We start from the raw sequence: 461373 nt of genomic DNA, 5'->3' as shown, positions 1-461373 counted from the left end.
CCGATTTCCCTGACTATCTGCCATTGACACAATCTCTGGTTGGTAGCCCTTCAAAAAGAAGGTCACCATTTGGGACTCAGGAAAAGCTCGCCCCATCGCATCAGCATCAACAATTGGCAGACCCATCTTAGCTGCACAGGCAATTGGCAGTAACGAGTTTCCTCCTCCAATTTCAATGGGCATAATCGCTTGCGTTCTTTCCGGAAAAAATTCTTTTAACGCTTCGGCAGGCGCATATATTTCTTCTTCTGAAGCTATTTTTTCATTCGAAACAGACGGTGCTCCGATAGAGCCGACAGGCATAACTAACTCCTCATCATCTAACTCGTCCAGCTGCAATACTTTCACTGGACCATATTTTTGAATTGCTTGCATCGCCATTAACTTACCAACAAAAGGATCGCCACCTCCGCCAGTTCCTAATAAAGTTGCTCCAACTGAAATATTCTCTAAATCCTTTTCCGTGATCCATTCCATAAGTTATTTCCGTCCTTTAGTTAATTTCGTTAAAACAAAATAGCAGATCCCTGCTACAATAATTCCGTCCAAAGCAGAAATATTGGTTAAGGTGAATAGTCCAAAACCTGCAGGCGGTTGACTTGTCATAAAGGCAACCGTACTTCCAATCACCCAAGAAATAATAGATACCGGATAATAATCCTGTAATTTCTCCTCGAAGGAAAACTCATACTTTTCTTTATAAAGAAAATAATCAATCATATAGATTCCAGCAATTGGAGAAACTAAAACTGTAACAATCGATAAGAAGTTTTCAAACATTCCGTAAATACCAAACATGGCCATCAAAATCCCTAAAGATCCGCAAATAATTGTAATCACTTTAGGATTCACGCGTTTGAATACGATTGAAAAATCTAAAGAAGCCGAATAAAGATTGTTCGTATTCGTCGTCCACTGCGCCAGCGTCAAAACTAAAATAGAGGGAATCCCCAAACCTAAAGCAAAGAATACCGCCGTAAGATCAGCCGTCTTCATAACCTTTACCAGAATCAATGAAATAATGATCATAAAGCTATTCCCGATCGTAAACCCGACAAACCCTGCAATCATCGCTTGTTTAGGATTTTGCGCCCATCGAGCAACATCTGGAGCCATTACTACCCCTACCATATACACGCCGATTACAAGAGAAACCGCCAAACCAAAAGAAATCGTTGAAGCTTGAGGCGGGATAGCTAATCCCGATGCGCCATTTTTATTGATTGACATAATTGTTGCCACGATAATCAATGCCGCCAATAGTGGAACCGAATAAGTACACAGCTTTTCAATCGCTTGATAGCCCCAAAACGCGGAAAGCATCATTAAACCGCCGCCAATTAAAGATAGCAACCATGATGGAACAGTCGTACTTGTTAATTGACTAATCGCTGATCCGATATTCTCTGCAAAAAAACCAATTTGAACGCCAAACCAGCCTAAAGAAGAAATCCCCATAATGGCCCCCATCAGCGAAGCGCCCTTCTTGCCAAAAGAAATTCTGGATATCATTCCTGTTGACAAACCTGCTTTGGCCCCAATATAGGTTGTACCAATCGCCAGTAGACCTAAAATAATTGATCCTATTATTACTGCTGCGATAGCTGTCCAAAAGGCCATGCCTTGAGACAACGCGACCCCCATAAACATTCCTGACAAGTCGATACCAATTGCAATCCAAACCATACTAATTGATAACCAACGTTTTCGATCTTTTTCAGGGACTCGTTCTCTCTCATAATTTCCCGAATTCGTTTCTACCACTTCTTCCATAATTTCCCCTCATTTCTGAATATTCTGATAAATAAATATTTTATCATTATAGCTAAATGAGAAAATAATGGCTATGTTATTAAGACAAAAGAAAGGAAGTCGTTTTGTCCAATTAGACAAAACCAGCTTCCTTTCAATGTTTTATTTATATTTTCGATAATAAATCAAGTTTTTTATCAATAAGTAGCGTGATGCTGTATGAGAAAAAGATAAGCCTAATCGTTCTTGTGCTCGTTTCAAGCGATATTTAATCGTATTATTATGCAAAAAAAGTAAATGAGCCGTATCGTTTATGTTTTCGTTACAATCTAAAAAGAATGCTGCTAAAGTATCGATCAACTCCTCCTCTAAATAACGATCTAAAAAAATAGAGGCAGTTTCTTGTGTTACATCTTGCAGCAAGTAAAGATCTTCAGGATAAAAATAGTGCTTTCGCGGAAAGACCCGCTTACTATCCTCTATTTGAGTTTCTATATAGTTCATTTGAGACGAAACAGAACTCAAACCCATGAATTCTCCACTAATAAATACATACTCTGAAGGCAAATCATTTAAAGAGAACGCAGCATACGGTACTTCTTCTGAAACATTGCCAATCACCCATTCCAGATTTCGCTCTTTATAATAGATTCCCTTCAGCTGAATATTGCGTTCATTTCTCTTCGCTGTTTGTCTCTCGAAACAATACAATCTTAAGGGCCTGCTTCCATCCACGCCTTCTTTTTGAGCCAATAAATCAGCGGTATGATAATCTCCTGTCTGACAAGCCGAAAAGAATTGCTGTCCCGTATTTAACAACTGTTCTTCTCCAAAATACTTAATTGTCTTTTCGATAATTGTTTTTATTCCCTCCAGCTGTTTTTCTGCCAAAGGCTCCTTTTTAAAAATCGTTAAATAATACTGATTTTCAACAGCCGTTAGGTTCAAATGAACATCCGTTTGGAAATAATAAATCTGATTAAACTCTATCGGAGAATTTTTCACTCCCATAGCTGTATTTTTTTCTGCAATGATTTCTCTCAAGCTTTGATCCAGACTTCGCGGCCATGTCTTTGAAAGTAAAACCTCCTCTTCACGGCTCTTAATGAATAGGCTGCATTTGAATTTGTCGGATAAAATACTCAGTGCGGTCTCAATTTGATTGGGCGGTGGCAAATGACGGATGGTCTCTATCAAAATGTCCAGATGCGGTTCTAATTCGTTTTCCTCTTCATTAATGTATGATAATGCTTCGGATATAACTTCACTGTACCGTAGGTCAATCCGATTTACGGGCATTAAAATTAAGACCATGTTCAGTTCATTCATTTTTTCAATCAATTTCTCCGAAACATCCGGCATGATCAGTCCAACATAATAGAGGACAATTCCCAGCTGATTGTGTTGATGTAAAATGGAAACTATCTCAAGCTGTTTCTCTATATTTTTCGCAATTTGAGCAAATGATGTAAGAACCAGTTCGTTTCCTGAATACTCTCCCTTAATAGGCATCTGACTATATAAACTTGGTTCCGAAACCTCTAAAACAGTGATTGTAGTAACCAAACATTGGCTTTGAGACTCACCAGCAATTATTTTAGCCTCTTTCATTGAAGGCAGTCTCAATATATCTTGAACATTCATTTATCCTCCTCCAATCCTGAAAACGTTTGGCTTATTCTATCAAAAAATAAATATAATTTCATTGTTTTTCAGTATTTTTCGAGCCACCATTCTTTGAACAGAAAAAGAACCCTGCTTGAAGCTCTTTTGGCTTCAGACAAGGTTCAACATAGTGATTATTTTTCAGCAACCGTTTAAAATAAGACGGAAGCTTTTACTTTTTATTACGCTGCAGTTGCTGGCTTACGACTCTTTAAGATATAGGTAATACCCGTATATACAATTACACAGATAATGATCCAAGTTAAAATATCTAGATTCAAGCCAGTGACAAATTTCGCTGCAATAATTACACCGATAATTCCACCAATAGTAATGGCTAAACTAACTTTACGAGCATAATCTCCCTCTTTAACAAAGTTAATACTTGCAACTGGCATTAAACCTGCACAAGATCCCATCATTACAGGGAAAGCTACTAACGGACTTAATCCCAACATATACACCATAGCCATACATGGCGCATATAGACCAACACCAATTGTCATCAACGCACCTAAAATAAAGTTAATGACAATACCAATTACTAATTTGATTCCTGTCAATGCAGTTGCAGTATTTCCTTCCCCTAACATATTCAACATGCCGGTTTGACGTAACGCCATAAGAACTGCAGTAACAATCAATGCCCAGCCCATCCAAAATTGAACTTTCTTTTCTGGCAATTTCGTTACAAATTTAGAACCGATAAATGAACCGATCGTCGCTGAAATAATCAAAGAAAATAGCGTCATAGGTGCAACATCAACAACTGTTGTAAAGATGAACGCTTCAACCAATACCGGAATGGCATGGGCAACGTTTAATGTACCTGGAAGTAGACGGTCAGCACCTAATTGTTTAGTAAAATCTAACAGCATTGCTGTTGGTGCAAAACTTCCGATCCCTAAAGTATCTAAAAAGTCAGTAACGAAACCAATAACTCCTGATACAGCCCAATTCCCATGACCTAAATCGCTTTTATGTTTGACTAAATCCCTTCCCATTACGAATGAATGCATTAAAATCAAACCAACATAAATCGCTAATAATAGTGTTACCATATTACCCCTCCTTCATTTCTATCCTAAAAGGAATCCATCCTTCAAGGAATCTTTCGGATCAACTAAGAATGAGTTGTATCCAGTGACATACGCGGAACCCGTTACACGAGGAATAATTGCTTTGTATCCTCCGACTTCTGCTTCTTCAACAATTTCACCTTTAAACTTCGTGCACAAAATACTTTCATACACAAATGTGTCGCCAACTTTCATTTCGCCCTTGCCATATAATGTCGCAAGTTTTGCACTTGTACCCGTTCCACAAGGAGAACGGTCCACTTGTCCGTCACCAAATACAACAACATTTTGATAGGTCGCATCTGGGCTTGTTGCTGGACCATAAAATTCCACAAGGTCAACCGTCTTGATGTGATCCAGTGTTGGGTGTTGAATCTCGATTTGCTCATTCACTGCATCACGAATAATCATGCCGAGTTCATTAAATTTCGACGCGTTTTCTGGTTTGATTTCTAGACCGATGGATGAAGCTGGCAAGATAGCAAAGAAGCTTCCACCGAAGGAAATATCCATGGTCAATTCACCGATTTCAGGAACATTGACGGTTACATTTTCTTTATAAAGGAATGATTCCACATTCTCGAATGATACTGACTCTGCTGAGTAGTCTTCATCTAAATGCACCGTTCCGTGAACGATTCCCGCTGGTGTATCCTGAACAACTTTTACTTCACGGTCGCCTTCTTTTACATCGATCCAGCCTTGTTCAACCGCTGAGGTCATTGCTGCAATCGTATTATGACCACACATATTCAAATAGCCGCCTGAATCCATGAAAATAATGCCATAGTCAGCTTCTTTGTGAACAGGCTCTGTAATAAAGGCACCAAACATATCACGGTGTCCACGTGGTTCCAGCATCAACATTCTACGCAAGTCATCTGCTTCGTTTTCTAAATACGCTCTCTTTTCAGCCATTGTTTCTCCAGGGAATTTTGGTATTCCACCGATGATTAGACGAGCAGCTTCACCTGCTGTATGTGTGTCGATTGCTGAAATCATTTTTGATACTTTCATGATTGCCCTCCTTGTTCGTATTAATGAATGATTTTTCCTCTTGAAAAAATCGTTTGATTCTCATGCTGTATAGCCTCTTAAGGCTTTTATATTACTAGTGCTTATCTTTGTGAAATGCAGATCGGATAATTAACGTATCTGTTGATTGTCCTTACGCATTTTTAATTTAATTGACGCAAGCGCTTTAACTGCATCTCGTTGATTGATCGTATTTTCACCAACTACTTCTGTTTCGATACCAGCTTCTGATTTATTAAAGTCTAAAACATGCTTCGTAAAGTCATTTTCTACAACAAATTTTGCTTGTGTACCAATGAACTTAAGTCCAATCACACTGATATCTCTCCGTCCGATTTCTTCTAAGGTGTTCGCAAAATCTACATCCGAATTTCCCCAGCCATCCGTTGTAGCGATTACACCATTCGTGCGCATTCCTTCTAACCAGGCAGCGGTTCGCTGTCCGACTAAATACTTCATGGCATTACTTTGGGGTGTCCCTACTACAACGACTCCTTGAAAATCAATGTCAGGATCTTTTCCTAGAAGATCGACGAGCGGATCTTGAAAGTGATGCAGTGATGTTTCCTTCGTTGATGGGCCTATTCCCATAACGCCACCACCTATCCGTTATTCAGTTAAACCATGGAACGAATCGCTCCATCGCGATACTCATTTGCTGTTAGGAAGACGGGCATATTGTTCATATCAATGATAGAACAGCCACCCTTAAAACCACTTGGTTCATTTGGATAAAGCAGCATATCATACATCGCCCCTTGACCAGCCACTTGTTTGACCAAAGCAACTTTAGGTTTTCCAGGATTGATATTCTCTTCATACACATGTGACTCGCAAGCATCTTTGCCTTCTAACATCTTCATTCTTTCACGAATTTCTTGGATAAAATCATCCACAATCGCAAACATTTTGAGACAGAGCTCACGATTAAAAGGAGTCCCCTTTTTCGCTAACAGATCTACTAAAATGATGTAGTCGTCAGCGTTAGGCGTCCCTGCTCGATTCAATACTAAATGATCACGCAAAACACCTTCAGACGAGCCAAATTCATGCATTTGTTCTCCATCCTCGATCGCTCCTGTCATAACGACAGAAACACCGGTAAGTGTATGCGTGATCCCTGAACCCAACACACCCAACACCTTCGTGGAAATCGGAATGATATCCATGATGGTGTTGGTTTCAACATCATGTTGGTGTGGTGGGAGTAATCGAATCGTCAGCTTCTGAATAGCGGCGTCCTTACAGTCAAAGTCTTGATCAATTTGTAACTGATTGGGTTTGACACGAAAGCCGTCTCCAACGGAAACTTCTTCCATGTGAAACACTTTGATCTTTAAAGTTTCGCCTCGCATCATTCACACCTACTTTCAACGTAAGCGGCGATTAATAAGTAGCGTCTTCAGAAATAAGTCGAAAATTCACAAAAATTTGAAAAGCAATTTCAGGAATTTTTGCCTTATTTCTCGACGCAGAGCACTTATTAAATCAGCCTCTTGATTTAGACGTGGGCAATGTATTCATAAGGTAATGGAACAATTTTCCCTGGCGTTTCGATTGATACTAATGCTTCTAGAGTATCCTTCATGATACCTGTCTGCATTTCAATGTTATGTGGTTCACCTGCATTGGCACCCATTGGTACGCGTGGTGCAACGGCACGTGGAGTACCATTTTGACGTACAACTGGTGGTAATGCGGCGATTAAAATAGTAGGAATTCCCGCTTCCTCAATAGCTCTCTGCACGATCACGGCAGTTCTATGACAGGTTCCTCAGCCAGCGGTTAAAATAACTGCATCGACTTCTTCTTCTACTAATTTTTGAGCGATAGCTGGTCCAGTCACATCGTGGAATGCGTCTTGGTCTCCACCACCACCCATAAATGCGTAGTGTACAGGGGCAGATTCTTTAATGAATCCTTCCGCTGCTAATTCGTGTAGACGGTCTAATGGGAACATTGCGTTAATGTCGCGGTTTGCATCGGCATTATCGTATCCACCATGAGAAACCATCAATTCATCTGTTGATGCTGTATCTGGTACTTCACGGAAAGAAGTATCTCCCGCTAAGTTAAACCGTTTATCTGTTTTTAAGTGTACGCCGGCTGCTGTTGCTAATGCCACACGCATTTCTTTAAGCTCTTTTTTCACAGGGGTAAAGACAGATTTTGGCGTAATCGGCACAAAAATTTCTGACTGTAACCCTTCAAAGACTGTTAAGCCCATGTGTTAATTCTCCTCTCCTGCTTCTTCACGTTTTCTTCTGGCTTCGGCCCGACGACGTTCATGCTCATAAATAGCAGTTTTGTAATGCTCGTCCGGCTCTTCCGCCAAAACTTCTGGATAGGTCATTAAAAACCCAACTTCTTGACCGATTTCTAAATCATATTCAGAAATGATCATTCGACGGGGTATTTTAAGCTGGCCTAATCGACCCTTTAAGTCGATCGTAACGCTGGCATCGTAAAGTTCAACGATAATCCCTTCAAACATTTGTTCCGTCGAAATATATTTGAGTTTGTTCATTCCATCCATTACTTCACCTTATTCTACTTCGTAAATTTCTTGGCGTTTTTTACTCTTAGGCAAGACTTGTTCATTATCTACTAGGTCGATCTTCTTACCAGTAGTCTTTTCAATGATTTCAATGTTGTTTGCTTTCACATTTGGGTTCCATTTACGTTCAGCGGCTTTGATTGTTCCGCCACCCATTAATGTTTTCAACATTGCTAAATCACGAATTGCGTCTTCTTTACAAAGTGTGTTGTTTGAAAGGATTTCATTTTCAATCCCTTGCATAGATTTGTTGTTATCTACCATTGCAATCATTTCTGGGTTCCCAACAACTAGCGCACCTTGTACAGCCGAATAAGAGTCTCCGACAACTTTAATGCCGCGTTTACCGATTTCTTCGATATGAGAAGCAAAGTCGATATGGTTGTTACCAAATCCTTCAGTAGTAACAATCGCGCCGTCAACATCCATTGCTTCGATTGTCATACCTAAACGTTTAGAAACATAGTATTTTTCAGTATTTGCTTGCGGAGAACCAACAAACATAACACCGACTAAATCGATTTCTTCGTCTTCCATCGCTTCACGTACTAATGGTTCTCTCCAATAGTGACGAGAAGTTTCTTTTGATGCTGGTCCAATACATGTTAACGCGTGGATACCACCATCTAATACTTCTGTTGGCGCTAAAATAATTGGCAGATTTCCTAAGTCAACGTTAGGTTTTGCTCCCAATGTTCCAACTGGTTCGATTGGCATAATCAAGTTATCGTGCATCGCACCTTGACCCATGATTTCTTTGACAATGATCACGCGTTTGTTACCAATACGACGTTTTTGTACGATTTCATCTTGCGCTACTACTAGAGATTCGTCTGCTTTTTTAACAGCTTCGCGAATTTCTTGTGTAATGTAGTCAGATGCTTTATGAGCGGCTAATGGTCCAGGACGTTCCATATTCGCGCCTTCTTTGATTGTTACTTGTGTTTTGATGAAGATTTCGCCTTTATCTGGTGCACCAGGACGTCCCCACATGATGTTACGGTCTAATTCACCTTCAGATGAACCGAATTCTCCGATTTGTACACCATTTGCATCTGTTCCTGTAAGAACCATAACAACGCCATCTAACACACGAGTAACGCCATGGCCGATATCCGCACCATCAACTTTGGCAGCGATTGGTTGTACGTCCATGATCGTTTCACTATATTCGTTGTATTTATCTGGTGTAATAATTTCAAAAGTAACACTTTCAACTAGTTCTTCTAGTTCTGCTGCTTCCGCACACATATCTTCCATTTTACGTAAAACTAAAGTTGTGCCTTCAATTTTCGTTTCCTCACCAAAGATCACTTTTTCAATCTTCATGTGGTCACGACGAACTGAACGAACGACTTTTTCTTCTACTTTCGCTTCTGGAGCTGGTGCCTCAGCCAGTGGTGCTGGTGCTGCTTCACTTGGAACTGGAGCAGCTGGTGCTGCTGGAGCAACGCCCATTTGACCTGCAATAGCCATTGGCACTTCTAAATCAATGCCGCGTCCTTCAGCAATATGGATCTTGATCGTTTGTCCGCCAACTGGCGCAACTGGTGCTACCGGAGCAATAGGAGCAACTGGTGCTAGAGCAGCTTCTTCAGCAGGAGCTTCCTCTTCCGTTGCTTCTTCAGTGTCTTCAGAAACACCATCTAATAATTCTCTTGTTAATGGAACCAACGCATCCGTTGTTTCTTTCAATGTGGTACCAAGTACCTGTTCGATTGTTAGAGTCGCTTCAGGCAATTCTAATAAACCTGAATCCTCTAAATCTGGGAAGATCGCTGGATCTTCTAAATCATCTGGAGCAATTACTTTGCCTGCTTCTGCACGGCAACATAATACTGCAGGGTCTTTGGCATGTTCTTGAGCAGTTTCTGCTGTAATAGACATTCGTTAAATCCTCCTAAAATTTTGTTTAGTTTGTAGGTAATTTACGATATAGTCTGTGACCATCTGCCCGCAGTACATGATCTGTATGATGATAAACCGGAACTCCTAACCTAGGAGCTACACCCATGACGGTGTTCGTTCAATCGGAACAGGATCCAGTCATCACTACTTCTGCTCCTTGTTTCTTCAAGGACATTACAGTAGCAGCTTGACCTGGACAAATACCTGGCAAGGCACATCTATATCTTCCATTTACTTCTACCATTCGCTTGCATCTTTCAGCAGCGACAACTTCTGCGCCCATGTTATTCGCGATTTCAGTCATTCGTTCCGCTGACCCGCCACATTCGCAGATCAAAAGACCAACCTTACGACTTTCTTGAGGGAACGGCATTGCGACTAATACGCCACCACTTGTTTTAGTGATGGGTGTCATCTCATCACCGCTTCTTCCAGTCATTGGTCCGCCGATAACGATCTCGCCATGTGGTTCAACGTAACCACCGACATTATTGATCAATGTTTTGACCGGTGTTCCGATTGGCACGTCAACAAAGACAGTTTCCTTTTGTTTTACACGACCAGAAACAGTCACGTCTTTGTCAATGAACGGTTTGCGATCTTCAATTGCTTCTGCGATTCGTTTGATCGTTTCCACATTGTCGATCACTGCACCAACTTCAGTTGGAAGCTGGCCTGGTTCTAAAACAATGTCCATTACTTCACGAACGATCATACGCTCATCCCCTGCTGGATAAATATCCGGCAATTGGTAAACGTCAAGCGTTGGTTCGTTGTCCACTGCTTTCAATAAACGCGTTACTAACACACGGTGTTTGCCTTTTACCGCAATCACCCCTTTAGGCGCGTTCGTCATTTCCATACAATACTTCATCCCGCGAATCAATTGATCGATATGTTCGCTCATTTGCTTCACATTATGAGCCAGCAACGCTTCACATTCTGCCCCGTTTGCGATAAATGTTCCTTCTGGAATATCACAAGCTAGCTTTAAGAATGTTGGGAAACCTGCTCCCCCAGCACCGACAATCCCTGCAGCTTCGACTGCCTTTGCATACGAATCTGTTTCTGGAATAGGCAGATAGTTAGAAAAATCTTGTTCCTCATCAATCGTTAGAACAATATTGTCTCCATCTACATCTACTACTTTTCCAGAAAAACTTGCATGGATGTTTGCACCTAAACCATTCGGCTCAGCAATCAGTTGTCCACGTTGAACTTGATCACCAGCCTTCACGATTCCTTTACAAGGAGCGCCGACATGTTGTTTTAATGGTATAAGAATTTGTGTCAAATTATTTCACCTCCCTGCTTTTTTGTTTGTTCGAACTTGAGCAAATCAGCCACCCGTAGTTCAAGTAAATGATAGCACAATCACCGAACTAGTAAAAGGTCGTTTCCTCAATATTTTGATATTTTCTGACAAACTACTTTTCAAATTGCCTATTTTTTCGAATTCTCTAATTGAATTTTCATCAAACTTTTCAAATAAGCAAAAAACGTTTACAAATACTAATTTTACACTATTCATGAAGATTGTATATTGTCGACAATCCCTACAAAGCCTTAGTATGCCCTTTATTTGCACGCGTTATTTCACAAATTTATTCAGTAATAATTACCGTTATTTAACTGCCTGATTTACTCTCATTATCGGCATGCTCTATAAATTATTTTTATCAATAATCACGCTTTTTTAACTTTGGTTTATATGTATAATCAATCACATAAGAAAGTGATTTTTGCTTTTTTCTATTAATCTATTAAAAAGAAGGCTTTACAAAAAAAGCTCTTGCCTTTACAAGGCAAGAGCATTTTTAACTTTGGTTTGTTGTGAAGAATCAATCACATCAAGAAAGTGATTTTTGCTTTTTCAAAGCCTAATTAATCTATTAAAAAAAGACTCTGACGAAAGCGAAAGCCTATAAAATGAATTACGAGATTGAAACTCTTGCCTTTACAAGGCAAGAGCTTAAAAAAATGATTCAAAAATTATTCGGCTGTTTCTAGTTTGTCTAATGATTTACTTCCAAACCAAAGGATTAATCCTAGTACAATAACGACTGCTGCTAGAACCCCATATCCCATTTGGAAATCTCCAGGTACATCTGTTTCTAACAGAGCATAAATCACTGGATAAATCATTTGTGAGAAGAATACAGCGATTGTCCAGAAACCTAACAATAAACCCATTAGTTTTGCTGGTGCTAATTTAGAGATAAATGAGTTTCCTAAAGGCGAGAAGATCATTTCTCCTACTGACATTAAGATACTAACCATCACTAACCAGATAATTGATGCGTTTCCTTTTCCAACGATATCACCAAATACCATCACTACATAAGAAACCCCAACTAAGATCATCCCTAATGCTGTTTTCTTAAACATACTCATATCACCTTTAGGACGAGCAGCCAGTTTCGTCCATAAACGACCCAAGACAGGTCCTAAGATGATACATGTTAATGCATTCATTGAATCAAAATAGGCAGTAGGAACATGGAAGTTTCCAATCACCCAGTTCGCGCGATTCAAGAATCCTGCACCATCACCCCAACCAAAGTAGAAGTAAGCTGGCATATAAGCTAAATACCAAACAGTCCAAAAAACAACAGAGAACATAGTAACAAGGAAAATAGCTACAAGACGCTTTTTATCACCAGAAGTAAGCTTGGTGTCAGCACCCTCTTCTTTTTTACCTGCTGATTCGTATTGACGTTGGTCAACTTTAAATGGCTTTTTACCCGCTTCACCTAACGAACGGCTATTAAAGATAAACCAAGCTGCATCAATAAGTAATAATACACCACAAATCATGAACACAAAATTAAAACCGAAGCCTGGAATCAATAGGGTTAAGAACGTTGTTCCCATAAATGAACCAATATTTACAAATGAGTACTGAATAGAGAATGCTTCGTTCAATTCTTTTTCATCGCTGAACAGCAAGGCGTTTACACCAGACAGATTTCCTTTAAACAAACCTGTACCGAGCGCAACTAGGATAATCATCAGCCACACCATGCCCATTGAACTCGCTTGCCAAGCTAACATGTAGCCAATACCCATCATAATCATTCCGGCAGCCACACAAAGTCTTGGACTTACCCAGTAATCGGCGATAAGTCCACCAATCGTTGGTGTAATATATGTTGCAGCAACAAACCAAGCTGAAATTTGTACACCTTGTGCACTAGTCATTCCTAAACCACCAGATGCAGCAGTAGTTGCGATCCAAATCGCCAACATATATTTCGCTGTGTAAAAGGCCATACGTTCAAATGTAAATCCTAACGCACAGACATAAAACCCAAAAGGTTTTTTTGATTTTACTGGAGTTGTTTCCACTATCATTCCTTCTCTCTTTTAAAAATTATTCGTTTGCTGCTAACCATTCCGCTAACAGTTTCATGTATTTCTCACGTTCTTCAACAAAAGGCATATGTCTGCTGTAAGCAAACAGCTCCCATTTTGCTCCTGGAATCGCGTCATACATCGTTTTCGCTACTAAAGGTGTACACAAATCGTTTGTGCCGCTAGTAACAAGTGTCGGGATAGTGACATCACGTAATTTTTCTGTGTAATCATATCCCTGCAATGTTCCTTCCGGCGAGTATTCGTTTGGACCCCAAGCCGTAACATAGCTTTCTGTACCTGCGACTTTTTCGCGCCACAATGGTTCTGGATCCTCTTTGGTGAATACTGGCGCCGCGTGGCGTACCATGAAACGGTCATTGGCAGCTAGATAAGCAGGATCATCGTATACGCCAGTTTCTTCGGCTTTTGCGATTGCTGCTTGATCTTCTTCCGACATGAATTTGATCATTCGATGTTGTTCTTGCGCCCACAGCTTTGCAGAAGGTAACGTACTAGAAAGGACCATACTCTTAATCCCCTTCGGTGCGTAATCGCAAACATAAATGATTTCCAACATTCCGCCCCAAGATTGTCCCAATAAATGAACTTCATCAAGACCCAAGTGTTCCCGTAAAGCAATCAGCTCATTGACCCATGTTTCAGCCGTCCAAAGCTCTGGCTGTGAAGGAACCGCAGATTTTCCGCAACCTAATTGATCATACATGATGATCTGGCGGCCATCGACCGCCATTTCATCAAGGACTTCAAAATAGTTATGGGTTGATCCGGGTCCGCCGTGCATGACAATCAATGGTTTCTTATTGCCTGATTGTTCACCAACAATTCGGTAATAAGTTTTATGCCCTAGATATGGCATATAGCCTTCTTCGATTTTCATACGTTGCGCGGCCTCCTAACCGATTACTTCTAAGTCTTTAGGATAATGATTCAAGTTTTCACAGCCGTCTTCTGTAACGATGACTAAATCTTCGATACGTACGCCCACTTCGCCTGGAATATAGATTCCTGGTTCAATCGAGAAGACATTGCCGACTTCAGCGACGTTATCGTTTGCTCCTGAAACATCGCCCGCTTCATGGCAATCGATTCCGATGAAATGACCTAGACGATGTGTGAAGTATTCGCCATAGCCTTTTTCAGTGATATAGTCACGGGCAGCTGCATCAATATCAGACAATTTCACGCCTGGTTTTACTAAATCAATGGCACGTTGTGCAGCTTCTTTTACGATTTCATAGACCTCACGACCTTTATCAGAGACTTCTTTGTAGAAGAACGTCCGAGTCATGTCAGAGGCATAAGAATTCTTGATTCCCCCGATATCTAGAATGACAGAATCACCAGGTTTCACTTTTGAATCATCTGTTTCATGATGAGGATCAGCCGCATTTGCCCCATACCCTACGATTGGGTCAAATGAGAAGCCTGTATTGCCTAATTCTTTGTAGATTTCGCCTAATTTGTCAGCCATTTCAGCTTCAGTCAATTCTTCCGGCAATAGCTTTTTCAAACGATCAATCGCGATCTCGTTATCTGCTTGCGCATCACGCATCAATTGTTTTTCTTCTTCGTCTTTAACAGCACGAACTGCGTCAGTTACTTCTGATCCGTTACCTAATTTGGCATCTGGAACAAGTTCTAACAAACGTAATAAGAAATGGGCAGGCCAATTCTTATCTACACCAATTTTTTGGTCAGTATCAACATACTCAAGCACTTTCTTCACAGCGTCGTCGGTATCATCAATAAATACTTTTTCCACGCCCAAGTCTTCTTCGATTGGGAATAATTTGTTAACGATCAATGTGTTCTTGTTCTCTGGAGTAATCACTAATACTAACAACCGTTCACCAGGATGAATCCAGCGACCAGTTAGATAGAAAATAGTTGTTGGATCTGAAACTAACAGTTGGCCATAACCTTGTTCTTTCATTTTTTCAATTACTCTTTCAACGCGACGTTCTTTCAAAATGTTTCACTCCTTTTATTGATATTGTTTGCCTGCTGGCATTATTAAAAACAGCTCTGTTTTCACGTAGCTGTTAATAATCATCTTTTCGCGGAATCGAACTGCTATGCAACAGCCTGGAATTAGCAATAAAAAATTGTTCAACTATTCACCTATCACTAGTTTTAAAATAACCATAAAATCATTGGGATTTCAAGTATTTCTGAGAAAAAATTTAAACTTAAATATTCGTATCCGCTTCCACTAGTTTACTATATCTTTTCGCTTATTTAAACGATTCTTAAAACTTTTTTTCAAAATCAGCGCTTATTTAGAATATTTAGAAAAATAAATGAGCCTAGTTGTATTATTTCTCGAGTAATTTTGCGCCTTATCTCTTTCTCATGATTTTGTTTTTTTATTAAAAAAATGGGCAGAACAATAACATCTTAAAAGCAAATCATTGTATTTTTAATATTTAAATACAAATAAAAAAACAGTTCTGTTATACAACAAAACTGTCTATAAGAACTGTTTCTATCATTTATTCACGACAATGAATTTTTATTCTTTTGCATTTTGTGATATGAGTAGAAAAATTTGGGCGATAATTCATATCCCGCTGTAATACCTACAGCGATTGCGATCGCAATTTTTAAAACTTGGACACCAATTTGAGCCGCTTTGATGGAATCACCAATAAAAAAATTATAAGTAAAATTATAGATACCCATCCCAGGGACGAGACAGAAAATTCCGCAAATCAAGAAAATCGTGACTGGAGCTTTTAATGCAAATGACGCTTCTCTTGAAAGATAGATCAATACTAACGAAGCAATGAACGTCGCCGCTACTGGCGCTACAAAAAAATGCATGATAAACAAATAAATGAACCAGCCGCAAGCACCGATAACACCGCAATGAACGTAGTAACAACGTGGAACCTCAAATAAGATCGCAAAAGAAATCGTTCCTAAAAAACCTGCTAAGATTTGAAACAAGCCATTTATCATTGGCTGCACTCCTTCCCATCACTATGGTAAAATGACGAATTCAATTTTTATTGGATGATCATTTCTTTTTTTTCCCATCATAGAAAACTAAAAACACGTAAGACCAGTCCAACACCTACAGAGACACAAAGAGCTGTAATTAAAGCATAAATCATTTGCCCCCAGCCCGAGCTATAATCCCCATCAAACAAGTACCGAATACCATTCACCACAGCAACTCCTGGCAAAAGAGAAATAATTCCGCCGGTAATAAGACTCGTCAGCTGCAGCACAGGTATAAAATGAACGAATAAACAAGCCAAAATACTAACGAACGCACTGCTCGTGATAGTAGAAATAATATCTGACATATTAAACTTCGGTAATAAATACATTGAAAAACAAGCCAATAATACACCTAAAAAGAGCGCGCCGATTGTATCCCATAGACTTCCGCCAAAAATAAAACAAAAGCTGGCACTGCCAAATGCATAAGCAAAAATTTTTAAAGGATTCGAAGCAAAGGATTCATGCTTGATTTCCTGCAACCATTCATTGGCATCTTCTGGACTTAAACGCTTTTCGGTCAATCTTCGTGACAAGGTATTAATCTGTTCGATTCGCCCTAAATTGATCGGTGAAATTGGGATATCCCGAACACGGGCTTGAACAGTCGCATCTTTTAACCGCGCCGTCATAAAAATACCATTGATCAATACAAAGCTATCAAACTCTTTCAACTCTAAAGCCTCTGCAATATGACGAATGGTCGTCTCGATCCGTTTAATTTCCGCACCATTTTTCAATAATGTTTCGCCAATATCATAGACGAAATCAAACGCTTCCCGTTCATTCATCGGGCTTCCCTCCTTTTCAAACGAAAAAATCCGTAAATTTATACAGCCTCTAACGGTCATTTTTTAATAATTAAGTGTGAAAAAACGACGACAGCTCCTGCCGTCGTCGTCTTAGTATAGCTTATCCCACGCTTATAATTCAATCAAATCATGAGAAATACTAATCATATTTTCATAGCCGTCATCCGTAATTAAAACTTGGTCCTCAATCCGTACACCGCCCCAATCTGGAATATAGATTCCCGGTTCGATCGTCATCACCATACCTGTTTCTAAAACATCATCATATTGTTCATCAATGTATGGTAGTTCATGTACGAACAGACCAATACTGTGTCCGATGTTTCGATAAGTATATTGCGGATATTCGGTTCTTTCCAGCGGTTTCAATGAGGCTTGATAAATATCTTTTACTGCTGCTCCGTTCTTCATTACCGCTTCCGCTGCTTCCAAGCTTTGTTTTTCTAATTCATACACTTCCCGTTGCTTATCCGTAGCTTTTCCGACAACAACGGTGCGTGTCATATCAGACATATAGCCTTCATATTGACAGCCAAAATCCATTAAGACAAAATCGCCATATTCAATTGATTTTTTTGATGGGATCCCATGTAATAACGACGTATTCGCTCCAGAAATCAAAATATTTCCATAAGGCTGAGTGTCCGCGCCTTCTTGTACCATGTACATCGATAGTCTAGCTGCTAAATCTTTTTCAGTGACCCCAACTCGGATGTCATCCAAAATTCGATTAAAAGCCCGACAAGAAATTTCACAAGCGTTGCGCATATATTGAATCTCTTGCGGAGACTTAATTGCACGCATACGATCAATCACACCGCCAGCTTGTACGAACTCAGCTGTTGTTTTCGATGTAAAATCAGAATACATATCATAGGTTAGATAATCCGCTTCGAAAGCGATCGTTTTTAAGTTTTTCTCACTAGCCAAACGGGCCACAGTGTCTCCGACAGTCCGTCCCGGCAAGCGCCAGTTGATGATTTCATACTCTGGTACTTCAATGTCCGCTTGTTCAGTATAGCGCGGATCTGTCAAAAAGTATTGTCCCTCTTGTGTGAGCAAAATAAATGAATCGTCTCCTGTCCAGCCGCTAGTGAAACGAACATTTACTCTTTTGGCAATAAAAAAAGCATCCAGTTTCTCTTTTTCCAAATACGCACGAATCTTTGCTTCGTTTAACATTGTCACACGTTCCTTTCTGTTTTGAAGTTCTAGCCTTCTAATGAATAGAGTAGCAGTCAGCAGAAGTTTGGTCAACGCTTTCAAAAATAAGTTTTGCAAACATCTAGGATTCAGCAGGAATTTGACACACTTTTGAGAAAACGCTTACTATATTATTGGATGCTGCTGTTTATTACTACCGAGGAGGAAAAAATTATGGAAAAAGCAAGTCGCTGTACTTGTCAAAAGAACCAACAGATGATGGATACGTTACCTTTTGATAGCAATTCTGAATTGGCATTAGCCCAACAAAATTGTGTTGCCGCTTTTGATAAGCTTGAAATTAAACAAGACGACAAAATTATTTGGAGCCAAAAAGCATATGACTTTTTAGAAAAAGATTGTCCAGATTCAGCAAATCCAAGCTTATGGGAAAACGCCCGCTGCAATCACCAGACAGGCTTATTTCAAGTAACCGACAAAATTTTTCAACTTCGCGGATTCGATATGGCTAATTTAACACTGGTACTATCTCCCAAGAATACTTGGTTGGTTTTGGATACCTTGATGAGCATTGAATGTTCTAGAGCAGCGATTGAATTTGCCAATCATTGGTTCGAAAACAATCATTATCCAACAGTGGATGACCATATTGCCTGTATTATCATCAGCCATTCACATGTCGATCATTTTGGTGGCATCCGCGGGTTGTTTCCTGATTTTAAATTAGATCCAACGATCCCAATTTTGGCACCAGCAGGATTTACTGAGGCGGCCATCTCGGAGAATCTGATGGTTGGTAAAGCAATGGGCAGAAGAGCTGGCTATCAATATGGAACCTTTCTTGAGAGGAACGCTACAGGGGCACTATCCATCGGAATTGGACAAGGACAATCATTAGGGACCGTCAGCTTTGAACTGCCGACAAAAGAAATTACTAAAAATGAAACCCTCACGATAGATGCGTTAGAATTAGTCTTTCAATTAACTCCTGGTACAGAAGCCCCAGCAGAAATGAATACATTTCTTCCCCAGTATGAAGCACTTTGGATGGCAGAAAATTGTACCTGTACCATGCATAATTTATATACTCTAAGAGGAGCACAAGTTCGTGATGCAAACGCTTGGTCAAAATATCTATTAGAGGCCAATCATCTATTCGGTGACCGTGCGAAGGTATTATTCCACGCCCATACTTGGCCACGATATGCCTATGAAGACTCCAATACCATTAGTGATTATCTCATTTCACAAGCACGACTATACAAAGGAATCCATGATCAGACCTTATGCGCTATCAATAAAGGCTATACAATCAATGAAGTTGAACAGCAGATTCACTTACCAAAATCCTTAACGGAAAAATGGTATTTACGTCCTTATTATGGAACGCTGAGTCACAATAGCAAAGCTGTCTATCAAAAATACATGGGCTGGTATGATTCTAATCCCGTCAATCTCGATCCATTGCCACCTATTGAGGAGGCACAAAATTTCGTTCGCTATATGGGTGGCGCTGCGAATATTTTAGAGAATGCAGCCATCGATTATCAAAATGGAAAGTATCGTTGGGTAGCGAAGGTTACTAATCTCATCGTGTTTTCCGATCCAAGTAACCAAGAAGCACGCCTTTTATGTAAAAAAGCACTTACTCAGCTAGGGTATCAGGCAGAATCCGGAACTTGGCGTAATGAATATTTATCTGGTGCCCTTGAGCTAGCTAATGGTGCGTCAAAAGATCCCGATTCCTATGCAAATAGTTCACAAGATATCATTAGTCATCTTACAGGTGAAATGCTGCTGAATTACCTTAGTTTATTGACTATCTCTACAGAGAAACAGCTATCCGGAGTCGTTCTTTTTGAAGATGATTGGACATTTGAAGAAGGCATGTATCAACAATACACTTCTTGCTATCATCTGGATTATTGGCAAGGAATTTTAACCTATTATCCAGTTCACTCAAGCCATTGGAAGAATGACACGCCTCTTTTCCACGGGAAAAGAATGGCATTTATGGATCAACTGCTGAATAAACCGATAAAAGAGCTGGAAGAATGGCATTCAGTGTTTGAAATCAACACCGTCGATAGCTATTTCAATCTCATTGAGCCTTAAAAACTTTCCGTAAAAAATACAAAAAATCAGCAACAATTGATCCACGGATCAATTGTTGCTGATTTTACTTACGACGATGACGACTCATTCGAGTCATTGGTGTATCAGAAGTCGTTTTGTCTGTTTTAACGGGTGTTTCCTTTTTCGGCTCACGCGGTCTTTTGGCTTCTTTCCGTGCTAAAATCTCTCGTTTTGGCTCCGTCACACGCGGCTGCAGATCTGCTTTTTCAGCTTTTTTACGATCTGCTGCTTTTCTTAGTTCCGAAACATCCCGCGTCTTTTCCTCATTTTTTACCGATGGTTTTTTCGTCCGTTTCGGTAGTTCAGGAAGTTTGAAGGCTTTGATGGTCTGTTCCTCGTGGAAAAAAGGAACCCGCTGTAAAAATAGATTGCCTAAATATCCGGCCAACCAAATCCATAAGAACAGCTCCACTGGGAACAACAGTAAAAATAGACACGCGGTTGCTAGAGGCTGCTTCAAAATCACCGCACAGGCACTCGCTGTAAAAACAGCCACCAATAATCCAGGTGAGTATGGAAGCAGATTCGCAAACGCTAATCCTGTCGCGATACTAGCAAAAATCATTGGAAAAATGGTCCCGCCGCGCCAGTTACAAGCCAAACAAATCATTGTGATGGCCACTTTACCGAAGCCAATCAATAGTAAAAGGAAAAAGTTCATTGTCTCTGCTTGACGAGTAAAAGACAATAAATTATGCTCACCAGAAAATAGAAAATACGGAGAAATCGTCCCCAACAAACCTAAGAGAATGCCGGCAAAAATAGCTAAAGGTAGAGGATTTCGAATTCGTTGATTCAATTTCTCCCCTCGTTCCCGCAAAACTAAGAAAAATTTTCCAAACAAAGCGCCTAAGAGAATCATTGGGATAACCAGTAATAAGCCTTGCCAAGTAAAACTACTCTCCATTCGTCGAATCGCAAAAACCTGCTCTTGATTAGGAAAAATACTATACGTTAAAAGATATCCAATAAAACCAGTAAAGGTAGTAAAAATATACAAAACGTATTTCTGTAGTTTACTTTCCGTAACAACTTGCCAATCGTCCCGTTCCACTGAACGCCCGACACCAAACAGCGGGGTCATAAAGATAACACCCAGCGAAGTTCCGACACCAAACTCAATCAGATCAGATCGCTGATCTTCAGCAATTTTTCTTCGATCAGCAACGTAGGTAATTAAGCCGCCAAGTAACGCGACTAGTGCAGCCTCTGGTCCTAAGCTTGCACCAAAGAATAAGACAATCAAGGAACCTAAAAGATTCCTTATCAGCTTTCCATCGTGATAATCTATTCGCTTCGTCTCCTGAAATTCTTCAAAAGATTCTTCCAGCGTCCGAGGGTAACGGCCGAAATGTTTAACAAAAAAACCGATTGCAACGCCCCCGATAGTACAGACAATCAAGGGATAAAATCGCGGATCGCCAATCGCTTTAGGCAAGATCTGCCATATCATTTGATTTCCCAGCTCCGTCAGCCCCATAAATAAAGCCACAATGACTCCAACAGCAATCCCTAAAAATCCGCTGTAGCCAAAAAATGCTAGTTTAAACTTATTCATAAAAAATTTAACCTTTCTCTAGATAGACTCCGCTACATTATAACAAAGGTTTGGGTTCTTAGGAGACTTTTTTAGCGACTTTTTGTGATTTTACAGGCTTTTGTCGCGTATTTTTTTGCTGAATCGTCAATTGCACAAATGAAAGCGTTTGTTGCAGTTCTGGTGTTAATTGATAATGATCGACTAAGTATTGGCGTGTCTTTTCCGTAAAGAAGCCCTTCATGAATGCAAAGAAGAAGCCTTCAGGATTTTTCACTGTCTTAAAGCGATACATTTGCTCTAATGCTTTCGCAATCGCGTCACTGATATCTGATTTAAAATACTCATTGTGTTCAAAGGTTAGCACTTCTGCTTCAGCAGGGAGTCCAGCGTTGATATATTGCTGCGTACTTGCATATTTCGCCTTAAAAATCGTGTCAACAAACCAACGTGCCTTTTGATAATTGCCTTTGCAAAACGGCAAGAATCGATTAAACGCCTGTTGCGGCAATAAATGTGCATAGCGCGCACTTAGCCCTTCTATGAGGCTATCCTCTTGAGAAGTTTGGGTATTTTTTGTCGCGTTGCGTGTTACTTTTGTTGCACTTGTGGTTTGTTTTGCTAAATGTTTTTGTGTACTTGTAAGCAAATTTTGCGTGTTCGAGGACGCAGATTCTGCTTCTCTATCCACAGTGGATAATTCCTCTTTAATTCCTCCTTCTTTGTTTTCCACAGGAGCCAAGGATTTAGTACTTGTATAATTTTTGAAGGACAACTGTACAACAACATTTTTATCTGGTGCTTTAGGATTTGCGACATAGATACGATAATTTTTAAGTCCATGTCGAAGAACCTGGATTAAACCAGCGTCAATTAGGCTATTCTTCAAATTTGTGACTTTCCGTTCAGAAACGCGTAATAATGTTGCAGCTTCTTCATTGGAAAAATAAATGTATGGATGCCCGGCTTCATCAAGCCAGCTACCATCTTTTTCTGCATGATAAATACTACATGTCATACGCATGGTGTACAAAGCATGAAGCATCATGGCTTCAATGGAAAGAGTTTTATATTGTGGATTGTTGATTAAGTTTAAATCAATTGGAATATAATTGCCGTTGGGTAAGTTTGCGGCGGTCATGATGTTATCTAAATTTGTGGACATGACAAAAAAACCTCCTTAGTTCACTCTCAAAGTTGTTACGAAAGTTTTAAAGGAATGCTTACTGTCACAAGATATCTGATTGAGAAAGTAACCAAAATATGGTATACTTAATAAAGGTTAGGCAAACACCAATTTTTCTAACCCTTATAAGTTTATCTAAATGTGACAGGCTAATTCGCCAAAATTAGCTCAAACCTTTGAGTTTAAAGATCGCCAAATCTTTAAACTCTTTTTTTCGTTTTTTTCTACATGTATAGAATAATTGATTGAAAGCCTGTTGTAAAGCGATTCCCAACCATCTTTTTTTAGAGTAAACTTTTATTATGTTTATAAAAGCATTTGAGGTTTACTATAATATCGAGATAAAAACAATTTGGGTTTACTTTATTAAATGATATAAAAGTATTTTTGGTAAACTTCAATTAAAGTAATCGTTCTCTTGTTCTCAAGTAAGAATGTGGATAAAAAGTAATGTGGATAAGGGCTTCTTTAGTTATCCACAACTTATAAATTGTGGAAGGAAAGTTTTTAAAAGTAAACTTTTAAAATGTACAAACAATAATAAGGGTAAACTTAAATAATAGATAACTTTAAAAAAAGTAAACCATAATGCAGAATAAAACATGCATTGCGGTTTACTTTTTTTACGGCTATTTCTCATCGTTTTCTAATTCTTTGAATAACTTCTGGTATTTCGGCTTCTCTTTATACTCCTCCATAGAGGCTTCTTCGAGCTGATTTAAGAAGTTTCGGTCATCTCTTGATAGTCCCTTTTCAAGATAATAGTCATATAAGAAGTCAATCATTTTATCAGGTGTATAGCCATCAAACTTGGCGTTGATCAAATTCTGCATACGAATCTTTGTACGGGCTGAGATTTTCTGCATTTCTAAGGCTTTTAAGCGCGGATCATAGTATTGACGCTTACGTCCTCTCTTCCCGACCTCTGTTTCATGCTGCTGAGGGGCCGGTTCATGAGTAATCGTTCTTTCATTTAAATGTCGAGATTCTTCACGAAAAGAAGTGCGACGAAAATCAGTTTCAGGACTTAAGGTTCTATTTGCTAAGAGGTCTTGAGAGCTGGGTTTCTTTTCCTCTTTATCTTGATTGGAATACTCAGACATTTTTTCAATGCCTTTATTCTTTTTATTCGCCGTTAAAAGCGAATCGAGCTTCATTTTTTTCGCCATTTAACGTCTCCCCTACTCTTCACCGCTTAATATGAGGCGATGTTCATCAATTTCGTCCAAAATATTAACGAAAACTTCGTGTGCGCGCTTGTCCCATTGCTCAACTTTGCCGTTTTTGTTGATTTCATAGGTAATTCCGGACCCATCGTAGCGTTTCAAACGGCTCTGATTTAAAACAACAGTGTCTAAAAGATGGGCACCGTAGATTTCCCTTGCTGCGGTATAGATCTCTTGGTCAACAGAATCCCGTTTTTGCATCATAAATGGAACGATGCCTACAACTTCTAAGTCTGTATCGTATTGTTCAATGAAGAAATTCATATAATCGATGTAGTTTTGTGCCCCTTTTAAGGATTTTACCTGAGTTTGCAAAATAACGATAACATACTCTGCTACATACATAGCGGCATTCGAATAGGTACTGATAGTTGGCGGGACATCGATATAGATCACATCATAGATATTCTTAAGTGGTTCAATCAAGTCTTCCATATATTTAAATTGAGACAATTTGTCACCAGGATACTTCTCGATCATATAATCTGGAAAATCAGAAAAGGAAATGTTTGCTGGGATTAAATCTAAATTTGGCATAATTTGATAAATAGAAGATTTTATATCTCCAGTTCGAACAGCCTCCCAGATGGTTGCATCGAATTCATCAGGTAATGTATCATTTCCGAAATTTTCTGCAGTTAGAGATAATACATCACTTGTATTCCCTTGAGGGTCTAAGTCGATAACTAATGTTTTTCGATCCTTACGAAAGGCACTCTCGAATGAGAGCATCTGAACAGTCGTTGATTTACCGACGCCCCCTTTAAAATTTCCTACTACATAGGTTTCAGCTTTTTTTGGCATAAAAAGTCTCCAATCATAATTTCTCTATTAAAGTTTACTATAAAGACTTCCAAATATCAATAAGGTTTACTACAATTGTTCTAAATAAGGTAAACTATAAAAATTAAATAAATTAAAGTAAACTGTTTTTTCTCTAAATAAAGTATACTTTAAATTTCCTTATAAAGTATACTTGAAATAATAAATTAGAGTTTACTTAAATATAGATAAAGTTTACTCTATAATAAAATTGAGTTTACCCATATTTTATTTATAGTAAACTGTATTAATTAAAAAGTCTACTTTATTGTACGTATAATACTGTTAAATAGGCATTTATAGTAGTAAAAGGTAAACTTAAATAATTAAATAGTATACCTTATAAGAAAACAAGGTATACTTTAAATTGAGTAATTATTAAAAAAGTAAACCTCAAACTTTAAAGGTTTACTGCAAAATATGAATAAAAGGTAAACCATATATAAATAGGTTTACCTTAAAAAAATCTATCTGATTAAGGTAAACTTATATTATTGGCTCTTCTAAGAGTAAACCTTTATTAGACTAAAAAGTAAACTTAAATTAAAATCAATAAGGTAAACCTTGAATAAAGAGTAAACTTTAAATTTATATAAAAGGTTTACCTTATAAAAAACGAATTTAAGTATACTTTTAATTATTTAAAGTATACTTAAATGTGTCTAATAAAAGTATACTTCTATAACTTTAAATACAGTAAACTTTTATCTATTCTTTCAAATAAATGTAGTAAACCTTAAAATAAATACTGAAAATAAAAGAGATACAGCGAAATGAAATACAGTAAACGTTAAATTGTAGTAAATGTAGTAAACTTTAATTGATATGATTTTTGCCAACTATTAAGGTGTACTTTAATTATTAAAAGTATACTTTATATAAAGCGAATGTAGTAAACCTTATATTTACTAGTTCATGTATCTTTATAAAGTAAACTACAAATAAAGTATTGATTTAAAAGGCTTATATACGGTTAACTTCGTTTATATGATAGATTTTTATTAAGGTAAACATTAATTGTTTAAATTAAGGTAGACCACAAAAAAACCAATGAGGTAAACCTCATTGGTTAAAAAGTAAACTTTATAAGGATTCAACGATTTGAATCGCTTCGTAGATCTGATCGGCTGTGATTTTAGGGTCAACCATATTAAATGTTTCATTAGTGGAGGCGGCGTGATTAATGACAGGTTCCAATGCTTCTTTAGAAGTGTTCAGGACGTTTAACTCTTTTAATTTCAGAGGAAGTCCTGTTTCTTGATAAAAAGCCTTCAACTTTTGGATCTCGTCTAAATTGTTCGTATGAGCCAATTGAACAAGGATACCATAAGCAACCTTCATCCCATGAAGCTGTTCATGAGTGCTTTCAAGATAGGACAGGCCATCATGGATAGCATGAGCGCCAGCTGAACGTCCGAATGAGGCAGCAAACCCTCCCGTTTCTCCAGCTAACCCAATGATAGTGTCTGTCACACGGCTGAAAGCAGGCGTTGCTTTCCGATGCTCAAGGTCATTAATCGCTGGGACAGCATCTGCTAGTAGAAGCTCCTGAATCGCTTTAGCACTGGCGATTCCTAAGCGAACGTAAGCAGACTTTTTATCCTCTTCCAGATTTCGAGTGATTCCTTCAATTTCATACCATTTAGCTAACGTATCGCCAATACCAGCAACAAAATAGTCCTTGGGTGTTGCCAAAAGAAATTTTGAATCCACCAAAGTTAGAAATGGTGCGCGCTTCATGAAGCCCATTGCCTTAAAGGTACGATTTGGGTGATAAACCGCGACAATGGGTGTAAAAGGGGCACAATTTGAGATTAAAGTGGGAATGACCATCAGCTCCGCGTTTAGTTCTTCTGCGGTCATCTTTGCTGTGTCAATCACACGGCCGGCACCAATAGCTAAAATCAGTTCTGCTTGTCCAATTTTATTCGCTAGTTCAACAGCATTTTCGTGGCTTGAGCTGCCGTCGTAGCGATAAGTAGGGTAGTGGAGCTCTTTGCGATAGTATTTCTTGAATGCGTTAGAGGATTTTTCCCCTGTAATAACGGAAATTTTCTTAAATCCAGCTAAATAGCTGGGTAAATCCTGCAAAAGGCCTTCTCCGCAGGCGTAGCGATTAGCGCCTGGTCGTACTTCAGTAGTGATGTCCATTGAATTCAACTCCTTATATGTTATCAGAATCCGCTTTTTCCATAAAGCATGTCTGAATTTCACTGATATAAAATAAAAAACGGTGAGATTTCAACTAGTTTATTCCTTGTTAAAATTAAAGTCAACTGTGTTTTTGATGATAAAAAGTATTGACAACGGTTATGGGAACGTGTAAGATACGATTTAACAATTTGCTAAATGAAGAAACGTGATGAAGAGAAAAGTATAAATCACAAAACATCAAAGAGAGTCCGAGTAGGTGGGAGCGGATATGTGGAAGGATTTAGAAAATGGTCTCTGAATGGCATTGTCGATAAGTAGGCAATGACGGGGCAGCGCTCGTTAACAACGCTCAAGTATGGTTGTACTTGTTGAGGCAATAGTTGTGAGGCTGTTGCAAATGAAGGTGGTATCGCGAGTTAGCTCGTCCTTTTCCAGCACATAGTGTGTGGAAGCGGACGGGCTTTTTTCTTTGCTCATTAGCTTATTGAATGAAAAACAGGACATCAAAGTAGGAGGAAAATGAAGATGAAAAAATTAGGTAGAGGGATTTTATTAGGAATAGCAGCATTGGCAGTGAGTGGTGTGTTGGCTGGCTGCGGGGCGAAAGGGGAAGCACAGCCGTTAGATGAAAAGAAGGTAACGATCGGCGTGACTTCGGGACCACACCAGGAAATTTTGGAAGAGGTTGCGAAACAAGCGAAAAAGGACGGCATCGAGATCAAAGTTAAGAGCTTCGATGATTACAATACGCCGAATACAGCACTAAATGACGGCGATTTGGATGGTAACAGCTATCAAACACTGTCCTTCTTGGAGCAGCAGGTGAAGGACAAGGATTATAAAATTGAAACAGCCTTTAAAACAGTGGCTTTCCCATTAGGGGTTTACTCTAAAAAACTTTCTAATTTAAGTAAACTTCAAAAAGGAGATAAAGTGGGTGTACCTAATGACCCAACCAATGAATACCGTGCATTGAAGCTTTTAGAAGAAGCAGGGGTCTTGAAGCTGAAGGACGGCGTTGAAGTAAAGGCGACAAAGAATGATATCGCAGAAAATCCGAAAGATATCGAAATCGTTGAGCTGGAGGCTTCTCAAATTCCTTCACAGTTAAATGAGTTGGCCGCTGCAGCAATCAATACAAACTTCGCCTTTGGTGCTGGGCTGACCATCAATGAGGATGCGATCTATCATGAACCATTAGAGGACAATCCGAATTACAATGTGTTTGCCGTGCGGACAGAAAACAAAGACGACAAAATCGTAAAAGAAATCAAAAAGTATTATCAATCGGATGAAACAAAGAAATTCATCGAAGAAAAATTCAAAGGTTCTGTTGTTCCAGCGTTTTAATTATAGGGAGGATTCATATGATCGAGCTTAAGCAGGTATCAAAGGTTTATCAGCAAAAAAAGCGCCGCATCGAAGCGGTGAAGGACGTTGATCTAACCATTGAAAAAGGGGAAATCTTTGGAGTAGTCGGGTATTCAGGTGCCGGAAAATCTACTCTAATCCGCATGATCAACTTTTTAGAACCGCCTACGACAGGGGATATTCTGATTAATGGGCAGAATTTACGAGAACTAAACAAAAAAGAATTATTGTTAACTAGACGGAAGATCGGCATGATTTTTCAGGGGTATAACTTACTGTCTACGGCAACGGTTTATGAGAATATCGCGAAACCCTTAAAGCTGGAGGGGGTCCCCAAAGAGGTTATCACGGAACGGGTAGCAAAATACTTGGACTTGGTTGGGTTGACAGATCGTAAGGATAATTATCCTGCACAGTTGTCAGGCGGGCAGCGGCAACGGGTGGCGATTGCTCGAGCGTTGGCTCATGAACCGGAGATTTTACTATCAGATGAGGCGACGAGCGCCCTAGATCCAGAAACAACGGAATCCATCTTGGCTTTGCTGACGAAGATCAATCAGGAGCTGGGGATCACGATATTTCTAATTACCCATGAAATTGATGTGGTTCAACGAATCTGTGATCGTGTGGCGGTAATGGAGGATGGCAGGATCGTCGAAGCAGGTCCTGTGATCGATCTATTCACCCGTCCGAAAGAGGAAACGACAAAACGGTTTATCGGTGCCAATGAGGGCTACAACGTCCCAGAAGAGGTTTTAGCCAGCTATAAGGGGAGTGGACGACTTGTCCAGCTGCAATTTATCGGAGAAGAAGCCACAGAGCCAGTTTTAGCACGGGTCGCGAAGGATTTTCAGTTGAGTCCCAATATTCTAAGCGGCAATATCGGCTATTTGAAGGAAAAGCGTCATGGTCAACTCTTGGTTCAATTTGACGGTGGAACAGAGACAGACTTTCATCTGGCGAAGGAGTATATCAGAAGCCAAGGTGTCTTGATTGAGGAGGTTGTTTAATGAGTGAGTTTTGGAGCCAATGGGGAAATGTGGTCGTTGAAGGATTAGGACAAACGCTTGTAATGGTCTGTGTAGCCCTTGCACTTTCAATTATTATTGGAATCCCATTAGGTGTACTGTTAGTAATTGCTCGACCAGGAGGACTGAACAGCAATCTTCCTTTGTATTCGATTTTGAATAGTGTGATCAATGTTTTGCGTTCTTTGCCCTTTATTATTCTTTTATTTTTGATTTTACCATTAACCAAGCTGATTATGGGGACAACGATCGGAGTTCAAGGCGTGCTGTTGCCGTTGATTATCTATACAGCACCGTATTTGGCCCGATTGGTTGAGACCTCCTTGCTGGAGGTGGACAGCGGGGTGATCGAAGCCTATCAGGCGATGGGGATTAGCCATTTCCATATTATTCGCAGTGTGCTGCTGAGAGAAGCACGAGGCGGGATTATCCGCGGCTTAACGATTGCGATGATTGGTTTGATTGGCGCGACGGCGATGGCCGGCTTAGTCGGTGCAGGAGGGCTAGGCAGTATCGCTTACCAATACGGCTTTTTACGAAATGAGCCGGGGGTGATGTACACGACTATTATTTTATTGATTGTCTTGGTGCAAATCGTTCAATCCTTGGGAAATACGATAGCAAAGAGCTTGGATCGAAGTTAAAATCTAGCGGTGAATGGGGAAGCTTTTCAACCCGATTCACCGTTTTCTTTTTGCTATAATAAAGGAGAATGTAAAGATGCGAGGTGAACATGTTGAAGGCCAAGGATTTATTAACGGCGATTCAAGTCGATGCGGCAGGGGAAATGAAAAAATTGTCTTCCTATAGATACGTATTTGTGAATGATGGAGAAAAACAGACCAATCATTTAACTGTGGAGGTAGAGAATGATGCCATCATTTTGAGCAAACAAGCGGATCAATTATTGACCTTGAGTCACTTGATCACCATTTTGAATGAGGAAAAAGAGGCGGAAATTTTCGTTGGAGACGAGCTAGTGTTCGGCTACAAGCTTGTTAAGCAAGGAATTCTACTAGGATAATCCATCATCTAGTTTTAAAAACTAGTTTGAATTATTTCGTTAACTATGATATAGTGTCTTTAATAAATCATTCGAGGTGACAATGAAATGGATACACAATTTAGCAGGAAATATCTAATCACAAATGAAGTGTTAAATGCAGTTACGCATGGGATTGGCGTGGTGTTGAGTATTGTTGGGTTTGTTTTTTTGCTGAAGAAGGCCGATAGCGGGTTGCATTATGTATCATTTATTGTTTATGGCGTTTCGCTGTTGATGCTATTCTTAGCATCGACCCTGTATCACAGCTTGATCTTTACTAAAGCAAAGAAAGTCTTTCAGGTATTTGATCATTGTTCGATCTACCTGTTGATCGCGGGGACATACACGCCTTATTGTTTGTTGTATATTAAAGGAGCGATCGGGATCGCACTGTTGAGTGTAATTTGGTTAGCGGCGATTGTTGGGATTGTCTATAAGAGCATGACATTAAGCAAAGTGAAGTCCGTATCGAAGCTTTCTACGATCATCTACAATGTGATGGGGTGGGCAGTCGTCATTGCTTTGCCAAGTCTGTACCAAAGCGTCGGTCTGAAGGGGCTGCTATTGTTGGTCGGTGGCGGAGTTGCTTATACCGTTGGTTCTGTCTTTTACAGTATGAAGAATCGTCGGTACATGCATGTGGTTTGGCATCTATTCGTGATGCTGGGCGCGATGCTGATGTTTTTCTCGATTTACTTATAAAAATTATAGTCAAAAGGAGCTGTATCCAGGCGGATACAGCTCCTTTTTTTATAGATAATCATCTTCTGAAAAGCCGGTATTGCGATAAGCGCCTTCGTCAGAAAAATACTTGTTGTAGCGTTGCTTGAATTTTCGGAAGATGAAAACAACCAATAATTTGATCATAGAATAGATCGGAATTCCGAAGATTACACCGACTAGCCCTAAGAGATCTCCCATCACCAATAAGACCACTAAGATCGTAATGGGATGAATCTTTAATTTGTCTCCCATCACTCGAGGAACAACCAGGTCTCCATGGAGAAGCTGGACAACAAACCAGGCGATGACGAATTTGACCACCATGAAAGTTGAATCCTGAAAAGCGATGAACAACCCGGGTAAGAAAGCCAAAAACGATCCGATATACGGAATGATGCTTAAGATTCCTGCGGCAAGGGCGATAACTGTGGCATACTGCAACCCCAGCAATAAGAAGACCACCCAATAAATTAAGCCTAAGAGCAATGAAGCGATGACTTGACCTTTCAAAAAGGCGCCTAATTGTTGATTCGCGATCTTGATTAGGGACTGGCTGTCTTTTCTAAAGCGAGGCGGAATCATATCAATGACCGCACGATAGAGCTTGTGGGGACTTTGAATAAGAAAGAACGCAATGATCGGCCCGGTAAATAAGGTGATAGCGGTACTAGAGACCGCTGAGAAAATTGTTCCTAAGCCTTTCGCTCCGTCTTGCCAATTACTGCCTAAATAATTTAATGCTTCCTTCGCTAGCTTATCAATGGAATCCAGAGCTTCACCTGAGGATGCCGCAAAGGGTGTCGTATCCAAAATATTCTTAATCCCGTTTTGAAAATCATCGACATATTTAGGAAATTGTTTTATTAAGTCCTGTGCCTGATCTTGGATGACAGGTACGAGTCTCGCACCTCCAAAGAAAAGCAAACCAAAAATCACCACATACGTAAGCACAATGCTGAGGGTACGGGAAAGCCCCTTTTTACTCAAGAAGTTGACCACGGGATTCAGTAAATAATAAAGCAATAATGCGAAGACCATCGGCGGCAGAACTGTCGTAATGATGACCACGATCGGTCTAAAAATAAAGGAAACAGTATTCAATAAATAGATGGCTAGAGAACTTAAAATAACCAGCCCGATAAGGTAATACGATGTTTTACCGCCAAAAAATTGGATAATCTTCGAGGGTTTTTCTTTTTCCATAAAATGGACCTCCTCCTTTAACTTCCAGTATACCGAATGTCTGTAAAACTGTATACTTTCAGAATTTTTGAAAAAAAAGTAAGAAGGTGGGATAATTTACAGGAATTGAAGAAAAATAATGCAAAGAAAGAGTGAATTTTTTGACTGAAGCAAAAACCTGTCGGGAATCTCGTGTGATTCAGACCCACCGAATTTTCCCTTTTGATTTGAATCCTTTTGGCTATTTATTTGGGGGAAAGTTAATGACGTTGATCGATGATGCCGCGTCTATTTCCATTTCTCGCCATTGTCGCAGAGGGGCAGTAACAGCATCCCTAGACAATCTGAATTTTCTAAAACCTCTTCATGCCAATCATTCCGTTTGTGTGAAGTGCTATGTGTCCGGAACACACAATAAGTCGATGGAGGTCTTTGTGAAGGTCATCGGCGAAGATCTCGCGACTGGCGACCGCTATTTAGCAGCTACTTGCTTCACCACCTTTGTCGCAGTGCCTTCTCACATGAATGAAGAGACGGAATTTACAGTTCCAAAGGTCCTCCCAGAAACAGAGGAGGAAAAAATGGTGTGTGGAGGCTATGAAAAACGTCGAAACCATCGATTGAAGGAACGAGATGATTATAAAAACTTCGCGGCGCTGCTATCGACGGACTTGCCTTGGTCAGATGAGGGAACTGGGGATTAAAGTATAACTGCGTGTCAAAGAGTAGGAAGAATTGAGTTTTCTTAACTAATAAATTCAATCATACACTTTATAATAACAGAATAATCGTAAAGGAACCTTCTGAGTGAGCGACTCGGAAGGTTCTTTCTTTTAACTATTCACTTGGTTCCACATGGACATCCGTCTCGAAAACCTGAAATTTATCCCGCAGTAGATTTTCGATCTGATCAGCTACATCATGGCTTTCTTTGACGGTTAGCTCTGGTCGCATAGTCACGGTGACATCAAGATAAATGTTGGAGCCATAGCTTCGTCCTTTGATGTTTTTGACTGATTGGACTTGTTGGATGTGGCGGATGGCCTCATTGAATTGATCTAATTCCTCTTGATCGAAGCCGTCAGATAAGGTAAAGACGCTTTCTTTAAAAATATCGATCGCCGTTTTTAAAATCAGCAGCGCGACAACAATGGCCGCGACGCTATCGAGCCATCCTAGATTAAAGGACGCGGCAAAAACAGCGATAGCAGTACCGATACTTGTCCAGGCATCGCTGCGATTGTCCTTTGCGGCAGCCAGCAGACCAGGACTTTTAACTTCCTCCGACAACCGTTTATTGAAGAAATAGACACCATACATAATAACAGCAGAAACGAGTCCAACAATGGCTGCAGTGATATCGGGGGATTCCATCTTCTTGTTGATTACAGAAAGGATGGAGCTGTAGAGAACCTGCAGACCGACTAGCAGCATAATAAAAGAAGTCACTAAACTTGCGACATTCTCTGCCTTCCAATGTCCATAGCGATGCTCCGCGTCCGCAGGCTTCTGTGAGATACGAAGGCCGATTAAAACTGCGACGGAAGCGAGTATGTCTGTAAAGTTATTCAGCCCATCTGCACGCAGGGCTTCTGAGTTCGCCATATTGCCAACGATCAGCTTCATTGCAGAAACGAGGATGTAGGCAGCGATACTAATGATTGCACCAAGTTCTGCTTTTTTTAATTGTTCATAACGGTTATTTACCATAGTTTTTTACACCCCAAAAATTAAAATGTTTTATCACTATACACGTTATTTGATAGAGAAAACAAGGGTTTTTGCAAACTGTAATTATTTTGGGGCAACTAAAAACACAACCCGATTTCACCTGATAAAACCTGTTAGGGAAGCTAATTTTATTCCTAAGGATTCCTATGTAACAATTTTTCTGGGTCAATTGTTGATGGGAACTTTATAGATTTAAATAGCCGATTTCTTTCATAATAAACAGCTTACTTACAACTCGATAACTAGACCATTCCTTACTGCATTTAAAATATCTTCAATAAACTGGTTAACCTCCTATAAACAATAGATTTGAGCAAATAGTCGGTTTAATAATTGAAAATTTATTTCCGTGATCTTCATTACGCTCTTTTTAAGTAATTGCTTCGATTTTTACCCAATTGAATTAACAAATATGGATTACCACAGCATTCAAGGAATTTTAGTAGAAAACAAGTATTATTTGAAGCTAGATTTATATCTCAGTCCTTTTTCCTTAAGATTTGAATTTCAATTTTTTATTCAACTAAATAATTTTGATTGAATAAATTTCTCCATCAATTCCCACGCTTTTTTTGATTGTTCCCCATGAAATTCCTCAAACCATTTATGTGTGAACCCGTGCATTGTATCCTTAAACTCTTTATATTCTACTTCGACACCATTTTTAAGTAATTTTTTTGCAAATGCTACTTCTTCCTGTTTCAAGGAATCATATTCAGCTGAAATAATAAGGGTAGCAGGAAATATATTACCATCCGCATTAATTGGTGAGGCTAACGGATTTGCTGTATCATCATTCTTATTGAAATACCAATTAAAATACTCCTCCATTCTAGAAACAGGAATTGATTTATCTTTGTCAGTGGTTTTTCTATTTGAAGGTGGGGCATCCTGTCTTAAAACAGCGTAGTCTGCAATTAGTCCTTTGATAGTAAGTTTTTTTCTAGTGTCATTTAATACGCACAGTGCTGTTGAAATATACCCTCCTGCGCTATGGCCCATTAATAGGACATTATTTTTTTGAAGATTGTATCGTTTGCTATTCTCAATAACTTGGTCAATAAAATCATAAGCGGAAAGGATTGGTAGTGGGAACTTGTACTCAGGAGCGACTGCATAATCAACATTAATAACTGCTACGCCAACCTTATTTGCGATCTCTTGACAATAAATACCATCCTGTTCACAATAACTTAGTACCATCCCGCCGCCATGGAAGTTAAAGACAACAGGCAAATTGGCTTGATAATCGTATCCTTCAGGTCTGTAGATATACCCATCTATGTATCCACAGTGTTTAGAAAAATAAGAAATCTTCTCAATATTGTCTTTTAATCTTTCTTGTTTTATCATGTCACAATACTTTTTTTCTTTTTTCAATCTATAATCAAAAATTGTTTTATCTTCTTCCAACATTCGTTATATTTCTCCCATCCAATTAAAAACTAAAGGTAACCACATACTAATAGATCTATTTATATCATCAGGCTTATTGGCATAGTGCTTATTACCACATGCCAATCCATGTCGCCCCTGCCTGAAAAGATGATATTCACAGGGGCGTCCAATATCTTGAATTTTTTTTACTAAAGAAGTGGTATACTTCGCATTCGTTACAGTATCTTCCGTAGTATGCCAGATAAATAGCTCCGGAATTTCTGATTGAAGGTAGTTTTCAACCTCTAATTCTTTGCATTGTTCAAAAGTTGGACTTATACTTTTATGCAGACATTTATTCATCATATCCTTTTGAAATTTGGATAATTCACTATTAGTGAAATGATCCATTCTAGCATTCAGCATGGGATAGCATAAAATACTTCCTCTAGGTTTTAATTCTTTTGATTTTGGCACAAATTCTAATTTGCTTATTAATTCATCCTCATTCCATCTAAAGGCCTCCATAGCAACGATATGTGCTCCTGCTGAGAAGCCCATTGTAAAAACATGATCGTTGTCTATAAACCACTCTTCAGAATTTTCTTTGATAAGAAACAGGGTTTCCATAAGCTCGAGTATTTGCGATGGATAATACCCATTGGCATTTATTTCAGCTAACTCGTTGGAATAAGCTTCTCGACTTTTAACAAATGTGGAGTATCTTAAAACAAAACAAGCATAGCCTTGGGACAAAAATTGCATTGCCACGGCTTCCCCTTCTTTTATCGCAGAGATCATATAACCTCCTCCAGGGCAAATAACTACTGCTGGCCATTTTCTATTAACTTTGTATGAAATGCTGGGGTCTGGGATGTACGCCTCAACAAATGCAGTATCATTTAATTCTATTTTTTTATGAAACATATTTACCTCTCTAATCCAGGTTCGTCTTTTTCAAAACCAAAAAGATACGTACAGACAGCAGCCACAACAAGTGCAATCAACGAAGCGATGATGCCGTTATACAGATTACTTGCAGATTTCCCTACGAAAGCGAGTGTTGCCGTCACACTAGATGAGGGTACGAGCGTTGCAGAGATTACTCTAGTGAGCCCACCATACAAACCACCTGCAAAGCCTCCAGCTATCAATCCTATAAATGGTTTTTTATAGCGAGTGCATATTCCATAGATTACAGGTTCAGAAGTTCCAGCAACTATAGCAGTGATTGCATAGCTAGCTGCTAAAGATTTTTGTGACTTGTCTTTTAATCTGAAGAAAGCACCTAGCGCGACTCCCATGACAGAAAAACTAGCATAGCAAAGAGCTGGCCCTGCAAAGCCATCCCATCCCTGAGTAGCAAAGATTTGGAAAAGAGCTGTAATGAGGACCATGTGCATACCAGTCATTACAAGAATTGGATACAAAGCAGAGATAATCGCTACACCTAAAAATCCAATATAATTTTGTAACCCTAAAAGACCGTTGACAACATAGTTTCCTAAAAATGCGCCTGCCGGTCCAATGAAACACAAAGCTAGTGGTAGCATAACAAGTATGGTAAATGCAGGTGCAAAAACACTTCTTATCGAACTATGAATATACTTATTAAAGAAGTTCTCTACATAACTCATTACCCATACAGAAAGGATGGTTGGAATGATTGTTCCACTATAATCAACCATGTAAACAGGTAATCCAAAAACGGTAAATTTTGCGCCCTCTGTAACCATTTGAATAAGAGTTGGGTGGATTAAAATTGCTCCTAATAGGATTCCTAAAACAGGTGTAACACTAAATTTTTTAGCTGCAGAATAACCTACAATTACTGGAAAAAAGTAAAAACCTGCGTCTCCGACAAAGGTCAGTAGAGTAAAAATATCGCTTTCCACTGGAAGTAAATTTAATAAATCTGGTCCTAAAATAGCAGCAAACATTTTGAAAAGGGCACAAGCAACGATTGCGGGAATAACAGGCCCCATCGTTCCAGAAAGACCATCGAGAATTCCTAAAACTACGGATTTAAAAATATTTTTTTTACTTTTATCGGACAAAGCTTCAGGTTCATTCTCCTCTGTTCCTTCATTTAAAAGAAGAGCTACCTCATCAAAAACAGCATTGACATCGGCACCAATAATTATCTGCAGCTGATCTCCTACCTTCATAACACCTAGGACTCTAGGCACCTCTTTTAACCCATCAATATTCACGAACTCAAAATTCTTTATATTAAAACGGACTCTAGTTGCGCAGTGTAGTGCATTGGAAATATTCGTTTTTCCACCAGAAAGTTCGATAATACTTTTAGCTGTTTCTTTAAAATTTTCTGACATGATTTTCCTCCAAATTCTTAAGCATGGCCTGTGCTTACTAATGTTAACGTTTACACCACTAATAGTAAACTTGTTGACTATTTAAGTCAACAAGTTTACTTAAAATAATAAAATAAAAACAGTATCCTTAAAAAGAATACTGTCTTTAGTCTAGTTCATTTGTTTTATGTCGTTTGTTTTTCAATCAAGGCAACAGGTATAATAATTTGTTTGTTGCGTATATCAGAAGTTTCATCACTATCTTTTTCAATGACATCAATCAAAGACGATACTGCTTCATAGGCTATTTGATTTGTATTTTCAGAGATCATTGTTATCTCTGGGAAGCTATAGGAGCTTAACATCTGATTTCCATAGGTAACAATTTTTAGATCTTCGGGAACAACAATCCCCAAGGATTTACAGACTTTTAAACACTGAATAGCCAGAGTATAGGATTCAACAAAAAGGCCATCTGCCTCAGGATTCTCAATAAACATTTGAGTGATTACACTGGGGACATCTTTATTTCTTTCATTAATTCCAGTAAAGTAAGACCGGAGTTTCTTACCGTGTTTTTCTAATTCTTCAGCAAAACCTTTGTATCGATCGTCATTATATTCTCCTACCTGATAGGCGGATATATATAATAAATTTTTGCAGTTCTTCATCATTAAATGTTTAGCTGCTATTACTCCTGCCAAAATATTATCTGACTTAATTGTTGGTATGTTTTCGGAAAGCTGATGTCCAATAGTCACAATTGGAAGATTTTCATCTATAGGCAAATTGGCATCATTTGTAAAGCTCCCATAAATGATTCCGCTAATTCTTTTTTCTCTTAACTCTTCAAAAAAAAGTTCTTCTTTTTCTTTGTCATATAAAGAACTACAAATCATCAAACTGTAACCAAAACTATAGGCTGCTTGTTCTAATAATGAGACTAGAACACTGTAATAAGCAATATGTCCTGTGGGAAACACCGCTCCTATTGTTTTAAAAAACTTTTCATCTAAAATTTGATTTTCTCCAGGTATTGAGTATCCCCATTCTTTTGCAACCCGGAATACTTTTTCCTTTGTACTATCATTAAATTTACCTTTTCTATTAAGGATTCTAGAAACGGCTGCTTTAGAAATACCAACTTCATCAGCTATATCTTGTATTGTTGCCATAATTTCACCTTCTTTAGTAAACTTTGTTTACTTCTTAAGAGTTAGTATATCATATCTCTTATAAAAATTAGCAGAACAATTTTTCATGATAGACTGATAAATCCACCTTAAAAAAGGAAGGTTAAGAACCTCTATAGCAGTAGCGTTCGCTAAATTTGGTCATTCTGGGTATTACCAATAGATAGTAAACAAATAAAAAATACAAGGGAGAAGTCCTTTTTCCATTTAATTCGTCAAATAAATGTAAATTTTTTTGATTTAATCCATTGACAATGATTAGGTACCGAAGTATACTGGGTTCAAGTTAAAAGGTTAGGTACCTAAAATATAGGTACCGAATCAAAAGGAGGAAGACTAGCGATGAGTGAGTATACAAAAGAATTATTAAAACGATTATCCTATGTAGGAAGCGCCAGTCGTCGTTTAATGGATGTTGGTAATTGTCAGAAGAGCGCGCCAACGCAGCAACTGGTTTTAGATATTTTAGCAGAAGAAGATGGGGTAACATCTGGTGTTCTAGCGGAAATTTTGGATATGCGACCAAGCTCTGTTACAGAGATTTTAAATAAGCTGGAAAGTCGCGGCGAAATCGAGCGTCGAGAAGATGAACAGGATAAGCGCATCAAACGAATCTATATCACCGAAATCGGTCGTGAAAAAGCCAATGTGAATAAGCCGCAGGAACGGTCAGAAGAATTTTTTGCAGGCTTAACCGACGACGAATTGCAAACCTTAGATCAATTGTTGAATAAGGTGATTGATGGGTGGAGTGAAGATTTCGGCGGTCGTCCGGAGTTTCCAAATGACCCATTTGAAGCGATCGAAGCCTTAAAAGCGATGCGCATGCAGTTTGATCCTCATATGAAGGAATTTGGTCGGATGTCGCCAGCTGATCGTCGCAAGTTAAAACGAGCATGGAAGGAACAAATGCGAAATCAATTTGGCAGAGGCGGTTTTGGTCCTGGTCCTTTTGGTCCCGGAGCTGTTGATCCACACGAAGGCCCTCAGAAAAAGGGGCCCCATGATCAGCCCGATACTAGCGATTGGGAGAATTGGTAAAGAACGACAGAAATAAGAAGGAGGTCGTTGACAATGAGAATTGAAATGGCTGAATTATTTAGCAAAGAACATACCAGCGCAGTGAAATTGCGGAAACAGGTATTAGGCGGAAAGATCGATTGGGACAAAGAAAAGAAGCTGCATGTCTTTGTCGCAATTGAAAATGAGGAAGTGGTGGGCACCGCAGCGATCCAGTTGTATCCTTTCGGTATCGCTCGTGTACGCCAAGTAGCGGTTTCACCAGCGTTTCAAGGACAACATATTGGGGACCGATTAATGACACGTGTAGAAGAATTTGCCCAAGAGCAAGGACACTTCAGAATCGTTTTAACCGGTCGTAAAACAGCCCAATTGTTTTACCTGAAGCGTGATTATCACCGAGTATTGTTCTCTTTTACAAAGCATGAGATTGAATTTTTGTGGATGACGAAAGTATTGCCAGCAGTGGAAGCCCCAGTTTTTTCAGAGAATTGACGTAGTATTTGTCCGCCTCCCTGAAAAGAGAGGCTAAAGGAGGAATCCATGATGAAGGAGTTATTTGATCCAAAAAGAAAAGAAAACGAACCAAAAAAACATACTGGCAAGGAATTTGAAAAATTGCGCATTGAACTTGAAGCAAAGTCGCGATTATTTACTACCTCGCTAGGAATGATCAATTATCAAAAATACCATGATCTGTATGATTTTGGGTAAGAGAAACAGGAGAGAAGTTTTGAGGACATCACGAGATATCTTCAAAACTTTTTTATTTATCAGCAAAACAAAAAGGAATTTCCTCGCTAAAACAGCCTCATTCCGCGTATTTTAGCAGAGAAGAACTTTGATAGCATGCTATAATGAAGGCAAGAAATGTCTTTCGGCTCGGAATAGCGAGCTATTTGAAAGGCAGGAAAATCATGCAGAAATATTTTACCCACCAATGACCTATTGTTCAAAAAGATGCTGACATCCGAAGATTCCTCGCATATTCTAAAAGCTTTTGTCAAAGATTTGTTAGGTATAGAATTCAAGACCCTGAAGCCAAAAGAAACGTACCATATAAACAGCTATAAGAAATCCTACGAAGAAACCGATATCTTTCGGACCGAGGTAGATATTTTTGATGATGGCAGTCATACGACGATCGAATGTCAGATTCAGTCGCACGCGTTTTTCCATGAGCGCTCTGTTTTCTATTTGTCAGAAGCGTTTCGTTCTCCTTTTGGCAACCAAGAAGCTACAGAAGTAGAGAAGAAAAATAATTTTTCAAGCCTGCGGCCAGCTTATGGTATCAATATCATAGATTTTCATCTATTTGATATACAGGAACAAGCTTTGCAATTGTTTCGATTGTTGAACGAAGAAACCTACCGATCATTCTTGAATAAAGACAACAAGGAGCTGCTGATGCTGTGCTTTTTAAGCTTGAAAAATCCGCATATCGATAAACAAAGTGCGGGATATCATTGGCAATATTTCTTAAAAACTGGCGAAACAAAAAACGATGCCCCCGATTATATCCAAGAAGCCAAAAGAAAAACCGATTTCTTAACATTGGAAAGCGAGTAAAAAGAGATGATCATGAAAATCAATAAGTCTAAAGCTATCCATGATGCAGTATTCGCAACGGCGATTGAAGAAGCAAAGGAGCAAGGTGCAAGGGCGTGAAGAAGAACGTCGAATCCTTGCAGTTAAATTGTTGAAAACAGGACTAAGTATAGAGCAAGTTTCTGAGGTTACGGGACTGAACATTGACTTACTTAAAAAATTAAAAAGTGAATAAAGGTAATAGAACAGCGGGCCATCTAAGCAATAAAATGGTCCGCTGTTTTATTACTACCGCGCATGCAGCCACCTATGTAAAAACTGAGAAATAAGGATAATGACGACTATTCCGATGATCGCGGACAATAATGAGTGCTGTCCGAATAACAGCCAAAGGACAATCGCGATGATTTCCAGACCAAAGATTAAGTAGTTCATAATATAGCTCCTTTTTCTGAGCAGAGGGACATCACATGTGAGCATCGTTTTTCTTTTTTTCAGCCTTCAGATCATCGTAAATGAAAATATTTTTGATAATCCGAAGAATCGGTCGAATCGTTAGAAAGATCGAGCCCGCTAAATAGAAGTACATGCCGATTCGATCAGGAATGGATGTCAATGCGGCCACGCTGCCGATAATGTAAAAGAACCCCGTCAGCAAATCAACTGTCAGCGAAAGAATCGTGTATCTATTTTGAAAATAAAGCCGAAATCGCTTCCCCTGAATCTCAATATCTTCTTCAAGAGCCGCCTCGACTTCATGGGCTTTTCGTTCTATTTTTGGCATGTCAGTTATCAAACCCTTCAAGATTTTTTAGTAATTGATCATTGTACTATCAATTCAGTGAAAGAGTAACTATTCTGCCTATTAAAACAGAAGGTACGTAAAAGAATCCTGAAGCAACCTTGAAACTTACATGCGTTGCTAAACTTTAGTGACACATAGATGAAAACAACCTCAACAAATGTGGGTCTTTAAGAAGCTGTCTTTTCCCAAGCGTATTTTATTATTCATGGAAAACGAGAGAGTAAATGAAGAGGCGTCGAGACATAAAGGCAAATTTTTCCTATTTCGTATTACTTATTTGTTTTGTCTCGCAAAATAACATAAGATTGTCACAATAGTGTTTCTTTTGAATACTATATCTGTTATTTTGAATGTAGGGAAATTCGTTTTCTTCGTTTATAGAAGCACTTTGCGAGTAAAAAATAGAATAAAATTCAATCAGCTGCTAGGAAAAAGGTGAGATTCCTTTACAGTCCCTTTCTACTGTGATGCATAAAGCAAAGTCAGACACTACTGTTGATTGATAAAAACAAGCAATATCAGGGTCGTTTGTTTCAACAGTAGTTTTAGGACGCCCGATAAAATTGGGTGTCTTTTTTTTTAGAATTTAAGGGGGATTGACGCATGAAAAGAAGAAATTTGGTTTTTGCATTATTATTGAGCTTGCTGTTATTTAGCGGATGCGATTCAAAACAAGCGGGGTCAACGGATACGTCTCAATCAACAGAAAAGGTCGCAGCCAGCAGCGAGGAATCAGCGGCAAAGACGAGCATTACCTTGCTGGACGGGGAAAAAGAACTGTCGAAAAAAGACCTGTCATTTAAGGATGGCGATTCCTTGTTTGACGTGCTAAAGGAAAATTATTCGATTGAAGATGATGAAGGGATGATCACCGCGATTGATGGACACGCGCAGGATGCCAAAAACAATAAATACTGGGTATTCACGATCAATGATGAACAGGTAAATGTAGGAGCAAAAGACGCGAAGTTGAAGAATGGCGATCGTGTGGTGTTCAAGCTTGAACAATTCTAGTCGAAGCATCTATTCCACCTTTTCATTAGGTGTGAAGGAATTAAGTCTGCTGTCTATGATGGTTGCCTTGTGTGTGGTTAGCCGGACTTTTTTTCAGTTTATCGTGAATGTGCAGCCGGTTACCGCGATCCTATTGATCATCACTATTTACTGGGGATCCTATCAAGGCTTGATCGTCAGCATTCTATCTATTCTTATTACCAATTTTTACATGGGGATGGGCGTTTGGACGATCGCTCAGGTCGCTACGTACTTCTTGCTTATTTTGCTAACGAGTTTGCTAAAAAGAGTTCCTAAGTTTAAGGCGAGTATCCTTTTACAAGCTATTTATGCTGGAATCACTGGGTTGCTTTTTGGGTTCTTTATTTCACTAATTCAAGCCCCGTTTCTTGGAATATCGGCTTTTCTACCTTATTATTTAGCAGGCATTCCGGTGGATTTGATGCACGCTGTTGGGAATATCGTCTTCTATCTACTGCTAACCCCTGTTATGAAGCGCTTGTTGGTCCAAACCATTCAGAGGTGGCGGAGGGAAAGTAAACATCATGGATAAACGCATTGAGTCTTTTTAAGGCTCAATGCGTTTTCTTTTTGATGAACAAATCTTGAGAAAGGAAATTTTCATTTTTTGTCGAAGGCTCCTTCAATGTTCAAAAAAGAGTTCAAAAAATTGATCAAATGACCTACGCTTAATTTATTTGAGAAGGGCAGAATTTAGTTTTGGGAATGGTTCTGTGATTGGGGTGGTCCTTCTTTGTTTCGATGCTTCTTTCCACGAAGCCAAGACAGTAGACGCTGGCGTGTCCTTGTGTTTTCGGCAGAAAGCAGCGGCGGCTGAAGATACTCTGGAGGGAACGCAGGCTCGGCACAGGCAGTATTGTCTTTAAATGATGTGTGTTCATGTTTTAGTATTGTTGGTTCTATTAATGAATGTTGGCGAATTAGCTTGTCTGCGGGTGCTTTTGCTGTCTCCACAACGGTATTTTGTACGTGTTCAGCTGGTGTTCGCTGAGCTGTGTTCGTGCCTCTGCACAGGGACTCGGAGTCGTCTGTAATTTTATAGGCTTCATTGGTAGTATCAAAAATCTCAGTTTCTTTGGTAGTAATGATCTTGGCTGTCACCACGGAATCAAATAGTTTTACGCCATTTTCTTCAAAAATATCCAACGTCGTTAAGAGTTCGCAAGCTTCTTTGATCACTGGCATTGGCAGATCATTCTTTAGATTGTTATATTTCCAGTCATGTGTTGCGCCCAGACCGTTGGTAAAGGTCGCCACTAAATCCTGTCTCATAGCCTTAGTTTCCTTTCTCAAATTTTTTTTGCGTAGGTGATCTTCTATCAAGGTTCATTTGTTTCATCGGGACGGACTTTTGAGATTAAGGAACGGACAAGAGACACGGCTTTTTCACCAAAGTTACGGACTAAGAAGGTTCTCATTTTTAATGCTTGCCACTCAGGTGCCATGAAGTAATCTTGAAAGTAGTAGAAGAAGCGCTTCATGGTACGAGTAGCTTTCGTATTCATAAAAATCTCACGGACAAGATCTTTTAGAATGAAGGCAAACTCTTCCGCACCCAGCTGGTGCCGTATTTTCAAAGTGAGAATGTATTTAATCGTTAGGCTGCTGTTTTGTGTACTGTAGTAATACTCTTTGATACGTTTTTCTAGGGTTGTTGATTTCAAATGGAACAACTGGCGGTACGAAAGGGTTTGTTCATTCATGGGATATTGTCCTCCTTTTTCTTTAGTAGAGGGTGGCGGCTAAGCCGCGCCTCCTCAAGTTAATCAATTAAAAAATAATTGTTTCGACAGTTTCGACGTACTTGGCGCTAACGACTTCGTTATACAACTTTTCGCCGTCCTTATTGAACAAATGTAGCAACGTCATTTTTTCTAAGATACTACGAACATCCTCTGGCGCTTTGCCATCTCCTGGATTTGGGTAGCTCCAGGTTTGCGAACGTCCGCTACTGGTTTTAAAGATCGATACAAGTTTTTTCATCTAGTTTCCTCCTAATTTTTGGTCACGCGAGATTGGCTGGTGATGATCACGCCATCTAACAAGGTGCCGTCTTGGTCTAATTCCGTCATGATTTACCCTAGTTTGATGATTTCTGCTTCTTCAGGGTTTTCCACAACGTTTGAAAAAGTGACTTTCTTTAATTTTTCCACTCCTGGGATAGACAAGTGGACTTGTAGTTTGGTGCTTAGTTTTTGGATCATGTTCATTCCTCCATGTTTTGATTTTTGTTCCGGCCGGTGACTTAACGATAAGGCACAAAACAAAACTAGGTCAAAACCGCGAAAATTACATTTAGGGGTCAATTTTGCAGGGGCAGCGACTAATTTTTTTTGAAGAATCCTGATTTCATCGTCTTTTGAAAAGCAGAAGCGCCAAATACCCTGCAAAATTCAGGGCCAAATGCAGAATTCGGCACTTTGACAACGAAGAGGGGTGTATGCTTAGTCGGTGGATGTTAATTTAGCAATGTTTTTCGTGTGAAAGGACCTGGGAAAATTTTTGAAGATCAAGAAAATAGGGAGTTGCTTTCCATTCAGCTTAATATTTTCTTAATAGTTAATGAACCACAAAAAATCGCTGAACTACAAAAGTTCAGCGATTTCTTCATCAATGATTAAGTCGGTAATAAAATTCATTTTCAGTAAGGTATGAACACTTTCAGCCTTTTCTTTTCCAGTTGCAACGATCGCGACACGAGGAATCTTTTGAATATCCTTCAGCTCAATGCCTAGGAGACGTTGAGAGAAGCCTTTTTTTAACGGAGTGCCGTCCGCAGTAAAAATCGTACTGCCAATATCTCCGATCGCGTGCTCTCTTTTTAGAAGCTCGGCCTCTTCCTCTGAAATATATTTCAATTTTTTATAGGTAGAGGAGCGGATCGGGTCACTGACACCAAGGATGGCGAGATCTACTTTCTTTCCTTCTTCGATCACGTCCTTGATTAGCTCTGTGTGAAGCAACGTTTTCTTCATTTCTAAGGTATCCGCAATTGCAGGTGCGTAAAAATAAGAAACATCGCACTTGTATTTTTCAGATAGGATAAAGGCTAAATGATTCGAATGGAACCGCACTTCTGAGAGTCCGATCCCTCCGATTAATGGGGTAATTTTTAAATGGGCCAGATTTAGCAGATTGGCCTGTTCGACATATTCATAAAGAGTGGAGCCCCAGCCGATTCCTAACTTATCGATGGATTCCAGCATCGGTTCGATCAGATCGACACAGAGCTTTCCGGCTGCGGCCTTCATATTTTTCTGTGATTTTGCGGCGATCTTAATGTTCTTCAGTCCGTACTTTTCCAGCAGTCGTTCCTGCAGCTTCAGTAGATGCAGTTCACTGTGTTGGATCGTTATTTTCACGACGCCTTTTTCTTTGGCTTCATGCAGCAAAGAAGCGACGGTGGGGCGTGAAATACTCAATTTTTTTGCGATGTCACTTTGTGTGGCTTCCTCTTCGTAATACATCACAACAGCCTTTAACATTAAATCCTCTCTATCTAGCATTTCCGTAAACCTCCTCGTCCATCACGTAACATATGTTCCGATACGAAATTTTTTATATCAAATGATATCTCTAAATGTCATTGACTTTTCTACTTAATGATACTACACTTTTTACAAAAGTAAATACTGATTTACAAATGTAAAAAAGGAGAGGGTTCTTTTGTTAGTAAACTCGAAAGAAATGCTGCTACAGGCAAGTAAAGAAGGCTATGCAGTACCTGCAACAAACTTTATCGACCTGGATTCTGCTCGGACGTTTGTCACTGTGGCGGAAAAATTAAATAAACCATTGATGCTGCCATTCGCACAAGCCCACAAAGAGTTAATCTCGTTGGAGGAGGCTGCGCTAATCGGCAAGTATCTGGCTGAAAAGGTTTCTGTCCCAGTAGTTTTACACTTAGATCATGGCGAAGATTTTGATTTCATTAAACGCGCGATTGACTTGGGCTTTACTTCTGTCATGATCGACGCTTCGAAGGAAAGCTTAGAGGACAATATCAAGATCACTAAAAAAGTCGTGGAATACGCCCATCAAAAGAATGTGACAGTGGAAGCGGAATTAGGCCATGTAGGTGCTGGCACGAATTATGAAAACCACGAAACCACCGATTCGATCTATACAGAGGTCAAAGATGTGCAACGCTTTATCAAAGAGACGGACGTCGATTCCTTAGCCATCTCAATTGGAACCGCTCACGGCGCGTACAAGGGGACTCCCGTCTTGAACTTCGATCGCTTAGCGGAGATTAAAGAAATAACGGATGTACCATTGGTGCTGCACGGCGGCTCTTCATCCGGCAATACGAATTTGAATCGTTGCGCCTTAAACGGTATTGCGAAGATCAATATTTTTACCGATTTCCTTAACGCGGCCTATAAAAAGAACATGGATAGTAAGCCAAAAGATTATTTAGAAATGAAACGGCTTTCGAACGAAGCGATGGCGGAGACGTTAGCGTCCTGCTATAAAGTTTTTGCGACAAAGAGTGTAAATTAAAAAAAGAGGTGAAAAGAAATGACCCACAAAATTAAATCCCCATTTTTCGTCTTCAATCCAAAATCCTATCTCTATGGGGAGGAATTAGTAGCATTAGCCAAACGCGCCGATGAGCTAGCGGTGAAGCATCCCGAATGCTCCATTCTGGTAACGGTTCCTTTCGCAGATATCGCTGCGGTGAAGAACGCCACCGAAAATATCATCGTTACGGCGCAGCATATGGACGGGATTTATCCTGGGCGAGGCATCGGGCATGTCCTGCCTGAGTCCATCTATCATGCAGGAGCACGGGCGGTCTTCTTAAATCATGCCGAACGTCCGATGACCGTTGCTGCATTAGCGCAATCAATCAAACGAGCAAAAGAGCTAGGCATTCAAACCATCGTCTGCGCAGATTCAATCTCCGAGGCAAAAGCTGTAGCTGTTATGGGGGCAGAGGTCATTTTATGCGAACCAACAGAGCTGATTGGTACAGGAAAAACCAGCGACAGCAGCTATATTGAACAAACAAATCAAGCGATTAAAGAAATCGATGACACGATTTTAGTGATGCAGGCAGCAGGAATCAGTAAAGCGGAGGATGTCTATCGCACGATTGAATTAGGCGCCGATGGAACAGGCTGTACCAGTGGAATTACCAATGCCGATTCCCCAGCAGAGATGCTGACGGATATGGTGGAAGCCTTAGTAAAAGCCTATAAAGAAAGAGGTTAAAAAAATGACAGTAAAACATGAACAACTATCCCTTGACACTCAAGCAGGGAAAGTCACGTATTTAGATATCACGCTGCAGCTAAGAAAAGCCATCAAACAATCAGGAATCAAAGATGGTTTTTGTGCGATTACCACTCCGCATACGACCTGTTCAGTGATTTTCGAAGAATATGTACACGATAAAGACTGGAAAGGCGACGAATTCCTGCAAGTCGATCAGAATCGAATCTTAGATAAGTTAGTCCCAAGACAATACACAGAATCGGACTACTTATATCCCGGACCAGCCCACGTGGAATTCTTAAAGGACTTGGCCGCAAAAGACCCAAATTACTTGCCAGACCCAGTCTCTATTTTAAACGCCGATGCCCACATCAAAGGATCTCTATTTGGCGCCAGCGAAACAGTGATCATCAAAGATGGTGAACCATTAATCGGTTCGGTCGGCTATATGTATTTTGTTGATTGGGATCAAAATCGCGAACGGACACGGACCTGTAATTTAATGATTATGGGGGAATAAGTCTTATTGAGGAGCACTGATGGTAAATTGCTGTCAGTGTTTTTTTTGCGTACTCGTTATTAGGTGATTGTTCAAGCAACATTGTAGACCGCCACGAATACACGTATACTAATGGGTAAAAGAAAAGTGTCGGTAACAAAGGAGCCACGAAAAGAAGTGGGGAGAATGAAAAGCAATGTTGGAGGAAAAAATTTTTATTGAGGTCAATGGGACTCAACAGGGAATGTTCTCACAAAGTAAACAGACAGAAAATCCGGTCTTACTATTCTTGCACGGAGGTCCCGGTTCACCTGAGATTGCCTTTACTCAGGATTATCCGACAGGGTTAGAAGAAATATTTACCGTTTGCTGGTGGGAGCAACGAGGCAGCGGGATATCTTATCAAAAAGATACCACAAAAGAAAAAATGACAATCGAGCAAATGATTGCCGATACACTTGTGGTAACAGACTATTTAAGAGAGCGCTTTTCTAGGGAGAAAATCTATTTAATAGGGCATTCCTGGGGAACCCTGCTTGGCATGTTGACTGCTCAAAGAAGACCAGAATTATTTCAAGCCTACATTGGGATCGGCCAAATGAGTCATCAGCTAGAATCAGAACGGCTAGCGTATTCATACATGCTGGATGAATATCGGAAGAATAAGCATCAAAAAATGATCAAAAAGCTCGAAAAATTTTCCATCGATCAGGGTGGAGAAGTGTCTACTGCGTACATTTCTGCAAGGAGCGCAGGGATGATGAAGCTGGGAGTTGGTTTCATGCGCAATTGCCGATCAAGTATGAAAATTGGCAGCATGCTAATGCGGTTCAAAGGGTACACATTGAGGGAAAAGGTTCAATTTATGCGGGGCAACTCCTTTGCGTTAAACTGTTTATGGGATGAGATCATGACTATTGATCTAGCCAAAGAGGTACCTGAATTAGCGATTCCAGTCTATATTCTTCATGGCCGTTTTGATTACCAAGTCTCCTACGCCCTTGCCCAAAAATACGCTCAGAAGCTTAAAGCGCCAATGGTTGGTTTCTATACCTTTAATCATTCCGCTCACAGTCCTTGTTTTGAAGAAGCAGAGAAAATGTGCAAAATTTTGCGGGAAGACGTTTTACAAAATCGGATCACGTTAGCGGATCCTCTTTAGCGTGCCATTGAGCTGATAGCAGAGATTGAAGATTTATCAAGCAAAAGGAGAGCCCGGGTATGTCTAAAGTAAAAACAGCAGGACAGAAACGATTGACAATACATAGATGACTGTCTATATTATAAACATAGATGATCATCTATGTAAGGAGGAACACGAATGAACTATGATGAAATGTCTAAAACGCTAAAGGCACTTGCTGATCCGAAACGTCTTAAAATCGTTGATCTTTTGTCTTGTGGTAGTTTATGCGCTTGCGATATCTTGGATCATTTTGATTTTACTCAACCAACCCTATCACATCATATGAAGGTGTTGGAAAAAGCTGGTGTTGTCCTCGTGACTAAAGAGGGAACGTGGCACCATTATCAATTGACGGATCGTTTTGTTGATCAATTTATGGGTTCAATGATGCAATTATTTTCAGCAAAAGAGGATTGCATTTGTAAAAAAATAAACTGTGATTGTAAAGGAGAGAAAAATGATGAAAAAATTGGAACTATTTGAACCAGCAATGTGCTGTTCAACAGGGATTTGCGGTCCCTCTGTGGATGAGGAGTTGTTGATGGTCACTTCAGTGTTTGAAACATTTGAAGGGTTGGATTCAATCGACGTGTCACGTCATAATTTAACCAGTGATCCGGATGCGTTTGTGAACAATCCTACAATATTGAAATTACTTCAAGAAAAAGGGAATGATATTTTACCTGTAACCCTGCTAGATGGAAAAATTGTCAAAGAAGGCTCATATCCTAGCTTAGAAGAATTTGGAAAATACGGAGATGTGCATTTTGTGACTCAACCAGCAAACAATACAGGCGGGTGCTGTGGTGGAAACAGCGGAAATGAAGGCTGTTGCTAATGGCCTTCTCCAAAACAAACGAAGGAGGAGATGGCATGCGCCAATACATTCCCCAAAAATTGGGATTAACTAAATATCTGTTTTACACTGGAAAAGGCGGTGTCGGAAAAACAACGACGGCCTGTGCCACAGCGACTTCATTGGCGCAAGAAGGCAATCAGGTCATGTTGGTTAGTACCGATCCGGCTTCAAACCTGCAGGATGTCTTTCAAACCACTTTAACCAATAAACCGACAGCGATTGAAGGAATAGATCATTTGAAGGTAGCGAACTTTGATCCAATAACTGCTGCTGAAGAGTATAAGGAAAGTGTTATTGGTCCCTATCGTGGGCTTCTTCCTGATAGCGCTTTACTAAATATGGAAGAACAGCTTTCAGGCTCTTGTACCGTGGAGATTGCGGCGTTTAACGAATTTGCTAACTTTTTGACTGATGGAGAAGTTGCAGATCAGTTCGATTATGTCATTTTTGATACGGCACCGACTGGCCATACATTAAGAATGCTCCAATTGCCTTCTGCTTGGAATAATTTTCTTGATGAAAACACGACAGGCGTTTCCTGCTTAGGTCAGTTATCCGGGTTAGGTGATAAAAAGGACATGTATGAAAAAGCTGTCGAAACCTTGAGCGATGCTGCCCAAACGACCTTGATCTTAGTTGCTCGTCCGCAATCTGCTCCTTTGATTGAAGCAGAGCGTGCATCAGAAGAATTGTTGAAATTAGGCATTAAAAATCAAAAGTTAGTTATCAATGGCTTATTAGAATCTCATGATGACGCTATTTCCCAAGAGATTTATAGAGAGCAGCAGAATGATTTGAGTACTATGCCAGACGCGTTAACTAAATTCGAAACCTACTACATCCCCCTTAGACCATATAATGTCACAGGGATAGAGAAGCTCCAATTGCTATTAAAGGATCAGCAGCCTGCTATTGTGGAAGAAGAGCAAGAACATGCTGAATTCCGTAATTTGGATGCAATTGTCGACGCGTTTATTCATACAAATAAAAAAATCATTTTTACCATGGGGAAAGGCGGAGTAGGCAAGACCACGATCGCCATCAAAATTGCTGAGAAGTTCGCACAATCAGGCAAGAATGTTCATTTGGCTACGACGGATCCAGCCGATCATCTGAATCTATTTTTATCAAAGGATTTACCTATTTCAATTAGTCACATTGATGAAGAAAAGGAACTAGCAGCCTATAAAGAGGAAGTGCTTACCAAAGCTCGTGAGACAATGAAAGCAGATGATGTTGCCTACGTTGAAGAAGATCTACGCTCGCCTTGTACACAGGAAATTGCAGTATTCCGAGCATTTGCGGAAATTGTAGACAAAGCGGAAAATGAAGTGGTTGTAATTGACACAGCGCCAACAGGACATACCTTACTTTTACTAGACTCTACTCAAAGCTATGCAAAGGAAGTTGAAAGAAGCTCTGGAGAAGTTCCCATCGCCATTCAAAAATTATTACCGCGACTTCAGAACAAAGAAGAAACGGAAGTATTGATGGTCACCTTACCAGAAACAACGCCTGTCTATGAATCAATGAGGTTGGATGAAGATTTGGAGCGTGCCAAAATTGCCCATACCTGGTGGCTAGTGAACCAAAGCATGCTGGCAACGAATACGCAAAATGCTATTTTGAAAGCCCGTTCCTTCAATGAATTGGAATGGATCGAAAAAGTTTCAGATCTTTCAAAAGGAAAATTCGCTGTTGAAGAATGGCAACCAAACTTTAGCCCATTAAGGGTATAATTTTTAGCCTATACATAGACGTTTGTCTATATATAGGTTTCTTGATGACGAGTAATTAAATGGAGGAAAGCAGTAATGAAAAAAATTTATTTCTTGTGTACGGGTAATTCTTGCCGCAGTCAGATAGCGGAAGGGTACGCGCGCAAACTTTTGCCGAAATCAGATTTTGAGATCAGAAGTGCAGGGATTGAAACCCATGGCTTAAACCCTAGAGCCGTAAAGGTAATGGCTGAAGATGGAATTGATATTTCTAATCAGACATCTGATTTGATAGATATGGATTATTTTGCAAAGGCAGACTTGATCATCACCCTTTGTGGAGATGCAAAGGATAAATGCCCGACCATACCTAAGGATGCTGCCCATGAGCACTGGGACTTGAAAGACCCAGCGCAAGCCACTGGTTCTGAAGAAGAAATTCTATCTGAATTTAGGAGAACGAGGGATCTAATTAGAGGAAAGATTATTAGTATGGGTTAAACTAAGTGACGCCATACGCTCGTTTTCAATAGAGGCTTGTCTGAGGAATAAAAAGTTAAGATAGTGAATTCTTAATCGGCTACATCTATTTTGTCGATTAGGATCAAAATCGCGAACGGACAGGAACCTGAAATTTTTAATGATTATGGGCGAATAAGCTTGGTTGTGGAGCACTGATGGTTTTTTACCGTCAGTGTTTTTTGTTTGAAATCCACCTGCTTTGTGAGTAGTTCAAAAGAATTTTTAGCCTTGTAAAAAGACCTCTCAAAAGGGAAGAATAGCGATTGGATTATCGGATTTTGAATTTTTATTGTTAAAGGATAAAGAAAGTTTCGTAGATAAAAAAACTTTTAATACGTGTGAAAAAAGAAGCCTAAAAAGAACAATGGAGACGAAGCAATAAAATCAAATGCCTGCGATGAAAATAGTTCGGGTTAATTGTTGCTAGCATAGCTATTAAAGGAAAGCAGAAGGAACAGTTAATTTTTAAAAGAAAAATTAACTTTATGGATGTATTAATTATCTGTAACTGGATAGTTTTGTGGGAATTTAATCTTTGAAGATTACAAATAAATCCTTGAACTATAAAAATAATATATATATAATCAAAATAGTTTAATGAAATAAGGGGCAAAGAAAGCCTAATGGTAATAAGTCAAGATAGAAATTTAAAAAAATGAGTTAGATTTTCAAAGATTAGACCGCACTGAACTAGACCCGACGAAAATTCAAATTTTTTCGGGCTGATTACGAGGTTTTGTGCAAATAACTTTGCGTTATTTTTCTATCACCACCTTCGTTGGCTGATAGAGTTGACCGTTGCGTAGTAGCACATCGATCAAGCGCACAAATTTTCTTCCGGTTAAGACGAGCGCTCGCTTATGTTTGTGTTTAGGTACTTCATTTTTCTTTTTTTGGTAGTACTCTTTAAATTCTGGAAGCGTGATTCTTACTCGATTGGTGGCTTCAATTAAGTAGTAACGAAAATAGCGATTTCCAGAACGATTTAGTGGTGTGTTTTCAGATTGAGAGTTTCCCGATTGATTCTTAGTCCAAGTTAGACCCGCATACTTTGCTAATTTAGATTGATCGTCAAATCGTTCGATTTGACCAATCTCAGCGATTAAGCCTGCGGTATAAACAGGCCCTAAACCTGGGACGCTTAACAAGCATTGGGCCTCTGGAATTGTTTCAAGTAAGGCAGTAATGGCTTTTTCGATTTCTTTAATCTGTTTTTTTAGAAATTTGATTTCATTGGCTATTATTCCTAACACAAGATCAATAGAGTTCTTGGTTACTTTACCTAAACGATAAGAACTACGAACAGCTTTTTTAATACTTTTGACAAGTTGCTCTGGATTTTTGAATCGACCTTTTCCTAGCTTTTGAAGTAATTCGGCTGCTTCTTCCAAAGGCATTTCTGAAAATTCGTCTAAGGTAATGTCCTCTGTTAGGAGGTTCATAATCGTAGTTCCGAATACGGAAGTTTTATTGTCTTCATTCGCAAGTTCTTTTGATAAGGTGTTACATTTATACGTTAGATTTTCTAAAAAATGTTGTTTGGCTTCTACCATTTGAGTTACTAATTGATAACGAGATCTTGTCAATCGTTGAAGACCAACATAGATTTCTTCTTTAATAGGAGATAGTGTATGAAGATCTACTCGCAGATAATCGGCTATGATCCGTGCATCAATTTTATCTGTTTTATCCTGATCAAACATTCTTGAATACTGTTTGATTCTATAAGGATTTTCTACAGTAACTTCGACAGGTAACTGCTTTAAATCTTCATCTAAGTAGAAAAACATTGATGGATGAAAACTGTAGACAGAGGTTGATTCCATGCCTATGACAATTCGACTGAAATCGCAGGTTTCTTGGTAATTCAGAATTTTTTGTTTGATTTCACTAGCTCCGATCAAATCGTTGCTAAGTGAATCTTCAAATAGAATTTCTTTTGAATCTGTTAAAAAACAAGTATCTAATTTTTGAGAGCTAACATCTAAACCGATAAATAATTTCATGGAAGGGCCTCCTTTCGTAAATTATTTGGAAATACTTAGCTATTGAAGTTTATCCCTGAACCTTACTGGATAACCGCAGTCTCGCTTAATAGTACTCAATTGTTTACTTTCTAAAAGCCACTCTATTTCCTACTAGAAATAGTATAAAAAGTAAACGGTACAGCTAATGGGTTTGAGGCATGATAACCAATAAGTCGGGATGCAGGCTTTCTGCTGTAGTCATAGCTACAAAGGAAAATAGCAGTGTTTCGATAGACCATTTCCACAAGTCTATTATTCAGGAACAAAAGTCAATAGCCAAGGTTTTAAAGTTATTTAATAAGGAATAACCCGAAAGGGTGACTGGAACGATGAAAATCGTTTCAAAATATATATTACGAGAGGGAATAAAAAATGAAAAAAAGGGTATCTTTATATTTGAGTCTCGTCATCATGATCAGTTCATTTTTGACAGTCTCGTTCATTGCGTTGGCAGAAACAACTGACTCAAGCCAAAGCACACAGCAAACGCTCCACAATGACTCTGAATCAGTAGTCAACAAGATTAATGAGGATGCTTTATCGGTCTCAACTCAAAAGGAGAAGGAAGTTGTTTCTTCAAACTCTCAAGAACAAGCTACTTCAACAAGCGAGAAAATAGATCGAAGACAGCAATCCAATTCAACTACTAATCAACCACGAGGCCCCTCATCTCGGAAGGCAGTTGCTAATATCGTGGATAGTATTTCTTTAACCGATTCGGCAGGCAATCCTCTGACTGAAGTCACTCAATATACGGAGATTCGGGTGAACATTGCTTTTTCATTGCCGAATAATGAAGTGAGTAACGGTGACACAAGTACAATCACATTGCCATCAGAATTCATGTTAGAAAGCAATATCACATTCAATGTGACTAATGACTCTGGAGATATAATAGCTGTTGCAAACACAAATGCTAGCAATAATACAGTTACATTGACCTATACGTCTTTTGTCGAAGAACACTCCAATATTTCTGGAAAATTGTATTTTATTAGTAAAATTGATACCAGCACAGTAGAGAATAAAACGGATGTTCCTATATATATTGATGTTGAGGGTGAACAGATATTTGCCGGGGACATTCATTTTGAGAATCAAGGAGATGATGAAAATGAAAAATTTTCGAAGTTTTCTTGGTTTACAAATGCTGAAGGCACAGAAATATACAATGAATTACGAGTAAATCCATCTGGAAATACTTACTCGGATGTAACGATAGAGGATATTTTAAAAACCGATGGATTGTCTTATATGAAAGACACATTTTCCATTAAAGTAGGCAATTGGGAATTAAATAGTAATCATATTTGGATTTTTGAAGAAGAAGAAAATGTTACGGACCAATACACTATTGAGTTTAGTGAGAAGGGATTTTCGATTCATTTAGGAGATATAGGAAATAAAGAGTACCAAATATCTTATAAAACAAAATCGGACCACGAACCTATTGAGGGTGAAAAATTTACAAACTATGCTCGTATGACTGATAATCAAGTCGTTATAAACGATGTCGAGGTAACTCGAACTTATCAATCAGGTAGTGGTGAAGCAGATGGGTACAACTACACAATTGAGATCCATAAAACAAATGAAACAAATGAACGATTAGCAGGAGCGGTATTTGAGATTACTCGAGATAGAACAGGAGTAGTTGTGGGAACTATTGAGACAGATGAGAACGGTCACGGACTCATCCATCAGTTATTGAAGGATAGTTATACCCTGAAAGAAACCAAAGCTCCTCCTGGATATGTTTTATCAAGTGATGAAATTAAGATTTCTCCTGATGATTTTGGAAGTGATCGATCCGTTTTAAAAACAATCATAAATAAAAAAGAAACGCCTACGATAAACGTTTCTGGAGTAAAAAAATGGGAAGACAACAATAATCAAGCGGGAAAAAGACCAGAAACGATAACAGTAAATCTATTGGCAGACGGCCTACAAGTTGATTCAAAGAAAGTAAGTGAAGCCGACAATTGGTGTTATGAGTTTAAAGAGTTACCAAAATTTAACAAGGATCGTGAAATTATTTATACAGTAACAGAGGATAGTGTGGCACACTATACAACCCAAATAAAAGGTTTCGATATTACGAATACGTATCAAGACGGAAAAACAAGTCGCACGGTTACGAAACATTGGGAAGATAATAACGATCAAACCCATCTTCGCCCAGAGAATATCATGATTCAGTTATACGCGAATGGTCAGAAGCAAGGGGAACCAGTGCAATTGAGCGAAAAAATGAATTGGACGTTTACTTGGGATAATCTCGACTTGAATGATCCGTTTGGAAACCCAATTCAATATACGATTAAAGAGGTAGCTATTCCGGCTGGCTATACAGCATCAATAGCTGGAGAAAAGACTGGGAACCTGTTGATTACGAATACACTTAAAAAGAAAGCCGAAAAAAATAACTCGGAAAAAACGCAGGACACAACAACTTCTTTTACTAGTTATGGGTTACCAAGAACCGGTGAAGAAAAAGGTTGGTGGCTCACCATAGTGGGTGGACTTTTAGTAGCGAGCATAGGCGGAGGACTATATTTGAGAAAGAAAGCAAAGGAATAATTTAGCTAAAATGAAGAAGCATCCCTTCCTTATTTCGTTCATCGATGTTTAAGTCTGTGTAAAAGCTTATCAGTAGAATAAAAAAAGCGTTCCTATTATGAAGGATTCCCTATAAAGTAGAAAAGGAAAAAAATTCCAAAACTACTTTATAGGGATTTTTGTGTCAAGAATTTTTGAGGAAGAAGGATTCGGCCATCCCTTTTGTTATGTAACCTACGAGTTATGATAAAAGGGAAAAAGGTGAAAAAACTACGCTTGTTTCCCTAACTCTTTATCTACGAAGCATAAAGAATTCTCTTGCAGCCAAAGCATGAATTCTATCTGAATGGATGATTTTTCTAAAAAGATCTTCGGGGTCAACATTGAACACATTCATTGGGGGAGCATCGACTGTCCCTCAATGAGAAAATCTTAGCGTGTCATCAGAATCAGGCATCCTTGTCATTTTTGGTTTTCAAATTTTAAGCAATTGTTTACAATTGTTCTTTAGTGCTGAACAAGCATTACCGATAAAAATATTATCATATCGAAAATGTAATGTAGCATAAATGAAATCCATAAATTTCTTGTTCGAATATAGACGCCAGTCATAAACAATCTTTCGACGCCAATGATAGTTGCAGCAGATAGAGTGATTCGCATAGTCATGAAAAAAATCAACATTTGAAATACTTTTTTTCAAAAGAGAGATTCTTTTTATGATAGTTAAGAAGCACCTTTTGTGAAGGAAATCTAAACTATTTCCGCTGGATTTATTAATTAGTAAAGGGGATAGCAAAGAAGATCTTTCAAAAAAATCGACACTGTTTATAAGAAAAACAAGAACAGACTGGGAAGAAGAATCAACGAGGATGGAACAAAAGTTGCTTTCTCGTCAAACTATTTTGTGTACCCAATAATTCTACAATTTACTAATGAAGCCATTAAGAGTCACCCATGCGGTGAAGTAATTTCTGTCTTCACTCGTTTACGACTGAAGAGGCCGTGAATAAATGAGGTAGTTTTCCAAGTAAGATTCCTATAAAATAAATGGTAGCTAAATAAATTTTAATGGTGGAGGAGATAAAATGGCTAGTGCAGAATGGTATCAAAAAAGAGACGGGCAAGCAGAGCACTTGGTTTATCTGGATAATGAAGGAAAAGAACTAGAAAAACTGATAAATGGGACAAAATCAATGATTATCCGCGGCGCTGCAGGAAAGAAAAGCCCGCTTGGTGGTCGAGCAAAAGAGGGGGACATTCTCTATTTTGTTGAAAAAGGTGGAAATTTAGAAGTAAATTATCGCGGTGTTTTAACCAAGGTAGTAGAAAAATATAAAATGACCCCTGAAGAATCTACAGCGTTCATCAAAGGTTTTGGAGAAGCACTTAATTTATCCGAAAAGCAAAAGACGAGATGGTACGGGAAAAAGTGTATAGGACTCTATGAGGTCGACCATTTAGAGCAGATCGAGCCCTTTTATTACAATAGAGAAAAGAATATGGATGATTGGGTTATTACCGATGATATCAATGATATTAAAAAATAAGTATGATTTTGTTCCTTACTAGTTTTGTGGCTTTGTTCGTCCAACTGCATTAATAATTCATCGAATCGAACACCTAGCAGCCCAATTCATTTTAATCAAAGCAAGAGATTCTCGATCTCACTAGAGAATAATTTTTACTATTCAATGTTGACATTTAGGAGCAACTAACCTATTATTGTGTTTAAATTAAAATATAATTAAGCAACGATAAGAAGAGTAGCAATGTAAGATTTCCAGAGAGTCTCTGTTTGGTGAAAAGAGATAGTCAAGCCTTGTGAAAATGGTCTTTGAGCGTTAGCTATCGAGGGAGCAATCTTTAGATACTACGGGTTCACCCGTTACAGTGATAGGTTATCGAATATTTTTCTGTAACCGAAAAGCGACTTGCTGTAAAGGCAAGTAATGAAGGTGGTACCGCGATAAGGTATGTTTATCGTCCTTGATTTGTATTTTGAATACAAATCAAGGACGATTTTTTTGGGCTCTTCGTCAATGAGTGTTGGTGAAGAAATTCAATAGAATAATCAAGTCATTCACACGGCTAGGCAGCTCTTTTGTCTAGCCGTGTTGTCGTTCTGGTCTTGTTCATTTGGGTGGTTTTCTTGAAATACTTTCCGCGATACAAAAAGATTCGTTCTCGGTAGTTTTGGAAGTTTCTAAAGCCATAGGCCATTCGTTTTAGTACTTTGATATGGTTGTTCAAACATTCCAGTGGCCCGTTGGAATAGGGAACCCGCAACGCGCGTTTGATTTCTGTTTGGTACTTTTTGAAGGTCGTAATCACTGGTTGGTAGTGTTCTGGTAACTCTTTGTAATTTTCCTTTAAAAGCTTCGTGAAATCAGGAACATCTCGTCTTCTGATAGCGGACAGAAAGTGCTGATAGACTTCGTAGCCTTGCTTTAAGGAGTCATCGTAAGACAACAGGCGATCGACGATTTCTGCTTCCGTTAGATGTGCCCGAAAAGAAGGTCGCCAGTAGCGGTGTCTCCCCTTCAATTCCCACGCATTCTTCTGAAGCAGTTTCCAGTATTTCTTTAAATGTTTTGATCGACTGTCGCCTTTTCTAAAGGACTTCATTATCTGAATTCGGTGATTGGTAAATGCTCGGCCAATGTGTTGACTGATATGAAAGCGATCGGCGACGATTCGGGCATTCGGAAAACAATCTTTCACCAATGTACGATAGGGTGTATAGAAATCTGAAACCACTAGACGTACTTGTTCCCGTACCTTTCTGGGATAACGCAAGAAATAGTCGCGTAAAGGATCGAGTTGACGATTTTCCACAATGTCGATCAGTTGATGGGTTTTGCCATCCATCATGACAAAGCTCATAGCACCCGAGACATTTTTCACTGATTTGAATTCATCAAAACACAACACTTCTGGCAGTGGCTGGTTCAAAGAAATGGTTTTAGGCCGAAGGCTGCGAAGGATCCGAATAACCGTTGTTGGAGAAACGTGTTTCATGCGTGCGATCAAGGACATAGAAAGAGGCTCACTTAATAGTTCGAGAACGGCTTGTTTGACTCTGCGGGCAATGGAGCAGTGACGATCACTAACCGAATCTTCGGCTAAAAAAGTTTTCCCACAGTGTTTACACTTAAAGCGTTGCTTGTTTATCCGCAGAATCGTCTTGTAGTTACTGACGTCATTTAATAAGATAGAGACTTTCTTCCAGCCCCATTTAATGATCGTTTGATCATTTTCATAGCGGCAATGAAAGCATTCTTCTGGTCGATAGGTTAATGTGCCATCAAAAACAAAACAGGTCTCGTCCTTGATTCGCTCTTTGCGAAAGGCATTCTCATGAAAGGTAAGATTTAGGTCTAGAATATCTAGTAACTCTTTGGTAAACTCTGAATAGGACATCTTGAAACACTCCTTTGAATGGTTTTCGTCGACTTTATTCTAAAGGATTTCAAGGTGTCTGTTTGCGTTTATTAGAAAAAAAGAAAAAGTGTTGGCAACAGAAGGTGTCACCAACACTAGATATTATAGAGCCTTTTTTTGTTTTAAATACAAAGGAGGAAAAGAAATGAGTAATGAGAAAAGAAATAATGCTACGCCAATTGCTGTGTTGGGAGGCGGAGCGGCCGCAAAGGCAATTGCTGCGGATTGTGTGTTAAGTGGGAACCAAGTCAATATTTGTGATTTACCAAATTTTGCTGAAACAACGTTAGAAAATATCGAACGTACGGGGATCCTGCTTACAGGAAAGCAAAATAATAAATATGGATTCAAGCGTTCCGGCCAAGCCGATTTGAATAAAATCACCACGAATGTAAAAGATTGTGTTGCCGGCTGCAAGCTGATTATTGTTGCGGTGCCATCGATTGCTCACGATGCCTTTTTCGAAGAATTGGTCCCTGCTTTAGAAGACAATATGATTGTTCACATTATTCCAGATAATTTTGGCTCGTTAAAGTTGCGAAAGAAAATGCGTGAAAGTAATTGCGACAAATCTGTCGTCGTTGGCGGCTGGTCCAGTGCTCCTTATGGTGCGAGGGTCGTTAAGGAAGGGGGCGTATTAACCCCGGAAGTCAGCTTGATGTATCGGGCAATTACCCTGCGGGGGGCTGCTTTGCCCATAACAGACCAAGAGCTTTTTTTACAAAGTACACAGGCGTTAGGCTGCTTTGACACCATCACAAACGGAGACGGGCCAATCGGGGGAAAGACAGTATTAGATATCGGGTTTAGTAATGTGAATCCCGTTCTGCATTGTCCAGGAACAATCTTAGGCGTCGGTGTCATGGAGAATTGGGGAAGAGTTTTTGGAGGGAATGATAAAAGCACCTACTCAATTTATTCCCATGCCTATTGCGAATCGATTTCGGAAGTACAATATGCCTTTTATTTAGAAGAAGTGGCTTTAGCTGAAGCAATCGGAGTGGATCTTCAGCGTTTCCCAAAGAAAAATTTCCTTTCGAGAACGAGTATTTTGGGACCTGAATATATGGGAGAGGAGTGTATCGTTCCCTTTGATGAACAATTTGAGATGGCTATTGGAACAGGTCCCTTCAGTATCCATGATCGTTATATTACAGAAGACATACCTGTCGGCTGCCATATCTATCATGAATTAGGGAAAAAATACAATGTTGAGACGAAAGTGATCGATAGTATGATTACGTTGGCCTCGGTGATGACTGGACGAGATTTCTTAAAAGAAGGCTTAACCTTAGAAGATTTAGGTATTGGGCATTTGGATCAAAAGGCGCTATTAAATTATTTGAATCGAGGAGTGATAGAGTGATGAGAAGGAGCAATCTTCAAACAGAAGCAGAGTTGTCCTCCACGGTTCAATCTGCACCCACTCCATTTTCCGGCTATGCGATCGGGATTATTGCGGTCAATTTAATTTATCCTAAACTACCGGGCAATGTAGCTAATGCGACGACCTTTGACTTTCCAGTTCTATATGAGGTGGTTGATTTTGAAATTGAACAATTGTTTGAGGGAAGCGAACATATCAAGGATCAAATTATCAATGCTGCTAAAAGGCTTGAAAAACAAGGAGTACGAGCAATTGTTGGTGCCTGCGGCTACTTTGGTCATTTTCAAGAGACAGTAGCAGAAGCGGTAGCCATCCCTGTATTTTTGTCCAGTATCAGTCAGGTTCCGCTTATAAAAATAGGACTCAAAAAAAAGCAGAAAATCTTAACCTTGGTAGCTAGCGGGAAAGATATTGACGACGCCTTTTTTAGTTCAGCCGGTGCAGACTTATCGGATTGTGTTATTTGCGAGATTGGTGCGCTAGAAAGCTTTTCTGCGATTCGTTGGGGAAGAACCGTATTGGATAATCAGAAGCTTGAAGCAGACTTGGTTGAGACGGTGAAGAAAGAACTGAGTAAATCTTCTGAAATCGGAGCGGTTTTGCTGGAATGCAGTGACCTGCCACCATATTCTTATGCCATTCAACAGGCATCCGGACTGCCAGTGTTTGATTTTATCAGCTTAATAAAATGGGTATATTCGGCGGTAGTCCAAACCAGATACTACGGTCATTTTTAAGGAAATGCTACAAACGTGGTTAATAAAAAGTAAAAGGGGAAGAAATGTATGAAGAGAAAGGCAATTTATTTGGCAAGCTTATTGACAGTCATTCTAATACTGACTGGCTGTTCTAAGGCCTCAACAAGCGAAAAAAAAGAAGATACGCTGGTGATTGGCACCTTGACCACACCTCATGGAGAAATACTGGAGCATGTGAAACCCTTATTGGAAAAGGAAGGCGTCACATTGGAGATTAAAAACTTCGACGATTATATCCTCCCCAATAAGGCGTTAGCGGATGAAGATATTGACGTGAACTATTTCCAGCATGTTCCTTTCTTTGAACAAGCAATCAAGGAAAATGAGTATAAATTTGCGAATGCTGGAGCCGTTCATGTCGAACCAATGGGCTTGTATTCAAAAAAGATCAATTCATTGGATGAGTTGAAAAATGGCGCGACGATCATCACCTCGAATTCGGTCTCGGATTGGGGAAGAATCATTACGATTCTTCAAAAGGCTGGCCTAGTCAAGGTGAAGGAAGGGATAAACTTAGAGACTGCCAGTTTTGATGATATTGCAGAAAACCCGAAAAATTTGAAATTTGAGCATTCTATTGACCCCTCTCTTTTAACTAGTGCCTACACGAATGAAGAAGGCGATCTGGTTGCCATTAATGCCAATTTTGCCTATCAAGCTAAATTGAATCCAGTAAAGGATGCGATTCTGTTAGAGGAAGATAATTCGCCTTATGGGAACATTATTGCTGTGCGGGAAGAAGACAAAAACGATCCGCGAATTAAGAAATTGACAAAGATTTTGCATAACAAAGAGGTACAAAATTGGATATTAAAAAAATGGGACGGTTCTGTCAAGCCGGTTTCTCTTGAGAAACAAGCCGGTGAATAATTTTCAATACAGTGTGGGTGTGGAAAGAAGGCGGAGTTTCTAATCAATAGAAGCTTCGTCTGTTTAGATTATATATCTTGTTGCGCTAGTGATTTTATAAGTTTTCTCATCTGTGTTTTGGACCTTGTACAAAAAAACTAAACGAACAGTCACTAAAAGAGTTACACTTATGATAATAGCAAGTAAAAACGTAGAGGGAAGAAAGGAGTATAAAACATGGAAGAACTCTATAAAAATGCTCACCGATTTTGTACAGGGAACAGAGAATTATTAAAAAAATCTGGACTCTGTGGCTGCTTTTATTGCGGGCTGCTCTTTGATTATGAAAGGATTGAGTCATGGATTCAGGATGCTTCAGGTGATACGGCAGAGTGCCCTAACTGCGGCATTGATTCTGTTTTACCTAAAAGTGATCACTACACTTTATCAGAAGAATTTTTAGAAAAAATGAGAGAAGTCTGGTTTTGACCTAGGAGTTAGAACTGGCGATTACGAATGTTTGAAAATGACACCTGCGACAACCAACATTGCCGCAGGTGTATTTGTCTCTAGTCGTCATGGATCACGCCCGCTCAGCCAGTGGTTGACCAGGGCGATGATCAGCCCCACAAAGAGCGGAGCGAGGACATATCGAATCAGCTCGCTCAAGGTGCATCACCTCCTCTCTGATGTGGAGGCTGACAACTCAAGCAAGAGACCTACGCGTAATTTATTTGAGAAGGGCAGAATTTAGCTGCTGGGATCACCGTTTCGAGAACGGATATCTGGATCGTCCTTGTTTCGATTGATTTTTTGACGAATCCAAGCGAGAAGCCCTTTTTGTGGAGACTCTTGTTCTTCAATACCTGACTGTTCAGTTAAAGTTTTTCCAGCAGAAGGTAATTCTAATGATGTAATCGTCTTTTCTCCGATTTGTGGTGCAGGTATTATTAATGAAAGGGAGTCGTTTCTCGTTTCTGCTGGTTCTTCCAAAATTTTAGCAATCGCAGTTCTCGATGTATTAAACAAATAGTCGTAGCTGTTTCCTGTTTTAACAGCGGGCATTTCCGGTTCTTTCTCTATTTTTGGAGAAGGAACCGTTTTTTCTTTTTCACAAGGGCGGTCTTCTTTAGGTTCCTTTTCTTTATCAAAAATCTCGGTTTCTTTAGTAGTAATGATCTTCGCCGTCACCACGGAATCAAATAGTTTTACGCCATTTTCTTCAAAAATATCCAACGTCGTTAAGAGTTCGCAAGCTTCTTTGATTACTGGTATTGGCAGATCATTCTTTAGATTGTTATATTTCCAGTCATGTGTTTTTCCCAGACCGTTGGTAAAGGTCGCCACTAAATCCTGTCGCATAGCTGTATTTTCCTTTCTCAAATTTTTCTTTACGTAGGTCATCTTCTATCAAGGTTCATTCGTTTCATCGGGACGGACTTTGGCAATCAAGGAACGGACAAGGGACACGGCTTTTTCACCGAAGTTTCGGACAGGGAAGGTTCTCATTTTCAACGTTTGCCATTCAGGCGCCATGAAGTAATCTTGAAAGTAGTAGAAGAAGCGCTTCATGGTGCGAGTAGCCTTGGTGTTCATAAAAATCTCACGGACAAGATCCTTCAAAATGAAAGCAAACTCTTCCGCACCTAGCTGGTGCCGTATTTTCAAAGTGAGAATGTATTTAATCGTTAAGCTGCTGTTTTGTGTACTGTAGTAATACTCTTTGATACGTTTTTCCAAGGTGGTTGATTTCAAATTGAATAATTGGCGGTACGAAAGGGTTTGTTCATTCATGGGATGGTGTCCTCCTTTTTTTTAGTAGAGGAAGGCGGCTAAGCCGCGCCTCCTCAAGTGTATTCATTAAAAAATAATTGTCTCGACCGTTTCTACATATTTGGCGCTGACGACTTCGTTATACAACTTTTCGCCATCTCTATTGAACAAATGTAGCAACGTCATTTTTTCTAAGATACTGCGGATATCCTCTGGCGCTTTACCTTCTCCTGGGTTTGGATAGCTCCACGTTTGTGAGCGACCGCCGCTGGTTTTAAAGATCGATACAAGTTTTTTCATCTAGTTTCCTCCTAATTTTTTGTCACACGAGATTGGCTGGTGATGATCACGCCATCTAACAAGGTGTCGTCTTGGTCTAGCTCTGTCATGATTTCCCCTAGTTTGATGATTTCTGCTTCCTCAGGGTTGTCCACAACGTTTGAAAAAGTGATTTTCTTTAGTTTTTCCACTCCAGGGACAGACAATTGGACTTGCAATTTGGTGCTTAGTTTTTGGATCATGTTTATTCCTCCATGTGTTTTTTGTTCCGGCCGGTGACTTAACGATAAGGCACAAAACAAAACTAGGTCAAAACCGCGAAAATTACATTTAGGGGTCAATTTTGCAGGGTTAGCGACCAAATTTTTTTGAAGAATCCCGATTTCATAGGCTTTTGAAAAAAAGAAGCACCCAATCCCCTGCAAAATTCAGGGCCAAATGCAGAATTCGGCACTTTGACAACGAAGAGGGGTGTATGCTTAGTTGATAAAAATTGATATATCAATGTTTTTAGTGAGGAATTCTGTTGAACTTTTCTTAAAAAATACTTGAGACAAACTGATTATTTTTATTGTACTTAATGTTTTCTTAATATTTAGCTTTCATGAAAAGAGGAGGAATTCAATTTTTATCTCTCACGAAATATAGTAAAATAGAGTCTCAAGATAAAATGGATGCGCTGCCAAAAGCCTAGTTATAGTTGATCGAATTTCCTTGGAAACAAGATAAACCCTACTACCTAAAAAGATAGCTGTCTCAGAAAAAATTCATACGTTCACAGGTGGTTGTAAGCTTTCGCAACTCGCTGCATACGCAATTGAAGAAACGTATACGGATCTAGCCATTGAGGATAAGGTGTGGGTTGGTGGCTAATTATTTCAACGATAACTTAGTAAAAAAACAAAGCCAAAGGAGCGATAAAGCATGGTGACACCGTACATTCTATTTAACAAACAATGCGAAGAGGCGATGCGGTATTATGAAGAAGTCTTTTCCGGAGAAAAACTAACAATCCAAAGGTACCAAGACTACATCCCAGAAGGCGTGGAGGAAGACGTGAGTAACTATGTTCTTCATGGAGAAATGGAGTTGTTTGGTTCGCCGTTTACCTTTGCGGACGAATTTTCAATTCCGTTTCAAGTGGGGAATAACGTTCACTTGACGGTAAATCCAAGCGATGTTGAAGAGGCGGCAGCGATGTTTGATGCGCTGAAAGAAGCGGGTGAGGTCTATCTTCCACCGACCAAGACCTTTTACAGCCCCTTCCATGGATCAGTTAAAGACAAATACGGCATTGTATGGAACATGATTGTCGTTTGATAGAGCCAGCAAAACAAGGAGACAAACGATGGATAAAAAAACGGAACCTTCAAAACAAAAGGTAGTCTACATTTTGCCTTCGACAGTAGTGAGCAGTGCGGGCAGCCGAATGTTTGTGTTCTCACAGTATCGTGAACCGATTGCGAAGATGCAGGTACACTTTGGCGAGAATTATCAAGTGACATCCGCCTTCATCGACAAGATAAAGGTCTTTGAGGAAGATACGATCTATTTAATCCCTGAACAGCTGCGTCATGTGGTGAACAGTCAGAAGATTCCAAAGAAGCTCATGGTGCCTTCGAATATTTTCGCTGAAAAAGTGTTGGAGGACATCCGCCGAGAAGTTTTGGTTCTGCAGCTGCGTAGGCCAATTTGAAGTTATATGAATTAAATCAATGAAAAACATGTATGAACCGCTTTTCACTTTTTAAAATGTGGCATTTACTTAATAAAAAAATAGAGGCAGATCTTTTTTATAAGGATTGTAGTTGCCAAGTAGTTTAGTTGTACTATAATGATGATTAAAAGCGTGTAGATACTCGATGACACGAATTGTTTATGGCTGAAGTGAGAAATTGAGTTTTCACTGTTTTCATGATAAAATGTATTTGCGAAACGAAATTAAATCTTTCAGCACCACTAAAAAAAGCCGTCCCCTGACTGCGACGAAAGGGAACGGCTATTTTTTCGTTCGCTGCGAGTACGAACGATCAGGCTAGAATAGCAACCTGCTTTTAGTTATCGTCTTTGTCCTTCTTATCTAGCCATGAAGAAAATAGTTTACTAACTATACCTACGAAAATAGGTGCGACAACCAACGAAATTAAATCTTTCAACAACCTCACCACCCAACGTGGCAAGTTGCCTGTGTTAGTATATCATACGAGGAAGATTAGAGAGCAATAATCCTAAAATTCCTAGTATCATCGAATATTTTCGCTGAAAAAGTGTTGGAGGACATCCGCCGAGAAGTTTTGGTTCTGCAGCTGCGTAGGCCAATTTAAGGTGAAAGACCGATATTTTTTGGTGTGAATCGCTCTTTTAATTATAAAGGTAACGCGAACAATATGTATTCCTTTGGATGAAATCAGGAGGTTTAGTGTGGGGAGATACAGGAACAAACTTTTAGGGTTATTATTTCTATTGCTCTTGATTTTACTATTGCTTGTGGTACCAAGAAAGAATTCGCCTAATAAGACGACACAAAAAATATCAACTGTTCATTCCTCCTCGGTTATGCAACCTATTAACACAGCTGAATTTTTGGAGAGTTTTTCCGGAAAGTGGGAATCAGAGGAGCTATCTCAGGTAATTGAGTTCAAAAAAATAGACAATGATTTTATTCTTGAGATAAAAAATGCGAAGAATCCTAACGAGGATGAAAGGGTTGAGTTTGAAGTTGTAGAACATTTAACTTCAGACAATCGGTGGATGCTAAAACCACTAAAAAGAACAGATTCTAGGTTTATTCTCAAACAGTTGTCCCAGAATGAGATAGTTTTCTTTTCAACAACAACTAGAGAGAAAACAGAAGGGGTCTCAAAACCAATAAGTTATTTCAGAGTGGAGTAATACGATTTGGTGAATATTTTCAGACGGTTTTATTGACTACTTGATTCAAATAGTAAAAAAAGATAGTAAAACATCCCTAGTAAAATCAAAATCTTCATTCGATTTTGGTTTACTAGGGATGTTTGATTTTTGGTAATGAAGAGTTTAAGAAGCGGCTTCTAACTCACCTCGATGATTTCTTCTGTTTCTTTATCGAAGAAATGGCTCTTGTTCAAGTTAAAGGCCAAATCGATTTTTTTTCCAGGTTGGTGGAAATCACGAGCATCTACCCGCGAGATAAATTCGGTTTCGCCAACACGAGAATAGAGCATAGTTTCAGCACCTAATAACTCGGAAACGACGATTTCCGCTTTTACGGTGGCTTCTGGGGCAGTATCGATCGCGATTTGTTCAGTATGGATGTCTTCTGGGCGGATACCGAAAATCAATTCTTTGCCTTCGTAGCCCTTTTCAACCAAGAGGTTATTTTTTCCTTCAGGAATGGTTAGACGCAATCCTTGGTGGTCAGTGATGACTCCTCGCGATAAGGTGACATTGAAGAAGTTCATTGCAGGAGAACCAATAAAGCCTGCCACGAAGACATTTTTTGGAGAATTATAGACCTCGATCGGCGAACCAATCTGCTGAATAAAGCCATCTTTCATGATCACGATTCGATCTGCCATGGTCATTGCCTCGGTCTGATCATGGGTCACGTAGATCGTCGTTGTTTTTAAACGGCGATGCAATTTCGCAATTTCCGCTCGCATCGCTACCCGCAGTTTGGCATCCAAGTTGGACAAAGGCTCATCCATCAAGAAAATCTGAGCATCTCTGACAATAGCTCGGCCTAGAGCGACCCGTTGACGCTGTCCGCCAGATAGAGCTGCAGGTTTTCTGTCTAGATAGTCCGTCAAGCCTAAAATCTCCGCCGCATTATCAACGCGTTTTTTAATTTCCTGCTTGTTGATTTTCCGTAATTTTAGACCAAAGGCCATATTGTCAAAGACCGTCATATGAGGATATAGGGCATAGTTTTGAAAAACCATGGCAATGTCGCGGTCTTTCGGCGCCACCTCATTCATGATTTTTCCACCAATCGAAAATTCGCCTTCTGAAATATCCTCCAATCCGGCAATCATGCGTAAAGTGGTTGATTTTCCACAGCCGGAAGGACCGACAAAGACGATGAATTCCTGATCCTTTACATCCAAATTAAAGTCTGTTACTGAGTATTTGGGATTGTTGTCATATTGTTTATAGACATTTTTTAAAGCCATTTCAACCATTCGTGGTTCCTCCAATTCGTTCATCCTTCAATTATTCTTTCCCACTTTCTTCAAAAAAACAAATTAATAGTAGGTATCGCTTTCATTTACTTTAATAGAAAAAATGGAAAAAGAAGCTATCTACGTTTTATCACAATTACTTTCGATCAAAAATGACTTTCTCTACTTTCCTTTAATTTGTTGCAACATACCTTAAATTTGTTCATTACTTCTACCGATAGAAAGCGATATCATTACTTTCGAAAGGAGTTGAAGGGATGCAGAAAAAAAAGAAAGTCGGTTTTTGGCAGAATGTCTGGCGTTATAAAGCGTTGATCTTAATGGCGTTGCCGGGGTTCCTCTGGTTCATATTATTCTTTTATATTCCAGTGTTCGCCAATGTCGTAGCCTTTAAGAATTTTCACATTTCACCAAACGGCTTTATTGATAGTTTGATGACGAGTGAATGGGTCGGCTTTGATAACTTCAAATTTTTATTCGCTTCACAGGATGCCTGGTTGATTACTCGCAACACACTTTTATACAACATAGTATTCTTGGCATTTAATTTGTTCTTCGCGATTTCATTTGCGATTATCATGAGCGAGTTGCGAAATAAAAGATTAGTGAAGGTTTACCATACGATGTCATTGCTGCCATATTTCTTGTCGTGGGTAGTCATCGGGTATTTCGTTTATGCCTTCTTGAGCCCTGATAAAGGGATCATCAATCATTGGTTGACCAATGGCGGGAAAAATCCAATCAATTGGTACAATGATCCGACTTGGTGGCCGTTGATTTTCGTCATCATGAATGTTTGGAAGAGTCTCGGCTACAATAGTATCATTTACTATGCTTCTGTCATGGGAATCGACCCGACGTATTATGAAGCGGCGATGGTAGATGGCGCCAGCAAGTGGCAACAGATCAAAAATGTTACCATTCCTCAAATCGTTCCAATGATGCTTGTTTTGTTAATCATGAACATCGGGGGGATTTTTCGTGCGGATTTCGGAATGTTCTACAATGTTCCGCGAAATTCCGGCGCGCTGTATCAAGTGACATCGGTCTTAGATACGTACATTTACAACGGCTTAACGTCGACGGGTGATCTGGGAATGTCTTCGGCGGCCAGCCTGTATCAATCGGTTGTGGGTGCGATACTGCTGCTGATGGCGAACTTTGTCGTTAGAAAAGTTGAACCAGATTCAGCACTATTTTAGGAGGCACTCAATGAAGAAGAAAAAAATCAATAAAGTTGAAATTCGCTCTTTTAATCCGACAGTCAATTTGATCTTTAATATTGTGATGGCGTTGTTTGCGATTTCTTGTGTTTTGCCGTTTTTCTTTGTCATCATGATTTCACTGACGCAGGAAGCCTCATTAGCGGAGATGGGCTATCGTTTCTGGCCAAAAGAATTTTCGATGGCAGCCTATAGTTATATTTTTGCGGGGGAAATGAGCAAGAAAATTTTTCAGGCATTTGGCATCACCGTTTTTGTAACAGTATTGGGAACAGTGGTGAACGCCTCGATGACGTCGCTATATGCGTATGTCATTTCTCGCTCTAACTTTCCCTTCAGGCGTTTTTTCACGATTTTTGCTTTAATCACGATGCTGTTCACGCCAGGGATGGTGGCCACTTACTTAGTGGTTAAAAATCTGTTGAACTTGAACGACACGATTTGGGCATTGATCATGCCCCTCGCATTAGGGCCATTCAATATCTTAGTGATGCGTTCGTTCTTTAAAAAGACGGTTCCCGATAGTATTATTGAGTCTGCGCGAATCGATGGGGCTAGTGAGATGCGGATTTTTACTAAGATCGTCTTGCCGCTAGCGGTTCCTGGAATTGCGACCATTAGTCTTTTTGCAGCTTTAGGCTATTGGAATGACTGGTTAAATGCGTTGCTGTATATCCAAAAAGATAGTCTTGTTCCATTACAATATTTGTTGATGAAGATCCAAAATGATTTGGATTTCTTGGCGCGAAACGCTGGTCTCGGTGCTCAGATTCAAGGAGGACTAGCGGCGTTACCGAGCGAGTCGGCTCGGATGGCAATCGTTGTGGTTTCAACCCTGCCGATTGCGTTAACCTATCCATTCTTCCAACGGTATTTTGTTGGAGGCTTGACAATTGGCGGAGTCAAAGAATAAACAATACAGAAAGAAGTGGAAAAATGAAAGCGTGGAAAAAAGTACTAGGGATAGCGACCATCGCACTTGCGACCGTTGGCTTGACGGCCTGCAGCTCGGCAAATTCAAAGGAAGCCAGCGGCGGAGATTCAAAAACATTGTTGATGTATCAGGTAGGAGATAAACCAGATAACTATGATGAATTGATGAAGATCGCCAACAAGCAGATCAAAGATAAGATCGGCGTAACGATTGACTTACAGTACATTAGTTGGGGTGATTGGGAAAAGAAAATGCCGACGATCATTAACTCGGGAGAGAGCTATGACCTCGCGTTTGCTTACCAATACGTTGCGAATGCACAAAAAGGTGCCTTTGCAGATCTGACGGAGCTTTCGAAGACCCATGCCAAAGAATACATGGATCAATTGCCAGAGACCTACAAAAAAGGCAATGAAGTTGATGGAAAATTGTACGCGATTCCAGTATACGGAAATACGTGGGCGCAACAAGTATTGACCTTTAATGACCAGTTCGTGAAGAAATACAATCTGGATATCAGCAAAGTTGACGGGTCTTACGAATCAGCAACCAACGTCTTAAGACAGTTCCACGAAAAAGAACCAAATATCGCGGCGTTTGCGATTGGTCAAAACTTTAAAGCATCTGGCAACTTCGACTATCCATTAGGAAAGGATTATCCGTTTGCTGTCAAGGTGGATGCGGAGGGGTCACCGAAGATCATCAATCAATACGAAGATCCTCAATTCCAGAAGAATTTAGAAGTGTTGCATCAATGGTATCAAGAAGGGCTGATTCCTTCAGATGCGGCAACAGATACAAAAGCTTACCCATTAGAAGGAAACACGTGGTTCATGCGTGAAGAAACACAAGGACCGTTGGATTATGGGGATACGATTATTTCTCAAGCAGCTAGTCAACCACTTACTTCTCGTCCGATCACGAACCAATTGAAAACAACGGCTCAAGCCCAAATGGCGAACTTCGTCGTATCGAATACTTCGAAAAATAAAGAAAAAGCAGTAGAATTTTTAAACCTGTTGAATACCGATCCTAAATTGTTAAATGGCTTAGTTTGGGGAATTGAAGGCGAAGCGTGGGAAAAAGTCGGCGATAAGAAGATCAAGTTGTTGGACGGCTACAAACCAAAGGCCCACATGGATGCATGGAATACTGGGAACAATATGCTTCTATATACTTCTGAAACAGTGACGGATGAAATGATCCAAAAACGTGATCAAAGTATTGAAGAAGCCGCAACGTCTCCAATTTTAGGCTTCAACGCTAAAACAGACGGGTTCAAAACAGAGCTATCTAACGTGATGAATGTCATGAACCGTTACGCAGCGAACTTGAATACTGGTTCGATTGATCCAAAAGAAAATCTGCCAAAATTGATCAAAGAATTAAAAGCGGCAGGCTGGGAAAAAGCCCAAAAAGAAATGCAAACTCAATTGGATCAATACATGAAAGACAATCAATAAACGTTATTCAAACATGAAACGCATCCTGTTGAACTGAATTCTGTAGATTTGCTTTCAAGGTCAAAACGATCTTGGAAGCAAATTCTTCGGTTCTCTAAGAAAAGGCTTTTATTTCTTCTTTATTATGAGATTCATGTTATTATATGACAAATGTCTAGATCTTAGTTCACACTCCTGTTGTGGATTAAGATTTGAACATTTTTCAGAAATGATGAGGTGAAAGACATGGCCAGTACAGGCATTCAACGGCTATTTTATGTAATCTGGACGATTATTAAATTGAATCTATATTTTCTTTTGTTTTCTTTAATGGGAGGCGTAGTTTTTGGCATCGGACCAGCCTTTCAAACGATGAACGACCTCCTGACAGAGCAAGGGATCAACTATCAAGAAATCACCTTCAAACGTTTTTTGAGCAGTTGGAAAAAGAATTTTAAACGGGGGAATCTGCATTTTAGTTTATTTGCAGCCTTGACCTTCGTGTTGGCCTACAACCTCTATTTAGCGGCACAGATCCAAGGATTGTTATGGATGATCATTACGTTTTTATTGTTCTTTGTGCTGTTGCTAGTCGGAGTGCTGTTTCTTTATACAACTCAGTATGAGACCAGCTATGATATTTCTACCGGGAATTTATTGAAATTAGCCTTTATTAGTGTCTTTTTAAATTTTGGTGTTTTTTTAAAAGTCTTGTTTGGCGTGGCCAGCATCTTTGTGCTGACTTGGTACTTCAAGAGTTTGATGCTATTTGCAACTTGTTCACTGCTAGTAATTTGGAGTGGGTATGCTACGAAGGACAATCGTCAGCTGGTGGATAAGAAGTTGAATTCCTATGGGTAAGGGCAGATTTCGATTGACGAAGAAAACACACTTAATGAATCGTTTGATGCAAGTATACAGCCTTCTGCTAATGGGAATCATCCTGCTGGTAGTGGCTGCTTTGTGCGTTTTTACTGCAGATTCGAATTACAAGAAATTGATGAACGATATGTACATTTTAGAAAACCGGATTCACAGCTATGCGACAGATAAGGAAAAATACCATGAGCTACCTTTACATGGAATTAGCCAGCTCCAATGCGGCGGTGGATAATGTTCGGAAATACTTAAATTTGTCTCCATCAGAATATTTTGAGTTTACCCAAAAATACTGGGACGATTATCAAAAGGATACGCGGGTTTCTTCCACGATCAGCGGATTTTTTACTGCCTTTCCTGATTTGGAGGAACTATTCGTCACCTTGGATGGCTCAAACAATTATTTGAAAGCGGATCAAAGGAATCATAACGGGCAAAAGCTACAAGGCAAGCTGCCGAAAAAGACGAGCTTTTTGATCAATCGTCCAATCGTGGATCAATATAGTTTTCAGACGATCGGCCAAATTTACGGTGTTTTTTCAGAGTCCGCTGTATTAGGCGATTTGGCTCAATCTTTAGTCGATGAAGGGATTGACGCATTTATCGTGGATAGTGCCGATCAAGTCAAATTCTCTACCCATCATCAAGTAACCGACAAGGAATATCAAGCATTGGTAAAAGGCATTGAAGGTCGTGGGGCTGTTCCGCAAGCGATTCGTAAGAATTACTATGTGATCGATCGGCAAACAAGCAAGACCTATTCGTATGTTTTAGTCGCGAACAAACAGGTTCTTTGGTGGAAAAATGTAAAGACCTTTAGCCTGATTATCCTATTAGGCGGTTTGCTGGCGAGCCTTCTTTTGCTAATCCTGCATCGCACCTTTAAACGCTATTTTCAGCAGGTGGAGACGATCGTGGGCATTACCCATAGTGTTGCGGAGGGGCGTCTGCAAGAACGAATCGATCTTGGGTTAGTCCAAGATGAGTTGCTTGATCTTTCGCAAGCGATCAATTACATGATTGACAGCTTGGATCAATACATCAAGGAAAACTATGAATTGGAGATTAAGCAGCGGGATGCTCACATGCGGGCGCTCCAATCCCAGATTAATCCGCATTTTCTGTACAATACCTTGGAGTATATTCGTATGTACGCGTTAAGTAAGCAACAAAAGGAATTAGCGGATGTGGTCTATGCCTTTTCAGCGTTGCTGCGGAACAATACGACTCAAGAAAAGACGACAAGCCTGAAAAAGGAACTATCCTTTTGCGAGAAATATGTCTACTTGTATCAAATGCGTTATCCGGATCGGGTTGCGTATCGTTTCACCATTGAGCCGGAATTGGAGCAACTGGTGATTCCGAAATTTAGTTTGCAGCCATTGATTGAAAATTATTTTGTTCATGGGATCGACTATACCCGCAATGACAATGCCATCAGTGTCAAAGCCTTTTTTGAAGGGGAAGATATCGTGATTCAGGTGATTGATAACGGAAAAGGAATGGAGTCAACATCCTTACAGCAATTACAAGCAAATCTAAGGATGCCTGAGGATCAGCAAACGTCGTCAATTGGGATGCGAAATGTCTATGAACGGTTGAAAAACTGTTTTGATGGTACATTCTCAATGTCTATCGAATCCCAGATAGATCGAGGGACGACGATTACGATTCGCGTGGAAGGGGGAAAAGCACATGTTGTATAAAGTTCTACTAGTCGATGATGAATATATGATTTTAGAGGGATTGAAGCAGATCATTCCTTGGGAGGAACTAGGCTTTGAAATTGTCGCCACCGCTCGAACCGGTACCGAAGCTTTGACATACTTGAGGGCTCATTCGGTTGACCTTGTCGTAAGCGACATCACGATGCCAGAAATGAACGGCATCCAAATGGTCGGGGCGGCGTATGAACGAGGAGATGAATTTGCCGCCATTTTTTTGTCAGGCTATCAAGAGTTTGAGTATGTAAAGGAAGGGATCCGACTAGGAGTGAAGGATTATTTAGTTAAACCCGTCGATCAAGAAGAACTCATGGAAGTTGTGACGAAGATAGAACAAGAGTTGACCGAACGCCAGCATCGCAAGGAACAGGAGCAGTTGTATAGTGAAAGCAGTATCGGTCGTTGGCTGAATGATGAGCTGAATGAGCAGGAGTTTCTTGAACTGATGGCGGACTTGGAGCTGCCCATACAGGGTCCCTTCACAGCAATCAAATTACTGAGTGATGCTCCACAGCTACAGGCAATCACACAACAGCTAAAAGAGAACCACCAGCGTTTGATCATCGCTGGAAGTTCTCAGCAAAATCAACAGATCACTTTGATTTTCCAAGGGGATGCAGAACAATTAAAACGTTTTTTGGCTGAGATAAAACGGCAATACCGGGACATCGTCATCTATACGGGAGAAACGATCCCCGATTGGGAAAACGTCTATGAAAGCTATGAAAAAGTCCGACAAATCGAAGCGTTAAAAGATTTTTATCCTGATTTACTGCCTAGTCATAAGCAGGATTTGGTAGAGAACTTGAATGAACAGGAATTTTCATTTTTAGGGTTTAATAAATCTTTGATGATCGGCGATGCGAAAACAATTCAACAAGAGATGGATACTATTTTTGAAGAAGCTCATCGGCAGCACCTTCAACCGGAAAATGCGCGGTATATTGCCTTTTTATTGTTCACTGACATTTCGCGTCAGTACCCGACGGCGACCAAAGTCATCTATGAAGAAACGATTCAGCAGATTCGCCAAAGCGAAACCGTCTATCGCTTGAAGCAAGTTTTGGAGAATGTCCTGCAAGCGGTAAGTGAACAACCGCTAGAAAAACAGATTTCAGAAGTTACCCAAGAGGTCATCGAAATGGTTTGTAAGGACTATACCAAGGACATTACATTAAAAATGGTCGCTGACACCCTGCATTTGAATGCGGTCTATCTGGGACAGCTGTTCAAAAAAGAAATGAACAACAGCTTTTCACAATATTTAAACCAGATCCGCATTAAAAAGGCGCAACAATTGCTGCTCTACAGCAATCAAAATATCAATGAGATCGCCGATGAGATTGGCTATAACAATACCAACTATTTTTCAAAAATGTTCAAAAAACTCAACGGCATCACCCCAAAAGAATTTCGTGAGCAGTATTTGAAGGAATATTCAAATGTTATTAGCGAAGACACGGAACAGGAGGGATAACTGGAATTCAAACCCAAAACAGACCGGAAAATCTTGTAAGATTTTCCGGTCTGTTTTTAGTTGCTTAACGAAAAGGGCTGCTCATTTTTTTGATAGTCTCTCGGATTTGGAACGATCCCTAGTTGGTAATCGATTGTTCCGCCGGTCATCAGGTCTTCGTGGGTGAAGAAGAGGGGCTGATGAGGCATGCCGTTGCGAGTGGTTTGATGGATAAATTGTTGCTGCGGCTGGTTGGGTTCTGCCGTAATCGTTAGCGTTTGCCCATTAGAGAGGGCCAGTACGGCACGTTTGACTAGTGGCATACCGATAACATATTCCCCGCTTCCAGGTGTCACTGGATAAAAGCCCAACGAGTTGAATAAATACCAGCCGGCCATGCTACCATTGTCCTCATCCCCCGGATAGCCATCGCTTTCGGAGCTAAAGCATTCGGTCAGTAGATTCTTGATGAGTGGCTGAGCCATTTCAGGTTTGCCGACATAACTGAATAAATAAGGATAGTGAAAACTTGGTTGATTGGAAAGGGCCAATTGTCCAAATTCAATCGCGGCCATTTCGCTCATTTCATGAATTTCAAACCCATAACCGGTCACATCAAATCTCGGGGGTTGGTTGCAGAGTTCAATCAATTTTTCTGTAAACGCGGCTTTTCCACCCATTTGCTGAATCAACCCTTGGAAATCCTGATAAACCGCAAAGCTGCTTTGCCACGCACTGCCTTCTGCGTAATCTTTCCCCCAACGAATCGGTGAAAAGTCTTTCCGAAACTGGCCTTCGGAGTCCTTTGCCCGCATGAAGCCGACAGTAGGATCAAAAATGTTTCGATAATTCAAGGATTGTTCCGCGTAAGCCGTGGCAGTTACAGTTTCTCCAAGTGTGTTGGCCACTTGACTGATACAAAAATCACTGTAGGCATAATCCAGTGTATGATTGACGGATTCATGATAATTGCTAGGAACATAACCATACCTCAGATAATCTAAGGTTCCTTGTCGCCCATAATTGTTTCTTTCGCTTTGGACTGTCGCGCCTTTTTTCATGGCGGCTAAAAAGCGGGGCATCAAATCAGGACGAATCTTTTTCATGGCAGCATCTGCAATCACGGCATCAATCAATGTTCCCGGCATCAAGCCCCGTTCATCAGGCGACAACCATTTTGGCAGAAAGCCTGTCTCTTCATAGCTATTCAAGAAGCCTTCCAGCATTTCACCGTATTTTTCCTCAGCAATCAACGAAAACAACGGGTAAACCGTTTTGTAGGTATCCCAAAAGCCATTGTTAGTGTATAAAACCCCCGGCTTGATTTCCCGATTGAAGGTATCGTAGTGAATTTTTTCGCTCTCTTCGTTTATTTCATAAAAGGTTTGAGGGAACAAGAAGACTCGGTACAAATTGTGATAAAAGGTTTTTGTTTGTTTCGGATCTGTGTGTTCCACTTGAATACGATCAAAATAGCTCGTCCATGCTTGTCTGCTGCTGCTTAAAAAGTCCTGCAAGTCGTGGGCTCTTTCACGTTCTAGGTTCAGAGAAGCCTGTGCTTGGCTGATAAACGATGTCCCGAAACGGACGACTTGCTGCTTCACGGACCCAAAAGTTAATTGGATAAAGGTGTTTTCCTCTTTCGTCGCTTCAGTGAAAGATAAAACAGGCTCAGCAAATTGGAAAGTCAGGTAAAAAGTGAAATCTGGGTCTTCACAGCCGCTGTAATTCACGAGACTGATCTGAAGTTCATGGGCATTTACCTGTCGGACAGCTTTAAGCCCCGGTAGTGTTAACAGTAGGCCATTTTCCTCTTGACTAAAGTCTAACGCCAACAATCCGCCGTACATGCTGGGAACCAAAGTCGAATGGAGACTATAGCGTAATTGATGGATCTTCAATTGATAAGGAGAGAAGACTGCCTCTTCAGGTCGGTAAGAGCTTTGGGCGTGGAACAGAGAAAGCTCCGGCAACGCGCCACTGAAAGGGGTCATCACCATGTGGCTGAAATCCCCCATCCAAGGACTAGGTTGATGGGTCAAACGATAGCCTTGAAAGCCCCGATCTTCAGGATGGAAAAACCAACTGCCTTTTTGGTCGGTGGTTTGTGGAACAAAATAGTTCATGCCAAAGGGAACACCAGTATAGGGTAGGCAATTGCCATTTGAAAAGCTATGTTGATTAGCAGTTCCGTGACGAGTGTCAATCGTATCAATCATTTGTCAAAAGCTCCTTTGTTGAGTGTCGTGTAATCAAAGTGACGGCGACTTTTTGGCTTTCCGGCTGTTGTCCAGTGCGGATCCAATCCATCAAGGCCTCGCCAGCCAATGCCCCAATCTGCTTGAAATTTTGAGAAACGGTCGTCAAAGCCGGATCAACCAGTGAAGCTGCCTGAATATCATCAAATCCGACAACGGACAGCTGTTGTGGAAGCTCAAAGCCGCCTTGTTTTAGGACGTGCATCGATTCAATCGCGACTAGATCATTCTCGCAAACCAAAGCGGTAATCTCGTTTACCGTGATATATTCCAGTAAGTGATCGGGATTTGCCTGTTGATCTTCTAACGTCGTATGAAAGGGGAGGTGTTGCTCTTTTAGGCTGTGAATGTAACCTAAGTAACGTTGGCGCGTCGATTGCGGCGGATGGCTATTCCCAAAAATATAAGCAATCCGTCGATGGCCGCTCTCAATTAGGTGATCACAAGCAACTTTTCCACCAGCAAAGTTGTCTGACAGGATCGTTGGCAATGACAAGTCGTGGAGCTGCTTATCTAAGGCAACAATCGGAAATTGCTGGAAAGAAAGATCATACAACAGGTCTAAATACTGACTCTCGTCATCTGCATAATAGATCATTCCATCAAATTCCTGTACGATATCATTCGCCTGATGACTGGTCAGATAATCAAAATTTGTCATCATCACTTCAAATCCTTCCTGTTGAAGCACAGGGAACAGGCCAGCAGAAAAGTTTCCTAGGGACAGATCATTGGAGAAGGGCAACAGAAATAAAATTCTTTTGGTCGTCGTTTTTTGCGGTGTCTGCTCTTTGACAAAACTCCCTTTTCCCCGTGTCCGCTCGATCAGCCCCATTTTTTCTAGTTCGGTTAATGCGCGTTTAGAGGTGATGCGGCTGACTTCATAAGTGTCAGACAGTTCCTTTTCCGTGGGAAGTTGACTGCCGGGCGGGAAGCTGCCGTTGGTAATCTGATTTTTAAGATCATTTAGGATTGTTTGATATAAAGGTTCCATGGTTCCCTCCTATTTGATATATCATATTAATATCTTACCATACTTATTATTTCTGTAAAGAGGCATTTTTTTGAATGGAAGCGTAGACAACGGATAAGCATTAAGCTATAATCATTTCTGTAAATGATATATCAAATTTGGAGGAATGATGATTTATGACTTATAAAAGTATACCAAAGTCGGTTGTTCGGTTTATGGAACAAATTACTGAAAAATGTGGCAATGATCATGCTGATTGGGCAGAGAATTTTAACGCGGCCTTTGCCAATACCTTATTGACCACCGTGAAGCGCCAAGAAGATGGGACAACGTTTCTATTGACTGGCGATATTCCAGCGATGTGGCTAAGAGATTCGACCGCTCAAGTGCGCCCGTATTTAGTCATTGCGAAAGAAGATCAAGAGTTAGCCGCGATGATTTCTGGTTTGGTCAAGAAACAATTCTTCTATATTAATATTGACCCGTATGCCAATGCTTTTAACGAAACGGCGAACAAGGCCGGTCATCAAACAGACCACACACAGATGAATGACTGGATCTGGGAACGTAAATATGAGATTGATTCCCTGTGTTATCCTGTTCAGTTAGCGTACTTACTGTATAAAAATACTGGAAAACAAGATCAGTTCAATGAAGACTTTGTAAACGGCGTGACCAAAATTTTAAGCGTTTTCGAGACAGAGCAGGACCATCAACATTCAATGTATACTTTCGAGCGTGACACGACCCGTCAAGAAGACACGCTGATCAATCAAGGTCGGGGAGCAGAGGTGGTACCGACTGGGATGACATGGTCAGGTTTTAGACCAAGTGATGATGCGTGTAAATACGGCTATTTGGTTCCATCGAATATGTTTGCCGTTGTCATTTTAGGCTATTTGGAAGAACTTTTTAGCGAAGTGTTGAAAGACGAAGAGATCGTAGCTAGAGCTCGCAAATTAAAGGAGGAGATTCAGCAGGGGATCGAAAAGCATGGACGAACGGTCAATCAAGCAGGCGAAACGATTTACGCCTATGAAGTAGATGGCAAGGGCAATGGAACCATCATGGATGACAGCAATGTGCCGAATTTGATCTCAGCGCCTTATCTTGGTTACGGAAAACTGGACGAGCCGACCTATCTTGCGACTCGAAAAACCTTGCTAAGTTCCGAAAATCCCTATTTTTATGAAGGAAAATTTGCCAAGGGGATTGGTTCTTCCCATACACCAGGAAATTATGTTTGGCCGATCGCTTTGGCGATGGAAGGGATGACCACTGCGGATAAACAAGAAAAAGCTCGGATTTTGGATCAGCTGGTGGCGACAGACGGTGGAACGCATCTGATGCACGAAGGGTTTGATGTCAATGACCCCAATCAATACACGCGAGAATGGTTCTCGTGGGCAAACATGATGTTTTGTGAACTAGTAATGGATTATTTCGATATTCGAGTAGAGAAGTAGTAGAGGAGATTCGTTGATGAAGAAAAAAGTATATATCATTTCTCACAGCCACTGGGACCGCGAATGGTACATGGCTTATGAACAGCATCATATGCGTTTGGTCCAGCTCATGGATGACTTGTTAGAGCTCTTCGAGAAGGATCCGGCGTTCCACAGCTTTCACTTAGACGGTCAAACGATTATTTTAGATGACTATTTACAGGTTCGACCAGAAAAAAGAGCCTTGGTCCAGCAGGCGATCACAGAAGGAAAACTACAAATTGGTCCCTTCTATATTTTGCAGGATGATTTCTTGATTAGCTCGGAATCCAATGTACGAAATATGTTGATTGGGATGGAAGAAAGCCAGAAATGGGGCACGCCCGTGATGCTGGGGTATTTTCCAGATACCTTTGGAAATATGGGACAAACTCCGCAAATGATGAAGCAAGCAAATTTAAACGCGGCAGCATTTGGTCGCGGGGTCAAACCAATCGGTTTTGATAATGAGGTATTAGAGGATCAATACACTTCGCAATATTCAGAAATGAACTGGCAAGGTCCCGATGGAACGGAAATTTTTGGCTTATTGTTTGCCAACTGGTACAGCAACGGCAACGAAATTCCGGCGGAAGAAACAGCAGCAAAAGCCTTTTGGGATCAAAAATTGGCAGATGTCGAAAAGTATGCGTCGACTCAACATTTACTGATGATGAATGGGGTCGATCATCAGCCGGTTCAAAAGGATCTCTCGCAGGCGATTGCCTTGGCCAATCGGTTGTATCCAGAGTATGAGTTCATCCACGCGAGCTTCCCAGAGTATCTGGCAGCAGTTCAAAAGGAGCTGCCAGAAGACATCGGACAGGTAACAGGAGAGCTGACGAGTCAGGAGACCGACGGCTGGTTCACCTTAGCCAATACGGCTTCTGCTCGAGTGTATCTAAAACAATGGAATACGAAAGTCAGCCGGCAATTAGAAAACATTACGGAACCTTTAGCCTCAATGGCTTATGAAGTAACTGGCGAGTACCCTCATGACCAGTTGGATTACGCATGGAAGACCTTGATGCAAAACCATCCTCACGATAGTATTTGCGGCTGCTCGGTAGATGAAGTTCATCGGGAAATGCTGCCTCGCTTTGAAAAAGCCAATGAAGTGGGAAAATACCTGGCTGAAGAAGCCGTGGCACAATTGGTTGCGACAATCGATACGAGCGGATTTCCAGAAGGCAGCCGTCCCTTTGTGGTGTTCAATACAGCGGGCACGGTTAAAAGCGGCACTGCTCAGGTCGATGTTGAAGTGAAACGAATTCCTTTCCACCAGCAATACCCTTCAGATGGTTATGAAACATTGGCCCAAGAAGCTAAACAACTGTATCACGTGGTCAACCATCAGGGGCAGAGCGTTCCCGCAGTTCTTTCTGAAGAACAGATTCGTTTTGATTATGATCTGCCAAAGGATCGTTTTCGGATTCCCTATATGAAGAAATACGTGACCCTTTCCGTTGAAGTCAAAGATTTAGCTGCTTTTTCATGGGAAAGCTTCGCCTTAGTTGAAGGTGCTGCCCCCGTTTCGGAAGCAACCTTGATTAAAGAAGACGGTCGTGTTTTAGAAAACGAGTGGGTCAAATTAACGGTCGCTTCTGACGGCTCTCTCCGGTTGACGGACAAAGAATTAGGGAAGACCTTGGAAGATTTGTTAGTGTTTGAAGACGTTGGTGATATTGCCAATGAGTACATTTTCAAACAACCAAAAAACGATCACGCGATCCTATCCACGGCCTTTGCACATCACGTTGAAATCGTCGAAGATACACCGCTACGTGCGACGATTCGCGTGATCCACGAAATGGAGATACCTAAATCAGCAGAAGAACGATTGACGCTAGAACAACAAATGGTGGTGGATTTTAGAGAAAGAAAGGCGCAGCGCTCCAATGAGACAATCTCCTTTACAATCAGAACGGATATCACTATGGACGCCTATAACCGCCGAGTAGCCTTTGAAACGACTGTCAATAATCAAGCACAGGATCATCGCTTACGAGTGCTGTTTCCAACAACGATTCAGACAGCTACCCATGAAGCAGACAGCATTTATGAAACGGTGGTTCGTCCGAATACAGTCGCCAAACATTGGGAAAACCCAACCAATCCACAACACCAACACGCTTTTGTTAATTTACACGATCAAGAATTTGGAGTCACTCTGTCTAATTTTGGCTTAAATGAGTACGAGGTCGTAGGAGATACTTTGGCATTGACGCTGCTGCGCTGTGTCGGTGAATTAGGCGATTGGGGTTATTTCCCAACACCTGAAGCACAGTGTATCGGAAACCACACCTTCAACTTCGGGATCGAACTCCACGGTGCGCCAGCAACTCGTTATCAGACTTACAAGCAAGCCCATGGCGCACAAGTGCCTTTTGTGACACAACAAACGTCTATTCACGAAGGCCGCTTGAATTCAGCTCAAAACTACTTGACAGTAAGCGGCGAGTGTTTTGAAGTCACCGCATTAAAACGGCGAAAAGCCGATGAGGCACTGATTCTGCGTGGGTACAATCTAAGCGATCAGCCAACAGATATCACGATTGAAAAAGCCGGAGAATCGCCCGTTCATTTGTTGAATCTTTTAGAAGAACGCTGCGGCGCATACGAAGCCAAACTGCAGCCATATGAAATTATAACCCTAGAGATGAAGGAGTAGCAGAATGTATTTTGGTGGTATAGAAGCAGGCGGGACAAAGTTTGTATGCGCCGTCAGCGATCAGCAACAAAACTTAGTAAAGAAAATCAGTATCCCAACGACGACTCCAGAAGCGACCTTTGCGGAAGTTTTTGAGTTCTTTGATCAATATGAGCTATCCGCTTTGGGAATTGGTTCCTTTGGTCCGATCGGGATCGATCCCAGCAAAGACAACTACGGCTACATCTTGGCAACGCCGAAACCAGGCTGGTCAGAAGTAGATTTTCTAGGCAAAATCAAGGAACGGTATGCCATTCCAGTCGCTTGGACAACCGATGTGAATGCGGCAGCTTATGGCGAATTGAAAAAAGGAGCGGCTCAGGGCAAGAAAAGTTGTATCTACTTAACTGTCGGTACAGGCATTGGTGGCGGAGTCGTTATTAATGAGAACATTTTTTCAGGAATCGGTCATCCAGAAATGGGTCATATGCACATAAAACGTCACCCGGATGACGATTATGATGGCACCTGTCCGTATCACAAAGACTGCTTGGAGGGCCTAGCAGCCGGCCCCTCATTGGAAGCTCGTACAGGGATCAAAGGTCAAGACCTGGCAGAGGATCACCCTATCTGGGATCTTCAAGCCTATTACATTGGGCAAGCATTGATGAGCTATAGCTTAATTTTAGCGCCTGAAAAAATCGTCTTAGGCGGTGGAGTGATGAATCAAAATCAGATGCTGATGAAAATACGTCAATCGTTTGTCGACCAAATGTCCGGCTATCTGGAAACTCCGCCAGCCAGCGAGTATGTCGTTCGCTGGGGATTGCCAAATGAGAGCGGCATTATCGGCTGCCTTTTACTAGCAGAAGAAGCACTAAACTAAAAAACAAAGAAGCTGAACTAGGAATGAATCGTTCAGCTTCTTTTGATTGAGGGAAGATACTGATGAAAACGATCGACCGTTGCTTGATTGCGGAAAACAGCGACACACAAATAGTCCGTCAAAATATCATACAGCTATTTACTGAACTAGGCTATCAATTTAGAAGCCGACCGGAGACGAGCCTGATTTTAGCGATTGAGCCAACGCTAGAGACAAAGACCAGCCTAACATCAAATCGTCTTTCAGGGAAAACCCCCAGCAGCTTATTTCGGGGGGCCGTTCGCCTGATTCTCCAGCAGTTAATGGGGAAAAGCCAGCCTCAAACAGCTCAACCTGCATTAGAAGAACAGATCCTGATGCTGGATATTGGCAGAAAATACTATTCATTAGCCAAGCTCAAACGTTTGATTCGCAGCCTGGCACTTTTTCAATTTACCCATCTTCAATTACACTTTTCGGAAAATGAAGGCTTTGGCATCGAGTCACTCCGTCATCCAGAAATATGCAGCCCCAACCATTTAAGTCAAGAGGAGATTCGTGAATTAATCGCATATGCAGAGAAGTTTTATCTAGAGATCATTCCAGACATAGACACACCCGGACATGTACGCCAGCTTTTAACGCATCATCCTGAATGGTGTTTACTGAAGGCTGATGGTAGCCGTGAAACCAGCGCGCTGGATATCTTAAACCCCGAGGCGGTCGATTTTATCAAGGAAATCTATCAAGAGTTTGCGGAATTATTTCAAGAAAGCCGGTACTTTCATATTGGCGCCGATGAATTTGTCGACTTTGATCAACTCGACCAGTATCCAAGTCTAACTTCGACAGCTTTGAAGCTTGGCAGCACCGCCAGCGGCATCAACCCCTTCATCCAGTACGTCAACGATCTGATTCATTATCTAAATGGATTTGGATTCACCGTTAGAGTGTGGAACGACGGCTTCTATCGAAACGATGACCAAGAACACATTCATTTAACGAACCAATGCGAGGTTTCCTATTGGACACGCTGGAATCCACACATGGCTGCACTCGAAACATATTTAACTCGCGGATACACCATGATAAATCACAATGACAATTTTCTTTATTACGTGCTCGGCGAAGCAGCCGGCTACCAGTATCCCACATATGAAAAAATCAACGAGCACTTTCAATTAACGACCTTTGCGAGTGATCAAAAAATGAAGAAACAAAATCAGACCAAAGGAGTCGCTCTTTCCGTTTGGGCTGATATTCCTGAAGCCAAATCCTCCCACGAAGTCCTTGCTGATATTTTTTGGCTGCAAGCCGCACTGAGCGAAAAGGTGTATGGCGATAAAAATAAGAAAGACGATTATCAAGAAGTGTTTGAACAGTGGATGAGATGAGAAGGGAAGAATATTTTTGCTTTAGCATAAGGATGCACACGCTATAAGCTTTGTTGCTGGGAAATTATCGCATCCATATTACACTTACAAATCAGCAAAAAAGAGACAACCCATTATTGCTTGTCTCCGTCCTTTGAATCTGGAACATGGCTATCTGTTGGCACATCAATTTTAATTTTTAAAGATTGGTCCAACAATGGTGTTATTTGCAAAAAATCAAAAGCAAGATAGATTCTGTCTAGGAATTTGGTACTATCGCTAACATAGGTGCCGAATTCTTGTATATAAAACACAATTTCAGATAAATCTCGTTCTACTTGGAGATAGATGTCGTTTGTATTTTTTTCAATCGTCCGAGCCTTTATTTCATCTATAGAAAGAAGGCCTTCATCTATTCAGATAGAAAATGAAAACTTCTCATTTTCTATCTGATTCTTTTAGGATTATTTCTTTGTGATATCTACAATGGTTCTACCAAGATGTTTTCCTTCTTTTAACAAGTGAATAGTATTAGGAAGTTCATCTAATGAAATAGCCGTAAATAGTGTAGTATCAGTTATTTTCCATTCTTGAGCTAATTTAGACCAAATCATTTGTCTGTATTCTTGAGAAATGTTCACTGAATCAATACCAATAAGATTAATCCCACGTAAGATGAAGGGGAGAACAGTTGTAGTTAACTTAATCCCGCCAGCATTCCCACATAAGGAAACACTTCCTTGATAATAAACATAAGGCAGTAAACTTGATACCAAATCTCCACCCACAGTATCCAAAATGTAATGAAAGGTTTGTTTAGCCAGTGGCTTTTTAGTGAATTCAAAGTCACTTAAAAGAATCACCGTATGTGCACCTAATTGTTTTGCGACGTTGATCTGATTTTCTTTTCTAACCAGTGCAGTGATATTTTTGTATCCAGCTTTAGATAAAATTTGTAGTGCAATACTACCCACACCGCCTGTGGCTCCAGTTACTAAAATGGCTTGATCAAGAGAAGGTGTCATACCATTTTTTTCTAACTCATAGACAGAAAGAGCAGCGGTTAGGCCAGCAGTCCCAAAGATCATTGCTTCTTTCATCGATAAATCTTCGGGTAATCGTACAACCCAAGAAGAAGGAACTCTCGCATATTCAGCGAACCCGCCAGTATGTGTCATTCCCATATCATATCCAGTGACTAAAACTTGCTGTCCTATAGAATAATTCGGGTCCGTGGACGCTTCAATTGTTCCGCTTAAATCAATACCGGGAATCATAGGATAGTTGCGGATGACGCCTCCATTTTTTTGTACGGCTAACATGTCTTTGTAATTGACGGAAGAATAGGCAACTTTTATCAGAACTTCCCCAGCGTCCAACATATCCTCTTTTGTTTGATCTTCTACTTGATAACTGATTTCTTCCTCGTTCTCCCTTACTACCAATGCTTTAAATGTATCCATGTTTAAATTCCTTTCTTCAACAAAATAGTTTTGTAACAAAAATATTTCCAAGGAGAACTTATCATGATATTATGGTTCTGTCAACGATTGATGGAGGGATTTAAGATGGTAGAAAATTGTATGAACTTTTTATTGAGTGTCTCTCAACATAAAGTTTTCAAATATTATAGTAAATTGTTAGAAGAACAAGGGATTACCTCTGCGCAGGCAGGGATTTTAACCTGCATTTGGTCCGCTCCTAACGGTAAAATGACACCTAAAGAAATAGGAAAAAAACTTTATCGAGAAGCCCCCACAATATCCGGTCTTCTCGATAAAATGCAGAAATTAGAACTTATCAATAGGGACGTTGATCCTGACAATAGACGAGTTATATTTGTAAGTACTACGAAAAAAGCCGATGACCTGAGAGAGGTGATTGAAGGGGCAACCGAGAAAATGAATCAACAGGTCCTCAAAGGTTTTTCTCCAGAAGACGCAGAGTTATTGAAGCAACTATTGACTAAGCTCATTCATTCTGAGATTAAGTAAGTTCATACGTCGCACCTCAGATTAGAATGATCCAGTGATAAGAGAATAGGTCTCTAATTAACGAATTACTAAAACTAGCCTTAACAGACTAAATTGATGATCATGATACTTTCTTCAAGAGAACTAATGCTAGTACTATGAAGGATATGTTGAGTTTAGAGCAGTAAACAAAGGCTAATCAAAGCGGAAGTAGAAACCACTATTATAAGTTGCATTTTAAGCATTATAATAGTGGTTTTTATTGTTCATAAGGTTACGATTCATAGAGTTGAGGGAACACCACACCATGAATAACGATCGTTTTCGGTAGAATTCAATTTCACCTTACCAGACTAGCGTAACTTTATCCCGTTCTGGTAAAAAATAAAGGGTCTAGAATTTCTAATATATTCCCTTCCTCCAGTTTATAGTTGTACCGTATATTTGTCTTTTGTTCGCTCGAATCAGGGATTAGCAATTCATTTTTTGACTCATTTTTTTCAAAAGCTTCTTTGTCTTTATAGAAAAAAAATCTGTCTTCCTTATCGCTTTTCGATTCTATATTGTAATACCCTGCCGATATCGTCTTTCCCACTCGAACGATTCCAGATAATTCAACCGTTTCACCTCTTTTAATTTCCCTAAGATCTGAAAGTTCTTTCTTTAATGAACTATTTTGGCTTTGCAACGAAGAAATGGTTTCGGATTGTTCAGTAATTTTTTCCTTATCCGCTGTACAACTTGCTAAGGCAAATACAGAAAGAATTAATGACAGCACTATTATAGATTTTTTACACATATCGACCACCCCGATTTGTTTTATAAGACTATTTTATCAAAAATCTAGGGTTTATTCGTTTTTACAAAGGGTTTCTCACTAAAAGAAATTTTGCACATATTTTGAATGCTTGCTTATAGAAGATAAGTGAATATTAGAAAACCAAAGGGAATGCGACAGCGAATGATAGATCGTTGTGGTCAAGAAAGCCCAATAATAAATGTTCGAATGATGACGATTGCTGCTTCAATCATGGAAGAGATACTTTTTCGGGAAGCTATTATAGATGATTGGATAAAAGATTTTCCTATAATTGGTGTAATAGTGAGTTTCATAATTTTGCATCTTTGCTCTCAACAGCGAATATAACCATCTATTCTATATTTAAAAGATATACTCGATTATTTGATCAATTTTTGCCATATCTTGTATCGGTAAGTTTTCAATTTTTTTCAGTTTTCTCACTTTGAAGTCTAATGATTTCAATTGAGAGATTATTACTTGTCCTTTTGTATCTAATTCCTCAGGCAAAGAATATCGTGTGGGTATATTTTTTACAGTAGAAGTGATTGGGCAAATGACTGCAAACAGTGTTCAACGATTAAAGTCATATCTAGATACAACTAATCCAGGCTGTCTTTTTTGACTTTCTTTTCCTGCTGAAGGATCGAAATCGATCCAAACAATATCACCTTTTTAGTGATACAATTTATTTTTTTCAGCCATTACAAGAGTTCTCTCCCTTCAGGAGATAAATCCTTCCATTCATCTTTTTCATAATACTCTGCATTTATGTTCGCTTTATACCTGTAGTTAAATTTTTGTCAAAAAAAGTGCTGCTATTCCATATTATTTGAGATTCTTGTTTATGAAAGCTGATTTTCCAAATTAAGCTTGACTATATTTTGTTATCTGTGCAACTCAAAAGTAGGTCCAATGGTGTTCGATCAGTTAATGACTTTTTCGAACTAGGAAACAATCATTTGATCAACCGAAACAGGCTTTTGAATAAAAGTAAAGAAAAATACTTTGAAATTGTAGAAACTAATATTGCTGATTACTTACATGCATCAAATTACGCTCTCAATCAGCAAAAAAAGAGACAACCAATTATTGATTATCTCCTTCCTTTAACCCTAAAACACGAATATAGTCTTTTTTCTCAGAGATTACTCTGGTGACCTCAATCACATCATCAACAATGTCATAAAATAGAATATGATGTTCTACAATGTAAAAACCGATATCCGTTGGCACATCAATTTTCGTTTTTAAAGATTGGCTCAACAAGGGTGTTGTTTGCAAAGAATCAATAGCAAGATAGATCCTATCTAGGAATTTGCTTATATTGGAAGCGTAGGTGCTGAGTTCTTGCATATAGAACACAATTTCAGATAAATCTCGTTCTACTTGAGGAGATAGATGTAGTTTATAATTTTTCATTCATCCGAGCCTTTAATTGATCTATAGAAATAGGGCCTTCATCCTTCAGAGCTTGTTTTCCTTTGTGCAACTCTTCAAATAAGGTAAGTGTGGCTTTCATTTTTTGATATTCCTCGAAATCGCTAACTACGTATTTGGCATGTCCATTTTTTGTTAAAATAACTTCATGACCGGCCTCGACATTAGCTAAAGTTTGATTATACGATCGCATATCTGAAACTGGGACAATCGTTTCCATAAGAATCATCTCCTTGTAACCTATTCTATAATATTTTACTTAAAATTTTAAGTAAAGTATTGGGATGATTTTATCCTCCTTATTATCAATTATTAGAACAGAACTGTAACTATTAGATCCAAAAAAGATTCGTAACTAAGTGGATAGTCCTATCATAAGTTATAATGCTTACCGACTAAAATCGTTTCTTCTATTCATGTATCCAGACCAACGGACCACGTTCGTTGGTCTTTATTTCGTCGTATACGCAACTTTTTTCCGTATACGACGAACTTTGATCCACTCCTCCAAATCTGGTGTAAGCTTGAATCAACCTATTGAGCACGAGCTTGTTAAATAGGAAAAATAAACCCCATATAGGAGGACACACATTATGTCAGGAGCAATTACAGTCACACCCGAACAGCTGAAATCACAGGCGAAGGTTTACCAACAAGCCTCAGCACAAATCGAGGACGCGATCCGCAAGGTCAACTCCATGAACCAAACGATTTCCCAACAATGGCAAGGGGAAGCCTTCCGAGCGTACTTGGAACAGTACAACCAATTAGAAGGCAACGTGAAACAAATGGAAGAGCTGTTGGAAAGTATCCACGGACAATTGAACAAATACGCGGACACTGTGGCAGAACGCGACCGTCAAGATGCTGGGTCATTCGGCTTGAATTAAGAGAATACAGAGCCCCAGCATCTTGAGCCGACTTCAAAAAAGTTATTAGATGAAAATCTAAATTTTTTTTGAGGGTTACTGCATAGTATCTGCTCATGAATTTTTAAACTTATGGGCAAAAACCGTGCAATCAGCATACAAAGGTAAAGAACTAGATGATGCAAGGGTACACCAGCTCCGTATGTATATTGACCGAAACAATATCAATTATATTCGAGCTACTTATGGTAACGGTATTTCTGATGAGGAAGCGCTTAAATTATATGCAAAGGCAGAACTTAAAGGTAAGAAGATGATTGCAGAAAAAGGGCGACTTCACAATAAATATTTAAAAGCCGAAGGGTATACTTCAGGAAACGAAAACCGCAAGCGTACTTCCCCAGATTTTCATTCAGAATTTATTTTAGACAGCAATGGTAAATTTGTAAGTCAGTGGAATGTTTTAGAGACAGACAAAAATGGAAATGTAATTACAGATTGGGAATATTACAAGAAAAAATACCCAACAGCAGAAGCACGAAAGAATTTTGAAAGTCAAATTATGAATGGCGAATCTTATAATTATGGGAACAAAAACGATAAAGAACATAATAGATTAGATGTTAAGCCAACTAAGCTTGACTATCCATTGAGAAAAGAGATCAAAGAAAGTTGGGGTGATCCTGAAGATGGTACAGAATATAAATGGAATGAAGTTGACAACAAAAAGGATGGGTACGCAGAAAAAAAATAAACAATTATTGCTGCGTATTATTAATTTTTTTGTACCATTGTTTTTTCTATTTATTCTTAGTAGCTGTTCGATACAGAATACTAAAGATGTTCTCGTAGAAAATGATTTTCGTAATGTTCGTGCTGGTATGACAGAAAAAGAAATACAAAAAAGGTTCGGTGAACCCAATCATGTAATAAAAAATAAAAAAGAAATAGAAAAATTAAGAGATTCTGATTTGGAAGCATCTGACCGCTGGGCAGAGGAAGATCCAGAAATATATATCAAGTTCTATGGTAGTGAAAAAAAGTAGATGAGTACTACAAACTTAGAAAAGAAAATGGTTACACAGCATGTTTTGAGTATGACTACAAATATGATGATAAAAGTTCTGAAATTGAGAAGTGGCATATTTATTTTTATAAGGATGAAGTAGTGTGGATGTCATTCCCATAGGATGAAATATGGGTTCATCCCTTGGGCTGGTAATACTTTTTGACTAAAACTAAGTTGTAGTGGAATCCTCGTGTTATTGACCTTAGTATCCTTGACAAAAAACTCCTCGGATAAGAATCTTCTACGGCAGAAGTTTACTAGGAACAATTAATTCACCTTTCCAAAGCTATCGTATCTGAGAACCAATGTCTCAAAGTGAGGCCGATTGACAAATGCCGCTTTACAAATTTCTACGATGAAGGAAACTTGAATTTAACTAAGTATACAGAAATGTACGAGTTTAATGAACTGAGTGTGACAATATTTGAAACGGGCAGTGATGGAACGAAGCAGATTCAGAAAAGAGAGGGCTAAATTTTGAAAGATAGACGTTTCCGAACAACCGTCTTGTTTTTGCTGGGTCTATTACTGATTTTAGTACTAACAATTCTGTTTTTTTCTTCTCAAGGAAATGAAAATAAGAACATTCATACTGATCTTGAAAATATAGAATACGGAGAAGTATATACATTTCCTGTTGGGGATGATTCACCAGCTTATATAAAATTTCTGGATGAAACGCATTATGTTGCTATCCCTAATAGGAAAAAACCTGAAGATTGCTTTGCTGATGGAGAAGCTTACAATTTAAGTTTTGTTCAAGGCGAGTATAAGGAAGAGGATGGAAAGTTTATTTTAGGGATACAAATTGAAAGAATAGCATTGTTCTTTAATGACGACATTGAACTTAAGAATCGTGAGTACGATGAAAAGTATGTCTCGGAGAAACCTGGGGAGATGTCATTCGAAAAAGGGAAAATTGTTAAAAAGGATAAATTCTGGATATATGACAGGGAAATTAATAATACTCCTGTAGCTTCAAGACTAAAGAAATCTCAAAAAAGTATCCCAAACTCAACTGATGAATTTCTTAGCGGGTATAAAAAGGCTGAGAGGAAATGAGTCAGAATCACTGAATGAAGTGCCGTTTTATTTTCCCGACCCACATGCTCCTTGGCAAAGAGGCCCCCACGTACGCCAGGAAATTCGCTACCTCGCGAGAGGAGTGAGTGGAGCACCAAAAGAAATGCAGTTACGTCGGTGGCAATTAATTGATGAGAAGGAAAAACAAGCAGAGACTAAAGTGGACTATCTTCAAATTTTCGAATTCAACCGCGATGATCATCGAGGAACGATCACGATTATTCATCGATAAGAAGGTCTTCTTAATGAAGAAAAATAAACCACAAAAAGCAAATATAGTTGGTTAGGATCATAATTACGAAAGTACACGCACCTGCAACTTGATGATCATGGTTGAATAAAAAAAGAAGTACATGCTGAGTAATTACTCAAAAGTGTACTTCTCTTTTTGTAATTATTAGGAGAAAAAGCGACGAATTTCCATCTCCGCCGATTCGAGAGAATCAGAGGCGTGAATGATATTCTCACTGGCATTTAACGCAAAATCACCTCGGATTGTGCCCGGAGAAGCCTCCAAAGCATTCGTTGTCCCAATCATTTTTCTAACAATTTGAATGACATTTTCTTGTTCAAGAATCATGACAATTACTGGACCGGAAGTCATGTACTCAAGAATCTCGTTAAAGAATGGCTTATCCTTTAGGTGCGCATAGTGTGCCTTGACCAGTGATTCCTCTAATGTTTGTTGAAACATCTCTTTTATTATCAAGCCACGTTCTTCGAATCGTTGAATCACTTTTCCTACAAGCTTTCTCTTAACGCCATCTGGTTTAATGATTACTACTGTTTGCTCCAAAATTTCACCTCTTTGTGGTTAGAACTTTATGCAAAAAGCCTGGACGTTTAATCAGGCTTTTTGTAACGTTCATTATAATTGATGTTGAAGTTGTTTCAGTGTTTCCCATTTCCAATTTTCAACTTCTGGAATATCAGTTCCCTCTGAACGAATAAAGTCATGATGGAATTGAAGAGTTTTCTCCATTTTAACGCAGAATTCTTTTGCTTCTAAACCGTAAACAGCATTGGCAGCATCTTGTGCTAAATGGAATCGATCCATTTCACTAAAGACGCGCATGTCAAATGGCGTTGTGATATCACCGTTTTCACGGTACCCATGAATATAAACATTATGGTTATGGCGATCGAAGAAGATATCACGAATCATTCCTTCGTACCCATGGAACGCAAAAATGATTGGCTTATCAGTAGTGAAGATTGCATCGAATTTTTCATCAGATAATCCTCTAGGGTCGACATCTGGATGACGAAGTTTCAAAATATCAACAACATTGACAAAGCGAATCTTCAATTCTGAGAATTCTTTATTCAGTATGGATACAGCCGCTAATGCTTCTAGATTTGGCTCAGTACCAGCAGCTACAATTACTATATCTGGGTCCTCTCCATTGTCTGTACTTGCCCAATCAATGATTTTTAATCCTTCTTCAACAAGTTCCTCTGCTTCAGTGGCGGAATAAAATTGTGGGCGAGGATGCTTACTTGAAACGATTAGATTGATCACTTGCTCGTCTTGCATGGCTTTATCCATGACTGCCATCAAACTATTGGCATCTGCTGGTAAATACTCACGGATGAATTCTGGCTTTTTCTCAGCTAAGTGTGTCAAAATACCAGGGTCTTGGTGTGTGTAGCCGTTATGATCCTGCTGGAAAACAGTCGAAGTGGCAATGACATTTAATGCAGGATATTTTTTGCGCCATGAATGAGCGCTTGCTTTTCGCATCCATTTGAAATGTTGCGTTAACATCGAATCTACAACACGAAGGAAGGATTCATAGCTGGCAAAAAATCCATGACGGCCGGTCAGAACGTACCCCTCTAAGAAACCTTCCGCTTGATGCTCAGATAGTTGTCCATCAATCACGCGTCCAACAGAGGACTGCCATTCGTCTGTTGCATCCTTAGGTTCTAACCACTGACGATCGGTCACTTCAAACACCTTGTTTAAGCGATTTGATTTTGTTTCGTCTGGACCAAAAATACGGAAATTTGTCGGATTTTCAGTGATTATGTCACGAGCTTGTTGCCCGAATACGATCATATCTTGAGCCATTACAGAACCTGGCGTCGAAGTATCAATCGCGTGTTGTTTCCAATCAGGCATCTTTATTGGTTTCGGATTAATACCGCCATTTGTAATCGGGTTTTTTGCCATCCGTTTGTCTCCTTTTGGAGAAGTTGCTCTTAGTTCTTCAATGATTTTTCCGTTTTCATCGAATAGCTCTTCTGGACGATAGGATTTCAACCAGTTAACTAATTTGTCGATATGCTTCATGTGTTCAGAATCAACTGGGATTGGTACTTGATGAGCGCGGAAGGTACCAGCAATTTGTTCACCATCCCAAGTTTCGGGACCTGTCCATCCTTTTGGTGTTCGGAATAAAATTACTGGCCAAGCAGGCATAGACGCATCTTCCGCATTTCTTTTTCGTGCTTCTGCCTGAATAGCTTTGATATCTTCGATGACGGCATCTAATGTTTTTGCCATCATTACGTGAACTTCCTGTGGATTTGTTCCCTCAACAAAATATGGATTCCAGCCTAATCCTTCAAAATAGTTGGCCAGATCCTCGTTACTTTTACGAGAAAGAATGGTTGGATTAGATATTTTTCCGCCATTTAGATAGACAATCGGTAGCACAGCACCATCATTAACGGGATTGATAAACACATTCGAAAACCAGCCTCCCGCTAAAGGTCCCGTTTCCGCTTCGCCATCTCCAACAACAGTTGCAGCAATAACATCAGGATTATCTAAAATAGCACCTGTAGCATGTGATAGGGCATAACCTAGTTCGCCACCTTCATGAATAGAACCGGGTGTTTCTGGGGCCGCATGAGAGGCGATCCCCCCTGGAAAAGAAAACATTTTGCATAATTGCTTCAAGCCATTTTCATCTTCAGTGATTTCAGGGTAAATTTCGGTATAACTTCCATCAAGATAGGAGTTGGCTACCATAACTTGTCCGCCGTGGCCTGGCCCTTCAATATAGAACATGTTTAGATCGTATTTGTTAATTGTACGGTTTAAATGAGCATATAAAAAATTTTGACCAGAGATGGTTCCCCAATGGCCAATTGGATGAGTTTTTACGTCTTCTTTTTGAATAGGGCGACGTAACAATGGATTGTCCTTTAGATACATTTGGGCCACTGAAATATAATTTGCAGCGCGCCACCAGGCATCCACTTTTTCCAAATACTCTTTTGAATCAAAATCAGTTGTCATTGTAAAACTCCTTTGTAGTAAAATTTACTTTTATAGTTCTAGTACAATATACCTTTAACTTGTGAATTTGTAAACTATAAAACGATATTTCCTAAAATTTTTTTTCGGTATTCAAAGAAATCTAAAGATCAATAAAATGATTTTCTGAATGGGAGAGGATTTCTTAAATCATAGATATAGTATAGCTTTCGGGAAAATAACGTATAAAAACGTATTTGCTGCCCCCTGTGCTTTTTAATAAAATGCTTTATCGATTTATAGATAACGGTATGTTTTTTCTCTTTATTGCCTATAGTGGAGGATCAGCGATTTTTTTTAGAATGAATAAGTGTTAAAGTTAGAATTTAAATAGTTGTATAATCAATTTGTTGAATGCTCAGTTAATCACAATTTTGTTGACTGGATTTAAATTTTATGGAATAATACGAAACTATATTGATGCTACGGCTAAGAAAAGTAATTCAAAAAAAGAAATTATTTTTTTTAGCAGTATTTGTGATTTTTTTTACCATTTATAAAAAGAGAGGATGATCAAGTGATGAAAGAAAGAAAACTACAACTCCCGTTCTATTGTGTAAATTCTCAAGTACTTTGGAAGGACGAAGAAGCGGTCAAAAATGCTATTTTGGTAGATAAAAAGGTTTCACAATTGGGAATGGATGCAATATTTACGGTATGCAGCGACGATGTACAAAAAGTGAAACAAGTGATTCATCGAGTTAGAATTGCTATTGATTTCTCGGATGTTAAACCTGATAATTTAAAAATGTTAAGAGAAGAAGGTGCAGAGATTATTATTTTTGATGATCTTGAAACGATCTTTAATATAAAAAATATTTTGGAGATCGTTAAGGAGCTTAAGTATTCAGTATTGGTTCGAACTGAGAAACCTTTTGAAATTCCGGAAAACGTATTGAAGGATATTGATATAATCAAATGGAATTTTAGTGAAGAGTTATCTGGTTCGACACCTAATGCTCATTTGAGTCTTGAAGAAAAACGATTTTTAGATAATTTCAAGCAAGCGAATCCCCACATAGCAATTATTTATGGTGCAATGAAGAATATTTCTAGTAATTTAGTTTTGAATTCTTTATTATCAGGTTTGGATGGATTTGGAGAAATGAACGGTTATAGAACAACCACTGAGAAAAGAGCTGATATGCTGAGTGCAATGAACGATTATAAGAACGTGTTAGAATTCATCAAATAATTACTAAATTTAAAATACTTTAAAAGGCTACGAGAAAGTTTTCTAATTTTCGTAGTCTTTTTTATTGTTGAATTTTTCTTTTTTGCTTCGGAACAATTGGTAATGAGTCTAACAATTGTTATTTAATTTTTTTTGAATACACAAAAAATAGTTGTTGTAACATATGTTCTAAATGCAAGCATATGCCAAGGAATAAAATAAATGTTGAAAGTAAGCGTTGACAACCACTTTTTTGATGCTATACTAGGTTGTGTTAAACATATGCCAACTATATTGGCAAATGACAAAAATGATGGAGGTTACAAAATGACGTTATATGGTAAGTTGTTAGAGAGAGAAAAAAATGGTGCTCCAATCAAAGTTGGAGTAATTGGTGCAGGTCAAATGGGATTTGGAATGATTTCTCAAATTTCGACAATTCCAGGAATGATCGTTGCAGGAATCAGTGATATCAATTTGGACGCTGCTAATCGTGCAGCAGATGCATACAATGCAAGTGCTGATAAGAAAGTGGATATTTTGATTAGTCAAAACTTCAAGGATATTATTCATTCTGATAAAGTTGAAATTATTGTTGATGCTACTGGTGTTCCTGAAGCTGGCGCACAAATCTCACTAGAATCATTGATGGCTAAAAAACACTTAGTTTTACTAAATGTTGAAATCGACATCACCATTGGACCACTTATGAAAAAAATGTATGATGCGACAGACTTGATTTATACAGGTTCAGATGGAGACGAACCTGCTGCAACAATGCAAATGTATGAATTTGCTAAAAGCATGGGAATGGAAGTATTAGTTGCCGGAAAAGGGAAAAACAACAAATTAATGGTTCATGCAAACCCTGATTCAGCTGCTGAAAAAGCGAAAGCGCAAGTAATGAGTCCTAAAATCCTTGCTTCATTCCAAGACGGCACAAAGACAATGGGAGAAATGAACTTATTGTCAAACGCTATGGGATTTGTTCCAGACGTTGTTGGAATGCATGGTATTTCAGCAGATTTAGATGGAACAGTTAAAAACTTGGATTTAAAAGAAAATGGCGGAATTTTGAACAAGTTTGGTGTTGTGGAATACGTTGATGGCATTGCACCAGGAATCTTCTGTATTGTTAAAGGGCAAAATGAAGGCGTCGCTCATGAAATGAACTATTTGATGAAGAAAGGTGATCGTGATCACCATATCTTATATCGTCCATTCCACTTATGCTCATTAGAAACACCTATTACCATTGCTCGTGCAGTTTTAGAACAAGACACTGCAATTGTTCCAATGGGTGCACCTGTTTCTGAAACAGTATGTGTTGCCAAGAAAGATATCAAAGCCGGTGAGAAAATTGACGGTATTGGCGGATTCTGTGTGCGTGGGGTCTTAGAAACACATGAAGATATGAAGAGCAACGCCAATATTCCAATTGGACTAATTGCTGGAGCTGTCGCTAAGAAAGATATCAAAGATGGTGCATTCTTGACTATGGATGATGTTGAGTTAGATGAATCAACGACTGTTTACAAATTACGTAAACTGCAAGATGAGACATTCGCTTAAAGATTCGAGGCTCAATTTGGCAACAGATAGAGTAGTCACTCTATCTGTGCCTGTCTATCTATAAAGAAATGAGGGTAATTGTGTGCAGATCCTATTGGTTATTCTTTTCATATTGATGATAACTCAAAGCTTTACTAGCATTATTCAGGTGAAGTATTATCAGAAGTTTATTGCTAGCATAACTAATAAGTACAAAGAGAATTCTTCCTATGAATTTTATACGGATGTCTCAAAGGGAAAGCTGTTGAAAACAATTGTTGCGGTAGTTGTTGATTCAAACGGGAAAATTATTAGTTGTCATGTATGCAGAGGGTTCACAGTTTTTGCTCGATTTAAGGAAGATATAAATTACCGAGATGTCTTATTAGAAGAGTTTTATCTTAGAAAAGATAAAAAAGATCGTTTATCTCAAGTGGAGGATACTCTTGCTAAAGTTTATTCCAGAAAGTTGGAAACGGTTACTGTTAATCAATAATTAGGAGGAATATTAATGAAGTATATTGAATGGTTTGGTAAAAATTTTATTGGCCTGTTTGAAGCTGGTGGAGAACAGTTTATGGGGTTCATGACAGGGATTGTTCCGTTGCTTATCGTACTATTGACGTTTACTTATTCAGTCATTGCATTCATTGGTCAGGATCGTGTTGACCGCGCAATCCGCTATTGTTCAAAATATATGATTCTTCGATACTCTATCATGCCGATCTTATCTGTAATGATGCTGACAAATCCGATGGCTTATACGTTTGGAAAATTTGTTAATGAAGAAGAAAAACCCGCATTTTATGATTCCGTTGTTTCTTTTTTACATCCAGTAACAGGATTATTTCCGTATGCAAATGCAGGAGAGCTATTTGTTTATTTAGGTATTGCTAACGGAGTGATGAAAGCAGGCTATAGTCAATCAAGTTTAGCCGTTCGCTATTTTTTGGTAGGGGTAGTAGTGATTCTATTTAGAGGAATTGTGACTGAACGGCTAACGAAATTTTTGATTGCTAAAGAGGCAAAACGTGTGAATGTTTAATAACGAAGTGGGAACTCTAAATAGGAGGTAAACAAATGTATAAATCAGTTTTTGTAGCACCAGGAAATAACGGTTGGGGTGTTGGTTTTACACTGACTCCGTCAGATAAAAAGAATAAAGTTGTTTCAGTAACAGGCGGTGGAATTCATCCAGTGGCTCAGAGAATTGCTGATCTTACCGGAGCGGAGGCATGGGATGGATTTAAAAATCAAGTACCAGAGGATGAAATGCTTTGTGCGGTCATTGATTGCGGAGGAACTGCAAGAATTGGTGTCTATCCGATGAAGCGAATTCCAACTGTAGATATTTTGCCATCATCTCCATCTGGTCCTTTAGCTAAACACATTACAGAAGACATTTTCGTCTCTGGTGTAAAGCCTGAAAGTATTCAACTTTCTGACGAACAGCACGCTCCAAAAGCAGCTGCTGATTCGGTAATTGTAGCTGAAGAAAATAGCACACAGCAAGAAGAAAAATTTGAAGAGAAGTATGCCAAAGCTAAGGAAGAACATGCCAAGGAAAATGCTAAAAAAGATGGGTTTTTAGTACGTTTTTCCCGAGGTATTGGTGGCGTCATGGGTGTGTTTTATCAATCAGGTCGTGACGCGGTAGATATGTTACTGAAAAATATCATTCCATTTATGGCATTTATCAGTATGATGATCGGAATTATCAACTATACAGGAATTGGTGATTTGATTGCTAAAGTGTTATCACCTCTAGCAGGTTCACTACCTGGTATGATAGTATTAGCCTTGATATGTAGTATTCCAATTTTGTCTCCAATTTTAGGACCGGGGGCAGTAATTTCTCAAGTAATCGGGGTATTGATTGGTACTCAAATCGCGAATGGTTCGATTCCTGTTCAATATGCGTTACCGGCTTTATTTGCAATAAATGCGCATGTTGGTTGTGACTTTATTCCAGTAGGACTGTCACTAGGAGAAGCAAAACCCGAAACTGTTCAAGTTGGTGTCCCAGCTATTTTATATAGCAGAATGCTGACAGGGTTTACTGCAGTTATTCTGGCTTACTTTGCAAGCTTTGGTATGTATTAATAGATAAAAATTGGAGGTATCTGAAATGGTAAAAACAAAAATTATTGAAGTGGGTTCAATGGTCCCAGCTTTTGAAGAAGAACGATTAATTATTCTTTTTGGACCTAAAGCGACACCTGAATTAAGGGATATCTCTGTGATCCATGAGGTCGAGGAGCAACCTGAGAATTCAATTAAAGTCGGAGGGAAATTGAAAGTCGGAGATAAAGTGTATACTATAGAAGAAGTTGGATCTCAGGCGAATCCGAATTTTGATGAATTGGGTCATGTTTCGATTTATTTCCGCAATGAAGTTGGGGAAATCTTGCCTGGAGCGATTATTGTTAGTCCGGGAGAATTTCCAACAATTGAAGTTGGGGATGAAATAGAGTTTATTTAACGGAAAACCTCCCTTCATTTAAAAGGGAGGTTTTTTAAACAGGAGGTTATAGTATGGATATTCTGGCTGATCGTGACTTGGTTAGAGTGGCAACGATGTATTACAAAGAAGATATGAAGCAATCTGATATCGCTAAACAATTAGGGATATCTAGGCAATTAGTTTCAAAATACTTAGTTGATGCTAGAAGCAAAGGGATTGTTGACATCAACATTAACAGCTCTAGTGCCTATTCAGTTCAGTTGGAACTAAAATTACAGAAAGCCTTTGGGCTCAAACGAGTGGCTGTATTGGATACTAGCTATTTAGAGAAACAAGAAATTGAGAAATTGATTGTTCAAACAGCAATAGCTGCGTTTCGAAAAGATATTGCTAAAGCTAGGAGAATCGGCGTTTCTTGGGGGAGAGTTTTACGAAGACTTGTTGATGAATATCCTTATGTTAACCAACCTGAATCAACGATCATTCCTCTTATAGGTGGGATGGGTTCTGATAAAGTGGAGGTACACTCAAATCAGATTGCACATGATTTATCTAGAAAAATGCGAGCAAAATGTAAGTATTTGTATGTACCTGCTTTAGTGGATAGTAAAGACATAAAGAAAAATTTAGTTGAAAATGCGACTGTCAAAGATGTACTTGAAGATGGAAAAAAAGTTGATTTCGCGTTAGTAGGTATTGCGTCGCCATTTTCGAAAAGCAATACGATGACTGAAATAGGATATATTAATAAAAAAGATATCGATGATCTAGCAAATGCTCATGTAATTGGTGATGTCAATTCTCGTTTTTTTGATATTGAGGGAAATGAAGTAAGTTGTCGAATCAATGAGAATGTAATTGGCATCAATTTGCATGATATTCGGAAAATAGAAAAAGTTTGTGCCATTTGTTTTGAAGATGAGAAAAGGGATGTTTTATACACGGCCATCAATTCAAAAATAATCAACTGTATTACGCTTACTGATGGGTTAGCCGAGTACTTATTGGCTCGAAAAGATGAGGCTGTTGTATTTGAGAATTAGTCTAGAAACCTAGAGCCTTTTTAGCGCGAGTAGGAGGGAAGTAAATGAGCCTATCTGATGATAAAAGGCTATTGGTAGAAATAGCTTCATTGTATTATGAACAAAGTAAAACCCAAGAGGAAATTGCCCAAAAGATGAACATTAGCAGATCCTTAGTTTCAAAGTTTTTGGCAAAGGCTAGGAATGAAGGGATCATTGAATTTACTATAAATGATAAGTATGCTGGCCCTTACAGAGAGCTAGAAGAACAAATAAAAGGGAAATATGGGTTAGAGGAAGTAGTTTGTACGGAATCGACAGATCCGAATTTTCAAATAAAAGTTTTGGGAATTGCTGCGGCGAAATATTTATCAAGAATTTTAAAACCAACGGATGTAGTTGCGGTCTCTTCTGGAACGACTGTTCATGAGGCAGCAGAGAATTTTTCTAAGCAACATCAATTACCCAATGTGAAGTTTGTTCCATTAGTGGGCGGTTTGGGGATGGAGCATATCACGATTCAATCAAATCGGGTCTGTGAACTCCTCGCCTATAACTCAGGAGGTCGCTCAGTTGAGCTACATGCCCCCATTACATTAGACGATAAAGAAGCAAAAAAAATATTAATGAAACAATCATTTATTAAGAAAGTATTGAACGAAGCGGAGGGTGCAGATGTCGCTCTTGTGGGAATAGGCGGTACACCAATATTTTCAACATTAACCAATGCTTATTTATCCGAACAAATTGATAAAGATCCGGAATATTCACAAGCAAAAATTGCAGGAGATATTTGTTACAATTTTATTGATCACTCTGGAAATGTTGCAAAGTGTGCTTGGAATGATCGGGTAGTATCAATTGATTTAAGTAAGCTAAAACAGATCCCCTGCCGCATTGGCGTATCGGGTGGCAACGCGAAAATAAGTGGTATAAAAGCAGTTCTAGCAGGACAGTTAATCAATATATTGATTACCGATGAAAAAACTGGAAGAGAATTAGCAAGAGCTTAGCACGTAGTACTTTTTTATTTGGAGTATAAGCAAAAGTACTTATAAGGTAGTATCGTTAAGGTATTCTGGTTAGATTTATCATCTATTACAAACATATGTTATTACTAGGAAGTCCAATCATCTTTATCGATGATTGGGCTATTTTTGTATCCACAAGGAGGCTCAACTAATGTTCGCTATACAAGAAAATCGCTACATCACAAGGGAATGAACAAGTACCAAAAGAAATACAGTTAACGTTGTTGACAATTGATGGATGAGAAAGCAAGCAGAGATTCACTTGGGTTATCGACAGATAGTTGATTCAAATCGAGACGATCAATGAGGAACGATTATGATTATTTATCGATAAGATAATTTTCATCAAAAGCAAGGTGTTTTTTAGTCTGAACAGACGTACTAACTATTTATGACATACTGAGCGGCTTCGTAAATAATGATATTTCCGATTAAAATCAATTTCATCTATCCAAATATCCAGACCAACGGACCTCATTCGTTGGTCTCTATTCGTCGTATACGCAACTTTTTTCCGTATACGACGAACTTTGATCCACGTCTCCAAATCTGGTGTAAGCTTGATTCAACCTATTGAGCACGTGCTTGCTAAATAGGAAAAAATAAAAACAAATTAGGAGGACACACATTATGTCAGGAGCAATTACAGTCACACCCGAACAGCTGAAATCACAGGCGAAGGTTTACCAACAAGCCTCATCGCAAATCGAGGATGCAATCCGCAAGGTCAATTCTATGAATCAAACGATTTCCCAACAATGGCAAGGGGAAGCTTTCCGAGCGTACTTGGAACAGTACAACCAATTAGAAGGCAACGTGAAACAAATGGAAGAGCTGTTGGAAAGTATCCACGGACAATTGAACAAATACGCGGACACTGTTGCAGAACGCGACCGTCAAGATGCAGGTTCATTTGGCTTGAACTAAGAGAATAAAGAGCCCAGCATCTTGAACCGACTTCAAAAAAGTTAGTTTTTCGTCTAACTTTTTTGAGGTTATTACATAATATCTGCTGGTGCTTTTTCAAAAGGAGAGAGTTATATGAGTGATGCCGCAAAGGAAGCGCGAATCAGACAGGCGGAAGCGAATGAACGAGCCGCGCTACAGCATCAAAAAAAATTAAATGAAGTCAACGCGAATAAGAAGATTCTTGATGAGAAAATCGAACGATTAGAAAAAGCGAAGGGAGAGCTGACCTCGGCTGTTTCTTCCCTGACAAGCTTCAGCTCGAGTGTGACCTCTGAGTTGAAATCAATTGACTCTGGTTCTTTTCAAGGCACACGACGAGACAAATACGATTCAAAAGTTGGCGATGTGGCGAAGAAGCTGACGGAACTTGCAGACAAGCATCAAGAGAACCAAGACACCATTGACAAGAAACTAACCGAGCTGAAAGAGAATTCCCAACGGTTAGGGATGTCGATCGGGTCTTTGAGTTCAAATATTGCGAATCTAACAGCTGAAGCCCACCGATTAAGAGCACAGTAATAGGAGGAAGAGGATGGCAAAAGCAGGAGTTGGTGTAAAGGGTGGTTGGTCCGGGGATGTTTCCAAAGCGGGGAGTTCTGCTGGAAATATCGGAAAAGTAGCTTCGGTCTCTTTTGGACAGACAAACTTATCACCATTTACCCAATTTACAGAAATGATCTCAGAGATTAATAGCTCACTCGCTAGTTATAAAGGCATGGCTGAACAAGATGTAACCAAAATGATCAAGGCTGGAGAGAACAAAGCGAAAGATGATAAGGCTGGGGCATCCAGTATGAAAATTGTTGGGAAGTGATAAATGATGAATCAGCGAAGAGAATTATGGCAACAGGTTTGTACCGAAGAACAGCTGGGAATGACGAATCTTGAGGAATTGCAAAATATCGGGCTATTTTTAGGCGGACAGCCTGTCTTATTTCGAAAAATAAATCTGGCGTTCTTTCAAGAAGAAACAGACTTTGAGTATAAGCCGACCATCGGCGCATGTCTTCACGTACATTTTGATTACGAGAAGCAGCAGGTCATGATCCAGCGCAACCCAGTGGAGATGAACCTGAGGTTCGATCAATACTTAACGTATATGGGGTTGATCGATGCCGTGTTTAGTGAGATTTACCCTACCGGTAGTGTGATCGAGTTGGAGGAAGAATTGCTTTCGGATGAGCTGAAGCAGATGTTTAGCAACAGTGATTTAGGGCTTTCGGTAATGATTCATGGGCGAAGACTGCCATTTGAAGATTCGACAGCTTGTATTGACTATGTCGCCTCTCTATGGCCGTTTGGTATTATGCCAGAAACGGAGCCAATCTATGTAACGAATCTGATGATCAAGCGAGTGATTTCATCAGGATTAACGAATGAGTATGAAGAACAATTTGCTTTTGAAGTACTAAGAAAACAATGGATCGAGGCAGGCAACCGATCCTATTTGTATAAGGTGAGGGGATCAAATGAAAATAGTGATGTCTGAGGTAACAGCAGCCAAAACAAGTATTGAGTCTTCTAAGACAAAGCTTCAAAGTCAAATCAATAGTGCCAAAAGCTCATGGAAAGGTGTCGTGAGTAGTGATGGCTTATCCGGTTTTGTCAAATTAGCAATTGATGCAGAGATCAATAATTATCAAATGCCGCTGTTAACGAACTATTATGATGCCATGCATCAACTATCCACAGAGTTTACAAAAGCAATCAGCGATTTCAAGTCAACGGTGAAAGAGACAAGCGGTTCTGCTATTATTGATACAGACGCATTAACAACAGCAGAAAGTAAATTTTCGGATCAATTAACGAAATTTACTGAAATCGAAGCAAAGTTCAAAACCGTTTATAGTTCGATTAGTGATCTAGTGTCCGTCAGTGAAGTGTCTGGTTCAGGCTTTACCGAAGAGATGGAGAAAACGAAGAAGGTTTTAACCAATACGAAAACATGGATGGCGACATTCAATGGAAAGAAATCCAGTAAAGCCATCAGCAGTATTCTCTCGCAACAAAAGGCACAGATAAGAAGTCTCAAAGGTGTCGAAGGGTTAAGTTATACCGACCCGAAATCATTGGAGATCTACCAGAACAAAGCCTTCAAGAATAAGGTGAGTAAGCAGCATAAAGCCGTTAAGGAGTTTGAGAAGAAGAAATTAGAAGCAGAAAGAGCAGAACTATTACGGAAACATCCGGCAATTTTAGCGATTCATGGGCAAATAGACAAAGAATACAATGCCAAAATTGCGAGAGAAATCAATGATAAAAACTATAAGAAAACAAAGCCGAAAAAAGAACAGATGGTTCTTGTTAAAGAGACGGATAGTTTAGAGGAAGTATTTAGAAAATACATTTACTTTTCGGAACAGGGAATCCATCCTCATACTGGAAAGAAAATCAGTCAGAAAGAAGCAGGGAAGTTTACTTATGCTGCATGGTTCGGAACCGCAACCGAGGTAGGTGGTACAGTAAGTGGGGCTCATTATGGTCAGAAAGCGGCTAAGTATCATTCTAATTCGGCTAAGAAAGCTAGTGGAGCTAATGTACCCAAAGACTATTCTCAAACTAGAGAATATTGGAAAAAAGATGTTGATTTTAAAGGTACCAAGGTTTATCAAAGAGATGGTATAATTGATATTAATAAAATAGACATTAAAGGACGCTCAAACCTACAAAGAATGGAACAAGGTTTGGCACCTTTAGGACCAGATGGAAACCCAGTGAATTTGCATCACATGACTCAACGAGATATAAGTTCTATTGCTGAGGTAGAGCAATCTTTCCATCAAACTAATTCTAAAACAATTCATATTAATCCTAACTCAGTTCCGTCTGGAATAGACAGAAAGTCTTTCAATAAATGGCGTTCGGATTATTGGAAAAATAGAGCAAAAGACTTTAAATAAAGGAGATATTACAATGAGTGCAGAGTATAATAAAGCAAAAGAACTAATTGAAGAGAATCAAGATTTAGTAGACGATTTTGGAGGAGCTTCGGATGATATTATAAAAAAAGCTCAAATGATTCTTGATTTACAATTCCCCAGAGATTATAAACTTTTCTTATCTTGTTTTGGTGCTCTAACTTTTGGTTCTATTGAAATCTATGGTGTTTTTAGAGAGGATTTTGAAAATTCGGGTGTTCCAGATACTGTTTGGTCTACGTTAAATGAACGGAAATTAGTAAATATGCCAAAATATTTAGTTATTTTGTATAATACTGGAATGGGAGAAATGTATTGTTTAAACTACAAGGATTTGAATGAGAACAATGAACCTAAAGTAACATCATACTTCCCAGGTTTTTCTGAAGACGCACAAAAAAATGAAGTTTTATACAATAACTTTGGAGAATTTCTTTTAGATATGGTGAATGAAGAAATTAATTAAAAACAAAAAAGGCATTTTACTATCTGATTGGCGTCGGATAGTAAAGCCTTGATAGTAAGAACGAATTCATTAAACAAGTACCAAAAGGTTTCAGTAAGAATTGCTACAGATTTTTAGAAGCGGTTCAACAAAAAATTTAAGGCCAATTACTCAAAGAGGTAATCGGTCTTTTTCATCGTATACGCAACTTTTTCCCGTATACGACGAACTTTGATCTAATTCTCCAAATTTGGTGTAAGCTTGAAAAAACTACAAGTAATGATAAAAACTATAAGAAAACAAAGCCGAAAGAAGAACAGATGGTTCTTGTTAAAGAGACGGATAGTTTAGAGGAAGTATTTAGAAAATACATTTACTTTTCGAAACAGGGGATCCATCCTCATACTGGAAAGAAAATCAGTCAAAAAGAAGCAGCGAAGTTTACTTATGCTGCATGGTTCGGAACCGCAACCGAGGTAGGCGGTACAGTAAGCGGGGCTCATTATGGTCAGAAAGGGGCGAAGTATAAATCTAATTCGGCTAAAAAATATAATGGTGTTAAAAGCGATTTTGGGGCTGAAACCCCAGTTTCTGGAAAAGAATGGAATAATCATTTTAAAGATAAATATGGTGCTGGAAAAGTTCAGTGGAAACCAACGTCATTTGATGACATAGTAGCAAATCCAGAGCGATTGTATGGAAGTACAAAAAATGAAATCAAATCAATTTTAGGTCCTGAATGGACTGAGGGAGTATATGGACGGAATGGTTCAGGTTGGAAGTTTACTCATCCAAATGGTAGTGTTTTTTATCATGGTGGAGGAGGTATCCATAAAGGATCATATTATGGATTTTCGACTGGAAAAACAAAAAAAGTAAAAGTATATAAGGTTGAAGACGGATATATTCCAACTCCTGATGATGGAGGAACAGCAATACAAATTGACTAAATTGGATGAGAGGTAAGAATAATATGATAAGAGTTGGAGAATCATTTGACTTGTTTCTAGAAACGCTAAAGCATTCTAATTCGGAAGTTTTAAATCTATCAGATGAATTGATTGAATATTATCTGCTAGAAGAATTTGCTATAGAAGCCCCTGCATATTTAAGTGAATTTACGTTAAATAGACTATTAAATGAAGGTATTATAGATGCCAATATTTTAGAAAAAGGAAAGACTTTACAAAAAATGTATCTTTCAATGGATCAAATGAAAAATTGGGATGCTTCTTCTATAAAAGAAAGTTCAGAGTGGGGAGAAATAATTACTCTTTCAACAAAGATTTTTGAGCTAGTTCGTCAAAAATGGACGGAAGAGGAGATAAAATATTTAAAAACATTATAGAAAGGTACTTTACCATTTGATTGCTGTCAGTTAGTAAAGTCTTAACTAGTAAGAAACAACCTCACCAACCAAGTTGCTAATAACAACAAAAAGTTAGCTGTATTTATTATACAAAAATTCAAAGGACTTTTTTTGAAGTGTCTGAAAACTCAAAAAAGATGAGATATGCTCTGGTAAAAACGAATGGAACAACCACGAAGGTATGAATTGAGTGATGAACAGTGGGGACAGAATAGTTGGTTATTTCTAAAATATCGAACTGGGAGTCCTTCTAAATTAGATAATCGCCTCACATTCAATGCATTCTTTGGATCGCTTGTAGTGATGCAGCTTGGCGTGATTTACCAAAAGAACGATATGGCTCTTGGAAAGACACCCCCTTTGAAGGAATAAATACGTACTCGACGATTGGTCTTTCAGAATATAGTATTGATCTGGTGGTAGAAGACAAGGAGTTAAGAGTAGAATTTATTGGATCTTGTGAATCAGAATATAAAGAGTATGCAAATATACTAAGCAGTTGTGCCTTCAATATTATAAACACTCAGTTTTCTTGTAGTCATGGAATGGTCTACTCTGATGTAGCTAGTGAGTATTATAAAGAAACCACAATGAAACACATATTGTTTACTGATCCCTTTTTATGGGAGAATATTGAAACCTTGGACTATGTAACTTGGTTAATGATGGTACCTATCTCAAATGAAGAATTTGAATTTTTAAAAGTGAATGGATCAGAAGAATTGGAAAATCTGTTTGAAAAGATTAATATAAATCTCTTCGATTTGAATAGAAAATCTGTAGTATAGTCGTATTACCTTACCATATTTTAGAAGTGGTTCTACAAAAAATCTAAAATCAATTACTCATGGAAGGATTTCACATCTAGGTTTAAAGGGAGAGCAAGCTATGCATAATTCAATTTTTAATGCTTCTTTTGAGGAATCAAAAAATATAGTGTCCAAAGATATTCTCACACGTGACGGAGCGGGAATGGGAGATTCATCTTCTATGAGATTGAGAGATCGTATAATTCTATTTTTACTATTTATATTCTTCTTTGGCATTTTGTTTTATATGATTGGTGTCGAAATGCCTATTTCTATGGGAAAGTCAAAACCTGAGGATATATTCTTGATTTCTTATGAATCAGCACAACTTATCGCGAAAATTGGATCTATTCTGAAGCCTTTTGTTCTTTTCTCATTGGTCTTCTTTTTATTATCTTTAACAATTAATCTCGCCCCAAAAAAGAATTATGCACATCAATTATTCGTGGGTTCTCTTATTTTAGTAGGGATGACTTTGTGTCTTTTCAGTTCAACTTCTTCTTTAATTTTGGGCTTAACGATTGATGGTGTCGGGTGGGTTGGACTTGTGTTTCAGATAATCCTTTGTGCAATATGGATCACTTATCTAGTTTATGATCGAAGATGCTTTTTCCTTAAACAACTAAGAGGAGAGCAAATTGAGTCGAAGAATTGGAGCAAATCAATAAGCAAGTTCTTTAAAAAATATAGTGGTGTTTTCGTGCTGTTCATTATTCTAAATAGATGGTTTTTTCATTTAGGAGAAGGCGAAATTGGTAACCCTTCACTTTTAGGACTTCTGTACGGATGGGCGTTCTTGTTAGTAGTTGGTTTCCTTTCTTTTGTGTTTAATTTGATTTCCCCACAATTTTTAAGCAACTTTTATTTTATAAAGTATGGAGAACAATACAAAGAATATTTCGAAATAACTGACGAACAATGGTACGGAAAGAGAAAAGCAAAGAGATTAGAAAAAAGAAGAAAGAAGGAAAATCAAAATGACAAATAAATGATTGCCTCTAAGGAGTATTGTATCTTCTGTATTCGGGTAAAAAGGCGGAGTGACTATGAAACATATCGTATTTATTGGACAAAAAAGGAATAAATTTATTTGTTACGATAAAAAAGAAGATAAAATATTATTGTCAAATAAAGAGGAGAAAAAGACAAATCAAAGTCTGGTAGTTTTTTTCATACTAGTAACGGTTCCTCTACTAAAGATATTTTCTCCGATATATATGATGCAAAGTAATATCTACATGGATATCGCTTTGTATTGCATTGGAACGATTCTTATAAAATCATTTGTGGTTTATTATGTCCATGTTTCTAAAAAGAAAATATCTTATACTGAGAATTTTATCTTCTCTAATAGCGAGTTAACTCAAATTGCAATTACAGAGTTAGATAATTGTAAAAAAGACATAAAGATAAAAACTATCTTTGTTTGTACTGCTTTAATAGCGTCATTTCTATTTTTTAAAACATCTATGCTCGTTTTTTTATTGGCCAGTTTAGGCTGTAATTTTTGTGTTTTTATCCTTTTTACGGAGAAGACGCGAGAGCGAATAAGAATTCTAAAAAAATTAAATTGGAGGCGTTACAATATTCAGTGTTGAGAACTCTTGAGTAAGAAGCAAAGTCAATTTGCTGAAAAGTAAACATAAAAAATATATTGATACTAAAATCGTTATTTAATAAAAAACAGCTCTGGAATCAACATTTTCTAGGGCTGTCTTTGTGATAGTAGATTAATATAGTTATAATCATTTAATGAAAGCCGATCAAATCAATGATTTATTTTTCGAAAAATTGTGTAGTGTTAGTTATTTTTATTTACAGGAAAATTCTTTTATTTAGAGGGATTATTTGTTAGTCCTGAATGAACTAAGCCCAAAGATATAAAATAAAAAGGCATAACACTTGTAAGTGGTTATGCAGCTTTAGGATTTATCGCCAAAAGAGTACTCTGAAATAATAAAATGATTGGAAGAATACAATATATGAATAAACAAAAAGGTATTTTTAATGCTACCTTTCAAGAATCCAGTAATTTAGTTACAAAAAAAAGTGTAGCACTTACAGAAGAAAAGAACGGTTTAAAAACTATGAAGTTCTCTAATAAAATAATTGGTTCTTTTTTAGGATTAACTTTTTTTTCTGTTTGGTCATACGTTATGGGAATTGGAATGGCTGAAGGAATGTTAAATGCGAACGCCAAAGATATTCATATTATTTCAGTAGAGGGAGCTCATGTCATTGGGTTAGTTGGAACATTGCTTAAACCGTTAACTATTTCATTGATTTCATTCTGGATTTTAGCGATTGTAATAAATCTTTTCCCGAAAAAGGATTACAGTATACATTATGCTTGGGGAACTATCTTTCTCATAGCAATGATGTTCCTTTTTTCGACTACCCTTTTTTCTCTCACCGTTGGCTTTACAGTGGATGGACTTGGTTGGTTAGGTCTAATTTTACTGAGTATTTTTGGTATTCTTTTGATAATCAAGACAGTAAGAAATTGCAGGGCTAATGTATTGACTATTTTATTCCAACAAAAGAATAGTCTTAATAATAAAATGAATAAATTAATAAACATATATATATGCGCATGTTTCATAATACTATTAATGAATCGTTTTTCTTTTCGCTTAGGTTTTGTGTCAGAAAACAGCACACTGATAAGTTTATTTTACGGGTGTGCAATTCTAATATTCTGGGGTTTGGTCACACTTTGCATATACATCATGTTTCCAAGAATAATAGGATCTGTTTATCTTATTAAGTACTCTGAACAATACAAAGAATATTTCGAAATAACCAACGAACAATGGTACGGAAAGAGAAAAGCAAAGAGATTAGAAAAAAGAAGAAAAAAGGAAAATCAGAATGACAAATAAATGATTGCCTCTGGGCAGTATTGTATATTTACAAGAAGGAACAACTAAGCTGATGGTTGTTGGCAGAGGTCCAATTTTCCAATCAGATGGAAAGGATGCTTATACTGATTATGTAGGTGTTGTGTATCTGGAAGGAATCAATCCCGAAGACGCCATTTTTTTCAATCATGAAGATGTAGATAAGGTTGTTTTTGAAGGATTCAAAGATGAAGAGGAAGAGCGATTTATAGAAGTCTATTCAGAATGGGAATCAGGACTTACAATTGAAAAACAGAAAGCCGAATAATCTATTAGTGGAAAAATAGTTTAGTCTTTGATGTTACCCAATCACCAACTGTTCAACAAATGGTGATTGGGATTTTTTATAAATAGAAGCAAACTGCGTTTATTTATATTCTTTCTTAGCGAAAGACACAGATTAACGGCCTCAAAGGGGTCGCAGAGCTAAGTTACACCGATTATAAAGTAAATAGTAAAAAATTAAAGAAATACGGTTTGGAGAAAGGGGATCAATACTATTTAGATAGTAACCACAATGATCACCTTGAGGTCTTTAATAAACGCAATGAAGCAGTGGATGTATTAAATTTAGATGGTACTCATAATGAGGATAATTGGCTTAAAAAAAAAGCCAAGGGGAGAAAGTTGAAATAATGAATGAAGAAAATATTGATTTTTTATGTAAATTCTATAAAGACGTAAATAAGAAGAACGGAAATGCTGTGGATGAAACTGCATTTATGAATGAAGATGGGATAGATTACTCTTTCGAGGAAGATGTTATTGATGAACTTAAAGAAGAATTGGAGTCATTCAATAATATAGTGTCCAAAATGAAAGAAATAGACTTATCAAAGAGAATAGAGGAATTAAGATATTCTCGTGACTTCATAATGTGTACTAATCGCTTGTATAAAGTATTAGGAGAAGATTAAGTGTAACTTTTAGTGATTTTCAAAAATTTGATGTTGTAATGACTAGAAGTTTTCCTGATGGTCCAAAGGATGACTCAGAATTAATCTAGTACGTAACCTAAGTCAAACAAAATCCATTTTTCATGGAAATATAAATCTTATTAATGATGTTTATTCCAATTAGAGAGGTGATGATTGATTTTTCTTAAAAATCTTTATTGTGGTAACAATATTTAAAACCACGAGCATATAGATAGAAATTCTAAGAATCTTCGGCTGCGCTTAAATCAAAAATTTTCCCTGAACCAATCGCAAGAGATTTAATATTTATCCAATCAGAAAATCTCCCAGTTGAAGAAATCTTGTCTGGCAGCTCTTTAGCCATAAGCAAGGATGTCTCATTTTAGTCCTTTACGAAAATTAAAGTTAATGATGAGGTCCTTGGGAGTCGTGATTACTCGTGGCTCCTTTTTTCTTGTAAAAAATACGTAAAAGTCTGGTGTTCATCAACTTCGACAAAATAAAAGCGACAAAAATTGAAGAACAATAATTAAACTTTTAAATCACTAACTATATATTCACAACTAATTGTAGTTTTGTGTTAAAATAAATAGAGGTATTTCCCAATTTTTCAAACGATTAAATATATAGTACGGAAATCATCTAGTTAGAAGAAAGAGGGGTGCTTATGACTAACAGAAGTAATCTCAATCACTCAGAACAAATTAATAGGCTTTTAGATACAGTAAAAGAAATGAACCCTGAAGCCTTGAAAGATGTACAAGAATTTTTAGAACAACTTACGCTGGGCGATCGATTAAGTCGCTATATTGATTTTGATGAGCTTCCTGCTGAAGATACTGACGAATTTACCTTTTTGAAATTAGTTGCTGATTCAAAGGGAATCATTGTCAAAAAAAGATTGGACAAAGTCGGGCTTTCACATTATAAATCAAAACAATTTCTATCGAAGTATGGATTTCAATCTATGTATGGTGGAAGTTTATATATTTCACCCAAAAATAGTTTAGATGGAGTCTACATTTTTCAACAACAATATTCAAAAGCCGTAATTTCACACGAAACTGCTTTATATTTCCATGATTTAACAGATGTCATTCCTAAAACTACAATCATGAGTTTACCGAAGACCTACAACCTTAACCAATTATTTGTGTGGGATGGAGAAAGCCCTCATCTGACTGTATCAAAGGCACCAAGTACTTTTCATAACAAAGTTAGAGTAATCGTCCATTACTCAGGAAACGATTCGATTGATATAGTAAGAAATAATGAGATAAAGTCTTCCGAAATAGAAACTTTTGAGACTACTTTTGGAAATCAAGTAAGAGTTACCACTCCTGAACGAACAATCGCTGACATTCTAAAAACTTCTTCGTACACTGAAGCTGAGGTTATGTTTGATGCTGTAAAAAGGTATATGAATAATCCCCAAAGTAAGGAACTTAGACTGCGCCGCATAGCTGATGAGCAAGGTGTAAAAAAAAGATTAGACGAATGTTTAACTCTTTTGAGATCTCGAGGTGAAATAAAATGAATTCGGATCGACTAAGAGACTTAATTAAAGCTAAAAAAGGTAGTATAGCCAGTGCAGAGGAATTACGGATTCGCTACGCTACTGAGCGCTTTTTGTTAAGAGTACAAGCCAGTCCATACAAAGATAAATTGATTCTAAAAGGTGGATTCCTACTTGGAACAATTTATAAAATCGAAATAGAACGACCAAAGATTTGGATGCACTTGTAAAGGACATCGCTGCGGATAGAGAATCTGTAAAATCAATGTTGGAAGAAATAATATCTATAGATCTAAACGATGACGTTTCATTCGAACTTGGGAACTTTAGCGATTCACAACATGAAAGAAAGTATACTGGATTTCGAGCAAAGTTAACTATGCAGCACCGTAATAGTACAGCAAAAATCGCTTTTGATTTGGATTTAAGTGTAGGGGACGTCGTTACGCCGGAACCTAAATTAGTTACCTTCAATTTGACCTTCAAAGAACAAAAAGGAGAGAATGAGCGAATCACTATGTATTCTTATCCTATTGAAACTGTGTTAGCTGAGAAAGTCGAAACAATCCTTTCACTCGGGATTCAAAACACGCGTATGAAAGATTTTTATGATATTCACTTACTTCTTAACGATCCCAACAAACCTTCATTAGAAAATCTGTATGAAGCATTCAAAAAAACCTGGATTTTCCGACATGACCAAATTGAAGATGCAGATTTCAAGGATTGGTTATACTTGGTAAATGAACTTAAGGACAATCAGAATTTCGAAAAAGGTCTGTGGCAAAACTATATTACTAATAGAGAATATGCTCAATCACTTTCTTGGGGCGAAATAATAGATGAACTCATTGAGTATATAATTGCCTTACAAAAATATAGAAACGAAACAAAAGAATAGTGCAAAGGTAACGTGCTGTGGCTTAATTCGCGCCAACAAATAAGTCTAAAATTCCACTGATCCAAAATTGCTTTATTTAAAATGAGGGAGGATTAGAATTAAAACACGAAGCTTAATTCGGTACTCGAAACTTTGGAATACATGGAGCAATTGGCTATCTAACACCACAACAGGCAGAAGATCTAGCTCGGCAGCACGCGCAATAACTACGCAAAATTTTTGAACGAAACCACGAGAATCTCTTTTCGTGGTTTCTGAGAATGGTCAAACGGTTTTGGTTTGACGATTGTCTGAAATCATGAAACAACTCGAGAGTGGATTGGTTTCAAAAAAAACTCTCAATAAATGAGTCCACTTTATTGACACAGATCCAGGATCTATAGTATAGCTTTTCTTCTAGGAGATGGTCTTAGAACTCTCTTAGAATAAAAAACAGTTGAAGGGTCTGGGACATAAATCCTAAGCTCAACTAAAAACAGGGATCAAAATCGCTTTTTCGATTTTGATCCCTGTTTTTTTATAACTTGATTTCCCCGTATTGCTCTCATGTTGCCTATTAAGCATCATTTTCTTCATATTGACTGCCATTAAGGCGATCCCTACTTCATTTTTTACTTTGTCTTTCCCTCGAACGGAAAAGCGTGTCCATTTCAAACAAGCCTTCAGATGACCAAAAGTTGATTCCACGTCAATCTTACGCTGGGCATAGTTTGCACTGGTTTCTGGTGCTGAAAGCAAGTCTCGTTGTTGCGCTTTGAAATATTCTAATGACGGATTGACTTTGATTTTTCTTCGATAGCCGCCTGGTGTGAATGCCTCTGGTAGTTTCTTCTGATTAGCATCCTTTGTTTCGGCCACATATTCTTTGAACTCTCGTTCAAATCCGTAGTCGTCTGTTTCTGTACGATAAGTGTTGAAGTTGAAGCGAACGCCTTTAGGATCGACGTAGTAATCATCCGTTTCAAAATAGTCCCAGTTCATGACTTTCTTTTCGTCGGTTTGCCATTTCTTACTCTGTTCCTTGATCATCGTGCTATAAGGAATCAACGGTGTCTGTTGAGGAAGCTCATCCTCAAAGAAGCGATAATTACTTTCTGAGCCATAGCCTGCATCCGCTACAATGTAAGGGGGTAAAGGGAGAAATTGCGCCTGCAACGTTTCTAAAAAGGGTTGAAGGGTTCGAGTATCTGTAGGGTTCGCAAAAAGATCATACCCTAATACATATCGGTTGTTCGTAGCGATTTGAAGGTTATAGCCAGCTTTCAATTGCCCATTACGCATGTGATCCTCTTTCATTCGCATGAATGTCGCATCTGTATCTGTCTTGGAATAGCTTTTGCGATCACCTAGAATACGATACTGGTGCTCATATTTTTGAACACGCTCTTGATGGGAGCGGAAATGTTTGAGCTGAACCTTTGGCAGTTTGCGTTTGGAGCGAAGCTGCTTACGAACAGAACCGATAGGTTCTTGTTCAATTGCTTCGTCGTATTGTTCGACTGTTTCAGTCAAACGAGTAGTGAGCGCATGAATTTCCTCTTTTGATAATTCACCATCAGATTCCCGTTCAAGTGTTGGGATGATCTCCTGTTCGACGAGCGTTTGATAAGCTTCTAAGGATTTTTTTTCTAAATTCTTGTGGTTTTTCTCTATGGCAGTTTTCCAAACAAAGGTGTATTTATTGGCCGCAGCTTCAATTTTTGTGCCATCAATAAAAATAGCTTCTTCGGTTATTTGATTCGTTTCTACCAAGTGCGAACGCAGTTGGACAAAACAAGTCTGAATCAGAGGCAACACCCGAGAATCGACTCTGAACCGATTGATTGTGCGGTAACTAGGTTCGTGCCCTTGCGCGAGCCACATCATTCGAATACTATCTTTCATCAACCCTTCAATCTTACGTCCAGAGGTGATTGATTGCGCGTAAGCGCATAGAAGCAACTTCAACATCATGCGCGGGTGAAAAGAGCTCGCCCCGCGATCATGTTTGAAAGCCTCAAATTCTGAATCCGGGATGCTCTCAATAAAAGAATCGATGAGTCTAGCAATATCATTTTCCGGAATGACAAGTTTAAAATCTAGCGGTAAAACGACCTGATTTGTGTTATAATTTTTAAACATAAGAGAACCCTCCAGACTTTTTGTTTCGACGCTTTAAGTTTATCAGAGAGTTCTCTTTATTTGTAGGGAAAATAAATAGGCATCAGAGAAAATCGATGATTTTCTCTGATGCCTATTTTTATGGAGCTGGATTTATGTCCCAGCCCCTTCTTCGGCATATCAGAGATATTCAGCTTTATTACTACGAAAGTTGATTTACTTGTTAATCCATTTGAATATTTTGGATGTTAATAAGAAGTTTCGGAATTCTTGGAATTGTTTAGAAATCATGTAGAATCAAAAGTAGAAAGGGAGTGGTTGATATAGCAGTAATCAGAAGAGAAAAACCAGTTATTTTGATGGGGCAATCAGCAGTAACTTTTCTGAAAAGTAAGAGAGAGAACGAAAACAGAATACGAAATCTTTTAAAGAGATAACAAGAAGGCTTTTCTTTACTCTGAAAATATCCATGGAGAAGCCATGATCTCATAGTACATCAACCTACCAATACAACCATCTAAGAACGTCTCTTCAAAAATATTTCCTCCTACAGAAAAAAAGAAATACAGTGACAAAAAGCAAGAACCATCAACAAACCAGCAACATCCTCAAAAACGGTCTGAGCATATATGCACGGTGTTTCACCTGCTTCATACTATACTGTCTTTAATAAATAAGAACGTATAGAAACAATTCGGATTTTTTTTAAGCGGTAAGAATAAATGATAAAGGGGACTACGCATATGCTAGTGACAACGACAGAAACCTTTCCAGGTCAAAACTATGAAATTATCGGTGAGGTGTTAGGACTAACGACACAATCCAAAAACGTGTTTAAAAATATTGGCGCAAGCCTGAAAAATGTCGTCGGTGGGGAGATTAAGGCTTATACGGAGATGCTGGAGGAAGCGCGGGAGTTTGCGATCAAACGCCTCATAGAGAACGCGGAGCAATTAGGCGCGGATGCTATAGTGATGATGCGCTTCGACTCAGGTTCGATTGGGACAGATATGCAGACTGTCGCTGCTTACGGCACAGCTGTGAGATATGTCTAAGGGGGAAGAAAATATGGAGACGATGGATAGTCAAAAAAGAGCAAATCTGGCGATTGGTCTCACGATCCTTGTCGCACTCGTGTTTCTTTCGCCGATAATCAAGCTGATCCAACCAGTTGGTTTTTTGTTTAACATGGTGTTTGCCGGACTCGTCGGCTTTGTCTTTTTCAAGGAACAGTTCCTGCAGCAGTTCAAGCATTTTAAATTCAAAGTCTTATTGTATGGTGTTCCGTTGACGATGGTGACGGGGATCGTATTTGGACTTATCTTTCACGCCATCGCAGGAAAACCAACCACGAACACGATAGATTCGACTCTTTCTATGATGATGCTCTTTACCCAAGTGCCCTTCATGCTGATGGGGGAAGAACTACTTTCTACGAATTTGCTGATCGCGTTAGAAAACAAAGGACTGTCCTTTAAGGTCGCGTCTGTTATCGTATCTATCCTGTTTGCTTTTTGGCATACTACGGCGTATGGTTTCCATCCGCTTCAATTATTATTGACCTTGATGCCGATTCGCCTAGTTCTTAACTTCGTATGGAAGCGATCAAATTCTGTCTGGGTTTCTTGGATATGCCACTATCTATTTGATCTACTGAGCATGATTCCTGTAGCCTTGAAATAGAAAAAAATCGATTCTACTACTATTTAGAGCTCTGTCATCCCTGCGATGATGGGGTATTTTATTTGAAAAAAGACTACTCTCCACTGAATGAAGAGTAGTGTGAATGCTCGTTAATGATACTTTAGAAAGGTATCATTTATTTTAGAAGCCTTTATTTAATGGCAAGGCTATACTCTTTATGCTGTAGGACTTCACTAAGATACCTCTGTTGGAACACCCCGCGTTTCGTTGTCCACCCTTGCAACAACGGACGCTTCCGCAAAGTGTTTAGAAATGGTGTATTGGGTAGAGACAAATAGTCCAATGGCACGCCATCGTATTTCAAGGTTCTACAGCTTTATCGGGAGCTAAGTATTCAGGAAAAGTGACGTGGCATTGGACAACACGCCTTAGGAGGGAGAGAATGAACGTTTATTTATGGGGATTGTTGCGGTGATCATCAGCATCTTTTATCTAGGCGGGTTCATTTTTTTCTTCCCATCTGATAAGAAATTGGTAGAAGCTCAGGAAAGAAGTAAAGAAGCCTTAATTGTTGATGTGATGTTAGGAATTTTGTTTATGGCCTGTCTTGTGTTAGCCATTTACACCTATACGCTTATTAATCAGCAGTTCATACAGTACAACAGATAATGAACAGTCCAAGTCTGCACTTGGACTGTTTCAAAGGAGAGGATTAAGTGAATGAAACCTATTTTGATTTTGACCAAGAATTTAGTCATTGAGCAACCCCTGCAGCAGCAACTTCAACACCTGAACTACGAAGTCTTTTGTTCTGTGGACTTGTTGGAATGTTTAAAGTCCAGTGTCTATCAGGCAGAAGCCAAGCAGGAAGCCTTGAAGGGCTACCTGTTGAATTATCAGGCAGTCATCTTGAGTGAGACACTGGCGGATTCTGAAATTCGTGAGCTGTTGCCGATCTTAAAGTCGGACAAACGGGCATTGTTGCGAAAATCTGGCAATAAGCCCTCCGCAAGTGAAGAGGAGCATCTAAAGAAATTGGGTGTGGTGGATTGGTTGTCTGGCAATCAGTCGATTGATCTCTTACGCGAGCAGCTGTCAGAGAAGCTGGCACCGTATCAAAAGGATGAAACGAACATCGTATTTCTCTATAAGAACGAGCAAGCCATGCCAAGCGGCAACCTTCTGCAATTGAAAAAGAGCCTGACTAAGCGAGAACAGACCATGCTGGATTGTCTGATTCGCTCAAAAGGCGGCGTGGTCTCACGAGAAGAATTATGTGCACGTCTCTGGAACGAGGCACCGAATAATTCGCATCTTTCGCAGACCTCTGTCTTGATAAAGCGGATCAAGATGAAGCTGCAGATCGCAGGATTCGACCCAGAGATGCTGCAGACAATTTGGGGGAGCGGCTACATGTTGACACAAGGGGTCTTTGACAAGGATTACTTAGTCAAGGCTTAGCACAAGGGGGAGCTATTAACATAGGATAGGTTTTATTGGTCATCGGTTCATAGATACACAAAAAAATATAATTTTATGCGAGATAGCTGATAGATATTGGCGTCTCTTTTTTTGTTTAGAAGAGCTTTTTTTAGAATAGTAAAAATTTTGATAAAGAAAGAAGTCATTCCTCTAGATGTTTGTAATTAATTACATGTTTAAGATTAATACAGATAAAAATTTCAAAATCTATTGACAACCAATCTGGAAACCGCTATCATGAAAATGTAATATATTTCATATGTTTTGAATATTAAGTAATAAGTTTCTAAAATGACGAAAGGAGTTTACATATGAGTAAAGTGTTTTTCGATGAAAAAGGGTTTATGTCGGCGGCTTAGGTTCGGTAAAAGGTATACGAAAACAAGTAAATGCACTTATTTTTCAACTAATTGAATGATAAATATGGAAAGGATAATGAACAATGAAATATGAAGAATTGGCACGTACGATCGTGCAAAATGTTGGGGGAAAAGAGAACGTTATTGACCTGAGTCATTGTATGACTCGCCTTCGATTCAAATTAAAGGATGAAGGGAAAGCGAATACGGATATCTTAAAACGTACTGATGGAGTAGTATCTGTGGTTCAAAGCGGTGGACAATATCAAGTGGTTATTGGCAATTCTGTTGGCGATGTTTATAACGATATCAACACCATTTTTACTATTAATGAAGAAAAAAGTGCCGACGATACAAAAAAAGAAAACAAGAACGCCTCGATTTTCGACCGTTTCATTGATCTAGTTTCAGGCGTGTTTACACCAACCTTAGGTATTTTAGCTGCAACTGGGATGATCAAGGGATTAAGTACGGTATTTGTAGCGACTGGGTTATTAACCATGACTTCTGCAACCTATCAGATTCTAACGGTTATCGGAGATTGTTTCTTTTATTTTTTCCCAGTGTTCTTAGGCTATACAGCGGCACAAAAATTTAAGGGAAATGTTCTTATTGGTATGGCGATTGGGACATCAATGGTTTATCCGACACTCGCTGGAATCATGGCGGAAAAACCACTTTATACTTTATTTTCTGGAACAATAATTGAATCGCCTGTTCATTTGACCTTCTTAGGTATACCAGTCATCTTGATGAGCTATGCGTCAAGTGTTATTCCGATTATTATCGCTACTTGGATTGCTGCTAAAGTGGAAGGTAGACTGAAAAAAATGGTCCCTGATGTTGTGAAATCCTTCTTCGTACCTGCTGGAACACTGTTGATCGTCATTCCATTAACTTTCATCATTATTGGACCGATCGCAACATGGGCTTCACAGCTCTTTGGCGCAGGAACACAAGCTTTGTATAACCTGAGCCCAGTCGTTACTTCTGCTGTATTAGCAGGTGTGATGCAGATTTGTACGATCTTTGGAATCCATTGGGGGATCGTTCCGATCACGTTGAATAATTTGGCGGTACTCGGCTATGATATGACGATTCCAGCGACGACCATCGGGATATTTGGTCAGGTTGGAGCAGTTTTGGCAGTTATGTTGAAAACGAAGGATAAGAAATTGAAGGCGCTGACCTACCCAGCGTTTATCTCTGGGATTTTTGGAGTTACAGAGCCAGCGATTTATGGAATTAATTTACCTAGAAGAAGACCATTTATTCTAGGATGTGTTAGTGCTGTTGTCGGCGGATTGATTGTTGGTTTGATGGGGACAAAAGGCTATGCGCTGATCGCAGGAATCTTCTTGCTGCCAAGTGTCATCGGGCCAAATGGAATCGATCAAGGATTTTATGGATTAGTGATTGGAATTATCGTCACTCTTGTTCTATCTTTTGGTCTTGTCTATTTCTTCTGGAAAGAGGATGAAGAAGTTGCTTAACCGATAGGAACAAATTGTATTCGAAATTGAGGAGAATGATTATGACTACATTTAAAGAGAATTTTATGTGGGGAGGCTCTGTCTCAAGTATGCAGACTGAAGGTGCTTGGGATGAGGATGGAAAAGGTCTCACTGTATACGATACAAAAAAGAAACGAACGTATGCAAAAACGTCATCTGATTGGGAAAACGGCATAGACTTTTATCATCACTATAAAGAAGACATCGCACTATTTGCTGAAATGGGTTTCAATTCGTATCGCTTTTCAATAAGCTGGGCGCGTATTTTACCTGATGGTGAAGGAAAGGTAAATCAAGCAGGCTTGGACTTCTATGAGCGTGTGATCGATGAATTGCTCGCTCATCAGATTGAACCGATCGTTTGTTTGTATCATTTTGACCTGCCAGATGCGTTGGCTGAAAAATATGGGGGCTGGCAATCGAGAAAAGTTTTAGAAGCTTATCAGGAATATGCGGAAGTCGTTATCAAACATTTTGGTAAAAAAGTGAATTACTATATCCCCATCAATGAGCAAAATGTCGCCTATACATTGACGAGCGATCTATTACCAGCGGGTATTGACCCTAAAGAATTGGCGAAGTATGAAGCACAGGCGCAGCATCATTCATTCTTAGCCTCAGCATCAGTGAAGCACTTAGTCAAAGCGTTTGCCCCCCACGCAAAGGTAGGGGGGATGGTCGCCTTCTCTCCATTCTATCCAGAAACCTGTAATCCTGATGCGATCTTGAGTGCACAAATTGCAAATCGTAGAATGACCTATCAATCAACGGATGTTTTTGTTTATGGGGAATACCCGCAAGATTTGCTTCATGATTGGGAGAAAAATGGGATTATGCCAGAAATCACTGCTGGTGATAAACAGTATCTAAAAGAAGGAGTGGTAGACTTTTTACCATTTAGCTATTATCAAAGCGCAATGGCTAAAACAGGTGCAGATATTACCGTTAATTCTTTTTTAGATTCTTTTCTAGATGGCACACAACCGAAAAATGAGTTTTTGGGTGTGAGTGAATGGGGTTGGATCATTGATCCAAAGGGATTACGATTAGCGGCAAAGGAACTGTATGATCGTTACAAAATGCCCGTATTTACAGTGGAGTGTGGGATTGGAGTCAAAGAAAGCTTGAATGACGATCTGACTGTTGCAGATGATTATCGAATTGATTATTTGCGGGATCATGTTGAACAGCTGAAATTGGCAGTCGCGGAGGACGGCGTTGATTTGATGGGCTTTCTTACCTGGGGACCGATCGATATCCTCAGCTCACAAGGAGAAATGAAGAAACGCTATGGCTTTATTTATGTAAATCGCGATGAAACAGATCTAATGGACTTAAAGCGATACAAAAAGAAAAGCTTCAATTGGTTTAAGCAAGTAATTGAGAGTAATGGGGAAACACTGTAGCTGTGAAAGGAGAAACGAATGAATCTAGCCAAAAAAATTGTTATTGGTCTATTATCCATAGGGATACTGTCCGGTTGTTCGTCTAGTGGAGAAAGTACGGGTTCTACTGAGGTACCATCAACAGAGAGGGAAGAAGTCACGGTTTATTTCACCCGACACGGAAAAACAATGTTGAATACAACTGGAAGATCACAAGGGTGGAGTGACTCGCCATTAACACCAGCAGGCATTGAAGTGGCGGAGGATGTTGGCAAAGGGATTGGGGATACTATTAAGTTCGACAAAGTATATAGCAGCGACAGCGGACGTGCTATTGAAACAGCCGAAATTATTATGGATAATGCAGGGCAAAAAGAAAAGGTTCTCAAGGACAAACGTCTACGTGAGTTCAACTTCGGTACCTTTGAAGCCACGTCAGGTGCAGAATCGGTAAAAGCGATTGCCGAGAGAAAGAATCTTTCTGCAGATGAATATACAAAAAAAGCAGCGAATGAAGGTGGCGGCTATACAGGGTTCATTAAAGAACTCTCAGATGATCTAGCGGAGATCGACAAAGAAAATGTTCAAGAAGATAGTAACTGGCCGGCTGAAGATTATGAAACAGTTGCGAAGCGTTCTACTGAAGCATTGAAGGAGATCGTAAACAAAGCAAGTGAAAATGGCGATGAATCAATTTTAATTGTTTCTCACGGAATGACTTTAGCGACACTGCTAAATGAACTAGATGCGAGTGTCTCTAGTAAAATTCCAATGTCTGGGTTAGAAAATGCAAGTATTTCAAAAGCTATCTATCATGACGGAAAATGGAAAGTAGAATCAGTCAATGATATGAGTTATGCAGAAAAAGGGGCGAAGAATTAGCAGCTATTCAAGTAAACGAATAAGAAAAATTGTTTAAAAGAATTCGTTGGATTTTCTTCAATAAAGACCGTAAAAAACAAATTCGCGTTTTTTACGGTCTTTTCTAATCCATCATTTGTTCTCGTTGGTCGCTTACCCAATTATAATAGTAAGAGATGATTTCAGAAAATAGAAATAGCTCAAAGCGAACATCTAATTGTCTCAAAGAACCGTCATCTCTTAAGTAAGTTGAAGCGGCTGGTAAAACAAAGGTTTTCGTTGCTTGATCAGCAATTTCAGCGTCTTTATTCATTGTGATTAGGATAGTTTTTGCTCCCGCCGAATTTGCGGCTTCTATTAACTCACTGTAGAGAGCCATGCCTGTTACAGAGTAAATGATGTAGACCCAATCTTTTTTTATCGTTTGACTCAAATAATGCATCTGTGTCTCTGTAGTGATCGCTTCATAGAAAACGCCTTGAGAGTATAATGAATAAACGAGTTGTTGTGCGGCCAAACCAGTATTATCAAAGCCCACACATTTTACATCCTGTGAATCCATCATCCACTCGACGACCTCAATAAGGTCCTTCTCCATGTTTTCTTTTTTTAATTTGGCAAAGGAGCGTTCATAGGTACCAATAATTTCTTGAAATAAAGAATGTTTAACAGGCGTTTCTTCCTGCTTTTTCTCTGTTACAAATGCATCCAAGGCTAACTTAAATTCAGGATATCCGCTATAACCGATTTTTTTGATTGCTCGTAAAACTGTTGGTGAACTAACATCAAAGCGATTCGCCATATCGTGAATAGAGAGTCCGACAAATTTTGGCGGGTCCGCCATGATATTTTCAAAAATCTTTTTATCTGTTTTTGACATCTTAGTATAGTGAATCGTGATTGCTTCTTCAATGTTTTGCATTGATTGTACCGCCTTTCTTCGTCTTCCTAAAACTATCGTAACAATAAAAGTAACAAATTTCAAACTGAATATAGATGTAGAAACATGTTTCAACCCGACTTGACAGAAACAATAGAAAACGTATTGCTAAGAAAAACAATCCATCATTATAATTTTAAATAAAAAGGAATTGAGAACTATGTTAAAAATGAATCCATTAGTTACTGACAATGCGGTTTTTCAAGCAGAAAAGAATCATATTGTTGGTGGCAGAACATTACCAAATCAGACAATCAAGCTAATTGCAGACACCTTGATTTTGGAAGGACGGAGCGATCACAAAGGTGAGTTTTCATTTATTTTACCTCCGCAAGATTATGGAACCTCTATGAGGATACGAATTATTGCAGAAGAAGAATCAAAAGAATTTTCAGTGCAATATGGGGATGTATTTCTCTTCGCCGGGCAATCAAATATGCAATATACAATGGCAGAGGAAAAGCATTTTTTAGAAGAGCGCTCAAGTATCAGTGATGAAAAAATCTTTTTTCACGTAGTAGATACGCCTGAGTATGAGCTCAAAATAGAAGAAGAAGCACATGGCAACTGGCAAAAACTGACTTCTGACAATTTGGGTGAGCTATCAGCGATCGCTTATTACTCAATGAAAGAGCATAAGAAGAATCATCCCGATCGAATTATTGGAATCGTTGTTTGCAGTAAAGGGGGGACGAGTGCTAGTTGTTGGATCAGCGAAGAAGATCTGACGGAGGAAGCAGTGCTGAATGAAGAGATCATGAGTCCTTTTTCTAAAGCAATAGAGGGTCGAAATAAAAAAAGCTTTGACGAGGAATTCAAGGAATATATTCAATCCTATCAACAGTATTCGGAAAAAAGAGCTATGTGGATAAGAGAGCATCCTGAGTTGACCTTAGGAGAAATTAAACAACAGATCGGTCATTCTCCTTGGCCACCACCAGCAAATCCCTATCTCTTCAATCGGCCTGGAGGGTTATATCAAACAATGTTTAAACGAATTGCGCCCTTCAGCTTTTCAGCAGTCATCTGGTATCAGGGAGAAGAGGACACCGCTAAAGGACATCTTTATTCCGTCCTGCTTAATCGATTGATTCATCGCTGGCGCAAGGATTTAATGGAACAAGTTCCCTTCTATATCATCCAGCTTCCTTTGTGTCAGGATAAACCTCAGCATGATTGGGCGACTGTGAGACGGGCCCAAGCGCAAGCGATTCAAGATTTGGACAATCTCTTTTTAATCACAGGACTTGATTGTGGTGAAGTAGATGATATTCATCCTAAAGAAAAAGCTCTTTTGGGACAAAGAGTGGGTGAGATAGTAGACAAGGTATATTATCCTAGCGCGCCTGTCGCAAAAATTGCTGATTGGTGTGAAGCGGGACTCAGTATTGAGGTAGAATACGCCAATTCACTCGAATTGCAGGATCATCAAATTTTCGAACTTGATACATCCATTAAAAAACTAACTTTGGAGAAAAACAAAATTTTCATTGAAACAACCTCAAGCAGTCATAAAATTTCTTATGCTTGGGAGAATGCACCCGATGTAGTTCTTTTTAATGAAGTAGGTTATCCCGTCGCTCCATTTCGTTTTGAAAGACCATAAGCGGAAATTCTCTAAGAAAAAGCGGTTAAAAGAAATGGACAGAAGCTTACCTTAGGGTATGGATTTTTTGCTGAAAATTGAAGAGAAAAAAATCCTAGGAAACCATTCATTGATCATGACATATGGGGAAGTCAAAAATTTATAATCTTGTATGAGACAGTCGGTAACAATCGGCGTCTCATTTTTTTTACCCGTTCCCAATAGTATGAATAGCACGCTCGTTTTTCTGAAGAAGGTCAGATTAATAAATAATTATAAATTAAACCATCATTATTTTGGTATATCCATCGGATATGCCTTTTTTATTTGTCGAAAATAAAGTTTTATCTATATACATCTACGATTATTTTGTAAACCAACGATAAGTTTTCACACGGTATATTACTAGACATACATAGCGTTAGTAAGAATAAACGGACCAATGAATACATAAAAAATATCCCCTCAAATATGAGGAGATACTTTTTAAGCTGAAACTTACCTAAGTAATAATTATAATGAAAAATTTCTTAGTATTGTTAAAACCAAGTGAAAAAGTTAAGTTTAAAAAACGAAAATCAGATTATTTTTAACTGTCGACGTAATTATAAGTTAATTAAAGTCACATTTCAATGTTTTTTTGGCGAAAAGTTATTAAAGTTCATTTTTTGCTAAATAAAAAGTATCGGTATATACAATGAACAATTAAAAAACGGAGAAAAGACCCTATATATAGAGCGTCAATTTCGCCGTCAAAGAAAAGGGGAAATCGTATGCGCAGAGGAGAGAATATCTATCGAAGAAAGGATGGCCGTTGGGAAGGTCGGTATCGAAAAGGTCGTAAGGCTAACGGACAAGTAAAGTATGGCTATGTGTATGGTCGATCATTGCAAGAAGTACGTATGAAGCTCTATCCATTGAAGGTTCGCTATCAAAGCATTCAAAATACACAGGGAGAGCTATGTATCCCACTGCAGGAGTGGGGGAATCAATGGCTGCTGCAAATACAATCCAGCGTCAAGCCTGCTACATTTGCCAATTACCAATACAAATTAACGAAGTATGTCTTTCCCTTTTTGGGAAGTCAGCAGCTAAATGAATTAACCTCAAAGGATGGTCAAGAAATGGTCCAGCAGTGGAGCCGTCGGGGGTTGAAGGTCTCTACGATGAAAGTGATCCTACAAATAGTGAGTCAATGCTTGAACCGAGCAACAAAAATGATGTATTTGAAGGAAAATCCATTTTCTTCTATTCAATTGCCAAAGGAGAAGAAAAGAAAAATTCCAGCATTGTCAAAAAAAGAGCAGCAGCGGTTGGAAAAATCCGCTCTAAAGGAAGGTGGAGTACGAGGGCTGCCAACGTACTTAGCATTATACACAGGCTTAAGAATCGGGGAAATCGCCGCTTTACGCTGGTCGGATATTGATTTTGAGCGAAATGTGATTCAAGTGAGCCACACTTATCAAAGGCTCGCGTTATCAGTCGGGAAACGAAAAACACAACTACTCTATGACACGGCTAAGACAGAGGCGGCTGTTCGGATCATTCCTTTTGGGTCAAAGCTAAGGAAGCTGTTGCTTCAACAAAAAAGAAATACGAAGAGTCGGTATGTTTTTTCCCATAAGAATCATCCTATCGAACCGCGTTTGCTAACGTATCACTTTCATCGGTTGCGTGAACAAGCAGGGATCAAGGGCATTCACTTTCATCAATTGCGCCACACCTTCGCGACACGTTGCTTGGAAGCACAAAGCGATATCTTATCTGTGAGTGCGATGTTGGGGCATACTTCTACACGGTTGACGCTAGATACGTATGCGGATTCCATGATTGAGCAGCGAGTCCAAGTGGTCTATCAAATGGAGAAACTCTTACATTAGTTTGTTAACCAATAACAAAAAAATTTTAAAAAAGGCAATATTCGGGCAGAACTTTTTTTTAAATTCGTGAAAGCGCTTACTTGTTTATTGTTGAAATGCGAGCGATTCTTTTTATAGTAGATAGAGCTATCGATCATTCGATGGAGGGTTATCGCGGTCTCATTTACCGTCAACTTCCGTCAGGCATCTCCTCTAATGTGTTTATCTATCAGTGTTTTTGACTTCTACCTTGGTTTTAACAAAACCAAGTGAAAAGTAAACGAATGGAGATAGCGTATCAGTATCACGGATCTATTTTAACAGAAAGTCATCTATTTGCTAAAACAGAAACTTTTCTTTCTGTTTAGAATAAAAAAAGGAGTGTTTTTTAATGAAAGATTTGAAAGGAAAATTAGTCGTTAGTTTAGCTAGCCTATCCGTTCTGGGTTTGGCATTTGCTGGGAGCATAGGAGGATTTGCGGATACGTTGGACACACCTGTACGAGTTCAATTTGAGGCAGAGGGGCTTATTCCTAACCCCAACCCAGATCCGGATGAATTACAATTGCGCTTTGTTCCAAACCTTGTCGATTTTGGTAATACACATACTGCTGGAAATGCACTGACACAATCAATCGGCACAAGCGGAAAGTATGTTGCGTTATATGATGGAAGAGATACTGCTCTTACAAATAATGAGTGGACATTATCTGCCAGTGCTTCTAACTTAACCAACCCAGTCGCTCCTGCACAAGTGATCAACTCAGGGAAGATCAAAGTTGCAGTAGGAAGTATGAAAGATTGGGGTGCGCCTAGTGCTCCTACTTCTGCGAATACTACAACCAATGCCGCAAATATTACTGTAGGCAGTGGCATCACAGCAGGTGTTGCGGAGTTAGCCTTGGATGGAACGACTACTGAGTTAGCGAAGACGGACTCAAGTATTAGTGATCATGGTTATGCGTTGCCAATCGATTCAATGACATTAGAATTGGCTGCCGGCGATTCAAATACTGCGTTTGCCGGACAATCATTCCAAGGAAATATCACTTGGGCGTTAACTGATTCATTCTAATTACTTTACTGAGTGAAAGAGAAGAGGATTGTTCTCTTCTCTTTCTTTTATTTAAGGAGAACCACTAAATGAAAAAAAAGCTTCTCATAAAAGATCTTTTATTTCTAGTTAAAAAGAGTTTTTGTTGTTTATTGATAGTTTCCAGTTGTTTTCTATTCAGCACTGTGAGTTTAGCAGAAGAAGCGGGGAGCTCGGGGGAAAAGGCAACACAACCTGAAAATGATGTAGGCTTTGCGGTAGAGCCTGTACAAACTGCTACACAAATCGATTCTCAAAAGGGCTTTTATTTTATTAAGGTTGAACCGAATCAGCCGCAAGAACTATCGATAAAAATCAGGAGTACAAACGTCGCGCCAGCAACTGTCAGTATCTATGTAAAAAATGCGTATACCAATCAAAACGGTTCAATTGATTACGATAGTGATGACTATGAAAGAGATGCCACTTTGACAGATTCTGTCGAAGAATTAACATCCGTTTCCGAGAAAAAGGTAACCGTCAAAAATTACGAAGAGAAAATTGTAACAATTAGCGTTAATCCTCCCCATGAAAAATTTTCAGGGGTTAAAGGGGGAACGATTTGCATCATGAAAGCTGATTCGTCAGAAGAAAAAGAAGGACTGAGTTCTACGTTTGGATATCGTATCGGATTACTGCTTACGGAAGACTCAGAAGTTTATGACGATGGCTCTTCCTTGAACCTCTTAAAAGTCCGTTCCACAGTGCATCAGGGGAAGCGGGTGATCCAAGCTCGAATGCAAAATCCTGAACCAAAAGTATTGAAAGATTTAATGATTGAGACCAAATTATACAAAAAGGGCAGCCGTGAGGTAATTAAGAAGAGAACAGCCAATAATATGCGAATGGCACCAAATTCTCAATTTGATTTTTCAACGAATTGGGGGATTGATCCGATCAAAAGCGGCACATATACTCTCCAAGTGCGTGCACAGTCAGGGACAAATACATGGGAATGGAAAAAAGACTTTACTATTGGAGAAAAGCAAGCGAAAAAGATCAACGAGGAAGCGAGCTTTACGATTACCTTCCCGGAATGGGTACCGCTTGTCACTATTTTGATAGGAGTGGTTAGCATTATCTTGATAGGTTGCCTTTATGTGCGGAGTAAAAAATGGAATGTACCTTAAAAAATCTCAAAAAGAAGGTGAAGAGATGAAAAAAAAGAGAATGGCAATTTCTTTCTTCATTGGGATAATAATTAGCCTCGTTCTTTTTATAGACCCTATAAAGTCTTGTGCCACTAGTACAACGATGACAATCACTTTTTCTAGTCAAGAAAGAGAGAGAGAGGGTGAGTCAACGACTGATCTACCATTGATTAAACATACAAGAGAAAAAAAGAGAGATGAATCTTTTTTAGCCTATTCAGGTCAGCGAAGATTGCCCACCACTGGGGAAGAATATAATAGTGTTCTGTCTTGTCTAGGATGGACAACATTCCTATTTACTTTGCTCTTTTTCTTCATTGGCAATTATGAACGAAGAAGGAGGGATGGATGTGAATAAAAAATGGGTTTCATTTTTTATGTTCGTAGGCTTTTTATCTAGTACGGTGATTCATCCGGCGATTAGTATAGCCGTTTCACAGGGGACACAGAACTCCCAGAGTCAAACAGAAGCCTCTACTAATACGCTGACGACTATGTCTAGTGATGTGCTGGGAGCGCCAAACGAAACAGCAGATTCTGAGGAAGAACCAATTGTCGAAGCGCAGGAGCAAGAGATTTATGCAGAGAAAAACTATGATGAGCGGGATTTATCAAAAAAAGATGAAGAAAATGGTTCACAACCGTTTGTCCAAGCAGAAATAGATCAGAAAGGGCTAAGTGGAGAAATTCAACGAAGCTCTGAATCCTCCGATGAGTCAACAACAATCCTAGAAAAAGTAGCTTTGCAGACCAAAACGAAAGATACTGGTTGGCAAGAAGTAACGGTATTCAAAGAGAGTACGGACCATATACTGAACGAGTCTAATTTTATCTTTGAACTTAAAGATATTTTAGAAGAACAGGATTACCGATTGATTGTAGATTATGAGATAGAGGTACCCAACGAAGAACAATCTGTAGTAAGAACTATTCATAAAGGGCACATTCTTTTTAAAACAGATATAACGGAAGCTTCTGAAAAAAACACAGAAATCTATGAAGAGAAGCTGCAAACACAATCGACAGCTCAAAATGAGCACCCGACTCGAACACAAGGAGAAATAACTCCAAGAGCAGTAGCTGATGTTGTATATAATGGTTCGGCAGGTACAGGCGGCAAGATAAGTACTTATGTAAAAATACATGGTATAAAAGCCAAAGAAGCATCTATTGAACTCAAGTATCAATTGTACTCCAGTCCAGCATATACACGCTATGCTGTTTGGAGTACAGATCCAAATCGTATCATCAAGCTTTGTGCCAATGTATCTAGTGCTTCACAATTGTCAAAAGCATTGTGGACAGAATTGAAGGCAGACGGCACTAATGTAGTTGTACCGTTTAATAAGAGTTGGGATGATGGTTCTGTTACATTTGGGTCGGGGAAAATGACAAATCTTAAACCAAAAACAACGTATTATGTTTGGCTTTTTTCAGTTCCATCCAGTGAGATAAACATCGGATGGTATCATCCACAAGGAACGTCTACTATTCTGGAAAAATACATCAGGACACCGTATGTTTTCACTACGGATTCTGCAGCGGCGTTATCTATCGCTGCTCCGACTTTTACACAAGCAAGTGCGACGCACAACACGATTCCAATGGTTGGAAAGAACTACACTGGAGATATTTTCCAAACGAGTGGACAAGGGAAAGTGCAGGTAACTTCAAACGATGGAACAACCGTTCAAGATAAGGTGACAAACTTAGGTCATACAATTTCTCAAGGGGGAACCTACAACAGTGCTACTGTGTCGGGATTAACTGCAGGAACACGATATAAGGGAAGAACGGCGATAAAAGACTATGAAGGAACATGGCGTTATTCTCCATGGAGCGGGTATTTTTACACTGCTAATACAGTGAATCAACCTGCAGCTCCAACGCTGAATACACCAAGTGCAGCAAATAACGCAACAGCACAAGTGAGTGCTACCTATAATGTTGGAGATGTGGCAGCACATCCTACATCGACGGATATTCAGATCAGTACTAATAACTCGACTTGGACAACAATTACAGCGGATACAACCCCAGCAATTACGAACAGAGTTTTTAATACTAGTAGCAAAAGTGTAAGTTTTACCCTGTCAAAGCTCAATGCTAGAACAAAGTATTATGTGCGCTATCGTGTTCGAAATGCCAGTAATGTGTGGTCAGGCTATTCAACTGCTCGGGAATTTACCACGGGAGCAATGACATTATCTATTGGAACCCCGACATTCACGCAGACAACAGCCACCCATAATGCCATTTATATGACGGGAACGACCTATACGGGAGATATTTTCCAAACGAGTGGGCAAGGAAAAGTGCAAGTAACTTCTGATGATGGAGCGACGGTTCAGGATAAGGTGACGAATTTAACGCACACTGTTTCTCGAGGAGGAACCTATCACAATGTAACAGTACCTAACTTAGTTGCTGGAACAAGGTATAAAGGTAGAGTTGCCATCAAGGATTATGGCGGAACGTGGAGATATTCAGCATGGAGTGCGTATTTTTATACCGCAAATACAGTCAATCAGCCCGCAGTTCCAACCCTGAATACGCCAACGGCTGCGAACAATGCAACAGCTCAAGTGAGCGCTACTTATAATGTAGGGAACGTAGCTGCTCATCCAACATCAACGGATATTCAGATCAGTACCAACAATTCGACTTGGACAACAATTACAGCGGATACCACGCCAGCAATTACAAACAGAGTCTTTGATACTGTAAATAAAAGTGTGAGCTTCACCCTATCAAAGCTCAACTCTAAAACGAAGTATTATGTGCGCTATCGTGTGCGAAATGCCAGTAATGTGTGGTCAGGTTATTCAACTTCTCGTGAGTTTACGACAAAAGGGGTCCCGTTAACTTATATATCTAATCCGACCTTTAGCTATACGACTTCAGCAAAAAAAATGATTTTGAATGAAGGAAGCTATAATGGTGATATATATGGTGGAGCAACTAATGGGCAGCAAGGAATGCATGTGAAAAACGATGCTGGTGCATGGGTTAGCGTACGCGGAGGTAGTGTGCATCATGAAATACCGTACGGCAGTGGGAAATATGCTGCTGGTGGCTATACATTACCCGATGAATTGATGCCAGGAACTCAGTATCGTTCCCACATATTTATTCGTGATACTGATAATGTGTGGCAAGAATCTTGGCGCTTGAACAATAATACCTATTCCTACTTTTATACAAAAAATGAAGTGGATGGTGTTACCAATGTCACCTATACACCGGCACAAACAGCATCAAGTGCCAGCGCATCAATGGTCGGAGTCTATAAAGTATCCGACTACTCGCAAGGGCAAGCGCACCCGAAAGAATCGGGGGTTACTGATGGTTATGATGGTCAAAAAGGTGTAGATATTCGTATACGTTCTTCCCAAGATACTAATTACACGTCTTGGAAAAGTGTAAAAGCAATAGGAACAGTTGGCTCGCCCATTACTGTTACTTCGCTGACTATTAATTCGACAAGTAAACGGGTTGAATTCACACTCGGACATATGGAAGCAAATACTACGTATGAAGTACAGTATCGTGTGAAAAATGATAGCAATCAATGGTCTGAGTATTCTAGTGTTGTATCCATTCGAACATACGGGATCGCTCTACAAATCTCACCACCTGTTTTCGATCAAGCGACTGCCACAGCCACAAGTATTCAATTGAAGCAAGGGACTTACAGTGGAGATATTTCACAAACATCAAATGATGGGGTCATTTTTACTGAATCCTATAATAACGGAACCAATGACAAAGACTGGACCGCACGGGTGAATAATCTACAACACACCACCACAACAAACGGAACGTACGCTGCCACGATGGTGAACGGCTTGACTCCTGGAACTCGTTACAGAGGGTGGGTGCAACTCAAAAACTTCGAAGGGACTGTTGTTGGACCGATAGGGCAACCAACAGGTGCCGCAAACGAATATTTTTACACGAAAAATACTGTCTCCAGTTTAAGTACGCCTACATTAAATACACCTGTGGCGGAAAATGGGGCGACCGCTGAATTTTCAGTGGATTATCAAGCCGCGGGCGATCATCCAGATCAACCTGCAGCCCATCCAAGTAAGGTAAAGGTGTATTTAAGCACCAATGGTGTTGATTTTTCTGAAATCAGCACTCAGTCGAGTTCTCCATCAATCGATATGTATGATTTTGATACAACGAATAAAAAAGCAACTGTGAAAATCAAGAACTTGATCGCCGGACAATCGTATCATGTGAAGTGCAGTGTTGTTAATCAGGGAGGCGAGTCTGAACAAACCCCTACACGAGCATTTACTACCAATCAACGACAGGCGGGTTTTTATATTTCAGAAACACCGACCTTTAACTTCGGTGTTCAATCGGTCAGTTCAAACGTGATAGCCACGGGATTGTCAACTGCTCAAGGAACCGCTGATTTTGGAATAAAGATGGAAAATGTAGGAATAAATTCCAACTGGTCTTTTGCGGCTCGCGTCGCTTCATTACAAACACAGGATGGGAGTAATCAAGAACTAACAGGCGCACAGCTTTCCTTCGAGAAACAGTTGCAGCACACAACAGATGGTATGAATTGGCAGCCGATAACTCAAGATTTTGAAGGATTGTCTGAACCAACGGCGAGCCTCCCTGCCAATGATACGACGACTCAATTATGGAAGTCGACGAGTATTGCTGCAGGGCAAGGGAAATTTAGAACAACGATTGGCTTTGAGTCTGTCAAGCTGTCTATTCCGGGAAACGTGGCTCAAAAAGGCGCGTTTTACGAAGGGAAGATAGAATGGTTAATGGTAAATGAACCTTAGTAGTTATTCTCTATTTCCCACAAGGAGTATTTTTTCTTTTTATAAATTAGGAATGGTGAGAGTGTTTTTCTCACCATTCCTGAAAGGATGACAAGATTGGGACGCTATAGTTGGATGATCATTTTAACAATAATAGGCATGATCAGCTTAATTGTTTTTTTCTATTTCATATTCAGAGATATGAAACAAATACAGGCACGGAAACGCTCTAAAATGTACTATCTTTTAGATTTGTCATTACTGATAGTTGTTGTTGTATGTGTAGTTTTAGCTGTTTACTTATTTTTTGATATACAAAATCAAATTCGAATACTAGAGGAGATTCTGTGAGGTGATAAAAAATTCGAATACTATTATTGACTCATAATATTTTAAATGAACAATCCATACAACAAAATCTACAGAAGTTTAATTACGAAGTATTTGTCTCAAAAACAATGTTTGACATGCTTTTGCACGAAGAAGATCCATGGAACATTTCTTTTTACCAACTGATTATCCTTAGTGAATCCTTATCGAATAAAGAATTAGAAGTGATCGTCCCGAAATTAAAGGAACGACGCGCTGTAATTTTTCGGAAATACGTATGTGAGCCCTTGAATAAAGAAAAAGATGCGGAAAAAGCATTGGAAATCGATCGCTGGATATCACGAGAGATTGGAATAGATACTTTAAGGGAATTGATCAGTGAGTGCACGGTTATGAGTACTGCTGAACCTAGTGACTATCTATCTAAAGAAACGTTTGAAGGGCTCATCATGGATTTCACTAAGAATCAAAAAAAATACTTTTTAACATTGTATGAAGCAGATTCTTCTCTCGTCTCACGAAAAGAGCTTTGTCAGTCTATCTGGGGCGTCGAATCTACACGATCCAATTTGGCGCAGCTTTCTGTTTTAACGAAAGCTCTACGCCAGAAACTCATGAATAAAGGCTTTCCATCAGATACTATTGAGACAGTCTGGGGAAAAGGCTATCATTTGAACAAGAAGTTTTATCACATGTATCCTAAGTCTCAGCAGTCATGACCATCAGGCAGTGTCTTCTGGATAGAAATAGTGATGAGTCATATGAAAAAAGAAGAACCCTCGATAATCATTTTTTTGATTTTCGAGGGTTCTTTTACGTTTACCTGCCAGTCTGCTTATCACTTGAGAGGATTTGAAGGCTCGCTTTTTCGTTGTGAGGAAAATGATGTGTAATCGGCGAGACTAATGAAAGAAAAACGTTTATGAAGCTTATGTTGAGGGAAAATCTCATCTATCAATAAAGGGTAGTTCCTTTTTGATAATAAATATTAGAAAATTTGATTTCTATTTATTTGCATGTATATACCTATTATGAAGTATTTAAAATCCATTATTTTAAAGAGATAATCAAATTATTGGGTTTTAAAACATTGTTGTTTTAATGCCAATGATAAAAGAAAATATTTTAGTGAGTGAATTGTTTGTTATAATTGATTTGAGTAGGTTATTACGAAAGGAGGTCACAAAATATGAGGGTGCAAAACAAATTAAAGGTGATAGGAGTTGCTGCGACGGTCATGCTTTCTGCTGGGAGTCTTTTTTCAACTGCCATAGGTTTAGCAGAGACTGAGACGGTTCCTGTGGAGTCAAGTGAGTCATTTCAAAAAATAGCTTCGAAAGAACCGGTGACAAGTTTTAGTCAGGAAGTAGTATCAGAGAGTTTCACTTCCCAATCTAGCGATAGAATGGATACGGAGGAGTCCAATACAGTAGAAACTGAAGAATCAGAAACGACTGTCGCAGAACAAAGGGAGGTGTCGGAAGAACAACCAGAAATAGAAAGTAAAAGTCCAAAATTTATCCAAACAAGAGATTTTCTAGTAGATGGAGAATCTAGTGGAATTACCTATCAAGGGAATACTTTGGAACTGAGTGGGACAAATGCACTATACACCGTCAGGATGAATAACTCTGGACAAACGACTACCACCGATCGGATCGAAGTCACAGGAACCAACGTCACGGTGAAGCTAAATGGCGTGAAAATTAAGTCATCTAGTAACGCCCCCTTCTTAATTAATCCCGGCGCTTCCGCGACTGTCGACTTGATTGGTGAGAACGAATTGATTAGTGCGAGTGACTACGCGGGGCTGCAGAACAACAATACTTCGGAAAATTCGCTGGTGATTACAAGTGATTCTGGCAGTTATGATGGATATGCTGGGAAGTTAACCGCGAGATGTGACGGGATGCTTGGAGCAGGTATAGGCGGCGGCGATGGTGGAAGCGGTAAAGTAATTATAAATGGCGGTCATGTAACCGCAACCGGTGGAGATTTTGGGGCGGGGATAGGCGGCGGATCTGGTGGAAGAGGTGAAGTAACCATAAATGGCGGTCATGTAACCGCAACTGGAGGAGATTCTGGAGCAGGTATAGGCGGCGGATCTAGTGGAAGTGGCGAAATAACCATAAGTGGCGGGACAGTTCAATCAACTGGGGGGAATTATAGTTCAGATATCGGCAGCGGGTTCGGTGCCACTGGCGGCTCGGTCACCATCAACGGCGGCAGTATCAAGACGTCCAATAACGCGGTTACTGATTTCAGTAACCCACCGAAAAATACTGATGGTGAAGAAGTGGCTTGCTACAAGTTTAAGAATCCAGTCTCCTTTGACCCGCAGCCTACGCTGAAAGTGGACGGGATTGATTTTAATATTGGTGGCAAACACGAGCCTACAGATGATCAGTACTATCTCTATCTAACCAAGGAAGACCACACCCTTTCGATGCAAAGCGACCAGCAAACCAAAACATGGGACATCGAATGGGATGTCGGCACACAGACCTTTACAGAAAGAACGTACGGCGATTTTCTTATAGACAACTCAACGAGTGTTACTTATGAAAGTAATGTACTGAAGCTAGGCGGCGATGGTCAAATTTACACCGTCAGTATGAAAATCCCCGAAAGTAAAACCACTTCTGACCGGATCGAAGTCACAGGAACCAACGTCACGGTGAAGCTAAACGGCGTGAAAATTAGGTCATCCAGTAACGCCGCCCCCTTCTTAATTAATCCCGGCGCTTCCGCGACTGTCGACTTGATTGGTGAGAACGAATTGACTAGTATGCATAACTACGCGGGGCTGCAAAACAACAATACTTCGGAAAATTCGCTGGTGATTACAAGTGATTCTGGCAGTTATGATGGGTATGCTGGGAAGTTAACCGCGCGATGTAACGGGATGTTTGGAGCAGGTATAGGCGGCGGAGCTGGTGGAAGCGGCGAAGTAACCATAAATGGAGGTCATGTAACAGCAACAGGTGGAACTGGTGGAGCGGGCATAGGCGGCGGCGATGGTGGAAACGGTGAAGTAACCATAAGTGGCGGCTATGTAACCGCAATCGGTGAATATAGGGGAGCGGGCATAGGCGGCAATGGTGGAAGCGGTAAAGTAACCATAAGCGGAGGTACAGTTCAATCAACTGGGAATTCTAGTTCAGATATCGGCAGCGGGTACGGTGTCTCTGGCGGCTCGGTCACCATCAACGGCGGCAGTGTTAAGGCGACCAAAAACAATATCAATCCTGCACCGACAGATGGCAGCGGTCCTGTTCACCCCTATAAAGCTGATGGCACGAACTATCAATCGAATCAGACGGTTACCGCTATGAATAAAGACTTTAATGTCAGCGGCAAACACGATGGAGATGAGTCCTTCTACCTCTACCTGCCAGAAAACAAACACGTGGTGAAGGTCGGAGAGAAAGAATCCTATATTGAGTGGAAAACCGATCAGTTTCTTGCAGCATCGACCTATACCTTAACCATACCTCAGACAGTCGAACTAGAGGCTAGTGATAAAACAGCGTCAGTTGAACTGAAAAATGACTTTTATCAAGTGCCAGGGTACACCCGTCAAGTCACAGCGAAGCTTAAAGTAGGTTCCTTAGATAATGAGAAGTATTTGACATTAACGGATACCACGGATGCAAGCAAGAGTATTCGTACCAAAGTCGCATGGAATGAGTTGAGGATGGAAGCAGGTTCAGAAAAGAATGAAAATCAAATTACCTTCGCTGCCCCGATTTCGTCTATTGATGGAGAGCCGATTCGTGCAGGTAATTACCGCGGCATCTTGACCTTTGAAGCAGGCTTTAGCAATTAAGGAGGACGATCATATATGACAAAGAAAAAAATCGGACAACTTGCTGGCGTACTCTTTCTAATTGTTGCGGGCATTTTCATTGGGATGAATTGGCAAAACTGGTTCGGTGAGCCCTTAGAGGCACAGCTGACAGACGTCGAATCAGCAGAAGATTGGACAGGCGAACGGAAGGCGGCACAAAAACCTTCTCCTACCATCGACATTCCTGGCTATGAAAAGCTTCAGCTGAAAGCAGATAGCTTGGAGCAAACCGTCAACTTCCACAATCCGGAGAACAATACCTGCTATTTCAAGATTTCTGTGTGGCAAGACCCCGAGACGAAATTATGGGAATCCAAACTATTAGCGCCTGGCAAAGCCATTTACGAGCTTACATTAGATAAAACAATAGCTGCGGGAAGCTATGAAGAGGCGATGGTCAAGTACGAGTGTTTTAGTTTAGAAAATCATGAGCCCCTCAACGGCTCTGAAATAAAAGTAACCCTAGAAGTATTTTAAAAAAGGAGTGAACGAAGAATGAAAAAAATAATTGGAGCAACACTGTTAGCGATCATCGCCGTTGGATTTGGTGCGACAGTTCAGGCAGAAGATGCGACCGTAACCTATGACGTAGCAAGCACCTATTCCTTATCTATCCCAGCAAAAACCTTAACAGATACTGATAGAGAATGGGTGATCGGGACGAGTAAACATGATATCGCCCCAGGAAAAAAGCTGGATATCGGCTTATCATTGACAAATACAGCAATGGACGATGAAGGTAAAGTGACACTGAGTCAAGATTCAGGTACCAATAAATTAACCACAAAAATGACGATTAACGGAAGCACAATTCTCAAAGGAAGTTCAATACTTCAGGTAGCTGGCACATCGGATAGTGGTAAGGAAGAAAAGATCAGCTTCGAACAGCTTGCAGGAAACAAACAGGCGGGAACCTACAAGGCACAACTCAACTTTACAGCAGAGATCAAGTAGGAGGGAATCTAATGAAAAAGCGAAGAATAGCACTGTTACTTAGCAGCTTGGCCCTATTTCCGATCGTTGCTTTAGCAGAAGAGCAAAGCACGGAACTAACCGTGGAGATCCCTTCGGAGTATACCTTGACGATTCCGGCGACAACCAAAAATATCCAATACAAGCAAGAAGTGACGGAGCTGGGCACATTGAAGGTTCAGGGGAATCTAGCTGCTGGTCAAAAAGTAAAGGTCACCGCTGCTAAGACACTATTGACATACAAGTCACAGGTCATTCCCTTTTCACTTAAGAATGGTGAGAATGCTGAATGGACACAGGATACATGGACAGATGCAGAGGCGAATAGCGGCAAAGAAATCCCCTTAAAGGTCAACATCACTTCAGAAGACTGGGCAAAAGCCAAAGCGGGAAAATATCAAGGAAAAATCATCTTTACCAGCTCATTTGAGTAAACGAGGAGGGAATACGATGAAGAAAATATTGCAGGCTCTGTCATTGTTCCTGCTGTGTCTGATGGTCCCTACCTCGTTCTCGCCAAGGGTCTATGGGCAGGATCAGTCCGTGGATCTGACGCTTACCATTCCGGCAGAAGCAGCACCAGAGCTGGAAAAGCTGGTGAAAGAGGAGAAGGAAAAGCTGCGTGACAAAGAGACTTATACCGAGGCGAGCTGGGAGGCCTACCAAAAAGCGCTGCAGAAGGCCGAAGAAGTTCTGACAAACACCCCTCACGACGAGGAAAAAGTCACTGCGGCCTTGATTGATCTGAAAAAGGCCATACAAGGCTTGACTCCGCGCAAAAAAACGAGTGGGATGGTTCCTGTGAATGCAACCAAACCTAAGGCAAATGCTCAAACAACCACCAGCAAGTATCCAGCCACCGGCATGGCGGTCGATCTGGGGCTGGCGAGTCTTGGGGTGCTCCTTGTTGGCACAACGAGTATCTTATGGCTGAGCAGCCGTAGAAAGGCAAAGGATTTGGAATGAAACATGGTTTACTCACATAGAATTCTAAACACACAATCTATCCTAAGAGATAAAAAAATCTTTTTAGGATAGATTTTTTTGCTGGTGAGAACAGAAATGATTTTTCCTATGATAAGAGCAATAGGAGGTCCGTAGTCAAACACCAGCCATATCAGGCTATTTCCTGTAGTACAAAGATTTTTCTTGGATCATCTATCAATTTTTATTCCATTGGAGGGTGAAAAAATGAAGAAGTCTGTCACACAAGGAAATGATTTGCTATTAGGACATGGGTGACAGAAAAGAGCAGTGAAAAAGAGACTGCCAATGAATTTCTTAGCTTCCATGAGACCAATAAAAAAAAGATAGATGGAAAAACCGCCATGCCCGTCAACAGCAGCCCATTGAAAGTACCGGCAAAATAAAAGCCCCATAGGACAAAATAACTGATCAGCGCAATCAAGGCACAGCTATCTAAGACGAGATTTTTCCGTGGGGGACACCGATTCACTATGACAAATAAGGAGATCATCAGCCCAAAGCGGCCAATGTTCTCAAGCAGGTTCCAGAGCCAGCATTTGGCTTCATTGCTATCCAGTACATTTGATGGAGGAGGAGATAATAGAGAGAGTAAATTAGGAGCCATGACCAAACAAACAGCGAATATTCCAAGCAAAGAGAAGCCAAAACGGTAATTTTTCATCGGATTCCTTTCAGATGTTGTTATGACGTGTTTTCAGTATAAAAGTAACCGCGAGAAAATTCAATTTCAATCAGAGATGCATAAGGGGATCAATCTTTCACGGCCTAGGCTATACTGTACTAAGTAGAAAAAAAGGAAAAATCCAATATGCTTTGAAACAATCGTCTGTTTGCGGCGTAGTCTCATTTTTTAAGTATGTTAAAGTAAAAAACGGCTGGGGGAATAATGATGGAAAAACTATCTGACGCATTACTGATCATTGATTTACAAAAGGGTGTTTGCTTTGACCAGGTGAAGATCGATCACTTTGAAGAAATCATTGCGCTAGTGAATCAACGCATCCAGCTTTATCGAGGACAAAACAAACCGATCCTCTTTATTCAACACTGTGATGAAGAGCTAGTTCCACATTCAGAGGCATGGGCGATCGTAGATGAACTGGATGCGGAGGAAGAGGATACCTATATTCAAAAGACACATGCTAACTCGTTTTATCACACTAAACTGCAGGAGGTATTACAAAAACGGCATATTGGCAGTCTAGAAATCTGTGGTGCTCAAACCCAGTATTGCGTAGATACCACGATAAAATTCGCCCATGGCTTAGGCTACCAGTTAACCATGCTGAAAAACGCTTCGACGACCTATGACAATGAGTTCCTTTCTGCTTCAGATACCATTTCTTTTTACGAAAATATTTGGGAAAATCGTTTCTTACAGCTCATCAAATAAAGACGAATGCCTAACTCTTCATTTTAAATGAAAACAATAGAAAAGCAGCAAAGCTAGTGGTTGTTTCGTATTGTGCAGAGGGGGGGAACGATTCTTACTACGAAATTTTTCACATAGGAAGTAATGTGATACAGTGTATATACACGGATATACATTGTAGGAGAGGAGCGCTAAAAAGATGAAAATCCAAGAGAGAAAAATTAGAAGAGTAGGAAATTCCATGGTTGTAACACTATCTAAAGAGTTTTTAGAGAGTATCAACGTTTCTGAGTCTGACATTGTTTACATTGATGAGGAAAAACTAAAAGAAGCTTTTACGAAGAAAGAGGAAAAATCTGCGGATCAATTACAATTAGAAATGATGATCGCAAAATCTTTCCAAAAACATAATGAACTCTATAAGGAACTGGTAGATAAATAATGTTTCACTATCTGACTGCCAGTGAAGTTTCAATAATAAACACCTTTCAAATTACGCAATATTCCCCACAAGAACAATTAGGAGTAAGGGACTTCAATGCTCTTGAAAGGACTGTGAATCAACCTAAGCAGGAAGTGTTTAGCAAAGAATTATACCCAACAATCGCTGAAAAAGCGGCTATTTTAATGATCAATCTAGTAAAGAAGCATCCGTTTCACAATGCCAATAAACGAACAGCGCTAATGGTTGTCGATATTTTTCTCCAAAAGAACAATGTTGAGCTGCAATTGGGTATCAAAGACGGGGTAGAGCTACTTGTTTCTATCGCTACTTTTGAGAAGGATGATTTTGAACAATTGAAAATGCATGTTGCTTCGGAAATAGAGAAGAATATAAAACATTGAGTTTAGCTACATCAAAGAGTACACAAAGAAAATTTTTCATAGTCACCTATCGGGTGGCTATTTTCATTTTTGATTTCCCTAATCTTAAATTAGAACCGCTGAAAGAGAATTATTCTAAGGCAAAAAATGCTATTATGGGAAAGAGAGAATGGTATGCTAACCATTAAACAGGTTTATAAGGAGTTGCTTATCGATGAAAGAGAAAAAAGAGGAACAAGCATTGGTTTTCTTGCCGTTAGCGGCCAATGGCAAACCGCAGCATCATGGATCGGAAAAGATCGGCTGCCCCTTTTGCGATTATGCAGAAGAAGAGAACATCCTGAAAAGGGAAAAGGAAATGCTATGGATTCTCAATAAATATCAGACCTTACAGGACACGTTCCAAACCATTATAATCGAGAGCAACGATCATAATAAGGACATCTCGACCTATACAAAGGAACAAAATCGAGAATTATTTGCTTTCGCCTTCGACTGCTGGACAAAAACGAAGAACGATCCGCAATTCGAATCCGTGCTCTTTTATAAAAATCATGGACCTCTATCTGGCGGCAGCTTGAAGCATCCCCATATGCAAATCGTCGGATTAAAGGAGATGGATGGTGAGAAAAATATTCATTCTGGGAACTTTACAGGAATCTCTGTTCTCTCAGACAAGAATATCGAGATTAATTTTTCCACCATGCCGGTGATGGGCTTTTTAGAGATCAATATCCTAGTGGATGCTGAAGCTCCTGAAGCCATTATTCAATTAGCTGATTTCATTCAAAAAACAGTTGATTACATATTGAACACCTATCATCATGGACGCTGTGATAGCTACAATCTTTTTCTGTTTGAAAAGAACGGTAAATACATCGTCAAGATAACCCCTCGTTTTATCGTCTCACCATACTTTGTCGGCTATCGCTTGGCACAGAATTTCTCGGAGGAGCATCTGCTCGCTTTGGGGGAAGAGTTTAGGGAGAGTATAGCGAGATAGATACAGAAAAGATGACAGATGAAAAACAGTCAAGCAACGGTATTGATACCGTTACTTGACTGTTTTTTAGTAGCTCGCTTTTATTGTTCTTCTTCCACTAGCTTCGTCTTGTTGTTCTCCATTACTTTGAAAAACGGATAGTAGATAACAACACTTATAAGGATCAATACGAAGCAAAAGACGATATTACGCCAGTCCATACTTGAAAGATACGCTTGTGCGAAAAAGGGCGTGAAGGATGGATCAACGATGAATCCCACACTAATCAGACCGACACTCTGCGCAAAATACGTCAATAATAATGAAATTATCGGCGTAATTAAAAATGGAATTGCCAAAATTGGATTGAAGACAATCGGAAGCCCAAAAATAACGGGTTCATTGATCGAACAGATCCCCGGAATAAGGGAAAGTTTTCCAATTGTTCGATATTCTGAAACCTTGCTTCGTATCATTAAAAGCACTAGACCAAGGGTTCCACCAGCGCCTCCTAAAACAGAGATACGGAACATTTGCAGATTCATCAGGTGAGTCATTGTTTCTCCATTCGCCATCTGTTCGGCATTCAAACCTGTTTGCGCCATTCCTAAAGTAAAGACAATTGGAAAAATAATAGACGAGCCATTGATGCCGAATAACCATAGAATGTTTCCCAAAGTGACGATCAATAAGAACCCACCAAGACTCCCAGCGATATTTGTAGCGGGAGTCAAAATCTGCATCACTGTTTCTGGAAAAATCTTTTTGGTTGTTAGTAAAAAGATCAGATTGATGCCGTAAAAAAGAATGATGTTTGTCAACAGTGGAACCAGTGTATTGATGAAAGTGGCTACCATAGGTGGAACGGTATCTGGCAATTTTAGCTTGATATTTCTCACTTCAAACACTCGGTTCACTTCAACGACTAATAGACCGATTAGGATGGCTACGAAAAGACCGTTTGTTCCCAAATAATTTAAGTTTATTGTTCCTTCCATTACGGGTGTGCAGACCATTAGGAAAATGACAGATGCGACCATGCCATTCATGGATGGATTGATTTTGTATTCACTAGCAAGAGAAAAAGCAATACCGAAGACACTGATCAGTCCGATAATTCCCATGGTCAAGTTGTATGGAGCAGTGATCAAATCATAATTAGCGACTGCAAAATCCTTCCATCCAGCCATAAATTTCATAAAGAAATTGGCTGTTTCTGGATTGTAGCGATCAATGTTAATCGGTGGATTGGCGAAAATTAGAAAAAAAGAGCCAATTACGATGAAGGGCAGTCCAAACATCATCCCACTAGAAATGGCTTTGAGGTGTCGCTGATTTCCAATTTTTGCTGCTACTGGACTTAGTAGGTCATTAAGTTTCATGATGAACGTAGAGTTTTCCATACTTGTGTCCTCCTATACCTGCCAAGGATTAAAGTCAAACGTGCTTGGTACGACATGATTCGGGTCATATTTTTTTATGATTTCTTCATATTGTTCTTTGTAGTCATTCTCTACTTTTGCTTGAGGAATAACTTTACTTGCTTCATGTAAAAAGTGTTCGGAGCCACGTCCCATCTCTTGCCCACGTGTCGTGTGTTTATCAAGGGCAATATCTGGAATTTCAGGGACATATCCCATAGCGAAGCTTTTAATAACAATATTTTTTAGAAGATCTGAGGAACGATCCTTTTCTGAGCCGCATAAATAGCGGATGGCATGGAAGAAAAACATCGCACGGTCTGATTCATTGTATTGGAATTCCTGACGCATCAGATTCAAGTTGTTGATCATCAGTGCCGCCATAGGATTTCCCATACCGATGTCCTCCACACTGATTGCTAATAAGCGTCTCCATAGTTTTTCTTCAAATTGTGGTGAGGTAATATACATCTCGTAGGCAAATTCGCAGGCATCCTTTTCTTTTCCTCGACGAATAGATTTTTGTAATGCGGAGATTACTTCATCGCCGCGTAAGCCGTTTCGGGTAGTCATCTTTGCCCAAGGATCTTGAATAAATTTTTTTTCTGTCATGCTATAATACTCCTAACGAAAGAATTTGAGGTGGACCTAATGGATACAGAAACGCTAATCGATAAATATCAGTTGAATGATTCGGAAGCTGCGGTTTTACGATTTATGGATAAAAATCGTGATTCCCTAAAAAGCCTAGGCATTCGAGAGGTAGCGAAGGCGTCTTATGTTTCAACGGCTACCATCATCAATATGGCGAAAAAAATCGGCTATTCCGGTTATAGTGAGCTGGTCTTTGCCTATGCAAACAAGCAGTCAACAACTAGCTCTCCCAAGAAATTTTCAAACGAAGAACGAGATGAATTTATTCGTCTATTGTCTAAATACCGTGATAAGCGACTCATGATCTTGGGCTCCGGTTTTTCGCAAAATATCGCGAACCATTTCTCTGAGAAGCTAAATCTTTACGGCTTTCGCGCGACAGCTAATAGTCATTTAGAATTTCTTCGAGAACGAGTTGAAAAGGATGTATTGATTATCATCATTTCTAATTCAGGCGATACTTTTCGTTTGGCCGAACTTGCGAAAATGGCAAAGGATCATCAGATTGATCTCATTGCTTTCGTTGGAGAGAAGCAGTCCCGTATTGGGCAGCTAGCAACACTGACCATCAGCACAGGCACCTATGCGCCGCAAGTATTGTCGGAATACCAGCCAAATCTTTTCTTTGGAACCACGTTGAATCAATTCGAGATATTATTAAGCGAAGCGTTAAGGTCTATCTTTGATTAGAAGAACGATGTGGCCACTGTTTCTTCATTTCCTAGTATAAATAGTGCAAGAGGAAATGTAAGTGTTTCCTAAAGGTTATGAACATGTTTAGAAAATTCAAAACCTGTTTACTGTTTTTTATAGATAGGACCTACTATATATAAAATCAATAGGATAGAAGGACTGGACAATTTTTTGTAAATGAATAGGAGAGGAAAAAGGCTGTTAAGATAGTAAGAATAGTGTAATCGTGGTTTTACACCATGAGGGGAAGTAAACGCAGTCAGTGATAGAGATTCGATAAGATAATCAAAATAAAAAACTCCATTATAAGGACTAATTACCAATACATGATTTAGTCAAAATGTAACAATTGAATACATTTTTTAAAGACACAGTCCTGTTAACCATGTTTCGGTCATAGGGCTGTGTCTTTTTCTGCATGTAGCAAAAGAAGGTTGCTACTAGCTATGATTTTAACTGATTCCTTAGCTCTGGTAGAGTCCAATAAAAGAGCAAGAGATTGATTTTGAGTGATTTCAGTTAGTGAACATAAATAAAAAAGGGCTGCCAGCCGCCGAAGCGACTGGCATAATGAAAAAGTTTTAGGTTGAGTACACTATAGCGAGCTTAGCTTAATTGAAACTTAAACAGAAATAACTACTTGAGGAAAAAATTAATTTTGACGGATTTTGTTTAGCTATATAGGTGCGCATGCTAGATTTAAAATTTTAAAATACTGTCTATAGAACTTTAGTCACAACTTAACCTAGAAAAGAGGGCTATTATGAACCATCAAGAGGAATGGGAAATTCTCACAGGTCAAGAACAAAATGAGCTTTGGAAAATCGTCGACCAGCGATTCTCCTTTGAACCAGATTATTCTGCAGAAGATTCTCGCTATACCTTGAAGGAGCCTTACGATCTCTACAGTTGTAAGGGCGTAGTTGCGATAGCTAATTCTGATCCTAAATGGCGAGAAACGATCCAAGATATTTTTTGTACCTGCTTAAAAGACCAAGAATATATGTATGTTTTGGATTGGCAACATACTTGTTACAAGTATTATCCGCAGGTAAAGACGCGGAAAGAGAAGCCAACATTTATTTCGGATGAAAACTATTACGATGGTGGATACTACGCGTATTTTCCAGAGTTCTATCCTGACGGGGATTATTATTTGTTCTTTTCCAAAGATTTCTCTTGGGGATATTTGACAGATCCATGGCGACAACAAATTTTTGTCTATGGCGAACAATTAAGAAGAGAAATTCGGAAGAAAGCCCATTACTTGGGGTTTTCATTGATTGATTCTAGGGAAGAGAAAAGCAGGTAAATCAATAAATTGTTTCCTCGCGAAAGAAACAATGTTCCATTCGATGCAATCATCGCATCTTAAGAAAGTTGAAGTCTTTCTTGAGATGTTTTTTTATGATGCGAATTCAAAAGTAAATACTCTATTATTGTATATATTTACAAAAAGTATTTACAATAATATATACAAAATGGAGGTGAACATTGTGGGAGAAAAGAGCTATAAAATCAGAAGATCAGGTAATAGTGATGTGACCACAATTCCAGCCGAGGTGAAAGAGCGTCTAGGTGTTGAAACTGGTGGCGCAATCAGCTATATCTTTTTAGAAGATGGGACAGTGAAGATCGTAAAGGCAGAAGAGAAGGTTGATATTGATTCGATCGTGGATGCTGTGATGGATCAATATGAAGATGCGATTAAGGATTTAATTGAGCTATGAATTATTTAACGGTACGAGATATTGTTAAAATCAATGCAAAATTAATTACAAAGACATCAAAAGGAGAAATGATTGGTGTCAGAGATGTAGTCGCGCTGGAGAGGACTGTGGAGCAACCGAAGCAGATTGTTTTTGGTGAGGAGCTTTACCCAAGCATTTATGACAAGGCTGCTATCTTGTCGATCAATCTTGCGAAAAGACATCCTTTTCAAAACGCGAATAAACGAACCGCACTTGTAGTGATGATGACATTTTTCATGATGAATGGGTACAAAACGACTTTTAGCAGGGAAGAGACTGTATCACTGCTTCTTACGATTACGACGAGTTCTGTCGAGTTTGATCAATTAAAAGCAAACGTTGCTGGCTATCTAAAGGATTCTGGGAAAGTTATAAAACAATCAAGTGTTACACCAGCCTCATAAACTAGTTAAACAGCTTATGAGGCTGTTTTTGATATAGAGGCAGTGGTATTAGTTATAGTCCGCATTTTGTTTATTTGTATAGGAGGTTTACATTTTATGTGTAATCTATTACTATATAAGTATATACAAATTTCAGGAGGCCTGTGAATATGCCTAAGTATAAAGAGATTGCCATTGCTCTAAAGAAAAAAATCGTGGAAGGCGAGTTTAAAGAAGGCGAGCTGCTGCCAGATCAAGAAACGCTAGCGAAGATGTATCAAACCAGTCGGGTAACTGTTCGAAAAGCGATCCAGCTGCTGATCGATGAAGGGTTGCTGTATACGAGACGAGGATCAGGGACCTATGTCCGAACGAATATCAAACAGAACAATAAAGATGTTACTCAAATTAATAGCGTGTTTGGGACTTCTCTTCAGGAGGGTGAAGAGGTCACAAGTAAAATTATTCGTTTCGAAGTGCGCTTTCCCACAGCCTATGAATCAGAATCCTTGAAAATAAAGCATACAGATCCTGTCTATGATATTAAACGTGTCAGATATGTAAAGGATGAAGCGAAGAGTATCGAGACTTCTGTCATGCCTTTGAAGTATGTAAGAGACTTGGATGAAGAAATTTTAATGGGCTCTATCTATAATTATATTAGAGATGAATTGGGCTTTGTTATTAGCGCGGCGCAGCGTGTGATCATTGCTTCGAAGGCGAATGAACTAGACAGTGCAGAGTTCAATATCGAAGTAGGAGAACCAATACTTGAAACGAATCAGGTCGTGTTTTTTGATGACGGAACGCCCTTTGATTTATCTAAGACACGATACCCCTATACATCAGGGAAAATAGTCGCGGATATAAACTAAGAATCCAGAGGAATGTACTTATGTATTAGGTACATTCTTTTTTATTTTTAAAAATTAGTATACACAAATTTAAATAAGTGTTTACAAAAACGTTTACAGGTGGTATTATTCAGATAAAGTTAGCGCGTAGCTTTAAATAAATTTGGAGGGAAACGAATGAATGAGGATAAAAAGCAAAAAAGAGAAGCTTTGATGGGGAAATTTGTTTTGACAGCGCAGAAAATTGGAGACCAAGTTTATTTGAGAACTTTACGCGATTCCTTTGCTACGATCATGCCATTATTCATTTTGGCCGGGATTGCCATTTTAATTAATTCTGTTGTGTTGGACCCGACTGGTTGGTTCAAAGGCTTGATCAATGCAGATACGATGGCGACAGCGCAAAATTGGGGAAACATCGTTACGAATGCTACATTGAATATTACAGGGATCATCTTGGTGATCGCGATCGGCTATTTCTTAGCGAAAAATCGAGACTACGAGAATCCAATCGGTGTCATTATCGCGGTTGTTCCAGCATTTTTGACATTACTGCCAATCATGATCGAGACTACGCCGATAGATTCCGAGACCGCTGTGAAGATTAATGGCGTCATTAGTTACGGTAATATTGGCTCAAAGGGTGTCTTTGCCGCCATCATCACTGGATTATTAGCAACGGAACTGTATATTCGCCTGACGCAATCGAAAAAATTAAAAATCAATTTAGGGGACAATGTTCCACCAGCAGTCGGAAAATCATTTAATACGATGATTCCATTGATCATTGTTGTGTCACTTTTTGCCTTTGCTTCGTTTTTGATTCAGTTGACCGGTAATGATTTTATGTCAATCATTGAACGATTTATTCAAGAACCATTGCGTGGTGTAGGGACCTCTTTATTTGGTTACTTGTTCCTAGTTTGTCTTGGAAACCTGCTGTTTTCTTTTGGTATCCATCAATCGGTGGTTACAGGACCGATTCTAGATCCATTGCTGATGGTGAATATGAATGAAAATATGGACGCGGCAGCTGCGGGACAACACGCGCCACACATTATCAATTCAGCCTTTCACCAAGTTTATGGCGCTTTAATGGGCGGGACCGGTTCAACGATTGCCCTGGTAATAGCGATCCTACTATTTAGCCGGTATCGAGCATACAAGGATTTGTCGAAATTAGCTTTAGGGCCCAATCTTTTCAATATCAATGAACCTGTGATCTTTGGGTTGCCGATCGTGTTTAACTTACCGATGATCATTCCCTTTGTTTTATCACCCATTGTTGGAACCGTTATCGGATATCTGGCGACTGCTGCCGGATTGGTCAATCCGTGTGTGGTCACGATACCGTGGACGACGCCACCATTTATCAGCGGCTTTTTAGCAACAGCCGGGGATTGGCGGGCGATTCTTGTTCAAGCAGTCATCATCGTGGCCTTGATCTTCTTCTATTTGCCTTTCCTGAAGATCAGTGAACGAGTGGCTCGTGCAAGCGCGGAGACTTCAGCTTCCTAGGTTCTTTAATAAGAAAAGAAACCGAGGAGAACAGAGAGAATGATTCAAGATGGGAATGAGAGAATGGTAGAAAAGAAATTTTACTGGGGCGACTCTTCATCAAGTATGCAGACAGAAGGTGCTTGGAATGAAAGGGGAAAAGGGCCCTCAGTGTATGATATACGCGAGGCGGGTGAGCAGACATCCGACTGGAAGCACGGGATTGATCGGTATCATCGCTACGAAGAGGACCTTGATTTAATGAAGGAAATGGGAATGAACTTCTATCGTTTCCAAACCTCTTGGTCACGGATCAATCCGATGGGAGACGGGACCTTCAATGAGGAAGGATTATTGTTTTATGATCGATACATCGACGCGATGTTGGCACGGGGGATCGAACCAATGCTGTGCTTATACCACTTCGACATGCCGCTGCACTTAGCGCAGAACTATGAAGGCTTCATGAGTAAACATGTCGTAGAGGCGTTTGTTGAATATGGGAAAAAAGTGATAGATCGATATAAAGACAAAGTGAAGTATTGGGTCACCTTTAATGAACAAAACTTATACGCCACTCCGTTAGCACTATTGTATGGAGGTACTTTAACTACAGAAGATACCGCCGAAAATATTCATCAAATTGCTCATAATGTGATGGTCGCTCATGCTAGGCTTGCAAATTACATCCATGAGACGACAGATGGTGAAATCGGAGGAATGTTAGCCTATTCGAATATCTATCCAGCGACCAATGATCCCAAAGATATTCTAGTCGCAAGGGAATGGGACGAGTTTATCAATCAAAATCTATTAGACGCTTTTTGTGGACGTGGCTATTCTAGACAGGTAAGGACTTTCGAGAAGCAACGAATGAACCTAGAAATCTCAGAAGAAGAACTCGCAGAAATAGAAAAAGTCACTAGCGATTACTTAGCCTTCAGTTACTATTGCACAGGATCGATCAGTCATAAAAACATCCCGTCAGATGCAGCACCCAATTATTATTTATCATTTGGAGAAGTTGAAAACCCATTTGTTTCAAATAATGAGTGGCAGCTGAGCATTGATCCTCTTGGATTTAGAGACATCATAAATAGGATGTACCAAAAATACCATGTACCGATTTTTCCAGTCGAAAATGGTATAGGGACGAAGGAAGAATGGGATGGCAGAACTCAAATTCAGGATGACTATCGAATTTACTACCATGAGACCCACATCCAAGCGATGAAGGATGCGATGGCTATCGATGGCTGTGAAGTGTTAGGCTATCTCGGGTGGGGATTAATTGACTTGCCAAGCTCTAAAGGCGATATGGAAAAACGATACGGCATGGTCTATGTAAACCGAGGCAACCATGATTTACGCGATATGAGACGTGTCCCTAAAAAAAGCTTCTATTGGTTCAAGGGATTTTTGGAAAAGGAACAGGAAGCGATTGGTCAGAGAAAAATGTAATTGTTGATCGACCTAGCTATTTCATAGAAAATGGCAGCTGATTTGACGAAAAAAATCAGAATGTTCGTAAGCAAACAAAATTGGCGAGTATTGCCTACTAATATTACTTAGAAAGGAATGGAGCACACAAGCTGCTGATTGTTCTGACTAAAGTTCAATCGTCTTAACGGATGATTGGGCTTTTTTGTTGTATAGGAGTTCTTTACCAGAAAATTTGAAAGGTAAAAAAGCTCTTTGCATACAAGAAACACTACCGCTTAGGGTTTTTTTATAACCGTTTAAGATATTTTGGAATCGTTTTTTAATAATAAATTCTATTTTGTTTCTAAATATGATATTTTTATATTGGTTAATAATAATTATTGTAATTTTTTTTGTTTTTAACAATGCTGTACAAAATAAACTGTTTTTGAAAAATGATGCCGACAATTTCGTTTCTGAAGAAGTGATCACACAAGAAGGCAAGACAGTCGTGCAAAAATATGAGTATGACAGCCTTGGTCAAGTAACTCAGATGACCGTTTGTGATAAGAATAAGAAAAAGGAACTGGCAAGCTATGCCTATTCCTATGATTTAGCCGGGAATAAATTAACCAGTACAGAAACGATTAACGGAAAAGAACAGACCACCGGCTTCACCTATGATGATAACAATCGTCTGTTAAGTATGAAAAATGACGATCAAACCATTAAGTACGAATACGATAAGAACGGCAATCGAGTGAAGCAAAGTGGAACCGATGAAGTGCTGGATTATATCTATGACACAGGAAATCGCCTGCTTGCAGTAAAAGACAATAAGGGCTTACTAATGGCAGCCCTCTATGACGGCGATGACAATCGCGTATTTACCGCCAGTCGAACAGAAGATACGACCGCGTACCAACTCTTTAAACGTCAAGAGAAAAAAGGCAAAGGAGCTTCTAAATCTACTTCGACGACTAGAAGCGGTCAAGATAGTCGGAAATCACCAAAAACTAGTCCAAATGGAGAGGAAAACTCCCTTTTCTGGTATGGTTTTACTGAAAATGTGATTCAAGGGCTATCAAGTCTGCCAGAAACCGTCGGAAATCTGTGGATGAACGTTTTCGATACTGTTTCACGTGCTTATCACCAGAAGATCGCGAAAGACCGCGCGAACGAAGAAGGGATCGTCGTGAATCCACCAAGCCTAGGCAATCGACCAGGTGAAGGGGAAGTAACCTATTCTTCTGAAGTGAACGAAGTCTTGATCCCCTACACGACGCGAGAAGATACGTATAACTACTATGAAGTACGAAACTACGTCAATGACGTCAATCAGGAAAATACGCAAGTCCTTCAAACTTATGATGACGAAATGAAGTCTCGAGAAACTTACACGTACGGAAACGAACGACTCAGCTACACGAACGAGAAAACAAAAGACGAGTACCAATACCTGACCGATGCACGAGGCAGCGTGACAGGGATGATGAAAGACGGCGAACTCGACAGCTCAAATAGCTATTCAGTCTTTGGAACACCAGAAGAAGTGGACGAAACAGGCAATCCATTCGGATATACAGGTGAAGCCCAAGACGTCACAGGGTATAATTATCTAAGAGCACGCTACTACGATAGTCAAAGCGGCACCTTCCTAACTCAAGACAGCTATGAGGGTGAAGAAGACAATCCGTTGAGTCAAAATGGGTATACCTATGTGGAGAATAACCCGATCAATTATTCCGATCCGACAGGGCATAAGAAGAGTATGTTCTCAGGAGCAATAAACGCTATGAAAAAAGTAGCGAATAGTTTCAAACAAGTTGCTAATAGTATCTATAACGGTGCTAGAATAGCTGCGAGCACTAGTATTTATAACGGTGCTAGAATAGCTGCTAACACTATATATAATGTTAGACAAGCTACCAGTTCAATTTATAATGGTGCTAAAATAGTTGCGAATACTATGTCTAAGGTCACCCAAACTGCAAATTCAATTTATAAGGGGGCTTCGATTGCTGGTGCTTCTGCGATTGCAAGGCAAATGGCTGTTCAAACAGCATTTGTTGGTATTGCTTATAAAAAAGCGACTGGAAATAAAGGATCAAAAAAGATCAAAGAAGCGGAAAATCTGGTGAAGAATTGGAATAAGGCCATGAAGGAAACATTGGCAAAATTCTGTACAACTGCACCAAAAGCCAAGAAAAATAAATCGGTTAGGGAACAACAAGAAGAGAACCTAAAGAAAGCTTTTGGGGAGCCAAAAAATGGAAAATATTATGTTCCGTCTGTGACCGGCTCAGGGCAAGGGCGATGGCTTAGCATTGAAGATGCATATAGAATGGTAGAAAATGGAAGAAAAACGAATTGGACGGGGGTTGGTGTAAGCGTTACTGTACTAGCAGTATTATTGTTTGGTCCAGGAGCTTTGGCTTCAATGGAAATAGGAACAGGTGGTACTGTAATTATAGGCTCCGGAGGTACAGCAACAGTTGTACAAGGATTGACAGAAAAAGAAATAATCACGAGTTTAGTAGCAAGTGGTGCGATTAGTACAGGTATTGCAAAAGCTCTCATGTCTTTGAGTGGAAACTCGAGTGATGAATACAAAACACCGAAAAAGATAAACGGAAAACCAAAGAACAACATTCCTGATAGATTCAGAGGGGAACGGCCAAAGAAGGGAGAATCAGGAAAACAAGCAGCAAAACGAATTTTACAAGAACGGGGAGAGTATGATCCTAAAGATACTGGTCCTGGAAGTGATTTCAATAAGTTGAAGAAATATTTTGATACTCATTTTTAAAAATTAGAAATAAAAAGGGAGGGATTAATTTCACATGAATATTTCCTTGTTAGAGTATTATGAAGAAATAGATCACGGGAATTTTGAAACGGAGAAATATAATCTTATAGGGGTATATTTGACAGAAAGAGAAGCTAAAGAGGCCAAGGAACAAATAATTAAAGAGAAGCGAATCAATGAGGAATTTCTTTTTGTGAGTACCACACGAATAGGCAAGATTCAATGGGAAGGAGGCTTTGTGAGTGTCTAAACCCAGGATTATTTTTGCATTATACCACATATATGATCGAACTTTTGATAATGTTGATTGGCGAGAATTCAAAAGGATAGGTATATTTAGTACAAAAAAGCAGTGTGAAGATGTAATTGAAACAATGAAAGATTCTGTTGGTTTTAGAGATTATCCAGTAACCTGTTTTAAAATATTTGAATATGAGGTGGGCAAAACTTATTGGAGAGATGAATTTTAATTTTCGGAAATTAAGATGCTAAAATTGAAATTCAAAGAGATTTTCTAATATTAGTTTATTGATAGTTCAGAGTTTAATCTTGGTATCAGAGATTGAACTCTGAAGTTTATATGTAGTAATTCCAATAAGAAATACAAGCAGCAAAACGAGTTCTTCAAGAATGAGTAATATAAAACTCTAAAGATATTGGTTCTGGAAGTGATTTCAATAAGTTGAAGGAGTATTTTGATACTCATTTTGAATGATTTATTAATATAAGGATTAGCTTGTAAATAAAAAATCAAAGTTAAAATTGAATAAAAATTTACTTAAGTGGAAGGTATGACAGATAGAAACACCGATAATCGCTGGTTTCAAATTACGCCCAAAAACTAAGTTCAATCCTCACCAGAAGGTAATGCAAGGAACTGTTGTTGTTAGACCTGGGAGCAAAGAACTAAAAGGAGTTTCAGGTCACCCTCATTAGAAATTCAACAAAAAGAAGTCCTGAAAAAATAAGGTATAAATTAAGGAGCAAAATAATGGAAGAATTAACAGGATATAATTTGCCAGATGGTGATTACTGGGTAAAAAAATACAACAGGATGAGAATGGAATCCTGATAGTATTAGAGAGCAAACAGTTTTTGGTGACAATTCTTTTTGGAGGTTTTGTTTACGCCTTGTTATGTTCAGATGAATCTGGACTTCAAAAAAGAAATCATCAATGGCTCGATAAATTTGCAGGAGTTAGTTTGATAGATGTGGCGTTTTTCAAACTATCAAATTCAGAGTTTATTGACTTCATTAAAAATCAAACTTTTGGTTTTTATGAGGATTTCGACTTCAAGCACTTTGTAGCATGGACTGAAGACGATTCTGTTGAGGTAATTGCTCATTATGAATCAGAAATAGAAATTCAGGAAAAGAAATTGAAATAGATGTTTTTCCAAGTTGTGCAACAAAGTTTGTTTATGCTAAAAGTCAAACTACCGAATAGAAGTTGATTCATTATAAAATTTCTTCTGATGGAAGTTTAGAAAGGGCCATCAATCAATGAGTATAGAAAGGAACCTATAATGAAGATGGGCAACGAATCAGAGATTAACATTCAGGATGGGAAGATCCCTGAATTAGAAAAAATGGATTTTTCATCAAGCAGTTTTGATAATGAGCTTTATAAATTATTTTTCGATTCAACAGATTATCATGAATTAGTGGTTGAAGCGACAAGGCTTAAAAAAGTTGCTGTATTAGATGTATTTAATGAAACTATGCAGATAGGAGACTCGAGACTTAGTCTATTGTCAAATGAATACTTCAGACTAAGTCAAGAAAATAAGTATTTATCTTTTTTTGAGAGAGTATTTGAAATAAATGATAACGAAGCTTATATAGATTTGGGAGGTGAAGATGACAAGAGTAAGATAACTAAAATAATGGATAGACAATGCGAGAGATTAGATAAGATAGATAGACTAATTTATGTGAATCAAATCGATGTCTTAAATAATGGTGATAATTATATATATAAGATTGGAAATATAAATCTTTTAAAACTATTTATCAAAGGTTTTCTTCGAGAAAAAATATGGAACAGTTTATACTTTAACTCACATCCTATGATTTTACTCTCCAATTATGACCTGAGCCTCCCAATCATTATTGATAACAATAAAGATAAACAGCTTTATGAAAAAATTGCAAATGAGAACAATCTATTTTTTAGATAATTTAGGGGTTTCAATTTTAAATGTTAGGGAAATAGCTTTCAGTATACGTATACAGAAAGCGACAACGATTAAAGGAATTGAAGTTGTTTCTGCGCTATACAAAGAAAGTCGAAGAGAAATCAGTCTCTTCGACTTTTGGGCTTAGAGCATGAGAAGAATTTTTTCTAAAAATTATGGTCTGGTGTGCAGAAGATAGTCAATAAGTATATTGTAAAATCGGTTGTAAAATATACGAATAAGAAAAAACTGGATTGTTAATAAGGTTAATAGCGCGTTTAACACGGTATCTCGAGTTGCGGGCAATTTATGGAGCGGAGCTAAAAAATTTGTAAATAATGTTTATAGTAGTGCTAAAAATTTCTTTTCTGGCGAAAGCAACGGACGATCAACCTATGGTCCTCCATATTATGGAAGTGGAGCAAACATGATTGCTATAGGGGCACCGAATAGCTACAGCAATATGACTCATGCTCAATATATGCCTTAGGAAAGGGGATTTTAATTTTATGAGAATTAGTTGTTTTGAAGAAGGAACTATCTTGGATGAAATTGAGATAGATTTCTATGTTCCAATGAGTTTAGAATTTCCAATAAACGATAGTAGGAAAGAAGAATTATTCTACTTTAGATTTATCAATAGAAAATCATCATTTATAGAAATAAAGGTAAATTCTAAAACCAAGAAAATTATCGGTGTTACTGTTATTTCAATAAGGATAGAGTTATAACTAAAGAAGCTAACTTTGACATACTTAGAGGGAAGGCCAGTATATATTTTAAACTTAATGAAGAAAAGTTATCTACAGTTATAAAGATGTCAAAGCATTTGTCATTATTAATAAACGGAGATAATAAAATTATAGGATTGAAGTTTTCTGGTTTTTCAAAGGAAGAATGGTTAGAATTAAATGATAATATCAAGAATTCCATAAACACTCATTTGTCTATTGATAAAAAGAAATAGAGGCAAATATTATGAATAAAGGAGAAGTTTGTAAAGAAATTTCAAAAATTAATAACTATTTAGAAAAATGTCTGTGGATGGATTTTGAGTTTGCGCTGATGAATTATAACAATATTGTTGCTGCGGGAAGAATAGATACTTCTCTCAATGATTTTGCTATAAATATCGATTTTGGCAGGCCATTTTATATATCTACCTTGTTATCATGGCAGTTAGATGATTCAAAACCCTTCATAGAACTTGTTACTGGTGATGAGAAGTGGACTATTATTGACAAATATCAGGTAGAACGGGGAAACTATATTTTTAAAATCAATGCAGAAGGTTTTGAGACCGCACCAATATTGATTGCAAGTCAAAGCATAAAATGTGAAATAGTGAACAAGTATCCATTTGAATAGAAATTACCTGAGAGTAAGACAGGAAACTATTATAAATCGAGCCAATTTCATAATTGTTAGCCCTTGCTATATCAATGGTTGGTCCTGTGCCAATAAAATCAGGCATTAGAATGGAAAGGAATTCTAATATGGAAAACTGGAAGGATACGTTCATTAATCAAGTTCCAAAAGATATTTACACAGTCGAAATAAGCAGTGGTGAGCAAGACGGTTTAAATATTTTGTTAAATGGAGAAAAAAATGGACACATAGTTAAGATCGATTTTGGAGCATTATCATCTTACAGAGTTATTGATGAGGGATTTCTGTTATGGGGAAATCTTGTTATCCCAGAAGAAATTGTAAAGAAATACAAAAAGGAGAATTATCCCAGTACAATATATGAAATTGAGAATGGGAGTTACTCAAAATTCATTAACGACATCAGTAATGGTTTGTTTGATATCTATGAGATGAAACAATATAACATCATTACTTTAAATTATGTGATTGAAATAGCGAGCAGATTTGATCCAGACATCCATGTTTTGAAATAAAAAAGTATTAAAAGGAGTTAAAAATTTGAATAAGAATAAAATCATTTCCATCGGTTTCGTTTCACTTGCCGCACTTTTGGGCGTATCACTGACCTTTTTTGGAAATTCTATATTTGTCATTGGAATTTTCAGTTTAGTGCTGTATGTCTATCACTCTTTTTTAATCGCTCCAAAAAATAGAAAATTTATGAATATAAAACAGGCCCTCCAACACTCGGATATTTCGAATGAAGAGCTGTCTGAGATGACAACTATTGATCCTGAAAAAATCAATTCATTACGGGTAAACAATGAATTTAGTGAGCAGGAGATTGAAAGTTTAGCTGTGGCGTTAGAGGTGAAAGAAGATAGATCTGCGCAAAGGAATGGCAAAAGGGCCCTTATGATCGTGGTTGTTATAATCGCGATAGTTTGTCTTGTTTACTTTCTATTTGGCGATAATACTCCCTGAAATAATTTTTTGATTTAAATAGAGAAGCAAATCAGAGTTTGGTTTCAAGATAAGAAATTGAACTCTGATTCTTTATATAAGCAGCTCTACTAATTGCAAGCGATGATGATTTTTATTGAGTACTTTTTTTCTGATTAGGTTGAAGAGAATGAAAATTCCTGGGAGGTTTATGAATGAAGAAATCCGTATTCCTTTTATTAGTGTTGTTTGCTACTTTAAGTGGCTGTTCAGCGAAGGAGGAATCCCCTCCATCAATAATCACTCATGTCGATCAAAGCAACAGTTACATTTAGTATTAACGACGACAGACTATATATTGACATGACCAAAGAGCCTGATCAAACTTCCGTCGTCAAAACATCAAAGGAGTTAATATAGTGATAAAGATTAAAAAGCGTGCAAGTTGTGTAAGTTTTTCGACAGCGATTAAGGATTTTTTTGTTGGTTATTTTGATTTTAAATGTCGAACAACGCGGGCGGGATATTGGTGGGTTATGGTGGGGTATCTTATTTTATCCCTGTTATTCATTCCTGTTGGTGTGTATCAATTCGTGAGTATGATCGATATGATCCTTCGAAACGTAGATGAGGAGCAAGTTATTCTATATGTTACGAACAATATAATGACGATGATGCTTGTTGCACTAGTAATTTACTTCCTAGTCTTTTTTGTCCCGAGTTTGGCGTTGCTCACAAGACGCTGTCGGGATGTTGGATTAAAGGGTCGAGGCTTTTTCATATTATGGATCGTTTCATTAGTATCAGGTTTATTGGCTGCGATGGATTTTCTTCTTAATATAGCTCTTGTTTATTTTTCTTATCGATCTGGAGCGGATATTATTTTTGTCTATCTAAATTACGCGATCGGGCTATTCTTTTTTATTTTAACGTTGCTCCCTACGGATGCATTAACTGTTAATAGCAATCATTCGATCGTGAGATTTTTCTTTAGACCAAAGCATGCGCATGAGAAAGATCAATCGTTTTCTAACTAAAGGTTTCTTTTTTTTAATGAATTTAGTGCTAGAATTGAGCCAGAGGCTTTTATATTGGGGGAATTATAATGAAAATAAATAGCTTTCTCGCCTTTGGACTCTGTTCAGTGTTTTTATTGTCCGGTTGTAGCTCAACGGCGGATAAGGATAAGAGCGCTTCGGAAAGTTCTGTTGAAATCAAGGTAACGGCGACATCCGATAGCACGTCTTCTACTTCAAAAACGCGAGCTGCTCGCTCTTCTGAGACAGAAGAGGTGCAAAGTACTGAACAAACGAATCCTGTTAACAATAAAAGAGTTCAATTGAGCGATGCGCAAAAAAATCAAATCAATCAGGCTTTTCTTGAATGGGCAGGACAACGTGCAGCGATAGGAAATATGGCGGTGAGTGATTGGTTCTTTGATCACGGGGCAGCTGGACACGGTGACTGGTATGCGAATACCCCTGATGGGCAGGTTCAAGTTCAAAACAATAATATGCCTGGACAAAGCGCTTTTCCTATCCATGCGATTGGAGGCTGCATTTTTTACACGGCAAAGGATGGCGGCGTCGGCAAGCAAGAATTATTTGCGGATTCTTTCGCGGTGAACTACTCTGTAAAAATGGATTTCACTCTTCCCGTCAGCAAGTATTTATTGGGGGATAACGGTGTAGTCTATGAATTGAAGACAGGTAATGGCACACCAGTAAGTACGAATACAGGCTTTGGCGAGTATGACGATGACGGAAGGCAAGGAACGTATACGCCAGATGTAGATTTTCAAATCTCAGAAGATCATGCGGCACAAGAAAAGCTGCAGGAGTTGCTTCGAATTAATTGATTGAAGTCGAAGCTTCTTTGGAAGAGCTACCTGTTGTAATGGATAGGTAAAAAGCGAAACGATCAGCTAGATGATTAAAAAAGGTTGTTCATTTTGGGTGACGATTGCCCAATAGAGCAATCTTTTTTTGTTTTTAGAAAACGTTTTTAAAAACTTGTTGACTTTTTGTTTGAGAGAATCTAAAATGAGGTTCATAGATATAACGTCATATAACGTTATATGAAAAAGGAGGAATTTTGGTGGACGTAAAAAAAGTTGTAAATGAGATCATCGAGAAGAATGGGGGAGAATTATCGGGTATTTATTTCGTAGCTTGTGGTGGTTCGCTGGTTGATATGTATGTTGCGGACTATTTCATGAAATCTGAAGCTTCGAAGGCAGTTACAGGTCTTTATACTGCAAATGAGTTTGTACAAGTTGTGCCTAAGCGATTAGATGAAAAATCTGTCGTAATTCTTTGCTCACATGGTGGAAACACAGGAGAAACGGTAAAAGCAGGAGAGGTTGCACAAAAAAGAGGAGCACACACGATTGGTCTCACGCATAATAAGAAGGCGGAGCTATTGAAGGTTTCTGATTACAGCTTCCTATATGAATGGGGCGGTGATGCACAGGTTCAAAACAATCCGATGGCGATTATCTTGGATTTGACAGTCTCATTGCTTCATGGGACTGAGGGCTATGAGGCGTTTGAAAAATTTCGTGAAGGAATGACGATCATTGATACGGTAGTGGATAATGCGAAGCAACAGGTTCAGGATCGGGTGAAGGTTTTTGCGGATAAGTACCAAGAAGAAAAAATGTATTACATTTTAGGCAGCGGACCTAGCTATGGCCATGCCTATGGTTTTTCGATTTGTTCATTGATGGAGATGCAGTGGCTGGATTCGACCTCGGTCCATTCGGGAGAATTTTTCCATGGTCCGTTTGAAGTAACTGACAAGGATACAATGTTCATTTTATTAATGAGCCAAGGACGTACGCGTGTGCTAGATGAGCGAGCAAAAGTTTTTCTAGATAAATATGCGGAAAAAGTTGAAATTGTTGATGCAAAAGAATTAGGATTAGATTTAATCCCAGATGAAGTTTCCGAGTTCTTCAATCCAATTCTGTTTTACAGCGTATTGTCAGAATATCGTTCTGCATTGGCTGATAATCGGAATCACGATTTAGATGTTCGACGTTATATGGGAAAAGTTGATTACTAGGAGGAAGCAGCATGAATGTTTTAGGTTTAGGAGATAATGTTGTTGATAAATATGTAAACCTTAAAATCATGTATCCTGGTGGAAATGCGTTGAATTTTGCTGTCTTTGCCAAAAAGCTTGGCCAAGACAGCAGCTTCATGGGTGTTTTCGGATCGGATGCAGAAGGAAAGCACGTATTATCTGCGATTGAAGATTTAGGTATCGAACATAGTCACTCCCGCTTTGAGTCAGGTGAAAATGGCTGTGCCCGTGTAGAGATAAAAGAGGGCGATCGAATATTTTTAGGGAGTAATGAAGGCGGTGTCACGCGTGAATATCCAATCCAGCTGACACAAGCGGATCGTAGTTATTTAGAGCAGTTTGCCTTGATTCACATGGGGTTATATAGTCATGTCAATCATTTATTGGAAGAATTAATCGATCTACCAGGGAAAGTCTCCTATGATTTCTCGGATGATTTTTCTGAGGAGGAGATCCTGCGAGCGATTGATAAAGTGAATTTTGGGTTCTTTTCAGTGAGTCATTTGTCAGAAGATGAGACGAAGGCCTTCTTGAAAAAATATTTTTCTCCTAGCAATGAGGTATTGATCGCCACTAGAGGAGACAAAGCAGCCATTGGCTATGATGGTCAGCATTATTATGAGGTGACTCCTGTTTTGAAAGAGCCGGTAGATACGATGGCAGCTGGGGATTCCTTCCTAACGGCCTTCCAGATCCATTACTTAAGCGGTGAGGATATTGCTTCTGCGATGAAAAAGGGTAATGAATTTGCGGGAGAATCTTGCATGGTGGAAGGCTCTTTCGGCTATGGTGTTTCTTACGAGTAGCTTGTTTTATCAAAGGGCATTTGATACTCTAACAAAAGAGAGATAATCCAAAGAAGTGAGGATCAATGTATGTTAGATGCAGAAGCACAGGTGCCTTTATATAAGCAATTAGAGGAAATCATAAAAAATAAAATAAGTAGCGGAGAGTACAAGGAAAATGAGAAAATTCCGCCAGAGCCGGAATTGACAGAAGTCTATTCTGTCAGCAGGATCACTGTTCGCAAGGCCATTCAAGAACTGGTGAAAGAGGGCTATTTGATCAAAAAGCAGGGAAAGGGAACCTTTGTCAATCAACACAAGGTCTTCCGAAAAATCGAATATGTAATTGGCTTCAGTGAAAGCTGCCGCGCGAATGGATTCACCCCGAGCAATCAGCTCTTAGAACGAAAGATTATTCCCGCGACTGCCGAACTGGCTAAGAAACTCCAGATCAATGTTGGTGATGACGTCATCTATACAAAACGGAAGCGTATGGCTGATGGCACGCCCATCCTATTGGAGAATAATTACTTTGATAAGCAGCGTTTTGAGTCATTGTTGACAGCTGATTTGACAGGATCACTGTATCAGTTATTGGCTGAAGAGGATATTTTGGCGATCAATCCGGGTGAAACGATCCTTGAGCTGGCAATCGCAGATGATCAATTAGCTAAGGTTATGGAGGTAGGGATTGGTACGCCCTTCTTTTATGTGAACACGTTGATCAATGACCAAAATCATCAGCCTATCCATGTTGGCCATCAGTATTATTTAGGCGAAGTGTATAAATTCAGCTTGTAGGCTCTCCGTAATTAGGAGTGAAAAAATTGCGTAAAATTCTCCGTTCCAACGCCATTTTCGATGGTGAAAATCCTCCTTTTAAAGGCTATGTTGCTTTTAAGGGTGAGACGATTGAAGAAGTACAGAGCGGCTGGGATTATCAGCATCTAGTAGATGGAGAGACTACCGTTCTAAAGTATGATAATTCTTTTGTGCTGCCGGGCTTGCACGATAACCATGTGTTTTTTAGTGGATATTTAAGTATGCATGCAGGAGTAAATTTAGAAAAGACAAGCTCTGAAAATGAAGCACTGCAGATGCTTCAAAATGAGCTTGATAAAAAACAAGGACAGCCTGCTTATGCCTATGGCTGGACACCGCAGGATTGGGGAACACTGCCAAGTCAAGAAACATTGGATCGTCTGAACTATGCAGGACCGATAACTGCTATCGCGAAGGATCGGTCCTATTGCTGGATGAATCAGAAGGCGAAAGATCGTTACGGCTTTCAAGAGACTGAAACGAGTGCGGAAAGTCGTTTCCGCTTAATCAAAGAAATGTTGGCGAATCAGGCGTTGATCCAAGCAGTGTACCGTGAATTCGAAGAGCTGCTGCTTTCGAGAGGAGTCGTCTCAATCAAGGAAATCGTCTTTGATACTGCTGATTTTTTAAATAACATAAGTTATAGAAAGCTGATGACGACCTTCTACCTTCAATCAGTGGAAGAGCCGATCTCGACCGCTTTAGTTCAAAGCTATCAAACCGAGCATTTTCCAGAGAAGGTTCGCTTTGGAGGAGTCAAGATGATGGTGGATGGTGTCGTCGCAGATGAAACAGGGGACATCACTGGGTCCTATGCCTCGGGGAAGAAGGGCCCAACAATTGATTATCCAGCATTAGCAAATGAAGTAAAAAAATGGAATGAACGATCAGTTCCTTGTTGTTTGACCACAGAAGGGGATCGCGCAGGAGTCGAAGCCGCGAAAATACTTAACCAATTTGGGAAGCGCTTACCGAAAGGCGTGTATAACTCAATCAGTGATTTAGAGATGATCACAGCAGATATGACTAAAGAAATGTCTGAAGGAAACATCGCTGCGGAAATCTATCCTCAAATTTTAGGATTGAACCCTTCTTATCAGGAGGCTTATATGCCAGAGGTTCTTCTTGGTGAGGACGAAGCTTTTTTCAATTATCGGCTTTTGCATGAGGCGGACATTCTACTGACTAGCGGAACAGATTTGCCGTTATTCATTACGAATCTGCCAGAATCCATTCTTCGCGCCTGCTTCCGTCGTTTTCCAACAGGAGCTGAAACGTGGAAAAAGGAAAATGGCGTGTCAGCGCTAGAAATATTAAAAAGCTTTACGAAAAATGGGTTTGTAGCAAACGGTCTATTAGACTATGGTGTTCTGCAAGCAGGGAAATCGGCCACATTTGCTATTTTTGACCAAGACCTTACGACTGAGGATTTTAATGAGGTTGCGGCAGCCGAAACAATCATGACCTGCATTGATGGTGAGATTGTGTATAAAAAAGACTAATTTGTGGCATAACGTTATGATACGATATAAGGAGTGCGGAAGAAATGGAATTAAAAAGAAAAAAGTTTGTATTTCCCCATAGCTATACATTGATATTTCTCTTAATTATTATTGCAGCGTTACTTACGTGGTTTATTCCAAGCGGGCAATTTAAGACAGTTGTTGAAACGATTAATGGGATGGAAAAAACAACGGTCGTACCCGGTACGTATCATCAGATTGATAAAGCGGGTTACGGACAAGGGATTAGCGCTGTGTTAGAAGCCCCTGCAGCGGGAGTAATCAATGCGGTTGAAGTTGTTGCGTTTGTTTTAATTGTAGGTGGCGCTTTTGGAATCATTTTAAAAACGGGTGCCGTAGACCGTGGATTATTTACATTGGCACAATCTTTATGAGATAAAGGAATTTTAGTTATCCCTTTATCTATGATCCTCTTTAGCTTAGGAGGATCGACCTTTGGGATGAGTGAAGAGGTTATTCCGCTATTTGCGGTCTTCGTTTCCCTGATGTTTTCTTTAGGCTTTGACTCAATGACGGCAATTCTTATTCTATTTTTAGGAACGCAGGCGGGGTACATTGGATCGACGATAAATCCATTCAACGTACTGATTGCTCAAGGAGTAGCCGATGTACACGGGAATCCTCTTTTGGTCTATCGAGTAGTCTGCTGGGCGGTAATCACACTTATTTCTATCCTATTTACCATGCATTATGCGAAAAAAGTCAAGGCCAATCCAGAATCCTCTATTGTTTATAAAAATGACCAAAAGGTTAAGCACAAGTTTCAAAATTTTGAAGTGGACAAACCATTTAGTACGAGTGATAAATGGATCATTGGCGGCTTCATTATTGGGTTGATGATCATGATTTGGGGCATCATCGCGCAAGGCTGGTATATGGTTGAAATCTCAGCATTGTTTGTAGGAATGGGTCTTTATGCCGGGCTTGTCGCTAGGTTTAATCAGAAAGAGATCGCCGAGGCATTTGTCGAAGGCTGTGCGGATTTTGCTTATGCGGCAGTAATTATTGGTTTGGCTCGAGGTGTGCTAGTCATTTTGGAGAACGGAATGATTATTGATACGATTTTGAATTGTTTGGCGAATCTTTTAGGCGGACTGCCGAAATTTATGTTCTCAGCGATTTTATTGATTGCGCAAGTCATCGTTACGTTCTTTGTTCCATCCTCCTCGGGAGCCGCAGCGTTGACGATGCCGGTTATGGCACCGCTAGCAGATTTGGTTCATATTAATCGTGATGTCGTAGTTTTGAGTAATCAATTTGGCAACGGGCTGATGAATTTGATTTCACCGACTGGCGGAGTGTTGCTGGCAGGTTTAGCCATAGCGGAGATCAATTTCTCTAAATGGTTGAAGGTTGGGTCCAAAATATTTGTCATCCTCTTAATTGTTTCTGCTGTCTTGCTTTATATCGCGACGTTGTTGTAAAGAAAAGAGCCAATCATGTGTTGAAGATTCATCACATGATTGGCTCTTTTGCTACGCTGCTTTTTTCTTTTCATGAATTCGATAGCTGAAATAAATCCCGATTTGACCGATCACGATAAATAGACTCAGTGCGGCGTAGTCTAAAAAGATCTTTGAATTGTCTAAGCTGATCAAATTTCTAAACCCATTGACACTATAAGTCATGGGAATGAATCGATGGATCGTACGGAAAATGGGTGAAGATAAGAGAATAGGGTAGCTACCTCCAGATGAGGAGGTCTGCATCATAGTCAATAGCAAGACGATAAAGCTTCCAACCCCTGGAACCAGCTTGTTAAAGGCAACGATAATGCTGTAAAATGCTGCCGCGACGACGATCGAAAATAGTGCGAAGTCCAAAGGTTTTGTGATCGAGATGTGAATGAACAGCGCATTGATCAGTAGCAAAAAGATCAACTGCAGCAGAGCGATCACCATTGGGTATAGAAACTGTTCTCGCCAGTAAATGCGATATTTTTCCTTTTTCTTCGTCAATGCTCTCATAATGAACTGGTTCGTAAAAATCCCGCCGACAAATAGGGTCAAAGAGAAGATATAGGGTGCCATCCCTTCACCATTGTTTTTCACTGGATGAATGTCTTTATGTTCTAAATGAATGATACTGGCTATATTCGTCGGAACTTGCTTCGCGTTTAGCTGGCTGATCATTTGGGAGGAAAGGCCTGCATTGACTTTGGAAACAAATTGCTCAGTTGTTGTCACGATTAATTTGGCGGCAGAGTAGTTTAGTCCCTCCGATGTAGTCAAGGTCATCGTCGGCTGCTGTTGAGTGACCGGAAAGGCAGTTAGTTTATTTGTAAAGCCCTCATCAAAAGTGATGATCGCATACACGTTTCCTTTGTCTAGATCTTTTTTCGCTTTACTAGCATTTTCTTCCTTATAATCAAACAGCTTGCTCTCGACCAGCTTGTTGTATATCGGATTGTCATTTTCCTTTACCAAGGCAACAGGAAGCTGATCGACTTTTCCATAGGGGTCCATTAGAGCACCTAAAAATAAACCGGAATAAAGGATCGGAATAAGGGTCAAAAAGAAAACTACTGCATAAATCAAAAATTTCTTTTTACGTTTCATAATAATCGCCTCTTGTATCATTGAATTTCTTATTAAGATAAATCTATAGATTAAATTTATCTGTAGATATAATATATCTGTAGATTTATTTTGTCAACAGTTTGGAATGCAATCTTTTGGATGTTGAAGCATTAAAAAAATCACTCCTACTAAAAAAGAGTGATTCACGACTTAATATAAGAATTTTACGAACTTTTTATTGGAAGAAACATCTCAGTAAGATATTCCTGTTCTGGCTGGTCTTCGCCATTTAAGTAATGATAATAAATTCCACCACAGGCTTCATAGCCATGTTCAGGAATCCACTTCATGAGTGCTTCCAGAGTAGGGTCCTGCTCTTCATAAGGTCCGCGATCAATTGTCAATGCTACCTTGCGAATTGGCAGTGTCACGGATTGAACAGCGTTACTTGGTTCAAGCGGTCGTGGCGTCACAAAGCCAATCTCTACAGCTAAATTTTCTAGATCCATGTTATGAAAGCAGACGATCGGCCCACTGCTAGGCCAAGCCTCATTTTCCTCGATGTGTTGAAGAATTGTACGGATCGCTTCCCCCATAAAATCGGCGTATTCCTCGAAAAAGTTGATGGTTCGTCGAATAGTCAGCATGTGCTGCTCTGGTAGTTGCTTAATCATAATCTCTGCAATTCTTGCCATAAGTTTTCCTCATTTCAGTTAGTTTTAATAAGAAAAGCATAGCAAAGAATGCGAGCGTTCACTTGTTCCACAATGCTCAATTAGGATACTATTTTTTTCGGTACAAATAACTAAAGCGCTTCAGTATTCCAAAATAATGATTTCCCATTAAGTTAATCCCAAGGGCCCCTGCGTCCATGAAGAAGAGAGTGAGAGCACGACAGATTTTTTTGTCAGAACTCACTGTATTAAATATCTTCCAGTTCTTTTTGGAGTGGTTGCATAAAGAGGGGGTGCTCCATTCTGACAGATTTAGATGTATTTACAGTGTTTGTCTACTATTATTCTCCTAGGCTGATAGTATTCTGAACGAGACTTTCCTACAAGAATTTTTTTCACAAAAACAACATTTTTTGATGCGGCATTTTTAAGCGTATTTGGTAGAATCAAACGAAAGAAAAAAACTTGATTAGGAATTGACAAGGCTCAAGGCGTTGATAGTATTTTGGTGTAGTAAGGGCTGCACCATTGTCGATTTCCTATTCATAGAGAAGTAGATTTGTTTGGAGGAATACGTGTGATTGATTTGCATTGTCATATTCTCCCTGGTGTTGATGATGGCCCTCAGTCGTTGGAGGAAAGTCTAGCCATGGCCCATGAAGCTATACGACAGGGGATTACACATATATTATGTACCCCGCATCACAATAATGGCCGATACAAAAATCCCGCCCCTACAGTGATATCAGCCGTTCAAAAGCTGCAGCAGGAACTGGATCAGCGAAACCTAAAGCTGACTCTTTTTGAAGGGCAGGAGGTACGACTAACGGGGGACTTATTAGAAGAGATTCATCATGGAAATATTTTATTTACGGATTTGACGAATCACTATTTGTTGATTGAATTTCCTACAATAGAGGTTCCCGCCTACGCAGAAAAATTATTTCTTCGGCTGATTGAACAGGGACATATTCCTGTGATTGTTCATCCAGAGAGAAATGTGGTTTTTGCAAAGGAGCCGAATCGTTTGATTCCCTACTTAGAGATGGGGGCTTTGACACAGGTGACGGCTCCCAGTATTATCGGTTTTTTTGGTAAAAAGATTCAACGGACGGCGAAGCTGATGCTGGAAAATCGACTTGTGTATATGCTTGCCTCAGATGCGCATAGTGTCCACCAGCGTGGTTTTTATTTGAAAGAAGCGTATCAAGAGATCGAAGAATGTTTTGGGACAGGCTATCTGGAGGAGATGCAGCAAATGACAAAGGATTTATTAAATGGGGATCCAGTGCGGCGACCCGTTTTTCAAGAAGTGAAAAAAAGCTGGTTTTTCCATTAAGTTCATTGGCTTGAGTGAGAAAACATCTCTGCACTTTCTTTTCAAAAAGCTGCAGAGATGTTTCTAACAAATGTTAATAGGTTGATTTTGGATTGTTTGCTGGTACATGGTTCAGTGAAGGAAGAGTCGGTTGCTGGTTTTTTCTGGCATAAATGTCTCGCAGCTTGATTTCCAACGTATGAAAATCAAGTTTGGATGGTTCTCTTGGAATGACGATATTAGGCAATAGTGGACGTTCCGGCAGAAATGTTTTTCTAGTAGAAAGGATCAAATCCAAAGAACTCGTTTCACACAGGCTATCATGATGGGTATAGATTTCTAGTTTAAATCGCCCTCGGAATTCGTTCTCGATCATTTTAATCAATTGGTATTCTTCGAGATTTGATAAATCAGAGACTAAAAAAACTTGTAAGGGTTCTTCTACCTTTTGGAGTGGTGTGACAGTTTCAATCAACAATGGATAAATAGACAAAAGATAATTTCTTTCTCTGAAAAGATTAAAATTCGTTTTGTTGTACAGTAATTGTATGAAATCTTTGACTAAACTTTTCAGATGAAAAGATATGTATTCGCTTGATTGCCAATAAGAATCTTCAGATTTAGTATTTGGCTGTTTTTCATTGTAGAATAATTGGCAGTATAGGTGTGCACTATAGAGACTTTTATCAACAATGATCAGGTCATCTTTTGAGAGAAACAGGTTCTGTTCCTCAAACCATAGCTGTTTAAACATTTCCACCGACTGAAAGAGCTGGGTCTTTTTTTCGTGATGAAAGGCAATAAAATTCTTTCGGATGTATGTGTCGTTAAAGACTTCATCCATAGTAAAAACATATAAAAAGAGAAACCCAATTTCTTCACGATCATAAAAATCCTTGGGTGAAACCTCTCTCATTTCATAAAAAAAATGATCGAACAATTCATTGTTTTCGATATTTTCCCACAGCTCCTTCGATAGACGAAGGTGCTTTTTTTGTTTCGTCCGTTCAATGCTTACCGCAATCATACAGAAAAGATTCTTGTAATCAAAATCTGATAAACATAGATGGAAGAAGGTGACAAGTCGTTCCATCAGTTTTTCTGTCACCATTTTTGTCGTACTTCCGTATAACCATTTTCCCCGTGTATAAGAATTTTGCAGCAACACAAAACTCAATCGACGAATTTGAATTTCATCACCAATCAATTCTAGGGATCTCCGTTCGATAGAAATACCAATGGGTAGCAAATTCTTTCTGAATTTATTGATCATGCGCCATAAGGAAGATTCGCTTACGTAGTACTTATGAGAAAACTGTATGATCGAAGGAATTTTTGAGAAAAATATTTTCGTTAATAACTGATAATTGATTGTTTCCTCAATGATACGAAAGACCAGATCTTCTAAAACCGGTTCAAAATCATAGTACAAAAAATATCCTTTCTTACTATGGCTCTTCAGTACAACTTCTTTGTTTGAAGAGAATGTATCAATATCTTCTTCAATAAACGTTAAATATTTTGTGATTGTTCGTTGATTGATCTCTAACTGTGAGGTCAGCTCATCAATCGACACCCACGTTTTCTTTTCTTTCAACAAATAGATGATTTTTATTTTTGTCACCGTTTCTTTGTCAAAAAGATCAGCGATTTGATTAATTAGAAACATCTTTTATTTTTACTCCTTCCAACATACCCACAATTAATTTTCTTAAGAAGGGGATAAGTAATCAAATGATAATGAATATAAATTCGAATAAACGATTAAAAAATATCAAAATTATAATATGTTTATTTTTTGATTGATATTTATCTATTTTATACTTTGAGACCCCTTTTAATCAGTCAAAAATAGGTAATTTATTAACAAAAAAAGATGTTTGCTTATTTATTAATTGAATTAACATTAATTGTGTTTCGTTTAACGAAAAAAACGATTTTATTAATACCCAGACAGAGGAGGAATATATTGGTTGACCGGATTAAAATCCATATTTTTTTAATAATGATCATCATCTTTCCTTTAATAGATATTTTTAACGGCGTTTTTATCTCGTATGGACACAATATCCCGCTAGGAACAGCCTATCGAGTTCTTTTTATTGCATATATTCTCTATGGCGCTTTGTCAAAAGGGGTGAAGCGAACAGGCGACTATCTATTACTACTGATTTCCCTTTTCTTGCTGATCCTTCTTTGTATTGTTCAAACGGTGTATTTCAAAACGGGTCTTTCGCTGCTTATTAAAGAATTGTCCTATGTCATTCGATTCTCATTATGTTTGCTAATTCCGTTTTTTGCGAATCAATACATTGATTATTTGTCTATTAGAAAACTATCGAAGGTAACAGTTTTTTTAGATTTATTTTTGATTGGAGGATTAATTATTCCTTACTTTCTTGGGCTAGGAAACAGCACTTATGACGATACGGCTGGCTTTAAGGGGTTCTATTTCGCGACAAATGACATTGCCTTTGCGTTTTTGATCTTGCTCTTCTTTGTTGGATGGTTTCTCATCCATCATGAAAAATGCTTGATTCCAGCCGGAATATTATTGGCTTTGTATTTCTTGAACATGTATTGCCTGCTGATCTTAGGAACAAAATCGGGTCTGTTGACAGGTGTCCTTTATACCTTCTATTTGATTTTTTATTTTCTTTCTCGTTATCGGAGCCGTTCCTTATTTGCTCAGTTTTTTGTTTTTGAATTTCTGTTATTGGGGCTTTTTCTTCTTTTAATGAAGGGAAAAGAATTTTTATTGACCGCTTTATCGGGTGTGATCGCACGATTCGCTTACTTTCGCACACTTTATCAGGATGATTGGCCGAGGCTGCTGCTTAGTTCCAGAAATGTGTATCTGAAGGATGCGATGGATAACTTCTTACAGGCACCGAAAAATCAGTACCTCTTTTTGTTCGGAGCCGGGTTCGAGAATCGCTGGGATTGGTATGGAAGAAAGGGTGGTCTGATAGAAATGGACTTCTTCGATATGTTTTTCTCTTATGGAATTATTGGAACGTTCCTTCTGATCGCTGTGGTGGGCTATTTCTTGAGACTGGCTGTGTATCACGGTGCCGATAATTTCTGTGTATTCTTATTAATTTTTACAATCATTTACAGTTTCTTGGTGGGACATGTATTTTTCTCCGCACTATCGGCAACGGTATTCGGTTTTATGTGCATGCTGATCCAAGTGATAAAAAAGGAGCAGGGATGGCAAAGATAATCATGATAGGTCCGGAAAGTACCGGCAAAGGTGGAATTTCTACAGTAATCCGAAATTTCCGTCAGTATTTTCCTACGGATCATAACTGGCAACTTCAATACGTATTTTCATGGAATGAAAAACACAAGCTTCGATACGCGTTGCGATCCTTTCAACAATTACTCATTGCCGCTCATACACAAAAGCTAGCGATCGTTCATTTTCATGTTTCTCAGGACGCGAGTTTCTATCGCAAAGCACTGCTGCTGAGGGCAGTGAAAAAGGAGACTAAAACGATTTTTCATATGCACGCGCCTAATTTTGATCAATTTTACGAAAAAGCCTCTACAAAACAAAAGAACTATATCCGCAGGGTGCTAGACAAAGTGGATATCATTGTCGCTTTGGGAGAGGAATGGGCGAATTATTATCGCACACTAACGACAACAACAGTGATCGTGATAAATAATGCGGTTTTCGTACCAGAAAAGAGCAGCTATCACCCGCAATCAATGAATATTCTAACCTTCGGACGTGTATGCGAAAGAAAAGGCAGTCACGACATTATTACGCTCGCTAAGCGAATACAAGAGCAATTACCTAAGGTTCGTTTCCATCTATACGGAGACAGTGATCAAACGACTCCAGCAATTCTTCGGCGATTAGAAGAATCGGGCTGTACGAATGTAGAAATCCATGGCTGGACTAGTGATCAACAGGAGCTTTTAAAGGATTGCGGTCTACATCTCCTTCCTTCGTACCATGAAGGAATTCCGATGGCAGTCTTAGAAACAATGGCCGCTGGAATCCCCAACCTGGCAACGGATGTTGGGGGGATCAGTCAGGTAATCACGGATAGAGAGAATGGCTTTCTGGTAGTGCCAGGAGCTATTGATGAAATGGAGGAGCGACTGCTTTCTTTTTTCTCAGACGACAAGCTACGTAAAGAGCTGTCGGAACAGGCGAAACAAAAAATCGAGGCGCAGTTTTCGCTGGATGCGTATATTGCGAATTGGGAGAGTCTTTACGACTCATTATCTCGTGGATGAAAGGAGTACGTCATGTATTCATTTAAGGACTTTCTTTACTTTCTTTGGTTGCGTAAGAAGGCGCTTATCGTACTGACCGTACTTTTTGCTGTACTGGGAAGTGTGGGATTTTACATGAAAGGCTTTAAATACAGCACACAGGTATCCTTTCTGCTGCCTGCAACAGAGCAACGCGAGGCAGAGTCGCTGGCGAATAACGACCAGCAAGAGATAGAAAACAAAGCGGTGGCAAGCAATATCAAGTTAGTGGAGACCTACAAGGAAATGATCAAAAGCGATGCTGTGATAGAAGCGCTGCAAAAGGAGTTGCCGCAGTTAAGTAGAGAGACTATTAGTCAGTCCTTGACGGTGACCAACAGCATCAATTCACAAATATTCAAAGTCAGTGTGACCGCTGATCAACCAGAAAAAAGCAAAGAACTTGCGATTCGCTTGAGTGAAAAGTATCCAGAGATCGTTGAACAGAGTCAGCTGCCGCGGAATGTCTTTCTGTTGTCTGCGCAGTCTTTTGAAACAATGCGGTCTCCTCGTTTGACGAAGGTATTTGCGGGAATTTTTTTGATCAGTTTGATGCTGAGTACCTCAAGTAGTTTTATTTATTACTATCTGAAGGCAAGAGCAATCATTCAAACGCCGGAGCTCGTTCCCTCGTTGATGGATACGGAAATTATCGGTGTGGTTGATTTTTATGAATGCTAGCAATGTTAGAAAAAAGTTGAAGGTGAGTGGCCGGAGTGAAAGCAATCCTAGTTAGTTTCATTGATAGTTCGAATATCGGGGATCGATTGATCGCTGAAACGCTGTCAGACCAACTGTTAACAGATGTTGAAACAAAAAAATACAGCTACAAATTGATCGAAGAATCACAGATTAAACGAAACAACCAATTGATTCGACGATCAAAAATTCATGACTACTATTACAAATATTTTCGCCAGTTGCCGTTTGTTAGGGATCTTGTCAGTAAAGGGAAATGGCTGCGTTCGAGAAAGAGAATGTACGAGCCAGCCAACATTCGAGCATTTGAGGCGGCTTTAGAGGAAACGGATCTGCTGATAATTGGCGGTGGAAATGCGATTTTCGATTTATCACCTGCGACGCTGTCCGCACAACGTTTTGATCAGGTAGTGACTCTTGCGAACAAGCACCACACAAAGATATTCGTCAGTTCAATCGGAATTGGTCCCTTTTGTACAGAAAAACAGCAACAAGCGGCGATCGCTACCTTAAAAAAATGCGATGCTGTGACCTTTCGTGATCAGCGTTCCTACGCTTATTTGCAAAATGCTCAGCATTCTGCTGCCTATGCCTCTGTGGATCCTGTCTTTCTTTTGCCGGAAAAGCAATCCTTTGAGGCGCTAAAGGCACAAAGGGCGACTCGCCAACAAATTGGAATTTGTGTAATTGATTACCGTATTACTGGCTGTCCGCAAAAAGAATACCTGCAGTATCTAGAGGAAATGAGCCATCTTATTCGCGAGTTGGTTTCTTCGAAAAGAGAGATCGTTCTCTTTTCTTCAGAGATTCAGGATTACGAAACGGTCGAAAGTGTGTATTCCGAGTTTCGAGAGTGTCCCCAAGTACAGCTGATCGTTACCACAGATAAAGAAGAGTTATTAGAGCTGTATCAAGTATTAAGTCTGATCATCGGTACCAGGATGCATTCCATGATTGTAGCTGTTTCTCAATTTCTTCCAATTATCGGCTTGTCTTGGCAGCAAAAGGTAGTCGAGATGTTCAAAAATCTTGAGATGGAAGAAGATGTACTACCGATTGAGGAGCTACCGAAAAAGCGAGTACTTCTTTTGGAAAAGGTAAATGAAAAGCTTGTTGAGAATCATGAAGCCTCCCAGCAGATGAAGCGGGCAAAGGAGAAGATGCGGCAAGCCTTTGCAATCAATCATGAGCTAATGGACGACTTTCGGCAGGGATTGGTCGAATGAGGAATCAATATAAGAAATTGTTCAACGATTCGTTGATTTTTGCGATTGGCAGCTTCGGCAGCAAGCTGATTACGTTTTTCCTTGTCGGCTTTTATACCTACTATTTGACTAAAAGTGAGTACGGTACAGCAGATTTGCTGCTGAATACCATCAATTTGGCTCTTCCGATTGTTAGTCTCAGTGTTTCCGAAGGGGTGCTGCGCTTTGTGCTGGATAGTAAGAGCCAACAGGAAAAGCTGGATTGGCTGCGAACCGCCTTGGGCACCAATGTGATGGGACTCGGAGGTCTAGCTTTGCTGTTGGGCGGTCTGCGTTTGTTTGGGCTGCGGGTAGATCTCTCCTCAGGTGTGGGGCTGCTTAGCTTTTGTCTCTTAACGATTCAATCCTTCCAGTTGATTCTGATGCAGTATATCAAGGCAATCGGGAAACTGAAGACCTACGCGGCCAACGGTATTTTGCTGTCACTATTCACCTTGCTGTTTAACCTCTTGCTGTTTCGTCGGATGGAAAACATGATCGTGGCTTATTTCTTGTCATTGGTTGTAGCCAATTTGTTCTCGCTCGTTTTTTTAGCTGTCAATATTTCCTGGCGAGCATTGCTTACACGAAGAAAAACAGTAAATTCTGAGCAGCGGAAACAGTTGATCGCCTACAGTTTGCCGTTGATTCCGAATTCCGCGATGTGGTGGATTCTTACCACATCTAGCCGCTTCATTATGACCTTTTTTCTTGGTGTGGCAAGTAACGGGATGTATGCGGCGGCTAGTAAGATTCCGAACCTATTGTCCGTTATCGGAACGATCTTTTTACAGGCGTGGCAGCTGTCGGCGGTTGAACAGTATCACAAAAAAGAGGCGGCGGCCTTTTATCAAAAGGTGTTTAACCATTACAGCACGCTGCTGCTGCTGTTCTCCGGATTGATCCTGCTGTTTTTAGATCCGCTAGCATCGGTGTTGCTATCAAAAGAGTTTTACTTTGCCAAGTCCTATATTCCCTTGTTACTGGTAAGTAATTTCTTTTCCTGTATTTCTGGTTTCTTCGGGACGACCTATATCGTTGTGAAGAAAACAAGAGGAATACTGACTACTTCCTTGTTAGGTGCAGCAGTCAATGTTTTAGCAAGCTTGCTACTGATTCCGTTGATAGGGATTAATGGTGCTTCACTTGCATCGGGCGGTGGTTTCTTCCTGATTTTCTATTTACGAAAACGGCAAACTGATCGCTTCATGAAGCAGCGACTATCCACAAAAGCAATGTGGCTGCAAGTTGCTTTATTGATCGGACAGATTGTTCTCAACCAATCAGGCGTACTTTCTGGCGGAGGGTTGTTTTTCATCCAAGGTTTGTTATTGGTTCTCATTATTTTTATTGATTTGTTCCATGGAGGGATAAGCAAGAAAGGGGTGCATAAATGAATAAAGTAGAGCTATTTGATCTGATGATAGATGATGGCAGCTTGGAGGAAACAGTGACTGAAATCATTCAACGAATCCAGCGAAATGAAGTCATTGAACATGTCGGCGTCAACTCGAATAAAGTCGTCCTCAGCCATCGAAATACCGAGATAAAAAAGATTATTCAACAGGCGGACATGGTGAGCGCGGATGGCTATTCGGTGGTACGCGCCTGCCGCTGGATCAAAAAGAAAAAGATTGATCGGGTGACCGGGATTGATACCATGATGGCACTTCTGGAGCAGGCAGAGAAAAAAGGAATGACGGTGTACTTTTTAGGAACCAAAGAAGCTATTTTGAATAGACTGCTAGAGGTGTTAAGGGAGCAGTATCCGAATTTGAAGATTGCGGGCGCTCATCACGGCTATTTTAAAGATGAGGAGGAGGTCGTAAGAAAGATTGCCGTCTGTCAGCCGCAGATGCTGTTTATCGGCATGACCTCACCTTATAAGGAAGAATTTGTCAATAAGTATAAAACTGAGCTGAATGCCAACCTAATCATGGGTGTGGGAGGGAGCTTCGATGTTTTAGCAGGAGCCATTTCTCGAGCACCTGTCTGGATGCAGAAAAATGGTTTGGAATGGCTACACCGCTTCATGAAGGAGCCGCGACGGCTCTATAAACGCTACATCTTTGAAAATCTTTATTTTATTTATTTAATGATGCAGGAGAAGGTCAAATGAGGAAACCACGGATCTTGCTGCTAACCTATGGGGCTTTGCCTGTTCCGGCTGTGAAAGGCGGCGCGATCGAAACGCTGCTGGATTCTTTAATAGAAGAAAATGAAACCCATCAACAGCTGGAACTACGAATCGTGTCTCGAGCAGACCCGGCAATTTCAGCCTTCAACCAAACCCATACACAGACTCAAATTATACCTGTGGATATCAGAGAACGTCCCGTATGGTGGTTCATCCAGAAATGCTGGAATAAAGGACAGTCACTTCTGACGGGAAAACGGAAAAACTTGATTCCTTATCCTGAACTAATAAGAAAAACGAAGGAGTATTTACAGGAGGCAGAGGTTGATGGGGTGCTGGATCTGAATTGTCCAGAACGTATTCCGTTGCTGCGTTCCTTTTATTCAGGGAAATTAGGCACGTATTTGCATAATGACTATTTGAATCCTGAGACAAAGGACGGAAAAGAGATTTTGCAGGAGCTGGATGGTGTGTTCTCTGTCTGTGATTTTCTGAATCAACAGGCTCAAAAGATAGATTTTCCTAAGGAGCGTTCGGCTTTTTATCGGGTAAACAACGGTATTCAGCTAGAGGATTTTCAGCCAGTATTACAGGCTGAAAGACAAGAGGCACGTGCGCAGCTTCGTCTGGAGGATTCAGATTGCATCATTGTTTTTTCGGGTCGCATTACCGAAACAAAAGGGGTGCATCTGCTTCTAGAAGCCCTAAGCAGACTCGACGATATCTCGCATGTAAAGGTCTTGGTGCTAGGAGGAACCACCTATAGCTCTACTAAGAAAGATGCCTATTTCAATAAGGTTCTGGCGCAAGCTGAGAAGCTGCCGATTGAGGTACGCTTCACCGGATATATTAATAAAAAAGAGATCCCGTTTTACTTGAGGGCGGCGGATATCTGTGCAGTGCCCTCTATCTTCCATGAAACCTGCTGCCTTTCTGCAGTTGAAGCACAGGCGATGGGGATACCCGTGATTGCAACAAAAATCGGCGGGATTCCAGAATATATCAGTGAAAAAGGAGCAGTATTGATTCCCTATGATCAAGAGTATGTTCAGCAATTTGCGCAAGGCCTAAAGCAATTGATTAAAAACGAAGCATTACGTCGTCAAATGAGTGAAGCGGCCATAAGTGGACGAGAGCGGCATTCCCAGCAGCGTTTTTACGAAGAGTTTGTTTCAAGTATCAGACAGTTCATTGGCCAAAATGGCATGAAAGAAGGAGAGCACGAATGAAAATATTAATCTTAACCAAAAATTTGTTGGCGGAATCAGGATTCCAGAGCAAGCTGCAGCAGTTGAATAATGAAGTCTTCTGCAGTGCTTGTCTGTTAGAGGATTGCTACTCGATGGATCAGGAAAAGCGACTGCTGTTCTCGTGCTTTGATGCGGTCATTTTGAGTGAAACGATCGCTTATCAGGAGATCGTGGCGTTGATGCCGAAGCTTCGTGGCTGTGTTTCTGCGATTGTCAGGAAATACGAGAGTGATTTTACGAAAAGCTATGAAGAGGATCAGACAGATTCGGCCATTGATCAATGGATCAGAGGGAATGCTTCACTAGAAGAAATTCGTGAGATGTGCCAGACCATCAACCACCAAGATCCAACGAAGTTTAAGGATACTTCTTTTAGCAAAGAAAGGGAACGTACACAAAAAAAGAAATACCATCTTTATCATTTTGGGCTGTCTAAACGAGAGAATCTGCTGATGACCTGTCTATATGATTACAGTGGAAAGTACCTTTCACGCCAAGAGCTGTGCGAAAAAATTTGGGAGGACGAGGGAGCCACTAATTCAAGAATGTCCGCCTTATCCGCCTGTGTGCGAAATATCAAATCAAAGGTAGTCAAAAGCGGTGTCGAGTGTGACCCGATCAATACTTCCTGGGGCAAAGGGTATCAAATTTCAGATGAATTTTATCAAATGCTTGTCACAGAGGTTGACTAACCCAAACCGCGGAAAATTCAAAAAAGAAACAAAAAAAGAAAGGTAATTCCACAATAAAGTCATTTTTCCGAAAATAGACTGTGTTTTTTGATGATAAAAAATCAAAAAAGCGACAATTAATTGACGGTTGGATGATTCGCTTCTGTTCTACTATTAAATAGTTAGCTGTAATTATTCTAAAGAAGAATATTTTTGCAGGAAAGAAAAATACATCGGAATTGATGCCGATCCTTTGGAAGTGAAAAGATGAATAATATTTATGAAAATAATTCTTCGATTGAAGAATTCGTGTTATCTAATCAAGACGATTTCGGTACTTCTGACTTTTTTGGCAGGAGAACAAAAAGGGTCATCGATATTTTTGTAAGTATTGTGGGTTTAGCGATCCTTTTGATACCACTAGCCTTTACGGCACTGTTGATTAAGCTGGAAGATCCTAAAGGTCCGATCTTTTTTACCCAAACACGGGTCGGATTGAACGGCAAGCCATTTGTTATCTATAAATTTCGAACGATGTATGTCGGTGCCGAGAAGCAGCTTGCTGATTTAATGGCGAAAAATGAGATTGAAGGACCAATGTTCAAAATGAAGCGTGATCCGAGAATCACTCGAGTGGGTGGCTTTTTGCGAAAGTTCAGTATCGATGAATTTCCTCAGCTAGTAAATGTATTAAAAGGAGAAATGTCGATCGTAGGACCTCGACCAGCTCTGCCTCGAGAGGTGGAGCAATACTCCGCTTACCATTGTTTACGTTTGCGAGTAAAGCCTGGTTGTACAGGGCTTTGGCAGGTCAGTGGTCGTAATAAGCTTCATTTTGAAGAAATGATTCAGTTGGATCTGCGCTATTTAAATAGAGGAAGCTTCCTTTTAGATGTTCAAATCATGCTTAAAACCTTACTGGTAATCGTTACTCACTACGGTGCTTATTAAACCAGTACATAAACTATTGGAGGCAACTGACCATTATGGATGAAAAATTCAATTTTTCCTTTTTGTTTCGAACCATTAAGGAAAAATTACCTATCATTATCTTTTGTAGTATCGGCGGGTTGTTGATTGGCGGGTATATTTCCTTTTTCTGGATTACTCCTCAATACAGCTCCCAGACCCAGATGATTGCTACGACCAAGTCGACAGAAGAAAACTTGTCCAACGAGATTACCGCTAACCTGCAGTTAGTGAAGACCTATAAGGAATTAGTGTTGAGCGATCTTGTGTTAGGGCGAGTACAGGAAAAGCTGAAGAGTGAAGAGAATCAAAGCCTCTCCGTTAGCGATCTGCGAGAGGCCATCACCTTAGAGCAGCAGCAAGACTCGCTTTTTTTTTCCATTCGAGCCGTGAGTGATCGGCCAAGATTGGCGGCTTATATAGCGAACACAACTTCACAGGTGTTTCAGGAGGCTTTGGCAGAAAGTCAGATCCCTGGTGAAATCTCGATTACCTCAGGTGCGACCGCCAGCAGAAACCCAATCTCTCCTAATCATAAATTGAACCTGATGCTGAGCTTCTTTGTCGGCGGTTTGGCAGGCTTTCTCTTTATTCTGCTGCGGGCGAGCTTTGATCAGACGATTAAATCAGAGCAGGCGATTTACGAGATTTTTGGCACCAATACTTTAGGGATCATTCCCCATACCACCAATGTGGACATGAAGATGTCTGCGAAAGACAAGGATCTTCTGAAAAAGAATTTGTCAGAGGATTCTCTTAGTGTGTCGAGAAGACAAAGAAAACGAGTCTAAAGTTTAGGAGCGGGCGTATTCATGAAAGTAAGAGAAACACGGTTAATTTCGATTGAAAATAGATTTTCACCAATCACCGAGCAATACCGAAATGTACGAACCAGTATTCAATTTGCCGCCTCTGCAGGCGACCCCTTAAAGCTGCTTTTAGTGACCTCCACGGAGCAGGAAGAAGGAAAAACCACCTTAGCCGCCAATCTAGCTGTTGTGATGTCAGAGACCAACAAGAAGATTTTATTGATTGATGGCGATTTGCGGAGAGCTACTGCCGGGAAATATTTTAATATGCGTTCTAGCCAAGCCGTGGGTTTGAGCACCTTGTTAAACAACGGAAGAAGTTCATTGAACGAAGCGATTCAACGGACCCAGGTGAAAAATTTAGATTTTCTGCCTGCAGGGCCGATTCCGCCAAACCCATCTGAGCTGCTGAACTCCCTTCGATTGAATGAGCTTTTTAGCGAGTTAGAGGATCAGTACGATGCCATTATTGTGGATTCACCACCGTTATTGGTAGTGACGGACGCGCAGATTTTTTCCTCTAAGGTCGATGGGGTGATCTTAGTTGTTCGGGAGAATCGTACGAAACGAAACAATTTGATAAAGTGTAAAACCTTACTCGAACGATCAAAGGCACATCTGATTGGTGTTGTTTATAACGGGGCCAAATCCATGGGGGCTGGAAACTATAAATACTATAAGTATTAGAGGGGGTGATGGATGAATAGGCGGCGTTTCAACGAAGATCAGGAGAAAAGAAAGGGGAAAAAATAGTGAAGAAAAAGAAATTAATAACCATTGGGGCAAGCAGTTTAATGTTACTGAATACAGGCTTAATGCCTGTCGTGTCCTTAGCTGAAGAAAAGACAGCAGACACAGAAGAGGTAGCACCAGAACAAGCAGATAAGCTGACAACAGACAGCTTACCTGAAGCAGCTCCAGAGCTAACTCAGGAGCCAGTCCAAGAAACACCAGAAGCAACAACGTCTTCTGCGACAACAGAAGAATCTGAAGCAACGACAGAGGAATCAACTACTGACAATGAACAAAAAGCAGATTCTGGCAGCCTTATCCAACCGATGGATATTGGATTAATCGCATGGGGAAAGATTGGCCTAAAAACTTCTACAAACAAAGAACTAGTGATCAATAACCAAAAAACAGAAGGAATTTTGACGGTTGATTTGAACATTACTCAACTTGCAAATCTGGGAATCGCGGACAAAACCTTCTATCAAATCAAATTACCAAACGAATTCAAACCATTATTAGAAGATCCGCGCTTTATTAATTATTTATCAGGTGAAATGAAGGCCTACAATCTGGGTATTCCGATCAAATCCTATACCTACAAATCAACAGATATCAAGGTAGACCCAGAAAGCTGCTCATTGATTATTCAAAATCCTAAAGTTACGACAATTGTTGGGCTTTTACCACATGTATTTTGTTCGGTAAATATTGACCTTGGTGGTTTTGTGACGGATACAGAAATTCGTGTACCAAACTCGTTAGACGGAAAATATCATTTCGATACTGCGTTGACGCAAGACACCAACATCATTGACTGGACTGTCGGTGGCGGAAAAGAATCTAGCGGCTACTTGGAATACAGACAGCTTGACCCAGCTTATGGAACAGAAAAACCTGTTTTAACAGCTGAAAACCGCAAAATTATTTTAGGTGATGACTTTTCTGGCTCATTTGCCATGAAGGGTGTATCAGCGATCGACAAAGAAGACGGTGATATTACTAAAAATGTCGTGATTACTGACAATCAAGTAAGAAGTAATGTACCAGGTGTTTACCCTGTGACCTATAAAATTACAGACAGTCATGGATTGACAGCTACAAAAACAATTGAAGTTACCGTTGGTGAAAATTCACTACCCGTTATCAACGCTGAAAACAAAGTCATCGAAAAAGGCGAACCATTTAATCCATTAGAAGGCGTTACCGCTCACGATGAAGAAGACGGCGACTTGACTTCAAAAATCATTATTAAATCAAATACCGTCAATACAAATGTTGTGGGCAAATACTTTATCACGTATTCAGTAGAAGATAGCCACAAAGGGGTTGCGACAAAAGACATTGAAGTAGAAGTAAAAGCTAGCGTACACGGAATCACACCGAGCGACTACACTGTCGGAGAAGGTATGATTACTGGTACGTATGAAGGAAATGTTTCTTACCTTGAATTCTATGTAGACGATCACTTGGTTTCAAGCGGCGGTACATTAAAAGATGGCAAGTTCACGTATGAAGTAAGCAACGGCTTGATCAAGAAAAATTCGAAGGTCGTTCTCGTTGCTTATGACAAGGACAAAAAGAAATTAGATGAAAAAACAGTCAAAGTATTGTCTAATTACAGCGGAACAATTTCAGCATACGATTATACGATCGGCGATGAATACATCCGTGGAACGTATACTGGCGATGTGAAGAAAGCCAAAGTTATCGTAAACGGAAAAGTTCTGTCATTAGGTGGCACTTTCAAAGATGGTGAGTTCAGTTACTGGGTTGGCAAAAACGCAATTAAAGCGGGCGACAGCGTATTGATCAACGGCTATGACGTTGATAGCGATGTGTTAAGTCAAAACAACAAAGTGACGATCCTTGCTGCACCAGAAGCAAAAGGAACCATCACACCAAGCAAATTCACTGTCGGCGCGGTTGAAATTACCGGTACTTACACAGGCGACGTGAAGAAAGCGAAATTGTATGTCAATGACAAATTGATCTCACAAGGCGGAACATTCAAGAATGGTACCTTCACTTACTACGTGGGTCAAAATGTTATTTCAAAAAGCTCAAATGTTCGTTTAGTTGCTTTTTCTGCTGAGGATAAGGAATTAGACAGCAAAGTCGTACAAGTAGAGTCTACTACTTCAGGCACTCTTTTAGCTGATGCTTATACAGTTGGTGATGAACACATCACTGGTACGTATAGTGGTGATGTGAAGAAAGCGAAAGTCATCGTGAACGGAACGGTGTTGTCTCTAGGCGGTACCTTCAGTAACGGACGCTTCACTTACTGGGTTGGCAAAAACGCCATCAAAGCAGGCGACAGCGTGTTTATCAATGGTTACGATCAAAACAATGTCGTATTGACGCAAAACAATCGTGTGACTGTGAATCAAGCAGCTGCACAAAAGGGCACGATCACACCAAACACCTATACGGTTGGAAATGGTGAAATTACCGGAACTTACACAGGCGATGTGAAGAAAGCGCGTCTATCAGTAAACGGCAATGTCATTTCTTGGGGCGGCACCTTTAAAAATGGTACCTTCACTTATTATGTCGGCAGCAGCATTAAAGAAGGCGATGTTGTTACATTAAATGCTTATGGAGAAAATGATGTCCTGTTACAAGAAAACGTGAAGGTTTCCTTCACTAGCTCCTCTTACACAGGCAGCATCTCACCAAATGCTTACACAGTTGGCGCAGTTGAAATCACTGGGATTTATGTCGGCGATGTGAAGCAAGCACGTCTTTATGTAAATGGCGGATTGGTATCCATTGGCGGAACCTTCAAAAATGGTAGCTTCAGCTATTATGTCGGCAATGCGATCAAAAAGGGCGACAGTGTTTACTTGGTTGCTTATGATCCAGATGGCAAGGAATTAGATAGAAAAACAGTTCAAGTGAACTAGCGAACGGAGATTTTGGATGAAAAAATTATTATTAAGTATTGTTGCGGTTTGTTTTCTCTTAACGGGATGCGAATCTGCGAATAATAAGCAAGTAGATAACAGCGGAGAAAGCACTGCTCCAGTTGCTAAAGTAGCAGTAAAAGATGGATTGAACGAACCTTTCACAGCGGATGGGATTGAAATGAAAATTACTGACGTGACCAGCAGTGAGTCTGTGGACCAAGCCAAAAAGCCGAAGCAGCTGATCACCTTTACGGTAGAGTACAAAAATATTGGTACCGACGATAAAGGTATGGGAGCGATCGATTTTCGACTGGTGACCGATAAAAAGGATAAAGCCTACAGCGTCACTGAGGAAATGGAGGCATTTGGCGGTGTCTTGAAGCCAGATGAAACCGCTAAGGGCAAGTTGTATTATCTGATCGGGCAAGGAGAAAAGGCGAAGCAGCTACAATATGCTCCAGCAGGTAAAGCCCTTAAAACATGGAATCTAAAATAATTGATTTTTTCATTGTCCGATATTTCGCAAAGAGCAATGGATCTTTTATTGATTAGATCCTTAATCCGCTAAGTTTTGTATGAAAGTGAAGGATCTTGAAGGAGGAACGCTTCTCCTTCAAGATTCTTTGTTATAGCAGAAGAATACGCATAAAAAGGAGATACATATGCCGATGAAAGTATTGTCAATTTTTGGCACCAGACCAGAGGCGATCAAGATGGCCCCCGTAGTGAAGACACTGGAAAAGGACCCGCGCTTTCAATCAAAAGTAGTCGTTACAGGTCAGCACCGCGATATGCTAGATCAAGTATTGGATTTTTTTCAGATCACACCGGACGCAGATCTGAATATTATGAAGGAAAAGCAAAGCTTAAGTGAGATAACGACACAGATCATTGAACAGCTTTCGCCGATACTGACAGCGGAAGCACCAGATATTGTTCTCGTTCATGGCGATACGACCACGACCTTTGCGGCGGCATTGTCCGCTTACTACCAGCAGATACCTATCGGCCATGTAGAGGCGGGCTTGCGTACTTGGGATAAGTATTCCCCTTTTCCAGAAGAAATGAATCGCCAATTGGTTGATACTTTATCGGATCTTTGCTTTGCTCCGACCAAGGAAAGTTCTGAAAATCTACAGAAGGAAAATCATCCGCAGGAGCAGATTTTTGTTACAGGAAATACTGCGATCGATGCGATGAAGTATACGCTGAAGGAAGACTATTCCCACCCCGCTTTGACAGCTCCTGATAAAACTCGATTGTTAGTAACGATGCACCGTCGAGAGAATATCGGAGCGCCGATGACGAGTGTTTTTCAAGCCTTGGCACAGCTGGCGAAGGAAAAAGAAGAGCTAGAGATCATTTTCCCAATGCATAAAAATCCTGTGGTTCGTCAATTAGCCGAAAAAGAGCTAGGGACACTAACGAACATTCAGCTGATCGAACCGTTGAACCTATTTGATTTTCATAATTTCGCTCAGCGCTGTGATCTGATTCTGACCGATTCTGGTGGCGTGCAGGAAGAGGCGCCGTCCCTTGGCATTCCTGTGTTGGTCCTGCGTGAAACGACGGAGCGACCAGAAGGAATAAAAGCAGGGACCTTAAAGCTCGTGGGCACAGATCGAGAAACGGTCTATCAGGAAACCCTGAAGCTGCTCGAAGACAAGCAAGCTTATCAAAAAATGGCTCAGGCAGTGAATCCTTACGGTGACGGCCAGGCCAGCGAACGAATCGCTGACATCCTGGCGCAGAACTTATAGGACGATCAAGTAATGGAGGAAGCAAATGGGGAAAAAGAAAAAGCGCAATACTCAGCAGCGTAAGCAGAAGCTGAAGAAAATCCTGATTACGTTAGTGAGTATCCTGCTCTTCCTAGTCCTGCTGCTGACGGCTGTCGGCGCAAAGATTCTGTATGATGTGAAAGAAACCACCGATGAAGCCTATAAAGCCGTAGCGAGAACACTGGCTTTAGATCCGGTTGATTTGAAGAAGCAGGAGCCCTTTAGCGTATTGCTCTTAGGGGTCGATACAGGCTCTTTGGGCCGAACAGAGCAGGGACGTTCAGATACGATCATGGTAGCGACAGTCAATCCGGCTACTAAGAAAACCGTTCTAGTCAGCATTCCACGAGATACCTATGGCGAGATTGTCGGACATGATACGATGGATAAAATCAATCATGCGTATGCCTTTGGCGGGACAGCCATGACAATCGCCACCATCGAAAAATTAATGGCTATTCCCATCGATTATTATGTGACGATCAATATGAAGGGCATCGAATCGCTGGTGGATGCTGTGGGAGAAATCGAGGTCTCTAATCCCTTCGCCTTTACCTATGAGGAAACCGAATTTCCAAAAGGACCACAGTTTTTAGATGGTAGCAAGGCATTAAAGTATTCCCGTATGCGCTACGATGATCCGGAAGGGGATTACGGACGGCAGGCCAGACAACGGCAGGTGATCACAGGAATCATGAAGCAGGCAGTCAGTATCAAGGGACTAAGCAGCTATCAGGAAATTCTAGCCAGCCTAGACAGCAATATCCAAACAGACCTCTCCTTCAAAAATCTAGAGCTGCTGGCAAGAAACTATCGTGGTGCCTTCCGCACGATTCAATCTGAACAAGCAAAGGGAGAAGGCTTCATGCAGGACGGTGTATCCTATCAACGAATTTCACCTGATGAATTAGCCAGAGTTCAGGGACTTTTGAAGGAGCAGTTGAAGAAATAAGTTTTAGTTAAAAGAAGCTGCAAAAAGGCAGAGACCGATTCGTTCAGTCTCTGCCTTTTTTACAGCTTCAATCGCTTAAATGGCCGTGGAGTTACTCGTTATATCTTCAGACTTAGGTAATAGTTCATCCGGAAGGTCATCTAGCAGATCTTCGACATTTGGAATCGTGAAGTTCTCTGGCTTTTCTTCACTCCATGTTTTCCCGCCGTCAGTGGAGTAGAGGGTCTTCCCGTCTTCTGATTGTTTAGTGATGAGGGATTTCACCTTGTCTTCAAAGCCTTCAGGTGCTTCCTCGGACCAGGTCTTTCCACCATCTGTGGAATACTGGATTTTCCCATCATTAACCTTCATTGAAACACCCCCTTCGACCGGAACGGTAATGCCTTTATCAAGCCAATCCTCAATTTCTTCTAATGGATCGGACCAAGTCTTCCCTCCATCTTCAGAATACTTCCATTGATTGCTGTTCGGATCAAACGTTGAGACATTTTTCTCATCCTCACTTTTCCAAGTCAATTTGCCATCCTTATCGATTTCCACGCCTGCTGGTTTTTCTTCTGTCCAGGTCTTTCCGCCATCAGAGGAGAAGGTCCATTTATTGTCTTTGCGCTTCATGATCGTCCCATTGATGGAATTGTCACTAAATGGAAAGTTGACGATGTCTTCAGTTGAGGAGCGGCTGATGCTTTTTGACCTAGAATTTTTGTAGCGCAAACGTCCGTCTTCATCTTCGTAGAGACCTTCTGGCGGAGTGGTAGACCATGACACGCCTTCATCGGAAGAGAATTCCCATTTGCCATTGTTCCGACGAATTTTCACATCATCCAGTTTTGTTTTTTGTTTTCTCTTGTTTGTGAAGGAAACGTCCGTTTGGTTATAGGCGGTTGCCTCAGCAACGGCTTTCCCAATGTTGTAGGACACAAGTGAAAGACCAATTACAATAGTAAGACCGAATACTCTGACCGTAAAAGGCAGGTTTCTTAAAATAGCAGACCAGGAGGCCGGTTGCTTCGGATGATCGTTCATTGACTTCTTGTTATTCATAATATCTACCTCATTTCATTTTTCTGAGTTTAGTGTAGGGGATGAAGCTATAATGAAGCTGTAATCGCAAGAGAAAAATTATTTTTTATTAGGTAAGATTTTTTTGATGAGGGGAAGTTTTATTTTTTACTAAAAAAACAATCGTTACAGGTGTTATTTTTAGTATTCAAGCTTCATTAGAGCTTCATCTTATATAATGAGGGAGACGCTGAGTGGTAAGGAGGACAGTAAATGAGGGTTTTACTTGTAGAAGATGAGTCGATGCTTGCAGAAGCGACGGCACAAATTTTAAGAAAACAAGGCTACTTAGTTGATCTAGCCGATGACGGAGAGTATGGGGGCGATTGCTTACGCTCAGGGGTGTATGATCTAGCGATTCTTGACATTATGCTTCCGAAAAAGGATGGATTGACAATGTTAAAAGAAGCAAGAGAGGCGGGCATTGATATTCCCATACTCATGCTGACTGCAAAGGGCGAGCTGGAGGATCGTGTTGATGGTTTGAATAGTGGAGCGGATGACTATTTGTGCAAGCCGTTTCAGTATCAGGAATTGATCGCAAGACTAAAAGCCTTAGGACGAAGAAATGGAGAATTCAAGATCGATGGAATTCTCACTTTTGGTGATTTTGAACTAAATCCCTATAATTTGAGTTTGAAAACGCACACCGAAACGCTTCGCTTAACGAAAAAGGAAGCAAATATTTTAGAAATTTTAGTGACCAATTATCCGAGATTGTTTTCAAAAGATCAGATCATCGAGAAGGTGTGGGGCTATGATTCAGAGGCTGAGTACAATCATGTGGAAATGCATGTCTCTCTTTTAAGGAAGAAATTAAGACAGGTTAACAGTAGGACACAGATCAAGGTGGTACGGAATCTAGGCTATTGCCTAGAATTTTCAAATGGTGACATCAATGATTAATCAATTTAAGAAACGTCTGATTCTGATGACGACAGGATTTGTGGCGATCATTTTGATCGCAGCCTTCACAACAATTTTTATCACGACCTACTTGAAGCAGCAGTCCGATAATCTGGATAAATTGAATCAGGCGGAGCAGCTGCGAATCACCGGCGGCAAAGTGACCTTTGATGAGAAACCTGCCGACACCATGGAGATAAATCGGATTGTCACTGGTGCAGGGGTTTATTTCAACATGCTGGTGGATGAAAACGGCAAGCCGATCATGATTGATTCTGCCTTAGAGCTGTCAAAAAAACAGTATAAAAAAGCAGCTAAATACGCATGGAAGAATCAAGAAGGCGGTACTCTAAAAATGAATGGTCGAGAATGGCAATACATGGTTGCACCGGCTATCGCAGATTTTGACTATGAGGACGAGGACAAGAATATCAGCCAAAATGATGCGACCTACCTGATGCGTTTTTTAGATATAACAGACTCGAAAAAAAGCTTGGCTTCTCTTTCAATGACCTTAGTGGTTGTTGGAGTGGGCTTACTGCTCTTCTTTTTCCTGATCATCATTTATTTCACGAATCGTGCCATTGCTCCGATGGAGGAAGCTTGGCGAAAGCAAAAACAGTTTATCGCAGATGCCTCCCATGAATTGAAGACGCCGTTAAGCATTATTTCTACCAATGTTGGTGTTCTATATTCTAGTCAGGAAGACACGATACAGGAACAATTAAACTGGCTGGACAATATTTCGCGGGGAACAGAGCGGATGAATGGACTAGTGAACAAAATGCTGACGATCGCGAAAACGGACAATCTTTTTGAGCAAATGACCTTCACGAAATTTTCTATTGACGAGCTGTTAAAGGATACATTATCGAATTACGAGACGATCTTTGCGGCGAAATCAATTACGGTCAATCAAAAGCTGACCAAAGTAGTCGTAAAATCCGATGCAGCTCTGCTACAGCAGCTTTTCGATATTTTCATCGAGAATGCTGGGAAATACACCGATGAAAAGGGAACCTTTGATGTATTGATGGAATCAAAAGCGAAGGAAATCAAAATAACCTTTACTAATACTGGGGCTGGGATCACTGAGGAGGATCTTCCCAAGCTTTTTGATCGCTTTTATCGGACCAACGAGGTTCGTCAAAAGCACACAGGTAGCTATGGGTTAGGCCTTTCTATTGCGCGAAGTATCGTAGAGCAATTAGATGGTTCGATCAAGGTGGAGAGTACCCTAAATGAGACAACGAAGTTCACTCTTCGACTTCCCCTTAAAAAGGAAGGACACAACGGCAGCAGAAAAATTGGGTAAGGAGATACTGTTGGTATTGTCAGGATACGTGCGTATGCTATAGTCATTAAAACAGTCAATGAACAGGATGCTGAGGGTAACTGGATGATGGAAAATTGAGAGGAGACGCTATTGGAGAGGAATCGATTAAAAAAAATGTGGCAGCTTTACGGGAGTGAGAAGCGGTTTAACTATACTAAAATCCAAGATAGGCTAGGCGACAAGTATACGAGTGTAAAGTTTAAAAACAATGAGCAGATCGTCATACGTGGTGAATTTCCAGAATATATCTATTTTATTCGTAGTGGCGTAGCCGTCGGGATAAGAGAATATGAAGACGGCAGCGAGTATGACTATTTCCAACTTGATGAAACGAATGGCAGCATCGGGCTTCTGGAAACGTTAGCTCAGAAAGAGGAGATCATCGCGACGGTTACTTGTGCCGCTGATGTTGACGCGGTACGTGTTCCATCTGCGACAGTCTATCAATGGATCATGCAGGACTTAGATTTATTAAGGCTAAGCGCAAATCTTTTAGCAGAGGATTTGTATCATCGCTCAGGAAATGATGGTCTTTTTTATCAGCTTGAAGGCGTGGACCGACTCCGCTATTTTCTCGTTGAGTACTATGACAAGCAGGCGGGTACTACGACTGATTTCATTGAGGTGAAGGAAAACCGAGAAAAGATTGGGAATAAGCTGGGTATGAGTGTTCGAACCGTCGGGCGCTCCTTAAAGAAGCTGCGAGACAATCAAGAAATCAGCAGCAGAAACCGTAAACTTTATATCGGGCCGAATGAACGGCAAAGATTGCAAAAGCATTTGATCCATATTTGAAAATGGGGTATTTCCGCCACGAAAGGACATGTGACCTTTCGTGGTATTTTCATTTTGACTATACTAAGAAAAAAAGGAAGGAAGCCCTTACAGAGACGGCTTGTTTTCTAAAAAAGGAAAGTAGGAGAAGAAATGAAACGAGGTTTAAGATATGACTTTGGGCTGCAGGCATTGATGCTGATTCCTGTAGGTGTTTCATTGAATGTTGTAGGTTATCAACTGTGTACGATATTAAAGCTTCCAGTCTTTATTGATCAAATTGGTACATATTTGGTAGCAATGGTCGCTGGTCCGTGGGTTGGGTTGATGACAGGGTTTTTAGGAAATGTAGTAAACGGCATGCTGAATCCAGTTGCGATTCCTTATGGTCTAGTTTCTATGAGTATTGGCCTTTTTGCCGGCTTTTTCTCACGCTTTAAATTTTTTAATCATCTAATCGGGATAATCGTGGCTTGCGGAGTATTAACTATCGTTTCTGCTGGGACAGCAGCAGTCGTGACTGTATTTATGTTTGGCGGGATTACAGGAGCAGGGACAGACTTGGTGACCGCGGCCTTTCTAGCGGCTGGCCGTCAGCTATGGGACTCCGTTTTTTCAACAAATATGATTACTGGTACGATCAATACGATCTTGAATTTTGCGATCAGCTTTTTAGTGGTCAAACGTATTCCTCCACGCTTTTTAATTAAACTGAATTATGGCGCACCTTACATTAGCAAGGAGGTCCTGAAGCATGGCTAAATCGATCGATCAATGGTACCCATCAACAAAATTAATGATTGTTCTGACTGTAATCATCATCAGTATGTTTTCGACAGCTAATGTGGTGCAGTATGTATTGTTTGGACTTTCTCTCTTATTGAGCCTCTGTTCGGGGAATATAGGCCGATTTTTAGCTACCTTTTTTAAATCTATTTTTATCATTGTGTTGTTTATTTTTCTAGTTCAGGTATTTATCGTGCAAAACGAGGACAGTCAATCGATCTGGTGGTTTATCGGCTATTCTCAAATCGGGTTGGCCACAAGCATTGGCTTATCCTCACGAATTGTAGCGATCAGCTCCATTATTATCTGGTTCTTTCAGGTCACTAGTGTGAAGGATATCGTTTCAGCGTTAGAAAAAGCTAGGATTCCAAAGAAGGTAACCTTTGTTATTTCTGCGACGATTCAATTGGTTCCTCAAATGAGCAAGCTTTCGCGCACGATCTCAGACGCGCAGCGGGCACGAGGGATAGAGACAGAAGGCTCTGTTCTTGTTCGTATGAAGGCGTTTATCCCTATGATGGGACCATTAGTGTTGACCTCCATCCAGCAAACAGATGAACGCGTATTGACCTTGGAGGCACGTGGATTTTCTGCGCCAATCCGGAAGACGGCTTATTACTCAGTTAAAAAAACCGCAGTGGATTATATTGTCGTGATCCTTTGTCTATCAGGATTAATCGCATATTTTGTAGGAGGGCCATTATGAGCATAATTGAACTTGAAAATGTTACGTATCGATACCCATTAGATGCTGAGGCGACGATCAAAAATATTGACCTATCCATTGAGGAAGGGAAAGTTTATGGATTGATCGGCAGCAATCAATCAGGGAAGACCACACTGTGTAATATCATGCGAGGCTTCATTCCTGCGATGTTTTTAGGAGAGCTGAAGGGCACAGTTACTTATAAGGGCAAATCTATTCAAGAATACAATATCGGTGCACTGGCTGCTGAGATCGGCTATTCTTCACAAAATCCGTTCACTCAAATCTCTGGGGTAAAGGATACAGTGGAGGAAGAGCTGGCCTACGGGATGGAAAATATTGGTCTATCCGTAGAAGTCATGGGCAAAAAGGTACAGGAATTATTAGCACTCTTCAAGCTAGAGGAGTTAAAAGAAAAGAACCCATTCGAGCTTTCCGGCGGACAAAAACAACGTGTCGCCTTGGCCTCGATTGTTGCGTTAGATCCGGATGTAATTCTTCTTGATGAGCCGACTTCACAGCTAGACCCACAAAGTACGGAAGAAGTTTTTGAAATTATCGCCAAACTAAAAAAACAAGGAAAGACGATCGTCGTGATTGAACATAAGGTGGATCTATTAGCCGAGTATTGTGATGAAATTATTCTATTAGAAGAAGGACAAGTCATAAAGCATGGGACCGCCCACCAGGTTTTAAGCGATCCTGACATTTTAATACACGGTGGTTCCTTGCCGCAGGTAGCGCTGTTCTATTTAAAGCAGCTAAAGCAAACAGATGCTGTACCAATTACGATGGCTGAAGCAATCAGTAAACTAAAAGGAGGCGCCGTATCATGAATGTCTTAACCTTAGAAAATGTCAGCTTTACCTATCCCAATGGCTTTGAGGCAGTCCAGAACGTCTCGGCGGACTTTCAATTAGGAGAATCTGTGGCAATCATAGGACAAAATGGTGCTGGCAAAACAACGACGGTCAAATTAATGAACGGTCTATTGCGACCAACTAAAGGACGAGTCTTAATTGATGAAAAAGACACACACACACATACCACCGCTCAAATGGCAAAGCACGTCGGCTATGTTTTTCAAAATCCAGACGATCAAATTTTTCAAGAGAGCATTGAAAAGGAAATCGCCTTCGGTCCGAAAAAGCAAAAACTATCTACCTCTATTGTTAAAGAGCGGGTGGAGGAAGCAGCCGAGTTATGCGGCTTAACAGAAGTCCTGAAGGAACATCCCTATAATTTACCTTATTCAAAGAGAAAATTTATCACCATTGCCGCGGTTATGGCGATGGACCCTAAGGTTGTGATACTGGATGAACCAACGGCTGGTCAAGACCGCGAATCGACAGAATTGTTAGGTCAACTAATTAAGGAATTAACGGCCAAGAATAAAACCGTTATTACCATCACACATGATATGGAGTTTGTAATTAAGGAATTTCAACGTGTGCTGGTTTTTGCCCAGAAGCAATTACAAAAAGAAGGAACACCGAGAGAAATTTTTTGGGATGAAAAAATCCTAAGGGTCAGTGCCTTAAAGCAGCCATATATTTGTCAATTAGCGAAAGCGTTGGGCTTTGAAGGCATCATGACGATGGATGAACTAGGAAAGAAGGTTACCGCATGAAAAATCTTCTGATTGACTGCGATCCAGGTCATGACGATGCGCTGGCGCTCATTGCCGCTCTAGCGAATCCAGAGCATTTTACTGTGTTGGGAATCACTACGATCGGCGGCAATCAAACACTGAAGAAAGTCACAGATAACGCGAAAAATGTTTTAAGCTTTTTAAATGTTGAGGTTCCTTTGGCATCAGGACAAGCAGGTCCTTTAGTTAAGGCACTCCAGACTGCGCCTGAAGCTCACGGGGCTTCTGGAATGGATGGGCCCTATTTTGATGGTGCGGATTACCCGATCTGTTCAACCAATGGTGTTCAGTTTTTAGCAGAGACGATTCTAAAAAACAATGAACCTGTTACATTGGTTGCCCTAGGTCCCTTGACCAATATCGCCTTGCTCATCAAAAATTACCCCGAGGTCCTTCCTCTGGTTGAAGAAATATCTTTGATGGGGGGCGGGCTTCATCACGGCAATCAAACACCGCTAGCCGAATTTAATATTTACGTTGATCCAGATGCCGCGGAGATTGTTTTTCAAAGCGGTATCCCAATTATCATGTCTGGTTTAGACGTGACAGAAAAAGCTGAGATCACTGTTGCTGAGATTGAACAGCTTAAGAATAAAGGAAAAGTCAGTCACTTAGCGTATGAGCTGTTGTCCTTTTATAACAAGTCGGGTCGTCAATTCGGTTTTATAGACTCTCCGATTCATGATCTATGCGCGATAGTCTATCTATTAAAACCAGAGATCTTCGAAGGAAGCTTCGCAGATATTCATGTCATTACAGATGAGTCTTACGCGCGAGGATTGACCTATGGTGATTTTCGAAGAATTGCTTCAACTGATAAGAACACATTCGTTTTAAAAGAAGTACATCGTGAAAAATTTGTTGAGGTATTGAAGAACGCTTTAGCATGGTTTGATAGCCAAGGGCAATAAACCAAGTTTTAATGTAAATTTGAAGACAGATCCCCCTGCACTCGCCAATTATGGTGGGTGTTTTTTTCTCCATGAAGGAAATTCCTCCTTTCAGAAACACTCAAAACAATGCAGTTCGATTTCCATTTGTTAAGGGCAATCGAGGCTCAAAATTCAAGGTTCAGTATAGGTTGGAGGGCTATAGTAATAGCAGTATCGAACGAAAAAAGGAGCCATAAAATGAACGAAATAGTTTTAAAAACAAATAAGCTTGTTAAAGAGTATTCAGACCGCAGGGCGGTAAATAACCTGTCAATGACATTGAACAGGGGAGAAATCTATGGTTTCATCGGGCAGAACGGCGCGGGGAAAACGACCTTATTGCGACTGGTCACCGCATTAATCCAGCCTACGAGCGGAAGCATCGAACTTTTTGGCAGCAGTGAAAAAAATGAGTTGATTTCAGCCCGCAAACGAATCGGTTCTATGATCGAGACACCCGCCTTTTTTCCGAAGCTGACGGCTCGAGAAAACCTCGAGTATTACCGTATTCAACGAGGGAGTTCTGAAGAACAGGAAATTGGGCAGGTATTGGAGCAGGTGAATCTAAGCGACACTGGCGACAAACCGTTTCATCAGTTTTCTCTTGGGATGAAGCAGCGGCTTGGGTTGGCTCTAGCGATCATGGGTGAGCCGGAGCTGCTGATTTTGGATGAACCCATTAATGGCTTAGATCCAACTGGTATGATCGAATTCCGTGACATTATTCATGGATTAAATCAGGAACACGGCATTACGATTTTGCTCTCAAGTCACATCCTTTCTGAGCTGACACAGGTCGCGACTCACTATGGTGTGATTCACCATGGACAACTTTTAAAAGAGTTTACCTCAAAAAAACTAGAAAAAAATACGCAAGGACACCTCTCCATGAGGGTAGATAATGCTGATAAATCAAGGATTATCCTTCAATCAATGATCAAAAAAGATAGATTTGAAGTTTACCCTAAAAATGAAATTCGATTGTTTGACTACATGAACGACTTGCCGGCAGTCCTAGAACAGTTGAGTAAGAATGGGATAAAAATCTATTCTACTAATGAAGTAAAAATCAACTTGGAGGATTATTTCATCCAAATTATCGAAGGGAGAGATTAAAGAGATGGATATGAAAAATATAATCCGAGCGGATGTATACCGATTGAAACGGGGCTCGGCGGTTCGCAATGTACTACTGGCGGGCATGACGATTATTCTTATTACCGGAATGAATATGCTGAATTCTGGCAGCGGCTTTGGCGGTGTTGGTGTTCAATCTACAGCGAGTGCAGCCAGATCATTCCCTGCAAACGGCGGTGCCTTTGTTCAACAGATGCGTGACGATGGTCTATTCCCGTTCTTCATCTTAACCTTCGCGGTAGCGATTTTAGGTGCGGATTATTCAGCCGGCACGATTCGAAACAGCTTGTCTTATTTTGTTGATCGGAAGCAGGTATACCTTGCAAAATGCATCACAGGAGTTCTCTGCTGTTTTACCTACACAGTCTGCTGCTTATTTGTTAGTGCGGTCGCAGGGATCATTCTATTTGGCTTTGGCGGTTTTACTTTTGGTCTATTACTAAGAATGATGATTCAAATAGTTTTGTCTGTCCCCCTTTATATTGGGATGATCGCCATTGGATACGTTCTCTTGGTTTTCTCCAAAAAAACGAGTATTACTATAGCTGCTTATCTAATTGGCTTGATCGTCTTTCCATCCGTCACTTATCAACTCTATCAGCTGTTTCCAAAATCTGAATGGTTGAAGCTATGTGACCCGCTGTCAGCTTTTTCGATGCTGTCGAGATATTGGGAGTTTCCCGCAGTAGATGTGGGACTGGTGCTGCTATTCTGGCTCGTCTTAGATGTGCTCATTTTGTTCCTTGGGATGCGGATGTACGCACACTCAGATGTAGCATAGCCTGAAGGAAATCCCATTTACTGTTTGGTTTTAAGGCAGTGGATGTTTCATATAGAAAATGAGTTAGTATAAAATTTTGTGTTAAGAGGCCGAGTGAAGGAGGGATATCTATTCTTCATTCGGTTTTTTAACGTCTATTTTTTGAAAAATCAAGCTTCAGTTTGCATACTGGATTTAGGCTTAGTAAGCCTACTTGAAAGGTGGATGTATACATGTCAAAAATAAAAAAATCATTGCTTCTGTTTATTATTCTCTGTTTTGCATTAAGCAGCATTTTCTACTACTTAATTATCGCAAAGAACATGCTTGATGTAAGTACACTTCTCATGTGGTGTCCCGGTGTTGCGGCAATCATCGTGAAGATGGTTTATCATCGAGGAGAAAATATATTGATGATCAGAAAAGTCAAAGTAAAGTATATACTTTATGTGATCTTATTGCCGCTAATATACTGGGGGATATCTTACTCAATTTATGTACTGATTTATGGCAAATCCGTACTCGGTGAGAATATGTTGCTAAGGCTTCTGAAGGAGCCGCAACTGCTTATTGTCTTGCTTCTGACCTATTTGTTTACAGGATTGGGTGAAGAAATCGGGTGGAGAGGGTATCTGATGCCTAAGATGGATGAGCTTTTCGGATTTAGAAAAGGAACGGCGATTTGTGGGATTATCTGGTTCCTTTGGCATCTTCCAGTCTTTTTAGCTGGCTACGTGTCAACAATTCCTCTATGGTATCAGCTGCCAACCTTATTTATCCTGATCATCGCTTTAGCGTATCCAATGGCAGATGTGACGTTACGCTCAAGAAGTATCTGGCCAGCCGCAGTGTTGCACGGGACACACAATATGGTGTCGCAATTACTGCTGGATCAATCCATCGGTGGAGATATGCGGCCATTTCTTGTTGGGGAAACGGGGATAATATCCGTGGCGGTACTAGCCGTTGTCGCATGGATAATCTCCAAAAACTATTTAAAAATAGAAGGACTCGCCCCGCAAAAGAATTAGCCGCTATTTTTGAATATCAAGATCCTTATAAATGGTGAGGTTGTGACAGAAGTGATCAGCTTATTTCCGAAGAAGTTGCTTCTGGTACACCTCCAGCCTCTCATTTTGAGGACACAAGCAAAAATCAGTAGCCCAGTTCAACTCTGCTATAATAAATGTGAAGCAGTAACTTAAGAGAAGGAAAAGGCTATGACTCATTCTAAGCAGATATATCTCCGATTAATAAACAAAACCGAAGATTACATCGAGGGTCATCTCAAGGAAACGATTACGTTAAGTGATCTGGCGAAAAACGCTCATTTGTCCGACTTTCATTTTCATCGAATCTTTAAACAGTATTCCTCTGAGACCGTCAATGAATTCGTTACGAGGTTCAAGCTAGAGCGTGCCGCGATTTTTTTGCGGGTCAATCCGAAGCTGTCGATAACGACGATTGCGATGGAATATGGCTACACAGATTCCAGTTCCTTTAGCCGCTCGTTTAAAAGACAATTTGGCGTCAGTCCGCGGGACTATCGAAAACAGCAAGAATTGCCAAGAAATCCTGATTGGTTCATGGAATAATCAATCATGTAAAAGAAAAAAACAAGGAGGAGATTCCATGATTGAACCAATTGCTATTACTACAGAGGAACTAGTGAATCAAAGAATCATCTATATTCGCTTTCGAGGCAGCTATGGAGAATTCAGAAAACAAAGCAGGAAGCTGTTCAAGGAGCTGTTCGACTTCGCCACCGAGAATAATTTGATCGTTCAAGATGAGACCAAGGTGTTAACGATGTACGATGACAATCCCTTTATTACGCAGGAGAAAAAACTGCGCACAAGTCCCGCGATGCCGTTCCATTTGAACTATATGTAACGGAACCACCGAAGAATATGAAGGACACCAGTTTGACGGATATTTATATCCCGATTGTTTAGAATTTGATAGGAAGAGGCAGCCTATGGTCTTTGGATCATGGGTTGTTTTGTTTGGTAGAATTATAGAGGAAAATCGAGACGAAATTCAAATTTTTGTAGCAGAAGATTTATCGTTGGGATATATATAAACTGATATCAATACTACTAGTACTTAATGAATGTTATGGCAGCAAATAGGCCAGTCAAATGTTAGCAGAACTGTTAAAAAAAATATATTAGCACACGTACAAAGAAGGGGCATTCGAGAAGAATGTGCCTTTTTTTGCATGTCGATCATCAGAATGCCATTCTTTTATTTCTAAGTCATTTTGATTTCAACATATGGAAAGATGGGAAGTTTTGGAAATAAACAGATTTTTACATACTGTTTTTTTATTCTATCTTTAGTGCAGAATAAACGTTAACAAGGATGAGATTTTTAATTCTTTCACACCTGTCTGTTTATTATTTGTAAGACATTGAAACAAAAGATGAATTCAATAAATATTGAATAGAGAAAGCGCTGACAGTATATTTTGTTTAGGAGCTGAGGAAAATGATTGATAGTCAAGATTTAGAAATTCTTCATGAGATTGCTTTTAGAAATCAAAGGGATACCGCCGAATTGGAAAGCAAATTTTTACTAACACGAAGACAGATTACGTATTCGATCAAAAAAATCAACGATTTGCTTTCTGATAGTGAAGAGTTGATTAAAGTCAGTGGCAACGAGCTGAGGATTAACGGTCAGGCCGAAAAACATCTGCAAAATTATTTGCTAAAAATGGAATTTTTTTCGGATGTTTATCACTCAAAAGAAAATCGTCGGTTGATGATTCTCTTAACCTTATCTTGTTCATTGGAATATCTTTCGATCGATCATTTGATTCTAATGTTGGATAGCAGTCGGTCTACAGTTGTTGGTGATTTAAAGGAGGTGAAACAGCAGCTTCGAAGGAATGATATTAATGTCGAATACACTCGAGTTAGAGGGTATTATTTATCCGGTGATGAGGCAAATATTCGCTACATGGTAATGAAAACAATAATTACCTTTTTGCATCAGGATAATGGGGAGCTTTTTTTGGAAAGCTATTTGAAAAAGCAGTTTAGCATTGATTACTCAAAATTTGAAAGTAAGATTTTAGCTGCAAGTAAGCAACATCAAATTTCTTTTTTTGAGAATAAATTTAAGGAGTTTACGTATTGTTTTATTTTATTAATCCAACGTTTCAAACAAAAAGGCTTCCAAAGAATAAATAGTGATTTCATTGATAAGCAGTCAAATGAATATCAGTTTAGTCTGGATATCTGCGAATATTTTGACATTGAACGAATAGAAAATATCTATTATATCGCTGCATGGATTTTAGGATTATCCACTGGAAATATCCATAGTGCTACTTCTGACCGTTCAATGATCAAGAAGATTGTTCAGCGATTGATTGCACGTTTTGAGAGTCTATCTGGTATTAGATTTTTGGACAGGGAAGCGGTAACTCGCAGATTGTATGAACATTTTAGACCAACCTACTATCGATTATTTTATCATTTACCAATTATTAATCCATTGACACCAAAAATAAAAAAAGAATATTCAGAAACCTATGCTCTCGTGAATGAGGCAATTAGGCCGCTCCAGCCATTGTTTAAGCGAGACCTACCTGCAGATGAAATTGCATTTTTGACGGTTCATTTTGCTGCTGCTGCATTTGAGGAACAAGAGGAACAAGTGAAGAGAAATCGTGGGTTAATTTTATGTCCTAATGGAATTGGCACTTCGATCATTTTGCAAAAAGAGCTTGAATCGCTCTTTCCGAGTATCGAATTCTTTGTTCAAGATTACCATAAAGAACTACAAACAGATCATTTTGATATTGTTTTTACCACAACGATTACCCCAAATATCTTAAGTATTAATATTCCCTTTATTGTGGTGAATCCGATCATGACTGCAAAGGAAAAGTTTGAGCTGATTGGGCGTGTGTACGGATTATTGAACGATGAATCATTACTAGATCCTATGCTAGCAGATGCTCTAAAGGTTGTTAAAAAATACGTTACTAGTGAGCAATATGAAAAAATTGAAAATGAGTTGTTGATTCTGGCAGATACCAATCATTCTAAAATTGTTATTGAAGAAGGAGGTGAATATCCGTTGTTAAGTGAAATTACGAATAAGAACTTGGTGAAATTGCAAGTCGAAGCTGCCGATTGGGAAGAGGCTATTCGTAACTCTACAGATGTTTTAGTCAGTACGGGAGTTGCAGAACCTAGCTATATAGATGGAATGATTCAAACCACGAAAGAAACAGGACCGTATATCGTCATTACGAAACATGTTGCACTGCCTCACGCTCGTCCTGAATCTGGAGCAAAAAAAATCGGTATAAGCATTGCAACGTTAAAGACACCAGTCGTTTTCGGTAACAAAGAGAATGATCCCGTAAAATACATTTTTGGGTTAAGTGCATTGGATAATCAAACTCATTTGACTGCTATGTCTGAATTGGCCGAATTATTGGATCAAAAAGCTTTTTATCAAATATTGGATAATGCCGAAAAACCAGAGGAAGTTATTGATTTCATCACAAACTTTGAGAAAGAGAGGATGCAAAAATGATTAAGAAAGCACTTATTGCCTGCCGAACAGGAATGGGGTCCAGTATGATGTTGAAAATCAAAGTGGATCAAGTCGTGCGAGCACACCAGTTTCCGTTGGAGGTCCAACATAGCACATTGGATGATGTAAAAAGTTTTAAGGGAGATCTGTTGATTACAATGGCAGATGTTGCGGATGAGCTGAAAGGTCAGGTGCCTTATATCATTGGGATAAATAATCTGATGGATAAAAAAGAGATTGAAACAAAATTACAGGCTTTTTTTGACAGTCAAAATCAATAAAAAGGAGGAAAAATAATGGGAATCTTAAAGGTAGTGGTGTTTGATTTACTATCTTCAGCACCTATTTTAGTTGGTATTATTGCCTTAACAGGGCTGCTGCTGCAAAAACAGCCAGCAGATAAAGTGATTTCAGGGACCTTAAAAACGATTGTTGGCTTCTTAGTTTTTGGAGTTGGGTCGGCAGCGGCTGTCACTTCTTTAGATAGTTTTCAGGCACTATTTGCAGAAGGATTCGGCTTAAAAGGTGTTTTACCATTAGCCGAAGCGGTAACAGCGCTGGCGCAGGACAAATTCGGTACGACTGTCTCGCTGGTTATGCTGATCGGATTTTTGTGTAATTTGCTGGTAGCGAAATTTACACCGTTAAAATATATCTTCTTAACAGGACAGCACAATCTATATTTGGCAGCGTTACTAACCATCATGTTCAAGTCTTTAGGAATGAACAATTCGCTGACGATCGGTTTTGGAGGAATTATTTTAGGTATCTGTGCCGGGTTGTTTCCTGCAATCGCTCAGCCGTACATGCGAAAAGTTACAGGTGATGACGAGCTGGCAATGGGGCATTATGTAACAGTCGGTTATGCGATTTCAGGTTGGATTGGCTCGAAAGTCGGTAAACCGGAGGATAGCACGGAGAATCTGAAATTACCGGGCTGGTTAACCATGTTTAAGGATTATGTCGTAGGGGTTTCCATCACGATGATCATCTTCTTTTATATCGCAGCGATAGCAGCTGGAAAAGGAGCCGTTGAAGAGTTATCTGGCGGGGTGAATTGGTTAGTTTATCCATTGTTTCAAGGCTTAGGCTTTTCAGCAGCTCTTTATGTAATCATAACCGGAGTACGACTGTTTCTGGGAGAGATTGTCAGCGCGTTTGTTGGAATTTCAGAAAAGCTTATTCCTAACGCAAGGCCAGCTTTAGATTGTCCGGTAGTCTTTCCATTTGCTCCAACTGCGACTGTCATTGGTTTTCTGGCAGCTTATGCAGGTGGGCTAGTTACCATGATCATTATGGGACTGATTGGAACAATTGTGATTATCCCGGTAGCAGTACCTTACTTTTTCATTGGTGCAACCGCTGGTGTATTCGGAAATGCCACTGGCGGCTGGAAAGGCTGCGTGGTTGGTTCCTTTGTGGTGGGTATCTTGATTGCTGTTGGCCCAGCATTAATCTACCCAATTATGGAAAATATCGGCTTAACTGGTACATCGTTCCCAGAAACAGACTTTAATATTGTAGGGCTACTCATTTATTATATCGGACAATTATTACAAAGTATATTTTAAATAAAGAATTTGTTGGAGGAATTACTAATGAATACTATTGATAAAAAAACAATCGCGACAATACGGAACTTGACGGTAGATAGTGTCGAAAATGCAAAACATGGTCATATGGGAGCCCCCTTAGGAGCGGCGCCGATGGGCTACGAGTTGTTCCGCTATCATTTAAAGCACAACCCTAATAATCCTCATTGGTTCAATAGAGATCGCTTTGTATTGACTTCTGGTCACGGCTCGATGCTGCTCTATTCATTACTTCATTTATCTGGTTATGAATTATCAATAGAAGATATCAAACAATTTCGTAAATTAAACAGTAAAACGCCAGGGCATCCCGAAGTATTTCATACACCAGGCGTAGAAGCGACTACAGGACCATTAGGGCAAGGTTTTTCCATGACAGTCGGACTGGCGATTGCCGAAGCCCATTTGCGTGAGCGGTTTAATCGAGAGCAATATCAGCTGATTGATCATTTCACTTATACGATTTGTGGTGATGGCGATTTAGAGGAAGGTGTGGCGTTAGAATCTGCTGCGATCGCTGGGAAATTGGGTCTAGGCAAGCTGATTGTTCTTTATGATTCAAATGACATTACTTCAGATGGACCGTTAAGCTGTTCTTCTCATGAAGACATCCATCAAAAATTTGCAGCAATGAATTGGCAGACCCTGTTAGTAAGGGATGGAAATAACACCGATGAAGTTGCTGAAGCAATTAAACAAGCGCAAGTAGAAACAGGTAAACCAACTTTAATTGAAGTGAAGAATATCATCGGATTCGGCTCTAGTTTACAGGGGACAGAGAAAATTCATAGTAATCCAGTGGGAGCGGAAGAAGCGAAGAAAATTAAGGCAGCGATTGGTTGGGAGTACGATGAATTTTTTATTCCGGAAGAGGTAAAAGAAAACTTTGATCAGATTATCACTGAAGGTGAGAAGCAAGAACGAGCATGGAACCAAAGCTTTGACGACTATAAAAAGGCGTATCCAGCAGAAGCAGCTGAATTGATAAAAATGATTGAAGGAAAAACGGAGCTTCGTTCAGAAACATTGCAATTTTTTACTGAAGAAAAGATGGCGACACGTACAGCCAGCGGAAAAATGTTGAATCGTATTTATCAGGATTTGCCGTATTTTGTAGGAGGCTCTGCGGACTTAGCGTCTTCAAACAAAACAACTATCGAAGGTCGGCCGTTTATGGATGAAGTGAACCATGAAGGACCAAACATTCACTTTGGCGTTCGAGAATTTGCGATGGCGTCAATATCTAACGGTATCACTTTGCACGGAGGATTGCGAGGCTATTGTGGAACATTCCTAGTCTTCTCAGATTACATGCGTTCAGCCATTCGTCACTCCGCCTTAATGGGCGTACCGGTGACTTATATCATGACACACGACAGTCTGCAAGTTGGACAGGATGGGCCGACACATCAGCCAGTAGAACACCTTGCATCACTAAGAGCTATGCCAAATCTAGTCGTATATCGTCCGGCAGAAGCGAATGAAACAATCGTTGCTTGGAAGTTAGCTGTGGAATCCAAAAACAGACCATTTCTTATTGCTCTAGGTCGTCACGATGTTCCAGCCATTGCTGATGTGAAGATCGAAGGAGCTGAAAGAGGCGGGTATATCCTTTCAAAAGATTCGGATACCGCGGATATTATCCTGATCGCGACTGGTTCTGAAGTAGAAATGGCTTTGAAGGCAAAAGAACAATTGAATCAGTATACGGTCAACGTTGTTTCTCTTCCTAGCTGGGAATTGTTCGATGCTCAAAGTCAAGAATATAAAGACTCCGTCTTGCCGCCATCAATCGACAATAAGTTGTCCATCGAATTAGGATCTACCTTAGGCTGGTCAAAATATGTAGGGGCTAAAGGAAAATCAATTGGGATCGAACAATTCGGTAAATCGGGTCCTGCTAATGAGTTATTGGCAGAGTATGATTTTACGGTAGAGCGAATTGTCGAAGAAGCGTTGAAATTAATGGAGCAAAATAAATAGGCTAACAATAACCCGTGTAACTATCATGCATTGATAGTTGCACGGGTTTTCTTTTTCATTGCTCACGGTTTGACTAGTTTGCTACCTAATTATTGGATGGATTTTTGATTTTTAAAGAATTTGTAGGAAGTAAATATATTTATGGAAATGGTTAATACTAGTGAATATCGATGAATTTACTCTACAGGACTCGGTTAAAACAGGTGATTTCTTTTGCAAGCAAGACACATATGATATAGTAAGCCTGTAATTTCGTATCAGGATCTCAGTTCTACTTCCATCTTTAGCGGGATTAGTAGAATGACATACGTGGAGAGAATCAGACTCATTTTTCCAGTTTTTGAAAAATGATTACCATAGTACGAACTAGGAGTGGAACTATGCAAACCTTAAAAGAACGGATCATCGCTAAAAGTAAGCAGCTAGGAATAGATAAAATTGGTTTTACAACCGCCGAGCCCTTCGATTATTTGGAGGATTCATTGATTGAGCAACGCTCGCTGGGGCATACTTCTGGTTTTGAACATCAAAATATTAAAGAACGGCTGTATCCAGAAGAAACCTTTGAAGACCCCAAAAGTATCATCGCGATAGCTCTGGCCTATCCAACCAAAATCCACGAAAAAGTTCCCCGTGATGAAAAACGTGGGCAATTTGCGCGAGCTTCGTGGGGAACGGATTATCACTTTATTTTAGAAGAACGACTGAAGAAGCTGATCGACTTTATCAAAGAACAGGCTGAAACGGAACAGGTTCAAGCAGAGTGGCGCTTTGCTCCGCAGGTCGACACAGGTGAGCTGGTGGATGTCGCAGTCGCACAACGAGCAGGTCTGGGGTTTATCGGTCGCAACGGTCTGCTGATCACTGAAGAATATGGTTCCTTCGTGTACCTTGGCGAAATCATCACCAATATCCAGTTCGAGCCAGACCAGCCAGTGCCTAACGGCTGCGGCGATTGCACACGTTGTATTACCGGTTGTCCAACCGGTGCCTTATTAGGAGACGGTCGGATGAATGCGAAAAAATGTCTCTCTTATCAAACACAAACCAAAGGCATGATGCCAGAACAATATAGAAAGAAAATGCGCAACGTCATTTACGGCTGTGATATTTGTCAGCTCGTCTGTCCATACAACCGTGGTAAAGATTTTCACTTTCACGAAGAGATGGAACCAAAAATCGATGAAGTCCATCCAAAACTAGCACCGCTGCTATCCATCTCAAATCGCGAGTTCAAGGAACAATTCGGACACTTAGCAGGCTCTTGGCGCGGGAAGAAGCCGCTGCAGCGGAATGCACTGATCGCCTTAGCCAATCTCGGTGGGAAAGAAGCACTCCCAGAAATTCGCGCCTGTCTACAGGATCAGCGTCCAGTCATTCGCGGTACCGCTGTCTGGGCACTAGGCCAGCTGACTAAAAAAGTGCCTGATGAAACAATTAGTCTATTGCAGGAATTAAAAGAAACCGAGACTGTCTCAGAAGTCTTGATTGAGATAGCCAATGTTTTGGAAAGGCTTAGTTGAGGATAATGAGATCGAACACGAATCGAAGTGTTCGGTCTTTTTGTTTTGAATTTTTTTATAAAAGAAGTCATTTTATTTAAAAATCCCTCGCAATTGGGGTTTTTATTTCCTGAAATCAGCTAGTCCGCATCGATTGCCTCATTGTATAATAATGGCGGGAAAAAATTGTTGGTGTTGAGGAGGATGAAAAGGTGAGAGTAGAGTATCAAAAAACAAAATTATCTTACGGTGGCTATCGACCAGGGTGTGTGATCTGGATCACGCTATTGAACGGACAAAAGGCAGAGAAGTTCAATCTATTGGACCGAGATGGAAACGTTTTATATAGAGTTGAACAAAAAAATGATGGAGATGGAGTGATCGATAATAAGATTACTTATGAATCACTAACGGAAGAACAAAAAGAAGAAATTCAACGAATCCTTGAAAAAAATGAACCCCACTATAGTTGGGATGAAGAAGAAATAGAGGAGGCATTGAGCTATTTTGGCTATGAAGTTGCGCGCCTAGATGATTTAGTGAGGTATGCGCGAAAGAGTAATAAGCTTGTGGTTGATTACGACATTTACTCAAGCTATGAAGAAGACGAAGAAGGAAATGAAATAGATGATCTGTCTGCTATAGATTATTATGAAGTTGGCTCGATTTCGAGAGAGGAGATCGAAAATAATTTAGTTCAAAAACTTCTGGAACACAAGGAATGGGATACGATCGAAATGAAGATCATCGAGAATGGGCAGATGGATAGTTATTTGCTGGAATTTGAAGAACGCGGTGATTGAGAAAAGAAAAAATCTTCTATTGAATGGTCTTTTGATGTGATATGCGCCCCCAATATAAGCCACTGAAATATATGGTGGCTTATATTGGGGGTTTTTTGTATGGACAGAAGAATAACGCCCGAAGAACGAGTGGCTTTTGTACAAAAAAGAAAAACCCTAATAGGGCTTTTCATTCATAGAAACTGTAGTATAAGGACCGTTGTTTCCAGGCGGAGTAAAAGCAAGGACCATTTGTCCGCTGTTGTTCATATAAGCATAAATTTTCGTATCATTACCATTGAAAGGAGTAAAAAACTCAAGACTTGGTTTGCTGCTATCAGCCAATGAAAGCTTTAACTCAGTCGCTACTTTGACATCCTTCACAATGCCACTTTCGTTTACCTGAATAGTCGTTGTGGGGATGGTGATCGGGGTAAATGAAGCTGCCACACTCATATGAGCATCTGGTGCATAATTCCCCTTAGGACTGTAGGACATAGTCATATTTTCTCGATTCGGGTAAGTCGTTACTGCGAAACCGTAAAGATCATTTTCACCTGTGAAAACTGATCCTTTTGGAAATGTAACGGCGTAGGATTCGGATTCTTCAGAGCTAGACGTCGATACAGAAGTGGGATCACTCATTGTAGAACGATTTTCTGTTGAAGAACTTTCTGCCATTGATGAGGAAGTATTCACAACTCTTATGGAGTTACTTGGACCATCATTTGAAGATGAGCTCGAATTCATTATCTTAGTAGCTTCGATGTAAGAGATTAAGCCGATAATGATAACAACTAGGATAATAATTAATTTGGTAAGAGTGGATGTCTTCTTGGGTAAGTTATCTTGATTTTTGTTCATTAGGTGCGCTCCTGTGATTTTGTGAACTTTATTATAACGGATGATTATTGAAAAAGAAGGGGAAAATGGTGAAAGATTTGTGGGAAGATGGCACGAAGAATGAGTTTATTGAAACTAAGTTAATAGGCAATAAACAATCCTTTTTAGTTGAATACTATCTAGGAGAGATTCGTGGATATTAACGTGATTTATGTGATCATTTAGGTTCTAATATCGACCGTTCAGGAATTAACAACCTATTTATAATTAGAAATGTTATTATTAAAAGTGTTTGTAATTAAGGGGGTTAATATATGATAGGCCTGAAAATTTGCGATTGGTTGGAAGAACAATCTTATTGGGAACAATGTATCGGGGATGCGATTCTCAAAGGTAAATCTCTAAGTAGTGAAGAACTGGATGAAATTTATCAATTGTTAAAAAAAGAATTCAATTTAACTGATCAAAATTTACATAAAAGTGCCTTTAGTTTTTTGGGTTTTACCAATCATGTAGAAGATAAAAATCAAGCTAAATTAAAAAAGGTTTCTAGTGTAAGAGGAGTGAATGCTTTAAGTTCAAATGAAACACTAGAAATTGGAAATCAGCTAACGTTAATTTATGGAGAAAACGGGAGTGGAAAGTCAGGCTACACTCGTTTATTTAATAATGCGTTCATTTCAAGAGGTGATAAAAATATTTTACCCAATATTTTTGTTCCAAACAATTCTGAAGTTGGTGCAACTTTTAGTTTTGAGAACGAAGAAGGCCTCGTTACAGATTTCTTTTATCCAATCGATTCAAGTCACAATCATTTCAAAAAGGTTTCTGTTTTCGACACAGTTAGTGCAATGACTGACTTGACGAATGAAACAGAACTATCATTTGCTCCTATAGAGTTTAATTTTTTCGATAAGTACGTAAACTATTTTTCTGAGATTAATGATCGTTTAAAGACAGAAATAAATAAAAAAGATCTGGAAAACGTGTTTGTTGAATATTTTGATAGAGATACGGAAATTAAGAAAATTGTCGAAAAACTAGATTGCCTAACGGATATTAAGCAACTGCGAGAAGTAGCGATAATAACACAAGATGACGAAGAAAAGTTTAAGGAAAAGAAACAACGGAATGTTTTTCTTTTAGGCTTAAATATAAAAGAAAAAATGGCAGAATGCTCGAGGTATGAAGAGAATCTTACTCTTGTAAAAGAAAAGGTTGAAGCACTTAATAGTAAATTTTCTAATTCCAGAATTGAGAAAACGAAAGAATTGATTACAACTAGAAATAACTTGAAGGTTTTATCTGCTGAAGAAGGAATAGAAACTCTCAATGGAGAGACTATCTACAATTTAGGAAGTACTGAATGGAAAGAATTTATTCTTTCTGCTAAGAAATATTATGATTCTATTACTGAAGATATCGATCATTGTATTTTTTGTGGGCAGGATATTAGGAATATTGAAGTTATTGATAAATATTGGAAGTATTTGAAAAGTAAGGCTGAACAAGAACTAAGAAAAGCAGAACTCGATATTAAAAAAGTAGCTCAAGATTTTGCAAAACAAAAGTTTCAATTATTAGTACAAGAATCTAAATTTGATGATTGGTTGAAGAAAAGTGTGCCCGATTTACGTAAGGCATTGATGGATGCTGAAATAGAATTTGAAAAACTTAATACTTCTCTGATTGATAATTTATCATCTCTTGACTGGAAATTACCAGTAGAAGAATACAGGGTTGAAACTGGTGGTTTCGATGAGGCATTTGAGGCACTAAAGAAAGATAAAGAAGCTTTAAATTCCGAAAAAGTAGATAAAGAATTGAGTGAAATCAAGAATTACTTAGATTGGTATCATGATAAATTACAGCTTGAAAAGCTTTTACCTAGAATCGAAGCCTATTTGAAAGATTTAAAGTGGGTACAAACAGCTAAATCGATAAATATGTCTACTGGAAGAATAACCAATTTCCAAAGCAGATTGTTTAAACATTTTGTAACCAACGAGTATATAGAAAGATTTAATGAAGAATGCGAAAAATTAAACGCTAACTTTTCCGCCACGATTAAACAAAGAGGTAGAAAAGGAACCACACTAAAAAAATTAACCGTTAAAGGGAAAACACCAGTTGACATTCTAAGTGAAGGCGAACAAAGATCTATTTCTTTAGCAAATTTTCTCGCTGAAACAGGTCTGAACGATGACAATATGTGTATTATATTGGATGATCCAGTGTGTTCACTGGATTATAAAAGACGAGAGGTCATTGCTAAGCGACTTGTAGAAGAGGCTAAGAAGAAACAAGTAGTTATTCTTACCCATGACATTACTTTTTTATTACTCGTTCAAGACCTTTGTCAAACGCAAGAAATAGACTGTTGTGCTACGACAATTAGGAAGATTCAACAAAGTTCTGGGGTTCTTCAAAATTCACTTCCGTGGCTTAGTATGTCTGTAAATAAAAGATTAGGTAGTTTACAAAATAAATTACAAAATATTGAAAAACTGCATAAAAGTATTACACCATTAAATACTGCTCCGATAGAAGAATACGAAAGAGCAGTCAAGCTTTGGTGTGAAGAGTTAAGAGAAACATGGGAACGGACTGTAGAGGAGATTCTTTTCAATAATTCTGTTCAAAGATATAGCCCAGCAATCCAAACACAACGATTAAAGAAGGCGCCTTTTACAACAGCGCTGTATGAAGAATTAGAAGCAGGTATGGCTAGTTGTTCAAACTGGGTCCATGATAGAGCAGGTGGTTTAGGAGAAGGAATTCCTGAACCTGAGGAATTAAAATCGTATTTAGCGAATTGTAGAGATTTTGTGAAGAATAATAAGGCGAAGTAGTTCATATACGCCAATTGTATAAAATTAAAGTTGATAAAGTCTGTTTGCATCTATAAAAAATTATGGAGGGTGTATATGTTTCATAATTCGACTAAAACTTTTAGAAATACTTATTTCTTATCATCTTTTTTACCTGCCTATGTTTTCCTCTTATTAATACTATTTTTTCAACATTATGAAGTTACTAAAAGCATTTTACCTCTTGATTATGGACTAAGCAGTATGAAGATAATTGCTCTGTTGACATTCATAATGATGATTATATCAATTATTTGTTTGTGCATAGTCAATAAGATATTGAAAGGAGTAGTAAAAGGTTCAAAAAGCAGGACACAAAGATCTGCCTACATTACAAGAAATTATAATTTAGGAATGCGTGAATTCTTGTTGAGTGTTTTAGTTCCTGTAATGACAACAATATCAATAGAGGAACGGCCAATAACAGGATTTAGCTCAATGATTTTTTTACAATTTTTGATTTATCTCTTCTATTCGAATTCTAGCGAATATTTTCCTAATTTAAGTCTCCAGTTAATAAAGTATTCTGTTATAAATGGAAGAGACAATAAAGAAGACAGGGATATTTATCTTTTTGTTCAATCAAATCAAGTATCAGAAATAATAAATGGAAATGCAGATTTTGTTTATTTTGGAAAATTAAATATGAATAGTGAAATTGGAATAATTATTGAAGGAGAAAAGAATGGAAATTGACATTTCAGGGGTTTATTTGGTTGAGTATACAGACCTTGACAAGATAAAGATAAAAAAATTATACATAGAAAATGAGGAATTAAGAAAATTCTCAAAAAGAATTGTAATGCCTAGTCAAAAAAGATTACCGTACTTTGATGAAATAAGAGATAGTATTTTTTCCACATATCCAAGATTTAAGGTAGAAGAGTTAGACTCTGCTAACTATTTATTTTTTTTGAGTAAATTCTACGATCTTATTGAAGATTCTAATGATAAAGATTCATGGCTAAACTCATTAGATGAATTATTCGAAAAAAAAAATGTTTTTAAACCTAATGCGATTATCTATAAACTGACGGAAATCGATGAAGATACAAGGAATGAATGTATTTACATCAGCTCATTCAAAAAAAGAATGTTGATGGAAGATAAGACAATATTATTTGGAAAAAGAAGAAAAAAAGATAAAGACCTTGGTGTTAGTGAAATTGGCATTCTAGATAGAAGAAATATTTTTCTATTACCTGAAGAAGGGTTCGTATGTAGTATAGAAAAAAACGAGAAAGGTACTGGATTAAAAGTATATAATGCTATTGAACTAGATAAATTATTTAAAATTGATGCACTGATAGATGATTATGCAGAAAAGAAAATCAGAAGGTTTATTAGTAATGAAGAGAATCGTAAATTTAAGTTAACTAAAGAGAAGGCTGATGTTTATTTCAAAGATAAATCTGGTAATGACAGGGTAAACGAGGTAATTGAAAAGGTCAAATCAAGCAAAAATATTAACCTGAAAAAGACTTATGCAACTTTTTCAGGAAGATCTACTAAGACAATTCAAAAAATTAGCTTAGAGAGATTAAATGGAGTTATTCAAGAATTGAATTTGTATGCAAAAAATCCTCAAAAGGAACACTATTTCACTATTGATGAGATACCCAGAATTGATACAAAAGAGAAACAAATTTATGTGGATGAAAAATCCATTAAGATTTTTGCAGCTATGTTGAATAATGAAATTATTCAAAAATTATTGGATGGAACTATCGAGATTCCTTACTATCAAGATTATTAAGATCCTAAATTATTGAGATTATAGAATTAAGATAAGGCGGTGCAAAATTAAAAAAATAGATTTAGAGATATATACAAAGTTTAAGTTTTTTGCATATAATTTTTTATTGGAGATTTATCACAAAAAAGATTGATGAAGTTATGTAGTAAAATTCCGACTAAAAAAGTTGTAGTCTATCATAACATTTGTAAGGAGATATTAAATACTTCCAATATGTAGACTATTTCAAAACAAATAAATTGATTGTTACCCTAAATGAGGAGATGGAAGTTCAAGGTCACTATGCAGATGTCTATTTATCACCAGTATAGTCTTCTTATTATAATGCTACTATTCTATTTTAATGAAAGTTCCGTTGCTATCATTATTTCTCATTATAAAAATAAAATTTACTCATATGTAAATGATTCAAAACACCCTTGTATAAGCGAATCAGAAAACGATAAACAGTGGATAGAAGGTTTATAAAAAGGAAATTGTATGACTCAGAATCTTTCTATAGAAAATTTGTTCTTATCATTTGACGATTATTGTAATGATTTGAAATAAGGTATTTATTATGATGGAGGAATAGATTAATCATTTTTAGAAAAGAGGGAATTATGTTGGTAGGGGAAATATTTATTTTGATTGGTTTGATGATGATTCTAATGGTAATTCTAATTTTACTAGTAAAAGTAAAAATTAGTAGTCCGAAGGTTAATAAGTGGTTTTTGTTGTGCATTTTATCAATTCAAGGAATACTGTTTCTTGTATGGCGCATTTTTGAGACGGAACGAAATATCTATTATTTTCTATTTACCCAAACAGCATTAGCGATTTTTTATGTAATAGTGGATAAGGCGTTGAAATTAGAAGATAAGTTTATCGCAACGAAAGAGGATAATTCGAAACCTAATCTAAAAGCGACTGTCAAAACATTTTTTGGCGTTATCATTGTTTCTTTCCGGTGGATTGAAGTGATCATCGCTTTTATTTTCCCATTGGGAATATATGAACGTATAATCAATATAAAGGGATTTACAGAACTAACTGATGCGCTTGAAATGGTTATCATTATTTTTTTATTCTTTCCTATCATTTTTGATACATTTTCCTTTAGCATGAATATAAAGAAGAAATTTGTCTATCTGCTTTTTAGCTTTATTATATTTGTTGGTTTAATGAGTAGCAAGTGGTGGACAGGGATTAGTTTGCTATCAACAATTATCGGAATGGCCTTGAGTGAAGATTTTTTTAAAAAAAACACGACTCTTTTTCTAAAGGATAAGTTTGATGATTCATTTTTTAAAATCGCGATTCCTTGCACCACGTTAATTATTTATGTTTGCCTAATAGTGGTCCAAGATATTTTACCAAAAGAAATTGTAATTGGTTTAGTAAATCGTATCAGTCGGTCTGAAGTAGACCCGAAGTCTTTTGGCGGAAAAGTTGCTATTTGTTTGCTATTAGGATTTTTAGAAATCGCATTGTTCAGTATAATATGGCTGTTTATACGAAAAACTATCAAACGAAGCAAGGTAATTAATGAGTACTTCAAAAAGCAATTTTTCAATACAGAAGCGATGATTGGAGAGGCGATTAGAAAAAAAGCTGTTAGAAAAACTGAGTAAAGGAATTACAGGATAATTTATAATTGCTATTGCTAATGAAACATAATTCAGTGATTTAGCTATTTAGCTATTTGCTATCTTGAAATCGAAGATAACAAGTAGTTTTTTTGTTTATATTTTTCTCTTTATCTATTGATATGTTGAAGATATTTGATTTTTAATGAAGAACATTCTACATGATAAATAGATCATATAGAAAATAGCAAAAACGTATGCTTTTCAGTTATAATTGAAACTGTTGAAGCTTACGCTGTAACACAACGCAAGTGGAACAACAATAGGATGATTTGATAGTTTTATAGAAGATGCTCAAAAAAGCGGAAGGAAGTAGTGAAGTGGCAGAAGCAAAATTTGAAGCAGCCCTGATTAGTAAGCTGGAAGCTGAAGGGTGGAGTTATCGTAAAGATTTCTCGAATGTGAGTATTAAAAAGCTTGAGGAACATTGGCGAGATATCTTAAACGAAACAAATGCTCATAAACTAAATGGAACACCTTTATCGGACATTGAATTTGGGTTAATTCTTCAAGCCCTGCAACGTATTCAAACTCCTTATGATGCTCAACTTTTATTAGTAGGCGCTGGGGGAATAGGTTCTATCCCAATTACTCGTGATGATGGTTCAAGTTTGGAAGTCGAGATTTTTTATGAAGATGATGTTGCGGGAGGACGTTCTCGTTATGAAGTTGTAAGTCAGATATCATTTACGGATTTACCAAAAGGTTTGACGACTAAACGAATCATTGATATTGCCTTACTTATTAATGGGCTTCCAGTAGCTCATATTGAGGAGAAAGACGAACATTTACAAAATCAATGGAATGCATTCGAGCAGCTTAAAGGATATCATGGCGATGGGCTCTACAAAGGTCTGTTTTCCTTTGTACAGGTGCAGTTTATTTTGAGTCAACACTCTGCACATTATTTTGCTCGCCCAAATGCATTCGAACACTATAATCAAACTTATGTATTCGGATGGCGTGATGAAAACAATAAAGACATTACAGATGCTTTTGAATTTGCGCACCAAGTGATGGGGATTCCTGCTTTGCATCGGTTGATAACGGTGAATATGATACCTGATGCTTCGAATGATAATTTAATGGTAATGCGTAGTTATCAAATTCAAGCTACAAGAGAAATCTTGCAGCGAATGAAAGATATGGAAGCCAATGATCTTATTGAAAAAGAGGGCGGCTATATTTGGCATACAACTGGTTCTGGTAAGACGGTGACTTCTTTTAAAGTTGCTCAATTGTTAGCGTCAGCTCCTCGAATTCGGAATGTACTTTTTATTGTGGACCGTGTCGATTTGATTGACCAAACATTGGAAAACTTTAAGGATTTTGCTTATATACATTTTAAAAAACGTATTAAGAAAGTGAATGGACATGAATTAAAGCGAGAACTGAAGCGTAAGGGTGCTTCACAAATTCTATTAATTTCTGTTCAAGGACTAACAAAAGCAGTAAAAAGAGGTCTGGAAAATGATGATTGGAATGTCATTATCATGGATGAAGCCCATCGTAGTGCCAGCGGTGAATCAGTCGGTTTGATAAAGAGAGCTTTCAAAAAGACAACATGGTTTGGTTTTACCGGAACACCAAATTTTTATAGTGATGAAATCAATGATGTTAAAACAACGCGAGATATTTCCACTCATGATATTTTCGGAAAAAGACTGCATACCTATACTATCAAGGATGCGATTGGTGACGGTAACGTACTTGGATTCGATGTCACTTACTTCAAACCTCATTGGGTGGTAGAACATCCTCAAAATGACTTTTCTGAACATGACTATGAAAAGGAAGTTTATCAAAGTGATGTTTATCGTCAACAAGTAGTCCAAGATATTTTGGATAATTGGAAAAAAACTTCTGGTGGGGCATTAATAGCTGGTAGACGTGAAGAAAATGCTTTTCAAGCAATGCTTGCTGTCTCTGGTAAGCAGGCAGTTGCGCATTACTATAATATTTTCAAAGAAAAGGCCCCACATTTAAATGTTGCCATGACCTTTTCTCGGGATGAATCGAATGAACGTGGTACCAAGGAACTAAACGAGATACTTAAAAAAGCTATTCTAGATTATACACAGAAATTCAATGTGCCAAGCATTTTGAATGCAAAAGATCCGGCACGCGCTTATATGATTGATATCACTAAGCGGTTAGCTCGTAAAAAACCTTACAATCAAGGTAAAGAAGAAGATCGACTGGATTTAGTGATCGTTTCGGATCAACTATTGACGGGCTTTGATTCTAAATATGTCAATATGATCTACATGGATAAGATGCTTAAAGAAGGTATGTTAATTCAAGCGATGTCTCGGACTAATAGAACATATAACCTTAATAGTAAACCGCATGGGAAAGTGCGTTTTTATCGTCAAGGAGACGAAATGAAAGAGTACGTTGAAAATGCACTGCGCATTTATACAAGAGGTGGAAATGATACTCTTCAAGAAGCAGAAGACGAGTCGGAAGATGAACGTATCAAGGAATTAAAAGATGACAATATCTTAGCAAAACCACAAAGCGATCAAATAAAAGAGCTGGAAGAAGCTGTTTCTAAACTAAAAGAACTCGCAGGAGAAGACTTTAGTCAAATTCCACTTGGCCAGAAGGCTCTAAAAGAATTTGTACATCTTGCTTTACCTACACAGAATAAGATTCAACGTTTGGTGCAACAAGGTTACGAATTAGGGAGTGAGATTGACGAGTTAGACGAGAAAAATGAACCTACAGGCAAAAAAGTTCGTCTAGATATTTCAAGCATAGAAGAATTTGGTGCTTTGCAAGCTCGATTAAACGATGCTAGAGAGAAAATACCTGAAGATGAACGCCCTGATCTTACAGAAATTAAGATAGGTATTAAGTTTTATGATCATCAAATTATAGATTATGACATGTTAGTGGAACTCTTGAATACATTCATGGATGACAAAAATGAAACAAATAAAGTGGCTATTGAGAAACATATCACGCCAATGGATGAGGAAAGTCGCCAAGAAATCAATGCGATTGTCGTTGATATTGAAGCTGGTGAGATAACCGAGCACTTTACAACCGAGTCATTACAGAATACTCGTAAAAAATATCGTACAGAATACCGTGAGTTAAAAATTCGACGTTGGGCTGCGGATCAACATGTTAATGGAAATAGAATAGTAGAGGCTTTTGATTTATTTTTACCAGGACACACACTCATTGATAATCCACAACTCTCGGAAATCGTACATGCGATTGAGGATGAAGAAAACATTGGTTTCTTTGGTGCATCAGAGTTTGAAGAAGCGTTGATGGAGTTTTTCAACTCACTATAGAAAATTTCAAAAATAATAGGAAGTAGGACAGAAGTAAATGGCACTATCAAGTGAACAAAAAAATAAAATGTGGGCGATGCTCAATCAAACTCGAGGACAGATTGGACTAACAGCCTACAAAGATTATATATTTGGGATTCTGTTTTATAAATATTTATCAGAGAAAGCAACCCATTGGCTAGAAAGTGTGTTACGCGGTGAAACGTGGACAAGTGTTTATACCCAAGACTCTGCAAAAGCTTTAGAATATATGAAAAAGAACCTGGGTTACGCGATTCAACCAAATGATTTTTTTGCCAATTGGAAACAAGCAATTGATACAGACCGTTTTAATATTGGTATGATGACTGATGCATTTGGTCATTTTAACCAACAAATTGCTTTTGAAGCACGTGGTGATTTTGAAGGGATTTTTGATGGAATGCGTTTTGATAGCGCTGATCTGGGAGCAACTGCTCAATCTCGTGCGAGCGTAATGATTTCAATGATTGATTTATTATCTTCTCCAGAATTTGATTTATCTGGTGATGAAGATACTGTCTCAGATATTTATGAATATTTAGTTCGCCAATTTGCGACAGTTTTGGCCTCAGATATGGGACAATACTACACGCCAAAAGAAATCTCTAACGTGATGGCTCGAATTTTAACTTTTGGAAGAGAGGATGAAGAAAGTTTCCATATTTATGATCCGACGGTTGGTTCGGGATCCCTATTACTTACTACGGCAAGTTATATGAAGAATTCTAAAAAACGTGGGATGATAAAATATTATGGGCAAGAAAAAGATGCCACTCCTTATCGTTTATCAAGAATGAACTTGATGATGCATGGAGTAGAGTTTAACGATATTAATGTTAATCATGCCGACACACTCGAAAGCGACTGGCCTGATGGTGTTGTAGATGGAAAAGATTCTCCTCGGATGTTCGATGCTGTAATGGCAAATCCACCATATTCAGCTCATTGGAGTAACAAAGAACGTGAAGATGATCAACGCTGGCGCGAGTATGGGGTAGCACCTAAAACAAAAGCGGACTATGCTTTCTTGCTGCATTGTCTGTATCACTTAAAAGATAATGGACGTATGGCAATTATTTTACCTCATGGTGTATTGTTTCGAGGAGCAGCAGAAGGTCGAATTCGTAAAGCACTAATTGACAAACATCAAATTGAAACTATTATTGGATTTCCTGATAAATTATTCTTAAACACTTCCATTCCAGTGTGTGTATTAATTCTAAGAAAAAACCGCGTTGAGTCGGATATATTGTTTATTGATGCAAGTAAGGACTTTGAAAAAGTGAAAAAACAAAATCACTTACGCCCTGAAGATGTTGAGAAAATTGTTGAAACAGTAGTTAGCCGCAAGGAAATAGAGAAGTATTCTCACATTGCAACATTGGATGAGATTAAAGAGAACGAGTACAACCTAAACATTCCTCGTTATGTTGATACGTTTGAGGAAGCCGAGCCAATAGATATTATTGAAGTTAGCAATGAGATACAGAAATTGAACGCTGAAATCCAACAAACAGAAGCTGATTTTCTAGCTATGTTGGATGAACTCGCTGTTACTCCTGAAACTAAGGATATAATTGAAGCAACAAAAGGGGTGTTTAAGCATGACTAAGAACGCTCCAGAATTGCGATTTAAAGGGTTTACTGACGATTGGGAACTGCGTAAGTTGGGAGAAGTGTCTGATATAATTGCCGGAGGAGATATTGATAGTTCGATACTAAAAGAAACGGGGGCATTTCCGGTTATTGCAAATGCAATAACTGACGACGGAATCGTTGGCTACTATGACTCTAAATTTAGAGTCATAGCCCCTGCCGTTACAGTTGTTGGACGAGGCGTTGGCGTTGGACGAGCGCAAGTCAGATATAAGAGTTTTACACCAGTTATACGTCTATTGTCAGTTAAAGCAAAAAAGCATGATGCAAAATTTCTAGAATCAATAATTAATGAGTACAAGATTATAATGGAATCAACAGGTGTACCACAGCTAACTGTCCCTCAGTTAAAACAATATAGGCTATATCTAACTTCTTTAGCGGAAGAAACTCAAATTGGTAACTTCTTTACATGTTTTGACAACATTCTCGCCCTTCATCAGCGTAAACTTGACTTATTAAAACGGTTAAAACAGGCGTATTTGCAGAAGATGTTCCCTAGGAACGGGGAGAAAGTGCCTGAGGTTCGGTTTGCGGATTTTGACGAGAAATGGGAACAGCGTAATCTAGGTGAGATAGCAGATAGGTACGATAACTTGCGAGTACCGATAACAGCATCTGAACGAGTTTCTGGAGAGACCCCTTATTATGGTGCAAATGGGATTCAGGATTATGTTGAAGGTTATACACATAATGGAGAGTTCATTTTAATTGCAGAAGATGGAGCAAACGATTTGAAAAACTACCCAGTTAATTTTGTTAATGGTAAAATTTGGGTCAACAACCATGCTCATGTGCTGCAATCTAAAGTAGATGAAGCTGATAATAAATTTTTGGTGAATGCTATAAATAATATTAACATTGAACCATTTTTGGTTGGTGGAGGTCGTGCAAAACTCAATGCTAATGTCATGATGAAGTTGGAGGTTATTATTCCTTCAAAAATAGAACAGCAAAAAATTGGCATATTCTTTAAACAGATCGACAACACGATCACCCTTCATCAAGAAAAAATAAATGCTTTAAAATCAATAAAAAAGACTTTCCTAAATAAAATGATCATATAACTGTATTCCCAGAAGACATATTATCTTCTGGGATTTTTCCTTATACTAAAGCACTCAAATGTCGAATAATTTTATCGTTGTCTTGATTTTCTAGTTCTTGAATAATATGCAAATATGTTTCCTGAGTGGTTGTCATGCTTGAATGCCCCAATCTTCTAGCAACACTAGCGATAGAAACACCTGCAAAAAGCAACAAAGATGCGTGAGTATGACGTAACCCATGTATAGTAATGGTCGGAACACTTGCTTTCTTACACAACGCTTCAAGTCTTTTATTGATTGTTGAATTGAACACTCGGCCATTCACAAATATCAAACTATCTTCATTCATGTTTTTTGTTAATTGGGAGAATTGCATACTAATCTGCCAATCAATTTGAATTTTTCTTTTTGAGGATTCATTTTTTGTAGGTTGAATTTCACCATTTGATTTTTTGTAATTCCACGTTTTAGTTACTGTTAGACTCTGGTTGAAATAATCAAAATCTTTTGGAGTTAAGGCAAGAGCCTCTGAAAAACGTAGTCCAGTTTTTGCGATAAGCAGAATAAACCAATCCCAGTTAATTTCTTTATCTAATTCCAATTGCTTAAGTAAAGATTGTAACTCAAATTGATTCAAAAACTTTGGCTTCTTTTTGCAAGGCTCTTTACCTTTAATAATAATTTTCCGAGTAGGATTTTTCTCAATTAAACCTTCATCAACTGCGTCCAAAATAGCCCCTTTTATTTGATGATGAAAATCCATAGTTGTCTGCTTTTCATGGGTAATAGCATATTCATTCAAAAGTCTTTGATAATTTCTACGATCCAAATCAGATAATCGTAGATTAGGTGCCAATTCCATAATCCTCTGATGTGTTACGTAATACTTGTCCAATGTAATCTCTCGAATCGCTCCAACTTTATAAAGTTCCAACCACTCTTCAAAATATTGGTGAAACAGTACATCCTTTTTCTTTTTTGACATATAAAATACCTCCTAAAATAGTTACTCAGATTTCATAATAACTATTTTTAGGAGGTAATACTTTTTATATGAACATTTTTTTTAGGAAAGCAGATTTTAAAATATTAAGTTGAGTAATTAGATTCTGTTGAATATCGACAATGTTGTCGAATTGTTTGAAGAAGAATCCAATTTGTTTTTGTTCCTCTAATTCTGGATAAAGCAAATTCACTTGTTTTAAATCAGAATTATGAAGATGAACAACAGATTTACCTTGAGCCCTCTTAGTCATTTCTTTCTGTTGTGTCCCATTAGAAATAGTCAGCGCTAAAAACACTGAATCAATAAACTTTTTGGGTCTGATAATATTTAAATCTCCACCAATGATAATGCCAGGCTTACCAATAACAGATGCCCTAGATATATCTTTTGATGTTTCACCTGATGCGGGAACAATAACTTCATTTCCCTTACTAATTACGGAGTTATCTTTTTCAATAGCAAAAGAATCAACATTATTGATTATTGTTTGGTACTTGGTATAAAGCCTTCCGTATAATATAATTGGATTCCCAATTTCGGTTAAATCATTTTTTGTATAGCCATTCCCCTTCGAAAAGTCCGCTAACCCTGCTAATTTTCGCTGTTCCCATTTCTCGTCAAAATCCGCAAATCGTATTTCAGGTACTTTCTCCCCATTCTTAGGAAACATTTTCTGTAAATAAGCCTGTTTCAGCTGATTTAATAAGTCAAGTTTACGCTGATGAAGGTCGATGGTGTTGTCGAGCTGTTTGAAGAAGGTACCGATCTTTTGTTGCTCATGTTCTGTAGGAAGATTAATATCAATATTTAGAAGTTCTCTATTGCGAATATGGACTTGCGTTGAGCCATTTTTTTCTGCTGAGATGATCTTTCTATACTTATCGCTATTGGAGAATGAGATAAGAAAATCCTCATCCATACCTTCAAACAACTCCAATTTATACACACCTTGCGGCATCAAAAATTGTTCGTCAACTCCTTCAATACGAACGATTCTCCCCATATTTGGAGCCGATGGAACTAAGTCTCTTAAAGAAGTTACGAGATTGTTTGTGTGAACATGACTAGTTATATTCTTTTCAAAGAAGTCTTTACTAATGAATTTACTGCCAGATAAATCTGCAATCCCAGTCGCATTAACAGCTCCCTTTGGAACCGTACGAATTCCATCTTCGAGATAGTCTGTTGGTTTGATAGATGCACCACCAGACAATTTCTCAATAACACCAGATAACTTACGCTGTTCCCAATCGTAAAGAGAGCTGATGGATTAAAAAAAAGTTTTGTAAAAGATCAGTTGAGTACATTTCTACCACCCTCCTTGACATTCCCCAAAGAACCCGTATCATAGCTTATGAAAGTTTGCCGGGGGGACGGGGAGAGAGCTTGCTGAGAATAAAGAAGATTTTTAACAACAATGTTGTCTTGGTGATCGATACGAAGGGTCTGGAGCGGATTTTGATTGGCAGGGGAATTGCCTTTCGGAAACGGGTTGGCGAGACGGTTGAGAAGGATAAGATCGAGAAGACGTTCGTGGTGGATTCGCCGAATGTGGCGGATCGGTTTGTACAATTGATCGAGGAAGTGCCGATCAATCGGCTGGAGATGGTGACGGTGATCATCAAGGGTGCGGAAGCGGAGCTGGAGCGGACCTTTGATGGGAATACCTATATTGGCTTAGCGGACCACATTAATTATGCGGTGAATCGGTTTAGAAAGGGTGAAACGATTCAGAATGCGTTGTTATTGGAGATCAAGAAGTTTTATCCGAAGGAATTTGCGGCGGGAATGAAGGCGCTGGAGCAGATCAGCTATTATGAGGGGATCGAGCTGAATGAAGATGAGGCGGGCTTTATTGCCTTACACTTTATTAATGGCGGCTTGAACAATGATACGGCTCAGACGTTATTGACGACAGAGATGCTGCAGAAGGTGGTCTTGATCGTGGAGGATTGTCTGGGGATCGAGCTGGATACGGAATCGCTGAATTATGTTCGTTTCGTTACCCACTTGAAATTCTTTATTCAACGTGTCATAATTAACGAACCGAGGCAGGAGTCGGTGCCGGAGATGTTTGAGCAGGTCGTTCAATTTTATCCGAAGGCGACGGAGAGTGTCGGGATCATCAAGCATTATCTACAGGACAAGCTGGCTTGTCGAATCTATCCGGAGGAGGAGATGTACTTGATTCTCCATGTCCAACGGTTAATTAAATAAACGGGATTGTAACTGATTATGCAGGCAACACCCAAGCAAGGGATGAAGAGTCTCTTGTTTGAGTGTTGCCTTTTTTATATGCCAAAAAAGGGGGAAGCAACATGGATAAGTATCAAGCTTTGGTGTCATTTATTTTGGAAAAGGTTGGAGGAAAGGAGAATGTGCTGAGCGTCACGCACTGTATGACGCGGCTGCGTTTTACCTTGAAGGATGATTCGCTGGTGCAGAAAGAGGAAGTCGTGAAGTCACCAGACGTCATGAGTGCGCAGTTTGCCAGCGGACGGTTTCAAGTGGTGGTCGGGACAAATGTAGCGGATATTTTTCAAGTGGTTCAGGAGCAATTGAATGGGAAAACTGTCGAGGCAGCGGAAGAGAAAAAAGGCTTGGTCAGCACGTTGGTAGATACCATTACCAAGGTGATTACACCAGTCTTAGGAATATTAACGGCTTCTGGTTTGCTGCAAGGGATCTTGGCGTTATTGACGGCGACAAATGTATTATCGGTCAATGATGGCGCGTACATCATTTTGCACGCGATGGGACAAGCAGTCTTTTACTTTTTACCGGTGACATTAGGTTATACGAGTGCGAAGGCCTTTAAGATGAATCCTTTTGTTGGGATGATGCTAGGAGCGACGTTGCTGATTCCAGAGTTGATGACGGGATTGACCAGCGGCGATGCCTTGTACACCTTGTTTAAGGGGACATTGTTCCAAACACCGGTGTTCAATACCTTCTTTGGGATTCCGATTCTTTTTCCGTCGACAGGCTATCAGTACACCGTGATTCCGATCATATTTATTGTGTATGTTGGGTCGAAGGTGGAAAAATGGTTGAAAAAGGTCGTGCCGGCAGTGATTGCCCATAATGTGAATTCATTCTTGACGATCTTGATCACGGTTCCTTTAGCGATTTTAGTGGTTGGTCCAGTCACGAATGTTCTTAGCTCGCTGATCAGTGCAGGCGTGTCAGGGCTGTATGGTATTTCTCCTGTAGTGACCTCGTTAGTTGTCGCGTTGCTGTATCAGCCGTTGGTTATCTTTGGCTTGCATTGGCCGATTTCTGCGATCGGGATCACGAATTTGGCGCAATCAGGTGTGGACTATATTTTCCCAATGTCCTTTACTGCCAACTTTGCGCAAACAGCGGTTGTTTTGGCTGTCTTTTTACGGACGCGTTCGAAGGATCAAAAGGCCTTGGCGATTCCAGCGATGGTATCAGGCTTGTTCTGTATCATCGAACCGGCGATCTATGGGTTTAGCTTGCCAGTGAAAAAACGCTTTGCTTATTCTATGATTGGCGGTGCAGTTGGTTCATTGATCTTGGCGCTGACTTCTACAAAAATGTATGCGATGTCCTTTGGTATTCTAGGATTTGCGGCCTTTATCAATCCAAAGAGAGGCAGTATGAATGGCGTGATTCTTGCGGTCATCGCTTCCGTCGCTACAGCTGCGGTGGCTTTTGTCCTTACGTATATGACGTTTAAAAAGGAAGAAGATGTGGTTGATCCAGAGGAAAAAAGCTTAGTGAAAGCTGAAGTATTGGTCTCACCTTTAGAAGGAGAAATCAAACCCATCGAAAGTGCGGCTGATCCAAGCTTCGCCTCAAAAGCGTTAGGTAATGGCTTCGTGATCATTCCTGAAAAAGGAGACGTTGTTTCTCCAATATCAGGCACTGTCGAAACGGTTTTTCCAAGCGGGCATGCGATTGGACTCGTTAGTGATAGTGGGATCGAAGTGTTGATCCATATCGGGATCGATACCGTTGAGCTAGAAGGCAATGGCTTTAAACCCTTAGTGGAAAAAGGTCAATCAGTGGCGCAAGGTGAGAAAATCTTAGAGATCGATTTGGAAAAAATTACAGAAGCCGGCTATTCTGTCGAGTCCTTTGTGACGGTCACAAATTCTGATCAATTTCTCGATATTCTTAGTCAGCAGGAGGGTCATGTCAAAATCAAGGACAAAGTAATGACCGTTATTCCTTTTAATAATCAAGCAGAAACAATCAATTTAGCGGAGGTAAATTAAGTGAGAGAAAAGATTTGGGGCGTACTAGCTGGCGGAGCATTAGGCGACGCGATGGGGATGCCGACAGAATGCTGGTCACAGGAAAAAATCCGCCAGAATTTTCCCGATGGAGTGACCGAATTAATCGCTTCGAATGAAAATGATGTCTTTGGCCGGAAATTAGTGGCGGGAGCGATTACGGATGATACGTTAAATGTGCTGATGATCCTGTCCATGATCAAAAAAAATCAAGGACAGATTCGGGTGGAGGACTATATCACAGAGCTGCGAGAGTGGAACGACAACTCGCCAGTTTCCGCATTTGTATCAGGACCTTCCACCTTGAAGGCATTGGATAAAATCGCTCAAGGAGTACCGATCGAAGAGACAGGCGTCACCGGAACAACCAATGGGGCATCGATGAAAATCGCGCCGATCGGATTGATCAGCGATTACCGTGATTTAGCTACGCTGGTGAAAAATGTCGCGGAAATCTGCCTGCCGACACATAATACGAAAATCGCGATTGCAGGAGCCAGCGCTGTAGCAGCAGCTATCAGCTATACCGTTCGAGGCGGGCAATCCATTGAAGGAATCTGGTCAATCGCCTTTGATGCGATCAATGCAGCCAAAGAGTACGGTCACGATTTTCCAGCGGCTTCCTTAACTTTCCGTATGAATCAAGCACGAAAGATCCTCCGGCAGGAAGCGGACGAGCAGCTTATTTTGCAACGATTGTACGAAGAGATCGGCACAGGGATGGAAACCATCGAAACAATCCCCAGTGCCTTTGTGATCGTTGAATTAGCCGAAGGCGATCCATTGAAGGCCGCGCAATTAAGCGCATCTTTGGGATGGGATACCGATACGATCGGCGCTATCAGTGCGGCGATCTGTGGCGGAATGAATCCAGAGCTGCCGAAGGAAATGATCCGTCAGATTGGAGCAGTCAATCAGTTGGACTTTGAACAGTTGACGGATGATGTGGCGGGATTTGTGAAGTAAGATAAATGTTGTTTGAGAATAAACAGCGATCGATTCTTTAAGAGAGTTGATCGTTGTTTTTTATTTTGTATGCATATTCTCTTGAAACTTCTGTTTGCAAAAATACAAGGCTATATACATGAGAATAGCGATCAGCATCTAATATTCTAAAAATAGTCGAAGCCCTAAATATAAAGGAAACAAGAAGAAATGATTTATTAGAAAAAGAAACGATTATCTCCTGCAATTAAAGCAGTTATGTGGTTTTTGTTTTAATAGACTATCTTCTAAAAATCACCAAAAAGTCATTTTCTTGTATGTTTTGCAATATTGAAGATATAAATACATAAAAAAGTCATTATTTAATTGAAAACACTTTCAATAATAAATAATCCATGTTTTAATAATAATGATAATTATTATTTTGTAGGAGGGTGAACATGGAGAAGAAGCGTTTTAAGATGTATAAGAAGAAAAAAACGTGGGTTGTAGCGCCGATCGTCTTCTTAGGATTGTTGGGTGCTTCGGCATTTGCGACGGATGAGCAGGTTGTCTATGCAGATGAGGTTGGGAAGGGACAGGTGGTTCAGGTTGTCGAGTCGGAGCCTGCAGCGGTGAAGGAAGCTGCTCCAATAACCGAGAATCAAACGAATGATGCGCAAGGAGAAGTTGCGGAAACACCACCGACAACTGAAACAAGCGAATCAACAGAACCGACGGAGCCAAATAAGCCTGCTGAAACGGAAGGCACAGGTGAAACGACTGAGCCAGAGGTTCCGAAAGAGGATCAAGAAGAGATAACGGATACACAGCCGAAGGATCAAGAGGAAACGACGGATTCTACGGAGATCGACGAAGGAAAAACAGAGGACACTGAGGCTTCTGATTCTACAGAAGTGATTGAAACGCCAACAGTGGATACTAGCAGTAAAGAAGAGGTGGTCAAGGATGAACCTGCAAGTAATAAGGCTGAAGCTGCGACCACAACAACACAGCCAAAAGTAGCTGCGGCAGCACCAAAAGCAGCGGCTGCTGCTGCGCCGAAAGCGGCGACCAAGGCTGCTCCAGCGCAAACGATCGCGATTTATCGTGTGTATAATCCGAACTCTGGTGAGCATTTGCATACGATGAATGTCCATGAGAAGAATTATTTAGTGAAGCTGGGCTGGCGCTATGAAGGAATCAGTATGCGAGTGCCATTGACAGGACGCCAGCTGTTTAGAATTTATAACCCAAATTCTGGCGAACATTTCTTTACCCTGGATGCCAAAGAGCGAGACCATTTGAAACGTGTTGGCTGGCGTTATGAGGGGATTGCTTGGCACACGCCTTGGGCTGGAATGCCGATGTATCGGGTATTTAATCCGAATTCAAGAGGTGCGGGTTCTCACCATTATACGATGCTGCTGAGCGAACGGAACCACCTATTGAAGCTGGGTTGGCGCAATGAAGGGATTTCTTGGTACACCTTAGGCGGCGCGCAGCCAATCGCTCCGGTTGAACGGACATTGAATGTGCCATATGTGAGTCAATATGTGCCTGTATTTAGTCCGTGGGGCTGTGCAGGGGCTTCCATGACGATGCTGCTGAGATACAAAGGGAAAACGGTCGATCTGAAATATGTTCAGGACAATTTGCCAATGTATCCGAATGATAAAGGCGGTCAAAAGGGGAATGTATACACTGGCGCCGGCTTTGGCTGGGTAATCACCCCAGATTCCTTAGCGAATTATGCCAAAAAATGGTACAAGAATGTCTCAAACATCAGCAATGTCAGCACCCAAAATATCGTAGATCGCATCATCAATGGCAATCCGGTGCTGTACTATGGCTATTCTTCGTATCAAGCGAATACGATCCGCAATCACTGCAAGGTCATCGCAGGCTATAAGGACAATAAATTCTTGGTCTACGATCCGTTGTACTATAGCGCAAATGCGAAGGCTGGATCAGGCGGTCCCAATAAAACCTATGATCGCGGCGCGATGGCATGGGTATCAATTACCGACTTTGCCAAGGAATGGGACGGCCGAGCGATTGGTGTTAGCTAAGATCAGGGGCTATGTGCTTCTTGATTGCTGAAACTGATGGAAAGAAGGATCGAAACTTAGGAGGTTAGACAGTTTAGGCTGTTTGATCTCTTTTTGATGGTTTCAGCGTTTTTTTTAAAGAGAATATTCTTAATAAAAGGGCGGATTATACTTTTCAATGTAAAGAGGCCCAATTTGATCGTGAGTTATTGAGTGAATCTGATTCAAAAAATATGAAAATCATTGTTGACAGCGCTTTTTTAATTTGCTATATTGAGCGTGTAAACAAATAGGGTGTAACTATTAAATTAGGCACGACCTGGGAAAACACTTTCCTTAGGTCGTTTTTTGTTGTTTTAAATATTATAATCAATTGGATTTAAAGTGTTTTTATAGAGGAGCGGTGCAATAATGAAGGTTGTTAAAAAGATCAATCATAATGTAGTACTAATTGATGATGAGGGAGTAGAAAAAATTGCAATGGGTAAAGGAATTGGATTCTCCGCTATCGTTAATCAAACTTTTGATCCAGCTCTTGCAGATAAATTTTTTACTTTAGATTCCAAAGAAAAAACAAAAATGTTTAGTGAGATGGCTGCAAAAATACCAATAGAGTTCATAGAATTTTCAGAAGAAATCATTCAGTTCATTTCAAAGAGAATCGCTTCACCATTAGACTCCAATATTTATATCGCGTTGACGGATCACATTTATTTTGCGATCCAGCGACAAAAGGAAGATAGTCAGGTAACGGCCATTATGCTGCCGGAAATGAAGCTGCTGTATCCGGATGAGTATGAAACAGCCAATGAAGTCGTTGCTTTGATCAATCACCGTTATGATACAGAGCTGGGAGCGAATGAAGTTGGCTTCATCACAATGCATATCATCAATGCGGAGCTGGGAGAGCGGAACAGTTTGAACAGTTTAAAAATTTTAGAGATGACCAAGACGATTTTAGAAGCTCTAGAAAATACCCTTGGCTATCAGTTTGATAAAGATTCATTGACTTATCACCGGATGATGATTCACATCAAATTTTTAGTGAAGCGTTTGATTTATCAGGAAGAATCTCCAACTGAAAACATTGGCTTTTTTACAAGTAACTTTAAAGAAAGCAAGCCTTATCAAACGGCGTTGACGATCAAAAATATGATCGAAAAGAAATTTCACTTAGACGTTCAGGAGAACGAAGTTATTTATCTGGCGATTCACTTGGCAAGAATTCAATAAGTAGGGCGTAACTATTAGGTAGGCGCAACCTTTTGACACACAGAAGAAAAATCTGTGCTCATTGGGTTGCGCCTATTTTTAATATAAAAAAGAAAGGAAGGAAAGAATGGGAAAAGTAATCTTCAATTCAGACGATTTCGGCTATAGTTACGGAGTGAACTACGGTATCGTGGATGCCTATCAACGAGGGATATTGACATCAACCACTTTAATGGCGAATATGCCGGGATTTGAACATGCAGTAAAACTAAAAAAAGAGCTACCAAATTTAGGCGTAGGGGTCCATTTGACCCTGACCTGCGGAAAGCCTCTTTTGAAAAATGTGGACAGTTTGATGGATGTGGACAGATTTAAGCACTTATCATATTATAAACAACCTTTTGAAGTGGATGGGGATCAGCTCTATCAGGAATGGAACACGCAAATTCAAAAAGTTTATCGAGCCGGAATTATTCCGACGCACCTAGATAGTCATCACCATACGCATACTTTCGGAATGAATCAGGAAGTCGTTATTGCACTGGCAAAAAAATATGATTTGCCAGTTCGCGGAAATTTTGAGAGGAAGGAAGAAGTTCGACATACGGATTACTTTGAACCTTATTTCGATGATGTTGGAGAAACGAATGTAGAAAAACGACAAATTGATTGTTCCATTGATGAGTATCTAGATCGTTTGATATCCGTTTTAAGAGAAGAGAGAACGATCGAGATTATGTGCCACACGGCTTATCTTGATCAAGATTTGCTGAATGGATCGAGTTTTGTCTATCCGAGAATCAATCAAGTGGAATTTTTGATTCATTCAGATTTTGCACAGCAGGTTAAAAGGGATAGTTTGATTGAGTTAGCAACATATAAAGATATATAGTCTAAGGAGGAGTAAAAATGTCAACTTTTAAAGCAAATATACAAAAATTGGGTAGAGCGATGCTGCTACCGGTAGCTGCAATGCCATTGGCCGGATTGATCATGCGTCTCTCAGCAGATGACATGTTGAATATTCCAGTGATTGGAGCAGCTGGAAATGCTGTGTTTGGAAATTTGGATATTCTGTTTGCAATAGGGGTAACGATCGGTTTTGCGAAAACGAAAGATAAAGGCATCCCAGCACTTACTGGGTTCTTAGCGATTGCTACGTTGAAAAAAGGTTTGGAGATCATGAATCCAGCTGTCAATATGGGGATATTCGGCGGGATTATTTCTGGTTTGATCGCAGCTTGGACATATAACCGCTTCAAAGAGCAAAAACTGCCGATGGTGTTCTCATATTTTGCCGGTGAGAAATTTCCATTGACGATGGTGATGATTTTACAAACCATCACTTCGGTCGTTTTTGGTATTCTATGGCCTTTTGCTCAAGCTGGAATTGATAGTTTTGCTAGATTATTAGTGAACATGGGTGCCTTAGGGGTTGGTATTTTTATGTTCTTAAATCGTTTATTGATTCCATTTGGTCTTCACCATGTACTGAATACGTATGTTTATTACGACCTAGGAAGTTATACTGCACCGAATGGAGAAGTATTCCGGGGGGAGATGACTCGTTTCATTAATGGCGATCCGCAAGCAGGGCTATTCTTGTCAGGTTTCTTCGTAGTTATGATGTTTGGTGTACCAGCAATCTGTTTAGCAATCTATCGTGCAGCGTTCAAAGAAAACAAGGATATGGTCAAAGGGATTATGGGAAGCGGAGCAGCTACATCCTTCATCTCAAACATTACAGAACCAGTGGAATTCAGCTTTATGTTCCTTTCTCCAATGTTGTATGTAGTACACGCGGTTTTTGCTGGCTTAGCAGGAATTGTTTGCTATCTGCTAAATATTCGGATTGGTTTCACTTTTGGTGCTTGTATTGTTGATTACTTAATCAATTTTCGAATAGCTACTAATGCCATCTTAATTATTCCAATCGGGATTGTTTTCTTTGCACTGTACTATTTTACTTTCTACTATCTGATCAAGAAGCGCAATATCCAAACTTTGGGAAGAGAAGTAGCAACGGAATATGGAACAGAAGCATTAGAAGATGAAAAAGAATTAGGTTTGGCAAGTAAAAATTATGAGTACATGGCAAAAAAAATGCTGCAGGCTTTTGGTGGATCAGAGAACATCTCTGATGCCTTCAGTTGTAATACTCGTTTAAGAGTTGAAGTTGAAAATCCAGCGATTGTCGACGAACAGCGGATCAAACAACTAGGCGTCAGCGGTGTGATCAAGCCAACAGAAAAAAATTACCAAGTCATTATTGGATTGGAAGTAACTTATGTAATGGCAGAATTTAATAAATTATTAGAGCAATAGGAAGGATGTAAATCATGACAAACAAACAAATCATTACAATTGCCGGTGGAGGCAGTACGTATACACCAGGAATTATTCAAGCGGTTCTGAACAATGCGGATCGTTTGCCACTTTCAGAAATTCGCTTGTACGATATTGATGCTGAAAGAAATGCTGATATGTATTTGATTATTCAGTATATGTTAAAAAAAGAAGGGTTTAAGGATGTTGTCATTTCTTCAACAGAAGATCCGGAAACGGCCTTTACAGGGTGCGATTTTATCTTCTCACAAATTCGTGTGGGCGGAATGAAGATGCGTGAAAAGGACGAAAAAATTCCTTTAAGTCATGGATTAGTTGGTCAAGAAACCTGTGGATTGGGTGGCTTTGCCTATGGAATGCGATCAATGAGCGGACTGTTGGAAATTGTGGGCTACGTCCAACAGTATGCACCTGATGCATGGATTTTAAATTATACAAATCCAGAATCAATTGTTTCTGAAGCTGTTCGCAGACAGTATCCAAAAGCGAAAATGATTAATGCTTGTGATATGACGATTTCAATTGAAGAAACGATTGCAGTTAATTATGGTTATGATCGAAAAAAATGGATTCCGACTTATTATGGGTTGAATCATTTTGGCTGGTACACTTCAATCTATGATAAAGAATTGAAAAAAGATGTTATGCCAGAGATTATTGGAAAACTGACTACTCAGGAAATGCAGGTTGCTGATTTTAATGCAGGAGATAAGACTTGGCAGGAAGCCTTTAGTATGATGTCCGTGATCACAAAGAACTTCCCACAAAATATTCCAAATAACTATTTAGAGTATTACTTGTATCCAGATATGGTTGTTGAACATTCAGATAGAAACTATACTCGCGCCAATATGGTGATGGAAGGCAGAGAAAAAAACACCAAAGAAATGGCTGATAAAATTCGAGGGGGAGTGACGGAAGACGTACTGAACTTTAACTTTGGTGAACATGGACAATACATTGTTGATATGGCGACATCCTTGTTGAATGATGAACGTCGGCGCTTTATGCTAATCGTTCCTAATCAGGGTGCTATCCCTAACTTACGATCAGACGCTGTAGTAGAAGTACCAGCCTACGTTGGAGCAACAGGTGTTGAACCGATATCTTTGAGAGAACCGATCTGTGATTTCCATAAAGGATTGATGGAGGCGCAAGTGGCGGCGGAAAAATTATTAGTGGATGCTTACTTTGAAGGGTCTTATCAAAAAGCATTGCAGGCTTTCACATTAAATCAAACAGTTCCGAATGCTCGAGTAGCTAAAAAAGTATTAGATGAAATGATCGAGGCCAATAAAGAGTTCTGGCCGGAATTAGTCTAGAGGTGATGAGAAAATGCTCTTTTTTAAAACAAAAAAAGTTTTGAAATCTGTTGCAAACGGTCACGTTCTTCCTTTAGAGGCAGTAAAAGATGAGGTTTTCTCCATGAAGTTGATGGGCGAGGGGTATGCAATAAGTCACCATGATGGTAAGGTCTATGCGCCAATTGAGGGAATTGTTGAGAGCATTTTCCCAACACTACATGCAATAACAATTAAAAGTAAAACTGGAGAGAAATTACTGATCCATATGGGATTGGATACTGTGGAATTAAAAGGAGAACCTTTTTCAATCAAAGTAACAGAAGGGCAGAACGTAAAAACAGGAACATTACTCGCCTTTATGGACTTACGGCAATTAGAGAATGCTCAAAAGGACAACACTATCGTCGTGGTTTTCCCAGAAAGAAACAAGGGTGAGTTGATGAAGGAAAATCAAGCAGTTACATTGCAAGACGAACTATTCAAATTTTAGATCAGGAAGGGACTGGGTAGATGCCCAGTCTTTTCTTAAGTGATTATTTTAGCTTTTAGGAGAAATCAATGATTATTTTATATCTATTACCCGCATTAGGATGGGGTTTTATGCCGATCATCGCAAAAATGACAAATGCTAAACCTATCAATCAGCTTTTAGGAACAACGACAGTGGCCCTCTTAATTGGAACGCTTTTCACTTTCATCGTTCAGCCGTCTTATAATAGTGGAAGGCTTCTGGCAGCTGTTTTTTCTGGGTGTTTTTGGTCGATTGGACAATATTTGCAATTCTATTCATTTCAATTATTACCAGTATCTGAGGCCATGCCGATTTCCAATGGGACTCAATTAATCGGAGCTACCTTTATTGCGGCTTTATTTTTTGGTGAGTGGTCAAATATGAAAATGGCAAGCGTAGGAACAGGAGGGATTCTATTAATTATTGTCGGAATTATTCTCACTTCCTATTTAGAAAAAAAAAATGACACAACGTTGTTAAAACCAACTAAAAGCAAAGCGATTACTTGTTTGTTACTGTCTTCGTTAGCTTTAACAGTTTATGTGACTTTGCCACAAGCGTTTCAAACCAGTGGAGCAGAGGTTCTATTTCCACAAGCAATCGGAATGTGGTTCTTATCGATAGTGTTATCTTTTGGTAAACGTGACGAGATAAGCTGGAGACAGGTGAGAAAGAACTTTGGGACAGGAATAGCTTGGAGTATTGCAAATATTAGTCTATTTCTTGCTATACCGATCATCGGTGTCGCTAAAAGTTTTACCTTTTCCCAGTTAGCAGTATTAATCTCAATTTATGCGGGATTAGTTCTTTTGAAGGTTAAAAAAACAAAAATAGAATTGCGAATGATCAGTTTAGGCGCGGCGCTTATTACAATAGGGATATTGTTGATTGGTTCAATCAAATAAAGAAAAGTCTAGTCATCATTCGGTGATTGGACTTTTTTAATGTAAATAATTAATAGAAAAGTGAGAAATAGCCTGGTTACTAGTCAATTTTTAAAATGGTCGGCTAAATATCTAAGTATATTAGGAAAAATCTCTTCATACATATCAATGAAATAACTTCAAAACATGTTTTTCACCTAGCAGAGAATGATTTTTAAATTGATGACATAACAATTTTGTTTTAGTTACTCATTATTAGAAAATTTATCAGGATATAAAAATATACAATTGGCAGAATGCGTACTTTTTCGATGTTCTCCTTGCTTAGAATAGTCAATCATTTCTTGGTAATTTTGAACGGATTCAATCACACAACTATTTTAAAAGTGACTGGCAATTTGGTGATTATAACATTTATTTGAGAATGATATTTTTTATATTGGTGTGCTTCGTAAGGAAGGGAAAAAATGCATAACCAACTGATTAGTTTTGATCAGGTAAGGATAACAAGAATATGATAGTATTTAATGGCTTAAGTTGTCATGAGCTTATCTATATCATTAGTAGAACGTAAATGGAATAGTAATTTGTTTAAAAAAAATAGACAGAAAGGTTGTAAAACAGGGGATTTCACCTGTTTTTTTTATGGAGAAATAAATTGAAGGAATTATGAGAGCTCATGTTGCACAAAGCATGCATATTATTGGATAACAAAGTTTATGGATTTGGAAGCGTTTTTAAAGTATTTTGAGAGTGTAAGGGTGATGAATATGAACTTAGAAGATAGGAATAACCAAATATTAATGGAACTAATAAATAACCCCCAAATTACTAGTAAAGTTTTATATGAAAGGTTCAGTCTATCAAGAAGTCAATTGAATTACGCTTTGAAAAAAATTAACGACTTTTTAGAGGATGGAAAACTGCCGAAAATTAAAAGGACAAAAAAAGGGCATTTTTTAGTTCCTAAAGTAGTAATTTCTGCACTTGGAGGTGGGAAGGAAAAAGAACATGAAAAAATAGAGCACTATATATTTTCTGGACAAGAAAGAATCTGGGTAATTGAATTATTGATTTTAGCTAAAGATGAATATCTATCTTTGGATCATTTCATCTTGGAATTAGGGGTTAGCAGAAATACAATTTTACGGGATTTAAAAAGAATTGGAAAAGACGTTGGGAAGTATGACTTGAAACTAAACTACACGCGACAGAAAGGCTATCATTTTCAAGGAGATGAATGGAATAAACGAGAGTTGTTATCTGCGACCCTGATGAATTTGGCAGAGATTCACGATGGAATCAATTGTATCATCCAATTTTCAAAAATTGATACAGATCAGGTTGAAGTTTTCAAGAAACGTATCGGTTTAGTAGAAGAAAAATTGAATATCCAATTTACTGATGATCGCTTAAAGGTTTTGCCTCTATTAGTCATTCTAATTATCCGACGAGCGAAAAGAGGGAAACAAATATCCTACAATTTCAAAATCAATGATTTTGAACTTGCTGACACGAAAGAGTTCTTAGCAGCAGAGCATATTATCTGGGATGTCGATAATATAAGTAGAAATGAACGAGTGTACCTGACTCTTTTGCTTCTAACAACGAATTTATCTCAAGCGAATATTCTTTCAGTTAGAGAAATGGATAAGTTAAAAGAAGCTCTATTTGAAGTGTTAAACAATTTTGAGAAAATATCGGGTCTCAGTGTTGAACGGAAGGAAAGGTTGTTAGAGCGGCTATTGATTCATATGAGACCCGCATATTATCGCATTAAGTATCATCTAAACTTACAAACAAGATTTTATCAAGAGAATAAGGATTCCGATTTGTTTTCATTGTTTTACTTAGTGAAAGAATCTAGTGAACCACTGGAAAATTTTTTTGGAGAAGCGATACCAGATCCCGAATTGTTCCTGATTTCTTTATTCATAGGCAGTCATATTGTCGAAAGTACAGATATCATTCGGGATGAAAATAGAAAAAAAGCAATCATCGTTTGTCCTAACGGTATCTCAATTTCTTTACTGCTAAAGAATACGTTGCAAAATTTATTACCAGAAATTGATTTTGTCGAGTTGATTTCTGAAAGAAAATTCTATCGAAATGATTACGATGTTGACTACATTTTTTCAGCGGTTCCTCTGGAAACAGAGAAGCCTGTTTTTGTAGTAAATAATTTCTTGACTGATCAGGAAAAGAGGCAGCTTAGAGAACGTGTATTACGCTCCGTATCACTATCACAAAACACAGTCATAAATCCAGAAAAAATCATGTCATTGATAAAGAAATATGCGGTGATTTCAGATGAGGAGAACTTATATCATGAACTATTAACGTTGTTTACCCCAAAAGATTTCGAGATGGTAGAGAAGAGACGGATTCATTTAATCGACACATTGAAAATAGATACGATTCAACTATTTGATGATGAAATAGAGTGGTTGGAACTTCTCGATAAGTTGGCTTACCCATTAGAAAAACGAAATGTTATCAGTAACAATTTTGTGAACGTTCTAAAACAAGAAATGCCTATATTACCTCAATATACAGTTTTACGGAACACTATCGGTCTACCCCATACAATGTGTGAAGCAGGGGCGTTAGGCGTCGGACTAAGTATGGGGATCGTAAAAAAAGGAATCCTCACAGAAAACGGATCAAAAGTACACACCGTTGTTTTATTAGTCTCTAATGATAAAGACAAACATGTTGATTTAATCTTTGAATTGATGAATTTAGCAGGTTCAGAACAACTGAAAGAAATTGAAAAGGCAACATCTATCAATGAAGTACTCACTCTATTAGTAGATTTTAGTGATGAATATTGGAGGAACTAAGAGATGGAAAAAAATGACAAACTAAGTTTTTATGTGAAATCCCCTTTGATTTTTGTTCAAGAAACTTTTTCAAGTCCTATCGAAATTTTTGAACAGGTTTATGAACAAGCGTTAGAACTAGGATGGGTTAGAAGTGATTTTCTCGAACGAATAAAACAACGAGAAGAGATATTTCCGACGGGTATTCAATTGGAGAAATATGGTGCAGCTATTCCACATACGGATGCTGAATGTATTTTTACGGAATTTGTGGCAGTGATTACTAATAAAAAACCTGTTCAATTTAATAGCATGGAGGACAGAAACCAAAAAGTAACTACCGATATTGTTTTCATTTTAGGGTTAAATCAACCTCATGCACAGTTAGAAATGCTGCAATCATTAATGGAATTACTGCAAAATGACAATATCTTAGAGGAAGTTTTAGCAGCAAAGGATTCAGAACAATTAATTTATGCAATTAAAAAAATTGAAAAATAAAAGGAGACGATTCGTATGAGAAAAATTAAAGTATTAGTAGCTTGTGGAGCAGGGATCGCCACATCAACAGTGGTTATGAGAAGGATTGAAGATTTATTAAAGGACAATCACATTAATGCGGATGTTCAACAAATTAAAATTGCCGAAGCAGTATCTAAACAAGAAGGTGCCGATATGCTTATTTCAACAACAATTTTACCCACCCAATACAAAATTCCGGCAATTACCGCATTGGGATATATCAGTGGAATAGGTGCCGACAAACTAGATGAAAAAATTCTTGAATTAGCAAGATCCGTTGACGAATAAAGATAGTTAAAAAATAGTGGCCGCTATTTAAAAATAAATATACAAGGAGGATTTATTTGAATGAAAGCGATTAACGATGTTGTACAGTATATCCTGAACCTAGGACCTACTGTCATGCTCCCGATTATGATTCTAATCATAGCACTTATTTTTAGAGTTCCATTTGGGAAAGCATTGCGATCAGGATTAACAATTGGAATTGGATTTGTAGGTATTAATTTGGTTATTGGTCTGCTATCAGATAATTTGGGACCAGCTGCTCAGGCTATGGTTGAACGCTTTGGGTTTCATTTGACAGTGATTGATACCGGATGGCCATCAGCAGCATCTGCTGCATGGGCTTCGCCGGTATCAGCCGTTTTAATTCCGATTTGTTTGATTGTAAACGTTATCTTGCTGCTCCTAAAAGTTACAGAAACTTTAGATATCGATTTATGGAACTATTGGCATTTTATCGCTGCGGGAGCAACGGGGTATATTGTGACCAATGGCAACTGGTGGTTTGCTATTTTATGTGCCGTATTATATGAGATTGCTTGCCTGATTATTGCTGACAAAACGGCTCCTTTAGTAGCGAAATTTTATGGACTGGAAGGGGTAAGTCTCCCCACGGGATCAACAGCAGCTTTTGGTTTAGTGGGTATTCCAATTGGCATTGCTATAAGCAAAATCCCTGGTCTAAATAAGCTGCACGCTGACCCAGAATCGATTCAGAAAAGATTTGGTATTTTTGGCGAACCAATGATGATGGGAATTATTATTGGGGCAGCCATTGCTGCACTAGGTGGTTATGATATTGGAGGTATCTTAAAAATGGGTATCAACATGGGTGCGGTCATGTTCTTGATGCCTCGGATGGTAAAAATTTTGATGGAAGGTCTAATCCCGATTTCAGAATCGGTCAGAGATTTTTTACAAGAACGTTATGGTGAAAGAGAAATTTATTTGGGTTTGGACGCTGCGGTTACTACGGGACATCCAGCCAACTTAGCGACAGGATTGCTTTTAGTTCCAATAACTTTATTTATCGCTGTTATACTGCCTGGGAATAAGGTGTTACCTTTCGGTGACTTAGCAACGATCCCATTTTATGTTTCTCTAATTGTTGCACATAGGAAAGGAAATATTATTCAATCGGTATTGACAGGAACGGTTGTAATAGCATTGGCTTTATACATGGCGACTAACTTTGCCCCTGTTCATACGGAAATGATGCGAGGCGTGTATGAGTTTCCTAAAGGAGCAACGCAAGTATCAACGCTGGATATGGGCGGGAACTTCTTAAACTGGGTAATTCTGAAATTTTCTCAATTGATTTCTGGAATCCTTTAATTTTTGATAGTCATTACTGAGTTAAGGGACTTTAAAAAAGGGTCCCTTGATTTATTTGAAAGGGAGGAGCTTTGGTATGAAAGCCGCATTGTTAAAAGGGTTGAATCAATTTGAAATAGAAGTGATCGAAAAACCTATTCCTAAAGAACATGAGGTACTAGTAAAAGTTAAAGCAGCAGGAATTTGTGGATCTGATATTCATAAAATGCAAAATGAATGGAAATATAAAATGCCTATGGTTATGGGGCATGAATTTTCTGGAGTCGTTGAATCAATAGGAAGTAATGTAAAAAGAACCTTGATTGGCGACCGAGTGGTTGTAGCGCCTCTAATTCCCTGTCATGAATGTGTCTACTGTGAATCGGGAAAATATCAGTTGTGTGAAGACTACACAATGATAGGCTCTCACCGATATGGCGGCTTTGAAGAATATGTGACTGTTCCAGAAGAAAATGTGATTAATATAGGGAAAAGCATTTCCTTTGAAGAAGCTGCAATGATTGAACCATTAGCGGTAGCAGCTCATGGTGTCATGGGGTTAGATCCTAAAATTGGAGATACGGTAGCAGTATTTGGACTAGGAACTATTGGAATATTAACGGTTCAGTGGTTGCGGCTAACGGGCGTGAAAAAGATTATTGGGATAGATATCGATTCAAACAAGATAAGCGAGGCGAAAAAGTATGGTGTGACGGATACGATAAACTCTTTAGAAGAATCATTAGAGAAAAGGATATTTGAGTTAACGGACAACCTCGGTGTCGATATCGCTATCGAGTGTGCTGGCTCCAAAATCACCGAGGAGCAATGCCTGCTAATCACAAAAAAGGGTGGCAAAATAGGCTATCAAGGAATCGCTTATTCGGATGTTTTATTGCGCCAACGGGCCTTCGAAAATATTTTTAGAAGAGAGTACACAATAAATGGTTTTTGGAATTCCTATTCAGCTCCTTTTCCAGGAAAAGAATGGATACATTCTGCTAAATTTATTGAACAGGGGAAAATAAACTTAAGAGATTTGATTTCTCACCGCTATCATTTGGGGGAGATTCAAAAGGCATTTAATCTAACAGTGAATCGTGAAGACTCTTATAACAAAGTAATGATTTTCCCGGAAGAGAGAAAAGAGGAAAAGAAATGATGAAGGGTGTTTCCAAACAAGCTCCCGGCTATGACCAAATGGAGTTTATTGACTTAGCAGTACCTGAAGCAACAGAGGATAAGGTATTGATTAAAGTAGCCTACACGGGTATCTGTGGGTCAGACATTCATACCTTTAAAGGCGAATATAAGAATCCCACCACGCCTGTCGTACTGGGACATGAATTTTCTGGTCAAGTGGTTGAAGTAGGAGAAAAGGTAACTAAGATCAAAGTAGGCGATCGCGTGACTAGTGAGACGACCTTTTATGTCTGCGGGAAATGCGACTACTGTAAGGAAAAGCAATACAACTTATGTCCGCATCGTAAAGGAATTGGCACGCAGCAAAATGGCTCTATGGCCATTTATGTATTGGCACGTGAGGAAAGTATTCATTTATTGCCGGATCATTTGAGTTATGAAGGTGCGGCGATGAGTGAACCACTGGCCTGCTGTGTACATGCGATGTATCAAAAGAGTCATTTAGAACTGAAAGATACGATCATTATTATGGGACCTGGTCCTATTGGCTTGTTCTTGTTACAGATTGCCAAAGAAATTGGGGCATTCGTTATTATGACGGGTATCACAAAAGACGCGCACCGTTTAGAATTAGCGAAAAAGCTTGGGGCGGATGTCATCGTGGATACGATGAAGGAAGATCTGGCTAAGATCGTTAATGAAGTGACGGATGGCTATGGAGTGGATAAGGTTTATGACGCCTCTGGCGCAGTGCCTGCGGTGAATGCGAGTCTGCCATTGATCCGCAAACAAGGGCAATTCATTCAAGTCGGACTATTCGCGAACAAAATGGTGGATCTGGATACGGAATCCATTATCCAACGGGAGATTGAATACATCGGTAGCCGTTCGCAAAACCCATATGATTGGCCAATCGCGATTCATCTATTGGCGAAGGGCGCGATTAATATCGAAGAGATGATCACGAAAAAATATCCCCTGACAGATTGGCGTGAAGCCTTTGATAAAGTGATGGAGGGCAACGAGATCAAAGTGATGATCGAATCAAATCCAGGAGAATTCACAGACTAACGGAAAAATAAGTAAGGAGGAAAGACATGGAAAGCTGGCTAGGTTTAGAGGATAAGATAATTATTGTAACTGGCGGTTCTGCAGGAATCGGAAGCAGTATTGTGAAACATTTGCTAAAAAACAAGGCACTAGTGGTTAATTTCGATTTAAAGGATACAGATCATCATTTAAAACAAAAGAATTATTGTTTTTATAAAGTTGATGTATCGAAAAAAGATGAAGTAGATCACCAAGTAACACATGTCTTTCAGAAGTTTGGTCGTATTGATGGTCTGGTTAACAATGCAGGAATCGCGTTACCGGGCATGTTGGTCAATCCTGATAAAACTGGAAATTATGAATTGACCGAGGAATTATTTGATCGGACGGTCGCGGTGAATCAAAAAAGTGTATTTCTGATGAGTCAAGCAGTAGCTCGTAAGATGGTCACGCAACATTCCGGAGTGATTATAAACATGTCCACTGAAAGTGCACTAGAAGGATCCATCGGACAAGGGTTTTATGTCGGCACAAAGGGCGCTATTAACAGCATGACTTGTACGTGGGCCAAGGAATTAGGTAAATATGATATCAGAGTATTAGGTGTAGCACCAGGAATTATGGAAGAGACTGATCTGCGTTCTGAAAGGTATGAAGAAACCTTAGCCTATATTCGAGGAATATCGGTGAAAGAATTGAGAGAAGGCTATGTAAAGGCTTCTAGCATTCCACTTGGTAGAGCAGGAAGGTTAACGGAGGTTGCAGAAGTAGTTGCATTTTATCTATCAGAACATGCCAGTTATTTAAGCGGTATTATCACAAATATCGCTGGGGGGAAATCTAAAGGATAAGGTGGATAAAAATGGAGTATATGTTGGATACCATTTGCTTAGATAATATTAAAAAATATATGGATATAATACCGGTTCAAGGAATCACGTCTACGCCCAGTATCATCAAACGAGAGGGAAAAATCGATTTCTTTCCCCATATGAGAAGTACACTTGAACTAATTGGAGACGATCGTACCTTGCACATGCAAGTAGTTGCAAAAGAACTTGAAGGGATGATAGATGATGCAAGAAGGATTTGGGACCAAATAGGAGAAGAGATTTTTGTAAAAATTCCCGCATCAAAAGCTGGACTAAACGCTCTAAGTATTTTGAAAAAAGAAAATCCTAATTGTAGAATTACAACGTCAGCTGTTTATACAAAACTACAGGCTTTTCTAGCATTAGAATCAGGCGCAAATTATGTTGCTATCTACACGAATCGCTCTGTGAATATTGGAATTAATCCGTTTGACATTATCCGCTCAGCCAAGGAGTATGTAAATAGAAACGCATTGAATGGTAAGATCATGGCTTCTAGCATTAAGAATGCAATGCAAATAACAGAAGCAATTGATTCTGGTGCGGATGCAGTAACTTTTTCCCCCGATATAATCGAGGCGTTCTTTGATTTAGCTGCTACTAAACAGGCAATTGATCATTTCACAAGTGATTGGGAAAGTCTGTATCAAACGAAAAATATCTAGATAGATACTATAAAGCTCTTTCATTCTAAAGATGAAGGAGCTTTTAACGTTCATTACTTTGTAAGAAATGAAATTTTTTGACTAAATTAGATGTATAGATAAATATGATACTCGAATTACTAGTTATTTTCATACAATCATTTAAGTTATGCTGTCGTAAAGTGTTTTTCCTATACATTGAACACTACTATTTACGAATAGTGGAGAAAAAGTTTTCTAATTGCAAATAATGACTACATGATAAAAAATTTATTATGGTTTAGAAACCAGTATAAAAATTGATTTTAAGGATTTAGAGATAGCATAAGATAAGTGAGAATGTATAATACAATTATAAATGAAGTAAAGTATCGGACAATCTCTAGAATCATAAAAAAGCCACCCGTTTTCACAGGTGGATGGGTTATTCTGCTATTTCGTATTTGAATACGCCGTTGTTTTCGTAGTTTTCTAATTTCACATCGGATAGGCGACGTTCAAAGAAGGTACATTTATTGCCGTTTTCATCATATTTGTCAGGCAAGACAAGGGTTGGCTCGCTGTCTGGCACTGGCTGCGATAATTGTTCTTTTAAGGCATCGATATGGCGATCATATACATGAGCGTCGTCGATACACCAGTGCATCGTGCCAAGTTCGAAGCCTAGTTGATCCGCGATCAGGCGATGCAACACAGCGTATTGATAGGTATTGAAAGGTTGACCTAATGCCATGTCGGCTGAACGTTGTTTCACGTGCAGATCAAGGACACCGTTATTGACCTTCCAGTTCGTTGCCCATACACAAGGCTCTAGAGTCATGTCGTCTAGATCATCTACATCCCACAGGCTAGTCATGATGCGACGAGAGCCGGGATTGTTTTCCAACTGATGTAGCACATATTCCACTTGATTGAGCTTTTCTTCATGATCGGGCAGCTTACGGCATTTTTTCGCTAATTGGAAGCCGTATGCCTTACCAATGGTGTTGTTTTCGTCAGCCCATTCGTTCCAGACTTTACATTTATGCTCCTGAAGCCAAGTGACGTCGTTGGATAATTCTTGCCAGATCCATTCCAATTCGACTAATGGCGTCTTTTGGAAGACACGTTTTGATTTCAAGATAGGAATCCCATCGGCTGGGGTGATCTTGAAGTTGACCCCTTGAATGAAACGAGTAGGCGCGGGGCTGCCGTCCGCGTATTTTGCGCGAACCAAGGCAGGATCTTGATCCGTGCCGTTTTCAATAATATCCATGACGATGTCGCGATAAATTTTGTCGAAGCCAGTATATTCAGTCACAAGAATTCTCCTCTATTTGCTTTTTTCTGAGTTTAACACATTTGGAGGAAATATTGGATTAAAAATTCTTTAGAGGAATCATCAAGGGTATAAATTAGTATTTTGAGAACCTGAAAAATAATACTTCAAGCATACTTAGTCATGGCTAAGTTAGTTATGACTATGTAAACGATCGAATAAGACAAATTTAGGAGGTTGCTAATACAGACAGGTTTTCTGCTCAATCAAGTGTGATACAATAATTGACAAGTGTTACAAAACTGAAGGAGCGGGTGGAAAATGGAAAAGAAGCTATTTTTCTTTGATATCGATGGGACATTGACGGATCGAAGGACGGGACAGGTGGTTCCTAGTGCGAAGCGGGCATTGGAGTTACTGGAGGAAAACGGTCATTTTGTCTCGATCGCGACTGGGCGTGCCCATTATAAGTGTCGGAATTTATTGACGGAGCTTGGGTTGGAAAATATGGTGTGTTCCGGCGGTATGGGTGTCGTTATTAATAATAAATTGGTGAAAAATACGCCATTGGATAAAGAGGAAGCGTTGGCGGTGATCCGCCAAGCCGAGGAAAAAGGCATCGGTGCCCTTGTTGCGATAGATGATTCGGAGAAGGTCTATGCGAAGAACGATTTATTTAGAGAACAGGTAGGGCCGAGACAGGAGCCGACGGAGTATTTCATTGACCCGGCATTTAACGTGGAGGAAGTGGATATTTTCAAGTTCTATTTGGCATTGCCGAAGGAGCAGGATCATTTGATTCCTGAACCGAAGAATTTTGCCAAGCTGCGCTTTGTTCCAGAGTATACGATGTGCCAACATGACAACAAGAAACAGGGCATCCTTGATGTGCTGGATTACTTTGATCGGCCGCAAGAAGATGTCGTTGTGTTTGGCGATGATGTGAATGATTTGGTGATGTTCGATAAAAGCTGGACCAGTATCGCGATGGGAAATGCGGTAGATGAGCTGAAGGAACGGGCTGACTATGTCACGGATCGCAATGTGGATGACGGAATTTATAACGCCTGTCGGAAGTTCGGCTGGATTTGATTTATTTTGAAATAATCACTCAAGAGAAAAGAGGAAAGCGGGATGAAAAGCGGAGAGTTCTACCAGAAAATTGAAGAACGGTTTATTCAATGGGGGCAGGTGCAGGACGATGTTCACGTTGCCTATGTAGCGGGTTCCCGGGCAAGAAAAGATCATGGTGCAGATGAGTATTCTGATCTGGATATCCAAATGTACGTGGATGATCCGACTCAGTTTTTTAGTATTTATGAAAGGGATCTCTCAAAATCAGTAGTTCATGTGTTGAACAGCGTAGTGATAGAGATGTGTGTGATTTTTTAAAAATCTACCTCTAATTGTATCGAATAATAAGGTTTGGTATCATAATTTTGAATGATTAAAATTTCAAACATCTGTTGACAACGTTTTCCTAATCAGCTATTCTTAAAGTGAAATTTAAATAAAAATGGATTGTTACTCTTTGAGGCATTACCATTCTCTTTAAAAAAGGAGGGTGTAGTGCGCGCTCAAAGAGTTTTTTTTATTGGAAAGGCGGAGAAGTTAGTGAAGATTATTAAGAAGATTAATAATAATGTCGCGGAAGCTGTTGATGGAAATGGAAACCATTTAATTGCTTTTGGTAAAGGAATAGGATTTCCTAAAACGCCTTATGAATTGACGGATTTGAATGAGATTACGATGACTTTTTACAAATTAAGTGAGTATTTCGAAGGATTACTAAAGGAGATTCCTGAGGAAATTTTGAATTTAAGTGCAGAGATCGTCAGTATGGCACAGGAGGAATTAAATGGACAACTGAATCCTACGTTGGTTTTTAGTTTGGCAGACCATATTCAATTTTCGATCCAGCGTTTAACAACATACAAAAATGTTCGAATGACCTACTCTTATGAAATCGCCCAGATGTATCCAAAGGAAAGCTTGTTAGCTGAGAAGGCCATCAAAATGATTCAAAATCAAACCCATATAGTTTTGCCAAAGGGAGAGCTTACTAGTATAACGATGCACTTTGTTAATAGTCAATCAGAATACAAAATTTCGCAAGAAGAAGTGCTGATTGAAGAAATTATCCAACAGACGACGAACTTAATTGAGCAGGATCTGCACATTATAATCGATCGTAATGAATTTAATTACAATCGCTTTTGCATGCACATGTTTTATTACCTGAAGCGGATGCGTAGCGGTGAAGAGTTGATTGGTCCGGGTATGGAGATGCTGGATTCTATCAAGAAACAACATCAGGAAATCTATCAGTTGGCACAAAAAGTCGGAGCACTAATCGCACAAGTTTATGGCATTGAATCAAATGAAGATGAGTTGGTTTACTTAATGATTCATATGAATCGTTTGTATGAAAAAAATGTGAGGAGCAAAAAAAATGACTGAATTTAATCAATTAGCGCAAGCCATTTTAGAAACTATTGGTGGCAAAGAAAATATTTCAAACATGACCCATTGTATGACGAGATTGCGTTTTAACTTAAAAGATCAAAGCAAGGTACAAGAAGAGAAATTGAAGGCTACCACTGGTGTTTTGGGGGTCGTTCAATCTGGCGGACAATATCAAATTATTATTGGTCAAACAGTTAATAGAGTCTACAATGTGTTGTTAGACATGACTGGCAGGACACAGGAGCAAGAAACGTCAGACACTACTGAAGTGATGAAGGAACCATTTACTTTAAAAGGTTTAGGCAATAAAATTTTAGACTATCTGGCAGGGAGTTTAACCCCCTTGATCCCGGTATTGATAGCGGCTTCAATGTTCAAAATGGTCATGGCGGTATTCGGACCTTCTATGCTTAACTGGATTTACGAAGGAAGTTCGTTGGCGACGTTGTTGACATTTGTTGGGGATGCTGGTTTCTATTTCTTCCCGGTTTTCTTAGGATATACGGCTGGTAAAAAATTTGGTGTTACCCCGGTTTTAGGAATGTTTTTAGGAGGGGTTCTGCTCCATCCAACGTTTACTCAGATATCGGCAGATGGCATACCCTTCGATGTTTTTGGTATTCCAGTTGCTACGCAGAACTACGCCAGTACGGTGATTCCGATGATTCTTTCGATTTGGATCATGTCCTATGTAGAAAAATTCTTTAAAAAAGTTATTCCTTCTACCTTGGGAACAATTTTTACTCCAACATTGACAATGGTGGTTATGCTGCCAATCACATTAGTTGTGTTAGGGCCTGCTGGATTTGTAATTGGTGAGTATATTAGTAAGTTTTTACTGTCGTTGGATTCTATCGCAGGATTTTTAGCGGTAGCAGTGATAGCTGCTTTATGGCAGTTCTTAGTGATGACGGGTATGCATTTATTGATGATTTCTACAATGATCACCCTTTTCGCACAAAATGGACAGGATTCATTAGTTACACCGGCCGCGATTGTTTCTAGTATGTGTGTTGCAGGAATATGCTTGGGGTCATTTCTGCGGTTACGCAATAAAAATGAAAAAGCACTAGCATTTAGCTTCCTAGCAGCTTGCCTAGTTGGTGGTGTTACTGAGCCGGGTGTTTATGGTTTGGCGGTTCGGTACAGAAAACCGTTTATCGGTTTAATGGCAGGTGGACTAGCAGGAGGATTGTATGCAGGTTTGACAGGAGTCACCGCCTATACGCTGATCCCTGTAGCGAACTTTGCCTGCTTAATTTCTTTTGTGGGCGGAACTACTGGAAATATGATTAATGGATTTATTGCTTGTGGTATTGGATTTGTTGTTTCTGCAGCAGTGACTTATGTTTTAGGTATTGAAGGGGAGGCTAAAAAGAATGATGAATCACTTGAAGAAAGTATTGCTTAGAGCTGATGATCTTGGCTATTCAGAAGCGGTTAATTACGGAATTGAAAAATCCGTAAAAGATGGCTTGATTCAGAGCGTTGGTGTAATGATGAATATGCCAGCTACGGTTCACGGAGTAGCACTATTAAAAAATGAAGCAATCGCTTTTAGTCAGCACACGAATATCTGTGTTGGCAAACCTTTAATCGACCCTAAAAAAATACCTTCTCTCGTAGATAAAGAGGGAATTTTCAAATCTTCCAAAACCTATCGCGAAACCGCTGAGGATTTCGTTGTTTTTGAGGAAGTCATGTTGGAGATTACTGCGCAATATCAACGCTTTTTGGAGTTATTTGGTAGAAAACCAGATTATTTTGAAGGGCATGCAGTGACAAGTGCAAATTATTTCAAGGCAATGGAAAAATTTGCGGCCGATCAAGGATTAAAATATTCTGGATTGCCACGGGGACAAGAGCCAAATTCCTTGACCAAGGATGCGTTTATTGAGGTTAATGGTACGAAGGTATATCTTTTAATGGAGGCAATGCAACCTGATTATGATCCTTATAAGACCTTTGAAAAGTTGCTTTCAAATCTTCACGACGATGGAGTAGATATGATGGTTTTCCATCCAGGTTATTTAGATGATTACATTTTAAAAAATTCCTCATTACTGATTCCACGTACCGCTGAAGTAGCGTTTCTTACAGATTCTACAATCAAAAATAGACTGGATGAATTGGGGATTGAACAGATTAATTATAAGGAAGTGTAACGATGTTCTTTAAAAAAAAGAAAATAATGAGGGCTTTTGTCACTGGAACATCTATCCCCTTGTCTGACGTACATGATGAGGTCTTTTCAACTGGGGTGATGGGAGAAGGAATGGCAATAGAACCTAAGGATGAGTTGATCGTTTCACCAATCGATGGGAGAATTGAAGCGGCGAATCCAAAAATGCAGCATGCGGTCGGACTAAAAATGCAAGATGGGATCGAAGTTCTGTTGCATGTCGGATTAGATACGGTAAATCTAAAAAATGAAGGCTTCAAATTATTGGTCTCGGAAGGTCAAAAGGTACAAGCAGGTGATCCACTCTTACATTTTGATCGAACGGTCATTTCAAAAGCCGGTTTGGCAGATGTCGTTATGCTAATCGTGACAAATCCTCAAAAGTATCAATTTATTTTCCATACAGGTGCTGAAGTAACTAGTGGGGAAGAAATCGGTACATGGCATTGATAAGAATAGTCAGAAAAGAACCTGTGATATCGGATATGCTACTCTGAACTAGGATAAAGAAATACTTTGCCTTATGAACCGACCTTCAAAAGTGAGATTAAAAATGAAGGTCGGTATTTTTATGGCTAAATATAGTTTTTCATTTAAAATGAAAGTGGTTTTAGCATACTCTTAGCTGACAAAGGTGTGATCTGTAAAAGAAAATTTTATTTAGACCCATTCAGGGATATATCTAATTGTGAAATCCATTCTTACTGTATTTCGTAAAGAGGGAATGCCTTGGCAATCATGGAAGGCTTTGAAGAAGTAATCGGGATCACGGATGAATGCCCGTTTTGCTTGGATATAGTTTGAACTTTTATTTCTAAAATAAAAGTTTCATGAGTTGTTATAGTTGATAGAAACGCTAAAACTGAACCTACAAATATCATTAGAATCTGTCCAAAATGAATTTTTTTAGGTCAGAGGAAACTTCTAATTTAGTTTATTTGTTTTAGTCCTTCTACGACTCTTTATTGAAAGCGCTTATCGAACTGTGTACAATATCACTAATAAAGGAGGTTGGGAGTCATGGGGAGAAAGGACAGGGTTTTTGCTTTTCTATGTGAGCAAACAGAACTATTCATTTCTGGAAGTGGGACATCTAAAATAGATGCTACCAGTATTTCAGAAGAAATCGGAATCGCACGTTACAATGTTAGTCGTGATTTGAATCGTTTAGTGGAAGAAGAACAAGTGATTAAATTAGCCGGTCGTCCAGTTTGTTTTCTTGGAAAACATCTGATTGAGAAAGAAATTGGCAGAGAGATCGAGTCTGAGAAGCCGCTAACTGTTCAGGAATTGGAGGAACTTTTGTCTGTCAAAGATAATAAATATCCTAGTGATTATCCGTTTACTGAATTGATCGGCTATGATGGTTCTTTGGAAAATGCGGTGAGACAGGCGAAAGCCGCGTTACTCTATCCGCCGTTTGGGCTGCATTCTTTATTGACGGGTCCGTCTGGTTCAGGGAAGACAACGTTTGCTCGATTTATGTACCAATATGCCAAGCATGCAGGAAAATTGAAAGAAGATTCTTCTTATGTAGTTTTCAATTGCGCCGATTATTCGAACAACCAGCATTTATTATTAGATCATCTTTTCGGTCATGTAAAACACGCGTTCACAGGAGCGGAGACAGATAAGGATGGATTGATCGCTTCAGCCAATGAGGGGATTCTATTTTTGGATGAAATTCATCGCTTGCCTCCAGAAGGACAAGAAATGTTATTTTCGATCATGGATCGGGGGGAGTATTATCGTTTAGGCGAATCCTCAAATCCTAGAAAAGTTCGGGTGCTGATTATAGGTGCAACAACAGAGGAAATCGAGGGCAATATTTTATCGACTTTTTTACGGCGTATTCCGTTGAAAATTTTTATGCCTAGTGTGAAGGAGCGTGGTTTGGCAGAAAAAATAAAATTGATCTATTTCTGTTTTAAACAAGAAGCAAAAAAAATCGAACGGAAGCTGCAGGTCAATGAGGATGTGATCCGTTTCTTTTTACAGTATGATCCTGTGGGCAATATTGGACAGCTGAAAAATGATATTCAGCTGCTATGTGCCAACGCTTTAGTGGACAGTATTTCTAGTCATTCAGAAATTATTCAAGTAAAGCTTTCGCATCTGTCAACGTACTTGATCGATCAGTTTTATTATGCTCATTCTTCAGAGGTTACTAACGAGATGCGTGAAAAATTAAAGCTGTTGCAGATTGATGAGTTTGTTTTTACTCCGGAAGAAGAGAAAGACTTGGACCCCTTTCTTTTAGTGGATGAAGAGGAAAGTGTTTCCCATGATGTTTTGGAAACCTACCATAAGTACATAGAAGGCAAAGGCTCCCTTTCACCATTGAAATCAATTATTCATGGCAAAGCGCAACAGCTGGCGGAAAAGCAAGGCAATCAACAACAGGCCATCTTTAAAATCGTCTCCCGAAAAAACTATGAGGTCACTGTAAACATACTGAAAAAAATCGCGCATACCCAACATTATCATCTAGCTGATAGCAATATTAAGAGCTTAGCTTTACACTTGGATACCTTGATAGAAAAAATCACAGAAGGATACTCCTTCCGCGACAATTCCTTTTTGACCCATAAAAAACCTAACGAAATGGCGTTAGAAAAAGAGCTCGAAGTTGCTGAACAAATCTGTCGTGAGATTTCCGATCAGCTCGAAGTACAGCTGCCAGAGAGTGAAAAATATTTTATCTCGCTTTATTTAAAAGCGATGAATGAAAAATATACAGAGAAAAAAATTGGTGTCCTGATCTTGATGCATGGAACTAGCGCTGCGACAGATCTCGCACAGACTGCCAATCAACTGTTAAATGTGGAGCACGCAGTTGGCTTGAATATGCCGTTGTCACAATCAGTTGGCGATACATTAGAAAAAGCAACCGCGATCGTACAAAAAATCGATCAAGGAAAGGGTGTGGTGATCCTTAGTGACATGGGTTCGTTGAATATGTTCGGCGACATTATTACAAAGAAGACAGGCATCCCGACTCAAACGATCAAAATGGTGACGACGCCAATGGTGATCGAAGCAACGAGAAAATCATTGCTGCCAAAAATGACTATCACAGAGCTGTCAGAAGATATAGTTGAGCAAAGTGCGTATATAGGAAATAGTGTTGAGGATTTTCAAACGAAAGCTTTGCAGGATAGTATCACTCCCTTCAATGATGATCGTAGAAGCAAGATCATCTGCATTTTAGAAGAAAGCTTGATTTTTCTTGATGGGGCGACTATTTACGATTTGCTGGAAATCGAGGCGAAAAAAATTTCGGATACTTATCAGATGGAGCACTTCGAAGATTTTTGGATCAAATTTCTTTTCCATACCAGCAATATGATCGAACGAGCGATTCGTAAAGAGCAATTTTTACGAGAAGATACCGAAATGATTATCCAAAATAATCAAGACCTGTATCATTATTTGAAAAAGCTATTGATTCCTCTAGAAAATCGTTACGCGATCGTGATTGAAGACAGCGAGATCAGCTATCTGATGGAATTGATCGAAGTGAATGCCAACTTGGTATACTAGTCAGCACACTTGAAGAGAAAGAGCAGCACACTAATTTTTATTGAACAGCACACTAAAAAAATAAATTGTTCACTTGAAAGCATCAACTTCGTTTTTCCTTTAAAACGTTGATTTGATGCTTTCTTTTTATTTGTTCATAAAGATGGCATGCTTATTGCTTTATAAAAAGTGAGGAGGTGAAAGAATGATCGGTGTATTAATACTAACCCATGGAGAACTAGCAGCTGGTTATCTTTCGGCATTGAAATTAATAACTGGGGAAGCGGAAAATATTGATACGTTAGGTTTGTATCATGAAACAAGTATTGAAAACTACAAAGAAGAAGTTGCCGCTAAAATGCTGAAAATGGATCAAGGCGAAGGCGTGATCGTTTTTTGCGATATCTTTGGAGCGAGCCCCTACAATGTGACCGCTCAGAATTATCAACGATTAAAAGACAAGGTAAATTATCGCTCAATTACCGGTGTAAATCTGCCGATGGTGATCGAAGCGGTATGCAGCAGAGAAACAATGGAATTAAATGAATTAGCAAAATATATTCAAACAGTCGGAAAAGAGGGTATTAAGGAACTTTTTGAAAACTATGGGAAGGAAGAATAAAAATGAGCGAGATCGTATTAACCAGAATCGATGACCGTCTGATTCACGGACAAGTAATGACAGCCTGGGTAAAGAAAACACGAGCGAACCAGATTTTAATTATTGATGATGAAGTCGCAAAAGATGATTTTATGAGTGAGATTTTAAAAATGTCGGCACCAGCAGGAATTGATATCGTAGTAAAAGGCTTAGAAGATGCTGTAACTTTTCTAAATGAGCAAGAAACAGAAAACAAACGGTTGATTATTTTAGTAAAAGCACCGATCACTATCGACGTGATAGTGGAAAAAGGAATTGTGATTGATAAGTTGGTTGTTGGCGGGATGGGGGCTAAAGCGAACCGCCGAGTTTTGTATAAGAATATTTCTGCTTCTGATGAGGAACGGGCAACCTTCAAGAAATTGATTGATCGTGGCATTCCCGTTGTGATCCACATTATTCCCGATCAAAAGGAAATAGATCTTTCCAAATATCTATAAAAGGATTTATTCAATAAAAAAGGAGGAAGAAAAATGCTTTTATCCGCAATATTAGTTGCAATTATTTCAACGATTTGTAATTGGTGGCCGAGCCACTTGGTTACTAGATCATGGCTATATCCGATTTGGTCAGGTTTTCTAGTGGCCTTAGCGATGGGCGAACCCATGGTAGGGATGCAAGCGGCAGCATATATCAACTTGGCTTATCTTGGTTGGATCACCGCAGGGGGAACAATGCCGGGAAACTTGCCAGTCGCAGCAGTATTCGGTACAGCGATGACGATTTTATCAGGGGCAGATCCAAGTTTGGCGGTAACTTTTGCCGTACCTTTCAGCTTGTTTGGAATTTTGACCTTCCAATTAACGATGTCCATCAATGCTCTGTGGGTCCATCGGGCAGAAAAATTCCTGGACAATGGAAATATCCGAGCAATGCGTATGATGAACTATGTTCCATCAGGGATCTTAAATTTCCTTGTTACAGGGGTTCCGGCTTTTATCTTAGTTTATTTTGGTGCTGAACCGATGAAGAACTTATTGAATATGATTCCAGACTCTTTTGTTAACGCGATGCAAGTGGTCGGGGCAATCATGCCTGCATTAGGGATCGCGATGTTGATCAGCTTCATGGGGAATAAAAAAATCATGCCCTTCTTCTTCTTTGGCTTCATTTTGGCTGTCTATTTGAAATTGGATGTCATGGCTGTTACAGCAGTAGCCGCAATCATGGGCTTTGTATTCTATAGTACTGGATTTCTTGATATGAAACCTGCTGGAAAGGAGCAATCATAAATGGAAGCAAAATTAACGAGAAAAGAACTTTTAAAAAATTGGGCTCTGACTTATTCAAGTGAGACCGCATATAACTATGAACGTTTACAAGCCTTAGGGCAAGCCAATGCAATGGTTCCCGTCATTCGGAAACTCTACCCTGAAGACAAAGAACGTCAAGTACAAGAATTGAAGAAGTATTTTGTGTTTTATAATACCGAACCCTCCTTCATTGGAACGATGATCCCTGGAGTAGCAGCGGCCATGGAGGAACAGCGTGCCAATGGTGCTGAAGATATCACAGATGAGACCATTAATTCTTTGCGAACAGGTTTGATGGGGCCAATCGCAGGTATTGGGGATACCGTCAGTCAAGGAATTGTCTATCCAATCTTAGCTGGTATCGCCTGTTCGTTAGCGATCGATGGCAGTTATGTCGGACCGATCTTTTTTGAAATTGCTTATAAGATTTGTTTGATCGGGTTTGGCTGGAATATGTACCGCTTAGGCTATCAAAAAGGAAAGTCCTTTATTTTAACGATGCTGCGAGAAGGAACCATCGCGCGTTTAACAGAAATCTTCAGCATGGTTGGGTTGATGGTTGTTGGGTGTATGACCGCTTCACGAGTAAATATTGAGATTCCAATGATTTTGAATATTAAGGGCGTCAAGCTAGGCATTCAGGAGCAGGTCATTGATGCGTTGATGCCGGGATTGGTTCCCTTAGCGATCACGATGCTGGTTTATTGGTTAGTACGTAAAAAAGTAAATATCAATTTAATCATTCTGATTATCTTTGTTTTAGGAATTTCATTGTCTTATCTTGGCGTTTTAGGAATTCCGAAATAAGTGGGAGGAAATAGTACATGAAGGCAGTCGATTTAAAAGCAATCAATCAATTGGAATTAGTGGAAAAGGAAAAACCTGTCCCAAAAAAAGGGGAGGTATTGATTCATGTCATGGCCTGCGGTATCTGTGGATCGGATATTCCACGGGTTTACGTTACGGGTTCCTATCATTTTCCGACTGTATTGGGTCATGAATTCTCTGGAGAAATCGTAGAAGTCGCTGATGATGTCAGTTCAGAATATTTAGGAAAGAAAGCCGCCGTTTTTCCGCTTTTACCTTGTAATGAGTGTGAATATTGTCAATCGGGATACTACGCACAATGTAAAAATTACAATTATTTTGGTTCAAGAACAGATGGCGGGTTTGAGGAATACTTAGCCGTTCCATTATTCAATCTCGTTCTTTTAGAAGATCAAGTGAGCTATGAAGAAGGGGCGATGGTTGAACCAGCTACCGTAGCCCAACATGTCATCAATAAGGCTGAATTAAGTGTTGGCGATAATGTCGTCATTTATGGTGCGGGACCGATTGGTGTCATGGTAGCACAATGGGCTCAAATCAATGGCGCTGGAAAAGTCTTACTGATTGATATTGATCCGACGAAAGTCGCTTTCGCACGAGAATTAGGTTTTGAGTATGTATGCAATAGTCAGGAAAAAGAGGCTGAATCATTCATTTTAGAAACCTTAGATGGAAAATTAGCGGATGTGGCGATCGAAGCTACCGGTTCTAGCGCGGCTTTTGATCAATGTGCCCAATCCATTCGTACCTTTGGCAGAGTGGTCTTATTGGGAAATCCTCATTCGGATATGGTTCTTAAGCAGAAAACGTATGACCAATTTATGCGGAAAGAAGGCACGATCGTCGGTATGTTCAACAGTGTTTACGAACATTTTCCCAAAAATGAATGGCAGGTGACTGCGCAAGCAATCGCAAATAAGCAGTTAAATTTAAAACCGCTGGTCACCCATAAAGTTTTAATTGAAGACTTGATTGAGGCGTTCGATATGATTCATGAGAAAAAAGAATTCTACAATAAGGTGTTGATGGTCAATGAAAAATTATTATGAGAATAGTCAAGCAGTAATGGAGGAATTGGAACATTTATTGGAGAAAGTTTCCAGTGAAGAGATTGATCACTATATAACGGCTTTGTTAGAAGCCCGTGAAGTTTTCTTTATCGGTGTGGGGAGAGTACGTTTGTCATTAGAGGCGGCGGTTAAACGATTGACGCATTTGGGGATCAGCTGTCATATGGTGGGCGATCTGAATGAACCGCCGATCACTAAGGAGGACCTTTTAGTTGTGGGCAGTGGTTCTGGGGAATCAGTGATTCCTCTGGAGATCGCCAAAAAAGCAAAATCCTATGGCGCGAAAGTGGTTCATTTGACCTCAAATCCCGATAGTTCGATTGCCAGATTGGCCGACCATATTGTCAAATTTGATAGCCCTTCTAAAAGCAATCAAACCTTCACCTCGATCCAACCTATGACAACAGTGTTTGAACAAGGACTGCTTATTTTTCATGATGTTTTAGCTTTACGGTTAATGAATGAAAAACATCTTACAATGGATGATCTGAAGAGTCGTCACGCGAATTTAGAATAGCTGTCAGGCTTAATTTTCATCGTTAGATTAATCTAAAAGGAGTCTAAAAAATGGACAATGAAAAGAAAGTGGCTTTTATCACTGGGGCGGCTGGTGGTCTTGGCACAGCAGTTGTCGAAAAGTTACTAGACAAAAATTTCATCGTTTTGGTCAATGACAACAATCAAGAGAATGTACAAAGGTTATTGGATAAATTCAATGGAGATGACATACAGGCATTCTGCTTTGATGCGACAGATGAAACTGCTTGGGAAGAGGCCGCTAAGGAAATCAAGGAGCAATTCGATAAAGTGGATGTGCTGTTCAATAATGCTGGAATCTTCAAGATCGAAACGATCGAAGAAACAAGTGTGGAACTTTGGAAGAAAACGATGGATGTGAATGCGTTAAGTATTTTCTTAGGAATAAAAACGATGTCGCCATTACTGAGAGAAGGCAGCAGTATTATTAACACCAGTTCGATCGCGTCATTTTTAGGGTCAAAAAACCGCATTGCTTACGCAGCGTCAAAAGGTGCTGTTTCTGCTTTGACTAAAGCCACAGCTATCGAGTTCGCGCCTCGAGGTATTCGAGCGAATTCTGTTCATCCTGCTTATATTAAAACTCAGATGGCTGAACATGCGGCGGAGGCTACTGAACGGACGATGGAAGAAATGGGGAGCCGAATTCCTTTATATCAGCGGATCAGTACCGCGGATGAAGTAGCCGATGTTGTTGTTTTTTTGGCATCAGATGCGTCACGCTTTATGACAGGTTCTGAAGTAGTCGTCGATGGTGGACAATCAGTAAATTAAAAGGAAAGAGGAGCAAAAAATGGTAAAAATCTCTCCGTCGCTGATGTGTATGGATATCAGTAAATTTGAAGAACAAATCAATTGTTTAAACCAGCAGGTTGATTACTATCATATCGATATTATGGATGGTCATTACGTCAACAACATGACTTTGTCTCCGTGGTTCATTGAACAGCTTAAGGATCATACAACGGTCCCTTTAGATGCTCACCTGATGGTAACAAATCCAATTAATTATGTTGATCAGCTACTTGCTTTAGGGGTAGAAGTTATCAGTATTCACGCTGAACATTTGAACGGTCATGCCTTCCGACTAAGTGAAAAAATCAACCAGCACAAAAAGAAAATGGGTGTCGTTTTAAATCCAGAAACACCGTTAAATCTGATTACGGACTATCTCCATTTGGTCGATATTGTGACAGTGATGACAGTAGATCCCGGATTTGCCGGTCAGACATTTATTTCCGAGAGTTTAGACAAGGTACGAAAACTAAAAGCATACCGTGAAGAACAGAACTTGAAGTTTGAAATTCAGATCGATGGGTCATGTAATGAAAAGACATATTGTAAGATGATTGAAGTTGGAGCGGATATTCTGATCGTAGGTTCAAGTGGTTTATTCAATTTAGATGTTTCGATTGAAAAGGCGGTTGAAATAATGCAGAAACAGCTTTCTGATGCGATTTAAATATGGCTCGTTATAAAGGGAAAGCCCGATGTTTAGTTACTTCCAACTAAACATCGGGCTTTCGCGTTCAATTAATCAAAATACCAGTAAAACTTATTGGTTGCTCCTAGTAAGTTTCAATTGTTTTAGGATATTTATTTTACTTCATCGGCAGCTTAATCTGGAACACAACGCCTCTTGGCTCCCAATCTCTCACCGTCAGCTTGCCTTTGTGCTGGCTGATGATCTGCTTGGCGATAGCGAGGCCGAGGCCATAGCCGCCGGTTTCTTTGGAACGGGAGCGGTCTTCGCGATAGAAGCGTTCGAAGATGTGCTTCTTGTCTTCGTCACTGATGGAAGGGCCGTTGTTTTTGACTTCGATTAGCCAGTTGTCGCCGGAAACTTCCGATTGTAGGACAATTTTTTCTTTGGTATCGGTGTATTTCAAGGCGTTGTCCAGCAGGATCACCAGCACTTGATGGATACGTTTCTCATCGATCCTCATTGGCTGATCTGCGAAATTTTCCAAGATGAACTGTTTTTCGTTCATTTCCGCGATTTCCTGGAAGGGCTGGGCTAACTGCTGAATGAAGGCTTTTGGTTCGATGGCTTCTTTTTGTAAAAGCAGCTCATTGGAGTCGCTGCGGGCTAAGGTCAATAGGTCTTCAGTCAAGCCCTTCATTCGTCGGGTCTCATTCAGGGCTTGGGCAATCGGTTCGGATTCTTCCAAAATCGTATGATCCGGTTTAGTGAACAATTGCTGCAGACTATTTTGGATAATCGCCAGCGGAGTCCGTAATTCATGGGAGGCATTTTCGACAAATTCCTGCTGCTTGCGCCAAGAGTTCATGATTGGCTGCATATTCATTTTTGAAATGTAAAAGCTTAAGCCGATGGAAAGCAGCCAGAAAACGATCATACACAGAATAAGCGTTGTCTCGAAGGTTTTCATGGAATCGGCGATCTGATTGGTGTTGGCTAAAAATTGGATATAGGCGACACCGTCTGCTTCTTTCTCTTTATCTGCCGCAATCGTGTAGGAATGAAAGGCCAGCGTCTGGTCTGAATCAGAGGTGTTTTCTAACTTCAGCGACTGAATCGTGTCCAAGTTCTCCTTGTCTAAGGTCAGGTATTCTAGTTCAGTGAAGCGCCCCCCCAGAACATCCTTGTTCAAAATTTCCCCGTGCTCTGACCATAAAATAATCTGAGTATTGAAACGGTTGTTGCCGCCAGGGCCCTTATCCATCTTTTGCTCGTCAGGCATTTGAGCGAGGAAGGGGTTGTCCTGCTGGTAACGATTGATCTCCATTTCGATCAGATGATCATTTTTCGCCATTTGTTCTAATGAAAGGTCTGTTTGGCGATAGGCGGAGCTTTGGAGCAGCTGCAGGGTGATGAAGCCCAACAGCAGGAAGATTCCCGCAAAGGAACCGGTATTGATCAGGAAAAATTTTAAGCGTTGTTTTCGTGTTATTTCCGTGTTCATGGCATCAATCCTTTTGCAAAATGTAGCCGACATTTCGCAGTGTCTTGAAGTACTGATCGACACCTGCCGGCTTGAGATGTTTTCGTAAATGGCTCATGTAAACTTCTACGACTGTGATGGTCGTATCTGAATCGAAGCCCCAGATCCGATCGAAGATTTGCTCCTTGGTCAGGATCACGCCTTTATTTTGGATGAAGTAGACCAGCAGATCAAATTCCTTTCCTTGGATCGGCAGGATTTCTTCCTCTACCGCGACTTCTTTTGTCGCGAGGTTGCAGGTAATATTTTTATACATCACCTGATTTTCGGCAAACAGTCCCAACGAGCGCTTTAGTAAGGCTTTGACACGCATGATCAGCTCTTCGCGGTAAAAGGGTTTGGTTAAATAATCGTCCGCGCCTTTTTGAAAACCGGTCACCTTGTCTTCCAGACTATCCTTGGCTGTTAAAATCAATACGGGTGTCTGGATATTTTTCTCCCGCAATTCTGCTAAGACCTCGTAGCCGTTCTTCCCCGGCAACATCAAATCCAGCAAAATCAGATCATACACGCCGCTTTCTGCTTCGAACAGCCCTTCCTCGCCATCATACACTTGAGTAATTTCTCCTAAGTCTGACAAGATTTCTTTGCTGTTATCCGAAAGTGTCGCTTCATCTTCTACTATTAATAGGTTTATCATATTTATTCCCCTTATCTTTATTCCTCCTTTAGTTTACCACGCTTTCCTAAATCAACCTTAAAACTTTTTATCTCCCGCTTAAGCTTCGGTTAAGCCAGCTTGACTATTCTACAGGCAGACAAATGAAGGAGGAACCATTATGAACTATATCAAACGGGCGATCCAAAGCCTTTGGGCGAAGAAAGGGCGCAGCATTTTAATGATCGCTGTCTTTTCAGCCATATTAATCTTTGTGCTGGCGGGGTTAACGATCCGCAGTGGCGCAGACTTAGCAACCACAAACGCGAAAAAAAGTGTCGGAGCGACGGTCACCTTATCGACGAATCGGGAGGCGATGTTTAAAAATGCCGAATCAGATTCTGATGGGGAAAACAGCCGACCAGATCCCGGAAGCTTCGAACAGACGCCGGTCAATCTGAGCGACGCGGAAAAAATCGCGAAATTAGCCAATGTCAAATCGTATTCCTTTGAGGCAAGTACCTCCGCGGATAAAAGTACTGGTATCACACCGATATCTAGTGACAGCGACAGTGACGAGGAATCTTCTGATGAGCAGGCAGCCGGCTTCGGTGGACAGGGTGCACCTGGCGGGATGAGCCAAGGGGATTTTCAAATCAAAGGCGTTTCAGAAAGCAGCTCTTATAGTGAATTCTCAGCGGGAACAGCTAGCCTCGTAAAAGGGGAAGCCATCACGGCAGAGGATGAAGGAACCAACAATGTTTTGATCGAACAAAGTCTAGCAGAGGCCAATGATTTGAGTGTTGGTGATAAATTCAAGATCAAAGACAGCGACGACAAGGATGTCGAAATGACGGTCAAAGGAATCTACAAAACTAGCAGCTCTGGCGACAGTATGGGAGCACGCTTCAACTTTATGAACCCATCAAACACGATCTTTTCTTCTTATACCATGGTGAGCACCTTGACTGGTTCAGATGGAAAGACCATCGACTCAGCGGTTTACAACTTGGATGATCCAAAGGAAATGGACAGCTTCGTGAAGAAAGCCAACAAGCTGATCGACACGGATACCTTCAGCCTAGAGACCAATGACCAAATGTATCAGCAAATGCTGCAGCCATTGAACAACGTTTCAAGCTTTGCCAAAAACATCGTGATCCTAGTAGCTGTAGCCGGCGTGATCATCCTGACTCTGATCATTATGCTTTCGATTCGGGAACGAAAATATGAAATCGGCGTCCTACTCTCATTAGGCGAATCACGGATCAAGGTCATTTCACAATTTTTCGTTGAAATTTTTGTCTGCATGATCTTTGCCTTAGGAATCGCGGCAGCCAGCGGGAACGTCGTTGGTAACGCCGTAGGAAACCAGCTGCTAAGCCAGCAGACCACCTCTCAAAAGACGGATAGTCAGGCAGATGCCGTAGATAATGGCGGCCCTGGACAAGGTCAAATGCCAGGAGGAGGTAATGGCGGCCCTCGTGGCGGCGGTCAAATGGGCAGCAATCCATTCACTCAAACAGAGGAAATCCAAGACCTGAACATTTCTGTCCAACCGATGGAAATTCTAAGTCTGGCAGGGATTGGCTTAGGCATCAGTTTATTTTCAATTGTCCTATCATCCGCAGGCATTCTGCGGTTGAACCCGAAAAAGATTTTGATTTCGTAAGCGAATAGAAGAAGGAGGAAGTATTTATGACACTATCAACAAAGGATTTAGGCTACTGGTATGAAAATAGCGGTCCATTATTCGAAAACGTGAATTTGACATTTGAAAAGGGCAAGATGTACGCGATTTTAGGCACTAGCGGGTCAGGGAAGACGACGTTTCTATCCCTGATCGCGGGCTTAGATACACCGAAAAGTGGAGAAATTCTATATGAAGACACTTCGTTGAAAAAAATCGGTTTGCGAGAATATCGTCGCAAGGACGTCTCCATCGTCTTTCAAGCCTACAACCTGCTGCCGTATTTATCGGCTGTGGACAATGTGGTGACAGCGATGGAGATCGCCCAAAGCCAGCAGGCAGACAAAAAGGCCTATGCGCTGGCGAATCTAGAAAAAGTCGGCATCACCAGAGAATTAGCGGAGAAAAAGGTGACTCTGCTATCTGGTGGGCAGCAGCAGCGGGTCGCAATCACACGGGCTCTGTGCTGTGAGCATGATTTGATCGTCGCGGATGAACCGACCGGAAATTTAGATGAAGTAACTTCAGGTGAGATTGTCAATCTGTTTCAGGAAATCGCTCATGAGCAGAAAAAATGTATTGTTTTAGTTACCCATGAACAGGAAGTGGCAAAGGCCTGCGACGTAGTCTATGAGCTGAAAAATCAAGAGTTTAGTCAGGTTTCTTAGGAAGGAGGAAGCGCGTGAAGGGATATTTAAAAAGAACGACATTTTTCATTGGATTATTGGTTTGTCTAGCAGGCTGTAGTGTAAGCGGCACGGTATCCAATGAGACGGAGCCGGAAGAACTATCGGTCACATTGAATGAAGACTGGCAGGAGGATCAAAGCGAAAAAGAAAAGGAATATCAAGAACTGCTGAAAAGCGGCGATTACAATGAGGACAATATCTATGTCAAGGTCGATCCTTACGATGCCAGCCCACTGTCGGCATTGCTGCTTTTCCAGACAGAAGAAGCAATAAAGGTAGAAATTTCAGTGGCTGGCAAGGACGATGAGAGCACCATCAAAAACAGTTTTGATGATTATACGACAGATCACAGTATTCCCGTTTTAGGCTTATACGCCGACAAGGAAAATGAAGTAACCGTGAAGCTGACGAATGAAGCAGGCACCAGCGTGGAGAAAAAGCTAACGATAAAAACAGGAGCGTTAGCGAAATCCATCGCTGATATCGAGGTCAACGAAGCCGATACAGAAAAAATGGCGCTAGGAGACAGTGAACTGACCTTTGTCGTTCCAAGCACGAAGCGCGCCTATGCCTTTGATGCAAATGGCGATGTTCGCTGGTATTCCACCCGCTACAACAGCCATATTTTTAAAGAATTAGCCAATGGAAATCTGCTGTATCTCACAAAAGAAGCCAATGACGCCGATACCTATAATGTGTTGCTAGAGACGGACTACTTAGGAAAAATCTACAACCGTTACGATTTTTCCAGCTCTAGCGCCTCCAACGATACCGGTGAAAGCAAAGGTGAAATGACTGTGATTCATCATGACGGCATCGAGCTGCCAAGCGGCAATTTGCTACTGACGGTTAATGACGGCAGTAATTACATTGAAGACACGATGATCGAATTAAATCGTGAAACAGGGGAGATCGAGAAAACGATTGATTTAAAGGATCTATTACCAGAATCTTTTTACGAAGAATATGATTCAACCAGTCGTGAGGACGGCAAGATCGATTGGTTCCACCAAAATTCGGTGGACTACGATGAGGCGGACAACAGCATTATTATTTCGGGGAGGCATCAAGATACGATTATGAAAATTGATTATGCCACTAACGAGATCAAATGGATCATGGGCGACAGCAGCGGCTGGCCCGAAAGCTATCAGAAGTATTTTCTAGATGGTGATGTTAAAGCCAGCGGCGGACAACACGCCGCGATCGTCCTGCCGGATCAAGATGACAACGCTGAGACCACCGATATCCTGTATTACGACAACAATATTTCCGTTACCCGCGGCGATGAAGCCGACTCCGAGAAATACTCAGAGGCTCGGCAAGTTCGGATCAATGAAGAAGATAGGACGATCGAAGAAGTATGGACCTTCGGCGAAGACCTAGGGGAAGCCTACTTCACCAAAATTATCGGAAGCGCCCGCTATCTGGCAGATAACGGCAACCGCTTAGTCAACTTTGGCTATCGTGAAGAGGGCAAGACCAGCTCGATCATGGAGGTCACTGAAGACGGTGAGACCGTGCTGGATGTTGATTTAACAGATTTCCCAGCCAGTGCCTGGGCTTATCGCGCAGAGCGATTGTCACTGTATAATGACAATTGGACGTATCAGTTGGGGTAGAGACAAAAGGAAAAGCTGCGGAGATTCTCCGCAGCTTTTTTGATGGCTTAAATCATTATAACTTACAAGTAAAGTAATTCAAATATCATTAGATTCCATTTTCAATATTTTGGTAAATACATCTATATAGTCTTTTTTATTGTTTGATCGTGAAAGTAATTCAATCAAGTTTGCAGTGTCATTTTCAGTTGACTCAAAAGCAGAAAAAAATTCAATAAAACTAACATCTAATCCATCAAGTAACTTAACTAATGTTTCAATAGAGATATTTCTTCCTTTAGTTTCAAGTGTTCCAATTAATACAACGCTTACTCCTGATATTTCAGACAACTTTTCTTGAGTCAATTTTTTTATTTTACGTAACTCTTTAATTCTTTTACCAATTTTTGCTGCATTTAATTCTTCCATACTCCACCAGTTTCATCTGTTTCTTTTAATTTTATAGTAATTAAATTACTACTAGTATTAACTATAGTGTTGATTTTATATTTTAAAACAACACTATGTATTGACTTAGAGTTTTGAATTGGTATACTATAGATATATTAAGAATAGATTTAGAAGGAAGTGAGATTTATGAGCCAACACACAATCAACTATAAAACGTTGAAGCATCTTTCATATATTCGTTTTGGTCATAAAATTGGTCGAGGATGGTATGCAATTCTAATTACTGCTGAAAAAGAATTGGCTGATCTAGGGTATTCGATTAGAAATGTGAGGCGAGAGGATGGCACACTAATAATTTCTATTGAAGGAAAATCAGAGGATGTGTCATCTGAAGTTCAACAAATTTTATACAAAGCTGAGCTTGCAAGTGAAATGACTTGTGAATGGTGTGGAAATTATTCAGTATCACAGACTGTTATAGATAATGAGACCTATACAATTTGTGAGGAATGCCAAGAAAATTGTGAAAGTTTAGCTGGAGTAGAAAAAAGAATTCTGCTACAAAAAATTCGTGAATTAGAACAGATGAATTATCTTATGAGAAATGAAGTAATTGCTCAAAAAGCCAAATCAGAACATTATAAAATGGGGCTTGAACAATATAGAATGCGTGCAAAAAAACTATCTGATCAATTAGGCCAAACAAGAGGTAAACCATCCGTGTATAGAATTGACACCGAGCAATGACAGACCAAGGATTCAAATTCAAGTATTCCTTTGGGTCATTGAATAGATAGTACTAACAGGAGTTTCAAGGAGGAAATTATGGAAAAAAGAACGATTGTTAAAAAAAGAAGAAATCAAGAGAAAAAACGTCATTTTAAGAAAAAAGTGACGGCCAGGTTACTTATCAGCTCAGTAGTTTTGGGTGGGATTTTATTAACTGGGGTACAAAGTATTCAAGCATCTGAAGCAGACGGAAAATGGGAAGCGCGTTCTGTTGAACAAATCAAAAAGGATGTAGAAGGTAAAAGTGAATACACGATTGTTTGGGGAGATACTTTAAGTGGTATATCACTAGCGACGAACATTACTATGGATAAGTTAGCATCATTAAACGGCATAGGCGATTATAACCTAATATTTGCTGGAAATAAACTTCTTTTTGAAGGAAATGTTGTCACTGTGCAAGATAAGAATGGTGTCGTAACAGATCAACAAAGAGTTACTGAAGCGGATAAAGTAGTTCCTAATCAGCCGATTGGTGAATCTGTTGGGCAGGCTGTGCAGCCTTCTTCTGAATCGAACTCACAAAGTCAATCAAATAGTCAGCCTACTGGATCTACCACTACTTCTTCGAGCGAAGTAGCAAACCAAAATGAAGGAAAAGTAGATCCTGGAAATTCATCTGGGGGGACAAATAATAATGAAGAGTCTACGAAACCTGCGCCTGTTCCTACACCAACCCCAACTCCCGATCCAGATCCAACACCTACGCCAGAGCCACAAGTACAGTATACCGTATGGTATTATGTGTCCGAAGGTGATGATCCGTCTGTAAATATTGAAAAAGGGAGCCGCTTGTTTTCGACTGAGGCTGAAGCAACAAGTTTCATTGAAGGTTACGCAGATAATCTCCTAATGCAAGGTATTACTGGAAGCTACGGAGTAATGTCGTGGGAATAGAAACTAATAAAAGTGAAAATAGTTTCGTTTAATCAAAAAAGATGACTTTGGATTTCTGACCGTGAAATTTAAAGTCATCTTTTTTGGACTATGACACACTTTTAATGACTATCAGGTGCATTACCGGAAGGAATGAACTCTATTGAGGATAATATATGAGCGTGAATTTAGACTGAAAATTTCTCAGGATATCTTTGTGAAGAATGAATCTATTCTGAGGATTTCTGAGCGGACATCCAAGAATTTCTCAAAACCTTTATGTTAAAGGAATTGAAAACAATAAATGTGTTGTCACTGTTCTTATGTGTGGAATGAAATTTATGCACCAAAGGATTTCATCAGAGCAAATCTTCTTATATTAAAGGAAAGACTATTGAAGAAATAGTAAAAGAAAGATTGTTAAATCGAGAATTTGAACAGAGATAAATCGATGTTGTTTGGGTAACAAATATTACTTACATTTCTTGTAGTGATGGTTGTCTCTGTTGTCTACTTATATTGATTTAGCAACACGCATTCCACCATTTTATATGGCGGATTCACGTATAAAAAAGAAATTGTCGTTCATCCGTTATAAATCTATAAATGTGAATTGCCTATGGTAATTCACTCTGGTAGAGGTGGCCAATATCGAGCCCTTATCTATCAAGAGCTATTGACCGAGTATCACATCACACATTCCAATGAATCAACCTGGCCTACTGTTGACAATGCAATAATCGAATCATTTCATCTTTATGAGTGATACATTTTAATAATAATATATCATTAATAAGGTGGTGGAATAACGGGAAGAGTGTACACTAAAACGAAGTTCTGTTAGATAACTTAATCTAACAGAACTTCGTTTTATCATTGTAGAGCCGACATAAAATGTGGAAAAGGAATATAAAATCACAATTTTCAGAATTTGTACCCCTTAAAAAAGAAGACGGACTTTACTTTATAAGAAAGTGAAGGCAGTTTCGATTCTCATTTTTTGTTTTTAGAGTTGCCATTTTATTTCATTAATAGAGCAATTCAATTTTCTTCTCTGCTAGAAAGTCTTTCCATTCTGAGGAAGCTTTCTGATCTGTGATAATATAATCAATTGAGTCAAAATCAGATATCAAATAAACAGTTCTAAAATCAAATTTCGTATTATCTGCCAGTAAGAAATTTTTCTCAGAGGAATAAAAAATATTCTCTCGAATTTTAGCTTCTTGTTCGTTTGTGTCGGTTGGACCTGCGGGTATAGAAAGACCTGAACAGCTAACAAAAGCTTTATTGATTACATATTTTTTTATAGACTCATTAGTTATATTGCCAACCAATGAATTTGACTTGCCGCGCAGAGTACCACCAAGGATGATCAAGTTTACATTTTTTGAATTCATAAGAATAGATCCGTTGGTAATGGAATTAGTGATGACTGTTACTGATAATTCAGCTTCTTTAATCATTTTTGCTAAACAATTTGCTGTTGTAGATGAATCGATTGCTATCGTATCCCCAGGATTAATGTAGTCTAGACATATGTTGGCAATACTTTTTTTTTCATCTTGAAGCATTTCATTCCTAATTGTAATGGGAACTTCATTATCTACAGGTTCAATTAAAAAAGCCCCTCCACGAACTCTTTTAATTTTATTCGCATTTTGTAATTCAACCAAATCATTTCTAACTGTTTCTTCTGTGACATCAAACATTTTACTCAATTCGGAAGTGGAGACGCTTCCGTTTTCATATAACAGATTTTCAATAATACGCAAACGCTCAAATTTCAACATTTCACAGTCCTCATTTCACTAGATTTCTTCTTTATGATAACAAGCTTGAATTTGAAAATCAATACTATAACTTTTGTGTTATTTTGTATATTTTTGGAAAGTTTGGTTTTAATTCAAAAAAACATTGACTTATTTTTGGTTTCTTTGTATATTGTGAATAAGGAAAGCGCTTAACCAAAAAAGAAACCAAAAAAAGGAGAATTTTGATGGAAAAAGGTAATTTTAAAGGAATGTTACCCTTGCTTATTTTTTTAGTTCTTTACATGTTTACTGGTTTATCGACAGGAAGTTTTGAGAATATGCCGTTAATGGTAGGAATTACTCTGGCTTGTGCAGTAGCTCTGATGATGAACAAGAAAGAAGAAAAAATTAGTTTTGACGAAAAAGTTACTATTTTTTGTAAAGGTGCTGGCGATCATACACTAATACTAATGGTCATTATCTTTATGCTTGCCGGAGCTTTCTATGGTGTCGCTAAGGCAATGCATGCCGTTGACTCTGTTTCAAATCTTGGGTTGAGTATTTTACCATCTAATATGATTCTTCCTGGAATTTTTCTTATTGCTTGTTTATTGAGTTTTGCAATGGGAACTTCAATGGGAACTGTGGCAGCGTTAGCACCAATTGCAATTGACGTTGCAACTAAAACTGATTCAAATGTAGCTTTACTTTGTGGGATTGTTGTGGGAGGAGCGATGTTTGGGGATAACCTTTCATTCATTTCTGATACGACTATTGCAGCTACTAGAACACAGGAAGTTACAATGAAGTCAAAATTTAAGGCAAATATCCTAATTGTTTTGCCTGCAGTTTTAATCAATTGTATAATTCTTGCTCTTCAGCCAATCGATACAAGTGGTATTTCAGGAGGTACGTACAATTATAATCTGGTCAATATTCTTCCATATGTTTTAGTAATTATTCTCTCACTGGTAGGCATGAATGTAATCAATGTAATGACTTTGGGCGTTCTATCTGGACTAGTTATCGGCTTGATACACGGGGATTTTGGTTTAACTGGATTTATGAAAACGATTCATGAAGGCATGATGGGAATGCAGGATATGGCTATTATTGCGGTACTAGTTGGCGGATTAGTTGCTGTAATGAAACATCTTGGGGGGATTGACTGGCTTCTCCATAATTTGACAAAAAATGTAAAATCGCGTAGAGGAGCAGAGTTTTCAATCGCTGCATTAGTGAGTTTGATCGATATCGCTACGACCAATAATACGATTTCTATTATTGCTGCTGGACCTCTAGCAAGGGATATCGCTGATCGTTTTGATATTTCGCGCTCAAGAACTGCTAGCATTTTAGATTTATTTTCATCCGCTTTTAATGGATTACTACCGTATGCAGGTCAATTGTTGGTTGTTGGTGGACTAGCAGGTGTGTCACCTGTGAGTATCATGCCCTATAATTGGTATTCAATGTTAATGATAGCTGCTGGGAGCCTTTCAATTATTTTGCAAATTCCAAAAGTCAAAGATACATTGGATGTTAAAAAGACTAATCTCCCAGATATAGAAATTGAGGAGTCAAAAGAAATCGATACTATTTAGCTTTCCAGTTGGTAACATTTTTTAGGGGGATAGATAATGAAAAAATTATTAGTGCGTGCGCCAATCAATGATGAAAATTTGTCAAAGCTTCAAACAATATTTGAAGTAGTCGTGTATCTGCCATGGACAGATACAGGTGAACGGTATTATGAACAAGAAATGATTGATTGTCTTTTAAGAGAACGTCCAGACGCATTAATTACAGAACTAGATGTAATTAATGAAACCGTTTTAAAGGGGTACTCTGATTTGAAATTCATTGGGGATTGTCGAGCATCTCCAGAAAATATTGATGTATCAGCTTGTAAAAATTATGGTATTCCAGTTTTATGCACACCTGCTAGAAATGCTAATGCCGTAGCAGAAATGTGGGTTAGCACGGTAATTGCTTTTGAACGAAACTTAGTTGAATCAGTAATTTGGACAAAAGACAAGCAATGGAAAGTCGGGACGACCCCTTATCATTTATGGATGGGTAATGAAATATATAAATCAAAAATTGGCTTTGTTGGTTTTGGAGCAGTCGCAAGAAATATTGCGGAACTTCTTCGCGGATTCAATGTTGATATTGCTTTTTATGATCCTTTTGTCGATGATCTAGACGACTATAAAAAGGTTGAATTGGAGGAAATTTTTTCGGAGTCAGATTATATCACGATCCATTTACCAGTTAATGACACGACGACTCGAATGGTCAATCGAGACCTGCTATCACTGATCAAAGAAGACAGTGTTTTCATCAATTCTTCACGCAGTGCGGTTGTAGATAACGAAGCCTTATATGAACTTATAGAAAAGAAAAAAATTCGAGGAGCTATTCTTGACGTTCTAGATACCGAGCCTCCTTCTGAGAAGGATATGAACGTGGCTGATATTCCGAATATTCTACTGACACCACACATATACGGAGCTTCAAATCAAGTGGTGGATCATCAATCTGAGATTATTACCAGTAAGATTTTTGAACTTTTGAAAAAGGAGAGTTTCGCAGATCAGACAGTAGGTGACTTGGTTTGATACAAGATGTAGCATTAATTATTGATATTGGTACAGGCAGTACCAGAGTGGCAGCAGTTTCGTGTAGAGGGGCTATTCTGAATATAAAAAGCTTTAAAAATTCTTTCTATGTAGATGATGAATACAATGATGCCAAGTATTTTATTCCGAATGAACTAAAACAAAATATTTTTTTGGGAGTTAAGGAATTATCTTCAGATTTAAAGAACTGTAAGATACGCTATATAAGCTCATCTTCAGCAAGAGAATCGTTTGTCCTCCTTGATGCTAATGGTAATGATTTTTATGGATTACCAAATGTTGATAACCGAGGAAAAGATTGGCTAAGTAGTATTCCCGACAAAGACTATATTGAAAAAGTAACGGGGCGACCTTTGACTGAAGATTTTGGTGCAATGAAATTGTATGGATTTAAGCAAAAGAGAGAAAATTATTATCATTCAATTGATAATATAATTAGTTTGAGTGATTGGATTGGGTATATTCTCACTGGAAAAGTTGAAATTGAATTGTCACAGGCTTGCGAAACACAATTATTTAATATTTATTCGAAGAAATGGGATACCCGTGTTTGCGAAGATTTTGGACTTGATGAATCTATTCTTCCATCAATCGTTACAACAGGAACGATCCATGAGATTTTACCGGAAATGAAGTCTATTTTCAATTTAGATTCTGAATGTAGTTATGTTGTTGGAGGAGCAGATACGCAATTAGCTGCACGAGGAATGAATCTAAGTTCATCCGATATAGGCCTAATTTCCGGAACCACTTCGCCGGTAGTAAAGTACAAAACGAGTATTCCCAATTATGAAAAAAATAGAGAATTCAATTTCTGGTGTAGTTGTAATTTAGGCGGTAAGGGTTATCAAATTGAAACCAATCCTGGTGTCACAGGCCTGAATTTACAACTTGCTAAAGAAAAATTACTGCCAGATGCAACCTATGAATCGATCAATCAATATGTTATGGACAATTATGAAGATTTGAAATGTGTAGCGAGTTTTACTAGTCAATCGCCATACAAAAATATTTCATTTCCTAATGGTGGATTTCTAATGACAGTTCCTTTTCATCAAGAAATTGGAAATGAAGATTTGATCCATGCGATGGTAGCAGATATCGCTTTTTCTATTGCATTCAAAATTCGTCAAAATGAAGTATTAAGTCAAACAAACTCTCCCTACATTGTTGGTGCCGGTGGTGGTTTGAGAATGGATTGCCTCTGTCAAATGGTTGCTGATTTGACAGATAAAAAACTGATACTGAAAGAAAATTATGATGAGGCATCAATTATAGGCGCAGCAATGACATGTTTTGCGCTAGAAGATTCTGCGCAAAAGCTTTCCGTTGTAAAAGAATATTACCCAAACGAAAATAAATACTTACGAGAAAAATTGGAAACATGGTTGTTATACCGTGAAAAAATGAATAGTAAAAAAGAGATTGGAGCATTTTAGAGATGAAGTATATGGAGCAAAGACAACAGATTGTAGACTTTGGAAAAAAATTAATCACCGAAAAATTGACAACAGGAACCGGCGGAAATATCTCGATCTTTATTCGAGAAGACAACGTGATGTTAATCAGTCCAAGTGGGATTCCTTATAACGAAACAACACCTGAAGATATTGTTATTTTGGATTTAGATGGCAATGTAGTAGAAGGCACTCGTAAACCTTCCAGCGAGTATCACATGCATTGCATTTTCTATAAGAAGACAGATCATGTAAACTCTGTCGTTCATACTCATTCTGACTATGCAACAGCGGTAGCGTGCTTATTGCAAGACATCGAACCGCTCCATTACATTATCGGATCTGTAGGAGATAGGGTTCGTTGCTGTGACTACAAAACGTTTGGAACACAAGAATTAGCTGATGAAGCGTATCGTGTAATGGGAAATAATAATGGAATCCTGCTCGGAAACCATGGTGTCTTGGCTGTTGGACCAAGTTGCGCAGAGGCATTCTCTGTAGCAAAAGATATTGAGTTCTTAGCGAAACTAAAAATAAGAGCAGAAGCGATTGGTAAACCAGTATTACTAAATAAAGAACAAATGGAAATAGTTGTCGAGAAGTTTGGAACTTATGGGCAAATTTTTGAAAAAGTCTAAACGAATCAATAATAAAAATGATATCAGTTAAGAACATACAGAACCGATCAGTGATATTGTAGTTAATCGGTTTTGTATGATTCGATTTTTAGGAGGAGAATACATGCTGAATTTCAACTATTATAATCCGGCAAATATTTATTTTGGTAGAAATGAAGAGCAACGCATTGGTGAACTTATCAATAAATGGAGTGAAGCTAAAAAAGTTTTGATCCTTTATAGTGGGGATTATTTCGAAAAACTAGGGATTGCGAAAACGATCCATGAAGAATTATCGAAATATGAAATTCAATACTTTGAAAACGGGCAAGTTGTCCCAAATCCTGCACTCTCACTAATTAATGAGCTAAGTGAATTTGTTAAAGAAAAAGGAATCGATTTCATTCTGGCAGTCGGTGGTGGTAGCGTTATCGATACTGCAAAGGCTACAGCACTCGGAAGTATGTATGAGGGGAACACCTGGGATTTTTTTACCGGTGACAAGGAAGTTACTGAAGCGTTACCGATTGGAGCTATTTCAACAGTGGCATCGTCTGGCTCTGAAATGTCACCAGCAACGATCATATCGAATGCCGAGCATAAGTTGGGTGTCGAAAGTGAAATTATTATTCCGAAATTTTCAATTGTGAATCCAGAATTTACAATCAAGTTGCCCAAGTATTATACAGGGGTTGGAACAGCGGATATCCTATCACATCTATTGGAACGCTATTTTAGCGAAGTGGATCATACGGACATTACTGATTATCTCTTAGAAGGGGCGATTCGCGCAACACTTGTTAATGGTGTGAAACTGATGGGGGATTTAGAAAACTATGATTTACGGGCAGAAATGTCATTAACTGCTATTATTGCTCACAATAATAGTTTGGAGCTTGGTCGGGAACCTGATTGGGGATCTCACCGGATCGAACATGAATTAAGTGGACAATACGGTGTTGTTCATGGGGAAGGTATGGTAGTTGTGACTCTGGCATGGATGAAGTATGTTAGCCGCTTCTCTCCAAAACAGTTTGTGAAATATGGGATTCGTGTTTTTGAAATTGATCCTGTTATCTATACTGAAGAAGAAATCATTGATTTAGCAATCGAAAAAACTAAAGAATTCTTCGTTAAGCTAGGAATGAAAACTACGTTGACTGAGTTGGAAATCGATGATACTCATTTTGAGACGATGGCTGATCGAGCAACGAAAGGTGACATGCAAACCGTGGGGCATTTGAAATCGCTCAATAGTTCAGACATTGTTGAAATCTTAAAGTTAGCAATTTAAATAAATGGACGAGGTATAGAAAGATGATGGAAAATAAAATTTGTTACGACGAGCATTTCTTGATGAATGAAGAGGACATCAAAGATTATGTGGTCGCTCGATTAGGTTTGTTTGATGATAAGGACCATTTAGTTGTTTCAGAGATTGGCGACGGTAACATTAACTATGTTCACCAAGTAACCGAAACTTCAACTGGGAAGACTGTTGTAGTAAAACAAGCCGATAAATATTTGCGATCTTCTGGCAGATTATTAGACCTGTCACGTAATCGAATTGAAGCGGAAATTTTAAAAATTCAAAATGAATTAGCACCAGAATTCATCCCAGAAGTCTTCGATTATGATGAAAACATGTCAGCACTGACAATGGAAAATATTTCAGAATATAGAAATATGCGATATGAGTTGATTGACAAAAAAATTTTCCCGAATTTTAGTCAAGAAATCACAAATTTTCTCGCTAAGGTTCTGCTTCCTACAACGGATTTAGTTTTAGACAGTGCTACAAAGAAAACACGTGTGAAGTCTTTTACGAATATTGATATGTGTGACATTAGTGAAAATCTTGTGCTAACTGAACCATATGATGATTATCGAAATCAAAATATCATCACCTCTGGCAATGAAAAATTTGTTGAATCGACTTTATATGAAGATGAGGAACTACATGCAGAAATTGCTTGGTTACGAAACAATTTTATGAATAATGATCAGGCTTTGATTCATGGTGACTTGCATACAGGATCGATTTTTATCAATCAATTAGGGGTAAAAATCATTGATCCAGAGTTTGCTTGTTATGGCCCGATGGGATATGACATTGGAAATGTATTAGCTCATCTTTATTTTCCACTAGTACTTAGTTTGACAGATGAAAATACTGATACTAGCTTTAATGATTGGATTTTGATAAGTAGTAAAGAAATTTATAATCTAGTCTTAGAAAAAATGAATATTTTATATGATGAAATTGTAACCAATAAATTGTACAAAAACGAGTCGTTTAAGAAGAGTTACCTTGCCAATATTATGAATGATACTCTAGGATACGCTGGAACCGAAATAATTCGGCGAGTGGTAGGGGATTCAAAAGTAAAAGAGTTATCTTTGATCCCAGAGGAGAAGAAAGTACAGGCTGAGAGAGTATTGATCAATTTTGGAGTTCAATTGATTAAAGAACGAAAAACGATTACAACAGGGCAAGATTTGGTCGATGCTTTTATCAAATGCAAAGAAGGGATTTAGATGGAACGACAAGATTATTTAATGCCGACACTTTTGCAATATGAAAATGTTGCTTGGTACGAAGATGGAAAAGTACGGATACTAGATCGAAGGGTTTATCCTAGAGAAATCAGTTTTGTAAATTGTCAGACATACCAAGAGGTGGCGCAAGCAATTACTGATATGGTGACGCAAAGTGCAGGCCCATATACGGCGGCTGGGATGGGAATGGCTTTAGCTTGTTATCAAAGTAAAGGATTATCAATCGAAGAAAGAGAGAATTATTTATTTGAAGCAAGCGAAAAAATTGCGAATGCGCGCCCTACAACGGCTAATCGAATGCGCTTAATCACCGAAAAATGTGTTATGGTGGGAAAAGAAGCGTTAGCTAAAGGGAGTGATCCAGCCGAGGCGATCAAACAAAACACTCTCGATTCATTAAATAACCGGTATTTTACAATGAATAAAGTGGCGAAATTTCTAATTGATAGAATTCCTAATAACGGGGCGGTACTGACGCAGTGTTTTGGTGAAACTATCATTGGGATGCTTTTGAGAGAAGCGATTGAACAGAAAAAAACGATCAGATTTTACTGTTCAGAAACACGACCTTATTTGCAAGGAGCTCGATTGACGGCTAGTTGTTGTGCTGAGAAGGGGTTTGATACGACGGTAGTCACAGATAATATGATTGCTTATTTAATGAGTTCTCAGAAAATTGACTTATTTACTTCTGCAGCAGACTCAATTGCTCGAGATGGTCACATTGCTAATAAAGTAGGAACTTACCAAATTGCTTTGTTAGCTCAGCACTTTAGTGTTCCATATTTTGTAACAGGTATTCCAGATGCAGATAAAAAAGATAAAAATGCGATAAAAATTGAAATGCGCGATCCAGTTCAAGTGATGGAGCTAAATGGAATAAAACACACTTTAAAAGGTGTAAGAGCACTTTACCCCTCGTTTGATGTAACACCGCCAGAGTTGATCAGCGGAATTGTAACTGATCAAGGCTTTTATTCACCTTATGATTTGGATAGTTATTTTAAAAATCACTCTGGAAATAACTTTTATTAAAAAAGATTATTATGAACAAGAAAAAAGGAAATCTTCATAATTTATAACGAGCGGGAAATAACTCTCTATTTCAAAAGATTGATATAGCTATAAGTTCCTCTAAAAATTAACTATAGAGTTTCTAAAGTGGAAGAATTCCCACTTCTGTGTTTAACCACTGGTTACATCGATAAAGAAGATGGAATTTGTTATTCAGTATAACACCGTGAGTTCAATGAATAACAAAAATTAAGAGAGGCTGTGACATAAGTCATAGTCTTTAATAGGAAAAAATTGGCTTCCATAAATCATTTACTGATTTATGGAAGCCAATTTCTATGTACTCAAGGTGCCAAGCCGTTTCATTGCCGCTAACTTTCTCATATTCAATGCCATGATAAGGATGCCCGTTTCCTTTTTCACCTTTTCCATGCCTCGAACATGGTACCGAGTGAAATGCAAACAAGCCTTCATCCATCCAAAAACAGGTTCTACGTCAATTTTTCTTTGTGCGTAGATTTTTCCATTTTCAGGTTCTGAAAGCAAGGTGCGTTGTTTGGCTTTAAAATATTCTAACGAAGGATTGACCTTAATGATGCGTGTATTTCCCCCTTGGGTCAACGCTTCTTGAATCACTTCTTTGTTTTCTGTGTATTTCTCTGCTTTGTATTCTTTAAAATCTCGGACAAACCCATCGACTTTATCCGTCTCTGTTCTGTACGCATTGAAATTAAAACGAACACCTTTTGGATCAAGATAATAATCCTCTTGTTCGTTGTACGTCCAATTCATCACTTTTCGTTCGTCCGATTGCCACTTCTTACTCTGTTCTTTCAACATCGTTGAGTAAGGGATCAATGCAGTGTGGTTCGGTAGTTCATCTTCAAGGTACCGATAATTTTGTTCTGAACCATACCCTGCATCCGCGACAATATGCATTGGGAGGCGATTCGCCACGTTCAATTTTTTTATAAACGTGGGAAAGGTTTTGGTATCCGTTGGATTTTGATAGACATCATAACCCAAAATGAACTGATTACTGGTGGCTATTTGAAGATTGAACGCAGGTTTTAATTGCCCATTGCGCATAGGATCTTCTTTGACACGCATAAATGTGGCATCGTTATCTGTTTTTGAATAGCTATTGCGGGCACCACAAATAACTAAGCGCTGTTGATGATCGACCATTTTTTCACGCCGTTCATTTAGTTTTCGTGTTTGTGCTTTTAATAAACGGCGCTGCTGTTTGGCTGGATTTGGTGAAACCTTTCTGGTTTCAAGTACTTCTTGTTCCAATTCTTCTAGCCGTATTTCCAACCTCGTCAGTACTTCATCTATCATATCTAATGTGAGTGAGGTTCCTTCAGGAACGTGACTCGCTAAATGTGCCTCTTTCAGTTCAGACATCAAAGAGACGATCTGCTCACGATTCATTTTGTCATAGTTGAGCGTGGTCTTTTTCCAAACAAAACTGTATTTATTGGCATCTGCGAGGAGCTTCGTTCCATCGATAAAAATCGAATCATTAATCAATTGTCGCTCTCTTAAATAATGGACCAACGAATCAAACCCTTTTTCGATCAATGTTTCTAACTCATTGGAAACACGAAAGCGGGCACTGGTTCGATAGGTAGGCATCTGTTCTTGGGTCAACCAACGAGCTGGTAGGCTTTCTTCTGCCAACTGTTCAATTTTCCGACTGCTAAACACACTGCGGGTATAGGCAAAAAGAACCAGTTTTAACATCGCACTCAAATCATAGTTCCGGGGACGAACAAAAAGATAGGAATCCGTGATTTCAAGAGATTCAACGAGTTCATTAATAAACCAAGCAGTGCTGTCTTTTTTTTGAATATAAGAAGTTGTGATATCTAAAGTGAGTTGATTCATGTTATAATTTGTATGCATGATTTTGATCCTTTCGGGGATTGAATGATTTAGAGTACGGGTGCTACCGTACTCTTTTATTTTACCCAAAAAGCACTAGAAAAGGACGTTTTCACGTCGTTTCTAGTGCTTTTTTTTTAGACTTATGTCACAGCCTCTCTTAATCATTAAGAAAAAGCTTTATATGAATATCAGATATAACTATGTTCTTTCCTAATCTTTTTTCAATAAATTAGGGTCTTTTTTTGCAATATAACTTTCTAATGTCATACGATCAACTAAAGCAGTGGTTATTCCGTCACGAGAGACTAGGAACCCGGCTGCATAACTAGCAATTTGAATAGCCTTTTCTAAAGAGTAATCTCTTAAAAGATATGCGGATAAGGCACTGATAAAAGCGTCACTTGCTCCAGTGCTGTCAATGACAGAAAAATCAGCTGCATGGAAAAATTTTTCTTGCATGGAATTTTTTAAGAAACATCCTCGATTGCCTAAGGTAACTATCACATTCTTGACACCTTTAGAAAGCAGATATTCTGCTTTTTCATTCATCGTCTCAAAAGAAGGACACATAGTAGATAACTCATCTTCATTCGGAATCAAATAATCTATTTTTTTCAAAATAGAATTAGAAATGCTTTTTGACGCGGAAGGCTTTAAAATAAGTTCAATATTTTTTTCTTTTGCTAACAAACAAGCTTTTTCTACTGCATCTATTGGAATTTCAGTTTGAACAAGACAGTATTTGACATTAGAAAATAGATCAATATTTTTTTCGAGTATTGAAGGAGATAATTCAGCGTTAGCTCCTGGTAAAATAGAAATCATTGAATCACCAGTAGATTCCACAAAAATATATGCTTGACCTGTTTCGGCATCATTTGAACGAGATAAACCTTTCGTGTTCACGTTGTTTTTTCTAAGTTCCTGGAACATAGTATTCGAGTCACTATCAGATCCGACACATCCTATTAATCGAATTTGATGACCGAGCTTCGCAGTTCCAATGGCTTGATTAAGTCCCTTTCCTCCCGGCCGTTTGCTCAGATTAGATAAGAAATTTGTTGAACCATTATGAGGGAGTTTTGAAGAATAAAGATACGTATCCATATTTAGACTTCCTACTACAAGAATCTTTGGCCGTTCACTTTCAGCAGGAAGCCCTAATGATTCTGTATTACTTAATACCAATTCTTCCTGATAAGGATTCGATTCGGAGGCTTTATTAATTAAGTCCATAAGAGCTTGACAGGCATGCTCGCCAAAACGTTTATTACTGAAGGTAATGGTGGAGAGCTTATTTTGAAAATTTTTAAATTCCAATTCTGTATCATTACGAATAGAAAGTAATGAGAAATCTTTTGGTGTGCTTAACCCACTTTGAATAGCTAGGTTATATAATTCAATGGATTTATAAAAATCAGCAGAAACGAAACCAGATAGTTGCTTTTCAATAATAAAATCATTGATTGTATTATCCAAGGATTCAATAAGCAATGAATCGTGAAATTTTAGATTGTGCTCAAAAAGAGCCTGTTTATAACCGGTGATAAAAGCTTCTTTATTTATACTATCTCCTGTTATACAGGCGATTTTTTTATGCCTTTTTTCAATTAGTTGCTTTGTTAGAGAATAACCAGCTTTTGCATATGGAAGAGAAAAGCTATTGATTCCTTTCAAATGGCCAACCAATACAAGTGGGATACCAGAAGTATCTATATGAGTTTGATTTTTTAAACTATCTTCATCTATTGGTTCCCAAATGATTCCATCCACTTGTTTTGTACATAAAGCTGTAATATTTTTAAGCTCCTGTTCGTGATTTTCCAGACTACTGAAAATAATGGGGCTGTATCCTTTTTGCTGCGCGTATTCAATCATCCCATTTAATGATTGATCGACAGTTCTATCAGAACGAAGCAATATACCAATAGAACCTGTACTTGTAGCATTATTAATGGCAGATGAATAGGGAGTGTAGTTATACTCATGGACTATTTTTAATACTCTTTCGCGAGTTTCATTGCTAATACTGGCATCTTTCTTATTCACGATTTTAGACACTGTTGAAACGGAAACACCTGCTAATTTTGCGATATCTCTAATATTCATAAGCTTCTCCTTTGAAATCGACTTCTCTTTTCCCATCATACTCAACTAGTTCAAAAAGGGTCAAGAGTGTTTAGTCAAAAATATGAACTATTTTTTGATAAATGGAAAAAACATATTGACAAATTTAATTTCGGATGATAACTTCTATTCAAGGAAAACGTTTTCCGAAAATGTTTTCTTTGATTGATTTTATCACATATTAAAGAGGGAAACGATCATGAATAAATCTTTTCAAACATTTCTTCAAAAACAGTTTTCAACAAAGGCACTTGTGCTGATACCAATTGCTGTGGGAATCAATTTAATTGGAGGAACATTGTGCTCTACTTTAAAACTACCCCTTTTTTTAGACATGATCGGAACGGTATTAGTAGCTTGCCTGTCAGGGCCGTGGGTAGCAGCTCTTTGCGGGCTAATCACAAATTTATTTTTAGCAATTGTGACTAATCCAGTATTTTTTCCTTATGCATTGGTTAGTATTTTATGCGGATTAGTTACAGGTTATTTAGTGAAGGCTGGTTTTTTTAAAAATATTCTCGGGGCAATTTTTACTTGGTTAGCTTGTACTTTGACAAATTCGTTTGCTTCATCACTAATAACTATCTTCGTATATGGTGGAGCAACAGGAATTAATACTAGCTCCATTGCGACGGCAGCTTTAATTGCAACAACTAAAAAGCTTGTCCTTTCTGTTTTTTCAACTTCACTGATAGAAAACCTTATTGATAAAGGAATCGTTTTTTTTATTGTTTATTGGTTAGTAAAGAAAATACCTAAAAGATTTTCGAGCCAATATGCTCCATTAGATCATGCTTCGTTAATAAATGAAAAGGCGAAGAAATGAGGGGGAAGAATCAGTGAATACTAAAAATAAAATATATAGGAATGCACGTGATTTAAATCCAATAACTAAACTTTTACTTGTACTGAGCTTTGGGGTTGGTTGTATGATCTATCCTTTCCCATATTTAGGCTACATACTTTTATTGATAATTTTAGGACTTGCTTATTTTATGGGCCTTGGAAAAAAAGTGATACTTTTAATTTTAGGCTTTGGTGTTCCTGTGACGCTCATGCTCTTATTTATCCAAGGTTTATATAGTCCGAAAAATATAACAATGATCGCTGATTTGGGTTTTGCTCAAGTTGGTTTAGAAGGCACTCTTTATGCCTTAAAAGTATCATCCACATTGTTAGTTTTTCTAACTACATTTTATCTTTTTATGCAGACAACTAAGAATTCTGAAACGGTTGCCGCTCTCACTCAGTCAGGACTTAATATGAAGATAGGTTATCTGATTTTAGCTAGTCTAAATGTTGTCCCTCAAATGCAAAGAAAAGTAAAAAATATCCAAGAAGCTCAGGAGTCTAGAGGAGTTGAGGTGACAGGTAATTTTTTGCAAAGAACGAAAGCGTTTTTACCATTAATTGGTCCGGTTGTCCTTTCATCATTGACAGATGCTCAAGAAAGAGGAATGACTTTAGAGACAAGAGGATTCAGCATTAAGGGAATCAAGCCTACAAGCTTTGTTGAAGTAAATCATCGTAAAATCGATACCATTTTAAAAGGGCTCGCTGGAGTATTTTTATTATTTACCATTTTTATTCGTTTTTGCAGATAAGGAGGAAAACAAATGAATACAATAATTGAAGTAACTGATTTTTCTTATCGCTATAACGAAGCTCATGAAGCGGCACTCAAAAAAATCAACTTCAACGTTCAACAAGGAGATTTTATTGCAGTCATTGGTGGAAATGGTGCAGGAAAGTCAACTTTATGCAATGCCTTAGCAGGTTTAATTCCTAACTATTTTGTAGGTTATTATGAAGGAACGATTGAGATTAAAGGTAAAAGTACATCAGAAGTTGGGGTTGGAGAATTATCTCAAACAGTAGGGTTAGTTTTCCAAAATCCGTTTAATCAGTTATCGTACACTGCTGATACGGTTATAGAGGAACTAGCCTTTGGATTAGGGAATAGGGGGCTGCCAAAAGAAGAGATGCTGAAAAAAATTAATAAGGTAGCCGAAGTCGTTCAAATTACTGATTTGTTAGACAGAAATCCTTTGGAACTTTCAGGCGGACAAGTTCAAAGAGTTGCCTTAGCTGCTGCAATTATCTTAGAACCAGAAATTTTACTTCTTGATGAATGTACTACTCAGTTAGACCCTGTTGGTAGTCAGCAAATAATGAAAACGGTTAATGAACTTAATCAAAAAGGAATGACAATCATAATGGTAGATCACGATATGGAAAAAGTTGCTGAACTAGCTAACAAAGTTATCGTTCTATACGAGGGTAGAATTGCTTTATGGGATACCCCCGAAAATGTATTTACTACACCCAATTTAGTTGATTATAAAGTATCCGCACCAGACTATTATGAAATAACTAAAGAGTACAGTCCTGATTCAGCAATTTTAACCGAAAAGACAGCGGCTAGAATGTTACAGGAGGTTTTAAAGAATGAGGATCGAAGTTAAAGAACTATACCATGAGTACCCTTCTGGAGAAGTTGCATTAAATGGAATCAACACTGTTTTTGAAGGAACAGAACCAGTAGCGATCATAGGTCAGAACGGCGCTGGAAAAACTACGTTTGTCAAACACTTAAATGGTTTGCTCCGACCAACCGCTGGAGAAGTATTGATCGATGGTGAGACTATTACGAATCATACAACAGCTTTCTGGTCTAGGAAAATTGGCTATGTTTTTCAAAATCCAAATAGTCAACTTTTTTTGGAAAGTGTAAAAAAAGAGTTTGAATTTGGTGCAAAACAGCAAGGAGTATCAAAAAGAGAAATTGAAGAACGGCTAAAAAAAATAGCTGATTTAGTTGGTTTAACGGATAAATTATCTGTTCATCCATTTGACCTAAATGATACGGAGAAAAAATTTTGTACAATTGGCTCGATTTTGATGATGAATCCAAAAATTCTTATTTTAGATGAACCAACTTGTGGACAAGATCTAGAAGGAAATCAGCGTTTAACAAAGATTATTCAGGTGTTGAGGGAGAACAATCAATTATGTATAACGATTACTCATGATATGAAGTTTGTTGTAAGCAACTTTGATCAAATAATTGTGATGGCAAAAGGACAGATATTGAGGAAAGCGAATAAGACAGCAATTTTCTCAAGTCCTGATATTCTACAAGCAAGTCATGTGAGTCCACCACCAATCACACGGATAGGTGAGACTTTAGAGCTAAAAAAGCCTGTCTTCAATAAGACGGACTTCATTCAATGTTTTGAGGAAAAAAGACAGCAATTATAGTTAAATAGGTGAAATCACCTTTTATATAATATCAAGAAAGTGGGGATAAAGAATGGATACAACAAATGAGAGAGAAAAAATAGTTGGTGTTCCAATACCAGAAGAAGGGAGTAAGGAATTTGAAAAGATGAATCGTATGGCTAAGAAAGCTATACCTTTGATTCTGCTAATATTTACTTTTGGTATTCTTGAGCAACAAGCCTTTGGAATGATTTTCGTTAATATTGGCCAACAGTTAGGTGCGACCAATTTAGCGCCACTTATTACGTCAATACCTGGAATTATTTTGGGAATTGTGTGTGTTGTTTATGGAGCTCTTGGTGATTTTGTATCATTGAAAAAAATGACACTCTTAGGAGTAATCATTTTTGTCTTAGGATCTATTATCGGATTTGGGTTTGGTCCGAGTAGTATTTGGGCGGTAGTAATCGCGCGTGTTTTACAGTCAGCTGGAGGGCAAGTAGCGGGTTCTGTCTTTTTAGTTTTGGTTTCTAAATACATCGCTAAAGAGAATCGTGTTATTTACTACGGAATTTTTGTAGCAGTATTTCGTTTCTCCGCTGCTTTAGGAGTTGTGGCAGCTGGGTATATTACAAAAATAGACTGGCGTTGGTTGTTTGCTGTTCCAATTTTATCTGTTCTATTCATTCCATCATTGGCTAAAAACTTACCAGATGAACATGCAGAAGGTGCAAATATCGATTGGATTGGATTTGCGTTAATCGGTGCATTTGCAGGAGCAATGACTATGTTCTTCACAGACATGAATGCATTTTGGGCAATTTCATCAGTTGTAACACTAGTATTGTTTTTCGTCTACATTAATAAAGCGAAAAATCCGTTTATTACACCAGAGTTTTTAAAAAATCCTGCACTAATTGCTACTATGTCAGTTATCTTTATTGGCTATTTCTTTAGTTATACTTTGAATGCGGGCGTAAATGCGATAGGGTTGAATGTTTTTGGCATTGATTCTGCAGAAGTTTCGTTACTTTTAGTAGGTTCTATTTTATTAGCTGCTGTTTTAGGGTTTGTTTGTGGGCCTGTCGTTAAGAAAATTGGACGTTCAGCAGCAATCATAATGGCTTTATCTTTTATGGGCTTGGGATTACTGGCAATTGCATTTGCAATTCCACATGGTAAAGTTTGGGCATTAGCGTTTGCTCCATGTATCTACTATTTTGGAACGTCATTTTTCTATTCACCAATCGTAGACACAGCTACATTGACGGTTGCTCCTGAAGAGTCTGGCCGTGTATTAGGTGTAAATGATTTGGTTCAGGCTATTACTGGTTCTGTAGGAGTGGCTGTATTTGGTGGGATGATGTCTTCAGGGGTTATGTCAAGCAGTAGTATAGTTGGTTCTGCTGAAGGCGCTGCTTCGACTTATGCGAATGTCTTCCTTATCGGTGGTGTTATTGTATTAATAGCTTTAGTAATATTTGTAGTTACGAAAAAAATGATTTACACACACGGTCAAAAGATCGAACAAAGTAAATAAGTTATATTGGGGGATTTATAATGGTAAAGAAGGTAATTTTAGATTGTGATCCAGGACACGACGATGCCTTGGCTCTGTTGATGGCTATTGCTTCAAAGAATATTGATTTATTAGCAGTAACGACATCTGCAGGTAATCAGCTTCCGGAAAAAACTTACTTAAATGCAAAGAGACTATTAACACTGGCGAAGTGTGATGATATTCCTGTGGCAAAAGGCGCTAATAAACCATTACGCAGGGAATTGATTATTGCAGACGATGTACACGGGGCGTCAGGGATAGATGGAGCAGAATTACCAGAGTCCACTATACAAGATTTGGATATTTCGGCAAATGATTTAATCGCAAAAATTTTAAGAGAATCTGAAGAAAAAATCACATTAATTGCAACAGGGCCATTAACTAATATTGCGATTTTCTTGTTATCACATCCTGAATTAAAAGAAAAAATCGAACTAATCTCCTTTATGGGAGGGGCATGTTTTGGTGGAAATATGACTCCTCATGCAGAGTTCAATATCTATGTTGATCCTGAGGCGGCCGATATCGTTGTTAAATCGGGCGTTCCAGTTGCAATGTTCGGTTTAGATGTAACCTTAAAAGCACAATTGTTTGAAGAAGATATAAAAGAAATTCGAGCTATTGGAAATCAAGTAGCCACTACTATGGCTGACCTGTTAGACTTTTTCAATCTAACAACTACACGTCCATTTTGGGCGGATGAAAACCACGTGGAAGGAATACACATGCATGATCCTTGTGCTGTCGCTTATGTCATCGACCCTGAAATGTTCACAGTATATCCAATGAATGTTCAAGTAGAAACTAGTGACACGTTATCATTAGGAAGTACTGTCGTTGACTATGATGATGTTTATAAAAAAGAAAAGAATGTTCATGTTGCATTTGATCTTGATTTAGATAGATTTAGAAAACTGACGATGGATACGATCGATTATTTTTCGTAAGGTTATTTAAGAACAATTACAACGTAAGTGAAGTCAAATGGAGAGAAGTGCAGAGATGAATAAGATTACAGTAGTAGGAAGTATCAATTTGGATACTACGATTCGAACAGAACAATTTCCAAAGCCAGGGGAAACAATCCATTCAAAAGAAGTATTTACTAACGGTGGAGGAAAAGGAGCGAACCAAGCAATTGCGGCAGCTAGAACTGGTGCAGAAGTGAATTTTATTGGTGCAGTTGGTAACGATGATGGAGGCAAAGCTCTTGTTGATCTTTTGGAACAAGATAAGATTAATACTTCAGGCATTGATCGTTTGGAAAGTGTCAGAACGGGTAGTGCTTATGTAACTGTTGATGATAACGGTGAAAACAGCATTGTAATATATGGAGGGGCTAATCAAAATATTACGAATGAGCATGTATTGGCTAATCGTGAATTGATTTCTACAAGTGATTATGTGATTGCCCAACTAGAAACCAATATTTCTAGTATTGAAAAAAGTTTTGAAGTCGCACGAGATTCATCCGTATTCACAATTCTTAATCCGGCACCTGCTCCAGAGTATCTGCCAGAAAAAATTATCCGAAATACGGATATCTTAATACCGAATGAAATTGAATTAGAAACTATTTGTAGTAAAAAGGTTACGACTAAAGAAGATTTAGTCAATACTGCCTCAGAAATTCATGATTTAGGCGTGAAAGTACTTATTGTTACGTTAGGCAGTAAAGGAGCTTTCTATTCCATTTCAGAGGGAAAACATGGCTTTGTTTCTGCTTTTAAAGTGAAAGCAGTGGATACTACAGCCGCAGGTGATACATTTATTGGTGCGTTAGCTTCAAAACTATCCCGTGACTTAAGCAATATTGAAGAAGCTATAAAATACGGTAGTAAAGCCGCTTCATTAACTGTTCAACGGTATGGCGCCCAACCATCTATCCCTTATCAAAATGAATTTTCTATGTAAAAAAGGAAGTAAATACAATTTGGCTCTTTGTCAAACAGGTTAAGACAAGTAGTGCAATACTATGATAATGGTGTAGCACTACTTTTTTTCCCTGAAACTTTACTAGTCTTATCGAAGAGAGTAAAGGTAACAATTTTTCCCCAAATGTATAAATAGGAAAACGAAAATTCTTCTTTTTTTAAGCAACGCTTGAAGCAGTATTGATTATTTTATCGTATTCACCTATCGACTTGTCTGTCACTTGTAAAGTAAAAGACTAAATTTCTGGCAATTCTATATTTAATTTCTTTGCGATATTTTCGATTCGACGTCTGGTTTTCTCAGATAAATAATCACGATTAACTACTTTGTAATACGTACGATGAGTTTGTGCGATTGATTTTATCGCTTCGCTAAGAGTCATATCAGCATACTTTCCTCGTTTAGCACGAATTAATAGCAATCGTTCAATTTGCTTATCAGTAAGTTTACATCCGCCACGAGGATGCTCTTTTTTGACTGTAAAAATAATTTTGTTTTCGCTGTTAGGTTGAGGCTGTTTTCTTTTCAAATGATCAATCTCTTCTTGTAAAGCCTTTATTTGACTTTCTAGTTTCTTGTTATCGGATATTAATGAATTTTGTTTATCCAAAAAATTATCGTAATAGTCTAAGTACATACTATTCAGGTCAAAAATAATGAGAGGTAATAGACCATTTGCTCTTGAAATCTGACATTGAATGTGAAGGAGGCTATTGAAATAGAGGTCAATTTCTTCGGAATACTCTGACGAATTTATCGGTTTCTTAAGGGGCTTCATCTTATCAATCTCTGAAAGCAAGGAATCAATTTGAGTAGGATACGAATGAGGAACTAGTGTTTTAATCACGTCGTTTAAAGTAGCTTCAATTGCTGATAGCTGTTTATATTTTTCTTTATATGCTTTTTTGTAATACTTTGTTTTCTTCTCAGTGCCATCCTTTTTTAATCCAGGATAATGTGTAACAGATTCTAAAGTAACCGATTGTTTTTGAAGAGTCAAAATGAGTGAATTCAATTTCTTAAGTTGGTTTGGGTTGATGGTCATAGTTTGTTCCTCCCTAATAGTCTATGATATATTATTATATTAATGTATCATAAATTACTCGATAAAAAAATCATGATTGTAAATTAAAACGAAGTTCCGTAAATTTGAGTCATTTAACAGAACTTCGTTTAATTATTATTGAGCTGACATAAAGAGTAGAAAAGGAATATAAATTCACGATTTTTGGAAGTGGTATTTCTTAAAGAGCAAAGAAATTTTAATTAATAGGATGGAGACACTATCCAATTAGTAAGTTTTTTAAAGGATAGTTTGTTGCGTAAACATTTTTACATTTACTATTTTTCACTTGTGAGAAAAAAGTTGACTTCCTCAAGTGTTGGGATTGAAGTTTGTCCACCAATCTTCGTGACTGACAACGCAGAGGCGGCAGAAGCAATGGCAATCGTTTTTTCAAGTGAATATTTATGGTTAATACAGTAGACAAAAGCCCCATGGAAAATATCACCTGCACCAGTAGTATCAATTGGTGTAACGTTAAAAGCAGGAAAATGTCGAATAATTTCTTTATCCTGCCAAAGACAACCTTGATCACCGATGGTAACTACTATTTTATTGCTATTTAGTACATGCAACTGGTTAAAAACTTCTTTTAACTGTTCGTTTTGATCCAATCTAATTTTTATTCCAGTAGCTTGGTATGCGAAGTCTTCAGAGCAAACTAAGAAATCAACTGCGTGGATTAATGTTGTTAACTCTGGCTTATAAGTTCCGGCATCCATGATCGAGACAGCAGTTGGATATTTATTCATAGCGACTAATGACGCGTTTAGTTCATGACCGTCTATAAGTAATGTAGTAGGACTTGATTTTGGCCAAGTAATTGGAAAAACGTGCTCCATCATTGGGGCATTGATAATTGTTCGATGTCCATTTTGTTTATTCACAATGATACTGCTGATGCTTGTTGCCTGATTTTTATCAAAGTAAATCAAAGACGTGTCGACGTTTCCAGTTCTTAATGTTCGAACAATCTCTTGACCGAATAAATCATTACCGACACGAGCGATCAAGGATGTGTCGACTCCCCACGATCCACATAAATAGGCAGCGTTCGCAGCAGGTGCACCCATACATTCATGTCGATCAGAAATCCTATATTTTTGATTCTCTTTCAAGGGTTCATTTATTGGAAAAGTCAAATCATAAACAGCCTGCCCAATACATAAAATACTCATATTACTCCTTTCTTAAAATAAAACTATAGGCCAATATATTCAATAATGGTACGGGTAATAACTAATAATGGAATACGTGAATAGACAACTTGTTCGCTGGCTTCCATGATCTTCTCAGAGTGCCCAATCAGAGTAATATCTGAATATTCTTCAAGATTTGTTGGTGTTTTGCAGCAAATTGTAATGACTTTCGCCTTACAATCATGTGCGGCTCTCACTGTCAAAGCCAATTCGGGGATGCTGTTTCTAAGAGAAAGGACAATCAAAGCATCCTTTGATGTGATAATCCGATGAAATTTTTTCATCCACATAACGTCTTTAACGATGATTGCATTGTAGCCTAATAATTGTAAGTACATTTGTAATTCATCGGCGATTAAAGCCGTAAAGCCACGAGCACAAATGAAGATCCGATCGGCATTTTTTAGGTACTCAATCGTCTGATAGATATCTGTTGAACTGATGGAGTTGATTGTCTCGGTACATTCTCGATAGGATTTCGCTAGAATATTATTGACGACATAAGGTGCATTAGCCGATTCTGCCGACTCTTTTTGCTGTGAAATTTTATAGCGTAGTTCATTGATCCCCGAAAAACCGCATTTCTGAATGGTTCTTGAAATTGTGGCGGAAGAGGTAAAAGTCTTCTCCGCCATTTTAGTGATAGATAGTTCTGGAATGAGCTGTTCGTTTCGATTCAAGAAATCAATCACTTTCTTTTCTGATTCTGACAAACTCTGATAGACATCTTTCTTTATATCAATGATCATTGATCTTCCCCCTAACTCATTTTCTCATAGTTTATCATGAATGGATTTTCAAGTTTTCCGGAAATTGTCAAAAAACTGTAAGGGTTTTCCTTTTTGACGTATAGCTTTTCCAAATCTGCCATTATATGATAAAGGCGAATCAAACGTACGTATATTCTAACATTTTTATATTTGCAGAAGATATAAGAAGATGGCCATCTTTTTGTTAGAGATTCAGATAACGCTTAGGAGGAGTTTTTGATGTACGTTACTTTAAAAGAGGTTTTGAAAGATGCGAATCAGTTGGACATGGCGATCGGAGCCTTTAATACGCATAATTTAGAAATGTTGCCCGCGATCATCAAAGCAGCAGGGAAACAAAAAACTCCCGTGATTATTCAAACCAGTTGCGGGACAGCAAATTATGTCGGTCACCGGAATTTGGTAGCGGTATGTAAATCGATGGCGGAAGAATATGGAGTAGAGGTTGCGCTCCATTTGGATCATGCTAAAGATTTTGACGAAATTCGAAAAGCAATTCGAGCGGGGTACAGCTCAGTTATGTTTGACGGATCCTCATTGCCACTTAAGGAAAATATCTTAGGAACCAAACAAGTTGTCAATTTCGCAAAAGAATATGGAGTCAGTGTAGAGGCGGAATTAGGAACGGTCGGAGGTACGGAAGATGGACTAGTGGTCAGCCAGGATGACGTTTTCTATACAGACCCGAAAGATGCAGCTGCATTTGTTGCTGAAACGGGTATTGATGCTTTAGCAGTAGCAATCGGAACAAATCATGGACAATATATGTCTAAGACAGATATCAGTTTTGAGCAGCTGGAAAAAATCAGAAAGGCAGTTACTATTCCACTAGTTATCCATGGCGGAACTGGTGTAAAGGATGATGATGTGAAAAAAGTCATCGCTTTAGGAATTCGTAAATTCAATGTCGGAACAGAATTATTAGTTGGATGGAACCGAAAATCTAAAGAATGCTACGAGTCTCATAGAGAAAATGTTTCAAATCGGGATAACGTTGTTCCTTGTCTAGAAACAATCGAAGAGATCGTGGCGCGAAAAATCAACTTATTCAAAAATATCAGTGAGTGAGAGTGAGAAACATGAAAGCAGGATATTATGTAGGCGACTACACATATGAAGTGCGAGAGATACCAGAAAAATTGCCGGAAAAAGATGAAGTAAAGATCCGCGTCGCCTGGTGTGGCTTATGCGGCACAGATGTCCATAAATTTCAAGGAAAGAACGGGGCAAGTGTGGTCGTTCCCCCTATTATTTTAGGACACGAATGTTCAGGAATAGTCGTTGCGGTTGGACCTGAGTGTAAGTATTTTAAACCTGGAGATCGCGTCGCCTGCGATCCCAGCTATGGCTGTGGGAAATGTAAATGGTGCCAGCAAGGCTTTCCGAATTTTTGTCTGGAACGTCACGGGGTGGCAAAAGGGTTCTCTGAATATGTTTATCCACCTGAACAAAATGTTTATCCAATTGCCGATACTCTTGATTTAGAAACTGCAGCATTTACTGAACCTTTGTCTTGTGTGATCCATGGCTTAGATTTGATTCAGATGGAAAGCGGAAAAATAGTCGCTATGTATGGTATGGGGGCAATTGGATCCCTGATGCTGCAATTAATTAAATACAGCGGTGCCGCTGAAATAATTGTTATTGAACGAGAGGCAGAGAAACGAGAGCTGGCTCTGAAATTAGGAGCATCTGTTGCGGTAACTGATCAAGAAATCGAAATATTGTCAAAGGAAAAAAATATCGATTATGTCGTTGAATGTATTGGATTGAAGCAAACGATGGAGCAAGCAATCAGAATTGCAGGGAAAAACGGCAAGGTCTTACTGTTTGGATTAGGGGATCCAGAAGAGCCGATTTCTTTTAATCAATTTGAAGCTTATACCAAGGAATTAAGTATTTATACATCCTATTTAAATCCTCATACATCTGAAAGAGCCGTTAGACTATTGGAAAACGGACGACTTGATACGAAGAGCATTATCAGCGCTGAATTAAGTTTGGAAGAGATCGGTGACGAACTAAGTGCGTTGAATTATTCACGAAAAGGAAAAGTGATGGTTTATCTAAGCAAAGAACATTAGGGAGGTAATAAAATGATAATATCAGCAATTTTGGTTGCAATTTTAGCAACGATGGGTCAGTGGTGGTTTTTTGGACCTGTAACTAAATGTCTCGTTTACCCATTGACCACTGGGACATTAGTCGGTGTGTTCATGGGTGATCCGATGCTGGGGATGATGGCAGGAGCCAATATTCAGTTAATTTATTTGGGCTATATTTCTGCCGGAGGAACGATGCCTAGCAACACAATTGTCGCTGGGGTGTTCGGAACTGCGATGACCATTCTATCTGGTGCCGATCCAAAAATGGCGGTAACATTTGCCATTCCATTCAGTATGTTAGGTCTCCTACTAAATCAAGTATATATGACCGTCAATGCGGCTTGGATCCATCAGGCAGATAAATTACTTGAGAAAGGCAACATTCGCGGGGTTCGTTTAATGAACTTCGTCCCATCTGCATGTATGGCATTCATCTTATATGGTATTCCAGCATTTTTACTTGTTTATTTTGGAAGCGGATGGGCTCAGCAATTGATTGACTTGGTACCGAAGCATGTAATCAGTGCCTTGGAAGTTGTTGGCGGAATTATGCCGGCATTAGGGATCGCAATGCTGTTGAACTATTTGGGTAAGAAAAATTTGATTCCATGGTTTTTCGCAGGATTCTTTCTAACTGTTTATTCTGGTCTTGGAATGACAGCAATATCGATTTTTTCAGCAATTATTGCACTTGTAATGTATTTAAATAGCAATCGAGGGGAAGAAAAAGTCGAGAAGAAAAAAGTGAAGCGTCTTTCAGTGAATAAAAAGGTTGATGCTGTCGAAGTAACTAAAGTAGATGACCGCGGTAACGCACCAGCGGTAGTTCCAGAATATACAAAGAAGCTTTCTAAGAGTACATTAGTTAAGACCTGGCTGTGGACGACGAGTACTGAAGCCTGTTACAACTATGAGCGGTTGCAGGCGTTAGGTGCAGCGAATCTAATGATTACTCCAATTCGCGAATTGTATGATACGAACGAAAAACAGGTTGAGGAACTAAAAAAGTACATGGTCTTTTATAATTCAGAAGTATTCACCATTGGACCGATCATCAATGGGATCGCTTGCTCGATGGAAGAAGCTCGTGCAAATGGGGAAGATATCGAAGCAAAAGATATTAATGCTGTACGTACGGGTTTGATGGGGCCTGTGGCCGGGATTGGTGATACGGTCATGCAGGGGATTTTGTTCCCAATTCTTTTTGGAATTGGTTGTTCACTCGCATTAGAAGGAAGCTACTTAGGACCAATATTATCATTCGTGGTATTTGAGACACTAATTTTTGGTTGCGGTTACTTTATGTTTATGACAGGATATAAGCAAGGGAAAACGTCTCTGTTAAAGATTTTGAAGAACGGAACAATCGATAAAATTATTAACGCATTCAGTATCGTCGGATTGATGGTCGTAGGTGCAATGGCGGCTAGTCGTGTAACTGTTAATACACCGTTAGCTGTTAAAATCGGACAAGGATCGACAAAGCTTCAGGAAGTCCTCGATTCACTTGCCCCAGGTCTGATTCCATTAGGCTTAACATTACTAGTTTGGTGGATGTTGAGGAAAAAAATCAATACGCTTTACATCATTATTGCAATTTTTGTTGTTGGAATCTTAGCCTATTACTTAGGTATTTTAGGGTATGCAGGGTAAAAAATGAGGTGAGTAAATGATTCATGTGGTCGTTATAAGTCACGGTGATTTTTGTGAAGGGTTATTAAGCAGTTTAAAAATGATTGCAGGGGATACTTTTGGGGTCAAAGCTGTACCTTTAGTCCCTGGTGAGTCTCCAGAAAGCTACCGCGAGAAATTAGCAAATGTATTATCAAGTTATGCAAATGAGGACAGCGAGTTTATCATCCTTTCAGATATCGGGGGAGGAACCCCTTTTCAAAGCGCTGCCTATCTGTCAAAAGAGTTCAAGATCGGTTTAGTATCAGGTATGAATATGCCGATGCTTCTGACACTGGCACTCGGAAGGACTGAAGAGGACAAGCTGGATTCATTAATAGAAAGAGCAACATCGAAAGACTGTATAGGTATACAAAGCAAGATATTTGGCAGAGGGGAGCGGAAACAGCGTGCAAAACTTAGTATTAACAAGAATTGATGATCGCTTGATTCACGGACAAGTCATGACCGCTTGGATCAAAAATAAAGGAGCAAATCAGGTAGTGATTGTTGATGACGGCACAGCCAATGATGAATACATGATCGAAGTACTGGAAATGGCGATACCAGAAGAAATCGCGATAGGAATATTCACCAAAGAAGAAGGGGTTCAATTTTTCAGTCAAGGTTTGGATGAACCAACAATTCTATTAGTAAAGGGACCAGATGTCCTTAACTATTTAGTTGATCACGGTATTCAAATTGAGGAGGTTGATGTTGGCGGAATGGGCACACGACCTGATCGCAATGTCTTGTATAAGAATATTTCAACGAGTCATGATGAAAATCAACAATTTAAAGCGCTACTTGATAAAAATGTGAACGTATTCATACAAGTGATGCCCCAGGATAAACCGGTTGGTGTAGACAAATATCTGAAATAGGAGACAAAAATGGAAAGAATGGATGGAAAAGTCATCGTTATTACAGGCGGTAGCAGCGGGATGGGTGCCGCAATGGCCAAAGATTTTGTCACACGAGGAGCGAAAGTCGCGATCTTTGATTTGAATGATGAGAAGGGACAAAACTTGATTGCGGAGACAGGAGAAGCGGCCGCTTATTACAAAGTCGATGTTACCTCAAAAGCCGAAATCGAAAAAGGGCTGACAGCTGTTGAGGAAAAGTTTGGTCCGTTGACTACGCTGATAAATTCGGCAGGTGTTTCAAAAATGGTTCCATTTCTTGAAAGTAGTGAAGCGTTATGGGACTTGACCATGAACGTCAATCTGAAAGCGACTTTTTTATGCTGCCAAGTTGCTATTGAACGGATGCTGGAGCATGGAGGCGGAGAAATTCTCAACATGTCCTCTTTATCTGGGAAGAAGGCAAGTTCATGGCAAACGGTTTATTGTGCTAGTAAATTTGGTGTACAAGGATTGACACAATCAATCGCCAAAGAGTTTGCGGATCAACACATTCGGGTCAATTCAATTTGTCCAGGAATCGTATATACCGAGATGTGGGAGAAATTGAAGTATGATTACGCGAGAAAGCGAAAAATAGATCCCGAAGGAGTCATGGACTATTTTAAAGGAAATATCCCGATGCATCGATTGGTTGATATGCAAGATGTGATAAATGCGGCGGTATTCTTATTAACAGAAAAATCCAGCTATCTAACAGGCCAATCGATTAATCTTGTTGGCGGAGAATGGATGGACTAAAAGAGTGGGAGGATGTTGTGGAATGACTTCGTTGGATTTTAGCGGCAGAGAACAGCTGTATTATCAGTTGTATGACCGTTTGTTCCAGAAAATTATCAATGGCACTTATACGATCGGAGAGTGTATTCCTTCTGAGAGTGAATTGATGAAGACATATCAAGTGAGTCGAGCGACTGCTAGGCGATCTATGGAGATGCTCGCCAATGATGGTTTCGTGAAAAAGCAGCGGGGACTTGGAACAGTTGTCATTTCTACACATCCAAAACATTCACCTCAACGAGTGACAAAATATTCAAGGAAGAAAAGACTAGAAGATGTAATAGCAAAGAAAAAAGTAATCGAATTCGGTGTGATCCAAGCACCAGAGGAAGTTGCTGAAGCATTGAATTTAGAACCGGAAACTGAGGTGATTTGTTTAAATCGTGTGCGTTATGGTGATACAGATCCTTACTATTTGGAAATCAATTATTTTGAAAAAGATTACGTTCCAGAAATGTTGAATCGTAATTTTTCTGAGGAGTCCTTACGTGTTTTTCTTGATAAAACCTATAATATCCAGTGGTCGTATGCTAGTCAGCAAATTTACTCAACTACCGCTGTAAGCACTATCTCTGATCTTTTGAAGGTCGAGGAAGGAACCCCGTTACTCCATATCAAAAGAATTTCTTATGATGTCAAGGACAATCCGCGAGAATATGTAGATAGTTATTATTTAGCTGATAAGTATTTTTTGGAAATAGAGTTAACAATATAAAGGAATGAATTGACTTGAAAAAAACCTTGATTTTATTAGCAGGGTATCCTGGAACAGGAAAATCGTATTTAGCCCATTTGATTTTAGAAAAATTTCCAAGCATTCAATTTCTTTCACCAGATGAAATAAAGGAAAAGAATTGGGATCTATTTGGCTTCAACAATTTAAGTGAAAAAGAAATGCTGATTCAAAAAAGCTGGAATGAGTACTATCAACAAATGGAAACATCATTTCGTAAAGGAGTTAGCTTGATATCTGATTATCCCTTTAGTGAAAAACAAAAAGGACATCTGCAGCAATTGACAAAACAACATGGTTTTCAAGTAATAACGATACGTTTGACGGCTGATTTGAATGTTCTTTATGAACGTCAAAAAAAGCGGGATTTAGATCACGCGAGACACTTAGGGCATATTTTGTTGTGCTATCATAAAGAAGCAACAAATGTGAATCATGAAGAGGCTGACAATTTAGTTGATTATGAAGAGTTCATCAAACGTTGTACAATACGAGGCTATGATGAATTTTCATTGGGAAATTTGATTGAAATAGATGTCACTGATTTTTCACTAGTAAACTATGATAGATTACTAGAAAAAATTGAACATCTACTCACTGATTGATCTGAGTAAAGGAAAACAGTAGTTAATAAAGTGGATCCTGTAAATAATACACGAGAAAAAGGTGTATGAGTTTGCAAGATCCATTTTATGTTTACTCTTAAGCGGATGCATAATGGACTTAGTATAACAATTAGAGGGAGTAGAATGTAAGAAAATCGTAGTTGACTAATTAGTCTGTTTACATTCAATTTATATGCTAAGTACTTTTTCTGGTTAAATTATCAAATTCTGTGAGCATCCTATAATACGTTGTAACATAATAAGCAAACTAAGGAACAGATATCATCTGAAAAAATATATTTAAATAAAATGATATTTAGATTAGAATGAAAAGTATAAATCGATTACTTCTAAGTTTTTTAATTGTTATCAAACGAAAAAGTCGGCTAATTACTGAATTGGGAGGGTAGGCATATGAATGTAGATAAGAATGGGCAAGTTGATTTCTTTTCTGAGATTTCTGAGTACCAGATCACTGCACGTGAATTTTTTAGTGCTACTCTTTTGGAATATTTAGAAAAGAATTTTGGTTGGGATCGCGTACTAATTTCTTATTTTGATACAGAAGGGAATTTTCTTTCCTGGACTGATTGGACAGGGCAGTTAGTGAATTATAAAAATCATCCTTACCGAAATTTTGTTGAGGTCGATGAGATTAGGCAACAGGTTTTTCGAGAGGCCTTGAACGATCACCTTACGTATTTCAATGTGATTCCTAGGTTATACAAATCTACAGAAGTTCTTGGAAAAGAAGAATATGATTCCTCATCCTATGTCCGGTTCATTGAAAAGAACTTTCGTCAGCATTACAGTGTGACGATGGCTTTTGGGATTAACGCCTATATTCAAGTAGTCTTTTTTAAAGATTTACAACTGGGAGATTTTACTGAAAAAGAGCTTGAAGATTTGAAGGAGATTTACGTTTATCTTGCCAATTCATACAAAAATTTCAAAAAATATGAGCAATCAAAAATCATTCAAAAAATCCAGAATGAAATCATTCTATCAGGAGAAAAGGCTTATTTAATCACAGATGATTTTACCCATGTGATGAATCATAGCCAAGCAGCGATTGATTGCTTAAGCGACATTTTAGGCCCTTCGGTAGCAGAACAAATCAGTAGTACGGAGCCTTGCAGCTGGCTGCCTTTTCTGTTGGGAGATGAAAATCAAACCTGCTCAAAGGCGGTTCGTACTAGGATTGTTCAAAATTATGTTTTTAAAATTTATACTTACGATCAGACCTACTCAAATGGGATTATTGATCGTTATCATTGGATAACTATTTCAAAAAAGGATCAGGAGAAAAGTTCTAAAAGTTTGGAGAACACGCTACCGTTAACAAATACAGAATTTAAAGTTGCTGAATTATTATATAGGGGGTTTACTTATAAGGACATTGCTGAAAAAATGGTCATTAGCTACCATACGGTAAAGAAGCATGTTCAAAATATATATAGTAAGTGTAAAGTAAATAGCAGGTATGAGCTTTCTCAACTGTTCGATAATAAAAAATAAAGAGTTTTGCACAATAATTAATCGAAGCCTAGGCGTATGTCGCAGGCTTCTTTTTTTGTTTATAAGTGAACATGCATACATAGTTATCCTCCATATAGGGAACATTCCCTATATGGAAATACTACTAATACCTAATTATTTTCCCATTTTTAGTTTGTTAAACTTTGAACATAAAAACGTTTTCTGTTTTAGCGAAGGAGATAATTTAATTGTCAAATCAAGGAATCATCTTTAATATTCAACGTTTTACACTTCACGATGGTCCGGGTTTAAGGACAGAACTTTTTTTAAAAGGTTGTCCTATGAGATGTGATTGGTGTGGAAATCCAGAAAGCTGGTCTACCCAAATTGAGCTTGGTGTTTATAAAAAGAAATGCATTTCAAAGAAAAAATGCGGGCTTTGCCTGTTCTCTGATTCAAATGAGGATGCCCTAACTTTTTATCGAGGGAAATTAGCAGCGATTGATTCAAAGAAATGCTCTGATTGTTCGGCATACGCATCGGCTTGTCCAGCAGATGCGATCAAACAGTGGGGCGAGGCAATGACTGTTGAATCGTGTATGGAGATTATTCGAAAAGACAAAGAATATTACGAGCAATCTGGCGGAGGTGTCACCGTTTCAGGAGGAGAAGCACTACTTCAGAGTGATTTTGTTGCTGAGCTGTTTGCTGAATGTAAAAAAGAAGGGATTCAAACCTGCTTTGAAACAACTTTTTATTCAAATTGGCAAAAGGTAGAAATCTTGCTGCCTTATACAGATATTTGGATCTCAGATATTAAGCACATGGATTCGAAGATTCACCGAAAACGTACGGGAGTAGGGAATGAAGTCATACTAAAAAACTTGAAAAAGATGTCAGAACTTGATCGGGAATTGATACTGAGAATTCCTGTGATCCCAGATTTTAATGACGATATGAAAAATATTGAGGCTACGGCCGATTTTATTTTAAATGATTTGAATGGTCAGATACGGACACTTCAATTGTTGAGTTTTATGCGATTAGGAGTTGAAAAGTATGAAGCACTAGGTATTCCATATGCGATGGAGGGGGTAAAGGTTCATCGAAAATCTTTTCAAAAACAAGTAGAAAAGATTGCTGACTACATGAATTCGCGAGGGATTCATTGCCTCGTAGGAACCAAGGAAAAACAATAATTTTTATTTTAAATTAAGGAGGATTTTAAATGAGTAACACACACACAACAGCAAGAGGAATGGAGCCTTTCGACAAAATGTACAGTTTGGGCTATCAAGTAAATCATGAAGATTGGTCGCCATTTCCGCGAGTAAACCATTTGAGACAAACTTTTTTAGACCGGCCTTATGATGTAGATGTTGAAAGACTACGTTTGGTAACAGAAGCTTATCAAACGCATGAAACGTGCTCACGTAAATTAAAATGCGCGTATGCTTTTGAAAATATTTTATTGAACACTAGCTTGTATATCTATGAGGAAGATCTGATTGTGGGAGAAATCGCTGCTCCTGCGAAAGCTTCACCGATTTACCCTGAGTTTTCCGTCAACTGGATTATTGATGAAATCTTGCATTCACCTTTTGAAGATCGGCCAAATGATCAATTTTACATTAGAAATGAAGAAGAAAGACAAGAAATATTAGAGCTTTGTGCATGGTGGAAAGGCCAGACCATCGATGACATGGTGAATGCAAGACTTGACGAAGATCAAACAAAAGGATCAGAAGTTGGTGAAAGAATCTTCCAAACCAATCTTTATCATTATGCTGGAGCAGGCCACCTAGCGATTGATTATGCCAAATTGATGCGCGTAGGTTATGTAGGATTGATTGACGAAGCAAAGGAACGATTAGAAAAGCTTAGTAAACGTGATCCAGAATATGCAGACAAACGCGACTTCTATGAAGCCATGATTATTATGCATGAAGCCGCAAGAACTTATATAAAACGATATGCAGAATTAGCTGAAACGATGGCTGGGACAGAACAGGATGCGAACCGTAAAAAGGAACTGGAAGAGATGGCAACGAACTGCTATCAAATTGCCTTAGGAGCACCGAAAACGTTCTGGCAAGCACTGCAACTATTTAATATTGCCACAACCTTGATCCAAATTGAAAGCAACGGTCATTCGATTTCGTATGGTCGCATGGATCAATGGCTGTATCCATACTACGAAGCGGATATGAAGAATGGCAGAATCACCAAAGAGTTTGTATTGGAGCTTCTTGAAGTTGAGTATGTGAAGATGAATAACCCGACAAAATTAAAAGACAAAGGCAGTATGGCTTTGCGAAATGGTCGCGGATTTGGTGGAGAAAGCTTAACAATCGGTGGTGTAGATCGAGAGGGAAATGATGCCACGAATGATTTGACGATGTTGATGCTGGAAGGCTCTGCTCACACTCGAATGATGAATCCATGGGTCTGTGTACGCATGCATGAAAACACTCCTTATGAGTTAAGAGTAAAAACGACAGAGTGTATCCGTGCAGGATATGGACATCCGAAGCTTTTCAATGACGCACCAACGATTAAGGGAATGATGCGCAAGGGAATGACTCTTGAAGAAGCAAGAGATTACTGTGTTGTCGGCTGTGTTGAAATTAGTTTGCCAGGAAAAGAGTATGGTTGGCATGATGCTGCGTATGTCAATACACCGAAGATGATGGAAATGGTTGTAAATGGTGGTCGTAGTCTGAATACTGGCAACCAGCTCGGTCCAGATACTGGCAGCTTGGATACTTATCAAAGTTTTGATGAAGTATTGGCAAGTGTTGACGAGCAATTTGAATATTGGACCGATCAAATGTGTAGCAGTCTAAATGTGATTGACACGATTCACCGTGAACTAAAACCATTACCTTATGTATCTGCATTCTTTGAAGACTGTTTAGAATCTGGAAAAGATTTAACTGAAGGTGGTGCCAAATACAATGGGACAGGACCTCAAGCTAGCGGAATGGCAACTTGTGCAGATTCATTATCCTCAATTAAGCAATTGGTATTTGAAGAAAAACGCTGTACTGGCGCAGAATTACTGCAAGCAGTAAAAGACAATTGGAAGGGCCATGATGTTCTTTATTCATTGGTCAATAGCACCAAAGTCCATCACTATGGGAACGATGATGACTATGCAGATGATTTATTCAAATTCATGTTCGAATGCTATTGCAAGCATGTAGCAGGAAGAAAAAATGTTCGCGGTGGTGAATTTAGTCCAGGGGTGTATTCGGTGAATGCGAATGTCGCAATGGGGATGAACACGAATGCTTCTGTAGATGGACGCAAGAAGGGCGAGGCAATTTCAGATAATATGGGTCCAGTGCATACAGATGCTGGCTCCCATGATGTGAGCGGTCCGACAGCACTTGTAAACTCATTGGCCAAAGTTGATCACAGCTTAGCGACAAACGGGACATTAATGAACTTGCGATTCCCACAAGAAGCAGTCGCTGGAATCGAAGGGCGTGATAATTTAATCAGCTTTATCGACGCCTACATGGCGAAAAATCCGATGCACGTTCAGTTTAATATCATGAGTTCAGAAACCATGCGTGCTGCCCAGAAAAATCCAGAGAATTACAAGGATATGCTTGTTCGTGTGGCGGGATACAGCGCGTACTTTGTAGAACTTGGGAAACCCTTGCAAAAGGATTTGATTCAGCGTACCGAATTGAGCTTCTAAAAAAGAGAATGGGTGGAGAAGATGACATTTGAATTTAACTTTGTCCTTGTGGCATTGATGCAAGTAATTGGTTTTTTCGTACAGGGGTGTACGGGTTTTGGATGTACGGTCATTGCGGCGGCAGTGACAAATGGTTTGTTGGGAACGGAAGCGGGAGTGCCTTATGGTACTCTCATCACCCTTCCTTTCTTATATTATTTGGGGATCAAAGCTTTTAAGGAAGTCTCGTGGAAGGATCTAGCAAAAATCATCGGCTTGTGTATCCCTGGAATTTTGGTTGGTAATTACCTGTTCTATGCGATCAGCCCCAATATTGCAAAAATCTGTATTGGTGCGATGGTCACATTGATCGCATTAATGAATATATACAAAAATATTATCAAGCCTAAGCTTTCCGGTAAGAAGGAAGCGGAAGAGGAAATTGATACGACTGGAAAGAAAATTTTTCGTTATGGGTGTTTAATTTTAGGAGGAATCGTTCACGGAGCGTTTAATATCGGTGGACCCTTAATCACGGTTTATACAATAGAAGCCGTTCAAGAAAAAGAGAAATTCAGAAATACGATGAACATGGTATGGGTGATTTTAAATACTTGGAACGCTTTTTCACAGTATAGAAGCGGAGCCTTTACCCCTTATATGTTGAGTGCACTACTCGTAGGATTGCCTATGGCTGCTATCGGATTCTTCTTAGGGATGGGCTTCTTAAAAAAAATCAATCGCGAACAATTTCTACGAATCGTCTACGTTGTATTACTATTCGTGGGCGGCAATATGTTAATAACAAGCGTGTTATCAGTTATTTAGAAAATGGAGGAACTAATTAATGAAAGATTTTACGTTTAAAGTACCGCAGAGTATCGAGTTTGGTTTGGGAAGCCTGAAAAAGCTTCCAGCTATATTGAAAGAGAATCAATCCAATCACGTCTTTTTGATTTCAGATCGCGCTCTAGAAGGACTTGGAGTAGTTAAGAAAATTCAAGAGATCATTGAAGCCGGAGGCATTAAATGTACAACGTATCTTGGTACGATTCCCAATCCAACGGTGGATGTAGTCAATGAGTCTGCAGCTCTTTACAAAGAATGCGGGGCAACTAGTATTGTTGCACTCGGGGGTGGAAGCTCGATGGACGTTGCTAAAACTACGGGTGTCTTAGCCAAATATGGTGGAAAGATCACGGATTATGAGGGACTTCATAAAGTTCCGGGACCTGTTGTGCCAATTATTGCAATTCCAACAACTGCTGGTTCCGGCAGTGAAGCAACAGCTTCAGCGGTGATTACAGATGAAGCAAGAAATTATAAAATGTCTGTTATCAGCTATGAAATGCTGCCAAAATATGCGCTTTTAGACCCGGAATTGATCATGACGGCACCTGCATCCATTGCCGCAGCCTGTGGAGTTGATGCGTTGATTCATGCAATGGAAGCTTATGTATCTAGAAACGCATCACCATTTACGGATGCGATGGCAGAAAAGGCTATGAAATTGATCGGAGGAAATCTACGTCAGTTTGTTGCAAACAGACAAGACGAAGAAGCCGCATGTGCGATGATGGCAGGTTCTACTTTTGCCGGCATGGCCTTTGCGTGGGCGAAGCTAGGAAATGTTCACGCCATGAGTCATCCCCTGAGTGCCTATTTCCATATTGCCCATGGTGTAGCGAATGCTATTCTTCTCCCTACTATTGTGGAATTTAACGCGCTGGCGGATCGTGGTCGCTATGAAACGATTTATAATTTTATTCGTGAAAAGAAAGAACCTGCGAATGACTTTACCCCTCAAATGCTAATTGATGAGATCAAAAAACTAAATAATGATTTAGGCATCCCGAGTTGCCTATCTGAAATGGGCGTTACTGAGGATAAAATTCCTGAAATGGCGGAAGATGCAATGAAGAGTCCTAATGTAGCGGTCAATCCTCGTTTGACGACGATCAAAGATATTATTGATTTGTATCATAAGGCTCTATAAAAGATCAAGATACTATTAACTGTAGAAGGAAAAAGGGTATGGGAACTAATATAAACAAAAAAAGCGTATTTAGTTGGTTTATCTGTATGTTATTTCCAGTGATTATAGCATTTCTTCCAACTTCAGCTGAATTCACAGGAAGTTTGAAACTGTTTTTAGTTTTGACTATTTTTGTCATCTTGATTATCGCTCTAGAGCTATTGCCGAGATTGGTTTCAGCGATTTTATTACCTTCACTTTATATGATTACTGGGTTGGTTCCTGCTGAAATAGCATTTTCCTCTTGGACAAGTACCACTGTTTGGATGGTGCTGGGTGGGCTGATTTTTAGTAATGTTTTGGATGAAACAGGGTTGCTGAAACGAATTGCCTACTATGTCATAAGAAAGTGCGGGGGAACTTATGCTGGTGCGGTATTTGGCTGTTTCTTTATTGGGATTATCTTAAACTTGATTACATTCTGCAACGGTTGGCTAGTAGCCAGCGCTCTTGTGTATGGGGTGTGTAAGGCAATGGATATGAAGCCATCAAAGGAAGCATCGCTGCTTTGCTTTGCCGGGACGATCGGCGCGACAGGCTGCACAGTTTGCTTGTATTATCCAGGGTATTTCTCCATGTTAGAAACTGCGATACGAGAAGTGATTCCGGATTATCGCATGGCGATGTTTACATCGTTCCAATACAACGGATTCTTTATTCTTTGGTGCATCGTGTGTATCTTAATTTTGATGAAGGTATACAATACCAAAAATTTACCGATTAATGTCAGTAAAAAGCTTTTTGATGAAAAGTACGAGCAACTTGGAAAAATGAGCAACAGAGAGAGAAAAGCTGTCGCGATGGTGATTCTTCTATTGGTTTATCTATTTCTCTCAATGTTTCTTGACCTGCCGGCTGCGTATGGATTTATGGCGATTCCCTTTTTGATGTATTTGCCAATTATAGGAATTGGGAAGGAAGAGACATTGGGGAAACTTAATTTTTCCATGGTTTTCTTTGTATCGACCTGCTTAGGAATAGGTATTGTGGGTGCGAATGTTGGTTTTGGTGATTACTTAACAGGAATCGCAGTACCAATGCTTTCCGGGAAAAGTAATTTAGTGGTCTGCATGTCGTTTCTGTTGATTGGTATGATCGCTAATTTCTTTATGACTCCTTATGCAATGCTAGGTGGATTGGCGCTTCCATTTGTACAGATTGCAGCCACACTTGGAATAAATCCAATTGCTGCATGTATGTGTTTACTTTATGCGTGCGAGCTGTTGTTTATGCCCTATGAGTCAGCAGGAAATCTTATCATGTATGGCTACGGGATGATGCCGATGAAAGATTTTATCAAGCAAATGACCCTGAAGGCAGGAGTTATGCTCGCCGGATTTGTATTAGTAATGTATCCGTTATGGAATGTATTCGGATTGATTTAAAATGACTCTGAAAGGAACGCTTTCTTATGCTAAAGTCTTTGGAACAAAGTCATCGAGGCTCAAACACAAAAAGCTTGATCAAAACATTAGCTATACTTTCATCATTTTTTTGTATATATCGCTGTAATGTACGCGCCAGAAAATAAAAAAATGGGTCACGCAGGGGCCATCGTCAGCGGCAATATGATGGGGACAGTGAAATCAAAAGTAAAAGCGCTAGAAGCAGCAAGAGTGACTGCTTGTCCGACCGTAGGGAAAATAGTAGAGTTTATAGAAAAAACAAAATCTCAAACAAATGGAAGACTGCAGTCATTAGAGCCTAAAGCAGATGACTCCGTCTTAAAGAGTTAAATTATCTAACTAAAAAGGTTGACCAAAAAATATTTAGTGATGTTTGATAGTTCTTGAATGTCAATTTTAGAAACACTGATCCCAAGATTTACGATTTGAAGCAAGTTTCTGATAGTAAGAAAACAGATATATCATTGAAGATACATTAAATTCCAAATGCTAAAATAAAGTATAACACTCAGCAATTAAGCTGGGTGTTTTGTTATAATAAGAGCACCAGATTGCCATATAATGATATATGCATAGACAGAAGCTACGCATAAGAAAGGACGTTTGCTAAATGAAAATATTTATTACTGTTTTGGTCTTTCCACTTGTTTTTCTGTTTATCATTCTTGGAGTAAAGTTCCAGCGTGGGAAATGGCTAAGATTACTTTCAGGAAATGCATTTGGCGATTTACCGAAAGAAAAAGCAATTTCAGTAGGAAGAAAAACTAGTCGTTTAATGTATTTCGCAGCCGTATTTTGTTTGTTTCTTTGTTGGTGGATTAATTTTAGTGAAAGCCAATTATTGTTTTGGTTTGGAATCGGGGTTGCTCTTCTTGTTAGCGGATTTACTTTGTTAAAGTCTTTAAAGGAATGGGTTCGGACAGGATACTGAACGGATACTATTTTTTTTTATACTAAGTTGATATAAGTGAAGATTATTTCAATGAAGCTGCGGAGATTCTCCGCAGCTTTTTTGGTAGTTAATTGATAATAAACTTTTTCCGATAGGTGGAGGGGGAAATGTCGAGCTTAGAATGGAAAAACTTCGAAAAATACGAAGAGGATGAAAAGCCGGTTTCATAGGCGATCTCCGTAATCGTCAAGGAGCTTTTTCGCAGCAGGGAGCAGGCTTTTTGCAGCTTCAAATCCTGGATGTATTCACTTGGACCAATGCCTTTGTAAGTTTGAAAAAGCTTGTAGAGATAGGTCCGATCGATGCTGTTGGCTTCTGAGATTTGGTTCACACTGAGATTTTCTGACATATTATCATCGATATAATTCAGGATGTTTTTAAAGAGCTGCTCACTTTGCGAATAATCTTGTGTTTTTAAGTTCATTCGGTCGATGGTATCGAATAGAATGAAGGAAGAGGCCAACGTGCGAAAATGATTTTCCTGTTTAAAGGCCTCATAAATATCTTGAAATAAGACGTCGATGCGATGATCGAAGGAATGGCTGATGACGCAATGATTCTTAGCTAAATTTAGTTTAGAAAAGCATTGGTCTACTCGTTTTCCCGAAAAGCCTACCCAGCGATAGTGCCAAGGGTTCTCACGATTTGGATAATAAACATTTTTACAATTTGAAGGAATGACAAAAAAATCTCCCGCAGTGATTTTTCTCTCCGGAAAAAAGGGTGTTGAAAAAAATCCTTCTCCTTCGACACAATAATGGATCACCCAGTAATTGATCGGAGCATACTCCGTAGGCTTGGTTGAGCGACATTTCTCATAGCCGACTTCACAAATATGGAACTCCGAACTTACATGATTGTTGTTAATTAAGATACTGATGTCGCTAGGTAATGAGCTGTACATGTGCAGGCTCCTTTTCCGAATGGTTTAAACAGGCAACATAATGACAAGTTTTTGGAAACATTTCTTATTTTTTATATCATGAAAGCGCTATAAAATCAATGTGTAAATAAATATTGAAAGGATGTTTGAGATGGAAAACTCTAATTCAAGACAGCGCTTGGGGTCGGTCGCATTAATGTTGATGACCTTTTCGGCAGTTTTTGCTTTTCCCAGCATTGTCAACAATAGTATCCAAATTGGTCTAGCAACGATTCCGGGCTATTTATTCGGTACTATCTTTTACTTTTTGCCATTTATCTTGATGATCGCGGAATTCGCTTCTGCCAATTCAGGGAAGGAATCAGGAGTCCACAGCTGGCTGCAGTCGGTATTAGGAGATAAATGGGCATTCTTAGGCGCTTGGTCTTATTTTTTCGTGAATCTATTTTTCTTCTGCTCTTTGTTACCGAATACGTTGATTTACGGCTCGTATGCTTTTGTTGGAAGAAATGTATTTCAAGGCAGGAAGAGTACGGTGATTATTGCAATTATTTCAATCTTGCTATTTTGGCTGATGACATGGGTCTGTATTAAAGGTGTTTCATGGATTTCCAAAGTAACTAGCTTTGCTGGCAGTGCGCGGCTATTTATGGGTGTAGCTTTTGTTGTCCTGGCTTTTGTGGTTGTGTTTGGTTTTGGGAAAGAACCCGCCCAGGACTTTACGATGCAGTCAATCACACCAAGCTTTAACTGGACCTTCTTCATGACGATGGCTTGGATTTTACAGGCGGTCGGTGGTGGTGAAAGTATCGGTGTTTATATCAAGGATGTAAAGGGTGGAAATAGTACCTTTGTCCGTACGATGATCGGCGCAACGATTATTGTTGGCATCATGTATGTACTAGGCGCGGTCGCTGTTGGTTTTGTCGTACCATCAGAGGTGTTAAAGGGAAATTTCTCAAACGGGATCTTTGACATCTTTAAAATCTTAGGGGCTCATTTTCATATTCCTAGCGGTGTGATGGTGCGGCTCGTCGGCTTAATTCTGTTTATCGGAAGTCTTGGTTCTTTAGCGTTATGGACAGCGGCGCCTGTTAAGGTCTTTTTCTCAGAAATTCCTGAGGGCGTATTTGGCAAATGGTTGGTGAAAACGAATGAGGAAGGAAATCCGACAAATGCCCTGATCGTACAAGGAGTGATTGTGACGATGCTGCTGATCGTTCCGGCATTGGGAATCGGAAACATGGACAGCTTCCTTTCAACATTGATCAATATGACAGCGTCTACCTCCTTGCTTCCGGTACTATTTCTATTAATCGCTTATATCGGGTTGCGTTTGAAAAAGGATGCGATGCCTCGCAGCTTCCGCTTCGGCAGCCGTTCATTCGGAATTTTCGCAGGAATTTTCCTGTTGTTGATTTTTATCTTCGTATTCTTTATGTCAACGGTTCCTGATCCGCAGCTGATTATGGCCGAACTAAATGGTACGTTGCCGGCGGGTGAGGCGAGTCCGATCGGTATGCTGATTTACAATATCGTTGGGCTGGTAATATTTATGGGCTTTGCTTGGATCTGCTGGAATCGTTATGAGAAAAAGGAAAAATTACTGAATAACAACGAGACAAATGTAGAGGTGACAGGGAAATGAAAATTTGGGAAAACTATCAATTAGATCAGATCAATCGTTTAGAACCGCGTGCGCATTTTTTAACGTTTCCAACAAAAGAGAAGGCGTTGTTGAATGAAAATAAATACACACATGCATTTAAAAATTTGAATGGTGCATGGAAATTTTTGCTGGTAGATGCGCCGGAATATAGTCCAAGCAAGTTTTATGAGCCGGATTTTGATACGAACGAGATGGCAGATATCAAAGTCCCCGGCAATTGGCAGGTGCAAGGCTATGGAAAGATGCATTATTCCGATTTGTGGTACAACTTTCCAATCAATCCACCTTATGTTCCAACTGAAAACCCAACAGGAATCTATAAGCGACAATTTGTGATTGATGAAAGCTTTAGAGAAAAGAAAATCATTCTTCGTTTTTGTGGTGCTGATTCAGCATTTCACGTTTGGGTTAACGGGAATGAAGTGGGTTACAGCAAGGGTGCTAGAAATGAAGCGGAATTTGATATTACCGAGTTTGTTCAAGAGGATGCCATAAATGATCTAACCGTGAGAGTGTATCAATGGTCGGATGGTACGTATTTAGAAGATCAGGATATGTGGTGGCTTAGTGGAATATTTAGAGATGTGGAATTGCTTGGCGTTCCTTATTCCGGTATCAACGATATCAAGGTTGTCGCTGATTTGGATGGGGACTATAAAAACGGTTTGTTGAAACTGTCGGTCAAATTTCGTGAAGAACAAGGGCAACGCCTCGAGGTCGAGTTGATGGCTCCTACTGGTGAAAAAGTCTTCACTCAATCTGTGGAAGGCGACTTCCTTCAAGCGGAAATTCCTAATGCCGCACATTGGACGGCGGAAACACCAGAATTGTATCAACTGCTGATTTCCGTTTATGAAGACGACAAGCTCATTGAAGTTATACCGCAAAAGGTTGGTTTCAGAAATATTCGGCTGGCGGGAGAAGTATTCTTAGTCAATGGTGTGGCGATCAAATTCAAAGGAGTCAATCGCCATGATTATCATCCTAGAAATGGTCGTGTCGTATCAAAAGAGGAAATTGAACAGGATATTATTTTGATGAAGCAGTTCAATATCAATGCGATTCGAACGAGCCATTATCCGGCTTCTTATTATTTGTACGATCTATGTGACGAATACGGGATGTATGTTATTGATGAAACAGATCTGGAATGCCACGGTTTCGAATTAACAGGAAAATACGATTGGATCAGCAACGATCCGAAATGGGAAATGGCTTATGTTTCCAGAATGGTGAGAATGATCGAACGAGACAAAAACCATCCGTCTATCATTCTTTGGTCGTTAGGAAATGAGTCTGCTTTTGGTCATAATTTTATCAAAATGACTGAGGTCGTAAAAGAAATGGACCCGACTCGCTTAGTTCACTACGAAGGGGATTTTGAGGTAGAAGCGGCAGATATTTACTCAACGATGTACACCTGGCTAGAGCATCCAACAAAGAAACCACTGATGCAAACAATTATCGAAGAATCGAAAAAGCCGCATATTTTATGTGAATATTGTCATGCCATGGGAAATGGTCCAGGTAACTTAAAGGACTATCAAGATCTTTTCTATGAACATGATAAATTGCAGGGTGGATTTATTTGGGAATGGTTTGACCACGGGATTGAATCCTATACTGATGATGGGGAAAAATACTATCGCTATGGTGGTGATTTTGGTGATGATCCATCGAATAAGGATTTTTGCATCGATGGAATGTTAATGCCGGATCGAACCCCTTCTCCAAGTCTGTACGAATACAAAAAAGTTATTGAACCAGTCCAAACTACAGCGATCAATTTGAGCAAAGGGGAAATTGAACTATTAAACCGTTTCGATTTCCAGAATCTGCAGATTTTTGATTTGTATTATTCGATTTTCGAAGATGAAACGCTAATCGAAGATGGCACGATCTCCTTGCCATCGATTCCAGCGCGGGAGAAATTAACACTCACGCTTCCTTATCAATTTGATTTTGCACCGAAAACAGGAGCACGATATTTCTTGAATGTCTCTTACCAATTACGAGCAACGACAGCCTACGCAGTGAGAGGATATGAACTAGCTTCTGCGAATTTTGAACTTCCCATTCACACTGCAGGCATAGGAATTGTACCAAGAGGAAAATTGAGTATAAATGAAACAGAAACGCTGCTGCGTGTAGAAGGGGAAAACTTTATAGTAACCTTTGATACAGTTCGGGGAACGCTTCAAAAATTAGTAAAAGACGGTCAATCGATCATTGAGCGAGGACCGAAATTCACGATGTGGCGGGCACCAATTAGTAATGATATGGAAATTATCGATGAAATGAAGAAGAAGCATTTTCTTCATTTAGAGCATGAAATCGTGAATTCTTTTGAGTGGGAAGAAATCGATCAAGCGGTGCAAGTCCGTGTGAAGACGATCAATTCAACTACAAACAGCGCGTGGCATTACAAGTGTGTCTACACCTATACGATTTATGGTAGCGGAGACATTCTCTTTGACCTGAAAGGAACACCAAGTGGAAAAATCGATACCGCGCCAAACATGCTTCCGAGATTAGGGATAACTATGCACGTGAACAAGGACCTGGATCAAGTGAAATACTTAGGACGCGGACCAAGAGAGAATTATGTGGATTCAAAAGAGGCAGGCTATCTTGGTGTTTACACCTCAACCGTCGAAAAAATGTTTACGAACTATGTAGTTCCTCAAGCCAATGGAAATAGAATGGATACAAGCTGGGTAGCTCTTACAGATGATCGCGGACAAGGCCTTTTCGCGGAAGCAACCACTGGATTCAACTTCAGTACTTCCTATTACGAGGAATCGGATCTGGATCATGCCAAGCATACGTGTGAGTTAGAAGAGCGAGATTACATCGTCATGAATATCGACTATAAGCAAAACGCGTTAGGCAGCTATTCCTGCGGTCAATGGCAGTTAGAGAAGTATCGAACAACCTTTGAAGCCTTCGATCTGTCTTTCCGACTCACTGGATTCAATGCAAAAGAAGCAGATGCCGTATCGCTGTCGCATGAGGTAATTAAGTTTCAGTAATGAATAGCAATACTCCTTTCCCTTCAGTTATGACTAAGTGTTATTACTGAAGGGGAAGGAGTTTTTCTTATTCTCTGTACATCCATGGGACTATTTTTGGATTTAAATGGCATCAAAATCTATTGCAAAAAAACATTTTTTTCAGCAAACGAACAGCTTCTAATGAATAGATTTCTAGGTCAAAACACTTGGCTTATAGTTTCTTTTTTTATATAATTCCCATATAGAAACTATATTCAAGGAGGACTTATAATTGACTCAGTTAGAGAATGTATTAAAAAATTTACAATGTGAATTGGTGGCAGAAAGAGCAAGGATTAATCCTCAAACGATTAGTTGGCTTCAATACGATATTTTAAATATTCTAAATTCAGAGTCCGAGCTGCTTCCATCCAAAATTAGTATTTTACTTGGAATAAATCGTACAAAGCTGTCAAAGGCATTAAAGGAATTAAAAAGAATGAACTATATTAAACAGAAGCCAAGTGAGAAAGATGGTAGGGAATTACTAACTTCTCTAACAAAAGACGGCCGTCATTTGTTAGCTCAAATTGACAATGGGCACACCCATCTTTTACAGGTTGCAAATTCAGTTTTTGAAGCGGAGGAAAAAGAGCAGTTCAAGTATCTGGCAGAAAAGTATCTGAATGCCCTTAAGCTAGAGAGGTTGGAATATCATGAATGAGTATATTTCAATAGAAGGAGCCAAAACAAACAATTTAAAAAATGTTTCTCTTAAATTTCCTAAATATCAAATAAGTGTTGTCACTGGTGTTTCTGGATCGGGTAAGTCTTCATTAGTATTTGATACTTTAGCTGCTGAATCTCAACGATTATTAAATGAAACCTACTCCAGCTATATTCAACAGTTGCTTCCACATTATACTCAACCCATCGTCGATAAAATAGAAAATTTGCCAGTCTCTATTGTGATTAGTCAAAAGAAAATAGGAGGGAACGCTCGCTCGACAGTAGGTACTGTGACAGATATTTATTCTAGCTTGAGGCTCCTATTTTCAAGAATCGCGACCCCTTTCATTGGCTACTCTATGACATATTCGTTTAATAATACTCAAGGAATGTGTGAGATGTGTAAGGGATTAGGTGAAACGAAGCAGATTGATCTATCTAAATTGATTGATTTTGATAAATCTTTAAATGATGGAGCGATTGATTTCCCTACCTTTCAGCCCGGCGGTTGGCGTCTGACTAGATATACAGAATCTGGTAATTTCGATAATGATAAAAAAATTAAGGAATATAATGAAAGAGAATTGGATCTTTTACTAAATGATCTCGGAAGTTCCCCGATTCATCCATCTGCAAAATGGCCAAAGACTGCTAATTATGTTGGAATTATTCCAAGAATTACAAAAAACTTCATTGAAAAAGAAAACGATAAATATACTGAACGGTTAAACCGGATTTTAAAAGTGAAAGAATGCCCTAGCTGTCGAGGAACTAGAGTAAATAAACGAGTTCGCTCTGCAAAAATTAATGATAAATCTATAGCAGATTGTGTAACCATGCCTATTTCTGAGTTAGTAACATTCATCAAAGAAATCAAATCTCCTACCGTTCAGATAATTTTAGAGGATCTAATTAAAAAATTGAAGAGCTTGGAAGATGTTGGGTTAGACTATTTATTTCTTAATCGTCCAACGACAACCCTTTCAGGAGGAGAATCTCAAAGAATAAAAATGACCAAACACCTGAACAGCGCTCTTAGTGATGTTCTATATATTTTTGATGAACCAAGTATTGGACTTCATCCAGAAGATATTCAAGGAATATCAAAAATAATAAAGGGGTTAAAAGACAAGGGAAATACGGTAGTGCTGGTCGATCATGATCCAGATATTATCGAAATTGCGGACCATATTATCGAAATTGGTCCAGGTGCTGGTGAGAAAGGCGGACATATTACCTTTGAAGGCACGTATGAAGAACTGTTGAGGTCAAATACAGTGACCGAGAAAGTGTTATCTACTAATCTAACGATTAATCCAGAAAGAAAGAAATTTTCTTCTCAGTATACCTTAGAGAAGGTCAGCTTACACAATGTTACAAGAGCTTCGATAAAGATACCCAAGCAGTCCTTAACAATTGTAACAGGAGTAGCCGGTTCGGGTAAGAGCACCCTCATTCGCTACCTTTTTAAAAGTAAATATCCAGAAGCAAATATATTAGACCAGAGTCAGATAATTGGCAGCATTCGTTCAAATGCCCTTACGTATTTAAATGTATTCGATAAGATTCGAAGCATATTCGCTCATCATTCAGGTAAAAGCGCATCGCTTTTCAGCTACAATGGTCAAGGAGCTTGTCCCATCTGCAAAGGGAAAGGATACATTAAACTAGACTTGGCTTATATGGGGAATGTTGAGCAGGTTTGTGAAGCATGTCATGGGAAAAGATATAACGCTGAGGCCCTTTCTGTTTTATGGCAGAGCTTAAATATTTATGACCTCTTGCAATTGCCAGTTAATAAAGCGATAGATTTGTTTGAAGATGACGCACTAACAAGAGTTATGCAGGCTCTCATTGACGTCAATTTAGGATATATAAAGCTAGGTCAGTCTTTGGATACGTATTCCGGTGGAGAACGTCAACGGTTAAAGATAGCTAAGATAATTTACCAAGAGGCATCTGATTTATTAATTTTAGATGAACCATCAACAGGGCTGCATGAAAGCGATATTGATAAATTGCTTCTTTTATTCCATAAGCTTTTGGAAAAAAATAAAACATTAATTGTTTTAGAGCACAATCTCAAAATTATAAGTAATGCCCAATGGATTATCGATATGGGACCAGGCGGAGGTAATCTAGGAGGAAAGGTATTATTTGAAGGGTACCCAGTTGATTTATTAAAAATGAAAGACTCCTACACGGCAAAGCATTTGCGAAAGTATATAAATGATAAAAAATAGAACAATACGTATTACTTGCTGATATTTTCTAGTATAGGATATTAAAAGAAAGTGTACAGAAATGGGGGTCATTCTGTTACTTTCTTTTGACTTGTCCTTTTCCATATGAAATAATAAACATATGAACAACGCATCATGTGTTTGAAGGAGGTTAAAAAATGATCATCAACTATTTAACGTTGCTAGGGGCGGCACTGTTTTATTTGATTTATTTGGTAAAAGGGTGGCTCTTGCGAAAACAGGGAATCACCGTGAACCTATTAGGGGATAAACGTCGTACTCGCGAAAAGTATTTTGAAATCGTTTTACGGGCTCTGACTGGGTTCGGAGGGGCTATTCAATTTGTGGCACCGTTTTTGTTCGAAAGGAATTCGACTAGCTGGAGGTATCTAGGTGTGTTCCTGATTTACTTAGGAGTTCTGCTGTTTTTAATTGCTGTAAAAGCGATGGGGTTGAATTGGCGGGCAGGGTTCAATGAGGAACAGAAGACCAATCTAGTTACAACTGGGATTTATCAGTTTAGTCGCAATCCGGCCTTTGTCGCCTTTGATTTGCTGTATATCGGATTTGCTTTTGTCTTTCCAAATTTTTTGATGATTCTGACCGCTTTAATTGCAGTTATATTATTTGATTTACAAATCCGCGGAGAAGAAAAGTTTTTACTGAAAACATTTGGCGAGCGATTCCGTCAATATCAGACAAAGGTGAGAAGGTATTTTTGATCAGCCAGCAGCAGTCTAATACGTCAAGAGCTCGCGGGAAACACTACCATTGAGTATATTATGTGCCTTTCTCACACCTACACGCTAAAATAATACTAAGAGAAAACGCGTGGAGGAAAATTATGGGAAAACAAGAATATACAGTTGATGAGTTTCGCGAAAAAATCCTTTTCGATATTGAGATTGAAACAAGTGATTCGGTGATTTTAATGTGTGCAATATTGATCGCTTCAATCGGACTAAACATGAATTCGCTTCCAGTGATTTTTGGTGCGATGTTGATTTCTCCACTCATGTCTCCTTTGTTAGGTGTAGGCTATGGTCTGTCTGTCTTTGATTTTGCGGTTGTTAAAAAAGCTGCGAAATTATTGCTATTAGAGGTCGTGGTCAGTTTGGCTGTGGCTACGATTTATTTTTCGCTTTCGCCGATTACTTATGCCAGCAGTGAGATCATTGCACGGACGTCTCCGACAATATGGGACGTCATCATTGCCTTTGCTGGAGGGCTTGCAGGAATTATTGGTGCTAGAAAAAAGGGGAGTAATAATATTGTACCGGGAGTTGCGATTGCTACAGCGTTAATGCCGCCTGCTTGTACCGTCGGCTACTCCATCGCTACAAAAAATCTCACTTACTTTATGGGCGCGTCTTACTTGTTTATTATCAATTGCGCGTTCATCGTCATCGCGACTTTTCTCGGTATACGTTTCATGCGCTTTCCAGTAGTGGCTCGTTTGACCAATAAGGATGCACGTAAGATGAATGGTTACCTAATTTTGATTTCTCTCCTGATTGTGATTCCAAGTATCTTTTCCGCGTCAACATTGGTACGAGAAAGTATTCGCAAATCAGCGATCAACCAGCTTGTAAATGAGAAGTTTTCGGAGTATGTCATCTTAAATCAAACCTATGATAAGGAAAAACGAAAACTTATTTTGACTGTTTCCGGGGAAAGACTGCCTCGATCCAGTATTCAAGCACTACAAAAGGAATTACCAGATTATGGTTTGGACAATGTTACTCTGGAGGTCGATCAAGTTCCCAATCTTTCCGAGCTTGATGGCAATCAGATGTCAAAATACTTGGATCAATATTTTAAAAATCGTATCGAACAGGAAACAGATAAGAATGTAGAGTCAAAAAAAGAACAGGGGACTACGGACAGTCAAGGCTGGGAATGATCCATACTAAGTAATCGAAACTTCTCAATTTTGAGAAGTTTTTTCTTTTTATGACTTTGCTCTAATAAACACGCTACTTGTCATTTTAACAGTCGTATCATTTTTCATTCTGTCTTTTTTTCGCTATTCTTAATCAGTATGAATGTTTTGAGAGAGGATGAGAAATGTGGAATTTATTGGTGTGTTATGTCTGATTTTGATCAGTACAACGATTGCCAGCCATTTTTCACGTCGGTTTGGTATTCCTGCAGTGATTGGGCAATTACTTGTCGGAATTCTATTGGGAAATGCAGGATTAAAGGTCGTTCATCCAGATATTTTGGTCGAGGATTTTTCTGAGATCGGCGTGATTTTATTGATGTTTTTAGCAGGGATCGAAAGTGACCTTTCGCTGCTGCGAAAATATTTCCGACCAGGGATGTATGTGGCTGTGTTGGGGATTTTGTTCCCGGTAGTTTTAGGAACTGTCGGAGGAAATATTTTTCATATCGCTATGAACCAGTCTTTTTTCCTTGGATTAATCTTAGCGGCAACGTCTGTCAGTATTTCCGTAGAGGTACTGAAGGAGCTGAATGTGATTAACACGAAGGAAGGATCAACGATTCTCGGCGCTTCCGTCGTTGATGATATTTTAGTCGTTTTGATCGTCAGCTTGAGTATGTCCTTCTTAGGAGCAAAGGGTGGAAATGACGGTCCGTTGGGAATTATGTTGATTGAGCAGGTGCTGTTTTTTGTAGCGATCTTTTTCTTGATTCGTTGGGGGGCACCGTATCTAATGCGGTTAAGTAAGAAATTGCTGGCGGAATCGTCAGTGATTATTGTTTCGTTGATTCTATGCTTAAGCATGTCCTACTTGGCGGATTTCATTGGCTTAAGTTCCGTCATCGGCGCCTTCTTTACAGGTGTGGCGATCGGTCAGACCAAGGTTTGGAAAGAGGTTCAATACAACGTCGAAGCGATTGGTTATGCGGTATTTATTCCTGTGTTCTTTGTTAGTATTGGTCTAGAAATCTCCTTCAACGGGATCGGAAATCAATTACTGCTGATCGTGACAATCACTGTTTTAGCGATCCTTTCAAAATTATTCGGCGGCTTCATCGGCGGCAAGCTCGCAGGATTTAGTAATCACAGCAGTTTGATGGTAGGCTCGGGGATGATTTCACGAGGCGAGATGGCTCTGATTATTGTCCAATTAGGCTTTCAGGCACAATTAGTGACCAAAGAGTATTATTCGGCCTTTATCTTGGTGATCCTGTTTACGACGCTGTCATCACCGTTCTTATTAAAGTATTTTACGAGAAAAATTTATGCGTAAATACACATGAATTTCATATAGTTTTATAGACGTGCTGGTGTCGCTTCTTGACTTCGGCACGTCTTTTTATGAAGCAGGATGATTGTATTTCAGGGATCATGATTTCCCACAAGGTACCGTGATTTCTTAGAAGCCCATTTCCTTTCTGTTTTTAGAAGCGATAGAATCATGCTAATATTAGCTTAGAGAAGAAATTTAGAAGAAGGTGGAACATTGCTTTTTAAACAAATGCGCTATTTCGTTTCAGTGGTAGAGAACAACAGCTTCACGGAAGCTGCTGAGCAGGAATTTGTGTCTCAATCCGCAATTTCTCAGCAAATTCAAACATTGGAGAAAGAGCTTGGGGTAGATTTACTCCTCCGTCAGCACAGAAAATTTAGTTTGACACCGGCAGGAGATTATTTTTATCGAGAAAGCAGACAGATCCTGCAGCAAGTGGAACGAATAACTAGAGAAACGAAGAGAATGGGAAATGACGAAGAAAAAAATTTGAAGATTGGGTATTTACAGCTTTATGGTGGACAAATACTCTATCAAGCAATCACAAAGTTCTCGGAGCTGTATCCGGAAGTATCAATTGATTTAATCAATGGAACCCATGAAGAGTTATATCAAGAGCTGCTTCAGCATACCGTAAATTTGGTGTTGAGTGACCAAAGACGCGCATTTTCAACAGATTATGTAAATTATGAGTTGATACAATCGGAAACGTTCATAGAAATTTCTCTAAGAAATCCTTTAAGTAAGAACGAAGCATTAGACGTAGGAAAACTATCAAATACACCTTGTATCTTAATAACCTCAAAGGATCAAAGTGAGCACGAAGAGGCCTTTTATGCTGACACCCTAGGTTTCGCGGGAACCTTTATTCATGCGGATAATTTGGAAGAGGCTCGTTTAATGGTAGCTGGTAATCGAGGGTTTCTTCCAGTGGAGAGCGTGGGTATTTTACCTAATCCAGTTCCAACGACTAAACGTATTCCAGCGAAAAGAGAGGGATCCGCGATCAAGAGAAAATACTGTGCTTTCTGGAAAAAGACAGAAACAAATGATTATATTGAGGAATTTGCTAAACGATTAAAAGAATTGATCCAAATAAATCAAAGTCAGAATCTTTCGTGAGAAAGGTTCTTTTTTTGGATAAGTTTCACTTATTCATAGGATTAGAAAGAAGAATTGTTTCCTTTGTGGAAAGAAGTAGAATGAAAAAGTAAGGAGGAGATCTAATGAATCTAACTGAACAAGCAAAGGTATATCATGAGAAAATGTTTCCTGGATATGTATCAGATTTTTTATTAACTGATCCAGAATTTATCGAACGATTTGACAATTTTGCTTTTGATGAAGTCGTAAAAGAAGATGACTTAGCCGAAACTACTCGTTTTATAGCAATTTTGGCAAGTCTTATTGGCTGCCAAGGAGTAGAAGAATTTGAGGCAATGATTCCAGCTGCGATAAATTTTGGTGTAACATCAATTGAGATTAAAGAAATTATTTATCAGGCGGTAGCTTATTTAGGGATCGGGCGAGTCTTTCCTTTCCTTAAAGCGGCGAATCGAACATTTGAGAAGAATTCAATTTCTCTACCATTAAAAGGGCAGGCCACAAATACAGTGAGCGAGCGGCTCATAGCTGGAGAACAAACACAACTTGCTATTTTTGGTGAGGAAATGCGTGGATTCGCTGAAAAAGGGCCTAATGAAATTCGGCATATCAATAAATGGTTAGTTGCCAATTGTTTTGGAGATTACTATACACGATCAGGGCTGGACCTTCAGCAGCGAGAAATGATTACCTTTTGTTTTTTAGCAGCACAAGGCGGTTGTGAACCACAACTAATCTATCATACGATCGCAAATCATCGAATAGGAAATGATCGACAGTTTTTAATCAATCTCTTATCTACATTAATTCCATATATCGGCTATCCCAGAGTACTAAATGGCTTACAATGTGTGGATCAAGCGCTGGATAAGAAATAGGAGGAAGATTTTTAATGAATAAAAAAGTTTGGCTTATCACAGGTGTTAGCAGCGGATTTGGTTACGAGTTAACAAAACAATTACTAGAAAAAGGAGAAATTGTTGTTGGTACGGTTAGAAATGACAAAAATGTTCAAACCTTTATGAAGCAGTATCCCAATACTTTTTTTAGACAGTTTCTTGATGTGACCGATGTTTCAGCAGTTGAAGAGGTAGTAAAAAAAATCGATGAGAAATTAGGAAGAATCGATGTAGTCATTAGTAACGCTGGTTATGGTTTATTTGGTGCAGCAGAGGAGTTGACAAACTCGGAGATTGATCAGATTATTGCGACCAATTTAACCGGTTCAATACAATTGATTCGTTCAGTATTACCAATTATGCGCCGTCAAAAATATGGACGGATCATTCAAGTTTCAAGCTATGGGGGCCAGGTCGCCTTTGCTGGAAATTCAATGTATCATGCGACGAAGTGGGGAATCGAAGGGTTTGTCGAATCGGTCGCTCAAGAGGTCGCTCCTTTTAATATTGGAATGACGATCATCGAACCAGGAGGAGCACGTACGCAATTTCGCTATGGTAGTGCACGGGTTGCTAATCTGATGGCAGAATACAATGGCAATCCCGCTCATACATTTTTGAATATGCTTAATCCAGAAAACGGTTTGGCAGCAGGAGATCCAGTTAAAATGGCCGCAAGAATTATCGAAAGCGTCAGTGTAGAACCAGCTCCACTACGTCTAGTTTTAGGATCACAGGCGTTAGAAGATACTATTCAAGTATTGGAGACGAGAATCAATAATTTTCAAGCTCAAAAAGAAATCGCAGCATCAACAGATGTTTCTGAGTAACAGTGAGTGACTTTCGCCAGTCTTCATTAATGAACAAATGTGAAGCAACATGAAGAATGAATTGTCTGAATATCCATAATTCGATAGAAAAAATAAAAGGAAGTGTTTTAGATGAAAGCAGCCGTATTTTTAGAACCAGGAAAGATGAGCATTACGGAGGTCAAAAAGCCGGAATTAGAACAAGCTGATGATGCGATTATCCGCGTCCTTCGTGCTAGTGTCTGCGGTTCTGATTTGTGGTGGTATCGTGGTATTTCCACGAAAGAGAACGGGTCTTTAACTGGTCATGAAGCGATTGGAATCGTTGAAGAAGTTGGCGAAGGGGTCACAGAAGTTCAAAAAGGAGATTTTGTCATTGTTCCCTTTACTCATGGCTGTGGATATTGTCAGGCATGTTTGGCTGGCTTTGATGGGGATTGTCTAAATAATTCATCTGGTGCTAGTAGCTATCAAGCAGAGTATTTACGTTATCATGGTGCGAATTGGGGGTTAATAAAAATTCCAGGTAAGCCAGAGGATTATTCGGAAGACATGCTGAACTCTTTTGTTGCTTTAGCGGATGTTATGGCAACAGGATATCATGCTGCGATAAGTGCAGAAGTTAAGGCAGGGGATACGGTTGTAGTGATTGGCGATGGTGCTGTAGGGCTTTGTGGTGTTATTTCTGCAAGATTATTGGGAGCTAAAAGAATTATCGCTATGAGTCGTCATGCTGAGAGACAAGTGCTTGCTTTAGCATTTGGGGCAACGGATATTATTGCTGAACGTGGTGATGAGGCGCTTAAGAAAATCAGAGCATTGGCGGGTGCAGGTGCAGATGTGGTTTTAGAATGTGTAGGCACTCAGCAGGCCATTGATACGGCAGTAAAGGCTGCTAGGCCTGGAGCGGTGGTCGGTCGTGTAGGGGTTCCACATATTGATGAACTCGATACGAACCCGCTATTTTGGAGAAACATTGGGTTAAGAGGAGGCATTGCACCAGTCACAACTTATGACAAAAAGGTGCTGCTGCAGGCAGTTCTCGATGGAGAAATCCAACCAGGCAAAGTCTTTACAAGACAATTCAAATTAGCAGAAGTACAACAGGCCTATGAAATGATGGATCGTAGAGAAGCGATTAAGTCATTATTGATCTTAAGCGATGCATAAAACAGTTGCTTTTGAGAGACTGAAGCTGGATTAAAGGAGTTTTCGGTAAGAGGGGGGATGACATGAAAGTACTTATTCTAGGAGCAACAGGAAACATAGGAAGGGCGGTCCGACAAGTTTTGTTAGCTGAGACAAAGTATAAGTTGACATTGTTTTCACGACACTCAACCAATTTGCAAATACGTTCAGTCAGAGAAAAAGCAGTGAACGGGGATGTTTTTCCTTAGAGACGTTAAAACCAGTAATTACTGGCCAAGAAGTTGTTTTTGCGGCTTTAAGCGGGGACTTAGTTGGAATGGCAAGAACGATCGTTCAAGCGATGGATAAGACGTCCGTTTCACGCTTGATTTTTATCACCTCTATGGGAATTTATAATGAAATTCCGGCCTCAGTGGGTCAGGAAGGAAATTTAAAGAATAACCCTATATTGCAAAAATATCGTGATGCTGATGATATCATTGAAGACTCTGATTTAGCTTACACCCTCATTCGACCAGGCTGGTTTGACAATGGGTCATTAGAGTACAAAGTGACATACAAGGACGAACCTTTTGGCGGACATAATATAGCCATCGCAAGCATAGCCGATCTAGTAAAAAGATTAATCGAAAATGAAGAGGTGGGTATCAGAGACAGTTTGGGTATTCATCGATCAGAATAAAAGAGAAAACTAGGATGTTACCGAAAAGCTCGGTTCATCCTAGTTTTTGTTAGGAGATAATGGCGGCTTAAATACTGGTCGATTGGCAAGGTTTTCTACGATCGTTTATTCCTTGATATCCGTTTGATGGGAGATTCGTGTTTCCTCGAGGTTCATAGAGTTTTGAACTTTGAAGTTATAATTTTTCAGATAGTTTTTCGAGAAGACACCTGCGTATAGACTATTTAACAAGAATAAAATCGATTCTTCAGTAGAGAAGTTACTGATTTTTTTATAGAGTCGTTCTCTGGAGGAAATAGTCAATACTGTATCAATCTCTCGCATTATGTAGCCGCCACCTTCACTGGTCAGACCGATAAGATGAACTCCTTGCTGCTTCATTTGAGGAATAAACTTCATTGGCTCCCTCGCCACATCATTTCCTGAATAGGAGATAATGATTGCTGTATCTGCTTTGGTTAATCCACTGGCGGTCAATCCGATCTCACCGCTTTGAATGACCTCTACCGACTTTCCGATGGCCGCCATTTTCCGTCGAAAGAGCTCTCCTAATAAGTTGTTTGGACTCACACCAAGAAGGACGATTCGCCTAGCGGTAGAAAGCATATCGATGGCGTTTTTAAGACAATCGAAATCCATTTTATCTGCAGTATCTTGAATGCTTTCCATTTGGATCGTGGCAATATTAGAAATGATTTCTTGGTACGAATCTCGATTAGAAAAGGGGATATTGGGATCGATCTGGGAGTAATGGGTCTGTTCATAGTGAATCTCTTCAATCAAATGATTCAAAAAATCTTTCCAGCCGCTAAAGCCGAGGGATTTTCCGAATCGTACTAGAGCGGATTTGGATGAAAACGTTTTTTCGGCAAGCTGATTGATTGAATATTTATGAATATCCAGCTTATGCTCCAGGATGAATTCCGCAATGGAGCGTTTGGTTTGATTCTGATTTACCGTGTATTCTTCGATTCGCTGCAGTAATCTCATTTTCATCGGTCCTTTCCTCGTTCAATTAATTTTAAACGTGAATCTAGAAAAGCTCAACCAAAGAAGGAAAAGTTTCGGTTAGTTTCGCCAAATTGAGTAATTTGAAATAAAAAGTGAAACTACGAGCCAAAGTTCTCCACAAACATTGAAAGCGGATGCATCCGGCTATATAGTGAAACCATCAAAGCGCGCGGAGAAATTGAAGGGAGACAAACAAATGAGTAAAAACTATTCAGATCTCGCCCAAAGCATTATCAAGCTTGTGGGAGGAAAAGAAAATATTCGAAACTTGATTCATTGTCAAACACGATTAAGATTTGATTTAACCGATGAGTCCAAAGTAAAAGTACAAGAACTGCAAAAGTTAGCCGGTGTTGCTGGTGTAATAAATAGCGGTGGCCAATTCCAGGTTGTGATTGGCACCCATGTTTCAGAAGTTTATGAGGAAGTTGCTTCTCTGCTTGGTGATGTGGAGGAGATGGCAGGAAAGGACGTCGGTAAAAAGAAAAACTTTTTATCTTTAGCGATCGAGTTCATTTCCACTTCGTTTAGTCCAATTATCCCGGCGATGAGTGGTGCTGGGATGATCAAAGCCCTCTTAGCATTACTAGTTTTGTTCAATTTAGTATCAAATGAAAGTCAAACCTATTACATTATCAATTTTATGGCCGACGCTGTTTTCTATTTCCTGCCATTTTTCTTAGCTAACACGGCTGCACGTAAATTGAAATGTAACCCATACTTGGCAATGGCTTTAGCAGGAGTGTTGCTTCATCCGAACTTTGCTGCTTTAATCACGGCGGGTGAGCCAGTTAATTTGTTTTCGATGCCTGTTCGACTCGTAGGGTACGGAGCCAGCGTTATTCCAATCCTGTTGATTGTTATTTGCCAATCCTTTATTGAAAAGTTTTTTAACAAGATCATTCCAAATGCAGTGAAGATTGTGTTTGTACCGATGTTGACCATTTTGATTACTGGAGTCATTGCGTTAGTCGCTGTTGGTCCTTTGGGCTCTTATGTAGGGGAATTCATCGCGGCTGGATTTAACGCGATCCGTGCTGCAGCACCTTGGGCACCAGCTGTTATAGTAGGAACACTATTGCCAATCATGGTCATGTTCGGTATTCATACCAGCATCGGACCATTGGATGTTTTACAGCTGACTTCCGTTGGGTATGCCAACATCTTCGGACCAGGTGCAATGGTATCTAACATCGCTACAGGCGTTGCAGCGTTAGTAGCCAGCACGCGCACCAAAGATCAAAAAGAAAAACAAGTAGCAACCTCTGGCGGAATCACCGCCTTGATGGGGATCACAGAACCAGCTCTGTATGGGGTGGCCTTGCCGAAGAAATATCCGTTGATAGCAACGATGATCGGTGGAGGTGTCGGCGGTCTATATGCGGGTCTTAGTGGGGCCTCTCGATTTGCGACAGGTTCTTCAGGCCTACCAGCCATTCCACTTTACATTGGAGAAAATATTTCAAACGTTGTCAATATTCTGATCGCTATTGCAATCACAATGATTACGACAGCAGTCGCTACTTATTTATTGAGCATTCGCTTTGAAAAGGACACGTCAAATGAAACAACATCTGAATCTGTCATCGCCGTGGATTCGATTGCAATCAACAGCCCGATTATTGGAGAAATGCTTGATTTATCTGAAGTTAAGGATGAAGCCTTTTCTAAAGGAATGTTAGGAAAGGGAGTCGCATTTGAACCAAGTGAAGGAAAAGTCGTTGCCCCTTTTAATGGGACAGTCGCTACTTTGTTCCCAACGAAGCATGCAATTGGTTTGGTTTGTGAAAACGGTGTGGAATTATTGATTCATATTGGGCTGAATACAGTTGATTTGAATGGAAAATATTTTGAAGCTCATGTTCGTCAAGGGGATAAAGTGATCCAAGGACAAACACTGATTACCTTTGATTTAGAAAAATTAAGAGCTGAAGGTTATGTCACTCAGATTCCAGTTGTCGTGACGAATACAGCCAATTTTAAAGAAGTGAGTCATGATGCTTATGGAACAAAAAACAGCGAAAATACGATGCTGACAATTCAAGTTTAGATTAGGAGAGGGAAGAGATGACATTACCAGATAATTTTTTATGGGGCGGCGCAACAGCCGCTAACCAAGTTGAGGGCGGCGTACTTGAAGGCGGTCGAGGGTTAGCGAACATTGATCTGATGCCTTGCGGACCTGATCGTAAGAAGGTTGCAGCGGGTACGATGAAAATGCTGGAGTGGGACGACCATCACTATTACCCCGCGAAGGAAGCCATTGATATGTACCATCGCTACATGGAAGACATAAAGCTATTCGCTGAGATGGGATTCAAGGTCTATCGAATGTCCTTATCTTGGTCGCGAATTTTTCCAAATGGCGATGATGCAGAACCCAATGAGGAAGGGCTCGCTTTTTATGAGGAGATCTTTGAGGAGCTTCATCGAAATGGAATCGAGCCTTTAGTAACGATCGCTCATTTCGATGTTCCTTTGAATTTGATCAACAACTATGGCTCATGGAGAAGCCGCAAAATGATCGATTTGTACGTTCGCTATGCGCAAACGGTGTTTACTCGCTTTAAAGGTCTAGTGAAATACTGGCTCACCATCAATGAAATCAATATTTTGCTTCATCAACCATTCGTTGGTGGAGGAATTGTTTTCGAAGAAGAAGAAAATCAAGAAGAGATCAAATACCAGGCGGCGCACCACCAATTAGTTGCCAGCGCCATTGCGACAAAGATCGCCCATGAAATTGACCCTGAAAATAAAGTCGGCTGTATGCTTGCGGGGGGAAATAACTATCCCTATACTTGTCGACCAGAGGATTATCAAGAAGCGATTCAGCGCGACCGTGAAGGCTATTTCTTCCTGGATGTCCAAGCGAGAGGGAAGTACCCTAGTTACGCATTGAAAAAATTTGAACGTGAGCAGTTGACTATTGTGATTGAACCTGAGGATGTTGACGCTTTAGCCTCAGCACCGGTGGATTTTGTTTCATTTTCATATTACTCTTCACGAACGGTCAGTGCCCACCCTGAGGACTATGAACATACTACAGGAAATATTTTTGGAACCATTAAAAATCCACATTTACCTTCAACAGACTGGGGCTGGCAAATCGATCCTTTAGGGTTGAGAAACTCACTGAATCAGTTGTACGATCGTTATCAAAAGCCACTATTTATTGTTGAGAACGGCTTAGGTGCCATAGATATTCCAGACGAAGCCGGGTTTATTGACGATGAGTACCGAATTGATTATATTCGTCAGCATATCCAAGCTTTCAAGGATGCTGTGGCAATTGACGGGATTGAGTTACTTGGTTATACGACGTGGGGCTGCATTGATTTGATTGCCGCAAGTACAGGACAAATGAGTAAACGCTATGGGTTTGTTCATGTTGATCGCGACGATGAAGGACGGGGGACATTGAAACGCTCTAAGAAAAAATCGTTTTACTGGTACAAACAAGTGATCGATTCTAATGGTGAGGATTTATCAAGTGAGAATCTTTTGGTTCCAGTCAAGGAAGCCAGTCAATTGTAGAAACTGCGGCTACGATCAATGGTTGTTCCGACAATAGCAGATGCTCAATAAGTCTATGCTCTCAAGGCATGGCGGCATTTAAATTAGGTATTAGACGAATATCATTATGAGTTGTACGATGACTGTGTTGATCGTACAACTCATTTTAGTTATAAGGAGGGACGCGGTTGTTTTATGGAACGAGCTTAGGCTCCTATTATCAATCAGCGAGAACAGTTCATTGTTGGATTGAATCGTTTATCAAAGGCATGAATCCTTCTCGAACAAACGCTTGTGATTGGAAGGTGTTACATGTATCGAATAACTAAAGTGGCATTGCTATCTGTTTCATTATTAGTTGTTTCTGCCGGAGCGATTGCTGGGAATATTCCCGCCATTGGCTTGGCATATCCTCAGATCAATAAAACACTTATTGAACTATTAACTACCTTACCATCGCTCTTCATTATTTTAACGGTTTTAATCAGCCCCAAAATAGCCAAAAAGATTGGATATAAGAAAACGGTTCAATTAGGCATTGTATTTGTGTTGATTGCAGGAATGCTTCCGGTAGTTACGACGTCTTTTGTTCTATTATTCATGAGTCGAGTGCTCTTCGGGGTGGGCGTTGGATTGTTTAATCCGCTGCTTTATTCATTTGCAGCAGCGATGTATCGAGGAAAAGAATTAGCCTCAGTTATTGGTCTGCAGAGTGCCTTTGAAGGGATTGGCGGAATGCTAGTTACTTTTCTTGTGGGACAATTACTACTGGTAAATTGGCGGATTTCTTTCACGGCCTATTTAATCGCGTGTCCGATTTTATTTTTCTTTTCTTTCCTTGTGCCAGAGGCGAGCATTGCACAAGCTTCTTCCAAATCAAGAACAGCGGCTGGAAGAATTCCGCTCCGATTCGCTGGGTATTTGTTGCTGCTGCTGATCACGGTAACCATTTATATGTCCGTTACCGTAAAAGTCACGGCGTTATTGATGGAAAAAGGGATTGGTCAAGCGACTGCCGGCAGTAATTTACTTGCTTTAGTCGGATTGGGTGCGATGCTTGCTGGAATGTTTTTTGGCAGGATATTTTTGCTCTTTAAAGAAAAAACCATACAAGCAGCACTTTTCGTTTTAGCTTTTGCGATGTTCCTTTTAGCCTTTTCCCAAACGATCTGGCTAGCGGCAATCTCGGCAGTCTTGTGCGGCTTCGGCTTTCGGACCTTCATTCCGTATTTATTGAATGAAGTCAATCAACAATCAGAGGATTCAGAGAGGAACACGTCTCTATTACTGATTGTGTTCAATTTAGGCGCGGCTTTTGCGCCAATCTCAATTGCCTTTTTCCAAAAGATATGTCCTTTTTTACATGGTGCCGGATTGTTTATTGGCGAAGGAGTGCTGCTGCTTATACTTGTGATACTGATGGGATTTAATCAAAAACACAAGCAGGCAGAATAACAACGTTTAACAACGTTTCAATCAAAAGAGGAGGAAAACAAATGGCTAGACCCTATATTATTTGTCACATGCTTACCTCAATCAATGGAAAAATCAGCGGACCTTACATGCGTTCAAATTACACAGAAATAGGAAGTAACGCCTATGAAAGGACGAACGATCAGTATCATAGCCAAGCTTGGTTATGCGGCAGAGTGACGATGGAAGAAAACTTCACCCACTATCAAGAGCCTGTTTTAGACGAGCATGCGCCAGTGTATCCTCGTGAAGATTATGTAGCTGTTTCAGATGCGGAGATGTATATTGTTTCAGCGGATCCTTCTGGAAAAGTTGGCTGGCAGACGAACACAGTCAACTATGCTGAAAGGACAGCGGCCCATGTTATTGAGGTATTAACGGAGAAGGTGAGCGATGCCTATCTTGCCTTTCTGAGAAAACGAAAGATTTCCTACATTTTTGCTGGCGAGAAACAAATCAATTGTACACTCGCTTCAGAAAAACTAGCTGAGCTGTTCGATATCAAAACGTTGATGGTTTCTGGTGGCGGTGTGATCAATTGGGCTTTTTTAAAGGAACAAATCGTTGATGAAGTAAGTATCGTGGTAGCCCCTGTCACAGATGGCCTGCCAACCACCAACACAATTTTTGAAAACAAGAGTATGGCTGATCCGTCCTCAATGATAGGCTTCAATTTGAAGAAAGTTGAGATCATTGAAAAGGACACCTTATGGTTACGATACAAACCAATCAATCAAGAGGAAGCTACTACTTGACTTAAAGCTTACTTTAAAGAGTATGCTTGAAAGAAGCTAGAGTGTAAGTTTTTTAAACATCGAAAGGAGAACAAAACAATGATTTTACAAGAGAGCTATCCATTAAATAATGGGGTAAAAATCCCTAAGGTCGGTTTTGGGACATGGATGATCGAAGATAACGCAGCTGTTCAAGCAGTTAAGGATGCCTTAATGATTGGCTATCGCCACATTGATACTGCGCAGGCTTATGAAAATGAACGTGGAGTAGGAGAAGCCATTCGTACTTCTGGTATCGAACGATCAGAAATTTTCCTGACTAGCAAAGTCGCCGCTGAACATAAAACGTATGAATCAGCTTCAAAATCTATTGACGAATCCTTGGAAAAACTAGGGTTGGATACGATTGATTTGATGATTATTCATGCACCGCAGCCATGGGCTGAGTTCAGAGAAGCGAATTATGACGAGGGGAACGTTGAAGCCTGGCGTGCGCTAGAGGATGCCTACAAGACAGGCAAGGTTCGAGCAATCGGATTATCGAATTTCAATCAGCATGATGTTGAAAATATTTTGCAGCATGCAACTATCAAACCCGCAGTAAATCAAGTTTTGGCGCACATTTCCAATACGCCCTTTGAATTGATCGATTATTGTAAAGAAAAGGATATCTTAATTGAGGCATACTCTCCAGTCGGACATGGGGAACTATTGAAAAATCCAGAGCTGAAGGAAATGGCGGAAAAATATCAGGTGAGTGTACCCCAGCTTGCGATTCGCTATTGCTTAGATTTAGGCTTGCTGCCATTGCCAAAATCAGCAAATAAGGCTCATATACAAAGTAATGGCGAGGTAGACTTTGAATTGTCTAAAGAAGATATGGATCGCTTAAAAGCCATTCAACCGATTAAAAATTATGGAGAATCCAGTGATTTTCCAGTCTACAATAAAAAATAGAACGACTCCTAAGCAATTAAACGTCCTAAAACCAACGATAATCTTTTGGTTTTAGGACGTTTCTTTTGTTAGCAGGTCATAGAGGACTTGCGCGTTGTTTTGTGTCTCATTTTTTGCACCATAAACTAGCGTGATGGTTTCGTGGTCTTTCAACACTTGCTCTAATTTCTCAAATGCCTCTCTTTGTGAACCAGTTTGTAGTTCTTCTTGATATCTGACCGAAAATTCAGCGTATTTATCCGCCTCATGATTAAACCATTTCCGCAGTTCTGGACTCGGTGCGATTTCCTTTAACCACAAATCAATTTTTTCCGTTTCTTTTGATTTTCCTCGCGGCCACAAGCGATCTACCAATATGCGATAACCATCAGAGGAACTTGCTGGGAGATAAGCTCGTTTTATTTTCAGCATTTATTACACTTCCTTTGTTCTTAGTTTAGCAGGATAGGAAAGAAAGTAATAGGAAAGGGACTTTCAAGTGATGACAAGCTGCTAAATTCTTCGTTCTAAATAGAAAAAATCTGCTAAAATAAACGACAAAAGGACAGCATACTTTGTATAAATAGAAGAGGAGATTCTCATGGTTGCATTCGCATTATTATTTCGAAGCTTGTGGCATATTTTAAAAATTTTATTTCGGCAGGAGGAGCAAAAGGCCGTCATGCTGGCGGTGCTATTTATCCTGACGATTGGAACCATTTTCTATCATAATGTGGAAGGGATGACGTATCTGGATGCATTATACTTTTCGGTTATGACATTGGCTACTGTTGGGTACGGGGATTTATCTCCCCAAACAGCTTTGGGGAAAGTTTTTACGATTATTTATGTTTTAATCGGGGTGGGAATCATTACAGCCGTGATCGCAAATTTCAATCGTGCATTAGGCGAGTATCACAAAAGAAAGCAACACAAGGAAACGGAGCAAAAAAAAGGAATTGACTAAAAAAATTTGAAGCTGGAAAAAGTTATATAATAATCTTTTTCCGCTTCTTTTTATTCGGAAATTTACAATCTTTGAGGGGTGGAAATTCTTGGCATTTCCTTTTTTTATCAGTGTTATTTGAAAAATTATTTATTACCTCCTGTTTGTGATCTCCATCAGCTTTTTTTGGGTTATGTCGATTGCTATTTCCTTTATTTTTATAAAAAAATGGGTGCGCATGAGCGGATTTTTCAGGCAAAATAGGAGACAATAATACGTGAATAAAGGAGCAGGTAAAAATGGAAATGAAACCACTTACACAACGGCAGCTGCTAACAATGAAAAGAGCCAGCATTGAAGCGAAAGTAAAGAAATTTTGGGAAGCGACAAAAAATGTTGATCTGGTAACAGAATATATCGTTGCACTCATTGTGAGAAATGCGTTAGTTGTAAGCGATTTCTCTTTGCCTTGTCCAGAAGTGGTCCAAGAGCTGCTTTTTCACACAGACCCAAGTGATGTTTTGAGAAAGTTCTGCCCTTTCTTGCAGGATTATGTTGAGGAAGCGGAATGGGAAAAGGTCATTTTTCGCCTGTTTAACAGTAAGAAGAAGTATTTCAAAGAAACCAAAACGTTGCGCCTTTATGAAAGCTATCTGAAAAATAAAGGGACTGCCGTCCTTGATGAGCACTACGAGAGCTACATTATGGTGGCTAATTTTGAAGACGCCAATGGGAAAAAACATACGTGGCGACTAAGAGATGTAGACGGTCGCAATACGCTCGCAGAAAATCAGCGCATCTTAAGAATCATGACAACGCTAACCATTTTTCAAAAGGACGGGGTATGTCGCTTTGCGAAATTCTTAGACTGTGAATGTACAGGTACGACGGTTATTTACTCTTCACGAGCAGCGAAGAAGAAATCACAGGAGGCGTCTGTCCAAAACAAGGAAATGAATACAGCAAAAAGCCAGTCAGAATCGACAGTAGCTAGTGATTTCTTTGGCGAGGTAAACTTAGATTCAATGACAAAAGGTGAACTGATTGTATTGATTAAAGGAATCTTTAAAGAAGTAGAAGCTGCAGTGCAGGAGGAGCAGTCAGAAGTATTTGATGGAGAGATGTCATCTGATAAATTGATGCCTCAAAAGTCGAAATCAGACACTAAGAATACACCAGATTCTACAGATAGTAAGAGCAGAACTCAGTTAACGATGACGATAGCACCCGAGGAAAAATTGAGGCCACCGTTGGCATCGGTTGGTGCTGTCAGTGATAGCAAGGAAACAAAAACAAGTCAGACTCAAAAGCCTGAAACGAAACCGCCGATAAAAATACCGAAGAAAACGCATAATATTATGAAGAACTTCAATTTAAGCAAAAAGAAGCATTGATCCTTAAGTGCGCTCAATAATTGTCGAGATTTATTTGTTGTTGAAACGACTGATTTTATCAATGGTTATTCGTTAGTGGAAAAATGATATTAGACAAAAGAGGGCTTTGGAGCGTTTTATATCCTGAGGCCTATTTTGTCATCTTTTTCTTTCAAATTTGATCTAAATGGAGGAGCTGAAGAGATGCTCCCTCAGGAAATGATTTAGGATACAGCGGCATAACTGTCTGGGAACAAGATCGACAGAACGGGTTATACTTTTGCTGCTTGGAATACACAAGCAAATGTGAAGGAGCGAGCTACAGGAATGAATAGGCATTGACCAATGCCTAAAAAAGAAAAAAATATTTTTCCAGAAAGAGTGAAGATTTGCAAAGAAATCTCTAAAGCATATTTATAGTGGGACTCATAATAGTAGAGTTACTTCAATTGTAAAATAGTGGAGGTTGCCAAGATAATTCTGAGCAACCTTCATTTTTTTAATGATTTTTGTGTTTCAATACCTATCCATGTGATAAAAAGTAACGTGAAATGTCTCTTTTTTAGAAAAAATTTTAAATCATGTCAGAAAATATAACATATGCTATTGAAAAGTATGCTGCAATTCATTATGATAGTAAAAAAATATCCAGAATGATTTGCCTGCCGGGGTGAATGGTTCATATGGAGAATGCTTAGCACTGGTAGGCCTCTGAGTGCGAGAGGTCTACCAGTTTTTTTAAATTCAGAAGGGAATGACGAGTATGAAAATGATTCGCGCGGTAGTACGACCGGAAAAGGTAAACGAGGTAATGAATGAGTTGGCTGAAAACGGCTTTGTTTCGGCCACCAGATACAGTGTGTTGGGGCGAGGGAAGCAGCGGGGGTTGAAATTAGGAGATGTTTATTATGATGAGATTCCCAAGGAGACCATCGTTTTAGTCGTGGAAGACACGGATGGTGAAAAGGTCATCAATTGTATTCAAAAGATCTGTCGTTCAGGCTCTGAAGGATCGTTTGGTGACGGGAAAATTTTTGTTCTTCCAGTAGAAAAGGCTGTGACCGTCAGCAGCGGTGAAGAAAAATTATAAGGAGATGAAGCCATGAAATTAGTAACAGCGATCATACGCGATACGAAATATTATGAAACAAAAGCCGCTTTATTGAATGAAAATTTTTTCTCCCTTAATACCTACCGAGTGTTGGGACGTGGTCGCGAGCAGCAGCAATATGATGTTCAAAATACTGATGTTAGAAAATCTGTCAAAGAGTATCCGTTTGTCAGCAAGCGAATCATTGAAATCTATCTAGAGGAAAAGGATGTGGAACGTCTAATCCAGATTCTCTTAAAGGTTAACCAGACCGGCAACAAGGGCGATGGAAAAATTTTCGTGACACCTTTGGAAGAGGCAATTCGCATTCGAACAAAGGAAACGGGCATTGACGCCTTAGCGTAAAAAAGAAGGAGTGGAGACTATATGAAGAAAGTGATGAGTGTTTTAACGGCGATGTATTTACTGTTGCTGCTGTTGAGTGGATGCGGTGGAAAAGATAGTGGACCAGCTGAAAATTCTAGTGAGAAGTCCTCTGATCAAGCGATCAAAATCGGCGTCAGTGCGTTTCCGGGATGGTATACCTGGTACGCCGTTCAAGGGTTTGGCGCATTCGAGAAAAATGATGTAGACGTGGAGCTAGTTTGGTTTAATACGTACAGTGATTCGCTGCAGGCCTTCAACAGCGGACAGATTGATGCGGTATGTGCAGCATTAAGTGATACAATCTCGCCAGCCATTAACGGCGTTGATTTCAAGGTAGTACTAATCAATGACAATTCGGCGGGAGCAGATGGAATCGTGGCGCAATCGTCGATCAAGTCGTTAAAGGAGTTAAAAGGAAAAACAGTTGCGACAGAGGTTGGAACGATCGAGCATTTCTTTTTATTAAATGCTTTAGAGGCAGCTGGCTTATCTGAAAAAGACATTCAATTAACGAATATGACAGTCGAAAATGCTGGTCCAGCGGTTATTTCTGGGCAGGTAGATGCCGCCAGCTTGTGGGAACCGTCGTTAAGCTACGCAGCTTCTGAAGGTGATACAAATTTACTCTTTGATTCCTCGGAAATTCCTGGTTTAATTCCTGATACATTAATGGTTAGTGGAAAGGTCTTGAAAAATCGTTCTGCTGAGGTACAAAAAATCGTTAAAGCTTATTTTGATGGGATGCAGGTCTATGCGGAAAAACCAGATGAAGCGTTAGGGTATATGGCTAAGCAGGCAGATATTAGTACTGAGGAAATGAAAACAGCGATGGCAGGAGCACGTTTATTCTCAATTGCGGACAACCATGCGGCCTTTCATGAACAGGCGGAGGACTATTCTTATCTACCGTATACAGCTAAAGAAACCGCGAAATTTCTTTTGGATCAAAAGATGGTTTCAGAGGAGCTCAAAGATCCAGAAAGCATTTTTGATTCCAGTTATATTGACAAGCTGTATGAGGATGCAGTGGATATGAAGGTTCCAGACACGCAGGTAGAGTAACCCTATTGGAATTCGCGGGAGGCGATTTGATGGAAATAAGAGCAGTATCGAAAACAGGCACGAAGATTAGGCTGCGAAAAATGATTTCGAAAACAAAATACAGCATGATCGCAGCTGGAGCCTTCATTTTAGTTTTAGTCTTATGGCAGCTGTTGAGCACTAGTGGGATGGTCAGTCAGATTTTCTTGCCGGCGCCGACTGCAGTTGTCGAAGCGTTTGTAAAGAGTCTGATGGATGGATCGTTGGCAACTGATACATGGATTAGTTTTTCTCGTATTATGAAGGGCTTCTTATTAGCGATTGTCATTGGTGTGCCGTTAGGCGTTTTAGTAGGTTCCTTTTCGAAAATCGAAGCGTTTGTTCTGCCGCTAACAGAATTTTTTAGGTATTTACCGGTCCCAGCCTTTGTTCCATTAATTATGGTCTGGGTAGGTATTGGTGAAAATGCCAAAGTGGCAGTCATTCTTCTTGGGATTCTTTTTCAATTGATTCCGATGGTGGCGGACAACGTAAAAAGTGTTCCTTCCAATTTGATCAATGCCGCCTACACGCTGGGAGGCAAATCCAGCACAGTGATTTTTAAAGTCATCATTCCAGCGATGCTGCCGAAGTTGATGGAAAGCTTGCGGATGATAATGGGCTGGGCCTGGACATATTTAGTAGTGGCAGAATTAGTGGCTGCCAACTCTGGCTTAGGTTATAACATCTTGAAGGCACAGCGCTTTTTGGATACCTCTTCTATATTTATGGGGATATTGGTGATTGGTCTTTTAGGGTTGATCACGGATCGTCTGTTTGGCTTGCTGAACAAGGTGTTGTTTCGTTGGGTAGAAGAATAGGGGGGATGAAAATGGCAGTGATAACAGGAGAGCTTGGGTTGGAGGCAAAGGTCGCCAGCAGTAAAATTTCCTTTGAACAGGTGAACAAAATCTACACCTCAAAGAAAAATAAAGTAATGGCATTGCGGGACATTAACTTGGAGATTTTAGACAATGAATTTCTCTGTGTTGTAGGGCCTTCTGGCTGCGGCAAGTCGACATTGTTGAGGATTCTCGGCGGGTTAGAGGATATCACTTCAGGCAGTATCGTACTGAATGATCAAGAGCTGGTAGGTCCGGGAGCAGATCGAGGCATGGTCTTTCAAGGCTATTCATTATTTCCTTGGCTGACAGTAGAGGAAAATATCGCTTTTGGTTTGAAAATCAGTAAAAAGCCGAAAGCGCAAATTCAATCAATTGTGGATCGTTATATTGAGGTAATTGGTTTGGAAAAATTCCGAAACAGTTTGCCTAAGGAGCTTTCTGGCGGGATGAAGCAGCGAGTGGCTATTGCTCGGGCATTGGCGAATAGTCCGGAAATATTACTGATGGATGAACCCTTTGGTGCGTTAGATCCGGAAACGAAGAGCAACATGCAGCTGCTGATGCGGGAAATCTGGGAAGTGGAGCGTCCGACCATTTTATTCATCACTCATGACATTGAAGAGGCCGCCTTTTTAGGGCAGCGTGTCGTGATCATGAGTGCAGGTCCTGGAGAAATCAAACAATCGGTGCCCATCTATCTGCCATATAAAAGGAAGTTAACGTTGAAGGATGAGCCGACGTTTATAGAAACGAAGAAAAAAATCGATCAGATCATTCATACGTAGATACTTGTGAGTAGGAGGAAAACAAATGGAATTTACGCCAATAGTAAGCGATAAAAAGTCAGAAAATTCAGATTATAACAAGGAGATATTAGCCGGAGACGGCTGGATGAAGACCATTCATAAGGGCGATACACTACGAATCGTTGATCAAGCAGGGAATCAGGCGGCCGACACCTTATTTTTTCTAAAAAATGATCCGGCCGATCACTACAGTGCTTGTCTGACGATTCAGGAGCAAAAAAGTTTGTATCTAACAACGGGAACCGTATTAATGAGTGAGGCTGGGCAGGAGATGCTTAAGATAACTGCTGATACTTGTGGTCAGCATGACACTATTGGCGGTGCTTGCTCCTGTCAGAGCAATACCGTCCGCTACCAACGAGAAAAAGTCTCGATGCACGCTTGTCGCGATACCTTCATGCTGCAAATGAGTCAGTTTTTCGACCAGTATCGGTTTTCGAAAAGAGATCTAGCTCCGAACATCAATTTTTTTATGAATGTCCCGGTTAATCCAGAAGGTGAGCTAGATTTTAAGGATGGCGTTTCAGGGCCTGGATATTATGTGGAGTTGGAGGCGTTAGCTGATGTGATCGTATTGATCAGTAATTGCCCACAATTGAACAATCCCTGTAACGATTACAATCCGACCCCTATTGAAGTGCTGATTTGGAAAGGAGCAGACGCATGAAATTAGTCTATACAAAACGTTTATTGCCGGGAGAAAAGTGGTCTGAGTATTTAAGCGCGAATAAACTTATACGTTTGATAGCCAAAGCAGAGGATTGCAATGTAGTGATGAGTGCTTATCACGCAGAGCATCCCGAAGAAAAATACAATATGCCGGACTCTTTAAAAGCACAGCATACCTTCTTTTTAACCCAAGGGAATTTATTGATGAGTGATAATGGGAAGATGCTGTTGAGTATGGTGCATGATACATATGGCTGGCACGACACCGTGTGCGGGCATACTCTTTTGCGAAAAATCAACGATCAATATGGCCCTTCTGATTATCAAACAGAGCGAAATCAGCGTCACCGAGGCAGCTATGAGAATTTTTCGATTGAGCTTTTTCGACGCGGTTTGGATAAGCGAGATTTATCTTCGGTGGTCAACCTTTTCTCTAAAGTCACAGCGTCAAAGGGTGGAGAGCTGAGTTATCAACCAGAAAATACCTTCAATAAGGAAGTCGTTTTACGGACTGATGCGCCGGTTTTATTGATCTTATCTAATACGCCGCATCCTCTGAACCCAGCAAGAGAGTATCCAAAAGGAGAAATACAGCTAGAGTTTTATGAAGGAAAGCCGGCTGATTTACTCGATTCAGTTGTGACGAGCTGCGAGGAAAATACACGAGCGTTTGAAAACAATTTGGCAGAAAATCAACTAAAAGGGTGATGGGATGTTTAAAAAAGTATTGATTGCTAATCGTGGAACGATTGCTGTTCGCATTCTTCGAACATTAAAGAAAATGGGCATTACTTCAGTGGTTGTTTATGCTGAAGCAGATGAAAAGAGCCGACATGTCGAGCTGGCAGATGAAAGTTATCTACTGCAAGGAGAAACGGTCGATGAGACTTATTTAAATCAGGAACAATTATTAGCGATTGCGAAAAAAAGCGGGGCACAGGCTGTGATTCCCGGCTATGGTTTTCTTAGTGAAAATGCCGATTTTGTTGAAGCCTGTGCTAATAATGGTTTGATATTTATCGGTCCAGAGGTTCAGCATATAAGAGAGTTCGGCATGAAGCATCTGGCACGAGAATACGCGAACAAAGTGGGGATTCCCATGATTAATGGAACGGAATTGCTGAGTAAAAAGTATCAAGTAAAAAAAGAAGCAGAAAGAATCGGCTATCCTATCATGCTGAAAAGCACGGCTGGCGGAGGCGGAATTGGGATGAAGATCTGCCGCAATGAAGCGGAGATGCTGTCTTCCTTTGATTCAGTGGTGAATCAGGCGGAGGCGAATTTTGGTAATGGCGGAGTGTTTTTAGAAAAATATATTGAAAATGCTCGGCATATTGAGGTTCAGATTTTTGGGAATAAGGCGGGAGAGCTGATAATCATCGGTGAGCGGGACTGTTCATTGCAGCGTCGAAATCAAAAGGTGATCGAGGAATGTCCGGCCTTTGGTCTTACAGACGCTGTTCGTTCGGCGCTGCATCAAGCAGCAGAAACACTAGGAAAGTCTGTCGGCTATCGCAGTGTTGGAACGGTCGAGTTTCTCTATGATGTATCTACTGAAACGTTTTATTTCTTGGAGGTCAATACTCGTCTGCAAGTAGAACACGGGATTACCGAAGAAGTTTTTGGCATTGATTTAGTCGAATGGATGATTCTGGAAGCGGGTGGCGAGTGTCCTGATTTGGAGAAAAGAGTGTTGGTTCCACAAGGAGTCAGCTTCGAAGCACGGATTTACGCTGAGGATTTTTATCACGATTTTCGTCCCAGTGTTGGTCACATTGATGCTGTCGAATGGGGCGAGCATGCCCGAATTGAGACTTTCATTTCAGATCATTTAGAGATTAGTCCGTTTTATGATCCAATGCTGGCAAAGGTTATTACGAAAGGGAAGACGCGGCAAGCTGCTTTGGAGCGGTTGATTTCAAGCTTGAAGGAAACGCAAATTCAAGGCATTGAGACGAATCTTTTCTTCCTGCAGGAAGTATTGCAGAAACCACAGATAACCGCTGGCACAGTGACAACCAAAACGCTGGAGCAGCTGTCAATTGAAATTCCAGCGTTGGAAGTACTTGATGGTGGATTGAATAGTACACTACAGGATTATCCCGGGCGAGTCGGCTATTGGGGTGTTGGGGTACCGCCTTCTGGTTCGATGGATGCTTTATCTGGCCGAATTGCTAATAAAATCTTGAATAATTCGGAAGAGGCGCCGGTCATCGAGTTGACCCTTTCAGGCGGGAAGTGGTTATTTCGCGGCGAAATGGAATTTGCATTGGCTGGCGCCCATCTGACACCAACACTGGATGGTCAGCCAGTTCCTATGTATCAGGTGGTCACAGCAAAAGCTGGACAAGTCTTGAGTTTCGGCGAGTCGAAGACGGGTATGCGCTGCTATTTAGCGGTAAAAAACGGGTTCATTACCGCAAAAGTACTGGGAAGTGCTTCGTGCTTCACGTTGGGAAATTTTGGCGGGAAAAATGGTCGTTCGCTGCAGACTGGAGATGTATTGCATCCGTTATCTGTTGCAACCAGCAAAACGCCGCTAGTAAAAGAGCCTTTTGAGCTAACGAAAGAAGAGCAAGTCTGGCAGATTCATGTTACACCAGGCCCCCACTGCACGTCTGAGTTTCTTGCACCTGAGTTTTTACAGGAATTTTGCGAGGCTGAATGGGAGGTCCACTTCAACAGCTCACGTACGGGTGTCCGCTTGATTGGCCCTGCCCCGAAATGGACACGAGAGGATGGCGGAGAGGCAGGCTTGCATCCTTCGAATATTCATGATAACGCCTATGCGATTGGTACCATTGATTTCACTGGCGATATGCCAATTATTTTAGGGCCAGACGGTCCAAGCTTAGGCGGTTTTGTCTGTCCGGCGACAGTTATTTCCAGTGATTTATGGAAAATCGGTCAGTTAAAACCGGGGGATACGCTGCAATTTTGTTTGGTCGATATTGAGACGGCTAATTGCTTAAATAAGGAGCAAGAAGAGCTGATACTGCGTCCTTTAAGTGCCGCAACGCTCCAGACGCTTTACCGCAATAAAAAAACGAATCAAACGGCGATACTGGCCAAGCAGCCAGAGTATCCAATTTTTTATCAAGGAAAAAATACGGCGGGAATTGATTTGACCATCCGCTTATCTGGGGATCGGTATTTACTGCTGGAGTACGGTGAAATGGCTTTGGATTTTATTTTAAGAGTGCGCATTCACGCGTTGTATCGTCAGTTGAAGGAAAGTGCCTTGCCGATTGTTAACCTGACACCAGGGATTCGAAGCTTGCAAATTCAAGTTGATACGCAAAAACTTGAGTTGAAGACAGCGTTAGCGGAAATCATCAGGCTGGATGAGGAATTGGCGAATCTGGAAAATGCGGTCTTTCCTTCTCGAATTGTCAAGCTGCCGTTATCTTGGGAGGATCCTCAGGCAGTTAAAGCGATGGAACGTTATCAGGACAATGTTCGTAGCGATGCTCCGTGGTGCCCTGATAATATTGAGTTCATCCGCAGAATCAATGGGTTAAAAAGCCGGGCTGCTGTTCAGGAAACAATCCTGTCGGCTAAGTATATGGTATTAGGCTTGGGGGATGTTTATCTAGGTGCGCCAGTCGCTGTGCCAATCAATCCGATGCATCGCCTAGTGACCACGAAGTACAATCCCGCAAGAACGTGGACCCCTGAGAACGCTGTAGGAATTGGCGGAGCCTATCTGTGCGTCTATGGAATGGAGGGTCCCGGGGGCTATCAGCTGTTTGGTCGAACGATCCAAATGTGGAACCTGCAAAAGGAGACGCACTACTTTTCAAAAGAAAAGCCGTGGCTACTAGACTATTTTGATCAACTGCAGTTTTTCCTCGTCTCTCCTGAAGAGTTGCTGCAATACCGTAAAGATTTTCTCAATGGAAACTATGAGCTTGATATCGAGGAAACGGAATTTTCGATCAAAGAATACCAAGCGCAGCTAGCGGAGCACCGTTCAGAAATTACTCAGGTTAAAGAGCGGCAGCAAGCGGCCTTCGAAGCTGAAAGAGAGTCTTGGCGGGAAAAAGGCTTGGCTGAGTATACTCCGGAAACAGGGGATCAAGAGCCGGCAGTTGAAGCGGCGGTCCCTGAAAACAATGAAGTATTGAAATGCGCGATTCCCGGCAGTGTTTGGAAAATTTTGGTCGACAAAGGCGATTTCGTCAGAAGCGGCGAACCGATGATCGTAACAGAAAGTATGAAAACAGAGATTGCTTATCATGCTCCTTGTGACGGAAAAATATCTGAAATTTTAATTAAGCAAGGAGATATTTTACGCTCGGGAGAATCACTGGCGTACATTGAGGGGGTCTGAAGAATGCTGAAACAAACGATTCGTCAGCTGCAAAATTGCTATCAAGAGAAAAACATCACGGTAGAGGAAGTTGTCGATCAAGTACTCGCCTCAGCGAAGAAGCACGTACACTATAATTGCTGGATTTATCTACTGGAAAAAAAGGAGATCATGGCCTATGTAGATAAGCTTCCGTCTCCGGATTTTGAAGAAAAGCCATTGTGGGGTATTCCATTTGCGATTAAGGACAATATTGATTTGGCTCATGTACCGACGACTGCTGCCTGCCCGGAGTTTTCCTATCTACCTGAAAAATCAGCCAAGGTAGTGGCGCAGCTGATTCATGCAGGGGCGATTCCTATCGGAAAGACCAATATGGATCAATTCGCTACCGGTTTGGTGGGAACACGTTCTCCCTATGGTGCAACGAAAAATGCTCTTGATCCAGAGCTGATCAGCGGAGGCTCGAGTTCTGGTTCAGCGGTTGCGGTGGCGTTAGGGCAGGTATGTTTTGCGCTGGGAACAGATACTGCCGGTTCAGGAAGAGTCCCAGCGGCATTGAACAATATTATTGGCTATAAAGCCGCACCGGGATGCTACTCGACAGAAGGGGTGGTGCCGGCCTGCGAATCTCTTGATTGTGTTTCAATTTTTGCTCGCGGGATGGAGGATATTTGCCTGATTGATCAACAGTTAAACGCTAGAGCGACAGTAACATCTAATCAAAACCCGCAGCCTGAAACGCTTCTGTTGCCTGATGAAGTAGAATTCTTCGGTCCGTATGCTGCAATGTATGAAGCTGCTTGGCAAAAGACCGTAAAGTATTTCAGAGAATCAGCGCACGTCGAGACGATAGAAATGGCTCAGCTTCAGCAGGTGGCGCGTTCTCTTTATGAAGGGCCTTTTGTAGTTGAACGAGATGTCGCGATTGGCGAATTTGCGGATTTGCATAGTGATTCGATTGTGGCGCCATTAGCAACGATACTAAAGCAGGCAAGACAGGCGGATTATTCAGCAAAAGCACTTTTTGAAGCCCAGCATGTATGCAAACGAGTTGAACGCTCTCTAAAAAATAAACTAACGAACAGCCTGCTGGTATTGCCGACCTGCACCGGTACTTGGCGAATCGACCAAGTTCTCGCTGATCCTCTCTTTACCAATAGTCAGATGGGACTTTACACAAATCATTGCAATTTATTAGGATTGAGTGCTGTGGCGGTTCCTGCGCCAGTGGCTAGTGAAATGCCCTTTGGAATCACGCTATTTTCAATTCCAGAAGATGAACCTCTGCTGAGAAGTTTTGCGTCAGAGCTTGATTCAACCGAGGCGAGGACGGAGCTTGTAGTATGCGGTCTTCACATGAGAGGGTTTCCTCTTGAAAAGGAAATGCGTGCCCATGGAGCAGAGTTCGCCTATGAAACTAAGACTTCTTCTGATTATCTTTTATATGAGCTGCACACAGAACCCCGCAAGCCAGGCTTGTTTCGCAGTAATGAGTGTGGTCAACCGATCGACGTAGAGGTCTGGCGCATCCCTGATAAAAAGCTTAGTCAGTTTATTCAAACGATTCCTTACCCTTTAGCCATCGGAAAAGTAGTGCTGGAAAATGGCGTAGAAAAACTAGGGTTTGTCTGCCAAAAGTATTCCGCAGAAAAAAAGAAGAACATTACACATTACGGTTCATGGAGAAATTATCAAAAAGAACTTCAGGCCTGATTATAAAAGTAAGAAAACAATAGTTAAGGACTAGCGAATTCAGGTTAGTCCTTTTCTTTCTGCTAGGACGAAGCAAAATCAACGGACTTCCGATGAAAGTACGATATACTTTAAAAAATTTGCATAAATAAATGAATGACAATAATAATTGTAGAGATTTTAGGAGGGATCGTATGACGATATTGGTTGTAGGTGGCGCAGGATATATTGGTTCCAATGCTGTGGATGCATTGATTGCTCAAGGCTATGAGACTGTTGTAGTAGATAACTTGGTGACAGGATTTAGAGAAGCAGTGCATAAGGAGGCGCGCTTTTATAAAGGGGATATTCGGGATAAATCTTTCCTATGCTCTGTTTTTCAAAAGGAGGACATCGAAGCGGTCATGCATTTTGCCGCTTTATCACTAGGCAGAGAATCAATGGAGCAGCCGTTGGATTATTTTAGTAACAACGTAGGTGGAACTCAAGTGTTATTAGAGGTGATGGAAGAATTTTCAGTCAAAAATATCGTCTTTTCCTCCTCTGCAACTGTCTATGGGAATACGGAAAAGGTCCCGGTAAAGGAAACGAGCGCCTTAGCACCAATCAATCCTTATGGAGAAACCAAACGGATGATGGAAACGATGATGGACTGGCAAAGCAAGGCGAAGGGGTTGAGATTTATCGCCTTGCGCTATTTTAACGTTGCTGGAGCGAAAAAGAATGGGACTCTTGGAGAAGTTCGGCAGCGCCTTATTCCAATGATTTTGCAAAAGGCGTTGAAGGATGAGGCCATGCTGCTTTTCGGTGATGACTACGACACACCTGATGGGACGTGTATTAGAGATTTCATCCATGTTTTAGATTTGGTTGAGGCCCATATTTTGGCATTGAACTATTTGACTAACGGCGGGGAAAGCCAGATTCTTAATGTGGGCTCCGGCAAGGGCTGCTCTAATTTAGAGGTGGTTCAGGCGGCTAGAAAAGTTACGAAAAAACCGATCCCTATCAAAGTGAAGCCCCGTGTGAAAGGTGATTCGGCGATTTTAGTTGCATCTAACGACAAGATCGAGAGGCTTTTAAATTGGCATCCTGCTCAAAGCGAGATTGAAGAGATTCTTACCGATGCTTGGCGTTTCCAAGAGCGATATCCCTTTGGTTATCGAAATGATCGGTAATTTTTTTTGAGAGTCATTAATAAAAGCTCCGCATATATATGAATACTAAGATAGAAGCGTTGAAATTTGAACGCTTTCTTTTTTTGTCCTGAGTGACCTGCTAAAAAAAATCAAAATAGTTCCTCATTATTTATTTTTTTCGCAGCCAAACATAAAAAAATCAACAAAAAATCGGTCAAGAAGTTTTCTATACTCGTCTATGTAGAAAAGAGGTGATAAGCAATGACAAATTTCTCTATGAACACAGGAGACACGGCATTCATGATTCTGTGTACTGCGATGGTCTGCTTGATGACACCGGGCTTGGCCTTTTTTTATGGCGGCCTTGCACGAAAAAATAATATTTTAACGATCATGGCGCAATCCTTTTTATCTGTCGGAATCACTACGATCATGTGGGTGTTCGGCGGCTTCGGGCTTGCGTTTGGGCGTGACATTGGAGGCATTATTGGTAATCCGGCAGATTTCTTTTTAATGAGACATGTGACAAGTATGCCGGATCTGTTCCATGGCGCAACGATTCCGTTTTTGATGTTCTTTTTGTATCAATTGATGTTTATCGTGATCACCGTTCCTTTGATGACTGGCGCGTTTGCCGGCAGATTGAATCTAAAGGGGTACGTGTTGCTTGTGGTCTTTTGGAATCTATTGGTGTACTTTCCGGTCTGTCATTGGATCTGGGGCGGCGGCTTCTTACAGCAGATGGGCTTTAGAGATTTTGCCGGTGGCGCGGTTATTCATACGACAGCTGGTTTTGGGTCATTGGCTTGTATTTTGGTTTTAGGTCAACGAAGGATTTCGCTCGATGAGCGGCAGAAGCACAGTAATCTGATGGCGGCAGCGATTGGTACAGGCCTGCTTTGGTTCGGCTGGTTCGGCTTTAATTCTGGTGGTGCGCTGCGAGCAGATGTTCAAGCGGTCAATGCCTTTGGTTCGACCTTTATGGCGTTGGCTTTTGCGATGATTACTTGGTTGATTATGGCGAAAATTAAGGGACACGGCTTTGATTTCGTGGATGTACTAACAGGCTCGGTGGCGGGCTTAGCGACAATTACACCTTGTGCCGGTTATGTAGAGCCGAAAAGTGCTCTCTTAATTGGTATTATCGCCGGGATCGTTTGCCATGAGGCGGTGGACTATCGCAAGAAAAAGCAATGGGATGATGCGTTAGATGTTTGGGGCGTCCACGGAATGGGCGGCTTTACAGGCACGATTCTTATTGCCATCTTTGCTGCAAACAGCCATTTATTGTCAGATGGCAGCAGCTGGTTCTTGTTAGGGGTTCAGGTGGCTGGTGTAGTGAATGTGGCGATCTATGCTTTTTTATTAACCACAGCAATCTTAAAGACCAGTATGCATTTCACCACCATCACAACGACCAAAGAGGAACAGGAAGAGGGCTTGGATTTTACCTTCTTCGGAGAAAAAAACAAATAGAAAAGAGGAAGTTTCATGGAACAAAGCAAAACGAAGATTCCTGCGAAGAAATTGACGTTCTTTGGATTTTTAGCCATGACGATTTCAATGGTGGTTTCGCTGTATGAATATCCCACCTTTGCGACCTCAGGGTTTAGTTTAGTGTTTTTCCTATTATTAGGCGGATTATTGTGGTTCATTCCAGTGGCGCTGTGCGCGGCGGAAATGGCGACCGTGAAAGGCTGGGAGAAAGGCGGCGTGTATACGTGGGTCAGCCGTACATTAGGCAAACGCTTCGGATTTGCGGCCATCTTTTTTCAATGGTTTGAAATTACGGTGGGCTATTTAACTATGCTGTATTTTTTAACTGGGGCACTTTCTTATGCCACGGGGATTTCAGCGATTCAAAACAATAAATTTTTAAAATTAGCTATTTTACTGATCATTTTTTGGGCGATCTTAGTTTCACAATTAAAGGGGACAAAATATACCTCTTTGATTGCTCGAATCGGGTTCGTTGCGGGGATTTTACTTCCAGCGCTGGTCTTGTTCGGCTTGGGGATTCATTACGTCGCATCCGGTGCGCCTTTGCAAACGACACTGTCAATGAAAACCTTAATCCCGGATTTTTCTAAATTACCAACATTGGTTGTCTTTGTTTCCTTTATTTTGGCTTATATGGGGGTCGAAACTTCGGCTAGTCACGCCAATGAAATGGAAAATCCTAAAAAGAATTATCCTTTAGCGATGTTTGTCTTAGTCATTTTGGCAATCATTTTGGATACCTTTGGCGGTTTGACAGTTGCGACGACGGTTCCGCAACAGGGCTTGTCCTTGAATACTGGAGTCATCCAATCTCTTGAATTCTTATTGCGAAACATTGATCCGCATCTTGCTTGGATCGCGAAGATTTTAGCGCTTCTTGTTTGTTTAGGGGTTATTGGAGAAATTTCTTCTTGGGTCACTTCACCTTCAAAAGCCCTCCATGTAGCTGCTGAAGAAGGCTTGCTGCCTGATTATTTCGCAAAGGAAAATAGTCACGGAGTTCCAGCGCATTTAATGATCGCTAATGGGATCGTGGCGACAATTTGGGCAGCCGTCTTTACCTTAAGCGGCGGCGGGAACAACCTGTCCTTTCTTGCGGCGATGTCGTTGACCGTTGTGATCTACCTGATGCTGTATTTCATGTTCTTTGCCGGCTATTTGAAGCTGGTCTTTTCAAATGAAGGGCTTGAACGGGCTTATCAAGTACCTGGCGGAAAGGTTGTCAAAACGATTATCGCTTGTTTAGGACTGTTGACTTCACTTTTTGCCTTTTGTATTTCCTTTGTTCCGCCCGCAAGCATCGCGGCTGGACAGCATAGTATTTATGAAATGATTTTAATCGTTTCTTACCTGATCGTATTAGTTATTCCATTTGCGATTTACGCGTGCCGACACAAATTTCAACATGCGGAAAAATAAAAGAGGAAAGTTGGATTTAAAATGGACGAAGAAGAATTAACACAATTAATCAGTAAAAATTTTCACTATTATCAAACAGGAAAAGTCGCCGATTATATTCCGGCACTAGCAAAGGTCGATCCCAAACAGTTAGGGATGGCAATTTATGACTTGGCTGAAAAACACCTGATCACAGCAGGCGACGCCAATGTCCGTTTTGCCATCGAAAGTATGTCGAAGGTACCGGTTTTACTACTGGCGATCAACGATAACGGCACAGATAAAGTCTTCCAGACGATCAATACCGAACCGACCGGTTTTGCCTTTAATTCAATCATGAATATGGAAATTAACCACCGAAAGCATCCTATGAATCCCTTTGTCAACGCGGGGGCGATCGCGACGACTTCTTTGATCAGCGGGAAAACACCTGATGAAAAATTTGAACGTATTTTGGCCTTCATGAAGCTGATTTGTGATGATCCAGAGATTACCTTAAATGAGGAAATCTACCGCTCAGAATCAAAAACGGGGGATATCAACCGTTCATTGGCTTATTACATGAAGGGAAATCAAATGATTGAAGGGGAAGTCCCAGCGATCTTAGATACGTACTTTAAGCAATGCTCCGTGAACGTTACCGCAGCCGGCATCGCAAAATTGGCTGCCGTGTTGGCGAACAAGGGTGTCGCTCCTTGGAATGGTCAACGAATCGTTTCAGAAAAAAGCGCGACGATCGTCAAATCCATTATGACCACCGCCGGCTTATATGATGAATCAGGGGAATTCTCCGTTCATGTAGGGGTTCCAGCGAAAAGCGGAGTTGGCGGCGGATTAATGGCCGCAGTGCCTAATCGGTATGGAATGGGTGTTTTCAGCCCCGCCTTAGATGCTTTTGGTAATAGCGCAGCGGGGATTCAGCTATTGACCGATGTGATTCAAGAATTATCTGCCGATATTTTTGATTGATTCGAGAGTTCTAACTAGGAATGAGGCAGTATCAAGTGCTTCATTCTAGTTTTTATAATAAAAAAGTGAATAAGAGATCGATATGATGAAGATGATGGAAATAAAAATATTAAAAATTGGTGATGAAATTACCGCCCAGACAGTTGACGGGGCTTTAAAAACAGGAGCGGTGACAGCCTTTGGTCAGCATGTGGTCATTATTTCTTGCGGCGCATATCGCTATACCGTTAGAAAAAGCGAATTGAAGGCACAAGGCTATCGAATGCCGCCATATAAGAAACATGTTCACTTTGCAATGCAGCCGAACGTGAAGAGAGCTTGATAAAATAAGAAGAGCAGAGGGATGCCAAAAAGAACGCTTCCCTCTGCTTGTTTTTGGCAAGTAAGAGAACTGTGTAAAAAAATATTGACAGGACTCGGGAATTCATGATAACCTTTCCATAAGTTCTTGATGTTATTACTTCGGGTAAGCATGCGGGAATTGAAAATGAAAAATGTTGGATGTTATCACTTTATGTGAGCAGGACCTATTTACCGCACAATTGACGTGTATGTAAATGGGCTTTTTTTATGGCTAGCGAGGGAAATATTTTATGATCATAAAACGGGTATTAAATAATAATACGATTATTTCTTCAAACAGCAAGGGTGTCGACGTACTGCTGATGGGCAAGGGGATTGCCTTTGGGAAGAAAAAAGGGCAAGTCGTCGACATGGAACAGATTGAAAAGACATTTTTACTGAAGGATAAAGAAACGCAAAGTAAATTCACCGAGCTATTACTCAATGTACCAATGGAGCACATTTTAGTCTCTGAGAAGATCATCAATTTCGGGAAAATCAAATTAGGTAAGAATTTGAATGAAATTATCTATGTTAATTTGACCGATCATATCCATTCAGCGATTGATCGCTATAGAGAGGGTTTGATTTTGAAAAATCCACTACGTTGGGATATCGCACGCTTTTATCCTGACGAGTACGCGGTAGGCGAGAAGGCGATTGAAGTAGTCCGAAATGATTTAGGGGTGTCCTTCGAGATTGACGAGGCGGCCTTCATTGCGATCCATTTTGTTAATGCCGAGATGGACAAAACGTGGGAATTTGCCTACGAGATTGCGGAAATCACTAAGAAAATCGAGACGATTATCAAAGAGCATTATCGAACAGAATTCGATGAAAATTCGTTGGATTATTATCGTTTCATCACTCATGTGAAATTCTTTGCACAGCGTTTGCTGGCAGGAGACCATTATGATGATGAAGACGAGGAATTATTGAATACGTTGAAGCATAAATATGAAGGCGAATACGCCAGTGCGTTAGAGATTAAAGAGTATGTCCAAAAGGACTTTGAGTATGAATTAAGCTCGACTGAATTGCTCTACTTGACCGCACATATCAGACGTATCACCAAAAATTTGTAACTAGGATTGTTATCCCACCGGAGCATGACCTAGAGCTAGTCCAAGGACAGCTTTAGGTCTTTTTTTGCCAGTTCCACTATTCACAGTTTATTTAGAGAGAGATCAAATTAGTGACCTATAAAGAATAATTGAACAAGAAGTTTAGTGGAATGGTATGCGTGACGAAAAGTAGAATTATTTTTCAGGTTTTTAGAAAAATAATGACATTAGTAAGAGATAGCTGCCAGTTCCACTGTTCGCAGTAATTATAGCGAAATCGACCCCATTTTTCATGAATTAAGAAAAATGAAGACTCATAGAAAAGAGGAGAAAGAATGAAATACGAAAAAACAGCAAAACAAATTTACGATGCCGTTGGCGGCGGCGACAATATCCAAACGGCGACCCATTGTATTACTCGGCTACGGTTGATTCTAAAGGATCAATCACAGATAAACGATGAGACAGTCAAATCAATCCCAGGAGTCATGGGAGTAATGAAAAAGGCAGGGCAATACCATATTATTCTAGGAAATGATGTCGCGAATTACTATCGAGCATTCGCTAAATTAGGGAATTTTAGTGCGGAGCCTGCAAGTACTACAGAAAAGAAAAATTTATTTGAAAACTTAATAGATGTAATCTCAGGCTGTATGTCGCCTCTGATCCCAGCATTATTAGGCGGTGGGATGATCAAGGTCCTATTGATTATTTTACCATTGCTAGGTGTACTGAGTGAAAGCTCTTCTACTTATGCGGTTCTGACATTTTTTGGTGATGCGCCATTCTATTTCATGCCTGTGATGCTGGCGTTTACTGCTTCACAGAAATTCGGTGTGACACCGATGTTGGCCGTGGCTGTAGGAGGAATTATGCTGCATCCGAATTTTGCGGCGATGGTGGCCGCTGGTGATCCAGTAAGTATTTTTGGTTTACCGATCACGTTAGCTAGCTATGGCTCATCTGTTATTCCGATTTTGATCATGGTTTGGCTGATGAAATACATCGAAGCGTTTTTCAACCGGATCATTCCGGCGGTGATGAAAAATCTCTTACAACCCTTAGCTGTTTTATTGTTATCTGCCATTATTGCAATGGTCGTTGTCGGTCCGCTCGGGACATTTGCAGGACAAGGATTATCTGCCGCAGTTATTTGGATTCAGGCAAAAGCGGGCTGGTTGGCACTTGGTTTGATGTCCGCGTTTATGCCGCTAATCGTTATGACAGGTATGCATTGGGCATTTGCACCAATTTTCTTGATTGCCTCTGCTGCAACACCAGATGTTTTGATTTTACCAGCAATGTTGGCGGCAAATCTTGCCCAAGGTGCAGCAGCGATGGCCGTTTCAATGAAAGCCAAAGATAAAAATTTGAAGCAAGTAGCATTAGGAGCGGGAATTTCTGCCCTGTTAGCTGGTGTAACTGAGCCGGCATTGTATGGCGTTACGTTGAAGTATAAAAAGCCATTGTATGCCGCGATGATCTCAGGCGCATTATGCGGAATCTTTATGGGGATCACAGGAGTAGAATCTTATGCGTTTGCAGTGCCGTCTTTAGTAGCTCTGCCGCAATTTATTAACGGGAGTATTGATGGAAACTTTATCAATGCCTGTATCGTAGCCGCAGCGTCGATTGTAATCACCTTTGCTTTGACTTGGTTCTTTGGGATTGAAGAGGAAGTTACAACAGAAGATACTGTCTTAGAGGTAATGGAAAGCGGCAGCAGCGATCCTAAGAAGGTATTGGCGCCGGTGAAGGGAAAAGTAATTTCTTTGGATAAGGTTAATGATTCAGCGTTTTCAAGTAAAGTGATGGGAGAGGGAATTGCTATTCTTCCTGAAGAAAATACGATTGTCGCGCCATTTAATGGAACAGTCTCTGCCTTATTCTCGACAAAACATGCGATTGGATTGACTAGTGAAGCAGGAATGGAGCTGCTGATTCATGTTGGGATTGACACTGTAGAGTTGAATGGTCAATATTTTGAAAGTCTTGTCGCTGTTGGCGATACAATCAAAGCAGGTCAGCCATTGTTGACGGTTGATTTTGCCGCCGTAAAAGCTGCGGGTTATGACACCGTGATTCCGATCGTAGTGACAAATAGTGATACTTTTATCGACGTAGTACCTAAGGATGAAATGAAAACTGCGGATTATGAAGACACCGTTTTGTATGTGATTTAAACGAAACAACGAATTGGAGAGTGTAAGAAATGAGTAGATTTCCAGATAATTTTTTATGGGGCGGAGCCGTTGCCGCGAATCAATGTGAAGGGGCCTATTTAGAAGATGGTAAAGGGCTAACCGTGCAAGATGTGACTCGCAAAGGTTGGCATGAAACGCCTAGCGAAGAACCATTGGAGGATAATTTAAAATTAGTCGGGATTGATTTTTATCATCGCTACAAAGAGGATATCCGCTTATTCGCAGAGATGGGCTTCAAGGTCTTCCGTCTATCGATTGCTTGGGCACGGATTTTTCCGCAAGGAGATGAACAAGAACCGAATGAAGCGGGCTTAGCTTTTTATGATGCGGTTTTTGAGGAATGTTTAAAATACGGGATTGAGCCGTTAGTAACATTGTCTCATTACGAAACGCCGCTGCATTTGACGCGGACCTATGATGGTTGGCGCAACCGAAAAATGATTGATTTTTTCGAGCACTACGCTCGGACAGTTTTTACCCGTTACAAAGATAAGGTCAAGTATTGGCTGACCTTCAATGAAATTAATTCGATCACTCATGTACCGTTTCTTAGCGGCGGGATCAATACTCCGAAAGAAGAATTGACGCAGCAAGATATTTATCAAGCCATTCATCATGAGCTAGTTGCCAGCAGCCGAGCGGTTCAGGCTTGTCATGAGCTGATTCCAGAGGCGCAGATTGGCTGTATGATCTTAGGTGTACCGGTCTATCCGTTGACGCCAAAACCAGAGGATGTACTACAGTCTTTGGCAACGGAACGAGAAAATTTTTTCTTTTCAGATATTCAAGTACGCGGCTATTATCCAAGCTATGCGAAGCGGATGTTTAAAGAAAATCAGATTGAATTGGACATTCTTCCCCAAGACTTAGTGGATTTGAAGCATACGGTTGACTTCATTTCCTTCAGTTATTATATGAGTGTTTGTGAATCTGCTGATCCGACGAAAGAAGCAGGCGAAGGGAATATTATTGGCGGTATCCCTAATCCATATTTAAAGGCCAGTGAATGGGGGTGGCAGATTGATCCCAAAGGTCTGCGCTACTACTTAAATATCCTGTATGATCGCTATCAAAAACCTGTGTTTATCGTTGAAAATGGGTTAGGTGCGGTCGATGAACTAGTTACTCTGGAAAATGGCGAAAAAACAGTCATTGATGATTATCGAATCGATTATATGAATGACCACTTGGTTCAAGTCGAAGAGGCGATCGAAGACGGCGTTCCTGTGATGGGCTATACCTCTTGGGGCTGTATCGACTTGGTCAGCTTCACCACGGCTGAGATCAAAAAACGCTATGGCATGATTTATGTAGATCGCAATAGCGATGGCACAGGCACACTGGAGCGCTATAAAAAGAAAAGTTTTAACTGGTATAAAGAAGTGATTGCCTCAAACGGAGACTCGCTGGTTAAATAATTGAAGCATGGAATTCGAGTTCGTATCTTTTACGAGACTCGGATTCTTTTTTTGAGAAAGTATAAAATTTTTACAAGTGACTATCGTCATGTAGCTGTAATTTTGATAGCTTAATTCTCCAAAGCTGACGGAGTTTGAAGAATCTTTCTTATTGTTAATCTCATTTTTCCGATAGACTTCCTTGTCGTAAGCGAATACAATTGCATTAACGCTAGCTTTTCATTTTGCGTAGGTGGAGGCGAAGAGATGAAGTTTATTGGTGTTTTGTGTTTGATCTTAGTAAGTGTTACCTTAGCTAGTCACTTTTCACGAAGAATAGGAATTCCAGCAGTGATCGGGCAATTGCTTGTGGGAATTCTCTTGGGAAACGGGGGCTTAAGGATTGTCCATCCAGATATCCTGGTGAAGGATTTTTCTGAGATCGGAGTGATCTTACTGATGTTTTTAGCAGGAATCGAAAGCAATCTGCCGCTGCTGCGAAAGTATTTTCGGCCGGGAGTTTTCGTTGCCTTGCTGGGCATTTTATTTCCTTTATTATTAGGAACGGGGAGCGGGAGTCTCTTCGGTGTTCCAATAAGCCAATCATTTTTCTTCGGATTAATTTTAGCGGCGACCTCTGTTAGTATATCCGTTGAAGTTCTAAAAGAATTAAAGGTCGTTAAAACCAAAGAGGGTTCGACCATCTTAGGAGCAGCTGTAGTGGATGACATTTTAGTTGTGCTAATCGTTAGTCTATGTATGCCGTTATTAGGAGTTGAAGGTGGGAGCGAACGACCCTTAGGCTTCATGTTGATTGCTCAAGTGCTTTTCTTTCTCGCGGTTTTCTTCTTGATTCGCTGGGGGGCGCCGTATCTGATGAGATTGAGTAAGAAGATATTCGCTCAGTCTTCTGTCATCATCGTATCTCTGACGCTATGTCTGAGTATGTCTTTCGTGGCGGATTTTATCGGCTTAAGCTCGGTGATTGGCGCTTTTTCTACCGGGATCGCGATTGGTCAAACCAACGTCTGGAAGGATGTACGGTACAATATCGAAGCGATCGGTTATGCGGTATTTATTCCGGTTTTCTTCATTAGTATCGGCTTAGAGGTGACCTTTGATGATCTGGCGAAGCAGCTGCTGTTTATCCTTGTCTTTACCGTTATCGCTATTTTTTCCAAGCTACTGGGTGGATTTATGGGCAGCCGACTCTGCGGATTTGGTAAGGAAAGCAGCTTAATGGTGGGCTCGGGGATGGTCTCTCGTGGCGAGATGGCCCTGATTATTGTGCAGCTAGGATTCCAAGCACATCTAGTTACGGGAAAGTATTATTCTTCTATTATTTTGGTCATCTTATTCACTACGTTATCGTCGCCGTTTTTATTAAAATATTTCACAAAAAAGCTTTATCCAACTTAAAGGATTACATCCTAAAAACCGCTTGTATGATTGAAATGATACAAGCGGTTTTACTTTTTATAAAATATTGTGTTGTTTTTCAGATTTTTTTATCTAAAAAGAGGGCGTTGGTTTTTTATTCGCATCTTGTTGATCTTGATCGGCCGTCTTAATTTCTGATAATTATAGGTCATTTAAAGCACCTCGTTTTCCTTTGGGTGTTAGATTGCTGTCCACCCGCCATCGCATGTCAATATGGTTCCTGTGACGTAAGAAGATTCTTTTGCTGCCAGGAAAATTAATGAAGAATCCAATTCCCCTTCGCGGCCAGGTCGATTAATCGCTGTTCGTAAGGTAATAAACTCATTCATGGCCTCCATCGCTTCAGAACTGTTTGCTTCTGATTCAAAAAAGCCAGGACAAAGCGCGTTTACGGTGATTCCTTTCGGCGACCATTCTGCTGCAGCTTGACGTGTCATATTGACGACCCCACCTTTAGCAGTTGCGTAAGGTAAAATTGGTAATTCTTTCAAGCCTCCTTTACCTAGAATGGAAGAAACGTTGACTACTCGACCGTCGCCTTTTTCGAGCATTACTCGTCCAAAATACTTCATACAATAGAAGACACCGTCTAAATCAAGGGCAATGACTTTATGCCATGTTTCTTCAGATAGTTCTTCAATTGGCGCACCAGAGCCCCCGCCGGCGTTGTTCACTAAGATATCAACTGTACCAAATTTGTCAGTTACCGCTTTGACTGCTTCTTCAATTTGGTTAGTATCGGTTACATCGCAAGTTACAGGTAAACACTTCACTCCCAGGGTCTCTACCTCTTTAGCTACGCTTTCTAGTTTTTCGGTTCTTCTTGCAAGAATAGCGACATCCGCTCCTTGTCTCGCCAAAGCCAAAGCAAATTGGCGGCCAAGTCCCGCCGACGCGCCGGTTACGACTGCTACATTTCCAGTTAAATCAAACACATAAATCTCCTCTTTTCTATAAAATAGTTGGTACGTTCATCGTATCACAAGGCCTATTCTTTCAGCTTTGGGGATAAGCAAAAATAAAAAAGATGATTTTGTGATAATGCCCAAAGTGCTATATAATTTTAAAAAAGAAGGTAGACCAATCTAGCGTTTTTAAAATGGGAAACATGGGGGGGGATTGGTAATGGAAAAAGAATTGGATTTTATCAAATTGTATGAAGAAATATACAAGTGTCTGCCCAATAGAAATATTCAAATGCTGCTTGATGTTTGTTATGAGGTCGTCGGGGTGCCGATTCTTGTGGTTGATATCTTATACAATGTTTTGGGAAATGCACCAAAGGAACAGACCGGGGACCGGCTTTGGGATGATCTGATTTCCCGAGGCGGGCTTGACACGGAGCAGATCGCTTCTCTTTACGAAGATAGAATTATTCAGTCCGTTGATAGTGAGAAGGCTCCTTATATCGTTGATTGGGGATCAAGTAAAGAGCAGCCGAAAATTCAGGGGATCATCAAGGTCAACGGGATCGTGGAAGGGTATGTGACCATGTGCTGTCGCCGGGAACAAATTACGCTGGAGCGCATCAAAGCGATGGAGATCATCATGAATATCTGCTCCTATTTCTTCGTTCGAAATGATTCTGAGAGCAGCATGAATGACACTTATCGAAAGGTATTCGTTAGTGAGTTGTTCAATAACCGCATTCAAACAGAAAAGCAATTGCAGACGTGGTTTTACAATATGCAGCATGAGCTACAGCCGCCGTTTCAGGTTGCAGTAGTCAGTACCGAGACCGAGCATGAAAAAAATGTCCTCTCCTATATGCGCAAAGCGTTGCAAAAGCTCTCGGAGCATCAGGTTTTATTGATTCAGAACAATATGCTGTATACCCTTCGATACCAGTATGAAGCAGAACAAAAAAGCCATACTGAGGATAGTGTCAATGCGATTTTAGAAATATTCGGAGCGCGGTGCGGGGTTAGTCAGAAATTTGATAATCTATTAGAGGTGGCGATCTATCAACGGCAAGCCGAGGACGCACTGGAAATAGGCAGAGAAATAGATAAGGGAAAGCTATTATACAATTTCGATGACTACCGTACTTCGGCGATCCTTTTGCCGCGAGTGAAAGAGCTCGCTAGGGTCAGTTATGTCCCGAAAATTCTCAAAGATATCACCGATTATGATAGAGAAAACAGTACAGAGCTTTTTATTACCTTAAAATGCTATGTGAACAACATGCTAAATACTTCTATCACAGCTAAAGAGCTTCATCTTCATCGGAATTCTCTTCTGTATCGAATTGGACGGATTGAGGAAGTGTTTCTGCTGTCATTAAAAGACCCAAAGACTTTTCGAACGCTGCTTATTGCATTTTACATGATAGAGCTGGAGGAGCAGCTTTATCATGAGTGATACTTACATAGCGCTAACGATAATTTTATTCATACAACTAGTTATTCCTTTGCCCAAGCGATAACGGGTGACAATAATAGAAAACTGATCACTGTACCTTCGCGCACCATCAAGGTTAAATGGAAGAAAACGGTGAAAAGAAGCGCGGTCAAAATACAAATCAAATCGATGCTGTAACGATAAAACTTGAAGCTGTGTTCTGTTCTCTCAGAGAGGAAGAGACAAAAGGTCTCGATTGGGAATTTAAGTAATTGATATTTCAATACTTTTCCAGTACCGATTCCAGCGATGATTGTTCCTAGAATAAAGAGTAGGCATCTTAGAATATAGGCATGCAGAGAAAAAAGCGGAAAAATAAAATACGTGAAGAGATTAATGGTGGAGCCAAAAAACAGCAAGGCAATTCCCATTGTCAAATAGTTTTTCAGTTTCTTTTTCGGATCTAGGTATAGACAACCGATCAAGAATAAAAAATTCAAGCCAGCGGTAATCGTACCAATTTTAATGTGGCTAAATTCTGCTAGTGTCGCATTTAAAGAGTTGAAGCTGCTCACTCCGATGCTGGCTTTCAGTGTTAAGCTGATGCCGAAAGCACTTAAAAGATAGTATAAAAAAGAAAGAGTTAATTTTTTTTGATTCGTCATAATTGTTCCTCCATTAACTAATTGATAGGATGAGTATGACGGAATAAAAAAATTATCACTAGGAGATATAGCCTAATTAGGAGAAAAAATGAAAAAAGAAAAATTTAGCATGGAAAATAGGCCGCGATTTAATGACTTATTTCCTTTTTTGACAGTATCAATTTTAAAACAAAGTTTTTTAGTAACCTATGAACGCAATGAAAAAATCGTCAAGCAAACGATCAAGCCTGATTATTTATATCTTCTTTTAGAAGGGAAAGCACGAATTCTCCAGCAGGAGCCAAATGGAAAAAGCTTGATTCTGCAATTTCTTGAAGTGGGAGATTTCATTGGAGAACTGACCCTAGTGAAAGCGGAGGAGACACCTAAGGATGTGATCGCAATCGGCGCTGTTCGGTGTCTCGCGATCCCATTTACGGTAATAGAAGAGGAGCTGATGCAGGAGGCTGAATTTCCAACATACATTGCTCGATATATCGGAGAAAAACTTCTGCTTAGAATGGAACATTTTTCAAACGCCCAAACGTTTGAATTGAAATATCGTTTGGCGGCGTTGTTGTTAGAAGTTGCTGTCAATGAGCAATACCATGAAAACAATACGCAAATCGCAGATTATTTGGGTACTAGCTACCGGCATCTGATGCATACCTTTAAAAACCTGCGAGAGCAGGGGTATATTGAAAAAATTAAAGGCGGCTATTCGATTGATTCGCAGAAGCTACGAGAATTAATTCAGAAAGGAAACGAACGGTGAAGGATAAAAAAACCGCCGATAAGAAAAATCTTATCGACAGTTCAAGCAGATTAAGAGTTCTGAGAAAAGGATTGATTTGATGGGTTTCTTAATCTGCGTGGTACCCTTGTAATGCTTCGGTCCCTTCATCGTTGTTGCTGATGCGAACCACATTATCCATTGCAGAGACAAAGATTTTTCCGTCACCGGGCTGTCCGGTGTGTAAAATCCGTTTCATTGTATTAATTACCTGATGTACTGGAATGCTGCTGATTACGACATCCACCTTTACTTTTGGCAAAAGTTTGGTGGGAACGACAGAGCCTCGATAGTATTCGGTGCTGCCTTTTTGAATACCATGACCTAATACTTGTGTCACCGTCAGACCTTCAATACCGATTTTTTCTAAACCTTTTTTCAAGTCTTCTAATTTGTTTTCGTTGACTACCACCGATACCATTGAGATTGGTAGCGTTTCTAATTCATCAGGTCTCATTCTTTTCCATCCTGATTGCGTTGTTGTCGTTTTTCCTTCAGCTGTTTCTACTGCTTCCATTTGCAGAGTTGAAATATCTGTTGCCAAAGCAGGTTCTTTTGCGAACATCGTTGGAGAAGCAAGGCTGCTATTTGTCTGTGGAATCTCATTACTGTCTGTCATATCGGGTGATACGACAAAACCGCTATAGGCACTTTGCAGACCGTGTTCTGTTACATCAAGTCCTGCGAGTTCAACCTCTTCTGAGACTCTTAGACCAACCGTGTATTTCAATGCGAAAAAGAGAACAGTGGTTGAAGCACCAACCCAAGCAGCGGTAATTAACACACCAAAGATTTGTGTAAAGAAGAAACTTGCGCCGCCACCGTAGAAAAGTCCCCCATCTAAAGCCAACAATCCAGTCAACATCGTTCCAAGAGCTCCACAAACCCCATGAACCCCTACAGCTCCAACAGGATCATCCACCCGAAGTTTTTTATCAATGAATTCGACCGCGAAGATCATCGCGGCTCCAGAGGCCAATCCGATGAGACATGCGCCGCCTGCGCTCACCATGTCACAGCCAGCAGTAACCCCTACTAGGCCAGCCAAAGTTCCATTTAAAGTTAAAGAGACATCTGGCTTTTTATATTTGAACCAAGAAATAACCAATGCGGTCAATGTTCCTGTTGCCGCTGCAATATTCGTATTGACCAAAACATTTGAAGCTAATACCAAGGTGTCATCACCAGTCATTGAAGTGGTTGAACCACCATTAAAGCCAAACCATGAGAACCATAAAATAAAGACACCCAATGCAGCTAAAGTTAAATTATGACCAGGGATGGCATTTGATTTCTTATCCTTGGTATACTTGCCGATTCGGGGACCAACGATGGCTGCCCCAGTGAAGGCTGCAATCCCGCCAACCATGTGAACGGCTGTTGAACCGGCGAAATCATGGAAGCCCATTTCTGCTAAAAAGCCGCCGCCCCAGATCCAGTGACCTGAGATAGGATAGATCAGCCCGCTAATCACTGCACTGAAAATACAGTAGGCGATGAAATTTGTTCGTTCGGCCATTGCCCCAGAGACGATCGTTGCCGCTGTTGCACAAAAGACGGTTTGGAAAAGTAAGAAGGTTGGTGTAGGAAGGTCAAAAGCTAGAGAGTTCCCAGCGAAAAAGTGAATCCCACCGAAAATCGCGCTGCTTCCTCCAAACATAATCCCAAAACCAATCAACCAATACAGTAATGTCCCGAAGCAGAAATCAATCAAGTTTTTCATAATAATGTTTCCGGCATTTTTAGCCCGAGTAAACCCTGACTCCACAAGTGTGAATCCCGCCTGCATGAAAAATACCAGAAAAGCACCAAGAAGTGTCCAAACAACATCAATTGAAGAATACATAAAACCAACCCTTTCTGTATATGTTATATTTTCTAACATACTACACTTAAAAAAGTATCTGATCAAGGTTTTATGTAATGAAAAATGTATTTTTGATGAATTAAATAATTTTTGCGAACATTTCATGTAATATTTTATAACATGAAAATTGCGTCTATTTCTGGGTATAGTTCTCATAAATAAAAGACTATTAATAGAAATTTTAAAAAAAAGCGAAAATGAACATCTCTTAAAAGCGGTAGTGGAGCAAATCGCAGGTATTTCCTAAATGATTATTTGGCTTCTGTTATTGTTCAGGAATTGATTTTAATTAGAAGGGGAAGAGATGTCTTTTTTTATCGGATGAATTAAAAAGGGGATGCAAAAAATCAGAATATTCTAACGTATATAAAAAAATTTAAAAAATATTCAATCCTTAGAGAAAAATTTGGTCTATATGAAAATTCTTATTTTCTCAATTAGAATTATTATAAATAATACGTTATTTAAGTATTCTATAAATGTTAGGAGAAATGACCATTTTTTGTTATTCCTTTGTAATGTAACATACATTATTTTTTTAACAATAATCCACGTATTATCTCTTTGGTTTCAATAGAAATGTATTAATAAAGTATTGGTTATAAGTTAATTGTCAGTTTTTTAAAAAATAATTATAAAAATGGGTTATTAGATATGTTAGGATTCTGGATGTGAAGGAGGTGAGAAAGAAATGAAACGACGCAAACTAATTTTTTTCTTATTACTAATTATTTTACTCCCAAATGCGAATGTTTTTATAGCGGAAGCTAAAGAAACGATGGATTCGAGCACAGAAGTCTCAAAAGAGCTTGACTCAGAGAGTGAAGCAGAGAAAACTTCAGATACTTCTAGTAAGAGCATTGAAAGTAGTGAGATACCAGAATCTTCCTCTGATTCAGAGAAAACGAAGGCTACTACTGAAAGTTCAATATTAGAGGAGAAAACGGAGCAATCAGAGACGGAAACAGATGACTCTAAAATTGAAAAAACGGATATCAGTCTATTGGCAGCAGATGAAGAAGCAGTAGGTACATGGGCTGATTTTGTTAGTGCTGTGCGTAATGAGAACATTACAAAAATTATTCTAACGGCAAGCTTCAGTAATCCTAGTTCCTCTGACTCAAGTCTTTCTGGCTATTCACGGAAAAATGATTTAGAAATTGATGGACAGGGCAATCGTGTGGATTTTAGAAATTCTTCGATTCAGTTAGGGAGTCCAACTAATACCACGGGTCTCTTTCATATGCATGATATTGTGTTGAATCAAAACTATGTCGGCGCTTCTTCAGAAGATATTGTTGGTACACGGCTGAATTATACGAACGGAGCGAAATGGAAATACCGCTTTGGAAATATCACAACTGAACCAGATGTGCAGCGCTTGGCAAGGGCTTCCCACTCAGAGGTGAGGGTTTATGGCAAGATGGATATTGATACTCGTGCTGAAAACTTTTATTTGGGGAGTATGATCATGGAGGACGGGACCGATTATCGAGGAAATGTAAACTACTATAACTTTTCCGTCTTTTGGTACAACGTTACCGCTGGAGCCAACTCAACGGGAGCATCGCGAGAGTTTACGATAGGAAAGAATTGTCGAGTAGACGTCGGACAGACACAGACTTCCGGTAGGACTTATCCTGCTGTCTATCATCACTATTTGGCCTTAACCGTTGGAGAAAACAGTGTCTATAACGTCGATATGCCGGGGAATGCTGTACGTTTTGACGATACAGGAGCTGGCATGACGATCAAAAAGGGGGCAATCGTTAACTTGACGAGTAAGCAAACATCAGGTTCAGTTGTTGCATTTAGCAATAATAATACCTATTTGAATGCGGAGCCCGGCAGCTATTTTTATGTCATTGGAACAAGTAATCAGCCATTGATTAACTTAGCAGCAAATGGTACGGGAACAGGCAGTGTCAGTCGGTCGGGGAACAGCTTCACATTAAATAGTCCGGCACAATATGATTTACGAAATCTAAATGACAGTCAATCTGCTGTCAAGATCGCATATGGAAATGAAGCAAACAATACTTTTTCAATTCTTGATTCCGATATTGATTTGTGGAAGGTTGGTGTACCGGTTCTTGGTCCATCAAGTGAAACTTATGCAAAGGTACCAAGTTTGCAGGTAACTGGAAGTGGCAGCAGAGAAGCGATCAGCACCTCTGTTAGTGGCTTGGATCAGTTCAAACAAGCCAATTATCGACGAATTTCAGGAATGAACCAAAATCCAAAGATAGAGTGGACGCCAGTCACAGATGCGGATAAAACGATTAAAGGACGTGTGATTATCGGAGAAGTACCTGATAATAATGGTCTGGTTAATGGAGAAATTAAGTATATTCCAGTTTACGCATCAGAAAATCAAGCGAAGGTGACATTGACAGATACTCATGGAAATGTTCGAACGGATTTATCAACGGATGCCAATGGCTATGTTTCTTATACTGATACAAGCGATCCAGTTCAATTTCAAAAAGCAGGAGAGACGATTTCAGGGATTGCCGAACGTGGTCCATGGGTAACACCTGATCCGGTAGAAACGACAGTAATAGATGTAACTCCACCAGAACCCGCTAAAGTAGATCATTCGGACGCCATCCAAAGTATTACTACAAAGTTAACGGGCACTGGAGAACCTAATAGCATTATAACATTAACCGTTAATGACCAGCCATCGGGAATTCCGGGACAGCTGGTTGGAGCGGATGGAAAATGGGAAATAGATATCTCGGGTTTGCAGCTTGTAAAAGACGATGTTTTGCAGTTCTTTTTACAAGATCAAAGCGGACCAATTACCGAGTTGAGTGAAGCAGATCGTCCAAGTACAAACAATGCAATCGGAAACATCAATCCTAAAAATGAGATGACTTATCGTGATGCAACCTTCAAAGCGGCTACAAAAGCAACAGTCGTAGGTTATTTATCTCTAGCTTCTGTTCCTGATGGACTTGATTTCGGGAGTAATCAAGTCTCAAACAAGACAGAAAATTACCGCCCAACAGTCAATGGCGAGTTGGTCGTTTCAGATACCCGAGGAGGAGCCAGAAAACCATGGCGCTTAACATTGAGTCAATCAGAGGTATTAAAAAATGGCACGATTTCTCTGGAAGAGGCCTTGTATTACACATCTCAATTAGGAGAAAAACAAATCTCAACAGCGACTCAAATTGTTGAATCCGGGGAATTTACCTCTGACGGGTCTAAAAATATCTCCGCCGATTGGCAAGACAGCAAAGGCTTTAACTTGAAAGTTCCAGTTGAGAAACAACGAGTAGGAGAGTATTCAGGAAAATTATCATGGAAACTAGAAGATGTCCCAGGAAATTAGGTGAGTAGATGAGACGATTTGTAATAAAAAGTTTGTTGACATTGCTGGTGCTCTTTACTACGATACCTGCCTACGCGACAGAGGCTAACTATGATAGTAACGGGGTCACCGCATTTTACGGAAAATATGAATACCCAAAAGAGAACCCTAAAAAGGATCAGACGAATAAAGAAGAAAAAGACGGCACTTCTGTAAAGGGGGAAGGACAAAAAATAGCGGGTGGAACGACAGCCGAACTGGCGGGGACGCTTCCTTCATATAAAGGACACGAAGCTATCCTTCCCCTCACAGGTGATACGGTCAGCTTCTTCCCAGTCTTATTAGGATTTGCTTTATTAGCGCTTGTCCTTTCTAAGCTGAAGGGGGTTGAAAATGCTGAAAAAAATTCAATTTGCTAGTTTTCTCCTTCTCCTATGTACGATAACAGTTGGGGGAACGGCAGCAAAGGCTGAGGATACGGATACCCATATGAAGTATCAAAGTGGCGATGGTTCAGCCATCAAACCTCTTGATCCGTTACTTCCTGATCCAACAAAACCGGTCACCCCTATTGATCCAACGGATCCTGCGGGTCCACCGGTGGGCACCGGCGGTAGTCTTTCCCTTGATTTTGCCTCCAGCTTTCAATTTGGCAGTCAAGCAATTTCTACTAAAGATGAAACGTACACAGCGCTTCCACAGGAGTATACCGATTTTGATGGTGTGAAGAAAAAAGGACCGAACTATGTCCAAGTAACAGACGTACGAGGAACTGGTGCCGGCTGGCAATTAAGCGTGAAACAAAATGGGCAGTTTCAAACGGCTCAGAATCAGGAGCTAAAGGGAGCAAAATTGACCTTTAAAAATGGGGAGATGATTTCTAATCTTTCAAGTGCGTATGCACCACTCGCAAACGGAACCTTTGAGTTGCCGTTGGATACAGAAGTGGATGTTGTGACCGCTGTGAACGATAAAGGAATCGGTACATGGCTGTATCGCTTTGGCTCAGATGAGAGCACTGGCAGCAGCTCTATTCAATTAACAGTTCCAGGAAGCTCAGTAAAATATGCAAAAAAATATCAAACTTCCCTGACATGGAGTTTAAAAAACGTACCTTAAAGAAAATACAGCAATGCAAGGAGAAGACACAATGAAAAAAGTGAAATTAATGACAGTCGCTACGTTAGCGGCACTATCGTTATCAACAGTTGGAGGCTTGTCCTCATACGCAGCAGCAGTGGATTATGATTCAAATGGTGTGGTTGAGTTCATTCCGAACCCTGATCCGACAAAACCGGTTGATCCGACCGATCCAGATCCAACGAACCCAGTTGATCCAGTGGATCCAACCGATCCAACTGGTCCAAATCCAGGAACAGACGGTCCATTATCTATCGACTATGCTTCTTCTTTAGACTTTGGGATTAATAAAATCACGAATAAGGACGAAGTCTACTATGCTCGAGCACAGCAATTCAAGGACGGTCGTGCTGCAACGCCAAACTATGTCCAAGTTTCAGATAACCGCGGGAATAACGGCGGCTGGACATTGAAAGTAAAACAAAACGGGCAGTTTAAAGCAACGAGCACATTAAATGATACGTTGACAGGTTCCGAGGTTCAGTTAGTCAATCCAACCGTATCAAGCAACTCAACGGCTGTCTTTCCGACCGCTGCTGCAACGATCAAATTAGATCCAGCTGGCACAGAAAGTCTTGTAATGTCCGCAAAAGCAAACCAGGGAGCTGGGACTTACGCTGACCGCTGGGGAACGGTTGAGACAGTCAAGGAAAAAGATAAAGACGGTAATGAAGTCGATGCGGAAGTAACAAAAGCAGTGACATTGGCAGTACCCGGCAGTACACCAAAGGATGCAGTGAAATATAGTACATCATTGACATGGAGTCTGTCAGACGTACCAGGAAATTAATCGAACTTAGGGGGAAAATACACATGAAAAAATTTGGTTCTTTATTTTTAGCAACAGCAATTTTAGCGGGGATTACTTTAGCGCCCGCAGCAACATTTGCGGCAGATGGCGGCAACTATGATTCGAACGGTGTGATTACTTTTACACCCAACACAGATCCAACAAAACCCGTGGATCCCGTTGATCCAACTGATCCAGTTACACCAGTCGACCCAACGGATCCAAGCGGACCAAACCCAGGGACAGCAGGACCATTATCTATTGACTATGCATCTAGCTTGGATTTCGGCACACAAAAGATTACTTCCAAGGATGAAGTATACAAAGCGAAGGCACAAAAATACATTGATAAAGACAGCGTTGAAAAAACGGGTCCAAACTTTGTTCAAGTAACAGATAATCGTGGATCTGAAACAGGCTGGACCTTACAAATGAAACAAAATAGTCAGTTTGAAACAGCAGATGCAGATGAATTAACAGGTGCGGAAATTACCTTTAAAAATGGAAATATCGTCACTGCCTCTGACTCAGCAAAACCAACCGGCCAAGCAACAATCGTCGCTGATCCGGCTGGAAACTTGAAGAATGTAATGTCAGCTAAGGATGGTCAAGGGGCAGGAACTTACTTGCTTGATTGGGGAACAGATGCGGCTACAGGTGCAGATAGTATTGAACTAAGTGTGCCTGGCTCAACGACAAAATACGCGAAAAAATATTCAACTACCTTTACCTGGGTTCTTAGTGACACACCAGGAAACTAATCAATAACAAGGACGAAGAAGGGATGTTTTCAGCATCCCTTTCTTTCACTAAGGAGATAAATAGACGATGAAATTTAGAAAAACTGTGATGCTAATCGTGACACTTTTAAGTACTTTGCTAGTGGCAACCCCAGGTCTTGCTTCGGAATTTAATTTCGCGGTAACGCCTAAACCGTCAGAAAATCAAATTGACAAACAAAAAACTTACTTTGATCTATTATTAGCGCCAAATCAAGAAGATACGTTGACCGTTGATCTACGCAATGATACTGATAAAGAAGTGGTCGTTGAAGCACAAATCGCTAGTGCAACGACGAATGATAATGGAGTGGTAGAGTACAGCGAAAATAAGATCAAAACCGACGAAACATTAAAATACAATTTAAAAGACTATGTAGAAGCGCCTGAGGAAGTTACATTGAAGCCTCAATCAGCAGCAGAATACAAGGTCAAAATACATATGCCGAATGAAAAATTTGATGGGGTCATCGCTGGTGGAATTACCTTTAAAGAAAAAAAATCAGAGCAAACCAATACCTCCTCCGATAAAAATGATAAGGGCTTAGCGATCAAAAATGAGTATTCCTATGTGGTTGCTCTGCTAATGCGTCAAACAACCGAAAACGGCGATCCAGATCTGAAGCTGCAGCAGGTGAATCCAAATCAACGAAATGCTCGAAACGTCATACAAGGAAATCTGCAAAATCCCAATGCAACCTATTTGAATCAATTGGCGACGAAAACGATCATTACCAAAAAAGGAAGCTCTGATGCGTTGTACACTGATGAACAGTCTGAAATGCAGATGGCACCAAATTCTAACTTCAACTTATCTGTGCCCTTGAAGGGGGAACGCCTGAAGGCAGGAAAATATACGATGAAGATCGAAGCCTATGGACAAAAAGAGGAAAACGGAGATTTTTCCTTTAAAGCTAAGGGAAGCCAAAAGGAAGAAAACTACCGGTATCATTGGTCATTGGAAAAGGATTTCGAGATCAAAGCAGATGAAGCGAAAAGGCTGAATGACTCTGACGTGACGATTAAGAAAGATTATACGTGGATATATCTTTTAATTGGCCTTTTATTACTGATAGTACTTATCCTATTTTTCGTTTGGCGTAAGAAAAAAAATGACAAAAAAGCTCAGGATTAGTCTCAGTCTTATTTACTGCGTGGCAATCACACTGCTGTTTCTCCCATTTATGAAGCAAGCGCTGATTATTTTTCGAACACAAACAGCTTCTGTGCAACAGATTGAAACGACAAATCAGTTTGAAACAGTCCCATTGGAAGCCGTTCAGCCGCCTGATTTATCAGATGTCTTAGCATTCAAAGAAAAACAAACTTTTCAAGCGACTGGACGGATCATTATTCCAGAAGTTGAGATTGGTTTGCCACTTTTTCTAGGTCTGTCGAATGAGCAGCTTTTGATTGGTGCGGGAATTTTATTTCCTGAAAGAAGGGTTGATGATCAAAATGTTGTCATTGTTGGACATCATTTAGGACGATCAAACCTGCTATTTGGAAAATTAATGAAGGTCAAAGTTGGGGATAGTATTTATTTAGAACGACAAAACAAACTCTATCAATACCGAGTCAGCGAGGCGAAAAAAATTCAGCAAACAGAGCTGAAGGTGCTGGAGGAAGGGACGAGAGCAGAAATCACCCTGATAACCTGTGACAAACCAACTCAGACAGATCAGCGATTTGTCGTAAAGGGCGAGCTTGTCCGTTCTCCAACCAAAGAAATGAAAGAAGAAATACTAAGCAAAATGCGTACGATTCAAGATAAAAACAAGCAAAAAAATCTTACTTATTGTTGGGTTATTTTGTTTTTATACCTGTCTTGTTTAGGAATCGGTTTATACCGAATCAACCAAGTAAGAGAGTAAGTAAATGCTTTTAGAGGAGTGATGGAATGAAGAAAATGGTGACACGTTCATTGATGGTAGCGTTTGGGGCAACGATTTTTCTCTATTCGGAACATGTCTTTGCCAATACCGCTATTTATGACCCGCTGGATCCGTACAATACAATTACTCCAGTACCAAATACTGACCAAGAAATAACTGATCAATATACTAATGACTCATCAACAATGGATACTGATGAGTCAACTGTCTCAGAAACGCAGCAGGCTGAGGTAATCTTAGAAAGCGAAGAAAAAGATGAGCCGCCAAAAGAAACAATTCAAATAGAAGAACAGTTAGGTGAGGGGTCTGTGATGGAAAAGCAGGAGGAAAGCCCTCGTGAGTTTCCAAAGTCAGATCCTTATTTACCGAAATTAAAAGGCCATCCTCAAAATCAAGTATTAACGTTGGATGATGATTTCTTTTCCTCTATCAATTCGCCTGCTATACCACCAGAGAGTAGTGGCGGTTCTGCTGGTGCACCGAATGATTTTGCGGATATCGCTCAATCTGCCTATCTTTTATCAGGTGTTGTTTTATATGGAGAAGCGAATGGGCAGCTAACAGCGAGGATGAGTGATTCTCTTGTTGGATAGTTTATTAGCAAAAGAAGAATGGCGGAAGTATCAGATGCTGAAGCTATTAGAGCGGAGTCCTTATTTTGCACTGACAAAAAAGGAGCTAATGGATCGTCTGGAGATTTCAAATTATGTCCTAAAAAGTACGATTGAGCAATTGATTCAGGACATTGAGAAGTATGGATTGAGTCAAGAAATCATACTCTGTCTAGAAGATCCTTTTGTTCAGCTGCAGATTACCGGTACGGCCAGTTCAGAGACACTTTTAGAAAAATACGTAGAGGAGTCCATCGGTTTTACCATATTATTGGACGCAGTACTTGGTAAGTATAAATCATTGAATGAATTATCTGAAAAGCGTCTAATCAGCTATCCTATTGTTTACAACAACTTCAAGCTGTTGAATCAGTACCTGTCTCCTTATGAAATAAAAATCGATAAGAAGTTTCGACTAATTGGTGAAAGTGAAAAAAATGTTCGCCTGTTTCTGACGGAATTGTTTTCTCGAATTTATAAGTGTCATTACCAAGTCTTTACTCATACAAACGAGCATCGTATGCTTGAAAAGCAAGAACGGCTAGAAAAATCAAAATTGACTGTTCATCAAAAAATTAATTTAACGCATTATCTTTATATCTCCAATTTAAGGATTCAGCAGCAGAAATATATTGAAAAAGAAACGCAAGATGCGCTATTGGATGAAGCAGATATAAAACGAGAAATGGCGGATTCTTTTTTTCGCTTTGTTCCCGATGACTATAGGGAAGCGGAAGTGACTGCCTTCCTGTATTACTATTATTCTCGTTCAGAAGATTTAGGAAGCGGGTTAAGACTGGATAAACACACGCAAATTGCAAAATGGAGTCAGAACTTGTTAGATAAGCTCGTCGCGTCTTTTCCTAAGCTAAGGGATCATTCTGATCGTAATGAGTTTTTTTTGATCCGATGTCGTTTCTTGCATTTTCAATTACTAGAGACGAGCAGTGCCAGTGAGACGATTCAGCCTGAGATCAATATCCAGTATTTTCAACAAAACTACCCTGCCGCATTGGAGTTTTGTCGAACCTATGTCAAACAGTTGCAGAAAACGGATGCAGAATTATATAAAAAGAAGAAGCAAGTTCTGCTTCAATATCTCTTTTTGGTTTTGGATAGTTTTCCGAAAGAGATCTTGGTTGAGCCGATCAATGTATATGTCGATTTTTCTTTCGGAAGTTTATACAATCAATTCATTACGGAGAACTTGAATTTTTTTCATTTAGTTGGCGCGAAAATCATAACAGACCTTGCATCGGCAGATATATTATTGACGGATTCTCGAGCGCTAGGTGATACTTATAAGAAAGAATGTGTTGTTTGGCTGTCGCCACCACGACCGTTAGATTGGGCCAATCTTGGTCAAAAAATCATACAAAAAAGAAATGAAAAAGCAAAGTAAGCGTAGAAAACTCGTTCTTTCTACGCTTATTTGGTGTGAGCATAAATTTATTTTTGTTGCATTTGCAACAAAAATAAATTATGATGAGTGTACATTCAGAGGGAGGATTAAAGATGATCGATGTATTACGCGATATTGGAAAAATAGCCAGAGCTCTGGATTCAATCGCCAATATCGAATTCAAGGATTATCAGCTTTCTAAGGGCCAGTACTTATATTTAATTCGAATATCAGAAAATCCCGGCATAATTCCAGATAAGTTAGCTGAGATGATTAAAGTTGATCGAACAACAGCAGCTCGCGCTCTTAAGAAGCTGGAGGAAAAAGGCTTGATTGAAAAGAAAGCAGATTTGCAGAATAAAAAAATTCGCCGTTTATTTATCACCTCTGACGGAGCAACGCTTGTTCCAATCATTCGTTTGGAAAACGAATATTCAAACCAGATAGCACTGGAAAATTTATCAGAGCAGGAAATTTTAGTTTTTTCCAAAACCTTAAAAACCGTTGTAGAAAACATCGATAAGGAATGGGTATCTGTCAAAAAAGGAAACAAACGGCCGTATTTAAAACAAGTAAAGGAGTAAGTACATGACAACATTTATCGCAGAGTCCTCATTTTGGGAGATTTTTCCAGAGGCACAGCTCAATGTATTGATCGTTAAAGGAATAAATAATAATCAACTAAAGGATCAAGAATCCTATCTAAAGGATTTGTTAGAGCAGGGACAAAGAGCCGCAAAGAAATTCATTCAAGAGGAGCCTTTTAGTCATAATTCAGTGATTGCAGAGTGGCGAGGAGCTTTTAGTCAATTCAAAACCAAAAAAGGTGCTCGTTCATCGATTGAAGCTTTACTAAAAAGGGTTAGTCAGAATCGTGAGTTTCATCCCATCAATCCTTTGGTAGATATTTATAATAGTATTTCGTTGGAGTTTGCGGTCCCTTGTGGCGGAGAAGATCTCGAGAGGATTGCAGGGAATATTCATTTAGGTAAAGCTTCAGGCGGAGAATCGTTTTTACCACTAGGCACTGAGTCAGATGCTCCGGCTTTACCAGGAGAAATCATTTACTTTGATGATGAAGGAGCTATTTGTCGCTGTTTAAATTGGCGAGAAGCACAACGAACGATGCTAACAGAAACCACTAAAGAGGCAATATTCTTTATGGAATCTGTCAATGCAGAACAAGCTCAGCATGCCAATCAAGCAATGAAGGAATTAAAAAAACGAATTACTGACTATTTTGGTGTGGAAGGGAAAGACTTTGTTATAGATGCACAACATCCACAGATGAATGATTAAAAAATGCAAGGATTCAGGTAGATAGTATAAGTTGTTCGCCGAAAAGTCAGTGTTTTTCAGCCAACTGGCTCTTCATAGAACTTCCGGTATGAATTCACACACAAGCTTGACCGAATGAGTCTCTACTAAATCCCATATACATTTTGCAAATTAAAGTATTCTTAACCCCTGTTCAATTTGAATTCAAAACTACATTTATTCATAAAAATATCGGTCTCCAAAAGTTAGATTTTTGCTCTAACTTTTGGGACCATTCAGTATAGGCTAATTTTTTCATTTTATAAATATTTTTCCAACCCTGCAGCAATACCATCCTCATCACAGGAGAGAGTAACATCATCAGCTACCGCTTTCAATTCCTCCACAGCGTTGCCCATCGCTACACCAATTCCAGCATATTCAATAATTGACCGGTCATTATGTCCATCGCCAAATGCGATCAAATTATAAGAATGAATGCCTAAGTCAGGAAAAACAGTATTCAGTGCTTTGGCTTTGTCGATCCCTTTGTCAGTAAACTCAAAATAGAAGGGTGCAGAAAATGCTGCGGTAACTGTCTCATCAAAAGGCGCGTGTATTGCTTTTACGTGTTCCTGAAGGTACTCAGGCTGTGCCGCAATCAAAATTTTATTGATTGGAAATGTGGCAAAGGCTGCTAAGTCATCAATCTCACAAAGCTTAAAATTCCCGCCGCGTGCTTCGTACTCAATGATATTGAAATCGCCGTCGGGTAATTTCAACGTATTGTTGTAAACGTCATTTACATAAAGATAATCTTCCTTGTCAATCATCGGCAGCACATCGAAATTTTTCAGATGTTCTAGAATTGATTGTCCCTTTTCAACACTCATTGCTTGATTAAAAAGCACTTCCTTTGTTTTGCAATCTGTCACTCGCGAACCATTATAAGAGACAAGATAACCTTCATATTTGGTCATTTCTAATTCTTTTGCAAGTGTGTACATTCCAGTAGTAGGGCGTCCTGAAGCTAAAATTACTTTAATGCCTTTCTCCTGAGCGGTAATTAAGGCTTGTTTTGTTTTTGCTGAAATTACTTTCTTCGAAGTTAATAAAGTCCCGTCGATATCCAAGACGATTGCTTTAATCTCCATTCCATCACATCCTCTGTCGTGTTACATTAAGTCTACAGTCGCCAGTAAATAATGTAAATGGTTTCATTTGTAAACGGCAGTGGAAAATGGAGAGGGATTTTTGGCATCGAATGTTTATTGAACGATGACTTGATAGAGGAGACTATCATTTTTCTTTCAGTTCAACCAAGCCAAATTTATAGGTAATAAATAGGTAAACCAAGCCAATACTTGTGCCAATTGCACCATAGACGGCATCAATAATATCTGCTGTATTTATAAAGCCTAACAACGTTTCGCAAATCAAATTTCCTAACAGGATCACTAAACCAAGCAGAGTAATCCAACGAAACTTTATTCCAGAAAGTAACCAAGTATGTCCAATTGCTAAGTAAAAAATCATACTCAAGGATAGATTAGAGATGTGTGAATGGATTTCAGCGTTGATAAGTACAAACGCTGGCATCGGCACACTAAGCCACCTGCCTACAGTTAGCAGCAAACCAATAAAAAGCAGCGAAAAGTAGACAATTAAAAACCTTTTCTTAATAGCGTATTTTTCTTCAATCTTCATTCCTTCACCTCAATAAAAATTATACAGTACTGGTAAGTGAAGACAACTAAAGAATAGATATCCTCTAGAGACTCAAAAAAGCGATCAAGATTGTTTTTACAATCCTGATCGCTTTTTACGATGCCAACGTGGATGACAGGAATCGAACCTGCACCTCGTATTAAATGAAACAAACCGTCGTTTTAAGTCCCATTTCTGAGTTTAAACACCAAGTTCATCCACGACTAAAGTGTACGATCCTTAGCTTATAGAAAGCTTAAAAGCAGGACTTTTTTTAGCCTAATCATAGTTCTCTATTTCAGCTTTTTCCTGATCAAAATCGATGAACAATTGAAAGCCCTTGTCATCTTGATCTTGATCCCAAATCTCGACCAGTTTTGGTACCACTTCAATCAGAATTTCACTCTCTTTGTGAGGATAAGCGTTGTAACTTTTCTCCCAATATTTTTGATACAGCTCTTGAAAGGATTGGTCCGGCTGATCTGCGACTAATCCATGATTGATAGCAATACCTTCGATTTGAATGCCCCAATAGCAAATTGCTACCCGGGGATTTTCCAATAGTTGTTTTGTTTTTCTGAAATTCTTATCCGTTTTAAAGAGAATTTTCCCTTCATGAATAATGACGCTGACATTTCGCACCATGACATGGTCATTCAAACTTGTCGCTAGCGCCATAATCTTCTTTCGACCAAGCTTTTGATAAAAATGTTTGACTGCTGCTTGAAATTCCACTATAAAAACTCCCGTCTAAGAAAAATTGAGCGTAAGCGATCCAGAGAAAAGTAAACGATCGCAGTAGTGACACCATATTTGATCAAATTAAAAGGAATGATCCCGATAATTACTAGTTTCCAAACGCTGTCCACCATGGGATTCACCGCTTGTGTCATAGCAATAATGGCTTCCATTGAAAGACCATACAGTTTGGTATAAAAAGGAATAATAAAATACACATTTGATAGACAAGCGACAAAAGTTACAACGGCGGTTCCCGTCAGCATTCCTTTTAAGGCAGAATTTTTAAACGTTGATCGCCGATACATCAGACTAGCAGGCAAAATGAAGCTGATACTTAGAATAAAATTTTGAATTTCTCCAGTAAACATTGAGGCTGTACCCACGGTAGCTAGTTTAATTAAGAGCTTGATTAACACGATAAAGATCCCAGCAACAGGTCCTAACAAAAAGGTCCCTAATAATTCCGGGACACCTGCCAAATCAAAATCCATAAATGGCGGCATAAAGGGCAGTGGGAACTTGAAGAGCATCAGTACATAGGCGAGAGCACCAAAAATTGCGATCATCACTAACTTTCTTGCAGTAAATTTCATTTCAACACACCTTTCTTAAAACATAAAAAAGAACCTTACAACAACATTTGCAAGGCACAGTCAAAGTAGAAAAAGGGTGTATTGATTCATCAAATAGCGTTTGTTATCTGAAGGATCAACAAACACACACTTTTCTTCTTCCATCCAGACTGTACTGTCGGTCTCAGAATTGCACTGAGTCAGCCAAAAGGCTCGCGGACTATCACCGCCGGTCGGGAATTAAACCCTGCCCTGAAGAACTTGTGTGTTTATTTTCACATGATATCAATGGAAATGCAAGCGTTTTTTTAAACGTATACATTTTTTGTTCGGTTTTACTCAAAATACTTAGCGATAAATCATCTGCCAATAAGCATCATGTACCTTTACTTCGTGCACTTTCTCCCAGCCTTCCTTTTCATAGAAGGCCAATGCGGGCGTATTGCGAGACAGACATTTCAAACGCATTGGTAGAGTTAGCTTCTTCTTGGCTTCGTTTAAAAGCAAATGCCCGATACCCTGTCCTTTGAAGCGGTCGTCTATAAACAAACAATGAATGAAACTATCTGGTACATATAAGGAAATAAAGCCAACGACTGCTTGGTTCGACTCGGCAACAAAGACACATTCATCCTCCGTATCACGATCAAAGTCTTCCATGTGCATCAACTCAGGATCGTCCCAATAAAATGTTTTTCTACGACTATCTAAATAAAGTTTACGCAGTCTTGGCTTGTCCTGCAGGGTCATTTCGCGAATTTGAATCAACTAAACGCTTCCTTTCAAAAAATTCATCCTATTTATAAAAGTTACTTTACCACACTTTACGAATGAAACTAGATTTAAATGTTTTGCACGAGCACTAGAAGAACTCCTACCAAATAACTAGACAAAAAATCGGCCTTTCGACCTATGACGAATCAATGCAGATTCTGCATAATAGAGACATAAGATAAAAACACATAGCAAACAGGAAAAGTAATGAACAGGTAGCATAAAAAATGCGTCCCTAAAAAAGTGTTTTTTGAAAATTCAAAGGAGAGAATGAAAATGAAAAAAATGATGAAATCACAAAACAATCGAGTATTAACGGGGACACTAGCGGGGATTGCAGAATATTTTGGTATTGATCCTACGATGGTTCGGGTAGCCTTTGTTCTCAGTGTCTTTTTCTTAGAAGGCGCACCGATTTTCCTTTACCTTCTATTAATGATGGTCATGCCAAAAGCGGGAAGTACTTCTCATGAATATAGACAACCTTATACTCAAACAACCAATAGCCAGCCGAAGCAAGCAGAAACAACCGCTGACGATGCATGGAGTGACTTTTAATTTTTAACAACAACGATTGCTATAGTCAATCTTTATTAATAAATCTAAGAGCGAACGGTTTAAAAACGGTTTGCTCTTTTTTCTTTTTATTGGTCAATGGAAAAAAGATAGTCCTTTCGACCCATGACGAGTTGAAAATGATTGTGCATAATAGGAACATAGAACAAATCGTTGAGGAGAGATCAGTATGAATGAACGGTCAAAAATCTTAGAATCAATTAAAAAAGGCATCCTATCTCCAGAAGAAGGATTGGATTTATTAGAAAGTCTTGGATTAAAAGAAACAGAGGGGGAAGGTGAAAAAGCCTCCCAATCAGAATCTGAAGCATCATCTGATTTAGAAGAAGTACCGCAGTCTGAAAATGAAACAAATATAGAAGAACCGGTATCCTTTGAAGAGAAAACCGATTTTGAAGAACAAACGGATTTTTCTGACTCCTTTCAGCCGGAAATAGACTTGGGCGAAGAAGAGTTGGACATTTCAGAGGAAGAAGCCGTTGAGGAAATATTTGAACAGGAACCAGAAATACAAATTCCAGAAGAAGCCATCGAAGAAGAAAAAAAGCACTCCTCTGATAGTGTTGCTAGTATGATTGATGAATGGGAAAATAGTGCGGAGCCTGAGTCAAAAGAAAGTGATCCAGTAAGGTCAAAAATTGATGAGTTTGATGAAGCGCTGCAAACCAAAGTAGAGACATTACGAGAAAAAAAAGAAATATTTAGAGAATTAAATCTAGAGGCTGAATTGGGAATTATCTCAGCAGAAAATGAAGCTCTTTATAAGCAAATGAAGGTTGAATTGAAGGAACTTGAAGAGGAAATCGAGTTATTAAAGCATGAGCGAAAAGCGATAGATGAGGATCTGCTTGCTTCACCAGAAAGACCATATGTATCAGATGGCTTCTTTGAAGTTCCTGATGATTTTGAAGAGCAAAAATACCGGCCGATGGATCGTCCACAGGTGGAGCCGAACGACTGGGCTAGTCGGATTGGACGAGTGGTGAATCGTGCAGCAAAAACAGTGAATGATACGGTCAATAATAGTGATTTTGACTGGAAAAGTATCAATAAAAAGTTTTATGGGACAGCGAAAACTCATTTCACGCATCAGTTTATCTTCGAAGACATTGATGCCCAGACCATTGATATTAAATTAGCAAAGGGAAAGGTCATTCTGAAAACTTGGGAGGATGAAGCGATTAACGACATCAAGGTTGAAGCATCCGTTGCTCTGCTGGGGCAAATGGACGAACCAGATCCTGTCGATGCATTCTTAGAACGTAGTCGAATTGATGTGAATAACTATCAAGTTTTGTTTCACGTACCCAATAAAAGAGTTGATGCGAAATTGACCTTTCATCTACCCAAGCGGCAATACAATAACTTATCCGTTCGCTTATTGAACGGGGACTTAATGATTGAAGAGCTTGTGGCAAAAAATGCTGCTATTAAAGCAACGAATGGGACAATACTGATTAAAGCACTGGATTCTTCCATGTTGGAAATTGAAGGTACAAACAATGAAGTCGAGATTCGTGAAGGTGAAATTTTAGACGCGTCAATTGAAACAGTAACAGGAACAATTATTTCAAGAGCAGATACCGTTCGATCAGAGTATTCAATAATCAATGGGGACATTAAACTAACTGCAAAAAATAATAACTTGAAGAAAATCGAAGCGCAATCGGTCAATGGCGATGTTAAAGTATCACTGCCGCAAGCAGTCGGTATCGAAGGTTCTGCAAAAACAGGAATCGGAACCATCAACTATCGCTTTGCAAATTGTGAAACCATGCAGGAAAGAAATGGAGATACACAAAAAATTCTACATTTCCAACGAAAAGCAGGAGAGTCAGCACAAATCGAAGTCTCCTCTAAGGCAGGAAATATTTTCTTGAAAGATTATGATAAATAGAGAGGAAATAACTAAAAATGAAAAAAAGAATGGCAAAATCACAAACGAATCGGATGATAACGGGAACAATCGCGGGGATCGCGGAATATTTTGGGATTGATCCAACCATCGCGCGAGTCATCTTTGTATTTATCAGTATCGTTTTAGTAGGAGCACCTGTCTTTTTATATATTTTATTGGCACTGATCATTCCCAAAGCAGATGGCAGAAATGCGCAGTATGAAGCGAGCTATGATCGACCACGAAAAACTAAGGCACAACGAAAAAAAGCTGAAGCAGAGGACGAGGAAGTTTGGAGCGACTTCTAAAAAATCTATGAATATCGAACGGCATTTCTTTAAGGGATGTCGTTTTTTTTTTAGCGAAAAAAAGGAGTAGGCTATAGCTTTTTTTTGCTGTTTTGGAAGTGCAAACCCAAAGCGTTTTATTGCATAAATTTCTTATAAACAATAGTTGGTAAATAGTATTAAATTGATAATAATTAATGAAATAAAAACTTTTAAAAATATACTCATATTTATGTGTAAAAACACTATATATACGAATTGAAAAAGGGTAAAATAAATATAATGTAGGACCATTTATCTTTTAAATGATGTTAGTTATTTTATATTCATTGAAATAGCTTTCAGGGAACGTCCAGTAGTGGTTAAAAAAGTCGTATTCAAACTAATTTGGAGGGGAAATAATGGATTTTCGCCAGGTTTTGGGAGTAAGTAACAGACGTAGAACAAGACTAGTAGAGATACTGTATTACAATCGTGAGGGAACTTCAAGTGAGCAGTTGACTAGTGAATTGCATTGTTCATTACCAGTCTTATTGAACGATATTAATTTGATAAATACACAACAGGATAGTTTCTTTGTTGAGAAGGACAAAGGTGTCTATCGTGTCAAGCTGAAGGAAGACATCAGCATAGGGAAGCTTTACTCATCCGCTTTAACAACATCACCGGAGTTTCAAATTTTGGAACAGCTGCTATACGAGCAACATGATAATATTGGTTCATTATCAAAAGCGCTATTTTTAAGCTCGTCAAATACACAACGATACTTGAAAAAAATGGAAGATATCTTGCAGCAGGCCGATATTAAATTGTGCTACAGACCATTACGTTTAGAGGGCAGAGAAAGTGTGGTTCGCCATTTCTTTTTCTTATATTTTATTGAGAAGCAATACGCGTTGAAGACCGTTCTGCCAGATGTAAAAGAGTATCAATTGAGTGCGATTGAAAAATTTGTTCAGGAATTTACTGAGATTAATGGGCTGCACAAAAAATATATTTATCAGAAACGGATGACCTATAATGTTTTCATTAGTTTATGGCGTATCAAAAATGGACATCCGTATCCTAAGGAAGAGTTACGAACAAATGGTTTGGTACTGCCGACGGACGAAACGGCAAAGCTTTTTAGAGATATGGTCTCTGAAGCTTATCAACTGAATCTAACTGAAGAAATGATGCGTGATTGTCTATGGCTTTCCTTCTCCGACGCCATTGTTTTTAGTAAAGAACATCGAGAATTGGCTCTGAAGGATAATCCGCGGTACAAAGAATTATTTATGGCCCATCGAACAATGACGGAACAATTTACACAATTAATGGTAGGCTCTTTTGAAGAAGAACGAATACTTGAGATTACCACGCTGTTAGTTAACGACCATTATTTGTTTGACGAAAAGGGCGAATTTTTAACTATTTTACGGAAAAGCCGAGCAATCTTTATAAAAATGGTAAAAATCATGCATAAGCAGTCGGTCGAGAAGGTGTTGGGTATTGCAAAGGAGTTTGTAAGAACTCATAAGATCTATCAAAGTGAGGATTTTATTATTAATTATGCCTATTTGCTGCTGACTGCCGAAGCAGACAGTTTAGAGCGCTTAGCTTCTCAAGAGAACACGGTTCACTTATTAATTCTTTCAGACCTTTCGCCTACGGAAGAAGAGTTTATCACAAACGTTATCTCACAAATTGTTTATGGGAATTTTGAGATTCATCACTTTAAGGATGCATGGTATGGCGAAGAAGAAATGAACAAGAAAATACTGACCTATGATGGCTTAATCACTACAGGGTCAAGAGAAGACTTGCCGAAAGATTTTCCAATGGTTTTAATGGACCCGTATGTCACACCACAAGCCATCGTTGCAATTCAAAATTTAGTCAATGAGCTATCCGAACGAGAAAATATCCAGAATTAGTCCTCTTAGATCTACAATTAATTACAATTGTTTATACTTGAATTTTCAGTAGCTGCGAGTAAAATTATAAGTGAAGGAAGACAAAAAAAGGAAAGGAATGGTCAAAATGGCTAACAACATGATTCCTCGTCGCTCTGATTTATTTGACATGACACCTTTCAATTTTTTTGAGGACTTTGGACGGAATTTTTTTGAAGGTTTCAAAGGCAATATGGTTAAAACAGATATTCATGAAACAGACAAAGAGTATGTATTAGAAGCAGAACTGCCAGGAATTCCAAAAGAAAATATTCAAATCAACTACGAAAATGGTGTGCTGACAATTGAAGGACAACACCAGACAGACACCCAATCCGAAGACGATAAAGGCAATTTGGTAAGAAGTGAACGAAGCTTTAGCAGTGTTCGCCGCCAGTTTGCGATTCGGGACATTCGAGAAGAAGAGATAAAAGCAGAGTATAAAGATGGTATTTTAAAAGTAACAATGCCAAAAGCAGCAGAAAAATTGGAGCACAAAAAAGCTATTCCAATTGAGTAGCTCTGAGAATTTTTTAAAGCCCTACTAGTTGATAGTAGGGCCTTTTTATATACAGAAAGTATTTCTTAATTATGCTGAGGAATCTTTAGTTCTTGTATGTTAGTAAAAAATTTTGAAAGAAATATACTTTTTGACTATATTTTCAGGATCAACTGGTTTTATTTGTATAATCAAAGCTATAAAGAATTAAAAAAGTAGAATCATTTTTCAATTTTTTATTTGCTTGGTCTTATAAAAAACTAGAAAATGATTGTTATCTAGAAAATTAAATTAACTTATTTGTTTATCGTTTTAGAATCGTTTTATAATGCTATTATAAAATATAGATTAGATTTAATCAATATTATTCATATAATTAATCATATCTGAGTTTTCAAAATCTTAATTTGTAAAAAGAGTATGTAATTTTTATATTTTTAAAGGATTAATTAGTCAATTGAAGAAAAAATGTGCCGTCATTTAAGCCGTCAAAAATAGGAGGATTTTGTCTATGAGAAAAGGGGAAAACATATATTTACGAAAGGATGGACGATGGGAAGGAAGATATTCAAAAGGCAGGAAAAAGGATGGAAAAATAAAATATGGGTATGTTTATGGAAAAAGTTATACTGAGGTTCGAGAAAAAATTTTTCCTTTAAAAATTCAATACCACACACTGCAAAAAGTTCATGGTATCTCCTGCGAATCATTTGAGGAATGGGCGATAAATTGGCTCGGAAATGTGCAACATGAAGTTAAGCCAGCCACATTCTCAAGCTATTACTACAAAATGTACAAATACATTCTGCCCACACTTCGCGATATACCTTTGAACGAATTATCAAAGGAGCAAGGAAAAATCCTGCTTAAGGAACTTTCTGGAAAGCTATCCCGTTCAACAATTCAAGTGATTTTTAGAATTTTAAATAAATGTGTGAACAACGCTAAAAAAAATGGGAAAATCTTTTCAAATCCTTTTTCCCAGATCCAACTACCAAAGGTAAAGAGAAGGAAAGTGAATGCTCTAACGCGTTCGGAGCAAAAAAAAATAATGGAAATAGCATCCGTAGAGAAAAATGAAAGAGGGCTACCTGTGTTACTAGCTTTACATTCTGGTATGCGAATTGGAGAAATTTCAGCATTACGTTGGTCCGACATTGACTTTGAATCCAATTTAATTCATGTGAACAACACTTATCAGAGAATAGGACTATCTTTAGGAAACAAACGTACACAACTGTTATTTGCTGATTCTAAGACTGAATCTTCGGTACGAATGATCCCCATGACAAGACCATTAAATAAATTACTGCTTAATCATAAAAAGACAGTTAAAGGTGAATTTGTTTTTTCTACTAATGGACAACCAACGGAGCCGCGATTGTTGTCTTACTATTTTCATAAGATCAGAGAAAAGGCGAATTTGCCTAAGATACACTTCCATCAATTAAGGCATACATTTCCTACACGTTGCCTAGAGATGAAAGGAGATATTTCTTCTGTCAGTGCCCTTCTGGGTCATGCCTCTACCCAAATGACATTAGACACTTATGTACATGCCCTATTAGAGCAAAGATATCAAGTAATAGCAAAAATGGAAAACTGGGTAAGTTAGTAAAACGTTTTAAAAAAAGAAGGTGTTTATATTCGGATAAAAAAATTTACTTTATTAGGAAAGCGCTTTCCAAGTACCGTAGAACTTGAAAATAGATTCTTTGAAATCTAATTTTTTTGATTTAAAATAGCATTCCTTTTTTCTCAATAGTGAAAAAAAGAATTAAGCCGTCATTCGACGTCATGTTCAGCTCAAATCTCTTGATACACAAGATGTTGAGCTTTTTTTCTAGTTTTTTATAAGACCAAGAACTTTTTTTTATACTTAAAAACAAAAATTTATTGAGATAAGTATGAAAAATGGAATGATTGATTAACTATCAAAACAATTGTTTAAACGTAAAATTTTTGAATCATTTTTTGGAATGTGGTGAAAAAATAAAACAACAAGTCTCAATATATAATAACAAATATTCTCTACAAAACAAAAAGGATTTCTTTCCAATTGAGTTTTATGTTTATCGTTGGAATGTGTTTGAGAAAAAAGACCTGTTTCATAAAAAAAGAAACTACTAAAGAAAAAAGGAAGATAAAAATGAATGTATTGATTTTGACAAAGTGTATTTTTGCGGAAGAAGAGTTAGTTAGAAAGCTAAGTATGCTTGGGCACGAAGTATTTTGTAGCAGTAAATTATTAAAAGGATTAACAGTGAAAACATCCATTTATCCGGTGATTAACTATTTTCCTATTATCGTTTTTAGTGAAACGGTATCTGATGAAGAGGTAGATCAGATTCTAAAAAACGAAACGGTACAAGCAGCAAGTTTTTTTAGGAAAGCAACAACTTTTTTGGGAAATTACAAAAGTCAAAGCAGTGACTTTTTAAGTATGTTGTTTATGGATGAACCGTTAGAAGAGATAGGAAAAAAATTGAAGAGAAACCAAATGAATAGTCAAGAAAAAAACAGTCTGAATGTTTTGTCTTTTGATATTAGAGATCTAGATACCATGTTGCTGTTAAGCAAGCAAGAAAAACAGGTTTTTGAAATTTTGTATAACGCAAAGGGAGGATTAATTTCAAGAGAAGAGATATGCGAAAAAGTTTGGTCTCAAGTGACAAAATCTAACTTAGCTCAGACGTCAACCATTGTGAAACGGATTAAAGTGAAGCTTGAAGAATCGGGCTTTGTTAATTGCGATTTACAAACTATTTGGGGAAAGGGATATCGAATAGTGAGCGATTAAATTGTTAGAGATTATTGTTATCTAGAAAGTTTTTAGAAAAATAAAAAGAGTAGCGAGACTGACATGAGAGATAAACATTTAAAAAAGTATAAAAAAATTGCAGATCGAATTATTAAACTTTTACCCACATATCGAGCAATGTCAGATAGTGAATTACAAAAGCAAACAATGTTGCTAAGGGAACGGGTAAAGAATGGCGAAAAGATAGAGAAATTGCTTCCAGCAGCCTATGCCGTGGTCGCCGAAGCGGACAGACGTGTATTGGGGTTAGAGCCCTATTACGTACAAATATTAGGCGGGATTGCTTTATTTTTTGGAAATGTAGCGGAGATGAAAACAGGTGAAGGGAAAACATTGACCGCTACAATGCCGATGTATTTAAGAGGCATTATGGGAAAAGGCAATTTCTTGATTACTTCAAATTCCTATCTAGCTTGGAGGGATGCCGAAGAAGTTGGGAAAGTTTATAGATGGTTAGGATTAACGATCTCTGTTGGTGTTCCGAAAGATGCTAGCGAAGAAGAGATTGATAAAGAAGCTGTCTATGGTTCGGATATTGTTTACACCACACATAGTGCCTTAGGGTTTGACTATCTATTTGATAACTTAGCGACAACTATAGAGGAACAGTACGTTAATAAGTTTAATTACGTACTAATTGATGAAATTGATGCCATCTTACTTGATATGGCGCAGACGCCGTTAATTATCTCTGGTGCACCTAAAGTGCAATCTAATCTGTTTGAAACCTCTGATTGGTTTGTAAAAAGTCTCAGAGAAGGAGAGGATTTCTTAAGAAGTGAAGATAAAAGAAATGTTTGGTTCACAGATGATGGAATAGTAAAAGCTGAAACATATTTTGGTATTCAAGGGATTCTTACAGAAGAATGGCGGGATTTATATCGACATCTGGTTTTGTCGCTAAGAGCTAATCAACTATTGGAAGAAAATCGCGACTATGTAGTTGAAGAGGGAGAAATACTACTTCTGGATGAGGCAAACGGAAGGAAGTTAATTGGAACAAAATTACAAGCAGGATTACATCAAGCGATTGAAGCAAAAGAAGGTGTAGAAATTACCAATGAAACACGCTCAATGGGTTCCATCACTTATCAAAATCTATTTAAGAAATTTAAAATTTTATCTGGAATGACAGGAACAGCAAAGACGGATGCCGAAGAATTTCGCGAAACCTACAATGTAAATGTCATTCAGATACCAACCAATAAGCCTATTAAAAGAGTAGATCATGCTGATGAGGTATACGTAACGAATAAGGCGAAAGTGTTATCTTCATTGAGAGTTGTAAAGGATGCTCTTCAAAAAGATCGTCCTGTCTTGGTCGAAACAGGTTCTGTAGCAATGTCGAATCTATACTCATTACTACTGCTTCAGCAAAAAATTCCTCATAATATTTTGAACGCTACGACAGTCGCAAAAGAATCCTTAATTGTATCTGAAGCCGGAAGAAAGGGTGCAGTTACGGTTGCAACTTCAATGGCTGGAAGAGGAACAGACATAAAACTCGATGAGGAAGCGAGAAAAAATGGTGGCTTGTTAGTTTTAGGGACGGAAAGAATGACAAGTGACCGTATTGATTACCAGCTTAGAGGACGGGCAGGACGACAAGGAGATCCTGGCGATACCATTTTCTTTGTTTCGATGGAGGATAAAATTGTTGTAGAAAGTGCACCTAAATGGGTAGCGAAGTCCAGAAAAAAATTAATTGAAAAGAATGAACATGCGCCAAGCAGCGACAATCAACCGTTGAATGAAAAGAAGTACGAAAAAATCATTAATAAGTCACAGGCGAATCGGAAAAATCAGGAAGTTGAAAGTCGAAAAAATATTCTTGAATATGACGAGATTATCAGTGTACAGCGAGAAAAAATTTATTCCGCTCGAAATAATGTGATGGAAGGCTCCATAATCTTTTTAGAAGAACTCATCCAACGTGCAAAAAGTCAGGTGATCGAGGCGTTTGTTTCAAATAAGAATAATTTGAATAGAAACGAACTGATTGATTTCATTTACAACAATATTCAATACAACTTTGATTCGTCTTTATTTGATCAGGAGCTTAAGGAATATAGTAAGAAAAGTGTGACTGAATACTTAAATATGCTGATTGCAAGACAAATTGAAGAAGTGCAAATAAAAATTCCAGACAGCTTTCAACAGCTCTACTTCAAGAGGATTGTCATTTTGAAAGCAGTTGACGCGATGTGGATCGAACAATCAGATAATTTACAGCAATTAAAATCTGTTGTGAATGGAAGAAGTTGGGGTCAGCACAGACCAATCTATGAATTCCAAATTGAAGCAAGACGATCCTTTTTTGAAATGAAGGAGGAAATATGGCTAAACATCCTTAGAAATTTACTATTATCGGATTTAGTTTACAATTCCGATGGTTCTATTGATGTAGATTTTCCTTAGTTCAGCTGTAGATGAGTATTAAAAAAAGGACGGTAACCATGAAAAACAATAAAGAAATAGTCAAACGAATTTGTTGGAGCATCCTACTGCTTACAATAGTGGAATTTGGGAAAAAAATTGATGTTCCAGGATTTTTAACTATTCCACAAGAGGGATCACAAAACCTAATCATTCGCTTTTTATCAACGACAACCGGAGGGAATTTAGCTAAACCAACACTACTCTCTCTTGGTATGGGACCTTATATGACAGCTTTGATCATCTGGACCACAATAAGCATGATTGATACCGATAGAATTAACAATCTTTCAATTAAACAAAGGGGCTATATTCAGCGAGTACTGACGCTCATTTTCGCTATTGCACAAGGGATTGCCTTGATGTTCAAATTTGAAAATCTGATTGATTATAAATCCTTTCCTGACGTAAATAAGCTCACCTTTTTTGTGTAGCAATTCTCATACTAACAACAGGAGCGATGTTTGTTTCTTGGCTATCAGATATCAATAGTGAAAAGGGCGTCGGAGCACAAAGCTTATTTATTTTACCGGGATTGATTTCTAATATTCCTGCCATGCTCGTATCTGGACAAAGCGGGACCTTGAGAATTAATAGCAGTTTTATTATCGGCTTGCTGATTATCACTCTGATTTATATTGTTGTAACGGTATTTCTATACAATTCAGAATATCGAATCGCTATTCAACGAACAGGAATAGATAGTAAATTCAATCATTCATACATCCCGATTCGATTATTAACTGCAGGGGCCATGCCTTTTATGTTTGCGGTAACAGTTTTTTCAATTCCACAATTATTGCTATTGAACGATCGATGGACTAATACTCTTTTTTCTAGTGTCCTTTCAAGGCTTTTTTCTTTTAATACGGTTGAAGGAATAATTACCTATGGGATCATTCTTTATGCATTGGGGATGGGGTTTAGCTATATAAATGTTCGTCCTCATGACATCGCTAAGCATTTAAAGGAATCAGGAGATTATATATATGAAATAGTTCCTGGTGCAGACACTGAGACGTATATTAAAAAGAAACTATCGACTATAGCAATGGTAGGGAATTCTTATCTAGTAATCGTCTCCCTTGTTCCATTATTTATTGGGTTAAAAATAGAAATTATAGCAAATCTGGCCTTCTATTTTGGGAGTGTCTTCATGTTGATTATCATTCTGGATACGCTCACCCAAGAAATTAGGTTCATTTTTTCGAAACGAAATTACAATATTTTTTAGCGAGAAGCAGGAGTGTACAAATTCATGATTTACTTAATCCCGAATTGGAAACAGGCGGACAATAATTTAGAGAATGACCGGATTTTAAATATTACAAGACTTTTTGCAGAAAGTGGCGAGCAATACAAATTATTTTTATTGAATTATCTGCCTTTTTTAAGGTATAAGGCGCAGGAGTATTCATTGTTTTCTGACTGCTACTGGCGAGCTTATGATGTCATTCAAAACGTTTCCTTAGAAGAAGGGCATCCACTGAGCATAGAGGACTTATGCTTTCCAAAGGATGTCGAAAGTGTCTATACCCCTTTTGGGATGGTGCTTCTTCAAAACAATCAATCCTATGGGGAAGTAACCTATAACAAGTATGGCTGTATTGAGCGTGTGAAGTTTTTTGAATCAGATGGCTACTTCATTGATTATTACGATGACCGTGGGTTTTTATCACAAAAAGAATTCGCATCAAAATCAAATAAAATATATAAACGAGAGTATTTCAATGAGTACGGTGAAAAAACAGTCACAGAGCTCCTAGGTGATAATCCGGAGATAATCATCGAAGAAGCAGGAAACGATCAATTGAAAAAGACCAAATTTTTCACAATGGATGAGGTCGTATCGGCTGTTCTGCAAATAGAGTTTGAGAAAAACAAAAAGAATGACAAGAAGATTCTCACAACGACGGACGAGGATGTACTTAAAGCGACACAGGTTCTTCAGGAGAAAGAATCACTTGTTCGAATTGTCTCAGATGACAACGTTCTTCGTGAGTATAATAGAGAACTTTTTATAAATTGCATGAAAACTGCAAAGTCAATTGTCACAGACACATCCGCCAAGCATCGAGAGCTACTTTCAGTAAGAAAAGCTTATCCAGCATTAAGCAACACCTCAATTCATACTATTCCAATGTTCAATACCGAATTGGATTTAGGAATGAGTAATTCAGTTGCGCAGCTGATTATGTATTGGCGAGCAACTCAGTTATCGGATGTTTTATTTGAAGCAAATGAGGTTTTGATTAAGAACCTAATCAGCAATACCAAGTACAGTTTAATTATCGAAGTGAGCACAATACTTGATCAAAGTAAATTTCAGGAACTTCAAAAAGATTTTATTGATGGTTACTTTGATGTCGATAGTGAGTCTGAAGATTTTAAAAAAGCAGCACACTTTATTGAAGCTAAAAGGACGAAGCATTTGTATAAGGCAGATGAACTTGCTATTGAAGAAATTCGAAAAACGGATTCATGGAAAAATTTGGTAAAAGCAATTGATGTTTATAATCGAATCGAATTTCGAGTTCAGCCAACACTTTTGTCCATTAGAAATGATTTTCAGAGAACAAGACTTTATATCGATATCAGTGATAAATACGATTTACAGATGCAGTCATTGGCGATCAGCGCAGGGATCCCTCAGATTACGAAAGCGAAAACTGATTTTATCGAAGACTATAAAAATGGTCGTATTATAAGGAGAATCTCTGAACTAGAACCAGCATTGAGTTACTTTTTAGAAAATTTAAGTAACTGGAACAATGCGTTAGTTAAAAATGTAACGATAATTGAGGATTTTAGTCCACAAATCATACTAGAAAAATGGAGGCAGGCGTTGAATGGCTAAGAAAATTAATCTTTTTCACATCGGAAAAAAAGCAGCAGAGAATGTAGATCAGCTGTCCTCCAAATTTCAATACAAGTGGTTGCCTAGTAATTATGATTTTTCTCAAGATGAAAATGAGACAGGGATATTTATTGAGGGTCAGTTTAACACAGCTTTTGGAAGAGCTATTTTTATTTTAGAATCGCATGCGGAACTTCTTGTATCAAATAGTCATTTATTAGTACAGTTGCCTGCTTATCAAATTTTTTACGACAACGAGGCAGTTATTTCGAGTGAAATAGAAAAAATACTGACCTTAAAGCAAGCCATTTCTGTTGAAATGAAGGAAATGGGCCAGGTTTTTCAATTTATCAATCAACAGTACTTAGTTAGACAATCCGGCTATAAATTGTCAAATGACTTTATCAAAGTGCAACCGAATTTTGATGGAACTATCCAAAAGTGTGGAAATTCCTACGTGGAGCTAAATGGAAATTTTTCAAAAGAGTTTCGACAAGTAATTTCTTGGAAGATGACAAATCTCATCAAAGCAGATGAAAAAATGGAGTTTTTTTCGGAGGTAGGTGTTCTTTCAGGAGAAATAGAACTATTATTCAAAATATTTCTAGTGAAAGAGAATACTTCGCAAGTTGTTCAAGTGATTGAAGTTCCATTAGCTCGGCTTCAGCAAGGAGAAAAAATTACTTTTAAGGAGCAGGTGAATACGTATATTAACGTTTCCTTGTATGCGCGAGGAGGTACTGGAAAACTTCGAGTTAGTCAAGTACACGTTCGGAAAGCATTAGCAGATAGTAGTTCAATGATTCCTGGTGGAAAAAAAATCATTGATTCAGAAAATCTAACGGGAGAAGTTTTCTACTATTTTAATGCGGGAGATTTGAAACCACCATTAGCCGTTTACTTCTCAGGTTATCGACCTGCGGAAGGATTTGAAGGGCGAAGGATGATGAGCAGCATGGGAGGAGGCCCCTATATGTTGATTGCAGATCCTAGATTAGAAGGTGGAAATTTTTACTTAGGCAGTAAGGCCTTTGAACAGAAAATTGTCGAGACTATTCAGGATAAATTAAAGCTTTTAGGATTTACATCTGCGGACCTCATTTTATCTGGCTTATCTATGGGAACATTTGGTGCCCTTTATTATGCAAGTGATTTAAGACCGAATAGTGTCATTATCGGTAAACCATTAGCCAATATTGGAACAATTGCATTGAATGAACGCGTTTTAAGACCGAATGGGTTTCCAACTTCTTTAGACATGCTTTTTTACAATACTGGAGAATCATCCATCCAGGCGGCAGAAAGATTGAATAAAAAGTTCTGGGATAAGTTTTCTGCTGGAGATTATAGTCATACTACTTTTGCAGTGGCGTATATGAAACAGGATGACTATGACAAGGATGCCTTTCCGCAACTTTTTAAGGTATTAAAAGAGAACCGTTCTACTGCCAGAGTGTTGTACAAGGGGCTAACCGGCAGACATAACGATAATAGTACCGGAATAAATAAGTGGTTTTTAAAACAATATCGAAATATCTTATTCAATAGTTTCCAAAGAATCATGGATGATTTTGAATAACAAGCGGGGTGAGGTCTTGGAAAATTTTTACATGATAAAGTGGGGAACTGATTTTAGTGACAATTATAATTACGGAGCTAGAATAGAGCTGTTAAAAAATGATTTTGTTCGTTTTTCTTCTCCATTTATGCCCGCAGGAACGCCTATAAAAGTATGGCAGTCAAAAACGGAATACCACGCAGATCGAAAGTCGCCTATGCTTCCTATTTTAATGAACGGAAAGGAATACAGAATAGTGTTGGAGGCAGAGTTTGATAATGCTGATGCAGGTCAATTGACCATTGAATTTTTTGATGTCAATCAGGATTTAATTGATAAAGTTCATTTTCAAGATTTAACAGGAAACTTTACTTATCCAGAGAACGCTGTCACGTACAAGGTTCAGCTGGTCAATAAAAAACATGAGTTTATTATCTTTAAGTATTTATTGATTTTTAGCGAGCCGCTCAAGGAACAATATGAATTCAAATTAAACAAGAATTTAAGTGTTCTTTTTTTTAAAGCCAAGCATTCCTATGAAGGATTAAAGACGACGGTCGTTGTTTTAAAAAATTCAAAGTACGTGACGAGTTTAGAGATAAACGAGTACAGAAATTATTTTTTTCTATTGAGTAATGAGTCGGAAGGCGATTGGCTAGAAGCAGCAACCTATGTAGTGGATCGACTTCAATCAATCCCTAAAAGCTCACCGATTGAGATTAACAGAGGTCTTCGTTTCAATAATTTGGATCATAAAAATCGAGCGTTACCATGTATATTAGAAAAACTCATACCTAGGTGCAAAATACATGAGATGCCAATACACACAGAGAATCGTTCTGCTCTTTTGAAGGAAAAAGCATTTTTGAATCATTATCAAACCACTATTTTACAGGCAATTGTTTCGATTAAGAAAAGAAATTCGTCGTTTGTGGACATGTCCACATCTCGAGATTCTGCAAATAGTCAGAAAAACACGATCAGGAGGGAAGGATAAATGAACTTTTTTATAAATAAAGCAATGGGGATTGGAAATTCTGGTGTGGAGCATGCACAGTTTTATCGAGCAAAATGTTTCGAAAAGGTTCAGCTTCCATATAAATATGTATTTGTGGAGCTGGTAAAAAATCTACACGAAGCCATGGAAGCTTGGCGTATACCAGATAACAAAGTCATTAACATGTGGGAATACTTTGTTTTTGGAAATGAGTATTTAAAAAAAGGAGCAACAAAAACATATGAATACAAAGAAGAGATTCTTCTAGATTTTACAAATACACATCGGACGAAAGAGACAATCACATCGTCTGGGATGTTTATTGTAGAACATTTGGAAAAATCGCCAAGTAAAAAAAAGGAAAACTTATTATTAGTCTCCACGTATAAGACGGAAATATTTGATTATAAAACGTTGGAAAGAAAAGTAATGTTTGAATACATCGATGATAAACACCGAGGAAAGCTGATCAGTAATATCCATCTTTTTGATTTCGAAGGAGAACATTTATTTTTCCGAACAGAAGTATTGCTGCAGCGTTTCTTCTTTGAGTGTTTGGCTAAACAATTTTCAGGAGTCAAAAATTATTTTGTTGATCGTGGGCAGGAAGCTGAATCGGCATTATTTAATCATAAGCCTGAGGGAACAAATATTATTGAAATTATTCATGCAGACCATCTCTCAGATCGGGATGTTCCTTCTGCCCCATTATGGAATAACTATTATGAGTATCTATTAACGCATATGGGGATGGTTGATCGAGTCGTTGTGGCTACAAAACTTCAAAGGGAAGATTTATTAATAGATTTTCCCAAGGAAACTGGAAAAATTTGCGCGATTCCAGTTGGAGGCATCCGGGATCAGGCTATTCAACAAGAAAGCGAACCTTTCAAAAATAAACCGATTCAGAAGTTTATCACTGTCTCGCGTCTGGCATCAGAAAAGCATATCGATATTGTTATCAAAGCGATTTGTGATGCTAGGAAACAATTTCCAATGATTTCTTTAGATATTTATGGTCAGGGTGGAGAAGATAATAAGTTGCGCGAAGTAATCAAAGAATTGAAGGCGGAGACTTTTGTAAAACTAAAGGGACACTCCAATCAAATAAGTCAAGTCTATCCAAATTACGATGCCTTTATTTCTGGTTCTTATTCAGAAGGGTTTGGCCTAACGTATATTGAAGCATTAGATGCAGGATTGCCGATTGTGACTTTTAAAGCGAGATTCGGCGCGTTAGAACTAGTAAAAGACGGAGTGAATGGATATTTAAAGGATTTTTCTCGTACAGATGAAGAATACAGCCGTGAACAACTGAAGGAGGGAATTCTTCAATTGCTGAAGGCAAATCATCAAGAAATAGTCAACAATACAAGAATATCGGTTAGGGACTATCAGGATTCAATTATTGCGAACCAATGGAAGGAGCTTATCAATGGATTATGAGTTAGTGAGTGTAATTAAACCAACAAATAATATCTGGCAAAGCCAAAAAAAGCGATTAATTACTAATAAGGGAAAAGTTATTTCACTTTCTCCTAGCCCGACGTTTAACAAGTTAAAAGAATCTGAAGGCGTTGAAGGAATAAATATTTTAGATCATCTCACTCAACGAAACCATCATTCAAATGCCTTTCTCTTTTTTAATCAAATTCCAACAGTTTCAACAGCGGAAGTTTATATGAATGAAGATCGAAGTATCTCTGTAATTAATGATGGAGATGAAATCGGACAGGTCGTGACGTACCCAGAAACACGCCGCCATGTGAAAGAAGTCAACTATCTGAATAGGGATGGTACGACAGATTTCATTGAAGAGTATGCAGATGACGGAGCACTTTATAGCAATATTCATTTTTTTAACGACGCTGTCCAAGAAATTGATTTTTTTGATAGTCAGCAACATCCGATTGTCCAATATTTTTTTTATGAGGGACAAATTAACTTAGTGACTATAAGAGATAAAAATACAGGAAAGGTTTCTAATAAATATAGCAGTCTTGTCCAGTTTTTAGCGGATCAAGTAGCAAATATTGTTACTGAAGAAGACCGTGTGTCGATCGCTTATATGGGATTGGAACTTTTTTCGTTGTCCCAAACAAAGTCGGACAATGTGCTCTATTTGAGCGAATCTCCCTTTACTAATACCGGTGATATTAAGGAAAACTTATTGAGCATACTTGAGAATAGGATTTCTTATATCAAAGAAGTAAAGATGTTAAAAACACAGTACCAAAAATTGACAAATAAAAATGTTTGTTTAGATAAAGTAACTATTATTGATTAAGGAGTTTCTAACTATGACGATTCCAGCAGAAAAAGTTTTCAAGAAGATTCAAGAGCTAGTCAATGAAAATCCCGATTCGCTGTTAAATTTTGATCAGGAACAAGAGAGAGCAGAAACATTGCTAGAGCAGCAAAAGAAACAATTAACAATCATGCAGGCGATCAACGAACAAATCAAGCAATTAGCTGGTAGCCAAGCAGCGATTGATCAAATTAAACAGCTAAAAACAGATTTTAATGGTCTTTTCGAAGAATACAAACAAGAATATGCAGCACTACAAGAAATATTGTTAACGTTGAGGGTCTCATATGATACCGAAAAGATCATCGCTAAGCAATACGTTATTAATGAAAATGAAAAAATTATTTTGAGTATCGTGAATGAAATAGAAAAATAGCCCCTCAGGTTAAACGCTTTTTTTGAGGACATGAAGGAGAGAAAATAATGGATACAGTGATACCAGCAGACGAGCTTTTATTAAGTATGAATGAAATGATAGAAAAGCATTCATCGTCCTTACTAGATTTTGCAACGGAGCAGAAAAATGCGTCAGATATAGTCACTAAGCAGCATGATAAGGTGAATCAGTTACAAAAGCTGCATCAAGAAATGACGAACATGCTTAATCAATCAGACACAACGATTGAAACTATTAAAACGATGAAGGAGCGTTTTAATCAGGTTCATAAAGAATACATGGACGAATATCTTTTGTTGAAGGAAATTTATTTAACAATTTCGGTGTCATTTAAGACGGAAAAAGATGTTTTGAAACATTGCTTTTTTGTAGAAAGTGAGCAGGCTCTTTCTAAAATTATAGAAAAGACCACTGATCAAAATTTACAGATTGCTCAATTAAGTGAAAATATACAGGTACTTGGAGAAGCATAGGGTCCTTTTTCGATACAGTGAAAATGGAACTCTCTAAAAAGGATCCCTCTCAACAAATTTTATATCCTTTTAGAGAAGATTTTTTAGGAGGGCAGCAAATGAAAAAAGATCAGTTATCACGAGAGATAGAAGAAAAATTTAAGCAGGAAAGCAATAAGGTTATAGATAATGCTGAGGATAAGGACAAACATTCTAAATTGCTGACTATTATTATTTCAGTAATTATGTCCAGTGTTATCTTAGGATCACTTGTCTATTCTTTGATTGAGTCGATTGGAAGGTAAGTATGTAATTAATCCTTTTGCATGTTAAAAGAATAGACGATAAGTGGAGAAATAGTTTTACTGTTGAGTCTGAGGAGCGTGGAATGATGAAAAGTAGTCTTTTGAGCATTTGCAGATTAATTAATACGATGAATCCAACTCTGACCGAACCACAAAACTCGGTTGTAGCGGTAAACATTGATCGAGAAGCGATCGAAGAAATACGGAAAAGAAAAGGAATTCCAATTCGAACACTAGAAAGAAAGATTAATCTTTCAAAATCTAGATATTACCGATGGCTGCGGTATCAAACAGATTTACCGCTTGAATTGGTGATGGGACTAAAAAAAGTTTTAAATATGTCAGATCGAGAATTATTAAACCTATTTGTTTCTTCTACAGATGAGCAGATTCAAATGTTGGGATTAGTAATTTATACCTCTCTATCGAACAAGGAACGAGAGTGTAAACAGTTTTTAACGCTCCGTAAATCGTTAGAAAAATTTCGTAATGCTAGTGAAGATAATATCTCCTATAAGCTTATATTAACGTATGCCGATTTAGTAGTGCATTGTTGTTACGGGAATGATTCTAGTCAAGAAGTAAATCAAATTGCCGATTATTTTTCATCTATTGATTACTTCACAATGTTTGATATTTTGCTTTATTTAGCAACTTTACGGGTGAATCTGAATTTTTCTTGTTCCAATTCAGTGATGGAGAAAGAAAGTATTATCCTAGAAAATAGCATACTGAAGAAATTTTTGAAAAATCAGTCAAATGAGTGGAAAGATATTCTTATTGGCTGTGTGATTGACTTATCTTTATGTTTTGTGGATATGAACAATCATAAACAGGCGATTAAGTTGTTGAATAAGGCGACGTCAATTCTAAAGCAACAGCATGGTGAAAATCTGCAAACAAAAGAAATTTTTCAATTTTTAGCTTATCTATATGTAAAGAAAGATATTTCTAGTGAGGATGTCGTCATTCAAAAAATCAAGTCCGATATGGCTAATTCGTCCTTTTATTTACCAAGAAATGAATTTGATTTCTTCAAAAATTTAACTATCAAGGAGAAATGTGTCTTTGAATAAGTGGGTAACCTATATTGTGGAAGGCCAGTCTGTCGATTCAGTTTCTAAAGCTAGAGGAGATGTAGCGACCGTAGCTGAGTCAATTGGTTATAACAAACTGTACATCTATCGTTACTTCGATGAGCGAGAAGATGAAAGAGCCCTGACAGCAAGAATTGATGGGATTACAGCTGGAGTAGCTAAAGGAGATTTAATTGTCTATCAATATCCTAGCTATAATCAGTTTCAGTTTGAGCAAACCTTTGTTGATCGAGTAAAGCAAAGAGGTGCAAGACTTGTTTTATTGATCCATGATTCTGAGTTGCTGAGGGATAATAGTTTCCTAAAAGAGATTCATTTGTTTAATAAAGCAGATATGCTTATTACACATGGAGAAAAGATGGAAAATAAGCTAAGAAGTTTTGGCATTTTGACGCCAATGATAAAAAAAGAACTATTTGATTATTTAGTAAATGAGCATCAGATACTGTTCACTTCTTCGCTTAATCGTTCACTTGTCTTCGCAGGAAATCTACAGAAGTCTGTATTTTTAAAAGACTGGAGATATCAAACAGGAATTGATGCTTTTGGGCTTAAGGGCGATATTCCTTTGGGTGAGACGGTAAATTACAAAGGTGTGTATTCTCAGCCTGAGTTACTTAGACGAATACCAAAGGACCGATTTGGAATCGCTTGGGACAACGATTTATTCCAGGGAGGAAACTATCAAGAATATACAAAGTACAATTCGCCGCATAAGGTTTCATTGTATTTGGCGTTAGGTCTTCCTGTAATTGTGTGGCAGGATTCAGCGATAGCAGATTTTGTAGTGAAATACAGACTAGGTTTTGCCATCAGTTCGTTGTCCGAGATTGATCCATTAATGGCAGGCATTGAAGAGGATGAGTTAAAACAATTAAAGCAACGGGTGAATCGATTCGGCTGTCTATTAAGAGAAGGACTTTTTACAAAACAAGTTTTAATTCAAGTAGAGCACGATATTCTTCTTAAAGAAATGGAGTAAATAGAATGACGATGATTGGCTTAGAAAACGAGCTTGAAACTAGCAAAGCTACGTTAAATGAACTACTACAACGTATCGATACGCTCGTTGAAGTTCGAGATGTAAAGATCAGTGATTTAACAGAACTAATTTCAGAAATAAAAACTATGAAGAACATAACTTTGGATAATTTTTTTCAAGTGAGAGAAAGCATTGATCTATTAGCTTCAGAATACACTAAAATTGATGAACTCTGTTGCTACATTAATGGCTTCACTGCCTGCTATGACCAAGTAGAAGAAATGGTAAAAGATGTTGAAACGATCTCGGTAATGATTGAAAAGCAGGAGGAGCAGTTGCGAACTCTTTCTGCATCAATTTTAGCGTCAGAATAATAAGAAGTTAGTTGTTTTAAGAATGGAATGGCGTAATAAAGACTATTGGAGGAGCTTATGGTGAAGAATATAATAGCACTAGATATTGATCAGTTTAGAGTGGGGATATCTAGCACAAATTATAAAGAGATTTTTAGTTCAGTGTATTCAGGAGTAAAAAAAAATTCCTGGAAACCGTCTTTTTTTAACAATCAGACAACAGATATAGAAGGGAGTGAGATTAAACTACCCGACATGTCCGAGACCATTTTATGGGGGATCAAGAAAAGGCAGAGTCGACGGACAAACGCCTATCATACGTTTGGAGATGTTCTTGAACAAATAGAAGAAGTTGATTCGCTTAATCTAGTTAGAAGCGCCCTTTCCTATCTAGCGAAAAATCGTCGTGATCTGTTTGATGAAGTGGAAGAAGATCAGCTTAAGTGTTCCATTTTCATAGGAGTAAATTCTAAAAGTTCAAAGGAATTAATGGAAAATGAACAGCATTTTGAAGGATCATTTGAGACCACTGTAGATGGCAAAAAGCTATCTATCATTATAGAAAAAGCTGTACTTGTACCAAAAACCTTTTGTTCAATATTGGAAATTGAACACGGACAGTATTATAAACATGATGAAGGAAAAGTTCGCGTGTTTGATGGTCTTAACTATGTCATCGACGTGAGTGACCACCATGTAAAATGCGATGTGTATGATAATGGAGAATTAATTAAAAGCGAAAATATTTCACATGGTATTTATGAATTCTCAGACCGTATCGTACAGGAATATAAGACAAACTGTGTTCAAACGGACAAACGTCCGCTTCAAATTGATAAAGATATGGTTTATAACGTTATCACAAATAGTGAATCACTGCTTGTTGTTAACGGCCGCCAACAAATCGATTTGACTGATTTGGTACGTGAGGAAACGAATGAGGAAACGAAGAAAGTATTGTCTTATTTAACAAAGGATAGTGATGTTCAGTATGCAGATAATGTCATTATCAGAGATTTGGAATCAGGGATTATTAATCAAAAAAGTGTGAACCGGTACTTAGAAAGTTTTGGTTTAAATTGTGTACAGCTAGACAATAAAAGTGCATGTGGGATTTATAGTTTTGGAACGATTTTTTTAGGAGACAACTTTCGCGATCGTCATGAGAGCAAGGAAGAGACGCAATCAGAAACAATTTTATCGCTATCGGATTCAGAATATTCAGAAGAAAATGATACGAAAACTGAAAAAAGTATTGTATCGGTGTCTGATGAAGGAGATTCAGACTTAGGGACGGTAAGCGATCAAGAAGTGGAGCCAGCTTCTATCAGCGAGACTATGCTTGAAGAAAAACCAACAGAAACTACAGATGAAGTAGCAGATATTTTAAAAGAACAAGCTGACCTGTTAAGTTCATTGGTTGGATTTGATGACAATCCTTTATAGGTCGTAGAATGAGGCGTTTAATTGAAATGATAAAGAAATCAGTAATTAGTTGGTTGCTAGTATCGATTTTTTTGCTCTCAGGCTGTTCTTCCGAGTGGTCTACTACAGCAAATTCCAGCTTGGAAAAGGAAGTAGCACTTTTAAAAACTGAAAATTCTAAACTAAAAAAGGAACTAGCAGAAAACAAACCGTTGAAGAAGGAAGAATCAACAAATGAGGATTTACGCTTCACAGAGGAGGTAAAAACTTTCTCGAATAATGAAAGCATTGAGTTTGGCGATGGAGAGAATAAGTTGGCTGAAATGAAAATTGTGGAGGCCACCACGAAACCTTCTTCCTTTCCTAAAGGAATGAGGGAATTGGAAAACTATAATATCGAGCGTATGGTTGCAGTGACAATTGAGTATAAAAATATTGATATGGACACTCCATTTTTGCCCTACTTGCAATCTTTTCAAGCTTTTTCGAAAGATGGCAAACGATTGACACCAGTAAATCAGCAAAAAGGTCAAGATGAGGTTCCTAAAGGAAAATCGAGTACCACTCAAATTTTTTGGGAGTTACCAGTAATAGGTTCTGATTTCAATGAAGTTGAAATTGATTTTGTTTCAGGAGATCAACGAGTGGCGACCTTTGCACTAAATGTTAGCCATTAGTTATATTACGGAGAAGGAGGGATTTGAACCCTCGCACCGTGTTAACGATCTACACCCTTAGCAGGGGCGCCTCTTCAGCCACTTGAGTACTTCCCCAATCGACTATTTTATTATAAGCAAAAAAAGTTGGACTAGTCAACAACACAGCAGATATCTAAAAAATAAAGTTTATGTTATTTTAATTTTTTTTTCATTTATGAATACCTTTGTTAGTTCGCTAAAAAAAAGAACTACTATTGTTTTAGCAGAAAATGTTATTACTATTCTGGAATGGAAGATTATTTTTTATTGATGAAATTTTTTTCGTAAAATGAATCACATTTAAAATATTAGTTATCTATTAATTAGAATCAATAGAAAGTTAGGGATAATATTCTTAGATAAAAAACTTATTTCCCAATATTGATACATTTTAATCTACTTATAATGTTCTGTGAGATAATTCCTTCAGCACCACGGAGAAATACAACAAAATTATATAGAAGAAAGGGGAGTTGTGCTTAATTATGAGTCGTAAAAATAATTTGTATAAGCTTTTGAGATCGAATAAAAAAGAGCGATACAAGATGTACAAGAGCGGGAAACATTGGATGTTTGCTACTATTACTGCTTTTACTAGTGTGCTAGGAGCTAGTACTTTAATCACACCAGATGCACATGCAACATCCACTAGTCCTGATGATACAGGTATGGAAATTGATACAGATGAGGTACTCGCTAACCAGAATACCGCTCAGATTCCAGCTTCATCTACCCAAGATAGTACAGCTGTAGTAGATTCGGAAAATATCACAAATTCAACTACAGTGGAATCTGAGAGCACTACAGAATTATCAAGTCAAATAGAATCAGAAAGTACGACACAGTCAGAGAGTCAAACAGAATCAGAAACGACCTCCGAGTCACAAAGTCTATCCGAATCAATGAGCGTATCTGAATCAATTAGTTTGTCGGATTCGACGAGTCAATCTACTTCAGTTAGTGAGTCGATTTCAACGAGTGAGCTTGCTGCATTGGATGAAAAGCAGTCAACAAGTATTTCTGATTCTATGAAAAGTTCAGAATCTTCTAGTATGTGGGTTTCAACCAGTTTGTCCGAATCAATGAGCAACTCTGTTCAACGAAGTGCGACAAATTCATTAAATGAAGCAAAGAGTAAGCAACCTTCTGTTCAAGAGCAAAGTAAAACCGATACTAATAAGGCCAAAGAACTTTTTGATCAAATTACTCCAAATGGTACAGAAGTAAAAGTTGATTCAGCAACGAAGGAACTCGTTTTTACTATGAAAACCGGGGTGGCACCAAGTACTGCTTTAATTCATGCCGCACAAAAATATGCGGCTGCCAATGACTTAATTGCGTATTTCTCCGTTCGAGGAGCTAATGGAAAGTCTACGAAAATCAATGTTTCCTCAGATCCAGATATCAATCGTGAGGATTTTGAAGATGCGATTAACAGTGGGCAAACACCTAAAAATCCGACCTCTGTTACGGTAACAGCTTCTGATCAGGTTACAAATAAGGAGGCATACAAACAAACAGCTATAGCTAATGGAACCTATGCGGCGGTAAATGATTGGGCGACGTTAAAAGCAGCGTATGGGGATAATTCTATAACCTATATTGAAGTAACTGCTGATTTTTCTGCAGAATCTGGCGTAGCTGTTCGAGATTTAGGTTGGCGTCAAAACGGAATAATCATAGATGGTGGCGGACATACTGTAAACATGGAGCGTGCAGCGTTTAATGTGGGTACGTCTTCCACAACGAGAGGATCAATATTTACTATTACCGATATTAATTTGATCCACTGGCAAAGTGGGACTAATAGTGGTGATAGTACAGCGGCCGATGGAGTAATTGATTCACGAAACGCGACTGGCGGATATGGTTATTGGAATTTCAATATTAATAATGTAATCCTTAAAGGAAATGGTGGCACTACCACTAGTGATTCAGGACGTCGTTTATTAGATGCTGAAGACAGCAAGGTTACTCTTTCGGGTACAGTTAAGGCTGACGTAAAACAAGAGTTAATGCAGATAGGTCAAGTTGAGATAGTTAATGGGGCACATGTCGAGTTAAATCGAACAGTGGGCACAACTGGTTACTCTATGTTCTACTTTATGGGAATTAGGGCTAATAATGCAGCAGATACAGGATTTGACCATACGTTTACAGCCGGAGACGGTGCGACAATTATTGGTAATGAATTAAGTACGTATAATTCTAATAACTATCCGCTAGTTTATTACGGTTATAACGGAATATTAGTAGGGGACAATGTTAATTGGACACAAGATGGGTTTCAAATGCTGTTGGACTTAGATCGTTATACTGGTAGCAATCGAAGTGGACGTACAGTTACATTCGGTCAAAATTTGAAAATGACTGCAACTAGAACAGTTGGAAATAATTCATTGTATGCAACAAATAATTCTACAGTAACCTTTAATGCAGGGACTATTTTAGACTTGCAACAGTGGAATAATAATACCGTTGTTCGTACAGATAGTGGCTCGAAAATCATTTTTATCTCTCCGAAAGCACTACATTTAGCGAGATTAACGAGCTCTGGAGCGGTGACTAATGGTGCAATATTCACTGGAGCGGGAACATTTACCATGAATAATTCACAAATTAGTACCTGGCAAGGGAGCGATTCACAAGCAGCGACACCTAATGGAAATCGAAATAATAAATTTGCTGAAATGACTATTTCAGGAAGTACAACTACTATTAAGGATACTGCTGGAAACATAACTACATCTAATATTGTTGATAGTAGTACTCGCGAATTAGCAACTGTAGCCATAGATCCAGGTACTGTAAAAGTTAACTATGTAGATCAGTATGGAAACGTCATTAAAACAATTGACGTTCCTATCGACAAAGATGCGAATTACATTGGGCAGTATATTAACTTAGTAAATAAAGATTACGCATTAACAAACATGCCGCCGAATTATATGTGGGCAATCGCAAGCCAAGTTCCAGCTTCTGCATTGGTAGATAAACAAAGTGGCGGAGATAGCACAACAACGGCTGATGATGGTGATGCTTATGGACAGGCGAACGTGGCCATTGTTCCAATGGAGGGCACAGAATATGTTTACAATATTTACGTTTATGGTGTTGAAAATAATAATGTTCAATATCAATACGTAGATGCTAAAACAGGAATGGTGATATCCGCGGATTACTTGAGCTCAGGACAAGAAGCGTCGGGGACGAACTTACCACCTGCGAACTATGGAAATATTATTGATTGGTTAGATACGTACTATACTACGACTAATGTAGCTTCAGGGTATCATTATGCAACTGGGGCTGAGCTGAATGGTTTTGTGCAACCAACTTCAACAACTGTTGGAACAGATGCTACTTTGGTTACAATTTATGTTGTAGCAGATATTCAAACCGTTAACGTAACTTTTGTTAATTCAGATGGGACTCCTTTAGTAGGTCAAGTTCCAACGGTTTCGATTAATGGAACATCAGGAACTGAAATTAGTTATGCGGATTTGGTATACGGTTATCTAACTGAGGCAGGTTATTATGCAGATGCAAATGGTACATTTATTTTTGACTTTACAGCGAATGGAACCAATACAACAGATGCCGAACCACAAACTTTAACTATCACATTGTATCCTGACTATCAATTGGCTGGGGTCATCTCTAATACCCAACCAGCTACTGATCCAGCAACCGGTAATCCTTATGACCAATTACCGACGAGTGTTTCTGAGGGACAATACGGTGCAGCCGGTGTCTCCAATGGGACAATTGTTTTAGGTGTAACGGATGCAGATTTAGTTAGAAATGGATATATCTATACAGTGACTGGTCCAGATGGACAAGTTTATGCGACATTAGCTGAGGCTTTGGCAAATAACAGTTTGTTTGATACAACTTCAAACAATGGTATTTCAACGGATGGTTCACCACAAGCCTTCACTGTAAATTATGAGGTCGATCCTGTGTCTGAATCAACGTCAACATCAGAAAGTGAGTCTACTTCTAGATCAGAGAGCGAAAGTAGTTCTATTTCTAACTCAGATTCAGATAGTGAATCCACTTCACTTTCACAATCTATATCAGAGAGTGAATCAATTTCAGAATCCGAAGACTCCACGTCTGAATCAATTTCGGAATCTATATCAGAGAGTGAATCAAATTCTAATTCAGAAAGCGAAAGTATTTCTTCCTCCGAATCTGTGTCTAAGAGTGAATCGTTGTCAATTTCAATTTCAGACAGTGAATCTGACTCTAATTCAGACAGTGAAAGTGAGTCTACATCTGAATCGCTTTCTACAAGTGAATCTATCTCTAATTCAGACAGTGATAGTGATTCCTTATCGGCTTCAATTTCAGAAAGTGAGTCGAATTCAGACTCAGAAAGCGAAAGTTTATCAATTTCGGAATCTATATCAGAAAGCGAATCAAATTCTAATTCAGAAAGTGAAAGCAAAAGTATCTCCGAAAGTAGCAGCACATCCGAAAGTATTTCCAACTCTGAATCACTATCTCTTTCAGTGAGTGAAAGTATTTCAGACAGTGATAGTGAGAGTGATAGCAGCTCTATTTCTGATTCCTTAAGTGACAGTGAGAGCAATAGTACTTCGAATAGTAATAGTACATCGGAGAGTATTTCCAATTCTGAATCACTATCTCTCTCAGTGAGTGAAAGCTTGTCAGAAAGTGATAGTAAAAGTACAAGTGAGTCCATTTCTAATTCACTTAGCAATAGTGAGAGCGAAAGTGGCAGCTTGTCAGACAGTGAGAGCACGTCAATTAGTATTTCCAATTCTGAATCGTTGTCTATTTCGATAAGTGAAAGCCTAAGTGAAAGTGATAGTAAAAGTACAAGTGAGTCTACTTCTGATTCACTTAGTGATAGTGAGAGCGAAAGCGGTAGTTTATCAGACAGTGAAAGCACATCAATTAGTATTTCCAATTCTGAATCGTTGTCTATTTCGATAAGTGAAAGTGATAGTAAAAGTACAAGCGAGTCTACTTCTGATTCACTTAGTGATAGTAACAGCTTAAGTACATCTGTCAGTGACTCAAATTCAATCAGTACAAGTATTAGCAAAAGTGAAAGTCTAAGTGTAAGTGATTCAAGATCCGATAGCACAAGTGTGAGTGATAGCGAAAGCAATAGCTTAAGCACGTCAATCAGTGATTCAAGATCTGATAGTACAAGTGTGAGTGATAGCGAAAGCAATAGCAATAGCTTAAGCACATCACTAAGTGATTCGAACTCAATCAGCACCAGCATTAGTACCAGCGAAAGTGCAAGTATCAGTGATTCGATCAGTGCATCAATCAGTGAATCTATTTCGACAAGTACGAGTGATTCGGCAAGCGAGTCAACCAGCTACAGTGGCAGCACATCAGTAAGTACGAGCACAAGTACAAGTGATAGTACGTCAATCAGTGATTCGAGCTCAATTAGTACCAGCATTAGTAATAGCGAAAGTGCAAGTATCAGTGATTCGATCAGTGCATCAATCAGTGAATCTATTTCGACAAGTACGAGTGATTCGGCAAGCGAGTCAACCAGCTACAGTGGCAGCACATCAGTAAGTGCGAGCGATAGTACAAGTGACAGTACGTCAATCAGTGATTCAAGATCCGATAGCACGAGCGTAAGTGATAGCGAAAGCAACAGCTTAAGTACGTCAATCAGTGATTCAAGATCTGATAGTACAAGCGTAAGTGATAGCGAAAGCAATAGTTTAAGCACATCACTAAGTGATTCGAACTCAATCAGCACCAGCATTAGTAATAGCGAAAGTGCAAGCATTAGTGATTCAATCAGTGCATCAATCAGTGAATCTACTTCGACAAGTGTGAGCGATTCGGCAAGTGAATCAACCAGCTACAGTGGCAGCACATCAGTGAGTGCGAGCGACAGTACAAGTGACAGCACGTCAATCAGTGATTCGAATTCAATCAGCACCAGCATCAGTGATAGCGAAAGTGCAAGTATCAGTGATTCGATCAGTGCATCAATCAGTGAATCTATTTCGACAAGTACGAGTGATTCGGCAAGTGAATCAACCAGCTACAGTGGCAGCACATCAGTAAGTACCAGCACAAGTACAAGCGATAGCACGTCAATCAGTGATTCGAACTCAATCAGCACCAGCATCAGTAACAGTGAAAGTGCAAGTATCAGTGATTCAATCAGTGCAACAATTAGTGAATCTATTTCGACAAGTGCGAGTGATTCGGCAAGTGAATCAACAAGTTACAGTGGCAGCACATCAGTAAGTGCAAGCGATAGTACAAGTGATAGTTTGTCAATCAGTGATTCAAGATCAGAAAGCACAAGCGTAAGTGATAGTGACAGCATTAGCTTGAGCACGTCAATCAGTGATTCGAATTCAATCAGTACAAGTATCAGTAATAGTGAAAGTGCAAGTATCAGTGATTCGATCAGTGCATCAATCAGTGAATCTATTTCGACAAGTACGAGTGATTCAGCAAGTGAATCAACCAGCTACAGTGGCAGCACATCAGTAAGTACGAGCACAAGTACAAGTGATAGCACGTCAATCAGTGATTCGAATTCAATCAGCACCAGCATCAGTAGCAGTGAAAGTACAAGTATCAGTGCATCAATTAGTGCGTCAATTAGCGAATCCATTTCGACAAGTGCGAGCGACAGTACAAGCGATAGTACGTCAATCAGTGATTCAAGATCTGATAGTACAAGCGTAAGTGATAGTGACAGCACTAGCTTAAGCACGTCAATCAGTGATTCAAGATCAGAAAGCACAAGTGTGAGTGATAGCGAAAGCAGTAGCTTAAGCACGTCACTAAGTGATTCGAACTCAATCAGCACCAGCATTAGTACCAGCGAAAGTGCAAGTATCAGTGCATCAATTAGTGCGTCAATTAGCGAATCCATTTCGACAAGTGTGAGCGATTCGGCAAGTGAATCAACCAGTTACAGTGGCAGCACGTCAGTAAGTGCGAGCGACAGTACAAGTGATAGTACGTCAATCAGTGATTCAAGATCCGATAGCACAAGCGTAAGTGATAGTGACAGCATTAGCTTGAGCACGTCAATCAGTGATTCGAATTCAATCAGTACAAGTATCAGTAACAGTGAAAGTGCAAGTATTAGTGATTCGATCAGTGCATCAATCAGTGAATCTATTTCGACAAGTACGAGTGATTCAGCAAGTGAATCAACCAGCTACAGTGGCAGCACATCAGTAAGTGCGAGCGACAGTACAAGTGATAGTACGTCAATCAGTGATTCAAGATCCGATAGCACAAGCGTAAGTGATAGTGACAGCATTAGCTTGAGCACGTCAATCAGTGATTCGAATTCAATCAGTACAAGTATCAGTAACAGTGAAAGTGCAAGTATTAGTGATTCGATCAGTGCATCAATCAGTGAATCTATTTCGACAAGTACGAGTGATTCAGCAAGTGAATCAACCAGCTACAGTGGCAGCACATCAGTAAGTGCGAGCGACAGTACAAGTGATAGCACGTCGATCAGTGATTCCAGATCCAATAGTACAAGCGTAAGTGATAGCGAAAGCAGTAGTTTAAGTACCTCAATCAGTGATTCGAATTCAATCAGCACCAGCATTAGTAATAGTGAAAGTGCAAGTATCAGTGAATCTATTTCGACAAGTACGAGTGATTCGGCAAGCGAGTCAACCAGCTACAGTGGCAGCACATCAGTAAGTACGAGCACAAGTACAAGTGATAGTACGTCAATCAGTGATTCGAGCTCAATTAGTACCAGCATTAGTAATAGCGAAAGTGCAAGTATCAGTAATTCGATCAGTGCATCAATCAGTGAATCTATTTCGACAAGTACGAGTGATTCGGCAAGCGAGTCAACCAGCTACAGTGGCAGCACATCAGTAAGTGCGAGCGACAGTACAAGCGATAGTACGTCAATCAGTGATTCGAATTCAATCAGTACAAGTATCAGTAACAGTGAAAGTGCAAGTATCAGTGATTCGATCAGTGCATCAATCAGTGAATCTATTTCGACAAGTACGAGTGATTCAGCAAGCGAGTCAACCAGCTACAGTGGCAGCACATCAGTAAGTACGAGCACAAGTACAAGTGATAGCACGTCAATCAGTGATTCGAATTCAATTAGTACCAGCATCAGTAGCAGTGAAAGTGCAAGTATCAGTGATTCGATCAGTGCATCAATCAGTGAATCTATTTCGACAAGTGTGAGCGATTCGGCAAGTGAATCAACCAGCTACAGTGGCAGCACATCAGTAAGTGCGAGCGACAGTACAAGTGATAGCACGTCGATCAGTGATTCCAGATCCAATAGTACAAGCGTAAGTGATAGCGAAAGCAGTAGTTTAAGTACCTCAATCAGTGATTCGAATTCAATCAGCACCAGCATTAGTAATAGTGAAAGTGCAAGTATCAGTGATTCAATCAGTGCATCAATCAGTGAATCTATTTCGACAAGTACGAGTGATTCGGCAAGTGAATCAACCAGCTACAGTGGCAGCACATCAGTAAGTACGAGCACAAGTACAAGTGATAGCACGTCAATCAGTGATTCGAATTCAATTAGTACCAGCATCAGTAGCAGTGAAAGTGCAAGTATCAGTGATTCGATCAGTGCATCAATCAGTGAATCTATTTCGACAAGTGTGAGCGATTCGGCAAGTGAATCAACCAGCTACAGTGGCAGCACATCAGTAAGTGCGAGCGACAGTACAAGTGATAGCACGTCGATCAGTGATTCCAGATCCAATAGTACAAGCGTAAGTGATAGCGAAAGCAGTAGTTTAAGTACCTCAATCAGTGATTCGAATTCAATCAGCACCAGCATCAGTAGCAGTGAAAGTGCAAGTATCAGTGATTCGATCAGTGCATCAATCAGTGAATCTATTTCGACAAGTGTGAGCGATTCGGCAAGTGAATCAACCAGCTACAGTGGCAGCACATCAGTAAGTGCGAGCGACAGTACAAGTGATAGCACGTCGATCAGTGATTCCAGATCCAATAGTACAAGCGTAAGTGATAGCGAAAGCAGTAGTTTAAGTACCTCAATCAGTGATTCGAATTCAATCAGCACCAGCATTAGTAATAGCGAAAGTGCAAGCATTAGTGATTCAATCAGTGCATCAATTAGTGAATCTACTTCGACAAGTGCGAGTGATTCGGCAAGTGAATCAACCAGTTACAGTGGCAGCACGTCAGTAAGTGCGAGCGACAGTACAAGTGATAGCACGTCGATCAGTGATTCGAACTCAATCAGCACCAGCATTAGTAATAGCGAAAGTGCAAGCATTAGTGATTCAAACAGTGCATCAATCAGTGAATCCATTTCGACAAGTGTAAGTGATTCGGCAAGCGAGTCAACCAGTTACAGTGGCAGCACATCAGTAAGTGCAAGCGATAGTACAAGTGATAGTACGTCAGTTAGTGATTCCAGATCAGACAGTACAAGTATCAGTAACAGCGACAGTACAAGTGACAGCACGTCAATCAGTGATTCAAGATCCGATAGCACGAGCGTAAGTGATAGCGAAAGCAGTAGCTTAAGCACATCACTAAGTGATTCGAACTCAATCAGCACCAGCATTAGTACCAGCGAAAGTGCAAGTATCAGTGATTCAATCAGTGCGTCAATTAGCGAATCTATTTCGACAAGTACGAGTGATTCGGCAAGCGAGTCAACCAGCTACAGTGGCAGCACATCAGTAAGTGCGAGCGACAGTACAAGCGATAGTACGTCAATCAGTGATTCGAATTCAATCAGTACAAGTATCAGTAACAGTGAAAGTGCAAGTATTAGTGATTCGATCAGTGCATCAATCAGTGAATCTATTTCGACAAGTACGAGTGATTCAGCAAGCGAGTCAACCAGCTACAGTGGCAGCACATCAGTAAGTACGAGCACAAGTACAAGTGATAGCACGTCAATCAGTGATTCAAGATCCGATAGCACGAGCGTAAGTGATAGCGAAAGCAGTAGCTTAAGCACATCACTAAGTGATTCGAACTCAATTAGCACCAGCATTAGTAATAGTGAAAGTGCAAGTATCAGTGATTCGATCAGTGCATCAATCAGTGAATCTATTTCGACAAGTACGAGTGATTCGGCAAGCGAGTCAACCAGCTACAGTGGCAGCACGTCAGTAAGTGCGAGCGACAGTACAAGTGACAGTACGTCAATCAGTGATTCAAGATCTGATAGTACAAGCGTAAGTGATAGCGAAAGCAGTAGCTTAAGCACATCACTAAGTGATTCGAACTCAATCAGTACAAGCATCAGTAACAGCAACAGTGCAAGCATTAGTGATTCAATCAGTGCATCAATCAGTGAATCTATTTCGACAAGTGTGAGCGATTCGGCAAGTGAATCAACCAGTTACAGCGGCAGCACATCAGTAAGTACGAGCACAAGTACAAGTGATAGCACGTCAATCAGTGATTCAAGATCCGATAGCACGAGCGTAAGTGATAGCGAAAGCAGTAGCTTAAGCACATCACTAAGTGATTCGAATTCAATCAGCACCAGCATCAGTAGCAGTGAAAGTGCAAGTATCAGTGCATCAATTAGTGCGTCAATTAGCGAATCCATTTCGACAAGTGTGAGCGATTCGGCAAGTGAATCAACCAGCTACAGTGGCAGCACATCAGTAAGTGCGAGCGACAGTACAAGTGATAGCACGTCGATCAGTGATTCCAGATCCAATAGTACAAGCGTAAGTGATAGCGAAAGCAGTAGTTTAAGTACCTCAATCAGTGATTCGAATTCAATCAGTACAAGTATCAGTAACAGTGAAAGTGCAAATATCAGTGATTCAATCAGTGCATCAATTAGCGAATCCATTTCGACAAGTGTGAGCGATTCAGCAAGTGAATCAACCAGTTACAGTGGCAGCACATCAGTAAGTGCGAGCGACAGTACAAGTGATAGCACGTCACTAAGTGATTCGAATTCAATCAGCACCAGCATCATTAGCAGTGAAAGTGCAAGTATCAGTGCATCAATTAGCGAATCCATTTCGACAAGTGTGAGCGATTCGGCAAGTGAATCAACCAGCTACAGTGGCAGCACATCAGTAAGTGCGAGCGACAGTACAAGTGATAGCACGTCAATCAGTGATTCAAGATCCGAAAGCACGAGCGTAAGTGATAGCGAAAGCAGTAGCTTAAGTACCTCAATCAGTGATTCGAACTCAATCAGCACCAGCATCAGTAACAGTGAAAGTGCAAGTATCAGTGATTCAATCAGTGCATCAATTAGTGAATCTATTTCGACAAGTGCGAGTGATTCGGCAAGTGAATCAACCAGTTACAGTGGCAGCACATCAGTAAGTGCAAGCGACAGTACAAGTGATAGCACGTCGATCAGTGATTCGAACTCAATCAGCACCAGCATTAGTAATAGCGAAAGTGCAAGCATTAGTGATTCAATCAGTGCATCAATCAGTGAATCTACTTCGGCAAGTGTGAGCGATTCGGCAAGTGAATCAACAAGCTACAGTGGCAGCACATCAGTGAGTGCGAGCGACAGTACAAGTGACAGCACGTCAATCAGTGATTCCAGATCAGATAGCACCAGCATCAGTAACAGCGAAAGTTCAAGTATCAGTGCGTCAATCAGTGAATCTATTTCGACAAGTGTGAGTGATTCGTCAAGCGAGTCAACAAGTTACAGTGGCAGCGCGTCAGTGAGTGCGAGTGACAGTACAAGTGATAGCACGTCGATCAGTGATTCCAGATCAGACAGTACAAGCGCAAGCAATAGTGAAAGTGCGAGTCTATCAGCAAGTTATAGTGGAAGTACGTCAGCAAGCATAAGCGAAAGCACAAGCTTAAGTACCTCGATTAGCGCAAGCGAAAGAAGCGAATCGCAAAGCTACAGTGGCAGCACGTCAGTAAGTGCAAGTGAAAGTACAAGTGATAGCACATCAACGAGTGACTCAAGATCGGATAGCACAAGCGCAAGTAACAGTGAAAGTGCAAGCCTATCGGCAAGTTACAGTGGAAGTACGTCAGCAAGCACAAGTGAAAGCACGAGCTTGAGTACCTCAATCAGTGATTCAAACTCAACAAGCACGAGTACTAGTCTTAGTGATAGTACAAGCACAAGCACATCAATTAGTGATTCGAGATCGGACAGTACTAGCATTAGTAATAGCGACAGTACAAGTTTGAGCACCTCAATCAGTGTAAGTGAGAGAAGCGAATCGCAAAGCTATAGTGGCAGCACATCAGTAAGCGCGAGCGACAGTGCAAGTGATAGTACGTCAATCAGTGATTCAAGGTCGGATAGCACAAGCGCAAGCAATAGTGAAAGTGCGAGTCTATCAGCAAGTTACAGTGGAAGTACGTCAGCAAGCATAAGCGAAAGCACGAGCATGAGTACGTCAATCAGTGACTCAAACTCAATCAGCACGAGCATTAGTAACAGTGACAGTACAAGCTTGAGTACCTCAATTAGTGCAAGTGAAAGAAGCGAATCGCAAAGCTATAGCGGTAGCACGTCAGCAAGCACTAGCGATAGTACGCGCAATAGCTTAAGTACAAGCGAGTCAGCAAGTATGAGTAGCAGCGCTTCAATGAGTGCGATTGCTCCGACTTCTGTAAGCACGTCGACAAGTAGTCGTGGAGGTACTACAGGATCAACGCCAAAATCACAAATTGGTGGTTCTGGATTAGCCTCTTCAGGGGGAGTATCACGCACAACGAGTTCAGGTGGAACAAGTTCTTCTGGAAAAGAATATCCGAAAACTGGTGAATCACTTGAATCAAGTTTACAACTTTCATTCGTTGGGTTAGCAAGTGTCCTTGCAGCAATTGCCTTAATGAAAAAGAAAGATGAAGAACAAAAAGACTAATATTCATAAATGAAATAGGTACAGGGTTCAATTGATCAATAATTGAACTCTATACCTTACTCAATAATTGAAAACGGCTTTTTATCCAAAGGAAATTTTCCTTTGGATTTTTTATAGTGTGCCAGGCAAAGCAACTAATTAGGTGGTGAAAGTCCACTGCGAGGGTACACATCGACCAATCGCTTGAGAAAAGCAAGGTGGCATTTGTGAATATGTGACTGAGGGAAGCGTGTATCAAAGTCTTGGCTCGACGAACAGAATGATACCAAGGCTCGGTAAGTGGAAAAGGTTCCTATACAAACTAACGTCCAAAAGATGTGCGTAAACTTATCGGGTAAATCAGGCGAGTAAAAGAGGAAAGTTAGTTAATTTTTCCCTTTGCTCGATTGTAAAAGAACATATGCAATAACTATATTTCCCATTTTGATAAATCAACTGTTTATTAAATGTATTCCAAAAAATGGGAGAAAATATTACTTGAAAAAAATACTTTAAATCGGAATTGTAGAGCACCTTAGCTGACTGCTTATAAAAGGTAGTTCAAAGAATTAGTTGGAGGTGAAAAAATGAAGAAGAATGCAGTTGTTTATTGCGTTACAGGTTCGCACATACAGCTAACAGCAGTATCAATCGCTTCAATTGTAAAAAATTATAAAAGTAAAGAATCGATAGACTTAGTGATTATTGTGGACAAACTAAATAATAACGATATTTTAAAATTAAAAAATATTTCAAAATTGTATGGAGATAAAAATATTTCAATTAATATTTGGTATCCACCTGAAATGGTCAAAAGCATAAGGAATTACGAAAATGCGCGTTTTCCAGAAGTTACGTTGTGGCGATTGTTCTTGCCTTCCTACTTAAAGGATTATGACACTCTATTGTATTTAGATAATGATACGTTAATATATGAGGACATTACGCCTTTTTTTAAGCTGGTCTCGGAAGAAAATACAATTGCCGCAGTAAGAGATTTTTATTTTTCAATTATCAGTGAAATAGAAGATAGCGCTAGATACTTTGGGGTCAAGACAATGAAAAATTATTTTAATTCCGGTTTTATCTTATTTAATGTAGAGAAGTTTAACCAGGTGATTCGCCCTGAAGAAATTTTAGATAGGATACATGGTCGTAAATATTTATATCTAGATCAAACAATTTTAAATATTCTTTGTGAAGAAAGTGTCCAGCTGTTGCCCTATGAATACAACTACCAAAAAGATGATCATTGGTTGTTTGGCTGGGCAAAAGAAATGAGCCCAGCCAAATTTTTAGAAATCAAAAAAGCACGAAAAAATATAAAAGTACGACACTTTGTTGAATTTGAAAAAAATTCGATGCCGTGGGAACATTTTTCTGTGTGGGATCAATGGGAAAGAGACTTTTGGGATTATCTATATATGATCAAAAAGATGGATTATACAAACTAGTAGATGGAAGAATTGATGATTAGTGAGGAAATTTATGCATACTATTAAAATTACACCAGCAATTAGAGCACATTTTAAAAGACAAGAAATATTTTTCTCAGTCTATCGACAAGAAGGATTGGCAGATGGTCACTATTTAACAATCGATGACTCTTTTTTTATGGAGAGCAATTGTTTATATACAGTGGATTCTTTTGACAAAACATTGCCAACGATGGGGATGTATAGCTATTCTGCGAGTATGCTTTCTTCAAAAACTACCGTTGGAAGATATTGTTCCATTGCTCCAAACGTTAGAATCATGTCAGCGCAACACCCTTTAACTCGATTCACCACTTCTCCAGTAACCATTTCTGGAGAAATTATTGGTCAATCATGGGACTTTGATATCAAAGCTCAAAGTGGCGGATTTACTCAAATTCCTTTTAATCAACACAAATTCAATGAAACCGGAATAATTGTTGGAAATGATGTATGGATTGGACAAGACGTATTATTGAAATCAGGTATCTGTGTTGGTACTGGTTCAGTAATTGCTGCTGGTTCAGTAGTAACCAAAGACGTTCCTCCATATGCCATCGTTGGAGGAGTACCTGCGAAGGTCATCCGTTGTCGATTTAAGGAGGATATCTGTCGTCGTTTATTGAAATTGAAGTGGTGGGAATATCCATTCTGGAATTGTTCTGCGATCTCTGGAAATGAGCCGGTAGACTCTTTTATTGATAAACTCTCTGCTTGGATTGATCAAGAAGCAATTGAAGCGATTCGACCAAAACGTTTGACCGCTGCAGAATTCATTCGTTTGTCTTCTGAGGTAGTTGAGTAAAAAAATTTCGTTAAGCAAATAAAAGAGTGGCCAATTATCTAGATAACTGGTCACTCTTTTATAAATAGAAGCTATAAACTTTTTTTCTTTTCTAAATGATGGAAAAAGGCACCTGCTCCGAACACTGTGGCAAAACCAAGTATTGATAATTCAGCGCTCAGTTTGTTTGATTCACCTGTTTTAGGAAGTTCGTTTCCTGTACCTCCAGAAGTTTTTGCATTTGTAGAAGCTGTTGTATTTTTAGAACTGGAACCACCGCTATTTGAAGAAGTCTTTGTTCCTGCCACGGAGGATTTCTTTCCAGTAGTAGTGCTACTTGCTGTTGTTTTTTTGCTTAAAGCAGTACTTCCACTAGTTGAATTGGAAGTGCTTAAGCTATCTGAAGCAGAGGTAGATGTACTTTCACTCCAATATTCACTCAGAATTTCAGAGTTACGAGTACTTGAACTTTCACTATTTACAGCCGAATTTTTTTCAGACGAACTTTCGCTAAACGATGTAGAGTTACTTTCTGAAGAGCTTTCACTCCAATAATCACTCAAGATTTCAGAATTGATCGTGCTCGTACTTTCACTTACCGAGGTAGAAGAGCTTAAGCTTGCACTTGAAGAGTCAGTCACAGAACCGCTCGTTGATTCGGTTGTTGAAGTACTGGTTGATTCAGTTATAGAGTCGCTACTAGAGGTTGTCGTCGAGGTGCTTGCTGACTCTGTTAGAGAAGCACTAGTTGATTCAGGTGTCGAACTACTAGTTGAAGCACTTGTAGGTGCAGCCATTGAGTTGCTTGTCGACTGTACCGTCGATGAGGCCGGAATCGTGGCTGTATTTCTATTTGCCAATACTTTTTCAGTATCAGCTTCTATTCCAGCATTAGTTTGGGGAGTAGTTTCAGCTGCTTGAGCACTGGAGGAGGCAGCAGTGACTCCGATGACACCACCAACAGCTGTTAAAGTGGCATACATCCAATTTTTCCCATGTTTATTATCTTTATTTTTTCTTTTCATATCCTTTTCTAATTGTTTCCGCATTTCTTTTCGTCCCATATTGTTCAAAAAATCTCCTTTCAAAAAATAATAGATTTTGACGTTGTAAAACAAGTATCTCATAGTTCATTTCATTGGATTTAGAACGTCTCAATATTGGGAAAAATTATTTTTTAATCATAGAAATAGAATAGTATGAAATAAAAGCTACATTCACTTTTGGCGAAGGCACTAGCTAATTTGGTGGCTTTAGAAGAATGGAGATCGATTAAGATGACATCGTATTTAGTAGTAGGAAGTGGCCTATTTGGTGCGGTCTTTGCAGAGCAGATGGCCAATGGTGGAGACAAAGTAACGGTAATCGAAAAAAGAAATCACATTGCTGGCAATATCTACACAGAAGAAATGGAAGGTATTCAGGTTCATAAATATGGAGCACATATTTTTCATACATCGAATAAACGAGTTTGGGACTATATCAATCAGTTCGCGACGTTTAATCGCTTCACCAATACACCGTTAGCAAAAAGCAGAGGATCGTTATACAATTTGCCCTTTAATATGAATACATTCTATGCACTTTGGGGAGTGGAAACCCCAGAGGCAGCCAAAGAAATAATTGCGGATCAAACAAAAGGCTTCAAAAATAAAAAACCTAGAAATTTGGAAGAGCAGGCTCTGTCATTAGTAGGAAAAGATATTTATGAGAAGCTAATCAAAGAGTATACAGAAAAACAATGGGGGAGATCCTGTAAGGAGCTGCCAGCCTTCATTATTCGACGGCTTCCTCTCCGATTTACCTTCGATAACAATTATTTCAATGATATTTATCAAGGAATCCCAATTGGCGGGTATACTCAAATCGTTGAAAAAATGCTTGACCATCCCAACATTACCGTTCAACTACAGACTGATTTTATGATCAAGAAACAAGAGTGGTTAAATAAATATGACAGGATCATCTACACAGGTATGATTGATGAATTTTATAATTACTGTTTTGGTGAGTTGGAATATCGGTCGCTTACTTTTGTTCATGAACATTTCCCTATTGATAGTTTTCAAGGGAATGCAGTAGTGAATTATATTGATAAAAAATGCCCTTACACACGTATTATCGAACACAAGCATTTTGAATTCGGGACACAACCAAATACAGTGATCACTAAAGAATACCCGAAACAATGGCTAAGAAGCGAAGAGCCTTATTACCCAATCAATAACGACACCAATCAACAGCTATATCAGAAATATTTAACCTTAGCCCTAAAAAATTCGCAAGTAATTTTCGGTGGTCGGTTAGGAATGTATCAATATTTTGATATGCATCAAGTCATTGAGGAAGCATTGAATCTGGCTCAAAGAGAACTATTAAACTAGAAGCAATAGTATAAAACTTTACTTGATAGACAGTCTATAATAATTTCTATTGAATCTATCCATATGAACATTCAAAGAAAGTGCCCTTTCTATTTCTAGGAAGGACACTTTTTCTTATTTTTATTACGTTAGAGATGAGTTCTTTTTGGATTTTAACGATTATACAAATAAGCAGACAACAGATAGAGTACGGCAATATGGGCAGGGTAGAAGACGTAGAAAAAGTATTTCATTCCCTTTCCCTTTTGGCCGTTGTATAGCATTATTGGGATAATCGCGAAAATCATGATCCATTGAGTTGTTCCTAAAAAGAAATAAATTGCCGCAACGATGGCGATTAATAAACATTGAATTTTTCGATTATTTCTTGAAATGTATAATAATGGAATCAAGAAGACCATAAAATTATTCTCCGCCAAAATTAATGCCGGTAGAAGAGAGGTGATGGCAAGAAACGCCACTTGATTTTGTAATAGTGCTGGACTAGAAAGAATAATTGGAACCAAAAAAGAAAGTAGCGTTGGTAGAATGAACAATAGTACACTTAAACTGATTTTCTTCCAGTTTTTCGCATTTTTTCCGGCAACAAAAAGATCGATAGCGTACATCATCAATGTTCCCACAAAAAGGTCTCTGAAGATATTGTTCATTAAAACGACTTGATCATAACCGACAATTTGTCCTAATGCAAAAGTAAACACGGACATGAGCGCCATTGAGAGAAACAATCTCAACATATAGTTCTTTTTACTGTGGGTATGACTGAATCCGACGACGCTGACAAAAAAGAACAGTGTAGCTACAGGTCTGCCAAACCAATCTAGCCAATCAGGTGCTCCCATTGGCACAAACATTTGATGAATATGATCAATAAACATTAGAACAATTCCTAAAATTTTCAAGTCAAAGGTTGAAAATCCTTTTTTTAAGGTATCAGTATGCAAAAAAAATTCCCCCTAAATAACTAATACTTAAAAGTTAACAATAATCAGCTCGAGGCACCATGGATTTGGATGATAAGCGACTAACGATTTTGTCACAAAGATTTGGTGAAGAGTAAGTCAACGTGATAATAGTAATATGGAGAAATGATGAGGATAAAGGATATTGTTCTCATTACCCGAAAATTTTTTTATAATCATTCCTTCTGGATACTAGATTTTTAGAATAGGCTGATAGGGGAGTAGTGCAGCATGAGATAACGGGGGGTTAAAATAACTAACATTATATATTAGGAGAATAGTTAATATTCTTATGAGCTGTGATAATCAGCTAAGTTATAGTGATGATCCGTTGTTGTACTATTATTTTAACGATAAAATAATAACTGAGCTAGCTTGTTACATTTTTGAAGGCGTTCGCAATCGAATAAAAATTTAGGAGGCTGATTTATGAGGAAATTAAGTCGTTGCTTAGTTGTTTTTAGTGTGTTATTAGGGATGTTTGGTTTTTCAATAAAGGGATCCGCTCACGGATATGTTTCATCTCCTGGAAGCCGTGCGTATCTAGGGACAACTGCTGGTGGAAGGCTCAATCAAAATGTTGGACGTGCACAATGGGAGCCGCAAAGCATTGAAGCGAAAAAGAATACTTTTATAGAAGGAAAAATTGCAAGTGCAGGAGTGAGCGGGTTTGAGCCGCTGGATGATCAAACGATGTCACGATGGCATAAAAACACTATTTCTACAGGAAGTTTAAGTATCACTTGGTATTTGACCGCACCTCATAGAACAAGTACGTGGGATTATTACATCACCAAGCCAGGGTGGAACCCTAACAATCCTTTGAAAATCAGTGATTTTGAACAGATCAAACAGATCGATGATCATGGTGCTGTACCACAAAAGATTGTGAATCAAAAAATTACAATTCCTTCGAATCGAAAAGGCTACAATATTATTCTAGCTGTCTGGAATATTAGCGACACGACGAATGCTTTTTATCAAGTAATCGACGTAAATATACGATAATTTTACAAAAAGGAGAGTACACTGGGTTTCTTGTACTCTCCTTATAGTTTTTACAATTTTAGTGTTTATTCGTAATTTGATGAAGTGAATTCATTTTTTCAAGCGCCGCTCGAATTTTTCTTCTGGAGATCATACAAGAATGATTTTTGTCAAAATAGACAAGACCTTCTGAACGATTGATTTCCGCGATATTTTCAAGGTTAACGACAAATGAGCGGTGAATTTTAAAAAAGCGAGTATCCAGTTTTTCAATCTCATCAAGTGTTGCATAGAAATTGACTAAACGAGATTTACAGATAAGGCGTAACTTATGAGAAATTTCAGTGGTCTCAAAATAAAGGATATCTGAAAAAGGCACCTGGAAGCTGGTGTGCTGATTATTAAACATAAATATCTCTTCTTTTTTTCCCGAAGATTGCGTGTGCAAGAGGTGCTTAAAGCAGTCTTGTACATGCTGCTTTAGATCATCAACGGGACTGTTCTTTGCAATAAAATCAAAGGCTGAAACCTTGTAAGCATAAGTGACCGGCGCAAACTCAGAATGGGTAGTGATAAACGCTATGACGCCTTGGGGATCAATTTGCCGAATCTCGCTGGCAATCTCTAATCCTTTTTTCTGCTCACCATCAAGCTCGATATCCAAAAAATAAATATTCTGATCGACTGTTTCTTGGACCTTTTCTAAAAGATAGTCTGGTCTAGCGGTAGTAATGAGGGAATTAGCCGACCAGCGATTTTCCACTAAGATTTCTCGAATGATCAATTCTAGCCTTTGCTGCTGCAGAATGTCATCTTCTAATAAGAAAATATTCATCGTGGAAGCTCCTCCTTAATAATCAAGACCTGTCGAAACACGCCTGTTTGAAATTCGGTTTGTAATGAGAGATTCATATAGCTTTGAAGAATCGTTTGCACATTAGCTAGACCTAAACCACGACCTTTACCTTTTGTTGAATAGCCTTTTTTGAATACTTTAGTAATATCAATCACTTCGTTTGGACAAGAATTCTCAATCAGAAGCTTTACTTCATTATCTTCAGCATTCTTTAAAAAGACAATGGTTAGAAAAGGATTTTCTGATTTTTCTGCCGCTTCAATCGCGTTGTCCAATAAAATAGAAGTTATCCGTACATAGTCTAAAATATCGATGGGTTCATCTTGAATCACATCGTCAATTTCCAAATGAACAGGGATATTTTTTTGCCACGCCTGAATGACGTGAGTAGATATGATTCCTTTAATCGGCAAGGTTTTTAAATTGTCCAATTTGGCTAACGAGTAATGCTCATCCTCTAATACAATGCCTTCTTTATTCAAGATAGTATTATACGTATCTTCAATCACAGCAAGATCCTTTGTTTTAATACTTTCATTCAAGCTAATAAGAACATTTTGATAATCATGACGGAAGCTGCGAAGTTCGCCGTACATTGTTTCTATTTGCTGAACGTAAGAGGTAAGATCCGCTAACTGATTGTCCTTTAGCTGTTGAATCCGCTGTTTGTCCAGTTGGCGAGTTTTGAAGTTTAAATATCTGAGCAAAAAAATAATTGTCAGTATAAAGAAAAGAATCATATATTCTCTCAAAGGACTATTTCCATTAAAATACTGAACCTCTAGCCAATAACTCAAATATTGAACTGTACAACAAATAGACAAAGTTATATTTATGAACAATAAAAAATTTTGATTTAGTTCGTCAATATGAGTTTGCAAAAAAAATAAACTTGGTCTCATTAATCGAATTAGAAAGGCATTACTCAAGAAAGCAAATAGTGGTATAAGAGTTATATTTAGCAAAGTAGTATTCAATTCAAAAAGATTACCAAAAGCAGAGAATCTATCAAAAATATTAACAAATAAATATCCAAATAATGATGTAGAGAATATGGAATAGACACTGTAAAAGTATATTAAATTCTTATTCTCTACTGTATGAGTAATATAGCTGTATGCACACAAACAAATGATGTTTGGAATAAAAACAAAATATCCGAAAAGAAAATTCCCAATGAGCATATTCAAATAAAAAAGTAAGAGAAAAGGAATCGAACTTTTTATATTTGATATGCTCAGATAAACAAAATACATAGAAATAGCTTGTGCCAAAATCATTACACAGTTAAAAAATAAAATTTGCATTTATTTTAGTTTTTTCAACTTTGGATTTGTAGGTTCAAAAAAGTTAAAGGGACAATGAGCAAAAAAAGTAAAAGCAAGTGAACTAACTAAGATTTTTGAAATAGCTTTAAACAGACGGTCATGGTTGAACTTGATATTTTTCATAATTTTTATAGCTCCTTTTATTTATTTTATAAAATAGTGGATGAATCATAATGATTTCCACAAATAACCCAGTTAATAGAAGTGTCCTAATATCATTTTTAACGAAGAACATGGCGATAACAACTAGAGCAAATACAGTACAAGTGGCAAGAATTTTCTTTTTTTTACGCTCACTTACACTGACTAAAGGATTCTTTTCTGTATCAGCTGGTGCATAAAGCACCGTGTTGAATAAAACAAACAGCGCTAAGATTAATGACCAGTTACTGTTTAATATAAAACCAGTATGTTGAAAAATCAATGGGATTCCCACAAAGCTCAATAGTCCGAAAAGCGAGCAATTGAGTGACGACTTCGCGTGCCAACCACCAGCCTGCCATCGTAAAAGAACATAAGCTAAATTCATCACAAATGTTTCAAAAATCACACCTAAGAGAAACGCTACAACGTAGACCTGGATACTTTTAAAAATATTGATGAACAAAAGTTCTAGTGAGTAGGCGACATTTTCGTATTCGTCTTCGGACATGTGGCTTCGCGCATGAATTTTATTTAATAGAAACAACGTGAAATTGTGTGTCATGATTTACACCTCTTGTAAATAAACGCTCAGTATTGTTCGATTGTAATCCATTTGCTTCCTAACTACAATGTAAAATTTAATTTTTATTAGACAGTTAAGCGTTTTGCTCGGTAAGTAGAAAATTTTTCAATGAATCCTTCAACGGTGCGTACTTTCTTCTTGAAAAAGGACAGCTGCTATTCGAATAATCATCTAAAAAATAAACACGTCTTTCGTATTTATTAATCTCTTTGATTGATAATAGGTTAACAATAAATGAGCGATGACAACGAAATAGCCAGTTCCAATTGGAATCCTCAAAGTCGTTGAGGTCGCCTTTGCAGTAGTATTTTTCATTTTTTGTGATAAAGCATAGGGAATGGTCTTTGGCAGCGTCCACAGTAATATAAAGTAATTCGGCTGCTTGAATAATGACTGTTCCTTTTTTTGATTCTAAAACAATTGATGTTCTCATAAGTCGAACCTCCTTAATAACTATTTTAAGTACTTTTTTTGATTTGATAAGGGCTATAGCGTAAACGGTCGATAATCAATCGTTAATGGTGACTGAAAGTTCTGGAATGCGTTTAAGGTGAAAAACTGACCGTTGAGGATATCTTTGTTTTTTTATGATGAATTACAAATATAGTTATTATTAATAGAAAAAGTTATATAGGTAACTAAAAATTAATCGCTAAAAAAGTAGGGGTGAAAAAATCAAGTAATTCCTGTACAATCATTTGTGACGGATGGTTATTTTATAAAAAATGAAACTATTTATTAAACCAAGGATTTTGGTTTGTTAATTAAGCAATTTCGTTTATTATAAGCTGTTCCGATATCAAAAATACAAACAACAGGAGTTATTTTATGAAGAATACTACAACATTACGTTTATTTAGCACTTCTTTATGCCTATTAAGTTTCATTACTTTTGCTGCTACAGATAGTGTACGAGCAGAGGGAACGGTGGAAACTAGTCATACGAGTAGTATGACAATACAGTCTGAAATAGCGGAGAGTGAACCAAAAAATACAGCAGAGAGACTTTCTGAAAAGGAGCAGGCGCTAGAGGCTGGTTACACGGTACAGCAATTTGATCAAATTATGAGTATTCCTCAATTAGAAACGGCTTCTATGTCGCCGATGAGCCGAGCAACTGGTCAACAGAATGCGGTAGTTTCTAATGCCAAAGCGCAAATTGGCAAGCCTTATGCTTGGGGAGCTTCTGGGCCGAATGCGTTTGATTGTGGTGGTTTAGTGAAATATGTGTACAAGCAGGCGGTGCATGTTGACTTGCCGATGGGGACGATCAATCAAGAAAAGTATGGGGAAGAAGCAAGTTTGAAGTCCTTAGAACCAGGAGATCTGCTTTTTTATGGTAGTCGAGGCGCCACTTATCATGTTGGCCTCTACATTGGCAACAATCAAATGATCCATTCTCTTCAGCCAGGTCAAATGGTGACCGCGGTAGATATTAATTATTTTTATCCAACGTTTGCTAGAAGAATCTTGAAATCATCGGGAACGAATCCAAATGTTTATCCATCTACAGAAGGGCAAGCAGCAAATGAGCGATTCATTTTTAGAATGTACAACAAGAATGCAGGACATCATCACTACACACAGCTCACCAGTGAAGCGATTAACCTGATCAATGTTGGCTGGAACTATGAAGGTGTCGGTTGGGTATCTCCTGCAACAGGAGCTTCTGTCTATCGAATGTACAATCCTAATAACGGCAGACATCACTATACGCCACATGTATTTGAGAAGAATGATCTAGTCAAGGCTGGTTGGAAGTATGAAGGAGTATCCTGGTTATCAGGAGGAACTGTACCGGTCTATCGTTTATATAATCCTCACGCTGCACCTAAAGAAGACAGTCATCACTACACGCCGTTGTCTTCTGAAAGAGACAGTTTGGTGAAAGCTGGGTGGAGGTCGGAAGGGACCGCATGGTATGCAACAAGGATATTAAACTAAACTGATCTTCGTGTTTGGACAAAATCTTTGTAAAAAGAATTTTACTTGTCACCTCCATGTACATCCCGCCCAACGACCTAAATCGTTGGGCTTTTTCTGTACACTTTCTTGATCAAGGGGCTCATTTTGTAATCTCAAACGAAAAATGCTAAAATAAGAACAAACGTTCGTTTTTCTGTAGGAGGGATAGAATGAGACAAGGATCAATTTTTGAAAAAGGAAGAGAAGAAACCGAGCCTTTAGCTACACGTGTGCGACCGGAGACTTTGGATGAATTTGTGGGACAGAAACATTTATTGGGGAGGGGGAAACTACTGCGAGAAATCATCGAAAATGACCGTGTGTCGTCAATGATCTTCTGGGGCCCTCCAGGTGTGGGCAAGACAACCTTAGCTCGGATCATTGCGAATCAGACGAAGTCAGAATTTATTAATTTCAGTGCGGTGACAAGCGGGATTAAGGAAATAAAGACGGTGATAAAGGAAGCTGAACAAAACAAAGCTTATGGGGTAAAAACGATTGTATTCGTGGATGAAATCCATCGCTTCAACAAAGCACAACAAGATGCTTTTTTACCATATGTGGAGAATGGCAGTATTATTCTAATTGGTGCTACCACAGAAAATCCCTCATTCGAAATCAATTCAGCGTTATTATCTAGAAGCAAAGTTTTTGTATTGAATCAGCTAGAGGACACAGATATTTTGCGTCTATTGAAACAAGCGATCGATAGTCCGCGAGGATTTCCTAAGCTTAAATTTAAGATGGACGATGAAGTACTGGATTCCATCGCAAAATATGCCAATGGAGACGCCAGAGTGGCGCTGAATACATTGGAAATGGCAGTTCTTAACGGAGAGAAGGAAGCAAGTACCGTTACCCTGAAAGAGGAGAAACTACTCGATCTGATTGAAAGAAAATCATTTCTCTACGATAAAAAAGGCGAGGAACATTACAACACCATCTCTGCTTTGCATAAATCGATGCGCAATAGCGATGTGGACGCAGCGATTTATTGGCTGGCAAGAATGGTTGAATCTGGTGAAGATCCATTGTTTATTGCTAGACGTCTCGTTCGATTTGCCAGCGAAGACATCGGTTTGGCAGACATCAGAGCTTTAGAGTTAGCGAATACAGTTTTTCAGTCCTGCCAATTTATCGGTTTGCCTGAATGCAATGTTCATTTGACACAAGCAGTTATTTACTTATCTTTGGCCCCTAAATCCAACGCCGTATACGCTGCTTATGAGTCAGCCAAAAAGGATGTCTATGAGACATGGAATGAGCCAGTTCCCTTGGTTATTCGCAATGCCCCTACGAAGCTAATGAAAGACCTACACTACGGAGAAGATTATCAATACGCCCACAGTTCCGAAGACAAACTGACCTCTATGAAGACAATGCCGCCTTCTTTAGAAGGGCATAAGTATTATCTGCCAACCATGCAAGGAAACGAAAAGCGATTCAAAGAGCGTAAAGAAGCCATTGAGAAGTGGCATTTGGAGAATGATGAATAAAAACATTGCAGTTTCAACTGTATGATACACTTTTCGTGACGATTCCCAAGAAATTCTTAAGCAGCAAGCAACGTTCATGATGGAAATCAGACCTTTTAGGATAGTTTGCTCCTATTGAAACGGTTTTCTTTTATAGTTTAAATAAATGTGTATAAAAGTGAGGGAGAGCTGGTTGGTAAGACGTTTAACAGGAATAACGAAGTATTTTAGTCAACTAGACAAAGAATTATATAAATTTGGTCAGCTCTTTCAAGGGTTGACAAAAAGGCAAAGGCAGCTAGTCATTTGTTTGGCAGTTCTTTGTGCTATTTCCCTGATGAGCTTTATCAATGCACAAGTGGAAAATAATGCCGCTTGGCTGGAAGGAACATGGGCTCATCGTTCTGAGCAATACGCGATTAAGGCGAAAAATAAGACATGCAGATCGTGGGATGTTAAACAAAATGGCTATATCCTTATGAGAGATGCACAAATCGCGACCAATTCTTCTGTAAAAAGGATCGTATTAGCACGAAGCGGCAGCAATACGGAGTATCATATTTTAAAACTGGACAAGGAACATCTGATAATACAGATATTCAATAACCAGAAGAAGATAAAAGAAATGAAGCTGCATAAGGTTAAATAGAAAGAGTACTTGAATATAACTTGATTCTAATTACGCTTTGTCTTTTCAACTTCAACTATTTTAAATAAAATGTTTCCCAATCCCCGACATTCATAAAAAGGAGAATGTCGGGGATTTAATCGAGAAAAACTGAAAGCATAGCGGCAAAATTTAGCTAGAGTCATGTCCTTTTTGTGTTTCTTCTTCATTTTTTGTTCTATTACGAATCCAAGAGACCAGCCCTTTTATAGTCTCCATAGGCTTCAAAGAAGGAAGCAAGGAATCCCTAGTAATCCTGACAGGAGGAGGATTTTCATCGGACCGTTTTTTTACTACTGTCATTGACGGCGGTTTTATTTTTGGAACAGGTGTAAATGAATGTTGCATTAACTGTTCATTTTTTAGAGCTTCTGTTGATTTTACAGGAGCTTCTTCATTTTTTTTCAACAGTGCTTCTGCTTTTGCGGCTGAAGGTTCGACATTTCTGTAGTCGTTCGTTTTAGTTTCCTTCTCTATATCAAAAATCTCGGTTTCTTTAGTAGTGACAATCTTTGCTGTTACCACTTTATCAAAGAGCTTTATACCATTTTCTTCAAAAATATCTAAGGAAGTCAAAAGGTTGCAGGCTTCCTTGATAACAGGGATCGGTAAATCCTTCTTCAAATTCTTGTATGTCCAGTCGTGTTTTTTTCCTAGACCATTCGTAAAAGTCGCAACTAAATCCTGTTTCATATGATTGTTTTCCTTTCTTATTTTTTATCTGGCTAGAGTGCCTTCCTATTAGGGTTCGGTTGTTTCAGAAGGGCGAACTTTAGAAATAAGGGAACGGACAAGTGATACGGCTTTTTCACCGAAGTTACGGATGGGGAAAAGCTTAAGCTTTAACGCTTTCCATTCAGGAGCCATAAAATAATCTTGAAAATAATAGAAGAAGCGTTTCATGGTACGAGTCGCTTTGGTACTCATAAAAATCTCATGAACGAGATCCTTTAAGATAAGGGCGAATTCCTCAGCACCAAGTTGATGGCGTATGCGTAAAGTCAAGATGTATTTGATGGTTAAACTGCTGTTTTGAGTTGTGTAATAGTATTCTTTAATTCGTTTTTCAAGTGTTGTTGGTCTTAGGTTAAATAGTTGACGGTAAGTCAATGTCTGATCAATCACAGGTAAATCCTCCATTTCATATAATTCTTCTTATCGGCCGATGGCATAAAGATAAAGCACAAATGCAAACTAGGTCAAACCTTAGAAAATTACATGAAGGGGGCAATTTTGCAGGGGAAATGCGCATTATTTTTGAAGAATCCTCGTATAAGAGGCTTTAGCAAAAAGTAGAGAGAAAAAAACTGTAAAATTCAGCCCCCAATGCAATTTTCAGTACTTTGACAACGATGAGCTTTTATGCTTTCCGCATTATTCTTGATATGAAGAGGATTTGGGTTTTCTTACTGCGAGGATTCAAGAAGAGAAAGAAAGTGTAAATTTGTTCACCTTAATGTTTTCTTAATAATTAGTCGGTGTGAGAAAGGATAGCTCTCTTATTCTAAAACCTGTATGATGGAGGTAGATCTTTTAACAAATACAAGAAAAGCAGGTGTAGCGATGAAGAGCAATCCATTAGAAGGTAGGAGCGCGAAAATTCTATTTGATTCAGGACTTCAATTTCGCATTGATTTTTTACAGGACAATCAATTGCGATGGACATCTATCCGGCAAGAAGACGCCGGAGCAACAGATATTGAAACAATCCATGTCGAGCAATATCCAGGGGGGATTTTTTCCGTTGATTGGATAGAAGAGTCCGGCTTATGCGTTTCCTATACGATTGATACCTTGAATCATTACGTCAAAAGCTTTATGACTTTTCCAGATAAGAAGTACCGCGGAGCCAGGAGACCATTTACACATGAAGGACCGTTCCATTTTATCAGTGAAGATGGGAAGTCAGATTCAGAAGGTCAATAGAATTAACAAGAAGCCAAAGAAAATTTTTTCTTTGGTTTTTCTCTTTATCTTATGAACACTAAGTCTATTAAAAGAATTTGTCAGGCGGCAAGCCTACTAATGAATCGGAAATAATAACAACTTATCAGAAAAAGCATTTAGGATAAAAACAAAGCAGATCAGTTATTTTGAAATCTCCATGAGTGGAAGGATGGTAACCAAGGCAGTACGTTTGAAATGCCTTTTCCGCAAAAATATGGTAGCGTCGAATGAGAGAATCAATCAGTTGAAGGAGGCATTTTATGAAGACAGTAATGTGGTTTCGACGGGATTTACGTATACAGGATAACAAAGCTTTGTATCATGCGATTCAGGATTTAACAGATACGGACGAGTTGGTTCTGTTATTTCAAGTCAACCCGAACCAGTTTTTGGAAGATAGCAAAAACCATCAAGCTTTTTTTGCCAGCGTAAAGCAATTTAAGGAGACGATCGACCAAACAAGTCATCTTCACATTCAATATGGCGATCCAGCAGAGCTGTTCAGAAAATTAAAGGAGGCTTTACCAGATTGGAGGAGGGTCTACTTTAACGAGGATACGACAGGTTATGGTGCTATTCGCGACGCGGAAGCAAAGGCGTTCTTTAAACAAAACGACATCGAGTATTTTCGTTTTCAAGATCATTATCTGCATGGTGCTGGAGAAATAAAAAATCAGCAGGGAGAATACTACAAAGTTTTCACTCCCTATTACAACAAATGGAAGGAACGTGTCAAGGAAACACCAGTTGCGGTATCATTCGAACCAGATTTAATTTACTCAAAGCCGTTGTTTTTAGACGATGAAAAAATATTTGAGGATTTTGTTTCGAGCTTTCCTAGGGATACCGAGATTGGTGAGGAAGCAGCAAAACGTCAGTTGAAAAAATTTGTAAAAAAATATCTCGCAAACTACGAAAAGGCGCGTGATATTCCTAGCTTAGATCAAACAAGCCATCTATCTCGCTATCTCCGTACAGGAGAGCTATCGGTTCGTACAGTGTGGCAGGTTTTACAGGATGAAAAGGTAACGCAGGGGAGCCGAACCTTTGAAAAAGAATTGTGCTGGCGAGATTTCTACAACATGATTTATACCAATGCACCTCGCCAAAAAAAAGAGCCGATTCAAGCTCAGTTTCGATTCATTCAATGGGAGAATGATCAAGAAAAATTTGAAAAGTGGCAGCAAGGGAATACGGGTTTTCCGATCGTCGACGCGGCGATGCGTCAGCTAAATGAAACCGGCTGGATGCACAATCGTTTGAGAATGATTACGGCATCCTTCTTAACCAAAGATATGTTGATTGATTGGCGCTGGGGAGAACGTTATTTTCAGAAAATGCTGATCGATTATGACCCTGCCAGTAACATAGGAGGCTGGCAATGGGCGGCTTCCACTGGAACGGATGCTGTTCCATATTTTCGCGTGTTTAACCCTACAACACAATCGGAAAAATTTGATCCAGAGGGAAAATTTATCAGAAAATACGTAAAGGAACTAGTAGCATTGCCTAATAATTGGATTCATCAGCCAGAAAAGCTGACAAAAGAGGAGCAGGAAGAGTTCGGTGTAATTTTAGGTGAGGATTATCCATTGCCTATTGTTGATCATAAGGATCGTCGGAAGAAGGCGATCGCTAAATATGAAGCGAGTAAAGAATACGCTCGTGAGGTACAAGAGCATGAAGATATCTAATTGAATAGAATGGTAAAAAATGTTATTTTTGTTTAGTTTGACAATTAGATATAAAATAACGGATAGATACGAAAGTATAGGGTGATAAAAATTGACGTTGTCTGTTTTATCACCCTAATTTTTTTTCATGTGACTATTCGATTATTATTTTTTTCTTTTAAAAGAAAAGTTATTGTTAAAAGCCTTGATACAAATACATTTATTCACAAAATAAGTCCTGCTGTTATAGTGCAGATTATAATTTATCTTGACAACTATAACAGAACGCTCCATAATTTTTAGAGAAATTATGTGGGAGGTGACTGGATAAATGACAATGAACATGGGGGCGAAAAAACTGCATAGCATCGGGGAGGCTGCAGAAATTTGTCGCGTTTCTAGAAAAACATTACGGTTTTACGAGGAATTAGGGCTACTCGTACCGGATCATGTAAGTCCGAAAAACGGCTATCGTTATTACAGTGAAGATACAGTAATGATGATACCTATCTTGAAATATTACAAGCAGATGGGGTTTCGTTTGCAGGAAATGACAGGTGTTTCAGACACGACTGATTATTTTTATCACCAACGAAATTTTTTAAGTAAGCTGGATGAATTGAAAAGAGAAGAAGAACGCATTCAAAATTGCCATGAGTCAGTGTCCGATTGGGTTGGACTGCTCAATGAGGGAACGATGGCAATGGAGAACCACATCAATAACATTAGTTTGAAGTACATTGATCGTGATTCCTATTATTTTTTAGAACAGGATTTTGAATACGATTACAAGTCGTCGATTATCAATATCGAGTGGACGAATTATCTAGAACATTTTGAAAGTGAGATTACGGGTCCTGTTATCTTAAGTTTTAGTGACTATCATTCAAAAGCGAATGGCAGTATACAACGAGCGACTGTCATCCAAAAACCGGTTCGAAATAGTAAAATGCTTATACCAAGACAAGATTTCGGCGGTCAAATTTTTGCTTGTTTGTATCATTTAGGCGATCATAAAACAATTTCTGAAAAGTATCGTCTTATAGAAGAGTGGGCAGCCGAAAACAATTATGAAATCGGCCCCAACTGTTATGAGCGATATGTCATTGATTATTGGTCTATTCAAGATCCGAATAAATTTGTAACAGAGATAATGCTTCCGGCAACAAAAAGATAAGCGCAAACAGTCAAGCGTCCTTATGATGCTTGGCTGTTTCTTTTGATCAATTTATGAAAAATACAGAGGAAAATTTCTGAAAATTTGAAACGTCAATGAGCCTTGTCTCTAAGGGCAAGGTTTCCGAATATTCATAACAAATGCAAAGAAATGACCGTCAAAATAGGATTATTTAAAAAAAGAAAACAAAGAAAACGTTTTCATTCATGGTTTATTTCCTTAAAATGATTTACTTTTACCTTTCAAAAAAGATTAAATTGTTACTGAGATTCTTTTTTTTTCGTTGTTTCTGTATTAATTGAGATGGGGACACGAGTCGTTGAGAGAAAAATAATTTTAAATAAGTTAAAGGGAACAAACAAGAAGATTCTAAGCTTTGTTTCCGAGTTAACGGATGTAGATTCTCGATTGGTACAGTTAATTGAGAATACTCTCTGTTTCAGAAGAAAACTTTGTGTACTATTGAACAATTTTTTTAAAATATTTTGTTGACTCCTACCGTAAGGGAACATTCTAAAGTGAAGAAGGAAAAATTAATTGCGTGTTCAACGCAAATGGGAGGAACTCAAATGAAGTACGATGCATTAGGAATGGTAGAAACAAAAGGACTCGTGGGTTCGATTGAAGCAGCAGACGCAATGGTCAAGGCGGCAAATGTCTCTCTAATCGGAAAAGAGCTTGTCGGTGGCGGTATTGTAACCGTTATGGTTCGTGGTGATGTTGGAGCGGTTAAAGCTGCAACTGACGCTGGAGCAGCAGCGGCACAGCGAGTAGGGGAGTTATTGTCTGTCCATGTGATTCCACGTCCTCATGGGGAAGTTGAATCCATTCTGCCGCATATAACGAATGAATAAGGGGAATTGATATGAATAGTGAGAAAAGTGTCATGCAATCGGCAGTTTCTGCAGAAACAAAAATGAAAGCGGTCGGTAAAAAATTTCGTGTTGCTGGAATAAGTAATGGGTTAATTTCCGGTTTAACTTACGGCATTTATTCCACGTTAGTAATGGTTGCCAGCGGGTATGATCCATTGGTTAGCGCAGCGGGTTTTTTAGCGGCACCTTTTGTTTGTTCAGGTTTAAATGACTTTTTTGCAGGAATCTGGCTTTTATTCTATAACGCGAAGCAGGGGCGTTTAAAGGAATTATCTCGTACATTGAAAACAAAGCCGGGACAAATGCTGGTAATCGGCTTCTTACTAGGGGGACCAGTAGCAAACGGCGCTTATTTGATTGGTTTAGCAATGGCTGGAGCTTACGCGATTCCGATTTCAGCAACCTGTAGCCTTTTTGGCGCATTGTTCGCTTGGATATTCTTGAAGCAACGTCCGACAAAACGCGTTGTTTTCGGAATGGTCTTGTGTGTGGTTGGTGCCATCATCATTAACTTCGTGAAACCAGAAGGGGCACCGAACTTTACGTTGGGGATCATCTGTGCATTGATCGCGGCAATTTGCTGGGGACTTGAGGGCGTGTTCTCTAGCTTTGGCGGTGCCATGATTGATACAGACGTAGCAGTGAACCTCAGAGAATTGATTTCTGGTTTGGTAGTTCTAGTACTAATCGTTCCTCTTGTGGGGGGAATGAATTTGTTAGGCGGTACCTTAACGGCTGGTATCCCGATTTTGTGGCTGGTTTTATCTGGTTTAAGTGCGGCAGTCTCCTTCGTTTGCTGGTACAAAGCGAATTCGATGGTAGGCTGTGCGATCGGAATGTCTCTAAACGTTACGTATGCTTTCTGGGGCGTTTTGTTCTGCGTAATCTTCTTAGGACAAACGTTAACTGCAACGATCGTCATTGGGTCAATTGTCATCGTATTAGGGGCGATTATCGTTACGATGAATCCTTTAGATTTAATCAGAAAAGGAGATGCATAGGATGGTACTACCAAGCAGAATGGCTGTTTTAAATCATATGTCTGACGACACTGAAGTGGATGTAAAGCAAGTAATGACCGCGCTAAAAAAAGACTATGGAAATGAAAAACAGTTTAACGAAAAAATGTATTTGGATCATTTATTAGCCTTAGAGGCGAATGGTTTAGTCGAAATGACTAGCTACGATTTGGATAAAGAGAATGAATTGGTGATGCGTTACAAGATTACAGAGGATGGACGAAGCACTGTAATGAAATATGTGGACGCGGCATATCGAAAAGTGTAAGGAGGCAAAAAGGTGAGGTACAAGGGTGAAGAAGCACTAGGACTGGTTGAAACGATCGGATTAGTTCCTGCGTTAAAGGCCTGTGATGAAATGCTGAAGGCAGCAAATGTGGAACTGATTTCCTATGAAAACATTGGATCGACCTTAGTCACAATCATGATCAAAGGAGATGTGGCGGCAGTCGAGGCGTCGGTGGCAGCTGGTGCTAGCGCTGCTGAAGCAATCGGTAAATTAACCGCGCAAAACGTGATGCCAAGGCCCATCCGAGCGGTGGGAGATATTGTTTCTGTTCACGACATTGATCAATAAGGAGTGAGAATATGGAAAGATACGAAGCAATCGGAGCAATTGAGACCTTCGGGTTAGTTTTTGTTTTAGAAGCTGCCGATGCGATGTGCAAGGCGGCAGATGTGGAACTAGTCGGCTATGAAAATGTAGCCTCTGGCTACATTTCGGTCATTGTAAGAGGCGATGTCGCCGCCTGTAAAACAGCTGTGGAAACAGGGGTTGCAGCAGTTGAGGAGATGGGTGCTGAAGTATATAGCTCTGTCGTTATTGCTAGTCCTCATATTGATTTGGGAAAAATCATTGACCGTTATTCGTTGGAGCAGCTGCTTCCAGCATAAGGAGTGGAACGCATGGAATTTGTGGATAAAGATTTAATATCAATCCAAGAAGCCCGTATCTTAGCGGAATCCGCTCGTGATGCGCAATGTTTATTACGGGAATATGATCAGAAAACAATTGATCGCATGCTCAAACAACTCCTAGGCGAAGTAAAGCAACAGCTACCGGAGCTGGTCGCCTATGAAGTGACTGAGACAAAGCGAGGAAATGTGAAGGATAAATTACAGCTATGGCAATCCTTTTTAGGGCAGCTTAGCGAAGCGTTGGAAGAGCAGACCATTGGTTCTTTAAAGACAGAAGGCTCACTAAAACATATTGGTGTGCCGCTGGGAGTGATTGCAGTGATTCTGCCAGCAGAAAATATTCTGCTAAATGCTTTGTTTGCGACTGTAAGCGCATTAAAATCTGGAAATTCGGTCATTTTAATTCCTGCGGGCAAAACAGAAGCCATTGCTTCAAAGCTTTTTGACATTTTTCAACCTGTAAAAGCTGGATTTCCTCAATCAAGTGTTTGTCTCATGGAAAACACAGCGCTAGAAGGAATTGAAGCGATGATGAAACACGAATCGGTAGCTTTAGTTATCAATATCGGTAGTCCTGCTTATTTCAATTTGAAAACTGCAGCAAAGCCGATGATTTATGGGAGCAGCGGTTCTACACCAGTATTTATTGAACGAACTGCGGATATCCAACAGGCTGCAGAAGAAATAATCTCCAGCCGAGCCTTTGATAATGGACTTTTGCCTTCTGCTGAGCAGTTTGTGATTGCGGAAAGTATGATTGCCAGTGAGGTAAAAATGCAGATGATGCAGGCGGGAGCTCACTTCATGAGTGGGGAAGAAGAGCGGCAACTGTTAGCACATCTGTATTTAGGCAGTGAGATCAATCCCGCGTTTGTCGGAAAAGATGCCAAAGCACTGGCTAGTTTAGCAGGGTTCACTGTCGCTGAAGAAACACGTGTACTAGTTTCGGAACAGCCGTATATTTTTGACGAGAATCCATTTGCAACGGCTCTTCAGTGTCCGATTCTGACTTTCTACTTGGAATCAGATTGGATTCACGCTTGTGACAAGTGTATTCAATTGTTAAAAGAAAAGCAGAACGGTCACACACTAGCGATTCATTCCAAGGATCAAGCGATTATCCGCGAATTCGCATTGAAGAAACCCGTGGGCCGTATGCTCGTCAACACTGGGACGAGCTTAGCCGGAATCGGACTGGATTCAACGTTGCCCGTGTCATTGATCTTAGGTGGGTTGACGACTGGACGCGGGTTTAAAGCAGAAAGCATCACTGCCAGAGACCTCAGGTATGTTCGTGAGATAGGGTACAAAAAGGGTGAGACCTTTATTGGGCAAAAAGTGAAAGACGATCCGATCTTAGATGAACAAGCACTATTAGAAAAGTTTTTGAAAAAAATTATGGAGCAGTAAAGTGAGGGAGATAAATGGATATCAAAGAATTTTCAGCCAAGCTGGCTGAAGCAACCAAAGAATTAAGCTCGGAAGAAAGACAGGCGCTAATGAAAATGTTCGCCTCTGTTTCCGATGAAGTCAAAAAGGATGACATCGTAACAGAAACATTAGCCTCAGAAGAAGGAACAGCCATTCCTAATGGGATTACGAAACGTTTGCAGGCCTTAAAGGATAATTATTTAGAGCAGGTTCCATCAATTACGACCTATCGTGCCCGTGCCATCACGAAAATCGCTAAAGAAAATCCTGGTATGCCAAAAATTGTTTTACGAGCGAAGTGTTTCCGCTATTGCTGTGAAACAGCACCGTTAGTGATTCAGGATCATGAACTGATTGTCGGGGCACCTAATGGAAAACCTCGTGCCGGGGCTTTTTCACCAGATATCGCATGGCGTTGGATGGAGGATGAGATTGACACAATCGGCAATCGTCCGCAGGACCCGTTTTACATTTCTGACGAAGACAAGAAGATCATGCGAGAAGAGCTTTTCCCATTTTGGAAGGGTAAATCTGTGGATGAATATTGCGAGGACCAATACCGTGAAGCGGGTGTTTGGGAATTGTCTGGTGAGTCCTTTGTTTCAGACTGTTCTTACCATGCGTTAAATGGCGGTGGTGATTCGAACCCTGGCTACGATGTAATCTTGATGAAAAAAGGCATGCTGGATATTCAAAATGAAGCGAAGGCCCATTTGGAAGAGCTTGACTATGAAAATCCAGAGGATATTGAAAAAATCTACTTCTATAAATCAATCATTGATACGACAGAGGGTGTAATGATCTATGCCCGTCGTATGGCTGATTATGCTGCGGAGCTTGCAGCAAAGGAAACCAATCCGAGACGTAAAGCCGAGCTTCTGAAAATTTCAGAGGTTAATCGTAAAGTTCCAGCGCATAAACCGGAAACATTCTGGGAAGCGATTCAGGCTGTTTGGACTATTGAATCCTTGCTAGTTGTTGAAGAAAATCAAACAGGAATGTCCATCGGACGGGTCGATCAATACATGTACCCATACTTCAAAGCGGACTTGGAAGAAGGACGAATGAACGAGTTCCAAGCCTTTGAGCTGGCGGGCTGTATGTTGATTAAGATGTCAGAAATGATGTGGATTACCAGTGAAGGCGGGTCTAAATTCTTCGCAGGATACCAACCGTTTGTCAATATGTGTGTCGGCGGCGTGACACGCCAAGGTCGTGACGCGACGAATGAGCTGACGTATTTGTTAATGGATGCTGTTCGTCATGTGAAGGTTTATCAGCCGTCTCTTGCTTGCCGAATCCATAATCACTCACCACGAGAATACTTGAAGAAAATCGTTGATGTGGTTCGCGCAGGAATGGGCTTCCCAGCTTGTCATTTCGATGATACTCACATCAAAATGATGCTGGCTAAAGGGGTTTCGATCGAGGATGCTCGGGATTATTGCTTGATGGGCTGTGTGGAGCCGCAAAAATCGGGTCGATTGTATCAATGGACCTCAACTGCCTATACACAATGGCCGATTTGTATCGAGTTGGTTTTAAACAAGGGTGTTCCACTGTGGTATGGGAAACAAGTTTGCCCAGATATGGGGGATCTGTCGCGCTTTACTACTTATGAGGAATTCGAAGCGGCGGTTAAAGAAGAGATCAAGTACATCACTAAATGGACAGATGTGGCAACCGTCATTTCGCAACGAGTTCATCGTGATCTAGCGCCAAAACCATTAATGTCCATCATGTATGAAGGCTGTATGGAAAACGGAAAAGATGTTTCTTCTGGTGGGGCGATGTATAACTTTGGTCCTGGAGTTGTTTGGTCAGGTTTAGCGACGTACGCTGATTCAATGGCGGCCATCAAAAAACTTGTTTTTGATGACAAAAAATATTCACTGCAGGAATTGAACGAAGGATTAAAAGCGGACTTCGTAAATTATGACCGCATGAGAACGGACTGCTTGAACGCGCCGAAGTATGGAAATGATGACGATTATGCCGATCTAATCGCAGCAGATTTGATCAACTTTACAGAATCAGAGCATCGTAAATACAAAACCTTGTATTCTGTTTTGAGCCATGGAACGTTGTCAATTTCTAACAATACACCATTTGGACAATTGACGGGTGCTTCCGCAAACGGACGAAAAGCTTGGACCCCATTATCAGATGGGATCAGTCCAACCCAAGGAGCCGATTACAAAGGTCCGACAGCTATCATTAAATCCATCTCAAAAATGTCTAATGACAGCATGAACATCGGAATGGTACACAACTTCAAGATTATGTCTGGCCTGTTGGATACGCCTGAAGGAGAAGAAAGCCTGATTACATTGTTGAAAACGGCTTGTCATTTAGGAAATGGAGAAATGCAGTTTAACTACTTGGACAATAATACGCTGATCGAGGCACAAAAGCATCCTGAACAATACCGTGATTTGATTGTTCGTGTGGCGGGCTACAGCGCCTTCTTCGTAGAGCTGTGTAAAGATGTTCAGGATGAAATTATCTCACGGACAATGTTGACAAAATTTTAGAAAATAAGCTGGAGCTTGGAATGGATGGTTGATGTGAAAGAGGAACGGATTGAACGGCAAGCGATGATTTTCAATGTACAAAAATACAGCCTGTATGACGGTCCTGGGATCAGAACTATCGTCTTTTTCAAAGGCTGTCCATTGCGTTGCCAGTGGTGTGCCAATCCAGAAGGAATCAAGCGTAAGTTTGAAGTCATGTATAAAGAGAGCGTGTGTAACGATTGTGGCACGTGTGTTGAGGCGTGTCCTTTAGGCATTCATTATCTGGATGAAAAGGGCAAACATCAAGTGCGTCGCGATATTTCCTGTAACGGGTGTCAAAAATGTGTCGACGCCTGTCCTAAGAAGGCGTTGAACATTACAGGGACGATCAAAACGATCTCACAATTGATGGAGGTCATCCACGAAGACGATGCTTTCTACGAAATGTCCGGCGGAGGGGTAACCTTTAGTGGTGGTGAATGCACCGCCCAGCCAGAAGCGGCATTGGCACTTTTGAAGGCATGTAAATCAGATGGCATCAATACAGCGATTGAGACCTGCGGCCATAGCGGGATGAAGAAGCTGTTGGAGATGGCGGATTACACGGATCTCTTTTTATATGACATGAAGCATATGGACCCTGTTCGACACAATGAATTAACGGGTATCAGTAACGAGAAAATTTTAGCGAATTTGAAAGAATTGCTGGTACGTGGCTACAAAGTTCAGATCAGAATGCCGATGTTGAAAATGATTAATGACAGCCATGAGGAAATTAAGGAAATCGTCGACTTTTTACTTCCTTACAAGGAACTGCCGAATTTTAAGGGGATCGATCTGCTGCCGTACCATAAGCTGGGCGTCAATAAATACGGCCAGTTAGGGATGGACTATCCTGTGGAGGGCGATCCGAGCTTGTCAGATAATGAGCTGGATCAGATTGAAGGCTGGATCGCTGAATATGATTTCCCGGTCAGAGTCGTGCGACATTAAGGAGGAGCAGTCATGTCAGAAATAATCGCGCAACGAGTGATTGAAGAGTCGGTGCCAGGCAAGCAGATTACGTTGGCGCATGTCATCGCGGCGCCGATAGGCAGTGTCTATCAATCATTGGGGATTGATGAGGCGGGAGCCATCGGAATTTTGACCCTCTCACCTTTTGAAACGGCGATGATCGCGGCTGATACTGCAGCAAAGGTAGCGGATGTAGAGATTGGTTTCTTAGACCGTTTTACCGGCTCGGTCGTAATTACAGGTGATGTAGAAAGCGTAGAAACTAGCTTAAGAGAAGTGCTGCGAGTCTTCAAAGAAGTTCTGAAATTTAGTGTCGTCGATGTGACTCGAACATGAAAATTCTTTTAGTGGGTCCACGAAGTAGTGGGAAAATGACTTTGGCGAATTATTTTGAAGAAAAGGAAGAACCGTTAAGAAAAGTCGCCAGTATCGTTTATCACAAACGGACAATCATTGTTCCTGACAGCTATTTGGAAAGTCCTTGGATGCACAAGCATGTCATTGCCCTGCAGCAGTCGGCGGATTGCGGTATCTTTCTGCAGCCAGTTACGGCGAGTCGCCGCAGCTACCCGCCGAATTTTGCAAAAGCGTTTCGAATTCCTATTTATGGCGTAATCACTTATCACGAAACTTATACAGAAGAAGGACTGAGAAAAGCGAAAGGGCAGCTTTTCTCCTGTGGCATAGATCCTATTGACGACTTGCTTGATTTAGCAAATCCTGATCTGTGTTCAATTAAAAAAATTATTTTAGAAGGGGGGAGAGACGATGGAAACATTTAAAATGGCGACAAAAATATATTCCGGTAATCAAGCGATACACGCTTTAAAGGATTTCGATTTTCAACAAGTATTAGTAATCTGTGATCCTTTCATGGTCGTCAGCGGAATGGTAAAAAAAGTGACGACCATTCTAACAGAAAATGAAATTGCATTTCAGCTTTTCTCTGAAATTGTTCCTGATCCAACGATTGAGGTAGTGACAAAAGGAGTGGCTTATGCTGCAGGTTTTCAACCAGACGCGATCCTTGCATTAGGAGGCGGGTCTGCTCTGGATACGGCCAAAGCAGTTCGCCAAATCTACCAGCAAGTCGAGCTGGAAAAGAAGATACAGTTGATTTGTGTTCCCACCACAAGTGGAACAGGCAGTGAAGTGACTTCCTTTGCGGTGATTTCTGATCCCTCTGTTAATGGAAAATATGCCTTAGTAGATGAAAGAATGATTCCAGAAATCGCGATTCTTGATCCAGCTTTTACTCTCACTGTACCAAGCGGAGTGACTGCGGATACAGGGATCGATGTGTTGACGCACACCTTAGAAGCTTATGTTTCAACGGATGCAACAGATTTCACCGATGCCTGTGCGGAAAAGGCGATGCGAATCATATGGCAGGACCTAGACAAGGTTGTTGCTGATGGGGAAAACAAAGAGCTGCGAGAAAAAATCCACAATGCTTCTTGTTTAGCAGGTATGGCGTTTAGTGAAGCATCATTAGGGATTTGTCATAGCTTGGCGCACGCACTGGGTGGACGTTTTCATATCCCGCATGGTCGCGCGAACGCCATTCTGTTACCCCATGTGATTTCATTCAATGCAGGGATAGAGGGTGACTTCGCTTCACCAGCTTTAACGAAATACGCAGAAGCTGCGAACCTGCTAGGACTTCGCTCCATGACTGATCGGACGACGGTGAGCCTGCTTATCGCGGGGATTCAGAAGCTGACGCGAAAATTTGAGGTGCCGAAATATGTCACTGAGTTAGAGATTGATGAAGGGGAATTTCTTGCAGCGATTCCAGAAATGGCCGAAGCCGCGTTAAAGGATAAATGCACGTTAACGAATCCTCGAAAAGTAACTCGTGAAGATTTGGCAGGTATTTACTCTAGGATTTGTCGAGGTGGTCATTGATGCGCTACATCACAGAACAAGAGCTGCAAGTGAAGAACCGTCACCAGCCTTTTAAAGAACTTTTTTTAGACACGAATGAGCGACTAACCCCCGGAGCAAAGCAGTTTCTGTCAGATCATCAAATTAAGCTTATTAGCGAGGGCAGGTCAGAACTAGGAAGTCATGCTGAAGGGAATGACACGAAGGAAAGGGAAGTTGCGATTAAAAAAGCAAACTTCTTTTCGTTACTCGAGATCGAGCTATGGGAAGCCGCGTTGAAAGCAAATGAACTAAGCACGGCAGCCAGCCGTCGAATCGTTGGTTTAGCACAAACAGTAACTCGCATTAAGGAAGAAAAATTTGATGAGCTTGAGCTGTCGGAAGCCGCTTCTGATGAAGAGGATGACCTTTCTGAATTAAATGAAGCGCTCCTTTTTCAGCCAGGCGGCAAAGTAATTTTAAGTCTGCATCGTGCAGCTGTTTATGCGGAGACTTTACAAGTTTTTGTTTCAGCAGAACAAGAGCTCGCTCTAAAAAAACTGATTTACTGGATGAAACAAGCGGAGGATCAGCTACAAAACCTTTAAAAAATTTCTAAAAGTCGGAGGAAATGTCTGTGATGATCATGAACGATAGAAAGGCCTGTGACCAATTAGTCGCAGAATTTGAAGCAGTAATTAAAGAGCCGAAAAAAAGTGCGGCAGAGATTTACTATACCGGTGTCGATCTTGGGACAGCCTGTATCGTCTTGGCTGTTATGGACGAAAATTTTCAACCTGTGGCGGGAGCTTATCGTTATGCTGATGTTGTCCGAGATGGGATGGTCGTTGATTATATCGGCGCCATCAGTATCGTCAAAGAATTAAAGGCGGAGCTAGAGGAAAAGCTGGACACCGAATTAATTTACGCAGCAGCGGCGATTCCCCCAGGAACCGATGCGTTGGATGGTGGAGCGATAAAAAATGTGGTTCAAGGTGCGGGCTTTGAGTTAACCAATGTGTTAGACGAACCAACTGCTGCCAATCAAGTTTTATCCATTCAAAATGGTGCGGTCGTCGATATCGGCGGCGGAACAACGGGTATTTCCATTATTAAGGATGGAGAGGTAGTAAAAGTTACAGATGACGCAACTGGGGGGACCCACTTGACACTAGTCACCGCCGGGGCCTATTGTTTTTCATTTTCTGAAGCGGAACTTTACAAACGAGATCAGAACAATCATTCAGAGCTGATCGGGGTCTTAAAGCCAGTAGTAGAAAAAATCGCCACGATCATCACAGCACAAATCGAGGGCTTCGAAATTGATGGACTGTATTTAGTTGGTGGGACAGCTTGTTTGACAGGAATCGAAACAATCATCGAGTCAAAAACAGGAATTAAGACCTATAAACCGTTAAACCCCATGTTCGTAACGCCTTTAGGGATCGCGTTGAGCTGTACGGATGAAATATTGTAGGCGAATCTGGCAATAAGCTAAAAGTCTCAAAGCAGGACTTTTATTCTTTTATCATATTGCCGGAGCAGAGCAGTTGAGGTAGAGGAGGAACAGTAAAATGGATTGTCGCATAATTAAGTCTCCTGGTGAAGGCACCCTAGCCATCTTGAATCGCCGCAAAGGCTCAGGACCAAAATCGGCTTTGGAAACACCAGACGCAGTGGGACTCGTACAGGGGAAACTGATCGAAATGGTTTGTGCCGCAGATGTCGCGGAAAAAGCTGTCGGTGTGACGGTGGAGGATATTCGTGGCAGCTGTCCGCAAAATATGATACTTTTGGCAATTTTTGGCGATACCGCATCCGTTGAGTCAGCCATTGAAGAAATCAAACGAAAAGACAAGGAACGAAAATGGTAACGGCACGATTGATCGATAATATCTGGGCGACACGCAAATCGGAGCAGCTAAATGGGTTAAAGCTGATGATTGCAGAGGTAATTGGCGGTTCTCGTGATGGCGAACAGCTGATTGTCTGTGATGTCATCGGAGCTGGAATCGGTGATCGCGTGATTGTCACCTGCGGGAGTGCCGCCAGAAGAATGCTGGAAAATGATGCGATTCCAGTAGATGCGGCGGTAATCGGTATTATTGATGAAAGTTGTGAATCTGTATAGAAAGGATCGGAAGCGATGAAAAAATTGATTTGTGTCGAGGATGTTGAACAGTCGCAGGCAGACGGAATAGCTTTATGCGTTGATGGAAATACGATCATCACACCAGCGGCACAAGATTTGATTGAAGCCTTTCAACTGCCCATCAAGGAAAGCTGTGAAACGACGTTAACAGAAGCGGCTATTCCTAATGAGCTCGATAAGAACACGTTAATCCAACTATTAAAGATGATTTTGGCAGGGGAAACGGCTTCATTCCAATGTGAACAGCACGACAGCGGCTTGAAAGTCGTAAAGGGTGAAAGTGTCAAAATGGCGCCCTTCGACACAGGTGATCCCAATGCCAAGGTCTACTATCAAGAGTTGATTAGTAAGGAAGAAGCACAGATCAGCGCCGGCTTTCTTGAAATCGATCATTCCTCCTTTGACTGGGAGCTAACCTATGAGGAGATCGATTATGTGATCAGCGGCACTTTGGAGATTACGATCGAGGGTCAAACATTTACAGCCAATCCGGGAGACGTCGTCTTTGTGCCAAAAGACAGTAAGGTTACTTGGTGTTCACCAAACAAGGTGAAACTGTTTTACGCGACGTATCCAGCAAATTGGCCGGATTTGTTGTGAAATCCTTCCAACGAGCCGTGACTGACATTAAAGGAGCAAGAGTATGAAAGCATTAGGATTAGTTGAAACAAAAGGGTTACTGGCAGCTGTCGAAGCCAGTGATGTCATGCTGAAAACGGCTGAAGTAACGTTGACTCAAAAAGAAGTTGTAGGCGGAGGTTTAGTGACCATTATGGTGCAGGGGGATGTAGCCGCGGTAAAAACAGCCGTGGACGCTGCAGCATCAGCTGTGACAAAGCTTGAAGAATCATTATTGATGACGACACACGTGATCCCTCGACCAGATGAGAGTTTACGATTGTTTGAAGCTGCCGCCGAAGTGGAAATCGAAACGAAAGCTGAAGCTGATAATCCAGCGGATGATCTCAACTTGCAAAATGATGAAGGGGTCGTTAAGTCAGAGAGTCAAGTAGCTAACGAAAAGCCAGAAGCTGAGACACTTCAGGAAGAGTCAAAGGAAACAGAAAATGATACGACACCTACTTCTCCTAGCCAAGAAGTGACAGAAGTTTCGTACTCAGAACTAGAAAAAGCCGGCAAAACAGTAGAAATTGAAAACGAATTGTCTGCTATGAAGGTTTTAGAGCTGCGAAAGCTAGCGAAGAAGCAGCAAAACTTCTCTATTAATAAGAAGGATGTCCATAAAGCCAATAAAGAGCAGCTTATTGCGGCATTGATGCAGCACTTCACTAAGAAGTAGATCGATCAATTTGAAAAAAACACTGATTGCAGAGGCAGTCAGCAATTTAAGCGCTAAAGGAGTAAAAGAAAATGACGACATTTGACAAAGATTTATGCTCCGTCCAAGAAGCACGAGATTTGGCCCGCGCAGGACAGGCGGCAGCTCAAGAATTCGCGACATTTACTCAAGCACAAGTAGATGACATTTTGAAGAACATGAAGGATGCCGCAGAAAAATTTTCAGTTTGCTTAGCAAAAGCAGCGGTGGATGAAACAGGGTTTGGAAAGGTCGCAGATAAAGCTTATAAGAATCATGCGGCGGGAGCTTTACTATATGAAGAAATCAAAGATGAGAAAACTGTTGGGATCATTCACGAGGACACCACGAAGGGTACCTTTGATGTGGCGGAGCCTGTCGGATTAGTATTAGGGATTATTCCTTCCACCAATCCAACATCAACTGTGATTTTCAAAGCGATGGTCGCATTGAAATCGAGAAACGCGATCGTCTTCGCACCGCATCCGGCTGCAGCTGAATGTACAAAAAAAGCGGCGGATATGATGAGCCGAGCCGCCGAAGCGGCAGGCGCGCCCAAAGGAATTATTAGCTGTGTAACCACACCAACCATGGCCTCTACCAATGAGCTGATGCATGCAGCTGAGGTGAAATTAATTATCGCAACAGGTGGTCCTGGAATGGTGAAAGCGGCCTATAGCTCTGGAAAACCAGCGATTGGTGTGGGTGCGGGGAATTCTCCTGCCTATATCGAGAAAACCGCGGATGTGAAGAAAGCGATCAGTCAAATTATTGCCAGTAAGACCTTTGACAATGGAACGATCTGCGCTTCAGAACAATCGATCATCTGTGAAGAGAGCAATGAGGCGGCAGTCATCGCTGAATTGAAGGCACAAGGCGGCTACTTTATGTCAGAGAAAGAGACAGAAAAAGTTTGCGGATTGCTCTTCAAAGGCGGCAGTCATGCGATGAACGCTAAATTTGTTGGACGAACACCGCAAGTGATCGCAGAAGCGGCTGGTTTTACTGTTCCTCATACAACTACAGTTTTGGTTGGTCGACAAAATGGTGTGGGTGCTGGAAATCCATTGTCCTTTGAGAAATTAACCACCGTTCTAGCTTTCTACACCGTGAAGGATTGGGAAGAAGCTTGCCAACTGAGTATTAATTTATTACAAAACGGCATCGGGCATACGATGAGCATTCATACGAATGATCGAGATATTGTATTGAAATTTGCCGCAAAACCGGCTTCTCGGATCTTAGTCAATACTGGCGGCAGTCAAGGTGGTACAGGAATCAGCACCGGTTTGCCAATCTCCTTCACTCTTGGCTGTGGAACCTTTGGTGGAAGCTCTGTTTCTGAAAACGTTAGTCCGAAGCATCTATTAAATATTAAGAAGGTGGCCTATGGCTTAAAGGATGTTACGACTTTAGTCACTGAAGACAACAGCTTCACACATCCAGAACTGGAAGAGCCCATCGATGCATGTTTGACCACTCAAACAGCTACTAGCGAGCCAAAAGGCGGGGATTCAGAAGAACTCAATTTCTCTGCTGCTGAATTATCTGAGTTAGCGGAGGTTGTTCGAAAAGTCTTAACCACCATGAATGCCTAAGCTTTCTGATGTAAATAAAGAAATAAAGGAGTACAAATGGAAGATTATGAAGTGATTCTAAATGCCATCATGGCGCATTTAAATCCTGAAGACAAACCGAAAGACGATACGATTCCTGTTGGGATTTCGAACCGCCATATTCATTTAAGTCAAGCGGCAGTCGATAAATTATTCGGCAATCAGTATCAATTAACTAAGCTAAAGGACTTGTCTCAGCCTGGCCAATACGCCTGCAAGGAATGTGTCACGCTTGCTGGTCCCAAAGGTGTAATCGAGAAGGTGCGTGTCTTAGGACCAGTCAGATCAGCGACACAAGTAGAAATCTTGCAAAGCGATACCTTTAAATTAGGGGTAAAGGGAGCCCTGCGGTTGTCAGGTGATTTAGCTAATACTCCTGGAATCACCCTGATTGGGCCAAACGGTTCCTATGAAATTCAGCAGGGAGTAATTATTGCCAAACGTCACATCCATGTGTTACCAGAACAAGCTGAGCAATTTGGTGTGACTGACGGTCAAGTCGTCTCTATCGATTTTGAAGGAGAACGCGGCGGAAGCTTAAACAATGTAGTAATTCGCGCGACTGCGAATTCAGGCTTGGAGTGTCATATTGATACCGAAGAAGCCAATGCTCTTGGCGTTATGCCAGGAACATCAATAAAAATTAGAAAATAATTTAGGAGGAATACAAAAATGAAATCAGATGCATTAGGAATGATCGAAACAAAAGGATTAATCGGATCAATTGAAGCAGCAGACGCAATGGTGAAAGCGGCGAATGTGACCTTAGTCGGGAAAGAACGTGTCGGCGGCGGAATCGTGACCGTCTTGGTACGTGGAGATGTCGGTGCAGTGAAGGCGGCAACGGATGCTGGTGCAGCAGCGGCGCAGCGTGTAGGTGAATTACTATCTGTTCACGTTATTCCACGCCCTCATTCAGAGGTAGAAACAATTTTACCATCAACCAACGCTTAGAAGGTCGCTGTTGAGAAATAGCTGTACATACTCTTAGATTCTCTTCCAACGTGGGAATCAAAGGTATGTACAGTTTTTTTGTTCAGGATAAAAAAATTCTGAGGTAATTCTGAACGTGTAGGAAAATAAAATGAATACAACTTTGTGTGGAATGATTATTTTAAATGATTACATACGTTCTTTTAAAATAAATATTTATTATAATAAGATAATAGTTAGTTTGGTTAAGATAACTGTTTTGTTGGTAAAACCATTTTTTATCCTATGATTGATCAATGAAATCCTTTAACACAAAGAGATTATTTTTGAAAGGAAGATAAGGTTAGAAAAATAAAATATTTTCATGCGGTTCGATTTGTGATATGATTAGCCAAAAATAATAAAAGTGTAATAGACGATTGTAGTTTTGTTAAGATGTGTAGTCTGTTTTTTATAGTTAAGGTGTTTTAGATGAGAGAAGAAATCAAAGAAGCGGATATTATTGTAATAAAGGTGGGGACCAGCTTATTGGTCTCACCAGAAAACGGTGTGAGTGAGTCAGCGATATTTAAGCTGGCTAGCGTGTTATCGGAATTGACCACCAGTGGGAAGCGTCTGATTTTAGTTTCATCTGGTGCTGTTGGTGTGGGCATTACGCAATTAGGTGACGTATCGAAATATGCGGCAGCAGCGGTCGGCCAAGGAATTTTAACGGGTTTGTATGAGGATGCGTTTAAGGAGCACCAGCAAAAAATCGGTCAGCTTCTACTAAGTCGAGAGGTTCTAGAGCAGCCAAATAGTCGTCAGGCGTTTATTCAAACACTGCAGGAACTTCTGGCCCATCAAATAATTCCGATTATTAACGAAAATGATGCGGTAACGATAGATGGGGAAGGGCACCAAATGAAGTTTGAAGACAATGATGAGTTGTCCTTATTAGTAGCTGAGGCGGTGCAGGCGGATCTATTAGTGATGCTGACGGACGTAAACGGCCTTTATTCTGAGAATCCTTTGTTGAATGAAGAAGCGACGATGATTCAGCATTTAAGTGAGATTGATCAACGCTTACTGGAAGAATCTGATCCTCATTTAGGAGAATTGAGCCGTGGAGGCATTCGCAGTAAGTTGAAGACTGCGACCGGTGCATTAACCGCCAATATTTCCATGGTACTAGCCAATGGAAAGAGCCCTCAGGTATTGTTCGATATTTTAGCAGGACGCGAGGTTGGCACACTATTTAAGAAATGACGGGAGGAAAAGCGATGTTAAAGGTACAAGGTGGACAATCCTTTAGTAAACAACGAGAAGCGATTCAAGTGGCCTTACTTTCTGGATTTTACTGTGAACAGACAACCTTTCCAATTGCCAGCACAGAAGTAGGCGAAGCCGCGCCATCATTGCAGGAGTTGGCAGCGAAGCAAAAAGTCGATGGAGAAGGCGTGCAAGTGCCAGAGAATTATCAAGCGGTGAATGAGTACACCGACAAAATGATGATTTTTGACTGGCGTGAGGAAACAGGCTTAGAGAAGCTTTTCAGCATTGGGCCTTTTATAAAGGATCAAAATAATGACTTATTGCCGGATGAGCTGACGGTCAAAATGATTCTACCAGAAAAATGTGACGCATCTTTCGTGGCAGCCGCCAGTAATCTAGCCTTTCGTTTAGGGATGGAAACAACAGCGATTAGTGATTGGCTGCTTGTTGAAAATTATCAAGGCGGTCCAGCGATTCTTTTTCGAGAAGCGGAACATTGCCGAATTCAGCAGCAAGACGAGTTGGTGATCATCGAAGGTCGCGGCAAGGAGCTAGAAGAATTCTCAGCAATTATCTGTGAGCAGTTCCCAAAGCTTTCAAGCTTTGAAACCTGGATGAGCTACCTGCAAAAGCTAGTAGATGGCTTTTTGCTGAAAAATCTGGATGGGCAATTGGCCTATGCGTCGAGTGTCTCAGATCAGAAGGTCACTGCCTATGTCTCTCCTGAAATCACGCAGCGGCAAGCAGAAATTGAAGCGGCATTGCCTGAAATAAGCTTTGTGAATCATCGCTCGATGGTGAAAAGCTGGCAGAAATCCTTTGATTTAGACTGGGAAGTGGATGTGTTTTTATCCGAATTGACTGCTGTTTACTCGAAGTTACAGCCAGGAGATCAGATTGAGATTCAAGGAGTTTTAAGCGAAGACCGCCAAGTACGAGCAGAGCTAAAAGACCAAATTGAAGCAGAATTGCAGGCGCGTCAGGTAACCGGAACCGTTGAGTTGATTTGCGCTCATAAGCAAGGCTATTCGTGGATAGACGAAATTATTTTACCTACACTGAAAAGTCAGAAAATTGAAAAAGTTACGATCAATTTCAAGCCTTTTTTACCTGAAGGGATCACCGACTGGACGGATGAAGCGGGCGCGACCCCGACCTATAACAATGTGGATGGGGATGATCCTGAGAAATGGAACGACTTGCCGATTCGCTATTTGCAGGAGCTGTATCCGATTCAAGACAATCTCATAACTGCACTGGATTTGTCGGCTGATCAGATCGAGTTTGCGACGTATTCCGGTACAGAAGAGCTGACTTATGAAGTATTAGCGGAAACGGAGATGGGCATTGAGCGTTGGACCTATCAGGCCAGCTATTCGGAAAGAACCTATTTATCCGCTTATCCTGGAATGAGTAAGGTTCATCCGCCGACGGGTCGAATTCAAGTGACAATTAACGGAGAGTGCTGTTTATCTAAGCAATTCGCAACAGATGTCGAAAAAATTTGGACGCTGTATCAAGAGGAAGTGCTGCCGACTACTCGTGCGTGGGTCGAAGAACATGGAAAAGATCAATTGACTATAGAACAGCAGCCCTTTTTCGCGCAGTTGAAATTAGCTATTTCTGCTAGTGAGCCGAATGAGCAATTAGCAAGCCGTAAAGACCTATTGTCAAGTTTGGATGCCCTACATGAGGATATTTACTTTGCTGGTGCGGATTATTTTAAAAACTATGGATTAGAAGCTTGCGGTGCAATGTTTGAAGAGCCGGGGCTGATTTTACCTGTGATCCGTCAGGAGATCGGCAAGCCGCAATTTGAAGCAACGATTTTTGATCATGTAAAAAAAGAACCGCAAATTTTGGCGGGCGATCATGTGTTGCCTCATCCTAAGGAGCGCAAAGAAGTCCAGTGTACGCTTCATTCCATCACGTATCAGCAGGGAAAATTGATCGCGACGATCCAGATCGAGGGTGTAGCGCCTGAAGTGGTAGAGGCATATGCAAGCTTGCTAGAAAAAGATCTTGTCGCAAAAGAATTTGAATTTGATTTATACGATCAGCTTATTTTTCAGGTGGCGGATCAGCACTTTTTGGTGAAGCAAACGCCGAAAACGACAAAGATTTCCCAGGATTTGACGATTGATCAAATCAATCTCTACCCCGATCAAGTGATCGGTTATGAAGAATACTTAGAAATCATTCAACAGCTGAAGCGTGTGCCGCAGCTTGAGGTCTATAAAATCGCGAACTCCTATTTAGGACGAGAAATTTACGCGATTGAGTTGGTACCGCAAGCCGCTCAGACTGCCTATGTTTCCAGAACAAAACGGCTGACCAACTATCCCTCAGAAATCATTAACGCGCGGCATCACGCCAACGAAGTTTCAGGAACCAACGGCGCTTTCCTACTATTGAAGGAATTATTGACTGATTCGAAGTATCACGGGATTGCTGATCGGTTGAATTTGGTTCTTGTTCCCTTAGAAAATGTGGACGGGGCGGCGATTCATTATGAATTGCAGAAGGATAATCCTGAATGGAAGCTGCATGTTGCTCGTTTCAATGGTGTGGGGAAAGAATTTTATTATGAATACTTCAATCTCGATACCAACTATCCAGAGGCAATGGGGATGACAAGACTTTACGAACGGTTTGTTCCAGATGTCATGGTTGATAATCATGGGGTGCCTACTCACGAGTGGGAGCAGCCATTTTCGGGCTATACATCGCCTTCTTATAAGGGCTTTTGGCTGCCGCGTTCCTTATTATACGGCTATTTCTGGGTGCCTACGAATGAAGAATATCGTTCAAATATTGTATTGAACAAAAAAATTGAAGACGCGATCGCAGAAGCGATTGGTGCGGTTCCTGAGATGAAACATTGGAATGAAGAATGGGCGGCACAATTTGAGACCTATGCCCATAAATGGCTGCCGAAGCTCTTTCCAGCTGAATATTACAAGGAAATGATCAATTACTGGATCGGTTTTGCGGCTGATCCGCAGCATCGCTATCCGTCTATTCGCTTCCCTTGGCTGACTTCAGTCGCCTATACCAGTGAAGTTGCGGATGAGACTGCACAGGGAGATTACTTAACCTTATGTGCCCAAGCCCACGTGGTGCATGACTTAGCCATCATTGATTTATTACTGGCGGCCACCACGCTTTATCAAACTTCGACTGTTTTAACGACAGAAGAAATTGTTATTAGTCATACTCGGCTTCGACCGATTATTGCAACAACTTAAGGAGGAATTTTTTATATGGAATTAGTTAAATTAATAGGTATCTTAATCGTAATTGTCGGCTTTGCGCTAAAATTGGATTCAATTTTGATTATTTTAGTAGCTGCCGTAGTTACAGCGCTCACCGGCGGGTTAGGTGTAGAAGGGTTACTAACGACCCTGGGAACAAGCTTTGTTTCAAACCGTTCAATGGCAATTTTCATTCTAATCATGCTTGTAACAGGAACCTTGGAACGAAATGGCTTGAAGGAATCTGCAGCGAAATTAATCAGTAAAATCAAGAATGCGTCAGCTGGTGCGGTTATCGGTGCCTACGGAATTATGCGTTCCATCTTTGCGGCCTTTAACATCAGCTTTGGTGGGGTAGCTGGATTTGTACGTCCGATTATCATGCCGATGGTGATCGGTTCGATCGAAGCTAAAGGCAAGGAACCAGAAGAGGACTATGTGGAAGAGCTGAAGGGCATGTCTTCAGGAATGGAAAATATCGCATGGTTCTTCTTCCAAGTATTGTTCGTCGGCGGACCGGGAGCGTTATTGGTGCAAGCGACATTGAAGGATTTAGGTTACGAAACCAGCCTGCTTGATCTAGCCAAGGTTGAAATTCCCGTTGCGTTATTTGCCGTCATCGTGGCGATTGTTTATTACTTCTTAAAAGACCGCAAATTATACAAAAAATACTACGGCAGTAAGAAATAGGGAGGAACATACATGTCATTTTTTCTAAGTCAAGACGTTTTATTATCTGAAAAATTACTTGAAATTATTTATATTATTATGGGCGCTGTCGCTATCTATACCGGGATCAAAAACGCCCGTGACAAAGCCAACGCAACCCCGATTGGAACAGCGATCTTTTGGTGTGCCTTAGGAATCGTTATGATGTTTGGTCGTTGGATTCCGCCAATGATCAATGGTGTCTTAGTCATTCTTATGACCCTGCCGCCAATCTTTAAAAAGGTAAACAAAGGAAAAGAAAGTGCCCCAACAGAAGCTGTTACGAAGAAAATGGCGGACAAGATCGGGATGAAAATCTTCATTCCAGCCTTAGCGATGGGAATTTTCGCGATCATTTTCGCGGTATTCACTCAATTAGGCGCGTTAGTCGGTGTGGGTGTCGGTGTTTTAGTCGCGATTGTTATATTGATGGTTTACTCAAACTCAAACAAACCGATTGTGTTTTTAGATGATGCGGAACGGATGCTGTCAACAGTGGGGCCATTAAGTATGCTGCCGATGCTGTTAGCGAGCTTAGGAGCGATCTTTACCGCTGCCGGAGTTGGGGAAGTCATCTCAGAGCTTGTCGCAAAAGTTATTCCTAAAGGAAATGTCAATTTAGGAATCATCGTATTTGCCATCGGCATGATGTTGTTTACTATGATTATGGGGAATGCCTTTGCGGCGATTACCGTTATGACTGTCGGAATTGGTGCACCATTTGTTTTAGCCTATGGTGCTGATCCTACCTTAATTGGGATGGTGGCATTAACCTGCGGATATTGCGGAACTTTATGTACACCAATGGCCGCAAACTTCAACATCGTTCCTGTTGCCATGCTGGAAATGAAAGACCGCTTTGGTGTAATCAAGAATCAAGCATTATTAGCTGTAGTCTTCTTAGTTTTCCAAATTGGCTACATGATTGTTTTCAAATAAGTTTTGTATAAAGAAAGGTGAGAATAATGAACGTATTAATTACCGGTTTTGATCCATTTGGCGGAGCAGCGATTAACCCTGCCTATGAAGCAGTAAAATTATTGCCAGACACCATCGAAGGTGCCAACATTCATAAATTAGAAATCCCAACCGTCTTCAAAAAGGATGGGGAAGTCTTAGCAAAAGCCATCCAAGAGCAAAATCCTGACATCGTGATCTGTGTCGGACAAGCAGGTGGACGCTCAGATATCTCAATTGAAAAAGTTGCGATTAACTTAATGGAGGCCCGCATCCCTGATAATGAGGAGCAGCAGCCATTGAATCAAGTCATCCATGAAGACGGCGAAACAGCCTACTTTGCGACGATCCCAGTCAAAGCGATGGTCAGCAATGTGAAAAAAGCTGGCATCCCATCAAGCGTGTCCTACACAGCTGGTACCTTTGTCTGCAACGATATTATGTACCGTTTACTATACTTAGCGGATAAAGAAAACAAGAATATCAAAGGTGGCTTCATCCACGTTCCGTATTTACCCGAACAAGTGATAGACCTGCCAGTCGGCACACCAAGCATGCTGGTAGAAACTATTGCTAAGGGTCTGGAAGCCGCAGTTGCTGCTGCGATCACTACAGACGAGGATCAAAATGTAGCGATGGGGACGATTATGTAAGTAAAAAAACTGCAAACAATTTCCGTTTTACGGAAGCTGTTTGCAGTTTTTTTTATGACTTATATCAAGTCATTATAGAAAAGGAAGTGAGAGGTGTATTTACTAATAATTATTAACTTATTGA

Annotated in this window: 430 protein-coding genes, 2 tRNA genes, 6 pseudogenes, 1 riboswitch and 2 other annotated features (2 of these 441 only partly in view); of the genes and pseudogenes, 340 read left to right on the top strand and 98 right to left on the bottom strand. The window is 39.4% G+C overall.

The window, feature by feature from the left end; translation table 11 throughout:
- The 17 genes from J9537_RS18505 to J9537_RS18425 all read right to left on the bottom strand — a co-directional run.
- Positions 1–477 carry the start of an S-methyl thiohydantoin desulfurase family protein gene (locus J9537_RS18505; protein ID WP_060789386.1) on the bottom strand. Its footprint begins 621 nt before the window's first position, so the window shows 477 of its 1098 coding nt (coding positions 1–477); its start codon is at positions 475–477; the stop codon falls past the left edge of the window.
- 3 nt (positions 478–480) lie between these two features.
- The gene (locus J9537_RS18500; protein WP_060789387.1) at positions 481–1773 is read right to left on the bottom strand and encodes a cytosine permease; all 1293 of its coding nucleotides are present in this window, start codon (positions 1771–1773) and stop codon (positions 481–483) included.
- A gap of 141 nt (positions 1774–1914) precedes the next feature.
- Positions 1915–3396 (bottom strand): PucR family transcriptional regulator, encoded by a 1482-nt coding sequence (locus J9537_RS18495; RefSeq protein WP_071875971.1) that lies wholly within the window; start codon positions 3394–3396, stop codon positions 1915–1917.
- 203 nt (positions 3397–3599) lie between these two features.
- Positions 3600–4478, bottom strand: a complete 879-nt coding sequence (locus J9537_RS18490; RefSeq protein WP_028021054.1) for a TSUP family transporter — start codon at positions 4476–4478, stop codon at positions 3600–3602.
- A gap of 18 nt (positions 4479–4496) precedes the next feature.
- Positions 4497–5513 carry a proline racemase family protein gene (locus tag J9537_RS18485; RefSeq protein ID WP_010744008.1) on the bottom strand — a complete coding sequence of 339 codons (1017 nt, stop codon included), beginning with the start codon at positions 5511–5513 and terminating at the stop codon, positions 4497–4499.
- 129 nt (positions 5514–5642) lie between these two features.
- Complete coding sequence (locus J9537_RS18480) at positions 5643–6122, bottom strand: glycine/sarcosine/betaine reductase component B subunit (protein WP_028021056.1); 480 nt, start codon at positions 6120–6122, stop codon at positions 5643–5645.
- Positions 6123–6148: 26 nt separating this feature from the next.
- Positions 6149–6886 carry a proline reductase cluster protein PrdD gene (gene prdD, locus J9537_RS18475; RefSeq protein ID WP_060789388.1) on the bottom strand — a complete coding sequence of 246 codons (738 nt, stop codon included), beginning with the start codon at positions 6884–6886 and terminating at the stop codon, positions 6149–6151.
- Positions 6887–7032: 146 nt separating this feature from the next.
- Positions 7033–7758 carry a D-proline reductase (dithiol) protein PrdB gene (gene prdB / locus J9537_RS18470; protein WP_081630564.1) on the bottom strand — a complete coding sequence of 242 codons (726 nt, stop codon included), beginning with the start codon at positions 7756–7758 and terminating at the stop codon, positions 7033–7035.
- Positions 7759–7761: 3 nt separating this feature from the next.
- Entirely contained in the window at positions 7762–8067 is a 306-nt protein-coding gene (locus J9537_RS18465) for a CBO2463/CBO2479 domain-containing protein (RefSeq protein ID WP_060789389.1), read from the bottom strand.
- Positions 8068–8076: 9 nt separating this feature from the next.
- Complete coding sequence (gene prdA, locus J9537_RS18460; protein WP_218257428.1) at positions 8077–9975, bottom strand: D-proline reductase (dithiol) proprotein PrdA; 1899 nt, start codon at positions 9973–9975, stop codon at positions 8077–8079.
- A 25-nt stretch (positions 9976–10000) separates the two neighbouring features.
- Positions 10001–11290, bottom strand: a complete 1290-nt coding sequence (gene prdC / locus J9537_RS18455) for a proline reductase-associated electron transfer protein PrdC (protein WP_174520513.1) — start codon at positions 11288–11290, stop codon at positions 10001–10003.
- Between the two features lie 698 nt (positions 11291–11988).
- Positions 11989–13344: a peptide MFS transporter gene (locus J9537_RS18450; RefSeq protein WP_060789438.1), complete on the bottom strand. Its 1356-nt coding sequence runs from the start codon at positions 13342–13344 to the stop codon at positions 11989–11991.
- Between the two features lie 25 nt (positions 13345–13369).
- The gene (pepI, locus tag J9537_RS18445) at positions 13370–14251 is read right to left on the bottom strand and encodes a proline iminopeptidase (protein ID WP_060789439.1); all 882 of its coding nucleotides are present in this window, start codon (positions 14249–14251) and stop codon (positions 13370–13372) included.
- A gap of 15 nt (positions 14252–14266) precedes the next feature.
- The gene (locus tag J9537_RS18440; protein ID WP_218257427.1) at positions 14267–15343 is read right to left on the bottom strand and encodes a M24 family metallopeptidase; all 1077 of its coding nucleotides are present in this window, start codon (positions 15341–15343) and stop codon (positions 14267–14269) included.
- Between the two features lie 527 nt (positions 15344–15870).
- Entirely contained in the window at positions 15871–16335 is a 465-nt protein-coding gene (locus J9537_RS18435) for a threonine/serine exporter family protein (RefSeq protein WP_010744019.1), read from the bottom strand.
- Between the two features lie 77 nt (positions 16336–16412).
- Positions 16413–17171 carry a threonine/serine exporter family protein gene (locus tag J9537_RS18430; protein ID WP_028021063.1) on the bottom strand — a complete coding sequence of 253 codons (759 nt, stop codon included), beginning with the start codon at positions 17169–17171 and terminating at the stop codon, positions 16413–16415.
- Between the two features lie 132 nt (positions 17172–17303).
- A complete protein-coding gene (locus J9537_RS18425; protein ID WP_218257426.1) occupies positions 17304–18374 on the bottom strand; it encodes a M24 family metallopeptidase in 1071 nt (356 codons plus the stop codon).
- Positions 18375–18569: 195 nt separating this feature from the next.
- Between J9537_RS18425 and J9537_RS18420 the strand changes: the two genes are divergently transcribed.
- Positions 18570–20471 carry an alkyl/aryl-sulfatase gene (locus J9537_RS18420; RefSeq protein ID WP_218257425.1) on the top strand — a complete coding sequence of 634 codons (1902 nt, stop codon included), beginning with the start codon at positions 18570–18572 and terminating at the stop codon, positions 20469–20471.
- A gap of 64 nt (positions 20472–20535) precedes the next feature.
- Here the strand turns inward: J9537_RS18420 and J9537_RS18415 are convergent, their stop codons facing one another.
- The 5 genes from J9537_RS18415 to J9537_RS18395 all read right to left on the bottom strand — a co-directional run bounded on the left by J9537_RS18415 (position 20536) and on the right by J9537_RS18395 (position 27414).
- Positions 20536–22050, bottom strand: a complete 1515-nt coding sequence (locus J9537_RS18415; RefSeq protein ID WP_060789442.1) for a chloride channel protein — start codon at positions 22048–22050, stop codon at positions 20536–20538.
- 58 nt (positions 22051–22108) lie between these two features.
- Positions 22109–23194 carry a replication initiator protein A gene (locus J9537_RS18410; protein ID WP_060789443.1) on the bottom strand — a complete coding sequence of 362 codons (1086 nt, stop codon included), beginning with the start codon at positions 23192–23194 and terminating at the stop codon, positions 22109–22111.
- Positions 23195–23844: 650 nt separating this feature from the next.
- On the bottom strand, positions 23845–24384 hold the full coding sequence (locus J9537_RS18405) for a hypothetical protein (protein ID WP_060789444.1): 540 nt from the start codon (positions 24382–24384) through the stop codon (positions 23845–23847).
- 12 nt (positions 24385–24396) lie between these two features.
- Positions 24397–25245, bottom strand: coding sequence for a ParA family protein (locus tag J9537_RS18400; protein WP_010744025.1), 849 nt, complete (start codon positions 25243–25245; stop codon positions 24397–24399).
- 1101 nt (positions 25246–26346) lie between these two features.
- Positions 26347–27414 (bottom strand): iron-containing alcohol dehydrogenase family protein, encoded by a 1068-nt coding sequence (locus J9537_RS18395; protein WP_060789445.1) that lies wholly within the window; start codon positions 27412–27414, stop codon positions 26347–26349.
- 202 nt (positions 27415–27616) lie between these two features.
- Positions 27617–27849: a binding site (T-box leader), on the top strand.
- Positions 27850–27942: 93 nt separating this feature from the next.
- Between J9537_RS18395 and J9537_RS18390 the strand changes: the two genes are divergently transcribed.
- The 5 genes from J9537_RS18390 (at position 27943) to trhA (ending at position 31563) form a co-directional block, all read left to right on the top strand.
- The gene (locus tag J9537_RS18390) at positions 27943–28767 is read left to right on the top strand and encodes a MetQ/NlpA family ABC transporter substrate-binding protein (protein ID WP_028021069.1); all 825 of its coding nucleotides are present in this window, start codon (positions 27943–27945) and stop codon (positions 28765–28767) included.
- 17 nt (positions 28768–28784) lie between these two features.
- On the top strand, positions 28785–29798 hold the full coding sequence (locus tag J9537_RS18385; protein WP_060789446.1) for a methionine ABC transporter ATP-binding protein: 1014 nt from the start codon (positions 28785–28787) through the stop codon (positions 29796–29798).
- Positions 29798–30460, top strand: coding sequence for a methionine ABC transporter permease (locus J9537_RS18380; RefSeq protein WP_060789447.1), 663 nt, complete (start codon positions 29798–29800; stop codon positions 30458–30460). The genes J9537_RS18385 and J9537_RS18380 overlap by 1 nt, the downstream gene beginning before the upstream one ends.
- 89 nt (positions 30461–30549) lie before the next feature.
- On the top strand, positions 30550–30840 hold the full coding sequence (locus tag J9537_RS18375; protein ID WP_245001332.1) for a hypothetical protein: 291 nt from the start codon (positions 30550–30552) through the stop codon (positions 30838–30840).
- An 87-nt stretch (positions 30841–30927) separates the two neighbouring features.
- A complete protein-coding gene (gene trhA / locus J9537_RS18370) occupies positions 30928–31563 on the top strand; it encodes a PAQR family membrane homeostasis protein TrhA (protein ID WP_060789448.1) in 636 nt (211 codons plus the stop codon).
- A 48-nt stretch (positions 31564–31611) separates the two neighbouring features.
- On the opposite strand, the gene J9537_RS18365 is transcribed toward trhA, so the two are convergent.
- Entirely contained in the window at positions 31612–32787 is a 1176-nt protein-coding gene (locus tag J9537_RS18365; protein WP_060789449.1) for an AI-2E family transporter, read from the bottom strand.
- A 140-nt stretch (positions 32788–32927) separates the two neighbouring features.
- Here J9537_RS18365 and J9537_RS18360 point away from each other — a divergent pair, with 140 nt between their 5' ends.
- Entirely contained in the window at positions 32928–33470 is a 543-nt protein-coding gene (locus J9537_RS18360; protein ID WP_028021075.1) for an acyl-CoA thioesterase, read from the top strand.
- 133 nt (positions 33471–33603) lie between these two features.
- Here J9537_RS18360 and J9537_RS18355 read toward each other — a convergent pair whose 3' ends face one another.
- The 5 genes from J9537_RS18355 to J9537_RS18335 all read right to left on the bottom strand — a co-directional run bounded on the left by J9537_RS18355 (position 33604) and on the right by J9537_RS18335 (position 39364).
- Positions 33604–34476 carry a cation diffusion facilitator family transporter gene (locus J9537_RS18355; protein ID WP_028021076.1) on the bottom strand — a complete coding sequence of 291 codons (873 nt, stop codon included), beginning with the start codon at positions 34474–34476 and terminating at the stop codon, positions 33604–33606.
- A 540-nt stretch (positions 34477–35016) separates the two neighbouring features.
- On the bottom strand, positions 35017–35913 hold the full coding sequence (locus J9537_RS18350) for an alpha/beta hydrolase (protein WP_060789450.1): 897 nt from the start codon (positions 35911–35913) through the stop codon (positions 35017–35019).
- A 3-nt stretch (positions 35914–35916) separates the two neighbouring features.
- Positions 35917–36801, bottom strand: coding sequence for an alpha/beta hydrolase (locus tag J9537_RS18345; RefSeq protein WP_060789451.1), 885 nt, complete (start codon positions 36799–36801; stop codon positions 35917–35919).
- A gap of 2 nt (positions 36802–36803) precedes the next feature.
- Entirely contained in the window at positions 36804–38210 is a 1407-nt protein-coding gene (locus J9537_RS18340) for a PTS transporter subunit EIIC (protein WP_060789452.1), read from the bottom strand.
- Between the two features lie 164 nt (positions 38211–38374).
- The gene (locus J9537_RS18335; RefSeq protein ID WP_060789453.1) at positions 38375–39364 is read right to left on the bottom strand and encodes a substrate-binding domain-containing protein; all 990 of its coding nucleotides are present in this window, start codon (positions 39362–39364) and stop codon (positions 38375–38377) included.
- A gap of 360 nt (positions 39365–39724) precedes the next feature.
- Here J9537_RS18335 and J9537_RS18330 point away from each other — a divergent pair, with 360 nt between their 5' ends.
- The 4 genes from J9537_RS18330 to J9537_RS18315 all read left to right on the top strand — a co-directional run bounded on the left by J9537_RS18330 (position 39725) and on the right by J9537_RS18315 (position 41971).
- Entirely contained in the window at positions 39725–40423 is a 699-nt protein-coding gene (locus J9537_RS18330; protein ID WP_060789454.1) for a MarR family winged helix-turn-helix transcriptional regulator, read from the top strand.
- 33 nt (positions 40424–40456) lie between these two features.
- On the top strand, positions 40457–40897 hold the full coding sequence (locus J9537_RS18325) for a GNAT family N-acetyltransferase (protein WP_060789455.1): 441 nt from the start codon (positions 40457–40459) through the stop codon (positions 40895–40897).
- 48 nt (positions 40898–40945) lie between these two features.
- A complete protein-coding gene (locus J9537_RS18320) occupies positions 40946–41116 on the top strand; it encodes a hypothetical protein (RefSeq protein WP_010744040.1) in 171 nt (56 codons plus the stop codon).
- 246 nt (positions 41117–41362) lie between these two features.
- Positions 41363–41971: a PD-(D/E)XK nuclease family transposase gene (locus J9537_RS18315; RefSeq protein WP_060789463.1), complete on the top strand. Its 609-nt coding sequence runs from the start codon at positions 41363–41365 to the stop codon at positions 41969–41971.
- A 267-nt stretch (positions 41972–42238) separates the two neighbouring features.
- Here the strand turns inward: J9537_RS18315 and J9537_RS18310 are convergent, their stop codons facing one another.
- Both J9537_RS18310 and J9537_RS18305 read right to left on the bottom strand, forming a co-directional pair.
- Complete coding sequence (locus J9537_RS18310) at positions 42239–42385, bottom strand: hypothetical protein (protein WP_187373415.1); 147 nt, start codon at positions 42383–42385, stop codon at positions 42239–42241.
- A gap of 31 nt (positions 42386–42416) precedes the next feature.
- Positions 42417–42734 (bottom strand): YrhK family protein, encoded by a 318-nt coding sequence (locus tag J9537_RS18305; protein WP_028021079.1) that lies wholly within the window; start codon positions 42732–42734, stop codon positions 42417–42419.
- A gap of 624 nt (positions 42735–43358) precedes the next feature.
- On the opposite strand from J9537_RS18305, the gene J9537_RS18300 reads away from it, so the two are divergent.
- Both J9537_RS18300 and J9537_RS18295 read left to right on the top strand, forming a co-directional pair.
- Complete coding sequence (locus tag J9537_RS18300; protein WP_028021080.1) at positions 43359–43769, top strand: DUF4430 domain-containing protein; 411 nt, start codon at positions 43359–43361, stop codon at positions 43767–43769.
- Positions 43732–44322, top strand: coding sequence for an ECF transporter S component (locus J9537_RS18295; protein WP_035019879.1), 591 nt, complete (start codon positions 43732–43734; stop codon positions 44320–44322). The genes J9537_RS18300 and J9537_RS18295 overlap by 38 nt, the downstream gene beginning before the upstream one ends.
- Before the next feature lie 161 nt (positions 44323–44483).
- Here J9537_RS18295 and J9537_RS18290 read toward each other — a convergent pair whose 3' ends face one another.
- The 5 genes from J9537_RS18290 to J9537_RS18270 all read right to left on the bottom strand — a co-directional run bounded on the left by J9537_RS18290 (position 44484) and on the right by J9537_RS18270 (position 47296).
- Positions 44484–45062 (bottom strand): DUF2922 family protein, encoded by a 579-nt coding sequence (locus J9537_RS18290; protein WP_028021082.1) that lies wholly within the window; start codon positions 45060–45062, stop codon positions 44484–44486.
- 47 nt (positions 45063–45109) lie between these two features.
- Entirely contained in the window at positions 45110–45493 is a 384-nt protein-coding gene (locus J9537_RS18285; RefSeq protein ID WP_028021083.1) for a hypothetical protein, read from the bottom strand.
- Between the two features lie 67 nt (positions 45494–45560).
- Positions 45561–45773 (bottom strand): DUF2922 domain-containing protein, encoded by a 213-nt coding sequence (locus J9537_RS18280; protein WP_028021084.1) that lies wholly within the window; start codon positions 45771–45773, stop codon positions 45561–45563.
- A 92-nt stretch (positions 45774–45865) separates the two neighbouring features.
- Complete coding sequence (locus tag J9537_RS20890) at positions 45866–45994, bottom strand: hypothetical protein (protein ID WP_376713211.1); 129 nt, start codon at positions 45992–45994, stop codon at positions 45866–45868.
- Positions 45995–46375: 381 nt separating this feature from the next.
- On the bottom strand, positions 46376–47296 hold the full coding sequence (locus J9537_RS18270) for a sugar-binding transcriptional regulator (protein WP_028020810.1): 921 nt from the start codon (positions 47294–47296) through the stop codon (positions 46376–46378).
- Between the two features lie 160 nt (positions 47297–47456).
- Here J9537_RS18270 and J9537_RS18265 point away from each other — a divergent pair, with 160 nt between their 5' ends.
- From J9537_RS18265 to arsC, 8 genes are all read left to right on the top strand, one after another.
- Complete coding sequence (locus J9537_RS18265) at positions 47457–48293, top strand: class II fructose-bisphosphate aldolase (RefSeq protein ID WP_028020809.1); 837 nt, start codon at positions 47457–47459, stop codon at positions 48291–48293.
- 18 nt (positions 48294–48311) lie between these two features.
- Positions 48312–49007: a triose-phosphate isomerase gene (locus tag J9537_RS18260; RefSeq protein ID WP_028020808.1), complete on the top strand. Its 696-nt coding sequence runs from the start codon at positions 48312–48314 to the stop codon at positions 49005–49007.
- A gap of 4 nt (positions 49008–49011) precedes the next feature.
- Positions 49012–49530, top strand: coding sequence for a YjbQ family protein (locus J9537_RS18255; RefSeq protein ID WP_010744056.1), 519 nt, complete (start codon positions 49012–49014; stop codon positions 49528–49530).
- A 175-nt stretch (positions 49531–49705) separates the two neighbouring features.
- Positions 49706–50671, top strand: coding sequence for an alpha/beta fold hydrolase (locus tag J9537_RS18250; protein WP_060789456.1), 966 nt, complete (start codon positions 49706–49708; stop codon positions 50669–50671).
- A gap of 159 nt (positions 50672–50830) precedes the next feature.
- Complete coding sequence (locus J9537_RS18245; RefSeq protein ID WP_028020806.1) at positions 50831–51178, top strand: ArsR/SmtB family transcription factor; 348 nt, start codon at positions 50831–50833, stop codon at positions 51176–51178.
- A complete protein-coding gene (gene arsD / locus J9537_RS18240; RefSeq protein ID WP_028020805.1) occupies positions 51156–51533 on the top strand; it encodes an arsenite efflux transporter metallochaperone ArsD in 378 nt (125 codons plus the stop codon). Before J9537_RS18245 ends, arsD begins: the two co-directional genes overlap by 23 nt.
- Positions 51534–51568: 35 nt before the next feature.
- Complete coding sequence (gene arsA, locus J9537_RS18235; RefSeq protein ID WP_060789464.1) at positions 51569–53293, top strand: arsenical pump-driving ATPase; 1725 nt, start codon at positions 51569–51571, stop codon at positions 53291–53293.
- Between the two features lie 75 nt (positions 53294–53368).
- A complete protein-coding gene (arsC, locus tag J9537_RS18230) occupies positions 53369–53773 on the top strand; it encodes an arsenate reductase (thioredoxin) (protein ID WP_028020803.1) in 405 nt (134 codons plus the stop codon).
- 776 nt (positions 53774–54549) lie between these two features.
- Here arsC and J9537_RS18225 read toward each other — a convergent pair.
- Positions 54550–55800: an IS110 family RNA-guided transposase gene (locus J9537_RS18225; RefSeq protein WP_028020802.1), complete on the bottom strand. Its 1251-nt coding sequence runs from the start codon at positions 55798–55800 to the stop codon at positions 54550–54552.
- A 393-nt stretch (positions 55801–56193) separates the two neighbouring features.
- Between J9537_RS18225 and J9537_RS18220 the strand changes: the two genes are divergently transcribed.
- The gene (locus J9537_RS18220) at positions 56194–58401 is read left to right on the top strand and encodes a Cna B-type domain-containing protein (RefSeq protein ID WP_148405786.1); all 2208 of its coding nucleotides are present in this window, start codon (positions 56194–56196) and stop codon (positions 58399–58401) included.
- Between the two features lie 1067 nt (positions 58402–59468).
- A complete protein-coding gene (locus tag J9537_RS18215; protein ID WP_028020801.1) occupies positions 59469–59930 on the top strand; it encodes a hypothetical protein in 462 nt (153 codons plus the stop codon).
- Between the two features lie 195 nt (positions 59931–60125).
- Positions 60126–60374: a binding site (T-box leader), on the top strand.
- A gap of 97 nt (positions 60375–60471) precedes the next feature.
- On the opposite strand, the gene J9537_RS18210 is transcribed toward J9537_RS18215, so the two are convergent.
- On the bottom strand, positions 60472–61803 hold the full coding sequence (locus J9537_RS18210) for an ISL3 family transposase (protein WP_218256463.1): 1332 nt from the start codon (positions 61801–61803) through the stop codon (positions 60472–60474).
- A 166-nt stretch (positions 61804–61969) separates the two neighbouring features.
- Between J9537_RS18210 and J9537_RS18205 the strand changes: the two genes are divergently transcribed.
- From J9537_RS18205 to J9537_RS18190, 4 genes are all read left to right on the top strand, one after another.
- Positions 61970–63190 carry an NAD/NADP octopine/nopaline dehydrogenase family protein gene (locus J9537_RS18205; protein ID WP_028020800.1) on the top strand — a complete coding sequence of 407 codons (1221 nt, stop codon included), beginning with the start codon at positions 61970–61972 and terminating at the stop codon, positions 63188–63190.
- Positions 63190–63948 carry an aspartate/glutamate racemase family protein gene (locus tag J9537_RS18200; RefSeq protein WP_028020799.1) on the top strand — a complete coding sequence of 253 codons (759 nt, stop codon included), beginning with the start codon at positions 63190–63192 and terminating at the stop codon, positions 63946–63948. The genes J9537_RS18205 and J9537_RS18200 overlap by 1 nt, the downstream gene beginning before the upstream one ends.
- Positions 63949–63996: 48 nt before the next feature.
- Positions 63997–64839, top strand: coding sequence for a MetQ/NlpA family ABC transporter substrate-binding protein (locus J9537_RS18195; protein ID WP_060789460.1), 843 nt, complete (start codon positions 63997–63999; stop codon positions 64837–64839).
- A 216-nt stretch (positions 64840–65055) separates the two neighbouring features.
- Positions 65056–65307 (top strand): hypothetical protein, encoded by a 252-nt coding sequence (locus tag J9537_RS18190; RefSeq protein ID WP_028020797.1) that lies wholly within the window; start codon positions 65056–65058, stop codon positions 65305–65307.
- Between the two features lie 87 nt (positions 65308–65394).
- On the opposite strand, the gene J9537_RS20835 is transcribed toward J9537_RS18190, so the two are convergent.
- The 5 genes from J9537_RS20835 to J9537_RS18165 form a co-directional block, all read right to left on the bottom strand.
- Positions 65395–65448 carry a hypothetical protein gene (locus tag J9537_RS20835; RefSeq protein WP_231371736.1) on the bottom strand — a complete coding sequence of 18 codons (54 nt, stop codon included), beginning with the start codon at positions 65446–65448 and terminating at the stop codon, positions 65395–65397.
- 120 nt (positions 65449–65568) lie between these two features.
- On the bottom strand, positions 65569–66180 hold the full coding sequence (locus J9537_RS18180; RefSeq protein ID WP_060789461.1) for a DUF2922 family protein: 612 nt from the start codon (positions 66178–66180) through the stop codon (positions 65569–65571).
- A 48-nt stretch (positions 66181–66228) separates the two neighbouring features.
- Entirely contained in the window at positions 66229–66612 is a 384-nt protein-coding gene (locus J9537_RS18175) for a hypothetical protein (RefSeq protein ID WP_028021004.1), read from the bottom strand.
- A gap of 66 nt (positions 66613–66678) precedes the next feature.
- On the bottom strand, positions 66679–66891 hold the full coding sequence (locus J9537_RS18170; protein ID WP_028021003.1) for a DUF2922 domain-containing protein: 213 nt from the start codon (positions 66889–66891) through the stop codon (positions 66679–66681).
- Positions 66892–66902: 11 nt separating this feature from the next.
- Positions 66903–67112, bottom strand: a complete 210-nt coding sequence (locus tag J9537_RS18165; RefSeq protein ID WP_028020996.1) for a hypothetical protein — start codon at positions 67110–67112, stop codon at positions 66903–66905.
- Positions 67113–67794: 682 nt separating this feature from the next.
- Between J9537_RS18165 and J9537_RS18160 the strand changes: the two genes are divergently transcribed.
- Complete coding sequence (locus J9537_RS18160) at positions 67795–68190, top strand: VOC family protein (RefSeq protein ID WP_028020587.1); 396 nt, start codon at positions 67795–67797, stop codon at positions 68188–68190.
- A gap of 28 nt (positions 68191–68218) precedes the next feature.
- A complete protein-coding gene (locus tag J9537_RS18155; protein WP_028020588.1) occupies positions 68219–68566 on the top strand; it encodes a hypothetical protein in 348 nt (115 codons plus the stop codon).
- Between the two features lie 358 nt (positions 68567–68924).
- On the opposite strand, the gene J9537_RS18150 is transcribed toward J9537_RS18155, so the two are convergent.
- Positions 68925–69026, bottom strand: a complete 102-nt coding sequence (locus tag J9537_RS18150; protein WP_373278400.1) for a type I toxin-antitoxin system Fst family toxin — start codon at positions 69024–69026, stop codon at positions 68925–68927.
- Positions 69027–69291: 265 nt separating this feature from the next.
- Here J9537_RS18150 and J9537_RS18145 point away from each other — a divergent pair, with 265 nt between their 5' ends.
- On the top strand, positions 69292–69762 hold the full coding sequence (locus J9537_RS18145) for a hypothetical protein (RefSeq protein ID WP_028020589.1): 471 nt from the start codon (positions 69292–69294) through the stop codon (positions 69760–69762).
- Positions 69763–69920: 158 nt separating this feature from the next.
- Here J9537_RS18145 and J9537_RS18140 read toward each other — a convergent pair whose 3' ends face one another.
- Complete coding sequence (locus tag J9537_RS18140; protein WP_218257424.1) at positions 69921–71030, bottom strand: ABC transporter ATP-binding protein; 1110 nt, start codon at positions 71028–71030, stop codon at positions 69921–69923.
- Positions 71031–71287: 257 nt separating this feature from the next.
- Here J9537_RS18140 and J9537_RS18135 point away from each other — a divergent pair, with 257 nt between their 5' ends.
- The 7 genes from J9537_RS18135 to J9537_RS18110 all read left to right on the top strand — a co-directional run bounded on the left by J9537_RS18135 (position 71288) and on the right by J9537_RS18110 (position 78709).
- Positions 71288–72232: an ABC transporter permease gene (locus J9537_RS18135; RefSeq protein WP_028020591.1), complete on the top strand. Its 945-nt coding sequence runs from the start codon at positions 71288–71290 to the stop codon at positions 72230–72232.
- Between the two features lie 10 nt (positions 72233–72242).
- Entirely contained in the window at positions 72243–73166 is a 924-nt protein-coding gene (locus J9537_RS18130; protein WP_028020592.1) for a carbohydrate ABC transporter permease, read from the top strand.
- Between the two features lie 23 nt (positions 73167–73189).
- Positions 73190–74650, top strand: coding sequence for an ABC transporter substrate-binding protein (locus tag J9537_RS18125; protein WP_060789578.1), 1461 nt, complete (start codon positions 73190–73192; stop codon positions 74648–74650).
- 225 nt (positions 74651–74875) lie between these two features.
- A complete protein-coding gene (locus tag J9537_RS18120; protein WP_060789577.1) occupies positions 74876–75490 on the top strand; it encodes a YesL family protein in 615 nt (204 codons plus the stop codon).
- Positions 75483–75743 (top strand): hypothetical protein, encoded by a 261-nt coding sequence (locus tag J9537_RS20730; protein WP_245001331.1) that lies wholly within the window; start codon positions 75483–75485, stop codon positions 75741–75743. The genes J9537_RS18120 and J9537_RS20730 overlap by 8 nt, the downstream gene beginning before the upstream one ends.
- Positions 75694–77214, top strand: a complete 1521-nt coding sequence (locus tag J9537_RS18115) for a sensor histidine kinase (protein WP_245001330.1) — start codon at positions 75694–75696, stop codon at positions 77212–77214. Before J9537_RS20730 ends, J9537_RS18115 begins: the two co-directional genes overlap by 50 nt.
- Positions 77204–78709: a response regulator transcription factor gene (locus J9537_RS18110; RefSeq protein WP_245001329.1), complete on the top strand. Its 1506-nt coding sequence runs from the start codon at positions 77204–77206 to the stop codon at positions 78707–78709. Before J9537_RS18115 ends, J9537_RS18110 begins: the two co-directional genes overlap by 11 nt.
- Positions 78710–78765: 56 nt before the next feature.
- Here the strand turns inward: J9537_RS18110 and J9537_RS18105 are convergent, their stop codons facing one another.
- On the bottom strand, positions 78766–80907 hold the full coding sequence (locus J9537_RS18105) for a GH92 family glycosyl hydrolase (RefSeq protein WP_218257423.1): 2142 nt from the start codon (positions 80905–80907) through the stop codon (positions 78766–78768).
- On the bottom strand, positions 80900–81940 hold the full coding sequence (locus J9537_RS18100; protein ID WP_218257422.1) for a GntR family transcriptional regulator: 1041 nt from the start codon (positions 81938–81940) through the stop codon (positions 80900–80902). The genes J9537_RS18105 and J9537_RS18100 overlap by 8 nt, the downstream gene beginning before the upstream one ends.
- A gap of 155 nt (positions 81941–82095) precedes the next feature.
- On the opposite strand from J9537_RS18100, the gene J9537_RS18095 reads away from it, so the two are divergent.
- The 4 genes from J9537_RS18095 (at position 82096) to J9537_RS18080 (ending at position 88312) form a co-directional block, all read left to right on the top strand.
- Complete coding sequence (locus tag J9537_RS18095; protein ID WP_218257421.1) at positions 82096–83385, top strand: glycoside hydrolase family 125 protein; 1290 nt, start codon at positions 82096–82098, stop codon at positions 83383–83385.
- Between the two features lie 16 nt (positions 83386–83401).
- Positions 83402–86074 carry an alpha-mannosidase gene (locus J9537_RS18090; protein ID WP_218257420.1) on the top strand — a complete coding sequence of 891 codons (2673 nt, stop codon included), beginning with the start codon at positions 83402–83404 and terminating at the stop codon, positions 86072–86074.
- A gap of 4 nt (positions 86075–86078) precedes the next feature.
- The gene (locus J9537_RS18085) at positions 86079–86939 is read left to right on the top strand and encodes an ROK family protein (protein WP_218257419.1); all 861 of its coding nucleotides are present in this window, start codon (positions 86079–86081) and stop codon (positions 86937–86939) included.
- 62 nt (positions 86940–87001) lie between these two features.
- On the top strand, positions 87002–88312 hold the full coding sequence (locus J9537_RS18080; RefSeq protein ID WP_218257418.1) for a family 20 glycosylhydrolase: 1311 nt from the start codon (positions 87002–87004) through the stop codon (positions 88310–88312).
- A gap of 443 nt (positions 88313–88755) precedes the next feature.
- On the opposite strand, the gene J9537_RS18075 is transcribed toward J9537_RS18080, so the two are convergent.
- Positions 88756–89754, bottom strand: a complete 999-nt coding sequence (locus tag J9537_RS18075) for a YhdH/YhfP family quinone oxidoreductase (protein WP_218257417.1) — start codon at positions 89752–89754, stop codon at positions 88756–88758.
- A gap of 63 nt (positions 89755–89817) precedes the next feature.
- Here J9537_RS18075 and J9537_RS18070 point away from each other — a divergent pair, with 63 nt between their 5' ends.
- A complete protein-coding gene (locus J9537_RS18070) occupies positions 89818–90285 on the top strand; it encodes a MarR family winged helix-turn-helix transcriptional regulator (RefSeq protein ID WP_245001328.1) in 468 nt (155 codons plus the stop codon).
- Positions 90286–90628: 343 nt separating this feature from the next.
- On the opposite strand, the gene J9537_RS18065 is transcribed toward J9537_RS18070, so the two are convergent.
- From J9537_RS18065 to J9537_RS18050, 4 genes and pseudogenes are all read right to left on the bottom strand, one after another.
- Positions 90629–91063 (bottom strand): hypothetical protein, encoded by a 435-nt coding sequence (locus J9537_RS18065; RefSeq protein ID WP_218257416.1) that lies wholly within the window; start codon positions 91061–91063, stop codon positions 90629–90631.
- 363 nt (positions 91064–91426) lie between these two features.
- A pseudogene (locus J9537_RS18060) lies at positions 91427–91729 on the bottom strand (type II toxin-antitoxin system PemK/MazF family toxin).
- A 423-nt stretch (positions 91730–92152) separates the two neighbouring features.
- On the bottom strand, positions 92153–92485 hold the full coding sequence (locus tag J9537_RS18055; RefSeq protein ID WP_218257415.1) for a type II toxin-antitoxin system RelE/ParE family toxin: 333 nt from the start codon (positions 92483–92485) through the stop codon (positions 92153–92155).
- Entirely contained in the window at positions 92472–92723 is a 252-nt protein-coding gene (locus J9537_RS18050; protein WP_218257414.1) for a type II toxin-antitoxin system Phd/YefM family antitoxin, read from the bottom strand. The genes J9537_RS18055 and J9537_RS18050 overlap by 14 nt, the downstream gene beginning before the upstream one ends.
- A gap of 373 nt (positions 92724–93096) precedes the next feature.
- On the opposite strand from J9537_RS18050, the gene J9537_RS18045 reads away from it, so the two are divergent.
- The 5 genes from J9537_RS18045 (at position 93097) to J9537_RS20725 (ending at position 95756) form a co-directional block, all read left to right on the top strand.
- On the top strand, positions 93097–93393 hold the full coding sequence (locus tag J9537_RS18045; RefSeq protein ID WP_207106780.1) for a WXG100 family type VII secretion target: 297 nt from the start codon (positions 93097–93099) through the stop codon (positions 93391–93393).
- A 124-nt stretch (positions 93394–93517) separates the two neighbouring features.
- Positions 93518–94126: a DUF3114 domain-containing protein gene (locus J9537_RS18040; RefSeq protein WP_218257413.1), complete on the top strand. Its 609-nt coding sequence runs from the start codon at positions 93518–93520 to the stop codon at positions 94124–94126.
- Positions 94104–94418: a hypothetical protein gene (locus tag J9537_RS18035; protein WP_218257412.1), complete on the top strand. Its 315-nt coding sequence runs from the start codon at positions 94104–94106 to the stop codon at positions 94416–94418. Before J9537_RS18040 ends, J9537_RS18035 begins: the two co-directional genes overlap by 23 nt.
- Before the next feature lie 500 nt (positions 94419–94918).
- Positions 94919–95503 (top strand): hypothetical protein, encoded by a 585-nt coding sequence (locus tag J9537_RS18030; RefSeq protein WP_218257411.1) that lies wholly within the window; start codon positions 94919–94921, stop codon positions 95501–95503.
- A 124-nt stretch (positions 95504–95627) separates the two neighbouring features.
- On the top strand, positions 95628–95756 hold the full coding sequence (locus J9537_RS20725; RefSeq protein ID WP_245001327.1) for a hypothetical protein: 129 nt from the start codon (positions 95628–95630) through the stop codon (positions 95754–95756).
- A 165-nt stretch (positions 95757–95921) separates the two neighbouring features.
- Here J9537_RS20725 and ndk read toward each other — a convergent pair whose 3' ends face one another.
- Together ndk and J9537_RS18015 are read right to left on the bottom strand one after the other, a co-directional pair.
- Entirely contained in the window at positions 95922–96320 is a 399-nt protein-coding gene (gene ndk / locus J9537_RS18020; RefSeq protein ID WP_218257409.1) for a nucleoside-diphosphate kinase, read from the bottom strand.
- A gap of 72 nt (positions 96321–96392) precedes the next feature.
- On the bottom strand, positions 96393–98774 hold the full coding sequence (locus tag J9537_RS18015; RefSeq protein ID WP_218257408.1) for a phosphoketolase family protein: 2382 nt from the start codon (positions 98772–98774) through the stop codon (positions 96393–96395).
- 538 nt (positions 98775–99312) lie between these two features.
- On the opposite strand from J9537_RS18015, the gene J9537_RS18010 reads away from it, so the two are divergent.
- The 23 genes from J9537_RS18010 to J9537_RS17900 all read left to right on the top strand — a co-directional run bounded on the left by J9537_RS18010 (position 99313) and on the right by J9537_RS17900 (position 116361).
- A complete protein-coding gene (locus tag J9537_RS18010; protein WP_218257407.1) occupies positions 99313–99987 on the top strand; it encodes a hypothetical protein in 675 nt (224 codons plus the stop codon).
- A 306-nt stretch (positions 99988–100293) separates the two neighbouring features.
- On the top strand, positions 100294–101538 hold the full coding sequence (locus J9537_RS18005) for an NAD(P)H-dependent oxidoreductase (protein WP_218257406.1): 1245 nt from the start codon (positions 100294–100296) through the stop codon (positions 101536–101538).
- A gap of 82 nt (positions 101539–101620) precedes the next feature.
- Positions 101621–102013 (top strand): transcriptional regulator GutM, encoded by a 393-nt coding sequence (locus tag J9537_RS18000; RefSeq protein ID WP_218257405.1) that lies wholly within the window; start codon positions 101621–101623, stop codon positions 102011–102013.
- Between the two features lie 15 nt (positions 102014–102028).
- A complete protein-coding gene (gene srlA / locus J9537_RS17995; protein ID WP_218257404.1) occupies positions 102029–102562 on the top strand; it encodes a PTS glucitol/sorbitol transporter subunit IIC in 534 nt (177 codons plus the stop codon).
- A gap of 35 nt (positions 102563–102597) precedes the next feature.
- Positions 102598–103620, top strand: coding sequence for a PTS glucitol/sorbitol transporter subunit IIB (gene srlE, locus J9537_RS17990; protein WP_218257403.1), 1023 nt, complete (start codon positions 102598–102600; stop codon positions 103618–103620).
- A gap of 25 nt (positions 103621–103645) precedes the next feature.
- The gene (locus J9537_RS17985; RefSeq protein ID WP_218257402.1) at positions 103646–103999 is read left to right on the top strand and encodes a PTS glucitol/sorbitol transporter subunit IIA; all 354 of its coding nucleotides are present in this window, start codon (positions 103646–103648) and stop codon (positions 103997–103999) included.
- A gap of 53 nt (positions 104000–104052) precedes the next feature.
- Positions 104053–105024, top strand: a complete 972-nt coding sequence (locus J9537_RS17980) for a sugar-binding transcriptional regulator (protein ID WP_218257401.1) — start codon at positions 104053–104055, stop codon at positions 105022–105024.
- A 44-nt stretch (positions 105025–105068) separates the two neighbouring features.
- Positions 105069–106016 carry a sugar-binding transcriptional regulator gene (locus J9537_RS17975; RefSeq protein ID WP_218257400.1) on the top strand — a complete coding sequence of 316 codons (948 nt, stop codon included), beginning with the start codon at positions 105069–105071 and terminating at the stop codon, positions 106014–106016.
- Positions 106017–106664: 648 nt separating this feature from the next.
- Complete coding sequence (locus J9537_RS17970; RefSeq protein WP_218257399.1) at positions 106665–106961, top strand: WXG100 family type VII secretion target; 297 nt, start codon at positions 106665–106667, stop codon at positions 106959–106961.
- A gap of 114 nt (positions 106962–107075) precedes the next feature.
- Positions 107076–107522, top strand: coding sequence for a YwqH-like family protein (locus tag J9537_RS17965; RefSeq protein ID WP_218257398.1), 447 nt, complete (start codon positions 107076–107078; stop codon positions 107520–107522).
- 13 nt (positions 107523–107535) lie between these two features.
- Positions 107536–107817, top strand: coding sequence for a hypothetical protein (locus J9537_RS17960; RefSeq protein ID WP_218257397.1), 282 nt, complete (start codon positions 107536–107538; stop codon positions 107815–107817).
- Positions 107818–107820: 3 nt separating this feature from the next.
- Positions 107821–108492, top strand: a complete 672-nt coding sequence (locus J9537_RS17955; protein WP_218257396.1) for a DUF4176 domain-containing protein — start codon at positions 107821–107823, stop codon at positions 108490–108492.
- Positions 108473–109903: an HNH/ENDO VII family nuclease gene (locus tag J9537_RS17950; protein WP_218257395.1), complete on the top strand. Its 1431-nt coding sequence runs from the start codon at positions 108473–108475 to the stop codon at positions 109901–109903. The genes J9537_RS17955 and J9537_RS17950 overlap by 20 nt, the downstream gene beginning before the upstream one ends.
- A 13-nt stretch (positions 109904–109916) precedes the next feature.
- Complete coding sequence (locus J9537_RS17945; RefSeq protein ID WP_218257394.1) at positions 109917–110387, top strand: SMI1/KNR4 family protein; 471 nt, start codon at positions 109917–109919, stop codon at positions 110385–110387.
- 299 nt (positions 110388–110686) lie between these two features.
- A complete protein-coding gene (locus J9537_RS20720; protein WP_245001326.1) occupies positions 110687–111316 on the top strand; it encodes a hypothetical protein in 630 nt (209 codons plus the stop codon).
- A 23-nt stretch (positions 111317–111339) separates the two neighbouring features.
- Positions 111340–111714: a hypothetical protein gene (locus J9537_RS17935; RefSeq protein ID WP_218257393.1), complete on the top strand. Its 375-nt coding sequence runs from the start codon at positions 111340–111342 to the stop codon at positions 111712–111714.
- A gap of 183 nt (positions 111715–111897) precedes the next feature.
- The gene (locus tag J9537_RS17930; RefSeq protein ID WP_218257392.1) at positions 111898–112107 is read left to right on the top strand and encodes a hypothetical protein; all 210 of its coding nucleotides are present in this window, start codon (positions 111898–111900) and stop codon (positions 112105–112107) included.
- Complete coding sequence (locus J9537_RS17925; RefSeq protein ID WP_218257675.1) at positions 112008–112523, top strand: suppressor of fused domain protein; 516 nt, start codon at positions 112008–112010, stop codon at positions 112521–112523. Before J9537_RS17930 ends, J9537_RS17925 begins: the two co-directional genes overlap by 100 nt.
- Before the next feature lie 100 nt (positions 112524–112623).
- Positions 112624–113532, top strand: a complete 909-nt coding sequence (locus J9537_RS17920) for a hypothetical protein (protein ID WP_218257391.1) — start codon at positions 112624–112626, stop codon at positions 113530–113532.
- Positions 113533–113590: 58 nt separating this feature from the next.
- Positions 113591–114142 (top strand): hypothetical protein, encoded by a 552-nt coding sequence (locus J9537_RS17915; RefSeq protein WP_218257390.1) that lies wholly within the window; start codon positions 113591–113593, stop codon positions 114140–114142.
- 384 nt (positions 114143–114526) lie between these two features.
- Positions 114527–115426 carry a hypothetical protein gene (locus J9537_RS17910; RefSeq protein ID WP_218257389.1) on the top strand — a complete coding sequence of 300 codons (900 nt, stop codon included), beginning with the start codon at positions 114527–114529 and terminating at the stop codon, positions 115424–115426.
- A gap of 4 nt (positions 115427–115430) precedes the next feature.
- Positions 115431–115712 (top strand): DUF4176 domain-containing protein, encoded by a 282-nt coding sequence (locus J9537_RS17905; RefSeq protein ID WP_245001325.1) that lies wholly within the window; start codon positions 115431–115433, stop codon positions 115710–115712.
- Positions 115713–116079: 367 nt separating this feature from the next.
- Positions 116080–116361 (top strand): hypothetical protein, encoded by a 282-nt coding sequence (locus J9537_RS17900; protein WP_218257388.1) that lies wholly within the window; start codon positions 116080–116082, stop codon positions 116359–116361.
- Positions 116362–116602: 241 nt separating this feature from the next.
- On the opposite strand, the gene J9537_RS20820 is transcribed toward J9537_RS17900, so the two are convergent.
- Positions 116603–116725 carry a hypothetical protein gene (locus J9537_RS20820; protein WP_280640442.1) on the bottom strand — a complete coding sequence of 41 codons (123 nt, stop codon included), beginning with the start codon at positions 116723–116725 and terminating at the stop codon, positions 116603–116605.
- A gap of 303 nt (positions 116726–117028) precedes the next feature.
- Here J9537_RS20820 and J9537_RS17895 point away from each other — a divergent pair, with 303 nt between their 5' ends.
- Genes J9537_RS17895 through J9537_RS17885 form a run of 3 tightly spaced genes read left to right on the top strand, consistent with a single transcriptional unit; the run spans position 117029 to position 118778 of the window.
- A complete protein-coding gene (locus J9537_RS17895) occupies positions 117029–117898 on the top strand; it encodes a type IV toxin-antitoxin system AbiEi family antitoxin domain-containing protein (RefSeq protein ID WP_218257387.1) in 870 nt (289 codons plus the stop codon).
- The gene (locus tag J9537_RS17890; protein ID WP_218257386.1) at positions 117895–118107 is read left to right on the top strand and encodes a hypothetical protein; all 213 of its coding nucleotides are present in this window, start codon (positions 117895–117897) and stop codon (positions 118105–118107) included. Before J9537_RS17895 ends, J9537_RS17890 begins: the two co-directional genes overlap by 4 nt.
- On the top strand, positions 118092–118778 hold the full coding sequence (locus J9537_RS17885) for a nucleotidyl transferase AbiEii/AbiGii toxin family protein (RefSeq protein ID WP_218257385.1): 687 nt from the start codon (positions 118092–118094) through the stop codon (positions 118776–118778). The genes J9537_RS17890 and J9537_RS17885 overlap by 16 nt, the downstream gene beginning before the upstream one ends.
- A gap of 465 nt (positions 118779–119243) precedes the next feature.
- On the opposite strand, the gene J9537_RS17880 is transcribed toward J9537_RS17885, so the two are convergent.
- Positions 119244–120899, bottom strand: a complete 1656-nt coding sequence (locus tag J9537_RS17880) for an IS1182 family transposase (RefSeq protein ID WP_245001324.1) — start codon at positions 120897–120899, stop codon at positions 119244–119246.
- A gap of 722 nt (positions 120900–121621) precedes the next feature.
- On the opposite strand from J9537_RS17880, the gene J9537_RS17875 reads away from it, so the two are divergent.
- From J9537_RS17875 to J9537_RS17845, 7 genes are all read left to right on the top strand, one after another.
- Positions 121622–121933 (top strand): heavy metal-binding domain-containing protein, encoded by a 312-nt coding sequence (locus tag J9537_RS17875; protein WP_218257384.1) that lies wholly within the window; start codon positions 121622–121624, stop codon positions 121931–121933.
- Between the two features lie 13 nt (positions 121934–121946).
- Entirely contained in the window at positions 121947–122561 is a 615-nt protein-coding gene (locus J9537_RS17870; RefSeq protein WP_218257383.1) for a CPBP family intramembrane glutamic endopeptidase, read from the top strand.
- A 417-nt stretch (positions 122562–122978) separates the two neighbouring features.
- The gene (locus J9537_RS17865) at positions 122979–123191 is read left to right on the top strand and encodes a hypothetical protein (RefSeq protein ID WP_218257382.1); all 213 of its coding nucleotides are present in this window, start codon (positions 122979–122981) and stop codon (positions 123189–123191) included.
- Positions 123192–123242: 51 nt separating this feature from the next.
- Positions 123243–123983: a winged helix-turn-helix domain-containing protein gene (locus J9537_RS17860; RefSeq protein ID WP_218257381.1), complete on the top strand. Its 741-nt coding sequence runs from the start codon at positions 123243–123245 to the stop codon at positions 123981–123983.
- 463 nt (positions 123984–124446) lie between these two features.
- Positions 124447–125856 (top strand): PTS transporter subunit EIIC, encoded by a 1410-nt coding sequence (locus J9537_RS17855; RefSeq protein WP_218257380.1) that lies wholly within the window; start codon positions 124447–124449, stop codon positions 125854–125856.
- A gap of 41 nt (positions 125857–125897) precedes the next feature.
- Entirely contained in the window at positions 125898–127283 is a 1386-nt protein-coding gene (locus J9537_RS17850) for a glycoside hydrolase family 1 protein (RefSeq protein ID WP_218257379.1), read from the top strand.
- An 18-nt stretch (positions 127284–127301) separates the two neighbouring features.
- Entirely contained in the window at positions 127302–128144 is an 843-nt protein-coding gene (locus J9537_RS17845; protein WP_218257378.1) for a histidine phosphatase family protein, read from the top strand.
- 103 nt (positions 128145–128247) lie between these two features.
- Here the strand turns inward: J9537_RS17845 and J9537_RS17840 are convergent, their stop codons facing one another.
- Positions 128248–129045, bottom strand: a complete 798-nt coding sequence (locus tag J9537_RS17840) for a MurR/RpiR family transcriptional regulator (RefSeq protein WP_218257377.1) — start codon at positions 129043–129045, stop codon at positions 128248–128250.
- 178 nt (positions 129046–129223) lie between these two features.
- Between J9537_RS17840 and J9537_RS17835 the strand changes: the two genes are divergently transcribed.
- The 12 genes from J9537_RS17835 to J9537_RS17780 all read left to right on the top strand — a co-directional run bounded on the left by J9537_RS17835 (position 129224) and on the right by J9537_RS17780 (position 145662).
- The gene (locus J9537_RS17835) at positions 129224–130669 is read left to right on the top strand and encodes a sialate O-acetylesterase (protein WP_218257376.1); all 1446 of its coding nucleotides are present in this window, start codon (positions 129224–129226) and stop codon (positions 130667–130669) included.
- 752 nt (positions 130670–131421) lie between these two features.
- Complete coding sequence (locus J9537_RS17830; protein ID WP_218257375.1) at positions 131422–132528, top strand: tyrosine-type recombinase/integrase; 1107 nt, start codon at positions 131422–131424, stop codon at positions 132526–132528.
- A gap of 370 nt (positions 132529–132898) precedes the next feature.
- Positions 132899–133582 (top strand): WxL domain-containing protein, encoded by a 684-nt coding sequence (locus J9537_RS17825; protein WP_028020192.1) that lies wholly within the window; start codon positions 132899–132901, stop codon positions 133580–133582.
- 68 nt (positions 133583–133650) lie between these two features.
- Positions 133651–134730: a WxLIP family cell surface protein gene (locus J9537_RS17820; protein ID WP_028020193.1), complete on the top strand. Its 1080-nt coding sequence runs from the start codon at positions 133651–133653 to the stop codon at positions 134728–134730.
- Positions 134720–135109 (top strand): hypothetical protein, encoded by a 390-nt coding sequence (locus J9537_RS17815; protein WP_035019375.1) that lies wholly within the window; start codon positions 134720–134722, stop codon positions 135107–135109. The genes J9537_RS17820 and J9537_RS17815 overlap by 11 nt, the downstream gene beginning before the upstream one ends.
- On the top strand, positions 135102–139565 hold the full coding sequence (locus J9537_RS17810) for a WxL domain-containing protein (protein ID WP_028020195.1): 4464 nt from the start codon (positions 135102–135104) through the stop codon (positions 139563–139565). The genes J9537_RS17815 and J9537_RS17810 overlap by 8 nt, the downstream gene beginning before the upstream one ends.
- Positions 139566–139921: 356 nt before the next feature.
- Complete coding sequence (locus tag J9537_RS17805; RefSeq protein WP_245001323.1) at positions 139922–140593, top strand: winged helix-turn-helix domain-containing protein; 672 nt, start codon at positions 139922–139924, stop codon at positions 140591–140593.
- Positions 140594–141063: 470 nt separating this feature from the next.
- Positions 141064–143703, top strand: coding sequence for a hypothetical protein (locus J9537_RS17800; protein WP_218257374.1), 2640 nt, complete (start codon positions 141064–141066; stop codon positions 143701–143703).
- 15 nt (positions 143704–143718) lie between these two features.
- Positions 143719–144201, top strand: a complete 483-nt coding sequence (locus tag J9537_RS17795; RefSeq protein WP_028020198.1) for a hypothetical protein — start codon at positions 143719–143721, stop codon at positions 144199–144201.
- An 18-nt stretch (positions 144202–144219) separates the two neighbouring features.
- Positions 144220–144678, top strand: a complete 459-nt coding sequence (locus J9537_RS17790; RefSeq protein ID WP_028020199.1) for a hypothetical protein — start codon at positions 144220–144222, stop codon at positions 144676–144678.
- A gap of 11 nt (positions 144679–144689) precedes the next feature.
- On the top strand, positions 144690–145130 hold the full coding sequence (locus J9537_RS17785; RefSeq protein WP_028020200.1) for a hypothetical protein: 441 nt from the start codon (positions 144690–144692) through the stop codon (positions 145128–145130).
- A gap of 16 nt (positions 145131–145146) precedes the next feature.
- Complete coding sequence (locus tag J9537_RS17780; RefSeq protein WP_028020201.1) at positions 145147–145662, top strand: FIVAR domain-containing protein; 516 nt, start codon at positions 145147–145149, stop codon at positions 145660–145662.
- 238 nt (positions 145663–145900) lie between these two features.
- On the opposite strand, the gene J9537_RS17775 is transcribed toward J9537_RS17780, so the two are convergent.
- Positions 145901–146344: a hypothetical protein gene (locus J9537_RS17775; protein WP_028020202.1), complete on the bottom strand. Its 444-nt coding sequence runs from the start codon at positions 146342–146344 to the stop codon at positions 145901–145903.
- A gap of 228 nt (positions 146345–146572) precedes the next feature.
- On the opposite strand from J9537_RS17775, the gene J9537_RS17770 reads away from it, so the two are divergent.
- The 4 genes from J9537_RS17770 (at position 146573) to J9537_RS17755 (ending at position 148883) form a co-directional block, all read left to right on the top strand.
- On the top strand, positions 146573–147076 hold the full coding sequence (locus J9537_RS17770; protein ID WP_028020203.1) for a cysteine hydrolase family protein: 504 nt from the start codon (positions 146573–146575) through the stop codon (positions 147074–147076).
- Positions 147077–147254: 178 nt separating this feature from the next.
- On the top strand, positions 147255–147497 hold the full coding sequence (locus tag J9537_RS17765) for an AbrB/MazE/SpoVT family DNA-binding domain-containing protein (protein ID WP_028020204.1): 243 nt from the start codon (positions 147255–147257) through the stop codon (positions 147495–147497).
- Positions 147497–147901: a type II toxin-antitoxin system death-on-curing family toxin gene (locus tag J9537_RS17760; RefSeq protein WP_028020205.1), complete on the top strand. Its 405-nt coding sequence runs from the start codon at positions 147497–147499 to the stop codon at positions 147899–147901. Before J9537_RS17765 ends, J9537_RS17760 begins: the two co-directional genes overlap by 1 nt.
- A 193-nt stretch (positions 147902–148094) precedes the next feature.
- Positions 148095–148883, top strand: a complete 789-nt coding sequence (locus J9537_RS17755) for a DUF4931 domain-containing protein (protein ID WP_028020206.1) — start codon at positions 148095–148097, stop codon at positions 148881–148883.
- 80 nt (positions 148884–148963) lie between these two features.
- Here the strand turns inward: J9537_RS17755 and J9537_RS17750 are convergent, their stop codons facing one another.
- A complete protein-coding gene (locus J9537_RS17750) occupies positions 148964–150265 on the bottom strand; it encodes a PTS sugar transporter subunit IIC (RefSeq protein ID WP_028020207.1) in 1302 nt (433 codons plus the stop codon).
- A gap of 12 nt (positions 150266–150277) precedes the next feature.
- Positions 150278–150895 (bottom strand): AAA family ATPase, encoded by a 618-nt coding sequence (locus tag J9537_RS17745; protein ID WP_028020208.1) that lies wholly within the window; start codon positions 150893–150895, stop codon positions 150278–150280.
- Positions 150896–150934: 39 nt separating this feature from the next.
- On the opposite strand from J9537_RS17745, the gene J9537_RS17740 reads away from it, so the two are divergent.
- From J9537_RS17740 to J9537_RS17620, 25 genes and pseudogenes are all read left to right on the top strand, one after another.
- Complete coding sequence (locus J9537_RS17740) at positions 150935–151627, top strand: MurR/RpiR family transcriptional regulator (RefSeq protein WP_028020209.1); 693 nt, start codon at positions 150935–150937, stop codon at positions 151625–151627.
- Between the two features lie 766 nt (positions 151628–152393).
- Positions 152394–152942 (top strand): DUF2716 domain-containing protein, encoded by a 549-nt coding sequence (locus J9537_RS17735; protein WP_028020210.1) that lies wholly within the window; start codon positions 152394–152396, stop codon positions 152940–152942.
- Between the two features lie 169 nt (positions 152943–153111).
- Positions 153112–153360 (top strand): AbrB/MazE/SpoVT family DNA-binding domain-containing protein, encoded by a 249-nt coding sequence (locus J9537_RS17730; RefSeq protein WP_035019385.1) that lies wholly within the window; start codon positions 153112–153114, stop codon positions 153358–153360.
- Positions 153357–153785, top strand: a complete 429-nt coding sequence (locus tag J9537_RS17725; protein WP_028020212.1) for a type II toxin-antitoxin system death-on-curing family toxin — start codon at positions 153357–153359, stop codon at positions 153783–153785. Before J9537_RS17730 ends, J9537_RS17725 begins: the two co-directional genes overlap by 4 nt.
- A 149-nt stretch (positions 153786–153934) precedes the next feature.
- The gene (locus J9537_RS17720) at positions 153935–154639 is read left to right on the top strand and encodes a GntR family transcriptional regulator (RefSeq protein ID WP_028020213.1); all 705 of its coding nucleotides are present in this window, start codon (positions 153935–153937) and stop codon (positions 154637–154639) included.
- Positions 154640–154795: 156 nt separating this feature from the next.
- A complete protein-coding gene (locus J9537_RS17715) occupies positions 154796–156136 on the top strand; it encodes a PTS sugar transporter subunit IIC (RefSeq protein ID WP_028020214.1) in 1341 nt (446 codons plus the stop codon).
- Positions 156137–156175: 39 nt separating this feature from the next.
- Positions 156176–157576, top strand: a complete 1401-nt coding sequence (locus tag J9537_RS17710; protein WP_245001322.1) for a glycoside hydrolase family 1 protein — start codon at positions 156176–156178, stop codon at positions 157574–157576.
- Positions 157577–157985: 409 nt separating this feature from the next.
- A complete protein-coding gene (locus J9537_RS17705; RefSeq protein ID WP_245001321.1) occupies positions 157986–160346 on the top strand; it encodes an RHS repeat-associated core domain-containing protein in 2361 nt (786 codons plus the stop codon).
- Between the two features lie 34 nt (positions 160347–160380).
- The gene (locus tag J9537_RS17700; RefSeq protein ID WP_028020216.1) at positions 160381–160596 is read left to right on the top strand and encodes a hypothetical protein; all 216 of its coding nucleotides are present in this window, start codon (positions 160381–160383) and stop codon (positions 160594–160596) included.
- On the top strand, positions 160589–160816 hold the full coding sequence (locus J9537_RS17695) for a DUF7336 domain-containing protein (protein WP_028020217.1): 228 nt from the start codon (positions 160589–160591) through the stop codon (positions 160814–160816). The genes J9537_RS17700 and J9537_RS17695 overlap by 8 nt, the downstream gene beginning before the upstream one ends.
- A gap of 625 nt (positions 160817–161441) precedes the next feature.
- A complete protein-coding gene (locus tag J9537_RS17690) occupies positions 161442–161735 on the top strand; it encodes a hypothetical protein (protein ID WP_245001320.1) in 294 nt (97 codons plus the stop codon).
- A gap of 138 nt (positions 161736–161873) precedes the next feature.
- The gene (locus J9537_RS17685) at positions 161874–162527 is read left to right on the top strand and encodes a hypothetical protein (RefSeq protein ID WP_035019378.1); all 654 of its coding nucleotides are present in this window, start codon (positions 161874–161876) and stop codon (positions 162525–162527) included.
- A 27-nt stretch (positions 162528–162554) separates the two neighbouring features.
- Positions 162555–162672, top strand: a pseudogene (locus J9537_RS17680) (IS6 family transposase); the annotation flags it as partial.
- A gap of 394 nt (positions 162673–163066) precedes the next feature.
- Entirely contained in the window at positions 163067–163255 is a 189-nt protein-coding gene (locus J9537_RS17675) for a hypothetical protein (protein ID WP_141741189.1), read from the top strand.
- 247 nt (positions 163256–163502) lie between these two features.
- The gene (locus tag J9537_RS17670) at positions 163503–163892 is read left to right on the top strand and encodes a hypothetical protein (RefSeq protein ID WP_028020220.1); all 390 of its coding nucleotides are present in this window, start codon (positions 163503–163505) and stop codon (positions 163890–163892) included.
- Between the two features lie 128 nt (positions 163893–164020).
- Positions 164021–164428, top strand: coding sequence for a hypothetical protein (locus J9537_RS17665; RefSeq protein ID WP_028020221.1), 408 nt, complete (start codon positions 164021–164023; stop codon positions 164426–164428).
- A gap of 25 nt (positions 164429–164453) precedes the next feature.
- Positions 164454–164879, top strand: a complete 426-nt coding sequence (locus J9537_RS17660) for a hypothetical protein (RefSeq protein WP_028020222.1) — start codon at positions 164454–164456, stop codon at positions 164877–164879.
- Positions 164880–165052: 173 nt separating this feature from the next.
- The gene (locus tag J9537_RS17655) at positions 165053–165172 is read left to right on the top strand and encodes a lipoprotein (RefSeq protein ID WP_176746278.1); all 120 of its coding nucleotides are present in this window, start codon (positions 165053–165055) and stop codon (positions 165170–165172) included.
- 84 nt (positions 165173–165256) lie between these two features.
- Positions 165257–165874, top strand: coding sequence for a DUF805 domain-containing protein (locus J9537_RS17650; RefSeq protein WP_070509019.1), 618 nt, complete (start codon positions 165257–165259; stop codon positions 165872–165874).
- Between the two features lie 68 nt (positions 165875–165942).
- Positions 165943–166695, top strand: coding sequence for a hypothetical protein (locus J9537_RS17645; protein WP_028020223.1), 753 nt, complete (start codon positions 165943–165945; stop codon positions 166693–166695).
- A gap of 239 nt (positions 166696–166934) precedes the next feature.
- Complete coding sequence (locus J9537_RS17640; RefSeq protein WP_028020224.1) at positions 166935–167903, top strand: SIS domain-containing protein; 969 nt, start codon at positions 166935–166937, stop codon at positions 167901–167903.
- 11 nt (positions 167904–167914) lie between these two features.
- On the top strand, positions 167915–168730 hold the full coding sequence (locus tag J9537_RS17635; RefSeq protein WP_218257373.1) for a fructoselysine 6-kinase: 816 nt from the start codon (positions 167915–167917) through the stop codon (positions 168728–168730).
- 69 nt (positions 168731–168799) lie between these two features.
- The gene (locus J9537_RS17630) at positions 168800–169510 is read left to right on the top strand and encodes a GntR family transcriptional regulator (protein WP_028020226.1); all 711 of its coding nucleotides are present in this window, start codon (positions 168800–168802) and stop codon (positions 169508–169510) included.
- Positions 169511–169536: 26 nt separating this feature from the next.
- Positions 169537–171033 (top strand): amidohydrolase family protein, encoded by a 1497-nt coding sequence (locus J9537_RS17625; protein WP_028020227.1) that lies wholly within the window; start codon positions 169537–169539, stop codon positions 171031–171033.
- A 44-nt stretch (positions 171034–171077) separates the two neighbouring features.
- Positions 171078–172478 (top strand): annotated as a pseudogene (locus J9537_RS17620) (YfcC family protein).
- Between the two features lie 51 nt (positions 172479–172529).
- On the opposite strand, the gene J9537_RS17615 reads toward J9537_RS17620, so the two are convergent.
- The gene (locus J9537_RS17615; RefSeq protein WP_028020229.1) at positions 172530–173612 is read right to left on the bottom strand and encodes a YhgE/Pip domain-containing protein; all 1083 of its coding nucleotides are present in this window, start codon (positions 173610–173612) and stop codon (positions 172530–172532) included.
- A 185-nt stretch (positions 173613–173797) separates the two neighbouring features.
- The gene (locus J9537_RS17610; RefSeq protein ID WP_028020230.1) at positions 173798–174268 is read right to left on the bottom strand and encodes a GyrI-like domain-containing protein; all 471 of its coding nucleotides are present in this window, start codon (positions 174266–174268) and stop codon (positions 173798–173800) included.
- A gap of 556 nt (positions 174269–174824) precedes the next feature.
- On the opposite strand from J9537_RS17610, the gene J9537_RS17605 reads away from it, so the two are divergent.
- On the top strand, positions 174825–175586 hold the full coding sequence (locus J9537_RS17605) for a tyrosine-protein phosphatase (protein ID WP_070509017.1): 762 nt from the start codon (positions 174825–174827) through the stop codon (positions 175584–175586).
- Between the two features lie 73 nt (positions 175587–175659).
- On the opposite strand, the gene J9537_RS17600 is transcribed toward J9537_RS17605, so the two are convergent.
- Positions 175660–177234, bottom strand: a complete 1575-nt coding sequence (locus J9537_RS17600) for an AcpB/EbpR/MafR family transcriptional regulator (RefSeq protein WP_028020232.1) — start codon at positions 177232–177234, stop codon at positions 175660–175662.
- A gap of 300 nt (positions 177235–177534) precedes the next feature.
- On the opposite strand from J9537_RS17600, the gene J9537_RS17595 reads away from it, so the two are divergent.
- From J9537_RS17595 to J9537_RS17525, 15 genes are all read left to right on the top strand, one after another.
- Positions 177535–178791: an O-antigen ligase family protein gene (locus tag J9537_RS17595; RefSeq protein WP_028020233.1), complete on the top strand. Its 1257-nt coding sequence runs from the start codon at positions 177535–177537 to the stop codon at positions 178789–178791.
- Positions 178779–179819 (top strand): glycosyltransferase family 4 protein, encoded by a 1041-nt coding sequence (locus tag J9537_RS17590; protein WP_028020234.1) that lies wholly within the window; start codon positions 178779–178781, stop codon positions 179817–179819. Before J9537_RS17595 ends, J9537_RS17590 begins: the two co-directional genes overlap by 13 nt.
- Before the next feature lie 12 nt (positions 179820–179831).
- The gene (locus J9537_RS17585; protein ID WP_028020235.1) at positions 179832–180518 is read left to right on the top strand and encodes a YveK family protein; all 687 of its coding nucleotides are present in this window, start codon (positions 179832–179834) and stop codon (positions 180516–180518) included.
- 35 nt (positions 180519–180553) lie between these two features.
- Positions 180554–181762, top strand: a complete 1209-nt coding sequence (locus tag J9537_RS17580) for a polysaccharide pyruvyl transferase family protein (protein WP_028020236.1) — start codon at positions 180554–180556, stop codon at positions 181760–181762.
- Positions 181759–183177 carry a lipopolysaccharide biosynthesis protein gene (locus J9537_RS17575; protein WP_028020237.1) on the top strand — a complete coding sequence of 473 codons (1419 nt, stop codon included), beginning with the start codon at positions 181759–181761 and terminating at the stop codon, positions 183175–183177. The genes J9537_RS17580 and J9537_RS17575 overlap by 4 nt, the downstream gene beginning before the upstream one ends.
- Positions 183174–183899 (top strand): WecB/TagA/CpsF family glycosyltransferase, encoded by a 726-nt coding sequence (locus J9537_RS17570; RefSeq protein ID WP_028020238.1) that lies wholly within the window; start codon positions 183174–183176, stop codon positions 183897–183899. The genes J9537_RS17575 and J9537_RS17570 overlap by 4 nt, the downstream gene beginning before the upstream one ends.
- On the top strand, positions 183896–185146 hold the full coding sequence (locus tag J9537_RS17565; protein ID WP_028020239.1) for a glycosyltransferase family 4 protein: 1251 nt from the start codon (positions 183896–183898) through the stop codon (positions 185144–185146). Before J9537_RS17570 ends, J9537_RS17565 begins: the two co-directional genes overlap by 4 nt.
- The gene (locus J9537_RS17560) at positions 185143–185859 is read left to right on the top strand and encodes a winged helix-turn-helix domain-containing protein (protein WP_028020240.1); all 717 of its coding nucleotides are present in this window, start codon (positions 185143–185145) and stop codon (positions 185857–185859) included. The genes J9537_RS17565 and J9537_RS17560 overlap by 4 nt, the downstream gene beginning before the upstream one ends.
- A gap of 246 nt (positions 185860–186105) precedes the next feature.
- The gene (locus J9537_RS17555) at positions 186106–186789 is read left to right on the top strand and encodes a sugar transferase (RefSeq protein WP_028020241.1); all 684 of its coding nucleotides are present in this window, start codon (positions 186106–186108) and stop codon (positions 186787–186789) included.
- 35 nt (positions 186790–186824) lie between these two features.
- Positions 186825–187598 carry a YveK family protein gene (locus J9537_RS17550; protein WP_028020242.1) on the top strand — a complete coding sequence of 258 codons (774 nt, stop codon included), beginning with the start codon at positions 186825–186827 and terminating at the stop codon, positions 187596–187598.
- Between the two features lie 21 nt (positions 187599–187619).
- Positions 187620–188303, top strand: coding sequence for a CpsD/CapB family tyrosine-protein kinase (locus tag J9537_RS17545; RefSeq protein WP_028020243.1), 684 nt, complete (start codon positions 187620–187622; stop codon positions 188301–188303).
- A 65-nt stretch (positions 188304–188368) separates the two neighbouring features.
- The gene (locus tag J9537_RS17540; protein ID WP_028020244.1) at positions 188369–191254 is read left to right on the top strand and encodes an immunoglobulin-like domain-containing protein; all 2886 of its coding nucleotides are present in this window, start codon (positions 188369–188371) and stop codon (positions 191252–191254) included.
- A gap of 16 nt (positions 191255–191270) precedes the next feature.
- Complete coding sequence (locus tag J9537_RS17535; RefSeq protein ID WP_028020245.1) at positions 191271–191753, top strand: DUF4352 domain-containing protein; 483 nt, start codon at positions 191271–191273, stop codon at positions 191751–191753.
- A gap of 166 nt (positions 191754–191919) precedes the next feature.
- Positions 191920–193017, top strand: a complete 1098-nt coding sequence (wecB, locus tag J9537_RS17530) for a non-hydrolyzing UDP-N-acetylglucosamine 2-epimerase (protein WP_028020246.1) — start codon at positions 191920–191922, stop codon at positions 193015–193017.
- 25 nt (positions 193018–193042) lie between these two features.
- A complete protein-coding gene (locus J9537_RS17525; RefSeq protein ID WP_028020247.1) occupies positions 193043–193990 on the top strand; it encodes an LCP family glycopolymer transferase in 948 nt (315 codons plus the stop codon).
- 75 nt (positions 193991–194065) lie between these two features.
- On the opposite strand, the gene J9537_RS17520 is transcribed toward J9537_RS17525, so the two are convergent.
- Entirely contained in the window at positions 194066–195034 is a 969-nt protein-coding gene (locus J9537_RS17520; protein ID WP_070509011.1) for a sialidase family protein, read from the bottom strand.
- A 231-nt stretch (positions 195035–195265) separates the two neighbouring features.
- Between J9537_RS17520 and J9537_RS17515 the strand changes: the two genes are divergently transcribed.
- From J9537_RS17515 to J9537_RS20715, 19 genes and pseudogenes are all read left to right on the top strand, one after another.
- Complete coding sequence (locus tag J9537_RS17515; RefSeq protein WP_070509009.1) at positions 195266–195958, top strand: response regulator transcription factor; 693 nt, start codon at positions 195266–195268, stop codon at positions 195956–195958.
- A complete protein-coding gene (locus J9537_RS17510; protein ID WP_218257372.1) occupies positions 195951–197273 on the top strand; it encodes a sensor histidine kinase in 1323 nt (440 codons plus the stop codon). Before J9537_RS17515 ends, J9537_RS17510 begins: the two co-directional genes overlap by 8 nt.
- A 111-nt stretch (positions 197274–197384) precedes the next feature.
- Complete coding sequence (locus J9537_RS17505; RefSeq protein WP_083284945.1) at positions 197385–198089, top strand: Crp/Fnr family transcriptional regulator; 705 nt, start codon at positions 197385–197387, stop codon at positions 198087–198089.
- Positions 198090–198221: 132 nt separating this feature from the next.
- Entirely contained in the window at positions 198222–198830 is a 609-nt protein-coding gene (locus tag J9537_RS17500; RefSeq protein WP_028020252.1) for an ECF transporter S component, read from the top strand.
- Positions 198823–199560, top strand: coding sequence for an energy-coupling factor transporter transmembrane component T (locus J9537_RS17495; RefSeq protein ID WP_070509007.1), 738 nt, complete (start codon positions 198823–198825; stop codon positions 199558–199560). Before J9537_RS17500 ends, J9537_RS17495 begins: the two co-directional genes overlap by 8 nt.
- The gene (locus tag J9537_RS17490; protein ID WP_070509005.1) at positions 199557–200396 is read left to right on the top strand and encodes an energy-coupling factor ABC transporter ATP-binding protein; all 840 of its coding nucleotides are present in this window, start codon (positions 199557–199559) and stop codon (positions 200394–200396) included. Before J9537_RS17495 ends, J9537_RS17490 begins: the two co-directional genes overlap by 4 nt.
- Positions 200393–201190: an energy-coupling factor ABC transporter ATP-binding protein gene (locus J9537_RS17485; protein WP_070509002.1), complete on the top strand. Its 798-nt coding sequence runs from the start codon at positions 200393–200395 to the stop codon at positions 201188–201190. Before J9537_RS17490 ends, J9537_RS17485 begins: the two co-directional genes overlap by 4 nt.
- Positions 201187–202122, top strand: a complete 936-nt coding sequence (locus tag J9537_RS17480; RefSeq protein WP_070509000.1) for a nucleoside hydrolase — start codon at positions 201187–201189, stop codon at positions 202120–202122. The genes J9537_RS17485 and J9537_RS17480 overlap by 4 nt, the downstream gene beginning before the upstream one ends.
- Positions 202123–202341: 219 nt before the next feature.
- Positions 202342–203259 (top strand): ATP-binding cassette domain-containing protein, encoded by a 918-nt coding sequence (locus J9537_RS17475; protein ID WP_070508996.1) that lies wholly within the window; start codon positions 202342–202344, stop codon positions 203257–203259.
- A 10-nt stretch (positions 203260–203269) separates the two neighbouring features.
- Complete coding sequence (locus tag J9537_RS17470) at positions 203270–204061, top strand: ABC transporter permease (RefSeq protein ID WP_083284946.1); 792 nt, start codon at positions 203270–203272, stop codon at positions 204059–204061.
- Between the two features lie 212 nt (positions 204062–204273).
- Entirely contained in the window at positions 204274–205071 is a 798-nt protein-coding gene (locus J9537_RS17465; RefSeq protein ID WP_070508993.1) for a CPBP family intramembrane glutamic endopeptidase, read from the top strand.
- A 189-nt stretch (positions 205072–205260) separates the two neighbouring features.
- Positions 205261–205635 (top strand): helix-turn-helix transcriptional regulator, encoded by a 375-nt coding sequence (locus tag J9537_RS17460; RefSeq protein ID WP_070508978.1) that lies wholly within the window; start codon positions 205261–205263, stop codon positions 205633–205635.
- Positions 205636–205672: 37 nt separating this feature from the next.
- Positions 205673–205995, top strand: a pseudogene (locus J9537_RS17455) (hypothetical protein).
- Between the two features lie 535 nt (positions 205996–206530).
- Positions 206531–208597: a BglG family transcription antiterminator gene (locus J9537_RS17450; RefSeq protein ID WP_218257371.1), complete on the top strand. Its 2067-nt coding sequence runs from the start codon at positions 206531–206533 to the stop codon at positions 208595–208597.
- Complete coding sequence (locus J9537_RS17445) at positions 208594–208878, top strand: PTS sugar transporter subunit IIB (RefSeq protein WP_083284944.1); 285 nt, start codon at positions 208594–208596, stop codon at positions 208876–208878. Before J9537_RS17450 ends, J9537_RS17445 begins: the two co-directional genes overlap by 4 nt.
- A gap of 15 nt (positions 208879–208893) precedes the next feature.
- Positions 208894–210168, top strand: coding sequence for a PTS ascorbate transporter subunit IIC (locus tag J9537_RS17440; protein ID WP_070508976.1), 1275 nt, complete (start codon positions 208894–208896; stop codon positions 210166–210168).
- 27 nt (positions 210169–210195) lie between these two features.
- A complete protein-coding gene (gene tkt, locus J9537_RS17435) occupies positions 210196–212172 on the top strand; it encodes a transketolase (protein ID WP_070508974.1) in 1977 nt (658 codons plus the stop codon).
- A 380-nt stretch (positions 212173–212552) separates the two neighbouring features.
- A complete protein-coding gene (queG, locus tag J9537_RS17430; RefSeq protein ID WP_070508970.1) occupies positions 212553–213695 on the top strand; it encodes a tRNA epoxyqueuosine(34) reductase QueG in 1143 nt (380 codons plus the stop codon).
- Between the two features lie 191 nt (positions 213696–213886).
- A complete protein-coding gene (locus J9537_RS20715; RefSeq protein WP_245001361.1) occupies positions 213887–214477 on the top strand; it encodes a hypothetical protein in 591 nt (196 codons plus the stop codon).
- 156 nt (positions 214478–214633) lie between these two features.
- Here the strand turns inward: J9537_RS20715 and J9537_RS17415 are convergent, their stop codons facing one another.
- Positions 214634–215320: a hypothetical protein gene (locus J9537_RS17415; RefSeq protein WP_218257672.1), complete on the bottom strand. Its 687-nt coding sequence runs from the start codon at positions 215318–215320 to the stop codon at positions 214634–214636.
- Positions 215321–215613: 293 nt separating this feature from the next.
- On the opposite strand from J9537_RS17415, the gene J9537_RS17410 reads away from it, so the two are divergent.
- From J9537_RS17410 to J9537_RS17380, 7 genes are all read left to right on the top strand, one after another.
- Positions 215614–218151 (top strand): AAA family ATPase, encoded by a 2538-nt coding sequence (locus J9537_RS17410; RefSeq protein ID WP_070537563.1) that lies wholly within the window; start codon positions 215614–215616, stop codon positions 218149–218151.
- A gap of 75 nt (positions 218152–218226) precedes the next feature.
- Complete coding sequence (locus J9537_RS17405; protein WP_070508962.1) at positions 218227–218865, top strand: hypothetical protein; 639 nt, start codon at positions 218227–218229, stop codon at positions 218863–218865.
- Complete coding sequence (locus J9537_RS17400) at positions 218855–219925, top strand: hypothetical protein (protein WP_070537566.1); 1071 nt, start codon at positions 218855–218857, stop codon at positions 219923–219925. The genes J9537_RS17405 and J9537_RS17400 overlap by 11 nt, the downstream gene beginning before the upstream one ends.
- Before the next feature lie 602 nt (positions 219926–220527).
- Entirely contained in the window at positions 220528–221538 is a 1011-nt protein-coding gene (locus tag J9537_RS17395) for a hypothetical protein (RefSeq protein ID WP_070508951.1), read from the top strand.
- 335 nt (positions 221539–221873) lie between these two features.
- On the top strand, positions 221874–224861 hold the full coding sequence (locus tag J9537_RS17390) for a type I restriction endonuclease subunit R (protein WP_070509026.1): 2988 nt from the start codon (positions 221874–221876) through the stop codon (positions 224859–224861).
- A gap of 37 nt (positions 224862–224898) precedes the next feature.
- Positions 224899–226494: a type I restriction-modification system subunit M gene (locus tag J9537_RS17385; protein ID WP_028020266.1), complete on the top strand. Its 1596-nt coding sequence runs from the start codon at positions 224899–224901 to the stop codon at positions 226492–226494.
- On the top strand, positions 226487–227605 hold the full coding sequence (locus tag J9537_RS17380) for a restriction endonuclease subunit S (RefSeq protein WP_035019381.1): 1119 nt from the start codon (positions 226487–226489) through the stop codon (positions 227603–227605). The genes J9537_RS17385 and J9537_RS17380 overlap by 8 nt, the downstream gene beginning before the upstream one ends.
- Positions 227606–227645: 40 nt before the next feature.
- Here the strand turns inward: J9537_RS17380 and J9537_RS17375 are convergent, their stop codons facing one another.
- Together J9537_RS17375 and J9537_RS17370 are read right to left on the bottom strand one after the other, a co-directional pair.
- Complete coding sequence (locus J9537_RS17375) at positions 227646–228572, bottom strand: site-specific integrase (protein ID WP_028020268.1); 927 nt, start codon at positions 228570–228572, stop codon at positions 227646–227648.
- Positions 228573–228636: 64 nt separating this feature from the next.
- The gene (locus tag J9537_RS17370) at positions 228637–229806 is read right to left on the bottom strand and encodes a restriction endonuclease subunit S (protein ID WP_245001360.1); all 1170 of its coding nucleotides are present in this window, start codon (positions 229804–229806) and stop codon (positions 228637–228639) included.
- Between the two features lie 173 nt (positions 229807–229979).
- Between J9537_RS17370 and licT (J9537_RS17365) the strand changes: the two genes are divergently transcribed.
- From licT (J9537_RS17365) to J9537_RS17280, 18 genes are all read left to right on the top strand, one after another.
- A complete protein-coding gene (gene licT, locus J9537_RS17365) occupies positions 229980–230810 on the top strand; it encodes a BglG family transcription antiterminator LicT (RefSeq protein WP_028020270.1) in 831 nt (276 codons plus the stop codon).
- 101 nt (positions 230811–230911) lie between these two features.
- A complete protein-coding gene (locus J9537_RS17360; protein WP_028020271.1) occupies positions 230912–232837 on the top strand; it encodes a beta-glucoside-specific PTS transporter subunit IIABC in 1926 nt (641 codons plus the stop codon).
- Positions 232838–233821, top strand: a complete 984-nt coding sequence (locus tag J9537_RS17355; RefSeq protein WP_028020272.1) for an ADP-ribosylglycohydrolase family protein — start codon at positions 232838–232840, stop codon at positions 233819–233821.
- A 419-nt stretch (positions 233822–234240) separates the two neighbouring features.
- Entirely contained in the window at positions 234241–235851 is a 1611-nt protein-coding gene (locus J9537_RS17350) for a C39 family peptidase (RefSeq protein ID WP_028020273.1), read from the top strand.
- Positions 235852–236241: 390 nt separating this feature from the next.
- Positions 236242–237063, top strand: a complete 822-nt coding sequence (locus J9537_RS17345; RefSeq protein ID WP_028020274.1) for a PRD domain-containing protein — start codon at positions 236242–236244, stop codon at positions 237061–237063.
- Between the two features lie 106 nt (positions 237064–237169).
- Entirely contained in the window at positions 237170–237934 is a 765-nt protein-coding gene (locus J9537_RS17340; protein WP_028020275.1) for a carbohydrate deacetylase, read from the top strand.
- A 17-nt stretch (positions 237935–237951) separates the two neighbouring features.
- Positions 237952–239367: a PTS transporter subunit EIIC gene (locus J9537_RS17335; protein ID WP_028020276.1), complete on the top strand. Its 1416-nt coding sequence runs from the start codon at positions 237952–237954 to the stop codon at positions 239365–239367.
- Positions 239368–239381: 14 nt separating this feature from the next.
- On the top strand, positions 239382–240710 hold the full coding sequence (locus J9537_RS17330) for a family 4 glycosyl hydrolase (protein ID WP_035019382.1): 1329 nt from the start codon (positions 239382–239384) through the stop codon (positions 240708–240710).
- 13 nt (positions 240711–240723) lie between these two features.
- Positions 240724–241182: a PTS sugar transporter subunit IIA gene (locus tag J9537_RS17325; RefSeq protein WP_028020278.1), complete on the top strand. Its 459-nt coding sequence runs from the start codon at positions 240724–240726 to the stop codon at positions 241180–241182.
- 68 nt (positions 241183–241250) lie between these two features.
- Complete coding sequence (locus tag J9537_RS17320; RefSeq protein WP_028020279.1) at positions 241251–242108, top strand: GRP family sugar transporter; 858 nt, start codon at positions 241251–241253, stop codon at positions 242106–242108.
- A 743-nt stretch (positions 242109–242851) separates the two neighbouring features.
- Positions 242852–244930, top strand: a complete 2079-nt coding sequence (locus J9537_RS17315; RefSeq protein WP_070509023.1) for a BglG family transcription antiterminator — start codon at positions 242852–242854, stop codon at positions 244928–244930.
- Positions 244931–244933: 3 nt separating this feature from the next.
- Positions 244934–245410: a PTS sugar transporter subunit IIA gene (locus tag J9537_RS17310; protein ID WP_028020281.1), complete on the top strand. Its 477-nt coding sequence runs from the start codon at positions 244934–244936 to the stop codon at positions 245408–245410.
- 15 nt (positions 245411–245425) lie between these two features.
- On the top strand, positions 245426–245719 hold the full coding sequence (locus tag J9537_RS17305) for a PTS sugar transporter subunit IIB (RefSeq protein WP_010744149.1): 294 nt from the start codon (positions 245426–245428) through the stop codon (positions 245717–245719).
- A gap of 60 nt (positions 245720–245779) precedes the next feature.
- On the top strand, positions 245780–247051 hold the full coding sequence (locus tag J9537_RS17300; RefSeq protein ID WP_028020282.1) for a PTS galactitol transporter subunit IIC: 1272 nt from the start codon (positions 245780–245782) through the stop codon (positions 247049–247051).
- Between the two features lie 76 nt (positions 247052–247127).
- Positions 247128–248192, top strand: a complete 1065-nt coding sequence (locus J9537_RS17295) for a galactitol-1-phosphate 5-dehydrogenase (protein ID WP_028020283.1) — start codon at positions 247128–247130, stop codon at positions 248190–248192.
- A complete protein-coding gene (locus J9537_RS17290; RefSeq protein WP_218257670.1) occupies positions 248189–249244 on the top strand; it encodes a zinc-binding dehydrogenase in 1056 nt (351 codons plus the stop codon). Before J9537_RS17295 ends, J9537_RS17290 begins: the two co-directional genes overlap by 4 nt.
- A 26-nt stretch (positions 249245–249270) precedes the next feature.
- Positions 249271–250074 carry an SDR family oxidoreductase gene (locus J9537_RS17285; protein ID WP_028021313.1) on the top strand — a complete coding sequence of 268 codons (804 nt, stop codon included), beginning with the start codon at positions 249271–249273 and terminating at the stop codon, positions 250072–250074.
- A gap of 11 nt (positions 250075–250085) precedes the next feature.
- Positions 250086–250760, top strand: coding sequence for a fructose-6-phosphate aldolase (locus tag J9537_RS17280; RefSeq protein ID WP_028021314.1), 675 nt, complete (start codon positions 250086–250088; stop codon positions 250758–250760).
- Positions 250761–251163: 403 nt separating this feature from the next.
- Here the strand turns inward: J9537_RS17280 and thyA are convergent, their stop codons facing one another.
- Positions 251164–252039: a thymidylate synthase gene (gene thyA, locus J9537_RS17275; RefSeq protein WP_028021315.1), complete on the bottom strand. Its 876-nt coding sequence runs from the start codon at positions 252037–252039 to the stop codon at positions 251164–251166.
- A gap of 279 nt (positions 252040–252318) precedes the next feature.
- Between thyA and J9537_RS17270 the strand changes: the two genes are divergently transcribed.
- From J9537_RS17270 to alsE, 15 genes are all read left to right on the top strand, one after another.
- Entirely contained in the window at positions 252319–253089 is a 771-nt protein-coding gene (locus tag J9537_RS17270) for an HAD-IIB family hydrolase (protein ID WP_028021316.1), read from the top strand.
- Between the two features lie 42 nt (positions 253090–253131).
- Entirely contained in the window at positions 253132–253389 is a 258-nt protein-coding gene (locus tag J9537_RS17265) for an aminoglycoside 6-adenylyltransferase (protein WP_028021317.1), read from the top strand.
- 177 nt (positions 253390–253566) lie between these two features.
- Positions 253567–254457, top strand: a complete 891-nt coding sequence (locus J9537_RS17260) for a PRD domain-containing protein (protein ID WP_245001359.1) — start codon at positions 253567–253569, stop codon at positions 254455–254457.
- Positions 254450–255874, top strand: a complete 1425-nt coding sequence (locus tag J9537_RS17255) for a PTS transporter subunit EIIC (RefSeq protein ID WP_028021319.1) — start codon at positions 254450–254452, stop codon at positions 255872–255874. The genes J9537_RS17260 and J9537_RS17255 overlap by 8 nt, the downstream gene beginning before the upstream one ends.
- A complete protein-coding gene (locus J9537_RS17250; protein WP_083284982.1) occupies positions 255843–256628 on the top strand; it encodes a ChbG/HpnK family deacetylase in 786 nt (261 codons plus the stop codon). Before J9537_RS17255 ends, J9537_RS17250 begins: the two co-directional genes overlap by 32 nt.
- 2 nt (positions 256629–256630) lie before the next feature.
- Positions 256631–257095, top strand: coding sequence for a PTS sugar transporter subunit IIA (locus J9537_RS17245; RefSeq protein ID WP_028021321.1), 465 nt, complete (start codon positions 256631–256633; stop codon positions 257093–257095).
- Between the two features lie 570 nt (positions 257096–257665).
- Positions 257666–260188, top strand: a complete 2523-nt coding sequence (locus J9537_RS17240; RefSeq protein ID WP_028021322.1) for a sigma-54-dependent transcriptional regulator — start codon at positions 257666–257668, stop codon at positions 260186–260188.
- A gap of 184 nt (positions 260189–260372) precedes the next feature.
- Positions 260373–260789: a PTS sugar transporter subunit IIA gene (locus J9537_RS17235; RefSeq protein ID WP_028021323.1), complete on the top strand. Its 417-nt coding sequence runs from the start codon at positions 260373–260375 to the stop codon at positions 260787–260789.
- Positions 260790–260791: 2 nt separating this feature from the next.
- On the top strand, positions 260792–261268 hold the full coding sequence (locus J9537_RS17230) for a PTS sugar transporter subunit IIB (protein WP_028021324.1): 477 nt from the start codon (positions 260792–260794) through the stop codon (positions 261266–261268).
- A gap of 33 nt (positions 261269–261301) precedes the next feature.
- Positions 261302–262060, top strand: a complete 759-nt coding sequence (locus tag J9537_RS20710; protein WP_028021325.1) for a PTS mannose/fructose/sorbose/N-acetylgalactosamine transporter subunit IIC — start codon at positions 261302–261304, stop codon at positions 262058–262060.
- The gene (locus J9537_RS20705; protein WP_010741506.1) at positions 262061–262888 is read left to right on the top strand and encodes a PTS system mannose/fructose/sorbose family transporter subunit IID; all 828 of its coding nucleotides are present in this window, start codon (positions 262061–262063) and stop codon (positions 262886–262888) included. It begins immediately after the preceding gene.
- A 17-nt stretch (positions 262889–262905) separates the two neighbouring features.
- Complete coding sequence (locus tag J9537_RS17220; RefSeq protein WP_028021326.1) at positions 262906–263958, top strand: galactitol-1-phosphate 5-dehydrogenase; 1053 nt, start codon at positions 262906–262908, stop codon at positions 263956–263958.
- Positions 263942–264496 carry a 6-phospho-3-hexuloisomerase gene (gene hxlB / locus J9537_RS17215; protein ID WP_028021327.1) on the top strand — a complete coding sequence of 185 codons (555 nt, stop codon included), beginning with the start codon at positions 263942–263944 and terminating at the stop codon, positions 264494–264496. The genes J9537_RS17220 and hxlB overlap by 17 nt, the downstream gene beginning before the upstream one ends.
- A 50-nt stretch (positions 264497–264546) precedes the next feature.
- Complete coding sequence (locus tag J9537_RS17210; protein ID WP_070509616.1) at positions 264547–265290, top strand: SDR family NAD(P)-dependent oxidoreductase; 744 nt, start codon at positions 264547–264549, stop codon at positions 265288–265290.
- 19 nt (positions 265291–265309) lie between these two features.
- On the top strand, positions 265310–265978 hold the full coding sequence (alsE, locus tag J9537_RS17205) for a D-allulose 6-phosphate 3-epimerase (RefSeq protein ID WP_028021329.1): 669 nt from the start codon (positions 265310–265312) through the stop codon (positions 265976–265978).
- A gap of 139 nt (positions 265979–266117) precedes the next feature.
- Here the strand turns inward: alsE and J9537_RS17200 are convergent, their stop codons facing one another.
- Positions 266118–267443, bottom strand: a complete 1326-nt coding sequence (locus tag J9537_RS17200; RefSeq protein WP_028021330.1) for a sensor histidine kinase — start codon at positions 267441–267443, stop codon at positions 266118–266120.
- Between the two features lie 4 nt (positions 267444–267447).
- Positions 267448–268122, bottom strand: a complete 675-nt coding sequence (locus tag J9537_RS17195) for a response regulator transcription factor (protein WP_028021331.1) — start codon at positions 268120–268122, stop codon at positions 267448–267450.
- Between the two features lie 139 nt (positions 268123–268261).
- Here J9537_RS17195 and J9537_RS17190 point away from each other — a divergent pair, with 139 nt between their 5' ends.
- From J9537_RS17190 to J9537_RS17180, 3 genes are read left to right on the top strand one after another with little or no spacing between them, the layout of a single operon-like run.
- Positions 268262–269752 (top strand): ABC transporter permease, encoded by a 1491-nt coding sequence (locus J9537_RS17190; RefSeq protein WP_028021332.1) that lies wholly within the window; start codon positions 268262–268264, stop codon positions 269750–269752.
- 26 nt (positions 269753–269778) lie between these two features.
- The gene (locus J9537_RS17185) at positions 269779–270438 is read left to right on the top strand and encodes an ABC transporter ATP-binding protein (protein WP_070509619.1); all 660 of its coding nucleotides are present in this window, start codon (positions 269779–269781) and stop codon (positions 270436–270438) included.
- 14 nt (positions 270439–270452) lie between these two features.
- Positions 270453–272081 (top strand): aryl-sulfate sulfotransferase, encoded by a 1629-nt coding sequence (locus J9537_RS17180; RefSeq protein WP_218257669.1) that lies wholly within the window; start codon positions 270453–270455, stop codon positions 272079–272081.
- 78 nt (positions 272082–272159) lie between these two features.
- Here J9537_RS17180 and J9537_RS17175 read toward each other — a convergent pair whose 3' ends face one another.
- Positions 272160–272489, bottom strand: a complete 330-nt coding sequence (locus tag J9537_RS17175) for a helix-turn-helix domain-containing protein (protein ID WP_028021335.1) — start codon at positions 272487–272489, stop codon at positions 272160–272162.
- A gap of 168 nt (positions 272490–272657) precedes the next feature.
- Between J9537_RS17175 and J9537_RS17170 the strand changes: the two genes are divergently transcribed.
- Both J9537_RS17170 and J9537_RS17165 read left to right on the top strand, forming a co-directional pair.
- Positions 272658–273218: a hypothetical protein gene (locus tag J9537_RS17170; RefSeq protein WP_028021336.1), complete on the top strand. Its 561-nt coding sequence runs from the start codon at positions 272658–272660 to the stop codon at positions 273216–273218.
- Positions 273219–273296: 78 nt separating this feature from the next.
- A complete protein-coding gene (locus tag J9537_RS17165; protein ID WP_028021337.1) occupies positions 273297–274157 on the top strand; it encodes a LysM peptidoglycan-binding domain-containing protein in 861 nt (286 codons plus the stop codon).
- 1007 nt (positions 274158–275164) lie between these two features.
- On the opposite strand, the gene J9537_RS17160 is transcribed toward J9537_RS17165, so the two are convergent.
- Entirely contained in the window at positions 275165–275926 is a 762-nt protein-coding gene (locus J9537_RS17160; RefSeq protein ID WP_028021338.1) for a DeoR/GlpR family DNA-binding transcription regulator, read from the bottom strand.
- 206 nt (positions 275927–276132) lie between these two features.
- On the opposite strand from J9537_RS17160, the gene J9537_RS17155 reads away from it, so the two are divergent.
- The 7 genes from J9537_RS17155 to J9537_RS17125 all read left to right on the top strand — a co-directional run bounded on the left by J9537_RS17155 (position 276133) and on the right by J9537_RS17125 (position 284197).
- Positions 276133–277491, top strand: coding sequence for a Na+/H+ antiporter NhaC family protein (locus J9537_RS17155; protein ID WP_035019971.1), 1359 nt, complete (start codon positions 276133–276135; stop codon positions 277489–277491).
- 36 nt (positions 277492–277527) lie between these two features.
- On the top strand, positions 277528–278508 hold the full coding sequence (locus tag J9537_RS17150) for an NAD(P)-dependent oxidoreductase (protein WP_028021339.1): 981 nt from the start codon (positions 277528–277530) through the stop codon (positions 278506–278508).
- Complete coding sequence (locus tag J9537_RS17145) at positions 278505–279968, top strand: FGGY-family carbohydrate kinase (RefSeq protein ID WP_083284983.1); 1464 nt, start codon at positions 278505–278507, stop codon at positions 279966–279968. The genes J9537_RS17150 and J9537_RS17145 overlap by 4 nt, the downstream gene beginning before the upstream one ends.
- 2 nt (positions 279969–279970) lie before the next feature.
- On the top strand, positions 279971–280624 hold the full coding sequence (locus J9537_RS17140) for an L-fuculose-phosphate aldolase (protein ID WP_028021341.1): 654 nt from the start codon (positions 279971–279973) through the stop codon (positions 280622–280624).
- A gap of 103 nt (positions 280625–280727) precedes the next feature.
- On the top strand, positions 280728–281897 hold the full coding sequence (locus J9537_RS17135) for an iron-containing alcohol dehydrogenase (RefSeq protein ID WP_028021342.1): 1170 nt from the start codon (positions 280728–280730) through the stop codon (positions 281895–281897).
- A gap of 23 nt (positions 281898–281920) precedes the next feature.
- The gene (gene mtnK, locus J9537_RS17130) at positions 281921–283141 is read left to right on the top strand and encodes an S-methyl-5-thioribose kinase (RefSeq protein ID WP_218083170.1); all 1221 of its coding nucleotides are present in this window, start codon (positions 281921–281923) and stop codon (positions 283139–283141) included.
- On the top strand, positions 283142–284197 hold the full coding sequence (locus J9537_RS17125) for an S-methyl-5-thioribose-1-phosphate isomerase (RefSeq protein ID WP_028021344.1): 1056 nt from the start codon (positions 283142–283144) through the stop codon (positions 284195–284197). It begins immediately after the preceding gene.
- A gap of 342 nt (positions 284198–284539) precedes the next feature.
- Here the strand turns inward: J9537_RS17125 and J9537_RS17120 are convergent.
- Both J9537_RS17120 and J9537_RS17115 read right to left on the bottom strand, forming a co-directional pair.
- Positions 284540–286084: pseudogene (locus J9537_RS17120) on the bottom strand (IS1182 family transposase); the annotation flags it as partial.
- Positions 286085–286276: 192 nt separating this feature from the next.
- Positions 286277–288175, bottom strand: a complete 1899-nt coding sequence (locus tag J9537_RS17115; RefSeq protein WP_028020048.1) for a PfkB family carbohydrate kinase — start codon at positions 288173–288175, stop codon at positions 286277–286279.
- Positions 288176–288392: 217 nt separating this feature from the next.
- On the opposite strand from J9537_RS17115, the gene J9537_RS17110 reads away from it, so the two are divergent.
- The 7 genes from J9537_RS17110 to rbsK are packed head-to-tail and all read left to right on the top strand — an operon-like array spanning position 288393 to position 294890.
- Positions 288393–289019, top strand: coding sequence for an ECF transporter S component (locus tag J9537_RS17110; protein WP_028020049.1), 627 nt, complete (start codon positions 288393–288395; stop codon positions 289017–289019).
- Between the two features lie 13 nt (positions 289020–289032).
- On the top strand, positions 289033–289797 hold the full coding sequence (locus tag J9537_RS17105; protein ID WP_070509621.1) for an energy-coupling factor transporter transmembrane component T: 765 nt from the start codon (positions 289033–289035) through the stop codon (positions 289795–289797).
- A gap of 12 nt (positions 289798–289809) precedes the next feature.
- Positions 289810–290658: an energy-coupling factor ABC transporter ATP-binding protein gene (locus tag J9537_RS17100; RefSeq protein ID WP_028020051.1), complete on the top strand. Its 849-nt coding sequence runs from the start codon at positions 289810–289812 to the stop codon at positions 290656–290658.
- On the top strand, positions 290642–291454 hold the full coding sequence (locus J9537_RS17095; RefSeq protein ID WP_028020052.1) for an energy-coupling factor ABC transporter ATP-binding protein: 813 nt from the start codon (positions 290642–290644) through the stop codon (positions 291452–291454). The genes J9537_RS17100 and J9537_RS17095 overlap by 17 nt, the downstream gene beginning before the upstream one ends.
- Before the next feature lie 52 nt (positions 291455–291506).
- Positions 291507–292955, top strand: coding sequence for an MFS transporter (locus J9537_RS17090; RefSeq protein WP_028020053.1), 1449 nt, complete (start codon positions 291507–291509; stop codon positions 292953–292955).
- A 20-nt stretch (positions 292956–292975) separates the two neighbouring features.
- Positions 292976–293923, top strand: a complete 948-nt coding sequence (locus tag J9537_RS17085) for a nucleoside hydrolase (RefSeq protein WP_028020054.1) — start codon at positions 292976–292978, stop codon at positions 293921–293923.
- A gap of 55 nt (positions 293924–293978) precedes the next feature.
- Positions 293979–294890 carry a ribokinase gene (gene rbsK, locus J9537_RS17080; RefSeq protein WP_028020055.1) on the top strand — a complete coding sequence of 304 codons (912 nt, stop codon included), beginning with the start codon at positions 293979–293981 and terminating at the stop codon, positions 294888–294890.
- Between the two features lie 256 nt (positions 294891–295146).
- Here rbsK and J9537_RS17075 read toward each other — a convergent pair whose 3' ends face one another.
- The 3 genes from J9537_RS17075 to J9537_RS17065 all read right to left on the bottom strand — a co-directional run bounded on the left by J9537_RS17075 (position 295147) and on the right by J9537_RS17065 (position 297922).
- Positions 295147–295956 carry a hypothetical protein gene (locus tag J9537_RS17075; RefSeq protein ID WP_070509623.1) on the bottom strand — a complete coding sequence of 270 codons (810 nt, stop codon included), beginning with the start codon at positions 295954–295956 and terminating at the stop codon, positions 295147–295149.
- A gap of 296 nt (positions 295957–296252) precedes the next feature.
- Complete coding sequence (locus tag J9537_RS17070) at positions 296253–297152, bottom strand: carbohydrate kinase family protein (RefSeq protein WP_070509624.1); 900 nt, start codon at positions 297150–297152, stop codon at positions 296253–296255.
- Positions 297153–297175: 23 nt separating this feature from the next.
- Complete coding sequence (locus J9537_RS17065; protein ID WP_218257667.1) at positions 297176–297922, bottom strand: MurR/RpiR family transcriptional regulator; 747 nt, start codon at positions 297920–297922, stop codon at positions 297176–297178.
- A gap of 240 nt (positions 297923–298162) precedes the next feature.
- Here J9537_RS17065 and J9537_RS17060 point away from each other — a divergent pair, with 240 nt between their 5' ends.
- From J9537_RS17060 to J9537_RS16985, 16 genes are all read left to right on the top strand, one after another.
- Positions 298163–299011, top strand: a complete 849-nt coding sequence (locus tag J9537_RS17060) for a class II fructose-bisphosphate aldolase (RefSeq protein ID WP_028020059.1) — start codon at positions 298163–298165, stop codon at positions 299009–299011.
- 11 nt (positions 299012–299022) lie between these two features.
- Complete coding sequence (locus tag J9537_RS17055) at positions 299023–300027, top strand: zinc-dependent alcohol dehydrogenase family protein (RefSeq protein WP_028020060.1); 1005 nt, start codon at positions 299023–299025, stop codon at positions 300025–300027.
- Between the two features lie 12 nt (positions 300028–300039).
- Positions 300040–301701, top strand: a complete 1662-nt coding sequence (locus J9537_RS17050; RefSeq protein ID WP_028020061.1) for a PTS system mannose/fructose/sorbose family transporter subunit IID — start codon at positions 300040–300042, stop codon at positions 301699–301701.
- A 16-nt stretch (positions 301702–301717) separates the two neighbouring features.
- Positions 301718–302158, top strand: coding sequence for a PTS sugar transporter subunit IIA (locus J9537_RS17045; protein ID WP_028020062.1), 441 nt, complete (start codon positions 301718–301720; stop codon positions 302156–302158).
- Positions 302130–302603 (top strand): PTS sugar transporter subunit IIB, encoded by a 474-nt coding sequence (locus J9537_RS17040; protein ID WP_028020063.1) that lies wholly within the window; start codon positions 302130–302132, stop codon positions 302601–302603. The genes J9537_RS17045 and J9537_RS17040 overlap by 29 nt, the downstream gene beginning before the upstream one ends.
- Before the next feature lie 18 nt (positions 302604–302621).
- Complete coding sequence (locus J9537_RS17035; RefSeq protein WP_028020064.1) at positions 302622–303383, top strand: SDR family NAD(P)-dependent oxidoreductase; 762 nt, start codon at positions 302622–302624, stop codon at positions 303381–303383.
- 22 nt (positions 303384–303405) lie between these two features.
- Positions 303406–304137, top strand: a complete 732-nt coding sequence (locus tag J9537_RS17030; RefSeq protein WP_028020065.1) for a GntR family transcriptional regulator — start codon at positions 303406–303408, stop codon at positions 304135–304137.
- A gap of 14 nt (positions 304138–304151) precedes the next feature.
- A complete protein-coding gene (locus J9537_RS17025; protein WP_028020066.1) occupies positions 304152–304760 on the top strand; it encodes a P-loop nucleotide/nucleoside kinase family protein in 609 nt (202 codons plus the stop codon).
- Between the two features lie 414 nt (positions 304761–305174).
- The gene (locus J9537_RS17020) at positions 305175–306278 is read left to right on the top strand and encodes a response regulator transcription factor (RefSeq protein WP_028020067.1); all 1104 of its coding nucleotides are present in this window, start codon (positions 305175–305177) and stop codon (positions 306276–306278) included.
- A gap of 209 nt (positions 306279–306487) precedes the next feature.
- Positions 306488–307438: a (2S)-3-sulfopropanediol dehydratase activating enzyme gene (hpfH, locus tag J9537_RS17015; RefSeq protein ID WP_028020068.1), complete on the top strand. Its 951-nt coding sequence runs from the start codon at positions 306488–306490 to the stop codon at positions 307436–307438.
- 29 nt (positions 307439–307467) lie between these two features.
- Positions 307468–309948: a (2S)-3-sulfopropanediol dehydratase gene (hpfG, locus tag J9537_RS17010; protein ID WP_028020069.1), complete on the top strand. Its 2481-nt coding sequence runs from the start codon at positions 307468–307470 to the stop codon at positions 309946–309948.
- Between the two features lie 21 nt (positions 309949–309969).
- Positions 309970–310755, top strand: coding sequence for a sulfite exporter TauE/SafE family protein (locus J9537_RS17005; protein ID WP_028020070.1), 786 nt, complete (start codon positions 309970–309972; stop codon positions 310753–310755).
- A 19-nt stretch (positions 310756–310774) separates the two neighbouring features.
- Entirely contained in the window at positions 310775–311923 is a 1149-nt protein-coding gene (locus J9537_RS17000) for an iron-containing alcohol dehydrogenase (RefSeq protein ID WP_070509631.1), read from the top strand.
- A gap of 38 nt (positions 311924–311961) precedes the next feature.
- On the top strand, positions 311962–313347 hold the full coding sequence (locus J9537_RS16995) for an SLC13 family permease (protein ID WP_028020072.1): 1386 nt from the start codon (positions 311962–311964) through the stop codon (positions 313345–313347).
- Between the two features lie 150 nt (positions 313348–313497).
- Entirely contained in the window at positions 313498–313698 is a 201-nt protein-coding gene (locus J9537_RS16990) for a hypothetical protein (protein WP_028020073.1), read from the top strand.
- 280 nt (positions 313699–313978) lie between these two features.
- Positions 313979–314299, top strand: a complete 321-nt coding sequence (locus tag J9537_RS16985) for a hypothetical protein (RefSeq protein WP_028020074.1) — start codon at positions 313979–313981, stop codon at positions 314297–314299.
- Between the two features lie 88 nt (positions 314300–314387).
- Here the strand turns inward: J9537_RS16985 and J9537_RS16980 are convergent, their stop codons facing one another.
- Positions 314388–315224 (bottom strand): AraC family transcriptional regulator, encoded by an 837-nt coding sequence (locus J9537_RS16980; RefSeq protein ID WP_028020075.1) that lies wholly within the window; start codon positions 315222–315224, stop codon positions 314388–314390.
- Positions 315225–315354: 130 nt separating this feature from the next.
- Here J9537_RS16980 and J9537_RS16975 point away from each other — a divergent pair, with 130 nt between their 5' ends.
- The 12 genes and pseudogenes from J9537_RS16975 to J9537_RS16920 all read left to right on the top strand — a co-directional run bounded on the left by J9537_RS16975 (position 315355) and on the right by J9537_RS16920 (position 330698).
- On the top strand, positions 315355–316851 hold the full coding sequence (locus J9537_RS16975; RefSeq protein WP_028020076.1) for an amino acid permease: 1497 nt from the start codon (positions 315355–315357) through the stop codon (positions 316849–316851).
- On the top strand, positions 316848–319904 hold the full coding sequence (ebgA, locus tag J9537_RS16970) for a beta-galactosidase subunit alpha (RefSeq protein WP_028020077.1): 3057 nt from the start codon (positions 316848–316850) through the stop codon (positions 319902–319904). The genes J9537_RS16975 and ebgA overlap by 4 nt, the downstream gene beginning before the upstream one ends.
- 253 nt (positions 319905–320157) lie before the next feature.
- Positions 320158–320589: a MarR family winged helix-turn-helix transcriptional regulator gene (locus J9537_RS16965; protein ID WP_028020078.1), complete on the top strand. Its 432-nt coding sequence runs from the start codon at positions 320158–320160 to the stop codon at positions 320587–320589.
- A complete protein-coding gene (locus tag J9537_RS16960; protein ID WP_083284985.1) occupies positions 320582–322837 on the top strand; it encodes an ATP-binding cassette domain-containing protein in 2256 nt (751 codons plus the stop codon). The genes J9537_RS16965 and J9537_RS16960 overlap by 8 nt, the downstream gene beginning before the upstream one ends.
- Before the next feature lie 158 nt (positions 322838–322995).
- Complete coding sequence (locus tag J9537_RS16955; RefSeq protein WP_028020080.1) at positions 322996–323559, top strand: methyltransferase family protein; 564 nt, start codon at positions 322996–322998, stop codon at positions 323557–323559.
- 119 nt (positions 323560–323678) lie between these two features.
- A complete protein-coding gene (locus J9537_RS16950) occupies positions 323679–324740 on the top strand; it encodes a DUF389 domain-containing protein (protein WP_371085800.1) in 1062 nt (353 codons plus the stop codon).
- Positions 324741–324906: 166 nt separating this feature from the next.
- Positions 324907–326055, top strand: coding sequence for a cation:proton antiporter (locus J9537_RS16945; protein ID WP_028020082.1), 1149 nt, complete (start codon positions 324907–324909; stop codon positions 326053–326055).
- Between the two features lie 213 nt (positions 326056–326268).
- Entirely contained in the window at positions 326269–327177 is a 909-nt protein-coding gene (locus J9537_RS16940) for a LysR family transcriptional regulator (RefSeq protein ID WP_028020083.1), read from the top strand.
- A gap of 104 nt (positions 327178–327281) precedes the next feature.
- Positions 327282–328037, top strand: a complete 756-nt coding sequence (locus tag J9537_RS16935) for a carboxymuconolactone decarboxylase family protein (RefSeq protein WP_070509634.1) — start codon at positions 327282–327284, stop codon at positions 328035–328037.
- A gap of 14 nt (positions 328038–328051) precedes the next feature.
- Positions 328052–328888, top strand: coding sequence for an SDR family oxidoreductase (locus tag J9537_RS16930; RefSeq protein ID WP_028020085.1), 837 nt, complete (start codon positions 328052–328054; stop codon positions 328886–328888).
- 111 nt (positions 328889–328999) lie between these two features.
- The gene (locus J9537_RS16925) at positions 329000–330037 is read left to right on the top strand and encodes a zinc-binding dehydrogenase (protein WP_028020086.1); all 1038 of its coding nucleotides are present in this window, start codon (positions 329000–329002) and stop codon (positions 330035–330037) included.
- Between the two features lie 62 nt (positions 330038–330099).
- Positions 330100–330698, top strand: a pseudogene (locus J9537_RS16920) (NAD(P)H-binding protein).
- A 105-nt stretch (positions 330699–330803) separates the two neighbouring features.
- Here J9537_RS16920 and J9537_RS16915 read toward each other — a convergent pair.
- Entirely contained in the window at positions 330804–331694 is an 891-nt protein-coding gene (locus J9537_RS16915; RefSeq protein ID WP_083284986.1) for a MurR/RpiR family transcriptional regulator, read from the bottom strand.
- A gap of 211 nt (positions 331695–331905) precedes the next feature.
- On the opposite strand from J9537_RS16915, the gene J9537_RS16910 reads away from it, so the two are divergent.
- The 5 genes from J9537_RS16910 (at position 331906) to J9537_RS16890 (ending at position 338389) form a co-directional block, all read left to right on the top strand.
- The gene (locus tag J9537_RS16910) at positions 331906–333759 is read left to right on the top strand and encodes a beta-glucoside-specific PTS transporter subunit IIABC (protein ID WP_028020087.1); all 1854 of its coding nucleotides are present in this window, start codon (positions 331906–331908) and stop codon (positions 333757–333759) included.
- Positions 333760–333776: 17 nt separating this feature from the next.
- Positions 333777–335246 carry a 6-phospho-beta-glucosidase gene (locus tag J9537_RS16905; RefSeq protein ID WP_028020088.1) on the top strand — a complete coding sequence of 490 codons (1470 nt, stop codon included), beginning with the start codon at positions 333777–333779 and terminating at the stop codon, positions 335244–335246.
- Positions 335247–335537: 291 nt separating this feature from the next.
- Entirely contained in the window at positions 335538–336680 is a 1143-nt protein-coding gene (locus J9537_RS16900; protein ID WP_035019349.1) for an MFS transporter, read from the top strand.
- 41 nt (positions 336681–336721) lie between these two features.
- Positions 336722–337453 (top strand): dihydrofolate reductase family protein, encoded by a 732-nt coding sequence (locus J9537_RS16895; protein WP_028020089.1) that lies wholly within the window; start codon positions 336722–336724, stop codon positions 337451–337453.
- Between the two features lie 78 nt (positions 337454–337531).
- Positions 337532–338389 carry an aldo/keto reductase gene (locus tag J9537_RS16890; RefSeq protein WP_070509639.1) on the top strand — a complete coding sequence of 286 codons (858 nt, stop codon included), beginning with the start codon at positions 337532–337534 and terminating at the stop codon, positions 338387–338389.
- A gap of 51 nt (positions 338390–338440) precedes the next feature.
- Here J9537_RS16890 and J9537_RS16885 read toward each other — a convergent pair whose 3' ends face one another.
- Positions 338441–338800 carry a DUF488 domain-containing protein gene (locus J9537_RS16885; RefSeq protein ID WP_028020091.1) on the bottom strand — a complete coding sequence of 120 codons (360 nt, stop codon included), beginning with the start codon at positions 338798–338800 and terminating at the stop codon, positions 338441–338443.
- Positions 338801–338969: 169 nt separating this feature from the next.
- On the opposite strand from J9537_RS16885, the gene J9537_RS16880 reads away from it, so the two are divergent.
- The 20 genes from J9537_RS16880 to J9537_RS16785 all read left to right on the top strand — a co-directional run bounded on the left by J9537_RS16880 (position 338970) and on the right by J9537_RS16785 (position 363003).
- On the top strand, positions 338970–339335 hold the full coding sequence (locus J9537_RS16880; protein WP_028020092.1) for a potassium channel family protein: 366 nt from the start codon (positions 338970–338972) through the stop codon (positions 339333–339335).
- Between the two features lie 278 nt (positions 339336–339613).
- Positions 339614–340708 (top strand): hypothetical protein, encoded by a 1095-nt coding sequence (locus J9537_RS16875; protein ID WP_218257666.1) that lies wholly within the window; start codon positions 339614–339616, stop codon positions 340706–340708.
- Positions 340709–341450: 742 nt separating this feature from the next.
- On the top strand, positions 341451–341777 hold the full coding sequence (locus tag J9537_RS16870) for a P-II family nitrogen regulator (RefSeq protein WP_028020093.1): 327 nt from the start codon (positions 341451–341453) through the stop codon (positions 341775–341777).
- A 12-nt stretch (positions 341778–341789) separates the two neighbouring features.
- Positions 341790–342143, top strand: coding sequence for a P-II family nitrogen regulator (locus tag J9537_RS16865; RefSeq protein ID WP_028020094.1), 354 nt, complete (start codon positions 341790–341792; stop codon positions 342141–342143).
- Between the two features lie 21 nt (positions 342144–342164).
- Positions 342165–343226: an ABC transporter substrate-binding protein gene (locus J9537_RS16860; RefSeq protein ID WP_028020095.1), complete on the top strand. Its 1062-nt coding sequence runs from the start codon at positions 342165–342167 to the stop codon at positions 343224–343226.
- Positions 343227–343255: 29 nt separating this feature from the next.
- Positions 343256–344065 (top strand): ABC transporter permease, encoded by an 810-nt coding sequence (locus J9537_RS16855; RefSeq protein WP_060789603.1) that lies wholly within the window; start codon positions 343256–343258, stop codon positions 344063–344065.
- Between the two features lie 11 nt (positions 344066–344076).
- Positions 344077–344874 (top strand): ABC transporter ATP-binding protein, encoded by a 798-nt coding sequence (locus J9537_RS16850; protein ID WP_028020097.1) that lies wholly within the window; start codon positions 344077–344079, stop codon positions 344872–344874.
- Positions 344875–344899: 25 nt separating this feature from the next.
- Positions 344900–345562, top strand: a complete 663-nt coding sequence (locus J9537_RS16845) for an urea amidolyase associated protein UAAP2 (RefSeq protein WP_028020098.1) — start codon at positions 344900–344902, stop codon at positions 345560–345562.
- Positions 345559–346272, top strand: a complete 714-nt coding sequence (locus J9537_RS16840) for an urea amidolyase associated protein UAAP1 (RefSeq protein WP_070509643.1) — start codon at positions 345559–345561, stop codon at positions 346270–346272. The genes J9537_RS16845 and J9537_RS16840 overlap by 4 nt, the downstream gene beginning before the upstream one ends.
- 4 nt (positions 346273–346276) lie before the next feature.
- Positions 346277–349897 carry an urea carboxylase gene (gene uca, locus J9537_RS16835; RefSeq protein WP_070509645.1) on the top strand — a complete coding sequence of 1207 codons (3621 nt, stop codon included), beginning with the start codon at positions 346277–346279 and terminating at the stop codon, positions 349895–349897.
- Between the two features lie 3 nt (positions 349898–349900).
- The gene (gene atzF / locus J9537_RS16830) at positions 349901–351592 is read left to right on the top strand and encodes an allophanate hydrolase (protein WP_070509647.1); all 1692 of its coding nucleotides are present in this window, start codon (positions 349901–349903) and stop codon (positions 351590–351592) included.
- Between the two features lie 173 nt (positions 351593–351765).
- Entirely contained in the window at positions 351766–352749 is a 984-nt protein-coding gene (gene galE, locus J9537_RS16825) for a UDP-glucose 4-epimerase GalE (RefSeq protein WP_070509649.1), read from the top strand.
- Between the two features lie 222 nt (positions 352750–352971).
- Entirely contained in the window at positions 352972–354186 is a 1215-nt protein-coding gene (locus tag J9537_RS16820) for an ammonium transporter (protein ID WP_070509651.1), read from the top strand.
- A gap of 15 nt (positions 354187–354201) precedes the next feature.
- Positions 354202–355629 (top strand): amino acid permease, encoded by a 1428-nt coding sequence (locus J9537_RS16815; protein ID WP_070509653.1) that lies wholly within the window; start codon positions 354202–354204, stop codon positions 355627–355629.
- A 21-nt stretch (positions 355630–355650) separates the two neighbouring features.
- Positions 355651–356577 carry a glutaminase A gene (gene glsA / locus J9537_RS16810; RefSeq protein WP_010744183.1) on the top strand — a complete coding sequence of 309 codons (927 nt, stop codon included), beginning with the start codon at positions 355651–355653 and terminating at the stop codon, positions 356575–356577.
- Between the two features lie 82 nt (positions 356578–356659).
- The gene (locus J9537_RS16805; protein WP_070509655.1) at positions 356660–356899 is read left to right on the top strand and encodes a hypothetical protein; all 240 of its coding nucleotides are present in this window, start codon (positions 356660–356662) and stop codon (positions 356897–356899) included.
- A 271-nt stretch (positions 356900–357170) separates the two neighbouring features.
- Positions 357171–358004 carry a BglG family transcription antiterminator LicT gene (gene licT, locus J9537_RS16800; RefSeq protein ID WP_028020105.1) on the top strand — a complete coding sequence of 278 codons (834 nt, stop codon included), beginning with the start codon at positions 357171–357173 and terminating at the stop codon, positions 358002–358004.
- Between the two features lie 314 nt (positions 358005–358318).
- Entirely contained in the window at positions 358319–360166 is a 1848-nt protein-coding gene (locus J9537_RS16795; RefSeq protein WP_218257665.1) for a beta-glucoside-specific PTS transporter subunit IIABC, read from the top strand.
- Between the two features lie 29 nt (positions 360167–360195).
- Complete coding sequence (locus J9537_RS16790; RefSeq protein ID WP_218257664.1) at positions 360196–361605, top strand: glycoside hydrolase family 1 protein; 1410 nt, start codon at positions 360196–360198, stop codon at positions 361603–361605.
- A gap of 246 nt (positions 361606–361851) precedes the next feature.
- A complete protein-coding gene (locus J9537_RS16785) occupies positions 361852–363003 on the top strand; it encodes a cation:proton antiporter (RefSeq protein ID WP_218257663.1) in 1152 nt (383 codons plus the stop codon).
- A 200-nt stretch (positions 363004–363203) separates the two neighbouring features.
- Here J9537_RS16785 and J9537_RS16780 read toward each other — a convergent pair whose 3' ends face one another.
- A complete protein-coding gene (locus J9537_RS16780; protein WP_070509663.1) occupies positions 363204–363959 on the bottom strand; it encodes an SDR family NAD(P)-dependent oxidoreductase in 756 nt (251 codons plus the stop codon).
- A 190-nt stretch (positions 363960–364149) separates the two neighbouring features.
- Here J9537_RS16780 and J9537_RS16775 point away from each other — a divergent pair, with 190 nt between their 5' ends.
- Positions 364150–365385 (top strand): PucR family transcriptional regulator, encoded by a 1236-nt coding sequence (locus J9537_RS16775; protein WP_070509665.1) that lies wholly within the window; start codon positions 364150–364152, stop codon positions 365383–365385.
- A gap of 41 nt (positions 365386–365426) precedes the next feature.
- Here J9537_RS16775 and J9537_RS16770 read toward each other — a convergent pair whose 3' ends face one another.
- A complete protein-coding gene (locus J9537_RS16770) occupies positions 365427–366029 on the bottom strand; it encodes a YczE/YyaS/YitT family protein (RefSeq protein WP_010744188.1) in 603 nt (200 codons plus the stop codon).
- An 88-nt stretch (positions 366030–366117) separates the two neighbouring features.
- On the opposite strand from J9537_RS16770, the gene J9537_RS16765 reads away from it, so the two are divergent.
- A complete protein-coding gene (locus tag J9537_RS16765) occupies positions 366118–366783 on the top strand; it encodes a cyclic nucleotide-binding domain-containing protein (RefSeq protein WP_070509667.1) in 666 nt (221 codons plus the stop codon).
- 88 nt (positions 366784–366871) lie between these two features.
- Here J9537_RS16765 and J9537_RS16760 read toward each other — a convergent pair whose 3' ends face one another.
- On the bottom strand, positions 366872–368647 hold the full coding sequence (locus J9537_RS16760) for an ammonium transporter (RefSeq protein WP_070509669.1): 1776 nt from the start codon (positions 368645–368647) through the stop codon (positions 366872–366874).
- 712 nt (positions 368648–369359) lie between these two features.
- On the opposite strand from J9537_RS16760, the gene J9537_RS16755 reads away from it, so the two are divergent.
- The 11 genes from J9537_RS16755 to J9537_RS16705 all read left to right on the top strand — a co-directional run bounded on the left by J9537_RS16755 (position 369360) and on the right by J9537_RS16705 (position 379903).
- Entirely contained in the window at positions 369360–372008 is a 2649-nt protein-coding gene (locus J9537_RS16755; protein ID WP_070509671.1) for a pectate lyase-like adhesive domain-containing protein, read from the top strand.
- A gap of 8 nt (positions 372009–372016) precedes the next feature.
- On the top strand, positions 372017–372406 hold the full coding sequence (locus J9537_RS16750) for an EF2685/EF0750 family sortase-dependent surface protein (RefSeq protein WP_028020113.1): 390 nt from the start codon (positions 372017–372019) through the stop codon (positions 372404–372406).
- Positions 372381–373106: a WxL domain-containing protein gene (locus tag J9537_RS16745; protein ID WP_028020114.1), complete on the top strand. Its 726-nt coding sequence runs from the start codon at positions 372381–372383 to the stop codon at positions 373104–373106. Before J9537_RS16750 ends, J9537_RS16745 begins: the two co-directional genes overlap by 26 nt.
- Before the next feature lie 31 nt (positions 373107–373137).
- Positions 373138–373917, top strand: a complete 780-nt coding sequence (locus tag J9537_RS16740) for a WxL domain-containing protein (RefSeq protein WP_060789436.1) — start codon at positions 373138–373140, stop codon at positions 373915–373917.
- Between the two features lie 23 nt (positions 373918–373940).
- Positions 373941–374678, top strand: a complete 738-nt coding sequence (locus J9537_RS16735; protein WP_028020116.1) for a WxL domain-containing protein — start codon at positions 373941–373943, stop codon at positions 374676–374678.
- A 67-nt stretch (positions 374679–374745) separates the two neighbouring features.
- On the top strand, positions 374746–375831 hold the full coding sequence (locus tag J9537_RS16730) for a WxLIP family cell surface protein (RefSeq protein ID WP_060789435.1): 1086 nt from the start codon (positions 374746–374748) through the stop codon (positions 375829–375831).
- Entirely contained in the window at positions 375809–376570 is a 762-nt protein-coding gene (locus J9537_RS16725; RefSeq protein ID WP_070509673.1) for a class A sortase, read from the top strand. The genes J9537_RS16730 and J9537_RS16725 overlap by 23 nt, the downstream gene beginning before the upstream one ends.
- Before the next feature lie 26 nt (positions 376571–376596).
- Positions 376597–377184, top strand: coding sequence for a hypothetical protein (locus J9537_RS16720; RefSeq protein WP_028020118.1), 588 nt, complete (start codon positions 376597–376599; stop codon positions 377182–377184).
- Positions 377165–378604 (top strand): helix-turn-helix domain-containing protein, encoded by a 1440-nt coding sequence (locus J9537_RS16715; protein ID WP_245001358.1) that lies wholly within the window; start codon positions 377165–377167, stop codon positions 378602–378604. Before J9537_RS16720 ends, J9537_RS16715 begins: the two co-directional genes overlap by 20 nt.
- Before the next feature lie 113 nt (positions 378605–378717).
- On the top strand, positions 378718–379188 hold the full coding sequence (locus J9537_RS16710; protein ID WP_010744200.1) for a MarR family winged helix-turn-helix transcriptional regulator: 471 nt from the start codon (positions 378718–378720) through the stop codon (positions 379186–379188).
- Between the two features lie 4 nt (positions 379189–379192).
- Positions 379193–379903 carry a B3/B4 domain-containing protein gene (locus tag J9537_RS16705; protein ID WP_028020121.1) on the top strand — a complete coding sequence of 237 codons (711 nt, stop codon included), beginning with the start codon at positions 379193–379195 and terminating at the stop codon, positions 379901–379903.
- A gap of 278 nt (positions 379904–380181) precedes the next feature.
- Here J9537_RS16705 and J9537_RS16700 read toward each other — a convergent pair whose 3' ends face one another.
- The 6 genes from J9537_RS16700 to J9537_RS16675 all read right to left on the bottom strand — a co-directional run bounded on the left by J9537_RS16700 (position 380182) and on the right by J9537_RS16675 (position 383649).
- Positions 380182–381015, bottom strand: a complete 834-nt coding sequence (locus J9537_RS16700; protein WP_070509675.1) for a Cof-type HAD-IIB family hydrolase — start codon at positions 381013–381015, stop codon at positions 380182–380184.
- 145 nt (positions 381016–381160) lie between these two features.
- Positions 381161–381568, bottom strand: coding sequence for a hypothetical protein (locus J9537_RS16695; RefSeq protein WP_070509677.1), 408 nt, complete (start codon positions 381566–381568; stop codon positions 381161–381163).
- 127 nt (positions 381569–381695) lie between these two features.
- A tRNA-OTHER gene (locus tag J9537_RS16690) sits at positions 381696–381790 on the bottom strand.
- Positions 381791–381847: 57 nt separating this feature from the next.
- Positions 381848–382303: a pyridoxamine 5'-phosphate oxidase family protein gene (locus J9537_RS16685; protein WP_070509679.1), complete on the bottom strand. Its 456-nt coding sequence runs from the start codon at positions 382301–382303 to the stop codon at positions 381848–381850.
- A complete protein-coding gene (locus J9537_RS16680; protein WP_010744209.1) occupies positions 382303–382902 on the bottom strand; it encodes an ECF transporter S component in 600 nt (199 codons plus the stop codon). Before J9537_RS16680 ends, J9537_RS16685 begins: the two co-directional genes overlap by 1 nt.
- A 128-nt stretch (positions 382903–383030) precedes the next feature.
- Positions 383031–383145: riboswitch (FMN riboswitch) on the bottom strand.
- Positions 383146–383229: 84 nt separating this feature from the next.
- Complete coding sequence (locus J9537_RS16675; RefSeq protein WP_083284987.1) at positions 383230–383649, bottom strand: GNAT family N-acetyltransferase; 420 nt, start codon at positions 383647–383649, stop codon at positions 383230–383232.
- A gap of 282 nt (positions 383650–383931) precedes the next feature.
- Between J9537_RS16675 and J9537_RS16670 the strand changes: the two genes are divergently transcribed.
- The 23 genes from J9537_RS16670 (at position 383932) to J9537_RS16565 (ending at position 407513) form a co-directional block, all read left to right on the top strand.
- A complete protein-coding gene (locus tag J9537_RS16670; RefSeq protein ID WP_010744211.1) occupies positions 383932–384213 on the top strand; it encodes a PspC domain-containing protein in 282 nt (93 codons plus the stop codon).
- A 187-nt stretch (positions 384214–384400) separates the two neighbouring features.
- The gene (liaX, locus tag J9537_RS16665) at positions 384401–386128 is read left to right on the top strand and encodes a daptomycin-sensing surface protein LiaX (RefSeq protein WP_070509681.1); all 1728 of its coding nucleotides are present in this window, start codon (positions 384401–384403) and stop codon (positions 386126–386128) included.
- Between the two features lie 17 nt (positions 386129–386145).
- Positions 386146–386436, top strand: coding sequence for a PspC domain-containing protein (locus tag J9537_RS16660; protein WP_070509683.1), 291 nt, complete (start codon positions 386146–386148; stop codon positions 386434–386436).
- A gap of 380 nt (positions 386437–386816) precedes the next feature.
- Positions 386817–388331, top strand: coding sequence for an AcpB/EbpR/MafR family transcriptional regulator (locus J9537_RS16655; RefSeq protein ID WP_070509685.1), 1515 nt, complete (start codon positions 386817–386819; stop codon positions 388329–388331).
- Between the two features lie 106 nt (positions 388332–388437).
- Positions 388438–388869 (top strand): Hsp20/alpha crystallin family protein, encoded by a 432-nt coding sequence (locus J9537_RS16650; protein ID WP_010744215.1) that lies wholly within the window; start codon positions 388438–388440, stop codon positions 388867–388869.
- Between the two features lie 490 nt (positions 388870–389359).
- Positions 389360–390463 carry a tyrosine-type recombinase/integrase gene (locus J9537_RS16645; RefSeq protein WP_070509686.1) on the top strand — a complete coding sequence of 368 codons (1104 nt, stop codon included), beginning with the start codon at positions 389360–389362 and terminating at the stop codon, positions 390461–390463.
- 534 nt (positions 390464–390997) lie between these two features.
- On the top strand, positions 390998–391648 hold the full coding sequence (locus J9537_RS16640) for a helix-turn-helix domain-containing protein (protein ID WP_010744217.1): 651 nt from the start codon (positions 390998–391000) through the stop codon (positions 391646–391648).
- A gap of 63 nt (positions 391649–391711) precedes the next feature.
- Entirely contained in the window at positions 391712–394087 is a 2376-nt protein-coding gene (gene secA2, locus J9537_RS16635) for an accessory Sec system translocase SecA2 (RefSeq protein WP_070509688.1), read from the top strand.
- Positions 394088–394125: 38 nt separating this feature from the next.
- Entirely contained in the window at positions 394126–394539 is a 414-nt protein-coding gene (locus tag J9537_RS20700; RefSeq protein ID WP_245001357.1) for a hypothetical protein, read from the top strand.
- Between the two features lie 26 nt (positions 394540–394565).
- On the top strand, positions 394566–395339 hold the full coding sequence (locus tag J9537_RS20695) for a SecY family transport protein (protein ID WP_245001356.1): 774 nt from the start codon (positions 394566–394568) through the stop codon (positions 395337–395339).
- Positions 395340–395363: 24 nt separating this feature from the next.
- On the top strand, positions 395364–396962 hold the full coding sequence (asp1, locus tag J9537_RS16625; protein ID WP_010744220.1) for an accessory Sec system protein Asp1: 1599 nt from the start codon (positions 395364–395366) through the stop codon (positions 396960–396962).
- A complete protein-coding gene (asp2, locus tag J9537_RS16620) occupies positions 396955–398541 on the top strand; it encodes an accessory Sec system protein Asp2 (protein ID WP_010744221.1) in 1587 nt (528 codons plus the stop codon). Before asp1 ends, asp2 begins: the two co-directional genes overlap by 8 nt.
- 31 nt (positions 398542–398572) lie before the next feature.
- Positions 398573–399517, top strand: a complete 945-nt coding sequence (gene asp3 / locus J9537_RS16615; protein ID WP_070509705.1) for an accessory Sec system protein Asp3 — start codon at positions 398573–398575, stop codon at positions 399515–399517.
- Positions 399518–400963 (top strand): glycosyltransferase, encoded by a 1446-nt coding sequence (locus tag J9537_RS16610; RefSeq protein WP_070509690.1) that lies wholly within the window; start codon positions 399518–399520, stop codon positions 400961–400963.
- Entirely contained in the window at positions 400953–401804 is an 852-nt protein-coding gene (locus J9537_RS16605) for a hypothetical protein (protein WP_070509692.1), read from the top strand. The genes J9537_RS16610 and J9537_RS16605 overlap by 11 nt, the downstream gene beginning before the upstream one ends.
- Before the next feature lie 13 nt (positions 401805–401817).
- Positions 401818–402201 carry a hypothetical protein gene (locus J9537_RS16600; protein WP_010744225.1) on the top strand — a complete coding sequence of 128 codons (384 nt, stop codon included), beginning with the start codon at positions 401818–401820 and terminating at the stop codon, positions 402199–402201.
- Between the two features lie 47 nt (positions 402202–402248).
- Positions 402249–402695, top strand: coding sequence for a hypothetical protein (locus J9537_RS16595; RefSeq protein ID WP_070509694.1), 447 nt, complete (start codon positions 402249–402251; stop codon positions 402693–402695).
- A 98-nt stretch (positions 402696–402793) separates the two neighbouring features.
- The gene (locus J9537_RS16590) at positions 402794–402979 is read left to right on the top strand and encodes a hypothetical protein (RefSeq protein ID WP_010744227.1); all 186 of its coding nucleotides are present in this window, start codon (positions 402794–402796) and stop codon (positions 402977–402979) included.
- An 83-nt stretch (positions 402980–403062) separates the two neighbouring features.
- Complete coding sequence (locus tag J9537_RS16585; protein ID WP_083284988.1) at positions 403063–404055, top strand: helix-turn-helix domain-containing protein; 993 nt, start codon at positions 403063–403065, stop codon at positions 404053–404055.
- Positions 404042–405058: a glycosyltransferase gene (locus J9537_RS16580; RefSeq protein ID WP_245001355.1), complete on the top strand. Its 1017-nt coding sequence runs from the start codon at positions 404042–404044 to the stop codon at positions 405056–405058. The genes J9537_RS16585 and J9537_RS16580 overlap by 14 nt, the downstream gene beginning before the upstream one ends.
- Before the next feature lie 5 nt (positions 405059–405063).
- Positions 405064–405432, top strand: coding sequence for a hypothetical protein (locus J9537_RS16575; RefSeq protein WP_010744230.1), 369 nt, complete (start codon positions 405064–405066; stop codon positions 405430–405432).
- A gap of 57 nt (positions 405433–405489) precedes the next feature.
- Positions 405490–406857: a hypothetical protein gene (locus J9537_RS16570; protein ID WP_010744231.1), complete on the top strand. Its 1368-nt coding sequence runs from the start codon at positions 405490–405492 to the stop codon at positions 406855–406857.
- A gap of 26 nt (positions 406858–406883) precedes the next feature.
- Positions 406884–407513 (top strand): hypothetical protein, encoded by a 630-nt coding sequence (locus J9537_RS16565; protein WP_070509700.1) that lies wholly within the window; start codon positions 406884–406886, stop codon positions 407511–407513.
- Between the two features lie 8 nt (positions 407514–407521).
- Here J9537_RS16565 and J9537_RS16560 read toward each other — a convergent pair.
- Positions 407522–407609: transfer RNA gene (locus tag J9537_RS16560), tRNA-Ser, on the bottom strand.
- A gap of 470 nt (positions 407610–408079) precedes the next feature.
- On the opposite strand from J9537_RS16560, the gene J9537_RS16555 reads away from it, so the two are divergent.
- The 3 genes from J9537_RS16555 to J9537_RS20815 all read left to right on the top strand — a co-directional run bounded on the left by J9537_RS16555 (position 408080) and on the right by J9537_RS20815 (position 422638).
- A complete protein-coding gene (locus tag J9537_RS16555; RefSeq protein WP_245001354.1) occupies positions 408080–420379 on the top strand; it encodes a KxYKxGKxW signal peptide domain-containing protein in 12300 nt (4099 codons plus the stop codon).
- A gap of 566 nt (positions 420380–420945) precedes the next feature.
- Positions 420946–421812, top strand: coding sequence for a glycosyltransferase family 8 protein (locus tag J9537_RS16550; RefSeq protein ID WP_070537542.1), 867 nt, complete (start codon positions 420946–420948; stop codon positions 421810–421812).
- Between the two features lie 34 nt (positions 421813–421846).
- On the top strand, positions 421847–422638 hold the full coding sequence (locus tag J9537_RS20815; RefSeq protein WP_070537545.1) for a CatB-related O-acetyltransferase: 792 nt from the start codon (positions 421847–421849) through the stop codon (positions 422636–422638).
- A 71-nt stretch (positions 422639–422709) separates the two neighbouring features.
- On the opposite strand, the gene J9537_RS16540 is transcribed toward J9537_RS20815, so the two are convergent.
- On the bottom strand, positions 422710–423666 hold the full coding sequence (locus tag J9537_RS16540) for a hypothetical protein (RefSeq protein ID WP_245001353.1): 957 nt from the start codon (positions 423664–423666) through the stop codon (positions 422710–422712).
- 228 nt (positions 423667–423894) lie between these two features.
- Between J9537_RS16540 and glf the strand changes: the two genes are divergently transcribed.
- On the top strand, positions 423895–425001 hold the full coding sequence (glf, locus tag J9537_RS16535; protein ID WP_070510116.1) for a UDP-galactopyranose mutase: 1107 nt from the start codon (positions 423895–423897) through the stop codon (positions 424999–425001).
- A gap of 152 nt (positions 425002–425153) precedes the next feature.
- Here the strand turns inward: glf and J9537_RS16530 are convergent, their stop codons facing one another.
- Positions 425154–425945, bottom strand: a complete 792-nt coding sequence (locus tag J9537_RS16530) for a TraX family protein (protein WP_070510113.1) — start codon at positions 425943–425945, stop codon at positions 425154–425156.
- Between the two features lie 447 nt (positions 425946–426392).
- Here J9537_RS16530 and J9537_RS16525 point away from each other — a divergent pair, with 447 nt between their 5' ends.
- Entirely contained in the window at positions 426393–426971 is a 579-nt protein-coding gene (locus tag J9537_RS16525) for a lytic polysaccharide monooxygenase auxiliary activity family 9 protein (RefSeq protein ID WP_070510110.1), read from the top strand.
- Positions 426972–427029: 58 nt separating this feature from the next.
- On the opposite strand, the gene J9537_RS16520 is transcribed toward J9537_RS16525, so the two are convergent.
- From J9537_RS16520 to J9537_RS16505, 4 genes are all read right to left on the bottom strand, one after another.
- Complete coding sequence (locus tag J9537_RS16520; protein ID WP_070537547.1) at positions 427030–427785, bottom strand: LytR/AlgR family response regulator transcription factor; 756 nt, start codon at positions 427783–427785, stop codon at positions 427030–427032.
- Complete coding sequence (locus tag J9537_RS20685; protein ID WP_245001352.1) at positions 427782–428558, bottom strand: sensor histidine kinase; 777 nt, start codon at positions 428556–428558, stop codon at positions 427782–427784. The genes J9537_RS16520 and J9537_RS20685 overlap by 4 nt, the downstream gene beginning before the upstream one ends.
- 673 nt (positions 428559–429231) lie before the next feature.
- A complete protein-coding gene (locus J9537_RS16510; protein WP_070510104.1) occupies positions 429232–429840 on the bottom strand; it encodes an accessory gene regulator AgrB in 609 nt (202 codons plus the stop codon).
- A 94-nt stretch (positions 429841–429934) separates the two neighbouring features.
- Positions 429935–430294: a LytTR family DNA-binding domain-containing protein gene (locus J9537_RS16505; RefSeq protein WP_010744245.1), complete on the bottom strand. Its 360-nt coding sequence runs from the start codon at positions 430292–430294 to the stop codon at positions 429935–429937.
- A 395-nt stretch (positions 430295–430689) separates the two neighbouring features.
- On the opposite strand from J9537_RS16505, the gene J9537_RS16500 reads away from it, so the two are divergent.
- The 3 genes from J9537_RS16500 to J9537_RS16490 all read left to right on the top strand — a co-directional run bounded on the left by J9537_RS16500 (position 430690) and on the right by J9537_RS16490 (position 433950).
- Positions 430690–431805, top strand: a complete 1116-nt coding sequence (locus J9537_RS16500; RefSeq protein ID WP_070510101.1) for an NlpC/P60 family protein — start codon at positions 430690–430692, stop codon at positions 431803–431805.
- Positions 431806–431996: 191 nt separating this feature from the next.
- Positions 431997–433322 (top strand): replication-associated recombination protein A, encoded by a 1326-nt coding sequence (locus J9537_RS16495; protein ID WP_218257662.1) that lies wholly within the window; start codon positions 431997–431999, stop codon positions 433320–433322.
- Positions 433323–433494: 172 nt separating this feature from the next.
- A complete protein-coding gene (locus J9537_RS16490) occupies positions 433495–433950 on the top strand; it encodes a hypothetical protein (RefSeq protein ID WP_083284993.1) in 456 nt (151 codons plus the stop codon).
- Positions 433951–434100: 150 nt separating this feature from the next.
- Here the strand turns inward: J9537_RS16490 and J9537_RS16485 are convergent, their stop codons facing one another.
- Positions 434101–434661 (bottom strand): DUF2922 family protein, encoded by a 561-nt coding sequence (locus J9537_RS16485; RefSeq protein ID WP_070510095.1) that lies wholly within the window; start codon positions 434659–434661, stop codon positions 434101–434103.
- A gap of 48 nt (positions 434662–434709) precedes the next feature.
- On the bottom strand, positions 434710–435108 hold the full coding sequence (locus J9537_RS16480) for a hypothetical protein (protein WP_371086051.1): 399 nt from the start codon (positions 435106–435108) through the stop codon (positions 434710–434712).
- A 423-nt stretch (positions 435109–435531) separates the two neighbouring features.
- Between J9537_RS16480 and J9537_RS16475 the strand changes: the two genes are divergently transcribed.
- The 28 genes from J9537_RS16475 to pcp all read left to right on the top strand — a co-directional run bounded on the left by J9537_RS16475 (position 435532) and on the right by pcp (position 461249).
- Complete coding sequence (locus J9537_RS16475; protein WP_070510157.1) at positions 435532–435894, top strand: MoaF-related domain-containing protein; 363 nt, start codon at positions 435532–435534, stop codon at positions 435892–435894.
- A 281-nt stretch (positions 435895–436175) separates the two neighbouring features.
- Positions 436176–437609 (top strand): cryptochrome/photolyase family protein, encoded by a 1434-nt coding sequence (locus J9537_RS16470; RefSeq protein ID WP_070510092.1) that lies wholly within the window; start codon positions 436176–436178, stop codon positions 437607–437609.
- Between the two features lie 310 nt (positions 437610–437919).
- Positions 437920–438765, top strand: coding sequence for a MerR family transcriptional regulator (locus J9537_RS16465; protein ID WP_070510087.1), 846 nt, complete (start codon positions 437920–437922; stop codon positions 438763–438765).
- A gap of 569 nt (positions 438766–439334) precedes the next feature.
- Positions 439335–439619 carry an ethanolamine utilization microcompartment protein EutM gene (eutM, locus tag J9537_RS16460; protein WP_070510084.1) on the top strand — a complete coding sequence of 95 codons (285 nt, stop codon included), beginning with the start codon at positions 439335–439337 and terminating at the stop codon, positions 439617–439619.
- Between the two features lie 11 nt (positions 439620–439630).
- Complete coding sequence (locus J9537_RS16455; RefSeq protein WP_010744259.1) at positions 439631–440641, top strand: DMT family transporter; 1011 nt, start codon at positions 439631–439633, stop codon at positions 440639–440641.
- A 1-nt stretch (position 440642) separates the two neighbouring features.
- Positions 440643–440927: a helix-turn-helix domain-containing protein gene (locus J9537_RS16450; protein WP_010744260.1), complete on the top strand. Its 285-nt coding sequence runs from the start codon at positions 440643–440645 to the stop codon at positions 440925–440927.
- 12 nt (positions 440928–440939) lie between these two features.
- A complete protein-coding gene (locus J9537_RS16445; protein WP_010744261.1) occupies positions 440940–441236 on the top strand; it encodes a BMC domain-containing protein in 297 nt (98 codons plus the stop codon).
- 11 nt (positions 441237–441247) lie between these two features.
- A complete protein-coding gene (locus J9537_RS16440) occupies positions 441248–441553 on the top strand; it encodes a BMC domain-containing protein (protein ID WP_028020142.1) in 306 nt (101 codons plus the stop codon).
- 12 nt (positions 441554–441565) lie between these two features.
- The gene (locus J9537_RS16435; protein WP_070510081.1) at positions 441566–442987 is read left to right on the top strand and encodes an aldehyde dehydrogenase family protein; all 1422 of its coding nucleotides are present in this window, start codon (positions 441566–441568) and stop codon (positions 442985–442987) included.
- Positions 442988–443001: 14 nt separating this feature from the next.
- Entirely contained in the window at positions 443002–445542 is a 2541-nt protein-coding gene (gene cutC / locus J9537_RS16430; RefSeq protein ID WP_070510078.1) for a choline trimethylamine-lyase, read from the top strand.
- 24 nt (positions 445543–445566) lie between these two features.
- Positions 445567–446517, top strand: a complete 951-nt coding sequence (cutD, locus tag J9537_RS16425) for a choline TMA-lyase-activating enzyme (RefSeq protein ID WP_028020145.1) — start codon at positions 445567–445569, stop codon at positions 446515–446517.
- Positions 446518–446529: 12 nt separating this feature from the next.
- Entirely contained in the window at positions 446530–446874 is a 345-nt protein-coding gene (locus tag J9537_RS16420) for a BMC domain-containing protein (protein ID WP_010744266.1), read from the top strand.
- A complete protein-coding gene (locus J9537_RS16415) occupies positions 446871–447320 on the top strand; it encodes a EutP/PduV family microcompartment system protein (protein WP_070510074.1) in 450 nt (149 codons plus the stop codon). The genes J9537_RS16420 and J9537_RS16415 overlap by 4 nt, the downstream gene beginning before the upstream one ends.
- Positions 447307–448446 carry a 1-propanol dehydrogenase PduQ gene (locus J9537_RS16410; RefSeq protein ID WP_070510071.1) on the top strand — a complete coding sequence of 380 codons (1140 nt, stop codon included), beginning with the start codon at positions 447307–447309 and terminating at the stop codon, positions 448444–448446. Before J9537_RS16415 ends, J9537_RS16410 begins: the two co-directional genes overlap by 14 nt.
- The gene (locus tag J9537_RS16405; RefSeq protein ID WP_070510067.1) at positions 448446–449012 is read left to right on the top strand and encodes a hypothetical protein; all 567 of its coding nucleotides are present in this window, start codon (positions 448446–448448) and stop codon (positions 449010–449012) included. Before J9537_RS16410 ends, J9537_RS16405 begins: the two co-directional genes overlap by 1 nt.
- A gap of 32 nt (positions 449013–449044) precedes the next feature.
- Positions 449045–449881: an ethanolamine utilization protein EutJ gene (gene eutJ, locus J9537_RS16400; RefSeq protein WP_070510153.1), complete on the top strand. Its 837-nt coding sequence runs from the start codon at positions 449045–449047 to the stop codon at positions 449879–449881.
- Between the two features lie 97 nt (positions 449882–449978).
- Positions 449979–450278 carry a BMC domain-containing protein gene (locus J9537_RS16395; protein ID WP_010744271.1) on the top strand — a complete coding sequence of 100 codons (300 nt, stop codon included), beginning with the start codon at positions 449979–449981 and terminating at the stop codon, positions 450276–450278.
- Complete coding sequence (locus J9537_RS16390) at positions 450272–450535, top strand: EutN/CcmL family microcompartment protein (protein ID WP_010744272.1); 264 nt, start codon at positions 450272–450274, stop codon at positions 450533–450535. Before J9537_RS16395 ends, J9537_RS16390 begins: the two co-directional genes overlap by 7 nt.
- A 15-nt stretch (positions 450536–450550) precedes the next feature.
- Positions 450551–451156, top strand: a complete 606-nt coding sequence (locus tag J9537_RS16385; protein ID WP_070510064.1) for a cupin domain-containing protein — start codon at positions 450551–450553, stop codon at positions 451154–451156.
- 43 nt (positions 451157–451199) lie between these two features.
- Entirely contained in the window at positions 451200–451856 is a 657-nt protein-coding gene (locus J9537_RS20810; protein WP_070510061.1) for a BMC domain-containing protein, read from the top strand.
- 71 nt (positions 451857–451927) lie between these two features.
- A complete protein-coding gene (locus J9537_RS16375) occupies positions 451928–453472 on the top strand; it encodes an acetaldehyde dehydrogenase (acetylating) (RefSeq protein ID WP_070510057.1) in 1545 nt (514 codons plus the stop codon).
- 36 nt (positions 453473–453508) lie between these two features.
- On the top strand, positions 453509–454144 hold the full coding sequence (gene pduL / locus J9537_RS16370) for a phosphate propanoyltransferase (protein WP_070510054.1): 636 nt from the start codon (positions 453509–453511) through the stop codon (positions 454142–454144).
- Positions 454145–454162: 18 nt separating this feature from the next.
- Positions 454163–454444: a BMC domain-containing protein gene (locus J9537_RS16365; RefSeq protein ID WP_016178630.1), complete on the top strand. Its 282-nt coding sequence runs from the start codon at positions 454163–454165 to the stop codon at positions 454442–454444.
- A gap of 450 nt (positions 454445–454894) precedes the next feature.
- Positions 454895–455671, top strand: a complete 777-nt coding sequence (gene proB / locus J9537_RS16360; RefSeq protein ID WP_070510051.1) for a glutamate 5-kinase — start codon at positions 454895–454897, stop codon at positions 455669–455671.
- 14 nt (positions 455672–455685) lie between these two features.
- The gene (locus J9537_RS16355) at positions 455686–458925 is read left to right on the top strand and encodes a M14 family metallopeptidase (RefSeq protein ID WP_218257661.1); all 3240 of its coding nucleotides are present in this window, start codon (positions 455686–455688) and stop codon (positions 458923–458925) included.
- Between the two features lie 15 nt (positions 458926–458940).
- On the top strand, positions 458941–459621 hold the full coding sequence (locus J9537_RS16350; protein ID WP_060789425.1) for a DUF969 domain-containing protein: 681 nt from the start codon (positions 458941–458943) through the stop codon (positions 459619–459621).
- 12 nt (positions 459622–459633) lie between these two features.
- The gene (locus J9537_RS16345; protein ID WP_070510045.1) at positions 459634–460578 is read left to right on the top strand and encodes a DUF979 domain-containing protein; all 945 of its coding nucleotides are present in this window, start codon (positions 459634–459636) and stop codon (positions 460576–460578) included.
- A 26-nt stretch (positions 460579–460604) separates the two neighbouring features.
- Entirely contained in the window at positions 460605–461249 is a 645-nt protein-coding gene (gene pcp / locus J9537_RS16340) for a pyroglutamyl-peptidase I (RefSeq protein ID WP_070510042.1), read from the top strand.
- Positions 461250–461361: 112 nt separating this feature from the next.
- Here pcp and J9537_RS16335 read toward each other — a convergent pair whose 3' ends face one another.
- Positions 461362–461373, bottom strand: the 3' end of a protein-coding gene (locus J9537_RS16335; protein WP_070510039.1) for an AraC family transcriptional regulator. 1029 nt of this gene lie beyond the right edge of the window; only the last 12 of its 1041 coding nucleotides appear in the window; its start codon lies off the right edge, out of view; it ends in the stop codon at positions 461362–461364.

The organism is Enterococcus raffinosus (assembly GCF_019175485.1).
Classification (GTDB): domain Bacteria; phylum Bacillota; class Bacilli; order Lactobacillales; family Enterococcaceae; genus Enterococcus_A; species Enterococcus_A raffinosus.
Note: the sequence above shows the minus strand (reverse complement) of the source record. Positions and strands in the feature narration are given on the sequence as shown.

Bases quoted from the DNA above. Each gene is read 5' to 3' on its own strand.
- J9537_RS18500 (WP_060789387.1), bottom strand. From the start codon at position 1,773: ATGGAAGAAGTGGTAGAAACGAATTCGGGAAATTATGAGAGAGAACGA.
- J9537_RS18495 (WP_071875971.1), bottom strand. From the start codon at position 3,396: ATGAATGTTCAAGATATATTGAGACTGCCTTCAATGAAAGAGGCTAAA.
- J9537_RS18490 (WP_028021054.1), bottom strand. From the start codon at position 4,478: ATGGTAACACTATTATTAGCGATTTATGTTGGTTTGATTTTAATGCAT.
- J9537_RS18485 (WP_010744008.1), bottom strand. From the start codon at position 5,513: ATGAAAGTATCAAAAATGATTTCAGCAATCGACACACATACAGCAGGT.
- J9537_RS18480 (WP_028021056.1), bottom strand. From the start codon at position 6,122: ATGGGAATAGGCCCATCAACGAAGGAAACATCACTGCATCACTTTCAA.
- prdD (WP_060789388.1), bottom strand. From the start codon at position 6,886: ATGCGAGGCGAAACTTTAAAGATCAAAGTGTTTCACATGGAAGAAGTT.
- J9537_RS18465 (WP_060789389.1), bottom strand. From the start codon at position 8,067: ATGGATGGAATGAACAAACTCAAATATATTTCGACGGAACAAATGTTT.
- prdA (WP_218257428.1), bottom strand. From the start codon at position 9,975: ATGTCTATTACAGCAGAAACTGCTCAAGAACATGCCAAAGACCCTGCA.
- pepI (WP_060789439.1), bottom strand. From the start codon at position 14,251: ATGAAAATCGAAGAAGGCTATATGCCATATCTAGGGCATAAAACTTAT.
- J9537_RS18435 (WP_010744019.1), bottom strand. From the start codon at position 16,335: ATGATAAATGGCTTGTTTCAAATCTTAGCAGGTTTTTTAGGAACGATT.
- J9537_RS18430 (WP_028021063.1), bottom strand. From the start codon at position 17,171: ATGAATGAACGGGAAGCGTTTGATTTCGTCTATGATATTGGCGAAACA.
- J9537_RS18425 (WP_218257426.1), bottom strand. From the start codon at position 18,374: ATGTTAAACGAAGCAAAGATTCGTGCGTATTTGGAAAAAGAGAAACTG.
- J9537_RS18420 (WP_218257425.1), top strand. From the start codon at position 18,570: ATGGAAAAAGCAAGTCGCTGTACTTGTCAAAAGAACCAACAGATGATG.
- J9537_RS18415 (WP_060789442.1), bottom strand. From the start codon at position 22,050: ATGAATAAGTTTAAACTAGCATTTTTTGGCTACAGCGGATTTTTAGGG.
- J9537_RS18410 (WP_060789443.1), bottom strand. From the start codon at position 23,194: ATGTCCACAAATTTAGATAACATCATGACCGCCGCAAACTTACCCAAC.
- J9537_RS18405 (WP_060789444.1), bottom strand. From the start codon at position 24,384: ATGGCGAAAAAAATGAAGCTCGATTCGCTTTTAACGGCGAATAAAAAG.
- J9537_RS18400 (WP_010744025.1), bottom strand. From the start codon at position 25,245: ATGCCAAAAAAAGCTGAAACCTATGTAGTAGGAAATTTTAAAGGGGGC.
- J9537_RS18395 (WP_060789445.1), bottom strand. From the start codon at position 27,414: ATGGACATCACTACTGAAGTACGACCAGGCGCTAATCGCTACGCCTGC.
- J9537_RS18390 (WP_028021069.1), top strand. From the start codon at position 27,943: ATGAAAAAATTAGGTAGAGGGATTTTATTAGGAATAGCAGCATTGGCA.
- J9537_RS18385 (WP_060789446.1), top strand. From the start codon at position 28,785: ATGATCGAGCTTAAGCAGGTATCAAAGGTTTATCAGCAAAAAAAGCGC.
- J9537_RS18380 (WP_060789447.1), top strand. From the start codon at position 29,798: ATGAGTGAGTTTTGGAGCCAATGGGGAAATGTGGTCGTTGAAGGATTA.
- J9537_RS18375 (WP_245001332.1), top strand. From the start codon at position 30,550: ATGTTGAAGGCCAAGGATTTATTAACGGCGATTCAAGTCGATGCGGCA.
- trhA (WP_060789448.1), top strand. From the start codon at position 30,928: ATGGATACACAATTTAGCAGGAAATATCTAATCACAAATGAAGTGTTA.
- J9537_RS18365 (WP_060789449.1), bottom strand. From the start codon at position 32,787: ATGGAAAAAGAAAAACCCTCGAAGATTATCCAATTTTTTGGCGGTAAA.
- J9537_RS18355 (WP_028021076.1), bottom strand. From the start codon at position 34,476: ATGGTAAATAACCGTTATGAACAATTAAAAAAAGCAGAACTTGGTGCA.
- J9537_RS18350 (WP_060789450.1), bottom strand. From the start codon at position 35,913: ATGTTGGAAGAAGATAAAACAATTTTTGATTATAGATTGAAAAAAGAA.
- J9537_RS18345 (WP_060789451.1), bottom strand. From the start codon at position 36,801: ATGTTTCATAAAAAAATAGAATTAAATGATACTGCATTTGTTGAGGCG.
- J9537_RS18340 (WP_060789452.1), bottom strand. From the start codon at position 38,210: ATGTCAGAAAATTTTAAAGAAACAGCTAAAAGTATTATCGAACTTTCT.
- J9537_RS18335 (WP_060789453.1), bottom strand. From the start codon at position 39,364: ATGGCAACAATACAAGATATAGCTGATGAAGTTGGTATTTCTAAAGCA.
- J9537_RS18330 (WP_060789454.1), top strand. From the start codon at position 39,725: ATGAGTGAGTATACAAAAGAATTATTAAAACGATTATCCTATGTAGGA.
- J9537_RS18325 (WP_060789455.1), top strand. From the start codon at position 40,457: ATGAGAATTGAAATGGCTGAATTATTTAGCAAAGAACATACCAGCGCA.
- J9537_RS18320 (WP_010744040.1), top strand. From the start codon at position 40,946: ATGATGAAGGAGTTATTTGATCCAAAAAGAAAAGAAAACGAACCAAAA.
- J9537_RS18315 (WP_060789463.1), top strand. From the start codon at position 41,363: ATGCTGACATCCGAAGATTCCTCGCATATTCTAAAAGCTTTTGTCAAA.
- J9537_RS18310 (WP_187373415.1), bottom strand. From the start codon at position 42,385: ATGAACTACTTAATCTTTGGTCTGGAAATCATCGCGATTGTCCTTTGG.
- J9537_RS18305 (WP_028021079.1), bottom strand. From the start codon at position 42,734: ATGCCAAAAATAGAACGAAAAGCCCATGAAGTCGAGGCGGCTCTTGAA.
- J9537_RS18300 (WP_028021080.1), top strand. From the start codon at position 43,359: ATGAAAAGAAGAAATTTGGTTTTTGCATTATTATTGAGCTTGCTGTTA.
- J9537_RS18295 (WP_035019879.1), top strand. From the start codon at position 43,732: ATGGCGATCGTGTGGTGTTCAAGCTTGAACAATTCTAGTCGAAGCATC.
- J9537_RS18290 (WP_028021082.1), bottom strand. From the start codon at position 45,062: ATGAGACAGGATTTAGTGGCGACCTTTACCAACGGTCTGGGCGCAACA.
- J9537_RS18285 (WP_028021083.1), bottom strand. From the start codon at position 45,493: ATGAATGAACAAACCCTTTCGTACCGCCAGTTGTTCCATTTGAAATCA.
- J9537_RS18280 (WP_028021084.1), bottom strand. From the start codon at position 45,773: ATGAAAAAACTTGTATCGATCTTTAAAACCAGTAGCGGACGTTCGCAA.
- J9537_RS20890 (WP_376713211.1), bottom strand. From the start codon at position 45,994: ATGATCCAAAAACTAAGCACCAAACTACAAGTCCACTTGTCTATCCCA.
- J9537_RS18270 (WP_028020810.1), bottom strand. From the start codon at position 47,296: ATGCTAGATAGAGAGGATTTAATGTTAAAGGCTGTTGTGATGTATTAC.
- J9537_RS18260 (WP_028020808.1), top strand. From the start codon at position 48,312: ATGACCCACAAAATTAAATCCCCATTTTTCGTCTTCAATCCAAAATCC.
- J9537_RS18255 (WP_010744056.1), top strand. From the start codon at position 49,012: ATGACAGTAAAACATGAACAACTATCCCTTGACACTCAAGCAGGGAAA.
- J9537_RS18250 (WP_060789456.1), top strand. From the start codon at position 49,706: ATGTTGGAGGAAAAAATTTTTATTGAGGTCAATGGGACTCAACAGGGA.
- J9537_RS18245 (WP_028020806.1), top strand. From the start codon at position 50,831: ATGAACTATGATGAAATGTCTAAAACGCTAAAGGCACTTGCTGATCCG.
- arsD (WP_028020805.1), top strand. From the start codon at position 51,156: ATGAAAAAATTGGAACTATTTGAACCAGCAATGTGCTGTTCAACAGGG.
- arsA (WP_060789464.1), top strand. From the start codon at position 51,569: ATGCGCCAATACATTCCCCAAAAATTGGGATTAACTAAATATCTGTTT.
- arsC (WP_028020803.1), top strand. From the start codon at position 53,369: ATGAAAAAAATTTATTTCTTGTGTACGGGTAATTCTTGCCGCAGTCAG.
- J9537_RS18225 (WP_028020802.1), bottom strand. From the start codon at position 55,800: ATGAAATTATTTATCGGTTTAGATGTTAGCTCTCAAAAATTAGATACT.
- J9537_RS18220 (WP_148405786.1), top strand. From the start codon at position 56,194: ATGAAAAAAAGGGTATCTTTATATTTGAGTCTCGTCATCATGATCAGT.
- J9537_RS18215 (WP_028020801.1), top strand. From the start codon at position 59,469: ATGGCTAGTGCAGAATGGTATCAAAAAAGAGACGGGCAAGCAGAGCAC.
- J9537_RS18210 (WP_218256463.1), bottom strand. From the start codon at position 61,803: ATGTCCTATTCAGAGTTTACCAAAGAGTTACTAGATATTCTAGACCTA.
- J9537_RS18205 (WP_028020800.1), top strand. From the start codon at position 61,970: ATGAGTAATGAGAAAAGAAATAATGCTACGCCAATTGCTGTGTTGGGA.
- J9537_RS18200 (WP_028020799.1), top strand. From the start codon at position 63,190: ATGAGAAGGAGCAATCTTCAAACAGAAGCAGAGTTGTCCTCCACGGTT.
- J9537_RS18195 (WP_060789460.1), top strand. From the start codon at position 63,997: ATGAAGAGAAAGGCAATTTATTTGGCAAGCTTATTGACAGTCATTCTA.
- J9537_RS18190 (WP_028020797.1), top strand. From the start codon at position 65,056: ATGGAAGAACTCTATAAAAATGCTCACCGATTTTGTACAGGGAACAGA.
- J9537_RS18180 (WP_060789461.1), bottom strand. From the start codon at position 66,180: ATGCGACAGGATTTAGTGGCGACCTTTACCAACGGTCTGGGAAAAACA.
- J9537_RS18175 (WP_028021004.1), bottom strand. From the start codon at position 66,612: ATGAATGAACAAACCCTTTCGTACCGCCAATTATTCAATTTGAAATCA.
- J9537_RS18170 (WP_028021003.1), bottom strand. From the start codon at position 66,891: ATGAAAAAACTTGTATCGATCTTTAAAACCAGCGGCGGTCGCTCACAA.
- J9537_RS18165 (WP_028020996.1), bottom strand. From the start codon at position 67,112: ATGATCCAAAAACTAAGCACCAAATTGCAAGTCCAATTGTCTGTCCCT.
- J9537_RS18160 (WP_028020587.1), top strand. From the start codon at position 67,795: ATGGTGACACCGTACATTCTATTTAACAAACAATGCGAAGAGGCGATG.
- J9537_RS18155 (WP_028020588.1), top strand. From the start codon at position 68,219: ATGGATAAAAAAACGGAACCTTCAAAACAAAAGGTAGTCTACATTTTG.
- J9537_RS18140 (WP_218257424.1), bottom strand. From the start codon at position 71,030: ATGGTTGAAATGGCTTTAAAAAATGTCTATAAACAATATGACAACAAT.
- J9537_RS18135 (WP_028020591.1), top strand. From the start codon at position 71,288: ATGCAGAAAAAAAAGAAAGTCGGTTTTTGGCAGAATGTCTGGCGTTAT.
- J9537_RS18130 (WP_028020592.1), top strand. From the start codon at position 72,243: ATGAAGAAGAAAAAAATCAATAAAGTTGAAATTCGCTCTTTTAATCCG.
- J9537_RS18125 (WP_060789578.1), top strand. From the start codon at position 73,190: ATGAAAGCGTGGAAAAAAGTACTAGGGATAGCGACCATCGCACTTGCG.
- J9537_RS18120 (WP_060789577.1), top strand. From the start codon at position 74,876: ATGGCCAGTACAGGCATTCAACGGCTATTTTATGTAATCTGGACGATT.
- J9537_RS20730 (WP_245001331.1), top strand. From the start codon at position 75,483: ATGGGTAAGGGCAGATTTCGATTGACGAAGAAAACACACTTAATGAAT.
- J9537_RS18115 (WP_245001330.1), top strand. From the start codon at position 75,694: ATGAGCTACCTTTACATGGAATTAGCCAGCTCCAATGCGGCGGTGGAT.
- J9537_RS18110 (WP_245001329.1), top strand. From the start codon at position 77,204: ATGTTGTATAAAGTTCTACTAGTCGATGATGAATATATGATTTTAGAG.
- J9537_RS18105 (WP_218257423.1), bottom strand. From the start codon at position 80,907: ATGATTGATACGATTGACACTCGTCACGGAACTGCTAATCAACATAGC.
- J9537_RS18100 (WP_218257422.1), bottom strand. From the start codon at position 81,940: ATGGAACCTTTATATCAAACAATCCTAAATGATCTTAAAAATCAGATT.
- J9537_RS18095 (WP_218257421.1), top strand. From the start codon at position 82,096: ATGACTTATAAAAGTATACCAAAGTCGGTTGTTCGGTTTATGGAACAA.
- J9537_RS18090 (WP_218257420.1), top strand. From the start codon at position 83,402: ATGAAGAAAAAAGTATATATCATTTCTCACAGCCACTGGGACCGCGAA.
- J9537_RS18085 (WP_218257419.1), top strand. From the start codon at position 86,079: ATGTATTTTGGTGGTATAGAAGCAGGCGGGACAAAGTTTGTATGCGCC.
- J9537_RS18080 (WP_218257418.1), top strand. From the start codon at position 87,002: ATGAAAACGATCGACCGTTGCTTGATTGCGGAAAACAGCGACACACAA.
- J9537_RS18075 (WP_218257417.1), bottom strand. From the start codon at position 89,754: ATGGATACATTTAAAGCATTGGTAGTAAGGGAGAACGAGGAAGAAATC.
- J9537_RS18070 (WP_245001328.1), top strand. From the start codon at position 89,818: ATGATATTATGGTTCTGTCAACGATTGATGGAGGGATTTAAGATGGTA.
- J9537_RS18065 (WP_218257416.1), bottom strand. From the start codon at position 91,063: ATGTGTAAAAAATCTATAATAGTGCTGTCATTAATTCTTTCTGTATTT.
- J9537_RS18055 (WP_218257415.1), bottom strand. From the start codon at position 92,485: ATGAAAAATTATAAACTACATCTATCTCCTCAAGTAGAACGAGATTTA.
- J9537_RS18050 (WP_218257414.1), bottom strand. From the start codon at position 92,723: ATGGAAACGATTGTCCCAGTTTCAGATATGCGATCGTATAATCAAACT.
- J9537_RS18045 (WP_207106780.1), top strand. From the start codon at position 93,097: ATGTCAGGAGCAATTACAGTCACACCCGAACAGCTGAAATCACAGGCG.
- J9537_RS18035 (WP_218257412.1), top strand. From the start codon at position 94,104: ATGGGTACGCAGAAAAAAAATAAACAATTATTGCTGCGTATTATTAAT.
- J9537_RS20725 (WP_245001327.1), top strand. From the start codon at position 95,628: ATGCAGTTACGTCGGTGGCAATTAATTGATGAGAAGGAAAAACAAGCA.
- J9537_RS18015 (WP_218257408.1), bottom strand. From the start codon at position 98,774: ATGACAACTGATTTTGATTCAAAAGAGTATTTGGAAAAAGTGGATGCC.
- J9537_RS18010 (WP_218257407.1), top strand. From the start codon at position 99,313: ATGAAAGAAAGAAAACTACAACTCCCGTTCTATTGTGTAAATTCTCAA.
- J9537_RS18005 (WP_218257406.1), top strand. From the start codon at position 100,294: ATGACGTTATATGGTAAGTTGTTAGAGAGAGAAAAAAATGGTGCTCCA.
- srlA (WP_218257404.1), top strand. From the start codon at position 102,029: ATGAAGTATATTGAATGGTTTGGTAAAAATTTTATTGGCCTGTTTGAA.
- srlE (WP_218257403.1), top strand. From the start codon at position 102,598: ATGTATAAATCAGTTTTTGTAGCACCAGGAAATAACGGTTGGGGTGTT.
- J9537_RS17985 (WP_218257402.1), top strand. From the start codon at position 103,646: ATGGTAAAAACAAAAATTATTGAAGTGGGTTCAATGGTCCCAGCTTTT.
- J9537_RS17980 (WP_218257401.1), top strand. From the start codon at position 104,053: ATGGATATTCTGGCTGATCGTGACTTGGTTAGAGTGGCAACGATGTAT.
- J9537_RS17975 (WP_218257400.1), top strand. From the start codon at position 105,069: ATGAGCCTATCTGATGATAAAAGGCTATTGGTAGAAATAGCTTCATTG.
- J9537_RS17970 (WP_218257399.1), top strand. From the start codon at position 106,665: ATGTCAGGAGCAATTACAGTCACACCCGAACAGCTGAAATCACAGGCG.
- J9537_RS17965 (WP_218257398.1), top strand. From the start codon at position 107,076: ATGAGTGATGCCGCAAAGGAAGCGCGAATCAGACAGGCGGAAGCGAAT.
- J9537_RS17960 (WP_218257397.1), top strand. From the start codon at position 107,536: ATGGCAAAAGCAGGAGTTGGTGTAAAGGGTGGTTGGTCCGGGGATGTT.
- J9537_RS17955 (WP_218257396.1), top strand. From the start codon at position 107,821: ATGATGAATCAGCGAAGAGAATTATGGCAACAGGTTTGTACCGAAGAA.
- J9537_RS17950 (WP_218257395.1), top strand. From the start codon at position 108,473: ATGAAAATAGTGATGTCTGAGGTAACAGCAGCCAAAACAAGTATTGAG.
- J9537_RS17945 (WP_218257394.1), top strand. From the start codon at position 109,917: ATGAGTGCAGAGTATAATAAAGCAAAAGAACTAATTGAAGAGAATCAA.
- J9537_RS20720 (WP_245001326.1), top strand. From the start codon at position 110,687: ATGGTTCTTGTTAAAGAGACGGATAGTTTAGAGGAAGTATTTAGAAAA.
- J9537_RS17935 (WP_218257393.1), top strand. From the start codon at position 111,340: ATGATAAGAGTTGGAGAATCATTTGACTTGTTTCTAGAAACGCTAAAG.
- J9537_RS17930 (WP_218257392.1), top strand. From the start codon at position 111,898: ATGGAACAACCACGAAGGTATGAATTGAGTGATGAACAGTGGGGACAG.
- J9537_RS17920 (WP_218257391.1), top strand. From the start codon at position 112,624: ATGCATAATTCAATTTTTAATGCTTCTTTTGAGGAATCAAAAAATATA.
- J9537_RS17915 (WP_218257390.1), top strand. From the start codon at position 113,591: ATGAAACATATCGTATTTATTGGACAAAAAAGGAATAAATTTATTTGT.
- J9537_RS17910 (WP_218257389.1), top strand. From the start codon at position 114,527: ATGAATAAACAAAAAGGTATTTTTAATGCTACCTTTCAAGAATCCAGT.
- J9537_RS17900 (WP_218257388.1), top strand. From the start codon at position 116,080: ATGAATGAAGAAAATATTGATTTTTTATGTAAATTCTATAAAGACGTA.
- J9537_RS20820 (WP_280640442.1), bottom strand. From the start codon at position 116,725: ATGGCTAAAGAGCTGCCAGACAAGATTTCTTCAACTGGGAGATTTTCT.
- J9537_RS17895 (WP_218257387.1), top strand. From the start codon at position 117,029: ATGACTAACAGAAGTAATCTCAATCACTCAGAACAAATTAATAGGCTT.
- J9537_RS17890 (WP_218257386.1), top strand. From the start codon at position 117,895: ATGAATTCGGATCGACTAAGAGACTTAATTAAAGCTAAAAAAGGTAGT.
- J9537_RS17880 (WP_245001324.1), bottom strand. From the start codon at position 120,899: ATGTTTAAAAATTATAACACAAATCAGGTCGTTTTACCGCTAGATTTT.
- J9537_RS17875 (WP_218257384.1), top strand. From the start codon at position 121,622: ATGCTAGTGACAACGACAGAAACCTTTCCAGGTCAAAACTATGAAATT.
- J9537_RS17870 (WP_218257383.1), top strand. From the start codon at position 121,947: ATGGAGACGATGGATAGTCAAAAAAGAGCAAATCTGGCGATTGGTCTC.
- J9537_RS17865 (WP_218257382.1), top strand. From the start codon at position 122,979: ATGGGGATTGTTGCGGTGATCATCAGCATCTTTTATCTAGGCGGGTTC.
- J9537_RS17860 (WP_218257381.1), top strand. From the start codon at position 123,243: ATGAAACCTATTTTGATTTTGACCAAGAATTTAGTCATTGAGCAACCC.
- J9537_RS17855 (WP_218257380.1), top strand. From the start codon at position 124,447: ATGAAATATGAAGAATTGGCACGTACGATCGTGCAAAATGTTGGGGGA.
- J9537_RS17850 (WP_218257379.1), top strand. From the start codon at position 125,898: ATGACTACATTTAAAGAGAATTTTATGTGGGGAGGCTCTGTCTCAAGT.
- J9537_RS17845 (WP_218257378.1), top strand. From the start codon at position 127,302: ATGAATCTAGCCAAAAAAATTGTTATTGGTCTATTATCCATAGGGATA.
- J9537_RS17840 (WP_218257377.1), bottom strand. From the start codon at position 129,045: ATGCAAAACATTGAAGAAGCAATCACGATTCACTATACTAAGATGTCA.
- J9537_RS17835 (WP_218257376.1), top strand. From the start codon at position 129,224: ATGTTAAAAATGAATCCATTAGTTACTGACAATGCGGTTTTTCAAGCA.
- J9537_RS17830 (WP_218257375.1), top strand. From the start codon at position 131,422: ATGCGCAGAGGAGAGAATATCTATCGAAGAAAGGATGGCCGTTGGGAA.
- J9537_RS17825 (WP_028020192.1), top strand. From the start codon at position 132,899: ATGAAAGATTTGAAAGGAAAATTAGTCGTTAGTTTAGCTAGCCTATCC.
- J9537_RS17820 (WP_028020193.1), top strand. From the start codon at position 133,651: ATGAAAAAAAAGCTTCTCATAAAAGATCTTTTATTTCTAGTTAAAAAG.
- J9537_RS17815 (WP_035019375.1), top strand. From the start codon at position 134,720: ATGTACCTTAAAAAATCTCAAAAAGAAGGTGAAGAGATGAAAAAAAAG.
- J9537_RS17800 (WP_218257374.1), top strand. From the start codon at position 141,064: ATGAGGGTGCAAAACAAATTAAAGGTGATAGGAGTTGCTGCGACGGTC.
- J9537_RS17795 (WP_028020198.1), top strand. From the start codon at position 143,719: ATGACAAAGAAAAAAATCGGACAACTTGCTGGCGTACTCTTTCTAATT.
- J9537_RS17790 (WP_028020199.1), top strand. From the start codon at position 144,220: ATGAAAAAAATAATTGGAGCAACACTGTTAGCGATCATCGCCGTTGGA.
- J9537_RS17785 (WP_028020200.1), top strand. From the start codon at position 144,690: ATGAAAAAGCGAAGAATAGCACTGTTACTTAGCAGCTTGGCCCTATTT.
- J9537_RS17780 (WP_028020201.1), top strand. From the start codon at position 145,147: ATGAAGAAAATATTGCAGGCTCTGTCATTGTTCCTGCTGTGTCTGATG.
- J9537_RS17775 (WP_028020202.1), bottom strand. From the start codon at position 146,344: ATGAAAAATTACCGTTTTGGCTTCTCTTTGCTTGGAATATTCGCTGTT.
- J9537_RS17770 (WP_028020203.1), top strand. From the start codon at position 146,573: ATGGAAAAACTATCTGACGCATTACTGATCATTGATTTACAAAAGGGT.
- J9537_RS17765 (WP_028020204.1), top strand. From the start codon at position 147,255: ATGAAAATCCAAGAGAGAAAAATTAGAAGAGTAGGAAATTCCATGGTT.
- J9537_RS17760 (WP_028020205.1), top strand. From the start codon at position 147,497: ATGTTTCACTATCTGACTGCCAGTGAAGTTTCAATAATAAACACCTTT.
- J9537_RS17755 (WP_028020206.1), top strand. From the start codon at position 148,095: ATGAAAGAGAAAAAAGAGGAACAAGCATTGGTTTTCTTGCCGTTAGCG.
- J9537_RS17750 (WP_028020207.1), bottom strand. From the start codon at position 150,265: ATGGAAAACTCTACGTTCATCATGAAACTTAATGACCTACTAAGTCCA.
- J9537_RS17745 (WP_028020208.1), bottom strand. From the start codon at position 150,895: ATGACAGAAAAAAAATTTATTCAAGATCCTTGGGCAAAGATGACTACC.
- J9537_RS17740 (WP_028020209.1), top strand. From the start codon at position 150,935: ATGGATACAGAAACGCTAATCGATAAATATCAGTTGAATGATTCGGAA.
- J9537_RS17735 (WP_028020210.1), top strand. From the start codon at position 152,394: ATGAACCATCAAGAGGAATGGGAAATTCTCACAGGTCAAGAACAAAAT.
- J9537_RS17730 (WP_035019385.1), top strand. From the start codon at position 153,112: ATGGAGGTGAACATTGTGGGAGAAAAGAGCTATAAAATCAGAAGATCA.
- J9537_RS17725 (WP_028020212.1), top strand. From the start codon at position 153,357: ATGAATTATTTAACGGTACGAGATATTGTTAAAATCAATGCAAAATTA.
- J9537_RS17720 (WP_028020213.1), top strand. From the start codon at position 153,935: ATGCCTAAGTATAAAGAGATTGCCATTGCTCTAAAGAAAAAAATCGTG.
- J9537_RS17715 (WP_028020214.1), top strand. From the start codon at position 154,796: ATGAATGAGGATAAAAAGCAAAAAAGAGAAGCTTTGATGGGGAAATTT.
- J9537_RS17710 (WP_245001322.1), top strand. From the start codon at position 156,176: ATGATTCAAGATGGGAATGAGAGAATGGTAGAAAAGAAATTTTACTGG.
- J9537_RS17700 (WP_028020216.1), top strand. From the start codon at position 160,381: ATGAATATTTCCTTGTTAGAGTATTATGAAGAAATAGATCACGGGAAT.
- J9537_RS17685 (WP_035019378.1), top strand. From the start codon at position 161,874: ATGAAGATGGGCAACGAATCAGAGATTAACATTCAGGATGGGAAGATC.
- J9537_RS17670 (WP_028020220.1), top strand. From the start codon at position 163,503: ATGAATAAAGGAGAAGTTTGTAAAGAAATTTCAAAAATTAATAACTAT.
- J9537_RS17665 (WP_028020221.1), top strand. From the start codon at position 164,021: ATGGAAAACTGGAAGGATACGTTCATTAATCAAGTTCCAAAAGATATT.
- J9537_RS17655 (WP_176746278.1), top strand. From the start codon at position 165,053: ATGAAGAAATCCGTATTCCTTTTATTAGTGTTGTTTGCTACTTTAAGT.
- J9537_RS17645 (WP_028020223.1), top strand. From the start codon at position 165,943: ATGAAAATAAATAGCTTTCTCGCCTTTGGACTCTGTTCAGTGTTTTTA.
- J9537_RS17635 (WP_218257373.1), top strand. From the start codon at position 167,915: ATGAATGTTTTAGGTTTAGGAGATAATGTTGTTGATAAATATGTAAAC.
- J9537_RS17630 (WP_028020226.1), top strand. From the start codon at position 168,800: ATGTTAGATGCAGAAGCACAGGTGCCTTTATATAAGCAATTAGAGGAA.
- J9537_RS17615 (WP_028020229.1), bottom strand. From the start codon at position 173,612: ATGAAACGTAAAAAGAAATTTTTGATTTATGCAGTAGTTTTCTTTTTG.
- J9537_RS17610 (WP_028020230.1), bottom strand. From the start codon at position 174,268: ATGGCAAGAATTGCAGAGATTATGATTAAGCAACTACCAGAGCAGCAC.
- J9537_RS17600 (WP_028020232.1), bottom strand. From the start codon at position 177,234: ATGTTTCTAATTAATCAAATCGCTGATCTTTTTGACAAAGAAACGGTG.
- J9537_RS17590 (WP_028020234.1), top strand. From the start codon at position 178,779: ATGGCAAAGATAATCATGATAGGTCCGGAAAGTACCGGCAAAGGTGGA.
- J9537_RS17585 (WP_028020235.1), top strand. From the start codon at position 179,832: ATGTATTCATTTAAGGACTTTCTTTACTTTCTTTGGTTGCGTAAGAAG.
- J9537_RS17575 (WP_028020237.1), top strand. From the start codon at position 181,759: ATGAGGAATCAATATAAGAAATTGTTCAACGATTCGTTGATTTTTGCG.
- J9537_RS17570 (WP_028020238.1), top strand. From the start codon at position 183,174: ATGAATAAAGTAGAGCTATTTGATCTGATGATAGATGATGGCAGCTTG.
- J9537_RS17565 (WP_028020239.1), top strand. From the start codon at position 183,896: ATGAGGAAACCACGGATCTTGCTGCTAACCTATGGGGCTTTGCCTGTT.
- J9537_RS17560 (WP_028020240.1), top strand. From the start codon at position 185,143: ATGAAAATATTAATCTTAACCAAAAATTTGTTGGCGGAATCAGGATTC.
- J9537_RS17555 (WP_028020241.1), top strand. From the start codon at position 186,106: ATGAATAATATTTATGAAAATAATTCTTCGATTGAAGAATTCGTGTTA.
- J9537_RS17550 (WP_028020242.1), top strand. From the start codon at position 186,825: ATGGATGAAAAATTCAATTTTTCCTTTTTGTTTCGAACCATTAAGGAA.
- J9537_RS17545 (WP_028020243.1), top strand. From the start codon at position 187,620: ATGAAAGTAAGAGAAACACGGTTAATTTCGATTGAAAATAGATTTTCA.
- J9537_RS17535 (WP_028020245.1), top strand. From the start codon at position 191,271: ATGAAAAAATTATTATTAAGTATTGTTGCGGTTTGTTTTCTCTTAACG.
- wecB (WP_028020246.1), top strand. From the start codon at position 191,920: ATGCCGATGAAAGTATTGTCAATTTTTGGCACCAGACCAGAGGCGATC.
- J9537_RS17525 (WP_028020247.1), top strand. From the start codon at position 193,043: ATGGGGAAAAAGAAAAAGCGCAATACTCAGCAGCGTAAGCAGAAGCTG.
- J9537_RS17520 (WP_070509011.1), bottom strand. From the start codon at position 195,034: ATGAATAACAAGAAGTCAATGAACGATCATCCGAAGCAACCGGCCTCC.
- J9537_RS17515 (WP_070509009.1), top strand. From the start codon at position 195,266: ATGAGGGTTTTACTTGTAGAAGATGAGTCGATGCTTGCAGAAGCGACG.
- J9537_RS17510 (WP_218257372.1), top strand. From the start codon at position 195,951: ATGATTAATCAATTTAAGAAACGTCTGATTCTGATGACGACAGGATTT.
- J9537_RS17500 (WP_028020252.1), top strand. From the start codon at position 198,222: ATGAAACGAGGTTTAAGATATGACTTTGGGCTGCAGGCATTGATGCTG.
- J9537_RS17495 (WP_070509007.1), top strand. From the start codon at position 198,823: ATGGCTAAATCGATCGATCAATGGTACCCATCAACAAAATTAATGATT.
- J9537_RS17490 (WP_070509005.1), top strand. From the start codon at position 199,557: ATGAGCATAATTGAACTTGAAAATGTTACGTATCGATACCCATTAGAT.
- J9537_RS17485 (WP_070509002.1), top strand. From the start codon at position 200,393: ATGAATGTCTTAACCTTAGAAAATGTCAGCTTTACCTATCCCAATGGC.
- J9537_RS17480 (WP_070509000.1), top strand. From the start codon at position 201,187: ATGAAAAATCTTCTGATTGACTGCGATCCAGGTCATGACGATGCGCTG.
- J9537_RS17475 (WP_070508996.1), top strand. From the start codon at position 202,342: ATGAACGAAATAGTTTTAAAAACAAATAAGCTTGTTAAAGAGTATTCA.
- J9537_RS17470 (WP_083284946.1), top strand. From the start codon at position 203,270: ATGAAAAATATAATCCGAGCGGATGTATACCGATTGAAACGGGGCTCG.
- J9537_RS17465 (WP_070508993.1), top strand. From the start codon at position 204,274: ATGTCAAAAATAAAAAAATCATTGCTTCTGTTTATTATTCTCTGTTTT.
- J9537_RS17460 (WP_070508978.1), top strand. From the start codon at position 205,261: ATGACTCATTCTAAGCAGATATATCTCCGATTAATAAACAAAACCGAA.
- J9537_RS17450 (WP_218257371.1), top strand. From the start codon at position 206,531: ATGATTGATAGTCAAGATTTAGAAATTCTTCATGAGATTGCTTTTAGA.
- J9537_RS17445 (WP_083284944.1), top strand. From the start codon at position 208,594: ATGATTAAGAAAGCACTTATTGCCTGCCGAACAGGAATGGGGTCCAGT.
- J9537_RS17440 (WP_070508976.1), top strand. From the start codon at position 208,894: ATGGGAATCTTAAAGGTAGTGGTGTTTGATTTACTATCTTCAGCACCT.
- tkt (WP_070508974.1), top strand. From the start codon at position 210,196: ATGAATACTATTGATAAAAAAACAATCGCGACAATACGGAACTTGACG.
- queG (WP_070508970.1), top strand. From the start codon at position 212,553: ATGCAAACCTTAAAAGAACGGATCATCGCTAAAAGTAAGCAGCTAGGA.
- J9537_RS17415 (WP_218257672.1), bottom strand. From the start codon at position 215,320: ATGAACAAAAATCAAGATAACTTACCCAAGAAGACATCCACTCTTACC.
- J9537_RS17410 (WP_070537563.1), top strand. From the start codon at position 215,614: ATGATAGGCCTGAAAATTTGCGATTGGTTGGAAGAACAATCTTATTGG.
- J9537_RS17405 (WP_070508962.1), top strand. From the start codon at position 218,227: ATGTTTCATAATTCGACTAAAACTTTTAGAAATACTTATTTCTTATCA.
- J9537_RS17400 (WP_070537566.1), top strand. From the start codon at position 218,855: ATGGAAATTGACATTTCAGGGGTTTATTTGGTTGAGTATACAGACCTT.
- J9537_RS17395 (WP_070508951.1), top strand. From the start codon at position 220,528: ATGTTGGTAGGGGAAATATTTATTTTGATTGGTTTGATGATGATTCTA.
- J9537_RS17385 (WP_028020266.1), top strand. From the start codon at position 224,899: ATGGCACTATCAAGTGAACAAAAAAATAAAATGTGGGCGATGCTCAAT.
- J9537_RS17380 (WP_035019381.1), top strand. From the start codon at position 226,487: ATGACTAAGAACGCTCCAGAATTGCGATTTAAAGGGTTTACTGACGAT.
- J9537_RS17375 (WP_028020268.1), bottom strand. From the start codon at position 228,572: ATGTCAAAAAAGAAAAAGGATGTACTGTTTCACCAATATTTTGAAGAG.
- J9537_RS17360 (WP_028020271.1), top strand. From the start codon at position 230,912: ATGGATAAGTATCAAGCTTTGGTGTCATTTATTTTGGAAAAGGTTGGA.
- J9537_RS17350 (WP_028020273.1), top strand. From the start codon at position 234,241: ATGGAGAAGAAGCGTTTTAAGATGTATAAGAAGAAAAAAACGTGGGTT.
- J9537_RS17345 (WP_028020274.1), top strand. From the start codon at position 236,242: ATGAAGGTTGTTAAAAAGATCAATCATAATGTAGTACTAATTGATGAT.
- J9537_RS17340 (WP_028020275.1), top strand. From the start codon at position 237,170: ATGGGAAAAGTAATCTTCAATTCAGACGATTTCGGCTATAGTTACGGA.
- J9537_RS17335 (WP_028020276.1), top strand. From the start codon at position 237,952: ATGTCAACTTTTAAAGCAAATATACAAAAATTGGGTAGAGCGATGCTG.
- J9537_RS17330 (WP_035019382.1), top strand. From the start codon at position 239,382: ATGACAAACAAACAAATCATTACAATTGCCGGTGGAGGCAGTACGTAT.
- J9537_RS17325 (WP_028020278.1), top strand. From the start codon at position 240,724: ATGCTCTTTTTTAAAACAAAAAAAGTTTTGAAATCTGTTGCAAACGGT.
- J9537_RS17320 (WP_028020279.1), top strand. From the start codon at position 241,251: ATGATTATTTTATATCTATTACCCGCATTAGGATGGGGTTTTATGCCG.
- J9537_RS17315 (WP_070509023.1), top strand. From the start codon at position 242,852: ATGAATATGAACTTAGAAGATAGGAATAACCAAATATTAATGGAACTA.
- J9537_RS17310 (WP_028020281.1), top strand. From the start codon at position 244,934: ATGGAAAAAAATGACAAACTAAGTTTTTATGTGAAATCCCCTTTGATT.
- J9537_RS17305 (WP_010744149.1), top strand. From the start codon at position 245,426: ATGAGAAAAATTAAAGTATTAGTAGCTTGTGGAGCAGGGATCGCCACA.
- J9537_RS17300 (WP_028020282.1), top strand. From the start codon at position 245,780: ATGAAAGCGATTAACGATGTTGTACAGTATATCCTGAACCTAGGACCT.
- J9537_RS17295 (WP_028020283.1), top strand. From the start codon at position 247,128: ATGAAAGCCGCATTGTTAAAAGGGTTGAATCAATTTGAAATAGAAGTG.
- J9537_RS17290 (WP_218257670.1), top strand. From the start codon at position 248,189: ATGATGAAGGGTGTTTCCAAACAAGCTCCCGGCTATGACCAAATGGAG.
- J9537_RS17285 (WP_028021313.1), top strand. From the start codon at position 249,271: ATGGAAAGCTGGCTAGGTTTAGAGGATAAGATAATTATTGTAACTGGC.
- J9537_RS17280 (WP_028021314.1), top strand. From the start codon at position 250,086: ATGGAGTATATGTTGGATACCATTTGCTTAGATAATATTAAAAAATAT.
- J9537_RS17270 (WP_028021316.1), top strand. From the start codon at position 252,319: ATGGAAAAGAAGCTATTTTTCTTTGATATCGATGGGACATTGACGGAT.
- J9537_RS17265 (WP_028021317.1), top strand. From the start codon at position 253,132: ATGAAAAGCGGAGAGTTCTACCAGAAAATTGAAGAACGGTTTATTCAA.
- J9537_RS17255 (WP_028021319.1), top strand. From the start codon at position 254,450: ATGACTGAATTTAATCAATTAGCGCAAGCCATTTTAGAAACTATTGGT.
- J9537_RS17250 (WP_083284982.1), top strand. From the start codon at position 255,843: ATGATGAATCACTTGAAGAAAGTATTGCTTAGAGCTGATGATCTTGGC.
- J9537_RS17245 (WP_028021321.1), top strand. From the start codon at position 256,631: ATGTTCTTTAAAAAAAAGAAAATAATGAGGGCTTTTGTCACTGGAACA.
- J9537_RS17240 (WP_028021322.1), top strand. From the start codon at position 257,666: ATGGGGAGAAAGGACAGGGTTTTTGCTTTTCTATGTGAGCAAACAGAA.
- J9537_RS17235 (WP_028021323.1), top strand. From the start codon at position 260,373: ATGATCGGTGTATTAATACTAACCCATGGAGAACTAGCAGCTGGTTAT.
- J9537_RS17230 (WP_028021324.1), top strand. From the start codon at position 260,792: ATGAGCGAGATCGTATTAACCAGAATCGATGACCGTCTGATTCACGGA.
- J9537_RS20710 (WP_028021325.1), top strand. From the start codon at position 261,302: ATGCTTTTATCCGCAATATTAGTTGCAATTATTTCAACGATTTGTAAT.
- J9537_RS20705 (WP_010741506.1), top strand. From the start codon at position 262,061: ATGGAAGCAAAATTAACGAGAAAAGAACTTTTAAAAAATTGGGCTCTG.
- J9537_RS17220 (WP_028021326.1), top strand. From the start codon at position 262,906: ATGAAGGCAGTCGATTTAAAAGCAATCAATCAATTGGAATTAGTGGAA.
- hxlB (WP_028021327.1), top strand. From the start codon at position 263,942: ATGAAAAATTATTATGAGAATAGTCAAGCAGTAATGGAGGAATTGGAA.
- J9537_RS17210 (WP_070509616.1), top strand. From the start codon at position 264,547: ATGGACAATGAAAAGAAAGTGGCTTTTATCACTGGGGCGGCTGGTGGT.
- alsE (WP_028021329.1), top strand. From the start codon at position 265,310: ATGGTAAAAATCTCTCCGTCGCTGATGTGTATGGATATCAGTAAATTT.
- J9537_RS17200 (WP_028021330.1), bottom strand. From the start codon at position 267,443: ATGAACACGGAAATAACACGAAAACAACGCTTAAAATTTTTCCTGATC.
- J9537_RS17195 (WP_028021331.1), bottom strand. From the start codon at position 268,122: ATGATAAACCTATTAATAGTAGAAGATGAAGCGACACTTTCGGATAAC.
- J9537_RS17190 (WP_028021332.1), top strand. From the start codon at position 268,262: ATGAACTATATCAAACGGGCGATCCAAAGCCTTTGGGCGAAGAAAGGG.
- J9537_RS17185 (WP_070509619.1), top strand. From the start codon at position 269,779: ATGACACTATCAACAAAGGATTTAGGCTACTGGTATGAAAATAGCGGT.
- J9537_RS17175 (WP_028021335.1), bottom strand. From the start codon at position 272,489: ATGGAAGAATTAAATGCAGCAAAAATTGGTAAAAGAATTAAAGAGTTA.
- J9537_RS17170 (WP_028021336.1), top strand. From the start codon at position 272,658: ATGAGCCAACACACAATCAACTATAAAACGTTGAAGCATCTTTCATAT.
- J9537_RS17165 (WP_028021337.1), top strand. From the start codon at position 273,297: ATGGAAAAAAGAACGATTGTTAAAAAAAGAAGAAATCAAGAGAAAAAA.
- J9537_RS17160 (WP_028021338.1), bottom strand. From the start codon at position 275,926: ATGTTGAAATTTGAGCGTTTGCGTATTATTGAAAATCTGTTATATGAA.
- J9537_RS17155 (WP_035019971.1), top strand. From the start codon at position 276,133: ATGGAAAAAGGTAATTTTAAAGGAATGTTACCCTTGCTTATTTTTTTA.
- J9537_RS17150 (WP_028021339.1), top strand. From the start codon at position 277,528: ATGAAAAAATTATTAGTGCGTGCGCCAATCAATGATGAAAATTTGTCA.
- J9537_RS17140 (WP_028021341.1), top strand. From the start codon at position 279,971: ATGAAGTATATGGAGCAAAGACAACAGATTGTAGACTTTGGAAAAAAA.
- J9537_RS17135 (WP_028021342.1), top strand. From the start codon at position 280,728: ATGCTGAATTTCAACTATTATAATCCGGCAAATATTTATTTTGGTAGA.
- mtnK (WP_218083170.1), top strand. From the start codon at position 281,921: ATGATGGAAAATAAAATTTGTTACGACGAGCATTTCTTGATGAATGAA.
- J9537_RS17125 (WP_028021344.1), top strand. From the start codon at position 283,142: ATGGAACGACAAGATTATTTAATGCCGACACTTTTGCAATATGAAAAT.
- J9537_RS17115 (WP_028020048.1), bottom strand. From the start codon at position 288,175: ATGAATATTAGAGATATCGCAAAATTAGCAGGTGTTTCCGTTTCAACA.
- J9537_RS17110 (WP_028020049.1), top strand. From the start codon at position 288,393: ATGAATAAATCTTTTCAAACATTTCTTCAAAAACAGTTTTCAACAAAG.
- J9537_RS17100 (WP_028020051.1), top strand. From the start codon at position 289,810: ATGAATACAATAATTGAAGTAACTGATTTTTCTTATCGCTATAACGAA.
- J9537_RS17095 (WP_028020052.1), top strand. From the start codon at position 290,642: ATGAGGATCGAAGTTAAAGAACTATACCATGAGTACCCTTCTGGAGAA.
- J9537_RS17090 (WP_028020053.1), top strand. From the start codon at position 291,507: ATGGATACAACAAATGAGAGAGAAAAAATAGTTGGTGTTCCAATACCA.
- J9537_RS17085 (WP_028020054.1), top strand. From the start codon at position 292,976: ATGGTAAAGAAGGTAATTTTAGATTGTGATCCAGGACACGACGATGCC.
- rbsK (WP_028020055.1), top strand. From the start codon at position 293,979: ATGAATAAGATTACAGTAGTAGGAAGTATCAATTTGGATACTACGATT.
- J9537_RS17075 (WP_070509623.1), bottom strand. From the start codon at position 295,956: ATGACCATCAACCCAAACCAACTTAAGAAATTGAATTCACTCATTTTG.
- J9537_RS17070 (WP_070509624.1), bottom strand. From the start codon at position 297,152: ATGAGTATTTTATGTATTGGGCAGGCTGTTTATGATTTGACTTTTCCA.
- J9537_RS17065 (WP_218257667.1), bottom strand. From the start codon at position 297,922: ATGATCATTGATATAAAGAAAGATGTCTATCAGAGTTTGTCAGAATCA.
- J9537_RS17060 (WP_028020059.1), top strand. From the start codon at position 298,163: ATGTACGTTACTTTAAAAGAGGTTTTGAAAGATGCGAATCAGTTGGAC.
- J9537_RS17055 (WP_028020060.1), top strand. From the start codon at position 299,023: ATGAAAGCAGGATATTATGTAGGCGACTACACATATGAAGTGCGAGAG.
- J9537_RS17050 (WP_028020061.1), top strand. From the start codon at position 300,040: ATGATAATATCAGCAATTTTGGTTGCAATTTTAGCAACGATGGGTCAG.
- J9537_RS17045 (WP_028020062.1), top strand. From the start codon at position 301,718: ATGATTCATGTGGTCGTTATAAGTCACGGTGATTTTTGTGAAGGGTTA.
- J9537_RS17035 (WP_028020064.1), top strand. From the start codon at position 302,622: ATGGATGGAAAAGTCATCGTTATTACAGGCGGTAGCAGCGGGATGGGT.
- J9537_RS17030 (WP_028020065.1), top strand. From the start codon at position 303,406: ATGACTTCGTTGGATTTTAGCGGCAGAGAACAGCTGTATTATCAGTTG.
- J9537_RS17020 (WP_028020067.1), top strand. From the start codon at position 305,175: ATGAATGTAGATAAGAATGGGCAAGTTGATTTCTTTTCTGAGATTTCT.
- hpfG (WP_028020069.1), top strand. From the start codon at position 307,468: ATGAGTAACACACACACAACAGCAAGAGGAATGGAGCCTTTCGACAAA.
- J9537_RS17005 (WP_028020070.1), top strand. From the start codon at position 309,970: ATGACATTTGAATTTAACTTTGTCCTTGTGGCATTGATGCAAGTAATT.
- J9537_RS17000 (WP_070509631.1), top strand. From the start codon at position 310,775: ATGAAAGATTTTACGTTTAAAGTACCGCAGAGTATCGAGTTTGGTTTG.
- J9537_RS16995 (WP_028020072.1), top strand. From the start codon at position 311,962: ATGGGAACTAATATAAACAAAAAAAGCGTATTTAGTTGGTTTATCTGT.
- J9537_RS16990 (WP_028020073.1), top strand. From the start codon at position 313,498: ATGGGTCACGCAGGGGCCATCGTCAGCGGCAATATGATGGGGACAGTG.
- J9537_RS16985 (WP_028020074.1), top strand. From the start codon at position 313,979: ATGAAAATATTTATTACTGTTTTGGTCTTTCCACTTGTTTTTCTGTTT.
- J9537_RS16980 (WP_028020075.1), bottom strand. From the start codon at position 315,224: ATGTACAGCTCATTACCTAGCGACATCAGTATCTTAATTAACAACAAT.
- J9537_RS16975 (WP_028020076.1), top strand. From the start codon at position 315,355: ATGGAAAACTCTAATTCAAGACAGCGCTTGGGGTCGGTCGCATTAATG.
- ebgA (WP_028020077.1), top strand. From the start codon at position 316,848: ATGAAAATTTGGGAAAACTATCAATTAGATCAGATCAATCGTTTAGAA.
- J9537_RS16960 (WP_083284985.1), top strand. From the start codon at position 320,582: ATGAATGAGTATATTTCAATAGAAGGAGCCAAAACAAACAATTTAAAA.
- J9537_RS16955 (WP_028020080.1), top strand. From the start codon at position 322,996: ATGATCATCAACTATTTAACGTTGCTAGGGGCGGCACTGTTTTATTTG.
- J9537_RS16935 (WP_070509634.1), top strand. From the start codon at position 327,282: ATGAATCTAACTGAACAAGCAAAGGTATATCATGAGAAAATGTTTCCT.
- J9537_RS16930 (WP_028020085.1), top strand. From the start codon at position 328,052: ATGAATAAAAAAGTTTGGCTTATCACAGGTGTTAGCAGCGGATTTGGT.
- J9537_RS16925 (WP_028020086.1), top strand. From the start codon at position 329,000: ATGAAAGCAGCCGTATTTTTAGAACCAGGAAAGATGAGCATTACGGAG.
- J9537_RS16915 (WP_083284986.1), bottom strand. From the start codon at position 331,694: ATGAAAATGAGATTACTGCAGCGAATCGAAGAATACACGGTAAATCAG.
- J9537_RS16910 (WP_028020087.1), top strand. From the start codon at position 331,906: ATGAGTAAAAACTATTCAGATCTCGCCCAAAGCATTATCAAGCTTGTG.
- J9537_RS16905 (WP_028020088.1), top strand. From the start codon at position 333,777: ATGACATTACCAGATAATTTTTTATGGGGCGGCGCAACAGCCGCTAAC.
- J9537_RS16900 (WP_035019349.1), top strand. From the start codon at position 335,538: ATGTATCGAATAACTAAAGTGGCATTGCTATCTGTTTCATTATTAGTT.
- J9537_RS16895 (WP_028020089.1), top strand. From the start codon at position 336,722: ATGGCTAGACCCTATATTATTTGTCACATGCTTACCTCAATCAATGGA.
- J9537_RS16890 (WP_070509639.1), top strand. From the start codon at position 337,532: ATGATTTTACAAGAGAGCTATCCATTAAATAATGGGGTAAAAATCCCT.
- J9537_RS16885 (WP_028020091.1), bottom strand. From the start codon at position 338,800: ATGCTGAAAATAAAACGAGCTTATCTCCCAGCAAGTTCCTCTGATGGT.
- J9537_RS16880 (WP_028020092.1), top strand. From the start codon at position 338,970: ATGGTTGCATTCGCATTATTATTTCGAAGCTTGTGGCATATTTTAAAA.
- J9537_RS16875 (WP_218257666.1), top strand. From the start codon at position 339,614: ATGGAAATGAAACCACTTACACAACGGCAGCTGCTAACAATGAAAAGA.
- J9537_RS16870 (WP_028020093.1), top strand. From the start codon at position 341,451: ATGAAAATGATTCGCGCGGTAGTACGACCGGAAAAGGTAAACGAGGTA.
- J9537_RS16865 (WP_028020094.1), top strand. From the start codon at position 341,790: ATGAAATTAGTAACAGCGATCATACGCGATACGAAATATTATGAAACA.
- J9537_RS16860 (WP_028020095.1), top strand. From the start codon at position 342,165: ATGAAGAAAGTGATGAGTGTTTTAACGGCGATGTATTTACTGTTGCTG.
- J9537_RS16855 (WP_060789603.1), top strand. From the start codon at position 343,256: ATGGAAATAAGAGCAGTATCGAAAACAGGCACGAAGATTAGGCTGCGA.
- J9537_RS16850 (WP_028020097.1), top strand. From the start codon at position 344,077: ATGGCAGTGATAACAGGAGAGCTTGGGTTGGAGGCAAAGGTCGCCAGC.
- J9537_RS16845 (WP_028020098.1), top strand. From the start codon at position 344,900: ATGGAATTTACGCCAATAGTAAGCGATAAAAAGTCAGAAAATTCAGAT.
- J9537_RS16840 (WP_070509643.1), top strand. From the start codon at position 345,559: ATGAAATTAGTCTATACAAAACGTTTATTGCCGGGAGAAAAGTGGTCT.
- uca (WP_070509645.1), top strand. From the start codon at position 346,277: ATGTTTAAAAAAGTATTGATTGCTAATCGTGGAACGATTGCTGTTCGC.
- atzF (WP_070509647.1), top strand. From the start codon at position 349,901: ATGCTGAAACAAACGATTCGTCAGCTGCAAAATTGCTATCAAGAGAAA.
- galE (WP_070509649.1), top strand. From the start codon at position 351,766: ATGACGATATTGGTTGTAGGTGGCGCAGGATATATTGGTTCCAATGCT.
- J9537_RS16820 (WP_070509651.1), top strand. From the start codon at position 352,972: ATGACAAATTTCTCTATGAACACAGGAGACACGGCATTCATGATTCTG.
- J9537_RS16815 (WP_070509653.1), top strand. From the start codon at position 354,202: ATGGAACAAAGCAAAACGAAGATTCCTGCGAAGAAATTGACGTTCTTT.
- glsA (WP_010744183.1), top strand. From the start codon at position 355,651: ATGGACGAAGAAGAATTAACACAATTAATCAGTAAAAATTTTCACTAT.
- J9537_RS16805 (WP_070509655.1), top strand. From the start codon at position 356,660: ATGATGAAGATGATGGAAATAAAAATATTAAAAATTGGTGATGAAATT.
- licT (WP_028020105.1), top strand. From the start codon at position 357,171: ATGATCATAAAACGGGTATTAAATAATAATACGATTATTTCTTCAAAC.
- J9537_RS16795 (WP_218257665.1), top strand. From the start codon at position 358,319: ATGAAATACGAAAAAACAGCAAAACAAATTTACGATGCCGTTGGCGGC.
- J9537_RS16790 (WP_218257664.1), top strand. From the start codon at position 360,196: ATGAGTAGATTTCCAGATAATTTTTTATGGGGCGGAGCCGTTGCCGCG.
- J9537_RS16785 (WP_218257663.1), top strand. From the start codon at position 361,852: ATGAAGTTTATTGGTGTTTTGTGTTTGATCTTAGTAAGTGTTACCTTA.
- J9537_RS16775 (WP_070509665.1), top strand. From the start codon at position 364,150: ATGGAAAAAGAATTGGATTTTATCAAATTGTATGAAGAAATATACAAG.
- J9537_RS16770 (WP_010744188.1), bottom strand. From the start codon at position 366,029: ATGACGAATCAAAAAAAATTAACTCTTTCTTTTTTATACTATCTTTTA.
- J9537_RS16765 (WP_070509667.1), top strand. From the start codon at position 366,118: ATGAAAAAAGAAAAATTTAGCATGGAAAATAGGCCGCGATTTAATGAC.
- J9537_RS16760 (WP_070509669.1), bottom strand. From the start codon at position 368,647: ATGTATTCTTCAATTGATGTTGTTTGGACACTTCTTGGTGCTTTTCTG.
- J9537_RS16755 (WP_070509671.1), top strand. From the start codon at position 369,360: ATGAAACGACGCAAACTAATTTTTTTCTTATTACTAATTATTTTACTC.
- J9537_RS16750 (WP_028020113.1), top strand. From the start codon at position 372,017: ATGAGACGATTTGTAATAAAAAGTTTGTTGACATTGCTGGTGCTCTTT.
- J9537_RS16745 (WP_028020114.1), top strand. From the start codon at position 372,381: ATGCTGAAAAAAATTCAATTTGCTAGTTTTCTCCTTCTCCTATGTACG.
- J9537_RS16740 (WP_060789436.1), top strand. From the start codon at position 373,138: ATGAAAAAAGTGAAATTAATGACAGTCGCTACGTTAGCGGCACTATCG.
- J9537_RS16735 (WP_028020116.1), top strand. From the start codon at position 373,941: ATGAAAAAATTTGGTTCTTTATTTTTAGCAACAGCAATTTTAGCGGGG.
- J9537_RS16730 (WP_060789435.1), top strand. From the start codon at position 374,746: ATGAAATTTAGAAAAACTGTGATGCTAATCGTGACACTTTTAAGTACT.
- J9537_RS16725 (WP_070509673.1), top strand. From the start codon at position 375,809: ATGACAAAAAAGCTCAGGATTAGTCTCAGTCTTATTTACTGCGTGGCA.
- J9537_RS16720 (WP_028020118.1), top strand. From the start codon at position 376,597: ATGAAGAAAATGGTGACACGTTCATTGATGGTAGCGTTTGGGGCAACG.
- J9537_RS16710 (WP_010744200.1), top strand. From the start codon at position 378,718: ATGATCGATGTATTACGCGATATTGGAAAAATAGCCAGAGCTCTGGAT.
- J9537_RS16705 (WP_028020121.1), top strand. From the start codon at position 379,193: ATGACAACATTTATCGCAGAGTCCTCATTTTGGGAGATTTTTCCAGAG.
- J9537_RS16700 (WP_070509675.1), bottom strand. From the start codon at position 381,015: ATGGAGATTAAAGCAATCGTCTTGGATATCGACGGGACTTTATTAACT.
- J9537_RS16695 (WP_070509677.1), bottom strand. From the start codon at position 381,568: ATGAAGATTGAAGAAAAATACGCTATTAAGAAAAGGTTTTTAATTGTC.
- J9537_RS16680 (WP_010744209.1), bottom strand. From the start codon at position 382,902: ATGAAATTTACTGCAAGAAAGTTAGTGATGATCGCAATTTTTGGTGCT.
- J9537_RS16670 (WP_010744211.1), top strand. From the start codon at position 383,932: ATGAAAAAAATGATGAAATCACAAAACAATCGAGTATTAACGGGGACA.
- liaX (WP_070509681.1), top strand. From the start codon at position 384,401: ATGAATGAACGGTCAAAAATCTTAGAATCAATTAAAAAAGGCATCCTA.
- J9537_RS16660 (WP_070509683.1), top strand. From the start codon at position 386,146: ATGAAAAAAAGAATGGCAAAATCACAAACGAATCGGATGATAACGGGA.
- J9537_RS16655 (WP_070509685.1), top strand. From the start codon at position 386,817: ATGGATTTTCGCCAGGTTTTGGGAGTAAGTAACAGACGTAGAACAAGA.
- J9537_RS16650 (WP_010744215.1), top strand. From the start codon at position 388,438: ATGGCTAACAACATGATTCCTCGTCGCTCTGATTTATTTGACATGACA.
- J9537_RS16645 (WP_070509686.1), top strand. From the start codon at position 389,360: ATGAGAAAAGGGGAAAACATATATTTACGAAAGGATGGACGATGGGAA.
- J9537_RS16640 (WP_010744217.1), top strand. From the start codon at position 390,998: ATGAATGTATTGATTTTGACAAAGTGTATTTTTGCGGAAGAAGAGTTA.
- secA2 (WP_070509688.1), top strand. From the start codon at position 391,712: ATGAGAGATAAACATTTAAAAAAGTATAAAAAAATTGCAGATCGAATT.
- J9537_RS20700 (WP_245001357.1), top strand. From the start codon at position 394,126: ATGAAAAACAATAAAGAAATAGTCAAACGAATTTGTTGGAGCATCCTA.
- J9537_RS20695 (WP_245001356.1), top strand. From the start codon at position 394,566: ATGTTTGTTTCTTGGCTATCAGATATCAATAGTGAAAAGGGCGTCGGA.
- asp1 (WP_010744220.1), top strand. From the start codon at position 395,364: ATGATTTACTTAATCCCGAATTGGAAACAGGCGGACAATAATTTAGAG.
- asp2 (WP_010744221.1), top strand. From the start codon at position 396,955: ATGGCTAAGAAAATTAATCTTTTTCACATCGGAAAAAAAGCAGCAGAG.
- asp3 (WP_070509705.1), top strand. From the start codon at position 398,573: ATGATAAAGTGGGGAACTGATTTTAGTGACAATTATAATTACGGAGCT.
- J9537_RS16610 (WP_070509690.1), top strand. From the start codon at position 399,518: ATGAACTTTTTTATAAATAAAGCAATGGGGATTGGAAATTCTGGTGTG.
- J9537_RS16605 (WP_070509692.1), top strand. From the start codon at position 400,953: ATGGATTATGAGTTAGTGAGTGTAATTAAACCAACAAATAATATCTGG.
- J9537_RS16600 (WP_010744225.1), top strand. From the start codon at position 401,818: ATGACGATTCCAGCAGAAAAAGTTTTCAAGAAGATTCAAGAGCTAGTC.
- J9537_RS16595 (WP_070509694.1), top strand. From the start codon at position 402,249: ATGGATACAGTGATACCAGCAGACGAGCTTTTATTAAGTATGAATGAA.
- J9537_RS16590 (WP_010744227.1), top strand. From the start codon at position 402,794: ATGAAAAAAGATCAGTTATCACGAGAGATAGAAGAAAAATTTAAGCAG.
- J9537_RS16585 (WP_083284988.1), top strand. From the start codon at position 403,063: ATGATGAAAAGTAGTCTTTTGAGCATTTGCAGATTAATTAATACGATG.
- J9537_RS16575 (WP_010744230.1), top strand. From the start codon at position 405,064: ATGACGATGATTGGCTTAGAAAACGAGCTTGAAACTAGCAAAGCTACG.
- J9537_RS16570 (WP_010744231.1), top strand. From the start codon at position 405,490: ATGGTGAAGAATATAATAGCACTAGATATTGATCAGTTTAGAGTGGGG.
- J9537_RS16565 (WP_070509700.1), top strand. From the start codon at position 406,884: ATGATAAAGAAATCAGTAATTAGTTGGTTGCTAGTATCGATTTTTTTG.
- J9537_RS16555 (WP_245001354.1), top strand. From the start codon at position 408,080: ATGTACAAGAGCGGGAAACATTGGATGTTTGCTACTATTACTGCTTTT.
- J9537_RS16550 (WP_070537542.1), top strand. From the start codon at position 420,946: ATGAAGAAGAATGCAGTTGTTTATTGCGTTACAGGTTCGCACATACAG.
- J9537_RS20815 (WP_070537545.1), top strand. From the start codon at position 421,847: ATGCATACTATTAAAATTACACCAGCAATTAGAGCACATTTTAAAAGA.
- J9537_RS16540 (WP_245001353.1), bottom strand. From the start codon at position 423,666: ATGCGGAAACAATTAGAAAAGGATATGAAAAGAAAAAATAAAGATAAT.
- glf (WP_070510116.1), top strand. From the start codon at position 423,895: ATGACATCGTATTTAGTAGTAGGAAGTGGCCTATTTGGTGCGGTCTTT.
- J9537_RS16525 (WP_070510110.1), top strand. From the start codon at position 426,393: ATGAGGAAATTAAGTCGTTGCTTAGTTGTTTTTAGTGTGTTATTAGGG.
- J9537_RS16520 (WP_070537547.1), bottom strand. From the start codon at position 427,785: ATGAATATTTTCTTATTAGAAGATGACATTCTGCAGCAGCAAAGGCTA.
- J9537_RS16510 (WP_070510104.1), bottom strand. From the start codon at position 429,840: ATGACACACAATTTCACGTTGTTTCTATTAAATAAAATTCATGCGCGA.
- J9537_RS16505 (WP_010744245.1), bottom strand. From the start codon at position 430,294: ATGAGAACATCAATTGTTTTAGAATCAAAAAAAGGAACAGTCATTATT.
- J9537_RS16500 (WP_070510101.1), top strand. From the start codon at position 430,690: ATGAAGAATACTACAACATTACGTTTATTTAGCACTTCTTTATGCCTA.
- J9537_RS16495 (WP_218257662.1), top strand. From the start codon at position 431,997: ATGAGACAAGGATCAATTTTTGAAAAAGGAAGAGAAGAAACCGAGCCT.
- J9537_RS16485 (WP_070510095.1), bottom strand. From the start codon at position 434,661: ATGAAACAGGATTTAGTTGCGACTTTTACGAATGGTCTAGGAAAAAAA.
- J9537_RS16480 (WP_371086051.1), bottom strand. From the start codon at position 435,108: ATGGAGGATTTACCTGTGATTGATCAGACATTGACTTACCGTCAACTA.
- J9537_RS16475 (WP_070510157.1), top strand. From the start codon at position 435,532: ATGAAGAGCAATCCATTAGAAGGTAGGAGCGCGAAAATTCTATTTGAT.
- J9537_RS16470 (WP_070510092.1), top strand. From the start codon at position 436,176: ATGAAGACAGTAATGTGGTTTCGACGGGATTTACGTATACAGGATAAC.
- J9537_RS16465 (WP_070510087.1), top strand. From the start codon at position 437,920: ATGACAATGAACATGGGGGCGAAAAAACTGCATAGCATCGGGGAGGCT.
- eutM (WP_070510084.1), top strand. From the start codon at position 439,335: ATGAAGTACGATGCATTAGGAATGGTAGAAACAAAAGGACTCGTGGGT.
- J9537_RS16455 (WP_010744259.1), top strand. From the start codon at position 439,631: ATGAATAGTGAGAAAAGTGTCATGCAATCGGCAGTTTCTGCAGAAACA.
- J9537_RS16450 (WP_010744260.1), top strand. From the start codon at position 440,643: ATGGTACTACCAAGCAGAATGGCTGTTTTAAATCATATGTCTGACGAC.
- J9537_RS16440 (WP_028020142.1), top strand. From the start codon at position 441,248: ATGGAAAGATACGAAGCAATCGGAGCAATTGAGACCTTCGGGTTAGTT.
- J9537_RS16435 (WP_070510081.1), top strand. From the start codon at position 441,566: ATGGAATTTGTGGATAAAGATTTAATATCAATCCAAGAAGCCCGTATC.
- cutC (WP_070510078.1), top strand. From the start codon at position 443,002: ATGGATATCAAAGAATTTTCAGCCAAGCTGGCTGAAGCAACCAAAGAA.
- cutD (WP_028020145.1), top strand. From the start codon at position 445,567: ATGGTTGATGTGAAAGAGGAACGGATTGAACGGCAAGCGATGATTTTC.
- J9537_RS16420 (WP_010744266.1), top strand. From the start codon at position 446,530: ATGTCAGAAATAATCGCGCAACGAGTGATTGAAGAGTCGGTGCCAGGC.
- J9537_RS16415 (WP_070510074.1), top strand. From the start codon at position 446,871: ATGAAAATTCTTTTAGTGGGTCCACGAAGTAGTGGGAAAATGACTTTG.
- J9537_RS16410 (WP_070510071.1), top strand. From the start codon at position 447,307: ATGGAAACATTTAAAATGGCGACAAAAATATATTCCGGTAATCAAGCG.
- J9537_RS16405 (WP_070510067.1), top strand. From the start codon at position 448,446: ATGCGCTACATCACAGAACAAGAGCTGCAAGTGAAGAACCGTCACCAG.
- eutJ (WP_070510153.1), top strand. From the start codon at position 449,045: ATGATCATGAACGATAGAAAGGCCTGTGACCAATTAGTCGCAGAATTT.
- J9537_RS16395 (WP_010744271.1), top strand. From the start codon at position 449,979: ATGGATTGTCGCATAATTAAGTCTCCTGGTGAAGGCACCCTAGCCATC.
- J9537_RS16390 (WP_010744272.1), top strand. From the start codon at position 450,272: ATGGTAACGGCACGATTGATCGATAATATCTGGGCGACACGCAAATCG.
- J9537_RS16385 (WP_070510064.1), top strand. From the start codon at position 450,551: ATGAAAAAATTGATTTGTGTCGAGGATGTTGAACAGTCGCAGGCAGAC.
- J9537_RS20810 (WP_070510061.1), top strand. From the start codon at position 451,200: ATGAAAGCATTAGGATTAGTTGAAACAAAAGGGTTACTGGCAGCTGTC.
- J9537_RS16375 (WP_070510057.1), top strand. From the start codon at position 451,928: ATGACGACATTTGACAAAGATTTATGCTCCGTCCAAGAAGCACGAGAT.
- pduL (WP_070510054.1), top strand. From the start codon at position 453,509: ATGGAAGATTATGAAGTGATTCTAAATGCCATCATGGCGCATTTAAAT.
- J9537_RS16365 (WP_016178630.1), top strand. From the start codon at position 454,163: ATGAAATCAGATGCATTAGGAATGATCGAAACAAAAGGATTAATCGGA.
- proB (WP_070510051.1), top strand. From the start codon at position 454,895: ATGAGAGAAGAAATCAAAGAAGCGGATATTATTGTAATAAAGGTGGGG.
- J9537_RS16355 (WP_218257661.1), top strand. From the start codon at position 455,686: ATGTTAAAGGTACAAGGTGGACAATCCTTTAGTAAACAACGAGAAGCG.
- J9537_RS16350 (WP_060789425.1), top strand. From the start codon at position 458,941: ATGGAATTAGTTAAATTAATAGGTATCTTAATCGTAATTGTCGGCTTT.
- J9537_RS16345 (WP_070510045.1), top strand. From the start codon at position 459,634: ATGTCATTTTTTCTAAGTCAAGACGTTTTATTATCTGAAAAATTACTT.
- pcp (WP_070510042.1), top strand. From the start codon at position 460,605: ATGAACGTATTAATTACCGGTTTTGATCCATTTGGCGGAGCAGCGATT.